Source organism: Paludisphaera mucosa, assembly GCF_029589435.1.
GTDB classification, from domain to species: domain Bacteria; phylum Planctomycetota; class Planctomycetia; order Isosphaerales; family Isosphaeraceae; genus Paludisphaera; species Paludisphaera mucosa.
The window spans coordinates 3,681,931-4,143,303 of sequence record NZ_JARRAG010000002.1 but is presented as its reverse complement, the minus strand read 5'-3'; the positions used below and the strand labels follow the sequence as shown (position 1 = coordinate 4,143,303).

Genomic DNA, 461,373 nt, shown 5'->3' with positions numbered 1-461,373 from the left:
CCTGAAGACCCGTCAGGCCTTAGTGCGCCTGGGCTTCCTGAAGCTCCAGCGATCGACGGGTCGAGAGGCGAGGGCGTTCATCGAGACTTCGGGCGGCCGCCGCGGGAATCGCGGCCGTTCGAAGCCGCGTCGTTTCCGGCCCCCTCCGGTCGTCGGCCGGCCCGGGGCCGCTCGCGGGTCGGGCCCGCCCGATCGACCCGGGCCGATGAACGACCGTACGACGACGAACGTAGGAAATCGTCGGGGCGCGCGGCACGCGTCCCCTCGGCGTCGTCGTCCGGTCCGCCGGGGCGACGAGCCGGCCGGAAGCCGACCGAGACACAGACGGAACAGACAGGAAAGCAGCGACGGCCATGAAAGTGCGATCGAGCGTCAAGAGGATTTGCGAGAACTGCAAGATCGTGCGGCGGGAGGGCAAGGTCCTGGTGATCTGCTCCAACCCCCGACACAAGCAACGCCAGGGCTGACCGCCGCGGCGCGTCTCGGGCGAACCGAGGCGCGCCGGGACGGTCCGGCCGATCCCCCGACTAGACCAGCCGTGATCGACGGAGACTGATGGAATGCCTCGTATCCTGGGCGTGGACATACCCAACGACAAGCGTACGGTGATCTCGCTGCGCTACATCTACGGGATCGGCCCGTTCCTCGCGGAGCAACTCTGCGAGCGCGGCGGGATCGACCCCGAGAAGCGGGCCCGCGACCTGAGCGAGGACGACCTGGCGAAGCTGGCGGCCCTGCTCGACAACGAGTACACGGTGGAAGGCCAGCTCCGCCGCCAGGTCCAGCAGAATATCGGCCGGCTCCGCGAGATCGGCTGCTACCGGGGCCTGCGGCACCGCAAGGGCCTGCCCGTGCGGGGCCAGCGGACCCGGACCAACGCCCGGACCCGCAAGGGCCCGCGGAAGACGGTCGCGGGCAAGAAGGGCGTCAAGGAGATGCGCTGAGGTCTCCCCGGCGGGGGCCGCGGGGCGATCGCAGCGGCGAGGGCGGGCGCGGGTCGATCGACCCGCGGGCGGTGGACATCCGAATTCGGTAGACGAGGAGCATAGGACCCGTGGCCAAGGCCAAGAAGCGGAAGACGCGGCGGAACGTGAGCCGCGCGGTGGTGCACATCAAGGCGACGTTCAACAACACGACGGTGACGATCACCGACCCCAACGGCGACGCCCTCTGCTGGGCCTCGTCGGGGACCGTGGGCTTCAAGGGGAGCCGCAAGAGCACGCCGTTCGCCGCCCAGCGCGCCGCCGAGACGGCCGCCGCGTCGGCGTCGAAGTTCGGCGTCAAGGAAGTCGAGGTGAAGGTGAAGGGCCCCGGCTCCGGCCGCGAGAGCGCCATCACCGCGATCCAGGCCTCGGGCCTGTCGATCAAGGCGATCGAGGACGTCACCCCGCTGCCCCACAACGGCTGCCGCCCCCCCAAGAAGCGCCGCGTCTGACCGCCCCGCGCCGCCCGGCCGCGCCGCGAGGCGGAGCCCCCCCGCCCGACCGCCCCGGCGTCCCGGAGACGGGCCCCCCGCCGCATACGTACGAGTCATTCCAAACGTTCGAGGTTCGCTGGATCTACCATGGGACGATATACAGGACCAGTCTGCCGGCTCTGCCGCCGCGAGGGCACCAACCTCTTCCTCAAGGGGGCCCGGTGCTACAGCAACAAGTGCGCGATCGTGCGCCGGGACGGCGTCCCGGGCATGCACCAGTTCCGCCGCGGCAAGGCCAGCGAATACGCCATCCGGCTGCGTGAGAAGCAGAAGGTCAAGCGCTACTACGGCATCTTCGAGCGCCAGTTCCGCAAGTACTACGCCGAGGCCAACCGCAAGACGGGCAACACCGGCGACGCCCTGATGTCGCTCCTGGAGCGTCGGCTCGACAACGTCGTCGCCCGCCTCCAGTTCGCCGCCAGCCGGCCCCAGTCGCGGCAGTTCATCCGCCACGGCCACATCCTGGTCAACGGCAAGAAGGTGGACATCCCGAGCTACCTCGTCCGCCCCGGCGACCAGATCTCGATCAAGAACCGCGAGCACTCGCGGAACCTCGCCCTCGAGAACCAGCAGGCCGACTTCCTGCCGCCGGTCCCCGACTGGCTCGACCGGATCAGCACCGACCCCCCCGAGGCCCGCGTCAGCCGCCTGCCGTCCGTCCAGGACGTGACCCTGCCGGTGACGCCCCAGTTGATCGTCGAGTTGTTGAGCCGTTGATCGCGGCCGGCCCAGAGCGCGAGCACCACCAGGGGGATTCATGATGCGTATCCGTTGGCGCGGCCTCGAACTGCCCAGTCGCGTCGTCTGCAACCGCGACAGCCTCGCCGACACCTTCGGCGAGTTCCACGTCGAGCCCTTCGAGCGCGGGTTCGGCCACACCGTCGGCAACAGCCTGCGGCGGATCCTCCTCTCCAGCCTGGAGGGGAGCGCGATCACCAAGATCAAGATCCAGGGGGTCCAGCACGAGTTCTCGTCGATCCCCGGCATGGTCGACGACATCACCGACCTGGTCCTCAACATCAAGCTCCTGGTGGTCAAGAACCACTCCGAGCACCCGCGGACGATCCGCATCGACCGCGACCGCCGGGGGGTCGTCACCGCCGCCGACATCCTCCACGACGAGTCGATCGAGATCATCAACCCCGACCACATCCTCTGCACGCTCACCGACGACGTCCCCTTCCACCTGGAGATGACCGTCGAGAACGGCCGGGGCTACAGCACCGCCGCGGAAGGCCACACCGACGACCTGGAGATCGGCATCATCCCGATCGACTCCAGCTTCAGCCCGGTCCACCGGGTCGAATACCACGTCGAGAACACCCGCGTCGGCCAGCGGACCAACTACGACAAGCTCATCCTGCGGATCTGGACCACCGGCGTCCTCAGCCCCGAGATGGCGCTCGTCGAGGCCGCCAAGATCCTCCGCAAGCACCTGAACCCGTTCGTCCAGTACAACGAGCCGGGCCCCGGCCTCCCCAGCGAGTCGGGCCCCTACGACGGCCACCAGTACGCCCCGCTGGACGCCGAGCTCGAACGCAAGCTCGACATGAGCCTCGCCGAGCTGGAGCTCTCCGTCCGGGCCACCAACTGCCTCGAAAGCGAGGGGATCACCACGGTCCGCCACCTGGTGAGCCGCTCCGAGGACCAGCTCCTCAACGTCCGCAACTTCGGCGAGACCACCCTCAAGGAGGTCCGGGCCAAGCTCCACGAGATCGGCCTCGACCTGGGCATGAACGTCCCCCCCAAGAGCTGACCGGTTTCCGCGACGTACGTCCGGCCCCCCGCCCCCGCGGGGCGGGACCGGGCCGGAAGCGACGAAGCCCTCACGAGCAGATAAGAAATCCGCCATGCGTCACAAGAAAGCCGGCCGCAAGTTCAAGCGTTCCCCCGAACACCGCCGCATGCTCCTGCGCAACCTGGCCACGGCGCTCCTGGAGCACGGCAAGATCACCACGACGGTCCCCAAGGCCAAGGAACTGCAGCCTTACGTCGAGAAGCTGATCACCCTCGCCAAGCAGGGCTTCAAGCTCGACCCGTTCCGCCGCAGCCTGGCCGTCCTGAACAGCAAGCAGGTCGCCTACAAGCTGTTCCACGAGATCGGCCCCCGGTTCGCCAGCCGCCCGGGCGGCTACACCCGCATCTACAAGCTCGCCAAGGTCCGCCAGGGCGACGCCGCCGAGATGGCCGTCATCATGCTCCTGGGCGAGAACGAGACGATCAAGGCCCCCGCCCGCCCCGCCCTCGTGGCGGCCGAGGCCCCGGCGTCCTGAGCCGTCCCCCCCTTCGGGATCGACGGGGGCGGTTCGGGCCCGGCCCGGCCCGACCCGCCCCCCGCACCCGCTCCGCCTGCCAGCAGGAGCGCCGCACCATGAGCCGCGACCCGAACTGCCTCTTCTGCAAGATCGTCCACGGCGAGATCCCCTCCGCCCGCGTCCTCGAAACCGACCGCGCGATCGTCATCCTCGACGTCAATCCGGTCGCCAGGGGGCACGTCCTAGTCGTCCCCCGGGACCACCATCCCCAGCTCCGCGACCTCCCCGACGAGTTGGCCGCCCACGCCGGCTCTCTCCTCCCCCGGCTGACCCGCGCGGTGGTCGCCGCGACCGGGGCCGACGGTTCGAACCTGATCGTCAACAGCGGCCGGGTCGCCGGCCAGACCATCGACCACTGCCACTGGCACGTCATCCCGCGCTTCGAGAACGACCCCGTGGACTGGCCCTGGCCCCACGAGGCGTACGCCGGCGACGAGATGGGCCGGATGGCCTCGCAGATCACGCGCGAACTCGGCGGCGACGCCGACGGCTGAGGCGACAAACGCCTCGTCCCGAACACGCCCACCGGGCGGACTCCCCCTTTCCTCATGAAGTCGGACCCGCCCCGCCGGCGTCCCTTCCTCCCCGGGAGTCCCCCTTCATGATGTCTCGCTTCCATCGTTACGCCCCCCTGGCGCTCGCCTTCCTCCTCGCCGGCCCGGCCGTCACCGCCCGCGCCGACGACGAGGCCCCCGCCCGGCTCGCCACCAGCGGCCGGTTCGACCTCACGGCCGACTTCCCGATCGAGAAGGGTCGCGTCGTGGCCGGCGACGGCTCGATCGGCCGGATGAACTGGGTCCCCGCCGATCGCGCGGGTTCGGGTTACACGGTCAACTTCGGGCTCGGCCGGCTGGGCTGGCGACCCCTGGCCGTCGCGTTCACCCCGGCGAAGTCGGGAACGGTGTCGCTGGCCCTGATGGGCCCGTGGGAGCAGGCACCCAAAGGCGGGGTCTACCGCCAGGAAATCCTCTGGGACGACCTCCGGGTGGAAGGGGCGGAACTCGCCGCCGATGGCGGGTTCGAGTCCCGAAAGGGGTGGGAAGGCGCGGGGAAGGTCGAGGCCGCGACGAAGGCGGTCCCGGCCCTTTCGGGCGCGCATTTCGGCCGGACCTGGCACGATCAGACGCTCGCGACCAGGCTCGCCGTCCGCGCCGGCGTCCCGGTCGTCGTCCACGTCCAGGCGCTCGCCCGGACGCCGGAAGGCTATCAGGACATGAAGCGGGTCGCCGGCCGCGACACCCCCGCACACCGGAACGCCAAAAAATTCCTCCGTGGGGCCAACCTAGGCAATGGCCTGGAGGTCGCCCCCGGGCAGAACTGGGGCGTGAAATACACCGTCGACGACGTCAAGAAGATCAAGGCCGAGGGCTTCGACCACATCCGCGTTCCGATCGGCTGGCATCATTACGCCGGACCGGCCCCCGAATACAAGCTCTCGCCGGTCATCTTCAAGAAGGTCGACTACTTCGTCGACGCGGCCGATCGCGAGGGTCTCGCCGCGCTCATCAACATCCACCACTTCGACGATTTCACGACCGACCCCGCGGGCCAGCAGGCCAAGTTCCTGGCGATCTGGCGGCAGGTCTCCGAGCACTACGCGAAGCGGCCGAACACGCTCGCGTTCGAGCTGCTGAACGAGTCGAAGGACGCCGGGACGACCGAGGTCGTCAACCCGATCTTCGCCGAGGCGATCAAGATCATCCGCAAGGCCGATCCCGACCGTCTCATCGTCGTCGGCCCCGGGCGCTGGAACTCGATCTCGGAGCTGCCCGCGCTGCGACTGCCGGACGACGACCACAACATCCTCGTCACCGTCCACTCCTACGACCCGTTCTTCTTCTCGCACCAGGGGGCGTCCTGGACGAACCGCGGCGACGACGGGAAGCAGAAGGGGATCAAGTTCCCCGGCCCCCCCGCCTCGCCGCTCGTCCCCGACCCGTCGCTCCACCTGACCCCCGGCTTCCTGGCGTGGGTCCACGACTACAACACCGCGCCGGCCGGGTCGAACCCGTGCGGCCCGGAAGCCATGGACAAGGCCGCCGCGCAGATCAAGGAATGGTCGGACCACTACGGCCGGCCGGTCTACCTCGGGGAGTTCGGGGCCATCATGCAGGCCGATCCCGAGTCGCGCGCGAATTATTACCGCGAGTTCCGCAAACGTCTCGAGAAGGCGGGCGTCGGCTGGGCCCTGTGGGACTGGCACGCCGGCTTCAATTACTGGGACGTGGAGGACGACCGTCCCCAGCCCGGCATGCACGAGGCCCTCTTCGGCAAGCCCTGAATCGCGCCCAGCCGCACGATCGCGACCTTCGAACGCCCCCGAGCCGCGGGGGTGTTCTTTTTTCGAAAAACCGGGGCTTGACTTGGACACCTGGTTCGCAGGACATCGAGTTGGGACCGTCAGGGGGACGACGGCACCCGAATTGGAAAGGGAGGTAGTGTTGCGCAATGGGGACGGGCCGTCATTTCGTGACGGCGACTGTACGCGTGGCCATAAGACATCGTAAGTCGAGTGATCATCCCTAACTGCTAAATCCATGCCGAGTTACAGGAATGGTCGGGATGTCGGCCGGGCTTTGCGAAAACTTGACGCTATTTGGGGGTGGGCTATAATTCGGTTGTCAACACAGACAGCCGACCGATGGGCACGAACCCTCAAGAGGCGCGAGCACGCCGTCGATTCTCGCCGAGATCGACGGCGTGAACCATGGATCCGGACTCGCGCCGGAACGATCAGGAGAATCCCGTGCCCAGGCCATCCGATGCGACGAAAGCCGCTATAAAAAACGCGGTGGACATCGTGGGGTTGGTGGGCGAATACCTACCTTTGCGTCGGGCCGGTTCGCGTTACAAGGCCCTCTGCCCCTGGCACGAGGACCGGAATCCGTCGTTGGAAGTGAATCCCGAGCGGCAGACTTTCAAGTGCTGGGTCTGCGGCGTGGGGGGCGACGTCCTGGAGTTCGTGCAGAAGATCGAGCGGGTGGAGTTCCCAGAGGCCTTGCGGATGCTGGCGGAGCGGGCGGGGATCACGCTGGACGGCCCGTCGCCCTCGGCCGCGCGGCCCGATGGGCCGTCGAAGGCGGAGCTGACGGCGGTCCTGGCCTGGGCGCAGGGGTTGTTCGAGGAGGCCCTGGGCCGCCGCGAGTCGCCCCGGGAGTATCTCGCGGGGCGGGGGCTGACGGCGGCGACGGCGACGCGGTTTCATCTGGGGTTCGCCCCGGACGATCCCAACTGGCTGTTCGAGGAGGCGCGGCGGAAGGGGTTCTCGCGGGATTGGCTGGAGCGGGCCGGATTGGCGGTCTCTTCGGAAGAGGCGCCCGGCAAGGCTCACGCCCGATTTCGGGGTCGGCTGATCTTTCCCATTCACGACGAGCGGGGCCGGCCGGTGGGGTTCGGGGGGCGGATCTTGCCGGAAGCGGAGCGGGCGGCCTCGTCTCGGGGGATTCGTGTCGCAAAATATCTTAACAGCCCCGAGTCGCCCTTGTTCCAGAAGCGTCGCATCCTCTACGCCGCGGATCTCGCGAGGTCGGCCTGTCGCGAGGCGGGCTGGGTCGCGGTGATGGAAGGGTATACCGACGTGATGGCGGCGCACCAGGTGGGCCTGCAGAACGTCGTGGCGACGTTGGGGACCGCGTTCGGCGACGAACACGTCCCGATGCTGCGGCGGCTGGCCGACCGGGCGTGCCTGGTCTACGACGGCGACGAGGCGGGGCAGTCCGCGGCGGAGCGGGCCTTGGAGATCTTCCTGGGGCATGAGCTGGACGTGCGGGTGCTGTCGCTGCCGTCGGGCCTCGATCCTTGCGACTACCTCTTGAGCGAAGGAGCCGACGCATTCCGCAAGATGGCCGCCGAGGCGCTCGATCCGCTGGCCTTCGTCCTCGACCGGGCGCGGGCCCGGTTCGACCTGGATTCGATCGAGGGCTCGCGACGGGCGTCCGAATGGGTGCTCGGCGTCCTGGGCCGGGTGCCGTCGCGGCCGGGATCGATCCAGGACCTGGCCCTGAGCAAGGCGCTCGACTCGCTGGCCCACGCCCTGCGGCTGCCGGTGGCCTCGCTGCGGCGGCGGCTCCACGAGCTGCGGGCGGCCTCGCAGCGGAAGGGGGCCGACCGGCCCCGGCCCGAGGCCGCCGCGGCCGACGGACCGGGCCCGGCCGAGGCGATCCCGCCCGCCGCCGACCTGCTGCGGGCGATGGACCCGGTCGACCGCGAGCTGACGGCCATCGTCGTCGGCCGGCCCGACGCGGTCGCCCTGCTCGTCGCCCGGGTCCCGCTGGCCTCGCTCCGAGACTCTTCGGCCCGCGCGATCCTGGACGCCGCCTACGATCTCTACGGCCAGGGCGAGATCCCCAGCTTCGACGCGATCAAGGACAGCCTCGACGACCCCCGCTCGCGGGCCGTCGTCGAGCACCTGGGCGACCTGAGGGACGACGGCCTGGAACGACCCGAACTGCAACCCCTGGACGCCGTCCAGTTCCCCCCGGGGGCCTGGGGGGAACGGCTTGAACTGGTGCTCGGCCAGCTCGCCGAACGCGAGCGGCTGACACGCCTCGCCGACCTGCGGCAGGCCCTCGAAGAGACCGACCGACTGACCGAACCCGACGCCTACCGCGCCTTGCAACTGGAACATCGTCGACTACTGACCCAGCGGGCTGGGACTTCGAATAAAAAGACCACGCGTCCCGATCCGACGTTTCGTGCGTGAGGGAGGAATGATGGACAAGCTGGACGAGGGCCTCAAAGCTCTCCTCGAATTGGGCAAACGACGTGGCTTCCTGACTTTTGATCAGGTGAACGACGTTTTGCCCGACGACGCGACGAGCCCCGAACGCATCCACGGCCTGCTCGAGACCCTGGACGAGATGGGCGTCGAGCTCATCAACGAAGACGAGGCCGAGGCCCGCCTGCTCGCCTCCGGCGACCTCGACGACGAGCCCGAAGACCTCGTCGAAGACGCGGACGAGGAAGAGGCCGAACTCACGCCCGAAGAGCTGGAAGACATCTCGCGGCGGATCGACGACCCGGTCCGCATGTACCTCACCCAGATGGGCGAGATCCCCCTGCTCACCCGCGAGCAGGAGATCAACCTCGCCAAGAAGATCGAGGTCACCCGCAAGAAGTTCCGCCGCAAGGTCCTGGAGTGCCACTTCGCCCTGGCCCTGGTCGTCGACGTCCTCAAGAAGGTCGCCGAGGGCGAGCTGCCGTTCGACCGCACGGTCAAGGTCTCGGTCACCGAGAACCTCGAGAAGGACCAGATCCTCGGCCGGATGCCCCACAACCTGGCGACGCTCACCCACCTGATGGAGTGCAACGTCCGGGACTTCAAGGCGTTCGTCCGCGACCGCGAGCCCGTCTCCCGCGCCGGGCTGATCAACGACCTGAAGCGCCGCCGCTTCAAGGCCGTCAACCTCGTCGAGGAGCTGTCGATCCGGACCCAGAAGGTCCAGCCCCTGATGAAGCGGCTGGAGCAGATCGCCGTCCGGATGAACGAGCTGCTCTTCCAGCTCCGCGAGCACCGCGCCGGCCGCGCCGGCAAGGAAGACCGCGCGAACCTGGTCAAGGAGCTCAAGGACCTGATGCGGATCACGCTCGAGAGCCCCAAGAGCCTCAGGCGCCGCGTCGAGATCATGAACTCGCGGTTCAAGGAGTACGAGCAGGCCAAGCGCGAGCTGTCCGGCGGCAACCTCCGCCTGGTGGTCTCGATCGCCAAGAAGTACCGCAACCGCGGCCTCTCGTTCCTGGACCTGATCCAGGAGGGGAACACCGGCCTGATGCGGGCCGTCGACAAGTACGAGTACCGCCGCGGCTACAAGTTCAGCACCTACGCCACGTGGTGGATCCGCCAGGCCATCACCCGCGCCATCGCCGACCAGGCCCGGACGATCCGCATCCCGGTCCACATGATCGAGACGATGTCCAAGCTCCGCAACGTCTCCAAGAAGCTCCTCCAGGAGAAGGGCCGCGAGCCGACCATCGAGGAGACGGCCAAGGCCGCCAACATCTCCGTCGAGGAGACGCGGCGGGTGATGAAGATCAGCCGGCACCCGATCTCGCTCGACCGCCCGGTCGGCGAGAGCGAGGACAGCTACTTCGGCGACTTCATCGAGGACGAGGCCGTCGAGAGCCCGATCAACGCGGCCACCCAGGAGATGCTCAAGGACAAGATCGACCAGGTGCTGAAGACCCTCACCTACCGCGAGCGCGAGATCATCAAGCTCCGCTACGGCCTGGGCGACGGCTACACCTACACGCTCGAAGAGGTCGGCCGGATCTTCAAGGTCACCCGCGAGCGGGTGAGACAGATCGAGGCCAAGGCCGTCCGCAAGTTACAGCATCCCGTCCGAAGCCGGCAGCTCGAGGGGTTCCTCGAAAGCACCGGTTGATGCGGTCCACAACCGCCGGTCGATCTCGACCGGCGGTTTTTTTTTGGCCGGGCCGGGTCCGCCGCACCGTTTCCCTCACCCGACGGAGAACCTGAACCATGAGCGCGACCAGCGACGCCCTCCGCGACCTCCACACCCTCCACCAGCGCGCCCGGGCGATCCGCGACCGGCTCCAATCGGGCCCCAAGACCCTCGCCGCCCGCACCGCGGCCCTCGCCGCCCGCACCGCCGACCTGGAGAAGGCCCGCAAGGTCCTGCAGGACGCCAAGGTCGGCATCAAGAAGAACGAGCACGCGCTGCAGGCGTCGCAGGCCAAGATCGACGACCTCAAGGTCAAGCTGAACCTCGTCAAGAAGAACGAGGAGTACAAGGCCCTCCAGAACCAGATCGCCCACGACACGACCGCGATGGGCAAGTACGAGGACCAGGTCCTGCAAGGCTACGAGACCATCGAGGCCCAGGGCGCCGAGTTCGCCAAGGCCGAGGCCGAGGTCAAGGCCTTCTCCGACGAGGTCGACGCGCTCAAGAAGACGATCGCCGACCTGGCCGTCGCGCAGAAGGCGCAGCTCGCCGAGCTGGAGGCCGCCATCGTCGGGGCCGAGGACTCGATCCCGATCGACCAGCGCGAGCAGTACCGCCGCGTCGTCCGCCAGCTCGGCGCCGACGCCCTGGCCCCCGTCGAGGGGGGCGCCTGCGTCGGCTGCTATACGGCCGTCACCACCCAGATGCTCAACGAGCTGATCAACCGCGACGCCCTCACCTTCTGCAAGAGCTGCGGCCGCCTCCTCTACCTCGCCGACAGCGAGGCCGATTCCTCCCGCAACCCCGAGAAGCCGAAGCCCAAGCCCCGCGCCCGCGCCAAGACCTGAGCCCGGCCCGGAGGGTCCGTAGACGGCCTTCCCCCCGCGTGGGGGAAGGAGGCCGGCAGGGCCGGACGAGGGGGACCGGCAGGGAAGCCGTCGAACGCCGTCCGCAGGCCGAGACTCGCCATGACCCTCGAAACGTTCCTCACGCGCCTCGAAGCCGGCAAGGCGAATAACCTGCTGTATTCGGTCGACGGTCGCGAAGGCCTGGCGACCGCCTGGAAACACCAGGACACGTACGTCCTCACTTGCGAGGAATGCCCCGCGGGCGGCCAGTTCGACGAATCGACCTACACCCGCGACGAGCGTCATCGGTTTCTCACCGTCGCGGGCCTGCTCGAGTTCCTGGCCTCCGAGGGCTGGAAGGTCGAAAGCTTCGCCCCTTGAAGCCTTGAGGAGCGAGACCGAGGCCACCTCCGTTCGGCGCCTTTTCAATAACGTCCCGGCTCGTGCGAAAATCCCTGCGACGTCACCGACGGCGATCCTCCCCCGCCCTCCCCGTCGCGAGGTACCGATGAAGCCCCCGCTCCCCGTCCGGAACATCCCGCCCGAGCGCAAGGCCCTGTTCTACGCGGGCCTGGCCGTCGGCCTGGTCGGCGCCTTGCTTTTCGCCTCGACGTTCTACAGCTTCGCCGCGAACTTCGGGGACTTCGACGACTTCGCGGGCCGCGCCCGCAGCATGATGTTCCGGGCGTTCGGGGGGATGGGCCTGATGATCGGCGGCGGGGTCGTCCTCGGCGTCGCGGCGCGGGGGCTGGCCGGCGCGGGGCTGCATCTCGACCCCGAGCAGGCCCGCCGCGACCTGGAGCCCTGGGCCCGGATGCGGGGGGGGCTGCTCGGCGACGTCCTCGACGAGATCCCCGCGGTGCAGCAGGTCGTCGACCGCCTGGGCTCGGGCGAGCGGACCGTCGAGGTCGTCCGCGTCCGCTGCCCGGCGTGCAAGGCGCTCAACGACGAGGCGGCCCGGTTCTGCGGCCAGTGCGGGAAGCCGCTCTGACCCGACGCCCGCTTGACGGAATCCGGGGGCGCCCTAACATAGCGGGCGAGGCCCCGGGGCGAAGTGTCCCGGGGGCCGGACGAAGGGTCCCCATGCGATACCCAGCGGATCACAAGGCGAAGACGCGGGCGAAGATCCTGGAGGCGGCCGGGCGGGTCTTCCGCCGTCGGGGATATCACGCCACGGGCGTCGACGCGGTGATGGGCGAGGCCGGCCTCACGCCCGGCGGCTTCTACGCCCACTTCGGCTCGAAGGAAGACCTGCTGGCCGACGCCCTCGCGCAGGCCGCCGACTCGGTCGACGCGCGGCGCGATCGGGCGCTCGACGGCCTGTCGGGCCGCGCCTGGGCCGAGGCGTTCGTCGCGTACTACCTGAGCCCGTCGCACCGGCTCGCGGACGAGGACGGCTGCCCGCTCGCGGCCCTGATCTCCGAGGTCGCGCACGCCGGCGAGCCCGTCAAGCGTAGCTTCGAGGCGGTCGTCCTCCGCCTCGCGGCCCGCCTGGCCGACGAGGACCCGCCGGCCGACGATCGCGCCTTCGCGATTTTGGCCCTCTGCGTCGGCGGCCTCGGCCTCGCCCGTTCGGTCCGCGACGAGGCCCTCGCGGGCCGCGTCCTGGACGCCTGCCGCACGCTGGCCGGGACCCTCCTCGCCGACGACCCCCCGCCCGGCGGGCCCGCGGGGGGCTGAAAGAACCGGCCGTCGCGGCCCGCCGCGACCAGGCGGCGGCGCGTCCAGTCGCCGGCGGCGTCCGGATTGAGGCCGGCCCCGTTCTCATCGTCGGTGTCCGTCGACGTTCAGCCTTGCGCGGCCGGCGAGGCCGTCCGCAGCCGCGCCATGTCGCGTCGAGGGGGCTCGCCGAAAGACCGGCGATACTCGCGGCTGAACTGGGAAGGGCTCTCGTAGCCCACGCGGTAGCCGGCGGCGGCCGCGTCCAGGGCCTCGGCGAGCATCAGCCGGCGGGCCTCCTGGAGCCGCAGCCGCTTCTGGTACTGCAAGGGGCTCATCGCCGTGACCGCCTTGAAGTGCTGGTGGAACGTCGAGGGGCTCATGTGCGCCACGCGGGCCAGGTCCTCGATGCGGAAGGGGCTCGCGAAATGGTCGCGGAGCCAGTCGATGGCCAGCGCGATCCGCCGCGTCGGCCCGCCGTCGGCGGCGATCTGCCGCAGCCGCCCCCCCTGCTCGCCCGTGAGCAACCGGTACATGATCTCGCGGCGGATCAGCGGGGCCACGACGGCGACGTCGCGCGGGGATTCCAGCAGGGCGACGAGCCGCGCCGCCGCGTCGAGCAGCGGCGGGTCGAGGGGGCTGACGGAGAGCCCGCGGGCCGGCGGGGCGGCGTCCGATCCGGCCGGGGCCGCGTCGATCATCAGCTCGCCGACGCAGACCAGGTCCAGGTCGATCCGCACGCCGAGGTACGGCTCGTCCGGCGTGGCCTCGACGACCTTGCTCGACAGCGGGAGGTCCACCGAGACCAGCAGGAACTGCGCGGGGTCGTAGCAGAAGACCTCCTCGCCCAGCGTCACCCGCTTGCGCCCCTGGGCGACGATGCAGAACGCCGGCTCGTGGACCGTCGCGACCGACTCGTGGGTCTTCGTCGCGCGGAAGAGCGTCAGCCCGGCGACGGCCGTCGGATGGACGCCGTCCCTCCCGGTGTACCGTTCCACGAGCCCGGCCAGCGTCGACCGATCCGCGAGCATGCCGCCCTCCCCTTCGTCGCGATCGTCTCGAGTCCCTCGGATCCAGTCTAGGCGGCCGGGGCCGGCGGGACCATGGTGATCTCGCCAGGAGTCGGAGGATCGTGCAAGAACCGTCGAGGATCGGGTTACCGACCGAGGCGACGGCTCGCCTACAATCCCCCGGAGTGCGGAGCCGTCCGCAACCGTCTTTGATCGCGTCTCGGAGGATCCGGCAATGCCCGAGTGGGAGAGCAAGGTCGAGGGGAAGGTCGTGGTCGTCACCGGGGCCAGCAGCGGGATCGGCGAGGCCGTCGCCCGATTGCTCGCCGCGCAGGGCGCCCGCGTGGTCCTCGGGGCCCGGCGCGTCGACCGCCTGGAGACGATCGTGCGCGAGATCGCGGCCGCCGGCGGCCAGGCCCTGGCGCACGCGGTCGACGTGACGAAGCGTGAGGAGGTGCAGGCCCTCGTCGCCGCCGCCGTCGACCAATTCGGCCGAATCGACGTGATGATCAACAACGCCGGCGCCATGTTCCTGTCTCCGCTGGCGGCCGACGCGGTGGACGACTGGGATCGGATGATCGACGTCAACATCAAGGGGGTGCTCTACGGCGTCTCGGCCGCCCTGCCCCGGTTCCTGGCCCAGGGGAGCGGCCACCTCATCAACGTCTCCTCGGTGGCCGGCCACGCCAGCTTCGCCGGCGCGGGGGTCTATTGCGGCACGAAGTTCGCCGTCCGGGCGATCTCCGAGGCCTTCCGCCAGGAAGTCGGTCCCAACATCCGGAGCACGATCATCAGCCCCGGCGCGGTGCAGAGCGAGCTGGCCTCCCACGTCACCGACCCCGGCATGATCGCGATGATGGACCAGCTCATGGCGATCGCCATCCCGGCCGAGGCCGTCGCGCAGGCGGTCCTCTACGCCGTCCGCCAGCCGGCGGCGGTCGACGTCAACGAGATCCTCGTCCGGCCCACCGGGCAGACGCTCTGAACCATCGTCATCCCTTCTCATGAGGACTCTTGATCCATGTCACAGCCCAGGAAAGTCTGGCTCGTCACGGGCGCCTCGCGGGGGTTGGGCCGGGAGCTGGCCCGCGCGGTGCTGGCCCGGGGGGACGTCGTCGTCGGCACGAGCCGCGACGGGACGGCGGACCTCGACGCCGGCGCCGGCTCGCTCCACATGCTCGCGCTCGACCTCGCCGCGCCGGGGCGGGAGGCCCAGGTCGTCGAGCAGGCCCACGCGTTGCACGGACGTTTGGACGTCCTGGTCAACAACGCCGGCTACGGCCTGCTGGGGGCGGTGGAGGAGGCCGACGAGGTCGAGACGGCCCGCGTCTTCGACGTCAACTTCTTCGGCCCGCTGCGGCTGATCCGGGCCGCCCTGCCCTTCCTGCGCGAGCGCCGCGGCGGACACATCGTGAACCTCTCGTCGATCGCCGGGATCGCCCCGATGGCCGGCTCGGGCCTGTACGCCGCGGCCAAGTTCGCGCTCGAGGGGATGTCCGAGAGCCTCGCCCAGGAGGTCGCGCCGCTGGGCCTGCGGGTGACCGTCGTCGAGCCGGGCGCGTTCCGCACCGACTTCCTCTCGTCGCAGTCCATCCGTCACGCCCCGGGTCGGATCGCCGAATACGCCGCGACGAGCGGCAAGGTCGTGTCGTACCTCGATCAGCTCCAGGGGAAGCAGCTCGGCGACCCCGTCCGGGGGGCGCGGGCGATCATCGAGGCGGTGGAGTCGGCCGAGCCGCCGCTCCACCTGCTCCTCGGGTCCGACGCGTTGAACCGCGCCCGCGAGAAGCTGCGGAAGCTCGGCGAGGAGTTCGACCGCTGGGAGCCGGTCTCGCTGGGCACGGACTTCCCCGCCGGCGATCGTTGACCGCCCGCGCCGCCGTCAGCCGGCCTGCCTGAGCGCCTCCGAGGCGATCGACTTCGTGTCGTCGAAATAGTCGTCTCGGAGCATCCACTGCAGGTAGTCGGGCTTCGTGCGGGCGATGTCGTCGAGCGAGCGGCCCTTGTACTTGCCCTTGATGAACACGACCGTCCCCTCGTCGCAGCGGCCGAACATGCCGCCGAGGTCGAGCGCCTTGGGGTCGGTGCAGTGCTCGTGCAGGCCGTCGATCGTCCTCGGCAGGTCGTCGTAGCGGGAGACCTGGGCGTCGAGGATCGCCAGGGTCGCCAGCACGTCGGCCGCCGCGCCGTGGGCCCCGACGTGGTCGAGGCCGCAGTAGAACTTGTAGGCGGCGGTCAGATCCCGGCGCTCGCGCTGGTGGAAGAGGTGGCAGGCGTCGACGACCTTCCGCCCCGCGATCGGGAACGTCAGCCCGGCCCGGTTGTACTCGGCGGCGAGCAGCCTCAGGTCGTACTTCAGGATGTTGAACCCGCCCAGGTCGCAGCCGTCGAGGTAGCGGGCCAATCCCGGGGCGATCGCCCGGAACGTGGGGCAGTCGGCCACGTCGTCGTCGCCGATTCCGTGGACCGCGGTGGCCTCGGGCGGGATCGGCACGCCGGGGTTCACCCGCCGGGTCCGGTGGTCCGCCTCGCCCCCGGGCGAGATCTTCAGGACGCTGACCTCGATGATGCGGTCGACCTTGACGTCGACCCCCGTCGTCTCCAGGTCGATCACCGCGAGGGGGCGTTCCAGGATGATGTTCTTGAGCATGAACCCTCCGGGCGTCGGGACACTCCACTTGAGGGTTTTTTCGGCAGCCTCGCGGCCTCGATCCCGGGTTTCTTGGCCGTGATCCGGGGATTTCCCCGCGGCCGGCCGCAATGGCCTTACATCTCCTCGCGCCCTCGGGCCTCCGTGGTCGTTCGCGCCCCGGATTGTTTCGGCCCGACTCCCGGGCTATAACGACGACGGGGATACGGCCGGCTTTTGCGAGCCCGAGGGGCGGCCTGGATGGGCTTTCGAGCGTCTCGGAAGGCGGGGGGGATGATTCAGGACTCCTTCGACCTCGACGCCCGCGACGCCTGGAACGCAGGCGCGGACGCCTTCGCTGACTTCGTCGATTCCGGCGCCGACTACTACCGTGGCCTCGTCCACGGGCCCGCGCTGCTCGCGGCCTGCGGCGACGTCCGCGGCGCGAGCGTCCTGGACCTCGGCTGCGGCCACGGCTACTTCAGCCGCCTCCTGGCGGGCGCGGAGGCCTCGGTCCTCGGGGTCGACGTCTCGGAAGCCCTGCTCGAACGAGCGATCGAGCGCGAGGCGGCGGATGCGTTGGGGATCGAGTATCGGCTGATGGATGCCGCACAGGTCGGCTCCGGCCTGGAAGGCCGGCGCTTCGACCTCGTGACGGGCTGCATGTCGTTGCAGGATATGTCCGAACCGGCCGAGGTCTTCACCGGGGTGAGTCGCCTGCTCGGGGCCGGAGGCCGCATGGTGTTCTCGGTCCCCCACCCCGGCACCGACCTGACCTTCCGGGAATGGAAGCGCGACGAGCGCGGCCGCAAGCTGGCGCTCTGCCTCGATCGCTACTTCGAAAGCGGGCCTGCGGTCTGCGATTGGTCGATGGCCCGACTGAAATACCCCTGGAAGACCCCGTTCCGTCGCCACACGCTTGCGGAATGGAGCACGCTGATCCGGGACGCCGGGTTCGTCATCCGCAGCCTCCTGGAGCCCAGGCCGGACGCCGCGCTCGTTCGGGAGCATCCGAATCTGGAGGATTGCTTCCGGATGCCGTTCTTCCTGATCTTCGAAATCGTTCTGACGACGAAGTGAGCTGGATTTCCGTCGATTCGGGGGACCGCCGCCGTGAGAAGAAGCCGCTTCCTCCAGGCCGCCGCCGCCTCGCCCCTGCTGCTCGCGACGGCCCGAGCCTGGGCGGGCGGCGACGATCGCCGCGTCCCGGTGGTCGACGCCCACGTGCACTGCTTCGCCGGGCGGGACGACGCCCGGTTCCCGTACCACCCGCTGGGCCCGTACCGGCCCGTCGAACTCGCGACGCCCGAGCATTTATTGGCGTGCATGAACGAGGCCGGCGTCGATTTCGCCGTCGTCGTCCACCCTGAGCCGTACCAGGACGACCACCGCTACCTGGAGCATTGCCTGGATGTCGGACGGGCCCGGCTGAAAGGGACGTGCCTGTTCTTCGCCGACCGTCCCGGCTCGCTCGATCGGATGACCGAGCTGGTCCGCCGTCGCGAGGGCCAGATCGTCGCCGCCCGGATCCACGCGTACGCCCCCGACCGCCTGCCCCCCTTCGGCAAGCCCGAGCTGCATGCCCTGTGGCGTCGCGCCGGGGATCTCGGCCTGGCGATCCAGCTCCACTTCGAGCCCCGCTACGCCCCCGGCTTCGAGCCGCTCATCCGGGAATTCCCGGCGACGAAGGTGATCCTCGACCACCTGGGCCGGCCGTTCCAGGGGAGCCCGGAGGAGAACGCCGTCGTGCACGCCTGGGCGAAGCTCCCCAACACGATCATGAAGCTGTCGGCGTTCCCCGCGCAGGATCAATACCCGCACCGCGACGTGGGCCCGGTCGTTCGGGACCTCGTCAAGCGGTTCGGGCCCGACCGGCTGATCTACGGCGGCGGTTCCGAGCCCGAGGCCACCGGGGCGAGCTATCGCGCCTATCGCGAGCAGGTCCGCTCCCACCTGGCCGACCTGTCCGCCGAGGACCAGGCGAAGGTGCTGGGCGGGACCGCGGCGAGCCTCTTCGGCTTCCACAATGCCGCGCCGAAGGCGCCGTCGTGAAGACGATCGCAGGGGAGGATCAGCTCGTGGGCCGGAAGCACCGAGACGTCTCGGCCCCGATCGGCTGGGACCGGGCCCGGGCGATCTGCGGCGACCCCAGGCCGCCCGGGGCCGTCACGGAACGCCAGTTCGACGGCTACGACCACGTCCTGAAACGCCTCGCCAGGACGCCTCACGAACGGATGGACCTCGGCGACCTCGGGTACTACTATCACGACCTCGCCTACGTCGAGCTTCAGCTCGACCTCCTTGAATACTTGCTCCCCGCCTGCCTGATGGACTGGCGAGACTCGTTGATGAAGAACCGGTCCGCGGGGGACGGCGGCGTCGAGTTGCACTTCGGCCTCCTGCGAGGCGACGTCCTCGAGAGGCTCGTCGCCGCCGACCGACGGGAGGCCGTTTATGCGTTCTTCCGGGACGCGTTCCTGGAGCGCCTGGACGCCGAGCGGGGCTTCGTCGCTGCGGGCATGCGGACGCCGGCCTACGGCTGGATGGGCCGGTTCAACTCCGTCGGCCTGATCATGCCCCGGATCGACCTGCTCTGGGAGCCCTGGTGGTCGCTCGAAACCCCGGGCCGGGCCGTGGCGGCGCTCCAGTATTGCTCGGGCCTGATGTACTTCGAGGGCGAGAACCCCCTCTTCAGCCGATGGACGCCCGAGCGAGGCGAGGGCGGCCCCTACCTGACGGAGTCCGACAGCCTCATCCACGACGTCGGGTGGAAGCCCGAGAACGTCGAATTCCTCTCCCGGACGCTCACCGTCGAATTCGTGGAAGTTCGGGTCGCGCAGGCCGTCGCCCGGCTGGAGGGCGAGCCCGACGGGGAGAAGGCCCGGCGACTGCTCGACGACCTCCCCGCGAGCCGGGATTTGATCGCGAGCCGGGCGGCCGAACTTCCGCTCCTGCTGGCGAAGCCGGCGAGGCTCGCCGGGTGGAGCGTCTGATCCGCCGCGCCGACGTCCCGGCGCCGGCCGCCGCGTCGGCGTACGGCCGGCGGGTGGGGGTCATCCGAAGAAGAGGGGCACGTTGGCCCGGTAGAACGCGGATTCGACATGCTCCAGGAAGAGGAGGAAGTCGATGATTCGGAAGTTGTTCGGGACCGACGCGTTGACGGGGTCGAACTTCGGGAAGCCGCTGGGGCCGGGGTCGGAGACGAACGGGAAGACCCGCGAGACGGTGACCCCCTGATCGATGGGCGCCTCGACGGGGGCGAAGTCGGGCACGAGCGATTCGCCCAGGAGCGCGTTCAGGGACGACGCGTGGCGCGACTCGACCGTGCGGAGGCTCACGGCCGTGCGGAAGTACTCGTCGGTCTGCTGAATCGCGAACAGGGTCCCGCCGCAGGCCCCCGACCCGGTGTTCTCGAACCCGGCCGCGGCCCTCAGGAACGACGTCACGTCGGGCTGGATCAGGTCCGCCATGTTGAGCGTCGGTACCGGACGGATCTGCGGGCTCGGCGGGTTGTCCTCGTCCACGAGCTTCTGCTGGAGGATCGGCACGTGCGCCGCCTCGTCCTCCATGAACTCGTGGATCAAGCTGATGAGGAGCTGCGGCTCAGGCCGAGATGCCCCCCCCGCGATGGGGAGGCGGCGGCGGGTGGGGTGCGGCGGCCTGGGCCGCCTCTTGGGTGCCGCCCGGCTTTTCAGGGGGGGCGCCACGACCAGCGCCGACGCCGCGGCGGCTGCGGCCGATCGGATCAGGAAGGATCGACGCGTTCGATCGCCGATCGCGATCGACGGGGTTTCGTCATCCGATCGCCCGGACTCGGCCCTCGGGGGCGTCCGCGGCCGCCTCCAGTCCGCGGGACATCGCCCACGCCCGATCGACCAGGAGCACCTCCAACGCCGTCCGCACGACCACCGGTCCGATCACCCATCGTGGGTCGGCCGCGATGCGCGACGCGACGGCCGTGCGACTTCTTACGGCCGGGTCACCCGCCCGCCACGGCACCGACGACGAGGAACGGCTCCCGCCCTTCGGCGACGGCGGCGGGGAGGGGGACGTCGGGGAGGTCCAGAGACAGGTCCCGTTCGCAGGCGAAGAATCGCAGGAACGCCCTGCGGCGTTGCGTTTCGTGGTCGCGGATCGTCCCGCGGAGCACCGGGAAGCGGGCCTCGAGCGCGTCGAGGACCGTCCGCTGAGTCGCCGGCCCCTTCACGCACAGCAGCACCTCGCCGGCCACGCCCGCCAGGGCCCGCAGGTGGAATGGCAGCACGACGCGGATCATGGCAGCGTCTGCACCTCGACCGAGAGGACCGCCGGCAGGTCGCGGACGATGGGCGTCCAATGGTCGCCGGCGTCGGGCGAGACGTAGACCTGGCCGCCCGTCGTGCCGAAGTACACGCCGCAAGGATCGAGTCGATCGACGCACATGGCGTCGCGCAGCACGTTGACGTAGCAGTCGCCCTGGGGCAGCCCCTCCGTCAAGGGTTCCCAGGCGTCCCCCCCGGTGCGGCTGCGGTAGACCCGGAGCTTACCCTCGGGCGGGTAGTGCTCGGAGTCGCTCTTGATCGGGACGACGTAGACGGTCTCCGGCTCGTGGGCGTGGACGTCGATCGGGAAGCCGAAGTCGGACGGCAGGTCGCCGCTGACCTCGCGCCACGATTCGCCGCCGTCGTCCGTCCGCATCACGTCCCAGTGCTTCTGCATGAAGAGGGTGTTCGGGCGCGAAGGGTGCATCGCGATGCGGTGGACGCAGTGGCCCACCGGGGCGTCCGGGTCGGGGATGAATTGCGAGCGAAGGCCGCGATTCTTCGGTGCCCAGGTCCGACCGCCGTCGTCGGAGCGGAACACCCCGGCCGCCGAGATGGCGATGAAGATCCGCTTCGGATCGCCCGGGTCGAGGACGACGGTGTGCAGGCCCATCCCGCCGGCGCCCGGCTGCCAGCTCGGGCCCGACTCGTGGCCCCGCAGGCCGGCGAGCTCTCGCCAGGACCGGCCCCCGTCGCTCGACCGGAAGAGCGCAGCGTCCTCCACGCCCGCGTAGACGCTGTCGGGATCGGTCGTGGACGGTTCGAGGTGCCAGACTCGCTTGAACTCCCAGGGGTGCTGGGTGCCGTCGTACCACTGGTGGGTCGTGAGGGGTTTGCCGGTTTCCGTCGACGTGTCGTAGGCGAACCGATTGCTCTGCCCCGACGGCGTCCCGTCGGGCGTGGTCGTCGGCTCGCCGCCGGGTGGGGTCCAGGTGCGGCCGCCGTCGTCGGAACGCTGGATGATCTGCCCGAACCAGCTGCTCGACTGCGACGCGTACAGCCGGTCGGCATCGGCCGGCGATCCCTTCAGGTGGTAGATCTCCCACCCCGCGAAGTGGGGGCCGTCGACCTTCCAGCGGCCCCGCCCGCCGTCCGAGGTCAGGATGAACGCCCCCTTGCGCGTGCCGACCAGCACCCTGATGCGACTCATCGTCACCCCTCCCATGGATTCCCCGACCGCCCCACGACGGGGACGCCGTTTCGTCGTCCTTCACGCGACCTCGCCCGGATCCTTCCCTCAGGGACGTCCTGCCCGAGCGGCTCGACCTGAACGCCCGGCAATATACCCGTCGGCTCGATTCGTTCCAAGAGAAATCGCGTGATTTTTCTGTACGCATGTCACCTTCGTGGCCAGGTCCGCCGCCCTCCTTCGCTCGACTCCGGCCCGCGCTTCTCCGCCGCGCGGTCGATGTGTACAATCGAATAGAAGAGGGCGAGATCCCCGGCTTTCCGAGAATTCGTCCGCATGCGCGTGGTCCTGGCCGAGAAGCCGTCGGTGGCCCGGGAGCTGGCGAGCTTCCTGGGGGCCGACACGCGCCGCGAGGGCTACTTCGAGGGCCGCGGCTATCAGGTCACGTGGGCCCTGGGGCACCTGGCGACCCTGAAGGAGCCCGACGACTACGACCCGGCCCTGAAGAAATGGTCGCTGGAGACCCTGCCGTTCGCCCCCGAACGGTTCGAGCTGAAGCCCCGGGGCGACTCCGGGGCGCTGAAGCAGCTCGGCGTGATCCGCAAGCTGCTCCGCGGCGCCGACGAGGTCGTCTGCGCGACGGACGCCGGCCGCGAGGGGGAGCTGATCTTCCGCTACATCCAGGAGTTGTGCGGGTGCGTCGGCAAGCCGACGCGGCGCCTCTGGCTCAGCTCCCTGACCGAGTCGGCGATCCGCGAGGCGTTCGGCCGGCTCCGGCCGCTCTCGGAATACGACGCCCTCTACGCCGCGGCCCGGTGCCGCAGCGAGGCCGACTGGGTCGTGGGCCTGAACGCCACCCGGTACTACACCGTCCGGTATCGGTCGAGCGGGCGGCTCTGGAGCGTCGGCCGCGTCCAGACGCCGGTGCTGGCCATGATCGTCCGCCGCGACGACGAGATCCGCACCTTCCAGCCCGAGCCCTTCTGGGAGCTGCTGACCCGCTACCGGTCCGTGACCTTCAAGTTCGCGGGGGACCGTTTCACCATCCAGGACGAGGCCCTGGGCGTCCTCGATCGGATCCGCGAACATCCGTTCGCGATCGTCGGGGTCGACCGCAAGCCCGAGAGGATTCCGCCCCCGCAGCTCCACGACCTGACCGAGCTCCAGCGCGAGATGAACCGCCGGTTCGGCTTCTCGGCCGACGCCACGCTGAAGGCGGCGCAGTCGTTGTACGAGGCCAAGATCATCAGCTATCCGAGGACCGATTCGCGCTACCTCGGCAGCGACATGAGGGCCAAGATCCCCGGCATCCTGGAGGACCTTCGGCCGTTGCGCGGCGAGCAGGTCGGGCGGCTGGATCTCGCGTCGCTGGCGTTCTCGGGGCGGCTGATCAACGACGCGAAGGTCAGCGATCACCACGCGATCATCCCGACCGGGAAGAAGCCCGGCAACCTCGCCCCGGCCCTCCAGAAGGTGTTCGACGCGATCGTGACCCGCCTGATCGCCGCGTTCTACCCCACCTGCGTGAAGGAGATCACGACGGTCTCGGGCCTGACGAACCAGGTGCCCTTCCGCGCGCGGGGCGTCCGGGTGGTCGACCCCGGCTGGACGGTGCTCGACCCGCGCAAGCCCGACGCCGAGAAGAAGGAAGACGAGCAGGAGCTGCCCGAATTCCGCGTCGGAGAGAGCGGCCCCCATGAGCCGTCCGTGCGCGAGGGCCGCACGAGCCCGCCCAAGCCCTACACCGAAGGGACGTTGCTGGGCGCGATGGAGACGGCCGGCAAGCTCGTCGAGGACGAGGCCCTGAAGGAGGCGCTCAAGGAGCGCGGCCTCGGCACGCCGGCCACGCGCGCGGCGATCATCGAGACCCTGCTGGATCGCGGCTACATCGTCCGCGACGGGAAGGCCCTGGCGGCGACCGACCTGGGGCGCTACCTCGTGGCGATCGTCCGCGACCGCGGCCTCAAGAGCCCCGAGCTGACCGGTGAGTGGGAGGCCAAGCTCCGCGAGATCGAACGCGGGCGGCTGGAGCCCGGCCGGTTCATGGCCGAAATCCTCCGCTACACCGGCGACGTCGTCCGCACGCCCGAGGACGCCGAGGTCGATCCGTCCCGCCTGGGAGACTGCCCGCGCTGCGGCCTGCCGGTGATCGCGGGCAAGAAGGGCTTCGGCTGCTCCGGGTGGAAGGACGGGTGCCGATTCACGCTCTTTCGCGAATACCGCGGCCTGGTGCTCGACGACGCCCAGATCCGCGAATTGATCCAGCGGCGCGTCCTGGCCCGCCCGCTCGCCCTCGAAGGCGCGGGCGAGGCGATGCTCCAGCTCTCGGAGTCCGGCGCGTTGATGGACGTCCCGGTCCCCGCGGCCGCCGAGCGGAGGTTCGCCGGCCGGCCCAAGGCACGAGCCTCGGCGAAGCGTTCGGGCGCGAAGCCGCCGCGACGCACGGGCAAGGCCGCCGCGACGACGAAGGCGCCCGATGCGAGTCCCCCCGCGTTCGCCACGGTGGCCGTCGGGGCCTGCCCCCTGTGCGGCTCGGAGGTCGTGGAGGGGCCGAGGTCCTTCGGCTGCTCCGGCCGGAAGAATGGTTGCGGATTCGCCGTCTGGAAGACGATCGCCGGCAAGAAGATCTCGGTCAAATCGGCCCAGGCCCTGCTGAAATCGGGCCGCACACCGTTGCTCAAGGGGTTCGAGTCGAAGGCCGGAAAGCCCTTCGACGCCCGCCTGAAGCTCGAAGGCGGCGAAGTCCGCTTCGACTTCGGGGGATGACGGCGACTCGACGAGGAACGCCCGGAGTCGACGCCGCGGCGAATCGGGTCATAAGCGCGACGACGAGGGATTCGCGATGGACGACGTCCACTCGAGCCGTCCCGACGGATCAGCCAGGCAGGCCTCACCACGATGAAGACCTGCGTCGAGCCCCGCCCGCAAACGGGAACGGCGACGGGAGTCGCGTAAACCCCGTCGCCGTCTGGATTCGTATTGCCGAAGACAGGAGTTGAACCTGCACTCCCAGTGAAGGGAACTAGGACCTGAACCTAGCGCGTCTGCCAATTCCGCCACTTCGGCTCTCGGATTCGTCGAGCGTGCGAGCGAGTCGCACGTCGTCAGGTCGAGGGGTATTTTAGCAGTCGATCCGGGGCGCGTCGAGGGGGGAGTCGGGGAAGTCGATTGAAATCCTCAGGCGGGGACGGGCCGGAGGGCGCGGACGAGGGATTGCACCTTGTCGAGGTCCTTGCGGCCTGGTGCGGACTCGACGCCGCTGGCGAGGTCGACCATCCAGGGGCGGATCGCCAGGGCGCGGGCGGCGACGTTCTCGGGGGTCAGGCCGCCGGCGAGCATCAGGCGGGCGATCGGCGGCAGGTCGACCAGGATCGAGGCCGTGATCGTCGCCCCGGTGCCGCCGAACGCCGAGGGCGACCAGGCGTCGATCAGGACGGCGTCGGGCGCGCGGCCGAGTCGCGACGCGCGTTCCAGATGGGCGCTCATGGCCCGGACGGCCGAGGCGTCGCGGAGGCGGAAGGCCCGGATCAGGAAGAACTCGCCCAGCGCCGACAGGTCTTCGGGCGGCTCGTCGCCGTGGAGCTGGACCCGCGACAACCCGAGCGTGCGGCAGGTCGCGACGACCTCGGCGGGGGGACGATCGACGAAAAGGCCGACGGCGGCGTCGGGACGCGGGCAGGCGGAGAGGATCGCCCCGGCGCGGTCGATCGTCAGGGACCGGGGCGACGGGGGGTGGAAATTCAGGCCGATCCAGTCGACCCCCGCCGCCAGGCAGGCGACCGCCTCGGCGGGGTCGGTCAGGCCGCAGACCTTGATCCCGGGGCTCCCCCGGAAGAGGGGATCGGCGGCGAGGGGCATGGGAAGGCGGTCGCTCCGGCCGGGGTCGGGTCGGGTCAGACGGGGACGCCGAGCTTCTCGAGAGCGTCCTTGAATTTGTTCAGCGGGTTGACGCCGACCAGGCGGTCGACCTCCTTGCCGCCGTGGAAGACCAGCACGGTCGGGATGGCCGAGATCCGCAGGCTGCCCGGCGTGTCGGTGTTCTCGTCGGTGTTGAGCTTGCCGACTTTCACCTTGTCGCCGAACTCCGTCGCCAGCTTCTCGATCGTCGGGGCCAGCATGCGGCAGGGCCCGCACCAGGGGGCCCAGAAGTCGACCACGACCGGGGTCGAGGAATCGAGCACTTCCGACTTCCAGTTGGCGTCGGTAAACTCCTTCACGCTGTCGGCCATGATCTGGTCCCTCGCTGCGATGCAACCGATTGGAGAGAGCGGGTTAAATTCCCTTAACCGTCCGGACGACGGTCCCCTTAAGATGGAGGCATTATAAGTTGGACCAGGCGCGAGTCAACCGGCTGGGCGAGGGCGCAGACCCCGGCGGCCCGATAGTTGCGGCCGCGGGGCCGTGGTGGGATTTCCTCGACCCGAGGGAGTCGGGCTGGCTCATGGCCCTCCTGCTGGCGGTCCCCGTCGCGGTCGGCCTGAGGTTCGCCGGCGCGGGGCCGATCTGGCTCTTCCTGGCGTCGTGCCTCGCCATCGTCCCGCTGGCCGGGCTGATGGGGAGGGCCACGGAGCAGCTCGCCGAGCGGCTCGGGCCCGGGATCGGCGGCCTGCTGAACGCCACCTTCGGCAACGCGGCCGAGCTGATCATCGCCCTCTTCGCCCTGTTCAACGGCCTGGACGAGGTCGTCAAGGCGTCGCTCACGGGCAGCATCATCGGCAACATCCTGCTGGTGCTGGGCGCGAGCCTCCTCGCCGGCGGCCTGAAGTACGACGTCCAGCGCTTCAATCGGACGGCCGCCGGGGTCGGCTCGACGATGATGGTCCTGGCCGCGATCGGGATGCTCGTCCCGGCGATCTTCCACGCCCTGCCCGAGGTCACCGCCGCCGACCTGATCCTCGAGCACGAGCTGAGCGTGGGCGTCTCGATCGTCCTGCTGCTGGCCTATGCGGCGCACCTGATCTTCAGCCTGAAGACCCACAAGGGCCTGTTCAACCCCGAGCCGACCGAGGTCGACTCCGACCTCGACGCCGCCCACGTCCACGGCCCGCTGTGGAGCACCTCCAAGTCGGTGGGCGTTCTGATCGGGGCGACCCTGTTCGTGGCCTGGATGAGCGAGATCCTGGTGGGGGCGGTCGAGGGGGCGAGCCACGCCCTGGGGATGAACGGGGTCTTCGTGGGCGTGATAGTGGTGGCGATCGTGGGCAACGCGGCCGAGCACTCGACGGCCGTCCTGGTGGCGATGAAGAACCAGATGGACCTCGCCGTGGGGATCGCCATCGGCTCGTCGCTGCAGATCGCGCTGTTCGTGGCCCCGGTCCTGGTCCTCGCGAGCTACCTGCGGGCCCAGCCGATGGACCTCCTGTTCAGCAGCCTGGAGGTGCTGGCCGTCCTGATCTCGGTGGCCATCGCGCGGATGGTCGCCGAGGACGGCGAGTCCAACTGGCTCGAAGGCCTGATGCTGCTGACCGTCTACGTCATCCTCGCCCTGGCCTTCTTCTTCCTGCCCGCCCGCGCGGGGAGGCACGCCGAGCCGCACGCCGCCGCGGCCGTCCCGACGGCCTTCGCGACGCCGGCGTCTCACCTGCGGTCGAGGACCTTCTAACGGGCCGAGGGGGTCGTGTCGACGATCAGGCGGGGGCCGGCGACGTCGTCCCAGGCGAAGAGCTTGAAGTTCTGGCGGCCCTCGTTCTCGCCGTCCTGGAGGACGAGGAGGCCGCGGGGGAAGTGGGGCGAGGTGCGCTCGTTGACGACGTCGAGGCCGTCGGTGTGGGCGACGTCGTCGGTCGTCCCGGCCGTCGGGTCGATGGTCGCCACGTAGGCGTGGTCGCCCGAGCGCTCGTAGACGTTGACGGTGCTGCTCCCCTGGCTGGAGGCGAGGATGTAGCCCGCGCCGCCGGGGGCGCGATAGAGGGCCAGCCCCTCGACGTCGGCCGTCAAGCCGTGCTCGCCGACGCGCGCCACGGCGCGGCGGCCGTCGCCGTCGGTCGGCTCGGCCCCGTACTCCCAGATTCCGACGTCTTCCTCGGCGATGTAGACCCGTGCTCGCTCGCGGTCGGCGACGATCCCCTCGGCCTGCGAGCCCACGCGGAAGGCCCGGACGCGGGTCGCTTCGAGCGGCCCGGAGTGGCCGGACGAGGGGGCGAGCTTGTACTGTTCCACCGCGCCGTCGCGGTCGGTCACGAAGACGTAGTTCGCCCCGTCGCGCGGGCTGCGATAGGTGCAGATGCCGTAGGGGTCGCCGCCGTCGAACGTCCGGAAGGTGGGGCCGTCGCCGATCTCGGCGAGCGCGCCGTCCGCCGAGTCGATCGTCCAGGCCTTCACCCCGGACGAGTCGCCCCCCTTGCCCACGCTGGCGAGCGCCAGGTCGACCGTCCGGCCGGCGAGCGGGAAGCCGTAGAGGACGTCCACGTTGTTCGGCCGGCATCCCACCGACACGACCTGTCGGGTGCGGCCGTCGAGGGTGTAGGCGTGCAGCCCCCCCTTCTTGTCGGTGCCGAGGACGAGGCTGCGGGCCGGGTCGTCGGGGTGGATCCAGATCGCCGGGTCGTCGGCCGCGTCCCCCTCGGCGGGGACGGGCTCGGTCTGGACCCTCGCGGCCGGGGTCAGCGTGACGACGTCGTCGCCGTTGGCGGCCCCGGCCAGCCCGAGCAGGACGAGGGCCTTGGGGAGGAGTCGGGCGCGGGCGGTCGGCATCAGCGTCGTCCTGGGTGGATTGGTCGGTGGCGAGAACGGAGCGCGGCGGGTTCTCACTTCAGGTCGATGTGGTACTCGGTCTTGCCCTCGCTGACCCGGACGTGCGTCTCGCCTCGGGTGCGCAAGGGGGGCTCGACGCCGGCGATCGAGACGCGGTGGACGCCGGGGAGCGCGCCGTCGCCCTCCTGGAACGTCGTCAGGACGAACGTGCCGTCGGGCTGGACGTCGCCCTTCGCCTCGCGGCCGCCGTCGGTGGGCTCGAGCGTGATCCGGCCGCCGGTCAGGGGCTTGCCGCGGTGGGTGATCCGGCCTTTCGCGGGCGCGGCGGCCGAGGGCGGGAGCGGCGGATCGCCGGAATCGCAGCCCGGGCAGAGGATCGCGAGCAGCACGGCCGCGGCGATGGACCAACGCATCGATCGATCTCCGGAAGTCGCCCGCCGATCCCCGACCTCCGGGCTCGCCCGGGTCGAGGGGGCGGGCGCGGCGGTCAGAAGGAGTCGGACGAGATGACCTCGCCGCCGCCGATGGTGCCGAGGGCCCGCCAGGTGGTCGAGCCGACGGACGACTTGATGAAGCGGACGGAGCCGTCGCCGAACAGCGTATTGACGCCGCCGGGGTGGTAGCTCCGCGAGGTCACGGCCGCGTAGGTCGGGCCGCCGTTGTTCTCGTCGTTGGTGTCGAAGTCGATGTCCACGCCCGGGTTCCCGACCGTCACCTTGTAGTTGGGCGTCAGCGCGGTGGTGAAGCCGTCGTAGCAGGCCGACCCGATCGACCACTTGACGTGGCCGGCGTCGGCCTTGCAGCCGTTGGTGTAGCTCTGGGTGATCAGAGCGGCGGAGGTCGCGTTGTCGACGGGGAAGCTGGTGGGGCTGAGGCTCGCGGGCGTCGCGCACGACTTGTAGAGCGGCTGCCGGGCCTTCACTTCCGCGGCGAGCAGCGAGTTGCTCAGCCCGTCGGTGAAGGCCGAGAGCGAGCGGCTGGTGTTGACGTGGAAGGCGCTGCGGTTGGGGGGCGCCCCGCCGCCGCCGAAGACGTACCAGTCGCCCACCGACCAGCCGTAGTTCGACACGCCGAAGGGCTTGGCGGCGTCGTACGGCTGCGTGTTCGGCTCGCTCGGGCAGAGCAGGGCCTTGACCTGGAGGTAGCTGACCGTCGTGTTCGGGCCGTCGCTGTACTTCAGGCTGAAGTTCATGGCGTTGTACATGGGCCCCATCTCCATGTACGGCGCCAGCCGGGCGCTCACGCCCCACGAGGTGTACGACGTCGGCTGCGCGTTGCCGACGATCACCATCGTCTGCTGCGGCGGCAGGGCGGAGTTGGCGCTCTCGTAATTCATCACCCCGAGGCCGAGCTGCTTCAGGTTGTTCACGCAATGGATCCGCCGGGCGGCCTCGCGGGCCGACTGCACGGCGGGCAGCAGCAGCGCGATCAGGACGGCGATGATCGCGATGACGACCAGCAATTCGATCAGGGTGAAGCCGCGGCGACGCTGCGTGTTCATGGAAGTCCTTCGTCGTAGCTGTTCGGGGCCCCCTCGCGCGTTCCCCGTGCGGTATGCATTGCGAGACATCATGGCCGAACGGCGAGAATTTCCCGCCGAGGCGGCGTGAAGACCGCGTGAAATTTTCGATCCTGGTGTCACAATGACGCGGCGTGGTGGGCGGACTTCCGATTCCCCCGAACGGGGGACGTCCGTCTCGTGTCCGAGCCTCATCGAGGACGGGACCGGCGCGAGGTCGGCCCCGTGGGCCGGGAGACCCGTGGCGATGCTGCTGACGATCACGACGACGCGAAGGCCGGCGGACGACCTCGGCTACCTGCTGCACAAGCATCCGGGGCGGTTCCAGAGCTACGCCCTGGCGTTCGGGACGGCGCGGGTCTTCTATCCCGAAGCCGGCGAGGATCGTTGCTCGGCCTGCCTGCTGCTGGACGTCGATCCGGTGGGCCTGGTGCGCGGCAAGGCCGGGGGCGAGGGCCTGCTGGACCGGTACGTCAACGACCGGCCGTACGCCGCGTCGTCGCTGATGAGCGTGGCGATCGCCCAGGTCTTCGGCTCGGCGATGCAGGGACGGTCCAACGACCGGCCCGAGCTGGCGGCGACCCCCCTGCCCCTCTCGGCGCGGCTCGACGTCCTCCCGGTGCGCGGGGGCGAGCGGTTCCTCCGCGCCGTGTTCGAACCGCTGGGCTACTCCGTCGCGGCCGAACGTCGGCCGCTCGACGAGCAGTTCCCGGAGTGGGGCGAGAGCCCGTACTTCGCCGTCGAAATCGCGGCCGAGACCACCCTGTCCCAGCTGCTCACGCATCTCTACGTCCTGATCCCCGTCTTCGACGACGCCAAGCACTACTTCGTCGGCGACGCCGAGATGGAGAAGCTGCTGGCCAAGGGGGCCGGCTGGCTCGCGGGGCATCCCGAGAAGGACGAGATCACGCGGCGCTATCTCAAGCATCGCCACGGCCTCTATCGCGAGGCCCTCGCCCGCCTGGCCCCCGGGGAGCCGGCCGACGTCGACGAGGCGGACGAGCCGTCCGCGCGGGTCGAGGACTCGCTGGAGAAGCCCCTGAGCCTCAACGATCAGCGCCTGGGGGCCGTCCTGGCCGCGCTGCGCGCCTCGGGCGCCCGCCGTGTGCTGGACCTCGGCTGCGGCGAGGGGCGGCTGCTCCGCCTGCTCCTGAAGGACCCGCAGTTCGAGGAGGTCGTGGGCGTGGACGTCTCGATCCGCACGCTCGAAGCGGCCCGCGACCGCCTGCACCTGGACCGTCTCCCCGAGCGTCAGGCCGCGCGGATCCGGCTGATGCAGGGATCGTTGACCTACCGCGACCGCCGCCTGGAGGGCTACGACGCCGCGGCCGTCGTCGAGGTCGTCGAGCACCTGGACCCTCCCCGGCTCGCCGCCTTCGAACGCGCCCTGTTCGCGTCCGCGCGGCCCGCGACGGTCGTCTTGACGACCCCGAACCGCGAGTACAACGTCACCTGGGAGAACGTCGGCCCCGACCGGCTGCGCCACCCCGACCACCGCTTCGAATGGACCCGCGCCGAGTTCCGCGCCTGGGCCGAAGCCGCCGCGGCGCGGCACGGCTACGCCGTCCGGTTCGTCCCCGTCGGCCCGGACGACCCGACCCTCGGCCCGCCGACGCAGATGGGAGTCTTCACCCGTGGACGTTGAACGGCCGGCTCCGGATGAGGACCCCCGATCGGTCGATGAGCTGTTCCTCGTCGCACTCTGCGAGTCCGACGAGGAGATCCTATGGGGCGCGATGTACGCGCTCCATCGGCGGGCCGCTCGCGAGATCCTGGACCGTGCGCTCGCGCTCTGCGCGAGCGCTTGCCCCTTCGAGCGCGGGCGCGGGGCCGACGTGCTCGGAAGGTTGGGCGTGCCGGACCCGGCGTACCCGGAGGAGTGCCTGCGGACGTTGCTCGCGATGCTGGAGGTCGAAACCGACGCGGGCGCGCTGGCATCGGTCCTGTTCGCGCTGGGGCATCAGTCCCGGGGCCCCGCCGTCGCGCCGGCCGCGCGGTTCCGAACCCACCCCGACTCAGAGGTCCGATATGCCGTCGTCCACGTCCTGAGCTGCATCGAGGAGACTTGGGCGATCGAAGGCCTGATCGAGCTTTCCCGCGACCCCGAGCCGCGGATCCGCGACTGGTCGACGTTCGGCCTCGGCTCCATGACTGACGCGGATTCACCCGCGATCCGCGACGCCCTGTCCGACCGCCTGGCCGACGAGGATTTCGACACGCGAAGCGAGGCGCTCATCGGGCTGGCCCGCCGCAAGGACCATCGCGTCGTCCCCGCGCTCCGCGACGAGTTGGCCGGCGAATGCGTCGGCTGCCTGGCCGTCGAGGCCGCCGCCGAGATCGCCGACCCCGGCCTCCACCCCCTGCTCCTCGCCCTGCGCGCCTGGTGGGACGTCGACGTGCAGGGGCTCGAAACGGCGATCGCGGCCTGCACGCCTCCTTCCGAATCCAGGATCGAAGTCTGATCATGACCATATCCATCCCCAAGCTGTCCCTCGTCGTCCTGGTAGGCCCCAGCGGGTCCGGGAAGAGCACGTTCGCGCGACGGCATTTCCGGCCGACCGAGATCCTCTCGTCGGACGCCTGCCGGGGCATGGTGAGCGACGACGAGAACGAACAATCCGCCACGAAGGACGCGTTCGAGGTGCTGCGGTTCGTGGCGGCGAAGCGGCTGGAGCGAGGGCGGCTGACGGTCGTCGACGCCACCAACGTCCAGCCCGAGGCGCGACGGCCGCTGGTTGAGGCGGCGCGGCGGTACCACTGCCTGCCGGTGGCGATCGTGCTCGACCTGCCGGAAGGCGTCTGCCACGAGCGGAACCGGGGCCGCGCGGATCGGGAGTTCGGCCCGCACGTCGTCCGCAACCAGGCGTCGCAGCTCAGGCGCTCGCTGCGGAACCTCCGCAAGGAAGGGTTCCGCCACGTCTTCGTGCTGAGGTCGCCCGAGGAGGTCGAGTCGGCGGTCGTTGCACGTGTGCCGCTCTGGAACGACCGCAGCGACGACCGCGGGCCGTTCGACGTCATCGGCGACGTCCACGGCTGCTGCGACGAGCTGGAGGCGTTGCTGGGGCGGCTCGGATACGAGGTCGCCGCCGTGGCCCCGAGCGGGCCGGCGCTGGTCGGCCAGGCCTTCCACGCCCACCCCGAGGGCCGCAAGGCGGTCTTCGTGGGCGACCTGGTCGACCGCGGACCCCGGGTGCTGGACACGGTCCGGCTCGTCGCGTCCATGGTCGCGGGGGGCTCGGCGCTGTGCGTCCCGGGCAACCACGACGTCAAGCTCCTGAGGAAGCTGCGCGGCAAGGACGTGCAGATCACCCACGGCCTGGCCGAGACGCTCGCCGAGATCGACGCCCTGCCGGACGACGCGCGGGCCCCGTTCGTCGCCGACCTGGCCGCGTTCCTGGACGGCCTGGTCAGCCATTACGTGCTCGACGGCGGCGGCCTCGTGGTCGCGCACGCCGGGATGAAGGCGGAGATGCAGGGCCGGGGCTCGTCGCGGGTGCGGGACTTCGCCCTCTACGGCGAGACGACGGGCGAGACCGACGAGTTCGGCCTCCCCGTCCGCGTGAACTGGGCCGCGGAGTACCGCGGCGAGGCGGCCGTCGTCTACGGCCACACGCCGGTCCCCGCGCCGGAATGGCTCAACGGGACCGTGAACGTCGACACCGGCTGCGTCTTCGGCGGCGCGCTGACGGCGCTGCGCTGGCCCGAGCGCGCGTTCGTCTCGGTCCCCGCCGCGCGGACGTATCGCGAGCCCTCCCGGCCGTTCCTCCCCGTCGCTGAGCAGGCCCCCGCGGCCTCGGCCCAGCAGGAGAACAACCGGACGCTCGACCTCGAAGACGTGATCGGCAAGCGGATCATCCCGACCCGCCTTCGCGGCCCGGTGACGATCCGCGAGGAGAACGCCGCCGCGGCCCTGGAGGTGATGAGCCGGTTCGCCGTCGACCCGCGCTGGCTGGTCTACCTGCCGCCCACGATGTCCCCCTGCGAGACCAGCCGCGAGGCCGGGCTGCTGGAGCACCCGGCGGAGGCGTTCTCGTACTACCGCGCCCAGGGCGCGCCGAGGGTCGTCTGCCAGGAGAAGCACATGGGCTCGCGGGCCGTCGTCGTCGCCTGCCGCGACGAGGCCGCCGCGCGCGATCGGTTCGGCGTCGAGGGCGAGGTCGGCGCGGTCGTCACCCGGACCGGGCGCCGGTTCTTTCGCGACGCCGACCTGGAGCGGGCGTTCCTCGACCGCGTCCGCGGGGCGCTGACGTCCGCGGACGTCTGGAGGCACCTGGAGACCTCGTGGGCCCTGCTCGACTGCGAGCTGATGCCGTGGTCGGCGAAGGCGCAGGAGCTGCTGAAGTCGCAGTACGCGGCCGTCGGCGCGGCGGGGACCGCCTCGCTGCCGCGCGCCGTGGCGGCGCTCGAACGCGCGGCGGGGCGGCTGGAGGGGGAGGATCGCGCGAAGCTGCGCGAGGTCGAGGCGGCGTTCCACCGCCGGGCCGAGGACGTCGGCCGGTTCGTGGCCGCGTACCGACGCTACTGCTGGCCGGTCGCCGGCCTGGCCGGCTACAAGCTGGCCCCGTTCCACCTGCTCGCCACCGAGGGCCGCGCGCAGGTCGACAAGGACCACGTCTGGCACATGGAGATCCTGGCCGAGATCTGCCGCGCCGACCCGGAGCTGCTCCTCGCGACGCCCTACAAGGTCGTCGACGTCACCGACCCGGCGAGCGAGGCGGAGGGGATCGCCTGGTGGGAGGGATTGACCGATCGGGGCGGCGAGGGCATGGTCGTCAAGCCCCTGCCGTTCTTGCTGAAAGGCGCCCGCGGCCTGGCGCAGCCGGCGGTGAAGTGCCGGGGCCGCGAGTACCTGCGGATCATCTACGGCCCCGAATACACGACCGAGGCGAACCTGACGCGGCTCCGCTCCCGGGGCCTCGGCCGCAAGCGGTCGCTGGCCCTGGGCGAGTTCGCCCTGGGCGTCGAGGCCCTCGAGCGGTTCGTCCGCGGCGAGCCGCTCCGGCGCGTCCACGAGTGCGTCTTCGGCGTCCTCGCCCTGGAGAGCGAGCCGGTGGACCCGCGGCTGTGAGCCGGATCGCCCTCTCTGGCAGGCCTACCGGGGCGGGGCCAGTTCGGCGAGGAGCTTCTCCAGGTCGGGGAAGTCGACGGGCTTGACCAGGTGGCCGTCGCAGCCGGCCTCGCGGGAGAGGAGGCGGTCGGACTGCTGGCCCCAGCCGGTCAGGGCGATGACGACCATGGCGCGGCCCCACGGGGCCTCGCGGATGCGGCGGGTGGCGTCGTAGCCGTTGAGCCGGGGCATGCCGACGTCCATCAGGATGACGTCGGGCCGGAACGCCTCGGCCGTCGCGACCGCCTCCAGGCCGTCGTGCGCCGTGCGGACCTCGCCGCCGAGGATCCGCAGGATCGCGGCCATCGAGGCGGCCGAGTCGCGGTTGTCGTCGACCACCAGCACCCGGCGGGGGGCGGTCGCGCCCGCCTGGGCCTCGGGCCGGCCGACGTCGCCGCCGGCCTCGGCCTCGACGGGCAGGGCGGGGAGGCGGACGGTGAAGGTGCTGCCGCGGCCCGGCCCCTCGCTGGCGGCCTCGACCTCGCCGCCGTGCATCTCGACCAGGCCCTTCACCAGCGCCAGGCCGATGCCCAGCCCGCCGGTGGAGCGCTCGATGCTGCGGTCGACCTGCGAGAACATGTCGAACAGCCTGGGGAGGGACTCGGCCGGGATGCCGATGCCGTCGTCCTGCACCTCCACGACGACCTCGGCCGCCTCGCGACGGGCCTTCAGCCGAATCCGGCCGCCGTGGGCGGTGTACTTGGCGCTGTTGGTCAGGAGGTTGCTGAAGACCTGGGCCAGCCGCGTCAGGTCGGCGAAGAGCGGCGTCGGCCCCGGCGGGAGCGCGACGGCCAGCTCGTGGCCGGCGGCCTCGATCAGGGGCCGGGCGGTCTCGACGGCCGCGGCGACGACGTCCTCCAGCAGGACCCGCTCGCGCCGCAGGCTCATCTTGTTCTGGTTGATCCGCGAGACGTCGAGCAGGTCGTCGATGAGCCGGACCATGTGGCCGAGCTGCCGGTCCATCATGGCCCGCGCCTGCAGGACGGTCGCCGGGTCGGCGGCCAGCCGCATGAGCTGGAGGCCGTTGCGGAGCGGGGCCAGGGGGTTGCGCAGCTCGTGGGCGAGCAGGGCCAGGAATTCGTCCTTGCGGCGGTCCTGCTCGCGGAGCTCGCCGTTGAGACGGGCGTTCTCGATGGCCACGGCGGCGATGTGGGCGAGCTGGACGATCACGGCCTCGTCGGCCTCGGTGAACTCGCCGTCCTCCTTGTCGGAGAGCTGGAGCAGGCCGAGGTTCCGGCCGTCGCGGCCGATGAGCGGGACGGCGAGCCAGCCCCTCAGCGGCGGGTGCTCGGCGGCGTGGCCGCTGAAGCGGCGCCAGGCGGGATGGGCCTCCAACTCGGCCTGGGTCAGTCGCATGGGGCGGTTGGAGCGCACGACCTGGACGTAGATCCCCTGCCCGGTCGGCTCGACCCTGTAATCGCGCCAGCGGGCGTACTTGTCGGACAGCGAGACCGTGGTGACGGCCTGGCCCCCGTCGTCGCCGGTCGTCAGGCTGGTGACGGCCTGGTGGGCGCCGACGACGGCCCGGCCCTCCTCGGCGACGACCCGCAGCACGCCTTCGAGCGAGTCCGCGGACTGGATCGCCAGCGCGGCGTCGGCCACGCGGCGGAGCACCCGGGTCTGCTCGCGCTCGCGCTCGAGCAGGCGGGCGAGCCGCTGCTCGTCGAGCTTGCGGGCGGAGGCGTCGACGGTCACGCCATCGAACCGGGTCGGCGTCCCGTCGGGTGCGTACGCAGCCCCCCCCAGCGCCCGGATCCACTTGACCTGGCCCGTGGTCGGGTGGACGGTGCGGTAGTCGACGTCGTAGCCGGCGTGGCCCGCGATCGACGCCTCGATCGCCCGGCGGGTCGGCTCGCGGTCCTCGGGGTGGATCCGCTCGTAAAAGGTCTCGATGGTGACGGTCGCGTCGGGAGGCAGGTGGAAGTGCTCCTTGACGCGGACGTCCCAGGTCAGCACTTCGAACGGCAGGTCGCAGTACCAGAAGCCGACGCCGGAGAGCCGGACGGTGTAGTCCAGCCGGGCGCGGCTCTCCGCCAGGGCGCGGGCGGCCAGGACGCGCTCGCTGACGTCGCGCGAGACGGCCATGTGGTGGAAGCCGCCGCCGGCGGCCGGCAGCGGCACGCCCGACGACTCGATGTGGCGGCGGGTCCCGCGGCGGCCGATGATCTCGAACTCCAGCCTCCCGGGCTCGCCCCGGCAGACCCGCTCGTGGAAGGCGCGGAACGAGGCGAGATGCTCGGGCGCGATCGCGCCGAAGACGCTCCGGCCCACCACGTCCCCGGGCCCGTCGGCCTCCAGCATCGCCAGGCCGGCGGGGTTCATCTGGAGCACGACGCCGTCGGCGGCGACGAGCTTGACGCACTCGGGCGTGGTCTCGACGATCGCCCGGGACCGGGCCTCGCTCTCGCGCAGGCCGCGCGCCATCCGGGCTCGTTCCAGCGTCTCCCAGCAGCGGTCGACGACCGTGCCCAGCAGCGAGACCTCCTCCGGCGTCCATCGCCGGGGCGTCGCCTGGTGGACGGCCATCGCGGCGATGAGCCGCCCGTCCTTGTGCAGCGGCGCGCAGATCACGCCCCGGATCCGCGTCGCGCGGAAGGCCGCGAGGTCCGTGCCGGCGCGGGGGTCGGCCTCGGAATCTTCGAGGACGTAGGGCTCGTTCGCGGCCATGCAGCGGACGACCTCGGCCCCGAACGCCGCCACCGGCCAGCGGCCGACGATGCTGGGGACGCCCCGCGCGTGGTCGCCGGTGACGACGAAGACCGACTCGTCCTCCACCTCGGCGTAGGCGCAGCGGTCGACTCCCATGTGCTCGACCAGCAGCCGCGCCGCGACGGCCATGAACGCGTCCGGGTCGGTCGACCCCTGCGACGCCGCCGCCAGGTCGGCGAGGAACCGGGCCCGCTCCTCGGCCGCCCGCTGGGCCCGCTCGGCCGCCTTGGCCGCCGTGACGTCGCGCGCGATCTTGGACGCGGCGACCACGCGGCCCTCGTCGTCGCGCACCGGCGACATCGTCGCCGAGATCTCGACCAGGCCGCCGTCCTTCCGCATCCGGACGGTCTCGAACGGCGGCACCCGCTCGCCCCGGCGGATCTTCTCCAGGATCGCTTCCTCCTCGCCCAGGCGGTCGGGCGGGATGATGAGCGAAGCCAGGGGACGGCCGACCGCCTCCTCTCGCGGCCAGCCGAAGAGCCGCTCGGCGCCGGCGTTCCACGATTGCACGACGCCGTCGAGGTCCTTGCTGACGATCGCGTCGTCGGACGAATCGACGATCGCCGCCAGCCGCGCCCGCGCCTCGTGGGCCCGGCTCCGCTCGGTCACGTCGCGGAAGACCAGCACGGCGCCGATCGCCGCGCGCCGGCCGTCGAACATCGGCGCGGCGCTGTCGTCGATCGGCCGCTCGGCGCCGTCGCGGGCGATCAGGATCGTGTGGTTCGCCAGGCCGACGACCACGCCGTCGCGCAGCGCCCGCAGCGCCGGGTTCTCGACGGGCTCGCGGGAATACTGGTTGACGATCCGGAAGACTTCCTGGAGCGGCCGGCCGGCGGCCTCGGCGACGGCCCAGCCGGTCAGCCGCTCGGCGACGCCGTTGAGGTACGTCACCCGGCCCTCGGCGTCGGTGCTGATCACCCCGTCGCCGATGCTGGCCAGCGTGATCCGCAGCCGCTCGCGCTCGGCCGAGAGCGCCTCCTCGGCGCGACGACGCGCCTCCAGGACGCTCTGGGCGTCCTGCAAGGCCGCCTCGAGGGCCCCTCCCGTCTCGTCACCGGCCGACGCCATCCTCAGCCTCCACCCCATCGAACGACGACCAGGCGTCCCCGGCACTCCAGGCGAGGATGGATTATACCAGCCGCGAATCCGCCCGTTCAAACGAGGCGGCGGCCGGGACCGGGCGTTTCTGCACCGCGGAACGGCGTTCGGGCCGGATCGGGCCCGCGCCGCCCGGGGAGGGGGATTGACAGGGGGATGGGGGCCGATAGGATGGGATGAGGTAATCCCCCCGCGTCGTCCCTGTCGAGACGCACAGGCCTATGGTCGGCGCCGATCTGTCGGCCCCCATCAACGCGGCGGCGTCCCGTGTGCGCAACCCCTCCGGTTTCCCGCCCCCCGCGGGCCATCCTTCGCATTCGACCCGTCGCCGCGCCTGGTGCGGCCGAGGCGTCGTCCCATTCCCGCGAGCATCGGGCGAGGCGTGATGATCGGCTTCCGCGAACTGGTGTTGATCGCCGCGGTCGCCCTGGCGCTCTACGGACGCTCCGGGGTGCTCAAGAGCGATCGCGCCCGGGCCGTCCTGCCCTGGCTCAGCCCCGTCCGCCGGGGCGAGTCGGCCGCCCGCCGTCGCGGGCGCGTGGTCGGGGCCTCGCTGACGCGGGGGAACCGCCTCTTCTGGGCGCTGACCCTGCTCGCGGCCGCGGCCGTCGTCACCTGGATCGTCGCCCGAACCCTGATCGTCGCCGGCCCGCCCCCGCCCCCCTGAGCTTCACCCGGACCTGACCCCCTGGCATCTTCGAACCGCATCGACTCGAACCGACCGACTGAGGACCCAGCCATGCCGCTCGCATTCTTGCCGAACCTCGGGACCACCGAGCTCGTGATCGTGGCGTTCGTCTCCCTCCTGATGTTCGGCAACCGCCTGCCCAGCGTGATGCGCTCGCTCGGCAAGAGCGTCACCGAGTTCAAGAAGGGCGTGTCGGGGATCGAGGACGAGATCGACGAGGCCGTCAACGTCGACAAGAAGATCACCCCCCCCTCCCCCTGATCCCGGCCGCGACGGCGGACGGATCGGACGGACGGACGGACCAACACGCGCAGCGGTCGCACACGACACGGAGCCTCACGCATGCTACCCAATCTCGGGCCGATGGAGATGATGATCGTGATGGGGCTGGCCGTCTTGCTCTTCGGCAAGCGGCTCCCCGAAGTGGGCCGCTCCCTGGGCAAGGGGATCGTCGAGTTCAAGAAGGGGCTCAACGAGGTGACCAGCGGCCTCGACGACTCCTCGTCGTCGATCTCCAGCTACACTTCGCCCTACCAGGCCCCCAAGCCGACCACGACGTACGAGCCCGCGCGGGCCTCGGCGACGCCGGCCGACGAGAGCATTCCCAAGTTCGAGATCCCGGGCGCGGTCTCGACGACCGCCGCCGCCGAGACGACCCCCCCGGCGTCGGCCTGAGCCGCGGCCGCGCGAGTCGGTCAGAGGAACTCGCGATCGTGCCGCCTGGCCTCCTCGCGGCGGGCCAGGCGGACGGCCTGCCGGTCCCGCGCCGCCTCGTCGCGGAGCCGGTCGGCCTCGGTCGTCGAGAGCAGCGGCGGGACCTCGTGGGGCCGCTTCCCCTCGTCGTCGAGCGCCACGTAGAGCGCGTAGCCCGAGCCGACCTTGCGGCGGCCGGGGTGGTGCAGGGCCTCGGCGTAGATCTCGATCCGGGTCTCGATCGACGTCCGTCCCGCGTGCGTGACCTCGGCGACGATCTCGACCCGCTCGCCGACGTAGACCGGGGACAGGAACGTCATCGAGTCCATCGCGGCCGTCGTGACCTGTCCCCGGCCCACGTGCCGGAGCGCCGCGACCGCCCCGCACTCGTCGGCCATCCGCAGCATGACCCCGCCGTGCAGCGTCCCGAAGGGGTTCGCCTGCCCCGGCACCGTGAGGATCGCCAGGCTCACGCGGGAGTCGGCGGCCGGCCGCGGGGCCGTCGGGTCCTCGTTCCTGGGCGCGTCCATCGTCGGCGTCGACCTCCATCGCCTGATCGTCGGGCCGTCGCGGCCGCGCCTGAGTCGGCGTCGCGACGACGTCCCAGTATAAGCCGGCCGTCAAACCCACGGTCGCGCGGAGAGCCCCATGTCGGTCGCGCGAGCCCCCCACGACGCCAGTCCCCCGGCGCCCGAGTACCGGGGGCCGACGACGGTCTCGACGTTCGAGTTCGCCGGCCGCTCGATCCGCCTGGCGCGCCCCGTCGAGCCCGACCGCCTGCTCGACGACCCGGCGGTCCACGCCTGGAACCGCACCGACGACTACATGCCCTACTGGGCCTACCTCTGGCCCGGGGCGGGGATGCTCGCCGAGGCCGTCGTCTCGCGGTGGGCCGCCGACGACCCCCGCGACGAGGTGCTGGAACTCGGCTGCGGGCTGGGCCTGGGGGGCCTCGCCGCGATGGCCCTGGGCTTCCGCGTGAGCTTCAGCGATTACGACCCCGCCGCGTTCGGCTTCATCCGCCGCAGCGTCGCCGAGAACGGCTTCCCGGCCGAGCGGGCCACGACCCTGCTCCTGGACTGGCGCGAGCCGCCCGACGCCCGATACCCGCGCATCATCGCGGCCGACGTGCTGTACGAGAAGAAGCTCGTCCCGCTCGTCGCCGGCGTCCTCGCCCGCATGCTCGCCCCCGGCGGCGAGGCCCTCCTCACCACCCCCTACCGCGCCTCGGCCGAGGCTTTCCCGCAGGCGGCCGCCGCGGTCGGCCTCGTCTCCGAGTCCGAGCCCGCGTGGACCCTCGACGAGGCCGGCGAACGCCGGCCGGGGACGATCTATCGGGTGCTCCGCCGGCCCGGCGTCACCCCCGGTTCGATCGCAGCGAGCCGATGATCTCGGCGACCGACGCGACGCCCGCCTCGTCGAGCTTGCGGATGATGCCGTCGAGGACGGCCTCGGCGGCGGCCGGGTTGTAGAAGGTCGCGGTGCCGACCTGGACGGCCGAGGCGCCGGCGACGAGGAATTCGAGGGCGTCGTCGGCGTCGGCGATCCCGCCGACGGCGATGATCGGCAGGCTCGGCAGGGCGCGGGCGACGTCCCAGACGATCCGCAGCGCGATCGGCTTGATCGCCGGGCCGCTCAGGCCGCCGACGTCGTTGGCGAGGATCGGCCGGCGGCGCCGCCAGTCGACGGCCATGCCCCGGACGGTGTTGATCAGGGTGACGGCGTCGGCCCCGGCCTCGGCGGCGGCGGCGGCGATCGCCACGACGTCGGTCACGTTGGGCGTCAGCTTGGCGATCACCGGCAGCGGGCAGGCCTCGCGGACCCGCCGCACCAGCCGGCCGACGGCCCGGGCGTCGATCCCCAGGTCGAGCCCGTGGCTCACGTTCGGGCAGGAGACGTTCAACTCGACCGCCGCCAGGCCGGGCTCGCCGCCGAGGGCCTCGGCCATCGCCACGAACTGGTCCTCGTCCTCGCCGGCGATGTTGGCGATCACCGCCGTGCCCACCGTGCGGAGATAGGGGAGGTGATGCTCCCGGAAGTGGTCGAGGCCGTCGTTGTCGAGCCCGATCGCGTTGAGCAGCCCGGCGCGGGTCTCGACGGTCCGGGGCGTGGGGTTGCCCGCCCGGGGGCGCTGGGTCACCGTCTTGGGGACCACCCCTCCCAGGCGTTCGAGCCGCACGAAGCCCGCCATCTCGCGGACGTATCCGAAGGTGCCGGAGGCCGTCAGGACCGGATTCTCCAGCGACAGCCTCCCCAGGTCCACGCGCAAATCGACCACCGCTGCAAGGCCCTCCTCGACGTCGCCGACCGCCGCGACCGGACGGCCGGGGCTGTTGCCTTTTATCATCGCATCTTCCCGGTCCTTTCCGCCACCACGGCAAGCCGCATGAAGATCTGATGGCGTCGGCGGGAGCCGCCGATAATTCTGGGGTTCCTGATGGCCATGATGGCCACGCCTTGGTAGCCTGAGGCGCGATGCCTGCACGGAGCCGTGGTGGCAAGTCCGTCCGCACCCTTCCCGCTGGTCGTCTTACGTCCCCGCAACGCATTCAGGAGTCGACGTTCCATGTCCAGGACTTCGAGAGCGCGCGCCTTCACGTTGATCGAGTTGCTGGTGGTCATCGCCATCATCGCCGTCTTGATCGCCCTGCTCCTCCCGGCCGTCCAGGCCGCGCGCGAAGCCGCGCGGCGGATCCAGTGTACGAACAACCTGAAGCAGCTCGGGTTGGCCATGCACAATTACCATTCGGCCGGCGACAGCTTCCCCACGGGCTGTGTCCGCGGCGTCGGCAGCGTCATGGCGCCCGGGGCCGGAGCCTGCGGCACCAATATCTTCAATAATTGCCAGAATACGCCCTGGTTCTGCCTGATGCTGCCGTATATCGAGCAGGGGAACCTGGCGAACTCGTACAACTTCGCCATCGGCTCCGAGGGGCCGATGCTCCCACTCCCGCTCGGGTTCTGGGTCAACAGCACGGTGGCCGGGACGAAGATGAGCTCGTTCCAGTGTCCGAGCGACCGCATCAACACCTGGCAGGTCGCCCCCAGCTACGTCAACGTCCCCCCGCTCAACGCCCTCGTGTTCACGAAGGGGAATTACGCCGCCAACTGGGGGAACCTGTGGTGGGGGCAGGACACCAAGGCCGCCGCCAGCCCCATGGTCGACCCCGCGACCGGGGCCCCGCCGAGCTTCCAGAAGGGGGCTTTCGGTTTCTACACGATCGGCGTGGCGGCCGTGACCGACGGCACCAGCAACACGGCCTTCGCCGCCGAGATCCTCCAGGGGGCGCTCTACGACGTCCGCGGCCTGATGTGGTCGACGCTCCCCGGCGGCGCGTCGTACCAGTCGCGGCTGGCGCCGAACAACCCGATCGACTACTACCGCACGGGGTTGACGGGCGACTACCTCAACCAGACGCCGATGTGCGTGAGCGAGCCCGTCCAGGGCCTGCCCTGCACCGGCGACGCGGGCGACAAGCCGGCCTACGCCGGGGCCCGAAGCCGGCACGCCGGCGGGATCAACACGCTGATGGGCGACGGCTCGGTGCGGTTCATCAAGAACAGCATCAACATGCCCACCTGGCTCGGCCTCAACACGATCGCCGGCGGAGAGGTCATCAGCGCCGACTCGTACTGATCGATGGGCCGAAAGACCCCGACCGGCCCGGGCCTCAGTGCCAGGTGCCGGCTTCGGGGTTGGCGACCCAGGCCTGGATCGTCGTGGCGATGGCGTCGAGGGGGACGACGTACTTGGCCGCGCCCCGTCGGATCGCCTCGCGGGGCATGCCGAAGACGATGCAGGTGGCCTCGTTCTGGGCGATGGTGAGCGAGCCCGCCTCGCGCATCTCCAGCAGGCCGCCGGCGCCGTCGTCGCCCATGCCGGTCATGATCACGCCGGCCGCGGCCGGCCCCGCCGCCTGCGCGGCCGACCGGAAGAGGACCTCCACGCTGGGCCGGTGCAGGCAGACCGGCGGCCCTTCCTGCAGCTCGACGCGGTAGCCCGAGCCGTGACGCTTGATCATGCCGTGCGACGCCCCGCCCGGGACGATCAGGACCTTGCCCTGCCGCACGGGCTCGTGGTGGCGGGCCTCGGCGACCTCCAGCTTGATCCGCGGGTCGTTGTTCAGCCGATCGGCGAAGGCACCGGTGAAGTCGGCCGGCATGTGCTGGACCACCACCATGCCCGGGGCGTTGGCCGGGAAGCCGGCGAGCAGGGCCTGGATCGCCTGCACCCCGCCGGTGCTCACGCCCACCACCACCACGGGGTCGCTCACCGTGCCGCGGGGGACGTGGGGCAGATACGGCAGCACGACGTCGGCCGAGTGCCGCGAGTCGGCGTTGCCCTGGGGCCGATCTTCGCGCAGGGGGAGCCGGCCGGCGCGGGCGGCGTTGCGGATGCTCTCCAGCATGTTCGCCGACCACTCCGGCAGCCGCGAGGCGTCCAGCCAGTTGGGCTTGGCGATGACCTCGATGGCCCCCATCTCCAGCGCCGTGACGGCGCGGTCGGCGACCGACGTGCAGAGGACGACGGGCATCGGGTGCTGCTTCATCAGCTTCCGGAGGAACGTCAGGCCGTCCATCCGGGGCATCTCGACGTCGAGCACGATCACCCCGGGCACCGAACGGCTGAGCATCGCGACCGCCTCGTAGGGGTCGGCCGCGAGCGACACCCGGAACCGCGAGTCGGACTCGATGATCGCCTTCAATCGCTGGCGGACCACGGCGCTGTCGTCCACGACCATCACCTCGATGGCCGGGTGGTGGGAGGGCGGGACCGGCGGGGTCGAACGGTCGCGCAGGGCCATGGGGGATCAATCCTCTTTCTGGAAGATCGAGGGCGATTGCTTGCGGAACATGGCCGGGACCGAGGGCAGGATCTCGCCGTTGCCCATCACCAGCCAGCCGCCGGGCCGGATGTGCTGGGCCAGGCGGTTCAGGAGCACCTGCCGCTCCTCGTCCGAGAAGTAGATCGACACGTTGCGGCAGAAGACGACGTGGAAGTCGGTCGGGATCGGCCAGTGCGACGTCCGCAGGTCGATGTGACGGAACTTCACCAGGTCGCGGATCTCGGGCACGATCCGGAACGAGCCCTCGCGGGGGCCGCGGCCCAGCAGGAAGAAGCGGCGGAGCCGCGCCTGCGAGACCCCCTGGACGTCGCGGGCCGTGTAGATGGCCCCGGCGGCGACCTTGAGCATCTCCAGCGAGAGGTCGCTCCCCCAGATGTCCATCCGCGAGAGGCCGTGCTGCGGCAGCGCCTCGGCCAGGGCCATCGCCATGCTGTACGGCTCCTGGCCCGACGAGCAGCCCGCCGACCAGATCCGCACCGGGGTCGACGGCGACTCCCGCAGCCAGTTCGACACCTGCTCGATCAGGAACGTGAAGTGGGCCGGCTCGCGGAAGAACGAGGTGTGGTTGACCGTGCTCAGGTCGATCAGGAGCTGCGCGCCCCAGCCCGTGGGGTCGGGCCGCAGCGCCTGGTCGTAGAACTGGGTGAAGCTGCCGATGCCCCGCGCCTGCAGCCGCGACCGCAGCCGGGCCTGGAGCAGGCCCATGCGATGGGTCTCCAGGGTGATCCCGATCTGGTTCCGGAGGAACGCGATGACGCAGCCGAAATCCTTCTCGGACCACGGATCGGGATCGCCGGAGGGCGAGGGTGGCAGCAGGCCCGACGACGCCACGTTAGACTCCCTCGCCGTTTATCGTAGCCAGGACCGAGAAGACACGGTCCACGTCAAGTACGAGCAAGAAGGCGTCCTGGTGACGGATCAGGCCCCGGACGAACGGCGTGGTCTTCCCGAGCCCCAGCTGCGGCGACGGCTGGACCTGGTCGGGCGCGAACTCCAGGACGTCGGAGACGCGGTCGACGAGAAGCCCGGTCACGTCCGAATCGTTCCCCGCCTCCGTCTCCACGATCAGCACGCTCGGGGCGCGAGCGGGCTTGGCGTCGACGGGGAGTCCGAACGGTATCCTTAGATCATACACCGGCACGACGTGGCCGCGAAGGTTGATCACCCCCAGGAGGGAGCGGGACGCGCCCGGGACCTCGGTGATCGACAGCACGTCGAGCACCTCCTGGACGCGGAGGACCTCCAGCGCGTAGCCCTCGCCGCCGAGTCGGAAGACGACGAAGGACTGGGCGCGGTCGGCCTCGGCGGTCTCGTCGGCGGTCAATTCGGTCATCCGCGGAGGCCCTCCCAGGCGGTCGCCCCGCCGGTCACGCGCGGCGGGGCCGGCGGCCGAGGCCGTGGGGCGGGGGGATCATGGCGCAGGCGAGCCGGCTCGGCGAGCCGGATCCCCCTCATGAGAATCGCTCGAAATTGTCGTCGTCGTCAAGGTTGACCACCACGCCGCCCCGCGGCGGCGGGACGACCCCGGTCGGCGAGCCGCCGGGCCCGGAGCCCTGCGACGAGGCCGGCGGCGGGGCCGGCAGGGTGCCGCCGTGCCGGCCGCCGTGGTTCCGGCCCTCGACTCCGCTGTTGTTGCCGCCGTGGTGGACCTCCGCCGCGATATGGACCGGCGACCGCCGCGGCGGGCGGTGCGCGACCCCCCGCGACGGCTGGTGGTCGAGCCCCCGGCCCGCCGCGGGCGGGGCCGGGGGCGCGTAGGCGACGGAGTCGAGCCGGAAGAACTCGACGACGTGCTGCAGGCTCGAAGACTGCATCGCCAGGTCGGTCGACGTCGCCGCCAGCTCGTGGCTGGCCGCCGCGTTCTGCGAGACCACGTCCTCGAGCTGCTTGACGCCGATGTTGATCTCGCGGATCGCGTTCATCTGCTCCTGGCTGGCCGCGGCGATCTCCGAGATCAGCTCCGAGGTGTCGCGGATCATCGGCACCGTCCGCTCCAGGAGCTGGCCCGCGTTCTCGGCGACGGCCACGCTTTTCTTGGCCAGGTCGCTGATCTGCTGGGCCGCCGCCTGGCTCCGCTCGGCCAGCTTCTTGACCTCGCCGGCGACGACGGCGAACCCCCGGCCGTGCGGGCCGGCGCGGGCCGCCTCGATGGCCGCGTTGAGCGACAGCAGGTTCGTCTGGTAGGCGATGTCCTCGACGATCAGGATCTTCTGGGTGATCTCGCGCATCGCGGCGACCGTCTGGTGCACCGCCTCGCCGCCGCGGCCGGCCTGGGCGCTCGCCTCGTTGGCGGTCCGGGCGGTGTCGCGGGCGTGCTGGGCGTTGCGGGCGACCGAGCCGTCGACCGACTGCAGGCTGCTGCCGATCTCCTGCAGCGTCGCCGCCTGCTCGTGGGCCCCCTGGGCGAGCTGCTGGGCGCTCGAGTTCAGCTCGTTGCTCGCCGTCGAGACCGACGCGGTCATGTTGCGGATCTGGCCCACGACCTCCGAGAGCTTGACCACGACCGAGTCGGTCAGCCCGGCCAGCTCGCCCATCTCGTCGGAGCGGACGATGCCGGTGCGGTTGTAGAGGTGGCCCTCGTGGAGGTCCCCGGTGACGTCGATGATCTTCAGGAGCGGCCGGATGAACCAGCGGCCGAAGAGGAAGCTCAGGATGAGCGTCAGCGGGATGATCGTCGCCAGCAGGAGCAGGATCTTGCTCTGCGAGTCGTAGATCGTCTCGTAGGCGTTCTTGCGGGGGACGGCGACGAGGACCGCGTAGCCGTGCTCGGCCGCGGTCGCGCCGGTCGCCAGCCGGATCGGGGCGAAGCCGACGACCTCGGGCTCCAGATAGACCTCGCCGTCGACGGCCTCGACGTGATCGTTGCTGATCAGGTTCTGGGCCCGATTGGCGGTCTTGTGGTAGCGCTGATCGAGCTGGTCCGACTTGTCGTCGAACGAGCCGCTGGGCCCGCGCAGGCGGATCAGCACGCGGTTGGCCGGGTCGACGACCATCACGTGGGCGTTGGCCAGCTCGAACCGGGTGACGACCTCGGAGACGGCGTTCTGGATCGACCGCCGGTTGCCGTCGTTCAGGTTCCACTCGGGCAGCGGGGCCCCGCCTTCCGGCTCGGGCGCCGGGGCCGGCTGGGTCTTCTGGTTGGCCAGGGCGATCGTGTGGATCTTGTCGCTGATGGCCGCGGCGGCGGTCTGGATGATCAGGTCTTGCTTGCGCTTGAACTGGTCGTCGGCCAGGTAGGCCGTCGCCGCGACGATGGCCGCCGGGATGAGGCCGAAGGCCACCAGCGCCAGGGTGACTTTCACGCGCAGGGATAATCTCATCGCACGTTCTCCGCCCTCATGCCGGCCGGGGGCTTGTTACGGGATTGGTTCTCGGCGAGCCGCGATTCCGACACGAGCGCCGCGAGGTCGAGGATGAGCGAGACCGAGCCGTCGCCCAGGATCGTCGCGCCCGAGAACCGCCCCAGCCCGTGGAGGCCCTCGCCGAGCGACTGGATGACGGCCTGGACCCGGCCGCTGAGGCGGTCGACGGCCACCCCCACCCGCTGGCCCGAGTGCCGGGTGAGGAGCAGTTCCTGCCGGGCCGGAGGCGTCCCGGTGATCCCGAAGAGGCCTCGCAGCGAGACCGTCGGCACCAGCTCCCCGCGCACCGTGACGCAGGGGCGGTCGGCGGAGAGGGCCTGGGTCACCCCCCCCAGGGCCACGCATTCCTCGACCTGGGCCAGCGGCACCACGTACCGCCCGCCGCCGGTCTCGATCAGCAGGCCGTCGATCAGGGCGAGGGTCAGGGGCAGCCGGAAGATGAACGCGGTCCCCTTCCCCGGCGCGCTCTCGACGGCCAGGCTGCCGCGCAGGGCCCGCACCGAGTCGCGGACGACGTCCAGGCCCACGCCCCGCCCCGACATGTCGCTGACCTGGTCGCGGGTCGAGAAGCCGGGCTCGAAGATCAGGCTCACAACCCGGGGGTCGTCGGCCGGCGTGCCGTAGGGGATCAGGCCGCGCTCGATCCCCTTGCGGACGATCCGCTCGCGATCGAGGCCGCGGCCGTCGTCCTCGACCTTGATCGCCACCCGGTCCCCCTCGTGGCCGGCCGAGAGCGTGATCCGGCCGACCCGCGACTTGCCCTTCTCCAGGCGCTCCTCGGGGGGCTCGAGCGCGTGGTCGACGGCGTTGCGGATGAGGTGGATCATCGGGTCGCCGAGCCGCTCGACGATCGTGCGGTCGAGCCGGGTCTCCTGGCCCACGATCCGCAGCTCGATCTCCTTGCCCGTGCGGTCGGCCTGGTCGCGCACGAACCGGGGGAACCGCGAGAAGAGCTCGTCGACCGGGACCATGCGGAGGTCGAGCGTGGTGTCGCGGATCTCGCGGCTGACCCGCAGCAGGGCTTCGAGAGTCGAGCCCCAGGGCGACGCGCTCTTGACCTCGCGCAGGCCCTGGAGGTTGTCGGAGATCACCGCCAGCTCGCCCGCCAGGCCCACCAGGTCGTCGAGCTGCTGGGCGTCGACCCGGATCCGCCCGTGGGGACGCGCCGCCGGCGTGGGCGTACCGGCGCCGGACCGCGCCGCGCCGTTGGTCGCGGCGGCGTCGGCGGGCTTGAGGGCCGGCGCGGCGGCCGGCTCGCCCGGCGTCGACTCGGCTTCCGGGGCGGGCGCGGCGGCCCGGGGCCGGACGATGGCCGAGGGCGGCGACGAGACCGGCGTGCCCCGGGGCAGCTTCAGCAGCGGCGTCTCCACCGGCTCGAACGACCCGCCCGGCAGCCGGCGCTCGACCCCGATCGCGCCGTCCTCGAAGACGAACAGGAAGACGTCGTCCAGGCGCTCGGGCTCGACCTCGGTCCGCAGCGTGCACGTCCAGCTCAGGTAGCAGGACTCGGGGTCGAACGAGTCGAGCGTCGGGACGGCCTCCACGTCGGCCTGGACGTCGAGGGTCCCCAGCTCGCGAAGCTCGTCGAAGACCCCCAGCAGGTTGACCCCGCGCTTGAGGACGTCGGGGCCGGGGGCGAACCGGATCCGGTAGAGCGACTCGTTGGGGCCCCCCTGCTCGACCTCCTCCGCCGCCGGCATCGTCTTGCGCTCGGCGGCCTTCGGCCGGGCGGGTGCCTTGGGCTTCGGCTCGGCCTCGGGCTTGCGGCGCGAGCGCTTGGGCTTGGCGGCGGCCTCGGCGGCCGGCGGCTCGGGCGTCGGGGCCGGTTCGGGCGCAGGCGGCTCCGGCTTCCGCGGGGGGGGCTCGGGAGCCGTCGCCTTCGGTGCCGGGGGCTTCGAGGCGGCGGGGGGCGTGGGGACCGGGGCCGGCGAGGCCGCGGGCTGGGCCGGCGCGGCCGGCGGAGGCGCGGGCTTGGGCGGGGTCAGCAGCGCGGCGAGGCGCTGACTCAGGTGGCCTGATCCGGGGATGGGGGAGTCGGCGGCCTCGCCCTCGATCATGGCCGCGAGGTGGTCGCGCGACTCAAGGAGCGTGGTGATGATGTCGGAGTCGACGGCCAGGCTGCCGATGCGGATGCGTTCGAGGACGGCCTCGATGCCGTGGGTGAATTCGGCGATCGACCCCAGGCCGACCATCGCCGAGGCCCCCTTGAGGCTGTGCGCGGCGCGGAAGGTCTTGTCGAGGTGCGCGCGGTCGCCCTGGCGCCGCTCCAGCTCCATCAGCCCTTCTTCCAGGCTGATGAGCAGCTCGCGGGCCTCCTCGTAGAACATCTCGCGAAATCGGTCGTCCGCGCTTCCCAAGGCCGGATCGCTTCTTTCCAGGGGGAACGGCGCAGTGATGCGAACCGTTCGGACTCGTCCTGTCGGAGGGTGATCAGCCGGCGAATCCCCGCCGGCCCATCCAACTTCGCCCAACCCGCCCGCTCGCCCACACGTTCATTGTAGGCGCGCGGTCCCCGATCCGCCTCCCGGATGTCCGGCCAATCCGATCCGTTCGCGGGTCCGGGGGCCGGGAGGGCGTCGTTCCGTCGACTTCGAGTCTACACGACGGTCTCGCGGGGCGACGGCCGGGGGCCCGGAAAGGGGGCCGGCCCAACCGGACGACCCCGCCCAGGCGGCTACTCCGGCAGGACGCGGCGGACCCACCGCCGCAGGTGCTCGCCGTCGACCGGCTTGACCAGCCAGCCGGTCACGCCCTGGCGACGCCCGGGGTCGAACTCGCCGGGCTGCTTGCTGGAGAGGACCAGCACGGGGAGGAAGCGATGCGTCGGCAGCTCGCGGACGGCCGCCAGCAGGGCCAGGCCGTCGAGGTTGGGCATCTCGAGGTCGGTCAGCAGCAGGTCGCAGGTCGAGTCCTTGAGATATTGCAGCGCGGCGTCGCCGTCGGCGACGGAGACGACCTTGAGGCCCATCCCGCCGAGCTGGTCGGACACCCAGCGACGGACCGAACCGCTGTCGTCGGCGTGGAGGACGGTCTTGGTCATGGTCTTGATGCCGGCGCCCGCCAGGTGGTGCGGGATGTTCAGACGCGCATTGCCGGCCGCGGGCGCGGGGAGCGTCTGGGGGGAGGCCCAGTTCATGATCGCCGCCTCTAGGCTGGTCCGCCCCGACTTCGGCGTCCGCCGCCGACGTCGGGGAGCGACGTCGTCTTCGAGTCCCTCCGGCGGGGCCGCGCGGGCCGCCGCCGACGTCAGTCCTTTTCCGATGTCGAATCGAGCCACCGCGAGAGCCCCGACCGCTCGGCCGCCTCGACGCACGCCCGGGGCACCTTCGCGAGCGTCAGGCTCCGGCCGTCGGCCCGAGCCGTCTGCACGCACGAGATCAACAACTGCAGCCCCGCCAGGTCCCACTTGGTCGACTCGTCGAGCTCGACGCGAAGGTCCACGCCCTCGGCCAGGGCCTCGCGGAACGCCTCGCGCAGGCCGGCGACCTCGTAGATCGTCACCGGGCCGTCGAGCGCCACCGTCTTCGATTCGCCTGGATTCACGGCGGGATCGCGGCCGTTTGGCCGCGCTCTCTGCTGCTGCATCAGTATATCGGAAAGGACGTCGCACGTCGAGCACGCGCCGGATGCGCACAAGAAACCACCGGCCGCGACGCTGCGCCTTGCAGTCTATCACCTCTTCGGATCGTTGGGGAGGCGACCTGAGAATCCCTTCGGGAGACCCGCGGGATTTCGGGACGAGCCCTCCCCCTCACTTCTTCGCGGGGTGCTGGATGACGATGATGTTGATGTCGTCCGCCGGCCTTCCGGGGGCGGTGTGGGCCTTAACGGCGCCGTCGACCTGGTTGAGGATCTCGGTCGGGTCGCTGCCGTAATGGCCCTGCAGCAGGGTCTTGAGCCGGTCCTCGCCGAAGACGACGTCGGCGGGGTCCATGGCGTCGGGGAGGCCGTCGGTGTAGAGGATGAGGGACTCGCCCGGCTCCAGGCGGTCGGCGTCGCCGGCGGTGCCGTCGACCATGCCGATGCCGAGCATGCCGGGGTTCGAGGCCAGCATCCGGGGCCCGTTGGGGCCGATGATGATCGCCGGCGGGTGGCCGACGCCCGCGTAGCGGACCAGGCCGGTCTCCTCGTCGGCGATCAGGTAGAACCCGGTGCAGAAGTAGCCTTCGGGGAAGTACTGCTCGCCCGAGACGTCGAGGCCCGCCAGCAGCTCGCCGGGCTCAAGCACGGCGATCGACAGGCCCGCCGCCAGGGTCTTGACCATGCCCGAGAGCATCGCCGCGTTGACGCCGTGGCCCGACACGTCGGCGACGAGGATCCCCAGGCGGTTGTTGTCCAGCCGGTAGAAGTCGTAGACGTCGCCGCCGAGCTGGTTGGCCGGCGTGTAGCGCACGGCCACCTGCAGCAGGCCGCGGGGCTTGGGGGGCCGGGGCATCATCGCGAACTGGACCTTCCGCGCCAGGTCGAGCTCGAACGTGAGCTTCTTGTGGGCGGTCTCCAGCAGGCGGTTGCGCTCGGCCAGCTCGGAGCGGAGGTCGGCGACCCGCAGGTGGGCGCGGATCCGCGCGAACATCTCCTGGATGTCGTCGGGGCTGCGGGGCTTCTGGATGTAGTCGTCGGCCCCCGATTCCAGGCCGGCGATCTTGTTGCGGGTCTCGCCCAGGGTCGTGAGCATGAGGACCGGGATCGAGCGCAGGTCGACGTCGGCCTTGATCCCCTGGCAGAACCCGGGGCCGTCCAGCTCGGGCATCTCGTAGTCGGTGAGGATCAGGTCCGGGCGCGGGTCCGCCTTGGCCTGGACCAGGCCCTCGGCCCCGTCGTTGGCGGTGCGGACCTCGTAGCCCTCCTCCTTCAGCAGCGTGCCCAGCATGCGGCGCATCGTGGAACTGTCTTCGACCAGCAAGATCCGACGCGACGACATCAACGTGCTCTCCCCGGCCCGGCTCGCTCCCCGCGCGGCGCGTCAGGCCGCGCGGGTCGTCGGAAAACGGATAACCGATCCATCCCGCGGCCGGAGGGCGTCTCCGTCGCGGGATGGATTTCTCATGATAGGTGACGGGACGCGGCACTGGCTAGATCAGCCCGCGCCCGGGGCCGGCCCGGGAGGCCGGCTCAGGCTCGCGCCGGGGCCGGGGCGAAGGCCGCCGGCGGCCGCGCCGGGGGGAGGCAGCAGTCGGGCGGGCAGGCGTCGTGGCTGGGGCCGAACTGGCCGATCGACCGCCTCTCGTCGGAGGTCGCGCAGTGGAGCCGCTCGCAGACCAGCTCGCGGATCATGCGGACGAACCCGCGGTGGGTGCCGACCGTCCGCGACCGCACCAGGTTCAGGCCGATCCGCTCGCAGAGGATCCGCGCCTCCTCGTCGAGGTCGTAGAGGACCTCCATGTGGTCGGAGAGGAAGCCGATGGGGTGGACGACGACCTCCTCGCCCCCCTCGTCGCGGAGGGCCTGCAAATGTTCGAGGATGTCGGGCCCGAGCCAGGGGTCGCTGGGCCGGCCGCTGCGGCTCTGGTAGACGAGCGTCCAGCGGTCCTCGTCGATCTTCAGCTCGGCCGCCACCAGCCGGCAGGTCTCGCGGAGCTGCTCCTCGTACGAAGAGGTCGCGGCCATCGAGGCCGGGATGCTGTGGGCGGTGAAGACGATCGGCACCCGCCCGCGCTCCTCGGCCGGGACCTTGGCGAGCGCCTCGCGGACGCGGTCGGCGTTGGCGGCGACGAACTCGGGGTGGTTGTAGAAGACCCGGACCTTGTCGACCTGCGGGGCCGACGGCCCGACCTCCTCACGCGCCCGGCCGATGTCCTCGCGATACTGCCGGCAGCTCGAATACGAGCTGTACGCCGCCAGCACGACCGCCAGCGCCTTCTTCACGCCGGCGTCGGCCATCTCGCGCAGGGTGTCGGTCAGCATCGGCGTCCAGTTGCGGTTGCCCCAGTAGACGGGGACCGTCACGCCGTGCCGGCGCAGCTCGGGGCCGAGGCCGTCGATCAGGGCCCGGACCTGGGCGTTGATCGGGCTCACCCCGCCGAAGTGGTGGTAATGCTCGGCCACTTCCTCCAGCCGCTCGCGGGGGATGTTCCGCCCGCGGGTCACATTCTCGAGGAAGGGCATCACGTCATCGGGCTTCTCCGGTCCCCCGAAACCGACGATCAGGATCGCGTCGTACTCGGGCTTGTCCCGGCTTCCGTCGGCGACGTTGCATTCGCTCATTCTTGGTGTACCACCCGGTGCAAAAGGATCAGAGCCGCCACTGCATCTTTAGCGGGCGCCCCCCCGGATCTCAACCCCATTCGGGACGCGCCGGGCCTGCGGTCGCTTCGTCGCGCCGTCCGCGAGTCGGCTCGATCCCATGGAGAAAATGTAGGTCGAAAAGGCGTTCGTGGACTCGAACGAGTCTTGCGGCAGCGTGAGAACGGGAGCAGACTCCACGATCACCGCCTCGGGCACGGATCCGGGTCGAGCAAAGGCCATGCCGACGCCTGTCCTGGCAAGATGGCGGGATAAGTTAAGAAGATAGCCGCTCAATAGGCCCTGGCGTTCCGCCTGGCAGCCCAAGAATTGAGCGTCTTTGTTCTTCCGATAGGCATCTTGGATCAGTTCTCGTCGTCGAAGGAGGCCGCCGTGGTCAGGCCGGATGGCGAAAGCGAGGAATCCCCGTCGGAGGGAGGGCGTGGCCGGTCTGAAGAGGTCAAGCGGCGGGTCGTCGAGGAGCCGGGATACCTGGAATCGCGCGACGAGTTCGGCTATACCCCCCTGATCATGGCCGTCCTGGGCGACGACCCCGACCTGACCGCGTTCCTGCTGGCGCGGGAGGCCAACCCCGACGTCGTCACGGCCGACGGCTACTCCGCCCTGCTCTGGGCCGTCGAGTCGGAGGCGGAGGCCTCGACGGCCGTCCTGGCGACGCTGATCGCGGGCGGAGCCGACGTGAACGGCACCGGGCTCAACGGCTGGACCCCCCTGCACATGGCGGCGTCGCGCGGGCGCGTCGCCAAGGCCCGGATGCTCCTCGACGCCGGGGCGCGGGTCGACCAGAGGGCGACGATCGACGGCGAGGAGACGCCGCTCATGGAGGCGGCGCGGGGCGGCCGTCCCGAGGTCGTACGGCTCCTGCTGGAGCGCGGAGCCGACCCCTCGCTCCGCGACGTCATGCTGAACCGCAGCCCTCGCGAGATCGCCGAGGACGCCGGCTTCGGCTGCAACGACGGCATTTACGACTATCTCAAGGAGAACCCGACCCCCCTCGACGCCGACGCGATCCTCGACGAGACGGGAATCGACGGCGAGGCCCGCGAGCAGCTCCGCTCGATGCTCGCGAATCACGACATGGCCGAATCCTACCGCGAGAGCGCCGACCGCCTCGCTCGCGAAGGCGGGCACGACGAGGTGATCTGGATCCTCGACGAGCACGAGGCCCGGCGCGTCGGGCGGCTCCGCTTCTGGCTGCGGCGTCGGGTCGCCTTCCTCCGTCGCTGGTGGTCGGGCGAGATCCGCTTCTCCGGGCCCTACCTCCGCTGGAATCGACCGAGCGCGACCGACGCCGAAGGGGGCGACGATGTCGACTAGATTCTTGCTGGCCTTCTACGGATTCTTCGTCGCGCTCGTGCTGCTGGGCGCGGCCGCCGCCGGCTTCCTGGCCGTCCTCGGCTCGGCCGCGTCCCCGGCCGGTTTGAGACCCTTCCTGAACGCCGCGCCCTTCCTCGGCGTCGCGAGCGCGATCGTGCTGATCATCGCCCACCACCCATGGTACGTCTGGTTTCGCGACCAGTATCGCCAGCCCGCCGCGCTGGACGTCCGATCGGTCGACGTCGACGACCCGGAAACCCCCGCGGAATTCGCCTCGGCCGTCCGATCGGCGTCTCAGGCCTGGGCTGCCCTCGGCTACGGGCCGACGACGGCCTTGCACCTCGTGACGCGCGAGCACGAAGCCCTGACGGCGCTCGCGGCGCACCCCCGGACCGGGACCGTCGCGTCGGTCGTCTTCTCCAGCAACGACTTCCGGATCCTGGGCCACATGACCCGCCACGCGGGCGGCGGCGGGCTGGCGACGATGAACCTGTCCGAGACCTCCTTCCTGCAGTGGCCCTTCGCGAGCTGGCCGGGCTGGTCGTCCCTGGCCGTCTTCGAAGTCGACGGCCCAGCGCCCCTGGCCCGGCTCCACGAGGCTCGCCTGGAAGCGGCCGGCCGCGGCGACGCGGCTTTGATCGCCGCCCCCTTCGACCCCGTGGCCTACTCGCACGCCCTGTTCGACGAGGCGATGAAGGTGCAGGTGCGGGCCGGCTACATGGTCCTCGACGGCGACGACTATCGACTGACGCGGCTGGGGGCGTGGAAGGTGGCCTTCAAGTGCAACATCCCGATCGCCCTCCTCCGCGTCGCCCTCGCCCGCCGTCGCGCCGAGAGGGCCCTTCGCGCGTTCCGGGCCTGAGCGCACTCATTGCCGCCCGATGCAGGGAGGAGTACAACTGCGCCGCGGGGATCGATCGAAGCCGATCGCCCCGCGACCCCGCCCGACCGCCCCGCCCGCGTACGATCGCCCGTCCGGGGCGTCCCCCCCCGATCAGGAGCGCAACCGATGCTGACGTCGGTACTGGTTCGTCCTCGCCGGATCCTCTTCGCCGCCGCTGCGGCGCTCGCGGTCGGAATACCGGCGACGGCCGGGGTGGTCGCGCCCGCCCCCGAGGAGATGGCGCGGCTGCGGCGGTGGGTGGCGGAGCATCTCGACGGCCCGGATGCGTCGGCCCCGTTCTCGTTCCGGTACGCGGGCCGACCTTCGGCGGGACTGCTGAAGACGTGGGAGAAGGCCCACGAATCGCGCGAGCTGGACCCGACCCGCAGCGAACGCGTCGCGACGTACACCGACCGGGCGACCGGCCTGGTCGTCCGCTGCACGGCGATCGTCTACAAGGATTTCCCGACCGTCGAGTGGACGGTCGTCTTCCGCAACGGAGGTGCGGCCGAGACGCCGATCCTGGAGGACGTGCAGGGCCTCGACGGGATCTGGACGGGAGGCGGCGGCGCGGCCGTCCTGCACCACGCCCGGGGCTCGATCTGCACGGCCGGCGACTACGAGCCGTTCGCAACGCCCCTGGCCCCGGGGACCTCTTCTCGCTTCGGCGGGTCGGCCGGGCGGCCGTCGGGGGACGACTGGCCGTATTTCAACCTCCAGCAAGGCGACGCGGGCCTGATCGTCGCCGTCGGCTGGCCGGCCCAGTGGGCGGGGACCTTCGCCGCCGAGGCCGACGGCGTCCGCATCCGCGCCGGGCAGGAAGGGGTGCACGCCAAGCTCCTCCCCGGCGAGGAGATCCGCACCCCGCTCATGGCGCTCCAGTTCTGGAACGGGGACCGGGCGCGGTCGCAGAACGTCTGGCGGCGCTGGATGACGGCGCACGGGATGACGCGGCCCAGCGGGGCGCCGCCGCCTCCCCAGTTCGTCGCGTCCAGCTCGCGAGCGTACGGCGAGATGGTCCACGCCGACGAGGGCAAGCAGCTCATGTTCATCGATCGGTATCTGGAGGAAGGGATCAAGCTCGACGCCTGGTGGATGGACGCCGGCTGGTACGTCCAGGAGCAGGGCTGGCCCCAGGTCGGCACCTGGGAGGTCGACGCGAAGCGGTTCCCGCGCGGCCTGCGGGCGGTCAGCGACCACGCCCACGCCAGGGGGCTGAGGACCATCGTCTGGTTCGAGCCCGAACGGGTCGCGCCGGGGACCTGGCTGTACGAGAACCACTCCGAATGGCTGCTCCCCCGCCACGCGCCCGGGACGGCCGAGTCGCCCGGCCTGCGGTCGTGGTCGTCGGCCTCGATCGGCGTCGACCCGGTGGTGATCGCCAACCTGTCGGACGAGCCCCGGGAACTGGGCGCGATCCACGTCGCGCCCCGCGGGATGACGTTCCACCCCGGACCCGACGGCGAGTTCTGCGTCGTCCGCTGGACGGCCCCCGAGGCCGGCGACGTCGCGATCCGCGCGGCCTTCCGCGCCGCCGATCCCAAGGCGACGACCGACGTCCACGTCCTGCTCGCCGGCAAGCCGATCTTCGAGGATCGGGTCGGCGAGAAGGGCCGCGAGCCGAGCTGCGACCGGTCACTGACGGTCGCCCGGGGCGATGCGATCGACTTCGTCGTCGGCCCCGGCGGCAACGGCCACGGCTTCGACTCGACGAGCCTGACGGCGACCCTCGCGACGACCTCGGGCGCGACTCACGACGCGGCGCTGGAGTTCGCCGTCGATCGCAACCCCGGCTCGGCGTGGAGCTACGGCTGGCTGAAGCCGGGTGCGACGCCCGACGCCTCGACTTTCACGCCGTTCGATCGCAAGGGCCGGCCCGGCGAGGACGCCTCGAAGCTGCTGAACCTGGGCTCCCCCGCGGCCCGGGAATGGCTGACGGACCACGTCGACCGCACGCTCGCCGAGCAGGGAGTCGACCTGTATCGCCAGGACTTCAACATCGACCCGCTCCCCTTCTGGCGGGCGGCCGACGCGCCCGATCGGCGGGGCGTGACCGAGAACCACCACGTCGTCGGCTACCTCGCCTACTGGGACGAGCTGATCCGCCGCCGCCCCGGCCTGCTGATCGACTCATGCGCCAGCGGCGGCCGGCGCAACGACCTGGAGACGATGCGTCGCGCGGTGCCGCTCTGGCGGACGGATTACGCCTTCCAGGCGATCGCCGACCAGGGCATGACGTACGGGCTCTCGCCCTGGCTCCCCTACTTCGGCTCGGGCACCACGGCGGCCCGCGACGCCTCGTACATGGGCGCGGGGTTCTCGGCCGTCGACCCCTACGCCTTCTGGAGCAACGCCACGCCGAGCATCAGCTGCGGCGTCGACGTCCGCGAGCGCGGGATCGACTACAAGACGCTCCGGACGCTCGTCGGCCGCTGGCGCGAGCTGAGCCGGTTCTACTACGACGACTTCTACGCCCTGACCCCCTACTCGCTCGCGACCGACGCCTGGATCGCCTGGCAGTACAACGCCCCCGAGCGCCGCGAGGGCGCGGTCCAGGCCTTCCGCCGCCAGGACGCTCCGGAGGCCCGCATCCGGCTGAAGCTGCACGGCCTCGACGCCGACGCCGTGTATGCGCTATCTACGCTCGACGCGACGGAGCCTCGCGAGGCCGCCGGCCGCGACCTCATGGCGACCGGCCTGGAGGTCGACATTCCCGCCCGCCCGGCGGCCGCCGTCGTCTTCTACCGCCGCCGGGACTGACCCGCGCCCCAGCCGGCGCCACCGCCATGTCGAATCGTTCGAACATCATGAAATGCACCGAGCATTGGATGGATATTGCATCCAATGACATGGGGGCTGCAAACGATCGACGCCGTTGCTCTCGGCCGGACCCGCCCTCGGCACCCTCCTCTTCCTGGGCGGGGCGAGGCCCGTCGCCGGGACGCAAGCACGGGGGAGTTCGGCCATGAAGCTCAAGTTCGCCTGCCCCAACTGCGGCAAGGCCCACGCCGTCGACGCGGCGATGGCCGGTAAGAAAGGGCGATGCCCGCAGTGCGGGATCGTGATACGGCTCCCGGAGGCCGCCCGGCCGGTCGCGATGAAGGTGGGGGCGTCGCGCCCCGAACCGCCGGTCCATGACCCGTTCGGGCTGGACGAGGCCCTGAGCGCGTCGGCCGGCCCCCTGCCCCCCCGTCGCGCCCCGGCCGACGAGGAGGCGTCGGCCCCCCGGCGGATCCGGCCGACGGGCGGGAAGGCGGGCGGGAAGCGTCGCGGCGAGCCCTGGAACCTCCCGCTGCGGGACCTGGCGATCAAGGCTCCGGTCGCGACGCTGGTCGTCTCGGCGTTGGCGGTCGGCCTGATGAGCCAGCCGGCGACCAGGGCCGCGGGGGTCCTGGTCTTCATGGCCGCCGGCCTCTGCAGCCTGGCTTCGATGCTCCTGGCGGCCGTCTCGATGCTGGGGGCGGCGGTGAGCCTGGTCCGGGGCAACGGCCGGGCCTTCTCCGGCGAGAGCGGGGGCGGGCAGGTCGCCTGGGCGCTCGCCGTCGCGTTCAACGTCCTGTGCATGGTCGTGACCCTGGCGGCGCTGCCGAGCGGCGTCGCGAGCTACCACGCGGCCCTCGCGCGGCAGGGGGGCGGCAGCCCGACCACCCCCACCTTCGTGTATGAGGGCCTGATTCGTTCGATCATCGACATCAACGACCAGCTCGCCCAGTCGTTGGAAACGATGCCGGAACCCGGCACGATGGCCTTCTCCGGCCATTTCAACGGCGTTCGGACGTCGACGACGTTCCTCAGGATGAACCTCGACCAGTCCGAGACCACGCCCCTGCCGACCGGCGGGCAGGTCCGCGAGCTGCGCCGCAACCTGCAAGGGCCGCTCTTGCAGTCGTTGAGGCGGATGGCCGCGGCGGCCCGGGCCGCGACCGCCAGGCTCCAGGAGGTGGCAGACCCCGCGGCCCGGGCCGCAATGGACCAGGTGTCGACCTCGGCGGCGAAGAACGAGGAGTTGATCCGGGCGATCGAATCGGTCGGCGAGGGGGACCCGGCCTGGTATCGCCTCGCGACCACGACCAAGGCCGGCACGCGGGTGGGCGGACCGCCCTCGTCGCTCGTCCCCAACCTCCCCGGACACGTTCCCACTCCCGGTGGCTGAGGACGCCGGCGCGACGGGGCGACGGTCGTCCTTTGGAGTCGCGGATCCCGGGGCCGAGCGGGTCGTCCTGGATTTTCGATCATTCGCGATCTATTGGCACCTCTCGGGCCTGTGTCGTGGTCGAGATCGGAGGGTCCGCGCCTGGGGCCCGGGACCGGTTCGGCGTCGTCTCCGGGAGGGGTTTGCGATGGAGATTCGGGTCGCCTGCCCGTTCTGCGCCAAGCCCCAGGCCGTCGACCTCGCGCTGGCGGGCCGGCGGCGGCGATGCAATGACTGCGGGACGGTGACGCGGAGCCCGCAGCCGCCGGCCGCCGCGCCGAGGCCCAGGCTGAGACCGGCTCCCGCGTCGCCGCCGGAGCCGGCGGTCGACGAACCCTACGGCCTGATGGACGAGCCGGAGCCGGCCCCTCGCGGCCCGCCCGCCCGCAAATGACTCCGACGCGGGCCGGGACTCGTGGGCCGGCCTGCTCGAAATCGAGGCCGAGGGCGAGCGGATCAAGGCCGCGGCCGAGACGACCCCGCCGCCGACGCGCGAACAGGTCCTGCAGCTCTTCCGGAATCACCAGTCCGCGTACCAGCAGGCGGTCGCCCGCTCGGCCCAGGCCGCGCGCGACGCCTCGGCCCGGCTGAACCTGCCGGCGGATACGGAGTTCGGCAAGATCCTCAAGCAACTGGTAGACAACGCCTCGCAGTACGAAGCCGGGTGCAACCAGGTCTATCAGGCCGGCACCGGCGACCCCACCGGCTGGTACTTCGCCCTCTTCAGCAAGGACGCCGGCTCCCGCAGCGGCGGCCCGCCGGTCCCGGGCGCACCCCCGCTCGGACCCCCCGCCGACCCCAACCCGCCTCCCGACGACATCCGCCGCCGGATGGACCAGATGCGCCGCGAGTCCGAAGAATGGCGGCGCAAGGCCGCCGAGAATCGCGGCGGCCCCTTCGGCCCCAGGCACCCGCCCTTCCCGAACGGGCCCGGGTCCTGAGATCGACGTCGCCGAGGAGGCGCGGTCATGGACCTGGATCGCCCGCGATAAGGGGATCGACTCGACCACGTCGGCCCTTTACGGCTATCCTCGACGTCCACCGGTCGCCGCTCGCGGTCCGGGACCGGTCACGACGACGAGGCAAGACCATGCGACTTCCCGGCGTCCGGTTTTCGATGCGGCGGATGATGGCCTGGGTGATCCTCGCCGCGGTGATGCTGGCGCTGGTCCGTTACTCGGTCGTGCTGAGGGGGTCGGAAGGGCTCACGGAACTCGCCTTCTGGACCTTCTTCGCGATCGCGATGGCCCCCTACAACCGACAGGGGCGCCGCGCGATGTTCCTGGCGGCCTTCAGCGGATTCGGGATGATGTACCTGTCGTTCACCAATTACGGATACCTGACCCCGCCGTTCCGCCTGCCGACGAGCCTGTTGCTCGAAGCGATCCACGATCGGTTGCCGACGGGCCTTCCGTTCACGGCGATCGATTTCCACCGAGCGGGGCACGTTTTCTTCGCCGTGGCGGCGGGGACCCTGGCCGGACTGCTGCTCCTCACCCAGGTCCCAGAGAACCTTCCGGTCCCGGAGGCGATCCCGTTCCGGGCCCGGGCTCGGGCCACCTTCCCGACGGTCTTCGGCCTGTGGGATCGGCTGTGGTCCGCCCGCGGCTGAGGAATTCGTGACGCCTCGATCCACCCCATCCTGGACGCAAAACATGCGATCGAATCCTACGAGGCGCGAATTTCCGACGGCGGCGGTCGGGGCGAACGTCTCTACAAGCGCGGGCTGCGGCACCATCAGTTGCGGCACGACAAGCGTGACAAGGTCGCGCCGCTCGGCGACATCTACACCGAGCCCGCCCGCCTGGGCGGCCTGACCGCCTTCGGCGCCGACGTCGTCAAGGAGTGCAACCGGCTGGGCATCGTCGTCGACCTGGCCCACGCCGCCCACGAGACGGTGCTGGGCGCGCTGAAGGCGTCCACGCAGCCGGTGATCGTCTCCCACACCAGCCTCGACGCGCGGCCGGGCAAGAACCCCCGGATGGCGAAGATGATGGCCCCGCGGCTGATCAGCAAGGACCACGCCCGCGTCTTCGCCGACGCCGGCGGCGTGATCGGCGTGTGGACGAAGCTGTCCGACTCGATCGAGGAGTACGTCGGCGGCCTCAAGGCGATGGCGGACGTCGTCGGCGTCGACCACGTCGGCATCGGCAGCGACACCGACATCCTGTCCACCCGGGCCGGCCGGTCCACCAACGCCGCCCGGCCCGGCCTGGCCGGCGGATTCTTCAAGGCCCCGGTCGCCGAGATGCTTCGCCAGGGTTTCACGCCCGACGAGGTCGGCAAGATCGGCGGCGGCAACTTCCGCCGGGTCTTCGACAGGGTGACGACCAGCCACGCCTGACGCGGCACCTCCCCTCGCGGGAAAGACGGGTTCCGACGGCTGCTCACCACGCCCGGTCGAGCAGCTCTTCCAGCAGGGCCTGCGTGCAGGGCCGAGGGTTCACGACGAGGCCGGGGTCGAGCAGCGCCAGGCGGGCGTATTCGGCGAGGCGGTCGCGGGCCGGTCCGTCGACGTCCCGCAGCCGGCGCGGCAGCGGCGTGTTGGCGCGGAGCAGCTCGACGAGCGTGATCAGGTGGCCGGGCCCGTCGCCCGCTCGGCCCAGGCCCACTCGCGAGGCCAGGTCGGCCATGCGGGCCTCGGCGGCCTCGCGGTTGAACCGCAGCGCGTGCGGCAGCAGGATCGCCACGAGCGGCGCGTGCTGCCCCGGCGCGTCGATCTCGACGGCGAAGGCCAGGGCGTGCGTCACCCCCAGCCCCTTCTGCGAGGCCGTCCCGCCCAGGAGCGAGCCCACCGTCATCGCCGAGCGGGCCTCGACGTCAGCGCCGTTCTGCACCGCCGTCTCCAGGCCCCGGAAGAGGTAGCGCATCCCCTCCACCGCCGCGCCGTCGCAGAGCGGATGGAAGCCCGTCGCCAGGTAGCTCTCCAGGCAATGCGAGAGCGCGTCCAGGCCGGTCGCCGCCGTCAGGCCCGGCGGGGCGGTCAGGGCCAGGCGGGGGTCGCAGATCGCCAGCGAGGGGAGCAGCGGCCCCCGGCCGACGTCCCGCTTGCAATGCGTCCGGGCCGAGCGGATCCGGGCGGTCGGCACGACCTCGGCGCCGGCCCCGGCCGTGGTGGGGATCGCGACCAGCGGCGGCAGTCCGAGCCGCCAGCGGATCGCCTTGGCCGCCTCGATCGCGGCCCCGCCGCCGAGGCCGACCAGGCCGTCGCAGCCCGCCTCGCGATACCGGTCCGCCCCCCCGTCGACGTCCGCGTCGCTGGGGTCGGGGGACAGATCCGCGAACAGGACCGAGCCGGCGAGCGGCCCGCGCACCTCGTCGACGACGCCCGCGGCGACCAGGCCCGCGTCGGTGACGATCAGCGGCCGGGCGACGCTCAGCGACGCGAGGGCCGCCGCCAGGCCCCGGGCCGCGCCGACCCCGATGCGGAGGGGGCTCGGGAAGGCGAACTCGCTCGTGCCGGGGGGGATCGCGGGCGCCCCCCCGGACGAGAGGATGGGCCCGATCACGCGCCGGCCCTCCCGGCCCCGCGGCGTGCGGCGTCAATCGAGCGAGTCAAGGAGCCCCCCCATCTCGGCGGCGGCGTGCTGGTCGCCCCGGGCCAGGGCCTTCGCCACGCCCGTGCGGAGCGTCGCGGCCGCGGCCGCGAACTCCTCCGTCTCGGCGTACGACTGCCCGAGCTGCTGATACGCGGCGACCTCGTCGTCGGGCCGGTCGGCGATCAGGGCCTTCAGCCGCTCCCGCCCTTCCTCCACGTCCCCCTCGCGCAAGCACTGGACGGCCAGCCCATAGCGCAGGAAGGCGTCCGTGGGGTCGTCCCGAAGGCTCTCTTCCAGCTTGAGGCGTCGCGGCGATTTCTCGGCCATGCATCCCGGCTCCGGTGGTCTCAGATCATCCCCCCTCTAGTTTTACGATTCATGGAGCCTCTTGCGCAGGGCTCTTTCCCTCGCCGCGTCCACCTAAGCGTGCCTGAGCCCACTCCTGGACTTGTTTGGCATGTTGTATCAGAGAATTCTGGTGTGATCGAAAAATTTGCTTCGCCGGTTGATTGAGTTCATGGAAAATTCACGCTGAACTGGAAAATCGCTTTTCAGCGGAGGATTTGATGGCGATTGACCCGGCACTCATCGACTCCCTCTTCCGTGCGGCCGTTGAACGCGAGGAGCTTGACGATCGGCTTGCACTTCTCGATCGCCGGATCGCCGCCGATCCCGAGCTTCGGGCGGAGTTGATGGACGCACAGCTGGACGACGGCGACACGCTGAATCGAGCGGACGAGTCGGGCCCGACGACGGACGCCGATTCGGACGCCCCATGGGCCGGCGGCCCACCGGCGTCGACGGAGGCCTACGTTTCGGGCCAGCCCCCCTGCGGCGAAAGCGTCGCCGCCGCCGCCATGGTCGACGTCGTGATCGCCGGTCGTTACCAGATCCGCCGGGCTATCGGCGAAGGCGGCATGGGTTCGGTCTTCCTCGCCGATCAGCTCACGCCCGTCCGGCGCGAGGTCGCCCTGAAGCTCGTCAAGTCGGGGATGGATTCGCGGGCCGTCCTGACGCGGTTCGAGGCGGAGCGGCAGGCGCTGGCGCTCATGGACCATCCGAACATCGCCAAGGTCCTCGACGCCGGCGCCACCGAGCAGGGCCGCCCTTTCTTCGTCATGGAGCTGGTCCGAGGCGTCCCGCTCACCGAGTACTGTCATGCCCATCGCCTCGACCTGCTCTCTCGGCTCGCCCTGTTACGGGAGATCTGCTCGGCGGTCCAGCACGCCCACCAGAAGGGGGTGATCCACCGCGACCTCAAGCCGTCGAACATCCTGGTCGAATCCCACGACGGTCGGGCCGTGCCCAAGGTGATCGACTTCGGCCTGGCCAAGGCGTTCGGCGGCCTGGAGTTGACCGAGCACAGCCTCTTCAGCGCCTTCGGCGGCGTCGCCGGGACGCCCCAGTACATGGCGCCGGAGCAGGCGACGTTCAACGCCGTGGACGTCGACACGCGGGCCGACGTCTACGCCCTCGGCGTCATCCTCTACGAGTTGCTGACCGGCGGCACGCCGATCCCGCGAGCGACGCTCAAGCAGACCCCGCTCGACGAGATCCTGCGCATGATCCGCGAGGACGAGCCGCCCGCCCCGTCGAGCCGCATCAGGGCTTCCGGCGCCTCGCCGAGCCTCGTGGCGAATCGGCGAGTCGAGCCGGCGCGACTGAGGCGTCTCGTCCGGGGCGACCTGGACTGGATCGTGATCAAGGCGCTCGCCAAGGACCGACGCCGGCGGTACGACTCGGCCGCCGGCCTGGCCGACGACGTCGAGAGGTTCCTGAAGCACGAACCCGTCGTCGCCGGCCCTCCGACCGCGGCCTACCGCCTGCGGAAGTTCGTCCGCCGGCACCGGGGTCGGGTCGTCGCCGGGACCCTGGTGCTGGCCGCCCTGGCGGCGGGCCTCGTCGCCACCTCGCTGGCCTTGCACGAGGCCAGGCTTCAACGCGGGCTGGCCGAGACGCGCGGCAAGGAGGTTGCGAAGCGCCTGGCCCAGAAAGACAAGGCGAACGAGATCCTCCTGGCGATCTTCCAGGACCTGGACCCGGACGGCGGCGACGGCAAGTCGCCCTCGCTGGCGGCCCGGTTGGCGCAGCGACTGGATGTCGCGACGGCGGCCCTCGAAGGCGAGGCGACCGACGACCCGTTGGGTGTGGCGGGGCTTCAGATGGCCCTCGGAGGCACCCAACGCAACCTTGGCTACTTCGAGAAGGCGATCGACCTGTTCGAGAAGGCCCACGCCACCTATCTGGCCAGGCTCGGCGCCGGCCACTACGACACGCTCAACAGCGTGGCCAGCCTCGCCGTCTGCCACGATCGAGCCGGTCGTCCGGGGCGTGCGATCGAGCTCTACGAGGAAGTGTTGGCGTCGAGCAAGCTGGCGCTCGGCCCCAACCACCCTTGCACTCTGTGGGCTTCAGCCAGCCTGGCGATCTGCTATGACCGCGCGGGCCGTGCGGACCGAATCACCCGACTCGAGGAGGATACGCGGTCAGTGGCGGGTGCCGTACTCGACCCCAACCTCCCCGAAACGCTCAGCAGCATGGCCAGCCTCGCCATCCGCCACTTTCACGCCGGTCGACTCGACCAGGCCATTCGGCTGGCTGAGGAGACGTGGGCGCGGATGAAGTCGAAACTAGGCCCCGACCACCCAGATACGCTGAGGGTGATGGGAAATCTAGCCTTGAGCTATGGCAAGGTGGGGCAATGGCAACGCGCCGTCGACCTCCGCCTGGAGATCTTGACCCTGACGAAGGCGAAGTTCGGACCTGACCATCTCAGCACAATGAAGAGCATGCGAGAGCTCGCCATCTACCATAGCCAAGCGGGAGATCGGCATCGAGCGATTCAGCTTCATGAGGAGACATGCGCGTTGATGAGGTCGAGGTTGGGTCCCGACCACCCCGAAACGATGGAGAGCATGCAGAGCCTCGCTAACTCTTACTCCGCCGCGAAGCAGTGGAGTCGCGCCATCACGATCCTCGAGGAGACCTTGGCCTTGAGGAAATCGAATCTTGGCCCGGACCATCCCGAGTCTTTGAACACGATGCGCACCTTGGCCCTGAGTTACGACTATGCAGGCCAGTCGGATCAGGCCCTTCGACACTATGAGTTGACGCTAGACTTGAGAAGAGAGAAATTGGGCCCCCACCATCTCGCAACACTCGAGAGCCTGGCCGACCTGGCTACCGCCCGCAAGCTCGTCGGCCAGTTCGACCGGCTCGAGCCGATATGGGACGCCCTCATCGAAGGTCGCCGCGAAGCTTTCGGGCAAGATCACCCCGAGACGGTTGCTGCACGCCTGAGACGAGCCAAACTCGATCTGAGTCGCGGCCGGCTCAAAAAGGCCGAGTTCGCCTATGGTGAAATCTTGAACGATTGCCGCACCAAGCTCGGGCCCGACCACGCCGTCACCGATGATGCTGAATCAGCCTTGGCAAGTCTCCATGAAAAGCAGGGGGATTTTGCCGAGGCCTTGCCGCTACGACGGAGTCTCGTCATCCGGGCCCGATCCAACCATAGCCTACGCGTCGGCCTTACGGGTCGCCTTACGAGGCTAGGATCGTGCTTGAACAACTTGAAAGCGTGGCCTGAGGCCGAGTCGATCGCCCGTGAAGCCCTTTCGCATTGCGAGCAAGCCAGTCCGCAGGCCTGGACTGCGTACCGCGCGAGGTCGATGCTCGGTGCGGCTTTGCTCGGGCAGCGGAGATGGGCCGAGGCTGAGCCGCTGCTTCGAGACGGTTACCAGGGAATGAAGGCGAGTGAAATCTCGATCCCCCACGAGGAGAAGGTCTACCTCGACTGGGCGCTGCGTCGGCTCATCGCGTTAGCGAAGGCCACGGGCGACGTCGAAGAGCTCGCGGCCTGGGAGGCGGAGCGAAAAGTCCTCACTTCCCCAAAACCCAAACCGCCGGAGGCCCTACCCGAGAGCCTGTGAAGCAACCCTGGAGGCGTCGGCCGCCGCCCCATCGGAACGACCGCGTCGGCTTCGCGCGATGAAACGACGAGGCGCGTCCTCCGGCCATCGATCAGGAAAAGCCTGCAAACAGACGCCCGACCTGACGGCTTATTCATCTCCTGCGGGCGTCAAAATGGGTAATTTGATCACGTTATATGGATAGTTGCAGAACGCAGAAAAGCTGGGAGGTATCCAGGCGACTAGGCTCAAGCCGGTAATGTGGGCAACCGATCCAAGAGCACGTCGGAAGGGCCTCGGGGGCGGCGGAGCGGACGTCGTCGGACCCGGGGGACATGGACGGAAGCCGACGCTCAAGGCATTGGGGACGACATCGTGCTAATACCCTGGAGTCGCCGCGGTGAGGGGGACCGACGAGCCGGCCTGACGAGCCCCTGGCTGGGGGTCGGGCTGGTGCTGGGCGTCCTGACGGTCGGCGCGCCGCCGGCGACGGCGTGGGGCTCCGACCCGTCGGCGGTCGGGGTCCGGCGGACGGCGGTCGTCGAGGCGGTGAGCAAGGCCCAGCCCTGCGTGGTCAACATCTCGAGCGAGAAGAAGGCGGCGTCGAGCAGCCGCTGGCCGTTCTCGCCCGAGGAGAACCAGCGGCCCCGCGTCAATGGCATGGGGAGCGGCGTCATCGTCGACGGCCGGGGCTACATCCTCACGAACCACCACGTCGTCGACAAGGTGGCGGGCGTGCAGGTGCAGCTCCTGGACGGGACGACCTACCCCGCCCGGGTGCTCCAGTTCGACCCCGTCATGGACCTGGCGCTCATCAAGATCGAGCCGACGTCCCCCCTGCCGGCGATCAAGATCGGCACCTCGGCCGACCTGATGGTGGGCGAGCCGGTGCTCACGATCGGCAACGCCTTCGGGTACGAGAACACGGTCTCGGTGGGGATCGTCAGCGCCCTGCACCGCGACGTCACGCTGTCGGACGAGCAGGTCTACCGCAACCTGATCCAGACCGACGCGGCCATCAACCCGGGGAACTCGGGCGGGCCGCTGATCAACATCGAGGGCGAGCTGATCGGGATCAACGTGGCGGTCCGGGCCGGCGCCCAGGGGATCGGCTTCGCCCTGCCGATGGACGAGGTCAAGCGGGTCGCCGCCGAGATGCTCAGCACGCGGCGGCTGGCGGCCACCTGGCACGGCGTCGTCGCGGCCGAGACCCTGCGGGGCGCGCACCGGGTGCTCGTGGCGGCCGACGTCCAGCGCGGCAGCCCGGGCGAGGCCGCGGGCCTGCGGCCGGGCGACGAGCTGGTCCAGATCGGCGGGATGTCGGTCGCCAACGCCCTCGACGTCGAGCGGGCCTTCCTCGACGCCCGGCCCGGCACGCCCTCGAAGGTCGTGATCCGCCGCGGCGGCGTCGACTCGGCCCTCGCCCTGGAAGTCCGCCCCCTCCCCGACGGCACCACCCTGGCGGCCTACGACAAGGCCGACCCGGTCTGGGATTCGATCGGCCTGCGGACCTCGCCGGCCTCCAGCGACGACGTCTCGGCGGTCAACCCGAAGCTCCGCGGCGGGCTGCTGATCCAGGCCGTCTCGCCCGGCAGCCCGGCCGCCGCCGCGCTCCTGCAGCGCGGCGACATCCTGGTCGGGATGAACATCGGCGACCGCAACTGGGAGACGATCCGGCCCGACCACATCATCCACGTCCTGAGCCAGCCCGAGGCCGTCCAGACCGACACCGCCCTGCTCTACGTCATCCGCCGCAACGGCGGGCTCCAGTCGCGGCGGATCAGCCTGGCCGACCCCCGGGTCAAGAACATCATCGCCCAGTAAATCCGACGCCCGCCCCCGCGGCGTCGGACGACCCCCGCATCCCTTCCCGCCCGGCCCCGAGCCGCCGTCTTCACCGACGCGAGGCCGGGGCCGCGGCGTTTCGAATCGTTCGCCGATGTTCGGCGGCTGCACGCAACCCAGCAGGCAGCGTTGGCCGAGGATCGACAGCGGCGACCCGGCGAGCTAAGCTGAATGTGAGCCGAGATGGAGGCTCTCCGGCCGTCGGTCGGGCGAGATGCGGCCCCAGCCTTGCGGAAGCAGCGGATGCAGGATCGCAACGATTTGAGCGATTCGGGAGAGTTGCCGGGTCCGGACGTCGAGGCCCCCGGTCATGACGCGATGATGACGCTGGCCGTCCTGTTCGAGGGCGGCCTGGCACCGATGTCGCTCGTGGCCGGCTGGCTGTTCGGACACCCCCCTCTGAGGCACTTCGGCTGGGACGTCGACGCCGCCCTGCTGGGCGCGGCGGCCGCCCTGCCGCCGGCCTTGCTGGTCATCGCCATGCTGCATCGACCCTTCCCGCTCTTCGCGGGTCTCAGGCGGACCCTCGACGAGGAGATCGTGCCGCTGGTGGACAACTGCACCTGGAAGGACCTGGTCCTGATCGCCGTCGCGATGGGGGTCGGCCAGGAGATGTTCTTCCGGGGGGTCCTCCAGCCGGCCATCTCCGAGATGCTGGGCGACGCCTGGGGGGTGGCGCTCACCAGCCTCCTCTTCGGCGTGCTGCAGCCGATCTCGGTCGCCTTCGCGTTCATCGGCTTCCTGCTCGGCGTGTACCTGGGGACGCTCTGCCTGCTGACGGGCAACCTGCTGGCCGCGATCACCTGCAACGGGCTCTACTACTTCGCGCTGCTGGCCTACACGGTGCGGCCCGACGACGTCGATCGGCTCCGCGAGAACCCCATCCAGCCGGTCCCCCCCGACCGATCCATCGACGACCCCGACGCGCGCTGATGATTTCGACGACGGCGACGAGTATGCTGGAATTCTTGCGCGGCGGCCCCGCGCGAGCGTCCCGAGTCGAAAGAGGCGCGGATTCCATGAAGCATGCGGCGAGGGGAGGGACGGCCCTCCGGAACGCCCGAGCCCCGTTCGTCGGCCTGCTGCTCGCCCTCGCGGCGACCGCCGCGGCCGGCGAGCCCGTCGCCCTGCGCTGGAAGCTGGAGCCCGGCCAGGTCGTCCGCTACACGCTCGAGCAGACGACGACCCTCGAATCGAAGCCCGAGGGGGGCCGGGGCGTGCACACCGAGCGGCGGCAGGCGGTCGACTTCCACTGGACCGTCGCGTCGGCCGCGGCCGACGCCGCCGACCTGAAGCTCGCCATCGACCGGGTCCGCGTCCGGATCGTGGGCGACGGCCTGCCGTCCCCGTTCGAGTTCGACACCGCGGCCGACGGCCCCCGCCGGGACGGCCCCTTCACCGCGCGGCTGGTCGACCTGCTCAAGGGGCTCGCCGGCTCCGAGGTCGCCTTCCGGATGAGCGCCCGGGGCGAGGTCGGCGAGGTCAAGCTCTCCGAGCCCCTGCAAACCCTGATCCGCCAGGCCGGCGCGATCGGCGGCGCGGCCGTCTTCTCGGAGGAGGGGATCCGGAACCTGATCATCCAGGCCGTCCCCTACCTCCCCGAGGCTCCCGTCGAGACCGGCGCGACCTGGAGCCGGCAGGTCGCCGCCCCGATGCCGATGCTCGGCGCTTTGATCATCGACAAGACGTACACCGACCGCGGCCCCCGGCCCGACGAGGCGGGCGTCCACGACGTCGCCGTGGACACGCGCTTCACCGTCCAGCAAGCCCCCGAGGCCGCGCTCGAGGTGAAGCTCTTGAAGCACTCGGGCTCCGGCGCCTTCGCGTTCGACGCGCGGCGGGGCCTGGTGGAATCGGGCCGCCTGGACGACGCCCTGACGATGGCCTTCTCGGCCCAGGGCCAGCGGGTCGAGCAGACCACGACCGCCCGGATCGAGCTGAAGCTCGTCCCCCCGGCCGCCGGCCCCGCGGCCGACGCCCCTCCCCCTCCCGCCCCCCCAACGCCCCGATGACCCGGTCCGCCCGGCGTCCGGCCGCCCGCGCGTCGCGGGGCGGGCCCGACGCGTCCGCCGGCCCGTTTCGCACCCTGGAGTCCCGACCGATGCCCCACGCGTTCCCCGAGACCCCGACGCCCCTCCGGCGTCGCCCGCTCCTCCGCCGCGACGCCCGGCTCGCGACGGCCGTCGGCCTGGCCCTGGTCCTGGCGATCGGCCTCGCCCCGGCCGCCCGGGCCGCCGCCCCCCTGCGCTGGAAGTTCCAGAAGGGCGAGACCATCCGCTACGCGCTGGTCCAGAAGACCGAGACCAAGATGAAGTCCGCCCAGATCCAGGGCGGCTCGGTCGTCAACCAGACGAGCGACATCCGCTGGATCGTCGAGGAGGTCTCGCCCGAGGGCGCGGCCACGATGACCCAGATCATCGACCGCGTCCGCGTGAAGATGGAGGCGAACGGCCAGGCCCCCGTCGAGTTCGACTCCGCCGACAAGGACAAGGTCCCCGACGACCCCCGCGCGGCCCAGGTCGTGTCGATCTTCAAGGCCCTCGCCGGGTTCGAGTGCAAGCTGTCGATGGACCCCCGGGGCCAGATCAAATCGGTCACGATCCCCGAGAAGACCCTCGAGGCCCTCAAGAAGAGCTTCACCGGGCCGATGGCCAACCTCTTCTCGGAAGAGTCGATGAAGAACATGATCACCCAGTCGGGCCTCGTGCTGCCCGAGCAGGCCGTCGAGGACGGCAAGGGCTGGACCGACCAGTCGAAGCTCCCGGTCCAGCAGCTCGGCACGATCGTGACCGAGAAGACCTACACCGTGAAGGGGCCGGTCGACGGCGACCCGAGCAAGGTCCGGATCGACCTCTCCGCCAAGATGGCCGTCGAGGGCGCCGCGAACCCCAACCTCAGCTTCGAGATCAAGGACCAGAAGAACGAAGGCGTCTTCGACTTCGACGCCCAGAACGGGCGGATCGCCAGGTCGCACGTCGAGGTCAGGATGGTCCAGCTCATCACCGCCGGGGCCAACTCGCTCGAACAGACCGTCAACAACACGATGGAGATGACGCTCACCCCCGAGCCGGCCGCCAAGTGACCTGACCCGAACCGATCCGGACCCGTCGGCCCGCGGCCCTCAGGCCAGGCCGTGCTTCTTCAGCTTGCTGAAGAAGGTGCTCCGGGGCATCCCCAGCAGGCGGGCGGCGACGCTCTTGTTGCCGTCCGCCTCCTCCATCGCCTCGACCAGCCGCTGGCGCTCGTACGAGGAGAATTCGTCCCCCCAGTCCTCCCCCTCCGCGGGGACCGGGGCCGGACCGGACGTCGCCCCGCGGCCGATCGTCGGCGCGGCGGCCGGCGGTGCGAGGCCGCGCGTCGGGGCCGCCGCGCGAGGGGCGACGCCGGCCGCCGAGGCCCGCGCGCGGTAGCGGCGGCGGATCGGCTGGCGGACCTCCGGCGGCAGGTCGTCGGCCGTCAGCGAGGGGCCGTCGGCCAGCACCACCGCGCGCTCGATCGTGTTCTCCAGCTCGCGGATGTTCCCCGGCCAGTCGTGCGCCATGAGGGCCTCGACGGCCTCGGGCTCGATGTAGGTCAGCACCTTGCCCATCCTCGCCGCGTAGACGTCGAGGAAGTGCATCGCCAGCTCCAGCACGTCCTCGCGACGCTCGCGCAGGGCGGGCGTCGTCAGGCAGATGACGTTCAGGCGGTAATACAGGTCCTCGCGGAACCGCCCCTCCCGGATCAGGGCCTCCAGGTCCTGGTGCGTCGCCGCCACGATCCGCACGTCGACGCGCAGCGACTGCGAGCTGCCGACCCGCTCGAACGAGGTCTCCTGCAGCACCCGCAGCAGCTTCGTCTGGACTTCCAGGTTGATGTCGCCGATCTCGTCCAGGAACAGGGTGCCGCCGTCGGCCTGCTCGAACCGGCCCATGCGGTCGCGGTCGGCGCCGGTGAACGCCCCCTTCACGTGGCCGAACAGCTCGCTCTCCAGCAGGCCCTGCGAGAGCGCCGCGCAGTGGACCTTGACGAACGGCCGCGCCGCCCGGGGGCTGGCCGCGTGGACGGCCGCGGCCAGCAGCTCCTTGCCGGTGCCGCTCTCGCCCCGGATCAGCACGGCCGACGAGCTGGCCGCCACCTTCCGCGCCATGTTCATCATCCGCCGCGCGGCGGGGCTCGACCCCTTCATCCGCTCGAAGGCCTCGACGAGCCCGTTGGAATCCTTGCGGACGTCGCCCCGCGCGGCCCCCCCCGGCTGGCCCGCGGTCTCGCGCTCGGCGCGGTCGCGGAGCTGATCTTGGAGGATCAAAATCCGCCGCTGCTGCTCGGCGATCTTGTCGACCTTGCCCCGCAACTCGTGGTTGAGCGTCTCCAGGGTCTCCTGGATGTCGGCCGAATGCAGGGCCATCGCCGAGACCGAGCTGAGCGCGCCCAGGAACGCCATCTCCTCGTCCTCGTACGGCATGCCGCTGCGCTTGGGGCCCAGGACCAGGACCCCGGCGAGCCGGCCGTCGCCGCCGACGCCGCAGGCGGCCTCGCCCCCCAGCGCGATCATGGAGTCGGTCGCCGGATCGGACGCCGCGGCCGAGCCGATCGAGTGCGACTGGCGGACCGACGACGCCTGCCGCAGCCGCGTCACCAGCGGGTGGTCGGCCTCCAGCACGGCCTCGTCGGGGGCCGGGCCGTGGCTGGCGGCCAGCTCGAACCGGCCGTCCTCGGGCTCGGCCAGGTAGAGCGCGCCCCACTCCAGCCGCAGCACCTCGGCCGTCCCCTCCAGCAGACGCTTGCCCAGCGTCTGGCGGTCGACCAGGCTGCCGACCGCCAGCCGCATCTTCTGCATCGCCTGGTCGAACTTGTATTTCTCGCGGAAGAACCGGCGGTCGAGGATCCGCTGGAACCGCCCCCGCGCCAGCTCCGAGACGAACAGCACCACGATCACCGAGACCGTCGCCACCACCGCACCCCACGACGTCCCCAGCGAGGTGAGTCGGTCGCCGATCAGCTTGCCGCTGATCAGCAGGAGGCCCGAGTAGATCAGGCCCGCCGTCACGCTGAACGCGAAGTACGCCATGCTCCGGTTGACGATCTCGTCGACCTGCAAGAGCTTGTAGCGCGTGATGCTGAACGCGTGCGCGATCGTATAAAGCAGCGACACCGTGAACATCGGCCAGGCCGCGCTGTCGCGGCCCAGGTTCGAGGGGTCGATCAGGGTCTGCACCATCAGGTAGCCGATCAGCACCGACGACGCCACGGTCGCCAGCAAGATCCACTTCACCTGGTTCCGCTCGCCGCGGTGCCGCGCCCGCCGGTAGCTGAAGACCAGGCACAGGAAGCAGAGCCCGAAGAAGAAGACCGCCACCCAGACGTAGCTCAACGCCAGCACGCGGATCAGCTCGAGCGCCGTCGAGCTTTGCGTCGTCGCGTCGCGGAGCCGGAGCCAGCGCGAGGCGTACATGCTGCCCCAGAGCGCCGCCAGGAACGCGCCCGGCACCCCGTAGAGCACCCCCAGCACCCAGCGGCGATGCACCAGCAGCAGCGGATTGGGGCGCGGGAAGACCAGGTAGAAATGCAGGTTGACCGTCGGCACCAGCAGCGCGACCAGCACGAACGGGTAGATGAGCCAGGGCTGGCCCACGATCTCCGTCCAGTGGTACCCCCCCATGAACGCCCCGACCGTCACGATGCAGAGCATGAAGAACAGCCGCGCCGAGTCGTCGTTGGGCCGTCGCCAGAAGACCCTGGCTCCCACTGCGAAGATCAGCATCTCCTGCAGGAACCAGATGAAGGACCAGATGTACGAACTCTGCGGCATGAACCGGACCTCGGCACTCGCCTCGTGCAGGCGGCCGGTCTGCCCATTCATCCAACGCACGTTCACCGAGTCGCCGACCCGCCCGCTCAACCCCCGGATCGCCGCGATGTACGCCGCGTAATCTCCGCGGGTCAGGTCCGTCCCATTGATGGATAGCAGGGCGTCCCCGCGTCGAGGACGGTCCTCACGCCCCTGCGAATCGATCCAGCGGAAGTTGGTCGAGACGTTGTCCTCGACCTCCGTGCCGAACATGCAGCGCACGCCGATGGTCCCCATCCAGACCATCTGGAAGAGCACCATCGTCGAGTAGAGGACGACCGCCACCGAGCAGGTGAGGTAGAACAACCGCAACCCCGCCCACCGCTCGCCTAACCAGGAAGGAGCCTTGTTCGCCCCCACGGCCCATCCCGAGACGTTCCGACGCCGTCGTCTCCACCACGAGGAACCGATCCCAGGCATCGCCCACCTTCTCTCGATCTGGGATCTGGACGGCCATGCCGAGGCCCAATTCGATCGTCCGGACAATCGTTGCAATCCGGAGGATGCACGGAGCATCCGGACCGCGTCCGATGACCGCATGTCGGGTGTCGACTCTACCCATTTCGGCGCTGAAAATCAAGGATATCGGTGACGAAAGATCGACGATTTTCGGCGCTGACGAAGTGTTGAGTGGTCAACCTCTCTAGGTTCTGTTAAATCGCTATTATCGACAAACTGTCCATTCAATCAGGGGTCACAATCCGCAAAGTCGGCCATTTCTACTCCATCTCATGAAAATAGATGACATGGGTAAAGTGTAGGGGTGTCGAGTTGATCGCCAGTAACGAGGGTTGCTCGATTCGGCGCTGAGACTTCGGCGAAATTTCGACAGTCGGGTTTGCGATTTCTCCTCAGGCATCGGATTGAGACGCGGAATTGGGGTCTGAAACGCCCTGGGCACATGAAGTGCGATGGAGTCTTAGCGAATTCCCAGACTGGGGGACCCGGTCATTCGGGTCGACCCATGCTTCCGAGAGCATCGAGCAGCATTCTTCGAGATGATTCCACGAGCGACGACGGGTCCGTCGGCGACTGGCTGCGGACGGGGGAGGCGGAATGCGGCTTTCTGCAAAATGGCGTGACTCATGGTCGACGATCGTGCCCGACGCCGGGTCGCGTCGGGTCCGTCGCGTAACCATTCAGGGTGACGACTTCGAAGTGGTCCGCATGGGCGTCGGCGATCCGCTGATCGTGGTCCCCGGCATGGCGGGCGGCTGGCGGTTGACGCGGCCCCTGCTCCGCCGCCTGGCCCAGCATCGCCAGGTCATCACCTACAGCCTCAGGGGCGACCTCACTCATGGCCGTGGACCGCTCGGGGCCAGCCGGACACCTTACGTCGAGATCGGTCAGCACGCCGCCGACCTGGCCGGCCTGATCGAGCGGCTCGGCCTGGAGCGGCCGTCGATCCTCGGCGTCTCGTTCGGCGGGGCCGTCGCCCTGGAGCTGGCCGTCGAACAGCCTCGCCTGCTGGACTCCCTGATCGTCCAGGGGATCGAGTCGCGGTTCCGCGCGACGACCGCCTCGGGGATCGTCCGGAACGTCCTGGAGCGTTACGCCCTGCCCCCGAACAGCCCGTTCATCAACCAGTTCCTCAACCTGCTGTACGCGAAGAAGCCCGAGCCGGGCCCGCAGGCCGATTTCGTCGTCGAACGGATCTGGGAGACGCCCCAGGCGGTCATGGCCCAGCGCCTCGGCCAGCTCGAACAGTTCGACGTGACCGACCGCCTGTGGCGGCTGGACGTCCCCACGCTGGTCCTCGCGGGCTCCAAGGACGCGATCATCCCGGCCTCGCGGCAGAAGCGGCTCGCGTCGGAGATCTCGAACGCCCGGTTCGAGACGATCGAGGGGGCCGGCCACATCGGCTTCGTCACCCACGCCGACCAGATGGCCCGCCAGGTCCACGCCCACTTCCAGCGCGTCAAGGCGGCCGTCTAATCGTCGGGCGGACTTCCGCCCGACGCCACGAATCATCCTCAGGAAGTCTCCCCCTCGCCGGATTCGGCCCCGGCGGGGTGGGAGCTTCTTGTTTCTAGAGGTTCGGTCGCCCCCGGGTCGGTCGCGGGTGCCACGCCCCGACGCTCGAGCGCGGCCTGGATGGCGGCGCGGGTCCGCGCGCCTCGGCAGCGGCGGACGTAGTCGTGGCCGTTCCGGCCGGTCGCGTCCGGGGTGCGGAAATCGCCGCCGTGCGCCGCCAGCAGCTTCACCACCTGCCACTTGCCCGCGCGTGCGGCCGTCGTCACCGGCGAGAACCCGTCGTTGTCGACGTGGTTCACGTTCGCGCCCCGGTCCAGCAGCAGCTCGACGATCTCCAGATGCCCCGCCCCGGCGGCGGCCTGGAGGGGCGTCGCGTTGAACCGCCCGTTGTCGATCGCGTCCGCGGGCACCCCCTCGTCGAGCATCCGCCGGACGCCCGCCTCATCCCCTTCGTGAGCGAGCTTGGTGAGACCGCCGTACATCGGAAACTTCCTCCAGGACCTGAACCGCCCCCGCCGCAGCCGCACCTCGGTGAGGACCGACGGCCGAATTTCGAGGGGAGCCGTTCTCGTTCGACGAATCAGTTGTATCGTAACCATGGGAGGTTCGGCCCGTCCCGCGGTTCCGCGTTCCGGAGGTTGGATTTCGACCGATCGGCGACGAGCGGACGTGGAACCCGGAACCTGGACGAGAGGAGCCGAGAGTCGCAATGCAAACCTGGAGGCGAGCGGAAAAAAAATTCTTGGGGCGCGTGGGTTGAGCCCAAAATGACGCGATAAAACGTTTTACGGGAAAGACTTGCGGCAAATTGGCTTCCTTGGTGGCGCGACGAATGGAGCCGATTCCAAGCCAACCCGCGGAAGGCCCCCGTCGTCAGGGTCGGAGCTCGCGGTAGGCCCGTCCCATCGCCCGTAGCTTGGCCTGGTCCGAGCCGACGCCCTGCCAGTGGAAGATCAGGACGCCGCTGGCCGGCGGTCGCGTGCCGTGGTCGAGGATCGTCCGGACGTCCTCGGGGCGGACCGCCTCGCCCCAGTCGGCGAGCTGGACGATGGGCCAGATTTTGACCCGTTCCCCGGGCTCGCCGCGGACGCCGAGGAACCGGCCCAGCCAGGCCGTCTGGCGCGAGATCCACCCCGGGTCGGCCGCGTGCCCGAAGCGGGCGTGGTACGGCATGATGCTGAAGACGTCGACGTAGGCCGCCTGGGCCTTCAGGTCGATGGCGAGCTTCTCGCGGAGCGCCCCCTCGCGCTCGGCGTCGGTCCAGGGGCAGTGGAACGTCCCCAGCAGGGCCCCGGGGCGGGTCGCTTCGACGATCCCCCGGAACTCGCGGACCCAGTCGGTGAAGACCCCGCAGCGCCAGGCGACCCAGGCCTCGCGGTGCTCGCCGAGAAGGCGGCGGGCGATCTCGGGCGTGGGGCCGTCGCCGAGGGCGACGCCGGTGTCGCGGCCGAAGCTCGCCAGGCAGCGCCGGCAGAAGCAGGTGTCGGGGAGGTTGGGCTCGGCCTGCTCCCAGCTCGCGTGGGCGTGGTGGTAGTCCAGCCAGACGCCGTCGAGCGGGGCGTCGGCGAGCGTCTTGCGGAAGGCGGCCATCCGCTCGCGGCGGTGGTCCGGGTGGGTGGGACAGACCCCCTGCCAGCCGTCGGGCGCGGGACATCGCAGGCCGTCTGGGCCGACGGGCGCGGCGTCGGGATGGTCGGCCAGGTACTCCGCGTCGTGCATGGTGTTGAACTCGGCGAAGACCCGGACGCCGGGGGCTTTCGCTTTCAGCCCGGCGACGACCTCGGCCGTCGCCCCTCCCGAGCCGATCCAGACGGCGTTGATCCCGTGGTCGTCGAGGGTCTCGCCCCGCTCGAAAATCGCCGTCGGGACGCCGCCGTAGACGCCGCGCACGAGGAGGTTCGGCCGGGGGGCGAGCCTCGGCGGCGGCTCCTCCGCCCCCGCACGGCTCGCGGCGAGCGCCAGGATCAGGACGGTCGGCAACCCCATCGCGGCGGGGAGGGTTCGGGGTCTCGTCATGGCGGCGTCTCGTCGGCGTGGGACACGGGTTCGAGCGGGCGGGTCGAACGCCATCTTGGCCGCCGCCCCGCCCGAGGGCAAGCCGCGGTCAGTCGTTGCGTCGGGCTGGGCCGGGGGGTAGAACGTCGGTCGGTCCCCCCGATTCACGAACTCGAAGTCGAGGACGCCATGATCCATCGTCGCGCGGCCCTCAGGGCGTCGGCGGCCGTTGCACTCGCAGGCCTCGGCGGCGCGGCCGAGGAGCCGGCCGGCCGGCCCTCGCTGCACGTCTACGACTCGTACGGCTGGCTCCGCGGCTTCAGCGTGGTGCCGTCGTGGGGGGCGCGCATCGAGGAGGCCTGGTGGTCGTATCGGGGCGACCGGTTCCGCGAGGAGGTCGCCCTCGCCCGCCAGGTCCACGCCAACTGCATCCGGCTCTGGATCGAGTTCACGGCCTGGATGGCCGACCCCGAAGCCGTGACGGCCCGCTTCCTCGACGCCGTCGCGGCCGTCGACGAGGCCGGGATGAAGGTGATGCCCTGCCTCTTCAACCGCTGGCACGACGACCGTTTCGACTACGGCGGCACCTACGCCGACACCCTCCTCCGCAACTGGACGCCGCAGCTCGACTACGTCCGGGCCCTGGTGACGCCCCTGGCCGACGACCCCCGGGTCCTGCTCTGGGACCTTTGCAACGAGCCCGGGGCGTTCGACCAGGCGACCGAGGTGAACCGCCGCGAGTTCGCCTGGCTGAAGGACGTGGCCGCCGCGGTCCGCGGCTGCGGGGCGAAGCAGCCGATCACGATCGGCACCATGGCCGGGACCAACATCGAGACCTACGCCCCGCTCGTCGACGTGCTCTGCGGCCATCCCTACGCCCACGCCCCGGCGGCCCTCGAGGCGATGATCAAGGGCCTCGACGCGATCAGGGACCGGCACCGCAAGCCGCTGCTGGTCAACGAGTGCATCCCCGGCTGCCTCGACGACCAGCGCCGCGCCGCCTGCGCCCGGTTCAACACCGAGATGCTCGCCGCCGCCGGTTTCGGCTGGATGGGGTGGGCCCTTCGCGAGGGCAAGGCGATCTCCACCCGCCGCGACCGCTACGACGGCAACGGCCTCGACGGCCAGGGCTTCCACCCGTTCTTCACCGCCGCCGGCCGCCTGCGCGGGGGCCTGGAATTCCTCGCCGAGCCGCCGCGGACGCCGCCGCCGTGGGCCAGGCCGGGGGCCTGAATCCATGCCGATCCCCACGCTTTTCTCGGACCGCTGAGCGACGCGCCGTACGTCCAGCACGTCGTCGCCGTGGCCTGGATTCTGGCGCCCGCCGGGGCCGACGAGGACGTCGCGATCGCCGGAGGCGCGGACGAGCCGCGGCTCGAACGCATGGCCGAGACCTGCCGGGACGCGCTGGAACACCTGGCCTGATGAAAGGGCCCCGATTGCTGAGGCGGTCCGTTCCGGGCTACGATTTCGTGGAGGGCGCGTCGTCGCAACTCCCGACGAGCGTGATTGGGAGCCAAGGCCCGTCTGGAGACCTGAGATGGATCTGCAAGCCGTATTGAGCGAGATCCGAAACTGGACGGTCGAGGATCAATTACGCCTCATCGAAGAGGTCTGGGACGGGTTGACCGACCACGACGCGGAGGAAGGGCTGGCCGAGGACGTGAAGGAATTGCTGGATCGGCGGATCGAGGCGTCGGACAAGGCGCCTGCCGCCGCCATCCCCTGGGAGGAGGTCCAGGCTCGGGCGCTTGAGCGGTTCCGGAAGTGAGCCTGCCGGTCGTCCTGACCCCCGAGGCCGAACTCGACTTCCTCACCGCCGCGGACTGGTATCAGGACCGGGCCGATCTCGGCACCAGGTTCACCGCGGCGATCCATCAGGCGCCGGGTCAGATCGAGGCGACGCCGGAGCTGCATCGCGTCGTCCATCGGGACGTTCGTCGGGCCAGGGTGGCGACCTTCCCCTACCTCGTCTACTACCGAGTTCGAGCCGAGCGCATCGAGGTCCTCGCCATCCTCCACGGCCGCCGCTCGGCCTCGGCCTGGAAGGATCGGCTGTGAAGCGATGCGGGAATGAGGCGGCGACCCAGGCGCGGGCGTCCGGGATGTTTTCGGCGCGCCCTGTTGATCCCGCCCGTCGACGGGGATAAAGTGATCATGTCGATCGGGCGACACGCGTCCGGTCGGCTCTCGGATCGCGCTACCGTGGCGCGACGGACTAGAGCCCGCTCTCGCGACGAGGCTGGACTCGCGCGGGCCCGGGGAGGCTAGAACGTAAAGGAGGTGATCGCGTGTGTAGTGACAACCAGGGGCGGCTCGCCTAAGGCAGCCGACGGGTTTGCCGTCGGGCAAGCCGCATATTCGAGCCTATTCGAGGCTTGGTTCGGCCGGGCTCGGGGACCCATCTCCGGGCCCGGTCGGATTCGCCTTTCGTTCCCTTCGTTTGAGAGTTGGACGGCGCTTTCGGGGTTCCCTCGCGTGACGCTCGGCCTGTTCGCGACCGATTTTGCGGGCTCCTATCAGGGCTGGCGGTTCTGGTTTACCAGAGCTGCGACAGGTCGCCGGGCTGTGTGCGGAGGTTGCTCTTAGGACCCCACCCACATACAAGCAGATACCCAAGGCCCCGGGACCTGACTTCAGGACCGGGGCCTTTTTTCGTTTTCGGGTTACTTCGTCGGATTTCCCATCATCCAGGGCGTCGGCGACCTCCCAAGATCCTCCTCGGCGGCGTGCGTCGAGACCGGGTCGATCGGAAGTCCGGCCCACCAACCAAGGGAGGGCGTCGGCCGTGATCGTGGTGATGAAGCCGGACGCGAGCGGGACGCAGATCGAGACCATGGCGCAACAGATCACGTCGCTGGGGCTGACCCCCCAGGTCATCCGGGGCGAGCATCAGACCGTCGTCGCCGCCCTCGGGCAGGAGCGGCCCGGGCTGGCCGAGGCCCTGGAGACCGGCGAGGGGGTGGAGAAGGTCCTGCCGATCATGGCCCCCTACAAGCGGGCCTCGGCCGAGGTCAAGAAGGACCGGACGGTCGTCAAGGCCCTCGGGCTGGAGGTCGGCGGTGCCAAGGTCGCGGTGATCGCCGGGCCCTGCTCGGTCGAGAGCGAGGAGCAGATCGTCGCCATCGCCCGCATCCTCAAGGGCCTGGGCGCGACGGCCCTCCGCGGCGGCGCCTTCAAGCCCCGCACCAGCCCCTACAGCTTCCAGGGGCACAAGGAGAAGGGCCTGCAGATGCTGGCCGCCGCGCGGGCCGCGACCGGCCTGGCGATCGTCACCGAGGTCATGGCGCCCGAGCACGTCCCGATGGTCGCCGAATACGCCGACGTCCTCCAGATCGGCGCCCGCAACATGCAGAACTACCAGCTCCTCCAGGCCGTCGGCGACTCGGGCAAGCCGGCCTTGCTCAAGCGCGGGATGAGCGCGACGATCGAGGAGTTCCTGCTCGCCGCCGAGTACATCCTCGACCGCGGCAACCCCGACGTCATCCTCTGCGAGCGGGGCATCCGGACGTTCGAGGACCACACCCGCTTCACCCTGCCGCTGGCGACCGTCGCCTACCTCAACGAGAAGTCGCACCTCCCCGTCGTGGTCGACCCCTCGCACGGGACGGGCAAGTCGAGCCTGGTCGCGTCGATGTCGAAGGCGTCGGTCGCGGCGGGAGCCGACGGCCTCATCATCGAGGTCCATGAGGACCCCAAGCGCGCCGCCAGCGACGGCGCCCAGACCATCACCCCCGCCGCCTTCGGCCAGCTCATGGCCCAGTGCCGCCGCATCGCCGAGGCCGTCGACCGGACCATGTGATCCGCAGGCCGGCCGGCCCCGCCCGGGCGCGAGGCTCACGCGGCGGCCGCCTTCGCGGGCGGCCGCCACCGCGCCCGGAAGAGCACCGACGCCACCAGCACGGCGGCCAGGCCGCCGAACTCCAGCCCCCAGATCGAGCCCCCGACCCACGCGTAGCGGAGCATGGCGGGGGCCGCTTCGGGGACTCCCCGGAAGGCGTGCCGGTAGAACTCCGGGCTGAGCGTCGCCAGGCCGATCGCCAGCAGCCCGCCGGCCGCCCAGCAGGTCAGCGCCGTCGCGCCGATCGCGAGCAAGTACGCCCCCGAGGCCCGCAGCGGGCAGCGCGCCCGGCTCACGAAGCCGACCACGAGCGTGAAGACCAGCGAGAGCCCCAGGCCGAAGAGGAGGCCCTCGAAGATCCCCTGCGCCAGGCTCGCCCGCGCGACGTCGGCGACGCCCTCCCAGCGCATGACGGCCCGGAAGTACTCCGGGCTCAGCCGGCCGTTGACGGCGTTCGTCAGGGCCCCGAGCGCGGCCCCCAGCGCGACGCCCCCGATCGCCAGCCCGACGATCGCGCCGGGACGGGTTTCCTCGGACTCTCGCAGCTCGCGGCTCATCGCTCCACCTCCCTCGATTTCGCGGCGTCGCGGATCGATCCTCCGATCAGGTCATGGGCTTCCGAGGGCGGATCGTGCCAGCGCCGCGCGGCAATCTCTTCGCACGCCGCACGCCTTGACGCGGGCGGGGGGCCGCGACGCTTCCAAACGGGAACGAATCATCAAAACACGATCCCACGGCCTACATTCATGGGCTAGAATTCCCCAAGCGATCTTCCGGGTCCGCGCGTCGATACCGGCGTCGGGCCGGCCGAGGTCGCCCCGCACGTTCGGCATCCGAAAGTGCCCTCGAATCGAACCGCGGGCCGCAGCCCCGGAGGGCGTCCCGGCGCAGCGAGGGTCAGGCCGCTCCAGCCCCGAATCCCCGTACGAGAGGTCGACATGAGCCCGACGAAGAAGACGAAATCGAAGACGGTCGTGGAGAGCGTGAAGGAGACGGTCCTCGAAGCCGCCGTCGCCGCCAAGAAGGCCGCCAAGAAGCTGCCGGGCAAGGTCGTCGAGGCCGCCGAGGCCGCTCGCGAGAAGGGCGCCGAGGCCGTCGAGGCCGTCGCCGCCGCGCTCCCCGGCGCGGAGAAGAAGGCCGCCCCCAAGAAGGCCGTCGCCAAGAAGGCGGCCCCCAAGGCCGCCGCCAAGGTCAAGACCACGGTGAAGGCCGACGCCCCGAAGGCCGAGGCCAAGGCCAAGCCCGCCCCCAAGAAGGCCGTCGCCAAGAAGGCCGCCCCCGAAACCAAGGCCGCCCCGGCCGCGAAGGCGAAGCCCGCCGCCAAGACCAAGCCCGCCGCCAAGAAGGCCTCGCACTCGGCCTGAGCCGGCACCCCTCCCTTTCGGACGGCCCCACGCAGGCGAGCGGGACGACGCCTCCCGCTCGCCTGCTCCGCGCGCCGGCCTTCGGTCTCGCCCGGCCGGCCCTCGCACGCCCCCGAGGTGTCGCGATGAGCCCTCGGCGATGAGGGCGAGGTCCTGGTCGCGTCCAGCCTCGCGGGCGTTCGCCGATACTGCTCGTGGCCGACGACCTCGCCGCGGTTGCGTGTCGATTCCGACGTGCGTCTTCGGCCCGCGCGACCATTCGCAGGTCCCGTCCAATCTCGTGGCCCTCGGCCCTGCGACCTGGCGCGGAGGGGCTCGGCCGATCGGTCGAGAGGCCGCGATCTCAGGCCTTCGGCGCGCCGATCGAAGTCGAGTCGGCCCGTCCCGAGGTCGGCCGGAGGATGCGAGGCCGCCGGAAAGCCTCGGCGACGGCGATCGCGCTCCTTCGTCGGCGGGTCCGGGATCATCCGATCAAGGGGACCGCTAGGCGTTCGGTCCCCTGTCGCGGGAGCGATCGGCAGGGTAATGTGGTCGACTGGACGGAGCGCCGCGGCCCCGGATCGCCCGGGTCCGGCGAGGACGCAAGTGGACACCCGACGGGCCGGTCTCATGCTCGACGCCTTGGTCGTATCCCCCCATCCCGACGACGCGGAGCTGGGGGTGGGCGGGACGATCGTCCGACTCGGCAAGCAAGGGTGGAAGGTCGGGATCCTCGACCTCACCAGCGGCGAGCCCACGCCCCTCGGCAGCCCGGAGCGGCGCAGGGCCGAGACGGCGGCGGCCAACGAACGCCTGGGCGGCCCCTGGCGCGAGAATCTCGGCCTGCCGAACCGGAGCCTGCAGGCCGACCTCGCCAGTCGGCGGGCGCTCGCGGCCGTCTTCCGGCGGGTCCGGCCCCGCCTGATTTTCTCGCCCTACTGGGAGGACGCCCACCCCGACCACACGGCCGCCACCAAGCTCGTCGAGGACGCCCGGTTCTGGAGCAAGCTCTCGAAGTCCGACATCCCCGGCCAGCCCTTCCACCCGTCGCGGATCCTCTACTACTTCAGCGTCCACCTGCGGATCGCCGAGCGGCCCAGCCTGGTCCTCGACGTGACCGACGAGCTGGAGGCCAAGGTCGCCGCGCTGAACTGCTACCGCTCGCAGCTCGTCGACAATCAGCCGGCGGGCCGGCCCGGCGTGATCGACTCGGTCTGCGACCGCACCCGCTACTGGGGCCACATGGTCGGCGTCGGGCACGCGGAGCCCTTCGCCAGCCGCGAGCCCGTCGGCCTCTCCAGGCTCGACTCGCTCCTGCTCTGATCTCGCGACGAACCCCGATCCTACAGGACCTCTCCCATGAAGACCTTGCTCGCGCTCCTGGCGGGGCTGACGATCGCGGCGGCGACGACCGCCGCGCCGATCGAGCCCCTCCCCTTCAAGACGCCCGACAAGCTGCCCGACGCCGCCCGGCTGCTTCCGCCCTCGCGGATCAAGCTGGGGGGCTGGCTGGGGGATCGCGTCGCGGTCAACGAGAAGGTCCGGCTCCTGAACGTCGACGTGGAGCCCCTGCTCGCCGGCTATCGGAAGAAGCCGGGGAGCCACCCCTGGATCGGCGAGCACGTCGGCAAGTGGCTGCACGCGGCGACCCTCGCCTGGGCGAACACCGGCGACCCCACGCTCCGGGCCAAGCTCGACAAGGTGGCCGCCGAGCTGGTCGCCTGCCAGGAGCCCGACGGCTACCTGGGCACGTACCTCCCCGAGCAGCGGTTCGGACTCTTCCGGGGGGCCGACTGGGACGTCTGGTCGCACAAGTACAACCTGATCGGCCTGCTGACCTACCACCAGTACACCGGCGACGTCCCCGCGCTCGACGCCTGCCGGCGGATGGGCGACCTGCTGATCGCGACCTTCCCCGCGAAGCGGAGCATCCTCGCGGCCGGGACGCACCAGGGGATGGCGGCGACGAGCGTGCTCGAACCGATCGTGATCCTGTATCGCTCCACCGGCGACGCCCGCTATCTCGACTTCGCCCGCTACATCGTGAAGTCGTGGGACGAGCCCGGGGGGCCGGGCATCCTCTCGCGGCTGGCGGCCGGCAAGGGGGTGGACGAGGTCGGCAACGCGAAGGCGTACGAGATGCTTTCGAACCTCGTCGGCCTCTGCGAGCTGGCCCGCGCGACGGGCGACCGGGCGTATCTCGACCCCGTGGTCCACGCCTGGGCCGACGTCGTCGCCAACCGGCTGTACATCTCCGGATCCGCCAGCGCGGGGGAGCACTTCCACGAGGCCCACGCCCTGCCCAACGGCGTCGGCGCCCATATCGGCGAGGTCTGCGTGACGACGACGTGGATCCAGCTCTCGCTGCAGCTCCTGCGTATCACCGGCGAGCGGAAGTACGCCGAGGAGATCGAGCGGGCCGCTTACAACCACCTCGCCGCGGCCCAGCACCCGGGCGGCGACGACTGGTGCTACTACACGGCCCTCGAAGGCCGCAAGCAGTACGACGACTTCATCACCTGCTGCCACTCCAGCGGCCCTCGCGGGATGGCCCTGGCCGTCCAGGAAGCCTACCTGACGACGACCTGGGAGGGCCGCGAGGCCCTGATCGTCGAGACCCGCGAGACCTCGCAGGCCACGATCCGGGTCGCGGGCCGCGACGTCGTCATCGACCAGGCGAGCGAGTTCCCCGCCGTCGGCCGCTCGACGATCACGATTCACGCCTCCCGGCCGTTCCCGCTGACGATCCTGATCCCGATGCCGGCCTGGAGCCGGACCTTGAGGGTGTCGGCCAAGAAGTCCGAGTGCGAGCTGAAGATGCAGCCGGACGGCTCGGTCGTGGTCAAGTCCGACGACTGGAAGGACGGCACGACGATCGAGGTGGGCACGGACCTGGAGCTGAAGGCCGTCCCCGGGGGGTTGTCCAACCCCGACCGCGCGGCGCTGACGTGGGGGCCGTTCGTGCTGGCGTACGACGAGGCGCGCAACCCCGGCGGGCCCCCGGCGCGGGCCGTCGGCCTGACCTCGGACCTCAAGGCCGGGCCGGAGCCGGGGCCCGAGCTGGCCTTCCGGCTCCCGATCGTGGGGGCCGATCCCTCCCGGGGCCCGGCGCACGCCCTGTTCGTCCCCTTCGCCGACGCCGGCTCGACGGGCGGCGCGTACCGCGTCTGGCTCCGCGCCTCGGGCCTCGCCCTGCCGAAGCACGAGTCGGTCCTCGCTTACGCCGAGGAGGCCCGCTCGCGCGAGGGGAACGTCGGCGGCTCGATCAACGACGGCGACCCGGGCACGTACGCCGTCACCTTCGACGGCCGCAAGCCGAAGGGGGGCGAGGACTGGTACGCCGTCGCGCTGCCCGCCCCCGCTTCGATCCGCCGCGTCGTCTTCCATCACGGCCGGACCTTCCACGACGGCGGCTGGTTCGACGCATCGAAGGGCAAGCCTCGCGTGCAGGTCCAGCGCCAGCCCGACGGCCCCTGGGAGACCGTCGGCGAGCTGGCCGACTACCCCGCCGCCGACGCGACCCGGGCCCCCGACATCCAGGACGGACGGGCGTTCGAGCTGAAGCTCAAGGAGCCCGTCGCCGCCCGCTCCGTGCGGGTCGTGGGCGTCCCCGCCTCGGGCGACGGCCCGGACCAGGCCTTCTCGTCGTGCGGCGAGCTGGAGGCCTTTGCGGACTGAGGCCTCCCGGGACGCCGGCATAGACGCGGGAAATCCTTGAAGGGACGACGCGGCGAATTGCGCGATCTTCCATGTCGTGCCCGTGCCCGCAACAAGGACCTCGCCAACCGTTTGGCCGGGGGGCCGGGCGACGGGACGAAGGTCCGACCGCGGCCTCAGGCCGCAGGAGACGCACATGAGCCAGTCGTCGACCCTTCAGAGCGCCCCTCCGAACGTCCCCCCGTTCACCGCCGCCTCGGCCGCCCGGAAGGTCCGCGCGGCCGAGGACGGCTGGAACAGCCGCGACCCCGAGCGCGTCGCCCTCGCCTACTCGGAGGATTCGGTCTGGCGCAACCGCGGTGCGTTCATCGTGGGCCGCGACGCCATCCGGACGTTCCTCGCCCAGAAGTGGGAGAGGGAGCAGGACTATCGCCTGGCCAAGGCCATCTGGGCGTTCACCGACGACCGGATCGCCGTCCGCTTCCGCTACGAGTGGCACGACGCCTCGGGCCACTGGTTCCGCTCGTACGGCAACGAGCTGTGGGAGTTCGACGAGGCCGGCCTGATGCGCCGTCGCGAGGCGAGCATCAACGACATCCCCATCCGCGAGGAGGAGCGGACGTTCTTCTGGCCCGCCCCCGGCCCCCGGCCCGCGGACCATCCCGGCATCCCGGACGTCCGATGACCTCGGGCGAGGTTCAGGCGCCGCCCGCCGGCGCGATCCGGACGCGGCGGCCATCGATTGACAGCCGGCCGGCGGCGAAGAGGGCGACAGCCTCCGGGAGGGCGTCTTTCTCGGCCTCGAAGACGCGGGCGGCCAGAGCGTGGGCGTCGTCGCCTTCGAGGATCGGGACCGTCTTCTGGAGGATGATCGGGCCCTCGTCGTACTGGTCGCTGGCGAAGTGCACGGTGCAGCCGCTGACCTTCACCCCGTAGTCGAGCGCAGCCTGGTGGACGCGCCCGCCGTAGTACCCCTTGCCGCAGAACGACGGGATCAGGCCCGGGTGGATGTTGATCACCCGGCCCCGGAAGTCCGCGGGGATCTTCACCAGCGCGAGGAAGCCGGCGAGCAGGACGAGGTCGGCCCCGCTCGCCCGGATCGGGTCGAAGATCGAGGCGCTGTAGGATTCCACGTCGATCTTCTGGCGGGCCGAGGCGGCGACGGCCACGGGCAGGCCGGCCTTCTCGGCCTTCGCGATCGCGGCGATGCCGGGCCGGCTGGCGACCACCTGGACGACCCGGGCGTCGAGCGACCCGGCGGCGATTCGGTCCAGCAGGTTCTGGAGCGTCGTCCCGCCCCCCGACACGCAGACGGCCAGGCGGATCGGCGAGATCGGCCGGCTCGGCGGCCCGCTGGGCGTCGCCATCAGGCCGGGTCCTTCGCGGCCTGGGCCGTCACCACGCGGACGCAGCGCTCGCAGAGCGTCGGGTGCTCGGCGTCGCGGCCGACGGTCGGCCGGTAGTTCCAGCAGCGCTCGCACTTGCCGTAGGTCGACCGCGCGGCCGTCACCCGGAACCTCTCGCCACCGGCGGCCGGGGCGGGCTCGCCTTCGCGGACCTCGACCTCGGAGACCAGGCAGATCGTCGCCAGCAGGTCGCGGTCGGCCTGGAGGGACGCCAGGTCGGCCGGCGGGGCCGTGATGACGACGGCCGCCTCCTGGGCGCTGCCGATCGTCTTGTCCTTGCGGAGCCCTTCGAGGGCCTTGAGGATCGCGTCGCGGGCCTCGCGGAGGACGCCCCAGCGCGAATCCCTCTGGGGGTCGTCCCAGCGGGGGTCGGGCTCTGGGAAGGTCGCCAGATGGACGCTCGCCGGGAACCCCTGGCCGTGCGGCAGGTAGCCCCACGACTCCTCGGCCGTGTGGGGGAGGACCGGGGCCAGCAGCCGGGTCAGGACGTCGTGCAGCTTGTACAGGACGTACTGCGCGGCGCGGCGGTCGGGGCCGAGGGGCTCCTCGGCGTAGAGCCGGTCCTTGAGGACGTCGAGGTAGAAGCTCGACAGCTCCACCGAGAAGAACTGGTAGATGCGCGAGTAGACCCGGTAGAACTCGAACCGCTCGTAGGCCCCGAGGACGTCGCGGACCACCTGGTTGAGCTGGCCGAGCGCCCAGTGGTCGATCTCGTGCAGGGTCGCCAGGTCGACGGTCGAGGGGTCGAACTTGGCGTAGTCTTCGAGGTTGCCCAGCAGGTAGCGGAACGTGTTGCGGATCTTGCGGTACGCCTCCGACGCCTCCTTGATCGAGCGTTCGCTGATGCGGACGTCGTCGGCGTAGTCCATGCTGGAGACCATCAGCCGCAGGACGTCGGCGCCGTGCTGCTCGGTCGCCTTGACCGCGGAGACGACGTTCCCCAGCGACTTGGACATCTTCTGCCCCTTGTCGTCGACGACGAACCCGTGGGTCAGGATGCTCTCGAACGGGGCCCTCCCCGTCGAGCCCACCGAGGTCAGGATCGACGACTGGAACCAGCCGCGGTGCTGGTCCGACCCTTCCAGGTACATGAACGCCGGGAAGCCCAGCTCGAAGCCCCCGGCGAGCACGGCGCGGTGGCTGGAGCCGGATTCGAACCAGACGTCGAGGATGTCCCCTTCCTTGCGGAAGCTCGTCCCGCCGCACTGGGGGCACTTGGCGTCGGGCGGCAGGATCTGCTCGACGGGCTTGCTGAACCAGGCGTCGGCGCCTTCCTTGCGGAAGAGGTCGCGGAAGTGGCGGGCGGTCTCGGCCGTGAGGAGCTGGGCGTTGCAGGCCGTGCAGCCCAGGGCCGGGATCGGCACGCCCCACGACCGCTGGCGGCTGATGCACCAGTCGGGGCGGAGCGAGACCATCGCCTCGATCCGCGCCTGGCCCCACTCGGGGTACCACTTCACGGCGTTGCGGATCTCCTCCAGCGTCCGGCCCCGCAGGTCGTTGCGGTCGACGCCCACGAACCACTGCTCGGTCGCCCGGAAGATCACCGGCTTCTTGCAGCGCCAGCAGTGCGGGTAGCTGTGCGTGAGGGGTGCTTCGAGATACAGGTCGCCCGACTCCCTGAGGTGGGCGACGACCTTGGGGTTGGCCGCGAAGACGTGCAGGCCGACGAGCCAGTCGGGGGCCTCGGCGGTGAACTTGCCCGCCGGGTCGACGGGGCTGAGGATCGGCAGCTGGTAGACGCGGCCGGTCTGGTAGTCCTCGCCGCCGTGGCCGGGCGCGGTGTGGACCAGGCCGGTGCCGTCCTCGACGCTGACGTAGCTCGCCAGCACGATCGGCGAGACCCGGTCGAGGAACGGGTGGCGGTACTGGGCGTGCTCCAGCTCGCGGCCCTTGCAGCGGCCGACCTCGGCGAAGTCGGCGACCTTCTTCAGCTCCATCACCTTGGCGACGAGGTCGGCGCCCAGGATCGTGCGGACGACCTGGCCGCTCTCGGGGTCGGTGTAGCGGACGCCGGCGTAGACGAGGTCGGGGTGGACGGCGATGGCGACGTTGGCGGGCAGGGTCCAGGGCGTCGTCGTCCAGATCATCGCCCGCCAGTCCTCGGCCTTCGAACCGTCGGCCTGGAGCCAGGCGGCGGGGACGCCCGCGACCATCGGGAAGTTGACGTAGAGGCTGGGCGAGGTCTCGTCGCGGTACTCCAGCTCGGCCTCGGCGAGGGCCGTCTGGTCCGAGGTGCACCAGTGGATCGGCTTGAGCTGGCGGAAGACGTACTCGCCCTCCAGCAGGTCGGCCAAAACGTCGACGATGCCGGCCTCGTAGCGGTGGTCGAGCGTCAGATACGGGTCGTCCCAGTCGCCGAGCACGCCCAGGCGTCGGAACTGCGTGCGCTGGACGTCGACCCATTTGAGGGCCTCGACGCGGCAGAGGTCGCGGATCTCGGCCCGGTCGAGGGCCTGGGCCTTCGACCCCAGGTCCTTCATGACCTTGTGCTCGATGGGGAGGCCGTGGGTGTCCCACCCGGGGACGTAGGGGCTGTCGAAGCCGCGCATCGAGAGCGAGCGGACGACGAAGTCCTTGAGCATCTTGTTGAGCGCCGTCCCCATGTGGATGTCGCCGTTGGCGTACGGCGGGCCGTCGTGGAGGACGCGGACGGGCGACCCCTTGCGGGCGCGGCGGAGCTGGCCGTAGAGGTCGTGCTCGCGCCAGCTCTCCTGCATCGCGGGCTCGCGGGCGGGCAGGTTCGCCTTCATCGCGAACTCGGTCGCGGGCAGGTTCAGGGTCTCTTTATACGGCTTGGCGTTCGTGGACATGACGCTTCGGCATCCCTGGCTCGGGTCGGATCGGGTCGATGCGGGGCACGGCCGGGGGGCGGGCCGGCCGGGTTCAGGCCGGCAGGCGCTCGAGCACGCCCCGGACGATGGTGCGGAGCTTGGCCTCGGCCTGGTTGGCGACGGCGACGATCTTCTCGATATCCACCGGCTCCAGGGCGTCGGGCAGGCACATGTCGGTGACGATCGAGAAGCCCAGGACCTTGATCCCGGCGTGGACCGCGACCAGGACCTCGGGGATCGTGGACATCCCGACGACGTCGGCCCCGATGCCCCGCAGGAACCGGTACTCGGCCCGGGTCTCCAGGTTGGGGCCCGTCACCGCCACATAGACCCCGCGATGGGCGACGATGTTCGCCTCCAGCGCGACGCGGAGCGCCAGCTCCTGGAGGCCGTCGTCGTAGGGCTCGATCATGTCGGGGAATCGGGGGCCCAGGCGTTCGTCGTTGGGGCCGATGAGCGGATTGAGCCCCAGCAGGTTGATGTGGTCCTCGATGACCATCAGGTCCCCCTTGCGGAACTGGGGGTTCAGGCCGCCGCAGGCGTTGGAGACGATCAGCAGCTCGCAGCCCATCTCCTTCATGACCCGGATGGGGAACGTCACCTGAGCGGCGGTGTAGCCCTCGTACAGGTGGAATCGCCCTTCCATCGCCATGACCGGATGGCCCACGAGGCTCCCGCAGACGAGCTGGCCGGCGTGGCTCGCGACCGTGGACCTGGGGAAGTGGGGGATCTCGGGGTACGGGATCGCGACGGGAGATTCGATCTCCCGGGCGAGCGCCCCCAGGCCGGTCCCCAGCACCAGGCCGATCCGCGGGCTCCCTTGCCAGGCCGCCCGGACGGTCCCGGCGGCCTCCTGGACGTGCTCCCAGTCGTGATGGGTCATCGGACGGAACTTCCCGTGGCTCGGATCGAAATCTGAAGAAAGTGGATTCGCAAAAAGGGCGGGCACCGCCCACCGTCCGGGGATCGGTGGGCGGCGCCCGCCCTTTCATTCAGGTCGCCGACGGGGCGGCGGGCCGCAGGGCTCGGTTCAGAGGATGAACTCGAAGCGGCGGATGAGGCGGTGGAAGCGGGGGTCGTTGCGGAGCGTCTTGAGGTCCGCGTCGTGCCGCAGGCGTTCCTGGCACTGGTAGCCAAGTTCGAGGGAGCGCTGAAGGCTGGCGAAGGCGGGGTCGACCATGCCCAGCATCGCGTAGCTGCAGGCCAGGTTGTACCAGGCGATCGCGTCTTCGGGGAGGAGCCGGACGAGCCGCCGGTCGAGCAGCAGGGCGCGGGAGTACAAGCCCTTGGCCGACAGGTTGTTGGCGTGGACCCGGATGGCTTCGACGAGGTAGGGGTCGCGTTCGAGGATGCCGCCGATGAACTCGATCTCGAAGTCGCGCTGGGATTGCTCGCGCAGGCGACGCGTCGAGGTCTCGGGGGTCGGCCGATCTCCGGTGGGATCACCCGTCCAGTCGTTCGATCCGCCCATCGCAGAATCTCCCTTCATACCTTCCGCCATGTCGCCCGGCCTCACCCGACGCTGCTGCAAGGGAGGTCGGCCGCTCCGGGGATCCCTTCTAGAATAGCCGCTGGAAGCGGCGGGCGACAAGGCGCATCCTTCGTCGCCCACGGGAAATCCCGAGATTCCGGCCTGATCGGGACGGATTGGCGCGAGCCGACGCCCGAGGGCGCGTTGATGTCGCGCAAGACCCCCCCCAAAGGCTGTGGTCGTCGCGCTTCGGAACTCGCGACGGCAACGGCTCGGACTCCCTCGCTCGGCGCTTCGGGATCCGGGCCGGCGTGCGCGCAGGGCCCAACGGCGAGCCCGCCCAGCGTCGGGGCGGGCTGCGATCCGGGGCGACGTTTCGCGAGGCGAGGGCTCAGTCGATGTCCTCTTCGTCTTCCTCGTCGATCTCGTCGAAGTCGTCGTCCTCGTCGTCGTCGAAGTCGTCCTCTTCCTCGTCGACCTCGATGTCGTCGAGTTCCTCGTCGAGTTCCTCGTCGATGTCTTCCTCGTCGTCGTCGAAGTCGTCGTCGATGTCCTCTTCCTCGATGTCGTCGTCGAACTCCTCCTCGTCGTCCTCCTCGTCGTCGAAGGCTTCTTCGAACTCTTCTTCCTCCTCCTCGCCGGGGTGGCGGGCGTCCAGGAAGGAGGTGCGGGCCTCCCAGCCGTCCCGGCTTTCGTCGGGGGCGGCGGGGGCTCCCAGGAGGGCGATGGACGTCGTCTCAAGCTCGAACATGGAACCGTTCCTCGGGCCAGGGGATGCCGGGTGGGGGCGGAGGTCGGAGACGCAGGGTCTCGGAGCGACGCCCCGTTCCGCATTTCGATCAGTGGCAGAAAGTCGGCGTGAAGAGTGTGGGCTCGTCGTCGCGTCGTCGGGCGGTCCGGGGGCGGACGCCGCGCCGGGGCGTCCACTCCCGATTGTTCGGCAGGACCTCGTGGACGCCTTGAAGAGAGTGGTAAGCGGATGCGCCGGCCGATTCAAGCGACTCTCCCGAAAATCCTCACGACCCGCATTGGGCGACGGCCCGGGCGCCACGTGGCGGACGGTCCGACGCGGCCCCCTCCTCCCGCGAGGGGGCGTGGATCAGATCAGCGGCACGACCTGGCCGGTCGCGGCCGAGCGGGCGACGGCCTCGCTCAGGCGGACGGTGTCGAGGGCGTCCTCCGCCGAGCACGAGAGCGGGCCCAGGCCGCGCAGGGCGGCGAGGAAGTTCGCGTCGACCGACTCGGCGGCCTCCGGCAGGTCGACGCGGCGCACGGGCGAGCCGTCGCCGGGGTCCACTTCCAGGAGGGCGTCGGTGGCGTGGATCCGGCCCCGTTCGCCGAAGAAGTTCAGCTCGAACAGGCTGCCGCGCGAGACGCCCGAGAGGGCCAGCGTGGCCGCGACGTCGCCCTCCAGCCGGATCGCCGCGGCGGTTACGACGTCGAGTCCCGAGGGGAGGCGGCTCTGCACGGCGAAGACCTCCAGGGCGGGCCGGCCGGTCGTCCACAGCAGGGCGTCGACCAGGTGGTCGCCGGCGTCGGCGAGCAGGCCGCCCCCGGCCATCTTGGGGTCGAACCGCCAGGAGCTTTCGCCCCCCCGCTCCTGCTGGCGGGCGAGCCAGGGCTGCGCCAGGGCCGCGGTGACGAGCCGGAGCGGCCCCACGGCGTCGGCGGCCAGCCGCTTGCGGGCCTCGACCAGGCTGGGACGCAGCCGATACTGATGGCCCACCGCCACCTTGAGCTTCCGCCCCCGCGCCAGGTTCACGACGTCGTCGGCCTCCTGGGCGTTCGTCGATAGCGGCTTCTCGATGAAGACGTGGACGCCGGCCTGGAGGGCGTCCATCGCCTGCCGGTAGTGGAGGAGGTGGGGCGTGAAGATCGCCACGGCGTCGGGCCGCTGGTCGAGCAGCCCGCGGAGGTCGCCGAACACGGCGGGCGACTCGCCCGAGGTCTCGGCGATCGACGCGGCGAGCGCCTGCGCCGACTCGCGAAGGGCGTCCGCGCAGCCGACGATCTTGACGTCGGGCTCCTTCAGGAGCCGCTCGACGTGGATCCGGGCGGCCTGGCCGCACCCGGCGATCCCGATCCGCAGCAGCGAATTCGCCATGTCTCTTCGTCGCCCCGCAAGGCCTCAGGAGGATGTCTCTCGGCCGTCCGCCGGCCCGGGCCGAGACGCGACTCCGAAGCCGCCCCGGCCGCACGCCGCGACCATCGCGTTCCGATCGGACAGCGTCATGAGTTTATCGGTGCGAGTCAAGGCCTTGTATCGATTTTCTCGGGCCCGGCTCGGGCCGTTGCGCAACCTGTTTCCTACTCCCCCGGCGGCGAGTTTCGTCGCCGCTCGCCTTGACGCGAACCTGGGCCCCGGATTATCGTGTCTCTGTCGCGTGCGATGGTGGCTGTGGCCTAGCGGTTAAGGCACCAGATTGTGGATCTGGAAATCGCGGGTTCGAATCCCGTCAGCCACCCTGCTCTCATTCCCGCCGAATCCGAAAATCGAGGAAACCCGCACCTCCTCGATCCCCCGCGACTCTCCGGTGTCGCGCCTCCACCTCCCTGAGAAGGTCGTCCGATGAGGCGTCAGGTCCCTCGGGGAGACGTCTCGCGACATCCCAGTTCCATGTGGTCGGCCGGAGAACGGCCTCGGGCTCTTCTCCTCTCTGCGTCCTGAGTCGGCACGACACGTGCAAAGCGTGTTGCGGGTCTTGCTGATGTGTCCATAGCCTGCGGCCGTCGACCCTTTCGACGACGCCGGGGCCCTGGGAAGCAGACCATCGGGGTGCAAGCCGCCCTGGAATTCCGGATCGCAGTGCATACCTCCGCGGCGCGACGGCGACCTCGACGGTTTCCGCCCGACGGGGCCTGCGCGCGTCGAGATCCGAGTCCGGGGGTCGCTCTCCATCTCGCGACGCCCAACGATCCGCCGGCAGGAGCCGGCGAGGAGACGAGTGATGGCCTCGCCGCAAGCCGCCCCCCCGAGCCTCGACGCCGCCCGTGAGGCCACGTGGAGCCTGGTGGATGGGAGGGTCGCGACGTTCCATGCCCCCAGGCTGATCCGTCCCGGTCGCGAGGCCTTCTGTCGATCGCTGGCGGCCCGGGCCGCCCGGCTCCCCGGGGTCATTTGGGTCCAGGTCTGCACGTCGACGTCGACCTGGCGCGTCGAGTTCGCGGACGAGGCCGTCGACGCGGAGGAGGTCTCGGCGCTCCTGGTCCGGTGCATCGCCGAGGCGGTCCGCGACGTGAGCGTCCGCGAGTCGACGGACCGCGAGCCTTCGCTCGTCCGGCGGGCGTCGAAGGTCGTCCGGCGCGTCCGATCGGCCGCATTCCCGAGGTCGACGAGAGGCCGGGACCTGCTGCTGGCCGGCGGTTCTTTCCTGATGGTGGGCGTCGGGGTGGTCCTGCCGGGGATCCCGTCGGCCCCCTTCGCCCTGTCCGCCCTGTACTTCTCGGTCCGACTCTGGCCGGGCCTGCGTCAGTGGCTCGCCCGGTTCCCTCGCCTCCTCGCCGTGCTCGACGCGCCGCTGCCGCGACCTGAGCTGCGCGAAGTCGTCAGGACCGTCGTAATCGCGGCCCTGGCCGTCGGGACGTTCGCCTTCCTCCACCCGCCGCTGATCCTGGTCGTCGGCCTGGAGGTCGTCCTGCTCGCCGTGTACGTCGGGCGATGGCTGCGTCGGGACGCCGGTGCGGACGCTCACGAGAGCGTCGCCGCGCCGCCTCAGGCGTGGTGGGATCAGCGCGTGGGGAACGGGATCGTGCTGCCGATCTCCGCCTGATCGTCGCCCCTCCGGTCGCTTTCCAGGCCGGGCGTCGCGGCGATCCCATACACGCTGATCGACGAGACGACGAGGATCAGGCCGAGGGCGATGGGCGTCAGCGGCGTGAGCATCACCCCCACGACGACGATCATGACCGTGAGGCCGATCAGGTTCTCCTTGGACCCGAAGCTCAGGGCGGCGTGGCCTTCCCACTCTCGCAGGATCGGCCCGAACAGCGGAGCCCGTCGGAGCCGATCGTCCAGGAAGGGCGACGAACGCGCCAGGTAGTAGCTCGTCGCCAGCAGGAACGGGACGGTCGGGACGCCGGGGATCGCGAGGGCGACCAGGGTCATGCCGAAGGCCCCGCCGGCCGCGGCCAGATACGGAAGGCGCCTCCAGCCGGCGACGATCCCGGCGGGGGCGTCGGCCGCCGGTCGCGCGACCGTGGTGCGCCCTTCCAGGATCCTCTCGGCGCTGCACAGCGTCCGCCCCGCCTGCGAGCCCTCCACGGCACCGCAATCGACCGTGATCGAGCGCGACCAGCGGGACGCCCGGCACCACTCGACCCCGTCGAGGCTCGCGAGCTCGTCGGCGATGCAGCGCCACGCCTCGCGGTCCGACGCGGCCCGCTCGTGGCGAAGCCGGACCCGCCCCGATTCGTCGGCGTGCGTCTCCCAGAGCGAGGGCGCGCCCCGCGACCGATAGACGGTGAGGCTCGACCAGGCCGGCCTTCGCCGCCAGGCCCAGCCGCCGCGGCCCGCGGCCGAGGAGGCGACCCGGGTCGATTCCACGAAGACGCGCGCCATGACCGCCGGGTCGCACACGACGAGGTCGAAGTCGACGCGGCAGCTCGACGTCGCGAGATCGACCTCGGCCTTGCGCACGCCGGGGTGCTTGCAAAGGGCTTCCAGCAGGCGTCGCGCATAGTCGCGACGCAGCGGTCGGAACAATCGGGCGTCGCTCACCCGGATCAGCCCCGCGCGGGCGTCGACCTCGACCTCCAGCGACGCGTCCTCCACCCCTCCGGGATCGGCCGCGTGCGCCGGGGGGGGGGGCGGACTTTCTTGGGGCGAAGCGGGCTTCATTCGTACCATTCCCGGCCGTCCTCGGACTGTTCCAGGGTCGCGGGTTCGATCCAGGATGGGGGACGTTGCCGGCCCCGGGCCGACGGCCTCGGCGCGTACGACGATCGATCCCCTCGCAAGCCCGCGACGGCCTCGCGCCGGGATCGATGCCGAGAGGACCGGGCGGCCGGGCCTCAGGCGGGGGCCAGGGCTCGCGGAGCGTGGTCGGACGCCGGATCGAGCGCGGGGTGGTACATCTCGTCGACCTTGTCGCGCGCGGCGTCGGCGCCCTCGATCAGGCCCTGGACCGCGATGTTGTTCCGGGGGACCGAACGGGCCAGCAGGACGGCCGGGAAGACGACCCCGTACGAGATGGTGTAGCAGGTGGTGTAGACGAACCGGCTGGCGAACCGTCCCGCCGCCGTCCACGTCCGGGCCGCCGCCTCGCTCGCGTCGGCCGCCCCGCGCTGGGCGGCGCGTGTGACGGTTTCTAGGGTCCCGTTCAGCGATTCGGTCGACTCGTGGCTCGGGATCGAATGCGGGTCGGACATCGTCGTTGGCCCCCTTGAAGGACGGTCCCCGGAGCGGTCGCACGGGCGAGGAACCGACCTAATCTACCCCCTCGGAGGATTTTCTCTACCAGGAAATGACCCTGGGGCCTTCCATCTTCTTACGATCGAAAGCCCTGCGCCGGGCCCGACTCGCCGTCGAGGCCTCGCATCGACGTCGGTTCGGGCCCCAGGCCGAGCACCTGCGCGCGGTAGGCGGCGGGGGTGGTCTTCATGAAGCGGCCGAAGACGGTGGTGAAGTGGCTCTGCGACGAGAAGCCGACCGCGAGGGCCACCCCGACGATGGACGTCTGGGGGTTGCGCAGGAGGTCGCAGGCCTTGGCGACGCGCTTCTCGGTCAGGAACCGGTGCGGCGTCTTGCCGGTCGCCTTTTTGAAGGCGTTGAGGAAGTAGTTCGGGCTGAGCCCGGCCAGGTCGGCGAGGTCGCCCAGGGAGATCTCCTCGGCGACCGAGGCGTCGAGGTAGTCGATCACGCGCTTGAGGCGGACGTCGGGCAGTCGCTCCACCCAGGTCTCCTGCGGCCGCGGCAGCGACGAGAAGTTCCAGAGGAGCTGGATCGCGATCTGGGTCCACAGGGTCTCGGCGTAAAGGCGGCCGCCGTTCCGGGGCGAGCGGAGCAGCGAGGCGAACTGCTGCCCGAGCGTCACGATCTCCGGGGTCGTCTGGTGGTCCGCGGAGGCGATCGCGATGGTCGATCCGCAAGGCGGCCACTCGCGATCGGCGAGGACCTGCAGCGTCCCGGCGTCGAAGATCAGGTTGAGCGTCTGGAGCGGCCGGTCCATGGAGAAGCGGTTGTCTTCGCCGGCCGCGATGATCGTGAATCCGCCCGGCCCGCCTACGAACCGGGACAGGCGTCCGCCGCGCCTCCGTTCGATCGTGGACGTCCCCTTCAGCCCGAACGCGATCGCGGTGTGGGTCGGGCAGACGTGGAAAAGGTCCGGGAGCCGGCCCTCGAGGATGGCGGCGTGCCCGATCGTCCCGATCGCCGCCTCGGTCGAGGCCACGACGGGCATCGATTCGGGCCAGCGCGGCGGCCTGGGGCGGACCTCGCCCGAACGCTCGGCGACGCTCGACATCTCAAGCCTCCTCGGCGGGGAACCCACGAAGGGCTGGGCGCCAGGCGCAGCCCCTGGCGACGTCACGCCGTCGCGGCTCAGATCAAGCCTTCTCGATGCAACGGACCGGCATCGCTCGGAGGCGGGAGGGTGGCTTCCGGTGTGGACGGCGAAAATAAAGGAACTTTAACGATGGTTGCCATCATGGAGTATGGCTGCGCATTGCAAGAATGTCCAGCCGCGTGCCGGGCGAATTCGATAATCAAGCTTAAGATCGCCCAGGCTGCACAGCTCAAAGGCTGCTCGCCTTTCAGAAACCCACCGCGAAACCCATGAGCGCCAGGGTCTTCGGGGATTCCGGGGTCACGCCCATATTATAGCTGCCGAAGATGGCGAGTCGGTCGTTGATCGTGCGAATGCCTCCGACTCCCAGCACGGTGACGTTGGGGACGTCGGCCGTGGAGTCGTTCTGGAACTGGAGCAGGCGCGGCAGGGCCGAGGCGTTGTAGAAGCCGTGGAAGAAGACGTCGAAGTCCTTGAACAGCTCGCGCTGGAGCGACCATTGGCAGCTGAACTGGTAGACGATCTGGTCCTGCCCGTTCTGGACGCCCGACATCCCGAAGTTGTATTCCAGGCCGATGCCGAAGGGGAGCGACTGGTCGAACAGCAGGTTCAGCGAGGGTTGCGTCCCGCTGTTGAACGCGGGCGACCCGAAGGTCGTCTGGATGTACATTTCCACCCCCATCGCGGGGAGGTGGTAACGCGTGTTCTCCTCCCACAGGTTCACCTTGAAGTCGAAGGCGAGGGGGGAATAGCCGGCGGTCGCGGGCTGTCTGCCGAGGGCCGCCTGGGAGGTGAGGCCGTTCGAGAAGATCCGGAACTCGAGGTTGTCGGTGAGGCCGTAGCGGAAGAGGTGCTCCCACTGATAGAGCCGAGGCTCGGTCCCGTTGCGGCTCGCGCCGTAGAGGCCGAGCGGCGATGTTTCGAGGTAGGCCCGCCCCTTCGCCAGGGTGTAAGGGCTGTTGGGGAAGTTCGCCGTATCGGGCGCGGGGTCGCGGATGTCGACCTTCATCCGGCGATCGAGCTGATTCTTGAGGGCCGTATCGGGATCCTTGTCGGCCAGCAGCCAGCGGTCTTCGAAGATCAGGTTTGCGAGCCAGGGGAGGATGAAAGGGTCGTGATCCTCCTCGACGACGCCGTAGCGATCGCGGTAGGTCTCCGCCGGATCGGTATGGACGTCGGGATAATGGAATTCCGGATCCTCGCCCGCCCCGACGCTGTCTTCGAGGCGATGCCGGAGCGTCGAGCTGACGTCGCCCATCGAGGGTTCGGGAACGGCCGGCGTGGACGCGGCCGCGCGATCGTCGGTCGACTCGGGCGCAGGGCTCTGGAGCCGGACCGAGCCCGGGGGAGCGGTCGTCGCGCAGCCCGTCAGGCCGACGGCCAGAAGGACAAGACAAAGGGCCGATTTCGAGGCGCGGCGGCGATCGGCCCGCCCGAGGATCGGCGGCCGCAACCCGGGGAACTCGAAATCCGTGAGTGCGACCAACGGCGATCCCCGCGACGACGGCCGTCACCGTGATGGCCCGCGTCCCTCCGGGAACGGCGAGCCGGCATGGAGGCCCGCCAGGACGGTCGTGGTCGTCGGCGAGATCTCCGGAATAGGTATCGGTCTCGTATTCCGCAGACTTGACGCGATCGTTCGATCTCGCAGCGGTCCGACGCCGGGGACGCGGTCGTTCCGCATCGGACCGGGCCGGGTCGCCGAGCGTCTCGGTCGACCCGGCGGGGTCGCGGCGGTCACTTGGCGCGGGAGTGGGCCTCGAGCTGATCCCAGCTCATCCCCTTGAAGGCCGCCTTGGCGGCGGTCTGGAGGTCGGCCCCGGTCCGGTCGGGGGCGGACGCCGGCGGCGTCGTCGCGGCGACGGATGCGTCGCGGATCTGCTTGAGGGCCGGCAGGAGCCGACGGTAGATCTCGATCTGCCGTTCGGAGGTGGGGGCTCCGAAGCGGAGGTTGAAGGAGTTCATGAACGCCACGAGGTCGCCGACCGTGCGCTCCCGGCCGTCGTCGAGCTGGGCCAGGAAGGCCTTGAGGCTGGGGTCGTTGAGCAGCCGCGTCAGGCTGGCGAGGGTCGTGAAGTAGTCCTGCGCCTCCTGGAAGTCGGGGGCGAAGTCGGACGCGTTCTTCACGAAGCTGCCCCGGAAGGCGGCGACGGCGTCGACGATGCGCCTGCGGGTCTCCGCCGAGACCTCGCCCTTGGCGTCCTCCCGGAGGGCGGGCTCGACCGCGTCCCTCAGGGCCTGGCGCTCGGCGAGGTAGCGCGGGTCCATCAGGAGGGGCGGGAGCGAGCCCGCGCCGGTCATCTGGTCGATGCAGATGGTGACGGCCTCGGAGTCCCATTCGAACGGGATCTCCCGGATCGCGGCGGCGCTGAGCGGCGCCTTGACCCGGGCCGATTTCGCGACGCCGGGGTCGGAGTCGAGGATCTGCATCAGGACGTCGTTCAGCGTGGTGCCGTCGAGGAACTCCCGGTTCTCGACCCGCGCCTCCCGGGCGGCCTCGCGCCGGGCGTCCTCCTTGCGCTGGTCCTCGCGGAGGGCGCGCTGGCGCACACGCAGGGCCTTGTTCCACTTGATCATGGTGTCGAGGTTGATCGCGTCGGCCTTGGCCTTCTCGACGGCGTACACCCCCTGCCCTCGCGCGTACGAACCCAGCCCGGCCATGTAGCCGGCGCCCGGGTCGGCGCCCCACTGGCTCATCCCGTAGCCGCCGTAGCCGCCGGGATACATCATCTGGGACCTGGCGTCTCGGGGCGACGAAATCAGGCCGATCGAGACGCCGAATGCGACCAACAGGAGGCGACGCATGGAGAGGCTCCGGTGAAGGCCCGCTCTCGCCGCGAGGCTCTCTCGCGGCGTCGGCGGAGGGGTGGTCGATAATTCGTAGGGGCGTTGGATCGTCGTCGCGCCGGACTCCCGCTCAGACGAGGAAGCCCGCCAGGTTCTTGAGGATCTCGGGCAGCGGGATCGCGGTCGCGAGCGAGGGGAGCAGCGGCGCGACTGCGGCCATCAGTAACACGAGCAGGGCCTGGTGGTCGAGGGGCATGATCCGCATTCGTTCGACATGGTCGAACGCCACGCCGATGTCGGAGAGCGACGACACGTCGGGGCTCCCCAGCAGGCTCTCGCGGCTCGTCCCCAGGTTCCGGATCCACTTCTCGTCGAACGCGCGGTCGTGGCGCCAGACCAGCATCCCGAAATCCAGGATCGCCTGGAACCGACAGTGCGCCATCCGCCGCGAGAAAACCAGGAGCGGGGCGAGCAGGAACGCCAGCGCGAGCACGACGAAGACCACCGCATGGTACTTCAGGGCGTCCACCGTCCGGCCCCCGTAGAGGACCTCGCCGGCGATGCTCCCGGACAGGACGGCCGACACCGCGGCCAGCACGGGGGCGAAGCTCGCCTGCCCCCAGGCGAGGAACCCCAGGCCCCCCGCGCGGTCGGGGTGGGTGGGGGTCAGCGCCAGGTCGAGGCGGGACACGCGGAACAGGAACCAGGCCCACACGCCGGCGCGCCAGAGCCAATGCAGCAGGAGGCCGACGAGGACCGGCACACTCACCAGGATCGACCACCAGCCCGCGAGCGTGATCCGGCCCCCATCGGCCGCCCCCAGCCGCTCCCAGCTCGAAGCGCCCGGCTTCGTGTCGAGCAAGAGCCGGAAGGTCGTCACGACCACGAAGGCGAGGGCCCCGGCGACGACCTTCGCGGCCCGGGAGCGGGCCAGGCGCTGGAGCTGGGCCTTCGCGGCCTGGAAGCTCGGCCGCTCCTCCTCGGGGACGAGCCCCGATTCGAGGAGGTATCCCACCTGGACCGCGAGGCTCATCCCCACGAAGATCTCGGCGCCGACGAGGAGGGGCAACGCGGCCAGGTAACGGCAGTAGAACCCCGGGTCCCGCAGGATGGGGACCTCGACGCGCGGCCCGAAGGCCAGCCCCTCGGAGAGCGAGAGCAGCAGCAGGGGCGCCGTGGTGAGGAGGGCGAGGGCTCCGAAGAGCTTGAGGCGCCGGCGCTCATACATCCTCTCGAACCCCTGCCGGAGCTCCGTACGGTAGGCGGCGTCGGTCGCGTGGGGAGGGCCGTCGGGGGCCGACGTTCGACTCGTGCTCGTCATGATCTCATCGGCCCGATCCGGGCTGGAAAGGGACGGGGCGGCCTCGCCCCGGTCCTGGACGTCGATCAGGGCGTACCCGCCTCCTCGGCAGGCGCGTCGCGGAATCCGATCCCGAGCATGAGGTAGACCGCCGCCGGCATCAAGCCCTCGGACCCCCGGACCGACGTCGTGTCGTGCACCCGGCTTGGACTCGAACCTGATGGGCTCGAACGGGGGCGTCGGGCTCAACCGGCCGCGGGCTCCGGACCGGGGGCCCAGAGGATCTCCCGGGCGTCGCTCCAGCCGGCTCGCAAGTCGTCGGCCGCGCGCGAGGCGGCAAGAGCCCCTTCGCGGGCGCCTCGGACCACCGGATCGGGCAGCCGTCGCGAAGCCCGCCTCGCGGCGGCCAGCGGCAGGACGACCCCGAAGGCCAGCCCGAAGCCCGTCACGTAGGCCGCCTGACCGGCGAGGTCGCCGAACGCCCTCAGCGCGTCGTCGCGGGGATGGGGCGGAGCCGGCGCGATCTCGCCCTCGATTCGTCCCGCATCGCGCAGCCAACGCTCCCGGAAGACCATCCGGGCCGTCCGGTCGACTCGCCGCATCATCATGTAGTCGAGGACGATCGCCACCGGATCGCCCACGAACGGCACCGCTTCCAGAGCCAGGTCGCCCGCGACGCACCCCTCCAGGCCGTCCAGCCCGACCGGGGGGTCGCCGGGCCGCTCTCGGCCCCGCGCCAGGCGCGCGAGGCGCTCGCGGATCCGGACCCGGACGTCGGGATCGTCCACGGTGGAAAGCTCCAGAACGCCGAGCAGGTAGCTCCGGTCGGCCGGGCCGTCGAGGTTGTATCCGTAGCACAGCCCGGTGCGATGGATCGCCCGCAGCGCGGCGGCGAGCAGCAAGGGGAGGCCGGCCAGCTCCGTGATCAGACCGCCGGCCCCGGCGACGGCGCCCATCCCCATGGCGAGCCGCTCGGCGCGGACGCCCACGCGGTCCGCCAACCGGTCGCAGCGTTCGAGCGGCCCGAGCTTCAGGGCCTCGAGCGACTCGACGCCGGATTCCGCGAGGAACGCCGCGACCCGCGGTTCCGCCTCGAGCGCGGCGTCCAGGCCGTCGAGCACCTTCCTCAAGGCGGCGTCCGGGATGAGGCTCTCCCCGAGCCGCGCGAGCGGCCGGCGGACGCGCGCGACGGCCCGCGCCCCCCAGCCCTGCGTCTCCCCCTTCCACGCGGCGATCGCCCCGACCTGGCGACGTTCATAAGCGGTCAAGCCCATCGGCGACCTCCTCCCCGCGGTCCATCCGGCCCTCAGACGGCCGGGATCGCCCGCCGGGAAAGCCACTTCATCAGCATCCGCGGCAGCGAGTAATACAGCCCCGCATAGACCGAGAGCGCCGCCAACGACAGGAGGAGCGTCAGGGCGAAACTGACGCCGAGGGCGTTGCCGATCAGCGGCGAGGTCAAGAGGGTCATGACGAGGATGTTCAAGGGCGTGCCTCCGGGAGACAAGGGGGACGGGGAAAGGGAAGAGATGGACCGTCGACGTCAGCCGCGGGCGTCATTTCTCAAGCGGGTAGCGCTTCTCCAGGTCGTCGAGATAGCGGGTGATCTGGCGCATGCTCTGGTGGTGCAGCTTCGGGAACCGCCGCCCGAAGTATCCTTCCAGCCCCCGGAAGGCCCGGGGCCAGAGGATGACTCCGCCGAGGATGAGGAATGGGGAACCGACCGGGCCGGGGAGGAGGAGGCCGCCGACGCCCGCGACCATCAGCAGCACGCCGACCTCCCTGGGCATCGACTCGATACGCCGGACCTGCTCGGCGTCGCTCGCCGGCCAGGCCCCCGGCCCGCCCAGGGCCGCCGCTCCCGATCCTTCCTCGCCCATCGCTCGCGTCTCCATCTCGGTTCGGATCGGAAGTCGGGATCGTCGAGGCGGCTCAGCGCCGGGTGGAATCCGGGAACCGTTGTTCGAGGTCGTCGAGGTAGCGGCCGATCTGCTGCATCCCCTGCTCGTGCAGCCAGGGATAACGGCGCTGGACCCAGCGATCGACCTTGCCGAACGTCCGCGGCCAGAGGACCAGGCCGCCGGCCACGATCGCCGGCGCGCCGGCCAGGGCCGGCAGGACGAACCCCAGGGCGCCGACGGACATGAGCATCACGCCGACCTCCTTGGGCAGGTCTTCCATCTTGCGGGCGCCGCCCCGGACGGTCCGGGCGGGGGCCGGGGGGCCGGGGTCGGGGGCCGAGGGGGTCGGGGATTCCGCCGTCGCCACGTCCGTCCTCCTTCAAGTTCCGATCGGGCTCGCGACGAGCCGTCGCCTCGGCCGCTCTCGGCCGGCGGCCGAGTGCAGGGCCCCGGACGATCGCTGGTAGAGCCCGAGGGTGCTGAGATTGCTGACGATGACCACGGCCAGGGCGGTGGCCCCGAAGAACAGGGCCCCGACGACGCAGAGGGCGTTCGGCAGGATCACCAGCCGCTGGGCCGTCCGGGCCCGCTCCGCATGAGATCCCGCGATGTCGCAGAGGTCGGCGAACAGGTCGAGGCGGGGTTGCATCAGGACGACCTCGGCCGGATCCCCCTCCCGGTCGATCTCTCCCGAAGTCGAGACCGCGACGTCCGCCGCCGCGGCCGGCTCGCCGCGGAGCCGGCCGTCGCCGAAGAAGGCCGTCCGCGCGCCACGAGCGTGCAGGTCGCGCAAGAAGGCCGCCTTGTCGACGTCCGTCCGCCCGCCCAGGAAGGTCGAGATCCCGAGGCTCGCCGCCGTCCGGCCAACCTCGGCCTCGGGGCGGTCCGAGAGCAGCACCACCGCGACCCCCGGCCTTTCGCGCAGCCGTTCGATGGCCCGCGCGGCTTTCGGTCGCGGCGACGGCCCGAACGTCACCACGCCGACCGCGGCGCCGTCGATCTCGACGACCAGGGGGCCCGTGGCCGTCGGCCCCTCGTCGAGCCCCCGCACCATCACGCTCCGGCCGTCGTGGACGACGGTCACCCCCCGGTCGAACGCGGCGGCCGGGAGGTCCAGGACGTGGCAGCGTCGCGTGCGGCAGGCGTCCAGCAGGGCCTCGGTTCGTTCGTCGGCCATGTGGCGGAAGGCGCTCGCGGCGTAGCGGAGCAGGAGCGATTCGGGGAGCCGCGACTGGACGTCGACGACCTCGAGGCCGCGGGCGCGCAGCGCGGGCGAGTCGTCGATCACGACGGCGTCGGCCCGGGCGACGCGCTCGAAGGCGTCGGGCGAGCGGACGATCACCCCGATCCGCGCGCAGGCCGTGGCGTCGCGGACCGTCTCCAGCGGCAGGGCGACCCCGGGGCCCGTGGCGTAGTCGGGCCTGAGGATCGCCGCGGCCGTCGCCAGGTCGCCGGCCAGCAGCCCCACGCCGGCCATGGCGAACGTCGGCGCGACGGCGCGCTCGGCGAACGCCTCGGTCTTCCGGGTCGGCGACGACGCGCCGGCGTCGTGGCTCGTCGCGGCCAGCAGGGCCCGGCCGATCTGCGAGGCCCTCGTCCGATCCGCCCCCCCCGCGACCTCCAGGCGGAGCGATCCGTGCAGGACCCGCGAGCCCGCCAGCAAGACGTCCCCTCGCCTGATCCGGGACGCCCCCGCCAGCCCCCGCAGCGCCTGCTCGTCGACGACCCCGGAACCCTGGATCACGCGGCCGTCGGTCGGCACGAGTTCCCCCGGCCCGACGAGCACCTGGTCGCCCGCCCGCAGCCGCTCGGGCGGCGAGAGCACCTCGCCGTCGCCGACGGCCAGCCGGGCCAGCCGCGGCAGGGGCAGGGTCTCGCTCAGGGACCGCCTGCGCTCCGCCGAGAGGTCCTGACGCAGCCGGTCGTTCCAGAACTTGAACGACCAGGACATCAGGGCCGAGGCCAGGAACTGGCCGCTCACCAGCGTCCCCCCGACGATCGCCGTGTACAGGACGGGCAGGCCGATGTTCCGCTCCCGGACCTGCCGCCAGGCGAGCCCGAACGTCCGCAGGTTGCCCCCGACCAGCATCAGCGCGCTCACGGGCGCGAGGGCCGAGACCGCCAGGTCGACCGCCGCCCCCAGGACCAGGTTCGTGTTCGCCAGTGTGAACGACGTCCGCGACGGCGCCGGGACGGTGCGGTCCCACCAGGCGGGGGAGTCGAGGGCCTCTTCGGCCAGGCGGATCAGGCGGGACGCGGCGACTTCCGCGGGCCGGTAGCGGACCGTCAACGCCCCGACCCGGGCGTCGAGGGCCGTCCTGACGACGCCGGGCGAGGACGCGACGTACTTCTCGAACTCACGCGCCAGCACGCGATCGCGGCGCAGGGCCGGGTGGCGGAACCGCAGCCATCCCGGCCGATCGATCGTGACCTGACACGTCGACAACAGGAGGCCATGCCGATGGACCGTGAACTCCGACTCGCGCACCCCGCGAGGGAGGGCGAGGGCCGGTCCATGTTCCGCCCTCAGGGCGGCCGACAGGCTTTTCAGGAACCGATCGTGGTCGGTCGTCTCGCGCGCGGGCCGGACCACGGCCCGGCCTTCGCCCCGATCCACCGAGATCGAAACGACCGATTCGAGGCGGAAGGCGCGCTCCAGGAACCGACGCAGATGCGCATCCGCGCCCGGGCCGAAGATGCGCGGGTCGCGCACCACCACGGCCCCGTCGGACCAGGCGGCCCGGGGGGCGTTCGACTCGGATCGTGGGGCGGCGTGGGTGGGGTCCAGGACTTGATTCCGTTTCCGTAATCGAGGTCGCGATCCGGACGAGCTTCTCGCTGGGGTCGAGCCGGGATCAACCGGGAGCGTACGGCTTGAGGTCGCCGCGGTGCACCATGTCTTCGAGGACCGCGGCGATCTTGCTGTCGCACTTGTCGAAGACGTTGAAGACCTCGCGGAGCCGGCCCCGCTGCCGGTTGATCTCGGAGCCGAGATAGGCGACCAGCAGGAGCCCCACGATCGCGGGCACCAGGGGGATTTCCTCATTCATGACGATCCGTCCTCCGTTCCCGCGACGAGGTGTTCAAATCAGTTCGATTGTCGCCTCGGAGAGGTTGCGTATCAACTTCACCGATCCCGAGAAGCCCTCGCGATGCAGTTCGCGGCGGACCTGGACGTCCAGGCGCTCGGCCGTGCGGTGCATGTTGATGAATCGCAGGAACTCCTGGAGCCGGGCCAGGGCCTGCTCGCCGTTGCGGAACCGGCCGAGATGGATGCGGAAGCCCCGATAATTGCCGGCGTCGGCCCCCTTCGCCGCCATCAGGTCGTACACCAGGATGGTCGGGTCGCGGCCGATCAGCAGCGGCTCGCGCCGCAGGACTTCGATCGATTGTTCCGGCGTGAGCAGGTAGAGGGTGTCCTGCTTCTGGAACTCGTACAGGATGGGCAGGTGCGCCCGCACGAGCTTCGAAACCGGTCCGTTCCAGCCGGTGTCGATCAGGAAGATGTCGAACCGCTTGCACTCGGGGGCGATCGACGCGGCCGTCGACCGCGTCCGAAGGGACGGCCGCGGGCCTTCCGCTTCGTGCTGATGCTCGTCCGACATGGCGAAGGCCCTCCGCGGGGGATCCGGATCAGAGGCCCAGGTCGGTGGCGATCGAGTCGATGAAGCGGACGGCGTCGCGGCGGTGCGTCTGGGTCGCCATGGCCTTGGCGGCCAGCGAAAGCTCGGCGTCGACCTGCATCACCCCGGCGGTGAACCGGACGATGAACGAGAGCCATTGCGCCCGGATGGTGAACTGCGACCGGTCCGGGTTCCATTGCAGCTCGGTCGGCACCGGGATCTCATGCCGACGCCGCGAGAACTCGGCGTCGATCGCCTCGCGCGTCGCCCCGTCGATCGGCCTTCGGAGCGGGCGCGTGTACAGGGTTTCTTTCCATCGCATAGCTTTGAGTCATCTCCAGCCGGTGACGCCGTTCGGCCTCGATCTGTGCGACCTTGCGGAGCGGGAGCATGCCGTTGGCCAGGGCGGCCAGCGCGGCGACGTTGTTGGTGGCGACCGAGGCCATGATGCCGAAGCCCATGGTGAACACGCCGGCGATGCAGGCGATGTTCGGGGCCAGGATCATCGACCAGCTTCGCTTGACGTTGCGGTCCAGCTCGCGGGCGATGTCTCGCAATTCGCAGAGCTTGGCCAGCCCTTCTTCGAGGAACACGATGTGGGCCGTGTCGGTGGCGATCGACGACGCGCCCCGCAGCGAGATCGAGACGTTCGCCTTCTTCAGGGCGATCGAGTCGTTGATCCCGTCGCCCACGAAGCAGACCTTGCAGCCTTCCTTCTGAAGTTTCTCGACGTAGTCCGCCTTGTCGGCCGGCAGCACCTGGGCGAAGTAGCGGTCCATGCCGAGCGACTCGGCCAGCTTCTTCGTCGGCGCCTCGTGGTCGCCCGAAATGATCGCGATGTGCTTGATCCCCCGCTTGCGGAGGCCCGCGATGATCTCCTTGACCTCCGGCCGCACCGCCGCCTGCAACTCGATCGCGCCGCCGAGCTGCTCGTCGACGCCGACCATGACCATCGTGTAGCCCTCGCGATGCGCCTCGTCCAGGGCCTCGCGGATCTCGGGCGGCAGGTCGATCCCCTCCATCTCCATGAATCGCTTGCTGCCGACCCGGACGGTGCGGCCGTCGATGTGCACCGTGATGCCGTAGCCGACCTTGTACTGGGTGTCGTCGGTCGCCGGCAGGTCCAGCCCCAGCTCCTTCGCCTTGTGAAGGATCGCCAGGGCGATGGGGTGGTGGAACTTCCGCTCGGCGGCCGCGGCGTACCCCAGGATCTGGTCGGGGTCGAAGCCCTCGCCCGCGATCACCCGGCCGACCTCGGGCCGCTCGCGGGTCAGGGTCCCGGTCTTGTCGAACAGGACGGTGTCGACCTCGTTCATGAGCTCGAGCGCCCGGCCGTCCTTCACCAGGATGCCCTTGTTGGCGCACAGGGCCAGCGAGCTGAGCATCGCCAGCGGCGCGGCCATCCGGATGCCCGTGCCGAAGTCGCTGTTGAGGACGGCCACCGCGCCGGCCGGGCCCATCGCGGCCATCCCGACCGCGCCGATGGCGAGGGTCGGGATCACGGCCCGGTCGGCCATCACCTCGCCCTTGTGCTGCGAGGCGAGCTTGAAGCCGGCCGTGTCGTTGAGGATCTGGCTGATCTTGGCCGAGGCCGTGTCGCTCCCCGAGGTCTCGACCGAGACGAACACCTTGCCGGCCACCATCACGGTGGAGGCGAAGACGCGGTCGCCCACGCCCTTCTCGGCCGGCGTCGACTCGCCGGTCAGGGCGTGCTGGTCGATCATCGCCATGCCCTCGACGACGTGGCCGTCGACCGGCACCACCTCGCCCGTGTTGACGACGATCAGGTCGCCCTTCTGAAGCTTGTCGAGCGAGACCTGGACCTCGATCCCGTCGCGGTACAACCAGACGTAGCGCGGCTGCTTGCCGAAGGCGTTGAGCAGCAGCTTCTTGGAATCGTCCTGCGTCTTCTTGACCAGCACGCGGCCGAAGCCGAGGCACCAGCAGAGCACCGCGCCCGGGAAGATCGACATCGTCCCGAGGCAGCCGACGACCACGATCGCGTCCAGGACGTCGACCCCGAGCCGCTTCTCGACGAACAAAACCTGCCGCGCCTCCTTGAACGTCGGGATCGACGTGTAGGCGAACGCGGCCGCCGCCACGGGCAGCAGCGGCGGGAAGGCGAACTGCGCGACCGCCGCCAGGGGGAGCGACGCCGTGCAGATCGGCAGGTGGAGGTCGAGCTTGTCGAGCTTCGTCGGGTGCTCGGCCCCCGCCAGCGCGGCGTCGAGGATCTCGACGACCTGGTCCCGCGTCAACTGCCGCGGGTCGTAGTCCACCTGGACCTTGCAGGTGATCGAGCCGGTCTTGTACTTCTCGACCCCGAGGACGCTCATCAGCTCCCGCTCGATCGCCTGGCAGAGGTCGTTCTTGCGGTAGAGGACCGGGTTCTTCAGGTGCAGCCGGCCGGGCCGGTCGAGCTTCACCTGCCAGCCCGAGGCGACCGCCGCAGGCCGCGCATAGCGGACGGCTCCCGTGCGGCCCCGCGTCACCGACAGCGACGGCTTCGAGGAACGGGCCGGCTTGTCCTGGGCCGCGTGCGGGGCGTGCCCGTTCGTGGAAGCGTGCCCGTTCTTCGCGGCATGGCCGTTGGTCGAGCCGTGCCCGTTCGCTGCGGCGTGGCCGTTGGCCGCGGCATGACCGTTCGGCGGTGCCTGACCGTTGGTGTCGGAGGAGTGCCTCAGGAGCGAGGCCACCCGATTGGCGACGGCCTGCAGCGTCCAGGTCTTCGGGCAGAAGCGGAGTTCCGCCGAGGGCGCGTCGCCCGTCGTGATCGTAACCTCGGAGATCTCCTCCGCCTGGAAGACCCGTTCGAGGAAGCGTCGGCAGGTCGCGCCGTCGGCTTCGCCGAAGAGGGCGAGGCTGGAGAGTCGGATGACGCCCCGGGCCGGAAAGGAGATGGCGAGATCAAGGCTGCTCATCGGTGGTGGCCTCGGATGACCCGACGAAAGGCGGATTCAAGCGTCACATCGAAGGTAGGACACGCCCGGATCGACGAGAACGCGACGCCGGCCCGGTCCGCTTCGGATCGCGTCAGAGGGTCGACGGGGTCGTCACGCCGGACCCGTTCCGGTCGGTCGCTCCCCAGGGACCTCGCGTCGCCTCGTGGGCCGCGTGGGCGTTCGCGTCCGCGTCCGGGGCGACCTCGGCGGCCGCGGCCTGGGCGTCCTGGAAGGCGGCGGAGGCCCCGGCCACGACGGCGGAGACCAGCGGAGCAACCTTGTGCTTCCACTTCGGATACGTCGCGTAGCCCGCCGCGCCGGCGACGAGCCCGGCCCCGAACGTCAGCAGGTTCGAGCGCGAGAAGGGCATGGTCTTCCCCCTGAGCTAACGTGGCGATCCGAAAAACTCGTCGATCGGCCCGAGGCCGCTCCGCTCGCGGAGCCGAACTGAACTCCCGCCCCTTCCGCCGCGGCGCGGGGGGCTCGATCCTTCGCCCGATGCGGAGACCGGGGCGCCTGACGCTGCGTCGCATCGTCGCGGTGGGCCGGCGGAGAGGGTCGCCGGCGCGTCAGCCGCCCGTCTGGGACCTGTGCTTCATCTCGTCGACCAGGTCCATCGCGGCTCGCGCCCCGTCGATGAACCCGTGGACGGCGGCGTTCTCCTTGGGGACGGCCCGCGCGACCAGGGCCGCGGGGAAGACGACCCCGTACGAGACCGCGTAGCAGGTCTTGTAGGTGAGACCGGTGAGGAAACCACCGACGGCCGGGAGCGCGTTACCGACCGAGGCAGTCGCCTGCGCCACCCCGTCCTTCGTCGCCTCGACCGCCGCATCCAACGCGTCGGCGACCGACTTCAACGGGTCGGAACTGACGGCGTCGACCGTTTCGTCTGTCACTTGGGACGCTCCGAGGGTCGATGAAAGATGCCTGCCTATGAAGACAGGTTAACTCACGTTTCCGGGCCTGGCTTTCGTGGAATTCGGCCTGGCTGTTTCGATATCTTACGCGCGTCGCAACGCTTGCGTAATTTGGGCCGGCCTCGATCGGCTTCCCTTCGACGCGCGGGCTCAGGGCTCCCATCGGCTCCGTGAGGGTGACGGCTGGCGGAATTTTCCAGGATCCTGGTGAGGCGACCACGAGATCCAAGCCGGCCGACGTGCCAGATTGTCGGCCAGGGCGCGAACTTGACAGCCCGGCGAGCTTCCCCAGAGAGGCCGCTTCCCCCCGAACTTCCTGAAGCGAATGGGGTTTACGCTTCGACTGCTGTGGTGGCACGCTGGTTGCTAAAGGCGATCGAAGGACGGTACGCTGGATGAGGACCGCTCCACTCCGAAGCCCGATCCGGTCTTGAGGTCATCGCCGACATGACAGCCGAACATGCGCAGGAACGGCAGGAATTCACCTTCCAGGCGGAGATCAAACAACTCCTCCACCTGCTCTCGCATTCGTTGTATCAGAGCCGCGAGATCGCCCTCCGCGAGCTGATCTCCAACGCGTCCGACGCGCTCGACAAGATGCGCTTCGTGGCGCTCACCGATGGTGCGCAGCGCGACAGCGGGCCGTTGGAAATCACGATCGAGCCCGACGAGGCCGCGCGACGCCTGGTCATCCGCGACACCGGCGTCGGCATGACACGCGAGGAGCTGGTGGCCAACCTCGGGACGATCGCGCACAGCGGCTCGGGCGAGTTCCTGAAAAACCTGTCGACCGAGGCCAAGGCGAAGGCCGACCTGTCGCTGATCGGCCAGTTCGGGGTCGGCTTCTACTCGGCCTTCATGATCGCCGACAAGGTCCAGGTCCGCTCCCGCAGCTACCGCGACGAGCGCGGCTGGGAATGGGAGTCCGAGGGGACCGGCCGGTTCACCGTCGAGGCCGTCGAGGCCCCCCTGCCCCGGGGCACCGAGATCATCCTCCATCTCAAGGAGGATGCGAAGGACTTCGCCATCCCCTACCGGATCAAGGAGATCGTCCGGCGCTATTCCAGCTTCATCCCCCACCCGATCAAGCTCGCGCCCGGGGACGAGGTGATCAACGACCAGAAGCCCATCTGGGTCGAGCCCAAGCGGCAGGTGACCGAGGAGCAGTACGACCGATTCTACCAGCACCTGAGCCACCACACCGACGAGAAGCCGCTCTGGCACCTGCACGTCTCGGTCGATTCGCCGATCCAGTTCCACGCGGTCCTCTACTCCCCGCCGTCGAACCTGGAGAAGTACGGCTTCCCCCGGATGGAGCACGGCGTCAGCCTTTGCGCCAAGCGCGTCCTGGTGCAGAACGACTGCCGCGAGCTGCTGCCGGACTACCTCCGGTTCCTCTTCGGCCTGGTCGACTCCGAGGATTTGCCGCTCAACGTCTCGCGCGAGACCCTCCAGGACAACTCGGTCATCCGGCGGATCCGGGGGTCGCTGCTCAAGTCGATCTTCGACCGCCTCGATCAGCTCGCCAAGGATCAGCCCGACGCCTTCCAGACCTTCACCGACCAGTTCGGGACGCTGCTCAAGGAGGGCGCGATCGTCGACGCCCCCCAGCGCGACCGGCTGGCGAAGCTGATCCGGTTCGCCTCGTCCCACAAGGCCGACGGCAAGCTCGACGTCGCGCTCGACGACTACGTCGGGCGGATGCCCGAGGGCCAGAAGCGGATCTACTTCCTGGGCGGCCCCGACCTCGCCGCGATCGAGAAGAACCCCAACCTGGAGGTCTTCCGCAAGCGCAAGCTCGAGGTCCTCTACCTGGTCGAGCCGATCGACGAGTTCGTCATGAACGCCCTCGGCTCGTACGGCGGCAAGCCCCTGACCTCGATCGACTCCGACGACCTCGACCTCCCCGACGCTCCCGGCGACGCCGAGTCGAAGGTCGAGACGCCCGAGGACGAAAAGGCCGAACCCGGCTTCGCCCGCGTGCTCGACCTTTTTCGCGAGGCGATCGGCGGCCGCGTCCGCGACGTCCGCGAGTCGCATCGCCTGACCGACAGCCCCTGCTGCCTGGTCAACGCCGACGGGGCGCTGTCCACGCAGATGCAGCGCATCCTCAAGATGGCCAACAAGGAGATGCCGGAGATGTCGCGGATCCTGGAGATCAACCCCAAGGCCCCCCTGATCCGCCGTCTCGGCCGCCTGACCGCCAACGCCGAGCACGACGCCTTCATCAAGCAATGCGGCCTGCAACTCTGGTCCAACACCCTGCTCCTCGAAGGCGTCGCCCCCGACGCCCAGGAACTGGTCGCCCGGATCCAGGGGTTCATGGACGAGGCCGCCGACAAGCGCTCGCCGCTCATCGTAATGTGACGAGCGGCCGCGACCGGACGGGCGGAAATCGCAGCCCTCGGGAGATTCGGTGAAAGCCGCACGACCCGGACGGCCGATCCGATGGGCATAGGATTGGGCGCCGTCCGGCGCGGCGCGTGGATGGATTGTCCGGCGAGGGGTTCATGCAAGATACTCGGCGAGCCGGCGTTCCGTGTGCGCGCCGGAGCTTCCTCTGCGGCGCGGCGATGACGATGGCGGCCCCTGGGATGGTCCGGGCGGCCGGCCTGGATCGCGACGCGGCGCTGCAGCGGGCGGCCTCGGCGCGGAGGCGGGCGATCCTCGTCGAGCACGGCGGCTCGCGCGAGTGCATCGATCGCTATTACGAGGGGGCCGTCTTCGCCTACGCCGCGATGGCGGCCTGTCCGGCCCTCGACGACAAGCGCGCCCGCAAGGCGCTCGCGCTTTACAACGAGAACCTCGCCGACTGCCTGCGGGCGGCGACGCGGCACGGGGCGATCGACGTACGGTCGCGACTGGTCGTCCAGACCCCGCGCGGCGTCATTCAGGTGCCGATCGTCCACCAGGGGTTCGTGTGGTCGCCGGCGGAATTCACCCGCCTGCTCGACCCCGCCGCCGCGCCCCGGAACCCCTCGAATACGCGGGATCACACCCGTTCGGGCGTCGGGGCCTCTCAGGTCCTCGTCCGGCCGAATCCGCATGCGACGGTCGACGACGCGGTCATCCCCGATCCCATGTTCATCCCCGCGACGGCCGTGCTCCGACCCGACCTGGACGCCTGGCTGGGGGGCGGCGGGGGGCCTGGCGACGTGCTGGAGTTCTATGACCCGCTGCGGGTCGGCGGCGTCGCACTCGCCGGCGCGCGCCGGCCGCTGGCGGCGGATCTCGACGCCCCGATCGCTTACCTGGAAGAGGGCACGGGGGGGCTCCAGTCGGGCTGGGCCGGGCTGGTGAACCCCAGCCAGGACGTCGATCGGGCGTTCCTCGGACTGCTGGAGCCCTTCCAGCCGGGCAAGATCCCCGTCGTCTTCGTCCACGGCCTGTACGACACGCCGTACACCTTCACCGACATGATGAACGGCCTGCGGTCGCGGCCGGGTTTTCTGGATCGCTTCCAGATCGCCGGCTACCGCTACGCGACCGGCCTGACCTTCCTGCATTCGGCGGCCCTGTTCCGCCGCGACCTACACCGTTTCGAGGCCGCGCTCGACCCTGCACGCACCGATCCCGGCGTCCAGAACACCGTGCTGATCGGCCACAGCATGGGCGGCCTGATGCTCAAGCTGCAGGTCGTCTCCAGCGGCCCGGCGCTCTGGGAGCTGGTCGCGACCCGGCCCCTGGAGACGCTGGCGGCGACGGAGCCGGAGCGGGCGTTTCTGGCGAGCCTCTTCTTCTTCGAACCGGTCCCGATCGTCCGACGGGCCCTCTTCCTGGCGACCCCTCACGACGGCCTGGGGGCGACGACGCAGCCGATCGGCGTCCTCAACGAGCGCCTCACGCGGCGTCCCGAGGACCTTCGCGACCTCGCCGCGCGGCTCGACCGCGACAACCCGGGCGCGGTGCGGCCCTACATGCACGACCTGCCCAACAGCATCGGCATGCTCCGACGCCGCGAGCCGATCCACCAGGTGATGCGGTGCCTGCCGATCGACCCCCGAATCCGGCATCACACGATCGCCGGCACCGCCCGCGTCCCCGTCGCGATCGCCCACGGCGACGGCGCCGTGCCGATCGCCAGCGCCCGCCAGGAGGGCGCCGAGAGCGAGACCCTCGTGCCCGAGTATCACACGACGATCAACTCCAGCGAGTACACCTTCGTCGAGGTCGAGCGCATCCTGAAACGTCACGCCGCGACCGTCTCGCGCTGACCGCCCGGCCGCTCAACGCTCCCAGGGGCGGACCTTCCGCAAGTACGCGAGGAGGACGTCGGGCAAGGGATCCTGATTCTCGGCGCCCGGGTTCCGGACCTTTCCCAGCGACGCCGACCACCCCGGGCCGGCTTCCGGGTCGACCTCGCGCACGAGCCTCAGGAACTCGCGGAAATGGGCCACGTCGTGATACGGATGTCGGACGAAGGTCGTTTCCTCGATCGCGCCGTCGTCCATCCGCCACTGGACCCGGACGCAGTACCAGAGGTTCGTCGCCCCCCGAGCCTCCAGCAGGCGACGCACGGATTCCCAGCTCGGCGGCTCGGCCGGGCTCGCGACGATGCGGGCTACGTCCGGGAGATCGTCGGACGACCGCGTTTCCAGGACTTCCGCCCCGACGGCGGTGCGGGCCGAGGCCGCGGGCTCCTGGAAAGCCGCCCCGATCGTCCCCGAACGCCACTGCCAGGCCAGGAAGATCGGGGCCAGGACAAGGCAGGCCGACAGGCAGGCGAAGCCGGAGGACGCCAGCCAACGCCGCAAAAGGTCGGACATGAAGCGGATCATCCCGTCTCGGCGCATAGGGGCCCCCGCGCGGATATGCCGCGATTCGAACGGTCGATGGAAGGCGACGACGCGCAGCGAGCTCGTCTCGCAACCCGAAGCCCCGGGGCGTTCCTTCTCCCATCGGCCGACGCCGGAGGCCGGCGCGGACCTCTACGATGGTCTTCGTTTCGGGGCGACGGTTATTCCCAAGACAAATTGTCTTGGTCTCTGTCCGCCCTTATATCCACCGACTCCGAGCCATGTCAAGGATGAAAACGGAATCGAGACGAACGCCTCGCGGCGAGCCGAGGTTCGAGGCGGGGCCTCGGTCATTCCGGCCGCGTCTGGTCCTTCGCGAGGTGCTCCCGGACGACGTCCAGGAGGGGAGGCTGGAGTTCGAGGCCCGGGGGCGGGAGCGGCGACGCGTCGTCGGCCGGCCCACGTCCCACGTCGCTTCGCACCAGCTGCAGGAACTCCTGGAAGTGAGGGTTGCTGTGATAAGGCTGGCGGACGTAGGTCACCTCCGCGGGTTGGCCGTCGTCCAACCGCCAGCGGAGCCGGTAGGAAAACCAGACGTCCCGCGCGGCGCGGGCTTCGAGGAGGCTCCGCACGGCATCCCAGGTCGGCGGCGTCGGGCAGCCGGCGACGAACGCCGCCAGGTCCCCGAAGTCGTCCGAGCACCGGGCGTCCACGACCTCCACCCCGACGACGGAGCGGCTGTCGGACGTCGGCTCCCGACCTCCTTCACCCATCGCGCCGGGTTGCCATTTCGAGGTGACTAAGGACGGCGCCAGCAGCAGCGACGCCGTCAGGCAAGCGAAACCGGCCGCACCCAACCGGCGGCCGAGGACGCCGAAGATTAGTCGAACCCTGCCGCTCCGACTCATGACAACCCCCTTACGCGGAGTTCCACGGGGACGAGACGACGAGAGAGGATATCAAAGGGACACTTGTAAGAGACGGCCGTCGTTCTACTATCGCCGTTATCCTACAAATGTCAATGGTTGGCCGGCGACGGCCGGCGCGGCGCCGGCACCGGCTTGAACCGGCCGGCGCCGACGACGGGGGCCGACTCGCCGTCGCCCGGAAGACGACGGGCCGGCTCATCCTTCGCGGTCGGAGTCAGCAGCCGTTCCAGGATCGAGTCCGAGGCGTGGTCCTCCGGGATGGACGCCAGGTCGACGACGCGGAGAGGGACGTCGCCGTGGCTGCCCTTCGCCGTCTCGATCCTCTGGCGCAGGAATTTGAGGAACTCTTGGAAACACCACGGCTCCTGATACGGCCGACGGACGTAGGTGATCTCGTCGAAGCCGCCGTCGCTCAGCAGCCATCGGACGCGCAGGACGTAACGGAGCCCCGTGCAGCCGTGGTCTTCCATCAGCCGGCGCACCATCTCCACCGTCGGCGGCCCCGGGGTCTCCTCGACGGCCCGGGCGAGTCCGTCGCACTCCTCGGACGCCCAGCATTCGAGCAACTCCGCCCGGAGGATCGACCGACCTCCGCTGGGATCGACCGACGAGGCCTGATCCGTCCTCTCGGGTTCCAACGTCGCGGTCAGGTAGCAGGGGCCCAGGATGAGCCCCGCCGCCAGGCAGGCGAACCCGAACGCCCCCGGGCCCCGACCCGTCGCCGCTTGCAGGACGCCCCTTCCCCATGGCAGCCGGTGCATGACATCCCCTCCTGCGTGGAAACCCGCACCACAAGGTGAGCCCGGAAACCCGGAAGGGGTGACATTTGAAGGCCACCCCGAGGGGATCGACGGCCCTCATACCTCAGGGGCACTCGGCCTATACGGCTCCACGAGAGGATCCTTGCAAGGATGTTTGGAATTCTGACCTCTTGGCACCTCCCTGACGGCCAATTGGTTTTTGTAGGAGTCATGGATGGTGCAAGTTGGCCGAAAAGGGCGTCCCGGCTCCCGATGACGGGCTCACGGAGTGGCGGGATCGGGCGGTTTGACGTGGTCCTTCAAGGGGAATATGAGGTCGTTGGCGTCGACCGAGGTTGGGATGTAGCTCTGCTGTCGGATGTCTAACTGTTTGGGACCGACGCTGTAGAGCAGCCATTCGCCCTCAAACGAGGGCGTGTCGCTTTCGTGGTTGCTCGTGAGGGTCGAGCCGTACATGCCGGAGCGCCTCCAGCGGCCATGGTCGGGGATGTAACCGAAGGTCGCGCCGGTGGGCGAGAACGGGTCGATCGGCAAGGCCGGATCTTCCGGGCTCACGAGGGCGTTGAGCGTGTCCGGCAATCGGCCGTCGTGCCCGGCCTGCCAGATCCGCAGGCGGAAGATCAGGTCGAGGGCCCGGCGGGCGGCCTCGCAACGGTTCCATTCCAGGATGAAGGCGCCAAGGTGCGTCGTCACGGTGTTGAGGACCGGGTTCCTGATCTCGATCGAAAACAGTTCCGCCGGCGGGATCACCACCCTCTCCCCGTTCTGGCGGATTTCCAGCCCGTTCAGGCCGCCGTGCACCAGATAGGCGGGCTGCTCCGCATCCTGGACCATCGCGGCGAGGAGGAGCTGGGCCCCTCGCCGCGTGCGCGCCACTTCCCAGGGAGTCGTCATGACCCGGACGAGGAAATGCTGGGAGGGCTGGGAGTTGGCGTCGAGGAAATGCCGACTCGCCGCGTCGATCAACTCGTCGCGAGGCATGTCGAGCGTGTTGCGGAGGATCAGGGCCTGGGCTCGGGCGGCGTCGGCCGCCCGGGGCATCGGCGGCAGGGCCCGGTACGCCTTGCGGGCGGCTTCGAGCGACGCGGCCGTCTGCCTGGCGTCCACCGCCCACTCCATCGCCTGGCCGATCGCGTCGGCCTCGGCCCGGACGCCCTCGAACGCCTCGATCCCCTCCGCGAAGCCCGAGATCTGCCGCGCCAGGCGGAACGTCGCCAGGATGTCGCTCCAGGCGGCCGGCAGGTCGCCCCGCTCGATCCTGGCGTCGCGGCTCGCCTTGAGGAGCGCCGATCGCGAGAGGGCGGTCCACATGAGGGACATCCCCGGGTCGGTGAAGATCGTGGCCCGGGAGAGTTCCCCCCACCGCCACGACGGCAGCTCCGTCGCCTTTCGGACCAGGGCCAGGTCACCACCGTCTTCTCTCCGCCCCTCCCACGCCTTGCGATACATCTCGGCGGCGTTCTCTTCGGCAGGGACCGAACTGGCGGCCACGCGCGAGTATTGGAAGATCCGTTCGGCCTCGGCCGGTTCGAGGGCCGGCAGGCTCCAGGCGCGGCTCGCGAGGTAGGCGCCGCCGAGGCCCGCCGTCGTCGCGACCGCCATGAGGCCGAGCGTCACCCACTTCCGCGCGCCGGGGCGGTCGTACATCCAAGGCCCGCTCCAGGCCCAGCCGATCGCGAGCAGGGCGACCGGCACCCAGAACAGTTGGGACGCGTCGACCAGGCCCGCGGCCGTCAGGGCCCCGCCGGGGATCGCCATCAGGAGCCAGATCACGAAGGCCAGGGCCGCGGCCGTGATCCCGCGTCGGAAGACCATCCCGCAGAGGGCCGCCGTCGCGAACGCGGTGAGCGCGTTGATCCCGACCAGGGTCGTCAGATCCACCTCGCCGAAACCTCGCGACGTGGGCGACCGGTCATGCTGGACGACCCAGCTTGCGAACCAGGCGAACGGCGTCGCGACCGCCAGCCAGAGGGCCGCCTTGACGACCCAGACCACCCCCGGCCGCGCCCCGTGCTGGAGTAGGAATCGTTGCATCCGCCCGCGGCTCTCGGCGTTGAACGCGCTCACGCCCGTGAGGAATGCGACCACCACCGACGAGACGTTCCAGATCTCCGACCCGCCCCCGGTCAGACTTCCCATGGTGATCAGCAAGGGAGCAATCGCGCCGATCGCCAGCAGGATCCACGCGGCGGACCGCACCTCCCGCAGCGTCTGCCAGGCGAGCCGCCACGTCGCGGAGGGCCAGACTCGGGGCTCGCGCGTCGTCGTCGCGACGACGGGCTCGGAAGTGACGGCGGGAGCGGGCCGTCGCGGCGTCGTACGCCGGATCGGCGACCATGCGGGCGGGCCGCTCAGGTGGAAGATCAGGGCCGAGGCCGCCGTCGTCGCCAGGGCGAGCAGCAGGTGCCACGCGTCGGCCCGGCCGAACTGCGTGGCGACGCCGGAATCGCCGACGTCGCTCACGTTCAAGATCGCGAGCGTCGGCCACATGGAGACGATCGCCAGGACCGCGGCGAACAGGGCGTTGCCCAGGACCGTCGACCAGAGCAGCCCCCAGCCCAGCGCGCTCAGCAGCCACGGGCCGCCGCGGGCGAGACCTCGCGCGATCGCCCCGAAGCCCATGTCCCCCATCGACAGGGTGCCGACGAGCAGGATCAATCCCAGCCCGAGGGTCGTCGCCAGGGCGAACGTCGACTTGGCGAGCCAGAGCCGCCAACGCTCCACGGGGAGGGCGTCGAGCATCGTGAGCGTGCGGTTCTCGCGCTCGCCGGCGAACGCCGACGCCGCGATCAGGAACAGGTAGACGACCGTCACGAGCATGGCCGTGCCGGCGAGCGGCTCGCCGCCCGGGCCGAAGAACCAACGGATTTTCGCCTGCCCCGACAGGCCCAGTACGGCCAGGAACGCCCACACCGGCCAGACCTGCCGCGCTTCCTTCCACCACAGTCGCGCGAACATGGCATCCTCCTTCTGGTATCGATGGATCGAGAAGCGGTTCAGGCGACGTGGGCCGTGCTGGGCGACGGCGGGGGCGACGGCCGTCGGCCTCGCATGTAGCCGATGTAGACGTCTTCCAGGCTGGGCGTCTCGATCCGGAGCGATTCGACGCCCGGCAGGTTGCGGACCGCCTCGCACGCCGCGCGGTCGCGGGCGCGGACCAGCCAGTGGGCCTGGCGCGGGGCGTCGGACGCGTCGATCAGCTCGATCGGCAGGGAGGCCGGCGGAGCCGGCTCGTGGTCGCGGCTGTGGAAGTTCACCGCCAGCAGGAACGTCCGCGCCCGCAGCTCGTCGAGCGGCTCGGCCAGGATCAGCTTCCCCTGGTGCAGGAGCGCGACGTGGCTCGCCACACGCTCGACCTCGCCGAGCTGGTGGCTCGACAGGAAGACCGTCCGGCCGTTCGCCGCCAGGTCGACCATGCTCTCGAGGAACTCGCGCCGGACCAGCGCGTCGAGGCCCGACGTCGGCTCGTCGAGGATCAACAGCGACGGATTCGAGGCCAGCGCCAGCGAGAGCGAGACCTTGGCCCGCATCCCCTTGGAGAGCGCCTTGATCTTGCGGTCGGGCGGCAGGCCGAAGCCCTTGGTCGACTCGCCGTAGCGCGAGAGGAAGCCGGCGGCGCCGACGACCGGCTCGGGGTGGAAGCCGGCGGCGAACCAGCCGATCTCGGCCACCGTCATCCAGTCGTAAAGCGCCGGGACCTCGGGCACGTAGCCCACGCGGCGGCGGACATCCAGGCCGTCGCGGGCCGGGTCGACGCCCAGCACCCGCGCCCGGCCCGAGTCGGCCCGGATCATGCCCAGCAGCACCTGGATCGTCGTCGTCTTGCCCGCGCCGTTCTCGCCGAGCAGGCCGAACACCGCGCCCTCGGGCACCCGCAGGGTGAGCCCGTCGAGCGCGACCTGGTCGCGGTAGGATTTGCTCACGTTCTCGATCGAGATCGCGACGTTCGATTCGCCGTCCATCACGCGCCCCTCCCGTTCGTCCGGTCGCCCGTCCCCTCGCCCCGCGACCACTCCTCGCGGAGGATCGCGCCGATGTCGTCCGCCGCGAGGCCGGTCTCCCGCGCCTCCTCGATCGCCGCGCGGAGCCGGCCGCGGACGAACTCCACCCGCGCCAGCCGGCACCGCTCGGTCGCGCCCGTGGCGACCTGCAGCCCCGTCCCCCGCACCGGCTCCAGCAGCCCCTCGCTCTGAAGGTCGCGATACGCCCGCGCGACGGTGTTGGGGTTCACCACCAACTGCTTCGACAGCTCGCGCACCGACGGGGCCAGCTCCCCAGGACGCAAGACCTCGCCCGCGATCGCGAACTTGATCCTGTCGGCGATCCGCCCGTAAATCGGCCGGCCGTCCGACTCGCTCAGATCGATCAGCATCGCCACGGCCTCCTAGTGTGTTATTGAACTAGTACAGTATCGGCGAGGGTCCGACAGACGTCAAGAGGTGACGTCGGATTTCGCTCCGGCGACGATTTCTCATGCCGGCGACAGGGCGATCGCCCGATCGCAGCGGTCGATCAGCTCGCTTCGAACTCCCGCCGGCGGGTGAAGACGTCCATGACGTGGTCGTTGTGCAGCACGATCTCGTCGCAGCCCCTGTGGCGCAGGAGCCGTACGGCATCGTCGGCCGAGTCGGCGACCAGGTTCTCGGTGGCCTTGCGGCCGACGCCGCGAGGTACGCTGGCGAGCTACTCGGGCATCGAGCAAACCCCTCGCCGCCCCCCACACGCGTGCCGAGTTCTCTGCCCCGGCGCAAGGCGAGTAGGGCGACCTGATTTCACCGGACGCGATCGAGGTCGTCCACGGCCTCGCGCAGGATCCGCATGGCTCGCGCGACGGCGGCGACGTTGGCGGGCTCGTTGAGCCACCGGCTGACGCCGGACGGGTGCGGGAGGGGGATGTAAAGTATGCCGTCGCGGACGGTCGCCTCGCCGACGACGGCGGCCAGCGACTTGACGGGGCCGTGGAAGGTCCGCACGGCGAGCAGGCCGACCAAAAGGACGATGCGCGGTTTGACGACGTCGACGAGGCCGTCGAGCCACGGCCGGCAGAGCGCCTGTTCCTGTGGCGACGGGACGCGGTCGCCCTTCGCGCCCGGCAGCCGACCGGGATAGCAACGGGTGACGGCCGAGAAGTGGATCTTGCGCCAGAAGTCCTCGCGGGGGATCCCCCCCTGCTCGAACCAGTCGCGGAGCTTGTTCCCCGCGGCCCCCGCGAACGGTCGATCGGTGATCGTCGCACGCAGACCCGGGGCCTGGCCGACCAGCAGGATGCGCGGGGTCGGCGCATCGGGCTCGGGGTCGCGGGCGATCGGCACCGACTCGGCCTCGTCGAGGAAGCCGGCCGCGTGGCAAAGCCGGCAACCCCGGATCTCGGCGTTGAGCGTGATCAGCCGTCGACGAGCCCGCTCGGAGGCGCGAACCGTGGCGTCCGCCCTCATGCCGAGGCGTCCTTCAGCCGCTCGACGAACGCCGCGTGCTCGGGCGTGGCGAGGCCCCGGTTCAGCGCGGCGAGCATATTCGCCGAATCGAGCGAAAGGAGCGCCCGGCCGTCGAGCCACAGTCCGGGGAAGGTGGTGCTCTTCCACAACCCGTCGGCGTCGGGGGCAAGCGGCTCGAAACGCTCCTCCCTCAACACGAGCCAGTCGAGCGCGCCGTCGAGGGCGCGCCAGACGAGGTACTCGCGGACGCCGTTGCGGCGGTAGGCGTCCAGCTTGGGGCCCAGGTCGATGCTCACGCTGCTGGAGGCGACCTCGGCGACCAGCTCCGGAGCCCCCTCGACGTAGTCGTCCTCCGAAATCCTCGCCTGACCTCCACGGCCGGGATGGATCATCAGGTAGGCGTCGGGCTGGGGCTCGTTCTCGAGGTCGAGCCGAACGCTGCCGTTGTCGCCCGCCTCGACCCCCGGCGTCGCCGCCTCGTACACCAGGAGCCACGCGACGACGAGGGCGTTGGGACGGCTGTGCCGACTGTGGCGGACGGGCGACGGCATGTGGACGAACCCTTCGATCAACTCGGCTTTCACGCCGGCCATGGCGTCGTAGCGGCGTTCGAACTCGGCGCGGGAGAGCCGGTCGCCGTTCTCGAGGGGCGGGATCGTCGGCGCTGGGGTCGGTCTGGTCGCGGTCGACATGCCAGTCCTCATGCGTCCTTCAGCCGCTCGACGAACGCCGCGTGCTCGGGCGTGGCGAGGCCCCGATTCAGCGTCGCCATGACCTTGGGCAGATCGCCGGCCAGGAGCGACTCGGCCTCGAGCCAGAGCCCGGGGAACACCGTGCTCTTCAGCACGCCGTCGGCGTCCGGCGCGAGGGGCTCGTAGCGAGATTCGCGGAGCACGAGCCAGTCGAACGCGCCGTCGAGGGCGCGCCAGACGAGGTACTCGCGGACGCCGTTGCGGCGGTAGGCGTCCAGCTTGGGGCCCAGGTCGATGCTCACGCTGCTGGAGGCGACCTCGGCGACCAGCTCCGGAGCCCCCTCGACGTAGTCGTCCTCGGAGATCTCCGCCTGGCCCCCGTGCTTCGGATCGATGAGCAGGAAGACGTCGGGCTGGGGCTCGTTGTCCAGATCGAGGCGCACGCTGGCGTTGTCGGCGCACCGAAGGCCGGGCGTCGCGAGCTTGTAGTTGAAAAGCCATCCGAGCAGAGCGGCGTGCGGCTCGCCGTGACGGGCAAAGCGGACGGGCGAAGGCATGTAGACGATCCCTTCGATCAGCTCCGCGCCCTTCAGGCCGGGCATGGCGTCGTAGCGGCGTTCGAACTCGGCGCGGGAGAGGTGGTCGCCGTTCTCGAGGGTCGGGACCGTCGGCGCTGCGGTGGGCTTGGTCGCGGTCGCCATGGCGGCTCTCCTGGGGGCTCCGAGGGGTCGGCCTGCGGGGTCATTATATCGGCGTTTCGACCGTTCGGGAAATGCGGACGGCCCGCGTCCGGATCGAGGTCGATCGGGAGGCGGGCCGTCGGGGTTTACGAGATGGCGGTCGGGGCCGGGGTCACTCCTTGCCGGCGGCCGCGGGCGTCTCGTCGCGATAGCGGGCGTAGGGCGAGCCCTTCTCGGCGAGCGCCTCGAGCGCGTCGGGGTGGATGCGGACCTCGGCGTCGAGGTGGGCCTTGAAGCCCGTCCCGGCGGGGACGAGGTGGCCCAGGATGACGTTCTCCTTGAGGCCGACCAGGTAGTCGCTCTTGCCGGCCAGGGCGGCCTCGGTGAGGACCTTGGTGGTCTCCTGGAAGCTGGCGGCCGAGATGAAGCTCTCGGACTGGACGGCCGCCTTGGTGATGCCCAGGAGCTGGGTGCTCGCGGCGGCGGGCTTGGTCCGGATCCACTCGGCCTTCTTGCCGCCGCCGGCCTCGACGCGCAGGTTCTCCTGCTCGAAGTGGTCGCGGGGGACGATGTCGCCGACGCGGTAGTCGGAATCGCCGGGGTCCTTGATCTTCACGCAGCCGATGAGCTCGTTGTTGACCCGGCGGAACTCGAACTTGTCGATGACCGAGCCGGGGAGCAGCCCGGTGTCGCCCAGGCTGTCGACCCGCACCTTGCGGAGCATCTGCGAGATGATGATCTCCAGGTGCTTGTCGTCGATCTCGACGCGCTGGGAGCGGTAGACGTTCTGGATCTCGCGGAGGAGGTAGCGCTGGACCACCTCCTCGCCGGAGATGCGGAGGATGTCGTGCGGCACGAGCGGGCCCTCGACCAGCGGGTCGCCGGCGCGGACGCGGTCGGAGCCGTGGACGCGGAGGTACTTGCCGTGGGGCACCTGGTGCTCGCGCTCGATGCCGCTCTCGTTGCGGACGACGATCGTGCGCTTGCCCCGGCGCTTCTCTTCGAGCAGCTCGACGCGGCCGTCGATCTCGGCGATGACCGCCGGCTCCTTGGGCCGCCGGGCCTCGAACAGCTCGGTGACGCGGGGGAGGCCGCCGGTGATGTCCTGGGTGCCGCCGACCTCGCGGGGGGTCTTGGCGAGCAGGGTGCCGGCGGTGATCATCTGGCCGTGGTCGACCTCGATCGTGGCCCGCTCGGGGATGTACTTGTAGTCGAGCGTCTTGCCGTCGGCGTCCTCGATGACGATCTGCGGGTGCAGGTCGCCCTTGTGCTCGATGATCGTGCGGCGGATGTGGCCCGAGGGGTCGGCCTCGACCTTCATCGTCTCGCCCTCGACGACGTCGTCGAAGCGGATCTTGCCGCCGACCTCGGCGAGGATCGGGATGTTGTGCGGATCCCACTCGCAGAGCATCTGGCCGCGGTTGATCTGCTGGCCGTCCTGGACGATCATCGCGGCGCCGTCGGGGACGTCGTACTTCTCCAGCTCGCGGCCCTTGGGGTCGAGGATCTGGACCTCGCCGTTGCGCGACAGGGCGATCGACTTGCCCTCGTCGTTGATGACGATGTTCAGGCCGACGAACTTGACCTTGCCCTCGCGCTTCGCCTTGACGTCCTTCTCCTCGACGGCGCGGGTGGCCACGCCGCCGATGTGGAAGGTCCGCATGGTGAGCTGGGTGCCCGGCTCGCCGATCGACTGGGCGGCGATGATGCCGACGGCCATGCCCCCCTCGACGAGCTGGCCGGTCGCCAGGTCCATGCCGTAGCAGCGGCGGCAGACGCCCAGCGACGCCTCGCAGGTCATCGGGCTGCGGACCTGGATCTTCTCGATCTGCATCTCTTCGAGCTTGCGGGCCGCCGCCAGCGTGATCATCTCGTTCTCGCGGACGATCACGTCGTCGGTGATCGGGTCGACGATGTTGACGCGGCTGACCCGGCCCCGGATCGACTGGGCCAGGCTGACCTCGACCTTCTCGCCCTTGTAGATCACGCCCTTGGTGATGCCCTGCGAGGTGCCGCAGTCCTCGATCGTGATCACGACGTTCTGCGCCACGTCGGCCAGCTTACGGGTGAGGTAGCCCGAGTCGGCCGTCTTGAGCGCCGTGTCGGCCAGGCCCTTTCGGGCGCCGTGCGTCGAGGAGAAGTACTCCAGCACGCTCAACCCCTCGCGGAAGTTGGCCTTGATCGGCGTCTCGATGATCTTGCCCGACGGCTTGGCCATCAGGCCGCGCATGCCGGCCAGCTGGCGGATCTGCTCGACGCCGCCGCGGGCGCCGGACTCGGCCATCAGGAAGATCGGGTTGTGGTAGCCCTTCTGGCCCTCGTCCTCGCGGGTGTCGGTCCGCAGGGCCTCCATCATCTCGGAGGTGATCCGCTCGCGGGCGTGGGTCCAGGCGTCGAGGACCTTGTTGTACCGCTCCTGGTCCGTGATGATGCCGCGGTGGTACAGCTTGTTGTGGCGCTGGACCTCCTTCTCGGCCTCGGCGATGATCGAGTCCTTCGTGACCGGCGTCCGGAGGTCGTCGGTGGCGAACGACAGGCCCGAGCGGGTCGACTCGCGGAAGCCCAGGTCCTTCATCCGGTCCAGGAGCGCGATGGTCTCGCGGCGGCCGAGGATCTGGTAGCAGTCGGCGATGATCCCCTGGAGCTGCTTCTGGCCCAGGGTCAGGTTGTAATACGGCATCCGGGGGTGCAGGATGTCGTTGAAGACCACGCGGCCGACGGTCGTCGGCACGACCATGCCGGGCACGTATTCCTTCTCGCCCTCGCCCTTGAGCTTGCGGCTGGCCGGCAGCCGCAGCTTGATGAGCGCGTGCAGCCCGGCCTTGCCCTGGCTGTGGGCCAGGAAGACCTCGTTGGGCGACGAGAAGATCATGCCGTCGCCCAGCTCGCCGGCCCGCGAGGCCGTGAGGTAGTACGACCCCATGACGATGTCCTGGGTCGGGCTGATGATCGGGTTGCCGTTGGCCGGGCTGAAGATGTTGTTGGTGGCCATCATCAGCGTCATGGCCTCGACCTGCGCCTCGATCGAGAGCGGCAGGTGGACGGCCATCTGGTCGCCGTCGAAGTCGGCGTTGAAGCCCTTGCAGACCAGCGGGTGGATCCGGATCGCGTTGCCCTCGACGAGCACCGGCTCGAACGCCTGGATGCCCATTCGGTGCAGGGTCGGGGCGCGATTGAGGAGAACCGGGTGGTTGCGGATGACCTCTTCGAGGATGTCCCACACCTCGTCGGTGCGGCGCTCGAGCATCTTCTTGGCCGACTTGATCGTGTCGGCGTGGCCCAGCTCCTTGAGCCGGCGGATGATGAACGGCTGGAACAGCTCGAGCGCGATCTTCTTGGGGAGGCCGCACTGGTGGAGCTTGAGGTCGGGGCCGACGACGATGACCGACCGCGCCGAGTAGTCGACGCGCTTGCCCAGCAGGTTCTCGCGGAACCGGCCCTGCTTGCCCTTGATCATGTCGGTCAGCGACTTGAGCGGGCGGTTCGAGCTGCCCAGAACGGGCCGCTTGCAGCGGTTGTTGTCGAACAGGGCGTCGACGGCCTGCTGGAGCATCCGCTTCTCGTTGCGGATGATGACCTCGGGGGCGTTGAGGTCGACGAGCTTCTTGAGCCGGTTGTTGCGGTTGATGATCCGGCGGTAGAGGTCGTTGAGGTCGCTGGTGGCGAAGTTGCCCGAGTCGAGGAGCACGAGCGGCCGCAGGTCGGGCGGGATGACCGGGATGCACTCCAGGACCATCCACTCGGGCCGGTTGTCGCTGTCGCGCAGGGCCTCGACGACCTTCAGCCGCTTGGTGAGGTCCTTGATCTTCTGCTTGCTGGTGGTCTCGACGAGGCTCTCGCGGAGCTGCTTGGAGAGGCTGACCAGGTCGAGCTTCATCAGGAGCTTGCGGACGGCCTCGGCGCCCATGTCGGCCTGGAAGGTGTCGCCGTAGGCGTCGCGAGCCTTGCGGAAGTCCTCCTCGGTGAGGAGCTGGCACTCCTTCAGGGGCGTGTCGCCGGACTCGACGACGACGTAGTCCTGGAAGTAGATGATCCGCTCGAGGCTGGACGTCTTCATGTCCAGCAGGGTGCCCAGGCGGCTGGGCATGGCCTTGAAGAACCAGATGTGGACGACCGGGGCGGCCAGCTCGATGTGCCCCATCCGCTTGCGGCGGACCCGGGAGTGGGTCACCTTGACGCCGCAGCGGTCGCAGATCATCCCCTTGTACTTCATGCCGCGGTACTTGCCGCAGGCGCACTCCCAGTCCTTCTCGGGGCCGAAGATCCGCTCGCAGAACAGGCCGTCCTTCTCGGGACGGTAGGTCCGGTAGTTGATCGTCTCGGGCTTCTTGACCTCGCCGAACGACCAGCTCCGGATGTCGTAGGGGCTCGCCAGGCCGATCTTGACGGCCCCGTAGTCGTTAATACGATCGTAGGCACTTTCGCCCATGCTCACGAGACACTCTCCTCCGCGGTTCCGGCGAATCCGAGGGCGGGCGATGCGGCGGGCGGGGCGACGGTCGCCTTCGTCGCCTCTTCGCCGCGTCGGACCCCTCGGACGAGTTCAGACCAAGACCATGATCACGTCAGGGAGTGCGATCGGGGCGGGGCCGGGGCGCCGCGTCCCGTCTCTCGTCGCTCCGCACAATAAAAAACCCGCGGACGGGCCCCCGATGGCGTCGGGGCGGCCCCGCGGTTCTTATGAAGGTCGTCCTGAGACCCGGGTCGCCAAGTTGGGCTCCTCCCTGACCGGGATCCGCCGGATCCCGTCGTCCCCGCGACGCTCCGGCCCTCGCTTCCCCCGCGCGTGGGCGTTCGCTAGGCGCGGAAGCGCGTTCCGCGACAATGTCGCATCCTCTGATCCTAAGCAATCCGAGGGCCAATTCCAAGCGAATTCTCGAAATAAACTCAAGGCCTGAACGAGCCGCGACTTGGGCCCTCGCGGCGGGCCCTCGAACCCTCCGACCCGAGGCCCCGCGAGGGGCGGTCGGGTCGGGGTTCGCGGGGGCCGCCGGGGACCCCGGCGTGGGACGTCAGACCCGCTTCTTCTCGAGCTGCATGTTGAGCCCGAGGCCGCGGATCTCGTTGGTGAGGACGTCGAAGCTCGCCGGGGTGCCGGCCTCGAGGGTGTTCTCCCCCTTGACCATGCTCTCGTAGATCTTCGTGCGGCCCTCGACGTCGTCGGACTTGACGGTCAGCAGCTCCTGGAGGATGTAGGCGGCCCCGTAGGCCTCGAGCGCCCACACTTCCATCTCGCCGAACCGCTGGCCGCCGAATCGCGCCTTGCCGCCCAGCGGCTGCTGGGTGATGAGCGAGTAGGGGCCGGTGGCCCGGGCGTGGATCTTGTCGTCGACCAGGTGGTGGAGCTTCAGCATGTAGATGTAGCCCACCGTCACCCGCTGCTCGAACCGCTGGCCGGTGCGGCCGTCGAACAGCGAGGCCTTGCCGTTCTCGGGCAGGCCGGCGTCGATCAGGCACTGGCGGATGGTCGCCTCGCTGGCGCCGTCGAAGACCGGGCAGACGGCCTGGAACCCGAGCTTGGCCGCGGCCCAGCCCAGGTGGGTCTCCAGGATCTGGCCGACGTTCATGCGGCTCGGCACGCCCAGCGGGTTGAGCAGGATCTCGACCGACGTGCCGTCTTCCAGGAACGGCATGTCCTCCTCGGGGAGGATCTTCGAGATGACGCCCTTGTTGCCGTGGCGGCCGGCCATCTTGTCGCCGACCGAGATGACCCGCTTGGTGGCGATGTAGACCTTGACCATCTGGAGGACGCCCGAAGGCAGCTCGTCGCCCCGCTTCAGACTGTTGAGCCGGCGCTCCTTCTCGTCCTTCAGGGCCTCGATCCGGGGGGCGTACTCGCGGACGACCTCGCGGGCCTTGGCCGCGGTCTCGGGGCTGCGGAGGTCGAGCGCCTCGAGCTTGAAGCGCTCGGCCTCGTCGACGAGATCCTTGGCGTCCTTCGACCGCCCCAGGGGCTTGCCGCTGGACGGGTCGGCCACCGGGCCGCCGACGGCCGCCTCCAGCGACTTGACCATCTGCTTGTACTCGTCGGCGATCCGGACGTTCTCGCCGGCCTCGGTGTCCTTCAGCTCCTTCTCGAAGGCCTTGCGCTCGTCCTCGCTGAGGCTCATCCGGCGGCTGAACCGCTGGGTGTTGATGACGATGCCTTCGACGCCCGACGGCACCTCGAGCGAGTCGTTCTTGACGTCCTCGCCGGCCCGGCCGAAGATCGCGTGCAGCAGCTTCTCTTCGGGGGTCAGCTCGCTCTTGCTCTTCGGGGCCACCTTGCCGACCAGGATGTCGCCCGGCTTGACGTAGGTGCCGATCCGCACCACGCCGCCGTCGTCCAGGTTCCGCAGCGCCTTCTCCGAGACGTTGGGGATGTCCCGCGTGAACTCCTCGCGGCCGAGCTTGGTCTCGCGGATCTCGATCTCGAACTCCTCGATGTGGATCGAGGTGTAGACGTCCTCGCGCACCAGCTTCTCGCTGATGATGATGGCGTCCTCGAAGTTGTAGCCGTCCCAGGCCTGGAAGGCGACCAGGACGTTGCGGCCCAGGGCCAGCTCGCCCTTGAAGGTCGAGGCCCCGTCGGCCAGGATGGCGCCCCGCTTGACCACCTGGCCGACCTTCACGATCGGCTTCTGGTTCAGGCAGGTGCGCTCGTTGAGGCCGACGTACTTCCGCATCTTGTAGATGTGGTTGTGGTCGATGATCACCCGGGTCGAGTCGACGTACGTGACCGTGCCGTCCTGCTGGGCCTTGACGACCATGCCGGAGTTGGTCGCCACGGCCGTCTCCAGGCCGGTCGCCACGATCGGCGGCTCCGCCACCAGGAGCGGCACCGCCTGGCGCTGCATGTTGGAGCCCATCAACGCCCGGTTGGCGTCGTCGTGCTCCAGGAACGGGATCAGGCCCGCGGACACGCCGACCATCTGCTTGGGCGAGATGTCCTGGTACTGGATGCTGTCGACGGGGACGGCGACGAAGTCGGTCTGGAACCGGGCGATCGTCGTCGGGCCCTTGAGCTTGCCGGCGTCGTCGACCGGGGCGTCGGCCGGCGCGAGGTGGTTCTCGCTCTCCTCGTCGGCCCGCATCCAGACGACGTTCTCGGTCGACCGGCCGTGCTTGATCTCGCGGTAGGGCGTGATCAGGAAGCCGTACTCGTCGACGCCGCCGTAGATGCCGAGCGAGCTGATCAGGCCGATGTTCGTCCCTTCGGGGGTCTCGATCGGGCAGATGCGGCCGTAGTGCGAGATGTGGACGTCGCGGACCTCGAAGCCCGCCCGCTTGCGGTTGAGGCCGCCCGGGCCCAGGGCCGACAGCCGCCGCTCGTGCGTGAGCTGGGCCAGCGGGTTGGTCTGGTCGACGACCTGCGACAGCTCGCCGCGGCCGAAGAAGTACTCGATCGCCGCGCTGATGCTCTTGGGGTTGATCAGCGACCGCGGGGTCATGTCCTCGGCGTCCTTGAGGCTCATCCGCTCCTGGACGGTGCGGCGGAGCTTGAGGAAGCCCTTGCGGAGCTCGTCGGCGGCCAGCTCGTCGATCGTCCGGAGCCGGCGGTTGCCCAGGTGGTCGATGTCGTCGATGTGGATCCGGGGGTCGGTCCCCTTGCGGAGGTTCAGGATGTACCGGATCGCGTTGACGTAGTCGAGCGGATCCAGGGTCATCTGGTCGTCGGGGATCGTCTGGTTGAACTTGCGGTTGATCCGGAACCGGCCGACCTTGCCCAGGCGGTAGCGGTTGGTGTCGAAGAACTTCTCGTGGAAGAGCTCGCGGGCCTTCTCGAGCTGGGGCGGGTTGCCCGGCCGCAGCCGCTGGTAGATCCGCAGCAGCGCGCTCTCGTGGTCGGTCGTCGGGTCTTCCTGGAGGGACTGGAGGATGAGCGGATCGCGGGCCTCCTTGAGGACGCGGATCGGCCCCAGGCCGCCGGCGTCGGCGAGCACCTGGGCGAGCGCCTTGGAGATCGTCGCGCCGCTGTCGACCAGGACCTCGCCCGTGTTGGGGTCGACGACGTCGCCGCAGGCGATCTTGTTCTCGAGCTTGGCCGCCGCCTTGGGGTCGGACGAGTCGACGTCCTCGGCCTCGTAGAAGGCCTCCAGCATGGCCTCGTCGGACGAGAAGGCGGGGCTCATGGCCCGCAGCAGCGTCATCGACGAGAACTTGCCGGACTGGTCGATGCGGACGCCCAGCGTGTCCTTCTTGGTGACCTGCAGCTCGATCCAGCTGCCGCGCTCGGGGATGACGCGGCAGGCGTGCAGCTTCTTGTCGGTCGACTCGACCTCGACGACGAAGTCGACGCCCGGCGAGCGGTGGAGCTGGCTGACGACGACGCGCTCGGCGCCGTTGATGATGAATTCGCCGCCGCCGATCATGACCGGCATGTCGCCGAGGTAGACCGACTCTTCGAGGGTGGTCTCGCCCTTGTTCAGCCGCAGCCAGACGTGCAGGGGCCGGCCGAACGTGAGCCGCAGCTGGCGGCACTCGTCGGGGTCGTAGCGGGGCTTGCCCAGGTCGTAGCGGAGGTATTCCAGCTTCAGCGTCTTGTCGTAGCTCTCGATCGGGAAGATCTCGCGGAAGACCCCTTCGAGGCCCGAGTCGAGCCGGCTCTCGGCCGGGTCGTCGGCCTGGAGGAACCGCTCGTAGCTCCGCGTCTGGATCTGCGTCAGGTCGGGGACCGGGAACTCGTCGTGGATACGTCCGAAGTTCCGCCTCTGGGCGGGAACGATCCGCCGCACGGTCGTCGGAGTGGGCATTAAGGTCGCGCTCCTCGAGTAGGGAAAGGGGCACGGGCCGGGGTCGCGGTCGTCGTCGGCCTCGCCGGTCGGGCGCCCGCGTCCGTCCGGGCGGGCCCTTCGCGGCGGTCGTCGGTCGTCCCAAACGGCAGCGGCCCGCGGGGGTCCGCGGGCGTCTCCGGGTGGCGACGGTCGAGGGTCTTGAGGTAGTCGAACGGGAACGACGAGGCCGGTGATGCGGGTTCGGGAATGCGGTCGGTCCGGGAACTCCCCGGGATGGCGTCGGCCTGTCCTGGTCGTCGGTGGTGCATCGTCATCCGGGCCGAGGGCCGCCGCGTCCGGGAACCGGGCGCGGGCCGAGCGAAGCATGGCTTTCGAGAGACGGCGACGGGGGCGGTCGGGCCGGCGGCGTCACGCCGTCGCCCGCGCCCCTCGTGTCGGGCGATCGTGCCGGGAGGCGGCCCGGGCCGCTCGCGTGCGAGGGCCCGGGCGATCGCGGACGATGCGGCGGGGCGGCCGGGCCGCCCCGCGGCGGTCACTTGAGCTTGATGGTGGCGCCGGCTTCCTCGAGCTCCTTCTTGAGCTTCTCGGCGTCGTCCTTCGACAGGCCCGTCTTGATGTCCTTGGGGGCGGCCTCGACCAGGTCCTTGGCCTCCTTGAGGCCCAGCGCGGTCGCGGCCCGGACGATCTTGATGACGTTGATCTTGTTGGGGCCGACGGCCTCCAGGCTGACGTCGAACTCGGTCTTCGGGGCGACGGCCTCGGCCGGGGCGGCGGCGGCCGGGGCGGCCGCGGCGACCGCGGCGGCGGCCGGCTTGATGCCGTGCACCACTTCCAGGTAGTCGCCCAGGGCCTTGGCCTCGAGGACGGTCAGGTGGACGATGGTGTCGCCCAGGGTCTTGATGTTGTCGGCGAACGAAGGGGCTTCGGCGGTGGCCATGGCGAGAGCGGTCCTTTCTTGCTCGATCGAGAGATCGGGGCGGATCGTGCGGCGTACGTCGTCGGACGCACCCGCGGGAAACGAAAGTCGGTCCTGCCGGGCGGGCGGCGCCGGGGTCTCCGGGGCCCTCGCCCGAGCACGATGAGTCGAAGGGCCCGCCCGCCGGGCGGAGGGGCCCGTGGGGTCGGGTCAGGCGCCTTCCGGCGCGGTCTCGGGGGCGGCCTCGTCTTCGGCGGCCGGGGCCCCCTCGACGATCGTCTGGAGCTGGCTCGCCAGGCTGCTGATCGGGGCGTTGGCCAGCGAGAGGACGCGATGGAGCGGGGCCAGCGCCAGGGCGGCCACGCGACCGATCAGCTCCTCGCGGCTGGGGAGCTTGGTGATGTCCTCGACCTGCTCGGGGCCGATCACCACGCCGTCGACGGCGCCCCCCTTGATCTCGGGCTTCTTGAGCTTCTTGAGCTGGGCGGAGATCTCCTTCGCCAGCTCGGCCGGGCCCGCGCCGCCCCAGACGAGGACCGAAGGCCCCTCCAGGTACTTCGCCAGCCCCGCCACGCCCGCCTCTTCGAGGACCCGTCGCGCCAGGGTGTTCTTCAGCGTCCGCACCTTGATCGACTTCTTGCGCAGGTCCATCCGGAACTGGTGCTCGCGGACCGCGTCCAGCCCCTTGAAGTCGAGGATCAGCATCGACCGGCTGTCGGCCAGGTCGGCGCGGAGCTGATCCATCATCATTTCTTTGACGTATTTGCTCATGACTGGGACCGTGGTTTCCGTCTCGGCGTATGCGGTTGGTTTCGTCCCCTCGGGCGATCGGGCGTCGGCCCGGTCACGCGGAAACCCGGATGCCGGGGCTCATGGTGGCCGAGAGGGTGATCGTCTGGATGTACGTCCCCTTCGAGGCCGCCGGCTTGAGCGTCCGCAGGTAGTTCAGGAAGGCGTTGACGTTCTCGACGAGCTGATCCTCCGAGAAGTTGATCTTCCCGACCGGGACCGCCACGTTCCCCCCCTTGTCGTTGCGGAACTCGATCTTGCCGGCCTTGAACTCCCGCACCGCCGAGGCGATGTCGGTCGTCACGGTGCCCGAGCGGGGCGACGGCATCAGGCCGCGGGGGCCCAGCACGCGGCCCAGGGGGCCGACGACGCCCATCATGTCGGGCGTGGCCAGGGCGACGTCGAAGTCCATCACCCCCCCCTTGATCTGCTGGGCCAGGTCGTCGGCGCCGACGATGTCGGCCCCCGCCGCGCGGGCCTTCTCGGCGTTCTCGCCCTGGGCGAACACCGCCACCCGGACGTTCTTGCCGATGCCGTGCGGCAGGGCCACCGAGCCGCGGACGTTCTGGTCGCTCTGCCTGGGGTCGATCCCCAGGTGGGTCGAGACCTCGACGGTCTGGTTGAATTTCGTGGTGTTGAACCCCTTGAGGAGCTTCACCGCGTCGGGAAGCGCCACCGCGGCGGGCGCTTTGACCTTCGCCGTCAGCGCGCGATAGCGTTTGGAACGGTATGCCAAGTCGTCACCCCTTTCGCCCCCCACCTGGAAGGGCTGCCGCCTGATTCGTCTGGAGACTCTCCGGCCGTCGGCGGGCGGTCGCGCCGGGACGGGCCGGTCGACGTCGCGGCGAGGGCCGCGACGCGGAGGCGGGCGGCGGCCCCACGGCCCCGCCCCTCCCCCATGCCGACGGTCGCCGCGGCGGGGAATCCCCCTTCGCGACGACCTCGTATTCAAGCCGCTTGCACGCTCAGCCCTTCACCTCGACGCCCATGCTGCGGGCCGTGCCGGCGATGACGCGGCAGGCGTGGTCGAGGTCGCGGGCGTTCAGGTCCTGGAACTTGGTCTCGGCGATCTTGCGGACCTGCTCCGCGGTCACCGTGCCGACCTTGGTCTTGTTGGGCACCGCCGACCCCGCGGCGATCCCCGCGGCCTGCTTCAGGAGCACGGCGGCCGGCGGGCTCTTGGTGATGAACTCGAACGTCCGGTCCGAGTAGATCGTGATCTCGACGGGGATCGTCGTCCCCTTCATTTCCTTGGTCCGCTCGTTGAACTGCATCACGAACTGACCGATGTTCACGCCATGCTGACCGAGCGCGGGCCCGACCGGGGGCGCGGGGGTCGCCTGTCCCCCCGGACATTGCAGCTTGACCTTCGCCGTCATCACCTTGGCCATCGCGGATTCTCGCTCCCCTGGGGATCCCTGTGCTTCGGGATTCTTCGTCTTCGCTTCGGGTCGTCACGCGGCGGATCGGTCGGCCCGCGCCCTCGTCGGAGGCCGGTCAGATCCGCTCGAGCTGCCAGTATTCCAGGTCGACGGGGGTCGGGCGGTTGAAGATGATGAGCATCACCTTGACCAGGCCGCGGCCCTCGATGACTTCCTCGACGGTCCCCTCGAAATTCTCGAACGGTCCGTCCTTGATCTTCACGCGATCGCCGCGTTCGACGTCGATGCGGACGGTCGGCGACTTGGCGGTGGTCTGCTCTTCCTGCTGGTTGAGCATCTGGTTGACCTCGGCCTCGGTCATCTTCGTGGGCGTGCCGTGGGCCCCCACGAAGTCGCCCACGCCCGGAGTCTCCCGGACCAGGAACCAGGTCTTCTCGTTCAGCTCCATCTGGACCATGATGTAGCCGGGGTACGTCTTGCGCTCGACGATCCGCTTCTTGTTGTTGCGGATCTCGGTGATCTTCTCGGTCGGCACGACGATCCGCGGCTTGCCCTCGGGCGTCACGCCGAAGAACCGCTCCAGGCCCTGGATCTTGACCCGGCGCTGGAGCGCCTCGGCGATGGTGTCCTCGCGCGAGCTCTGGACCTTGAGGACGTACCAGACCAGGTCGGGCGGCGGGTCGGCGTCCTCGTCCTCCTCGACGGCGGGAGGCTCGTCGGGGGGCTCTTCGGCCGTCTCCTCGACCTCCTCCACCGCCGCGGGGGGACGGGCGGGGGCCTTGGCGGCGGGGCGCGCCGAGCGGCCGCGCGCGACGCCGCCGTCCGGAGTCTCCTCCTCGACCTCGACGGCCGGTTCGGCCGACGGGGAGTCGTCCGGAGGAGTGATCTCGGAGTGCGGGGCCGATTCGTCGAACTCGTGCGTCGGGTGGCTCATAAAACGTTGTACGGCGCGTCTCGGTGTACGGGGACGAGGGGGGGTCGGGGGCCGAGGGAGTCGCTCTCGCGAGGGTCGGATCCCGATCGTCGGTCAAGGCTCGCCGCCGGCGTGCGACCGGCGAAAGTCGCGAGGCGGGCGGCGGGGAATCCACTAGGATAGCCGAACGGGGACCGGGAAGGAAGTCCAGTCCCTCGAACCGGCGTCAAGACGTCGAGCCGAACCCGCCGCCGCCGCTGAACTGGAGCACGCCGATGATCCGCAGGAGCAGGAGCCAGAACCAGTCGACCACGAAGAGGTAGACGGCCAGGAAGAGGACGGTGGCCAGGACCACCAGCGTCGACCTGTAGAGGTCTTCCTTGGTGGTCCAGGAGACCTTGTTCATCTCGGCTTCGGTGGCGATGAGGAATTCGGCGAACTGCGGATAGTGGACGATCCGGTAGATCACCCAGGCCAGGATCGCCGCGAGCAGGGCCGGGATCCCCAGCCGCCAGGCCGGCGAATACTCCATCGCGGACTGATAGGCCTGGTAGACGCCGGCCCCGGCGATCAGGCCCAGGCCGAGCGCCGTGTAGATCCGGGCGTGCCAGCCCTGCATGGGCTTGTACTGCTTGAGCGAGAAGAAATTCGCCAGGAACAGGGCGAACGCGCCCAGCGTCCCCCCGCTCGGTTTCCCTTTGGGTGGCTTGGTCGGCTTCTGCCCCGAGACTTCGTCTTTCACTTTGCCCATGTCGACCGTTCCATTCGGAATGGGGAAACCGCATGCTCCGTCGGGGAGGGGGACCGAAGCGGACGAGGGCGACGCGCTAGACGGGTCGCGCCTCGCTCGGACGGGCGACCCGCCTCGCCCTCGGGGAGACCGCCGCACGACTCCCGGGCGGCGGTCGAAGCACGAGCGGAGGGAATCGAACCCCCAACCGCCGGTTTTGGAAACCGGTGCTCTGCCAATTGAGCTACGCTCGTGTGGTTTCGAGGCGACCGCCCCGAAGGGGGCCGCCCGGCAGCCGCCCCGTCGCCTGGAATAGGACCGGCGGGGCGGAGGATCTCGCGTCGGTCGGCCGGGCTCGGGGATCGGACCCCGCCCGGCCCCGGCGGCCGCTCACTTCTTACGCGATTCCTTGTGCGGCATGTGCTTCCGCTCGCGGCTGCAGTACTTCTTCAGCTCCAGACGGTTGGCCCCGCGGGTCTCCTTCTGGACGCGGTAGTTCCTCTCGCCGCAGCCGGTGCACTCGAGCCAGACGTATTCACGCATCGTAATGAACCCCGGTTCCGGCCGTCGCCTCGGACTCCGCCGGACCACCCCTGGAAGACTCGCGGCGCGGGCCCGACGCCCCGGATCCCCGGGGGGGCGGGCGACCGCACCTGGAACGGACGTCAAATTCTACGGCGGGTGAACGTCACGGCGGCCCCCCCGATCCGGGTGGAACCCCGACCGGGAAGGGCCGTCGGAAGTCGGGCGACGGGCGGTGTGCGGGGGGCGGCGATCCACCCCCCGGGCCGGGTCACTCGAGGATCTTGGTCACGACGCCGGCGCCGACCGTCTTGCCGCCTTCGCGGATGGCGAACCGGAGGGCGTCTTCCATGGCGATCGGGCTGCCCAGCTCGACCGTCATCTTGATGTTGTCGCCCGGCATGCACATCTCGGCCTCGCTGCCGTCTTCGGACAGCAGGTTGAGGATCGAGCCGGTGACGTCGGTCGTGCGGATGTAGAACTGCGGCCGGTAGCCCTTGAAGAACGGCGTGTGGCGACCGCCCTCTTCCTTGCTGAGGACGTAGACCTCGGCCTCGAACTTGGTGTGGGGCGTGATCGAGCCCGGCTTGCAGAGGACCTGGCCGCGCTCGAGGTCGTCCTTCTCGACGCCGCGGAGCAGGACGCCGACGTTGTCGCCGGCGACGCCCTCGTCGAGCGTCTTCTGGAACATCTCGACGCCCGTGACGGTCGTCGGCTTCTTGACGCCGAAGCCGATGATCTCGATGGAGTCGCCCACCTTGACCCGACCGCGCTCGACGCGTCCGGTGCCCACGGTGCCGCGGCCCTTGATCGAGAAGACGTCTTCGATCGGCATCAGGAACGGCTTGTCGATCTCGCGGACCGGATCCGGGATGTAGTCGTCCATCGCCGCGACCAGGTCGAGGATCGGCTTGGCGGCGGTCGGGTCGCTCGGGTTCTCGAGCGCCGGGCGGCTGCTGCCGCGGACGATCGGGATCTCGTCGCCGGGGAACTTGTAGTGCGTGAGCAGCTCGCGGAGCTCCATCTCGACCAGTTCGAGCAGCTCCTCGTCGTCGACCAGGTCGATCTTGTTGAGGAAGACGACCAGGGCGGGCACGCCGACCTGGCGGGCGAGGAGGATGTGCTCGCGGGTCTGGGGCATCGGGCCGTCGGCCGCGGAGACCACCAGGATCGCGCCGTCCATCTGGGCGGCGCCGGTGATCATGTTCTTGATGTAGTCGGCGTGGCCCGGGCAGTCGATGTGGGCGTAGTGGCGCTTGTCGCTCTCGTATTCGACGTGCGACACGGCGATCGTCACGGTCTTGGTCGCGTCGCGGACCGTACCGCCCTTGGCGATGTCGGAATACGACTTGCTCTTCGCCTTGCCGCGCGCGGCCAGCACGGCCAGCAGAGCGGCCGTCAGCGTGGTTTTGCCGTGGTCGATGTGCCCGATCGTGCCCACGTTGACGTGAGGCTTGGTTCTGGTGAACGTTTCCTTGGCCATGTGCTCAGCGCCTTTTCGGCATTCTCGTAGTCAAGTCTTTCGGCGGGGATCCGTCACCAAGCCCCACCCGCCGGCCAGGTCCGCTTCGGACGGCCTCCCCGACGACCGGGGCTGGTCGCGGGGCAAACTCCTCAACGCCCGATCACGGGCGACCGACCCGAAAGCTGCCGCTGGGATTTGAACCCAGGACCTCGTCCTTACCAAGGACGCGCTCTACCAACTGAGCCACGGCAGCGTATTCGCGTTGAACGTCTCGCGGGCCCGAGGCGGGTCGACCGATCCTGGAAACCGCACCGCCTCGCGGGGGGCGGCTCGATCCGCCGGGCCAGAGCGGGTGATGGGAATCGAACCCACACGACCTGCTTGGAAGGCAGGGACTCTACCATTGAGCTACACCCGCGTGCGTCCCCCATCCCGGCGTCCGTCTCGATCGTCCCCCTCGCCAACCTCCCTGTCTCGTTTCCTAGCATCCCGACGAGTGGGTGGAGCAGGATTCGAACCTGCGAAGGCAGAGCCACCAGATTTACAGTCTGGCCCCTTTAACCACTCGGGCATCCACCCGTCTTGCTTCAAGTCCCCGACGTCCGATCCAGGCAAAGGCAGAGGGACGGCGAAGCCGGGAGGTTCAGCCCCGGGCGAAGCGTCGTGCGGGAGAGCTGGCGGTGAGAGTCGAACTCACAACCTACGGTTTACAAAACCGTTGCTCTGCCGGTTGAGCTACGCCAGCGGCGTTCAGGCCGTGAAAGTCCCAAGTATATCGGGCGGCCGACCGGATTCAAGCCACTTCTCTACCGACCCGGGCGAACCACGATCGGCGCGTTCGATCAATGTAGCGACTCGCCCTCCCCCTCGGCAAGAGCGCGCCGCCGGAAAATCCGGCCTCCAGCGGGCTCGCGACGACGGATCGCGTCATCGCGGCCGGAACGGATTCGCGAGGATCCGCCGGACGATCGCGGCCTGCTCGGCGTACTCAAAGTCCATCTCCTCGTGGAGCCGGTCGTGCATCGTCGCGACGGGCCCGACCTCCTGCACCGCCCCGACCGCCTGGGCGGTCGCGGCCTCGACGAGAGCCGTCATGGCGGCGTCGAAGGGGCCGTCGATCGGGACCGGCTCGATGCCGGCCGCCGCTTCGATCGCGACCTCGGGGTGCCAGCAGCAGGCCGCCGCCGCTCGGGCGGCGTGGAACAGGTGGCCGTTCTTTTTGCCGACGTCGAGGGCTCGCGCCGCGTCCGCGAAAGCCTGCGCGGCGGATCGGGCCGCCTCCCGGCGACGCTCTTCGGGGACCCGGCCGTCGAGCCAGTCCTCGACCGCTTCAACGCCCTGGCGACTCCGTTCTTCGAGGTGGGGCCAGATGCGGCGGCAGCAGGCCGCGGCGACGGCCCGAAGCTCACGCTCGCCGACCTGAGGCCCGAGGAACTCCAGAAGCTCGTACGACCGCTCGTGGGCGAGCCATTCGGCGTCGGACGTGGGCGGTCGCCTGTCCCGGCCCGGACGCCCGAACGACTCGCGGAGGTCCATCAGGATGCGACCCAGGCGGTTTCCCCCCTTCCCCGCCCGGTTGCACCCCCAGAAGTGATCGCGAGTCGACTCGTGAAGCAGCGGCGCGTCGCCGGTCGCCAAGAGGGCCGCCTTGAGTCGAGGGTGTTGCGAGAACTTCGCACGCAGGACGCGCGTCATGACGTCGACCTTGACCTCTTCCCAATCGGGCCGGATCGGCAACGAGCGGTCGCGGCCCATCTTGCGGGCCTGTTGGGGCGTTTTCGCGGCGCGGATGTGTTCCTGAATCTCCCGATCGGCGAACTTGCGGGCCTGGAAATAATGCTCCACAGTCGGCCAGAGTCGATCGTCGAGCGAGAAGGCGTGCGCCGAGAAGTTGGACAGCCAGCCGAAATCCGGGCTTTTCGACGAGAACCAGATCGCCATCGTCGGCCTCCACGCGGGGAGACGGGATCGAGGGACTCTAGAACGAGAACGCCCCCGCGCGACCGTGTGAGGGTCGAGCGGGGGCGTCTCGAACGTGAGATCGACTCAAAGCATCGGCAGGTCGAGCTTCTGCTCGCCGGCGATGCGGCGGAGCTTGTCGACGCCCCGGGATTCGATCTGGCGGACGCGTTCCTTGGTGATACCCAGCTCGCGGCCGAGCTGTTCCAGGGTCCGCTCGGAGGCCCCCCCCAGGCCGAACCGGCTGGTGATGATCATCTTCTCGCGGTCGTCCAGGCGGTCGAGCATCCCCCGGATGGCTTCCTGCATCCGCTTGAGGGCGCTCTCGTACTCGTGCTCGTCGATCCGGTTGTCGGCGGCGGCCTCGAACATCTCTTCGTGGCCGGTGACGAAACGGTCGCGGCGATAATTCTCTTCGGGGATCGTCCGGGCGTAGTTTTTCATGATCGCCCAGGAGGCGTACGTGCTGAACTTGTTGCCGCGGGCGTAGTCGAACTTCTCCACGGCGCGGATGAGGCTCATGTTGCCGTCGGAGACCAGTTCGAAGAAGTTGTTCATGGGCCCGACGTGGCGCTTGGCGATCGAGACGACCAGCCGCAGGTTGGCGCGGATGATCTGGTTCTTGACGGCCAGGGCCTGCTCCTGCAGCTCGTCGATCTTGTCGAGCGCGGCGGTCTTGGCCTTCGCGGGGTCGAGCTTCTCGCGGAGCTTGACGGCCTCGGACTTGAGGTAGTTCATCTGCCGGAACAGGTGCGCCTCCTGCTCGCGGTCGAGGAGCGGGACCTCGTAGAGGCTGGCCAGATAGGGCGGCAGGCCCTTCGGGGCCTTGGGCCGGCGCGGGGCCTTGCCGTCGGCCGGCGCGGGGAGCGGGGCCATGATGACGGATTTGGCCTTGGAGTCGTCGAACGACTCGTTGCCGATGAATTCCAGCTTCGTCTCGAGGATCCGCTGGGCGCGGACCTCGTTGATGATCCGATAGACGCTGGAACGGGTGCGGCCGTATTCGACCGCCAGGTTCTCGGCGGAGACGCCCATGCGGTGACGCAGATAAATCTGGGCCTTCGCATCGTCGTCGAGCGGGGTCGTGGAGGGGCCGAAGATCGCCCGGTCCGGGTGTTCGCGATCGTACGCCTTGAGGGTCAGCCTCACCGTCTCGGTCGAGCGTGCCATTTTCCTAGCAATCCTCCGCGCGATCTCGATCAGGCCGACCTCGCCTGAGCGAAATTGCGACATGCGACGGGCGCGGCGGATGATCTCATCCTTCTCCGCGTCGGTCAGTTGGCGAAACCTCGAGCCCCGTTCCACCTGGCCGCGATGCTCGGCCACGAACCGTTGCAGGCTGGACTCCAGAAAACCGACTTTGGCCCGCCCGTCGATCACGAACCGACGCGCCACCAGGCCCTGCCGCCGCCACCGCGTCACCGTCCGCGTGGAGACGTTGTATTTCTTGCTCACCTCGTCCACCGTGAGCACCGGCTCGGTCGCCTGCTCGACCGGCTGTCGGACCGTGGCCGACAGGTCTTCCACGAACTGCCTGAGATCCCGCCTGGCCTCGTCCCCCTCGATCATCAGGGCCGACCAGTTGTCGGGCCGGAACCCGGTGATCCGGAAGCAGAGATAGTCGTACGGGTAGCGTTTCGTCCGATCGATCTCGCCCAGGAGCTGCTCGGCCCGCTCGACCTGCTCGAGCCGCCGCTCTTTGGGAGCGTAGCGCGTCTGCTGGTCCTTGAGCTGCTTCATCGCGGGGTGGCAGTACGTTTTTCCCATCCTCCCCTCCGATCAAGCAATCTCGTCAGGTCGCAGCCCGCCTCATCAGCACTTCGGCGGTTCACGCCCAATCTTGTCGAAGCCGGGTCGTTCCGGGCGACTTCGACGGGTCAGGCTTCCCACCCTGTGGCACGATCGGTTTCCGGTCGCCGCCCTCGATCTCCATCCCGTTCTTTCGAGTAATACGTTCGAGGATTGGATAAAGATCAAAGATTCCGCGGCGGTCGGGCTTGTCGATCTCTCGGAAATCTTTGGACGGCTTCCGCGAGAGTCTGGTTCGCCGGGGCTCCGGATGGGGCCATGGCGGTTTGATCAGCAAAATTCATACCGGCCCATGCTCTCGCGATGTCTTGCGAGGGCTGCGGGGGTCAACACGTGGCGGACGATGTGAGAATGGGACGTCGTGTTGCCACTTTTTCCTCAGACGACTCCACGTCCCGCTCCATTATCGAGGATAAACGGCCGAGTGCATGATTTGAGACGCAGGATGCGGCGATTTATGTCGGAAAGCCGAAAACCCCTCGCAGGCCCGCAATCCTGCTTGAGGGATGTCGCATGAAGGCTGCCGAAATCCTGGGCGTCGACCCGAAATTGACAGTCCCGCGGCGATCTCCATAATGGCCGCGGATTTCGAGGGCCGACCCCTTCATGGCGGGGCCGGGATTTTTCCAGGGACGGACCGCCGGGGGGTGGAAGATGGACCTGAGCCGACGCGTGGGGGCCGGACCTCGGCGGGCGGGAGGGCGGCTCCTGGCCGCCTTCCTGGGGGCGGTCGTAGGATCGTCGGGGGCCGTCGCCGACGACGGCGCGATGAGGCTCGAGGAGACGGTCGCCCCCGACGCGGTGACCGCGGCCCGGATCGAGCTGAAGGCGAGCGGCCTGTACCGGCCGTCGCTCCCTCCCGACGCGATGACGCCCGACGCGAAGATGCCCAAGCCGCTGGACGTCGACATCCAGACCCGCATCGTCTATCGCGAGCGGCTGCTCAAGGGGCCGAGGCGGCGGGCCGTGCGGCTGGTGAAGCAGGCGGCGTCGGCCATCAACGGCGAGATCCGCCCGACCGCCCGGGAGCTGCGCTCGGAACTTTCGCTCCTGCTCGCCGAGCGGCGCGAGGCCGACGGCTCGGTCTCGGTCGTCAGCCCCTCCGGCTCGCTCACGCGGGGCGAGCTGGAGCTGGTGGAAGGCCTGGGCGACACGCTCTGCCTCAAAGATCTGCTGCCCGAGGGGCCGGCGTCGAAGGGCGAGCCCTGGCCGGTGCGGAAGACGGCCCTGTGGGCGATCACCGGATATGACGCGATCACCTCGACGACCCTCGCGGGCGTGATCGAATCGGTCGTCGACGACCGGGTCCGGATCGCGCTCAAGGGCGAGGTCAAGGGCTCCGTGCTCGGCGCCGAAGGGACCATGACGTGCGAGGGCAAGCTCTCCTTCGACCGCAAGGCCGGGCTGATCGACGGCCTGGAGCTGAATCGGAGCGAGACCCGGCAGGGGGGCGAGGTCGAGGCGGGGCTGGATCTCAAGAGCACGCTGACGATCGTCCGTCGCGCCGGCCTGGAGCCGCCCTCGGAACTGTCCGACGCGACCCTGGCCGCGCTCTCCCCGGAGCAGACCCCGGCGCGGCTGCTGCTGCAGCTCATCGCGCCCGACGGCCGCTACGACCTGCTGCACGACCGCAGCTGGCACACCTACTGGGACGATCGGAAGCTGGTCGTGCTCAAGAAGTACGACGCCGGCCGCGTGAAGGCCCAGTGCAACCTGATCTACGGGCCGCCCGCGGGCAAGGGCAAGCATCAGGACGTCCAGGCCTTCCGCGAGGACGTGCAGCGGGGCCTCAAGGACCGGTTCGGCCAGTTCCTGGGCAACGGCGAGGTCGACGGCGACCCGCGCGGAGGCTTCCGATACAAGCTGGGCGTCCAGGGCCGGCAGGGCGACCTGGGGCTGCTCTGGTACTACTACCTGATCGCCAGCCCTGGCGGCGACCAGCTGCTGGCGACGTTCACCCTCGCCGACTCGGACGCCGCGGCGTTCGGCCAGGCGGACGAGACGGTCATCGGCTCGCTCCAGTGGAACGACCCCCCGCTGGCCGTTGGCCCCTGAGCGTCGGCCCCGGGCTCGAAAATGCGGGGCGGAGGGTTTCCCGACCCCGGGCCGAAAGCTATCGTGGACCGGGGGAAGCGGTCCCGACCACACCGGGTTTTTCAACATGAAGGTGCGCCGTCATGGGTGAGACGCGAAGCCGAGGGCCGATGCGCCGGCCGGATCTCCGGCCGATCTTCCTGCTGGGGGCGCTCGTCGCCGGCCTCGCGGGCGGTCGAGCGCACGGGCAGGCGCCGACCCCGACGCCCGCCCCGGCCCCCTCGGGCGAGCCGACGCCGCCCCAGGATCCCGCCGTCGAGGCCGACCCGAAGGGCGAGCCCCAGCCGCTCAGCCTGCGGTACCACTTCTCCGAGAAATACGCCGACGCCGCCGATCCCGCCCATCCGGAATGGCTGACGCAGTACCAGGTCGGCGTCCGCGAGAAGATCAAGGTGGTGCGCGAGAAGGCCAAGGGGACCCCCGACCGCGCCGAGACCACGCTCCAGACGATCTACACGGAACGGGCCGTGAAGACCTATCCGAACCGGGCGGCGTCCGACGTGGTCCGCCGCTACGAGAAGGCCCAGCTCGCCACGACCTTGCCGATGCGTCGCCAGTTCCAGAACCCGAAGTTCCTGGAGCAGTTGAGCCTCTGGTATCGCCTCAAGCCCGGCAAGCCGGTCGAGCTTTACAACGTCACCGACGGCCGCGTGCTCCGCCAGGTCGAGTTCGACCGGATCATCCAGAATCCGTTCCTCCCCCAGATCGCGACCCTGCTGCCGACGACCCCACGCCGCGTCGGCGACCCCTGGCCGGTCCCCCGCGGGACCCTGACCGTGCTCCTCGGCGAGCCGCCGCTGCAGGAGGACTACGCGGTCGAGGCCGAGCTGATCGAGGTCCGGGCCGCCGCGCCGGGCTCGTCGGCGATGACGGCCGTCATCGGGATCACGGGGCAGCTCGCGCTGATGGAAGGCCCGGTCGCCCTCAACGTCCGCGTCCACTTCGCCTTCGAGGCCAAGCCTCCGGGCCAGCCCGCGCCGGCCGCCGCCGGAGCGACCCCCACCCCCGAGGCCAAGGCGAAGGCGGGCGTCGTCGAGGCCGAGGGCTGGATCGCCGAGATCCGGATGGCCCAGGTCATCACCACCCCCCTGCCCGACGACGAGACCGGGCGGCTGAACCAGACCCAGACCCGCGAGCTGGTCGTCGCCCGGCGAGTCCGGGCGTCGGAGCTGGGGGCCGAGGCCGCCCTGCCGCTCGTCGCACCCGAGGCCCCCCCCGAGGACGAGGCGCACACCTGGGTGACCTACGACGACCCCGAAGGCCGGTTCCACCTCGCGCACCCCCAGGGTCTGCGGATCGCCCGGGCGTATCCCGAGGGGGGCGTCGACCTCGTCGATCGCCGCTACGACGGCCAGGACGTGATGTCGGTCGCCCTCGCGGCCAAGACCGGGGACGCCTCGCGCGACCGCCTGTCCGCCGACCCTGCGGCCCAGCGGAAGACCCTCGTCGAGCAGTGGCGGGCCCAGGGCCAGGAGGTCCTCATGGGCGACTCCGGGTGGCTGAAGGACGAGGTCTGGAAGCCCCTGAACCGCAAGGTCTACCGCATCGAGGCCGCGCTCAAGCCGGCCGACGACGCCCCGGCGGTCCGTGGCAACCGGATCTACCTGGACCGCTACATCGTCCAGTTCACGCGCAACGAGACCCTGATCGTCACGGCGATGACCACGCGCGATCCTCACGTCCCCTTCCGCGAACAGGCCGAGAACCTCATCAAGAGCTTCACCTTCGGCCCTTCCGAAGGGCCGGCGCCCCGCGCCGCCGAGCCGGCCGCCGGCGAGCCGGCCCCGGCCCCTCCCGCCCCCTGAAGTCGCTCGGCGGCGCCCCGGATCGCGACCGGGCGCGCAGGCTCGCCGTAACGATGAATGCTTGCCTGAGTTGAGAAAATCCCTGAGTTCGAGCGCGAAGAGATGACGCCGGCATACTATGAAGGTGGGACGGGCCGTCCGGACGACGTTCGGACGGCGACCGCCCCGGCCCTGCATCGAGTGGTGCGGCGGGCGCGTCGCCGGGAATCGGCCGCGATCGCCGTCCCCGCCCGGGACGGGCGGCGTACGGATTCCGGGCCGAGCGCGACTCCCTTCGCTCTCAAGAATGGATCGATCCGGGCCGCACGGGATCGCCGACTCCTCCGGAGGCCGGCTCCCGGGACGTCGGCGAGGTCGATCCGGGTGGATGAATGAGGTCGTCGACGATCCCACGGGAACCCGCGATGCGCGTGATCCTGGAAGTCATCAAGGGCCCTCGCGAGGGCCGGTCCTTCGTGTTCGACCGCCACGACACGTTCATCGTGGGCCGCTCGCAGTTCGTCCATTGCCCGATCAACGACGCGGCCCTCTCGCGCGACCATTTCCTGATCGAGATCAGCCCGCCCCGCTGCGAGCTGCGCGACCTCGACAGCACCAACGGCACCTTCGTCAACAACGAGCGGATCGATCGGGCGCGGCTCGCCTCGGGCGACCTGATCGCGGCGGGCCAGAGCCTCTTCCGGATCGTCGTGGAGGCGGCCTCGCCGTCCGGCGCCGCCCCGCCGCCGTCGTCGAGCCTGGCGATCCCTTCCCGATCGCCCATCTTCTGCGCCGGCTGCGGCACCCCGGCCCCGCTCAACCTCACGGTCAACAACGTGGTCGGCGTCGGGCCGAACGAGCCGGTCGAGTGGTGGTGCTCGGCCTGCCGGAGCGAGGCGTCGAGCCTCCCCCAGCCCGTCCCCCACTACACGACGGTCCGCGAGCTGGGCCGCGGCGCCATGGGGGTGGTCTACCAGGCGCGGCACAACACCAGCGGCCGGATGGTCGCCCTGAAGCTGATCATGCCCGAGACCGCCACCACCCGCGCGGCCATCGACCGATTCCAGCGCGAGATGTCGGTGATCAGCCAGCTCCGCCACCCCAACATCGTCGAGTGGTTCGAGCAGGGGATGTCGCGGGGCCAGTTCTGGTTCGCCATGGAGTTCATCACCGGGTCGAACCTGGAGGGCCTGGCCAAGCTCGACCCCGGCCGCTATCCCACCGACCAGGCCTGTCGGCTGGCCTGCCAGATCCTCAAGGGGCTCGAACACGCCCATCGCCGCGGGTTCGTCCATCGCGACATCAAGCCCGAGAACGTCCTGATCGGCCAGACGCCCGAGGGCTCGGTGGCCAAGATCTCCGACTTCGGCCTGGCCAAGAGCTTCCGCAGCGTGGGCCTCTCGGGCCTGACCTTCTCCGGCGAGATGCGCGGCACGATCCCGTTCATGCCCCCGGAGCAGATGACCGACTTCAAGACGGTCCGCCCCCAGGCCGACCTCTACGCGACCGCCGCCACGCTCTATTACCTGCTCACCGGCAAGTACATCTACGACGAGCCCGAGGGGGGCGGCGACCTGATCAAGATGCTCCTGGAGGAGCACCCCATCCCGATCCTGGAACGTCGCCCCGACATCCCCGCCGGCCTCGCCGCCGTGGTGGGCAAGTGCCTCGCCCGCGACCCCGAGGAACGCTACCCCGACGCCACGGCCATGCGTCGGGCCCTCAAGCCCTTCTGCTGAGCCGACGGCCGCGACGCGCGACCCACGCGGCCCCCGGATCGGTCTTGAATCCACCCGCCCGCGCGAGAAGAATGGACGCTGTCGAACGCCGCGAAGCGACGCCCGCGCCCAGGCTCGGTCCCGTCCCCTTGCCGATCATCCTTCAGGAGGCCGAACCATGGCGCCGAGCCGATCTCAGGAGGGGGGGGCCGCGGCGGGCGGCGTCCCTCGACACGCGTTCCGGGAGCAGGACGCGGTCTGGGCCGAGCTGCTGGCGATGGGCGATTCGGTCGTCGGGTCCCTCGAGAAGAGCGTGAAGGCCGTCTGCGAGGGCCGCATCGACCTCATCGCCGAGGTGAAGGAGGAAGAGGAGGAGTCGGACCGCAAGGAGGTCCACATCGAGGAGGAGTGCCTCCGCATCCTGGCCCTCTTCGAGCCCGTCGCCTCGGACCTGCGGCGGATGGCGACCGTCCTGAAGGTCAACCGCGACTGGGAGCGGATCGCCGACCTGGCCCTCCGCGTCGCCCGTCGGGTGCGCAAGCTGGGCCGCAAGTTCCCCGACATCGCCGTCCCCGACTCGCTGAAGACGCTCGCCCGCGACGTCCTCCGCCACGTCCAGTCGGCCCACGCCGCGCTCGTCGAGATCGACTCGCGGAAGGCCCGCGAGGTCATCGCCGGCGACCAGCCGATCGACGCGAGCTACCGGGCCGTGCGACGCCAGCTCAAGGACCAGCTCGCCGCCCGCGCCGACCAGCTCGACGGCTGGCTGCTGCTGCTGAACTCCGCCCGCAACCTCGAACGCATCGCCGACCACGCCACGGGCATCGCCCAGACCGTCGTCTTCCTCCAGGAAGGCAAGATCATCCGCCACGCCGATCCCAAGTGAAGCCCGCCCGATCCTGGCGCGCCCCCCGCTTCGCCGCGTACGCGATGGTACATTTTTATTAATGTGAACCTCTCCGGGGGTCCCGGGGCAGTTCGAAGGCGTAGGACCGCCCGAACCGCCGCACCACCCCGAGGAGGATTCCCATGCGCATGCGCCACGCGATCGCCGCGGCCCTGGCCGCCGCCTGCTTTTCGACCGTCACCGGAGCCGTCCAGGCGGGCCCGACGGGCTACGTGCTCGGCAACGGCGGCACGACCCTTCATACCTTCGACGTCGCCTCACCCGGCGGGGCGGCCGCGATCCAGCTGACCTTCGGAGGCGTGGGGGCGAGCCTGGACGACATCGACTTCCGCCCGCTCACCGGACGACTTTACGGCTACAACGACGTCCGCGACGCTTATTTCACGGTCGACGTGGCTACCGGAATTTTGACCGCGGCCAGCGGGCCCGGGGTGGCGGCGACGAACTCCGACAAGCTCGGGATCGACTTCAACCCGGTCATCGACCGGCTCCGTACGGTCTCCGAACTCGGCGAGAACATCGTGTACAACCCGCTGACCGGCGGGACCACCGTGGCGACCGGCCTCTTCTACGGTGCCGGCGACGCCAACGCGGGGGCGACGCCGCAGGTCGTGGCCAACGCCTACACCAACAGCGCGGCCGGGGCCGCGACGACGACCCAGTACGTGCTCGACGCCGGCCTCGATACGCTGGCGATCCTGGCCAACAACCTCGGGACGCTTACGACGGTCGGCCGGGTCACCTACAACGGCGCCTTCCTCGATTTCGGGCCCGACGCGGGGTTCGACGTCTTCAGCGGACCCGGGGGCGTCAACATCGCCTACGCCCTCCTCAACGTGGGCAACACCTCCTCGCTGTACACCATCGACCTGAGCACCGCGACGGCCTCGCTCGTCGGCGACCTTCCCGGCGGATTCGGCACGATCCAGGGGCTGGCCATCGCGCCCGCCGCCGTCCCCGAACCCTCCGCGATCGTGCTGGCCGCCCTCGCCGCCGGCCTCGTCGCGCCCAGGCTCCTTCGGGCTGGCCGGGCCCGCCGGGCCTCATCTGCCGAAGTCCCGACCGCACGCGCCTGAGATCCTCACCGTCGCGAGGGCTTCACTCGATGTGCTCGACCCGCCACGCGCCTCGGCCGACGAGGTGCGTGGCGATGACCCCCCGGTGGCACTCGGCGACGCGCTTCTCGGCGCAGAGCAGGCAGAACGGCCCCGGCAGCGTGACGAGCCGACGGGTCAGCAGGTCGCCGGACCGGTCGATCAGCTCGCCGTAGGGGGCCGTCCAGTCGTCCAAATAGAGGAAGACGTTCCCCAGCTCCGGCAGCGAGCGATAGCCGATCCCGGCGTCCGCCAGCAGCTTCTCGATCCCCTTGTCCGCCGCCTTCGCCTTCGTGTAGGCCCCCATGCTCGCCCGGTCGGGACGGAGCCGGACGTCGGCGACCGTCTTGACGCCGTGCGCCTTCAACAGGCCGACGAACTCCTCCGGCGGCCTGCCGCCGTAGCCGATCGTGAAGAAGGGACGTGTCGCGTCGCTCACAATGTGTGCTCGCGGATCGGGTCAGCGACAGTCGTAACCGTCGTCGGTGCGTACGACTTTCTTGTCTTCATCGAGGACGATGCGCCGGATCCAGTGCTTCCGATCGCAGAAGGCCGGCTCCGTGTACTCGAAGAGGTAGATGAAGCTGAAACAGCCCAGCGTCGTCTCCTCGCAGGGGGGGCCGAGGAGCCTGACGACCTCCGCTTCCGACGCCCCAATCGGGACGCATCGGAACTTCGTCTCGTCGAATCCCGCCGCATAGATCGTCCCCGAATCGACGACCGCCCAACGGAGGATCGAAAACGCGACCGCCAGGCCGGCGACCCCCCCGAGCAATCCGCACAGGGACCTCGGCAGAATCCGAAGGCCGCCGGGGAGGGGATCGCGAAACCAGCCGCACCCATCGCACGCCGCCCTCACGATCGTGCCGAACGCCAGGCCCGCCGCCGCGGGGGCCAACATCACGAGGTTCCCCTTGGCGGCCGACCAGGGCGAAAGATAGCGCGGGCCCCAGCCATGGCTGACGGCCTCGAAATCGATCAGGAAGAGTCCGACTCCCAGAGGGAGCCAGCAGAGCCAGGCCCGGCCCGCGTTCCAGGCCCCGAGCACGGCCCCGACGGTCAAGTGGGCCAGAATCCACAAATGCCAATTGTACCAGAGCCGGCCCGACGCGATCGCGATCAGCCCCAGGATCAGGCCGGCCGTCGCGGATTGCGCGACCGGCGGGAACCAGGAGGTCGCAAAGAGCGCCGCGGACCTACGCATCGGCGGGCCGCCACCGCGGCGGGGCGAAGATCCAGACGCCCAGGACCGCCAGGCCGAAGGTCACGTAGCCGACCGTGAACACCCAGGGCTCGGCCTGGAAGAACATCAGGCGGTGGACCCAGTGGGCGATGAAGTCGCCGTCGAACGCGGTCTGTCCGGCGTCGACGCGGAGGCGGTGCTCCCAGACCGTCAACGGGCATGGGACGCCCGCCAGCGACTCGCCGACGACGATCGCGATCATCGCCAGGTGGATCACCCGGAACCATCGGTTGCGGACCCACCGCCAGCGGAAGGCGATCCCCAGCAGGATCGCCACGAGGCCGAGCAGCAGGAACGCCACCCAGGCGAAGTGCACCACGGCGATCAGGTTCGCGAGGAAGATCAACTGGCCGGGCCAGGGATCTTTGGACAGGTTCGCGAGGAGGAGCAGGTCCATGCGGAACTCCTTGGCCGATGAGGCCATCCGCCCGATCCGACGCGATCCCTCAGCCTTCGAGCAGTCGGCTCGACGCGCCGTCGGCGGCGCGGCAGACGTGGACGTCGGGGGCGAGCTTCTGGCGCGCGAAGTAGCCGTGGCGGACGGCCTCGGCGAACTCGTCGGCCTTGTCGGCCTCGACCAGGTTGACCGTGCAGCCCGCCCAGCCGGCGCCCGAGAGCTTGCCGCCGAGGAAGCCGGGGGCGGTCTCGGCGACCTCCACCAGGGCGTCGAGCGCGGGCGAGCTGTTCTCGAAGTCGTCGCGGCTGGAGGCGTGCGACGCCGAAATCAGCTTGCCGAAGCCCGTCAGGTCGCCGGCGCGGAGGGCCGCGACGCCTTGCCGGACCCGCTCGTTCTCGGTGAGCACGTGCCGGGCCCGCTTGCGGCAGACGGGGTCGAGGTCGTCCCAGCTCGCCTCCAGGTCGGCGAGGGAGACGTCGCGGAGCAGCCTGACGGCGTCGTCCCCCTTCTTCCGCTTGAAGTAGTCGACGACGGTGTTGCACTCGGCGAAGCGGCGGTTGTACATGCCGTCGGCCAGGCGTCGCGAGGTCTTGGAGTCGCAGACCACGATCGTCGGGGCGGGCGAGCCCAGGGGGACGCGGGCGTATTCCAGCGATTGGCAGTCGAGGAAGAGCGCGTGGTCCTCGCGGCCGAAGAGGCTGGAGAACTGGTCGAGCAGGCCCGACGAGACGCCGACGAAGGCGTTCTCGGAGCGCCGGAGGACCATGGCCAGGTCCATGCGGGCGGCGTCGGAATGGTCGCCCGCGTACTGCTCGACCGCCTTGCCGGGCGTGACGCCGGCCTGGAGCAGGAAGAAGGCGACGGCGGCCTGGAGGCTGGCCGACGAGGAGAGCCCCGCGCCGAGCGGGACCTCGCCGGCGACGGCCATCTCGAAGCCGCTCGTGAGTTCGGCCCCGAGGGCCTCTTGAAGGGCCCAGACGACCCCTTTGACGTAGTTGGGCCAGGTGCCGACCGCGCCGCGGGCGATCTGCGCGAGGGGGAAGTGGTCGGAGCCGTCGAAGTTGGCGGCGTAGACGCGGCCGTCGCGGTCGGGGCGGGCCCGGCCGACGACCGACGTGTAGCGGTCGACGGCGGCGGCCATGACGAGGCCGCCGTTGTAGTCGGTGTGGTTGCCCAGCAGCTCGACGCGGCCGGGCGCGCGGGCGGCGACTTCCGCGCGCGCGCCGAATTCCGCCGCGAAGGCCCTCGCGGCGGCGTCTTCCAGTTCAGCGGGGGTCATCGTATCGGATCCTGACTTTCCCGGAGTGGGGCGGGACGACGGGGCGGCGATCGGGAGGGCCGCATCGATGCGGCCCGGTCCCGATCGCCGTCGAGAAGGCGAATCGATCGAATCGCCGATCAGACGCCGGCGGCGACGGGTTCCAGCTTGGCGGCGGCGTCGCGGAGCGCGGCGGCCTTGTCGGTCTTCTCCCACGAGAACTCGACGTCGGTCCGGCCGAAGTGGCCGCCGCTGGCGGTCTTCCGGTAGATCGGCTTGCGGAGGTCCAGGTGCTTGATGATGCCGGCCGGGGTGAGCGGGAAGGCCTTCCGCACCAGCTCGGCGATCTTCGAGTCGGCGATCGAGCCGGTCCCGAAGGTGTCCACGTGGATGCTGACCGGCTCGGAGACGCCGATGGCGTAGGCGAGCTGGATCTCGCAGCGCTCGGCCAGGCCGGCGGCGACGATGTTCTTGGCCACGTAGCGGGCCATGTAGGCGGCCGAGCGGTCGACCTTTGTGGGATCCTTGCCGCTGAAGGCGCCGCCGCCGTGGCGGCCCATGCCGCCGTAGGTGTCGACGATGATCTTCCGCCCGGTCACGCCCGAGTCGCCGTGCGGGCCGCCGATGACGAAGTTGCCGGTCGGGTTGATGTGGTACGTGACCTTGCCCGAGATCAGCTCGGTCGGGATGACCGGGTCGATGACCTCGGCCTGCACCCGCTTGCAGATCTCGGCGTGCGTGACGCCCGGGTCGTGCTGGGTCGAGAGGACCACGGTGTCGATCCGGATCGGCTTGTAGCCCTCGTACTCGACCGAGACCTGGCTCTTGGCGTCGGGGCGGAGCCAGGGGATGGTGCCGTTCTGGCGGACCTCGGTGATCTTGTTGATGATCCGGTGGGCCAGGGCGATCGGCAGGGGCATCAGCTCGGGCGTCTCGTTGCAGGCGAAGCCGAACATCATGCCCTGGTCGCCGGCGCCGACGTCCTTGCCCTTGTCGGCGTCCTCGTTGACGCCCATCGCGATGTCGGGCGACTGCTTGCCGAGCGCCACCATGACCGCGCAGGTGGTGCCGTCGAAGCCCTGGTCGCTGGAGGTGTAGCCGATGTCGCGGACGACCTGGCGGACGATCGACGGGTAGTCGACGAGCGCGGTCGTGGTGATCTCGCCCGCCAGGACCACCAGCCCGGTCGTCAGCAGCGATTCGCAGGCGACCCGGGCGAAGGGGTCTTTCTCCAGGATGGCGTCGAGGATGCCGTCGGAAATCTGGTCGGCCATCTTGTCGGGATGGCCCATCGACACGGACTCGCTGGTGAACAGATAGCGGTCTTTCTGTGACACGTTCGGTCGTCTCCTGCCCATTCGGATCGGGGCGCCGTCGCGGCCGGCTCGAAGGCCGGAAGGACCCCGGATGTCGGACTCGTAGGGATACGTCGCGAACGCCTCCCGAGCCGGTCGAGCCGGCCCACCTCGAGGCGGGCGGCGAGGCGGGCGCCGGCGGGACTCAGACGCGCGAGCCGATGGCCATGGCCGAGATACGAGTCTAGCAACGCCGGCCGGCTTTGGGAAGCATCGGAAGCGGCGTGTGGCGTCCCCGCCTCAGGGCGCGTCCCGCTCGGCCGTGTCCTCGCCGTCCAGGATCCGCTCGTTCCAGGCCCGGCGGTCCCGCCGATACCAGCTCCAGAGGAGCTGGAGCGTCGCGTGCTCCACGATCGCCTGGGAGCTGGCGAAGTCGTGGTCGCCGGGGTCGCGGGCCTCCAGCAGCGAGGTCGTCGACTCGCTCAGGTAGGCCGACTTCGCCCGTCGGCAGAGGTCGCCCAGGAAGATCGGGAAGTTCTCGGCGGCCGAGCCCTTGAGCCGGTCCCCCAGGTAGGCGTAGTTCATCTGGTTCTCGACGAACCGGAAAGCGATCCGCGGATCCTTGCGGACGACCAGGACCTCGGCGACCGGCTCGCGGGCCGGTCGCGGGGTGCGCAGGTTCAGCGGCCGGGGCTTGCGCAGGGCCAGGGCCCGGACGCCGGCCACCACGGCCGACGGCCATCGCGGCTGGGGGGCGGAGCCGGGCTCGTCGCCGCCGGTCCGCCCCGCGCAGATCAGCTCGATGCGGTCCCAGGGGACCCAGTGGGTCGGCTCGCCGCGCAGGCCCTCGATGCGGAGGCCGTCGTCCAGGCAGGCGGCGCGGTGGATCGTGCGGGGCGGGCTGAGGTCGGGCATCTGGTCGGTCCGGCGGGCCTCGGCGGCGACGCCGAAGTCGTAAAGGCCGTCCAGCAGCGTCCTGGCCGTCTCCTCTTCGAGCGGCCAGGGCCAGGTGCCGGGCGTCCGCGCGAGCCACTGGACGGCGTCGGTGGGGTGGGCCCCGGTGGCCTTGCAGATCAGCTCGCGCAACTCCTTCGGGTCGTCGATCGCGTCGAAGATCACCAGGCGGTACTGCGTCGGGGCTTTGGACATGGTCGATCTCCGCGGCGACGAGAGGCCCGGTTGCGCGCCCCCGATCGTAACGCGCGCCGGGCGACCTCGCCAACGGCCTCGCCAGGGTCTGGGACGGCCGCCGCGGCCGTGGGATAATATCGGCCCTCTCGCCCCGGCCTCCCCAGACACGATCGACGACGGAAGGACACGGCCTTGCGCCAGATCGGCGAACTCCCCAAGGATGCGGACCCCCGGGTTCTGGAAGACCACCTGCTGGGCCTCGGCATGAAGTCGCGGATCGACCGCCGGCCCGACGGCTGGGCCGTCTGGATCATCGACGAGGACCACGTCGACCGCGCGCGCAAGGAGCTGGAGGCGTACCTCGCGGCCCCCGACGACCCGAAGTTCCGCGCGACGGCGCCCACCGCCCGCGAGGTCCGCAAGAAGCAGGCCCGGCTCGACCGCGAGTTCCAGAAGAATTACCGATACGCCAGCAACCTCTGGGCCGCGCCCACGTTCCGCCGCCGGCCGGTGACGGTGATCGTCGTCGCGATCGCGGCCGTCGTGTTCGTGCTCCAGCATTCCTCGCACGCGGTCGAGACGGTGCTGTCGCTGGGCTATTTCGACTGGCGGAACGGGCCGCCGGACGTCCGGCCCCAGCTGGGCCTCACCGACATCTGGAACGGCCAGGTCTGGCGCCTGGTCACGCCCATCTTCCTGCACTTCTCGCCGCTGCACGTCTTCTTCAACTGCTACTGGACGATGATCCTGGGCACGGGCATCGAGACGCGCCGCGGTTCGTGGAAGCTCCTGGCGATGATCATCGGCTCGGCGATCCTGTCGAACTTCGCCGAGTACGAGTACATGGAGCGGCTCCATGAGAACCCCCTCGGCGGCAAGTTCTACACCTTCGGCGGGCTCTCGGGCGTCAACTACGCCCTCTTCGGCTACGTCTGGATGATGGGCGAGAACCATCCCGAGGAGGGCATCCGGATCGATTCCAACAACACCGTCATCATGCTGGGCTGGCTCGTGCTCTGCATGACCGGGGCCGTCGGCAACGTCGCCAACGCCGCCCACCTCGCCGGCCTGGCCGTGGGGATGGCGATGGGGATGCTGAGATTCTAGCCCTGCCGCATCGAAGGGCTGGGAGGCCAAATCTCAGGAGTTGAGGCGGCGGCGAAGGCCGGCCGCGATCAGCCCGACGCAGCCCACGCCGAGCGTCACGATGCTCGTCGGCTCGGGGACGGCGAAGGTGAAGCGGACGACCACCTGCTCTCCGTCGTGATAAGTCAGGCCCTGCCAGTTGATCCCGATCGTCGAATCGGTGAACGTGACCCGGGAGTCGCCGAAGCCCGCCAGGGTCGTCGAGGGGTCGACGGTCGCGGCGACGATCCCCAGCGAGCCGGGGCCGGTCAGCGCGAACAGGATGCCGTTGAAATCCGTGGCGGTCCATGTCGGGTTTGTCAGCGTGGTATTCAACGTGATCGTGAGCGTCGAGTCGGTGAACTGCACCGGCAGCGACGTGACGTTTTCCACGAGCCCGGTCGTCTCGACGCCGGGGCCGTCCGTCACCGTGAACGTCGCGGGCGTGAACGCGGCGCTCCCATAGACCGTGGAGACGTCCGGATATCGGTAGGAGGCCGACATTTCGGCCCCGAGGAAGCCCGCTTCGGCGGGTGCGGAGGCGAGGAGTCCCAGGGCGGCGAGGGCGAACAACGTCCTGTGCATGGCGATGGCTCCGCTTCGTCGAAGTTCGGGAAAGTGCTGCGACGATCATCGACGCGGACCGCCGAAGCGCGAACCGATCATGTGAATTTTCAACGGCCGCATGCTTTCATGTGGCTTCGATGCAACGTCCGAGGGTCGTGGGCCTCAAGGCCCGTCCTCCGAGGCCGGCCTGACCCCTGGTGATTCGGCCGTCGGGGCGCGTTACGCTGGATTCGTCGATCCACGGTCCGTCGGTCCTGTCGAGGCGTCCGATCATGCAACTGGGATTCGTGTCCGCCATCTTCCCGGAGTTCTCGCTGGAGCAGGTGCTGAGCTTCGCCCGGGACGCGGGGTTCGCGAGCGTCGAGCTGATGTGCTGGCCGCCCGGCAAGGCCGAGCGGCGGTACGCGGGCGTCACCCACCTCGACGCCACCGACCTCTCGGCGGGCGCGATCAAGGCGACGCACGACCTGGTCGCGAAGTACGGCGTCGCGATCTCGGGCGTCGGCTATTACCCCAACGCCCTCTCGCCCAATCTCGAGGAGGCCGAGACGGCGCAGGCGCACATCCGCCGGGTGATCGACCTGGCGGCGGCGCTGGGGGTCGGGCGGATGAACACGTTCGTGGGGCGCGACCACACGAAGTCGATCGACGACAACTGGCCGCGGTTCCTGGAGGTCTGGCGGCCGATCCTCGACCACGCCGACGCCAAGGGGGTCAAGGTCGGGATCGAGAACTGCCCGATGTCGTTCGGCAAGGACGAGTGGCCGGGCGGCAAGAACCTCGCCGTCTCGCCGGCGGTCTGGCGGCGGATGTTCGCCGACATCCCCAGCCCCAACTTCGGGCTCAACTTCGACCCCTCGCACTTCGTCCTGCAGCACATGGACTACATCGCGCCCCTGGCCGAGTTCAAGGGCCGGATCTTCCACGCCCACGCCAAGGACGTCCGGATCGACCGGGCGAAGCTCGACCAGCTCGGCGTCTTCGCGTACCCCAACTCGTGGCATTCGCCCAAGCTCCCCGGCCAGGGGGACGTCCGCTGGGGCGCCTTCCTCGGCGCGCTCGCCGACGCGGGGTACGACGGCCACCTCGCCGTCGAGGTCGAGGACCGGGCCTTCGAGGGCTCGCTGCAGGCCCGGAAAGACTCGCTCGTCATCAGCCGGCGCTACCTCGAGCAGTTCGTCGTCGGCCAGCGCGGGGGCGTCGGATCCGGATCATGACGACCCCGCAGGCCAACCCGACGACCGCGTCCCCCGAGGCCGCCGCCCCGGTCGACCTCTCCGTCCTGATCCCGGTCTACAACGAGGTCGACAACGTCGGCCCGCTCTACGAGGAACTCGACGCCGTCCTCCGGCCGTCCCCCTGGCGCTACGAGCTGATCTTCGTCGACGACGGCTCGACCGACGGCACGACGGCCCGGCTCGAAGCGATCCAGGCGCGCGACCCCGAGCACGTCCGCGCGGCCTTCCTCTGGCGCAACTGCGGCCAGACCGCCGCGCTCTCGGCGGCGCTCGACCTGGCCCGCGGCGACGTCCTGGTCCCCATGGACGGCGACCGCCAGAACGACCCGGCCGACATCCCCAAACTGCTGGAAACGCTGAACAGGGGCTTCGACGTCGTCTCGGGCTGGCGCAAAAATCGGCAGGACGCCCTGCTCAGCCGCAAGATCCCTTCGAAGATCGCCAACCGCCTGGTGGCGCGGCTGTCGGGCATCCCGCTGCACGACTACGGCTGCACCCTGAAGGCATACCGTCGCCGCGTGCTGGCCGGGGTGCGGCTCTACGGCGAGATGCACCGGTTCATCCCCATCTTCGCCGCCTGGCAGGGGGCGAAGGTCACCGAGCAGGTCGTCAACCACCGCGCCCGGACCGCCGGCAAGACGAAATACGGGCTGGGCCGGACGTTCAACGTGGTCCTCGACCTGATCCTGATCCGGTTCCTCCAGCGGTACGCCCAGCGGCCGATCCACTTCTACGGCCGGTTCGGCCTCTGGGCGTTCGCCGGCGGCTTCGCCTGCTTCTTCGCGATGCTCTACTTCAAGTACGTCTTCCCCTGGCCCGCGATCCTCTGGTCGCCCGACGGCCGGCCCAAGCCGTTCGTCGAGACCCCCCTCCCCTCCGTGACCGTCATGCTCTTCCTGGCCGGCGGCATGAGCATCCTGCTGGGCATCCAGTCCGAGCTGATCATGCGGACCTACTACGAGTCGCAGGACAAGACGACCTACCTGCTGCGCGAGGTCCGCCAGCGGCCGCAGGCTCCGGCCGGCCCGCCCGACTGACGCGGGGGCCGGCCGGTCCCGGTCCCGTTTCAAAGCGGTGAAGCGATGTGACTCCGTTTATAGGGGAAAGGTCCCAACGGCGCGTCGGGATGTGGCATACTCTCCTATCCCCATAGGGCGAGAGCCCCATCGAGCCCGGCCCGGCCCTCTCCTCTTCGGAAGCCCTCATGGCCCAGATCTGCCTGATCAACCCCCGCTTCCAGACCTCGTTCTGGGGGCTCAACCACGCGATGCCCCTGATCGGCAAGAAGTCCAACATGCCGGTCCTGGCGCTCCCGGTGCTCGCCGGGCTGACGCCGGCCGGGCACGAGGTCGTCCTGGTCGACGAGAACGTCGAGGAGATCGACTTCGACGCCCTGGCCGCGTTCGACATCGTCGGCCTGACCGGCATGACCGTCCAGCGCGACCGGATGCGCGCGATCCTGGAGGAGCTGCACGAACGGGGGATCTTCACGGTCGTCGGCGGGCCCTGGGTCAGCGTGGTGGAGGACGCCTTCGCCGGCCTGGTCGACGTCGTCTTCGTCGGCGAGGCCGAGGAGACCTGGCCGCGTTTCCTCGACGACTGGTCCCGGGGCGAGCACCGGGCCCGCTACGAGCAGGCCGACAAGACCGACATGAGCCGGGTCCCCATGCCGCGGTACGACCTGGTCAAGTTCCGCGAATACGCCACCGGCTGCGTCCAGACGTCGCGCGGCTGCCCGTTCCAGTGCGAGTTCTGCGACATCATCGTCATCTTCGGCCGCAAGCCCCGGATCAAGACGCCCGAGATGGTCGTCGCCGAGATCGAGGCGCAGCACCGCCTGGGCGTCCGCCTCATCTTCCTGGTCGACGACAACTTCATCGGCAACAAGAAGGCGGCCAAGACGATCCTCCGCGCGATCATCGCCTGGCAGCGCGCGAACGGCTATCCGGTCGCCCTCTACACCGAGGCCTCGCTCGACCTGGCCGAGGACGACGAGCTGATGCGGCTGATGACCGAGGCCGGCCTGATCGCCGTGTTCATCGGGATCGAGAGCCCCGACGAGGAGGCCCTGCGCGAGACGAAGAAGTATCAGAACGTCCGCGGCGGCATGGCCGAGCGGGTGCGCAAGGTCCAGGACGCGGGGCTCGAGGTCTACGCCGGGATGATCGTCGGCTTCGATCACGACGACCCGTCGATCTTCGAACGCCAGTTCCGGTTCTTGAAGGACAACCGGATCCTGTTCGCGATGGCCGGGATGCTCTCGGCGATCCCCAAGACCCCGCTCTACGCCCGGCTGGCGGCCGAGGGCCGGCTCGACGACGCGGCGGCCGACGACCCGCAGGTCGCCACCAACGTCGTCCCCCTGCTCATGTCGGTCGAGCAGATGCGCGACGGCTGGCTCGACCTGATGGCCCGGCTCTACGACGCCGAGAACTACTTCGAGCGGTTCGACGCCCTCTTCATCGAGGGCCGCCTGCAGCTCGGCAGCGCCCGGATGAACTGGCTCCGCAGGAACCGTCCGCTGTCGTACCTCAAGATCCAGGCGCTGACGACGTTCGCCGGGGTCTGGCTGCTCGCCCGCGTCTGGGGCGACCGGCGCACCCGGCCGTACCGCCCCGTCTACCGACGGCACCTCTGGAAGCTCATCGCCGCGCGGCGGCCGCCCCGCTACCTCTTCCAGTTCGCCATGAAGTGCGCCGTGCACGTCCACTTCGCGACCCTGACGGGACAGATGGCGCGGGGCGAGTCGCGGCTCGTCAACACCTGAGCGGGCGGCCGCTCAGCCCTGGCGGACGGCCACGGCGTTCTCGCGGCGGCGGCGGGCGGCCTCGGCGACGTTGGCGAGGATGGAGCGGAGGATCTCGACGTCGACGGGCTTGACGAGGTGGTGGTCGAAGCCCGCCTCGCGGGTGCGGCGACGGTCCTCGGGCTGGCCCCAGCCGGTCAGGGCGATGATCATGGTCTCGCGGAAGTCGGGGTTGGCCCGGAGTTCGGCGGCGACCTCGTACCCGTTCCTGTCGGGCAGCCCCAGGTCGAGCAGGATGAGGTCGGGCGGGAAGGCCGACGCCTCGGCGAGGGCCTGGGCGCCGTCGTAGGCCGTGTGCACGTCGTGGCGGTCGAGCGAGAGCAGCCGCGAGAGCGAGTTCGCCGAGTCGCGGTTGTCGTCCACGACGAGCACGCGGATCGCGCCCGGCGCGCCGCGGCCCTCGCGGTCGGGTCGCCCGTCGCCGGGCCCGTCGGCGGCGACGGCCTCGACGGCGCCGGCCGCCAGGGGGAGGTGGACGACGAACTCGCTGCCGCGGCCCGCCCCGTCGCTGCGGGCCTCGATCCGGCCGCCGTGCATCTCGACCAGGCGCTTGACGATCGTCAGGCCGATGCCCAGCCCCCCCTGCGAGCGGCCGAGCGAGCCGTCGACCTGGGTGAACATGTCGAAGACTCGGGGGAGCATCTCGGGGTCGATCCCGACGCCCGTGTCGCGGACGCTCACGACGGCCTCGCCCCCCTCCCGGCGCACCGTCAGCTCGATCCGGCCGCCGTGCTCGGTGTACTTGGCGGCGTTGTTCAGCAGGTTGGCGATCACCTGGGTCAGCCGGGTCGGGTCGGCGTCGAGGGGGATCGGCTCGGGCGGGATCGCGGCCGTCAGCGTGTGGCCCGAGGCGTCGATGATCTGCCGGCTGGCCTCGATCGCGCCGGCGGCGACGGATTGGAGCGTCACGCGCGTCCTGCGGAGCGTGATCTTGCCGCTGCCGACGCGGGCGACGTCCATCAGGTCGTCGATCAGGTGGACCATGTGGCCGAGCTGCCGCGTCATCATGTCGATCGTCCCGGCCGCCAGGTCCTCCGGCGGCTTGAACCCCAGGATCTGCAGGCCGTTGCGGATCGGGGCCAGGGGGTTGCGCAGCTCGTGGGCCAGGGTGGCCAGGAACTCGTCCTTGCGGCGGTCGGCCTGCTTGAGCGCCTCGGAGAGCCGCTTGACGTCGTCGACGTCGGTGTTGGTGCCGAACCAGCGTACGATCCGCCCCCGGGAGTCCTCGATCGGCAGGGCGCGGCCCAGGTGCCAGCGATGGCGGCCGTCGGCCGAGCGCCGCAGGCGGTATTCGATCTCGAAGGGCCGGCCGGTCCGCACCGACTCCTGCCAGGCGGCGCGGGTCCGCTCCAGGTCGTCGGGGTGGATGATCCGGGCCCAGCGGGCGTCGCCCAGGACGCCCTCGGGATAGCTGCCGTACTCGCGCCACTTGCGGTTGAAATAGTCGATCGTGCCGTCGGCCTTGGCGGCCCAGACGGCCTGGGGCATGGCGTCGGCGAGCTGGCGGAAGCGGGCCTCGCTGTCGCGGACGGCCTCGCGGGCGTTGACCATGTCGGTGACGTCGACGCCGTGGACGAAGAGGCCCGAGATCTCGCCGTCGGCCTCGTACGTCGGCTGGTACACGAAGTTGAGCATCCGCTTCTCGGTCGCGCCGGTGTCGCGGCGGCGGAGCATGATCGGCATCTCCTTGCCGACGAAGGGGTCGCCCGAGCGATGGACCTGGTCGAGCAGCTCGAAGAAGCCCTGGCCCTCAACCTCGGGGAACGCCTCGCGCACCGTCTTGCCGATCAGCTCGCGGTCCCCCACCATCTCGTAGTACAGCCGGTTCGCAAGTTCGAAGACGTGGTCCGGCCCGCGCAGGGTGCAGATGAACGCGGGCGCGTTCTGGATCACGGCCGCGAGCTTGGCCCGCTCGTTCTTGAGGCTCAGCAGCAGCCGCTCCCGCTCCTGCTCGGCCAGGACGGCCTCGGTGATGTTCTTGAACAGGACGGCGACCTTGTGGCTCTCGCGGCCCTCCACCGGGAAGGCGTAGACGTCGAACCAGACGCCCCCCATCTGCTGGGCCTGGTTGACGAACCGGACCGGCTCGCCCGTGGCCGCGACCTGGCCGTAGGTCTCGAACCAGTGGTCGTCGTGGTTCGGGATCAGGTCGCGCATTCGCTTGCCGACGATGTCGGGGATGCCCGTCTGGGTCGCGAACGCCGGGTTCGCCTCCAGCACGAGGTAATCGACGGCCTTGCCGGCCTCGTCGTAGATCATCTCGATGACGCAGAACCCCTCGTCGATCGAGCCGAACAGGGTGCGGTAGCGTTCCTCGCTGGCGAGCAGCTCGGACTCGGCCCGCCGCCTGGCGGTGACGTCGCGCGAGATGGCGTAGATCCGGTCGGTCGCGCCGTCGGGCCCGAGGATGGGGGTCAGGCGGACGTCCCACTCCTTGACGGTCCCCCGGGCGGTCGGGCACCGGCCTTCGAACTGCGCCGGCCGGCCGGCCGCCGCCTGCCGCAGCGCCTCGCGAAGTCGTTCCCGGGAGTCCTCGGGCCACAGTTCCGCCCAGGATCGGTCGCGGATCGCCTCGAAGTCGTCGATTTCCATCATGCAGAGGCCGACCTCGTTCATCGAGAGGACCCGGCCGTCGAGCGAGAGCACTTTCAGGCAGTCGACGCCGTCGTCGATCAGCCTGCGGTGCAGTTCCTCGCTGCGATGCAGGGCCGTCTCGGCCGCGAGCCGCTCGCCGACGTCGCGGAGGGTCCAAACGGTCCCGCCGGGCTTCCCCGATTCGTCGAGGATCGGCGCGAAGCTTCCTTCGACGGACCGCCGGACGCCGTCGCGGGCGGTCACCACGCCGCGGACCTCGTTCGAGCCGGACGCGGCCGACGAGGCGTCGGCGACGGGCTCCAGGGCGAAGACCTCGCGGATCGGCTTCCCCTCCGCCTGGTCGCGGCTCCAGCCCGTGAGCCGCTCCGCGGCGACGTTGAGGAACGCGACCCGACCGTCCCCGTCGGTCGCGACGACCGCGTCGGCGATGCTCCGCACGACCCCCTGGAAGCGGCCCAGGCCTCGCTCCTCGCCCTCGTAGGCCCTTCGCGCCGCGGCGATGAAGCCGATGAACGCCGAGACGAGCAGGAAGACGGCGACCGCCCCCGCCTCGCTCGGGCCGAGGGCGAACGACCCGTACGGGGGCAGGAAGGAGTAGACGCCGACGACCGCCGAGAGGCCGGTGGCCACGACGCACGGGCCGATCCCGCCGATCCAGGCCGCCGTCGTCACCGCCGCGAAGAAGAAGGCCCAGGGCGTGGGGGCGCACAGCGGCCAGGTCGCGGCCGTGAGGACGGCCGCGATGGCGACGGCCGCGGGGGCGATCAGGTGGCGACCGGCGATCCGTCGGCTCGAGTTTCTGAAGTCCACGGCGCGCCCTCCCTGTCAGGCCACGTCATGGTACTCGGACCGGGCGTGGTCGGACAGCCGGTTCGGGGTCGAAACGCGGGGCCTTCGCATCGGCCGCCGGGCGACGCGTCGCGGGGGGGTCAGATGTGGCAGCTCGCGCCCCCATGCTTCTGGACGTACCGCTGGTGGTACTCCTCGGCGCGCCAGAAGGGGCCCGCCGGGGCGATCTCGGTCACGATCGGGCGGCGAAACGACCCCGCCTCGTCGAGCCGGCGCTTGAACTCGGCCGCCTCGCGGGCCTGGTCGTCGTCGTACGTGAAGACGGCCGAGCGGTACTGGCTGCCGACGTCCGGCCCCTGGCGGTTGGGCGTCGTCGGGTCGTGGAGCTGGAAGAAGGCCTCCAGAAGCCGGGCGTAGGTGGTCTGGGAGGGATCGTACTGGACCTCGACGACCTCGGCGTGGCCCGTGCGGCCGGTGCAAACCTGCTGGTAGGTGGGGTTTTCGACCGAACCCCCCATGTAGCCGGAGGTCGCTTCGAGGACCCCGGGGAGACGCCGGAAAGTCTCCTCGACGCCCCAGAAACACCCCGCCCCGAAAGTCGCCGTCGCCATCTCGTCGGTCCCTTCATTCGTGGCTCGAAGAGGTTCGGGCCGCGCCCCGGCCCTCATCATTTGTAGGAACGGACCGCCCCCGCGGCAAGGCTCGGCCGCCGGGTGTTGCTCGCCCCCCTACAATGGGCGAGACCCCGGGCCGCCGTCCGGCCCGGATCGCATTCGTCGAGGAACCCGAACGTGACGACCCCGCATCCCGCCCCCCTGTACGACCCCTACACGATTCGGGGCCTGACGCTCCGCAACCGGATCGCGATGTCGCCGATGTGCCAGTACTCGTCCGAGGACGGGATGGCGACCGACTGGCACCTCGTCCACCTGGGCAGCCGCGCCGCGGGCGGCGTCGGCCTGGTGATCGTCGAGGCGACGGCGGTGGTTGCGGAGGGCCGGATCAGCCCCGGCGATATGGGGATCTGGGACGACCGCCACGTCGAGCCCCTGGCGCGGATCGCCCGCTTCGTGGCCTCGCAGGGGGCCGCGCCGGGGATCCAGCTCGCCCACGCCGGCCGCAAGGCCAGCTGCGACGTCCCCTGGCGGGGCGGCGCGGCGATCCTCGAACCGGCGAAGGGGGGCTGGCCCGTGGTCGGCCCCAGCCCGATCGCCTTCGACGTCGGCAGCCCGGTCCCGCACGAGCTGACCGAGGCCGAGATCGACGGCGTGGTCGACGCCTTCGAGGCCGCCGCCCGCCGCTCGCTCGCCGCCGGCTTCCAGATGATCGAGATCCACGCCGCCCACGGCTACCTGCTGCACGAGTTCCTCTCGCCCCTGAGCAACAAGCGGACCGACCGCTACGGCGGCCCGCTGGAGAACCGCATGCGGTTCCTCGCCCGCGTCGCCGAGCGCCTGCGGAAGGTGATCCCCGACTCGATGCCTCTCTTCACGCGGATCTCCGCCACCGACTGGGCCGAGGGGGGCTGGGACGTCGACCAGTCGGTCGAGCTGGCGAAGCGCCTGAAGTCGCTGGGCGTGGACCTGATCGACTGCTCGTCGGGCGCGCTCGTCCCCCACGTGAAGATCCCGCTCGGGCCGGGCTACCAGGTCCCCTTCGCCCGCCGGATCCGCGAGGACGCGAAGATCGCCACGGGGGCCGTCGGCCTGATCATCGACCGCGGCCAGGCCGAGATGATCGTCGACAACGGCGAGGCCGACCTCGTCCTGCTTGGCCGCGAGCTGCTGCGCGAGCCATACTGGGCGCTGAAGGCGGCGACCGAGGCCGGCCGCGAGGTCCCCTGGCCCGTCGCCTATGGCTACGTCTTCAAGCAGCGGCGGTGATCGCCGGACCGACTCGGAGGAGGCTCGCGCCCATGGCCCTCAACATCCGGCTCGACGACGACGTGACGATCCTGAGCAACTTCGGCCGGCTCATGAACGACCCCAAGCACGTCGACGCGGCCCTCGACGTCCAGGACCGGCTCGACCTGGGCGAGCGCGCGTTCATCATGGAGATGAACAGCGTCCACGAGACGGGCGCGGCCTTCCTCGGGCTGCTGATGACCATCACCCGAACCATCCGCAAGCGCGGCGGCGACGTCGTCCTCGCCCGCCCCAGCCCGGCCATCCGCCGCCTCGTCGACGAGATGCAGATGGACGACTTCTGGGACGTCTTCGACACCGTCGACGAGGCCAAGGCGTTCTATCACCGCCACGACCCGGAATGACGACGCCGCGACCTGGGTTCGCTCTGGCTCCGTTCGCGGCGGCCGTTCAACGAACCCATCGGACGCAAGGCTTTCGGTAAACAGGTTTTAACATCCCAAAAACCGCCTCCGGGATCGGCTCCGTTCGCTCGTTTTTTTCTCGAAATCCATGGCCTCGTCGCGTTCTCCAGGTCGCCCCCCCGCCCCCTCCGATTCCGAATCCCCATAGAGACCATGGGCCGCGATCGACGAATGCGGAAATCCCGCTTCAGGGCTTCACCCTGCGCCGTTGCCACCAAAATCGAACGCCCCCGCCCTTGACACGTTTCGTCGATTAGCTCATTATCGAATCATGAGCCAGGTCTTCAAAGCCCTCTCCGATCCGACGCGTCGCCGCGTGCTGCAGCTCCTGCGTAAGGGGCCGATGAGCGCGGGCGAGCTCAGCGACCAGTTCGGCTTCTCCAAGCCGACGATGTCGGCGCACTTTGCGGTGCTGAAGGAGGCCGACCTGGTGCACGCCGAGAAGGTCGGCAAGTCCGTCATCTATCACCTGAAGCTCTCGGTGCTCGAAGAGGTGTTGCTGGGTTTCGTCCATTCGTTCGGCCTGGGCGCGGAGGCGCCGGAGCTTAAGAAGGAGACGACACGATGATCAAGGAACCGATGGCCGGCCTTGCCTGGGCCGGCGGCATTCTCGCTCTGGCGTTGGGGGCGACCCTGGCACGCCAGCTGGGCTATCTAGACGGCGACACGGTCACGCGGTTGGTCGTCGGCATCAACGGGCTGATGATCGCCTGGTACGGCAACCGGATGCCCAAGGCCGTGGTCCCGAGCGCCTACGTCCGCCAGGCCACGCGGGTGGGCGGGTGGGCCATGGTGCTGAGCGGGCTCGTTTACGCCGGAGTGTTCATGTTCGCCCCGATCCCAGTGGCCGTGGCGGTCGGGTGCGGCGCGGTCTTGACGGGAGTCGCGGTGACGCTCGGTTACTGCCTGTGGCTGCGGGCCCAGCCGAAAGCCGTCTGATTCACGCTTGCGACGAGGCCCCGACTCCATCGAAGCCGACCGCCGGGGCTCACTCGTCAGGCCTCGTCGAGCAGGGCCTGCAGCTTCTCCCGCGAGTTCGGCAGGGCGTGGCCCCAGAGGATCTCTTCCAGGGCGCCGAAGCCGTTCGGCGTGGGAGTCCAGTAGGGGCTGCGGATGACGGCCTCGACGGCCCGCCGCTGGACGGCGGTGAATTCCCTGGGATCGCGGAAGGCCGGGCGCTGGCCGGCCGCCACGCTGGGGTCGGGGACGAACCGGACCATCTGTCCGTCCGGGAAGACGCGATTCAAGAGCGTGTCCCAGAGGCTCATCGACGGCCACATGGTCGCGGCCTCCGTCGCCTTGCAGAGCGCGGCCACCACGGGCTCGGTCGGCTCCAGGTCGAGGAGGTCGATCACGCCGCAGATCTGGGCGACGAGCCCCGCCATGTGCCACGCCGCGTCGCGTCCCTCGGCCTCGCCGCCGCGCGGATCCGTGATCGCGTCGAGCAGCACGTCGAGCGCCTCGGGAGGGAGCGCCTTCCCCAGGATCAGGGCCAGCGAGTGGGCCGCCGCGACCCGGACGACGAAGGGGGTTTCGGGCGCCAATCGGTCCTGGAGCCAGGGGACGTCGGAGCGGTCGGAGAGCGAGCGATCCAGGATCCCCAGGCAAGAGACGGCGTCGGCCGTCTCCCCGGGCTCGGGCCGGTCGCGGGCGATCCGGCGGACGAGCGCGGCGGATTCCGCGGCGGCTTCGGGGAACCAGGCCAGGGCCCTCACCGCGGCTTTCCGGACCTTCTCATCGTCATCGTCCGCGACTCGTCGGAAGACGTCGAGCCGGGCCAGCACCGCCCGGTAGGCGTCCCGCGCCCAAAGCGCCCCGCGGCCGGCCTCGTACTCGTCCTCCTCGCTCGGCTCGGCGGACCGGACGGCGTCGAGGTCGTCCTCGGCCCCTAGCTCGTCGATCTCCGGGAACGCCCGGGACGGGTCGAAGCCCGCGGGGAGGTGGCCCTCCGGATAGCCGACCGCCAGGTGCACGAGAAGGTCGATGAGCTGGTCCCGCTCCGGCGTCTCGGGGGCCTCCAGGACCTCGAACAGGAACGGGACCGCCGGGGCGCTGGCCCGATAGCGCGTCCCCTGGTGGAAGATGGTGGCGAACAACCCGTTGCGACTCGACTCGCGAGCCTTCGGGTCGGGCGAGGCCAGTCCTCGGATCTTCGCCGGGAGATCTCCCGCCGGGCCGTACGCGTGCGTCAGCCGGGCCCAATCGACCCGGTCCAGGTCTTCGAGCATGGTGACTCCTCCGGCCGGCCGTCTCGGCGTCGCTCGCGGTGCGTCGAGCGGCCCCGCGCAGCGAGGACTTGATCCATCGACCCCAATTATGCAAACTCCTCGAAATCACGTCAGCGTCGATTTTCGCCCCGTCGCGGGCGACGGAGCGCGTCGAGAAGCGAGAGGTGGGGCGTCATGGCCGATTCGCCGCCAGGACCGCGGGTCCCGTCGCGGCCTGCGCATCGCCAGGCCGTCCGGCTGCTCACCCTGGTCGCGATCTCGGTCGCGTGCTACTTCGCCGGCCTGGCCGTGTTGACGTCGGCCTTCGCGGCCGTGGAGCAGGCCGAGCTGCCGGGCGTCTACGTGGCCGAGGCGCCCGAGGCGGATCGCATGACCCTGACCGCGGACGGGACGTATTTCCAGGAAGTCATCTCGAAGGATGGGCGGATGAGCGTGTTGGCCTCGCGCTGGGCGTTCGAGGGCGAGGGGATCGTCCTGCACGACTATGGCCTCCCCGGCGGCGTCGCGAGGGATCGGGTCGCCAGGGTCGTCTGCCGTTTCCCCGTCTCGCGACGCTGGTGGCGAATCTCGATCGGCGACGGGACCGGTCATACCCCGGTCCGGTATGAGAGATCGTGGTGAGATTTGGTCCGACCGATCCCGGCGCGACGCCGAGCGGGTCGCGAGGTCCCGGCTTCGTCGATCCCTTCATGCGTTTCGGCGCACGCTTCGCAGACGTCCGTACAATGTCCTCATGCGAGGACCATCGCGGCGCGGCGTCGACGCGCCGCGTCTCGTTCGTCGACCCAGGAAAGGCCCCTCGCCGGCCGGAGCCCCCGCCATGACCGCACCACGACCGAGGATCGCCATCGTCGGCGCCAGCCAGGACCGCTCGAAGTTCGGCAACAAGGCCGTCCGCGCCTTCGTCGCGCAGGGTTGGGAGGTCTTCCCGGTCAACCCGACGCTCGACGAGATCGAGGGCCTGCCCGCCTATCCCGACCTGGCGTCGATCCCGGAGGGTCCCCTGGACCGGGTCTCCTTCTACGTACCTCCCGCGGTCGGGATCCGCATCCTCGACCAGCTCGCCGGCCGGCCGGCCGACGAGGTCTGGATCAATCCCGGCGCCGAATCCCCCGCGCTGCTCGAGCGGGCCGAGGAGCTGGGCCTCGACGTGATCCAGGCGTGCAGCATCATCGACGTCGGCGAGAATCCGGCGCGCTACTGAGGTCCCGCCGTCGTAAGATGGTCCTCGGGGGAGGGCCCGTTCATGCGACGCGCGACCCGAGCTTGCGGCTGGATCGTCCTGGCGGCGATCGCGACTCCGCTCGCCCTCGCCGGCCAGCCGCCGGCGGCGGCCGAGGCGAGGCGGGCGGACTTCCAGGTCGTCGCCTGGTTCCGACGCGATCAGCCGATCGCCACCTTCCAGTACCAGGTCTACGACGTCCGCAAAGGCGATTTCACGCCGGCCGTCGAGGCCTGGGTCGGCATGATGCGGCGGGAGTACCCGGCCTACGAGGTGGTCGTGAGGGCCGTCGATCTGGCGCGCGAGCAAGGCCCGACGGAGGCCCGCAAGGTCGGCGCGGTGGTGCATCGCGAGCTGCTGGCCGCCGCCGCGGCCGAGGGGATCTTCCTCGGCGGCGCCGTCTCGGCCCGGAGCGTCGTGGCGCGCGAGCCTCTCAACGTCCGCCTCGCCCCGATCGGCGGGCCGCGTGGGCCGTATCGCGACCTGCAGGGCTCGCCGGCGGCGTTCCGTCAGAACCCCGCGCCCGCCGGATTCCCGGTCCCGATGCCCTACCCTCGCCCCCACCCCTGAACGCCGCGGCGACGTCTTGTCGCCCGCCCGCGGGTCGGTCAGACTACCAACTTGCGGGTTCGGTTCGGAACGACTCGCGGAAGCGACCGACGCCACGACGCCCCCGGAGCGCCTCGCCATGAAATCGACGCTCGTCCCGCTCGTCCTCGGCCTCCTGACCTGCTCCGGCGCCCGGGCCGTCGCCGACCCGCCCGACCTGAAGCCGCTGGCCATCGGCGCGTCGGCGCCGGACTTCAACCTCCCCGGGGTCGACGGCAAGAACCACGCGCTGAAGGACTACGCCGACGCCAAGGCGCTGGTGGTCGTCTTCACCTGCAACCATTGTCCGACCGCCCAGGCCTACGAGGCGCGGATGGAGAAGCTGTACGAGGACTACAAGGCGAAGGGCGCGGCCGTGGTGGCCATCTCGCCCAACGACCCGAAGGCCGTCCGCCTCGACGAGCTGGGCTACACCGACCTCGGCGACTCGTTCGAGGATATGAAGATCCGGGCCCGCGACCACAAGTACTCGTATCCCTACCTGTTCGACGGCGAGACCCAGGCCGTCGCCAGGGCCTACGGCGCGCTCGCGACGCCGCACGTCTTCGTCTTCGACGCCGACCGCAAGCTCCGCTACCACGGCCGGTTCGACGACGGCGAGGTCAAGCCTCCCAAGTCGCATGACACGATCGCCGCCGTCGACGCCGTGCTCGCCGGCACGCCCGTCGCGACGCCGATCACCCGCGTCTTCGGCTGCTCGACCAAGTGGGCCGACAAGCAGGCCGACGCGGCGAAGTCGCTGGCGAAGTGGGACGCCGAGCCCGTGACGATCGAGCCGATCGAGCTGGACGGCGTGGCCAAGCTCGCGAAGAACGAGACCGACAAGTTCACCGTGGTCAACGTCTGGGCGACCTGGTGCGGCCCCTGCGTGCAGGAGCTTCCCGAGCTGGTCACGATGAACCGGATGTACCGCGGCCGCAACTTCCGCCTGGTCACGATCAGCCTCGACGACCCCGCCAAGAAGGCCGAGGCGCTGGCGATGCTCAAGGACAAGCACGTCGCCGCGACCAACTACATCCTCAACTCCCCCGACCGCGACGCCTTCGCCGAGGCCCTCGACGCCAAGTGGCCCGGCCCCGTCCCTTACACCATCATCCTCGCCCCCGGCGGCGAGGTCGTCTACCGCCACTCCGGCGGCATCGACCCCCTGGAAGTCCGCCGCGCCATCGTGGCGAAGCTGGGCCGGACGTACTGACGCCGGCCGACCGCGCAGTGGTCGTTCCGACGCCTTCCCCCGCGCGGGGGGAAAGGCCGTCGTGCGTCGATGCGGCCGGCCTTAACCGGCCGCGTCTTCGCTCGGCTTCGCGTAGGATTCGAGGAAGCCGCACCGGGGGCAGCAGTACGTCGTGATCGGCCGCTTCTCCCGGCCGCTGATCTTGAGACCCGTCCAGAACGAGTATTGCGGCGGGCCTTCCACCCACTGCGCCGCGGTCTGGCCGCCGTGGGTGTGGTCGAGGGTGAACCCCTCGTCCATCGGCTTCGCGCACTTCGGGCATTTCGGCGTGGTCATGTCGGCTCCAGGATGATTCGGGGCGACGGACGGTCGGGTGCCCGTCCATCCGCGAGCCCTTGCGTACCTATTCGACGAACATGGCCCACTCTTAATCTGAGACGGACTCCCAGATCCACCGGCCGACGAACGCGGGGAGACGCCGAGGAATTGCGATTTCAGAAAAAAATCGACCAACGAAGCCAATTCACGGCGGCCCGAAACCAAACCAAACGTATTGGCGTCAAGGGTTTGCGTTAAAATAAGATCTCTGTCGTGCGCGCGAAGAAAGCCGAGTCGAAGCCGAAGCGAAGCCGGGCGAAGTCAATCGACGAGCTGCGGGACGACGGCGTGGGCTTCGTCCCAGGCGCGGGGGATGTGGAGGCAGTCGGGCTCGGCGGCGTAGGGGTCGCCGGTGACGGCGAAGGCGCGGGCGCGGCTGCCGCCGCAGATGTGGCGGTACTCGCAGACGCCGCACTTGCCGCCGAACGAGTCGGCGTCGCGGAGCCGGCGGAAGATGGGCGAGCGCTGGTAGACGTCGACGACGTCGTTGAACGGGAACATGCCGCAGGTCAGGGGCAGGAAGCCGCTGGGGTGGATCAGGCCGGCGTGGCTGACGAACAGGATGCCGCGGCCGTCGTTGACGCCCGGCAGCCCGCCGTTCCAGCCCCGGGCCGAGAGCCGCATCGGCTCGGCCCCGCCCGACTCCTTCCGGCGCTGGAGGACGTAGCGGCGGTAGTGCATCCCCTCGGTCGTCTTGATCATGAACGAATGCTGACGCGATAACTTCCAGAGGCGGGCGAAGGCCTGTTCATAGCGCTCGGCGTCGAGCCGCAGGTCGGCCGTGGCGCGGCCGACGGGGATGATCAGGAAGAGCGACCAGAGGGCGATGCCGCGGGCTTCCAGCAGGTCGGCGATCGCCTCGAGCTGGCCGAAGGTCCCCGGCGTGAGCGTGGTGTTGACCTGCACCGGGACGCCGGCCTCGCGGGCGTCGTCCATGATCGTCTGGGTCATGGCGAACGAGCCGGCGACGCCCCGGACGGCGTCGTGGGTCGGGGCGTCGACGCCGTCGAGCGACACGGCCATCCGGCCGATGCCGGCTGCTTTCAGGCGGCGGATGGCGTCGGCCGTGACCAGGGGCGTCGGCGAGGGCGTGATGGCCGTCTGGAGGCCGATCCCGTTCGCGTGGCGGATCAGCTCGAACAGGTCGGCCCGCTTGAGGGGGTCGCCGCCGGTGAAGACCAGTAACGGCGGCTCGGGGAAGCTCGCGAGCTGGTCGATCAGCCGCAGCGAGGCCGCGGTGTCCAGCTCGGCCGGGTCGGCGTGCGCCTGGGCGCAGGCCCGGCAGTGGAGGCAGACGAGGTCGCAGGCCCGGGTGATCTCGTAGAAGGCGATCAGCGGGCTGGAGTCGAAATTGCGGCGACGGGCCCAGTCGGGGGGCGGGCCGCCCGCAGACGTCGCGGGGGCGTGGGGATGGCTCATGGAGGGGGCGTCCCCGCCTCGGCCTGCGCCGGGCGGAGGACCTCGGTATACTGGATGTCTCTGATCCGACTCTAGCCGAGCCCGGCCCGGCGCTCAAGGAGCGTCCCGCCCGGCGCGGCGCGACGGCGAGGCGACGATGCGGGACGAGACGGTCGTGGACGTGGACGTGGCGGTGGTGGGAGGCGGGATCACCGGCCTGGCGGCGGCGAACCGCCTCCGCGAGATCGACCCCGCGCTGAGCGTGGCGGTGCTGGAGGCCGGCGAGCGGCCCGGCGGCGTGCTGGGGACGATCCGCCGCGACGGCTACCTCGTCGAGACGAGCGCCGACAGCTTCATCACCAACGTCCCGGGCGGCGTCGACCTCTGCCGTCGGCTGGGCCTCGAAGACCGCCTGATCCAGACCGACGAACGGCATCGGCGGTCGTTCGTGGTCCGCGCAGGGCGGCTGGAGCCGATCCCGGACGGCCTGATCATCATGGCCCCGTCGAAGATCGGGCCGATGGTCCGGACCCGGATCCTCAGCGTCTCCGGCAAGCTCCGGCTGGCGATGGAACGCTTCCTCCCGCGCGGCGACGGCTCGGACGAGAGCCTGGCCTCGTTCGCCCGCCGGCGGTTCGGCCGCGAGGCCTACGAGCGCCTGATCCAGCCCCTGGTCGGCGGGATGTACACCGGCGACCCCGAGCGCCTGAGCGTCAAGGCGACCATGCCCCGGTTCCTGGAGATGGAGCAGCGCGAGGGGAGCCTGATCAAGGCCATGCGCGCCGCCGGGGCGAAGGGGGGCCAGAACGCCGGCGGCTCGGGCGCCCGCTACGGGCTGTTCGTCGGCCTGGAGGCGGGGATGTCGGAGTTGGTCGAGGCCCTCGTCGCGCGGCTGCCCGCCGGCGCTCTGCGGACGAACTCGCCGGCGCGCGGGCTGAGGCGCGACGGCGACGGCTGGCGGCTCGACGCGGGCGACGAGACGATCGCCGCGCGGGCCGTCGTTTTGGCCACATCCGCGAAGGCGACGGCCGGGCTGATGCGGGACGTCGACCCCGAGGCGGCGAAATCGCTGGGCGGGATCGCGTCGACGTCGAGCGTGATCGTCTCGCTGGGTTTTCGCCGCGAGCAGATCGCGCACCCGCTCGACGGCTTCGGCTTCGTCGTCCCCTATGCGGAGGACCGGGCGATCCTCTCGGGGAGTTTTTCGAGCGTGAAGTTCGCCGGCCGCGCCCCCGAGGGGTCGGTCCTGATCCGCGTCTTCATGGGGGGGGCGAAGCGTCCCGACCTGGTCGACGCCGACGACGCCGAGCTGGTGCGGATCGCCTCGTCGGAGCTGGCCTCGCTGCTGGGCGTCCGGGGCGGGCCGGAGCTTTCGATCGTCTCGCGGTGGCGCGAGGTGATGCCCCAGTACGAGGTGGGCCACCTGGAGCGGATCGCGGCGATCGAGGAGCGGGTCGGCTCGCTCGAAGGCCTGGAGTTGGCCGGCAACTGGCTGCGCGGCGTGGGCGTGCCGATGTGCATCCGCGGCGGCGAGGAGGCGGCCGGCCGCGCGGCCGGCCGGATCGGCACGCCTTCGGCCCGCTCGGGTTGAACGGGGGTCGGTCGTGTGCGATCCTCGGAGAGTCCGCCGTCCGCCGACTCGCGACGGCCACTCTTCTGCCGAGGACCACACGATGACCAATCGCCGGGACGCGCTGAAGATCGGCGCGGCGGGACTGACGACCTCGATGCTCGGGGGCTACACGCGCGGGGCGGCCGACGAGAAGACGCGCCGCGTCGGCCTGATCGGCTGCGGCTGGTACGGCAAGTCGGACCTCTTCCGGCTCAATCAGGTCGCGCCGATCGAGGTCGTCTCGCTCTGCGACCCCGACAAGAACCAGGTCGCCCACGCGGCCGAGATGGTCGCCCAGCGGCAGCCCTCGAAGAAGACGCCGAGGACCTACGGCGACTACCGCGAGATGCTCAAGGAGAAGGACCTCGACATCGTCCTGGTCGCCACGCCCGACCACTGGCACGCCCTGGCGATGATCGCCGCCGTCGAGTCGGGCGCCGACGTCTACGTCCAGAAGCCCATCAGCCACGACGTCCTGGAAGGCGAGGCGATGGTGGCCGCGGCGCGCAAGCACAATCGAGTCGTCCAGGTGGGCACCCAGCGCAAGAGCACGCCGCACCTGATCGAGGCCAAGAAGCAGGTCGTCGACGCCGGCCTGCTCGGCAAGGTCGGTCACGTCGAGGTCTGCTGCTACTACCACATGCGCGCCAACGGCGACCCGCCGGTCACGGCCGTCCCCGACTTCTTCGACTACGAGATGTGGACCGGCCCCGCCCCGCTGCGGCCCTACGACGGCCTGCCGCACGTCCGCTGGTGGCGGACCTTCAACGAGTACGGCAGCGGCATCACCGGCGACATGTGCGTGCACATGCTCGACACCGCGCGCTGGATGCTCGGCCTGGGCTGGCCCCAGAAGATCAGCTCGACGGGCGGGATCCTGGTGCAGAAGGCCGGCAAGTCGAACATCACCGACACCCAGGCCGCGACCTTCGAGTACCCCGAGTTCGACGTGGTCTGGCAGCACCGCACCTGGGGCACGTCGCCCGACGCCGACTACCCCTGGGCCCTGATGATCTACGGCGAGAAGGGGACGCTGAAGGCCAGCACGATGCGGGCCGACTTCATCCCCCAGGGCGAGGGGAAGCCGCTCCACTTCGAGTGCGTCTTCGAGCGCGAGAAGTACCCCGAGGACGTGAGCGAGCCCGAGATCGAGCTGAACGCCGCCCCCGCCACGCGGCTGCACATGCGGAACTTCCTGGCCTCGATCGCCGACCGCTCGCGACCGATCGCCGACATCGAGCAGGGCCACATCTCGACCTCGTCGTGCCTGCTGGCGAACCTGGCCATGCAGCTCAAACGCCCCGTGGTCTACGACCCCGCGAAGCGGATCGTCGTCGGCGACGACGAGGCGACCAGGCTCCTCAAGGGCCCCTACCGCGCCCCCTGGACCCACCCGGCCGACGCGCTGGGCTGAGCCCGGGCTCGCTCGGTCGGTATTCGCGAAATCGATGGAACCTGGAGGCGGGAACCCGGCAGTACCTCGGTAGACGCGAAACGACCGACGGGGGCCGACGATGGGCAAGGGCGACCGGGGCTTGATCGTTCACGACCTGGACCGCCTCCTGCGCCAGGGCGTCGAGCCCCCGGGCGACGGCGACCTGCTGGAGCGGTTCCAGGCGGGGCGCGACGAGGCCGCCTTCGAGACGCTGGTGACGCGCCACGGGCCGATGGTCCGGGGCGTTTGCCGGCGGCTCCTGCGCGATCCCCACGACGCGGACGACGCCTTCCAGGCGACCTTCCTCGTCCTGGCTCGCAAGGGCGATCGGCTCCGCGACCCCGACCGCCTCGGGCCGTGGCTCTACGGCGTCGCCACCCGCGTCGCCTCAAGGGCCCGAGCCCGCGCCTTCCGGCGCAGGGGTCGGCCGCTGACCGACGACCTCCCGGCCCGGGACGACCACCGGTCCGAGTGGTCCGACGTCCTGCCGATCCTCGACGCCGAGCTGGCCCGGCTGCCGTCCGCCCAGCGTGACGTGCTGGTCGTCTGCCTGCTCGGCGGGGCCTCCGAACAGGAGGCGTCGCGACGCCTCGCCTGCCCCGTCGGCACCGTCAAGAGCCGCCTCTCGCGTGCGAGAGAGGCCCTGCGCGGCCGGTTGGTCAAGCGTGGGGTCGCGCCCGCGGCGGCCCTGGTGGCGGCGTCGTCGGTCGAGTCGTTCGCGTCTCCTGTGTCCTTCACGCTCCTCCGCGCGACCCTGGCGGCGACCACGGCGAAGGCCGCGATCCCGGCCTCCGTCGCGGCCCTGACCCAGGGAGTCGCACCGACCATGCTCGCGAAACCGATCCTCACCGGCCTGGCCCTCGCCGGCGGCCTCTGCCTGTTGACCCTCACCGCCACCGCCTGGCCCCCGAATCCGCCCGAGGCGCTGCAGGACGAGGCGAAAACGACGGCGAGGCCGACCGCCGCGGCCTCGCCGTCGGAGGCGAACCTGAAGCGCATCCTGCTCGCCCTCCACAACTACTATTCGACCAACGAATGCTTCCCCCCGGCGGCGATCCGCGGGGCCGACGGCCGGCCGCTGCTGAGCTGGCGGGTGGCCCTGCTCCCCTATCTCGAAGCCGGCGACCTCTACAACCAGTTCCGCCTGAACGAGCCCTGGAACAGCCCGCACAACGGCCCGCTGCTGGCGCGGATGCCGGCCGTGTTCGACACCCCGGGCATCCCCGCGCCGCCCGGCGAGACGCGCTTCCGAGGCGTCTCCAGCCAGGGGGCGATGTTCGGACCGCCGGGAACCCAGGCCGCAACGTCGGCCCCGACGGCCGGCCTCGGGGGCGGGGTGGCTCTCTACTCGGATGACGGTGCGGCCGGCAGGGGGCCCGTCGGGATCGCGGGGACCCCCGGCGGGGCGGCGGCCGCCCCTCTGGGCGATGCCGCGCCAGCCCCCGCGCAGCCGGAACCGCCGCCCACCGGGCGCGGGGTGTCGATGACCGAGGTGACCGACGGGACGTCCAACACCGCCATGGTTCTCGTGGTCGAGGACGCCATCGAGTGGACCCGGCCGGGCGAACTGCTCGCCGTCGGCGACGAGCTTCCCGCCCTGGAGGACAGCGACCCGAGGGGCTACACGCTGGGGATGGCCGACGGCTCCGTCCAGCACCTGCCGAAACAGCCCATTCGGCGAGCGTTCCTCTCGGCCCTGATCACCCGCAACGGCGGCGAGGTGATCGACCACAGCAGATTCGCCCCGACCAGCCTCCAACCGGCGGCCGCCGCCGGATCCACGCCGCCCCCGATGGGGGCCCCCACCGCCCTACCGACTCCCGCGCCCGCGGCTCAGATCTCGGCGTCTCCGACTGTGGAGCGCCGTCTCCGTCGCGTCGAGGAGAAGCTCGACGAGATCCTGGACCGCCTCGACGCCCTCGCGCCGAAGACCAAGCGGTGAAAAGGGCTGGCGAAGCGTCCTTCTCCCCCGGGAGAACGTGGCCGGGACGGCCGGATGAGGGTCATGAGGTTTCGAGGTCGCCGATGCTCGCCGAGATCCGAACTCCCTCGACACCCCGACGACCCTCATCCGCCGCCGCACGGCACCTCCTCCCGGGGGGAGAAGGGATTCATTCCGCTTGAGAGACCGCGTCACTCGATCGTCACCTGCACGGCGTCGGCCGAGTTGGGGAAGCGCAGGAGGAGCGTCTTCGAGGCTTCGTCCCAGGTCTGGGATCCGGCGTCGAGGGGCTTGCCGGCGACGGCGACGGCCTTCGGCGCGTGCGGGAGGGCGACGCGGACGGAGGCGGTGATCTCCTTCGGGCCGCGGGCGAAGAAGGAGAGGCCCTCGCCCTTCGGGGCCTCGTCGGTCACGCGGCAGGCGGCGGCGAGGACGCGCGGGCCCTTCGCGGGGACGCGGTCGAGGTCGAGCAGCAGCGACCGCCGCGTCGGGTCGAGTTTGACCGTCTGGATGACCTTCAGGCCGGCGTCGAACAGGTCGACGAACCGCCCGCCGAGGATGTAGGGCGACTCGCCGGGAGCGGAGTCGAGGCCGGCGGCGACGACGTACGGGCCGCGGCGGAGGACCAGGTGGTTGGTCTCGTGGTAGGCGAGCTTCGCCGCGCCGCAGGCCTGCTCGATCAGCTTGCGGACCTCGGTCGCGCCCTCGCGCTGGTGGCTGAATCCGGCCGGGCTGGCCTCGGCCCAGATGAGCGTTCCGGAGCCGACGGGGTGGCTCCCGGGTTTCGCGTCGCGGCCGACGCCGAGGGCCTCGAAGAGGGCCTGGCGGGGCGTGGCGTAGCCGGGGCCGCCGGGGGCGTTCCACCACGAGCGGATGCCGTTGTACGGGTCCTTGTCGTCGTCGACGAACAGCAGGACGCCGCCCGCCTTGACCCACTCCGCCAGCACCTTGTCGGCGGCGTCGGTCATGGGCTTCATGCCCTCGTACGTCATCATCAGGACCTTGTAGCGGCCGAGGTCGGCGGTCGTCCGCAGGTTCTCGAGCTGCACCGGCTCGGCGGGGATCCCGCGCTGGATGCACGGCAGGGCCAGGCCGAAGAAGTTGCCGAGGTGCGGGTCCGACGGCTTGAATCCCTCGCGCTGGAACATCAGGGCGTCGGAGACGACCAGGCCGATCCCGCGGGTGCCGGACTCCCACGCGAGGTCGGGCTGATCCATGTCGTTGAGGGCGTTCATCACCGTCATCAGCTCGGTCGCGTAGTCGGCCGGGATCGGGATGCGGTTGGGGTCGTCGCGGCGGCGACGGCCGAAGAGGCGAGGCGCGGGGGGCGTGCCGGGGGCGGGGTACTTGCCGTGGAAGATCCGCTCGGGCCAGGGCGCGACCTCATAGCGGGTCGTCTCGGGCCAGAAGAGCGAGCCGATGACCGTGCATTCCCAGTTGGACTTGTAGTCGTCCCAGGCGTGGTTGGGGTCGTCCTCGATCGGGTCGTGGAGGAACCAGAGCCGGCCGTTGCTGCCGCGGGTGGCCGCGGTCATCGAGCCGTACTCGAAGAAGGCCGTCTGGAAGGTGCGCTCGGCGGCCTTCCCCTCGTAGACGTTCTGCGACCGCGCCGTGCCGGTCCAGACCTGGGCGATGAAGCCGTCGGCGCCGACCGTCAGCAGGCTCGACTCGGGGCTGACGATGTTCCACAGCGCGTAGTTCACCAGGCTGTGGGTGGGGACGTAGCACTTGACGTGCTTGCCGGTCTCGGCGTTGCGCTTCTTGACGGCGTCGAAGATCTGCTGGAGGGCGTCGCGGTAGAGGACGTACTTGAGCTTCGAGGCGCGGTACTGGGCGTCGGCCGACTCGTGGGGCGGGAGCCACTCCTCCTTGTAGTGCTCGCGCCAGGCGCGCTTGAAGCCCTCGCCGTAGCCGGCGCGGGCCCAGAACTCGGGCTCTTCCAGGTGGATCGCCTCGACCCCGGCGTCGATCGCCCGGAGGACGTTCTGCGCCAGGTAGGTCCCGTAGGTGGGGCCGGGGCACATGTAGTAGACGTCGCCGCCGTGCGAGATGACCTTGCCGTTGCGGTCCATCTGGGCCTCGTCGACGTGGTTCTTGCCGTCGAACCGGCCGTAGAGGTAGTCCTGATACTGGCCCCACGAGACGCCCGTCATGAGGTGGACGATGTAGCCGCGTTCCTTCCACTGGCGGACGCGGTCGGGCATGTCCTTGCCGATGCCGTAGACCATGGCGACGTCGGCCGGGAGCTGGAGCCCGGCGTCCCAGGGGGCCCCGGTCTGGAAGGAGGTCCGCTCCTCCTTCTGCCGCGGGTCGGGCGTCTGCGCCCGGGCGGTCGGGGCCGCGAGGAGGACCGCGGCCAGGAGGCAAGGGGTGAGGATTCTCGGCAGGTGGGATGTCATGAGGGGCCTCGGGAGGGGGGGGGCCTTCAAGGTGCGCCGGCGTCGACGACCGGAGTCGCGCCGGAATTCTACCGGGAGGTCCAGAGGGCCGGGGCCTCGCGGCCGACGACGTGGGCCTCGTGCTGGAGCAGCCAGAGCTTGCGGTCGAGGCCGCCGCCGAAGCCGCCGAGGCGGCCGTCGGCGGCGATCACGCGGTGGCAGGGGACGATGACCGCGATCGGGTTCCGCCCGTTGGCGCCGCCGACCGCGCGCGACGCCTTCGGGTCGCCGACCCGGCGGGCCAGCTCGGCGTACGAGATCGTCTCGCCGTACGGCACCTTCGCCAGCTCGGCCCAGACCTTCCGCTGGAAGGCCGTGCCGTCCTGCAAGAGCGGCGTCTGGAAGCCCCGCGAACGGCCCTCGAAATAGGCGTCGAGCTGCTGGCGGATCTCGTCGAGGAACGCGTCCCCGCCCCCGGCCGCGGCGAGCCGGGGGTCGGACGGGTCGTCGATCATGTGCAGGCCGCACAGGCGATCGCCCTTCGTCGCGAGCAGGAGCTCGCCGATCGGGCTCGTGTAGCGGGCGTGCCGGATCGTCTCGATCATGGCGCGGGGCGCTCCGGGAGGGTGGGGGTTACTTCGCGCCCGAGCGCCGCGGATACGCCTGCGCGTGGATCGCGCGGGCGGCGGCGACCAGCTCGGGATAGGCGAGGTCGGCGACGTTGAGGAAGCCGATGTTGTAGTTCTCGCCGTCGTACGAGCGGCCGGTCGTCGGCTCGTCGACGAACTGGAACCAGTGGCAGCCGATGAACGACGGGTGGTCCAGCACGCTCCCCACGTAGCCGGCGTAGGTCGCCGCGCGCTCCTCCTGGCTCGACGTCGGCACCAGCCCGGTGTGGAACATCCCCCGGTCGAGCGCCCCGAAGTGGAATTCGCCGATGATCGCGGGCTTGTCGATCGCGTCGAGGACGGCCCACTCCTTGGGGTCGACCTTCCGCTCGTAGATGTTGAAGCTGACGACGTCGCAGGTCTCGCCGGCCGCCGCGATCGCCTCGGGCGTCTTCCAGGCGAACCGGCAGCCCATGTAGAGGTGCTCCGGGTCGGCCTTCTTCAGCTCGTCGCGGATCGTCCTGAAGTAGGTCCGGGCGATCTCCTTGACGAAGCCGCGGAGGTCGTCGTGGAAGGCGGTCGTCCACGAGCCGGCCTCGGCCGAGGGCTTCCACGGGGCTTCGAGGGCCTTCCAGTCCGCGAGGCTCGTCTTCCAGGCGGCGTTCAGACGGGCGACGTCGCCGTACTGCTTCTGCAGGCGATCGAGGAGCGCCCGCTTGGCCGGCGAGGACGCGGGGGAGTCGAGCGCGCCCAGGGCCAGGCCGATCCGGCCGCGGTCGCCGCCGCCGCCCCAGCTCAGCTCGTTGTCGACGTAGTAGCCCAGGCACCAGGGGTCGCCCTTGATCCCCTTCACGCCCTCCTCGACGCTCTTCCGCACGGCCTCGACGAACCTGGGGTCGAAGGGGTCGCGCATCCGTCCCCAGTAGTCGGAGCCGCTGGAGATCGTGGCGAAGTCGCCGTAGATCCCCAGGGTCGCGACGTAGGGCATCCGGTTCATGCCCGCGAACCGCCGGTCCGACCAGTTGCCGATGGTGTTGAAGCCCCACGAGGCCAGCCGCTTGAGCGACGCGTCGGCCCAGGGCTCGAAGGTCTCGGGCCCGTAGACCCGGTTGAGGTTGGCGTTGTAGAAGCTGAACGTCTCGCCCTTCTTCACGGGGCCGGAGTGCACGTTGAAGACCCGGCCGTAGCAGCGGGCCAGCGGCTCCCCCTGCTTCGGGAGCCAGGTGAACATCGTCTCGCGGCCGGTGACGATCGTGGCGTGGTCGCCGGCCGTCACGCAGTCGACGCCGAGCGAGAAGAAGAGGGCGCCCTCGGGGTCGACGAACCACCACTTGCCGTCGCGCTTCGCGGTCCGGAAGAAGCCCGTGGCCTTCTCCTTCGGGCCCGACTTCCAGCCGCCGTAGGCGTCGCGGTCGGCCGGCGCGGGGTGGGCCTCGACGTCGGCCAGGTCGGCCTTGTGGCGGGCCCTCAGGTCGGCCTCGGAATGGACCTTGCCGGGCCAGTCGTCGCCGGTGAACTGGCCGAACTCGTCGATGATCCCCGCGATCGCGGCGGCCCCGGCGAGCCGGGCCGAGCGGATGTCGAGCGTCCGGTCGCCCTTGGGCGCGTGGACGAAGATCTGGGCGGCGACGACGTGGCCGAGGTTCAGCTCGTCGTCGCCGCCGGCGGAGAGGCTGCGCTCGCCGCGCGCGCCGGGGAGCCCCCGCATGCCGAGGGCCATCGGGCCCTCCTTCGCGAGCGCGATCGAGAAGACGGCCGACTCGCCGGCGTCGAGCCGGCCGGTGGCGCTCCGGCAATGGTGGACGCCGTCGGCCGCCGGGTCGTCGTCGACGCGCACGCCGAACTCGACGGCCTCGCCGCCGGGGTTCTTGACGTCCAGCAGGAGCGTCCCGGTGGAGCGCCAGTCCCAGGGACGGCCCTCGGGGGCGTCGATCTTGGCGTTGGGCCACTCGGCGGGGTGGAAGGTGATGCGCACGCCCGTGGGCGTCCCGGCGAGAGGCGCGACGGTGGCCTGGTTCCCCTTGAGGGAACGGAGGCCCACGCCCGGGGCCTCTTCGGCCCGGCCGATCGGCGCGGCGAGCAGCGAGGCGGCCGCGATCGCGAAGAAACGACGATTCATGACGTCATCCCGGCTTTCCATGGGGAGGGCTCGGGCGGCCCGGCCGTCGCCTTGCGGCGGGGGCCGTCCGGGGGGGCCAGGCGCGCGGCCTGGGACGTCGCGCGATGAGGGGCCGCACGACCCCCTGCGCGGCGACCCGTCGATTATAACCCCTCGGGACGGCCGTCACCCCGGTGCGCCGTCCCGTCGCCCGCGAATTCGACCTCGGTGAGCAGGCGGCTCAGCTCCTTGGGGTCGACGGGCTTGACGAGGTGCAGGTCGAAGCCGACCTCGCTCGACCGGCGGCGGGCCTCCTCCTGGCCGTATCCGGTCAGGGCGATCAGGAACGGGCTGCGCTCGCCGTGGCGCTCGCGGACGCGGCGGGCGACCTCGAAGCCGTCCATGCCGGGCAGGCCCAGGTCCATCAGGATCAGCTCGGGCGCGTCGGCGGCGACGGCGTCGAGCGCCTTGACGCCGTCCGAGACGACCTCGACGTGGTGGCCCCAGTGGTCGAGCAAGGTCGCCAGGATCTCGGCGCCCTCGGTGTGGTCTTCGACGACCAGGATCCGCAGCGGCCGGCCCGACGCCCCGGCGACGCCGTCGCCGAGGGGCTCGGTCCGGGGGAGCAGGCGGGCGGGACGCTCGCCGGCCTTGGCGATCGGCAGCCGCACCGTGAACTCGCTCCCCTGCCCCAGCCCGGCGCTCTCGACGTCGACCGACCCGCCGTGCAGCTCGGCGAGCGTGCGCACCAGGGTCAGGCCGATCCCCAGCCCCCCCTGGGCGCGGTCGAGCGAGCGGTCGACCTGGGCGAACATGTCGAAGACCAGGGGCAGCATCTCGCGGGCGATGCCGATCCCGTTGTCGCGGACCCGGATCGCGGCCCGCTCGCCCTCGCGTTCGGCGGTCAGCCAGATGCGGCCGCCGTGCTCGGTGTACTTGGCGGCGTTGTTCAGCAGGTTGACGAGGATCTGCTCCAGCCGCGCCGCGTCGGCCGCCAGGACGATCGGCTCGGCCGGCGGCGCGACCTCGAGCGCGTGGTCGTGCTGCTCCATGATCGGCCGGACGGCCTCGGCGACCCGGGTCATCACCCCCGCCAGGTCGACGTCCTCGATGCAGAGCTGGATCTTGCCCCGGGTGATCCGCGAGACCTCCAGCAGGTCGTCCACCAGGCGGGCGAGCTGCGCCACCTGGCGCTGGGCCATGGCGCGGGCCCGCTCGACCGTCTCGCCGTCGACGCCGGGCAGCGACATCAGGTGCAGGGCGCTGCGGATCGGCGCCAGGGGGTTGCGCAGCTCGTGGGCGAGCATGGCCAGGAACTCGTTCTTGCGGCGGTCCATCTCGGCCAGCTCGTCGGCCCGCATCCGGGCCTCGCGCTCCAGCCGCTCCAGCAGGCGGATCCGCTGGCGTTCGACGGCGCGGCGGTCGACGACGCTGGCGATGGCGTTGTCGACCGTGCGGCGGAGCGTCTCGTCGTCGAACCGGCCCTTGATGAGGTAGTCCTGCGCGCCCGCCTTGAGGGCCTGCACGGCGATCGACTCGTCGCCGCGGCCGGTCATCATCACCACGGGGAACGGGGTGACGGCGGTGCCGGTCGTCAGCTCTTGCAGGAACTCCAGGCCGTCCATGTCGGGCAGCGAGTAGTCGAGCAGCACGCAGTCGAGGCCGGCGGCCTGGCAGATGCCCAGGCCCTCCTCGCCGGTGCCCGCCTCCAGGAACCGGTAGGAGCGCTGGGGGTCGCGGGAGAGGAAGCGGCGCGCCGCCTCGCGGTCCTCGGGCGAGTCGTCGAGCAGCAGGACGAGCCGCTCCTTGAGCCGCATCGCCTCCTGGGCCTGCTGGTGGTCGCGCTCCTTCTCGACCTTCTCGCGCTCCCGGCCGGGGCGGAGGGCGAACTTCTCGATGGCGTCGCCCACGGTCGCGGCGATCGAGGCGGCGTCGAACTGGCCCTTGACGACGTAGTCCTCGGCCCCGCACTTGAGCGCCTGGACGGCCACGGTCTCGCTCCCCTTGCCCGTCAGCATGACGATCGGGAAGGGCGCGCCGCCGGTCTCGGCGGTCAGCCGGCGGATGAACTCCAGGCCGTCCATGTCGGGCAGCGAGAAGTCGATCAAGAGGCAGTCGAGCGCCGCCGACCGGGCGATGGCCATGCCCTCCGCGCCCGTCGACTCCTCCAGGAATCGGTAGGACGCGCGGGGATCCTGCCGGAGGAACCGGCGCATGGCGGCGCGGTCCTCCGGGCTGTCGTCCACGATCAACACGAGCCGTTCTTGCCATCCCATGGGGATCATCCTCGCTTCGTCGCGGCCCGTCGCCCCCGTCAGCCGGAGGCGGTCGGCAGGGCCACGGTCTCGAACCAGTATTCCTTCAGCGTCCGGACCTTCTTCAGGAAGTCGTCGAACCGGATCGGCTTGATGATGTAGCTGCTCGCGCCCTCGCGGTAGCAGAGCTGGATGTCGCTGGGGTTCTCCGAGGTCGTCAGGATCACCACCGGGATCTTCCGCAGCTCGTCGTCGGCCTTGATGCGCTCCAGCACGTCGCGGCCGTCGGTCCCGGGGAGGTTCAGGTCGAGCAGGATCACCGCGGGCATCGGCGTCTCGGCCTCGCCCGCGAAGCGGCCCGTTCGAAACAGGAATTCCAGGGCCTCGTCGCCGTCGGTGCAGCGCGCGACGGGGTTGACGATCTGGGACTTGTGGAACGCGCGCAGGACCGCCATGAACTGCTCGTCGCTGTCCTCGACGACGAGGATCGTCTGGTTGGAATCCATCCCGGGCCCTTTCTCAGCCTGTGAGTGTAAAGTTGAACGTCGAGCCTTCGTCGGGCGTCGACTCGATCCAGATGGCGCCCCCGTGGCGCTCGACGATCTTCTTGCTGAACGTCAGGCCGGCCCCGGTGCCGCCGCCGAACTTGTCGCGGCCGTGCAGCCGCTTGAAGAGCCGGAAGACGTTCTGGTGGTGCTTCTCGGGGATGCCGATGCCGTCGTCCTTCACGTAGAACACGGCCGGCCCCCCGGGCGCGGCGGGCTCGCGCCAGCCGATCTCGATCGACCTCTCGGGCCTGTCGTTGTACTTGATCGCGTTGGTGACCAGGTTGCTCAGGAGCTGGCCCACCTGCACGCGGTCGCAGCGGACGGTCGGAAGCGGCCGGGGCACGGTCACCTTCACGTGGTTCTCGCCGAGCATCACCCGGTGGAGCTCGACCACCTCCTCGACCAGCTCGGTCAGGTCGACCTCCTCGTAGACCAGATCGGCCCGCCCCAGCCGCGAGTAGCGGAGCATCGACTCGACCAGGTCCTCCATGCGCTGGGAGAGACGGACGAGGCTCTCCAGCCGCGACACCCCCTCGGCGTCGAGCCGGTCGCCGTAGTCTTCCATCAGGAAGGTGGCGTAGTTGTGGATGCCGCGGAGCGGCTCCTTCATGTCGTGCGAGGTCGTGAACGCGAAGGCGTCCAGGTCGTTGTTGCTCCGCTCCAGCTCGGCGTTCAGCCGGGTCAGCTCCTCGGCGCGGCGGACCACCACGGCGATGATCGCGTCGCGGAGCGCCCGCGCGGCGGCGACCTCGGCCGGGTGCCAGGGGAGGCTCTTGAGGTGCACCTCCTCCTTCCAGAGGTCGAACGACGTCCGCGGGCTCAGCGAGCCCCCCGGCTCGACGGGCTTGCTCGGGTCGCCGGCCCATTCGACGGTCTGGACGACCTCGGGGCGGAACCAGAGGACGTAGCGCCCCTGGGCCCGCGAGGTCGTGACCGCGACCAGCCCGCAGGCCGCGTCCTTGTACGCCAGGGCCTCGGGGAAGATCCTGGGGAGAGAATCGGTGGCGAAGACGTCGACGTCGGCCTGGGCCCGCAGCCAGTCGACCAGGGCCATGACCTGGTCCTTGTCGGGCGTGACGCCCAGGGTCTCGCACGTGCGTTCCTGGACCACGGCCGCGCCGCGCGCCCCGGTCAGCTCCAGGAGGTCGCCGCCGTCGTCCACCAGGGCGCGCGCCAGGTCGGTCTCCTCGGCCATCCGCTGGAGCAGGCGCTCGCGCACCTGCTGGAGCTTCGTGCGATATTCGTTGCCCTCGCCGTCCTCCTTCACCGCGAGCTGGACCGAGACCAGCGCCGCGAGGAACTCGCAGGCGCTGCGGAGCGTCGGCGGGAGGTAGAGCGGCTTGCTGTAGTTCATGCACCCGAGGAGCCCCCAGAGCCGGCCGTCCCGCATCAGCGAGAACGACATCGAGGTCTTGGTCCCCATGTTCTTCAGGTAGCGGATGTGGATCGGCGAGACCGCGCGGAGGCCGGCGAAGCTCAGGTCGAGCGGACGGCCCGTCGCCGGGTCGAGCGCGGGCACGAGCGGGACCGCCTCGGCGTCGGAGTCGGCGATCATCCGCAGCCGGTTGACGCTGTACAGCCGCCTCGCCTGCTCCGGGATGTCCGACGCGGGGAAGTGCAGGTGCATGAGCGGCGTCAGGAAATCGGCCTTGTCCTCGGCGTAGACCTGGCCGTGCCAGTCCTCGTCGAAGCGATAGACGAGCACCCGCTCGAAGCCCGTCAGGGCCCGGGTCTCGACCGCGGCGACCCGGCAGAATTCCTGGAGCGACTTCGCCGCCTCCAGGCGGGTCATGACCCGGCGCACCGCGATCGCCAGGTCCGGCGTCGTCGGCTCGCCGGCTTCGCGGCGATCCTCCAGCTCCAGGATGAGCGGCCCTCGGTGGCGGTGGGCCAGGCCCTCGAACGTCGCCGACGCGCCCCCGGCGACGATCCGGATCCGCCGCGGGTTCGCCTCGTGGACGTCTTCCGAGAGCAGCCAGCGTCGCACCTCCTCGCGCTCCGAGGGGTCGACCAGGGCCTCGAAACGCGCGCCCAGCACCGCGTCCAAAGGCGCGCCCAGCATGCCGGCGTTCGCGCTCGCCTGGCGGACGACGAGGTCCGGCTCGTCGAGCACGAGCAGGACCCCGTGCGGCTGGATCCGGCCCGGGACGTGGATCGGCTCGTCGGCGCAGTTCGTCAGGTCGACCGTCGTTTCGGCCTCCTCCGGGTCGTGCATCATGGACCCACCCCGTGCGCCGGCTTCCACCCGCAGAACGCCGCGGGCTGCGCATTCATGTAGCATAACGGAGGGATGGGGGTCATGATCAAGCCGCGTCCTTCGGGTCGCGCCGGACATCCCCCCGGCAACCGGCGGGACGTCGCGATCGGCAATCGCTCGGCGACATTCCGCACTTCCCGTGCCAACCCCGCCAAGGCTTCGTCCTGCAATCTTAACTCGAAAAACAGCAATCACATGCGACTCGACGCGGGCGGCCGCGTCGAGGGTCCGAGGCTCGCATGTTCCCAGCGAGAGGGAAGCGCCATGATGATGTCCCGCCTCAAGGAGCTGACCCGTCCCCACCATGACGCCGTCGAGTTGCGGATGGGGTCGTACGGCCCCACCGAGTCGATCGAGGGCTATACGCGCGTCCTCCGTCGCTTCCTCGGCTTCCACCGGCCGGTCGAGGAGGCCTTCGCCGCGCTCGCCGGCTGGGACGCGATCGGGATCGACCCCGCCGAGCGCTCGAGGACCGCGCTCCTGGAGGCCGACCTGCGGGCGCTGGGGTTGTCCGACGCCGAGGTGGCCGCGGTGCCCCGTTGCCCGGCGCCGCCGCCGCTCGCCAGCCTGCCCGAGGCCCTGGGGGCGATGTACGTTTTGGAGGGCTCGACGCTGGGGGGCCAGTACATCCGCAAGCGCGTCGAGTCGACGCTGGGGCTCGCGCCGGGCCGCGGCTGCTCGTACTACGCGAGCTACGGCGACCGCGTCGGCCCGATGTGGAAGGCGTTCGCCGCGGCCGTCGACGGCTACGCCACGACCGAGGACGTGCAGGCGACGATCGCCCGCTCGGCCTCGGCCACGTTCGACGCCGTCAACGACTGGTTCGCCGGCGACGAGGCCGACGCGTGAGCGCGCGCGGCGAAAGTCCGGGCCCCGTCCGCGCATGCATCGCGAACGCGTCCTAGAGTCCAGAGGCGGCGGCCGATCGTAGGGCCTTGAGCGAAGGCCCACGTCGACGCCATACTGTTGTCTCTCCCGGCCGGGCCTCATCTGGCTTCGGCCGCCTTGAGCCCTCGCGCGGCGTGATCAACGGAGATCGGCCGGCCGGCAACAACGAACCGCCACAGGGGAAAGCATGGTCGGTCAAAGCAACATCCTCGACAAGCTCAAGGAGCTCGCCCGCAACCTCTGGTGGTGCTGGCAGGCCAACGTGATCGACCTGTTCCGCGAGCTCGACCCGACCCTCTGGCGCGACGTCGACCACAACCCGGTCGAGTTCCTCCAGCGTCTGCCGGCCGACCAGCTCGAGCGCCGGGCCGCCGAGATGGCCCTGGACTCGCGGATCGACTACGCCTTCCGGCGGCTCTCCGAGTACCTCAAGTCCGCCGACTCGTGGGGCGCGATCCACGCCACGATCCTGCGGGCCCGGCCGGTCGCCTACTTCTCGGCCGAGTTCGGCCTGCACGAGAGCCTGCCGATCTATTCCGGCGGCCTCGGCGTCCTGGCGGGCGACCACCTCAAGAGCGCCAGCGACCTGGGCATCCCGCTGATCGGCGTGGGGCTGCTGTACAACCAGGGCTACTTCCGCCAGTCGCTCAACGCCGACGGCTGGCAGCAGGAGAGCTACCTCAACACCGACACCGAGAAGCTGCCGATCGAGCCGGTCCTCGCGGCCGACGGCACCTCGCTCATGATCGCCGTCGAGACCGCGACCGGCACGCTCCACGCGCGACTCTGGCGGGTCGAGGTCGGCCGCACGCTGCTCTTGCTGCTCGACTCGAACGTCGCCGAGAACAACGAGAACGACCGCCAGCTCACCGCCCGGCTCTACGGCGGCGACGCCCGCACCCGCATCCGCCAGGAGCTGCTCCTGGGCGTCGGCGGCGTCCGCGCGATCCGCGCCCTGGGGATCCGGCCCTCGGTCCTCCACCTCAACGAGGGCCACAGCGCCTTCGCCACGCTCGAGAAGATCCGCGAGCTGATGGAGGAGACCGGCCTGCCGTTCGGCGAGGTCCAGCGCGACGTCGCGCAGATGACGGTCTTCACCACCCACACCCCGGTCGCCGCCGGCCACGACCGCTTCCCGGCGCAGCTCGTCGAGGAGCACCTGGGCAAGATCCGCGAGGCCCTGAACCTCTCGTACGACGACTTCATGGGGCTGGGCCGGGTCTACCCCCACGACCTCAACGAGCTGTTCTGCATGACCGTGCTGGCGCTCAAGCTGTCGCGGTACGCCAACGGCGTCAGCGCGCTGCACGGCGTGGTCTCGCGGCGGATGTGGCACCCGCTGTACGCCAACGTCCCCGAAGAGCAGGTGCCGATCGGCCACATCACCAACGGCGTCCACGTCCAGACCTGGGTGGCGCCGCAGATGTCCATGCTGTTCAACCGCCACCTCGGCGTCGACTGGCCCAAGCGCCAGCGCTACGCCGACACCTGGAGCGCGATCGACAAGGTCGACGACGCCGAGCTGTGGGAGACGCAGCAGGTCCTCAAGGCCCGCCTGATCAACTTCGTGCGGGCGCGGCTGGCCGCCCAGGCGAAGAAGCGGGACGAGCCCGATTCGCACTTCCAGCGGTTCGCGACCGTCCTCGACCCCAACACGCTGACGATCGGCTTCGCCCGGCGGTTCGCGACCTACAAGCGCGCCGGCCTGGTGCTGCAGGACATCGACCGCATGGTCGACATCATCAAGAACGCCCAGCGGCCGATCCAGTTCGTCTTCGCCGGCAAGGCCCACCCCGAGGACCGGATGGGCAAGGAGCTGATCCAGTACATCGTCAAGAACGCCTGGGACGACCGCTTCCGCAGCAACATCGTGTTCGTCGAGGACTACGACATGAACGTCGCCCGCCACCTGGTGCAGGGGGTCGACGTCTGGCTGAACAACCCCCGGCGGCCCCAGGAGGCCAGCGGGACCTCGGGCGAGAAGGCCGTGCTCAACGGGGCGCTCAACTTCTCGATCCTCGACGGCTGGTGGGCCGAGGCGTATGATGGCACCAACGGCTTCGCGATCGGCGCCGGGACGACGCACGCGTCGATCCAGGTCCAGGACGAGCGCGACCACGCCTCGCTGATCGACGTGCTGACGAACCAGGTCGTGCCGATCTTCTACGACCGCGACGCCGACGGCCTGCCGCGGAAGTGGATCGCCCGCCAGAAGGACGCCTTCCGCACCCTGGCCTGGAAGTTCAACGCCGATCGCATGGTCATGGACTACGTGCAGCGCAGCTACCTGCCGGCGGCCGGCGGCCGCTCTTGCCAGTAGAAGGCCCGCCCGGCGGCGGGCCCGAACACGTGCCGAGGGGGCCGGGGCCCGCGCCGCGGCCCCCTCGCCCCCTCTCGTCCCAGCCGCCGCGCGTCGGCGAGGGTGGATCGGCCACATGAGTCAGGGCTTCATCGGCGAACAACTCGGCTCGTTCCGCCTCGAAGAGGTGCTCGGTTCGGGCGCCATGGGCATCGTCTTCAAGGCGACCCACGAGACGACCGGCCGCAAGGCGGCCGTCAAGATCGTCCAGGGCGAGGTCGCCGAGAACGCCAAGCTGCTCCAGCGGTTCAGCCGCGAAGCCGAGATCATCAAGCAGTTCCGCCACCCCAACATCGTCCGCTGGCTCGCCACCGGCCGGTTCCGCGGGACGTACTACTTCGCCATGGAGTACGTCGAGGGCCCCACCCTCGACAAGGTCCTGCAGGACCGCGGCGAGCTCCCCTGGCGCGAGGCCGTCGACCTGGGGATCCAGATCTGCGACGCCCTCCACTACGCCCACCAGCAGGGGGTGGTGCACCGCGACCTCAAGCCGTCGAACCTGATGGTCACGCCCGAAGGCCGCATCAAGCTGACCGACTTCGGCATCGCCAAGGACCTCGACCGCACGGCGCTCACGGCCCCCGGGCGGACCCTGGGCACGGCCGCCTACATGGCCCCCGAGCAGATCCGCGGCACCCCGGCGGTCAGCCACAAGACCGACCTCTACGCCCTGGGCGCGCTCCTCTACCAGATGCTCGTCAACCAGCCGCCGTTCAGCGGGGCCTCGGCCGTCGTCCTGATGCACTGCCACATCAACGAGCCCGCCCCGCGCCCCGGCGCCAAGGTCCAGGAGATCCCCAAGGTCCTCGACGACCTGGTCGTCGCCCTGATGGCCAAGAGCCCGACCGAACGCCCCTGGGACGCCGAGGCCGTCGCCGTGATCCTCCGGGAGCTGCGCGACAAGGCCGACAAGAACCTGCCCGTGGCGATGGTCTGGCCCGGGGCCGGCACCGACGCCGCCAACCCCACCCGCGCCGGGGCGGGCGCGGGGCCGGCGAAGCCCAAGCCGGCCGGCAAGAAGAAGGGGAAGACCTCGGGGACCGTCAAGGCCCCGGCCGCCGGCGGCGAGGGCGACGGCCCGTTCAGCCGCGAACGCCTGGAGATCGGCGGCCTCGTCCTGGGCCTGCTCGCGATCGGCGGCTTCATCGCCTACTGGGTCTGGCCGCCGGGCCAGGAATACCTCTACAAGCACGCCGTCCCGCTCATGGAGTCGACCCGGCGGGCCGACTGGATCACCGCCCGCGACGAGTACATCGACCCGCTCGACTCGCGCTTCCCCGACCACCCGTACAGGGAGCGGACGAAGGCCTGGCGCGACCAGATCGAGCTGGACGAGGCCGAGGGCCGGGCGAAGATGCTGGCGAGCCCGACGCCGACCCCGTTCTCGCAGCCCCAGACCAACGGCGAGCGCCAGTTCGCCGCGTTCTACAACCTGGCCGCGCGGGCCGAGGCCGAGGGCGACGAGGTCGCCGCCGAGCGTTACTGGCGCGAGATGATCGGCACGATCGCCGAGGACGACCCCGACGACCGCCGCTGGGCCCTCCTGGCCCGGAAGCGGGCCGACGAGCTGGAGAAGCGGATCCAGGACCGCCGCGCGTTCGTCGAGGATCAGGTCGGCCGGGCCGTCGTCGCGATCCAGTCCGGCCGACCCAAAGAGGCGCTCGCCATCCAGGCGATGCTCCGCGAGAAGTACGGCCGGTTCACCGACCTCGCCGACGTCTTCGCGCCGGTCGGCATGCCCGAGCCCCGGCCCGCGCCCGAAGCCGCGCCGCCGACCGCCCCGGAGCCGAAGCCCGAAGCCCCCGCCCCGGCCCCGGCGCCGGACGCCGGCAAGGCCGCGGCCCGTCCCGAGTGACGGCCGACGCGGGACCTTTGTTGGAGACTCCTCCAACGAATCGGCCCGCGACGACGTAGGAACGAGCGGGCCCCGATTGACGGCCCCCCCTTCGATCCGATATCTTAACTAGACCTTTCGTCCACGATCCGAGGCGGCTCCCGTCCGTCCGCCTCACTGATCTTCAATCCGTTAGCAACTGGGCCGCCCACGGCCCCGAGGATGCTGATGCCTCCGTCTCGTGTTCGCTTCGTTGGCAGCCGCGAACTCCACCGCGACCTCCCGAAAGTGCTCGAAAGCCTGGAAAACCCCGATTGCCGCTACGTCCTGACCATCCACAGCAAGCCCAAGGCGGTCATGATCGGGGCCGAGGCCTTCCTGAGCCTCCTCCGGGGCGCGACGCCGGAAGATCGGCTGCTGGCGCTCCAGCTCGGGGCGCTGGTCCAGGGACTCGAATCCTCCGGGGTCGACGCCGAAGAGCCGGAAGGCGACCTGGTCGCCGTGTGATGTTGAAGTGACGTTAGCCGTGCCGTCCGCCGGCCCTCGCCCAGCGTCCTCCTCCCAATCGCGGGAGGAGGCGGGACGCGGGGCCGTCAGCTCCCTTCGGGGGTCTTCACGCGGAATTCACGCGTGCTGAAGATCCAGGCCCCCAGGGCCAGGAAGAGCCCCGCCGCGCCCAGCAGGGACGCGAGCGAGGTCGCGACGCTCGGCGCCAGCGCCAGGTCGATCGACCAGGGCGAGCCGTCCAGCCCCAGCAGCCGCACGGCCAGGACCCGGACGTGGTACAGGATCGTCCCGTTCCGAACGAGGAACGGGATCCTCGACACCACCCCCTCGAAGATCAGGATGTAGGCTACGCCGATCACCAGCACCCGGCGCGTCAGCAGCCCCAGGAAGCTGAAGATCGTGACGTAGGCCGCCAGGGCCAGGGCCGACAGCCCCGCCACCACGCCGGACTCCGTCAGCAGGGAGGCGGCGTCGGTCTCCGGCGTCCCCGAGCGCACCGCGACGATCGCGGCCGCCGTGAAGACGCCGGCCAGCGCCGAGGTGACGAGCGTCGCCCCGAGGACCTTCACCAGGTAGATCGCCCATCGCGGGATCGGCCGGATCAGGAAGTACGTCAGGGTCTGCTCCTCCACGTCGTCCTGCACCAGGCTCGACGCGAACAGCAGCGCCGCCAGCGGCAGGATCGCCTGGGGGATTAGGCCGAAGATCAGGGCCCGCTCGCTGTCCGCCGGGTCGTATGGGTCCTGATGGCGACGCACGAGCAACGCGATCGCGATCGGCGCGGCGAACAGCACGACGAAGGTCCAGATCCGCTTGCCGCGCATCTGGCGGGCGACCGTGATCCGCAGCACGGTCGCCAGGGCCCCGAGCGACGGCCGGTTCGCGATGGCGACCGGCTCGGCCCAGGGGGCCGGCGCGGCGGGGACGGGTTTGGAGGTCGCGACGTCGGCGCTCATGGATTCTCCGGAAACCTGCACTCGGGTCGTCGTTCCTGGCCGCAAAATGGACGCAGATCGTTGCCAATCAGGGAACGAGATGCGACGAATACGTCGTCGCCGCCTCGTCGTACATCCCGCAGGGTCCCCGAGGGACGTTCACCCTCTCACGAAAGTCGAAGCCATGGACGCAGACCGAATCCGTCAGGTCGAGTCGGCGGGAGGCGGCGCCAAGCCTCGACCGTCGGCCCGGTTTCGCAGCATCGGCTGGTTGATGGCGGTGGTCGTGATCGCCGCCCTCCTCGTCGCCCGACTCAAGCACTCGAACATCCGAGAAACCGTCTTCGGCTTGATCATTCCGGCGATCGTCTGGTCCGTGGTCTGGATCATCGGCGTCTTCCGGGCCTGGCTCCGCAACAGGCCTATCTCCGAAGCGCCGATCGACGGCGTCGTTTTGGAAGCGACCCTCCCCCATTTCCTCCAGCGCCGGTGAAGGGCTCGTAGCGGCGGACGCGAGACTCACGGATTCACCAGGTACTTGAAGACGGATTCCAGGTTGTCGTCGTCGGAGTAGATCTCCTCGATGGGGGCGTCGGCCTCGCGGGCGAGCTGGGGCAGGCGCTGGTAGAAGCGGTCGGGCGCGCGGGTCTCGACGACGATGGAGCGTTCGTCGCGGGGCAGCTCGACCCCCTCGACGTCGTCCCAGCGCACGAGCTTGGCGGCCAGCGCCCGGCGGTCGGGCCCTTTGAGGACGATCCGGTGGGGGTGGGCGTCGATCAGGTCGCGGATCTGGCGGACGTCGCCGAACGCGACGAGCCGGCCCCGGTTCATCAGCACGATCTGCGACGTCAGCGTCTGGACCTCGTACAAGACGTGGCTGGAGACCAGGATCGTCCGCCCCTGCTTGGCGAGGCCCGCGACCAGCTCCATCAGCTCGTGCCGCGCCACGGGGTCGGTGCCCGTCAGGGGCTCGTCGAGGAACAGGACCTGGGGGTCGTGGATGAGCGCCTGGGCGAGCTTCGTGCGCTGCCGCATGCCCTTGGAATAGCCCCGGACCGGGCGGTCGGCGGCGGCCGTCATCTTGACCTGTTCGAGGACCCGGTCGGCCGCCTGACGCGCGGCCTTGCGGCCCAGGCCGGCGAGCGAGCCGCAGGCGCGGAGGAAGCCGCGGCCGGTCATCCACTCGAACATCGCGTCCTGCTCGGGGCAGAGGCCGATGTAGCGGTTGAGCCCGGCGTTGCTCCAGGGCCGGACGCCCAGCACCCGGACCTCCCCCTGGCTGGGGCGGAGCTGGCCGGTCGCCAGTTGCAGCAGCGTGCTCTTCCCCGCGCCGTTGGGGCCGAGCAGCCCCGTCACGCCGGGGCCGATCCGCAGCGAAAGGTTGTTCACCCCGATCACCTGGCCGTACCACTTCGAGGTCGATCGGAACTCGACCACCGCCGGCTTTTCGGGCGCCTCCGTCGGGCTCATCGCGGGTCGTCTCCCTCTTTACTTCAGTCGATCGAGCGAGCGGACCCGCGTGGACAGGACGACCACCGACGCCACGCCCAGGCCCGCCAGCACGGCGGCCGACCATCTCCAGTCGGGGCGTCGCGATTTCGAATCGTTCTCAAGGCCCGGCGGCGTCGGCGCGTCGGGCGGGGGCGGTGGTGGATCGATCCGCGGCCGGCGGGGGCCGAATGGGAAGGGGAACATCCGGGGACGTCCCCGCGAGCCGCCCCCGGGGCCGTTGAGAACGGCGTCCTGGCCGGCCCGGAACAGCCCGGTCAGGCGGGTCCATTCGGCGTCGGTGTCGAAGAGGGCGTCGCCCACCGAGACGAGGTCGGCCGAGTACGACGCCAGCGGGGCCCACTCGCTTCCGACGGCCGACCGCAGCGCGTCGGACGCGGCGCCGCCGAGCATCCAGACGCCGACCCACATCGCCGTCACGTATCGGGAGTTCCGCGAGAGCGACGAGAAGGCCAGCATCAGCAGGCCCGTCGAGGCCGTCACGATCAGGCTGATCGCCACCGACGCCGCCAGCACCCGCCAGGTGTCGCGGAGCATCGCCGGGTCGAGGCTGAAGGCCAGCCCGATCAGGTACGCCAGCACCGCCGGGACCAGCGTCACCGCCAGCAGGAACGCGGCGATCACGCCGAACTTCCCCAGGAAGTAGTCGACCCGCCGCAGCGGCCGCGAGAGGTACAGCGGCAGCGCGTTGAACCGCAGGTCCTGGCTGATCAGGTCCGGGCCCACGATCATCACCAGCAGGAAGCTGAAGAAGAGCTGGACCTGGAAGAACTGGGCGTAGGCGAGCGTCCAGAACGTCGTGCGGAACGCCTTCGGCCCGGCCTTGATCTCCTCGGGAAGGCCCTGGAAGAGGAAGAGGATCGGCGTCAGGATCGCCGACTTCTGCTCGAACAGCCCCCAGAGGATCAGGAAGGCCGCCAGCACCAGCGCGGGGGCGAGGGCCCCGACCAGCGTCGTGATCAGCCAGCGGTTCTTGAGCTGGGCCCGGACCCCCTGGCGCGTGATCGTCAGCCAGCGCAAGGCGTGGCCGGCGAGCCGGCCGTCCCAGTGCTGGTAGCCTTGATCCAGGATCGGCATCAGCTCGCCCCCCCGACGGCCTGCATGAAGACCTCTTCCAGCGTGCTCCGGCGCGGCCGCAGCAGGCGGATCTGCTCGGAGGCCTCCTCGGCCGCCTCCCAGAGCGTCGCCACCCCCGCGCCTTCCGGCAGGGCGACCCGCAGGTGGCCGTCGACCGCCTCGGCCCTCACGCCGCGGCCGGCCAGCAGGCCGGCGAACCGGTCGTGGTCGCCGCGGACCCGCAGTTCGTACTCGTTGGTGTGGGGCTTCTTCAACTCTTCGAGCCGGCCCTCGGCCAGGAGCTTGCCCCGGCCGATGACGACGATGTACTCGCAGACCGCCTCGACGTCCGGCAGCAGGTGGCTGCAGACGAGCAGGTTCATCCCCTTGGACCGCGAGAGGTCGCGGCAGAGGGCGAGGATCTCCTCGCGGCCGGCCGGGTCCATGCCGTTGGTCGGCTCGTCGAGGATCAGGAGCTTCGGGTCGTGGACGATCCCCGAGGCGATCTTGAGCCGCTGCTTCATCCCGGTCGAGTACGACTCGACGCGGCGGTAGCGGGCCTCGCCCAGGCCGACGTAGTCGAGGACCTCGTGCGAGCGGCGGATCGCGTCGCGCGGCGACATCCCGACCAGCTCGCCCGCGTAGCCGACGAACTGCACGCCCGTGACGGCGGGGAAGAGGCACTCGTCCTCGGGCACGAAGCCGATCGCCTGGCGGATCTCCAGGGCCTGATGGGCGATGTCCATGCCCAGCACGCGGCCCCGGCCCGAGTCGACCCGCACGAGCCCCAGCAGGCTGCGGATCATCGTCGTCTTGCCCGCCCCGTTGGGCCCGAGCAGCCCCACGGCCCCCTCGGGGAGCGAGAGCGTGAGCCCCGCCAGCGCCGTCACCGCCCCGTACGTCTTGGTCAGGTCTTCCAGCTCGATCAGCATTGACCACCGATGTCGAGGCCGCGTCGTCTCCCGCCACTCCAGGCCTTCGCCCCGCCCGCCCGAATATTGTGCGGCCCCCGCCCCAGGTCTGCAATCGCTCGGCGGCCCGGCGGCGGCATTACCGGCCGGCGCGCCATCTTAATCTGTCATCGGACGTACCGAGCCGGGCTGGACGATGAGGCCCTGGATCGAGCGCGGCTTCCGGCGAAGCCGAATGCCCGCTCCAGCGAAAACCGCCCTCCTCGACGACGCCGAGCCTCATCAGCATGAGGACGGTCAGCGTCGATCAGGGAGGCCGAATTTGATAGGATCGGCGCTCGGCTCAGCAGGCCGACGTGTCGCGGTTGGAGCTCTACGGCGGAGAGGCGGGTCCACTTTGGCGACGCAACGGATCACGATCGCGAAAGTCGGCGGCATCGCGGCGGACGTGATCTTACGGCGTCTGCAGGGGTGGGCTGCTGCACGCCAAACCGCTGAGCCCGAAGAATGGTCCAACGATCAGTGGCCTTCGAGCGTCCGCGTCCAGGTGGACGCCTTCGCCGACCGGCTGCGTGCCAACTCGCTCTTTCCACCGGTCGTCCATTTCATCGAGTGGTCGGACCTCTGGTCCATGGGCGATCTGTTCGGCCGATGGCTCACACCTCCCGGCGGCCCGCCGCCGTTCGTCATCCACGCCGACCGCTTCGAACTCTACGGTTATTCCCTGCCCGATGGCGGCCGTCTGGGTCGTCACCTGACGGCCGCCGGCCCGCAGCAATTCGACGAGTACGATCAGTTCGTCGACCGGCTTCATGAGGCCCTGACAGCCTCGCAGGAATTGACCGAGCAGGCTGTAATCATCGTACTCCGAGAGGTCGTCGGCAGCCTCCAGACGGACGACGATCTCCTAGCCTCCCTGTCCATCGTGCCGGCTTGGCTCGTGGAATAGGCCGGCTGATAGGCCCTGACGAGCCCACGCCCCAGCATCCCCCGGGCGGATCCTTCTTCTCCCACGAGGGGAGAAGGACGAAGTCGTCGGATTCCTCGTACGCAAGTCGCAAACGTGAGCATGCTCTCTTGGGGGCCGTCGCGCGCCGAGGGGGCCTTCGCCGTGCGGCCGACGTCCCTCGCCCGCGGAGGCCACGAAAACGATGATGCGATTTGAACGATCGAACCCAATCGGCGTCTGGCCGGTCCGGGCGCAAGTTTCGGAAATATAAGGTGTTCCGACGACGGTTCGCCCGCCCGACTGGCGGCCGACGAACCCAACCGGACCCGATCGAAGCCGGCCTCCGCGCAGGCTCGCGGGGCGGGGCCGCCGGCCGGCGTCCCTCGCCCCGGGTCCGTTATCAAGGTCGGATCAATTGAACAGGAAGTGGCAGATGTCGCCGTCCTGCATGACGTAGGCCTTGCCCTCGACGCGGAGCTTGCCGGCGGCGCGGATCTCCTTCTCGGACTTGTAGGTCTCCAGGTCGTCGAGGGTGTAGACCTCGGCCCGGATGAAGCCCTTCTCGAAGTCGGTGTGGATCACGCCGGCCCCCTGGGGGGCGGTGGCGCCGATGGGGATGGTCCAGGCGCGGACCTCCTTCTCGCCGGCGGTGAAGTAGCTCTGGAGGCCCAGGATCCGGTAGGCCTCGCGCGCCAGGACGGCCAGGGCGGGCTCGTCGAGGCCGGAGGAGTGGAGCATCTCCAGGCGGTCGGCCTCGTCCAGCTCGGCGATCTCGGCCTCGAGCTTGGCGCAGACCGCCACGACCCCCGCGCCGATCTCCTTGGCCCGGGCGCGGACCTTCTGCGCCAGCGGGCCCTCGCCGTGCAGGTCGTTCTCGTCGACGTTGGCGACGTAGAGGATCGGCTTGGCGGTCATGAGGCCGAAGCTGGAGATCGCCTCGGCCTCGGGCGGATCGAGCGTCAGGGTCCGCAGCGGCTGGTCCTTGCCCAGGTGTTCGAGGCTCTTCTTGATCGCCTCGACGCGGAGCTTGGCCTCCTTGTCGCCGCTCTTGGCCGTGCGCTCGGCCTTGGGCAGGGCGTTCTCCAGGGTCTGGAGGTCGGCCAGCATCAGCTCGATCTCGACGGTCTCGACGTCCGACATCGGGTCGACCACGCCGGCGACGTGGACGACGTCGGGATCCTCGAAGCAGCGGACGACCTGGAGGATCGCCTCGACCTCGCGGATGTGGCTGAGGAACTTGTTGCCCAGGCCCTCGCCCTCGCTGGCGCCCTTGACGATCCCGGCGATGTCCAACAGGCGGAGCGCCGCGGGGACGAGCTTCTTGGGGACGATGTAGCGGCTGATCCGCTCCAGCCGGCCGTCGGGGACGCTGACGACGCCCTCGTTCGGCTCGATGGTGCAGAAGGGGTAATTCGCGCTCTGGGCCGCCTTGGAGCTGGTCAGCGCGTTGAAAAGCGTACTCTTGCCCACGTTCGGCAGACCGACGATTCCAGCCCTCATAGCGACGCGACGCCCTTATCTCTGGGGACGAACCGGGACGGCCCGACGGCCGATCGAAGCGGATCATCGTACCCGCCCCGGGGTCGCGACGTCTTCCCTGATTTCGCGAGGCCGCCCGAAGCGACGGGCCGGGCCGAGTTCCCCCCGGGCCGGCGGGTGAGTTACATTCGAAGCGAGGGCGGCGACGCGCCGCCCAGGATCCCGAGGGACCGGCCATGCGATCGATGATCTTCCTGCTCGCCGTCCTGGCCTCGTCGGGGGCCGCCGCGGCCGTCGCGGAGGGCGAGGCCCCGATCACGGGCCAGGGCCTCGACCGCCTGGCCGCCGCGGCCGGGATCGAGGTCGTCGGCCGGACCGCCGACCTCCGCGTCGAGACCCCGTTCGGGCCGATCACGGCCCGGCCGAGCGGCGACGCGACGGCCCGGTTCGCCGCGCTCTTCGCCGAGGAGTTCGCCGTCTATCCGCCGGCCCTCGTGCGGCGGTCGAGGCTCAAGCGGGTCGTCCTCGGGTCCGGCCTGGCGTTCGACGGCCAGCTCCGCGGGGCGATCCCCGACTTCTGGCACGACGCCCTCTACCTGGACGTCGCCCGGGGCGACTACAGCCCGACGTATCAGCGCACGGCGATCCACCACGAGTTCTTCCACCTGGTCGACTACCGCGACGACGGCGAGGTCTACCGCGACGACGCCTGGGCCGCCCTCAACCCGCCCGGGTTCCGCTACGGGCCCGGCGGGAAGGACGTGCAGGGCGACGCCCTCGGCTCGCTCTTCACCGACAAGCACCCCGGGTTCCTCACGACCTACGCCACGGCCGGCGTCGAGGAGGACAAGGCCGAGGTCTTCGCCCGCCTGCTCGTCGCCCCCCGCGAGGTCGCCCGCCGCGCCGGGCTCGATCCGATCCTGGCCCGGAAGGTCGCCCGCATGAAGGCGCGGCTCAAGGAATTCGAGCCCGCCGTCGACGACGCCTTCTGGAGCCGCGTCGAGGCCCGTCCGACCAGGCCGGACGGGCCGCCCGCCCGGCCCCCCGGACGCGACGCCTCGCGGTGACCATGGTCGCGGCCGAGCCTCCCCCGCGGTCGGGTCGCCGGGGCCTCCGGCGGCGACGCGACGTGGTCCCGCCGGGGGGCCCCGCCTCGGCCGCAATCTCGAAACGCCGTTCGAGACGGACGACGAGGAAGGCGACGACATGAGGATCTGCTGCACCGCCGACCTGCACGGCCACCTCCCCGTCATCCCCGACTGCGACCTCCTCCTGCTCGCCGGCGACCTCGTGCCGCTGCGGGCCCACCGGCCGGAACGGGGCCGCCGCTGGCTCGACGCGAGCTTCCGGGCCTGGCTGGAGGGGCTGCCGGCGAAGACGACCGTCGTGGGGGTGGCGGGCAACCACGATTTCGTCTTCCAGGAGGGCGCGGCGACCTTCGACGTCCCCCTGCGCTGGACGTATCTGCAAGACTCGGGGACGACCTGCGGCGGGCTCGCGATCTGGGGCTCGCCGTGGCAGCCGACGTTCTTCGACTGGGCGTTCAACCTCGACGAGGAGGACCTGGCCGCGAAGTGGGACCTGATCCCCGGAGGGACCGACGTGCTCCTCCTGCACGGCCCGCCGTTCGGCCACGGCGACCCCACGCCGCGGGGACCCGTCGGGTCGCCGAGCCTCTTGCGGCGGATCGAGTCGGTGCGGCCCCGCCTGGCCGTCGCGGGCCACATCCATTCGGGCTACGGCGTCTACCGGATCGGCCCGACGACGTTCGCGAACGCCTCGTACCTGGGCGAGGATTATCGGCCCGCGAATCGGCCGATCGTGCTCGAGCTGACCGACGAGGGCCTCGCCGTCGTCGACGTCGGGTCGCTTTGACTCGGGGCCGCGGGCTCTTACAATGCGGTCTGAAACGGGCTCCCGCAGCCCGCAGCCCCGCGCGTCCCATCGCGACGGGGCGTCGCCCTCCGGCCCAGGATCCCCCGAATGAGCACCAAAGCCTTCGCCACGCGCTCCGCCGATTCCCCCCTCTCGCCCTTCTCGCTGAACCGTCGCGACCCCCTGCCGACCGACGTCGTCATCGACATCCTCTACTGCGGCGTATGCCACTCCGACCTGCACCAGGTCCGCAACGAGTGGGGCAACACGGTCTACCCGTGCGTGCCGGGCCACGAGATCCTGGGCCGGGTCGCGAAGGTCGGCTCGGCGGTGAAGAAGTTCAAGGAGGGGGACCTGGCCGCCGTCGGCTGCATGGTCGACTCGTGCCGCACCTGCCCGAGCTGCCGGGCGGGGTTCGAGCAATACTGCGACGTCGGCGGGACGATCTTCACCTACAACAGCCCCGACGAGCACCTCGGCAGCATCACCTACGGCGGCTATTCCGAGAACGTCGTCGTCGACGAGGCGTTCGTCCTGAAGATCTCCGACAAGGTGAAGGACCTGGCCGCGACCGCCCCCCTGCTCTGCGCGGGGATCACGACGTATTCGCCCTTGCGGCACTGGAAGGTCGGACCCGGCCAGAAGGTGGGCGTCGTCGGCCTGGGCGGGCTCGGCCACATGGGGGTGAAGCTCGCGCACGCCTTCGGGGCGCACGTCGTCCTGTTCACGACCTCGCCCGAGAAGGCCGAGGACGCCAAACGCTTCGGAGCGGCCGAGGTGGTCGTCTCGAAGGACCCCGACGCGATGGCCGCGCAGGCGCGCAGCTTCGACTTCATCCTCGACTGCGTCTCGGCCCAGCACGACATCAACGCCTACCTGCAGCTCCTGAAGCTCGACGGCACCCTGACCCTCGTCGGCGCCCCGGAGCACCCCCTGCCCGTCGCGGCGTTCAACCTGATCCTGCCCCGCCGCAACTTCGCCGGCTCGGCCATCGGCGGCATCCCCGAGACCCAGGAGATGCTCGACTTCTGCGCGGATCGCGGCATCACCTGCGACGTCGAACTCATCGAGATCCAGGACGTCGAGTCCGCCTACGACCGCCTGCTCAAGGGGGACGTGCGGTATCGGTTCGTCATCGACATGGCGTCGCTGAAGGGCTCGGCCTGAGCCCGTCGCCGGCCGCGACCGCGCCGCCCGAGCGGCGGTTTCGGTCGCGGCCGTGCTTCACCGTCTCCAGGAAGCTGAGCATCAGCCGCGACTGGTAGCGGTCGGGGTTCCAGCAGGCGGTGACGGTGCGGAACGGCTTCTCGCCGTCGAGCGAGCGGTAGCGAAGGCGGGCGTCGGGGTCGGGGCGGACGGCCATCTCGGGGATGAGCGAGATCCCGAAGCCCTGCGCCACCAGCTCCTGGACCGTCGCGAGCTGGCTGACGCGGCCCGTCGTCACGGGCTGGAAGAGGCGGCGGCGGCAGAACCCCCGGATGTCGTCCGACAGGCAATGCGCCTCGTCCAAAAGGACGAACGGCAGGTCGCGGAGGTCGTCCAGCTCGACCCGCCCGCGGCCGACGAGCGGGTGGTCGGCCGCCGTCACCAGCAGCAGCTCCTCCTCGAACAGGGTCTCGAACCGCAGATACCCGCGCGAGGCCGGCAGCGCCAAAACGCCGACGTCGATCTCCCCCAGGGCGCAGCGCCTGAGGATGACGTCGGTCACCTCCTCGTTCACTTCGAGCCTCGCCTGGGGATGGCCGCCGTGGAAGGCGTCGAGCAGGCCCGGCATCAGGTAGGGGGCGATCGTCGGGATCGCCGAGACCACGATCTTGCCCGTCTCGCCGTCGTCGCGGAGCAGCCGCGCCGTGTCGTCCACGAGCGAGACGATCTGCAAGGCCCGCCGCCGCAACATCTCGCCCGCCTCGGTCAGGGCCACCTGCCTCCCCTGGCGTTCGAACAGGGGCCGCCCCAGCGTCGTCTCCAGCTTCGCGACCTGCTGGCTGATCGCCGGCTGGCTCACCCCGCAGTCGCGCGCGGCCTTCGTGAAACTCGCCTGCTCGGCGACTTTCAGGAACATCCGGAGCTGCTGGATTTCCATAATCAATCCTTATGGCGTCTATAGCGATTCGACTTATTGAATTATAGGGCGGAACCCTTAACATGACGAGTAGGCCGGACGGACGAGCCGGCGGCCGCCGAGGACGCTCTCGGCCCGCAGTCGCTGATTCGTCGCCGAATTTCGGCCTCGAAACCCCGCTCCCGAAGCCCGTCCCCGCCAGCGGGACGCCCGAAATCCCACCCCTTTTGGAGACCCCTCGAAATGTTGACCGTCGGCGACAAGTTCCCGGAATTCACGGTGAAGGCGAGCCTGGGCAGCGGACCGGAGGCCCTGCTGACGCTCAGCAGCGAGCAGTTCCAGGGCAAGTGGGTGGTCTACTTCTTCTACCCCAAGGATTTCACGTTCGTCTGCCCGACCGAGCTGGTCGAGTTCAGCCGCCGGCTCGAGGACTTCAAGGACCGCGACGCCGAGGTGGTGGGCGGCAGCACCGACAACGAGTTCTCGCACCTGGCCTGGTGCAAGGACCACGACGACCTGCACGACCTGGGCTACCCGCTGATCGCCGCGCAGAAGCTCGCGCCGGCGCTGGGGATCTGCGACCCGGTCGAGGGCTACGCCAACCGCGCGACGTTCCTGGTCGACCCCAACGGCGTCATCCAGTGGGCGGCGGCCTACAACGGCAACGTCGGCCGCAACGTCGACGAGGTCATCCGCGTGCTGGACGCCGTGCAGTCCGACGAGCTCTGCCCCTGCAACTGGAAGAAGGGCGAGGCCACCATCCAGGCCTGACCCCCGCCGCGAAGCCTCGCCGGCGGGGCCGGAACCCGCCCCGCCGGCCGCCCTCCCCCATCGGAGCATCGAACCGACATGCGATCCCTCGACGATTTGAAGTCCCTGCTCGGCGACGACACCAAGGACCTGAGGCTGAACCTGGGGAACGTGCTGGACTCCGGCGACCTGCTGCCCGTCGAGCGCTGGGCCGTGGCGCTGGCGTCGGCGTACTTCCTGCGGGCCGGCGAGCTGGTCGAGGCCCTGACGACCGCCGGGGCCGACCACCTGACGCCCGCGGCGATCGCCGACGCCCGCGCCTCGGCCGCGATCATGGGGATGAACACGGTCTACTACCGCTTCCGCCACATGATCGGCAAGCCCAGCTACTCGCAGCGCCAGGCCGGCCTGCGGATGAGCCGGATGGGCAAGCCGGCGACGACCAAGGGCCTGTTCGAGCTGGCCTCGATGGCCTGCGCCGTGCTGGCCGGCTGCGAGATGTGCATCAAGGCCCACGAGCAGAGCCTGCTCGCCGAGGGCTACACCGAGGACCGCGTCCACCAGGCGGTCCGGATCGCCGCGGTGGTCAACGGATTCCTGATCGCGACCGCCGCCGAGACGCCCGCGGCCGTCGGCTGACCGGAGTCTCGCGGCCGCCTCGCCGGCTTTGATTGACCGCCCCCGACGCGGCACCTAGAATGGCTCGTCGTGGGCGGCCGATTCGGGCCCGGGCGTCCGGGTCGCGTCGCGAGGGCCGGCGGATTCTCGGGCTTCACATGGCCATCACGTACTACAAACGCCTGCGCATGGAGATGGACCTCGACGGGTCGAACCTGTCGCCGCCGCTGCCCGGCCACTATTTCTGGTCGCCCTGGGACGAGGCCCTGCTGCCCGATCACGCCGAGGTGAAGTACCAGAGCTTCCGCGACGCGATCGACGCGGCGGTCTTCCCCTGCCTGGGCGACCGCCAGGGCTGCCTGCGGCTGATGCGCGAGATCCGCCGCAAGCCGGGCTTCCTGCCGGCGTCGACCTGGCTCATCGCCTGCCCCGACGGCTACGTGGGGACGATCCAGGGGGTCATCGACTACGGCCCCATCGGCGCGATCCAGAACGTCGGGGTGCTGCCGGCCTACCGCGGCCTGGGCCTGGGCCGGGCGCTGGTCAACCGCGCGCTCTGGGGCTTCCACCAGGCGGGCCTCCGCCGCGCGTACCTCGAGGTGACCGCCGAGAACCGCTCGGCCGTGCAGCTCTACCGCGCCCTGGGCTTCCGCAAGGCGAAGACCCTGTACAAGGCCGTGGACGGCTGAGGCCGTCGCGCGGGAGCATGCTTCCGCCTCGGGTCCAGTCCGGGTATCCTCGGAGAGGCCCATGCGAGGGGGCCCGGGGACGTCGTCGCCGCGCGGAGTCGCGTCGGGGGATCGGCCCCCGGCCGGGACATTCCAACATCAGGACGGAGCGACGCCCGGCGTCCGCAGGAGGCGGGGGGCGTCGTCCGGAATCGAGGGAACGCCGTGCCGGCGCCAACCGCGACGATCCAGCAGCACGAGTACCCCAACGGCCTGGTGCTCGTCGCCGAGGCGATGCCCGGCGTCCAGTCGGCCTCGTTCACCCTGCTCATCCCCGCCGGCGCGGCCTACGAGGCGGCCGAGGGGCTCGACTCCGGCGGCGGCGCGGCCAGCATGGCCTGCGAATGGCTGATGCGCGGCGCGGGCCCCCGCGACAGCCGCGAGCTGCTCAACGCGCTCGACAACCTGGGCGTCAGCCACTCCGAGAGCGCGCAGACGCTGCACACCAGCTACGCCGCGGCCACCCTGGGCGCCAACCTGATCCCCGCCCTGGAGATCATCGCCGACGTCGTGCAGCGGCCCCGGCTCGACGAGCAGGAGGTGGAGCCGATCCGCGCCCTCTGCCTGCAGAACCTGAGGAGCCTGGAGGACGACCCCGGCTCGAAGGTCATCTACGAGCTTCGCAAGCGGCACTTCCCCGAGCCCTGGGGCCGGCCCTCGCCGGGCTCGGCCGAGGACGTCGCCCGGATCACGCCGGCCAAGCTGCGGGCCTTCCACGAGGCCGCCTACCGGCCCAACGGCGCGATCCTGGGCGTCGCCGGCGCGATCGACTGGCCCCGCCTGCGCGACGCCGTCGACGGCCTGTTCGGCGGCTGGAAGTCGCGCCCCGAGCCCCGGCTCGTCGAGCGCCCGGCCGGCCCGCGGCTCGACCACATCACGCGCGAGACCCAGCAGATCCAGATCGCCATGGCCGCGCCCGCCGCGACCGTCGCCGGCGACGACTACTACCGCGCCCGGGCCGCCGTCGCCATCCTCGGCGGCTACTCGTCCGCCCGGCTCTTCACCGAGGTCCGCGAGAAGCGCGGGCTCTGCTACTCGGTCTACGCCAGCTACGAGGGCCAGCGCGAGCGGGGGGCCATGCTCAGCTACGCCGGCACCTCGACCGAGCGGGCCCAGGAGACCCTCGACGTCATGCTCGCCGAGTTCCGCCGCCTGGCGGTCGGGGGCGTCGACTTCGAGGAGCTGGAGACCATGCGCGCGGGCCTCAAGAGCTCGCTCATCATGGCCCAGGAGTCGAGCATGAGCCGGTCGAACGCCTTGGCCTCCGACTGGTACTTCCTCGGCCGGGTCCGCACGCTCGACGAGATCGCCCGCGAGCTCGACGCCCTGACCCCCGAGTCGGTCTCCGACTACGCCAGGACGCTCCTGAACCTCGAAGACCTGACCATCCTGACGCTCGGCCCGACCCCCCTGGACGTCAACATCCCGTCCTGAACGGGAGAGGCGGAGACCCGACCCGATGCGATTCCACCACACGACGCTCGACAACGGCCTGGAAGTCATCGCCGAGCTGAACGACGACGCGCACTCGATCGCCGCCGGGTTCTTCGTCAAGGCGGGCAGCCGCGACGAGACGCCCGAGCTGGCCGGCGTCTCGCACTTCCTGGAGCACATGACGTTCAAGGGGACCGCCCGCCGCGACGCCCTGACCGTCAACAAGGACTTCGACCGGGTCGGCGCCAAGCACAACGCGCAGACGTCCGAGGAAGACACCTTCTACCACTTCACCTGCCTGCCCGAGTACCTGCCCAGGGCCTTCGACGTCCTGGCCGACATCCTCCGCCCCACCCTCCGCGAGGACGACTTCGAGACCGAGAAGAAGGTCATCATCGAAGAGATCCGGATGTACCTCGACAACCCCATGTCGGTCGCCTACGAGGCCGCCAAGGCCGCCCACTTCGGCAAGCACCCGCTGGGGAACAGCATCCTCGGGACGGTCGACTCGATCACCGCGATGAAGGCCGAGGACATGCGGGCCTACTTCGCCAGCCGCTACAGCCCCGCCAACATCGTCCTGGGCTTCGCCGGCAAGGGCGACTGGGACCAGCTCGTCGGCCTGGCCGCCGACCACTGCCGGGCCTGGACCGGCGACCACCCCACCCGCCGCGCCGACCCCGTCCAGGGCTGCCGCGCGTTCGAGGCCATCCTCCGCGAGGAGGACCAGCAGCAGACGGTCGTCGGCGTCAGCGACGGGCCCCCGCTGGAGAGCGAGGATCGCTACGCCGCGCACCTGCTGGCGACGATCCTGGGCGACCACACCAGCTCGCAGCTCTACTGGGCCCTGATCGACCCCGGCTACGCCGACGGCGCCGAGATGAGCTACCAGGACTACAACCAGGCCGGCGGCTTCTACTCGTTCCTCTCGTGCGAGCCCGGGGACGTCCAGGCCAACCTCGCCCGGGTCGCCAAGGTCTACCGCGGCGTGATGGAGCAAGGCGTCACCGAGGCCGAGCTGAGCCAGGCCAAGAACAAGGTGCTCGCCCGCTCGGTCCTCCGCAGCGAGCGGCCCATGGGCCGGCTGGCCTCGCTGGGCTTCCACTGGGTCTACCGCCGCGCCTACCTGCCCGTCGAGCACGAGCTGGAGTCTTTCTCCAAGGTCTCGCTCGACCAGGTCCGCCGCCTCGTCCGCGAATGGCCCCTCTGGCCCATGACCATCGTCTCCGTCGGCCCCACCACGAAGGTCAAGCCGCCGAAGTGACGCCCGCCGACCGGGCGTGACGGTACGACCTCGCGACCAAGCTGAGTCTCGCGCCGTCACGGAGCCGGCCCGCGCCGTTTTCTAGACGACGAGACGGCCTCGAAGTCGCGGGGAGGAAACGGCCCGGGAGAGCACCACTTCGATCGAGGGAGGATGCGGCGATGGGCAAGTGCGACATCACCGGCGGGATCCTGAGCGCCGGACTGAACAAGCTCGCGGAGACCCAGGGGCTCCGGCCGATCCCCGCCGGCGCCGGCCTGGCGTACGACCTGAGCCCGGGGTTCGTCGTCAAGCAGGAGATCCGCAAGCTCTGCAAGCCCGAGACCGGCTCGCTCCTCAGGCTCGACCTGGATCAGCTCTCCAGGTTCACCCAGGCCTACCTGATGGACCGGATGGAGAGCATCGCCAGCGAGCAGCAGGACAAGGCCCTCAAAATCCCCGGCACGCGGCTTGAATCGCCGACGTTCCCGCTGGGCGTCGTCGGCCTGCCCGGCACGGGGACGGCCGTGATCTGGTACGACAAGGACGCCGAGGGGAAGACCAAGCTCAACGGCGTCTTGCTGAAGCTCACGTTCACGTTCAAATAGCCGAAGAAGACCAGCCATGCGGATCGTCAGCCTGCTCCCCTCGCTCACGGAACTCGTCTGCGCCCTGGGCCGTCGCGCGGACCTCGTGGGCGTGACCCACGAGTGCGACTTTCCCGAGGGCGTCGAGACGCTCCCCTGGCTGACGCGGAGCGCGATCCCGACCGACGCCTCGAGCGCCGCGATCGACGCGATGGTCGCGTCGCAACAGGGCGGCCTGTACACGCTCGACGAGGTTCGGCTCGCCGCCGCCGCCCCCGACCTGATCCTGACGCAGGAGCAATGCGACGTCTGCGCCGTCAACGAGGCCGTCGTCCGCCGATCCGCGGCGCGGCTGCCCGGAGATCCGCAGGTCGAGAGCGTCGACCCGCGGTCGCTCGCCGGGGTCTTCGCCATGTTCCGCCGGGTCGGCGAGCTGATCGACCGTCGCGAAGAGGCCGAGGCGCTCGTCGCCGGCTTCGAGGCGACGGCCCGGACGATCGCCGACCGACTCGGGCCGGACCGGCCGAAGCCTCGCGTCCTGCTGCTCGAATGGACCGACCCGCCGTTCAGTTCCGGCCACTGGAACCCCGAGATCGTGGCACTGGCGGGGGGCGTCGAGGTGATCGGCGCGGCCGGCGAAGCCTCGCGCCGGGTCGCCTGGGACGAGGTCGCCGCGGCCCGTCCCGACGTCGTCCTGCTCTCGCCCTGCGGGTTCCCGCTCGGCCGCGCCGAGCACGAGCTGATGGCCGTCGCCGACCGTCCCGAATGGCGGGGCCTGCCGGCGGTCCGCGAGGGCCGGGTCGCGGTGATCGACGGCTCGGCCTTCTTCTCGCGGCCGGGCCCCCGGCTGGAGACAAGCCTGCGGATCGCGGCGGCGGCGATCCATCCCGGGTCGTGCCTCGACCTGGCGCCCCCCGAGGGCGAGGGCTGGCGATTGCAGTCGCGAGCCGACCGGCCGTAGACTCGGTCCTTCGGAGACCCGTCGCCCCGCGTCCCGGAGGAGCCCGGAGCATGTGCTTCCCGCCTCGCGTCTCGATCGCGGCCGCGATCCTCGCCCTCCTCGCCCTCGGCGTCTCGGGGTGCTACACGCCCCCCGGCGAGTCGTTGGAGCGGACCTACAAGACGCCGCTCCCGAAGGGCGTTACGGTCCTGCATTACTACAGCGACTCCTACAAGGACCCCCAGTTCCTCTGGGTCCTGTCGCCCGCCGAGAAGCCCTTCCTCGACGCGCTCATCGCCAACGCCGGCCTCAAACCCGCCGCGAAGGGCGTGGAATTCGGACGAATCGCGGCCCCCGGCCCCTTCTCCTGGTGGGACCAGGAGGCGATCGAGAAGCTGCCCGAGCTGTACTATCGCGACCCCGACCCCAACGACGGCTCGTACTACCGGATCTGGGTCGATCGGAAGGCGAACCGGTTGTACATCCTGTTCATGAACACCTGAGATTCGCCCGCCCGGAATGCGAACCGCCCGCCGGGGACGCGAGGTCCACGGCGGGCGGTCGGCGATCGGTCGTTCAGCGATCGTCGATCGGGATCAAAGCCCGCTGAGGTCGGCGGCCGTGACGCGGACGCCCTTCTTCAGGCCCAGCTCCTTGACGACTTCCTCGGTCGCGGGGACGGTCATGCTCCGCCGCGGCGAGATGCTGATGCCGGACAGTTCCTTGGGCTGGTCGTCGCCCTTCTCGAGGCCCGCGATCGCCAGGCCGTTGAGGACCAGCGGCGAGGCGTTGTCGATGCGGACCTTGAAGGTCGGCTTGCCCTTCACCCGGTCGCCCTTGGAGAGCTGGGTGCGGACCAGGCGGTTGAGGACGCCGCCGGCCAGCTCGTCGGCGAACGCGGCGGAGTCGACCTTGCCGTCCTTCTCGGTGATCGGCAGGGTGAACTTGCCGAAGGGGACCCACGACTCGGCCGTGCTGTTGCTGGACGCGACCTGGACGGTCGCTTCCTTGCCCTCGATGCGGATGCGGCAGGCGACCGACGGGCCTTCGGGCTCGGTCGGCACGCCTTCGCGGGCCCAGAGGCCCAGGACCGGCTTGTCCTTGAGGACCTTGGTCACCTCGGCGGCGGTCGCCTCAGCCTCGGCGCCCTTGGCGTCGACCTGGAAGAGCAAAACGCCCGTCTCGTCGTCGCCCACGGTGTCGAGCTTGTCGACGAAGTTCTGGGCCAGGGTCAGCTCATAAGGGTTGCCCCACTTCTCGGCGAGCTGGGCGATCACGTCCCACTCCAGGCCCTGGGCCACCCGCCACATCACCATCTGGGTGATCGACTCGGGGGCCTTCTCGGCGGAGAGCCGCTTGAGGGCCTTCTGGACGCGGGCGTCGCCGTTGATCTGCGAGATGTCGCCGATCTCCAGCTTCTCGCCCTCGGCCGGCAGCCGGAGCGCGCCGTCGGCGTCGGGGCTGTTCAGGCTCACCAGGCGGGTCGGCAGCTTGCGGGTCTGGCCGGGCTTGAGCGAAGCGTACGGGAGGCCCGTCGGGGGGACGGACCGCATGCCGCCGCCCATGCCACCCATACCGCCGCCCATGCCACCCATACCGCCGCCCATGCCGCCGCCCATGCCACCCATGCCGCCCATCATACCGGTGGCCAGGCTTCGCTGATCCCAGCTGTCGTAGTCGCCGCAGAGCGACATGATGAGCCGAGCGAGCATCATCATGCCCATCATCGGGGGCATGGTGCCGCCGCCACGCATACCGCCGCCCATGCCGCCCATGCCGCCCATCTGGCCGGTGACGCCCTGAGCGACGAGGCCGGGCGGGAGGACGACGTTAAGCTGACGCTTGGACTTGTTGGTGACGGTCATGGTCATGCGGCCGTCGCCGCGGCCTTCGGCCTCGACGTCGACGAGGCCGTCGCGCATGGCCTCGAGCAGGTTCACGGCCGGAATTTCGGCCTCGGCCTTGGCCGGGGCGGAATCGGGGGTTGTCTGGGGTTTGGTCGGGGCCTTCGGGTCGTCGGCGGTCGCCGGGACGACCGACGACGACGCCAGGAGCAATCCCCCGGCGAGCAGACGTACGTGCAACCGAGATGTGGACATGGGAAACGCCCTTCCGTTCGAGTGGCCCGGGAGAGCCGCACGCCGCGGCCGTTCTCGCGATCGTGGTGGTCGAAGCGGGCCTCCGGGGGGGCGGGGCGTCGCTTCGCACGGTCGCGGACACGGCTCAGGTTGATCGTCGTCCCGGAAAGATCGTGTGGTGACCTCGCGATAATCGATAACCGTGACAACCGGCGCGTCCGTCGGGCCCGGTGGAGGCCTTCGCGGCCATCCGGCCCTCGGCGGACGGATTCGGATCAGATCGGAGCTCAGCGGCCGTGGATCACGTCGGGTGAGGGGATCTGGCGGGGACGTCGAGCCCGCGTCCGGATCCGTCTCATCACCCTTCAGTTTAACAGACGTTTTCCACCCGGCCCCTATTCGCGCCGATTCCGCCGGCCCGCGACGGCGGTTCTGACGCCCTGGGGCCAGTCGACGGGTCGGCGAGACCCCGCCGTCCGCGGCGGCGAGGCCGGCTGCGAGGTCCTTGCGGGGGCGGCCTCAAACTCGGCCGAGGTATTCGCCGGTGCGGGTGTCGACCCGGACGAGGATCCCGGGCTCGGTGTGCTCCGGGACCTGCACGACGTGCCCGGTCGCGAGCGTGGCCGGCTTGGTCCGGCCGGTCGCCGAGTTCCCGCGGACGCCGGGGGCGGTCTCGACGATGGCCATCTCGACCGTGTCCGGCAGGTCGATGGCGATGATCTCCTCGTCGACGACGAGCGCCTCGACCCCGGCCATGTTCTCGGTCATGAAGGGGAGCTGGTCGGCCAGGTCGTCGGCCCGGAACGAGAACTGGGAGAAGTCGCCCGAGTCCATGAAATGCAGCTCGTCGGCGTCCCGGTAGAGGAACTGGATCGGCTTGCGCTCGAAGCTCGACTCGTTGAGGGCGTCGGTCCCGCGGTAGGCCTTCTCGACGCGGTTCTTGGTCTTGAGGTTGCGGGCCTTGATCTTGTACAGCGTCGCCGCGCCCCGAGCGGACGGCGTCTGGACCTGGATCTGCTCGATCATGTGCGGCGCGCCGTCGATCTCGACGACCATCCGACGCTTGAAATCCTTGGCGGGCACCACGGCGGGGAGGCTCCCTCGGGCTGAGGTTGGAAGACGGTGGATCGACGAAAGCCCGACCATCTTACCCGGCGGCCCCGAGGGCGGTCAAAACCAGGAGGGATCGCCGAGGCCCATTCGCCCTCGCGTCGGCCGGGCGGCCTTCGAAAAGGAAGCGGCAGGGAGCGAGGCTCCCTGCCGCCGAGGATCGTCGATCGCGACCGATCAATAGCGGTACTGATCGGTCTTGTAGGGGCCTTCCTTGGGGACGTGGATGTAGGCGGCCTGCTCGGCCGTCAGCTCGGTCAGCTCGACGTTGAGCTTCTTGAGCTGCAGGCGGGCGACGTGCTCGTCGAGCTTCTTGGGCAGGACGTAGACGCCGACCGGGTACTTGTCGTTGTGCAGCCACAGCTCGATCTGCGCGAGGGTCTGGTTCGCGAAGGAGGAGCTCATGACGTACGAGGGGTGGCCGGTGCCGCAGCCGAGGTTCACCAGGCGGCCCTTGGCCAGCAGGATGATCCGCTTCCCGTCGGGGAAGATGATGTGGTCGACCTGCGGCTTGATCTCTTCCCACTTGTACTTCTCGAGCGACTCGACGTCGATCTCGTTGTCGAAGTGGCCGATGTTGCAGACGATGGCCTGATTCTTCATCTTGGCCATGTGGTCGTGGGTGATGACCCGGTAGTTGCCGGTGGTCGTCACGAAGATGTCGGCCTTGTCGGCGGCGTAGTCCATGGTGACGACGCGGTAACCTTCCATCGCGGCCTGCAAGGCGCAGATCGGGTCGATCTCGGTGACCCACACCTGGGCCGAGAGGGCGCGGAGGGCCTGGGCCGAGCCCTTGCCCACGTCGCCGTAGCCGGCGACGACGGCGATCTTGCCGGCGATCATCACGTCGGTGGCGCGCTTGATGCCGTCGACCAGCGACTCGCGGCAGCCGTACAGGTTGTCGAACTTCGACTTGGTGACCGAGTCGTTGACGTTGATGGCGGGGAACTTCAGGTCGCCCCGCTTGTGCATCTGATAGAGGCGGTGGACGCCGGTGGTGGTCTCCTCGGTGACGCCCTTGACGGCGGCGAGCTTCTCGGCGTACCAGCCGGGCTGCGAGGCGATCCGGCTCTTGATGGCGGCGAAGAGGATGCGCTCTTCCTCGCTGCCGGGCTTGTCGAGGACGGAGATGTCGGCCTCGGCGCGGGCGCCGAGGTGGAGCAGCAGGGTGGCGTCGCCGCCGTCGTCGAGGATCATGTTCGTGTGGCCGCCGTCGGCCCACTCGAAGATCCGGTGGGTGTAGTCCCAGTACTCCGTGAGCGACTCGCCCTTGTAGGCGAAGACGGGGATGCCGGCGTCGGCGACGGCCGCGGCGGCGTGGTCCTGGGTCGAGAAGATGTTGCACGAGGCCCAGCGGATCTCGGCGCCGAGGGCCTTGAGCGTCTCGATCAGGACGGCGGTCTGGATGGTCATGTGCAGCGAGCCGGTGATGCGGGCGCCCTTGAGGGGCTGCCGCGAGGCGTATTCCTCGCGGATGGCCATCAGGCCGGGCATCTCCGTCTCGGCGATCGCGATCTCGCGGCGGCCCCAGGGGGCGAGCCCGATGTCGGCGACGTGGTAATCAGGGCCGGAGGCGACGGGGGCGGGGGCGGGCTTCTGCGCGACGGTACTCACGTTCAAAGTCTCCTTAAACGATGAACGGGCGCCGTTGCACGGACGTAATCTCCACCCCGTCGAGCCTGGCAGGAACGCCGATGCGTGCCGTCGCAGCGCCCCTCGACGAGACGGTGTCGTTTGTTGGTTGGAGGCTAGGCTCCGTTCCACGACCGAATTCTGGAGCGGTTCATTGTAGAATCCCCGCGCCCCGGCGGCAAGTCGAGGTGGAATCGGACGTCCTGGTCGGAGCCGCCCGGGAACGGTCGTCCCGACCCCGGAATTGAGCTTCCACGCGTCCGGGCCCGCTCGGAGCCGCGGTTGATTCGGGCGCACGCGTGTGCTAACGTCTTACTCTTCTCCGGTCGAAGCCCTCTCATCGCCCGGCCGCAACGCCGAGGTCGCATCCGTGGATCATGTTGGATCGGCCGGCGGCCGCGTCGGGGGCGCGGGCTGCGGCCCACGAACCCGCGCCTGCGGCAGGGGGGGGTCGACAAGGCCCCGCGTCGGCGTCGTCCAGGACCGACGCGATGCGTTTCGACGCGTCGACCCGGGCCCACGTCTCCGGGCGGGCGACCTGCACCAGATGGATCGGCGAGGCCGTCGCCGTCGAGAGGCTCGCCGACGAGCCGACGGAGTCATTCGGGGGCCGGGCCCGGCAGCCGTCGGATCGCCCGCCTCGGATCGTCAGGGGCCCGCGACCCCATCCCCAGCCTTCCCTCCTCATTCCAAGGAAAAGCTCCCCATGGCCGACGTCCGTGCCTTTCAAGGCGTCCGTTACGATGTGGCCCAGGTCGGCGCGCTGTCCGACGTGGTCGCGCCGCCGTACGACGTCATCGACCCGGCGTTGCAGGAGAAGCTCTACCAGGCCAGCCCGTACAACAGCATCCGGATGGAGCTGAACAAGCCCGAGCCCGGCGACTCCGAGGGCGAAAGCCCCTACACCCGCGCCGGGCGGTTCCTCCGCGACTGGCAGCGCCGGGGCGTCCTGCGGACCGAGGAGCAGTCGGCGTTCTACGTCTACGAGCAGACGTACGAGGTCGAGGGCGAGACCCACGTCCGCAAGGGGTTCTTCGCCCGCGTCCGGCTGGAGCCGTTCGGCGAGGGCAAGATCTTCCCCCACGAGCAGACCCTCGCCGGCCCCAAGGCCGACCGCCTGGCGCTCTACCAGGCCACCGGCTTCAACCTCAGCCCCATCTTCGGCCTCTACCCCGACGCCGCCAACGAGGTCCTCCGCAAGGTCGAGGAAGGGATCCGCGACAAGACGCCGCTGATCGCCGAGGACCACCTGGGCGTGGTCAACAAGCTCTGGCTGTCGACCGACCCCGAGGTCCTCTCGGTCGTGGGGGGCCTGATGGGCCAGAAGCCCGTCTTCATCGCCGACGGCCACCACCGCTACGAGACCGGCCTGCGGTTCCGCAACGAGAAGGAGGCGGCCGGCGAGCTGACCGGTCCCGAGGATCCGGCCAACTTCTGCCTCATGATGCTGGTGAGCATGAGCGACCCCGGCCTGCTGATCCTGCCGACCCACCGGCTGGCGAAGGGCTTCCCCGGCCTGACCGCCGAGGAGTTGGCGAGCCGGCTCGGGGCCGAGTTCGAGACCACCGTGGTCGGCGAGGGCGACGCCGGCCTCGAAGCCGCCGCCGAGGCGACCGCGTCCAGCGACGAGCAGGACGTCCTGGCCTTCGGCACCGTCGCCGACGGCAAGTGGACCGTCGCCCGGCTCCGCTCCGACGCGATCATGGACAAGCTCGCCGCCGACCACGGCGCGGAATGGCGCTCGCTGGGCGTGAGCATCCTGCAGGTCCTGGTCCTCGATCACCTGCTCGCGTCGCTGGCCAAGGACCGCTCCGTCCGCTACGTCCACCTCGCCGGCGAGGTCCGCGACGACGTCGCCGCCAAGGGCTGCGACCTCGCCTGCCTCGTCCCCCCGGCCAGCATGGAACACGTCGAGGCCATCGCCTCGGCGCTCGAGACCATGCCCCCCAAGAGCACGTACTTCTACCCCAAGCTGCTCACCGGCCTGGTGTTCAACCCCATCCGCTGACGACCGCGCGGGACGGGGGCCCTCCCCGTCCCGCCGCCGGCCGCAAGCCGCGCCCGCCTGGAAACGTCACGCGATCTCGATTGACGGCGCGGGGACGCTTCAGGCAGACTGGATCGGCGCATCCTGGGCCGAGCGGGCGCATCGCCCTTCCCGGCCGGATCGCAGGGGAGCCGTTTCTCTCATGCCGGCGCGATCCCGACGGATCCTGCTGAACCTCTTCGCGGTCGTGTACGGATTCGTCACGATCGCCGGGCCGGCCCTGCACGCGCTCCCCGGCCTCGGACATGAGGCCTTCCAGGCGATCGGCCGCGACGGGTCCACGCCCGACTCGAACACGTCGACGCCCGAAGGGTCGCACGACTGCCCCGTCTGCAATCTGCAGGCCCAGACGCCGCTCCATCTCGACGCGACCGATTCGAACTTCGTCGAGGTCCTGGCGATCCTCCCGCCCGACGAGCCGCCGCTCGTCATCTCGCAGGCGGTCGACGCCCCCTCCGCGCCCCGCGCGCCGCCGCTCCACGCCTGATCTTCGCGGGGCCTTTGCGCGCCCTGAGCGCCCCATCTCCGCGTCTTCGCCCTCCGGGGCCGCCCACGCACTTTGACGTGCTGCGCGACCCCTGACGTCCCCCTCCGGACCCGCGTCGCGGCGGCTCTCGCCCGCGCCCCGTCCGGAGGACTCGCAAAGGCCCCCGGCCGCGCACCGGCGCGGGGGGCTGGGCCCGATTGCATCCTCATCCCTGCGCCGACGTCGCGTCGCGCGCCGATGCGTCCACATTCATTTGATTTCAGGAGTTTCCATCGATGATTCGGAATCGGCAGATCCGTCCCGGCCGGGGTTTCACACTGATCGAATTGTTGGTCGTGATCGCGATCATCGCGGTCCTGATCGCCCTGCTGCTCCCCGCCGTGCAGTCGGCGCGCGAAGCGGCCCGGCGAGCGCAGTGCGTCAACAACCTGAAGCAGATCGGCCTGGCGCTGCACAACTACAACGACTCGCACGGCGTCTTTCCGCCGGGCTATTCCAGCTTCTACAAGCGGGACTCCGGCGACGCAGGCACGGCCGAGGACGACATCGGCCCCGGTTGGGGATGGGCCAGCTTCATCCTCCCGCAAGTCGAGCAGCGGGCGTTGTTCGACTCGATCAACTTCAACTTCACCCTGACCCAGCCCCACAACCTGACATCGCAATACCTTCGCGTCGGCGCGTACCTCTGCCCTTCCGATTCGACGCCCGTCACCGTGCCCGTGCGGAACGAGGCGAACACGCAGACGATGTACACGGTCGGCTGCGCGAACTACGTCGGCATGTTCGGCGTCGGCGAGATCGGCGACGCCCCCGGGCGTGGGGCGGGGATGTTCTTCCGCAACAGCAAGATCAGCTTCGCCGGCGTGACCGACGGCGCGAGCAACACGATCGCGGTGAGCGAGCGCAGCCACAATCTGAGCTACGTCACCTGGACCGGCCGGGCCGTCGGCGGATGGCTGTTCACCACCTCGTCGGTCGAGGGCGGGACCGACAAATTCCAGGTCGACCCGGAGGAGGCGTTCACGATGATCCTCGGCCCCGCCGGAACGGAAGACGGCGCGCGGACCCCGAACGACCCGCAGGCCCATGTGGAGGACTACTGGAGCTACCATCCCGGCGGCGTGAACGCCGTGCTCGTCGACGGCTCGGTCCGCTTCATCAAGAGCGCCATCAACCCCATCCCCTGGCAGGCGCTCGCGACCCGCGCCGGGGGCGAGATCATCTCGGCGGACGCCTACTGACCGCCGGCTGGATCGTCTCGGAGAGGATCGCGATCGCCGTCGCCTCGCCCGTGGCGCCGCTGCGGGCGGGCTCCCCTTGCCCGCCGCGGCGGACCTCTACGAAGTGGGCGACCCCGCCGTCCTCGCGCCGGGCCGACCACAGCCGGCGCTTCATCCCTTCGAGCGGCGGCCCGACTTCCGCTTCCACGCCCGTCAGGCGGATCGCGTACAGGAGGACGCCCAGCTTGAACGAGGCGTGGCGGCCGGTCGGACGCTCGCCCCGTTGGAAGCGGTGCCAGTCCTCCCGGCCGGCCTGATCGACGAGGATGCCGGCCTCGCCATCCCAGAAGATCCGGTCGTCGCGATCGGTCGCCCGGTCGTCCCGGACGATCCCCAGGATCCGGCGACGGGCCGCCGCCTCGTCCCCCTTCCAGAACTCGTGCAGGGCCTGGTAGGCGGCGTGCTCCGCGAAGAGCCTCGGGTGGCCCGCCTCGAAGTCCGGATCCCAGCGCTGGCCCAGGACCCGGACGTCGACGCTCCGCCCGCCGTCGATGGCGAAGACGCCCAGCGAACGGCCGTGGACGAAGTCCGCGTCGTCGGGGCGGTGGAGCATCCGGTCGACCGGGTGGAACAACACCTCATGGAGCCCGTTCCCCGGCCAGCCCAGGGCGTGCAGGCTCCGCTCCATCGCGCCCGCCGCGTCGGGGTCGAAGGGCCGCAGCGCCCGCGAGGCCCAGAGCGCGTCGGTGATGAGATAGCCCGCCAGCCGGTTCGGATCCTCGGGGGCGAGCGTCGGATCCTTCCAGGCGATGACGCGAAGCCGGTCGTCCTCGACCGGCCGGGAGATCGTCGCGACGTGGCCGACGAGCCACCCGGCCGACTTCGCGACGTGGTGCCTCACCCCCGCATCGTCGGGAAGGCGGAAGGCGACCGAGTCGGGAAGGTCCGGCCGCGCCTCCTCAGCCCAGGTCGCGCCCGCGAGGCCCGAGGTCGTTGCGACGAGGAGCCAGGCGGCGCGGCCGAGGATTCTCACGGTCGCCCCCCGGGCTCAGCCCGGGACCGGCGACGGGGGCGGGGGCGGGACGCGATCGCCGGCGGCGGGCGCGGCCGAATCCTGGTCGTCGGGGCCTTCGAGAGGGATCGCCTGGGACGGGGTCTCGGCCTGGACCTTGGGACGCCAGGCCGAGGGCCGCGCCGGGGCGGGTGCGGGGGGCTTGGGGACGACCCGGCGCGGGGCGGCCGAGGCCGTGCGCGGCAGGGGCTCGACGCGGGATTCGATGACGGTCTCGGTGGCGACCGGCGGGGCCGAGGCGGCGATGGCGGCGTCCCTGGCGCGGGCGACTTGCAGGGCCTGGGCGGCGGCGTCGCGGACGGAGTCCTTCTTCTCGTAGACGACGCAGCGACCCAGGACGGCCTCGGCCTCCGGCCCGCCGATCTGGCCGAGCGACTCGGCGGCGGCGACTCGGACGCTCGTGTTCCAGTCGTTCTTGAGGGCGTCGACCAGCGGCGGGACGCCCCGGGGGTCGCCCAGCAGGCCCAGCGACTGGGCGCCCTCGCGACGAGTGCCGCCGTGGACGCTCTGGAGGCGCTGGGCGGCCAGCGCCACGGGGTCGAGCGGGTCGATGACGGCCGGCTGCTCGACCACGACCGTCGGGGGCGCGGCGATCACCGCCGGCGCGGCCACGAAGGCGGGCTGGTCGACGACCACGACCGAGGGGGCCGTCGCGCGGGCGATCGGCGCGGCGATGGCGGCGCCGGTCAGCGCTCCCAGCCCGAACGACACCGCCGGCCAGACGCCGGGGCCCGAACGAGGAGGCCCGTACCAGGGCGGGGGCGGCCCGAATCGGGGGCCGGGGCCCGGTCGGAAGCCCGGCCCGCCCCGGAACGCCGGGCCGGCCGACGCGTGGACGCTGCGCTCCAGGGTGCCGCCCGGTCGGCTGATCTGCAGCTGGCGGTCGACGTGCCCCGGGCTCCGCTCGACCGACGTCCGACGTTCGATCGTCCGCCCGCCGGGGCCGGTGATCGAGACGTCGCGTTCGCGGCTGACCGCCTGCCCGTTCGCAGCCTCTTCCCCCAGGACGCCCCAGCCGATGCATCCACACATAACAAGATTCAGCCAGCGATTCAAAGCGCACCTCCGTGCTCGCAGAGACTTCGCCATCGCCATTCCGTCCAACATCGGCGTCGAGCGGCCCGTCCTTGAGGGATTGTCGCCGGCGCGGGCGTTTTGGGAAGCTCAAATCGCCCGCGCGGGGCCCTCCGGGCACGGCGAACCTCGTCCGCCGCTTCGCCTTAGGACTTCCGTTTCTTGGGGCTCTTGCGAGCCTTCGTGGGCTTGGCGGGCCGCTTCTTGCGCGGGCCGCCGCGGGCGTCGCCGTCGCCCTCGCGGGGGGCCCGCTCCGGACGCGGCGGTGCGGGCTCGCCGGGCAGGCGTCGCGCGGGGTTCCTGCCGGAACGGGTGCGCGAGACGGGGGTGTCGGCGAGGACGAGGTCCAGCTCGCGGCGGTCGACGTCGACGTGGGCGACCCGGACCTCGATCCGGTCGCCCAGCCGGTGGCGGGTGCCGGCGCGACGGCCGATCAGGGTGTGGGTGCCGGCCTCCAGGTAGTAATAGTCGTCGGCCAGGCTGGTGACGTGGATCAGGCCCTCGACGGGCAGCTCGACGAGTCGGCAGAAGAGGCCGAAGTCCTCGACGCCCACCACGATCGCGTGGAAGGCCTCGCCGATCCGCCCTTCCAGGTGGGTCAGAAGCTTGACGCGGATCAGCTCGCGCTCGGCGGTCTCGGCCCGGCGCTCGGTGCGGGTGCAGTGCTCGGCGAGCATGGCCAGCTCGTCGAGGTTGCTGCGGGGCTTCTTGCCTTCCAGCAGGGCGGTGATCTGGCGGTGGACCTGCAGGTCGGGATAGCGGCGGATGGGCGAGGTGAAGTGGCAGTAGTCGTCGCTGGCCAGGGCGTAGTGGGTCTCTTGCTCGGGCGTGTAGACGGCCTGCTTGAGGCTGCGCAGCAGGCCGTAGTGGATGGCGTATTCCTCGGGCTTCCCCTTCGACTCGTCGAGCACGCGCTGGAGTTCGAAGCGGCTCTGGGGCAGGTCGATCTGGAACTCCAGGCTGCGGGCGAACTCGGCGAACTCGGCGAGCTTGGTCGGCTCGGGGTCGGGGTGGACGCGGCGCAGGAAGCCGGCGTGGTTCTCGGTCAGGTGCGAGGCCGCCGCCTCGTTCGCGGCCAGCATGAAGTCCTCGATGACCTGGTGGCTCTCGTCGTTCACCGCCAGGTGCGCGCCCGAGACCTTGCCCAGGTCGTCCAGCTCGATCTCGACCTCGGGGAGGCTCAGTTCCAGGGCCCCGCGGGCGAAGCGGCGGCGGCGCAGGATCATCGCCAGCTCGAGCATCTCGACGACCATCTTCACGACCTCGGGCGACACCCCTTCGTGCACGCCCTGGGGGTCGCGCATCACGGCGTAGGCCTGCTCGTAGGTGAAGCGGTGGTCGACCTTGATCGCCGTGCGGGCGAACCGCTTCGACGTCCGGACGCCGTCGGCGTCGTACTCCAGGAAGGCGCTCACGGTGTAGCGGGTGTGGTGGGCCTGGAGGCTGGCGAGGCTGTTGGAGAGGACCTCGGGGAGCATCGGGATGACGCGGTCGGGGAGGTACACGCTGGTCCCCCGCTTGCGGGCGACGTCGTCGATCTCCGAGCCCGGCCGGACGAAGTGGGAGACGTCGGCGATGTGGACGCCCAGCGACCAGTAGCCCTTCTCGTCGCGCGAGAGCGAGATGGCGTCGTCGAAGTCGCGGGCGGTGGCCGGGTCGATGGTGACGGTCAGGACCTCGCGGAGGTCCTCGCGGCCGGCGACGTCGTCCTCGTGGAACCCCTTCGCCAGCTCGCGGGCCTGGTCGAGCGCCGAGTCGGGGAAGACGTCGGGGATGTTGAACGCGCGGATCACGGTCAGCGTGTCGACGCCGGGGGCCCCGCGCTCGCCGAGGATCTCGGTGACGACGCCCTCGCCCGGGGTGGACGGGGAGGGGTAGCGGACGATCTCGAGCGCCACCTTGTCGCCGGGCTTGGCCCCCTTCGCGCCGGGGTCGCCGACGTAGATGGGGTCGTTGAAGGTCGTGCCGTCGACCTTGACGAAGGCGGAGCCCGCCTCCTCGCGGTACGTGCCGACGAACCCGCGGCTGGCCCGGGCGACGATCTGGATGACGCGGCCCTCGTCGTTCATCCCCTCGCCGCGGGCCTTCTTGGTGATCTTGACCGCCACCTCGTCGCCGCTGGACGCGTCGCCGGCGGCGTCGGCCGGGATGTAGATCTGGTCGCCCTTGACGTTCGCGCCGTGGGGCCGGACGAAGCCGAACCCCTTCGCCGACCGCCGGAAGAGGCCGATGATCGCGCCCGCGGTCTCGGCCTTCGACAGCGACTTGTCGCGGGCGACGTCGAGCTTGCCCTCTCGGATCAGGCCCTTGATCTCGGCCCGGAAGGTCGGGTAGTCGTCGGGCTCGATCTTGAGCTGCTTCGAGATGGACTTGAGGGTCCGGGGCTTGTAGGACGGCTCCGCCACGAGCTTCAGCACGAGTTCGGTGTATCTGGACATGATGGCGACGACCTCGGGCGCATTCTGAAGACGATCGGGCGACTTTCCCCATAGGATACCATCCCCGGCGCTTCCACGCCGACGATCCCGGCCGTCCCGACGCCGACCCGTGCGAAGCTTGCGTGGGTCCGGCCGTGCGTTTACAACGGGTCGGTCGCCCTCGGCGCCCTCCCCAGCCGAGCGGCCCGGGCACGACCTCCTACCGATGCAGGGACGAACGCATGAAGATCACGACAGCGGTATGCGCATTCCGCGCGGGCTTGGTGCTCGCCGGGTTGACGGCGTTCGGAGTCGCACCGGCCGTCTCGGCGAGCGAGCTGCACGCGGGGGCGGCCGTGGTCGGCATCACCCCCGATCGGCCGGTCGCGCTCTCCGGGCAGATGCACACGCGGATCTCGCGCGAGGTGGCGAGCCCCGTCGTCGCGGCGGCCTTGGCGTTGGAATCGCGCGACGGCGAGAAAGTCCTCGACCAGGCGATCCTGGTCGCCTGCGACCTGGTCGCGATCCCGCACCCGGTCCTCGACAAGGCCCGAGTGCACGTCCGGCGGCGGATCCCCGGATTTGACGACCGGAAGTTGATCCTGAGCGCGACCCACACCCACACCGCGCCAGTGGTCGAGGAAGGGAACTACGAGATCCCCAAGGACGGCGTGGTCCAGCCGGGCGAGTACATCGCGTTCCTCGCCGAGCGCGTGGCCGACGCGGCCGTCCAGGCGTGGGAGGCGCGGAAGCCGAGCAAGGTCGGCTGGGGCCTGGGGCACGCCGTGATCGCCCAGAACCGGCGATCCGTCTACGCCGACGGCCGCGCGGTGATGTACGGGCCGACCGAGAAGGCCGATTTCCGGGGCATCGAGGGCCCCGAGGACCAGGGCGTCGAGGTCCTCTTCGTCTGGGACGCCGAGGGCAAGCTCCGGGCGACGGCCGTCAACGTCGCCTGCCCGGCCCAGGAGGTCGAGGGCGAGTCCTCGTTGAACGCCGACTTCTGGCACCAGATCCGCGAGGCCCTGCACGCCAAGCACGGCGCCGACCTCGTCGTTCTCGGTTGGACCGGCGCGGCGGGCGACCAGTCGCCCCACCTGATGTACCGCAAGCGCGCCGAGGACCGCATGCGGGCCCTTCGCAGGCGCTCCCGGCTGGAGGAGCTGGCCGCGAGGGTCGTCGCCGCCTGGGAAGAGGCGTACGAGGGGGCCCGGCAAGAGCAGGTCGCCGGGGCGCCGCTGGTCCACAAGGTCGATCGCCTCGAACTCCCGCTGCGGATCGTCACCGAGGCCGACGCCGCCTCGGCCGCGGCGAAGGTCGAGGAGCTCTCCAGGAATCCGGCCCATCGCCGGCTCATGCTCTGGCACCAGGACGTCGTGGACCGCCGCCGCAAGCAGGAGGCCGGCTCGACTTCGCCCTACACGATGGAGCTTCACGTCCTCCGCCTCGGCGACGTCGCCATCGCCACCAACCCGTTCGAGCTGTACACCCAGTACGGCATCCAGATGAAGGCCCGCAGCCGAGCCCTGCAGACCTTCCTGATCCAGCTCGCCGGGCCGGGCTCGTACCTCCCCACCGAGCCCGCCGTCCGCGGCGGCGGCTACAGCGCCATCGCCGAGAGCAACGAGGTCGGCCCCGAAGGGGGGCAGGTGCTCAGCGACCGGACGGTCGAGCTGATCAACGCCCTCTGGCCCGAATGACCGACCGCCGCATGGCTAATTCGCCGCACATCACCCTTCTCCCCTGGTGGGAGAAGGTGGCCCTCAGGGCCGGATGAGGGGGACCCCATCGGGGCCTCGGACTTCGAGGCCGGCGCGACTTCGTGGAATGCGATGGGCCGGTCTCGCATGAGGAGCCCCTCATCCGGCCTCCGGCCACCTTCTCCCACCAGGGGAGAAGGTGGATGGCAGCGGTCGGAGAGGCGAGGCTCAGGCCTCGTCGGTCCCCTCGGGGGTGTCGCGGGCGGTGGTCCCCTTGAACAGGCGGCGGCCGAGGCTCTGCTGGAAGGGGGTCCAGGTGGATTCGCGGACGGGGTCGTCCCGGATCTCGCGGCCGAAGGTGTGGATCTTGGCGTCGAGGTTGTCCAGGTAGTGCAGGGCGACCGCCTCCAGCGTCATCGGCAGCTTGGGGCTGCCGTACTCGAGGGCGCCGTGGTGGCTGACGATCATGTGCTTGAGCCGCAGCAGCAATTCGGGGGGGAACGGCTCGCCTGTCAGGTCGGCGGTGCGCTCGACCTTGTCGCGGAGCATCTCGACCCCCATGACGAGGTGGCCGACGAGCTGGCCCTCGTCGGTGTAGGCGAACGACCGCTCGTACGACAGCTCCTCGATCTTGCCGATGTCGTGCAGGAAGACCCCGGTGAGGAGCAGGTCGCGATCGACCTCGGGGTAGAACTCCAGGATCCGGTCGGCGACGTTGAGGATGTTGACGACGTGCTCCAGCAGGCCCCCCTGGTAGGCGTGGTGGTTCTTGATGCCGGCGGGGGCGGCGGTGAACTTCGCCACGAACTCCTCGTCGATCAGGAAGCACTCGACCAGGGCCCGCAGGTGGGGCTCGTGCATCGCCAGCAGCAGCTCGCGGAGGCGGTTGAACAGCTTGGCGACGTTCTGCGAGCTCTGGGGCAGGAAGTCCTCGGGCTCGACGCGGGTCGGGTCGAGGACGTCGAGGTGGGTCAGGATGATCTGCAGCGAGCCCTGGAAGATCTGCGTCTTGCCCCGGACCAGCAGGTAGTCGCCGGGCTCGAAGGTGCGCGCCAGCTCCTCGGTCGCATTCCAGAGCCGCGCGCCGACGCTGCCCGTCTTGTCGCGGAGTTCGAGCTGGAGGTACAGGTTGCCCTGGCGGTTGGCGCGGAGCTGCTTGTCCGCGACCAGGAACGCCTCGTCGACCGAGTCCCCGTGCGAAAGTTGGTTGACGTAGCGACGGCTCATGGGATGGATGGGCTCGGCTCGGGGGGCGGGGACGGGGGCGGAAACGCCGGGCGGGGCGGGGCGCCGCGACACGGGGTCGATTCTAGGAGCCCCGGCGGAGCGGGGTCAAGGGCGGCACCCCGCCCCCGCCCCGCCCCGCACCGTCACGCCGTCCGTCTCAGATGATCCCGATCGCCACGCCGTCGGGCGGGGTCTGGAAGTCGAAGGCGCCCGGGGAGCCCGAGACGCCGGTCGGCGACAGCGGGTTGGCGGTCGTCGTGACCGTCTTCACCAGCTCCAGGCGGTTCGCGGGCTGGTTCGGCAGGTTCAGCTGGTTGAAGGGGTCGATCACGACGCCGATATAGTAGGTGCTCGGGCTCGTCGGCAGGGTCGCGTTGGCCCCCTGGATCGTGGCGACGTTCGACCGCGGCGTGATGATGCCGCTGTTCTGCAGGGCGCGGAAGCCCCGGCCGTGGCGGGCGGCGTTCGGGAGCGGGACCGAGCTGAGCCCGGGGATCCCGCCGTTGATCGTGTAGATCGAGACGATCGAGCTGCCCAGGTTGAAGTCGGGCGAGGTCGAGGCCACCACGGCGACCTGGACGTCCGACGTCAGCGCCCCGTTGCCCAGGTTGGAGACCTGGATGTACGGGGCGATCGTGTCGCCGGGCGAGAGGCCGTCCGGGACGTCGAACGCGGTGACGCGGAGCGCCGAGAGCGCCGGGGCCGGCAGCAGCTTGACGTTCAGCGGGGCGCTGACGTTGTTGCGGTAGTTCGACTCCAGCACCGAGCGGTCGGCGTTGGCGACCAGGCGGATCGTGTAGTTCCCCGAGGCCGCGAACCCGGCGGGCTGCGCGGGGAGCGTCAGGGTCGACTGGAACTGCTCGATGTTGTTCTGCGAGAGCGCCGGGGCGTCGATCGTGCCGATCTGCAGCCCGCCGGCGGGGCCCTTGCCCTTGGGCACGAGGTAGACGGCGATCGTCGAGTCCGGGGCGTCGGCCTGGCTCGGCGTGTAGTACGAGGGCACGACCGCGCCGTCGGGGCCGATCTGCACCTGGGTCGCGGGGACGAGCGACGTCGGCTCGACGATCGTGCTGGCGCCCAGGTTCCTTAGCGTGACCTGGATCGTCAGCGTCCCGCCCCAGGCGGCCGTCGGCGCGGACTCGCCCGAGATCGCCAGGTCGGCGACCGAGAAGCCCAGCGAGGTATATGCCATCAACTGCCGGTCTTCCAGCCGCTCCGGCGCGGCCGTCCCGGTCCGGCGGAGCGCTCGACGAGCCTGCCGCGCGCGGAGTGAATCCCTTGACACCACCGAACACCTCCCTGCGGCCCGGGCGGCTCGAAGGGCCCCGATCGATGGGGGCCTCCGCCGCGCCTCGGCCTTCATTCTCGGTTGAACCGTCGCGGGGCACGGAAATTACGGTCGGACCGGATCGCCGGCGTCCCACGCCGCCGCGCCGCACGCGGCCACGGGACGCGCGAACCTCTCGTTGGTCTCAACATCGTCCCGCCGCCGCCCCGCCGTCTCCGCGAAATCCCCGTTCCTCGCGCCCCGAGTTCGCGTCACGCGAGTCGCGCCGTGCGCCCCGGACGGCCGAGTCGCGCCGAATGGGCCTGTTCGTCCGCGGGCTCCGTGCGCGAGGGGGGTTGGGCCGGGCGGATCCCCCCGATGTGACGGGATAAGCACTCTCGTTTACAGTGAACAGAACGACCGACGCCGTCGGCCGCCCCGACATCAGAGTGAGTGGTGATATGACCGACCGGTGGCTCCTCTACACGATCGGCCTGGGTTTCCTGGGACTCGTCTACGGCTGCGGCGTCGCGGCGGCGGCCTTCCGCCTCGTGGGAGGCGGCCACGGCTGGGTCTCCGCGGGTTTCTCGGCCGTCGGCGTCCTTCTCGTGCCCGCTTTCGGGGTGGCCCTGGCCTCGCCGCGAGGATCTCGCAGGCCGCTCCTCGCGTGGGTCGCGACGGCGACGCTGCTGACGGACCTCCTCCTGATCTTCGCGACCTGGAACGAGGGTGTACCTTATCTCGTCAAGGTGTGGTCGGCGGCCCCGTCCGGCGTCGTCCTGTGGGCGTTCCTCTGGATCGCCTGGCAACTGGCGGCGGCCGGCGTGCTGATGCTCGAAGTCCTCGCCGCGAGACGAGCCTGACGTCGTGCGGATGCGACTCGCGGCTCACCCCCGTCGTTCCGGGGCGGGGACGCCCGCCGAACCCATCTCTCCTCCCCCGCCTCCATCTGGTAGACTGCTCGGGACGATTCCGCCCCTGTCCGCCCGATTCCCGGAGGTACGCGCCGTGCGGTGGTCCAGCGCCCTGATCCCGACGCTCAAGGAAACCCCGGCCGACGCCGTCGCGCCCAGCCACATCCTGCTCATGCGGGCCGGCATGATCCGCCAGCTCGGGGCCGGGGCGTATACGTACCTGCCGCTGGGCCTGCGCGTCCTGAAGAAGGCCGAGGCCATCATCCGCGAGGAGATGGACGCCGCCGGCGCGTTCGAACTGCTGATGCCCGCCCTCCAGCCGATCGAGCTGTGGAAGGAGTCGGGCCGGTTCGAGACCTTCGGCGACCTCCTGATGAAGCTGACGATCAGCGGCGGCCACCACATGGCCCTCGGCCCCACGCACGAGGAAGTCGTCACCGACCTCGTCCGCGACCTGATCAGCTCGTACAAGCAGCTGCCGATCACGCTCTACCAGATCCAGACCAAGTTCCGCGACGAGCCCCGGCCGCGGTTCGGGATCCTCCGGACCCGCGAGTTCCTGATGAAGGACGCGTACAGCTTCGACGCCGACGTCGACCAGCTCAACGCCAGCTACGACGCCATGTACGAGGCCTACTGCCGGACCTTCGACCGCTGCGGCCTGCCGTACGTGGTCGTCGAGGCCGAGTCGGGCCCGATCGGCGGCGACGCCTCGCACGAGTTCATGGTCCCCTGCTCCACCGGCGAGGACAAGGTCATCCAGTGCCTCGCCTGCGGCTACGCGGCCAACCAGGAGAAGGCCGAGGTCGGCGCGGTCGCCGACGCCCCCGCCCGGACGATCGCCGCCGACGCCCCGGCCTACGAGGCCGTCCGGACGCCGGGCCGGAAGACGATCCGCGACGTCTGCGCCTTCCTCAAGGTCGCCGAGCCGACCTCGGGCAAGCTGCTGGTCTACCTCGCCGACGGCAAGCCGGTCGCGATCCTGCTTCGGGGCGACCACGAGGCCAACGAGGCCAAGGTCCGCCGGGCCTTTGGCGCGACGACCCTCGCCCCGGCCGACGCCGACTCGATCCAGAAGGCGACGGGGGCCCCGATCGGGTTCCTGGGTCCGGTCGCGATCCAAATCCCCCTGATCGTCGACAAGGCGGTCGCGGCGATGGAGACGATCGTGGTCGGCGGCAACGAGGTCGACGTCCACCTGACGGGCGTCGTCCCCGGCCGCGACTTCAAGCTCGACCGCCTGGCCGACCTCCGCAACGCCGACGACGGCGACCCCTGCCCCCGCTGCGGCGCGGCGATGGTCGTGAAGGCGGGCCTGGAGATCGGCCACGTCTTCAAGCTGGGGACGAAGTATTCCAAGGCGATGGGGGCCTCGTACCTCGACGAGAAGGGGGTCGAGATCCCGATCATCATGGGCTGCTACGGCATCGGCGTGAACCGGATCGTCGCGGCGGCCGTGGAGGCCGGCCACGACGCCAACGGCATCATCTGGCCGCTGAACCTGGCCCCGTACCAGGTGGCCGTCGTGCCGCTCTCGGTCAAGGACGCGGCCGTCATGGCCGCGGCCGAGTCGATCGAGAAGAAGCTCGTCGCCGCCGGCTATGACGTGATCCTCGACGACCGCGACCAGCGCCCGGGGTTCAAGTTCAAGGACGTCGACCTGATCGGCGTCCCGCTGCGGGTCGTCATCGGCGAGCGCGGGCTGAAGGAGGGCAAGATCGAGATCAAGTGGCGGCACGAGACCGAGGCCCAGAGCCTCCCCCTGGAGACCGCCGGCGACTCGATCCTGGCCGAGCTGAAGGCCGCCGAGGAGAAGCACCACAACACGTGCCTCGTCAACCGCTCGAAGCGCGAAGCCGCGAAGTCGTCATGACCGAGCCGCCCCCGAACCGGCCCGCGGCCCCGGCGCTGCGGTCCGCGTACGTCCTGCTCGGCGCGATGACGCTGGTGTCGTTCGCCGGCCCGTTCGGCCTGGCCCTGCTGCTCGCCGGCGGCGAGCGCCGGGGCTGGCCGCCCGACCGCCCCGTCGAGTGGGCCGGGGCGGCGGTCCTCCTCGTCCTGTTCTCGGCCTGCCTCGTCGCCTGCCTGACCGTCCGCCTCTGGCTCCTCCGGCCGACCCGGGACGAGGATCGTCCGAAGTCGGAATCCTGAACCGACGCCCTTCCCCCTTCGCGGGGGAAGGTGGCCCGGAGGGCCGGATGAGGGGGAGACGAGCCCGAGACCCGTCGGAGTTCGAAGCGTCCCGTCCGTCCCGCACTCCACGCCTCTTCCGCCTTGATGGCCCCCCTCGTTCGCCCCGACGCCTCCACGGTGCCGCCCCATGACCGACGACCTCCGCCTGTTGATGACGTTCGGCTCGGTCCTGGCCGCGGCGGCGTTCGTGCTGTGCGCGGGCTTCGGCGGGGTGGCGCGGCGGATGGCCCCGCGATGGGGGCTGCTGGACCGGCCGGGGGGCCACAAGGGGCACGCGGCGCCGGTGCCCCTGGGCGGGGGCGTGGCGATCTGGCTGGCGGTCGTCCTCGTCCTGGGCGCGTGCGGTGCCGTCGTCCTGCTCAGCGGCGACAGCCTGCCCGTTGGCGTGGCGCGCCACGCCAACGGCCTGCGGGAGCGGGCCGGCGAGCTGGCGCTGATCCTGGGCCTGGCGACGATCATGATGGTCGTGGGCTTCATCGACGACCGCGTCAGCCTGAGCTGGAAGCCACGGCTGGCGATCCAGGTCGCCTGCGCGGCGGTCGTGGCGGCGGCGGGGGTGCGGGTGACGCTCTTCGGGCCGTTCACGCATCCCCTGATCGGCGGCGCGGTCACGACCCTCTGGATCGTGGCCATGACCAACGCCTTCAACATGCTCGACAACATGGACGGCCTGGCGGCCGGCGTGGGCCTGATCGCGGCCTTCCTGTTCGGCGCGGCGCAGGCGGCGGTGGGGGGCCTGTTCGCGCCCGCGGTGCTGCTGATTTTGGTCGGCGCGCTGGCCGGCTTCCTGGTCCACAACCACGCCCCCGCGCGGCTGTACATGGGCGACGCCGGCAGCAACTTCCTGGGGTTCCTGCTGGGCTCGATGACCGTGGCCGGGAACTTCTTCCAGGGGGGGCGGGCGTCGCCGTTCGGGGTGCTGACGCCGCTATTGGTGATGGCGGTGCCGCTGTACGACATGACGTCGGTGATCCTGATCCGGCTGAGCGAGGGGCGGAGCCCGTTCCAGCCCGACCGCCGCCATTTCTCGCACCGGCTGGTCGGCCGCGGCTTGACGCCGCCGCAGGCGGTCTGGACGATTGACCTGGTCACCCTGGCGTGCGGCCTGGGGGCGCTGCTGCTCCACCGGCTCGACGCCTGGGGCGCGGCCGTCGTGCTGGCGCAGACCGGCTGCCTGCTGGGGATCGTCGCGATCCTGGAGCTGTCGGGGACGGGATCGGGAACAGGAACGGAGCGGAGTCTTGGCCAGTCGCGGCTCGAAACCGCCGGGTCCCTCGCTGCAGGGACGGGGCGATCGCCGGGAGGGGTCGACGACCCCGCAGATCGGCCCTGACCACGCGGGCTTCGAGTCCGAAGCGGCCCTCTGGGCCGAGCGCCTCCGCCGCCTGGCCCTGGGCCTGCTCGCGGCCCTGATCGCCGCCCGCGCCTACTGGCCCAGCGAGCCCGCCCCCAAGGAGGGCGCCGCCGCGGGCCTGGGCTGGGACCTGGCCGTCTTCCTCGTCGCCGCCCTGGCGTTGGCGCCGTCGTTCCTGACCGGCCGGTTCGCCTTCCGGTTCGCCTGGACCGACGCGGCCGTCGCCGCCCTCATGTTCCTGACCGCCCTCAGCTCGCGGCGCGCCGTCGACTGGCGGATCGGCGTCAACCTGGCGTGGGAATGGGCGGCCATGGGGGTCGCCTACCTCCTGCTCCGCTGGCTCCCCCGCACTCGGGGCGAGTCGAGCGTGCTGGCCCTGGGGATGGTCGTCACGGCGGCGGCCGTGGCGGGGTACGGGATCTACCAGGGGGCCGTCGAGATCCCCCAGCTCCAGGCCGCCTTCCGCCGAGACCCGGCGGCCATCGAACGCCAGATCGGAGCCCCGGGGAGCCCCGACCCGGCGGACGCCCCCCGCCGGCAGGCCCTGGAGAACCGCGTCCTCCAGTCGAACGAGGTCTTCGGGACCTTCGGCCTGGCGAACTCGCTCGCCGGGCTGCTCGTCGGCCCGCTCGTCCTGATCCTGGCCATGACGCTCCGGAACCTGGCCCGCCGGCCCGCCGCCGGGGATTCGCGCTGGCCTGCGGTCCTCGCCGCGGCCGTCCCGGGGATGCTCCTCCTCGTCTGCCTGGTGCTGACCAAGAGTCGGAGCGCCTGGCTGGGCCTGATGGTCGCGACGGCGATCCTCGCTTGGGGCGCGCGGCGACTCTTGCCCAGGCGGTTGCTGCTGGGGCTGGGGGCGGCCGGCGCGCTGGTCGTCGCCGCCCTGATCGTCGGCGGCCTGGCGACCGGCCGGCTCGACCTGCAGGTCCTGACGCAATCGAGCCTGTCGATGCGTTATAGGCTGGAGTACTGGCGGGCGACCTGGGCGATGATCGGCGAGGGGGCTTCGACTCCGGGCGGCGCCCTCGGCGCGGCGAACTTCTGGCGAGGCGTCGGCCCGGGGAACTTCGGGGCGCACTACGTCCTCTACAAGCTCCCCCAGGCCAGCGAGGAGATCCAGGACCCCCACAACCTGTTCCTGGAAGTCTGGGCCACGGCCGGTTTCTGGGCCTTCCTCGCGCTCGTCGCGGCGGTCGGCACCGGGCTCGGGTTCCTGCTCAGGAGTGACGACGAAACCGAACAGGCCCCCGCCGATCGCCCGATGTGGCCGCTGATCGCGTCGGGCCTGGGGCTGGCGATGGTCCTGATCCTGGGGCAGATGAACCTGTTCATGGAAGACCTGCTGATCCGCTGGCTGATCCTGGTCGTCTTCTGGGTCCTGTCCGCGGCGCTCCTGCTGCCGCTCTGGCGGTCGGCGTCGGTCCCGGCCTTCGGCCTGGGGGCGGCGGCGGCGGCGGTCACGATCGACCTGCTGGCGGCCGGGGGGATCTCCTACCCCGCCATCGCGATGAACCTCTGGGGGAGCCTCGCCCTGGGGCTCAACTTGATCGACGGCCGGCCGAGCGGCCGCCTGCGGGTCGTCGAGAGCCGGATCCCCGGCGGGGCCCTGGCGATCGCCTGGGCCGCGCTTGTGGGCTCCTACCTGGGGGCGACGATCCCTTTCTGGAAGTCCGAGGCCGCCGTCGCGCGGGCCGAGTCGGCGCTGGGGCGGATGCCGCCCGACTTCGACCGGGCCGAGGCCGCCTACCAGATCGCCGAGGCGCTCGACCACTACAACGTCCGCCCCTGGCTGGGGCACGCCTACCTGCAGTCGCTCGCATGGGAGGCCCGGGGTGCGAAGGCCGAAGACCTGCGCTGGAAGACCATCCCTACGCTGCTCTTGAAGGCCGCCTCGCCGCCGCGGAGCCCCGACGTCTGGAGCCTGCACAGCGAGCGGGCGGCGATCACGCGCGACCTGCTGAAGCGCCTGGGCCAGAGGCTCTCGCCCCGCGAGATCATCCCCCTCCAGGCGAGCATCGTCGAGGCCACCCGCACGGCCTCGCGGCTCTACCCCACCAACGCCTCGCTCCACGCCCGGCTCGCCGAGGCGAGCGCCGAGATCTCCATGTTCCCCGACGCCGCCGAGGAGGCCCGCGAAGCCCTCCGGCTCGACGCCCTTACCCCCCACGCGGACAAGAAGCTCGCGCCCGCCGTCCGCCTGCGGCTCCAGGAAAATCTCCCCAGATGGTCCGAACCGCCCGGCGGGCCTTCGCCGAAACTCCCCTGACGCGGGATCGGCTTCGAATTGGCTTCGTGCGCGAACCAAGCCGATTCAATGTAGACGCAAGATGTTTTATTTATTGGACTTGCGACTTTTCGATCGTCTCGTCTCTCGAAATCGCGTGCGGTTTTTTCGTCTCCGGTGAGTTTGCGGCCGGCCGCCGAAGGGGCGAATTCCGCGGTGCAGGCGTAATCCTCCAAGAGGGACCTTGCCCCGAATGGGGAGATCGAGACGGCCTCTCTCGAAATTTTCCCGCATCGGGGGACGCGCGGGGCGGTTCGCGCCCCTAGAAGAGGTAGAGCAGACGTCGAACGGGCCCCGGGGGCGCTCAGGATGCAGAGGACGTCGGAGGACGGCACGGTCCGGCGGATCGGGTCCCTGTACGCGACGGGCTCGGTCGGGTCGTTGAGCGACGGCCGGCTCCTGGAGCGGTTCGCGAGCCTCGACGGGGTGGATCGCGAAGACGCCTTCGCGGCGATCGTCCAGCGCCACGGGCCGATGGTGCTCGCCACCTGTCGGCGGATGCTGGGAGCGTCGGCCGACGTCGACGACGCGTTCCAGGCCGTCTTCCTCGTCCTGGCGCGCAAGGCCGGGGCGATCCGGGGGGTGGAAGACATAGGCGGCTGGCTCCGGGTCGTGGCCGTGCGGACCGGCCGCGAGGTCCGCGTGCGATCGGCCCGGATCCGGGCCCGCGAGGGGATCGCGCTCGACGTCGGTCGCGCCGCGGACGCTCCGGACCCCGACCTGTTCGAGCTGAAGTCGATCCTCGACGAGGAACTCGACCGGCTGCCCGCGCGGTTCCGCGAGGCGATCCGCCTCTGCGAGCTGGACGGCCTGCCGCGTCGCGACGCCGCCGAACGACTCGGCCTGGCCGAAGGGACGCTGTCGAGCCGCCTGGCGCGGGGGAGATCGCTGCTGCGCGACCGCCTCGCCCGCCGCGGCCTGGCCGTCGGCCTGCTCGGCGCGGTCCTGGCCTCCCCCTCCAAGGCGTCCCCCCTGCCCGACTCGGCCCTGCGACTCGCCTTGAATGCAACCCGGAACGGCGCGGTCCCCGGGACGGTCTCGGAGGCCGTCGCCTCCCTGGCCGAAGGAGTCCTCGCCATGCTCGCCCCCTCCCGATGGAAATGGCTCGCGATGGCCGCATGCGCCGCGGGGGCCCTCGCCCTGGGCTCAGGGCTCGGCTGGGGCCACGCCGCGCGTCCGAACGAACCCGCTTCGTTCCTGGCCGAGTCGTCGAAGCCCGAAGCGAGCGACGAGGAAACCGTCCGCGGCGTCGTGGTCGACGAGGCCGGACGGCCCGTGGCGGGGGCCGAAGTCTTGCTCAACGCCTACGGTTCGGACGAGCGCCGGGGGCTGACCGGTCCGGACGGCTCGTTCGCGATGCGGCCGGTCGACAGCCTGGGCGTCCTCGTCCTCTCCCCGGACGGCCGTCGCGTCGGCAAGCACGTCTACGCGCGTTCTCCTCTCCACGCCCCGCAGGTCGACCCGGCTCGGATCGTGGTAAGCCCGGGCGGGACGCTGGACGTCCGCGTGGAGACGGTCGGGGGGCCCGTCGGCGGGGCGATGGTCGAGGCCGTCTCCGATCGTTGCGTGGTCGCCCACGCCGAGACCGACTCCGCCGGCCGGGCCCGGCTCCTCCTTCCCACGGATGCCCGCGTCCAGTGGGTCGTCGCCCGCAAGGGCGGCGAAGGATTCGATTACGTGGAGTTCGGCGACCTCCTCAACGTGGCCACGCCGCAGGGCGTGCCCGCCGCAGAACTCCAGGAATCCGTCACGCTCGAACTCCGCGAGCCCTGGACGGTCAAGATCCGACTTTTAGGCGAAGCGGGCCCCCTGGCGGACGTCCCGTTGTTCGTCCCCAGCCTTCGAAGCGACTCGCGCCGCTCCCTCATCAACTTCCGAAGCCGTCTGATGGAGGCGACCACGGGGCCGGACGGCGTCGCCGTCTTCGACTGGCTCCCGACGTCGCCCTCGCGGACAGTGTTCTACCCGGCTGATGGTTCGCTCTCCCGGCGATCGATCGAGATCGACCCCGAAGGAGAAACCTCGGTCGAGCGGTTCGTGCACCGCATGGTCCCGGTCCGGGGCCGCGTCGCACTCCCCGACGGCTCCCCCGCGCGCGGGCTCACGGTCCGGGCGGTGGGTTCGGGGTGGGATCACAACCACGGGTCGGGCTGGGCTCGTACGGCCGCGGACGGGGTCTACGCGATGAACGTCCCGCCGGGCGAGAGCTATTGCATCTGGGTCGAGCACGAGACGTGGGCCGCTCCCTCCCTTGAGGGCGTCGAGCTGAAGGCGGGGGCGCTCGTCAACGGGATCGACTTCAAGCTCGCACGGGGTACGGTGATCCGAGGCCGGGTGACGTTGGGCCCTGAACGCGGCCCCGCATCGGGCGTGGCCGTCTCGGCCAGCGAGGACATCGGCTCTCTCCCCCCGCCGGTGGGGATCGGCGAAGTTCGGATCCGGCCGGGCTCACCAATCGTCGGCGCGAGGACCGACGCCGACGGACGGTACGCGCTCAATGTCGGCCCAGGAAACTATCGGCTGACCTTCGACTCACGTCCGCCCGGCGAGATCTTGCAGATCTCGGGTCAGGCCGAGGAGGTTCGCGACCATCACCTCGACCGCCCCAAGCGACGGCTCCTCGTCGGCCGGGTCGCCGATGAGGCGGGCGGAACGGTCGCGGGAGCGGTCGTCGAGATCGGTCCGGAGCCGACTCGATTCGTGACAACCGGCCGCGACGGACGGTTCTGCGTCGAGGTCGATCGTTTCGAACAGGCCCTCTACGTCACGAATCGCGACGGCTCGATGGCGACGAGCATCGTCGTCGCCCCCGAAACGTCGGAGGTTACGATCGTCGTCCGCCCCACGGCGAGGGTCGTGGGAGTCGTCGTCGATGGAGCGCGCAACCCCCGGCCGGCGATGAAAATGCTTTGGTTGCGGCGGACTCAGGTCGGTCGCTGGGGGCGATTGGATCGGGTGGTCGGCGGGCTCACGTCCACCGACCACGCGGGCCGCTTTTCGTCGCCGCCGCTTCTCGTCGGCGAGGACTATGAAATCCGGCCTTGGCCCGCCTCATCGGCCCCGCCCGATTTCCGGGTGGGATGCAACCCGATCCACCCCTGGGGGGCTGGCCGGCTCGATCTCGGCGAGATTCGAATCCCCGTCGCCCTGCGGCACTGAAAGGTGCAGCGGGGAGCGGTTCGAAACGCGAAAGGCCGCCGACGCGAAACGTGGATCGCGTCGGCGGCCTTCATTGATTCGTCGCCGAGGGGGATTACCAGGCGAAGTGGGCGAAGGCCTTGTTGGCCTCGGCCATGCGGTGGACGTTCTCGCGGCGGGTGACGGCGTTGCCCTCGCGGTTGAACGCGGCGACCAGCTCGTCGGCGAGCTTGACGGCCATCGGGCGGCCCTTCTTCTCGCGGGCGGCCATGAGGATCCAGCGGATGGCCAGGGTCTGCTGACGGGTCTTGTTGACCTGCATCGGGACCTGGTAGGTGGCGCCGCCGACGCGCTTCGAGCGGACCTCGATGATCGGCTTGACGTTCTCGACCGCGCGGGTGAAGACGTCGATCGGCTCGTCGTTGGGCAGACGCTTCTGGATCAGCTCGATGGCATCGTAGAAGATGCGCTGGGCGACGCTCTTCTTGCCGTTGTGCATCACGCAGTTGATGAACTTGCCGGCCAGTTTCGATCCGAACCGCGGATCGGGCCTGAGGTGGGTCTTGCTCGCCGTGAACTTGCGGGCCATGAATGTCGATCCTGCGGGAAAAGGGCACGAGGTTCGGGAACGGTTCCGTCGACCCGGCGCGAGCGGTGGCTCAGAGCGTTCCGGGGCGAGGGGTTCGACTTACTTCTTCTTGGCTCCGCCCTTGGCGGGCGCTCCGGCCTTCTTCTTCTGGGCGCCGTACTTGGAACGGGCCTGCTTGCGGTCGGCAACGCCCTGGCAGTCGAGCACGCCGCGGACGATGTGGTAGCGGACGCCCGGGAGGTCGCGGACGCGACCGCCGCGGATCAGCACGATCGAGTGCTCCTGCAGGTTGTGCCCCTCGCCGCCGATGTAGGCGGTGATCTCCTTGCCGTTGGAGAGCCGGACGCGGGCCACCTTGCGGAGGGCCGAGTTCGGCTTCTTCGGGGTCATCGTCTTGACCTGCAGGCAGACGCCCCGCTTGAACGGGCAACCCTCGAGCACCGGGGACTTCGTCTTGTACTGATAGGGCCGGCGCGGCTTGCGAACGAGCTGATTGATGGTCGGCATGTCTTCGTCGTTTCCCTGTCGTCCCTGTCTTGGTCCTGGTGGCGGCCGTCGGCCGCGACGGCCAGGTGCGACCGAATCGCCGCGAGGCGGGCGGATCCTCGGAACCCGCGACGTGTCGGCCCGAAACGAACTTTCGGACGACGCTCCCCGGCCGGATTGAGGCGGTCTATCCCGAGCCAAAGCATTTAGTGTACCGGTCGTGAGGGTGGTGTCAAGGCGATTGACACGATGTTTCCTCCGCCCGTACCATCGCCGCGGCAGGAACGCCCCCCCTCCCAAGACACGATGGAGCGTCGCTTGATCCGGGTCGCCTGGCTCTACGACATGAACGCGTGCTACGCCCCGACCGGCGTCACCCGGCACGCCCTGGCCCAGCTCGAGCGCCTCGCCGCGCGGCCCGACGTCGCCCTGAAGGTCGTCTCCGGCAAGATCGCCGCGCCGGAAGGCCGCGCCTACTGGCAGGGCCTGGGGACGACCCCCCGCCGCGAGCTGCCGGTCCGCACCCGCGACCTCCTGCGCTGGTGGCGCGTCGCCCCCCTGCCCCCCATGGAATGGCTTTCCGGGCCGACCGACTGGGTCTACTGCCCGGCCGAGTTCCGCGTCCGGACCCTCAAGGCCCGCGTCGCCGTGACCAGCCACGACGTCCTGCAGGGCTTTCAGTTCGGCTCGGAGCGGCTCCGCAAGAACACGACGACGGCTTTCAAAAAGGCCGACCTGGTGCTGTCGGTCTCGGAGTTCAACACCGCCCGGCTGCTGGAGGCCGTCCCGGATTGCACGGGGAAGGTGGCCTACGTCCCCAACGCGGCCGACGACCTCTTCTTCGAGCCCTGCCCCGCGGCCGATCGCGAGCGGATCCGCGAGGACCTCGGGCTGCCGGCTGGGCTTCCCTATCTGTTGTCGGTCGCCAACTTCCAGCCCCGCAAGAACCTGATCCGGCTGATCCGCGCCGCGGCTCATTTAAAAGAAGTAGCAGCCGGCGAGCTGGCGCTGGTGCTGCTGGGCTCCGGGATCCCGGACGAGGAGCGGACGCTCCGCGAGGCGATCGCCGGCCTGGGCCCGAAGGCCGCGGTCCGGCTCCCCGGCTACCGCCAGGGCGAGACCCTCCGCGCCGCGTACGCCGAGGCGGCGGCCCTGGTCTTCCCGTCGCTCTGCGAGAGCTTCGGCATCCCGGCCGTCGAGGCCATGGCCCAGGGGACGCCCGTCGCCCTGGCCGACTCGACCGCGCTCCCCGAGATCGGCGGCGAGGCCGGCTGGTACTTCGACCCGGAGGACGAGACGGCGATCGCCGGCGCGATCCGCGACCTGCTCGACCGGGCCGACGAGCGGGCCCGTCGCGTCGAGGCCGGCCGCTCGATCGCCGCCGGCTACCGCTGGGACGCCGCCAACGACCGCCTCGTCGCGGCGATGACGGCGCAGGGCTGACGGCCGGTTCAGGCGTCGGAGGCGACGCGCTCGCGTTCGGCGTCGGGGCGGTCGGACCACCAGTCGGGGGCCGAGCCGGGGCCAGCGGCGGTGGCGGCGGGGCCCGACCGGGGTGCCGAGGGGGGCTCGTCGGGCTCGGGATCCTCGTAGCCGCCGAGGGACCAGACCAGCTCGCAGTTGTGGTGGACGTCGAGCATGGTCAGAGTCTGCACCGAGCGGAGGATCAGGATCTGGTCGCTCCAGAGGTCGGTCTTGAGCAGGACCTCGTGGAGCCGCGCGCGGACCTCGGCCCAGGGGTCGGCCCCCCCCTGGCCCATGACGACGCGGTACCATCCCCGGGTCACGCGGCGGTGGCGGCGGAGGAAGGCGACGATCCGCTTGCGGGCGGCCGGGTCGTAGGCGGCGAAGGCCGGCAGGTCGAACAGCCGCCGGAAGGCCGGCCCCTGGCGCGGGACGGGCCGCCAGAGGCGACGCGGGTTGACCACCGGGTCGGGCAGGCCGGGCGGCAGCCGCCTCAGGTCCGAGGCGGGATCGGCCGCGTAGGCCGCGAGGGCGGTGATCGCCTCGATCGACTGGCCGAGGGTGGCGAGGTCGTCGTGGTCGAGGACGCAGGCCGAGACGAGCGCCCGCAGGGCCTCGCTCGCCCGGTTCGCCAGGAAGGGGACCTCGCGCGAGAGGAACGCCGGCAGCTCGTCGAACGTCCAGCCGAACCGCGCCAGCCAGCGGGCCGTCCAGGCCAGCCGGCGCTGGTGGTCGCGGCGGATCCGCTCGGCGACGATCCGGTCCTTGCGCGAGGCCCCGATGAAGTCGAGGTCGGCCTCCATCGTCGAGTCGAAGCCCAGGACCGCCGGCGCGGTCGGCAGCTGCAGGCCCAGGTACTCGACGTCGAGCCGGGCCCGGAGCCAGAGCGACCCCATGAACACCGGCTTGCGCATCCGGTGGATCTTGCGGTGCGCGGCGGCGTAGGCGTCGGCCGGGACGTCGCGCTCGCGGATCACCTGGGGGTTGAGGATCTCGTGGACGCCGTCGTACACGCCCCGGACGGCGACCCAGACGCTCTTGAAGAAGGCCGCGGCCACGACGAACGGGAAGAAGGCGATCCGCCCGCCCGAGAGCCGGCTCTCGTAGAAGGCGTAGGGGTTGATCGTGCGCTGGGCGAGCGGCAGCTCCTGGAGCGGGAAGCTCCAGAAGGCCCGGCGGACGTTCTGCTGGCGGTCGCGGCGGACGAGCTGCGCGACCTGGGGGCCGAACCGTTCGAGGATCTCGGCGTCGCGGCCGGCGTCCTCGGCCAGGAAGTCGATCGCGGTGAACTCGACCGTCTCCAGGAACGCGGAGGCCTCGAACCGCCGCGCGGCGCGGGGGGCCTGCGGCGGCTCGGGAGCCGGCGACGACTCGGCGACGTTGGGCGCGGGCAGGCGGACCTCGTCGGGGGCGATCCGCAGCCGCTTGCCCAGCCACTCCTGGAAGGCCCGCCGGGCCCCCGGCGACGAGCACGCCAGGCGGTCGAGCGGGACGGCGTGGGTGTTGTAGTCCAGGAGCAAGACGGCCGTCTCCTGGACGATGATCCGCGTGATGTAGTTGAACCAGAGGTAGGGCCCGCCCAGCAGCCCCCCCGCCCGGCTCATGTCGAGCCGCCCCAGCGCCCGGTTCTCGCCGAGGAGGGACTCGATCCGGCTCCGCCGCAGGTTCGTCAGGGCGAGGTTGCCCAGGAGCTGGACCGACGTCTTGACGTCGCTGCGATGGAACGGCGAGCCGTCGAGGTAGTCCTGGTAGAGGAGGCGGATGTTCCGCAGGAACGACAGCTCGCGGTTGGCGAACCGGGTCTGGGGGCTGACGAAGATCGCCTCGACGTCGGCGGCGGCGGTGGGGACGTCGCGGTAGAGCCCGGGGACGTGGTCGTCGGACGACCGCAGGGCGATCTCGGGGTCGACGACCCGCTCGGCGAGGAACCGGGCGTCTTGCTCGCTGCGGCGGGCCTTGAACGTCTTCGTCTGGGCGGCGAACTGGGCCTCGACGAGCCGCTCGCAGAAGTCGGCCGACTGGTTGGCGATCCGCCGCAGCCAGGATCCCAGCGACCAGAAGCCCAGGCAGACGCAGCCGAGGACGATCACCGGCCAGCCCAGCTTCTGCTGTACGCCGTCGACGAACGGCCGGAAGGCGCTCAGGAAGCCGACGACGTTGACCGTCACGAAGAGGACGAGGAAGAGCGTCCCCAGCCAGAGCAGCCGCTTGGCCGGCGTGCGGGTCGCGTTGACCAGCGTCAGCCCCAGGCGGTCGAGGAAGATGGCCGGCGAGAGCGTCGCCTGAAGGTCGGCCAGGAAGTAGATCAGGTCCAGCCCGCGCTGGACGGCGTAGCCGACGTAGTTCGCCGCCAGCGCCACGGCCTCGGCCGGCGACTTCTCGCGGTGGGCGACCAGGCTGCGGATCAGCGGCAGCCGACGCACGATCGGGGCGTCGAGCACCCGGAGGTAGCCGTCGACCGAGGCGACGAAAGTCTGGCCCATGCGGTCGACCAGGGTCTCGGGCGTGAGCTGGATCAGCCGCTCGACGAGCGCCTCGACGGGGATCTCGCGGCCGTCGCGATGCTCGCTCAGGGGCTCGATCTGGCGGTCGGGGAGGAAACCGAGGCGGACGGCCAGGTCGGAGAGCCGCCGCGCCGCCAGGGCGTCCTGCTGCTCGCGATGGAGCCGGCGGCCGAGGTTCGATTCGGCGGCCTGGACCTCGCCGCGGAGCAACGCCAGGCGGTGGCGGTCGCTCGACTCGGCGCGGTTCGTCTGATTCGGCTCGAACAGGATCACGTTGCGGTTCAGGAGCCCGGCGTTCCGCCGCACCAGGCGGTCGCTCAGCCTCAGCGCGAAGAGCGCCAGCCTCGCCAGCCTGACGACGGGCATCGCCAGGCGGAGGAAGAAGAGGATCTCCAGGATCCGGGCGAACCGCAGGTAGCGCAGGAGCCAGAGCGTCTGCTCGCCGCCCGGCGAGAGCTGCTCGTCCATCACGAAGGCGAGGAAGCCGAACGGCAGCGACGCCAGGAAGTCGATCACGAAGTGCTGCACGAAGTAGACCCCGCGCGCCGGCGCGAGGGTCCACTTCAGCAGGAACTCGGCCATCAGGCCCGAGCAGACGGCCAGGTCGAGCCAGGCGAAGAGGGCGAGTCGTGAATGCGACAGGCCGCCCGAGCGGTCGAGGAGCGTCTCGCCCACGATCAGCAGGGACAGGGCGATGATCAGGGCGAGGACGACGTTGTCCAGCAGCGTCGCGCCGCGGCGGCCCAGCAGGTTCTGGAGCCGGAACGTGAGCAGCTTCTCCTGCCACTCGCCGCGGATCGTGCCGTGGAGCCGGCGGACGTCGCCGAGGGCGTCGTCCAGGCGTCGGCAGTCCTCGGAGGTGGGCCGCCTCTCCTCCGGGGCGCGGCGGCCGGCGCGGCGGAGGGTCTGCATCGTCGCCGTCAGCCGATCCATGTCCTCCTCGGCCGTCTCCAGGCGGAGGACCGCCCGCCGCATCGGGGCGTCCTGGAGGAAGGCGATCATCTCGGCCAGCTCGTCGCGCGCGCCCTGGACGATCCGCGCGCAGGCGGCCGAGGCCTGCGCGGGGGGCATGGCGAGCAGGCTCTCGTCGATCCGCTCGGCGACCTCCGCGCGCCGGGCCGCGAGGGCCTTCGTCCAGGCGACGGGGTCGTCGCCGGGCCGCTCGACGTCGGGGTCGATGGTCGGGTGGGAGCCGGAGTCGGACGCCGAGTCGTCCGCCGCGTCGGCGACCGGCTCCAGGGCCCCGACGCGGGCCTGGAGCCTCGACAGCTTGTTGCGGACCGCGGCCAGCCGCTCGGGCGCGGCCTCCTCCAGTGCGGCGTCGAGTTCCTTGCGGACGCGACGCTCCAGCAGGATTCCGCGCATCCGCTCGCAGCGCGCCCGCAGCGCCGCGCGGCGGGCGCGCGCCTTGGGGCGGCGGGGCTCGTCTTCCAGCAGGCGGCGGACCTTGGCCAGCTCGACCTCGAGCCAGGCCGCGGGTCCGGGCCCCGGATCGCCCTCCAGGCGGTCGAGCAGCAGGCCGAACCATTCGAGGTCGCCCCGAATCGCGTCCAGGCTGAGGAGGCGGCGGAACGGGTCGACCTGCGGGTTCGTCAGCACGGCCTGGAGCGTCGACCGCTCGCGGGCGATCCACTCGCGGAGCTTGGCCGCGGCCAGCCGCTCGGCCTCGCCGTCGGGCTCGACCTTCGCGAGCAGGTCGTCGACGGCGCGGCGGAGGTCGGCCAGGCCGCGGACCACCGAGCGGCGGATCCGGTCGCCGCCGGGATCGCCCGAATGGCCGTCGAACGTCCCGCGGATCCGCCAGCCGGCCTCGACGTGGGCCAGCATCCGACCCAGCCGCGCGGCGCGCACGGGCTCCCCCGCCCCGTCGTCGCCCTTCCGGGCCAGGGCGCGAGCCTGCTCGCACCACGCGCGCTCGTTCCACGTGACCTCGGCCACCGCTGGTCGCTCCGCCGCCATCCGGGATCGCTCCGCACGATCCATCATACCAAGACGTCGCGATCGACGAGGACGGTTCGCGGCGTTCAGGCGGGCAGATGCTCGCGGAAGAAACGGAGCCAGTTGCCGTGGAAGACCGCGTCGATCGCGGCGTCGGCGTAGCCCCGGGCGGCGAGCAGGGCGTCGAGCTTCTGGAGGTCGGAGATCCGATCGAGGCCGGTCGGGGTCTGCTCGGTGCCGAAGCCGCCGTCGAGGTCGCTGCCGATCGCGACGTGCCGGTCGTCGCCGGCGAGCTGGCAGACGTGGTCGATATGGTCGACCAGCGCCTCGAGCCCGACGACCGACCGAGAGGTTTCATGCCGGACCCAGCCGGGATGGAGCATCCAGGCGTCGAGCGCCACGCCGACGACCGCGTCGCGGGCGATCAGCAGCTTGAGCTGCTCGTCGGAGAACTGCCGCTGGGCGGGCACCAGGGCCCGGCAGTTGTTGTGGCTGGCCAGGACCGGGCCCGAGAAGGCGTCGAGCGCCTGGAAGAAGCCCTCGTCGGAGAGGTGGGTGACGTCGAGGATCATCCCCAGCCGCTCGAACTCGCGGAGGAGCTCCCGGCCGGCGGGCGTCAGCGGGCCCTCCCCGCCGGTGCCCACGGCGTATCGGCTCGCCCCGTAGTGCGCGAGGTTCGCCGAGCGGAGGCCGAGGTCCCACCATTCGTCCGCGCGGTCGGGCTCGACGATCGGGTCGCACCCCTCCATCGCCAGGATGAAGCCGATCGGGGTCGTCGCCGGGTCCGCATCCCATCGCGACCAGTGGTCGTCCAGCTCGGATCGGGTGCGGATCGGCCGCAAGAGCCCCCGGCGCTCCAGCCGCTCGTAGTAGGCGAGCTGGCCCCGGGCCGCGGCCGAGGCGATATCCTGGTTGCACCAATCGAGGTTCGCCCGGGGCGGCCCCTGGGCGAACTCGTCCCAGCGGCTGACGGCCTTGGCGCGGCAGAGCACGGTCGCCTGGCAGACGGCGACTCCCCCCCGGCGCATCTCGGGCAGGGTGGTCGTCGCCCGGCCCCGGGCGGGATGGTCCGTGAGCTTCGCCTCGCGGCCGTTGAGGGCGTCGAGGTCGAGCGTGACGTCCCGGTCCCATCCCAGGGCGTTCCAGGCCAGGTCGAGGTGGCCGTCGATCAGGGTCCTCATCGATCGGCTCCGCTCGCCGCCGGGGCCGGCGCGGTCGACTTGCGGCGGAAGACGTCGATCTCCTCGGCGACGTAGGCCAGCGCGACGCCCTCCTCGACGAGGGTCCAGTCCGGCGAACTCTTCAGGAAGCGCGACGCCGCGCCGTCGCCGATCTCGCGGTAGCCGCCGTTGAGCTGCTCGACGACCTCGTCCGAGCTGCGATTGAGCCAGCGGACGACGATCAGGTATTCGCCGGGGATCGACGCCAGGTCGGTCTCCATGAGCTTTTTGGGATAGTCGACGAGGCGGATGCGCCCGCCCTCCTCCCCCGTCAGGACGAACTGGGGCGGCCGGCCGCCGTATCGGGCTCGCAGCGGCGCGTAGACGTCCCAGGGGTTGCCCACCTCGTCATAGACGACGACCGTGTGCTCCGGGCCGAAGCGGCGGACCGCGCCGTCGACCAGGGCGAACCCGGTGTGCGCGAAGGCGTCGCCGCGGGTCGCCAGCGTGTAATCGCCGTACAGGACGGCCCCGAGCATCGCGGCGACGCCGACCAGGCTCGCCCGCCGGGCCCAGGGCCGCGCGGCGGCCAGCCCGGAGCCGAGCAGAAGGGCCAGCACGGGTTGGATCCAGGAGCTGTAATGCGTCGCCAGGGTGTTGAACGAGGCGTATCGAGACGCCGCCACGACGACGAGGATCCCCGAGACCCCGGCGATCAGCAGCCCGTTCCGCGCGTCGCGGCCGCGGCCCGCGGGGGCGAGGCAGGCGAGGCCCGCCAGCGCGAATCCGGCCGCCGCCGCCAGCGTCGCCGCCAGGCTCGGCCGCATCGACGCGTGGAAGACCAGACGGTAGATGAACCGGGCGACGTTGCGGAGGGTGCCGAACTCGGGCTTGCTGTCGGTCATGTTCACCGACGCCATGACGAACGGCGCGACCCCCCCGGTGGCCAGGGCCACGACCGCGCACGCCGCCAGGATCGGGGCCAGCCGCCCCCCCCGCCTCGGCGCGATCACGAGCGCGGCCAGGAACGCCCCGCCCGCCGCCACCAGCCCGAAGAAATGGGTGAAGATCCCGGCGATCGCGCAGGCCGTCATGCCCGCGAGCCACCGCGGCTGACGCTCCGCCGGCTCGTCCAGCAGCCGCGTCGTGCAGTAGAACAGGCCGGCCGAGGTCAGCATGAAGAGCGGATAGGCGCGGATCTCGACCGACGCCACCACGACGTTGGGCGCGAGCCCGAACAGGAGCGCCGCGGCCGCCCCCGACGCCGTCCCCCACGTCCGGCGTCCGGCCGCGAAGACCAGGAGCGTCGCCAGCGCCTTGAGCGTGACCCCCATGATCCGCATCGACGTCTCGGTCAGGCCGAAGACCCGCGACCAGGCCCAGCCGACCCAGTAGCTCAGGGGGGGCATGCGATCCTCGGCCACGCCGAATTCGTGCTCGTCCAGGTTCGCCAGCCAGCGGACCAGCGCGATCGGGTCGAGGGTCAACCCCGACATCTGGGTCGCCTCGTCGTTCCAGAGGCTCTGACGCGGCAGGAAGAGGGCCGAGCCGGCCACGCCCGCCGCCGCGCACAGCACCCCGAGGGCGAAGATCCCCCATCGTGGGCCGGTCCCCGTTCCCGTCGCCGCCGTCTCCGTCATCGAAGCGCTCCTGGGGTTTCGTTCGAAGGCCCGGGTGGGACGTCTCGCGGGGCCGGGGCCGGTTCAGCGTCGTCGCCCCTGTCGGGGCCGCTCGTTCGTGATCCAGTAGGGGTGGGACGGGCTCATGTACTGGTCGACGAGGTAGCGCGCCCCGAAGATCGCCGCCAGGTTCAGGAGGACGACGAGATACGTCTCCCATTTGCCCAGCTCGAACAGCCAGAAAAAGCCGACCACCATCACGGCCAGCTCGGCCATGGCGCTGAAGAACGGGAAGGGGACCCAGCAGCCGACCCCCTCGGCCAGCACCATGATCCCGGCGAGCTTCAGGGCGACGACGGTGATCGGCCCGAAGTCGCAGTCGATCAGCCGCGACGCGACGATTACTGCGACGATCCCCGCGGGGATCTGGAGCAGCAGCTTTTGCAGCGACCCCTTCACGGCGAACTGCGCCGCGTCCGGGCCGGCCGCCTGGTATGCCTGCGACCCGATCAGGGCGAGGCCGACCAGGAGCATCAGGAAGGGGACCGTACGATGCGACCCCGTGCGAAGCAGCGACATCGATGTTTCACTTCTGTGGAGGGTGGAAGGCGGGCCCGTCGTTGGGCGTCCCCATCTTGCCAGACGCCGCCGCCCCCCGCAACGGCGGGAGGCCGCGGGGCGACGCGGCCCTTGATGGCGCCCCGGCGGGCACCTAGAATCGGACGGCCCGAGCCGTCTCGGCGACGCGCCCCTCGGCCGCCCCTCAGCCTCGCGAGAATTTCAACGATGGCCGAGCCTCCCCTCGAAGCCGATTCCAACCCGCTCCGCCAGGCCCTCCCCCGCGCCCAGGCGCCGCAGCCCTGCGCGATCGTGCTCTTCGGCGCGACGGGCGACCTCGCGCACCGCAAGCTGGTCCCCGCGCTGTACCACCTCTACCACCGGGGGAACCTCCCCACCGAGTGCGCGGTGGTCTGCTTCGGCCGGCGGGACTGGACCGACGAGGACCTCAGGCGCGAATACGAGAAGTCGGTGACCGAGGAGGAGAAGGGCGGCGACTTCAAGCAGGTCTGGCCCCAGTTCGCCTCCCGCCTGATCTTCGCGCCGGGGACGTTCGACGAGCCCGAGGCCTTCCAGAACCTCAAGGCCAAGCTCGACGAGCTGGACCGCACCCACGGCACCCGCGGCAACCGCGTCTTCTACCTGGCCGTGGCGCCGGAGTTCTTCCGGCCGATCGTCGACCAGCTCGGCAAGGCGGGGCTGGTCTACCCCTGGCAGCAGGACGAGCCCTGGAGCCGGGTCGTCATCGAGAAGCCGTTCGGCCACGACCTGGAGAGCGCCCGGGCGCTCAGCCGCGACGCCTCGCGGGTCCTCGACGAGAGCCAGATCTACCGGATCGACCACTACCTGGGCAAGGAGACGGTCCAGAACATCCTGGCGTTCCGGTTCGGCAACAGCATCTTCGAGCCGATCTGGGACCGCCGCCACGTCGCCTCGGTGCAGATCACCGTCGCCGAGGAAGTGGGCATGCCCGGCAATCGGGGGTCGTACTACGACTCCGCCGGCGCGATCCGCGACATGGTCCAGAACCACATGCTCCAGCTCCTCTGCCTGGTGGCGATGGAGCCCCCCGTCGACCTCTCGGCCGACGCCGTCCGCAACGAGAAGGTCAAGGTCCTCCAGGCCCTCCCCCGCTGGAATCCCGCCGACGTCTACGAGAACGTCGTCCGCGCCCGCTACGCCGCAGGCTCGATCGAGGGCGAGGACGTCCCCGGCTACCTCCAGGAGAAGGGGGTCGCCCCCGATTCGACGACCGCGCCGTACGTGGCCATCCGGCTGACCCTGAACACCTGGCGCTGGGCCGGCGTGCCCTTCTTCCTCCGGACCGGCAAGCGGCTGCCCAAGCGCGCCACCGAGATCGCCATCCAGTTCCACCGGCCGCCGACCCGGCTCTTCGACGTCGAGCACGATGGCCAGTCGGTCGGCAACCAGCTCGTGCTCCGCATCCAGCCCAACGAGGGCGCGAGCCTGACCTTCGAGGCCAAGATCCCGGGCTCGCGACGGCGGCTCCAGGAGGTCCGGATGGACTTCCGCTACGGCACCGCCTTCGCCGCCCCGCCGCCCGAGGCCTACGAGCGGCTGCTGCTCGACGTCATGCTCGGCGACCCGACGCTCTTCACGCGCACCGACGAGGTCGAGAACGCCTGGCGGTTCATCACCTCGATCCTCGATGCCTGGGACAAGCCGGACGCGCCGCCGCCCGTCGAGTATCCCGCCGGCACCTGGGGCCCCGCCGACGCCGACGCGCTCGTGGGTCGCGACGGCGCCCGCTGGCGTCGGCTCTGAGCCTCCGCCCGCCCTGTTCCACGGGAAACCGTGCGGCGTCTCGCATTCGGCCGGCGCCCGGGTTAGGATCGGGCCGTCTCAGAAGTTCCGCGAGAGCACCCGGGAGGTCGGCATGTCGGTCGCCCTGTACGTCGATCGCCGCATGATCGAGCATCGGCCCCCGGATAAGCACCCCGAGAAGCCCGAGCGGCTGGAGGCGATCCTCCGCCACCTCAAACGCACGGGCCTGCTCGACGCCTGCCCCGCGGGGGTCGTCCGCGAGGCGACCGACGACGAGCTGCGCCGGGTCCATTCGGCGGCCTACCTTGCCTCGCTCGAAGCCGCCGACCGACGCGGCGGCGGGCCGCTGGACGCCGACACCTGGATGTCGCCCGGATCGCTCACGGCGGCCCGGCTGGCGGCCGGCGCGGCCATCGAGGCGGTCGCCGACGTCATGGGGGGCAAGCATCGCCGCGCGATGGGCCTGGTCCGGCCGCCGGGGCATCACGCCTTGCCGGGCGGTGCGATGGGATTCTGCCTCTTCTCGAACGTCGCCGTCGCCGCCCGCGAGGCGGTCGCACGTCACGCGGCGAATCGCATCCTGATCGTCGATTTCGACGTCCATCACGGCAACGGCACGCAGGAGGCCTTCTACGAGTCGGCCGAGGTCGCCTTCCTGTCGATCCATCGCCACCCCTTCTATCCCGGCACCGGCCTGGAGCGCGAGACCGGCGAGGGCCCGGGGCTCGGGCTGACCAAGAACATCCCCCTCCCCTTCGGGACGCCGCCCGGCGAGTTCCGCGCGGCGTTTCGCGCGGGGCTGCACAAGCTGGCCGACAAGCACCGGCCGGAGCTGGTCATCGTGAGCGCCGGGTTCGACGCGATGGCCGAGGATCCCGTCGGCGGGCTGGGGCTCGACTTCGAGGATTTCGACGCGCTGACGCGGGACGTCGTGGACGTCGCCGAGACCCACGCCCAGGGGCGGGTCGTCAGCGTGCTCGAAGGCGGCTACAACCCCTCGCTCCTGGCCGGCTGCGTCGCGACGCACTTGATGGCCCTGGGATCGGGCCCGGCCGTCGCGTCTTGAATAAAGGGGGGAGAGGAAGGAGTGACCCCGACGGGACTCGAACCCGTGCTGCATGCGTGAAAGGCATGTGTCCTAACCACTAGACGACGGGGCCGTCGTACCGGACAGGGACTAATGTAGCGACCGGCGCGCGCGAAGGTCAAGTCGAAGAGCCCACGCCCGCCGACTTTCACCCAGGCCCGAGCCGCATCCGCGGGTACGACGTTTGCTGCGGATTTCCGATCGGTCGCGACGGGATTGAATCGCGGGCCCCCGCCCTGTAGGTTGGCACGAAAGCCCGCGGACGCGGGAGGACCCGGAGCGGATTGCGATGCCTAGGATCCTGATGATCGCCGGGGACGCGGGCGAAGCCCTCGAGATCCTCTACCCCAAGTATCGCCTGGAAGAGGAAGGGTGGACCGTCGACCTGGCCGCTCCCGAGAAGCGGCAGATCCAGACCGTGGTCCACGACTTCGAGCCCGGGTTCGACACGTACACCGAGAAGGCCGGCTATCGACTCGACGCCGACCTGGCGATCGCCGACGTCGCCGCGGAACGCTACGACGCCCTGGTGATCCCCGGAGGACGCGCACCGGAGTATCTCCGGAACATCCCCAAGGTCCTGGAGATCGCCCGTCATTTCCTGGAGAGCGGCAAGCCGCTCGCGGTCACCTGCCACGGGCCCCTGATCCTGGCCGCGGCCGGACTGCTCAAGGGACGCGTCTTGACCTGCTATCCCCAATGCGCCCCGGACGTCCGGGCGGCGCAGGGCGAGTTCGTGGACCGGGAGGTGGTCGTCAGCGACAACCTCGTGACGTCTCGCGCGTGGAACGACAATGCGCCCTGGATGCGCGAATTCGTGAAGCTGTTGCGATCTCGGGTCGAGCCGGCCTGATCGTCGAGCAGGAGGATTCCTGGTGCGGTCTTCGCGTCGGTCGGATCAGGTCAGGGGTTGATCGTCCGGGTGCCCGGGTCTTCCGACCGGGCCTGATTCTGGATCGCCTCGTAGACCTCGCGGCGGTGGACGGTGATGTCCTTGGGAGCGTCGATCCCCAATCTCACCTTGTCGCCGCGGATCTCGATCACCGTCACCGTGATGCTGTCGTTGATGATGATCGTTTCGTTCTTCTTGCGGGAGAGAACCAGCATCGCCGCTCCTCTCTGGTGCCCATCGCGCGGAGCGCGAACCATCCGATGTCAGGACCAGAACGCCATGAGAAGGACGACCGCGTGGTAAGCCCAAGCATGATCCTTCCTTATAACAACTGTACATGCGGAAGATGGGCGGTCAAGGGGACGCGGGAATTTTCCCCTTGAAAGGAAAATCCGTGCAAACCCGGGAAAACCGATCCCTTAACGCGTTCGTCCTTGCAAACCCTTGACGAAGCTGGGTTTCAGGCCTCGCCGGTGCTGGTGTAGCGGCGGTAGAGCCGGCCCAGTCCGAGGTCGTTGATCTCGGCCTCGACGTCGGCGTTGTCGGTGGGGTGGATGGTCTCTTTCAGCTCCACCACGAGCAGCTCGATGAATTTGGCCCGGGCCCTTTGGAGGTTCTTGCGGAAGGCCTCGGGGGTGACCGGGGCGCCCACGATCGCGGCGAGCCGCTCGGCGATCTCGTCGATCGACGCCTTGGGGTTGTCGCGGCGGAGCTGCAGGACGGTCGCGTAGCGGTTCTTGGAGGTGGTGGCCTGATAGGTCTCCAGCCGCGACCAGACGCGGTTGAGGACGGCCTCGCGCCAGACCCGGTCGAAGTCCTCGTCGGGGAGCGACGCGTCGAGCAGGTCGCCCGGCGGGAGGGGCTGGAGCTTGCGGACCCGGAAATGGTCGATGATGAGCCGATGCAGCACGGTCCGCAGGTAGTCGCGGAACCGCCCCTTGGTGCGGTCGGCCCCGGCGAGCTTGCCGGTCAGGAGCTTGGTCCAGAACTCCTGCAGCACCTCGTCCGCGAGGTGGCGGTCGCGGACCTTCAGGTGGATGTAGCGCGTCAGGGCGTCGTGGTAGCGGCCGACCAGCTCGCCCATCGCCTGCTGGCTCTTGGGGCCCGGCCCGTGGGCGCTGCTGATGGTCGTCCAGTTGGTCTGGATCTCGGTCAGCCGTTCTTCTGGCGTAGACATCGATAGCATCCCATGGGGCCGGGCGGCCGTCGCTGCCGGGGCGGGCGCGCGTCGGGCCGCGGGTTCCACGTGGAAACCGACGCGCCGGCCGCGACCCGGGCCCGCTCCAGCCCTCATTGTACGTTATCCGCGCCGCCGGTCGAAGCGGACGCGGCCGGGTTCCGAAAAACGGGCGGGGTCCCCGCCCCGGGGCCGCCTCGCGCGGTCGGTGTCGCGTCGCCTCGCCTCGCGGAGGGGGGGCGAGGTCAGCACGCCCGGCAGGACTCGAACCTGCGACCGACGGTTTAGAAAACCGTTGCTCTATCCGCCTGAGCTACGGGCGCGTGGGTGGAGGCCGAGTCGCGACGACGGGAGGCGGATCGGCCTCGCGCCGACGCTCCTCCCGTCCCGCGAAGGGATGCGCCCGGCAGGATTCGAACCTGCGGCCTGCGGTTTAGGAAACCGCCGCTCTATCCACCTGAGCTACGAGCGCTCGATGCTCCGGTCTGATTCTCGTCTCCATCCCCTCCCCTGTCAATCGGCCCTCGCGGCGAAGCCGACGCTGTCCCGAAATCTCGACGTCGGCGTATCATGAAGCGGGGAGAACGCCTTTTCGAAAGCGGACGCCGACCTTGCAGTCCCTTCGGAAAGGACTCCGCCGTCCCGACCTCGCGCCCCATCCGCCGATTCCGCCAAGCATTCACGCGCCCTGAATCGGCGCGCGGCGTTGAGCTGGAACGCGGTGCTGATGCGTATTCTCTGGGTGGACAGTTCCGGCGTCGCGATGCGGGTTGGATCGGAGGACGTCGAGAGGGATGATGGCCGAGAGCGAATCGACCAACGGCGATCCCTACCGGTTCCGGATCGGGAGCTACGGGATCCTGCACCCCCTGGGGACGGGGGGGATGAGCTCGGTCTATCGCGCGGTCCACCTGGAGACCGGCCACGAGGTCGCGCTCAAGGTCTTGCCGACCGCCATGGCGCGGAACTCGACGGTCCTCAAGCGGTTCGTCGCCGAGGCCCGCAGCGCCGAGTCGCTCCAGCATCCCAACATCGTCCAGATCTACGACCGCGGGAGCGACGACGGCCGTTATTACCTGGTGCTCGAATACATCAACGGGGGCGACCTCCACGAGTACGTCCAGCATCAGGGGCCGCTGCCGGCCGCCGAGGCGGTCGGCCTCGTCGAGCAGGTGGTGCGGGGCCTGGAATACGCCGCGTCCCGGGGCGTGATCCATCGCGACGTCAAGCCGTCGAACCTGCTGCGGACGCCGCTGGGAGAGGTCAAGATCACCGACCTGGGCCTGGCCCTCCGCCCCGAGTCCGAGGACGAGCGCGTGACGCGCGAGGGGACGACGGTCGGCACGGTCGACTACATGGCCCCCGAACAGGCCCGCGACAGCCGCGCGACGAGCTTCCAGAGCGACATCTACTCGCTGGGCTGCACCTTCCACTACCTGCTGACGGGTCTGCCGCCGTTCCCGGGCGGCGACATCACCGAGAAGCTGACGAGGCACGCGCGGACGCCCCCGCCGGACGTCCGCGAGCTGCGGCCCGACCTGCCCCCGGCCCTCGCGGCGGCCGTCCTGCGGATGCTGGCCAAGAAGCCCGAGGACCGCTTCCCCAGCTACGCGGAGCTGCTCCGATCCCTGCGCGCGATCGACGGCGACGAGTCGAGCGTGGCCCTGGTGCCGATCGACGAGGAGACGACGGCCGTCCGCCCCGCGCGGGATCGCGGCGCCTTCCCGGTTCGCGACCTCCCCGAGCTGCGTCCCAACTCGTCGCTGCCGGAGATCTCCCTCGCCGCCCTCGCCCCCGAGATCGTGGGGACGGCCCCGGCCGGCGCGCGTGCGCCCGGCTTCGGCCCGTCGGCGCTCCCGAACCTGGTCGCGATCCCCCCCACGCCGGCCGCGCTGCCGCAGTCGGCCTCGCTGGGGCCGCGGTCCGCGCCGGTGTCGGAGCACGCCTGGATCGTCCGCTGCTGCCTGATCGGCGGGCTCGTCATCGTGCTAGTCATCGGCATGGACCTGATCCTCCGGCCCTTCCCCAACAACAATCCGTCGGAGCGATTCCCCGAGCCCTCGTCGTCGGCCGTCGTGAAGATCAGGGGCGGGGAGCAAGCCACGACCGTCCCATTCGCCGCCGGGGGCGCCCCGGATGTGGGCCACGCCCGGAAGCCCGCGCCGCCCCCGGCGCCGAGGCGCGAGGAGGGCTCGCCCCCGGCCTGGACCGAGCCCGTCGACGCCTCCGAGCCGGTGCGGCCGATGAAGGCCTATCCCTCGGGCGTGCTCGCGGCGTACCTCCCGGCCTGGGCCCGGGAGCCGATCCCGCAGACGGTCGACGGCCCGAAGACGGTCGTCCGGCGGGCGTCCGACGGTCGCGAGCCCGGGGCCGTCGCCTCGCTCCGCCTGGGCCTCGACGTGCCGCGCGGGGTGGTCGAGCTGGCCGACGTGGGGCCCTTTCCGATCGACGACCTGCGCGTCCCCGGCGAGTCGCGGCTGATCCGCGCGCAGCCGGGATACCGGGCCGTCGTGCGGATCGAGGCGCCGGGGATCGACGCCGTGCGGGCGCTGCCCGGCGTCTTCACGCTCGACGGCCGCAGCCTGATCCTCGACTCGCTGGACCTGGTCGTCAACGTCCGCGAGTTGGGCATGAATCAGCGCGCCCTCTTCCACGGCTCGGGCTTCCAGTTGACCCTGCGGAACTGCACGGTCACGATCGTCAACCCCCTGAGCTCGCCCTTCGTCTTCGCGAGGTCCGACGACGCCGCCGGGCGGCCGTCGCGGATCCGGATCGAGGACAGCCTGATCCGCGGCGACGTCGCGTCGCTGTTCGAGCTGAATCGGGGGCCGGTCGAGGTGGTCGCCTTGCGATCGATCCTGGCGGCCGAGGGGCCGATCGTGCGGACCCCCGACGCGAAGCGGCAGTCCGAGCACCGATTCTTCGCCCTCGGCTCGGCGATGGGCTGCCGCGGCCCGCTCGTCGACCTGAACGGCGGCCCGAAGTCCGACGCGGCGACGCGACGGCTCCGCATCCGCGCCTTCGACTGCGTCTTCGGCCGATTCGCCGGCCCGGGGATCTCCAGCCTGACGTCCAGCGACGTCGCCGAGGCGGTCCTGGACCAGCAGCTCGACTGGCTGGGGGCGAACAACCTGTTCGCCGGCTGGGACGGCTATTTCTCCAGCGGGCCCGAGCACACGATCCGATCGCGGAGCCTCGCCGCGTTTTGTTCCACGTGGAGCAGCGACCTGGGGGCCTCGCGGGAACAGCCCCTGGAATGGCCCGAGATCTCCGCGATCGCCGACGTGACGGCGTCCGGCCTCAAGCCGTTCCTCCCCGGCTGGGAAGAGCTGATCGCGCACGTCGCCCAGCCCCGGCCGTTCCTGATGGCCCGGACGCTGCTCGACTTTCGCCCCCTCCTTGAACCGACGGTCGCCCCCCCCGGCGGGCCGATCCCGGCGGGCGCCGTCGAGTTGACGTTCGACGCCGACGCGGCCTCGACCTGGAACGGCGACCTCGGCGCGTTCCTGCGGGATCACGGCGGCGAGCCCGGCGGCCGTCTGCGGGTCCGGGTCTCCGGGTCGGGCTCCCGGCCCTTCACGCCGGTCCGGTTCCCCGCCGGGGCGACGGTCGAGATCGTCGTGGAGAAGGCCGTCCCCGCGAAGGCCGGGCCACGCGTCGAGAACCGCGTCGACACGTCGGACGACCGGCCCGCCGGCTCGGAGAAGGCCCCCTTGATCTTCACGCCCGTCGCCACGGCTCAGGGCGACGCCCTGCTCGCGCTGGAGGGGGGATGCCTGTCGCTCGCGGGCCTGCGATTCCGCGTGGAGGATCCTTCGCGAGCGCCCGCCCTGATCCGCGTCGACGACGGCTCGCTGGCGATGCACCGGTGCGAGCTGATCGCGCCCCGGACGCTCGACCAGCCCCCGCCGACCCTGATCTCGTTCCGCGCGGCGACGACCCGGCCCCGACCTTCGCCGCCGCCCGACCCGCCGATCGTGGGGGTCGCGGATCGGCCGGTCTGCCTGCTGACCGAGTGCGTCCTGGCCACCTCGGGCGACGCCCTGCGCATCGAGATCGGCCTGGGCCGGGTCGCCCTCTCCCAGTGTGTCGTCGCCGCGCGCGGGGACGCCTTCACGCTGATCCCGGCCCGGGTGGCCCGCTCGCGTTTCGCGGCCGACCTGACGACGGACCGCTGCACCGTCGCGACGGCCCGCGCGGCCGTCCGGATGTCGGCCTGGCCGGGCGAGTCGCCGGGCCCCGACCGGCCGTGGGTCATCTCAAGCAAGAACACGGCCTTTGTCGACCTGTCCGACCGCACGCCCCGCGAGAGCGTCCTCTTCCGGGCCGACCCCGAGTGCTTCGCGCAGGGACAGGCGTTCTGGCGGCAGAACAACGACGCCATCGAGGTCTTCGGTTTCGCCGCGGCGGGCGAAGCGCCGCTCCCGAACCGGACCCGCGACGTCTTCGCCCAGTGGGTCGATCTTTGGGGCCGCGACCACGTCGTGGACGTCACCGGCCCGCGCCCCGGGGCGACTTCCCCGAGCGTCCGCCTGATCGGCCGGCCCCGCCCCGGCAGGATCGAGGCGGTGGACCTCCTCCTCGACCCCAATCACCACGTCGGCCGGCCGCGGCTGAGCGTCGGGGCCGACCCGAGCGTCTTCGACCTGGGCCGACGCCCCGTGGCCGCACGCCTCCACTGAGGTCAGGTTGACGGCCTTCGCGCAGGATCGCTGTTCCCTCGACGGCCTGCCCCGGCGATAATACAGAGACCGCCCATCTCCGAGACGTGAGCAGACGACAGGGAGGACCCGACGCCATGGTGAGGCTCGATCGGCTCGGCGCGTTGATCACCGCAGCCATCATCGCCGCGGGCTGGAACCCGGACGCCCACGGCCAGTCCGCATCGTCTTCGGGCGGCGCGTCCTCGTCGGGGACGGCCGCTTCGGGCCACCGCTCGCAGGGCGACCCCACGCAGATCCCGGCCGCCGTCTCGTCGGGGTGGAACTGGTACCGGCCCTACGTGATCGTCCAGGCGACGCCCATGGGGGTCTACTCCACGGTCCACGTCCCCTTCGGCGCGATTCCCGCGGGAGTCCCCGTGTACGTTCCGCAGCCCTCGATGGGGCCGGCGGCCCCGGCCCCGCCTCCCGGCCTGATCCGCCCGGTGAAGCTCGACCGGGCGACGATCCGGGTCAAGAAGGCCGACCGGGAACGCGCCGAGCAACTCACGACGTTCGGCGACCGCATGTTCCGCATCGGCAACTACAAGCGGGCCGAGGAACGCTACCAGCAGGCGATCCACGCGAACCCGTATTCGGCCGCCCCGCGATTGCGGCTGGCCCAGGTCGCCCTCGTCCGCGAGCAGTATCCGCTGGCGGCCGACCTGCTCCGCGAGGCCGAGACCGCCCAGCCGGGCTGGATCGTGACCGCCAGGGACGTCCAGTCGCTCTACGCCGAGCCGGCCGACTTCGCCCGGCACGTCGCCAAGCTGGAGGCGCACCTGCACCGCAAGCCCGAGGATCGCGACGCCTGGCTGGTCCTCGGTGCCCAGTGGTTCCTCTCGCGCCGGGAGGCGAAGGCGGCCGACGTGTTCCTCCGCCTCGACGAGCCCCGGCGCAAGCCCGACGTCGCCCTCGCCGCCTTCCTCGACGCCGCGCGCCTCCGCAAGACCGAGCCGCCCGCGCCGGATCCCGGCAAGGACTCGTCCCAGCCCCTTTCGCCCTGAGCCCGGACGCCATCGACGTGACGCCTCGCTACTACGCCGCCGCCTGCCAGACCGACCTGCCCCGTCCCCGCTCGCGCGAAGAGATCGCCGGCCGGGTCGACCACCTGCTGGGGATGATCGACCACGCGGTCGTGGGCTACGCCCCCATCTTCGACGTCCGGCTCGTGGTCTTCCCCGAGTTCGCCCACGCCGCGCCGATGTACGAGACGGTCGAGGAGCTGCGCGACAAGCTCGCCGTGCCGATCCCCAACGAGCACACCGACCGCTACGTCGCCAAGGCCCGCGAGCGGAACGTCTATATCCAGACGGGGACGTTCCTGGAAGTCGACGCGCGCTGGCCCGGGGCCGTCTTCAACACGACCTGCCTCATCGGCCCCGACGGGCTTTTGAGCCGCTACCGCAAGGTGAACCCCTGGCTGCCGTGGGAGGTCCACGCCAGCCCCCACGACCTGCCGGGCTACGACGAGCCGATGTTCCCGGTCGTCGAGACCGAGATCGGCCGCCTGGGCGCGGCGATCTGCTACGACTGGCTCTTCCCCGAGGCGATCCGGGCGCTGGCGCTGGCCGGGGCCGAGGTGTTGATCCGCGTCTCCGCGTACATGGATCCCTGGGGCGCGACGCCGCCGATGGACTGGTGGACCCTGTTCAACCGGGCGCGGGCCGTCGAGAACATGGCGTTCGTCGTGGCGGCCAACCAGGGGGCGAGCGCGGCGAACTACCCGCCGTTCTCGTGGCCGGGCGGGAGCATGGTCGTCGACTTCGACGGCCGGATCCTGTCCCAGGCCGACCCGGGCCCCGGCGAGAAGATCGTCGTCGGGCCGATCGACCTGGCCGCGCTTCGCGCCGAGCGGGGCCGTCGCCGGGGTCATCACATGCTTTCGCACCTCCGGACCGAGGCCTATACTGACCTCTACGCGCGGCCCATCCATCGGCCGCCGGGACGAGCTTGAGACTCGCGAGGACTCCGCCCATGCGCCGTTGGTTCCTGTTCGCGCCCGGGATCCTCTCGCTCGCCCTGGCCGGCTGCGGCGGCGAGGAGGAACCGACGGAGGTCCCCAAAGCGCCGCCCCGAGGCCAGGGGCTGCCGAAGCTGGCCCGCCTCGAACCCGTCCCGTCGCATCCTCAGGACTGAGGGACGGCCTCGGGACTTCGGCGCCGTCCCTCCACCCTTCGGTCGCCGCATCCTCCTCTCCAGGCAAGCCGGCTCTCTCTCCCGAGGTCGCTTCTCATGGGTTTCGCATCACGCCGGTTCCGGCCCTTTTTGCCCCTGCTCGGACTGCTCGCCGGCTGCGGTCGGACTCCCGAGCCTTCGGCCGTCCCGCCGTCGAAGGCGGAGGCCGAGGCTGAAACCCGGAAGGCGGACGAGATCCCGGCGGACAAGCTCGACGCCGTGATGGCCGCGCAGTTCCGGGGCCTGGGCCTCATGGAGCAGTACGAGTACCGCAAGGCCGCCGAGGCGTTCCGCGAGATCCACCGGCTGGCTCCCGACTGGTCGGCCGGGGCCGTCAACCTGGCGATCGCCCTGCTGAACGACAGCGGCGTCCAGGCGGCGGAGGCCAAGAAGGCCGGCGGCGAACAGCCGCCGTCGAACTTCGACGAGGCTCTCGGGCTGCTCCAGGGCGTGCTCGACCGCAAGCCCGAAGACCCTCGCGCCCTGTTCTGCAAGGGGGTGGTCCTGGCCCAGCAAGGGCGGGCCGCCGATGCGCATCCCCTCTTCCTGAAGGTCGCCGAGATCGACCCGCTCGACGCCGCCTCGTGGCTCTGGGCCGCGAACACCGTCACCAACGTCGAGGACCCCAACCTGCCCGTCGGCCCGGCCGAGGCCCCGCGCAAGGTCGAACTCCTCAACAGGGCCCTGGCGGTCGACCCCTACCTCGCCTCCGCGCTCTACCCGCTCGCCTTCGCCTACCGGATGAACGGCCAGCCCGACAAGCAGCGAGAAGTCCTCAAGCGCTGGCAACTGCTCGACCCCGACCGCCCGGGAGCCGTCCCCGGCCCCGGCGACGTCGTCGAGACCGCCTACGGCGAGATGGGCCGCTATGGCGCGATCGCCTCGCCGTTCCCGAGCCCGAAGCCGGACGGCCCCGCCCCCGCGCCGGCCCCCCGGTTCGATGCTGTCGTTCCGCTGAAGGTGAACCTCGCCGACGGCGACCGCTGGGCGACCCCCGCCGACTTCACCGGCGACAAGGCCCCGATCGGCCGGATCCGCGATCGGTTCGGGGCCGCCGTCGCTCCGTTCGACGCCGACGGCGACGGTCGCCTCGACCTCTACCTGACCGCCGCCGTCGTCGGCCCCAAGGGCCCGCGCGACGCCCTGTTGGTGAACAAGGGCGAGGTCGGCTTCGAGGACGCCACCGCGGCGTTCGGCCTCCCCGACGACCGCGCGAGCGCCGGCGTGGCCGCGGCCGACTTCGACGCCGACCGCCGCATCGACCTGTACCTGACGGGGCTGGGCGACAGGCTCTTCCGCAACAGGGACGGCGCGAGCTTCGAGGACCTGACCGCGAGCCTCAAGCCCGAAGGCCCGCCCGCGCTCTCGTTGACCGCACGCTGGCTCGACCTCGACCAGGACGGGGACCTGGACCTCTACGTCGTCAACTACACGACCGCCGATCGAGCCGGCGACGCCTTCAGCACCGGTGGCGTCCTCAGCGTCGAAGGCGCCCCACGTGACCAAGTCGAACCGCCGCCCGGCGTGGCGAACGCGGCCTACCGAAACGACGGCCGGCCCCCGGCCCTCCCCGGCAAGCCCCAGCCGGCCTGGACGCCTCTGGCGACCGCCGACAACGTGTCGACGACGGCCGGCCTCTCGATCTCCCTCGTCCCCTGGACCGGCGAGGAGGCTCTGACGGGCGAGGCCCGGCGGCACACGGGCCTCGCCCTCGCCGACTTCGACGGCGACCGCGACCTGGACCTGATCCTCGCGGCCGACGACGCGGCGCCGATAGCCGTCCTCAACGAGCGACTCGGGCGTTTCCGCTCCGTCCCGGTGCAGGGCTTGAGCGCCCCCGACTCGCCGTCCAGCCCCCCGCGTACTTCGTCCCTGCTGTCGGTGGACCTCGACAACGACGGCTTACCCGACCTCGTCGCGCCGGCCGGCCATCACCTGAACGCGTGGCGGAACGTGACGAAGCGGTCGCCGGCCGCCGACCTCGCACCGACGTTCGAGACGTTCCCCAACCCGGGCCACTGGTGGCGTTCGGCCGCCGCCGCCGACCTCGATCTCGACGGCCGGTTCGACCTCGTCGGCCTCCGTCCCCGATCGCTGAACACTGGGAAGACGGAGCCGCCCGTCGTCTGGCTGCGGAACGAGGGGACGCGCTTGGGGGCCCAGCAAGCGCCCGTCCTCGCCGAGTCGGCCGAGGGTCTCGCGATCGTCGACCTGGCGGGAGATCCGCTGCCCGACCTGCTCATCGTCCCCGCCGGCGGCCCGCCGGCGCTAGCGACGAACCTGGGCAACGGCAATCGTTGGCTGGCCCTCGACCTGGGAGGCCGCTGGCGGGTCCAGCCCGAGCTGATGCGCACGAACCCCCACGCCATCGGCGCGAAGGTGAGCGTCCAGGCGCGGGGGATCGACGCATCGTACGACCACACCACGCCCGTCGCCGGGCTGGGGTCGGCGCCAGGCCCGGTCGTGATCGGCCTGAAGGACCGGCCGGCGGCCGACGTGGTCCACGTCCTCTGGCCCGACGGCGTGATGCAGGCCGAGCTGAACGTGGCCGGCGATCAGCGCCTGGAGCTGGCCGAGCGGAACCGCAAGACCGGGAGCTGCCCGGTGCTTTTCACGTGGAACGGCGAGCGGTTCGTCTGCCTCGGCGACTTCCTCGGCGGCGGCGGCCTGGGTTACCTCGTCGCCCCCGGCGTCTACGGTCAGCCCGACCGCGACGAGTCGGTGGCCATCGCCGAGGATCAACTGAAGCCGGAGCAGGGCGTCTACCGGATCGCGATCACCGAGCCCATGGACGAGGTCGCGTACCTCGACCACCTGACGCTCGACGTCGTCGACCGTCCGCCCGGCGTCTCCGTCGCGCTCGACGAGCGTTTCGCCCCCGCCGGGCCCCGTCCGACGGGCGAGCTGCGGGCCTGGCGGACGGCCGTCGAGCCCGTCCGCGCGACCGACCTCAAGGGCCGCGACGCGACCGAGTCCCTGAAGTATTGGGATCGGAACACGGTCGACGGCCTCGCACGTCTCGCCGGCTGGGTGGGGTACGCCGAGGAGCACGGGATCGTCCTGGACTTCGGCGACCGCCTGGCGGGCTACGGCCCGGACGATCGCCTGATCCTGGCCCTGGCCGGCTGGGTCGAGTACCCGTACTCGCAGACGAACTACGCCGCCGCGACGGCCGGGGTCGCGCTCGCGACGCCGACGATCGAGCGGCTCGGCGACGACGGCTCGTGGCGGGTGATCGAGCCCCACGCCGGCTACCCGGCGGGCCTGCCCCGGATGACGACTCTCGACCTGACGGGCAAGCTCGCCGGCCGGCGCTGCGTGCTCCGGATCCGGACGAACATGGAGTGCTACTACGACCAGGCGTTCGTCGCCGTCCGCGACGCCGACGCCGAGAGGTCGCTGCGGACGACCCGCCTGGAAGTCGCCCGCGCCTCGCTGGGCGCCCGCGGCTACACCCGCGAGGTCTCGCCCGACGGCCGCCTGCCCCTGGTCTACGACTACGACTACATCGACCCGGCCCCGCTGGCCCGGATGGCGGGCAAGCTCACGCGGTTCGGCGACGTCGCGTCGCTGCTGCGGGCCGACGACGATCGGCTGTGCGTGGTCGGCCCCGGCGACGAGGCGCGCGTCGAGTTCGCGGCCGATTCCCTGCCCCCGCTGCCCCAGGGCTGGCGGCGGAGCTTCGTGCTGCGGTCGGTCGGCTATTGCAAGGACGCCGACCCGTTCACGGCCGGCAGCGACGCCGTCGGGCCGCTCCCCTGGCGCGCGATGCCCGACTACCCGTTCGCCGACCCGGCGGCCTCCCGGCCGCTCGACGACGCCTACGCGGCCTATCTCCGCGCCTTCCAGACCCGCCCGGCGGGGGGCCCCGACGGCCATTCGCGCTGATTCCCGCGGCGGGAGCCGGTAAGCTGGAAGCCCACGCCGCGGTCGCTCGGACCGCGTCCACACCCCGTGCGCGGAACGAGACGATCATGGCCAGCGACGACGTCACGACGAATTTACGCCGGATTCGCAACATCGGGATCATCGCCCACATCGACGCCGGCAAGACGACGACCACCGAGCGGATCCTCTACTACACCGGCGAGATCCACCGGATGGGCGACGTCGACAAGGGGAACACCGTCACCGACTACCTGGAAGAGGAACGCGAGCGCGGGATCACCATCGTCGCCGCCGCGATCACCTGCCACTGGAAGGACGCCGACGGTCTCCCAACCACGATCAACATCATCGACACACCCGGCCACGTCGACTTCACCGCCGAGGTCGAGCGCTCGCTGCGGGTGCTCGACGGCGCGGTCGTGATCTTCTCGGGCGTCGAGGGCGTCGAGGCCCAGAGCGAGACCGTCTGGCGGCAGGCGAGCAAGTACCACGTCCCGCGGATCTGCTTCATCAACAAGATGGACCGGATCGGCGCCGAGTTCGACCGGGTCTTCCAGGAGGTGTCCGATCGCCTCGACAGCCACCCGATCCCGCTCCAGATCCCGATCGGGGCCGGGCCCGAAGGCTCGATGGGGGCCTTCCAGGGCCTCATCGACCTGATCGGCATGAAGGCCCTCTTCTTCAAGACCGAGGACCTGGGCTCCACCTTCACGGTCCAGGAGATCCCCGACGACCTCCGGCTCGAAGCCGACGCCTGGCGCGAGACGATGCTGAACTCGCTCTCCGAGTACGACGAGACCTTCGCCGAGCAGTACATGGGCCACCTCGACGGGGCCGAGCTGACGACCGACATGATCCACCAGGCGCTCCGCCGCGCCACCCTGACCGGCGGCGCGCAGCCGGTGCTCTGCGGGTCGAGCTTCAAGTACGTCGGCGTGCAGCAGCTATTGGACGCGGTCTCGTACTACCTGCCGAGCCCGCTCGACAAGCCGCCGATCGTCGGCATCCACCCCAAGAAGGGGAACGAACTGTCGCGGCGGCCCAGCCCCGACGAGCCCTTCTCCGGGCTGGTGTTCAAGATCACCAACGACGCCCACGGCGACCTGTCGTTCGTGCGGGTGTACTCGGGGATCCTCAAGGCCGGCAGCCGCGCCTACAACCCGGGCCGCGAGGAGAAGGAGAACTGTTCGCGGCTCTACCACATCCGGGCCGACGACCGCGAGCAGATCAACGAGGCGATCGCCGGCGACATCGTCGGTGTCGTGGGCCTCAAGAAGGCCGTCACCGGCGACACCCTGTGCGACGCCACGCATCCGATCCTGCTGGAGCGGATCGAGTTCCCCGAGACGGTCATCAGCATGTCGATCGAGCCCGTCAGCTCGGCCGACAAGGGGAAGCTCTCCGACACGCTCAACGCCCTGGCCCGCGAGGACCCGACGTTCACCTTCAAGGTCAACGAGGAGACCGGCCAGACCCTGATCTCGGGCATGGGCGAGCTGCACCTGGAGATCCTCAAGAACCGGATGACGCGCGACTTCAAGCTGAAGGTCCACGTCGGCCGGCCCCGCGTGAGCTATCGCGAGACGGTCAAGAAGGCCGTCAAGCGGATCGAGGGGACCTGCATCCGCCAGACCGGCGGCACGGGGATGTACGCCCGGGTCAAGATCGACGTCGAGCCCGAGGTCCAGCCCAAGGGGGCCCCGGTCGTCCACTTCGCCAACAAGATGAAGGGGGGCGTGATCCCCGGCGAGTACGTTCCGGCCATCGAGTCGGGCCTGCGCGAGGAGGCCAAATCTGGCGGCAAGACGGGCTATCCGCTCGTCGACCTCAAAATCACGCTCGTCGACGGCGACTACCACGACGTCGACTCGAACGACATGGCCTTCCGGTTCGCCGCGTCCGACGCCCTCCGCAAGGCGATCGAGGAAGCCGGGCCCGTCCTCCTGGAACCGATCATGCGCCTGGAGGTCGTCACCCCCGAGGACTACCTGGGCAACATCACCGCCGACCTCGCCAGCCGTCGCGCGCTGATCGAGCGCACGTCCTCGCGCGGCAAGCTTATGGTCATCGACGCCCGCGCGCCGCTGAAGGAGATGTTCGGCTACTCGACGGCCGTCCGCAGCCTCTCCCAGGGCCGGGCCAGCTACACCATGGAGCCCCTCGAATACGCCGCCGCCCCCGAGAGCATGCTCGAAGCCCTCACCGGCTGAGGACGGTCCCCCCTTGGGACGCGCGGTGGACGGGAGTAGGATGGGCCTCGACCCCCTCCGAGTCCGGCCGGCACTCGCCTTCTCCCGCCGGGAGAAGGCGGCCCGCCAGGGCCGGATGAGGGCGCGGCGCTTCGCGAAGGCCGTCCTCACCCCACGCCATACTGCCCCCGAACTCAGACGACCCTCATCCGGCCTGCGGCCACCTTCTCCCGGGGGGAGAAGAGAATCCCGTCGGGCCTCGTGCTCGTCCGCCTCCGGCGGCCCGGCACTCTGGAGGCCTCTCCATGCGGCGAACTCTCGGCCCTACTGCGTCGCTCGCCGCGCTCGCCGCGGCCTTCCTGACCGCCTCCTCGGCGGTGGCCCTGACCGTCCGCGTGGAGGTCCGCAACGGCGCGCCTCGGCTCGTCGTCGACGGCCGGCCGGTGCGGGCGCGGATGTTCTTCGGGATCCCGGGCTCGGCGCCGATCCCGATCGGGCCCGAGGCGAAGGCGATCCGCTTCGAGTTCGTCGCCGCCGAGTCGGCCGAGAACGGGACGCTGCATTTCCGCTGCGGCGCGAAGCCCGGCGAGGTCGACGTCGACGACCTTCGCGTCGTGGACCTGGGCGAAGGCCGCGCGGTCATCCCGCTCCGCGATTTCGAGCAAGGGCCCGACGGGTTCGCGAAGGACTGGACCTTCTGGCCGACCGGCGAGCAGAACACCGTCGGCGCGGCGGGCGTCCAGCCGGGCGTGGGGAAGGGGGGCTCGGCGGGGCTCCGGATCGCCCTCCGGCCGCCGGCGAAGGGGGGCGAGTGGCCCGACTTCCACGTCTTCCACCAGACGCGGCTCAAGCTCGAGAAGGGCCATCGTTACGAGGTGACGTTCTGGGTCCGGTCGAGCGTCCCGCGCGAGCTGACGCTGGGGTTCTACCGCCCCGGCTCGAGCTTCGTCTACCTCGGCGGGCCCCCGGGGCCGTATGAGGACGAGATCAAGCTCGCGGCCGACGCCGGCGTCGACTTCGTCAGCTTCCCGCTCGACCTCCCCTGGCCCGAACCCGGCAAGCCCGCCGACTGGTCGGCCTGCGACTCGGCCTGCGAGCAGGTCCTCCGCGTCAATCCCCGGGCGTTGCTGCTCCCTCGGGTCGGCCTGTACCCGCCGAGCTGGTGGACCGTGAAGCATCCCGACGCCGTCATGAAGTGGGAGGACGGCGCGCGGAAGGACGCCGTGCCCGCCTCGCCTCAGTTCCGCGAGGACGCCGCCGCCCGATTGCGGGCGCTGGTGGAGCACGTCGAGGAGAAGTTCGGCGACCACGTCGCCGGCTACCACCCGACCGGCCAGAATACCGGCGAGTGGTTCTATCAGGAGACCTGGAGCCAGCCCCTCAGCGGCTACGCGCCGGCCGACCTGGTCGCCTGGCGCGGCTGGCTTCGATCGCGGTACCAGACGGACGACGCCCTGCGGAAGGCCTGGAGCGACCCCGCTGTCCGCCTCGACGCGGCCGCCGTCCCCTCGCCGCAGGAGCGGCACGCCGCGCCCCGGGGGATCTTCCGCGACCCCGTCACGGAGAAGCCGATCCTCGACTGGTCGACGTTCCAGCAGGAGGCCATGGCCGACTGCGTCCTGACCCTCGCCAAGGCGGTGCGCGAGGCCTCGGGCGGGCGGAAGCTCGTGGTCTTCTTCTACGGCTACGTCTTCGAGTTCGGGGCCATCGTCAACGGCCCGGCGATCTCGGGCCACTACGCTTTGCGACGGGTCCTCGATTCGCCGGACGTCGACGTCCTCTGCTCGCCGATCTCGTACTTCGACCGCGGCCTGGGTCAGGGCGCGCCCGCGATGACCGCCGCAGAGAGCGTCGCGCTCGCGGGCAAGATGTGGCTCAACGAGGACGACACCCGGACCTATCTCGCCCCCACCAGCACGTTCCCGGGGGCCGAGGCGGGGGCCGACTCGCTCGAGGACACCAACTCGATGCTCCTCCGCAACGTCGGCCAGGAGGCCGTGCGGAACTTCGCGACCTGGTGGATGGACCTCGGCGCGACCGGCTGGTTCAACGACCGCCGGCTGTGGGACGAGATGCGGCGGCTGGAAGCCATCGACCGCCCGCTGCTCGAAGACCCCGTCGCCTACCGCCTCGAGATCGCCGCCGTGCTCGACGAGGCGAGCCTCACGCGGGTCGCGGCCGGCGGCCAGGTCGTCAGCCGTCCCGCCGTCTACGAGGCCCGCGGCGCGCTGGGGAGGGCCGGCGCGCCATACGGCCAGTATCTGCTCGACGACGTGATCGCGGGCAAGGTCGACGCCCGGCTCTACGTGATCCTCGACGCCTGGAGCCTGACCGCCGAGCAACGCGCCGGGCTGCGATGGGCGACGCGGGGCAAGGGGGTCGTCTGGTGCTACGCCCCCGGCTGGTTCGACGGCGACGTCCCCTCGACCGAGGCGATGCGCGAGCTGACCGGCTTCGACCTGAGGCCCAGCCTGGCCGCGAAGGCCTGGGCCGAGCCGACCGAGGCCGGCCGGGCGATCGGGCTCTCGAAGGCCTTCGGCGTCGACCGGCAGGTCGTCCCGACCTTCGCGGCGGCCGACGCCCGTTCGACCGAGATCCTGGCCCGCTACCCGGACGGCTCGACGGCCGTCGCGCTGCGGCCGGGGACGACGGGGCCGGCGTTCTCGCTGTTCGTCGGCGCCCCGGGGCTGACCTCGGAGCTGGTGCGGCTGGCTGCCCGGAACGCCGGCGTCCACCTCTACACGGAGGTCGACTGCAACGTCTACGCCGGCGGGCCGTTCCTCGTCCTCCACGCCAGCCAGGACGGCGAGGTTCGGCTCCGCCTGCCGACGGATCGGGAGGGACTCGTCGACGCCCTGACGGGCGAGGCGGTTGGCCAGGGACGGACGCCGAGCCTGCTCATGAAGCGGGGGGGCACCCGCATCCTGCGTTTCCCGTGAAACGAAGGCCGGGCCGCCTTCCGGCGTTCAGTACGCCGTCCCGGGGATCGCCTCCCCGCCGCCGCGGGTGCCGAGGCCGCGCCAGACCGACGGATTGACGGTATCGCGCACGAACCGCACCGCGCCGTCCAGGAGCAGGACGTTGCAGCCGTCGCCGTGGAGGCTGCCGGCGGTGATGGCGTTCAGGTCCGGCGCCGCGCGGCAGGACGGATGATCGGGCGGCAGGGCGTGGGTGTAGAGGGAATGCCCGAGCCGGCCCCGGAACCAGTACGAGCCCTTGAACGGCACCGCCGCCGGCCAGGGCCCGCCCGGACCGGACGCGTCGCAGGCCTTCGCGAAGTCGTCGAGCCCGGCCGCCGAGTCGGGGAAGGCGTCATCGACGATGTAGATCGAGCCGAGCCGGGTGGCCCGCGAGACGTCGCCGCCGCCGACGATCCACTCGACGACCGCCGCGGTGTGGCTCAAGCCGTCGCCGACGTCGCGGGGGGTCAGCTCCTCATTCGAGAAGACGCCGTCCCAGGCGGCGACGGGCTCGCGACCGAACACGCCGGCGTTCCCCGCGTAGTTGGTGGCGAACCGCGACATCGGCGCGGTGCGGGCGGAGTCGGAAGGGCAGAGGTAGAGGCCCGGCAGCGGGATCGCCGCCGTCCGGTCGTCGATCAACGTCTTGTGCAGGGGCTCCTGCTCCAGGAACGGGAGGATCTTCCAGAGGAACGAGGCCGACCCTGCGCCCGAGGGGAAGGTGCCCCGGGCCTCCTGATGCTGATGGAGGGCGAGGCCCACGTTATGCAGGTGCGAGGCGCACTGCGTCCGCCGCGCCGCCTCGCGGGCCCGCATCACGACCGCGAGCATGAGGCCCGCGAGCACGCCGAGGACGACGACGGTCACCAGGCACTCGATGAGCGTGAAGCCGCGGCGTGGGGCGGAAATCATGGGGATGGGCTCCGGCCCGGCGCCTCTCCGAAACGTCATCGTTCCGGAGACTTCGCCGACGACGACCTCGCCGCCGGCGCGGGTGCTCGACGCCCGCCAGACCGCCAGGTCCTACGAATTATTCACGAATCGCGCCACGCCGTCCATCGTCAAGACGGAGCTTCCCCCGGAGCGACGGCGCGATCGGTCGCCGCCCGGGGAGTTTGTGCAATCCCCGTGCCGCGACGGACGGGGACCGGCTTCCGGGCGACGCCTCAAGGTCGCCGGGCGGGCCGGGGGCGCGTTGCTCGCTTCGAGATGGTAGAATGAACTGCGTCCGCGGGCCGGGGCGGGGGCGAAGGCCCCGTCGCGGGGCCGCCCCTTCCGGTTGACGCCGTCGGAGCCCGGGCTCCTCGCCGTCGGCCGATCAATCCTCCGATCGAAGGATGGAAAGGGTCGCACCGAAATGGCTCGACGGCTCAAGTCGCATTCCACCGTCGCCAGGGTGGGCTCCCAGCCGGTTTTCGAACGGGTCCTGGGCAACGGCCTGAAGGTCCTGGTCCTCCCCCGCAAGGGGGTCCGGATCGTGGTCTGCGACCTGTTCTACCCGGTCGGTTCCTTCGACGAGCCCCCGGGGAAGACCGGGATCGCCCACTTCCTGGAGCACATGCTCTTCAAGGGGACCGAGCGTTTCCCGAAGGGGAGCATCGACCAGCTCGCGTTCGTCGCAGGCGGTCAGGCCAACGCCGACACCGGGGAAGACCGCACCCACTACTGGTTCTCGCTCCCCGCCGATCGCTGGGAGCTGGCCCTGGAGATCGAGGCCGACCGCATGACGTGCGCCCGCTTCGACCGCCGCGAGGTCGAGGCCGAGCGCCAGGTCGTGGGCGAGGAGCGGGCGCGGGACGTCGAGTCGGCCCTGGCCCGGCTCGACCAGACCCACCAGGCCCTGTCCTACCTTCGCCACCCGTATCGGAACCCGGTGCTGGGCTGGCCCCAGGACCTGGCCTCGATCACCGTCGACGACCTGGAAGCCTTCTACCGCAGCCACTACCGGCCCGACGGCGCCGTCCTGGTCTTCGCGGGCGACCTCGACCCGGAGCGGGTCATGGAGCGCGTCGAGGGCCGCCTGGGGGCGGTCCCGTCCGGCAAGGTCCGCCCGCACCGGCTGGACGGCGACGAGGGGACCCAGTCGGGTCGCCGCGATTTCGTCCTGGTCGAGCCCGACGCCATGCCGCGGGCGATCCTGGGCTGGCACACCGTGCCGTCGCAGCACCCCGACGCCCCCGCGATCGACGTCCTGGCCGACGTCCTCTCGGCCGGCCGCCGCTCGCGGCTCTGGCGGGCGCTCGTCGAGGACGACCGCCTCGCCGGCTGGGTCGAGGCGCTGCACGCGCCCGGGAGGCAGGGGGGGCAGTTCCTCGTGCAGCTCGAGGCCGCCGAGGAGCGGATCGACCGCACCGAGGTCGAGGCCGCCATCTTCGACATCGTCGGCGACCTGATCCGCAAGGGGCCGACCGACGAGGAGATGCGGCGGGTCCGCAACCGCTTCGAGGCCGGCTGGCGATGGGACCAGGAAGACCTGCTGGCGCTGGCCTGCGGCGTCGGCGAGGCCGCCCTGTGGGGCGACTGGCGGGACTGGCAGGCCGACCACGCCGCCGCCCTGGCGGTCGACGCCGCGGCCGTCCGCCAGGTGGCCGCGAAGTACCTCGTCGAGGCCAACCTGACCTCGGGCTGGCTGCTCCGCTCCGACGACGCCCCGGCCCCCTCGTCGCACGCGGCCGCCTCGAACCGGCGGGTCTCGGCGGGCCGGCAGCCCAGCTACCCGGCCACCGGCGAGCCGTTCGTCGCGGCCGACCTGCCCGCCGCGAGCCTCCCCTCGCGGCCGCGCCTGATCGACTATCGGCCCCGGCGGTTCGTGCTGGACAACGGCCTGCGGGTGATCCACGAACGTCGGCCGGGCGTCGGCGTGGCCGCGGTCGACTTCTACGTCGAGGGCGGGTGGGTCCGCGAGGCGGCCCCCGGCGCGGCGGCGCTGACGAGTCGGATGCTCGAAGAGGGGAGCGCCAGCCGCTCGGCGCAGGACGTCGCGGCGGCCATCGAGGACGTGGGCGGCTCGCTCGAACTCAGCTCCGCCTGGAGCGCCCTGCGGACGCGGTCGGAGGACCTGGCCCTGGGCCTGGAGATCCTGGCCGACGTCGCCCGCCGCCCGGCCTTCCCGCCCGACGCCCTGGAATGGACCAAGCAGCGGCTCGTCGCCGACCTGAAGGCCGACCGGGAAGACCCCGCCTTCCGCGCCGAGCAGGAATTTCGACGGCTCGTCTACGGCGACCACCCGCTGGGCCGCGACTACCGCGGGGGCGTCCGCGACCTCCGCCGGCTGACTCGCGACGACGTCGTCGCCCACCACCACCGCCACTTCGCCCCCGAGAACGCCTTCCTCGTCGTGGTCGGCGAGTTCGATCCGGCGCGCCTCAAGCGGCTGGTCGAGGCCCACCTCGGCGACTGGAAGTCGAATGGGGCGACGCCCCCGCCGTGGCCGCAGCTCCCCGAGGTCGGCCGTCCCCGGGCGCGGCGGATCGACTGCCCGGGCGAGCAGGTGCACATCGTCCTGGGCCATCGCGGCATCGCCCGCCACGACCCCGACTTCGACGCGCTCCTGATTTTGGACCACATCCTGGGGACCGGCCCCGGCTTCTCGGACCGCCTGGGGCGGATCGTCCGCGACGAGATGGGGCTGGTGTACAGCATCGGCGGCGGCGCGACCGACTCGGCCGACGTGCTGCCCGGCCTCTTCCGGATCTACGCCGGCACCATGCCCGAGGAGGCCGACCGCGTGGTCGCCGCCGTCGCCGAGCAGATCCGGGCCATGCACGACGGGCGATTCTCCGACGACGAGGTCGACCGGGTCCAGCGCTACCTGGCCGGGGCCTCGCTGTTCGAGCTGCAGACGGTCGAGCAGCGCGCCGAGCGGCTGGTCGACCTCGAACGCCTGGGCCTGCCGCTCGACGAGCCCCGGAACTGGCCGACGCGGATCGCCGCCGTCACCCCCGATCGGGTCCGCGACGCCGCCCGCCGTCGGCTCCGCCCCGACGGGTTGTTTCGCGTGGAACTCGGCCCGGTGGCGAAGTCGCCGCGGAAGGTCGCCGCGCGGCGACGCTGAGGCCGCTTGACAGCCACCGTACGGCCCTCTAGGATGGGACCGATTTGATTCGCGAACGCTGATGAATCCGACGTTCGCCGCCGGGCCTCGGGCCCGGTGCGGGTGGGCCGGAACCCTCGGGTCGTTTTTTCGGGATGCGGACTGGGCGAAGCTCCCCGTCCCGCATCCCGTCGTCGTTTCGGCGGCCGACGGCCGGCCCGGGACGACGGTGCGGAACGCGGCCGAGGCGACGAGGCGGTTCAAGAGGCTGGGAACACCGGGAGATCGACGATGCGCATAGCCCTGGACGCGATGGGAGGCGACTTCGCCCCCGGACCGATCGTCGCGGGCGCGGTGGAGGCGGTCCTGGATCGCGAGGACCTGATCACGGTCCTGGTCGGCGACCGCGAGCGGATCGAGGCCGAGCTGGAGAAGGCGCCCCAGGCGCCGCGCGACCGGCTGCCGATCGTCCACGCCGCCGAGGCGATCGGGATGGACGAGAAGCCCGTCGAGGCCCTCCGCAAGAAGCGCGACAACTCGATCTCCAGGAGCTGGGCGATGATGGCCGCCGGCGAGGTGCAGGCCATCGTCTCGGCCGGCAACACCGGCGCGATGGTGGCCTCGGCGCTCTTCGCCGGGGCCCACGCCAAGATGTTCCTCCCCGGCGTCCGCCGCCCCGGCATCGCGGCGATCTTCCCGTCGCACCAGGGGCCGATCGTCATCATCGACGTCGGCGCCAACATGGCCCCCAAGCCCGAAGACCTCTATCAGTACGGCCTGATGGGCTCGATCTACGCCGAGGAGATCCTGGGCGTCACCGCGCCCCGCATCGGCATCCTCAACGTCGGCTCGGAGGAGGAGAAGGGGAACGACCTCACCCGCGGCACCCGGAAGCTGTTCGAGGAGAGCCCCTGGGCCTCGCGGTTCGTCGGCAACGTCGAGGGCCGCGACATCTACGAGGGCCACGTCCGCGTGGTCATCTGCGACGGCTTCGTGGGCAACGTCCTGCTGAAGGCGGGGGAGGGGGCCGTCGACTTCCTGTTCGCGACCCTCCGCGAGGAGCTGGCCCGGCTCCTGCCCGAGTTCCCCGTCGAGGTCGGCCAGAAGATCGCCGGCAGCCTCATGAACCTGAAGCGGCGGTTCGAGTACGAGGAGTTCGGCGGCGCCCCCTTGCTGGGCATCCGCGGGGCCTGCATCATCTGCCACGGCTCGTCCAAGTCGCGGGCGATCAAGAACGCCCTGCGGGTCGCCAACCTGATGGCCGCGGACCGGATCAACGCCAAGATCGTCGAGCAGCTCGGGGCCACCCTCGACGACGCCGTCGACGCGCCCAAGAGCTGATCGCGAGGAACCCCCATGTCCAAGATCGCCTTCCTCTTCCCCGGCCAGGGAGCCCAGGCCGTCGGCATGTGCCGCGAGCTGGAGCAGGAACTGCCGGCCGTCCGGGCCCTGTTCGACCGCGCCGAGGCCGTGCTCGGCATCGACCTCCGCAAGCTCTGTCTGGAGGGACCGGCCGAGGCCCTCGAGGCGACGGACGTCAGCCAGCCGGCCATCTTCGTCGCCAGCCTCGCCGCGCTTGAGAGCCTCAAGGCGACCAACCCCGAGGCCGTCGCGGCCTGCCAGGGCGCGGCCGGCTTGAGCCTGGGCGAGTACACCGCCCTGACGTTCGCCGGCGCACTCGATTTCGAGGCCGGCCTGGAGGTCGTCCGCCGTCGCGGCCAGGCGATGCAGGCGGCGTCGACCGCCTCTCCCAGCGGCATGGTCAGCGTGCTGGGGCTCGACGAGGACAAGGTCGACGAGCTGTGCGCCAAGGTCGAGCCGTACGGCCGACTCTGGAAGGCCAACATGCTTGGCCCCGGCAACATCGTCGTCTCCGGCGACGCCGCGGCCCTGGAGCACGTCGAGCCGATCGCGCAGGAGCTGGGGGCGATGAAGGTCGTCCGCCTGGCGGTCGCGGGAGCCTTCCACACCCCCCTGATGAGGCCGGCCGACGAGCAGCTCGCCGAGGTCCTGGCCCGCGTCGACGTCCGGGCCCCGCGGATCCCCGTCTACTCCAACGTCGACGCCTCGCCCCACGACGACCCGGAGGCGATCCGCTCGATCCTCGTCACCCAGGTGCTGCAAGGCGTGCGCTGGGACGAATCGATGCGGCGGATGATCGCCGACGGGTTCGATACGTTTTACGAGATCGGCCCCGGCCGGGTGCTCACGGGCCTGCTGAAGCGGATCGACCGCAAGACGCCCTGCACGAGCGTCGCGGCGCGCTGAGGCCGGCGTCGGGTCAGGAGGCGAACGCCGGCCCGGTCGGCGGCGCGGCGAAGGCGGCGAGGGCCTCGGCCTCGGTCTCGTAGATCTCGGCGATGCGGTCGAGGCCGATGATGTCGGCCCCGACCCGCACCTCTCCGGCGAGGCCGCAGAGCTTCACGAGGTGCCCCATCTCGGCCGCCCGCTTGACCGTCCCCACCAGCACGGCGTAGGTCGTGCTGCCGACGTACTGCACCCGGCTCAGGTCGATCAGCGTCTTCGCCGCCCAATCCTGGCCGACGACCAGGCCCAGCTCGTACGAGAGCGCCTGGGCCTGGTTCGGGAACCTCAGCTCGTGGGTCGTCACCTGGGCGACGGCGACGTCGCCGACCATGTTGAGGCTGAGAAGCTCGAATTCCGGGGGGCTCGGGGGCATCGGGACGGTCCTCGGGTCCGGGTGGAAGGGGATCGAGAGGTCAGCGGGCGGCGGCCTCGGCGTGCTCCAGCAGCCAGAGCAGGAACGGCGTCGCCTTCTCGAACGGCGGGTCGAACCGCGAGAGTTCGAGGGCCGCGGCGACCCGGTGCGCCGGGTCGAGGGCGTCGGCGTGGACGATGTTGGGGATCCGGCAATAGCCCGGGGCGTCGACGTGGATCCGGACGTCCGGCGACCCGGGGGAGGTCCGTTCCAGCCGGAAGGACTCCGGGCCGCTCTCTCCCCGTGCGGAGAGGGCGACGCCCAGAAGACGCGGGGTCGGGGTCAGGTCGGCGGTCAGCGGCCCGGTGTGCACTTCCAGGAAGAGGGGCCCCGCGGGCGCATTGAAGGTCGCTCGGAACGTCGAGCCGTCGCCGTCGGGCGCCACCTCGGGCGTCCCCTCGGGAGTCCAGCCGAGTTGGGCGGCGAGCCAGGCCGCGAGCCACAGGGCCAGCCGGGGGGGCGTGGACGGGTCCGAGGAGAGGGCGTCGATCCGGACGGCGTCGATGCGGCCCAGGGACTGGCGGTGGATCGGGCAGTCGAAGAGCTGCGCGACCAGCTCGCGCCAGTGGATGAGGCCGTACCAGACGGCGTCGCGGCTGCACGAGCCAAGGTCCGGATCGAGGCCGAGCCGGAGCGCCGCGGCCGACGCGCCGGGGTCGGGCAGGTCGAGCATGATCCGGCTGCTCTCGTCGGCGAGGTCGCGGAAGAGTTCCTCGTGCTCGGTCGGGTCGGTCGTCCACCAGAGGACCATCGGCAGCTCGGCCTCCAGCAGGGGCCGGATCGCGCCGGGGAGCAGGTCGAGCGCGTCGCGGCCGGCCTTCAGGACGATCCGCTCGGAGCAGACCTGGGGCGAGCCGGGCTCGGGCAGGGTGCAGACGGCGGAGACCTCGGCCGAGACCTTGCGGCCGGGCTCTTCGGACAGTCGGATCACGATCGCGCGGCAGGGGAATTGGCCCACGACCGTCTCCACCACCGGCCGCAGCGCCCCTGCGTCGGGCGTCAGCCGCTCGACGACGAGGTTCGCCAGCACGACCCGCGTCACGGTGGGGTTCTCCAGCTCGGGCCCGCCCACGCGTTCGGCCGCCGGTCCCCAGAGCTTCTCCAGCGAGGCGTCGATCTGCGCCAGCGGGACGGGGATCCCCTGACCTTCCAGGAATGCGTCGGAAATGGCCTCGGACATGGTCGCCGCCTCCAGGCTCGAATCGCCGGCTCGTCATCCTTCGCGGTGTCAGGGGCGAGGCCCGACCGGGACCGTCCCCAACCCTTATTCATTCTACTACGACGCGACGCGGCCGACCGCGCCCGTCCCCGGAACATCCGGCGTCGCGGGAGGAAAATTGTCTCCGGACCGCCGGCCTGCGCAGTTAAGGGGCTAGGCGAGCCGGTCTCGCGCGGTTAGATTGTCGAACGTGATCCAAGATGTACGAATCCAGATCATACGTACGAAGGAACGGCACCATGAAGCCCGCACTCGCCCCTCTCCTGGCCCTGCTGCTCGTCTCTTCGGCCGCCCGCGCCGATTTCATCGTCACGGCGACCCTGACCGGCGACCAGCAGGTCCCGCCGAACGCCTCGCCGGCCGTCGGCTTCGCCGCCCTGACCTACGAGTCGGCGTCCGGGGAACTGGCCTACGTGATCTCGTTCGGCGGCCTCTCGGGCGACCTGGCCGCGGCCCACATCCATTTCGGTTCGGCCGGGACCACCGGGCCGGTCATCCTGCCCTTCGTCATCCCGCCGGGGACCGGGACCGACGGCGCCCTCGTCGGGCTCCTGACGGCGGCCGACTTCATCGCGGCCCCCGGCGGGCCGGCGTCCTTCGCCGACGCCCTCGTCGCCATCCAGGCCGGCGAAACGTACGTCAACCTGCACACGCCCAACTTCCCCGACGGCGAAATCCGCGGCCAGTTGAGCGAGTTCGTCGCTGTGCCCGAGCCGGCCGGCCTGGTCCTCCTGGGACTCGGCGGGCTGGCCGTCGGGGCCCTGGCCGCGCGGCGTCGGCCGGCCGGCGTCTGAGCCTGCAGGGGAGGGGATTTCGCGGCGACCGCGTGCGGGGGCGGGCCGCGTCGCGATAGAATCGTCCCCCATGAAGCCAGCCGAGCCGACGCCGGGAACCCTGACGAATCGCCGCGAGTGGGCCTTCGTGGCCGCCATGACGGCCTTCGGGCTGGGCGTGCGGGCCTGGGGCCTGGGCCGGCTGGGGCTCGTCCATTTCGATGAAGGGATCTATGCGATCGCCGGGCTCTGGCCGCTCGGGCCGGGCGGGATCGACCCGCTGGTGGTCCCCTACGCCCCGGCCGGATTCCCGCTGCTCGTCGGCCTGGCCTACACGATCCTCGGGCCGAGCGACGTCGCGGCGATCCTGGTCTCGGTGGCGACCGGCACGCTGGCGATCCCGGCCGCGGCCTGGCTCGCCCGGCGCACGTTCGGGCCCGGCGCCGGCGCGACGGTCGCGGCGCTCGTCGCGGCCTCGGGTTTCCACGTCGCCTTCTCGCGGATGGCGCTCACCGACGCGACGTTCGTCCTCTGCTGGCTGGTCGGGCTCGTCCTGGGTCAGCGGTTCCTGGAACGCCCCGGCGCGGTCACCTCGATCCTCCTCGGCGCGGCGACCGGGGTCGCGCAGCTCGTCAAGTACAGCGGCTGGACGCTGGGGGTCGCCGTGATGATCACCGCCGCGACGATCACGGCACTCGACTCCTCGCGACGAACGGCGTCATATCAGCGGCGTGTCTGGGGCTGGGGATCGCTGGCGGCGGTCGTGGCGGCTTTGGCTTACGCCCCCTGGTTCGCGTTCGTCGAGTCGCACGGAGGGTACGCCGCGCTGATGGCGCATCATCGCGGCTACGTCGGCTCGGTCGGGTCGTGGCTCCCGCACTGGGCGCACCAGCTCGAACAGATGAGCATCTTATCGGGAGGTTTCGCGTGGAACCTCGCTGCTTGCATCCTGACCGTCGCCGGCGTGGCGCTGGTCCGGGGTCGGGTCCGGACCTCGCGGCGGGCGTGGCTTGGGATCGCCTCGCTCGCCGCGGCGGCCGTCGCGGCTCCCACGGTCTTGTGGTGGGTCGGACTCGCCCGGCTGGTCTTCCTCGGGAATGGGGCGTCGCCGGGGCTCCGGCTGCTGGGCGTCGCCTGGGTCGGGCTCTCGATCCTGACGCCGTTCTATCATCCCTACGCGCGGCTCTGGCTGCCGATCCAGGCGCTCGGCTGGGTCGCGACCGCGGGGCTCCTCGCCAGCCTGATCGAACCGGGGATGAGTGCCATGACCGAGCTGCGATGGAACCGCGTCCCGCTGGCCGTCGCTTGCTGTGGGGCGGCCCTGTCGCAATCGCTGATCGCTTCGAGCGTACCCATCGGGGCGGAGGCGAGCCCGGGGATCCTCGCCCCCAGCGACTCGCTGCGGCTGGCGACGGCCCGGCTCTTGAAGAGTCTTCCCGAGGGCAAGACGGGGCTTCGGGCGCTGGTCCGGCCGCCGTTCACCTTCTATTATGCGCGGGGCGGGGGTGGGGTCCGGGTCGAGGGCGATCTGGAGGGCCTCTTGAAGAACGACGACGGTTCGTGGGTTCTTGTGGATCTCGCTCAGCTTCGCCAGTCCGGCGACGTCGCCCGATTGCAGGAGCGCTGGGAGACGCGGGCCACCTTTCCCACCTGGCTGAACCTGCCGACTCGTCTCGACGTCGACCCCGGCGCGACGGCCGGGGCCCGGCCCGAGGAAGCCGACGCCCCCCTATGGTTGATGGTCCCCCGAGGCACCGGAGATCCCCGATGACGCCCGAGCCGTTCGTCTCGCTCTGGCCCGATCCCGAGGCCCTGGGACCGGTCACCGACCTGTACGAGCTGACGATGCTCGCCGGGTACCTCGCCGAGGGGATGGGCGGGAAATCGGCGACCTTCGAGATCTTCGTCCGACGCCTGCCGCCGAACCGGTCGTTCCTGGTCTTCGCCGGGCTCGAACAGGCGATCGGCGATTTGTCGCGGCTGGCCTTCTCGAACGAGCAAGTCGAGGCGCTGCGACGCTGGCCGGCGTTCAAGGGCCTTCCCGCGACGTTCTTCGAAACCCTGCGCCGACTGCGCTTCGAAGGCGACGTCTTCGCGATCCCGGAGGGGACCGTCGTATTCCCGGGCGAGACCCTCGTACGGGTGACCGCGCCGCTGCCGCAGGCGCAGTGGGTCGAGACGTTCCTGCTGGCGTCGCTCGGCTATCCCACGCTCGTGGCGTCGAAGGCCGCCCGGATGGTGATCGCGGCGCGGGGCAAGTCGCTGTTCGAGTTCGGCGCCCGCCGCGCCCACGGGCCCCAGGCCGGCCTGCTGGCGGCGCGAGCGGCGTACCTGGCGGGCTTCGACGCCACCAGCCACGTCGAGGCCGCGCGGCGGCTGGGGATCCCCTGCGTCGGCACGATGGCCCATTCCTGGGTCCAGTCGTTCGCGACCGAGGCCGAGGCGTTCGAGGCCTACGCCCGCGTCTTCCCCACCTCGACGACGCTCCTCGTCGACACGTACGACACGCTCGAAGGCGTTCGCAAGGCCGCGGCGAACGCCCCGCCGGGATCGGCCGTCCGCATCGACAGCGGCGACCTCGCCGACCTCGCGCCAAAGGCCCGCGCGATCCTCGACGAGCAGGGCAGGGCGGACGTCAAGATCGTGGCCTCGGGGGACCTCGATGAGAACGCCCTGGAGGAACTGGCCGCCTCGGCCGCGCCGATCGACGGCTACGGGATCGGCACGGAGCTGGTCACCTCGCGCGACGCCCCGGCGATCTCCATGGTCTACAAGCTCGTCGAGATGGAGGGCGCGGGACGGGTCAAGCTCGCCCCCGGCAAGAAGACGTACCCGATGGCGAAGCAGGTCTACCGCCGCCGCGACCCTTCGGGGATTTTCGCCGGCGATCTGGTCGCACGGGCCGACGAGCCTGCGCCCGACGGCCTCGAGCCGCTCCTGACGCCCGTCCTCCGGGCCGGGTGCCTCGTCGGCCGGCCGCCGTCGATCGCCGAGATCCGCGCCCGATGCCAGGCCCAGCTCGCGGCCCTCCCCGACGAGCTGAAGGCGCCCGGGTCCGAATCGCATTACCCCGTCGTCTACAGTGACCGGCTCGAAGCCGACGCCGCGCGGTTGATGCACGGCCGCTGACGCGGCCGGTCTGGCAAGCTGGTCGCATGCCGGGGTCTGCACGGACTTTGCGGATCGGCCCGCCGGTCGATCTTGCCTCGCTTGCCCCGCTTCCATGCCGTCCATGGGAAGACCTCCGGCCCGCCGAGACGGGTCGAGTTTCCGCCCGCATCAGCCGATGAATCCGCAAAGGAGGAACGCCGAAGGCTTCCGGGGAGGATGCGATTTCGATGGCCAAGATCATCAGCGTGGCCAATCAAAAGGGGGGCGTGGGGAAGACGACGACCGCGATCAACATCGCCGCCGGGCTGGCGAAGTCGGGGCGGACGGCCCTCGTGATCGACGTCGACCCCCAGTGCAACGCGACCAGCGGGCTCGGGGTCGAGCCGGCGCAGCGGCATCCGCTGCTGGCGGGCAAGCCGCTGGCCGAGTCGGTCGTCGAGACGTCGCAGGCGAACCTGTTCGTGCTGCCGGGCTCGCAGAGCCTCGCCGACGCCGACGCGCTCTCGGCCTCCAACCGACAGCGGGCGTCGACGCTCCGCCAGCAGTTGAACGGGGAGTTGAGCCGGTACACTTACGTCCTGATCGACTGCCCGCCGTCGCTCGGGCAGTTGACGCGGGCCTCGCTGGGAGCGTCTGCCGAGATCTACATCCCGATCCAGTGCGAATACTTCGCGATGGAAGGGCTCTCGCAGATCATCGAGCTGGCCCGTCAGACCAAGGCCAAGGACAACCACCGCCTGGAGATCGGCGGGATCGTGCTGACCATGTACGACCCGGCGCTCGACCTGGCGAACGAGGTGGTCAACGAGGTCCGCCAGTACTTCGACGAGACGGTCTTCGATTCATTGATCCCGCGCGACGTGCACATCAGCGAGGCGCCCAGCCACGGACGGAGCGTCCTCGACTACGCGCCGAGGGCCCGGGGCGCCAGAGCCTACACGGAACTTGTCATGGAGGTCATCGACCGTGAATAAACGACGCCTGGGACGTGGGCTCGAGGCTCTCTTGGGACGCGAAGAGGGGGGATTCGAGCCCGGGTCGCTGGAGGAATCCGAGCTGCTCCACGTCGCCGTGGACCAGGTCGACCCCAACCCCTATCAGCCCCGCCGCCACTTCGCGCCGGCCGAGCTGGCGACGCTCGCCGACTCGATCCGCCAGCACGGGATCCTCCAGCCGATCCTGGTGCGCGCCGTCGGCGACCGCTACCAGCTCATCGCCGGCGAGCGCCGGCTGCGGGCGAGCATCGAGGCCCAACTCCACGACATCCCCGCGCGGGTGATGGACCTGGACGACCAGCGGGTCTTCGAGCTGGCCATGGTCGAGAACCTCCAGCGCGAGGACCTCAACGCCGTCGACAAGGCGACCGCCTTCCGCGAATACCTCTCGCGCTACGGGGGCACGCAGGAAGAACTCGCCGGCCGGCTGGGGCTCGACCGCTCGACCGTCTCCAACCTGATCCGGCTGCTGGACCTCCCCCAGGAAGTCCTCGACGCCGTCCGCGACAACGCCGTCACCCAGGGCCACGCCCGGGCGCTGCTGGGCCTCCCCGACGCCGACAGCCAGGTCGTCGCACTCCGCCGGGTGATCGCCGAGCGGCTCTCGGTCCGCCAGACCGAGGCCCTCGTCGCCACCGGCGTCCCGACTCCGGCGAAGCCCCGCCTCCGCAAGGACGCGGCGCATGTGCTGGTGAAGGCCCCCCACATCGTGGAGCTGGAACAGCAGCTCCACCAGCGGTTCGGCACCGCCGTCCTGATCCGCTCGCGGACCGCCGAGAAGGGGCAGGTCATCATCGACTTCAACAGCCAGGAGGAGTTCGACCGCGTCTGCGCCCTGATCCGGGGCGCCTGAGGGCGTGCAAGCCGACTGTGAGGGCGTCGCTTCCCATTTCGGACCCTCATGAAGGAATCGAGAACGCGGGTATCCGCCCGACAGGGGGCGCGGTCCGTTTCGGCGGCCCGCGCCCCTTCGCGCATCTCGATAAAACCGCCCACTGTACGACAGGGGGACCTCTCAAGGTTTTCGGCGCATGATTTGCCCAGGAGGAGCACCATCCTGATACAGTCGCGCGGCTTTCGATAACGGACGGGAATCCCTTGCGGGTTCGTCCCCGATGCTGCCATCATAGGCCGTCCGTCCTGCCTAGTTCGACGGACGGCAAACGAAGACCCAGGTGCAAAACTCGATGTCGCAACACCCGCATGACGGATCGGCGGACGACGGTTTGAGTGGCTCTTTGCTCCGGTTCATCGACGACGGCCAGCTCGAACCCCTCCGGCAGGCGCTCAGCGGATTCAACCATCGCTGCCGGAACTTGCTCAACAGCATGAAGATGAGCTTCTATCTGACGAAACGGGCCGCCACCGGGCCGCTGCCCGAACGTTGGGACGAACTCAATCGGACCTACACCGAGGTCGAGCGCCTGTTCGACCTCATCCAGTCGATCTACCGCTCGATGTCGCTGACCTTCGTGCGGCAGCCTTTCCGGGCGATCGTCGACGAGCGCGCGCGAAGCTGGGTCGCGGCCTTCCAGCGTCAGGGCCTCACGCTCACGATCGAGCCGCCCGCCGGCGAATCGACGGGCGAGTTCGACGCGATGCGGCTCTCCTCGGCCCTCGACGGCTTCATCGCCTGGCGCGCCTCGCGGCTGTCTCCGGGCGGCGGCGCGGTCCTGTCCTGGTGGACCACCGCCCGCCATTTTGAGGTGGAGTGGAGGGAGTTCGCGGCGGCCCCGCTCGACGCGTCGCCCCCCGGACCCACCTCGCCACACGCGGCCCTGGCCTCGACCACGCAGTCGCTGTCGCTCCCCCTGCTCGCACGAGTGGTTTCCGAACATCGCGGTCGGCTCGACTGGACGCCTCGTCCGGACGCCGAGGCCCGACTGCGGTGGCCCCTGTCCGTCGCCGAATCCGCCGCCGCGGCGGCGGACGTGACGACCGCCGTCTCCCACGCATCTCTCGCCCCGAGCTTCGGTTGAGGCGTCGCCTCCCACGGGTCCCGCGGCGGTCCAGCCTTCGCTTGACCGCCGCCGCGCCTCCGCTTACGATGCCTGATGTCTCGAAACGCGGGGCGTAGCGCAGCCTGGTAGCGCGCCTGCCTTGGGAGCAGGAGGTCATGGGTTCGAATCCCGTCGCCCCGACTTTTCACAAACACAAGCCCTTCGGCGTGGACGCCGAAGGGCTTTCTCTTTTGGGAGGAGAGAGTTACGGCTGACTGGAGCCGACCCCTGAGTCCGAATCCGTGGGAGCCGCGTGAGCCTGCGTCCTCTGACCCGAGAAAGCTATAGCGCCGAGTTGGATCTCCGACACAGTCCATGCCGTCAGCCGCCAGGCCTCGATGGATCATCCTGCAAGCTCGCCCAGTGGTCGACGTCCCGGGCCGCCGCCCGTAGGCTCTCGCCGGAGACGCCGTCGAGCGTCGCTCGCCACCAGGGACGCCCGGCCCATCGAGCTGCGAGCCATCGCGCGACGTGGCGACCCGCGAGCGCGAACAGCACGCCGAAGGCGTAATTGGCCGCGACCCACCGGGCGTCGAGCCGGGCCAGGACGTCGACGCGGCCCTCGGTCAACCAGTCGAACAGCCAGTGCGCCCCCACGAGGAAGCCGCAGAACCCCAGGAGCGGCGAGTGGAGCATGACCCACTTGAACTGCCGGATCTTCGCGACCCGGAGCCGTTCGAGCGCGGCCTGGATCTCGGCGACCGGCCCGCTCCATTCGATCCGACCCACGGCCGCGAGTTGACGGATGCTGCTCGCCAGGAGCGCGATGAAGCCGATCATGACGGCGATGGCCGGGGCCAGCAGTCGCCACTCGCTCCCGTGCCCGCTCACGAACGTCCCGACGAGGATCAGCCCGAACACGCAGAAGGCGACGTCGATCGCAGGCCAGACCGCCAGCCGACGGACGCGGCGACGGGCGGGCGGCATCACGACCTGGCGCACGAGTTCGGTCTGGAGAGACAGCGATCGATCGAGCTTCTGATCGAGCCGCCGCCATTCCTGCTGGAGTTCTTCGAGTTCCATCACGAGGCTCCTCCTTCCCCGGGCGGTCCTTGCACGGATCGCCGAAGCGCGTTCTTGAGACGGTTCAATCGCGTACCGACGTTCGACTCGCTGATGCCGAGGACGTCGCCGATCTCGCGATACGAATGGCCTTCCAGGTAGAGCAGCAAGATGGCCCGGTCCGCGCCGGGCTGTCGTTCCAGGAGTTCGCGCAGCTCGCGCGACCGTTGCCGCTTCAGGTCGTCGTCCCGGGTCGTCGAGGGGGCCTTCGTCTCATCCTCGTCGAGACTTGCGGCTTCCCTCCCCCACCTCCGCCGCCTGCGTCCGAAGTCGATCGCCACGTTCAACGCCACGCGATACATCCAGGTCGAGAACCTGCGGTCGGGGTCGTACCGGCCGAACGAGTCCCAGAGCTGAACGACGATCTCCTGCAGCAAGTCGTCGCGATCGTGCGGGGTGCGGCCGTACGCCCAGCAGACCTTGAGCAGGGCTCCTCGGTGGCATTCCAGGAGGGCGACGAACCGCTCGTGGTCGGACCGGGGCGGGCCCAAGGCGGCGGGTTCCTCCGGCTGGCGTGGTGCATTTCGACTCGACATCGCGACTCGCCCCATCTCGACCACCGGGTCCACATGCTCGGTGATTCGCTCGCGGTGGTCCCTTCGTCACGGGACGCATCCGAAATGCGACGTTTCGACGGGGCGTATCCGGAGCGCCTCACGTCCCAGTCTGCGGGCCGATTGACATCGCCGTCGCGATCGACCAAGCTTGCCGAGGAGGCTCCGGAGCCTCTTCACTTCAAGCCCTCGGGACGGCGATGTCCCGACGTCCCTTCATCTCTCCAGAGGCACGACGTGCGCGCCCGATCTCCCTCTCCCCTCGCGGCGATCCTCGCCGGCGGCCTGATCGGCTGCCTGGCTGTGACAGTTCGACCGGCGGACGCCCGCGCTCAGGATGCGCCGGCATCCCCGGCGGCGTCCGACGGGTCCGTCTTGCCCTTCCCGCCGACCCCCACGGCCAGCGTGATCGGGCCCACGATCCAGGAATCTCGCATGACGTGGCGTCAGGAGCCGCGACGGCTGAGGCCCGACGCGCCCAACGTGCTGATCGTGCTGATCGACGACGTGGGTTTCGGCGTCCCCGACACGTTCGGGGGCGAGGTCCATACGCCCACGCTCACCCGCCTGCGCGAGTCGGGCGTCTGCTACAACGCGTTCCACACCACGTCCATCTGCTCGCCGACCCGCGCCGCGCTGCTGACGGGTCGCAACCACCATCGGGTCGGCAACGGGACGATCGCCGAGCGGGCGACGGACTTCGACGGCTACACCGGCGTCATCCTCAGGTCGGCCGCCACCCTGCCCGAGGTCCTCCGCCACTACGGCTACAAGTCGTCCGCCTTCGGCAAGTGGCACAACACCCCGACCGACCAGACGACGGCGATGGGGCCGTTCGACCGCTGGCCCACCGGCCACGGCTTCGATTACTTCTACGGCTTCCTCGCGGGCGAGACCTCGCAGTGGGAGCCCCGGCTCTACGAGAATCTGCAAGCGATCGAGCCGCCCCACGGCGGGACCTACCACCTGACCGAGGACATGGTCGACAAGGGCCTGGGATGGCTCAAGAAACACCAGGCGTTCACCCCCGACAAGCCGTTCCTGATGTACTGGGCGCCGGGGGCCGTCCACGGCCCGCACCACATCTTCCCGGCCTGGGCCGACAAGTACAAAGGCAAGTTCGACGACGGCTGGGACGCGTACCGCGAACGCGTCTTCCGGCGGCAGCAGGAACTCGGCTGGGTCCCCAGAGACGCGAAGCTGACGCCCCGCGACGCCTCGATGGCCTCGTGGGCCGGCATCCCCGAGTCGGAACGCGGATTCCAGCGCCGGCTCATGGAGGTGTTCGCCGGCTTCGTCGAGCACACCGACGCCCAGGTCGGCAGGCTGGTCGACGGCCTGGAGGCGCTCGGGCTCCGGGACAACACGATCATCCTCTACATCTGGGGCGACAACGGCTCCAGCGCCGAGGGCCAGAAGGGCAGCATCAGCGAGCTGCTGGCCCAGAACAACGTCCCCAACACGATCGAGCAGCAACTCGCCGCGATGCAGGGGCTGGGCGGGCTCGCGGCCCTGGGCGGGCCGAAGATGGACAACATGTACCACGCCGGCTGGGCCTGGGCCGGCGGCGCGCCGTTCCGGTCGACCAAGCTGGTCGCCGCGCACTTCGGGGGCACGCGCAACCCGCTGGTCGTCTCGTGGCCGAAGGGGATCAAGCCCGACCCCGCGCCTCGGCCGCAGTTCCACCACGTCAACGACGTCGCGCCGACGCTCTACGAGCTGATCGGCGTCAAGCCGCCCGCCGAGGTGAATGGGGCGAAGCAGGACCCGATCGACGGGGTGAGCATGGCCTACAGCTTCGCCGATGCGAAGGCCCCGGGCCGCAAGCTCACGCAGTATTTCGAGAACAACGGCAGCCGCGGGGTCTACCACGACGGCTGGTTCGCCGGCACGTTCGGCCCCCTCGTCCCCTGGGACACCGCCGGATCCTCTCCCAAGCTGAAGACCTGGGACGCGAACCAGGATCCGTGGCAGCTGTACGACCTTTCGAAGGATTTCTCGCAGGCCGAGGACCTCGCCGCGAAGGAGCCCGAGCGACTGGCGAAGATGAAGGAACTCTTCCTGGCCGAGGCGAAGGCGAACCGGGCGTTCCCCATCGGCGGCGGCCTCTGGACCCGGTTCCACCCCGAAGACGTCCTCCGGAGCCCGTACCGGTCGTGGCGGTTCGACGCCGAGACGACCCGGATGCCGGAATTCACGGCCCCCGGCCTCGGTAAGCGGAGCAACCACGTGGCCATCGACGTCGAGGTCGGCCCGGACGCGTCGGGCGTCCTCTACGCCATGGGCGGCGCGAGCGGCGGCCTGTCCGTCTACATGGACGCCGGGCGACTCGTCTTCGAGTACAACATGCTGATCATCGAGCGGACCGTCGCCAGGTCGGAAGGGAAGATCGCCGCCGGCAAGCACCGCATCGAAGTCGCCGAGACGATCCCCAGGCCGGGCACCCCGGACGACGTGGTTCTGAGCGTGGACGGCGCGGAAGTCGCAAGGACGACCGTCAAGCGCACCGTCCCGGGGGCGTTCACCGCGAGCGAGACGTTCGACGTGGGCGTCGACCTCGGCTCGCCCGTCTCCGTCGAGTACTTCGACCGGGCCCCTTTCAAGTTCGGTGGCAAGATCGAGCGCGTCTTTGTTGAAATGAAGTGACGAGATCGATGCGAGTCGCCCGACTCGCTCCGCCGTGACGGGACGGCCCGCACCCCCTCGTGCCGGTCGTCCCGTCGGTCGTTTCCGCCGGCCCCGAGGCCGTGAACCGCTTGAAGAGGAATCGCCATGAGCACGCCCTACAAGTACCGCCGACTCGACAGGGACGACGCCGCCGTCCTGCTGGTCGACCACCAGACCGGCCTCTGCAACCTCGTCCGCGATTTCTCGCCGGACGACTTCAAGAACATGGTGCTGGCGCTGGCGAACTCGGCGAAGTACTTCAACCTGCCGACGATCCTGACCACCAGCTTCGAAGCCGGGCCCAACGGGCCGCTCATGCCCGAGATCAAGGAGCTGTTCCCCGAGGCCCCGTACGTGGCACGGCCGGGCCAGATCAACGCCTGGGACAACGAGGACTTCGTCAAGGCGATCCGGGCGACGGGCAAGAAGCAGCTCATCATCGCCGGGGTCGTGACCGAGGTGTGCGTGGCCTTCGTGGCCCTCTCGGCGATCGAGGCGGGGTTCGAGGTCTTCGTCGTCGCCGACGCCTCGGGGACCTTCAACCAGACCACCCGCGACGCCTCCTGGGCGCGGATGCAGGCCGCCGGGGCCCAGCTCATGACCTGGTTCGCCGTCGCCTGCGAGCTGCACCGCGACTGGCGGAACGACATGGAAGGCCTCGGCGCCCTGTTCGCCAAGCATCTGCCGAGCTACGCCAACCTCATCAGCAGCTTCAACGCCGCCCGGAAGTGAGCGATCGACCGCCCGCCCGCTCCCCCGTTCTCGCGGCGGGCCGCGTCTCCTAGACTTGTCTCGGGCGATCGACGGCGATCGCCCGTTCGACCTCGCCTGGAGACCAGGGTTCATGAACGCGAAACGCCTCGTCGGGATGGTGGTCGCAGGCCTCGCCTGCGGCTCGTTCGGCCTGCGGACCTCGGAGGCCTGCACACGCTGCGTGTACCTGGGGCCGGACGACCGCGTCCTCGTCGCCCGCTCGATGGACTGGTCGGAGGATCCCGGGACCAACCTCTATTGCCTCCCCCGGGGCATGCGGCGCAACGGGACGGCCGGGCCGCACTCGCTCGCCTGGACCAGCAAGTACGGCAGCGTCGTCTGCTCGTTCTACGAGATCGCCTCGGTCGACGGCATGAACGAGAAGGGCCTCGTCGCCAACACGCTCTATCTCGTCGAATCCGACTACGGCAAGGCCTTCGGGAACCGGCCGACGATCTCGATCTCCGCCTGGACCCAGTACGTGCTGGACAATTTCGCCACCGTCGCCGAGGCGGTCGAGGCCCTTCGCGCCGAGCCCTTCACCATCATCGCCCCGATCCTGCCCAACAAACAGCCGGCGCAGGGGCACCTGGCGATCGCCGACCCCACGGGCGACTCGGCGATCTTCGAGTACGTGAAGGGCAAGCTGGTGATCCACCACGGCCGGGAATTCCAGGTGATGACCAATTCGCCGACCTACGACCAGCAGCTCGCCCTCAACGCCTACTGGCAGGAGATCGGCGGGACGGCCATGCTCCCGGGGACGAGCCGGGCCGCCGATCGCTTCGCGCGGGCCTCGTACTACATCCACACGATCCCCCCGACCTCCGACGCGCATCGGGCCCTCGCCTCGCTGTTCGGCGTGATCCGCAACGCCTCGGTGCCGCTGGGCGTGACGACGCCCGGCCAGCCGAACATCTCCGGCACGGTCTGGCGGACGGCCTACGACCTCAAGGACCGGGTCCTCTATTTCGACTCGGCGACGAGCCCCACGGTCTTCTGGACGCCCCTGGCGAAGATGGACTTCGAGCCGGGCGCCCCGGTGAAGAAGCTGACGCTGACCGGAGGCCGGAGCTACGCCGGCGACGCCTCGGCGGAATTCCAACCCGCGCCGCCGTTCCCGTTCCTCCCGGGCGCGCCCGATTGAGGTCGCTGGGATCCAGGCGACTGGCCAAGGCCGAGAGAAGTCGTTCTAATGGCTCGATCGGCGTGGCGGTGGCGAACGAGCACCTGGAACGTCGACGCGCCCCATCCGGGTCGCGTCGAACTCGGCCGGCGGCGACCGGCCGAGGCTGTCCCTCCCTTGAAGGCGAACGGTCGTGGCATTCGAAGCGGACCTCGCGAAGGCTCACGCCGCGCGGAGCGCGGCGGAACTGGTGCAGTCGGGGATGATCGTCGGCCTGGGTTCGGGCTCGACGGCCGGGCTGCTGGTCAAACGCCTGGGCGAGCGCGTCGCCGAGGAAGGCCTGGAGTTCGTCGGGGTGCCCACCAGCGTCTCGACGGCCGAGCTGGCCCGCGAGCTGAACATTCCCCTGCGCGACGTCGACGACGTGCCCGCGGTCGACCTCAACATCGACGGGGCCGACGAGGTCGACCCCGAGTATCGGATGATCAAGGGCCGGGGCGGGGCCTTGCTGCGCGAGAAGCTCGTCGCCTGCGTCGCCAGCCGGCGGGTCACGATCGTCTCGCCCGAGAAGGTCGTCCCCCGCCTCGGCATCGACTCCCCCGTGCCGGTCGAGGTCAGCCGCCTGGGCTACCGCCATATCGAGCAGCGGCTCAGGACCCTCGGCGCCCGGACCTCGCTGCGGCGCGGCCCCGACGGGGCGCCCTTCGTGACCGACGGCGGCAACCTCATCATCGACTGCGGGTTCTCGCCCCTCGCCGACCCCGACACCCTTGAGGCCGGCCTCAAGTCGGTCGTCGGCGTCTTCGAGACCGGCCTGTTCCTCGGCCTCTGCGACGTCCTGGTCGTCGGCCGCCCCGACGGCGCGGAGCAGATCGTCACCCAGGCCCGGCGATGGACGGGCTGCACCTGACGTCCCGCCCACGGGCCGCGGCTCCGGCGAGGAATCCCGGATTCCTGAAATCTCGGGGCGACGCACGTTGATCGTGCCTGGTACAGGACGCGCGCCGGTCGCGTCGAGCGGGCCCCATACCAGGAGCGATTCGTGATGCAGACGATGACATGGATTCAGTCCCGCTGGAACCGCCTCCGCGCCGCGCACCGGGCCGACCTGCCGGCCCTGGCCGTCGCTCGGGGGCGGGAGCTGGTCGACCGGCACCCCGAATGCGGCCCGGCCTGGAAGATCCTGGGCTCGGCGCTCGTCGACCTGGCCCGTTACGACGAGGCCGACGAGGCGATCCGCCGCGCGACTTCGCTCTGCCCCCCCGGGAAGCTCTGGGTCACCCTGGCCGAGATGGGCCACCTCCATCGGGCTCGGGGCAACCTTTCGGTGGCGGCCGCCTGGTATCGCCGCGCGATCAACGCTGCGCCCGAAGAGGCCGGCGCCCATATCTTCCTCGGCGGGATCCTCGCGCAGTCCGGACGTCTCAAGGAAGCCGAGGCCGCCCACCGCACCGCGACCCTCTGCGAGTACGGCTGTCGCGACGAGGCTTTCCTGAACCTGGGCCTGGTCCTCCGGGCCCAGGATCGACTCGACGAGGCCGCCGGCTGTTTCGAAGCCGCGCTCGAGCTCGATCCCAAGTACAAGCCCGCGAAGCTGGCGCTGCGTGACGTCCACCAGGCGATCCGGGTCCAGAAAGCCCACCATCGCGACGCTTCCGCCCGCCGCGACGGCGACTTCCGGGATCGGAAAGCCGCCGTCGCGTGAGCCGGGAATCGCGGCGTCCGGGCCGTGATCCGGCTCCCCCTCACATCATGCCGGATCCGCCGGCCCCGCCGCCGAACCCCTGGCCCATGCCGCCCATCCCGCCGCCCCCGCCGGCTCCCATGATGGCCTTGTCGGGGTGCAGGCCCATCATCTCTCTCTGGGCTTCCAGCAATTCCTGCTGGATGCCTTCGAGGGAGCTGATGATCAGCACGCCGTCGCGGACGCAGTAGGCCAGGCCAAGCTGTTTGAGCATCAATCGAAGCGAGAGCTTCAGCGGGACGTCCTCCAGGTCGATCGAGACGGGCGAGTCGAGCGTCGCGCCGGCGTCCTGGATTCCGACGGGGTCGACGTACACCGGGAGCTTCTTGCCGTCGGACGTCGTCAGGGAGCCGCGGATCTGGCTGAGCAGTTCGCCGAGCGTGGATTTCTCGCCCGAACGCAGGGTGAAGGGCGCGGCTAGCGCCTCGTTGGCCGCCACGCTGGTCGGGTTGTCGTCGACCTTGGAGATCGCGGCCGCGAGCCAGGCGATCTGCTGGCGGGTTTGCTCGGGCGTCGGTCCGGAAAAGCCGCCGCCCCCCTCGCCGCCGAACCCGCCCGCCGCCATCCCGGCGGCTTGCGGGGCTTGCTCGCCACCCTCGGGGCTCGACGGCTTCTTCAGCTCGGCCTGGGGCTTCGGGGCCGACTCGGACGCCGGCTCCTCGGTCTCGGTCGGTTGAGCCGCTTCAGCGGCCGCCTCGGCGCCGGCACGTGGGGCGTCCCGCTTCTCGGCCTTCTCAAGAAAGTCGGCGAACGTGACGAGCAAGCCGCCTGAGGCGTCGTCGTCGCCGATCTGCTCGCGCAGCTCCTTCAACATGTCCCCCGCGCGACCCTTGTGTCGCTCGGCGGCCTTCTCCTTCGCGGCCTCCTCTTCGACCTCGCCCGCTTCCGCCTCGGCGCGTTCCAGGGATTTCTGGTATTTGCTCAAGACCTCCTGGAGCAGGGCGACGGTCTCCTGGGGACTGCGGGACTTGGGTGATTCCGCCGCGGGGGAAGGCTTCGATTCCTCCTGGGCCGCCAGCATGGCCGTCGGACCCTCGTCCGCTTTGGGCGCGTCGTGCGGATAGGCGGCGAGGCTCGCGCCGGCGGCGAGAAGGCCCGCGGCGACGATCGTGCCCGGGATCGCGAGCGTCTTGAGCTGGGAATAAAACATGGCCTGGATGGCTCCTTCGGTGAGGGAACGGACCGAGGACGAGATCGCCGTGGTGGTCATCCAGGCGGCGGGAGAGGCGGCCAGCGCGACGGCGTGGCGGACCGTTTCCGAGGCGAGCGGGGCGGGCACGGCGGCGCGGAGGTCGGACGAAGCCAGGGCCGTCGCCAGCGCGGCGGCCGGCGCCGCGACCCCGCGACGTTCGAGCCGCTTGCGGAGCAGGTCGCGGGCGCGGGCGAGCCGACCCTTGACCGTCCCGACGGGGCAGCCCAGCAGCGCCGCGGCCTCCTCGTGCGTCCGGCCCTCGAGGTAGCAGGCGACCACCGGGGCGCGGTAGCGACCCGGCAGCCGCTCCACCTCCTCGTGCAGCCTCATCCGCTCCTCGTCGCGGGCGAGTGCGTCGGCGGGATGGCAGCCCGCCGGCCGTCGCGAGTCGACTTCGAGCCGACCGCCGTCTTCGTTCGTCGCTTCCTGGATCCGCCGCGCCGCCATGACGCGGGAGCGGACCGCCACGCGGCAGGCGACGCCGTAGAGCCAGTTCGCGACCAGGTCCTTTCGTCGCAGGTTCCCCGCCTTGCGGGCGAGGACCAGGAAGACGGCCTGGAAGGCGTCGTCCACGTCGTTCGGGTCCCGGAGGAACCGGCGGCAGACGCCCTGGACCATCGGCCCATGACGATCGACGAGCGCCGCGAAGGCCGCCTCGTCGCGACGGCTCGCGAATCGATCCAGGAGCTGCGACTCCGTGAAGCCGATCGCCGAACCGTCCTCGAACAGCCGTTCGACGGCCCTGGTATAGCCGTCGTGACGCGCACTGGTGACCTGCGACATACCGCCCCCTCCGCCTCAAGGATGACCGGACGAGTACTGCGGGCCACAGGCGGGTCGGATACGCCAATTCCCCGGAATCTTGCGAATTCGGGGTCCGAGCCGTCCGTCGCGAGGCCTGGGGAGGACGGCCGACTTCAAAAAATCACGCCCGGCTGTCCCCGTTCCCGAAATCGTGCGTAAGATTACTGAAGCCGACGCTGAATGGTCGCTCTCAAGCCTCGGTGCATCAATCCATGTTTGGTCTATCTGCGGACGTGAAGGAGCTTACGCGTGCGTTCGCGGAGACGGGACCAGGGGTGGCCGAGTTCTTCGGCGATCTCCTGGGGTTCGTCGGCGAGGGGTTCGGGGCGGCCTTCGAGGTCGACGTGCACGAACTGCATGACGCCGTCCATCCAGGGAGACGTCTTGTCGTTGAGGGGGGGCCCCCAGAGGGCGACGACGATCTGGGCGCTGCCGCGATGGATCTGGCGTCCGCGGATCTGGATCACGCGGCCGATCGGGACGGGGACGTAGCAACGAAGGTCGAGAACCCGTTTGAGAACGAGATTGGCGTCGAGGCCGGCGGCGCGATAGGCCGTGGAATAGCCGGCTTCGAGGGCGAGCGAGAGGAGCGACCCGGCGTAGAGCGTACCGTGGTGATTGGCGTCGCGGGGTAGGACGAGCCGGTGGGTCACCGTCTCGGCGTCGTGCGAGTGCGAAGGTGCCATGCGCATCCATCCCAAAAATCAGCCGATGCGAATGCGATCGTCGTGCGACCGCGATCACGGCTTCGAATCTAGCACGATCTGCGACGCGCCGCAACCTTCGACGGCCTCCGAGGAAGCGTCGAAAACTAAGCACCCGTCGACGGAGGACGGGCGGGCGGTGAGAGTTGCAAAGTCGATCGAGGGGAAGCCGATCGGAACTTTGCAAACGGGAGGGGGGAGGAAAAGGTGGGAGCCAATTGCGCCGGTAGGAATCGAACCTACGACCTCCAGGTTATGAGCCTGGCGAGCTAGCCGCTGCTCCACGGCGCACTTGAATACTACCTGACGTCGGCCTTCGTGGGAAGGCCCCACCGACCCTTTTTCATGAAGTTCTCGAAGACCGACGATCGGCGACGCAGGCGACTCGTCACGCCGCAATGAAGGTTGATGTTCCGATGACTCCGTTCAGCGAACGACCCGCCGAAACCAGGCTGCTCCCATGAGCGGCGGAGAGAGACCAGAGGCCCTATAATTCTAAATGCATGCACGCGTGATTTCGGGAGAAAGGTGGGCCGGCTCGCCGGGCGAGAGCCGAAACTAGAAGGAGGTGGCCGGCGCGTCGTCGCATCGGGCGGTGAGGTGGCGGGGTTCGCTGGGGGGGAGGGGTGGGCGTGAAGGCTTCGATCCGGTCCTTCCTGGACCACTTGCGGGTGGAGCGGCAATCCTCGACGCATACGTTGCGCTCCTATGAGGACGACCTCGGGCACTTCGAGCGCTTTCTGGAGGAGACGCAGGGTGCCGGCGTGGACCCGGCCTCGGTCGACGCCAAGCGGCTGCGGCGCTACTCGGCCTGGCTGAGCGGCCGGGGTTACGCGGCTTCGACCGTGGCGCGGCGGCTCGCGAGCCTGCGATCGTACTTCCGCTTCCTCCGTCGCAGCGGCGAGGTGGCCGCGGACCCGGCCGCCTCGCTCCGCAATCCGAAGCAGGCCAAGCGGCTCCCGAAGTTGCTGCGAGTCGAGGAGGTGGTCCGCCTGCTCGACACGATCCCGCTCGACGAGGCACTTGGCCGTCGGGACCGGGCGATGTTCGAGACATTGTATGGCGGCGGCCTTCGGGTCAGCGAGGTCGTGGGGATCGACCTGGAGGATCTCGACCTCGAGGAGGCGCTGATCCGGGTGCGGGGCAAGGGGAAGCGCGAGCGTCTCTGCCCCGTCGGCGCGATGGCCGTCCACTGGATCAAGGTCCACCTGGCGTCGCGCACGCCGCGGAGCGCCGGGGAGCGGGCGGTGTTCCTCAATCGGTATGGCGACCGGCTGACGGTCCGCAGCGTGGGGAGGTTGCTGGAAGAGCACCTGGCCCGCGCGGGGATCCGCAGTGCGGCCAGCCCGCACACGCTTCGCCACAGCTTCGCCACGCACCTGCTCGACCGTGGGGCCGACCTCCGCAGCGTCCAGGAATTGCTCGGCCACCGCAACCTGACCACCACCCAGATCTACACCCATGTGACCCAGGAACGAATCCTCGACGCCTACCACGACGCCCACCCGCGCGCCTGATCGGGCGCGGCGATGGTGTCGCGAATGCAACTTTCGATTGACGGTGCATCATTGGTGACATAGTCGTTGACACAGAGGGACGTGCGATTCCTCGGTCGAACCGGCGTTGCAAACGGAGCACGATTGTAGGTTTCCGGCTCGACGATGGGTCGAACGGCGGCCTCGGGCGTCGTGCGTCGAGGACGGTCCCCCCGGCGACGGATTCTGAAGGACAACCAGAGAAGGCAACTGATGCACAAGAGTAGAATCCTCATCGTCTGCCCGGACGCCAGCGGGCTGGCGCTGTTGACGTCGATGCTCAAATCGATGGGCCACGTCATCGACGAGGCCCCGAACGACAGGGCGGCGGTCCGGCTGCTGGAACGCGACCCGGTGGACCTCGTGCTCGCGAGCGTCGACCCCGGCGACTCCGACTGTCTCGAGCTGTTGACCTACGTGCGGCGGAAGCACGCCCGGACGGCCGTCGTGCTGATGTTCCCCCGCGTCCATCCCGAGCGGATCAAAGAGGCGGTGCGACTGGGGGCGGCGGCGGTGCTGAAATACCCGGCCCCGGCCGCCGAGCTCCGCGCCGCGGTCTTGCAAGCCCTCGCCGAAACGGAACGGTCGACGGCGGCGACGAACTCGCCCCCCGGACTCGGGATCGCCGCCGAGCCGGCTGCGGGGCCGCGGCCGCTGTTCGGGGACGTCGGCCCGGCCCCTTCGCCGTCGCCCGTCGAGCCGCCGGTCGCGGGGCCGGGCGGAGACGCGGCACCCGCCGATCGACCCCGAGCCACGCCCGTCGCGGCCGAGACGCCCCGCGAGGCGACCCTCGTCGGGACCGATCCCAGCCTCCGGCAGATCATCGGCCTGGCGAACGTCCTGGCCGCGTCTTCGGCGACGGTCCTGATCCAGGGCGAGCCCGGCACCGGCAAGTCGGAGCTGGCCCGCTGGCTCCACCACGGCACATCGGGCGAGCGACCGTTCGTCGCGATCCACGCGGCCGAGCTGAGCGACGCCGCCGGGGGCGACGCCCGCGCCGAGCCGGCGGCCTCGCAGCGAAACCTCACGCTCGAATGGACGAGCAAGTTGACCCGGGCGGCCGGCGGCACGCTCTACATCGAGGAAGTCGGCGCCCTCGACGCCCAGCTTCAGATCCAGCTCCTGAGAGAGGTTCAGCTCCAGGACATGGAGGCGGCTTCGGGACGCTCGGGCGGCGATCGGAGCGCCCTCGTCCGCCTCATCCTCTCCACGAGCGAGGACCTGGCGTCGCTGGTCGAGCAGGGGAGGTTCCGCCAGGACCTCTTCCATCGCATCAGCTCGGTCTGCCTCACCGCGCCGCCCCTCCGGCATCGCGGCGACGACGTCGAGCTGTTGGCCGAGCATTTCCGGGCGCGGTTCGCACGCCAATTCGACCGCAACGTCGTCGGCTTCACCCGCGACGCCCTGGAAGTCCTGCGGCGTCACGACTGGCCGGGGAACGTCCGCGAGCTGCAAGGGGTCGTCCAGCGCGCCGTGGTGATGTGCCACGGGCCCCGGATCACCGCGACCCATCTCGGGCCCATCCTGAACCCGCACCGCGGCGCCCGGGGCGCGCGGACGACCCAGGGGCGGCCGCACCTGCCGATCGGGATCCGGCCCCTCAAGGAGGCGCTCGAGGAGCCCGAGAAGCAGATCATCATCCAGGCCCTGCAGGCCCTCAACTGGAACCGCCAGGAGACCGCCCGGATGCTCGACATCAACCGGACGACGCTCTACAAGAAGATGAAGAAGTACCGGCTGCTCGTCGACGAGCCGATGTGGGTCGACTGAGGTCCCTCGGTCGACCCACAAGCCCTCTTCCTACCGACGCCTCCTACGCCTCGAACTGCTTGAGATCCAGATCCGGCAGCATCGCCCCGGTCTCAAGGTAGTTGTTACAGAGCTCGAAGCAGCGCCTCATATCGTGGCGGAGATGCCCCATCGGCGCGGCTTCGAGGTAGTGGTGGAGATAGTCGCGGTAGGCCGGGTGCGCGCAGTTGTCGATGATCGCGCGGGCCCGGGCCATCGGGGCGAGGCCGCGGAGGTCGGCCAGCCCCTGCTCGGTGACGATCACCTGGACCGAATGCTCGCTGTGGTCGACGTGCGAGCACATCGGCACGATGGTCGAGACCTTCCCCCCCTTCGCGAACGAGGGGCACATGAACAGGGAGAGGTAGGCGTTGCGTTCGAAATCGCCGCTGCCTCCCAGCCCGTTCATCATCTGAGTGCCGAAGAAGTGCGACGAGTTGACGTGGCCGTAGACGTCCACCTCGATGGCCGTGTTGGTCGCGATCACGCCCAGCCGCCGCGAGACCTCGGGGTTGTTCGAGATCTCCTGGGGCCGCAGCACGATGCGGTCGGCGAAGTCGTCGAAGTTGTCGTAGACGAAGCGGAGCTTCTCGTCGGTCAGGCTCAGCGAGCAGGTGCTCGCGCCCAGGACCGACCCCGCGCCGATCAGGTCGATCACGGTGTCCTGGAGGACCTCGGTGTAGAGCTTGAACCGGGGGAAGTCGGGGTTGGACGAGAACGACGCCATGACCGCGTTGCAGACGTTGCCGACGCCGCTCTGCAGGGGGAGGAACTCCGGGGGGATTCGGCCGGCGGCCATCTCGTTCAGCAGGAACGCGCAGACGCGCTCGCCGATCGACCGGCTGACGGCGTCGGGGGCGGCGAACGAGCGGCCGCCGTCGGGCTCGTCGCTGGCGACGACGCCGATCACCTTGCGGGGGTCGACGTCGGCGTAGCGATGGCCGATCCGGTCGAGCGGGTCGTAGATCGGGATCGGGTCTCGATGGGGCGGCCGGGGCAGCGTGTAGATGTCGGCCAGCTCGGAGATCCGGGGCGAGTGGAAGGCGTTCAGCTCGATGATCACGCGTTCCGCCTGCTGGAGGAACGTGGGCGCGTTGCCGATCCCGGTGGTCAGGTAGACCCGGCCCTGCGGCGTGACGTCGACGGCCTCGACGATGGCGACGTCCATCTTGCCGAGGAACCCGCCGGCGGTCACCTGGGCGACGTGCGAGAGATGCATGTCGATGAAGTCGACCCGGCCCGTATTGGCGAGCTTCCGCAGCGGCCCCGAGGTCATGTAGGGGGCGCGCCAGGCGATCGCCTCGGCCTCGGCCAGGGCGTCGTCGCAGAGCGGCCCGGTCGAGGCGCCGGAGAGGAGGCGGATCTGGAATTCCTCGCCCTTCGCGTGCAAGGCCTTCGCCCGCCGCGCCAGCGCGGCGGGGACCACCTTCGGCGAGCCGGCGGGGGTGAAGCCGCTGACGCCCACGAGAGCGCCGTGCGGGATCAGCTCCGCCGCGTCCTCGGCGGTGAGGGTTGGAAATGCTCTTCCCATCGGTAAGACCCGGACTTTCTGTGATCGATGAGCCCCGCGCGTCTCCGACCCATCGTCGGGAGGAACCTGCGGGAGAGCGGGGGCGGGGATCGACGGGTCGCGTCCGTGGCTCGGGGCGGAGTCGTCGATCGGGAAGTCATCGAAGGGATGGACGGAGTGGCCGCCGGTTCCCCAGGGCCGACCCTCCTGAGACTCCATTGTCGCCGATCGCCGGGGTCATGCAAGGACCAAACGCCGGAAACGACGACGACGGCGGCGGGGAAGGACCCCGCCGCCGTCGCTCGCATCGTCCGGGTCGACGTCAGGCCCGGCGTCAGCTCTTGATGATGTCGCGGACCGTGCCGCCGGCCGGTATCATCGGCAGGACGTGCTCCTGGTACGGGACCAGCACGTCGAGCACGTAGGGGCCCTTGTGCGCGATCATCTCGCGGAGCGCGTCGACCACCTCGGACTTCTTGCGGACCTGGCGCGAGGCCACGCCGAACCCCCTGGCGATCGCGACGAAGTCGGGATAGGTGACGTCGGGCAGGTCGCCGTCCCCCTTGCCGACCGCCTCGGGATGATCGATCGGCCCGAGGTAGGTGTGGGCCCGGTTGCCCTGGTGGAAGCGATCTTCCCACTGGACGACCATGCCCAGGTGCTGGTTGTTGAGGACGATCATCTTGACGGGCAGGTTCTCGCAGAAGACCGTCGCCAACTCCTGGATGTTCATCAGGAAGCTGCCGTCGCCGTCGATGTCGACGACCAGGGCGTCGGGGAAGGCGGCCTGCGCGCCCATCGCGGCGGGCAGGCCGTAGCCCATCGAGCCCAGGCCGCCCGAGGTGATCCACGTCCGCAGCCGCTTGAACTTCGTCCACTGCGCGGCCCACATCTGATGCTGGCCGACCCCCGTCGACATGATGAACTCGCCCTCGGTGAGCCGGGAGAATTCGTCGAGGACGTACTGGGGCATGATGGCGTCGTCGCGCTGGTCGTAGACCATCGGGTCGGAGGCGCGCCAGGCGTCGACCTGCTTGTGCCAGGCCCGGTAGTCGCCGGTCGAGACCAGCGGCGTCAGCTCGCGGAGGAACGAGCCCACGTCGGTGTGGATCGGGATGTGGGCGAACTTGTTCTTGTTGATCTCCGAGGCGTCGATGTCGACGTGGACGATCCGGCCGTGCTTGGCGAACTCGGTGAGCTTGCCGGTCACCCGGTCGTCGAACCGCACGCCCAGGGCGAGCAGCAGGTCGGCGTGGTTGACGGCCATGTTGGCGTAGACCGTGCCGTGCATGCCGAGCATACCCAGCGACAGGTAATGATCGCTGGGGATCGCGCCCAGGCCGTGGACCGTCATCGCCACGGGGATGCCGGTCTTGGCGGCGAACTCCCGCAGCGCCTCGCCGGCGTCGGACGCCAGCACGCCGCCGCCGCAGTAGATGATCGGCCGCTCGCTGGCCCTGAGCGCCTCGAGGACCTCGCGGAGCTTCTCGGCGGAGGGGGGCGCGGGCAGGCGGTAGCCCGGCAGGTCCATCGCGACGTCGTAGTCCGGGTTTGCCACGATCGTGTTCTGGACGTCCTTGGGCATGTCGATCAGGACGGGCCCGGGCCGGCCGGTGGTGGCCAGGTAGAACGCCTCCTTGACGACGCGGGCGACGTCGCGGGCGTCCTGCACGAGGTAGGCGTGCTTGGTGATCGCCCGGCAGACCTCGACCGTCGGCGTCTCCTGGAAGGCGTCGGTGCCGATGACGTGGGTCGGCACCTGGCCGGTGATGGCCACCAGCGGGATCGAGTCCATCTTGGCGTCGGCGAGGCCGGTCACCAGGTTCAGCGCGCCCGGCCCGGAGGTGGCCATGACGACCCCCGGCTTGCCGCTGGCCCGCGCGTAGCCCTCGGCCGCGAAGACGCCCCCCTGCTCGTGGCGCGGGAGGATCGTGCGGATCCGGTCGCGGTAGCGCGTCAGCGCCTGGTGCATGGGCATGCTCGCCCCGCCCGGATAGGCGAACACTACGTCGACGCCGTGCCTGGCCAGCGACTCGACCAGGACGTCCGCCCCGGTCGTGGGCCTTGTTGCGGTCGGAGCTTTACGATCGTCGATGGCGGCCACGTGCGTCCCTCGTCTTCTTCGCCGTGCTGACCAGCTTCCGCGTCCGGAGATCGCGAGACACGCTCCCGGGGGCCGGCGACCCACCCCCGGAAACGCATCATTGTAATGAATCCCCCCGCGCAGCCACAACCCGGCGCGCGCGAAGTTCACGGCCCTTCCGGGCCTCGCGACTCCCCTAACAAGAGGAGTCGCCCCGGTGCGATGTTCGCGCCGCGGGCCCGATATCAATCGGGAGAGGAGGTGCCGCCGAAGCCGATGGGCTCCTTGAGGGAGCGGAGGAAGTGGGTCCCCTTGCCCTTGGCCTTGAGCTCGGCGACGCGGGCCTCGGCGTCGGCCTTGCGGGCGTAGTCGAAGGTGGCGACGGTGCGGCCGCCGACGTCGCAGACGGCCCAGACGACCTTCATCCGCGCCGCGGCGGCCGGCTTGGGGCGCAGGCTCGCCGACTCGGGCCGGGGGCGGGCCGGCTTCGGGCCCAGGGGGATGCCCCGCGCCGCGGCGGCGTCGGCCTCCGCCCGCAGCTCGCGACGATTCAACGGACGTCTCGACATCCCAAACTCCTCGCTCCGGCGGCCCCAGTCCCCGGGCCGGGTTCGGCCCCACCGGGACACATTATAGGAACTGGACGAAACGAGGCGAGATCTTCGACCCATTCCAGCCAGGCGGAGCGAGAGCGGACGGCGGCTTCGGCGAGCGTGAGAGAGGGATGCCGCTGTCTGGGGTTGGTCATTCCCCATAGTGGCCGTGAACATGCGAGGCGTGGTTGATGAATCCACCAGGGAGTGACGGTTGGGGCTCACCCAGGATTTCCTGCAAGTCCCGTGAGCCGTCGCTCTCGAAAAGTCGACCGGGTGCAGCACCCGCGGACTTAGGGCACGCCGTTTGCAGCGAAATTAAGCTGGCTCGACCATTCGGCGGCCGAGTCGAAGCCTCGCTCTGAGGAAGCGAGTCATCGATTTCAACGTGACTCGACAAACCGAACGGTCGAGCCGAGTGATGGTCGCATCGACCCATGGTCACGTCCCCTCGGCCGCAAACCCGGTCGACTTGAAAGACGCAACGGGACGAACTCAGGTAGGGTGTCGCTGATTTGCAATAAGGTCTCGTCGGCGATCCCTGGGGGGCCGATCGCAGGGCTTCCGAGCAGCCCGTACACTTCCTGCCAAGCGGAGGTGGAGGAGCAGCTTGATGGGGGATCGTGTGGCAGGCGATCGCCATGATTCCCCCGAGAATGCCGGTTTCGTTCGTCGTCGGCCCAAGGCCCAACCGCACCTTTTGTACATAAATATAAAATTATTCTGATATTATTGTCTTGTCGTACGACGAACCGGATTTCGTCGTATCGATGCGAACCATGGACGCCCTGGTTTGGACGGCCCAGGCCGTGATCAAGAGGGGCGACCCTTATTTCTTTAGGCGACCCTTGATCCGGGCGACCAGTCGGTGTCCAAAGTTAGATTCGCGGGGCCATCCCTTTCTCTGAGTCGGCCCCGCGACTCTCTGTCGTGCGAGTCTCTCGTCATCACGTCTTTTCAGGAAGGAACGGTGCGCATGCGTACCCCCGCCTTGCGTCGGCGCTCGGGCTTCACTCTGATCGAGCTCCTCGTGGTCATCGCCATCATCGCGGTCCTGATCGCCCTGCTCCTGCCCGCCGTGCAGGCGGCCCGCGAGGCCGCCCGTCGAGCCCAGTGCGTCAACAACCTCAAGCAGATCGGCCTGGGGCTCCACAATTACGTGTCCCAGCAGAACAGCTTCCCGCCACTCTGCGGGAACATGTGGCTCCCCGGCAGCCCCGCGAGCCCCGGTTGGGGCAACTGGCCGCTGGGCTGGGCCGCTTCGCTGATGCCGAACATGGAGCAGCAGGTGCTGGCCAACGCGGCGAACTACTCGTTCGGTGCGGACCAGCCGGAGAATTACCAGACGGTCTGCCGGGCGCGGGTGGCGACGTTCATCTGCCCGTCGGAGAGCCTGGGCGCCGGGCCGTGGCTCTCGTCCTCCTGGACGAATTACTGCGCCAACGTCGGCGGCCCGGCGTCGATGGGGAGTTGGAGCGGCATCATCGTCCCGATGCGGGAAGAGGCCGGGAAGACGGGGGTGGGGACGAACTACCCCACCAACTGCGGGACGATCGGCATTCAGAGCGTGACCGACGGCACGTCGAACACCGTGGCGTTCAGCGAGCGATTGATCGGCCTGCCCGGCGACGCGGTGGTCACCGTCGGTTCGGCCAACGCGAAGCGGGTCACCTTCGGCCCCGTGCCGACCGTCACGGCGGACACGGGAGGCCTGGTGCAGGCCCAGGCGTTCGTCTCGGCCTGTCGCAGCCTGCCGGCCACCACGACCACCGCCGGCACGGTCAACAATTCCTGGATCGCCGGCGCGGTCTGGGCGGGCTCACACGCCAACACCCTGCGATTCAACACTTACAGCCACGTCAACACGCCCAACGGCCTCTCGTGCATGGCCGAGAACTACCCGCCTGGCCAGGCCATCGACGCCATGACCGTCGGCGGCAACCACCCCGGCGGCGTCAACGCCTGCATGGCCGACGGCTCCGTCCGATTCTTCAAGGACAGCATCTCGATCCCGACCTGGTGGGCCGTGGGCACCCGGAGCGGCGGCGAGGTCGTCAGCTCCGACTCCTACTGATCCGACGTCGGCTCCGTCGAGATCATGGACAAGCTCGCGATGCGAAACCGTCTCTCCTCCTGCGAGGAGAGACGGTGGTCGTCGGGCCTTTTCTTACAGCTCTTCGACGTTGCAAGCGACGACCCGAAGGCCGGTCGCACGAAACGCGCGGCCTTTCCCTCCCCCGATTGAAGAACGAGAAGAGGATCGTTTCATGTCTTTCCTGCGAATGACGTCGGTCGGCCTCGTGTTGGCGGTATCCTGCGCCTGCTCCGGCTGCGGCGACGAGGGCGGCGGCGGGACTACGCCGACCGTCGAAGAAACCCGCCCGGACGCCGGCCTCGAGGCCTCGAAGAAGCTCCAGCAGATGCAGCCCCCGCCGCCCGGCGGGGCCGCCAAGAAGGCCCGTCACTGAGGCGCGGCCTGTTTGATGTTTCCAACACGAACGCCCAGCCCATCGCAATCCGCCTGGAGGCTGGGCGTCCTCGTATTCGGCGCGACTGTAGGCGACGCCCAGGACGAGCTGGAAAGACCGCGACCCCGGACCGAGCGCACGGGGACGCCCGATATCAATCGGGAGAGGAGGTGCCGCCGAAGCCGATGGGCTCCTTGAGGGAGCGGAGGAAGTGGGTCCCCTTGCCCTTGGCCTTGAGCTCGGCGACGCGGGCCTCGGCGTCGGCCTTGCGGGCGTAGTCGAAGGTGGCGACGGTGCGGCCGCCGACGTCGCAGACGGCCCAGACGACCTTCATCCGCGCCGCGGCGGCCGGCTTGGGGCGCAGGCTCGCCGACTCGGGCCGGGGGCGGGCCGGCTTCGGGCCCAGGGGGATGCCCCGCGCCGCGGCGGCGTCGGCCTCCGCCCGCAGCTCGCGACGATTCAACGGACGTCTCGACATGCCAGCGCACTCCTCCGGATGACCGCCCACGACCCTACTCGTGCTCCGCATCATAGACGTTCGTCAAACCCAGGCCGAGGCGTGAATCGCCGATTTCTCGGGAAGGCCTGCCCGGGCCGAAATGAATTTGATCGTTGTGTCGGCGCATCCATGAAATTTTGGAGGGGTAGGCCCTTGTTCATCGGGGGCGATGTTGTTTAAATGTCAAACCGGACTTGCTCCACTTCACTCTTCAAGTCCGCCTTTGATCTCGGGTGTGCGAAATAATTCGTTCTCACGTCTCACTCTCCTTGAGGGAAATGCGCATGCATGTCGCAGCCTCACGTAAGCGCGGATTCACGCTGATCGAATTGCTCGTCGTGATCGCCATCATCGCGGTTCTCATCGCCTTGTTGCTGCCGGCCGTCCAGGCGGCCCGCGAAGCCGCCCGCCGCTCGCAGTGCACGAACAACCTCAAGCAGCTCGGGCTGGCCCTCCACAACTACGAGTCGGCCAACGGCGGGTTCCCCTGGAACCAGTGCAGCGGCCGCGCCGACTACAACTGGAACGACTACCAGGTCGCCCACGGCCGCAGCGCGCACTCGCTGATGCTCCCCTACATCGAGCAGCAGACCGTCGCCAACGCCTTCAACTACTCGTGGGGCGTCCAGTTCACGGGGCTCGAGCTGCCCGTCGTCCAGGCGACGGCCGTCCGCACGGTGATCTCGGGCTTCCTCTGCCCCAGCGACGGCCTGGGCGTCGGCCGCAACTGCTACCTGGTGTCGAACGGCACCAACTACGACTGGCACTCGCGGACGGAAGGGGCCGGCGTGTTCGGCCGTCCGGACAACGACGCCACCAATGAGGCGGACACCCGGTACGGCGCCGGCACGATCGCCGCGATCACCGACGGCACCTCGAACACGGTCGCCTTCGCCGAGCGTCCCCGCGGCGACAACAGCGGCGGCAAGAAGTCCATCAGCGACATCTACGTCGGGGCCGGCATGCCCAACCCGCCGACCTTCGTCGCCTCGAACGCCGCCGACACCCAGGTCATCACGACCCAGATGATGCCCGCGTGCGCCGCGTTCGCCCAGGCCAACCCGACCTCGACCTGGAACAACACCGGCGGGAGCTGGGGCAACAGCAACTACAGCCAGACGACGTTCAACTTCATGATCACCCCCAACAGCAAGACGCCCGACTGCTCCAACTGGGGCGGCATCGGCATCGGCTACGGCTTCCACACGCCCCGCAGCTACCACGCGGGCGGCGTGAACGTGGGCCTGGCCGACGGCTCCGTCCGCTTCATCAAGGACTCGATCGCCTTGCAGACCTGGTACGCCCTCGGCACCAGGTCGGGCGGCGAGGTCGTCGGCTCCGACAGCTATTGATCGGATCGACTCGGCCGTGACGCAGAACGAGGCCGCCGCCGGGAACCCCCGGCGGCGGCCTCGTCGCGTTTCGAAGACGGGTCACTTGGGCGTCTTGCCCATCCCCTTCAGGCCGGCGTCGATCGCCTTCTTCATGTCTTCGGAACTCTCCTTCGTCGCCAGCTTTTCCTCGGGGACGTTGGAGTCGACGGCCGTGCCGCAGCCGGCCAGGGTGAGGCAGCCCGCGCCCAGGACGACGCCGAGGCCCGTCAAGAAGTATCGCCTGTTCATGTTAGACCCTATTACTACGAAGTGGGGGTGGCCTGCCTCGCGCAGGCGGAACGCGCCGAAGATAAACCCTCGCGAGTGTGGCGTCAATCTTGCGGGCGGCTTTCTCGCGCTCGAGAGATCGGGCCTTCGGCATCAAGACGTTCGGGACGAGGCCGGGCCGCGGGCGGTTCGATGGCCGGCCTTCACTCCCGAGATCGACCGGGAACCGCCGTCGATGATCGCCGGGCGTCCGGGCCCCGGCGCCGAGAGGGCTGGGGCGGACTCCGTCTTGATTGGCGCGTGAGTTGCTTCGGGGATGTGGCGACGTACCTCACCTATTCGAGAGCCAATCCATGCGCTATCACGTCCTCGCCGCCGATTATGATGGGACGCTCGCCACCGACGGCCGCGTCGACCCCCCCACGGTCGAGGCCCTGCGCCTCCTGAAAGAATCGGGCCGCAAGCTGGTGATGGTCACGGGCCGGGAGCTGGATCAGCTGCTGGAGATCATGCCCGAGATCGACCTGTTCGACCGCGTCGTCGCCGAGAACGGGGCCCTCCTCTATCGACCCCAGGACAAGGAAGAGGTCAAGCTGGCCGAGGCGCCGCCGGCCGATTTCATCGACCGTCTCAAGGCTCGCGGGGTCGGGCCGATCTCGGTCGGTCGGGTGATCGTGGCCACCTGGGAGCCGCACCAGGCCGCGGTGCTCGACGTCGTCCGGGAGATGGGGCTGGAACTCCAGGTCATCTTCAACAAGGGGGCCGTGATGATCCTCCCCTCGGGCGTCAACAAGGCGACCGGGTTGGATGCGGCGCTCCGCGACCTGGGCCTCTCGGCGCACAACGTCGTCGCGGTCGGCGACGCCGAGAACGACCACGCGTTCCTGAGCTCCAGCGAGTGCGCCGTGGCCGTTTCCAACGCGCTGCCGACTTTGAAGGAGCGCGCCGACTGGATCACCTCGCGCGATCACGGCCGGGGCGTGGTCCAGCTCATCCGCGGCCTCCTGGAGGACGACCTCGCCGGACTCGCGCCGAAGCTGATTCGGCACCACGTCCTGCTCGGCGAGGACGACCAGAAGCAGGAGGTCCGCATCAGCCCCTATGGGCTCAACATCCTCGTCGCCGGGACGTCGGGCGGCGGCAAGTCCACCTTGACGACGGGCCTGCTGGAGCGGCTGAGCGAGTCCCGCTACCAGTTCGTCATCGTCGACCCCGAGGGGGATTACGACGAGCTTGAGCTGACCATGAAGCTCGGCGACCCCAAGAACGCGCCGACCGTCGACGAGGTCGAGGAGCTCCTCTCCCGGCCCGAGACGCCGAACGTCTCGGTCAACATGCTGGGGATCGATCTGAAGGATCGGCCCGGTTTCTCGGACCAACTCCTGCCCCGACTCCAGGACCTTCGCGCGCACACGGGGCGTCCCCACTGGGTCGTGGTGGACGAGGTCCACCACCTGATGCCCGCCGCATGGCAGCCCGCCCCCCTGGTGATACCCAAGGAGTTGCAGGGGATGCTCTACATCACCGTCCATCCCGACAGCGTCGCGCCGGCTTTGCTGGAGTCGGTCGACGTCCTGCTGGCCATCGGCGAGCATCCGGAGAAGACGATCCGCCTGTTCTGCGAGACTTCGGGCAAGCCCGAGCCGGCGGGTTTGGAGGCCGTCGAGCTGGATCGCGGCGAGACCCTGGCGTGGTTCCTCAAGGAGGACCGGCCGCCGTTCCGGGTGAAGACGGCCCCGCCCAAGATCCAGCGACGCCGGCACAGCCGCAAATATGCCGAGGGCAACCTCGGGCCCGACCGCAGCTTCTATTTCAAGGGTCCGGAGGGCAAGCTCAACCTCCGCGCCCAGAACCTTGTGGCGTTCCTGCAACTCGCCGAGGGGGTCGACGACGCCACCTGGCAACATCACCTTCAGCAGGGCGACTACGCTCGCTGGTTCCGCGAGGGGATCAAGGACGACGAGCTGGGCGAGGCCGCCGAGCAGGTCGCCGCGACCGAGGGTCTCTCGGCAGAGGAGAGCCGGACCCAGATCAAGGAAGCGATCGAGGATCGCTACACGCTGCCCGCCGAGCGGGTCACGTCGGCCTGACGTGGTGAATGGGTGCTGATCCGCCGGCGTCGACGTCGGCCCCGCCTGCGGATCCAGGAGCCCTGCTCAAGGAACCGTCGAGAATCGGTCGAAGGATCGCCTTCCGAAACCGGAAGGTCGTGAGCGGGGCGCTCAGGGGGGCCATCCCGAGGTCCGCCGAGCGTCCCATGATCTTCGAGCAACCCTCCCGACGATGGTCGAGCCGATCGCGAATTGAGCCCGAGCGAGCCAGGCCTCACGGGCCGTCTCCCGCCGCCTCGATGAGTGAGGATGGAAAACGATCTCGACTGGGCGGGATCGGCGATTGTCCGCGGCACCGATCCGACACATCGGAGCCGAAATGTCCTGAATTCTCGATCGAATCGGGGGGAGACGTCAAGTCGGATGTTGATTTAGCTGAACATGGAATTGGAAAGTTGGGATCGCTTTCGATTTTTCTTGCATGCTGAGCCCCATGGCCTCAAGATCGCCTGGCTTCACCCAGCCCACGCCCTCGATGCAACGACGGCTCGACTAAACACTTAGGGAGGTCCGGCATGCTCAGGAATCGAACGCCTCTTCGGCTCGTCCTCGGCGTTTTCGCGGCGACTTGCGCGGCGGTATCCGATGCCGGCGCGGACACGGTCCTTTTCGACTTCGAGTCGACCCCCGCCACCTACATCAGCCCGCCGCAAGGCTCACGTCCGGGCGCATTGACGAGTCTCGTGCTCTCCGAGAGCGGATTGACCCTCTCGCTGTCTCGCGAGAACGGCGCCGCGTTCGATATCGTCCAGAATTCGGACGCTCAAAGCGGCAAGCCCGCGTCGTTCGGCGAGCGCAGCGTGGATCCGTTCTTCGCCCCGGGGACGAGCGGTTTCATCGGCAATCTCTCCTCGGCCGTCTCGGGCGTCAGCCTGGATTTCGGCGACTACGGCGCGGATGCAGACACCCTGACACTGAGCGCCTATAGCGGGCTCGACGGCACTGGAACCCTCCTCGCGACCACGACGGTCGACCTCGGTACCTCGGGCTTCCCTACCTTCGCGACGGCGTCGGTCGCGGGGGCCCAGATCCTGAGCTTCACCATCATGGGGACGTCGTCCGCGTTAGGCTTCGAGAACAGCGTCTTCCTCGACAATTTCACCTTCACCACGACCGCGGCCGTCCCCGAGCCTTCCTCGCTGGCTTTGATCGGGATCGCCGCGAGTGCGGGCCTGGGAGCTTGGAGCAGGAAGCAACGGGCGGTCCGGCGTTCGTGAAAACACGCTCCTTGAAGGGCCGCCCGGCGCACAGGCTCATCGCGGCGGCCGTCGGGCGCGTCATTCGAAACAAACGCGACCGCCGCGGCCAGGTGTGGCCGTCGGCGGTCGCGTTCGCATGGGGTTCAGGATGTTCTCGGGCTTCGAGCGATCGCCGCGATCAGGGCTTGGCGTTCGGGGCGGCGGGCGTCACCGACTTGACGGCGTCCTCAACGGCCGAGGCCGGGGTCGGCGGCGGCGGGGGCGTAGTCGAGGGGGCCGCGGTCTCGTCCGGGGTCGTCGTCTTGGGGGCGTCGGCCGGGGCCGCAGCCGGGGCGGGCGCCGTCGGGGCCGGGGTGGCCGGGGCTTCGCTGGTCGTCGGCAGCTGGGTCGAAGGGATCGTGTAGATCGACTTCGAGGGGACCTGGGCCGAGGCCCAAGGCGTCTCGTAGATCGGCAGCGAGGTGCCGAAGACGGCCGGTTCGTACGACGACGAATAGCACGACGAGTAGCAGCTCGTCTCGATCGGGGCGTACGAGCCGCGATGATGCTTCTTGAACAGGCCGCCGTGGAATAGCCGCGTCAGGAAGCAGCCCCTGCGCTCGCTGTAGCAGCTCGGGAAGCCGCCGGAGTAGCAGCTCTCGCTGTAGCAGCCGCCGATGTAGTCGGCCGACGAGTAGCAGCCGGTGGCGTACGGCGTCTCGTAAGACGTCGAAGAATAGCAGCCGCTGTAGCAGCCGTCGGAGATGCTGCTGTAGCACGACGGGACGTACGCAACGTCCGCGTGCTTGTGGTGACAGCCCAGGCCGCTGAGGGCCATCAGCATCACAACCGTCCCATGCATGTCATTGCTCCCGTTGCGAATTCGAATGAGCGGGACGGTCTCAAGGAAGAAATCCGCGCACGTCCCGCAGCCTGTTGGGTCGCCTTGATCGCTATTCTCTGTCCAGGCAGACCAAATTCTAGTGCCTGATCCCTCCATGTTCAACTGAAACTCGGAGGAATAGGTAACCCACGACATCTGGATAAAATGTTCTTAGTGTTTGGCGCGGTTGGACCACCTCGGTGGAGGGGCTTTCGCTCGAAGCGATGGGGAAGGCTTCGAGGGTCGGTCGGCTATGATTAGGCACTAAGAGTCGCGAGCCGCATCGAGCCTTCGCCGAAAGGGGGACCGCGTGGGGAGGAAGCCGGGAATCCGGAGGGTGCCGGAGGCGGTGGTCGAGACGCCGGCGACGACTGCGCTCGCGGGGGCCAGAATGCCCGAGGAAGACCCGGCCGCGTGGCCGCCCTGGGCGCGACGGTTGGCGACGGTCGCCCTGGCTCTGCACATCGCCGCGGTGGCCGGCGGCGCGATGGGGGTGCCGCCGTCGTCCCCGCTCGAGCGTCGGTTCGCCGACCTGTTCACCTGGCATCACGGCTTGTTCGACCAGGGCTACGCCTATCGCTACTACGCGGAGCCACCCCCCACGCCCGTGGTCGTCGCGACGCTGCATCGGGCCGACGGCGGCCCCGACGAGTCGGTCCGGATTCCGGCTCGCGAGTCGGTCGGCCCCCCGATGCGGCGGCAGCGGCAACTCGCCCTGGCCAACGCCCTGTTCGCCGGCACTCGCGCGGTCCATCGCGACGAGGAGGGCGAGCCTCACGAGTCGTGGCTCGCCCGCTCGTACGCGCGGCACCTGGGCCGGACGCATCCCGGGACGTCGAGCGTGACCTTGCGCGTCCAGCAGCACCTCATGCCGGCTCCCGACCGCGTCCTGGATTCGATGCGGGAGTCCGACGGCCGCTTCGACCTCTTCGACGAGTCGCTCTTCACCACGCCCCGATGGATCGGAGACTTCCCGTGCGACGGCTTCTAATCGACGCGTCGGAGTACCTCGCCGGCCTGGCGTCGGGATTCGCCCAGGGTTGGTCGCGGTTCTTCTTCCGCCCCGCCGACCCGACGCCTCTGGGGCTGATCCGGATCGCGGTGGGGCTGCTGGGCTTCTGGAGCCTCTTCATCCTCGGGCTCGATCTCCACGCCTACCTGGGCTCGCAGGGCTGGGCCGACGCCGAGGGAGCGTATCAGTCCTTGCCCGCCTACGCCTGGTCGTTCTGGTTCTTTGTTCCCGACTCGATGCTGCGCGCCTTCTGGCTGGGAGGGCTGGGCGTCTTCGCCTTGCTGACGCTCGGCCTGTTCAGCCGCACGACGGCGGTCCTGGCGTGGATCATCATCGTGTCCACGGTCCGTCGCGCGCCGGTGGCGGTCTTCGGCTTCGACCAGATCCTCTCGACACTGGCGCTCTACCTGGCGGCGAGCGGGGCCAGCGGGCAGGCGGTCTCGCTCGACCGCTTCCTGAAGCGTTATCGCGAGGCGCGCGAGCGGGCGGCGGTCGTCCGCCCTCAGGGGGCACGCGTGGTCTCTCCGATCGAGCCCGGCAAGCCGCGGCCGACGGTCTCGGCGAACCTGGGCCTGCGGCTGATCCAGCTCCACCTGGCGTTCATCTACGGCACGGCGGGGCTGGCGAAGCTCCAGGGGCCGTCGTGGTGGACCGGCATGGCCCTCTGGGGGACCATGACCGCGGGCGAGTTCGTCAGCCGCGACTTCACCGGCCTCGCCGCCTGGCCGATGGTCCTGAACGCCATGACGCACGGGAGCCTCGCGCTCGAGCTCGCTTATCCGGTCCTCATCTGGTTGCGGGCGACGCGTCCCCTGATGATCGCCGGCGCGGTGCTGCTGCACCTGGGGATCGCCGTGGTCAGCCCCGGTCTGGGCGAGTTCGGCCTGGCGATGATCGCGGCCAACCTGGCGTTCGTCTCGGGCACCTGGATCCGCAGCCTGGCGACCGGCCGCGAGGACGAGCAGCCGGCGCTTCGGGTCCTGTTCGACGGGGCCTGCCCCAAGTGCCGCGCGACGATGGCCCTCGTGGCGGCGGCCGATCCCGATCGGGTCGTCGAGCCGATCGACCTGTCCGCGGTGGACGTGACCGCGATCCACCCCAGCCTGAGGCGCGAAGATTGCATGAAAGCCATGCACGTCGTTTCGCGGTCTGGTAAGGTGACGTCCGGATTCGATGCGGTCCTCCGGATCGGCTCGTGGCTGCCGCTCGCCCGCCCCCTGGCGGTCGTCGGGGGGTTGCCAGGGGTCGCGACCATGGGGAGGACCGTCTATAATCGAATCGCGTCCTCGCGATCGCGCGACGCGGTCTGTACGGACGACGCCTGCGGCCTCCACCCCATGGCCCCGCCGGCGAGCCCCTCCTCTCAAGGTCGAACCTCTCCTTCGACCGACGGGCTCGGCCGGGTCCACTCGCAACAACGGTGAGACAGCGATGAAGAGCGAGAATTTCGACTCCGGCGCGGTCGTCAAGGCCCCGGCGCAACAGCCGGGGATGCGCCTTTACGTCCATGAGCCCGGCTGGCGGGTCAGCATCAAGCGCGGCAGCGATCGCGTCTTCTGCCACACGATGACGCCCGGCCAGGATTTCTACCATCGCCTGATGGATGGCGAACTGCACCTCCATCAGGACTCCGAGCGGCTGTGCCTGGGCTGCGCCACCCGTCGCGGGATCGTCTCGTACGAACCCCGTCGGCTCCCCGACGAGGCCCCCAAGTTCCTGGCCGATTCCGGCGAGATGCCCATCCTCGTACTGGGCGTCGACGACAAGGTCTGAGCCGATCCGCCCCCGACGAGTCGCGAACCCGCGCCTCGCTCTTCTTCCCGCATTGAACCTCGAACCTGAATTCTTTCGGCGGACCGGTTGGATGCAGCTCCGGCGTTTCGCGGTTCGCGCCGAGGTGGGTGGTTGTGCCGGGCGATGTCCCGCGAACAGAATATGGGCCGGTCGACGACCAGGGGCCTTCGCGCGGGAGTTCGAGATGATGGTGGATCCGAAATCGGCGGGCCGCTGGGCGTGCGCGGCGGCCCTGGCGGCGATCTTGATCCAGGGGCGGGCGAAGGCCGACGATCCGGTCGCGCCGCGGACGCTGCCGCCGATCTCGGAGCGGGCCCTCGCCGTCCACGCCGCCGGGATGCTGTTCGACGGCCACAACGACTATCCCTGGTTGATCCGGACCGAGAACGACCTGGGCCTGACGAGGCTCGATTTCGCCGGTCGAATCAACGTCGGCCAGACCGACATCCCCCGACTCCGCAAGGGGGGGCTTAAGGCCCAATTCTGGTCGGTCTACATCCCCAGCGAGCAGCCGAATCCGACGAAGACGGTCGTCGAGCAGATCGACTTCGTGAATCGCCTCGTCGAGAAGTATCCCGCCGACCTGGCGCTCGCGCTGACCGCCGACGACGTCGCGAAGGCCGTGCAGGCCGGGAAGATCGCCAGCCTGATCGGCATCGAGGGGGGCGTCGCGATCGACGACAGCTTCGCCGAGCTTCGCGCCTTCTACAAGCTGGGCGCGCGCTACATGACCCTGACCCACAACAAGACCCTGGCCTGGGCCGACGCCGCCAACGGCGAGCAGCTCCACGGCGGGCTGACGCCGTTCGGCGAGCGGGTCGTCGCCGAGATGAACCGGCTGGGGATGCTCGTCGACATCTCGCACGTCTCGGCCGAGACGATGGCCGACGTGCTCCGCGTCGCCCGGGCCCCGGTGATCGCCAGCCACTCCAGCGCCTTCGCCCTCTGCCCCGTCCCCCGCAACGTCCCGGACGCGATCCTGACGGGCCTCAAGGCCAACGGCGGCGTGGTCATGGTCAACTTCTATTCCGCATTCCTCGTCCCCGACTCGAACGCGAAGGCCCGCGAGGCCAGGGACGCCATACGCAAGGCCCACCCCGACAAGGCCGAAAGGGCCAAGGCGCTCGCCGACTGGTACAAGAACGAGCCTGGCGCGATCCGCGGCACCGTCGCGACGGTCGTGGACCACATCGACCACATCGCGAAGGTCGCGGGGATCGACCACGTCGGAATCGGCTCCGACTTCGACGGGATCAACAGCTGGCCCGTCGGCCTCGACGACGTCTCCGACTACCCGCGGATCACCGAGGAACTCCTCCGCCGCGGCTACTCCGAGCCCGACGTCCACAAGGTCCTCGGCGGCAACGCCCTCCGCGCCCTCCGCGAGGCCGAGGTCGCCGCGGCGAAACTCCAGGCCTCCACGCCCCCTCAGGTCGACGACGTCAAGCACGTCAAGAAGGACGAGGACGACTAACGGTCCCGCGGCCGGTTACAGCGTTTTGAGATACTCGATGAGGTCCGTCCGCTGGGCCTCGTCGAGCTTGTCGCCGAACGTGTGGCCGCCGTTGCCCAGGCCGTAACGCGAGGCGTCGAACAGACGTCGAGGTTGCCGGGGCAGGGGACCGCCTTCGGGGAACTCGACGGCCTTCCAACCCACGTCGCGCTGATCGTAGTGCTCGAAGTCGGTCGACGGCGGTCGGAGATACCGCCGAGGGCGACGCGGGGAGTCGAGCAGGGCGCGGAGCGTCGGGACGGAGCCGTTGTGGAGGTACGGCGCGCTCGCCCAGATCCCGACCAGCGGGGGGGCCTGATAGCCGCGCTCTCCGCCGATCTCGACGGGATGGTTCTCGGCGAACCACGTCTCGTTGTAGTGGGCCACCGAGCGATCCGAGAGCCCTTCGATCCGCGCGGGATCGGTCCCGACGACGTCGAGCGGGACGACTTCGTTCGGATAGTCGACGGTCCTCCCATACGTCCCGTGGCACTCGGCGCACGACTTCTCGAAGACGGCCCGCCCCCGTTCGGCCGAGGGGGCGTCGATCGGGAACGGATACCTGGGCGCTTCGAGGCTGCGGATGTAGGCGTGAATGTCCGTGAACGCCGGTTCCAGGTCGCGGAACTGGGCGGCGGACTTCTCGGCGAGCAGGAACTGCATGATCGAGCGGACCGAGGCCGACGGCGTGCGGCCGTCGTAATACATCGTCGTCTTGTACTTGAGGACCCACCAGGGCGGGGCGTCCAGCTCGGGCAGGTTGGAACCCATGGCCAGCGGGAACGTCCGGATCGAAAGGTCCGGGTTCCGCATGCTCATCAGGACGATCGACATCATCCCCGCGTTGGTCGTACCCCGCGCCGTGTTGAGGATGAACGGGAGCAGCGGCAGGCGATGGCCGTCGGCGCGGAAGAGGTCGGGGAAGAAGCCGGCGTAGTCGATCTGCGTATTCGGCAGTCCGACGTAGCTCTGACCTCCGATCGATCCGCCGTGGCAGACCAAGCAGTCGACCTGCATCCCTTTCGTAACGCCGTCTGCCTTGACGCCTCGCTTCAGGCCCATCGGCAGGCCGTCGTTGGGGAAGGGGGCGGGATGGAAGCCGTAACGCGTGGCGAACGCCCGCGCGTAACCCTCGGGGTCGGACTCCGGGTCGGGCGCAACCTCGTTCCAGTACTTCGACGCAGTCTTGTAGGCCGCGTCGGACCACTCGGCGTTGAGGAAGCTCCGCTCCAGGAGCGCCTTGCGGCCCCGCTCGACGGCCGCCGGGTCGGGCGGCTCGCCGGCCCGGGCCCACGTCCCGAGGCCCGAGGAAACGACCAGGAACGCGAGGACGACCAGGCCCGGGCGGAGTCGCATGGTGGCTGTTCGCATGAGTCCGGATCGACGAGGTTGGATGGGTTTCCGTTCACTGGTTGATTCTATACATCAGTGCCCCCGCGGGCCAGGGGCCCGCCGCCTCAGAGTGCATGTGCGGGTATACCTGCAGATTGTCCCGAACGGCGTGAACCGAGGTGCTTTCTGCAACATCCAGCTACCGAGGGGGCGACCGATGCCGAGATTGACGCGAGGGTCGCACCCAGGCCATCAACCTGGCCGAGCCCCAGCTCAAGGGGACCACGCGGAAAACACTCGCCAAGGCCGAGTAAAGCCCCTAAACGGAAACCTGGAGCGGTCCCGAAAACCTTGCCGCCTTCCCCGCGGTCCGGCTTGAAGAAACATCTGACAATCTGCACGGAAGTCCATCGACAGGTGACATGCGCGCGCCTAGAATCGACGGAATGAGGGATGTCGGAAAGATGCGCACATTCCGTCCGCCCGTTCGGGGAGGGTTACGCATGGGGCCAGCCGAGATCGTCGCCAGCCTGAAGGAGCTTTGCGAGGAGAAGGGGCCGAACCTGGTCACCGAAGAGATCGTCGACTGGATCGAGGCGATGGGCGGCTACGAGTCCGAGGTCGAGCTGATCCAGTTCGCCAAGAAGATGAAGGCCCGCCAGTACGCTCGGATGCTGGAGTACGACGACGCCGAGTTCGGGATGCGGGTCAAGCGGCTCTGGAGCTTTCGGGACCGACGGCGCGGCCGCCGGTACTACGCCGACATCCTCAAGATGCCCGAAGATCGCCGCGACCGCCTGGTCCGCGAATACATCAAGTTCGCCGGCCAGCTCAAGACCGTGCGCAAGGCCATGGCCGACTCCTTCGCCGGCCAGGAGTTCTTCGACTTCTACGCCGAAGACCTCGAGGAAGCCGAAGAGACCGCCGCGTCGGAAGCCTGAGCCGGCCCCCGACGCGACGTCTGCGACGGCCTTTCGCTTATGCGACGAATCGGCGGCATCGGACGACCGCCGTCGCGAACAGCAGGCCGAGTCCGCCGAGCGCCAAGCTCGACGGCTCCGGCACGGCCTGGGTTGCAAAGTGGATCACGCCCACGCCGGTCAGGTCGAAGCCGCTCGACCCGAAGGGGGTCGCGTAGGGGTCGTTGACCAGGTGCCCGTGCGCGTCGTAACGGCCGTGCGCCGGGTCGATCGAGCCGACGACGTCGATGATCCGGACGAAAGTCACGTTGTGGACGTCCAGCAAAGGCGAAACTCCGGCCAACTCCGCCAGGTCGAAGCCCGTCCCGTAGCCGGCGACGTATTTCCCGGCGAGGTTGTTGAGGTCGCGGGCGTCGAGCATCCCGAAGCCGCCGACTTGCGCGGCCGTCTGGGTCAGCGAGGTCGCGTCGAACCGGAAGAAGTTCACGCCGTCGGTCGAGACCTCGACGAACGCCAGCTCCAGGTAGGCCAGGAAGCTCCCCGCCGAGGCGAGGAAGCCGTTCTCGAAGACCGCGAAATCGGCCCCCGCGCCGTCCGAGATCGGCGCGTCGAAGCCCAGCGTGATGGACCCGCCGTCGCCCAGCGAGACGAGGCCGCTCGACGGCGACCCGAGCGCGTCCTCGGCCTTGCCGACGGTCGCCAGCGGTCCGCCGGGGTTGGCGATGTTCTGCGGGCCGCGGTCGAAGTCGACCGCGGACGACGCCCAGCCCTGGAAGAGCGGGCTCGACGCCGCGATTCCCCGAGAGCCGGACTGACCCACCTGCGGGTCGAAGCCGGCGCGGGCCGGCGAAACGCCCCAGGTGAGGCCGAGAGCCGACAGAGCGATTCCGAAACGCTTTAACGGAAGAAACGTCGCGAGACTCATCAAGATTCCCTTTCGTAAAACGAACCTGTGCGGACGCCTGAGCGCGCACGCTCCCCAATCCCGCGTCTCGCCGCAGTCGCGACGGGGCGGGTCCGGGTCTCGGCGCACGTCACCCGGGGCGTCCGGAAGGCCTCGATCAGGGCGTCTTCGGCCTCCGCCGCGATCGGCGCGTGGCCGGTCCGCGACCCGCGCGACGGCCGTGGAGGCCACGCGAGGGGACGACGGATCGAGGCCGGGGTCGATCGCGATGGGAAGGCGGTGAGGCGCTCAAGAAGGAAGCCATTCCGGGGCCCTGGGGGACGGCCTCGCGGAAGGAAAAGGCGGGGGCCTCTGCGCGCAGCGCATCGGGACGCCTTCCCCCGGATGCTTGAGGCCGAAGCATCGATCGGGTGCCCGATGGGCCGTATTCTGGCTCGCGAGTCGGACGGCCCCCGGACGCCTTCCCGCGGGCCGAGGCCCGCAGTGGCATGTCGTCCTGGGACCTCCTCGCTTACAGCGGCGGTCCCGCGCCGGATTCTCACCGGCTTCCTGTTCAGCGGTTCGGTGCTGAACGCCCATCGGATTGGCCGGAATGTACCCGGGCCCCCCTCGGTCACGCAAGCCCGAGGCCCCGCGAACGCCGACCTCGCCCCCGAGAGATGGTGCCATCTCCGACGTTCTTCTGGTAACGTGAAGGCAACGACTCAGAGGAGGGATCTGCCATGGGTTATGGAACGTTCATCTTGCTGGCCGCGCTGGTCGCCGAGGCGGGCGGGGCGGTCGATGCGGACGGGGCCAGGCGGCTCATGGCGGGAGGGCGGTACGCCGAGGCCGAGGAGGCGTACGACGCCCTCGCCGAGGCGGCCCGCAAGACGCCCGACGGGCTCTCCCCCGCGCTGGAGCGGACCGTCGCCCTCGGCAAGGCCGAGGCCAAGGCCGCCCAGGGCGAGGCCGACGCCGCGGTCGCGATCCTTGAGCCGATCGAGGCCAAGGACCCCAAATCGGCCGCGATCCCCGCGCGGCTGGCCGACCTGCACTTCGGCCGGGGCCGTTGGGAGGCCGCCGACGAGGCCGTGCGCAGGGCGCTGGCGATCGACGCCGACGACCTCCAGGCGCGCTGGGTCGCCGTCCGCCTGCTCGAGGCCCGCGGCGACCTGGAGAAGGCCGTCGCCGCCTGCAAGTGGTTCGTCGACCGGTATAACGCGAACCGCGAGGCCTTCGTCAAGGACGCCGAGGCGCTGGTCGTGGTCGGCCAGGCCGCCGAGCGTTACTACCGGGCCTCGGCGCGGGGCGAGGAGTTGGCCGCCGCGCTCAACGACGTCATCAACGAGATCTACGAAGGGGCGCTCAAGGCCGACCCGACCTGCTGGAAGGCCCCGTGGCTCGAAGGCCGGCTGTTCCTGTCCGGCTACAACGAACGGGCCGCCACCAAGGAGCTGGCGCGGGCCTCGCAGCTCAACCCGCTCGCCCCCGAGGTGCTGGTGACTCTCGGCCAGGCCGACCTGCAGGGTTATCGCCTGGCCGCCGGTCGCGCGAAGGCCGAGCGCGCCCTGAAGGTCAACCCGAACTACGGTCCCGCGCACGTCCTGATCGCCGACCTGAACATCTCCGACGAACGGTTCCTGGACGCGCTGGAGGCGGCCAAGAAGGCCGTCGCCGCGAACCCCCGCGACGAGGACGGGCTGGCCCGTCTCGCCGCGTCGTGCCGGCTGCTGGTCGACCCGGCGGGGGCCGCGGCGGCCGAGCTGACCGCGGTCTCGAACAACCCCCGGCCCGCGACCTTCTACGCCGCGCTCGCCGAGCGCCTGGCCGATCGCCGCAAGTACTTCACGGCCGAGCGCGCGTTCCTGCTCGCCGCCGAGGCCGACCCCGGCCGCGCCGACGTCCCGATCGGCCTGGGGATGCTCTACATGCAGATCGGCCGGGAGGACGAGGCTTCGAGCCTGTTCAACGCCGCCTTCGCCGCCGACCCGTTCAACGTCCGCGCCGACAACATGATCCGCGTGCTCAAGCACATGAGCAGCTACAAGGCCGTGGACACGGAGCACTTCATCACCACGTACGTCCCCGGCCAGGACGAGCTGCTGGCGAAGTACATGTCGGAGTACCTGGAATCGGTCATGCCCGAGCTGACCGCGATGTTCGGTTATACGCCGCCGAGCCGGACCAAGATCGAGATCATGAAGGACCACCAGTGGTTCAGCGGCCGGACCGTCGCCCTGCCGTTCATCCCCACCGTCGGCGCGTGCACCGGCAAGGTCGTGGCGATGGCGAGCCCCCGGTCGACCAACAAGCCCTACAACTGGGCCCGGGTCATCAAGCACGAGTTCACCCACGTCGTGACCCTGCAGGAGACCGAGTTCAACATCCCCCACTGGTACACCGAGGCCCTCGCCGTCGAGAGCGAGCAGTCCCCCCGGCCCCAGGAGTGGAACAAGCTGCTGCTGGAACGCGTTCCGGCCCGCAAGAAGCTGCTCAACCTGGATACGATCAACCTCGGCTTCATCCGCCCCGACGAGGCCGACGACCGCCAGATGGCCTATTGCCAGGCCCAACTCTACGCCCGCTACATGGCCAAGCGGTTCGGCCCCGACGCCCAGATCAAGATGCTCGCCGCCTACCGCCGCGGTTTGACGACCGACCTGGCTATCAAGGAATGCTTCCACGTCGACAAGGCGGACTTCGAGAAGGCGTACCTGGAATATCTCGACGAGATCGTCAAGACGATCAAGACCCGAGTCGATTCCGAGGCGCCGGTCAAGTTCTCGCAGCTCGAACGCGATCTCAAGGCCAAGCCCGACGACCCCGATTTGAACGCCCGCGTGGCGTACGAGCAGTTCGCCCGCCGCGACCTCAAGGCGGCCCGGCCGCTCGCCGACAAGGCGCTCAAGCTCAAGCCGAACCACCCGCTCGCCAGCTACGTCAAGGCCCGGCTCCTGCGTTCGATCGGCGACGACGACGCGGCCCTCGCCCTGCTGGAGCCGGCCCTCGACGCCGAGCACCCCGACGAACGGGTGGTCGACCAGCTCGCCGAGCTGTACCTCAACGCGGGCCGGCTCGACGAGGCCGAGCGGCTCTACGAGACGGCGCGCAAGGGCGACCCCCAGCACACCAAGTGGATCGCCAACCTGGCGCGCGTCCACCTCCGCCAGAAGCGTTCCGACGCGTTCCTCGCCGACATGGCCCAGATCGCCGAGAACGACGCCGACAACCTCGCCGTCCGCACCACCCTGGCCGAGCGCTGGCTGGCCGCCAAGGACCCGATCGCGGCCGAGAAGTGGGGCCGGGAATGCCTGTACGTCGACGTCTACAACCCGGGCTCGCACGTCCTGTTGGCCGACGCCCTCGCCGCCGGCAAGAAGTACGCCGAGGCCGTGACGGAATACGACGTCGCGCTGGGACTGAAGCCCAAGAAGACCGCCGACATCAAGGTCAAGTTGGCCCGCGCCCAGCTCGCCCTGGGCCGCAAGGATGAGGCCAGGGCCACGCTCGACGAGGTGCTCAAGGCCGACCCCGAACACCCCGAGGCCAGGTCGCTCCGCGAGGAAGCGGACCGCGCCGCGGCCGGGTGACCCGCCGGCGGCCCCGTTCGCCGCCGCCCCTCCTGACGGAGACTCCGATGACTCTCTCCCTCCCCCGGCTCCTCCTCCCCATGGCGGCGACCGCGTTGCTCGCCGGCACCCTCCGGGCGAAAGACGGCCTTCCCCCGCCCGTGGTCCCCGAAGGGTTCGGCGTCAACATCCACTTCACCGACCCGGCGGCCGGCGAGATGGAGCGATTCGCCGAGGGGGGCTTCAAGTGGGTCCGCATGGACTTCCACTGGGAGGGCGTCGAGCGCGAGCCGGGGAAATACGACTTTTCCGCCTACGACCGCCTGGTCGGCCACCTCGACAAGGTCGGCGCCCGCGCGTACTTCATCTTCGACTACGGCCATCGCCGGTACGACGAGGGGCTGTCGCCCCACACGCCGGAGGGCCGAGCGGCGTTCGCCGCCTTCGCGAAGGCCGGGGCCGCGCACTTCAAGGGCCGGAAGGTGATCTGGGAGATCTGGAACGAGCCCAACATCAGCTTCTGGAAACCCCAGCCGAACGCCGACGACTACGCGAAGCTCGCGAACGAGACCGCCAGGGCCGTCCACGCCGGCGACCCGGACGCGTTCATCATGGCCCCGGCCTCGTCGGCGTTCCCCTGGGACTTCTTCGAGACCCTATTCGCCTCCGGCATCCTCGAACACATCGACGCCGTCTCGGTCCACCCCTACCGCGAGTCGCATCCCGAGACCGCCGCCGAGGACTACGGAAGGCTCCGCTCGATGATCGCCCGATACGCCTCGCCGGGGCGCCGGATGCTGCCGATCGTCTCGGGCGAGTGGGGCTATTCCACGGCCGAGAAGCGGTTCAGCGAGGACGAGCAGGCCCGCTACATCGTCCGCGAGTACCTGTCGAACCTGGCCAACGGCGTGAACCTGTCGATCTTCTACGACTGGAAGGACGACGGCCCCGACCCCAAGGAGAACGAGCACCGGTTCGGCACCGTCCACCAGGACCTGTCGCCCAAGCCGTCGTTCCTGGCCGCGAAGCGCCTGATGCAGACGTTGCGGGGCTACGGCTATCGGCATCGGCTTCAGGGGGCGAACTCGGCCGAGTGGAAGTTGCTCTTCCAGAAAAAGGCCGACGGATCCGCGGCGATCGTGTCGTGGACCACCGACGCGAACGCCCCCGACGCCGCGCGGACGCCCTCGATCCGCCTGGTGAAGAACTCCGACCCCGACGCCGCCGACCTCCGCACCCTGGCCGCGATCGTCGTCGAGGCCGGGCCGCTCGTCGAAGGGCGCGACGCCCCGCCGAAGCTTCAAGCCCGGATCAACGGATCGCAGCCGAAGGCGGCCGAACTCGAATTCCGGGTCGCCGGGACATCCGAGAAGCTGCCGGCGACCAGCCACTCGATCGGCGGCGTCCAGACCGTCGAACTCAGCCTCCCCGCCCACCCCATGCGGACTCCCCGGCGCGACGTGCCCCTTGAGATCTCGTACAAGGGCCGCCCCCTGCCGGCCCTCGCCGCCCTGCAAGTTTGGCGGATCGACCCGCTGAGCCTGGCGGTCGCGCCCCGGGGGAGCGAGTTCGAGGCCGTGATCGCCAACCCGTCGAAGCTGCCGTTCCGCAGCCGGCTCGTCGCCAGGAACCGCGACGGCGAGGAGACGGCGTCGGCGGTCGTGGCGATCGGGAAGGGCGAGGCGGAGGGTCGTGCGAGCCTCGAGGTCAAGGCGAGCGAGGTCGACTTCGCCCTCGTGGACGCCGACGGCGCGGCGGTCGTCGAGCCGATCTCGGGCCGCTTCGAGAGGCTGCTGGGCCCAAGCCATCGCGACATGCAGGGGGCGTTCGAAGCCGTCCTCTTCGTCGACAACGCGGCGACGCCCGGGAAGCCGCTGGAGGCGTCGATGACCTCGGTCGGCGGGCGTAGCGAGCGCACGCTCCAGGTCCCCTTCCGCTTCGATCCGGGTTGGCGTTACCTGGGCGTCCAGCCCCGGCGGCCCCTGCCGATCCCGGCGAAGGCGCGCGAAGTGCTGTTCTGGATCAAGGGCGACGACTCGCACGCCTACCTGCGTTGCCGGATCCGCGACGCGTCGGGGCAGACCTTCCAGCCCGACCTGGGGCGGCTCGACGGCGACGGCTGGCGGATCGTCCGCATCCCGCTCGACGGATCCGCGCCCGGGGGGCACTGGGGAGGCGCGGGCGACGGCGTGCCGCACCTCCCCCTGGCCTGGGAGTCGGTGCTCCTCCTCGACTCGCCCGACCGCGACAAGGGGGGCTCGGGCTCGCTCCTGTTCGCCTCGCCGTCGTATCGGATGGATCGCTAGCGATCCGGACGGCGAGCCTCGATTCGATTCGTGAATGGTTATTCATAATCCCGGCGCCCCTGCGCGCACGGTCTTCGAAAACCCGCCCTGGAGAAGTCGGCCCGTGAGATTCCGCGACAAGGAGCTGCTGTTCTGGAGGGAAGTGTTCGGCATCCACGGCTCGGCGATGCCGCTCACCCTCCTCCGGGTGTTCGTCTTCGGCCTGTACGCGATGTTCGTCACGGCGCTCCACCTCAGCCCCAAATACGAGGAGCTGAACCTGCACATCGGCGTGGGCCCGCACGAGGTCGCGGGCGCCGCCCTGGGCCTCTTGCTGGTCTTGCGGACCAACGCCGGCTACGAGCGCTGGTGGGAAGGGCGGAAGCTCTGGGGCGGGATCGTCAACCAGTCGCGAAACCTGGCCATCCAGGCCCTGGCGTACGGCCCGGCGGACCGTCGCTGGCGGGACGAGTTCATCCGCTGGTCGGCGGCCTTCCCGCACGGCGTGCGCCTCGACCTGCGCGACCAGCGGCACAGCACGTCGATGATCGGCCTCTTGGGTCGCGAGGCCGCCGAGCGCGTCTTCGAAGCCCGCAACATTCCCAATGCGAGTTCCCTCCACATCGCGCGACTCCTTCGCGAGGCGCACGAGAAGCTGGGGATGGACGCCTTCGCCTTCCATCAGGCCGAGGAACAGCGCGGCCTGCTGATCGACCACATGGGCGCCTGCGAGCGGATCCGCGCCTCGCCGCTGCCGCTGGCGTATCGGATCGAGATCCGCCGGTTCATCCTCCTCTTCCTGGTCACGCTCCCCTTCGCCCTGCTCGAAGACGCCGGCTGGCTCACGCCGCTGGTCACCATGCTCGTCGCCGCGCCGATCCTGGCCCTCGACAAGATCGGAACCGAGCTGCAGTACCCATTCCTCGAGACGAGCCTCAACCACCTGCCGCTTGACGAGATCTGCCTCAAGATCGAGACCGACCTGCTGGCGATGCTCGAGGCCGACGCCGCCGCGGGCGACGGCCGAGCCGCCGACGACGGCGCGGCCGGCCGCCGCGAGCCTTCGCCGGGGCGTTCGAGGTCGCATTGAGCGTGGCTGCGGCGGGCCGGCGGTCGGCTTGGCACGCTGGGTTGCAAAAAGCTGAGCGGGTGATCAGGATGGAATCAGACGGCCTCCGACCCGCACCGCAGGTCCGCGGCGTCGCCCAGGCCCATACTCTCCGCGGCCGGGCGCGTCGGGACGCTCCTTCGACGACCACGAACGAGACCGATCCTCGGCCCACGGACGACGCCCCACATCGAGGGCGAGGCGACCATGATTGCCCTTGGCTGCGACCCGGACGACTCGCGAGGCGACCATCCCCGGACGGACGCCGACGCGTCCGCCGGCCCGGCTCAGGAGGCGCCGGCACCGCCGCGTTCGTTCGGCGATTACCGGATCGTGCGGGAAGTCGGGCGCGGCGGCATGGGGGTCGTGTACGAGGCCTGGCAGGTCTCGCTGGGGCGCCGCGTGGCGTTGAAGGTTCTCTCGCACGGCCTGGGTGACGCCCGCCGCCGCCGCCGGTTCGAGCGCGAGGCCCGGTCCGCCGGGCGGCTCCACCATACCAACATCGTCCCCGTCTTCGGCGTCGGCGAGCACGAGGGGACGCCGTATTACGTCATGCAGTTCATCACGGGCGTCGGCCTGGACGCCGTGCTCGACAGGTCGCGTCGCGCGCCGTTCCGCATGGCGTCGACCGACGAGCTGAGCGGATCGACCGCGGCCTGGGACCCGACGGAGGGGCACGCCGGCGACGTGGCCGGCGACGAGCCGACCGCGCTCGTCGAGATCCCCCTGGGCGGCTCCGCCTCCGACACCCACCGCGATAGTGCGTTCGGTTTCGTCGGGCCGCCGCGCGACCCCGTTCGAGGGGGCGGGCCTCCGGGGGCCGTCGCCGCCCACGACGCCCCTGCCGAGACGCCCGCACCCGCGGAAGCGAAGGACGACGAGGCCGGCCCGGACCGTTGGAAGTGGATCGCCCGCCTGGGCGTCCAGGCCGCGAGCGGGCTCGAGTTCGCCCACTCGCAGGGCGTCCTGCATCGCGACGTCAAGCCGTCGAACCTCATGCTGGACGAGCGAGGGACCGTCTGGGTGACCGATTTCGGCCTGGCGCGCTGGGGCGAGTACCAAGACCTGACCCAGAGCGACGACGTGGTCGGCACGCTCCGCTACATGGCCCCGGAGGCGCTCGACGGCGTCTACGACCGCTCGGGCGACGTCTACGGCCTGGGCCTGACGCTGTACGAACTGCTGGGGAGGCGGCCCGCGTTCGACGAGCGCGACCGCGCCCGGCTGATCCGCCAGGTCTCGCAGGCGTCGCCGCCCCCCCTGCGCAAGCTGGACCGACGGATCCCGATCGACCTGGCGACGGTCGTCCACAAGGCGATCGAGCGGCGGCCCGAGGACCGCTACGCGTCCGCGGCCGCGTTGGAGGCGGACCTGCAGCGTTTCCTGGAGGACCGGCCGGTCCTGGCGCGACGGGCCTCGCTGGCCGAACGCTACTGGCGGTGGGCGCGACGGAACCCGACGATCGCGATCCTGGGCGGCCTCCTGACGGCGGTCCTGGTGACGGCGACGGCTGCGTCGCTGGTCGCGGCCAGCCGGTTCCGCTCCCAGGCCGAGGTCCAGCGCGGCCTGGCCGAGGAGCGCGAGGCCGGCCGCCTCGAAGCCCGGAAGGCCCGCGACGAGGAGGCCGAGGCCCACCGCCTCGCCGACGCCGCCCTCGGCAACCTGAAGGCGGCCCGGGACGAGCTGCATCAGACGCTCTACGCCACCCGCTCCAACCTGGCCGCCGCCGCCTGGGGGGGCGACGACTACGGCCCGTATCGGAAGCTCCTCGACCTGATGCGCCCCCGGCCCGGCGAGGCCGACCTCCGGGGCTGGGAGTGGCGCTACCTGCGCGGGCTCGACGGCGAGGAACGGCTGACGGTGAGGGAGCGCGGAGAGGCCTTCGTCGCCGTCGCCGCGCGGCCCGACGGGACGAGCTTCGCGACGCTCGGCCTCGACGGCACGATCCGCGTATGGGGGCTGGTCGACGGCCGCGCGGGCTGGGTCGTGGAGGCCCCCAATCCCAGGAACCGGCCGTCCGACCTCCGACGCGGCGTCCACGCCCTGGCGTACAGCCCGGACGGCCGGCGGATCGCCGGCCCGGGCGGCGACGGCCTCGTCGGGATCTACGACGCCGCGACCGGGGAGCGGCTCCGGACCCTGGGCGAGGGCCGGGCGGCCGTGCTCTCGCTGGCCTGGAGCCCGGACGGCTCGCGGCTGGCGGCGGCCTACGCCACCCACGTCGTCCACATCTGGGACCCCGAGACCGGCGTGGAACTCCCGTCGCTCCCCGGGGGGCACCGCAGTTCGATCGCCGCGATCGCCGTGAGCCCCGACGGGCGAGTCGCCGCCACGGGCGGCCTGGACGGCCTGGTCATGATCTGGAGCTACGGCGAGACGCCCGGCCTTCATCGGACCCTGGCGGGACACGAGGGCGACGTCCGCGCCGTGGCGTTCAGCCCCGAAGGCTCGCGGCTGATCTCGGGGGGGCTGGACGGATCGATCCGGATCTGGGACGTCGCGACCGGGGCGCTGCTGACCGTGATCCAGGCGCACAAGGGGGGCGTCCTCAGCCTGGCCTGCCCCCGATCCGGCGGCTGGATCGCCTCCGGGGGCAACGACGACGCGGTTCGGGTCTGGGACGCCGATTCCGGACGCCTGATCCACAGGTTCCTGGGCCACACCGAGGGCGTCCGGACCCTGGCGATCGCCCCCGACGGCCGAAGCCTGATCTCGGCCTCCACCGAGGGGGTCGCCAAGGTCTGGGAGCCGCTCAGCCCGACCCGGCCTCGCACGCTCCAGACCCAGACGATGCTCGCCCCCACCGGCGGGGCCGGCGCCCTGGCGCTGAGCCCCGACGGCCAGTTGCTCGCGTCGGGTCACCTCGATGCCTTCACACGGATCTGGAACGCGAAGTCGGGCGTGCTCTTGCAGGAGTTCAAGGGATTCCCCTCTTCGGTCCGGTCTCTCGCCTTCAGCCCCGACGGCCGCCTGCTCGCCTCGGCGGGCGGAGATCCGGACGCCCCGCCCGCGCTCCGGGGGGCCGTGACCATCTGGGACGTGGCGAAAGCCCGGCCGGTCCAGACCTACACGGGTCATGACGGCGTCGTCGACGAAGTGGTGTTCCTCGCCGACGCCTCGCTGATCGCCTCCGCCGGCGGCGATCACAAGATCCACGTCTGGGACGCGGAGACGGGCCGACTCCGCATGACCCTGGAAGGCCACTCCGACGCCGTCCGTCGCCTCGCCCTGAGCCGCGACGGCCGGACCCTGGCGTCGGGGGCCGACGACGACGCGATGAAGTTGTGGGACCTGCCCTCGGGCGTCCTCAAGAGCACGATCCCGCTCGGCGGCGACGTCCTCGCGCTAGCGTTCTCCGACGACGGCCGCTGGCTCGCCTCCGCCGTCCGCGACGGGCCCCTCCAGGTCTGGAATCCCGCCGCCCCCGAGTTCCCGCACACCCTGGAAGGCCACGTCCGCCACGTCACCTGTCTGGGGTTCACCCCCGACGGCCGACTGGTCTCGGGAGGCCTCGACAGGTCCGTCCGCGTCTGGGACGTGGCCGAGAAGCGATCGCTCCTCACGCTCGAAGACCACAGCACGCCCGTGACCGCCCTCGCCGTCGGCCGGAACGGCGACCTGGTCAGCTCGGCCGCCCTCGACCATACCATCAAGCTCCGCGAGGCCCCGCCCGCCGAGTGACGCGGGCTCGGATCATCGAATCGCCAGATACAGCAGCGCGGCCGCCCCGACCGCGACGGCCGTTGCGAGCGTGGCGGCCCGCCACGGACGGAGCCGCAGCGACTCGCGGGCGATGGTCGCCAGGATCCGCCGGCCGTCGCGGAAGGCTCGCAGTTTGCTCTCGGTGCCGGCGATTCGGGGATGGTACGGGACGTCGATCTCGATCGTCGGGAATCCTCGGGCCGTCGCCGCGACCGCCAGCTCGGTCTCGATCTCGAAGCCCTCGGAGCGAAGATCCACAGCTTCGACGAAACGGCGGCTGAAGGCGCGGTACCCGGAGAGCAGGTCGCCGGTCCCGGGCCCGATCAAGATCCGGAACGTGCTCCGGATCAGGACGTTCCCCAGGGCGCGGATCGGGGCCATGGCCTGCGCCCCGGGGACCGGCCGCCGCGCCCCGACGGTCATCTCGGCCCGCCCGCCCAGCACCGGCTCGACGAGCCGGGGGGCGGCCTCGGCCGGATACGTGCCGTCGCCGTCGACCATGACGACCACGTCGTAGTCCTTCAGGGTCGCGAACGCCGCGCGGACGGCGAACCCCTTGCCCCGGTCGGGCACCGGCACGACCCTCGCCCCGCGATCGGCGGCGATGGCGGCCGTGGCGTCGTCGGAGGCGTTGTCGAAGACGACGATCTCGGCCCCCGGCAGGTGCGCGCGGAAGTCGTCGACGACGCGGCCCACGGCGGCGGCCTCGTTGTAGCACGGGATGGCGACGGCGATCCTCGGCGATCGGCCGGGGTCTTCGGGGGGTTGCACGGCGATGCGGTCTCGGCTCGTTCGGGGACGCGGTTGAGGATCAGCGGCCGGGCGCGTCGGCCGCCTCGGCGTCGAAGGCGATCGGCTGAGGCGAGACGAGGGTCGTCGCAATCGCGGCCTGGTCCGCCTTCCCCCCCGTCACCCGGATCGTCAGCGAGCCCGGGCCCGCCGGCAGGTTCAGCACCGCGGTCAGCGGCGCGGCGGCGTCGGCCCGCGCGAGGGCGACGGGCCGGCCGTCGTGCCAGACGGCGACGTCGGCCGCCGTGTCCACGACCAGCGTCGCTTCCTGCGCCGCGGCCGAGACGATCGGCGTGTAGGCCAGGGCCGTCTTCCGCTCGCCGGCCTTCACGAACGGCTGGAAGTCGACGCGGCCCTCGGCGTCGGCGTCGAGCCGCCGCCACGCGAGCGTGCCCCCCGCGCCGTCGGGCACGGCGGCGTCCAGGTCGATCCGGCCGTTCGCGTCGGGCGCGGGCCCTCCGGCCTCGGCGAGCGGCCCGACGACGCGGTACTGGCCCACCACGCTCACCGGCTTGCGGAGCGTCGCCAGGTAGGCGAGCAGGTCGACCAGCTCGCCATCGGTCATCGTCGAGGCCAGGTTTTCGGGCATGAGCGAGACCGGGCTGACCCCCCGCTCCTCGACGTCGCCGGGGGCGACCGCGATACGCTCGCCCTGGGCCGTCTTGATCACCAGCCGCTGCGGCGTCTCCTCGACCGGCAGCCCGGTGAGGACCCGGCCGTCGGAGAGGGCCAGGACGAGCGAGCGGAAGTTGTAGCTGATCGCCGAGCTGGGGTTGAGGACCGAGCGGAGCAGCTCGTCCTTGCCGTATTTCGTGCCGACCGTCGAGAGGTCGGGGCCGACCCACTGGCCGCGGCCCTGCACGCGATGGCACGCGCCGCAGGAGAAGGCGTCCTCCCGCTTGCGGAAGAACACCGCCTCGCCGCGAAGCGGGTCGCCCTCGCGACGGAGCAGCTCGGCGAGCGGAGGCAGCGGGCGTCCGGTCGAGGTCGCGGGGGGCGGCAGGACGGACGCGGCGGCCTCGCGGACGCGGGGGTCGCCCAGGCCGTGGAGCGTCGTCGTCGCCTCGGTCTTGAGGTCGTCGGGCAATCCGCCGCCGCGGGCCAGCTCGACGAGCCTCATGCCGCCGCCGGGCAGCCGGGCCACGGTGCGCAGGGCCTCGCGTCGCAGGGCGGCCGGGAAGGTGCGGTCCGCCAGGATCTCGAAGAGGCGGTCGCGGGCGTCGAACAGCTTCGGCAGCGTGCGGACGGCGGCCTCGGCCCGGGCGCTCGACTCGGGCTTGCCCTTCACCGCCGCGATCAGGCCGGCGAGCACGCGGTCGGGAGTACCGCCCAGGACGCCGATCGCCTCCGCGGCGGCCGCGCCGACCTCGTCGGGCTGGGCGGGGTCGACGGCGATCGCTTCCAGGCTGGACCGGTACCGGGTGTCGCGGGTGGCGGCGGCCATCGCGATCCCCTGCCGCCGCCAGTCGGGCTCGTTCAGGGCTCGCTCGATGACCCGCAGGACCGGCGGGCGGCCCTTCGCCTCGTTCCAGGCGCCGGTCAATTGGGTCGTCAGCATCTCGAACAACATCCGTCGGCGGACCGGATCGTCGGTTCGCTCGGCCAGCAGCGCCGCGACGTCGGCCGCGTAGGGCGTGCGGACCCGTCGCAAGACGTCGTCGCCCGCCTGCTGGAGGCCCGGGGCCTTCAGCCTCGGCAGGATCTGCTCCAGGACCGGAAGCGCCTCGGGGCGTTGGAGCCGCCACAGGAAGCCCAGGAACTTGCTCGTGGCGTTCGCCGCGGGCTCGGCCGCGGCGGCCGGGATGAACGCCTCGTTGCGGTCGACTGGGAAGTACGGCGGCAGCGCGACCTTGTCGTCGCCCGCCTGCTTGTCGAGGTCGCCGGAGTCGCCGAAGAGCGAGGGGTCCATCAGGCTCGTGACGTACTCGGCCTCACGCTTCTCCAACGCCAGGCCGAGGGCTTCCAGATACCAGCGGTCGCGACCGTCCCAGCCGACGATGAGCTTGCGAAGCGCCTCGGCGACCTTCGGGGTCGGGACGTTGCGCAGGGCCAGGATCAACTCGCGACGTACGCCCGGGTCGGGGTCCGCGGCCAGCGGCAGCAAGACGTCGAGATGCGCCAGCGCCGGCGCGGCCTTGCGGGCGGCGGGGTCCTTGTACTCGACGATCCCGTTGTCGCGGCAGTCGCGGCCCAGCATCCGCACGGCCAGCTCGCGGAACCGCGGGTCGTCGCCGTGGTAGGTTTCGGGGTGCTTGAGGATCTCGATGGCGATCGTCGCCAGGTTGGGCAGGGCCGAGGCGGTCCAGATCGCCCGCGCGGCTTCCTCGGGCGTACCCGATCGGACCAGTCCGAGGAGCGCCTCGGCCGAGGCGTCGCCCTTCGCGATCAGCCCCCGCCGCGCGGCGTCCTGGGTGGCGACGCACGGCGACTTCAGGCCGGAGATCAGGCCCTCGATCGTGGCGAAATCGGGACTGGCGGGCTTCGGCTGATCGTCCTTGGGCGCGACGCGGTAGATGCGGCCGGTGTCCTGGTCGGCGAAGGCGTGGCCGCCGACGCCGGCGTCGTACCAGTCGGCGACGAAGACCGAGCCGTCGGGGGCGACGGTCATGTCGACGGGGCGGAACCACGGGTCGTCGCTCGCGAGCAGGACCTTGGACTCGGTGCGGAACGTGGCCCCGTGCCGGGTCAGCGGGAAGAAGTTGATCTGCCGGGTGCCGGCCTCGGCCTCGAACAGGCCGCCGAAGTAGCCGGCGGGGAGCAGCCGGCCCTCGTAGACGGCGATGCCGCAGGGGCTGCCGTTGCCGGTGCCGACGAGCTTGGGGACCATGCCCGGGACGTCCTCGCCCCAGTGCCGGGGGCTGCCGGGGGTCTTGTAGCCGAACCGGCCGCCGTCCATGGTGTGGATCACGCGGCAGCCGCGGTTGCCGTCGTCGTCGTTGTCGCTGGTGAAGCCGTTGCCGAAGGCGTCGCGGCAGGTCTCGTAATTGTTGCGCTGGCCGTCGCAGACGACCTCGAACTCGGTGCCGTCGCGGTTCACGCGGAGCGTGTTCGCGTACTTGTCGGCGACCACGTGCCGGCCCGACTTGTCGACGACGTCGAAGTTCTGATAGCGCTCCGACCTGTCCCCCTGGACCGAGCAGCAGCCGTCGCCGTGCGTGAAGTAGAGCTTGCCGTCGAGCCCGAGCGTCATGCCGTGGACGCCGTGGTCGGAGTCGATCCCGCCGAAGCCGGTGAGGAGGTTGAAGCGATTGTCGGCCTTGTCGTCGCCGTCGGTGTCTTCCAGCACCAGGATGTTGGGGCTGTTGCCGACGTAGACGCGGCAGCCGCGGTACTTGCCCGAATCGTCGTAGCGCTCCTCGACGGCCATGCCCATCGGGATCGGGAAGATCCGGTCGGCGAAGACGGTGACCTTGTCGGCCTTGCCGTCGCCGTCGGTGTCTTCCAGGATCTTGATCTTGTCCGACTCCTCGACCTTCGGGAACTTCTTGTTGCCGCCCCGGGTGAGCCGGTAGTTGAGCCCCTCGGCCACCCACACGCGGCCCCGGGAGTCGACGTCGAGGCTGGTCGGGTTGAACAGCAGGGGCTCGGCCGCCCAGAGGGTCGCCTGCAGGCCCTCGGCCGGCTTGACCTTCTTCGCGGATTCCTCCGGGCTCGTCTGCGCGGGCGAGGCCGGCGTCGATCCCAGCCAGGCCCCGATGAACGTCAGCGAGAGCAAGGCCCGACGGCGAGGCGACGCAGAGAGGAGATCCATCGACGGCTCCGCGAGATCGAGGGGAGGGGGCGCGCCCTTCGCGAGGCGACGCCCCCATTCTGGCCGAGCGGCCCGCGACGGTCCAGTCGCCGCCGCCCGGCTTCCCGCTCGGTCATCTCTTCGCCGCCTTCTCGGCCGGCCCGCGGGGGCCGTAGAAGTCCATGAAGACGTTGTCGCGCTCCAGCGGGAGCTGGAAGCCGTCGGAGATCCGGGTCATGTAGAGGCCGCGGCAGAGCCATCAGAAGGTCGCCATGCCCATGTCGGGGCCGAGGTCCGTTTCGAGCCGGCGGTAGTCGGCGGCGGTCAGCGTCCAGGGGGCCTTCGAGAGCTTGCGGGCATAGGCGTAGGCCCGCTGTTCCTGGGGCGGGAAGGCCGACCAGTCGTCGCCGGCGAGCCGCCGCGTGCGGTCGGCGATGGCCGCCTTGTCCAGCCCGGCGACCTCCAGCAGCATCTCGCAGTGGCCCATGCAGTAGTTGCAGCGGACGGCCCGGGTCTGGATCCAGAAGAGGCTCTCCTCGAAGACGCGGTCGGGCTTCGCCTCGGCCCACATCGTCCGCGTCGCCCGGCTCCAGGGGACGGCCAGTTCGGGGACGTAGCCCGAGCAGACGAGGTTCCAGACGATCCGCGTGGGCCGCGTGGCGAACTCGGGGGGCAGGCCTTTCTTGACCTCGTCCCAGGCGGGGATGGGCAGGCGAGGCGTGCGCGCCCGCTGGCCCTCCAGGCGCGATTGCAGGTCGTCGTACGAGAGCTTCGACCATTCCGGGTCGCGTTCGACGACCGTCTCGCCGCCGTCCTTCAGCGGCTTGAGGTCGGCCTGGGGCGGCAGCAGCGGCTGCGACTGGAACGCGCCCGGGGCGAAGGCGACGTCGATCGGCGGCAGCGGTCCCGACGGCTCCATCGGCAGATTCAGGCCCAGCACGACGCGGTCCTGGAAGTTGCCGTAGGCGCCGAGCAAGACGATCGCCGCGGCCTTCTTCTCCCCGTAAGTCTCGACGAGGCGGGCGAACAGCTCGTCGGGGATCGTCGGCGCGTCGACCGTGTGCAGGCGGGCGAATTCCATCGCGTCACGGTAGGCCGCCGGCCAGTTCGCCGGGTCGCCCGTCACGGCGCGAATGGATTCCTCGTCCATCCCGGCGCGGCGGGCGTCGGCGAGGGCGTAGGCTTCCGAGTAGGCGCAGCGGTTGTTGCGGGCGACGACCCACCGCAACGAGGCGCGGAGCTTGGGGTCGAGCGGGCTGCGGACGCGCTGGGCGAGGTCCAGTTCCAGCATCGCGGCGGCGGTCCGGGGCATTCGCACGGCCACCGCCTTCGCCCAGCTCGGCAGCGGCCCCCCGCCGCCCAATGCGACCGCCGGCAGCTTCTTCCAGCCGGCCAGGTCGTCGAGGAGCGAGGTGCTCGGGCCCTCGTCTCCGCCGCCGGCGCGGGCCGAGCCCGTGGCGAGCATCAGGGCGGCCAGCCAGCTCGCGAGAATCTTGCGATCGGACTTCATCATCGTGGTCCCTTCGAAATGTGGAGGAATCATGGGTATTCGGTCCTTGGAGGCTGTCGGAGCTGATGATCTCGCCCCTGCGGGTCCCTTTCGGCGCGCAGGGCGACGTTCCTTGTGCGGCCGGCGTATCGGGGCGAGCCGCGGCCCCGCCTCCGGTCGCGCCGGGCGGTTCGTCGACTTCGGGCGCGTCACGAAGGGATCGCGACCGCGACCCCAGGCTCGGGGACGGCGAAATGAGACGTTCTGCGGCCACCGGCGCAGCGGCGACGATCGGTCGGTCATGCCGACGGGGCGGACGGCGGGTCGTCGGCCCAGAGAGTCAGCGCGGGGGGTGGAAGGGCACCGGTCCGCCGTGCGAGGACTGCAGGGCGGAAGAGGAGGGGGGGAGGTGGTCGGAGTCGGGATTCAGCGGCGGGGGCGCCTTCGGCAGGCAGCCCCAGCTCTCGACCCGGACGTCCGCGAGCATCGTCGGCGAGGGCGTCGGTGCGGGGTCGCCCGAGCATCGCAGGCCGTCGCAAGGCGAGCGGGGCGGCGGCGGACTCAGCGGTTCGTCGATCGCCAGCGCCCCGGCGGCGGCCAGCAGGTCCAGCCGGCCGGCCCCGGGACGACTCGCGCCGCCGGGCGGGTGGAGGCAGCCGGCCCGCGCCGCGAGGGGCGACGCCATGCCGAACGCCAGGAGCGCCAGCAGCACGCCTGCGTTCGTCCGCGTCGAGATCGAGGGATGAGCCGCCATGACCGCTCGCAAGTTGCCTGACGGTGGCGAGGCGGCCGGAACCCGGCCCGCGACGCCTCCCTGACGTGGAGACTTGTGAATGAGGCCGAATCTACCCGCGGCCGACCCGCCCTGCAAGGGGCGAGCAGGCTCGACGAGCCGCGCCGCCGAGCCGGCCTTTTCATCGGCATCGGGACTCTTACAATACTATTCGCACGGCTAGGGTATCGAGAGGGATGCATCGGGGGAGAAGACGATGACGAACGGCAGGACGTCCCCGACGGCGACGATCGTCGGCCACCTGATCACGGCCGGGGCTACGCTGGCCCTGGCCGTGCTGCTCTTCGGCGGGCGGCCCCATCCCCGCCCCGAGATCGCCGCCCAGGCCCCCCCGCCCCCGCGCCCGCAAGGCGGTGAGGTCGAGGCCGTCCAGGCGCCGCCGGGGCGGGCGACGGTCACGCCCGAACTCGAGCCGGCCGACCGCGCGACGGCCCCGGGCGCGATCCCGGAGCCCGACGCCCTCAAGGATCTGGACGCCGAGGAGCGCAACAACGTCCTCGTATACGCCTCGGTCAACAAGAGCGTGGTGAACATCACCACCGAATCCGAGGCCCAGGGGTTCTTCGGCGGGGAGGAGACGTCCACAGGTACCGGCTCGGGCTTCATCGTCGACACGAAGGGGCACCTGCTGACGAACTTCCACGTCGTCCAGGGGGCCGACGTCGTCCGCGTCACGCTCTTCGACGGCTCGGCGTACCCGGCCAAGGTCGTCGGCGTCGACGCCTCGAACGACGTCGCCGTGCTCAAGGTCGAGGTCGACGCCGAGAAGCTCCATCCCGTGTCCCTCGGCGACTCCTCGCGGCTGCTGGTGGGCCAGAAGATCATGGCGATCGGCAACCCCTTCGGCCTGGAGCGCACGCTCACCACGGGGGTCGTCAGCAGCCTCGACCGCTCGCTCAAGGCCAAGAACGGCCGGATGATCAAGGGGATCATCCAGACCGACGCGGCGATCAACCCGGGCAACTCCGGGGGCCCGCTGCTGAACGCGCGCGGGAAGGTGATCGGCATGAACACGGCCATCGTCAGCAGCGTCGGCCAGTCGGCGGGGGTCAGCTTCGCGGTGCCGATCAACTCGATCGCGCGCATCCTCCGCCAGCTCATCGACGACGGCCGCGTGACCCGCGCCGAGCTGGGCGTCGCCCGCGTCTACACGACCGAGGAGGGGCTGCTCGTCCTGGCGGTCGCCGAGGGCGGCCCGGCCGAACGCGCCGGCATCCGGCCGATCCAGGTCAAGATCGAGCGGCTGGGGCCTGGCTTCGTCCGGCGCTCGCTGGACCCCGACTCGGCGGACCTGATCGTCGCCGTCGATCACAAGCGGGTGAAGTCGGTCGACGAGCTGCTGACCGAGGTCGAGAAGCATCAGCCCGGCGAGACCGTGCGGATCACCCTCGTCCGCGAGGGCCAGCCGGTCGACGTCCCCGTCCAGCTCGGCAAGTCGTCCTGACCCTTCAGACCCGCGCGGGGTTGGCCTCGGTCGTCAGCCACCAGAGGAGTCCCGCGACCACCAGCGCGTGGTCGACGCGGCCCTGGCGGATCAGCCCGAGGACGTCCCGCGCCGGGACCTTCTCGACGGTCAGCTCCTCGGTATGGTCGAGCTTGGGCTCGGCCACCTTGCGGGCGTTCCGGATCACGATGGTCGTGGTCCGCGAGGTCACCAGCGACGGGTTCGACCAGAGCGTCCCGACCAGCTCGGGCGGGTCGCCGGCGTACCCGGTCTCCTCCAGCAGCTCGCGAGGGCCGGCGACGAGCGGATCCTCGTTCGGGTCGACGAGCCCGCCCGGGGTCTCCAGGCTGTCGCGCCCCGACCCGGCCCGGAACTGGCGGACGAACAGCACCTCGCCCTCGGTCGTGATCGCGACCGCGTGCACCGCGTCGGCCAGGCGGATCACGAAGAAGTCGTGCGTCAGCCCGGAGAGCCGCGACCGGAACCGCTCCTTGCGGAGCGTGAACAGCCAGTTCTCCTCGATCGTCCGGTCATGCCGCCCCTCGTCCACGTGCGACCAGGAGGCAGGTTGAGTCGAGTCGTCTTTCATGGGTTGAGATTGTACGTCGGTCAATCCACCAGTTCCAGCACCACCAGCAAGGGCCGGTGGTCGGAGGCGACGGGCTCGTCGAGGACGCGGGATTCGACGACCTTCCAGCGGGGGGCGGGGCGGACGAGGACGTAATCGATCTGGCGGTCGGGCTTGTCGGCGGGGAAGGTGAGGAGGGGGGCCGTGTCGGTGCGGGTCCAGTTCTCGCCGAACGCCCGCATTACGCGGGTGTCGGGACGGGAGTTGAGGTCGCCGACGAGGAGTGTGGGCAGGTCGGGGTGCTCGCGGGCGACCTCTTCGAGCTTCTTGACCGAGTCCATACGTTCGGCGTCGTCGGGGCGGTAGTCGATGTGGGTCGCCATGAAGCGGATCGGCGTCTTCTTCGCATCGGGGGCCGTCAATTCGACGACGAGCGCCCCGCGCTGCTCGCCGACGTAGTGCGACGGGACGTGGACGTTGCGCCAGGCGGTCACGGGAAGGCGGGTCAGGACGGCGTTGCCGTAGTCGCCCCCCTGGAACACGATGTTCCGCTCGAAGATCGGGGTCATCCCGGTCAGGCGGCCCAGCTCGCCGGGTTCGTCGACGCCCTGGGTGCGCTTGCAGCCGCGGTCGACCTCCTGCAGGGCGACGACGTGGGGCTCGACGGCCGTGATGACCTTGGCGATCCGCTCCAGGTCGAGCTTGCCGTCCATCCCCTCGCCGTGGTGGATGTTGTAGCTCAGGATGCGTAGTTGCTTCGGCTCGTCGGCGAGGGTCGAGGCGGCGGAGAAGGCGAGGAGGGCGAGTGCGATCGTCCGGAGGCGCGTGGTCATCGGGCGGGGTTCCTAGTAGTCGGCGGGGATCTTTTCGCCGCCGGCCTTCGTGCCCAGGGCACGCCAGACCGCCGGGTCGATGGTGTTTTTGATGAAGCGGACCGAGCCGTCCGCGAGGCCGACATCCACGCCGCCGGGGTGTGCGCTCCGCGCGGCGGTATGGCCGGCGACGAAGTCGGAATCGACGTTGGCGCAGTCGGAGACGGGAGCGTTCGGCGTCATCGTGTGCGAATAGAAGGACGTGGCGGCGGAGGCTCGATAATACTGCTGGCCGCGGTAGGCGATCCGCCGCCCCTCGCGGCAGGTCGCGGGCGATGGTGGGGCGGGGGTCGTGAAAGAGGCTGTCGAGACGCCGTAGACGTTCCGCAGGCTGTCGGCCGCGATCGATTCCGCTTCGCCATGCACCGACGCCGAGCGGAGCGTCTCGGAGAATAGTGAAGTTGCGGCCGTCCCGTCGGTCGCCGAGGCGATCGTCGACCATCCCGCGACCTTGCGGTAGTCGGGGTTGTACGACCCGTCCGGAAGGACGGCTGGCGCGGCGTGGTCGAGCGTCACGTTGAAGATCCCGGCCAGACGGACGTCGGTCTCAACCATGTTGGCGGGGTAGTGGGGTGGCGCGGGCCCTAGCTCGGCGCAGGCCGTCGCGCCGATCGACGCGAAGTAATTGTCGAAGCCGATCCTCCCCTGCAACTTCGCCTCGGCGGGGTCGGACGGGCAAATGAAAGTGGAAACCTGAGTGCTCGCCGCGGTGAGGTTGGGATCTTGATTCGGGTGATCCGCAACCCCCTGAAGTCCGAAGCGGAAATTGAAGCCGTCGTAGAGCCTAACCTCTTCGATCCCGCCCAGAAACGGCAGGATCGCGACCTGGACCGACGCTCGCGGATAATTCAAGACCTCGATCGTGGGCGACGGTCCGAACGCCGGCGGGAAGACGCCGTGGGCGGACTCGTAATTGAGCGTCGCCAGGGCCATCTGCTTGAGATTGTTGATGCACCGCGCGCGTCGGGACAGGTCGCTCGCAGGCCCGAGCGCGGGGAGTATGAGCGCGACGAGCACCAGGAGGATGAAGATCACCGCGACGACTTCGAGGAGCGTGATCCCGCGGTGCGGTCGCCGAGGCGTCATCATCGTCCTCCCTTGACGAGGCTGTCGGAGAATCGCCCCACCCACGGCAAGGGCGACGACCTTGAGCCTAGCTCGCGCTGGTCGGGGATTCAACGACCCCCGGCGGTCAGGGCATGGCTAGGGTGGCGGCCTTGAACTCGTCGGCGGTCATGCGCCTGACCGTGCGGTTGAGGAGCAGGACGGCGCCTCCCTGTGTGGGGACGTCTTTGCCGTAGGCCAGGACCTCCTCGTTGGGGCTGCCGCCGGGCTCTTCCTTGGTGTCGGGGAGGGTGACGCCGAAGGGGACGACGACCGCCCCGGAGGCCACGAGTTCCACGCCGCCGAGGGCACCGCCGGGGTTGGCCTTTAGCTCCTTGAGGTTCTTGGGCGGCTTCCCATTGTTGAGCTGGAACTCGCGGAGCATCTCGGCGACCTGCTCCAGGTTCATCTCCTCGGACTTGTCGGCCGTGGGGGGGCCGCTCGCGGGGTCGCCGCAGCCGGCGACGATCGCCGAGGCGAACAGCAGGGCGAGGCATCGGATCCAGGTCTTCATCAGGTTGCACCTCGAAGGGGCCGCCCGCCGGGCTGGGTCGGAGGTCAATCCCCGATCCCGTCCGCGCGGGCTCGTGTCGATCGCCAAGCGGTCCGGGCTCAGTAGGCGTCGGAGCTGACGACCTCGCCGCCGGCCTTGGTGCCGAGGGCCCGCCAGGTCGCGGGATTGACCGAATCCTTGACGAAGCGGACCGAGCCGTCGGCGAACGAGACGTTCACGCCGCCCGAGTGGGTGCTCCGGGCCGCGATGTGGGCGCAGACGTAGTCGCTGCTGTTGGCGCAGTCGAACGTCCTGGGGTTGGGCGTCTGCGTGTGCGCGAAGAAGGCCATCGGGGCGATCCCGCGATAATACTGCTGGCCGCGATAGCGCACGCGGCCGCCGGCGATGCAGGTCTCGACGGGCGGAATGACGCTGGTGGTGAACGAGCCGGCCGCGATCCCGAAGACGTTCAGGGGGCTCGTCACGGGCACCTCGGTCACGGCGTTCGTGCTGGAGACCGAGCGGACGGTCTCGGAGAACATCGACGTGTTGCTCGTGCCGTCGCTGATCGAGGCGATGGTCGTGGGGCCGATCACCTTCTGGTAGTCGGGATTGTTGGCCCCGCCCACCTGCGCCGGGGCGCCGTAGTCGAGCCGGACGTTGAACAGGCCGGCCTGGCTGGTGTCGACCTCGGTCTTGTTGGCCGCATAACCGGCCGGCGGCGCGCCCAGCTCGGCGCAGGCGGTGCCGCCGATCGACCCGAAGTAGTTGTTGTAGCCGATGAAGCCGCCGAACTTGACGTTCGACGGGTCGGACGGGCAGATGTACGCCGAGATGAGCTGGCTGCCCGCCGTGTAGTTCGGGTTGTTGACCGTCTGATTGAAGATGCCGTTGAGGTTGTGCTGAAAGTTGTAAGTGTTGTAGAGGTTCGATCCTTCCAGGTATCCGAGCATCGTCACCAGGGGCGTCGGCCGGGGATACAGCGGCACGGCGATCGTCGGCGTCGCGCCGAAGCCGGGCGGGAAGAAGCCGTTGGTCGATTCGAAGTTGTGCGCGGCCAGCCCGAGCTGCTTGAGGTTGTTGACGCACTGGGCCCGCCGGGCGGCCTCGCGGGCCGACTGCACCGCGGGCAGCAACAGCGCGATCAGCACCGCGATGATCGCGATCACGACCAGAAGCTCGATGAGCGTGAAACCGCTGCGCGTATTCCGGGACATGGCCGGCGTCCTCCGTCGATCGATTTTTGGGGGGATGTTGCCAGGGCTGAGGGGGGGGCGGGGACGAGCCCTCCGGGCGTCCGGGCGGCGTCGCCGGGCGCGTGGATCGTGACTCGTCGCGGCAGGAGTCTAACCTCCACGCGGCGACGGTTTCAAGCGTGAAATGATGAAGCGGCGATGAAGATATCGAGGTTGGCGCGGCTCAGAGCAGGCGGCCGTCGATGAGCGCCGCGACCCCGTCGTTGTCATGGTCGGGGACGACCAGGTCGGCGGCGGCGAGGACCTCGGGGGCGGCGTGGCCCATGGCGACGCCGAGGCCCGCGCCGCGGATCATCGGCACGTCGTTGACGTCGTCGCCCACGGCGCAGATCTCCTCGGGGGCCACGCCCCATTGCTCGGCGACGTGGAGCACGGCCGACCACTTGCTCGCGTCCGCCCGGATGACCTCGCACATCGTCCCGGCGTAGCGCGGGCTCTTCTGGACGAACGTCCGCACCCGGTCGCCGAAGGCGTCGAGCACGTGGCTCTGGAACGCGAGCATCTCCTCGCGCAACCCGACGGCGCAGACGTGGAAGAAGGGCCCGGCGGCCCAGTCGGCGGCGATCTCGGCGTGGGAGAGGTTCTGGCCCACGTAATCGTCGAACGGCCCCCGTCCCGAAGGGTGGCGCGAGACCCGGAAGTCGGGCTGGTCGTGGGGACGGTCGTTGAAGGCGACGACATCGTGGCCGTGCTCGCGGAAGAGGTCGAGCAGGGCGGCGGCGAGCCCCGGGTCGAGGTCGGCGCGCCAGAGCGTCCGGTCGTCGGAGGGCTCCTTCACGATCGAGCCGGAATTGCAGACGATCGGCGCGTCGAGGCCCAGCATCTCCGCCACCGGCCAGGCGCGGCGGTAGCGCCGGCCGGTGCAGAGGATCGGCCGGATCCCGGCCGCCGCGGCGCGGGCGACGGCGGCCTTGGTGCTCGGCAACAGCTCGCCCCAGCGGTTGAGCAGGGTGCCGTCGACGTCCAGGGCCAGCATCCGGTATCGAGGCCGGCTCATGCCTGCGCGGCCCTTGCGGCCCGACGCCCCTGCACGCTGTGCGGGAAGAGGCCGACCTGGTCCAGGCGGCCCTCGGCGTCGATCGGCATCGGCAGGTAGTCGGTCTCCCGCTTCAGGGCGGGATTGGCGACGACCTCCTGCTCCAGGGGCCGCGAGATCCACAGCTCGTCGGTCTCCAGGCTGTTGGGGATCACCACGATGCGGGCCTCGGCCGGGTCGATCCGCCAGCAGGTCTCGAGGGCCTTCTCGATCACCTCGCGGTCGGTGGCCAGGGTGATCGGGATCCGCGCCCGCTCCAGGCAGCAGGAGGTCAGGACGTTGATCCGGAAGGCCTCCTGGTCGACCTTCGCGACCAGCCGCTCGGTGGTCAGGTCGGCGAAGCCCACGCCGACGATGTTGCCGTGGCTCTCGTCGGAGACGTCGAGCACGACCAGGCGGGTGACGACGGGCCGCGGGAAATCGGCCTGGGTCTCGATCATGAGCCGGCCGATGACGTTGGGGTCCATGCCGGCGCCCGAGTAGTTCTTGCCCAGCTCGCCGACCACCAGCAGGTCGATCTGGTCGAACGGCAGCCGGCCCATCAGCTCGCGGGCCCTGTGGACCAGGCCGGGCTCCAGCTCGAAGAGATTCTCCGGCTCCAGCGGGACGATCTCGGCGGTCTCGTCGCGGGCGTTCTCCAGGATGGCCAGGCCGAGGGCGAATTTGGTGTTCGCGACGAGGAACCGGCCGACCGCGGGCAGGACCTCCTGGAGCCCGCGGAGGCCCAACTTGTGGACCTGGGTCGCGCCGTCGCGCTTGCCCAGGCCGATGGTCATCATCTTGACGATCCCCGACTCGTACGTCGCGTGGAAGTCGGAGTGGGGCTTCACGCGGTTGAGCAGGACGATGCCGTCGGCCTCGTAGGCGTTCTTGTCGAAGTAGATCGGCAGGCCGACGGGGTTGGTCCCCAGGACGACGGTGTCCATCTCGGTCTTCACGGGGACGCCCATCGACTCGGTCGTGACGTCGTAGCCGGCGAGCAGCTCGCGCTGGCCGTCGGGCGTGGCGCCGCCGTGGCTCCCCATCGCGGCGACGATGAACGGCCGGTAGCCCAGCTCCTTGAGCGCGTCGACGGCCGCGCGGGCCATCAGGCCGATCCCCTTGATGCCCCGGCTGCCGACGCCGACGGCGATCGTGCCGCCGGCCGGCACGCGCTCGCGGATCCGGCTCTCGTGGATCAGGCGACGGACCGTCCCGGGGACGTCCTCCACGCGGGGTTGGGAGTAGCTCTGGCGGACGCGCGCGATCGGTGGCAGGTTCATGGTGCGGAGGCCTGGGGTTGTGGACCGATCAATATCCGGCCTTCTTGTCGACGACGTTGAGCAGGGTCTCGCCGGCGGCGAAGCGGCGGAGGTTCTCGCGGAGGATCTCGTGCCGCCGCCGCTCGCCGCCGGGGGACTGGCCGGCGGTGTGGGGGGTGATGATGACGTTGCGCGACCAGAGCGGGTGGCCGTCGGGCAGGGGCTCGGGGTCGGTCACGTCGAGGCCCGCCGCCGCGACCTTGCCCGAGTCGAGCGCGGCGACCAGGGCATCGGTGTCGACGACCTTGCCGCGCGACACGTTGATCAGGATCGCGCCCTGCTTCATCAGGCCGAATTCCTTGGCGCCGATCAGCTTCGTCGACGCCTTAGTCAGCGGCACGGCGCTGGCGACGACGTCGGCCGTCGGCAGCAGGTCGTGGAGCTTCTCCGGCTTGTGCAGCTCGTCGACGAATAGGGGACGCTCCCAGACCTTGGGGTCGGTGGCGACGACCCGAACGCCGAAGCCGTAGGCCCGGCGGGCGATCTCGGTGCCGATCCCGCCCAGGCCGACGACGACCATCGTCTTGCCCGCCAGCTCCTCGAGCACGACCCCGCGGCGACGGTCGCCCCAGCGCTTCTCGGCGTTGTCGCGCAGGAAGTGGGGGATGTCGCGGGTGAAGGCCAGCAGGTACGCGAGCGCCTGGTCGGCGATCTCGGGGGCGAAGGCGCGCTGCATGTTGGTCAGGACGATGGGGCCTTCGACCAGCTCGGGGATCCCCATCAGGTGCTCGACGCCCGCGCTGGGGTTCTGGGCCCATTGCAGCGACTTGGCCCCGGCGCGGAGGACGCGCGGGGTGACTATGTAACAGAGCCCCTGCGCCTCGGCGACGCGGGCGACGGCCTCGTCCTCGCCCCCGCAGACGATCAGGTCGAGCCCGGGGGCGGCGGCCTGGAGGTCGGACATCTCCTCGGGGCGCAGCTTGGGGACGATGACCTTGAGCCGGCCCTCGGCCCGGGCGGCCGCCGGGGCCTCGGTCGCGGCGAGGACGGCGGTCGTGGCGGACGCGGCGGCGAGGAACGAGCGGCGGTTCATGGCGGGGCCTCCGGGGTCGTCGGTCGGGGTCGCGTCAAGGGGGATGACCGCTCGGCCGGGCTCAGGTCAGCCGGGGGACGAGCCGTTCGACGATCGTCTTGCCGATGTTGAGCGAGGCGGTCGCCGCGGGCGACGGCGCGTTGTTCACGTTGATGACGTGCTCGGCCTCCTGGATCAGGAAGTCGTCCACCATCCCCCCGTCGGGGGCGACGGCCTGGGCGCGGATGCCGGCCGGGGCGGGCTCCAGGTGCTCGGCGCGGATCTCCGGGACCAGCCGCGAGAGCGCCTTGACGAAGGCCCCCTTGCTGGCCGACCGCCACATCTCGCCGAGGCCCGTCTTCCAGTACTTGAACGCGAGCTTCCGGAAGCCCGAGTAGCCCATCGTCTCCATCACGTCGGAGAGGTTGAAGTCGGTCTTGCGGTAGGCCTCGCGGCCCATGGCCAGGACGGCGTTGGGGCCGCACTCGACGCCCCCCTCGATCATCCGCGTGAAGTGGACGCCCAGGAACGGGAAGGCCGGGTCGGGGACGGGGTAGATCAGGTTCTTGCAGAGGTGGGCGGCCTCGGGCTTCAGCTCGAAGTACTCGCCGCGGAAGGGGATGATCTTGACCTCGGGCTTCTGGCCGCTGAGGGCCGTGACCCGGTCGCATTGCAGCCCCGCGCAATTGACGATCTGCTGGGTCTCGACCTGCTCGCCGGCGACCGTGGTCAGGACGGCCTTCTCGCGGGTCCGGACGATCTTCGCCACCCGGGCGTCGGTGAGGACCTGGCCGCCGGCCTCGCGGATCCGCTCGACCAGGCGGTGGCAGACCGCCTTGTAGTCGACGATGCCGGCCTCGGGGACGTGGATCGCCCGGATGCCGGCGGAGTGCGGCTCCAGCTCGGCCAGTCGGGCCTTGTCGATCTTTTCGCAGACGACCCCGTTGGCCACGCCGCGCTCGTAGATCCGCTCCAGGGCCGGCAGGTCGGACTCGTCGATCGCCACGATGACCTTGCCGCAGATCTCGTAGGGGATCCCCTCGGCGGCGCAGAACTCCTCCATCAGCTTCTTGCCGAGGCGGCAGTTGATCGCCTTGAGGGAGCCCGGCTTGTAGTAGATGCCGGAATGGAGCACGCCCGAGTTGTGCCCGGTCTGGTGGCGGCCGACGTCGGCCTCCTTCTCCAGCACGACCACGCGGCTCCGAGGGAGGGTCCGGGTGAGCTGGTAGGCGGTCGCCAGGCCGACGATCCCCCCACCGACGATCGCCACATCGGTTGCTATCAACGTCTTCCTCGCCTTCGAGATCCCCGGTGCGGCCCGGGGATCAGGGCCGCTGGGGCCTCCCCGGCGAGCCGGACCGCGGCCCTCATCATCCTTGACGGCCGCCGCCGACACAAGACCTCCCCCCGGCTCGCGGGGGATCGACGCCGGCCGGGGGCGGCCGGCTCACTCGCCGTACAGGCCGACGCCCGGGCCCAGGGCCGGCGCGTAGACGCCGATCGGCGGCGGCGGGGCGATCTGGTCGGGCGTCAGGCCCGTGCCCGCGACGACCGGGAAGGTCCGGTACGAGCCGGCGGCCGTCGGGGCGCCGTAGACGTAACCCGGCGCGACGAACCCGGGCCGCCACAGGCCCACGCCGAACCGGCCCGGCATGTACCCGGGCGAGGGGAGGTTGCTGCCGTAGTACGACGACCAGGGCTGGGCCGAGAACGACGTGTAAGTCCGCGGCACGCCGTAGCTGGCGACGCCGTAGCTCGTGCCGTACATCCCCGGCGCGGCGAAGTAGTCGCTGACGCGGTACGAACCGACCGCGGGGCCGCCGGAGACCGCCTGGCCGAAGGCCGGCGAGGAGGTCCAGAGGGCGGCGGCCGAGACCATCAGGGCGAGACGTCGCATGGTGGGATCAACCTCAAGGATGGGCGGGACCGTCGCAACCTCCTCCATTCTACCGCACGCCCGACCACGGCGACGCCCATTCGCCGCGAATCGGCCGCTCCAGACCCCGACGCCTTCTCCTCGAACCTTCGGGATCCTCCCCCTCACAGCCCCGCCAGCCCCATCAGGCCCGTCGCCCAGGGGATGAACGGGACCAGGGCGACGTTGGCGGCGAAGACGGCCAGCGTCGACGCCACGACGCCCCGGGTGGCGGCGCGGCCGACGGCCTCGGCCGAGCGCTCGGATTCCAGCCCCACCCAGCAGCCGACGAGGCCGACCATCAGGCCGAAGACGGCGGTCTTGAGCGTGGCCGGGATCACGTCCGAGAGCCGCAGGAAGACCAGCGACTGCCGCCAGAACAGTTGGGGCGAGAGGTTGCCGGCCATCCCCTCGGCGGCCAGCGCCCCGACCAGGGCCGAGGCGTCGACCAGGACGGTCAGCAGCGGCACCGCCAGGATGCAGGCGATCACCCGGGGGGCGACCAGGCCGGCGATCGGGTCGGCGCCCAGGACGATCCGGGCGTCGATCTCCTCGTTGAGGGACATGACCCCCATCTCGGCCGCGAGCCCCGCGCCGACGCGACCGGCCGCGAGCACGCCCGCCAGCAGCGGCCCCAGCTCGACCACGACGGCCACCGCCAGGAAGCTCGGCAGCGCCGCCTCCGCGCCGTGGGCGGCCAGCAGCCGGTGGGTCTGGAACCACGTCACCAGGCCGACGCTCAGGCCGGCGCCCGCCACGATCGGCAGGCTCCGCACCGCGACCTGCTCGAACAGCCGGGCGACCTCGCCGCCGCGGCGGAGCAGGGCGGGCGGGACCGCCAGCAGGGTCCGGGCCGCGAAGGCCGGGAACCGGCCGGCGCGGGCGAGCGACCCGAGGATCAGCGTCTTCATGGCTCGTCCCGCCCCCCGACCGCGCCCGCAACCCGCCTTTACGCCGCACACCAGGATACCGACAATGCAGGACGACTCGGAGCAGCATCCTCGCCGCGGCTGGACGGCGATCCGGAAAGGTCCTGGCGACGATGATGGAAGTGGGGGGTGAGGCGGAGGCGGCGATCCGCCCCTGGAACGTGCTCGTGCTGGCGTCCTTCGCCCCCCTCGGAGCGTTCCCCGACGTCCGACTCTCGCCCCGGTTGACGCGGCAGGACCTGGGGGTCGCGGCCGGCCTCGTCTTCCCCCGCGCCCCGGGCGAGCTGCTGGTCGCCACGGTCGGCGAGGGGCCGGCGCCCGCCCTGCTCACGACCCACCGGATCATCTGGTTCGAACGGGTGGAGGCGGCCCCCGGCGGCCCCGCCGGCGCGCGAGCGATGTTCAACGGCCGCGCTGCGGCCTATGAGGACGTCGGCCACGACGCGGCCCCGTCCTCCGCGTCCGGGACGCCGGGGCTGGATCTCGGGCGGGGCGTCGTCGTGCCGATGCCGGGGGCGCCGCCCGGCCTCGTCGACGCCCTGGCGACGGCCCTGCGCAGCCTCGCGCTCGCGGCGCGGACCGGCGAGGCCCCGGCCGTCGACCCCGAGCTGGCCCGCCGCGTGGCCGAGGCGCTCCCGAAGGTCGTCGTGGTCGACGCCAACCTGCGGGCGTTCGGCGAGCACAAGGCGCAGTTCCGCGATGACCTGTTCGCCGCGACGCCGATGGCCTTCGTCACCCGCGCGATGTTCGCCGCATGCGTGCTGGTGTACGTGGCCATGGTGGCGAGAGGCGTCGACCCGATGAGCCCCTCGCTCGAAGACCTGCTCGCCTGGGGGGCCAACGACGCCGTCCGCGTGACGCTCCGGGGCGAGCCCTGGCGTCTGCCGGCGAGCGTCTTCCTGCACGGCGGTCTGTTCCATTTGGCGATGAACATGTGGTGCCTGATGAACGTCGGGCCGCTCGTCGAGCGGCTCTACGGCAACGTCCGGTTCGCCGCGGTGTACCTGGCGGCCGGCGTCGGCGGGGCGGTCGCCAGCATGGCGGTCCCCCCGGCGCGGGTCAGCGTGGGCGCCTCGGGGGCGATCTTCGGGGTGCTCGGCGCCCTGCTCGCCTTCCTGCTCGTCCGCCGCCGGGCCGTTCCGCCGACGGTGCTGGCCTCGCTCCGGTCCAGCGGCCTGAGCTTCGTCGCGTTCAACACGGTCTTCGGCGCGGTCGCCACCGGGATCGACCAGGCCGCCCACCTCGGGGGCCTGGCCACCGGCTTCCTGGCCGGCCTGGTGCTCGCGCCCGCCTGGCCGCGGAAGGCGGACGCCGGGGGCCTGGCCCGCTCGGCCGCCCTGGCGGCGCTGGTGACGGTCGCCGTGATCGGGCTCGGCGCGGGGGCCGTCCGCTGGCGCGCGGCCACGATCTCGCCGGCGGACCGATTCCAGGATTTCGCGATCCAGTTCCAGCCCGTCTACGAGCGGTTCCGCGAGACGGCGGATGGGAACCGCGAGATCTTCGCGCTGCTCAAGGCCAATGACGAGGCCGAGCGGAAATCGCGGTTCCCCGAGCTGCTCGCGCGGCTCGAACGCGAGGGCCGGACCAACCTGGTCGAGGTCGCGCGGCTGTGGACGCCCGAGCCGAGGCTGGCGGAGGTGGCGCGGCTGCTGGCCTCGGCCCAGCGCCAGCAGGTGGCCGGCGTGGAGGCCGTCCGGCGGTTCCGCGAGTCGGGCGACCGCGACTGGATCGAGGGCCCGGAGGGCTTCCTGGCGCGCGCCGCCGACATGGCCCGGCTTGAGAAGGACTGGGGCGACCGCGAGCGGGCGTTCGTCCGCGAAAACGGCGGAGGAGGGGCCGAGGAGCCGGCCGAGGACGGCCCCGAGCCCTGATCCTCGGTGGCCGCGGGGACTTCGCGCCCGGCGGATTGCCTGCATCCAGAGCCGCGTGCTACGATCACGCCGGCCGCGAGCCCCCCGGGACGTTCCGGGGGGCGAGACCGACGCCGTCCCAGTCGGATGCGGCGTCACGGTCGGCACATTTCCTTCTCCCAGGAGCGTCATCGGTGCGGTTCTTCCCCCATCGCGGTTCCCTCGTCGCGCCGCTGTTCGCGGTCGCGGCGGGCCTGGTGTTCGCGGCCTCCCCTTGCCGCGCGGACCTGGACGAGTACGTCAAGAAGCCCGATCCCGCCTTCGCATGGAAGCAGGTCGAGGAGCAAGAGACCCCCGCCGGCAAGGTCACGGCGCTGCAGCTGACCTCGCAGGTGTGGCAGGGCATCACCTGGACCCACAGCCTGCGGATCTACGAGGCCGGCAAGCCCGACCACGACGACGCCGTCCTCCTGTTCATCACCGGCGGCAGCACCGGCAACAAGCCCGGCCCCGACATGGAGATGCTCGCCCTGACCCTGTCCAAGCTCTGCGGCTCTCGGGTCGCCCTGCTCAGCCAGGTCCCCAACCAGCCGCTCCTGGGCGACAAGAAGGAAGACGAGCTGATCGCCGAGACCTTCATCCGCTACCTGGAGACGAAGGACGAGAACTGGCCGCTCCTGTTCCCCATGGCCAAGAGCGCCGTCAAGGCGATGGACGCCGTCCAGGCCTGGGCCAAGGAGAAACGCAAGGTCGACGTCACGCGGTTCGTCGTCACCGGCGCCTCGAAGCGGGGCTGGACCACCTGGCTGACCGCCGCGGTCGACGACCGCGTCATCGCCCTCGCCCCGATGGTCATCGTCATGCTCAACATCGGCACCCAGGGCCCGAACCAGCTCGACGTCTGGGGCAACTACAGCGAGCAGATCGACGACTACGTCAAGCGCGGGCTGATGGAAGAGGTCAAGACCGGCCCCGGCACCAAGCTCTGGCAGATGGTCGACCCCTTCACGTTCCGCGAGCGGCTGGCGAAGAAGCCCAAGTTCCTGCTCAACGGCACGAACGACCGCTACTGGACCCTCAACGCGCTCGACCTGTACTGGGACGAGCTCGTCGGCCCCAAGTACCTGATGGAGCTGCCCAACGCCGGCCACGGCCTCGACGGCGACCGTTCTTGGGTCTTCAACGGCCTGGGCGCCTTCTTCCGCAGCAGCGTGACCGGCCGACCGATGCCCAAGCTCGATTGGAAGCTGGAGCCCGCCGCGAAGAACCAGTATACGCTGAAGGTCAGCGCCGACCCGCCGCCGAAGTCGGCCCGCCTCTGGAGCGCCGAGTCCAAGAACCGCGACTTCCGCGAGTCCAAGTGGACCAGCAGCCCGCTGGAGCCCGGCGCGATCGTCTCGGCGGTCGTCACCGCGCCCGAGTCGGGCGGCAAGGCCGTCTTCGCCGACCTGGAGTACGAGGTCGACGGCCTCTCCTACCACCTGACCACGTCCTTCTTCGAGCCCGGCCTCGGGGCCAAGGTCAAGAAGAAAGAACTCAAGGTCGAGCCGGTCGGCGCGGCCACGCCCTGACCCGACGGAACCGGCCCCGCGCCGATCGGTCCGCCCGATCAGGCGCGGGCCGCGTGGGGCCCGGCGAGCGTCCGGCGGTCGGCCAGCACGTCCAGGACCGTCGGGCCGGGCTTCCCCCAGCGTCGGAAGAAATAGCCGTAGCAGGCGACAGCCTGCTCGCGGTAGGGACGGTAGTTCTGCAGGGTCCGGTGCGCCTCGGCCAGCCGGTAGTGCGGCATCAGGCCGAAGACGTGGTGCGTCAGGTGGTAGTCCTGGCCGTACGGGAAGACGCAGAAGTTGAAGATCGGACTGCAGTGGAAGTTCCGCGAGTGCGCGAACTCCCCGTCCGTCGGCGCGTTGCTGTGGTGGGCGATCTCGCGGAGCTGCATCAGGAACGGATAGGCCGTCACCAGCGGCAGCACCCAGAACAGGAAGAAGATCGGCCACGAGCCCGTCACGTGGACGAGGCTCAGCATCGGCAGCCAGTACGAGCCGCGAAGGCAGCGGCCCACCTTGAACCGATACGGCGCCTTCGGCTCCCGCAGCCCCATCGTCACGTTGGCGTTCTTCGCCTGGCCGTACAGGTAGCGGACGAGCGACGGCAGCCATGCCGAGAGCACGACGTAGCGGTACCAGAACCGCGGCCGCGGCATCGGGAATGGATATCGGTCGCCGTCGAAATGCAGCCGCGCGACGTCGGGGTCGCGCTCGGGGTCGTTGAGGAACTGGTGATGCCCCATGTGGGTGACCCGGAACCGCTGGGTCATCGCCATCAGCGGGAACATGCAGAGCAGGTCCGACGCCAGCTCGTTCGCCAGCCGGTTCCGGAAGAGGGCGTAGTGCGACCCCTCGTGCCCCAGCCCCGACAGGCGGTGCTGGAACACCGCCACGACCACGACGCCCAACGCCGCCAGCCCGGCGAACGCCAAGTTCGACAACCCGCCCGCACTCCACGCGCGATACGCCCAGACGCATCCCGCCAGCGCGGACAGCAGCCCCGCGTACTCGCCCAACAGGTAGCGGATGTTGGTGTGGTCGTCGGCCCTCAGCAAGGGCACCAGCGCGCGGTGCGTCCGGTCCCAGCTCCAGTCCGCCTCAGTCTCGAACGCCGAGGAGGACGAGACGTCCTGGCTTTCCAGCTGATTCATTCCATCCACCCAGTATAATCGACAACGGTTTATTTCCCGCATCCATCTTATCTTATCACACCATCGGCTAGAGTTAAGGCTGGATCTGGAGCGGGTCGGCGACGTCGCCGGGCGGAATCATGGAGCGATAGGGAGAGAAACATGGCCGTGGTTTCCCGGCAGAAGACGAACGCCCGCAGGGCGAACGGCGGGCTCGCCTTGCAGGAGGGCTCGTCGGACGAAGCGTCGGCCTGGGGTCCCGTCGAGGGCTCGGCGGCCACGCTGGAGGGCTGGCGGGCGGCCCTTCGCGAGGACATGAGCCGGGAGCTGGCCGACCCGCGCTGGCCCCGGGCCCTGATGGGCGTCGGCGTGGTCCACCTGACCGCGTTCGTGGTCTGCCAGGTGCTGGCCGAGCCGGTCTCGCGCCGCGACCTGCGTTATCTGGCGATCTGGTTCGTCGAGCTGGTCGCCGTCTTCGTGGCGATGCGGCTGCTGGCCGGACGGCACTGGATCCGCCGCAACGCCGCGGTCAACCTGGTGGCCAAGCTCTGGACGACCTTCCTGATCCTGTCGTTCAACGTGGTGAGCCTGAACTCGCTGGTGGGGATCGAGCATCCCTGGTTCAAGGCCGTCTGGTGCACCCTGAGCACGTTCTTCTTCGCGTCGCTCGCCTGGCTGTTCAGCCCCCTCTTCTTCATCCCGGCGGTCCAGATGTGGGGGACGGGCCTGCTCATGGCCACGTTCGACCCCTACGCCTACGCGATCTACGGCGTCTCGTGGTGCCTGGCCCTCTGCGGCGTCGCGGCCCACATCCGCCGCACGCACTGAGCTCCCACGGGGATGAGTCAAAAAGAGCCGCCGCGCGACGCCTGAAGGGTCGCGCGGCGGCTCTCGTCGTTTCCGGCCGATCCTCAGACGCCCGAGGCGACGGCCCCGTGATATGAGGTCGCGTCCAGGCCGTCGGGCAGGTCCGCGGAGGCCGATCGAGGGGGCGTCCACGTGGGCAGTTCGCAGAGGCCGCCGCCGAGGAACGTGTGGTGCCAGAGCTGGGTGGCGGCCACGCAGGTCAGGCTCAGGTCCATGATGATCCGCTTGGGCGTGAACTTCGGGAACCGGCCGTGCGAGGCGACCTCGCGGGCGACGCTTTCGACGTCGAAGTAACCGGTCCGTCGCAGCGACTCCGGGCTGAGGAGCTGATCGACCCAGGCGGGGCGGCCGGCGTCGAAGAAAGCCTCGGAGCGGCTGGCGCGGAACATGGTCTTGGGCCGGTTGGCGATCTTCTTCGGGAGCGTCCGCGCGGCGACCTGGCGGAGGATCCACTTGTCGGTCAGTCCCTTGAGCTTGTACTCGGGGGCGATCGAGGCGCAGAAGGCGACCACGTCCTCGTCGAGCAGCGGGTAGCGGGCCTCGACCGACGAGTTCATGGCCACCCGGTCCCCCTTGCCGTGGAGCAGGAGCCCGGCCAGCATCACCTTGTAGCCGACGTAGAGCGACTGGTTCAGCGGTGCCCAGCGGGTGAACCGCTCGTTGCTGATGTCCAGGTCGTCGTAGGCCGAATAGGCCCCGAGGTCGCTCCACATCGCGCCCGAGTAGAGGAACGTGCGAGCCTGGCCCATCAGGTCGTAGACGTCCTGCTGCGCCGTGCGGACGCCCTGGAAGCCGTGCCGCGGGGGCAGGTGGGCCGGGTCGCCGTGCATCGAGCCGACGATGACGTCGCGGATCTTCGAGGGCGCCCAATTGCCGACCGTCCGCCGCAGGACGTTGCGCACCTGCTGCGACTTGAACCAGGGATAGCCGGCGAGCGCCTCGTCGGCCCCCTCGCCGGTGAGGGCGACCTTGTAGCCCTGGTCGTGGACCGCTTTGGCCAGCCGCATCAGGCAGGCCGCCGACGAATCCATCACCGGCCCCTCGGCGGCGCGGATCAGCTCGGGGTAGGCGTTGATGATGTCCGCCCGGTCCATCGTCACCATCGTCAGCTTCGAGCCCAGCGCCTCGGCCGACTCGACGGCCTGCGAGCGCTCGTCGGGCCCGGCCTTGTTCAGGCCGATGGTGAACGACGGCACCGCGTAGCCCCGCTGCCGCGAGCTGAGCCCCAGGACGACCGTCGAGTCGAGGCCGCCGCTGATGTAGCTGACCACCGGCACGTCGCCCCGCAGGCGGCGCTCGACGGCCTGGCGCATCAGGTGCTCCAGCTCGTCGATCAGGGGCGTCGGGTCCTTCAGACGCCGCTCGTCGCCCGCGTCGGGGAAGTCGAGGTCCCAGTAGCGGATCGTCTCGATCCGCCCGTCCTTCACGGCCAGGAAATGGCCGGGGGAGAGGATGTTGATCCCCTCGAAGAACGTCCGCGACGTGCTGGCGCAGAAGGTGTTGAAGAAGACGTCGATCCCCCGCCGGTCGGCGCGGGCGTCGATCATCCCCGAGGCCAGGATCGCCTTGATCTCCGAGCCCCAGAGCAGCCAGCCGTCGACCTCGGCGTAGTAGAGCGGGCAAATGCCCACCCGGTCGCGGCCCAGGAAGAGGGCCCGCTCCTTGCGGTCCCAGAGCGACACGGCGTACTGGCCGCGGGCCTTGTCGAACATCCCCCGGCCCAGGTCCTCGTAGAGGTGGACCCACAGCTCGGTGTCGCACCGGGTGGAGAGTGTGTGGCCCCGCGCCAGGAGTTCCTGCTGGATCTCGGGGTACTCGAAGATCTCGCCGTTCTGGGCGACCCAGACGGTGCCGTCCTCGTTGCAGAGGGGCTGGCGTCCGCCCGCCAGGTCGACGATGGCCAGCCGCCGCGCGCCCAGGGCGACGCCGGGCTCGATGTGGACCTGCTCGTCTTCCGGCCCGCGATGAGCGATCGCCGCGGTCATCGCCAGCAGGCGAGCCGCCGGAAACTCGCGCCGGCCCCGTAAATCCAATGCGCCCGCGATGCCGCACATGGTTGCTGAATCTCCTGGGCTCGTTGCGTCGTCCGACGGACCCGGCTGACCGGGCACGGCAGGGTTTACCCCGAGCGCCCGGCTTCCAACTATACCACGCTCCGGCAAGATGGGCCCGGAGCGGACGTGGGACCACGGACCGCCAGGGTCGTGCTGGTGCGGCGCGGGCCGTCAGGAGCCGTCGGGCGGGATGCTCTGCCAGCCCTGGCCGTACTCGTCCATCGCCTTGACCTGCTGGGCGCGGTCGTAGAAGAGGAAGGCGACGAGGATCCCGGTCAGGGCACCGCCGACGTGGGCCAGGTAGGCCACTCCGCCCGACTCCCCCATCTTGCCGATCCCCTGGACGCCCAGCCAGATCTGGAGCGCGATCCAGCCGCCGATGACGATCGCGGCCGGGAGGACCGTGATGAAACGGAAGACCAGGACGCGGATCTGGTTGTGGGGGAACCAGACGACGTAGGCCCCCATGATCCCGGCGATCGCCCCCGAGGCCCCGAGGGTCGGGATCATCGAATTCGGCGCGGCGGCGATCTGGGCCAGCGACCCCATCAGGCCGCAGGCGAGGTAGACGATCAGGTAGCGGACGCCTCCCAGCACCTCCTCGACGTTGTCGCCGACGATCCAGAGGTAGAGCATGTTGCCCGCGAGGTGCATGGGGCCGCCGTGCAGGAACATCGCCGTGAAGAGGGTGAGCCAGACGGGGATCGGGCTGGGGGCGTGGGGGATGACGTCCCGGAGGTCGAGCCGGACGCGTTCGCCGTTCGCCTCGCGGCGCTGGACCTCGGCGAGCACCCCGGGCCGCAGGACCGGCCCGTCGAGGTCCTTCGCGTGGGTGATCTCCCACGGGGTGCAGGCCAGCGCCATCATGAAGTCGTCGCCGCGCTGGAGCTGGACGACGTACATCACGACGTTGAGCGCGATGAGGGCGTAGGTCACGACCGGCGTGATCCGAGTCCGGTGGAGGTCGCCGAGGGGGAGAACCATGGGTCGGGCTCGAATCGTCGGAGTCGGGACGAGGGAGGCCCGCCTGACGGGACGGGGCCCCTCATTCTGACATCCGACGATCCCCCTGGGAAGCCCCGGACCGCGGCCCCCGCCGGGCTCAGGCCCAGATCGTCCGGCCGGTCGGCTGCGAGGCCCCTTCGGCCTCCAGCTTGTCCAGCTCCTCGCGGACGCGGGCCAGGCCGAAGGCGCAAAGCTCGAAGTGCTCGCTCAGCCGGCGCAGCACCGGCCGGTCGTCGCACCGCGCGCTCAGGGTGCTGGCCAGGTAGTACGACCGTTTCCCCTGGCGCTGGTAGTCGAGCAGGCCGTCGGCCGAGTCGGCGCCGGCGAGGCGTTTCAGGGCGTCGGGGTAGAGGCCCGTCCAGAAGAGGGTGAAGTCGCCGACGTGGCGGTGGCACTCGCCGCGACGCTCCTCGTCCTCGGCCGACTCGGCCTCGGCGAGGATCCGCGCCACCTCGAAGAGCGGCCGGCCCTGCTTGTCGCGGATCCGGCCCATCGCCTGGGTCGGCGTGAACGAGGCGAGGAGGTTGGAGACGTAGCCCACCAGCGAGGGGTCGCCCACGCCGAGCTCGGTGAGGAACGTCGATTCCGTCAGCCCGCGGAACATGCGGTGGAGGGGGTGCGATTCGGAAATCATGCGTGATTTCTCCGAAACGGGGGGTCGTCCATGCCCTCGAATGAACACGTCTTTCGGCGGCCGATCCGGCCTTTCACGAGCGATGGGTGCGATCGAGAAGGGCTCATGAGAACCGCGAGCCCTCCTTAGCAAACAATGCGCCGATTCCCCGATCCGGGAAAGGGAAAACGCCGGGAATCCGCGGGGTCGCCCGATCTCCCTTCGCCGCCGCCGTTTCCGGCCGGGATGAAGGAGCCCGACGGCGGCCCGCCGGGGGGGCGACGCCCCGTTCTTCGGCAACGGCCTCCCGTTCCGAGGCAGCCGCGACGGCCTCGACGATCCGCTCCGGCTTGATCCAGGCCTAAGATCCTGTCATGATGGCGGGGTGGAAAATCGAGAGGATCGCGCAAGCTCCATCGGGGCCGAAAGCTCGCCTCCCTCGCGGGGCGGTCGGCGTTTCAGCCTCCTCGAGAATGGAAATCACACGCGAATCACGGCGATCTCGGCCGGGGACCTTCGCCCCGGGCCCGGCCGCGGGGCCGATCGTCAGGAGGATCTGGGTTGCGAATCACGTTTCACGGGGCGACCCGACAAGTCACCGGCAGCGCCCACCTGCTGGAAATCGGATCCTCCCGCATCCTGCTCGATTGCGGGCTCTTCGATTCCGATCGGATCGATCCCGCGAGCCAGAACCGCCAGCTGGCCTTCGACCCCCAAACGCTCGACGCCGTCGTGGTCTCGCACGCGCACAACGACCACATCGGCCGCCTGCCGTTCCTGGTGAAGCAGGGCTACAAGGGGAGCATCTACGTCACCCCGGCCACCGGCGACATCACCAGCATCATGCTCCGCGACAGCGCCCGGATCCAGCGCGAGGACGTCCGCCAGGCCCACATCCGCCAGCCCCACATCGCGGCCCCGGACCCGCTCTTCGAGCAGTTCGACGTCGAGTGGATGGTCGAGCGGCTGGAGCGGGTCCCCTATTCGGAGCCCCGCGAGATCGCGCCCGGGATCATCCTGACCTACCACGACGCCGGCCACGTCCTGGGCTCGGCCATCGTCCAGATCGACTACCAGGAGGAAGGCCGGCCCCGCCGGTTCGTCTTCACCGGCGACCTCGGCCGCCGCAAGACCGGGCTCCTCCCCGACCCCACGATCGTCAAGGACGTCGACGTCCTGGTCTCCGAGAGCACCTACGGCGACAAGGAGCTGGAGCCCTACGACCGCCTGATGAAGCAGCTCCACGCCATCGTCGCCCGCGCGATCCGGCTCCAGGGCAAGATCATCATCCCGGCGTTCAGCCTGGGACGCACCCAGCGGATGGTCTACTGCCTCCAGGAGCTGTTCGCCACCACCAAGCTGCGGCCGATCCCCGTCTACGTCGACAGCCCGCTCGCCAGCCGCCTCACCGAGGTCCATCGCGACTACCCCGACGCCTACACCCCCGAGGCCCGGGCCCTGATGGACAAGGACCCCCTCTACTTCGGCTCGAAGTACGTCGAGTACTGCCAGTCGTTCGACGACTCCCGCCGCCTCAACTACCAGCGCGGGCCGCTGATCATCATCTCGTCGTCTGGCATGTGCGAGGCCGGCCGGATCCGCCACCACCTCCGACACATCGTCTCGGAGCCCGACAACGCCGTCGTGATCGTCAGCTACCAGGCCGAGAACACCCTGGGGCGGAAGCTCTCCGAAGGGGTCGAGCGGGTGCAGATCCTCGACCAGTGGTACGACCTGAACGCCGCGGTCTACGTGCTCGACGGCTTCTCCGGCCACGCCGACCGCAACGACCTCGCCTGGTGGTACGAACAGACCGGCGGCGGCATCGAACACGGCTTCATCGTCCACGGCGAGCCGCCCTCGATGGAAGCCCTCGTCCCCGTCATGCAGCCGTTCGTCAAGAACCCCGTCCACATCCCCGACCTCCACGAGAGCTTCGAGGTCTGACGCGGGCTCGGCTTCGCTCGGGTCCGTTCGGTCACGGCGATTTCCGCCCAAGTCCGTGGCTCGCAAGGACTTGAAGCCGTATTGAATTGGCTTCGCTCGTCGATTTTTTTTCGCGGATTTCCTGCGGCTCCTGGGGGGTTTCGGCGGGTCGGCTCAGTCCGCCGCCGATTTCAGCGGATCCAGGCCGAGGGCCTTCTCGACCTCCTCCGCCCCGACGGCCAGGCGACCGATCAGGTGGCGATGGAGGTCGGTGACCGCCTCCTGGACCCTGTCGGCCGTTTCCATCAATTCGACCGGGCTGTCGTGCCGCGGCATGCGAGGCAAGATGTGTTCCACGAGGGTAATCGGCCCGTCCTCGTCGAGCAGGGGCGAGTGCCGGGTCGCGGCCAGCATGCCGCGGATCGATTCGAGCTGACGACCTAGCTTCCGGCAGGCCTTGTCCACCGGCTCGGCGAAGGCTTCCATCGCCTTGCCCTTGGCCCGGACGGCCACGACGGCGAGCTGCGCGACGACCTGATTCGCATGCATCAATTCGGACTGGGTCGCGACGACCTGACGGCCGAGATACGCCGCGGTCGGGTAGACGGTGTGGGTGCAGATTCGACGGGTCGGCCCGCCGCTGACCCGTGCGAGGACGCGGTCGTCCTGGAGCATCGCCACCGTGATGGCCAGCCGACGTGCGGCGGCCTCCTGGAAGGGCTCGAACGACGCGGAGAGCCGTCGGATCCCATCGAGGGCCGTCGCCAGGGCCGCCTCGGCCGCGACCGGGGTCGCCTCCTGCAGGAGGAATTCCGAGGGCGTGAGCCGGCACCCGGCGCGAAGCATCAGCAGGGCGGCCTCGGCCTTGAACGCGCGCGGGGCCAGGACGTTCAGCCTCGCCAGGGCGGCGAGGTTGTCTTCCCGCAGAACTTCCATGTCGCGGCGGGCGTCGACCAGCGCGGCCTTCGCCGCCTTGAGGTCGGTCGGGGCGGCGGGAAGGTCCGGCGGGAGCGGCAGGGGCTGGATCAGGCTGACCGAGTCCATGAAGAATCGGTTGAAGAGTTCGACGGCCTGCGGGCCGGTGGCCTCGACCGGCGAGGGGACGACGACCTCTCCCCGGCACTTCGGGCAACGTCCGCGACGGCCCGCATGACCATAGCCGACCCCGAACGACGCTCGACACGACGGGCACTCGACCGCTATGGACAAAGCGACCTCCCTCCGACGCCTCGAACGCACCTTTCCATCCGGGCCGTTTGCGGCCAGAGCATTCTAATTCGGCCCGACCGCGACGGGAATCCATACGCCCTGATCGATGGCGGTTCGGCGATTCGACGGATAAGAACCGATCTCGGGCGATCGATCCCACGATCCTCGATCAAGCCGGCTACGCGATGGGGCGACCACTCCGACTCCACCATCCTCGCCATCCCTCGCGCCCGCTTCATGTTCGAGGACGCTCGCCCCCAACGGTTGACATACAGGGAGCATGCGACCGGATGCGCGATTGGAAAAAGAAAATGCGGTACGCCACGCGATTCTCGACCTCAAGACGGTTGTTCCAGCCGCCCAGGCAGCTGAAACGGCGGGGCCGCTTCGCTCCTCCTCCGACTCGTCCGGCCGAATATCGGACCCTTTGGAAGCAACCTCGAGTCACATCGTCGCGTCTGGAACTTCGAGGATGCCCGGCCTGATTGGAGCGTCGTTTGCGTGTTTGCCGGTAAACCCGATCGGCACTTCTGACGAGACGAAGGGGCGAGGCCGTGGCCGCGACGAACAAGATCCTGATCATCGTGACGAGCGTCGACGAGTACGCCAAGGTCGGCTACCGCACCGGCCTGTGGCTCGGCGAGCTGACCCACTTCTACGACGTCGCCGAGGAGGCGGGCTATCAGATGGACGTCGCCAGCCCGCTCGGGGGCAAGGTGCCGATCGATCCCGAGAGCCTCGCGCAGGCGGTCCTGGCGATGGGCGGGACGATCGAGCGCTACAAGGACCGGACGTTCATGGACCGGCTCGACCAGGCGCTGAAAATCGCCGACGTCGACGCGTCGAAGTACGACGCGATCTACCTGACCGGCGGCCACGGCGTGATGTTCGACTTCCCGGACTCTCCCGAGCTGCAGAAGCTCGTCGCCGACTTCCACCAGGCCGGCAAGGTCGTCTCGGCCGTCTGCCACGGCCCGGCCGGGCTGCTCAACGTCAAGCTCGCCGACGGCTCCCCCCTCCTCGACGGCAAGAACGTCACCGGGTTCTCCTGGAACGAGGAGACCAAGGTCGACCGCGCCGACGCCGTGCCGTTCAACCTCGAAGAGGAGCTGCAATCCCGAGGCGCCTCCTACACGAAGGCCTGGCTGGCCATGGGCAACCACGTCGTCACCGACGGCCGGCTCATCACCGGCCAGAACCCCACGAGCGCCCGGGGCGTCGCCCAGGCGGTGGTGAAGAAGCTCCAGGAGGGCTGAGGGCGGCCATCGCACCGCCCCGATCGACGGACGATTGACTCGGCCTGGGACATTTGTAAAATGTCGAAGGCGGGTACGATCCCTGATAAGTCGATCGGAGGGGCCGATGGAACACGTCGCCGGTTTTCGCGGGGGGCGTCGTCGCGGATTCACGCTGATCGAGATGATGGTCGTCATCGCGATCCTGGGCCTCTTGATGGCCCTGATCTTGCCGGCCGTCCAGGCGGCGCGCGAGGCGGCCCGGCGCTCGGCTTGCCAGTGCAACCTTAAGCAGCTCGTCATCGCGCTGCACAACTACCACTCGGCCTGGGACGCCTTCCCGGCGGGCTACGTCAGCGGGGTCGGCGGCGGCTCGATCGGCGATCCGGCCTTTGGCGTCGAGCTGGGCGGCGGCTGGGCCTGGGGCGCGGCCGTCCTGCCGTTCCTGGAGCAGACGCCCCTCTACGACGCGGTGAACTTCCAGCGTCCCGTGAACGCCCCCGAGTCGCGGACGGTGCGATCGACGGCGCTCCCGGTCTTCCTCTGCCCGAGTTCGCCGCGCGTCGGTCCGGCCTCGTTCCACTGCCCGAAGCCGGCCCCCGACTTGCCCACGGACCTGGCGGCCTCGCAGTACCTCGCGAACGGTGGGAGCCGCCACGACCCGGCCGCCGGGGTGGACGGCGGCGACGGCGTCTTCGACCGCAACGTCGCGCGGCGGCTCGCCGACATCACAGACGGCACGAGCAACACGCTCATGCTCGGCGAGCGTTCGAGGCGGGTCTCCGACGCGTCCTGGGTCGGCGTCGTGCCCGACGGCCTCGTCCCGGAGGCCCGGCTCTGCACCGACCCCGCGTGGCCCTACCAGGTCTGCGGCGGCGCGTTCGGGATGGTCCTCGCCTACACCGACCTGCCGGCGGGCGAGCCCAACCCCCGAATCGGCGTCAACTCGACGCGCGCGGGCCAGGAATCGTTCTGGGGCGTCCATCGCGGCGGCGTCTTCTTCGCCCTGTGCGACGGCTCGGTGCGGCTCCTGAAAGACACGACCGACCCTCATATCTTCTCCGCCGCCGCCACCCGCGGCGGCGGCGAGGTCATGTCTTGCGACTGCTATTGAGCGAGCCCGAGCGATCGTCCTTCTCCCGCGAGGGGAGAAGGAGGTTCCGCCTCGCGGAGTGGGGTGGTTTCTACCGAGCAGGCGGCGGCGTGAACGCCGGCATGACGACGCTGTAGGCCGCGTAGCGGATCTCGCTCCAGGCGAGGTCCGGCGCCGGGCGGCCCGGGAGCAGGGGGCGGGCGACCGGGACGAATCGCACGCGGATGCGGACGGCGGTCCGGCCTTCGGTCAGGTCGCGGGGGATGAGGAACTCGTCGTCGCGGAAGCGGCGGTTGGAGACCTGCACGACCGGCGCGGGGGCGCCCAGCTCGGGCTTCGGATTCGAGTAGTAGCAGGTGTTGGAGCCGGCCAGGAACCAGACGCCGGCGTTTCGCCAGGGGCCGGGCGAGCCGTCGGCCGCCACGTCGGCGACGTCGACCTCGGCGCGCTGGTCGGGGTAGGCGTAGTCGAGCGTGCGGCGGAGCAGGACGCCGAGGTTGGCCCGGTCGAGCTTGAGGGTGAACTCCGACGTCCCCCTCGTCGTCCGCCCGCGTTTGGCGATCGCGGGGAAGATCTCGCGATCCTTCACGTGGTCGACTCCGCGCTCATAGCGCGAGACGATCTCGACGGGCGGCGAGGCGTCGGGCGAGCGGTAGTCGTGGGCCTTCTCGCTCGCCTCGTCGCCGACGTCGAGCGCGTCGGTCGGCGCGAGCGATGGGGAGGGGAGGCCGTACCAGTAGGCGACGGTCTCGTAGTGCTGGGTCGACTCGTCCGCGCCGCCGTGTTCCAGGGTGATCCGGGCGTTACGGCCGAAGGGCATGAGGTCGGCCAGCAGGAACCGGTAGGCCGACTCGATGCGGTCCTCGGCCGTGAGGGCGGTCTTGACGTCCCTGGCGCCGGCGGGGTGGCCGGCGAACGGCAGGGTCATGTTGCGGCCCCCCCAGTAGTCGCCGCCGCCGCCCCACTCCTCGGTCCCGGTCCCCTGGGCCTGCGGGGTCTGCGAGTCGTCGAAATAGAACCGCGGATCCCCCTCCAGCGTCGTCAGGTCGGCGTCGTGCGAGAAGATGAACGAGGTCCCCACGAACGAACCCGACCAGTCGCCGCCCCCCTCGGCCTTCGTCGTGTCCAGCAGGGTGAGATCCTCCCCGGCCGTCGGCTTCGGGTGGTCGACGTACGAGGCGTGGAAATAGCCGACGTGGTTCGCCGGGCCGGCGTAGGGCTCGCGGCGGATCGTCCATCGGACGTCGATCGGATCGGTGCCGGCCTCGCCGACCAGCTCGAAGCGGGCCGAGGCGAAACAAGGCATCGGGAAGTGGCAGGCGAGGTGCACACGGTCGGCGTCGAACCGGACGTTCATCGGGAAGGCCTTCACCAGGTGCTCCTTCCCCTCGCGGTTGTAGAACGTCCCGGCCCCGAAGAAGAGGGCGACGGGGGCGTCGATCGAGGGCGCGTCGCGGCCGTCCCACGTCACCCGCAGGCGGGCGCGACCGAAAGCCAGGGCGGACGCCTTCGGGACCGAGAACGCGACGGCGCGGATCGTCGTCGGGCCCGTCGTCAGCGTCGCCAACGCGGTGGTTGCGCCGCCGCGGACGACGGCCACGCCGCGATCTTCGCTCAGCCCTTCGCGGCCGGCCGTCAGGTCGGTCCCGGCGCGGTCGATCAGCGCGAGCACGGCCGGTTCCGGCGGCGAGACGCCGTCCCAGGGCGTGAGCGGTCGCGAGAGCCTCGCGCCGCGGGGGTAGAGGTGGTAGATGTAGTAGCCCGTCCCATAGTGCGTCCGGCCGTACGCCATGCGGAACGAGCGGTCGAACGCGATGGGTAGCCACGAGAGGTCCGCCCCCTTGGTGTCCGACCAGGTCCAGGCGAGCGGCTTCGGAAACGCCGTCTCGGGCAGGAAGACCGACCCCGGCGCGGGATGGTCCGGGTCGGCCGTGCTGGTCTCGCGGACGACGTGCGGTGCGGCGTCGACCTCGAAGGTCCAGGGGCTGCCGTGCCAGTGGTTGAACCGGGCGAAGTACAGGACGCCCCGGCCCTCGACGTCGAGCGTCACGTTGAAGTCGTCGCGTTCCTGGTAGAGGAAATGCGAGGCGTCCGCGCCCTCGTTCCCCCCGCGGCGGTCGTACGTGCTGCGCATGTACGCCCTGGCGCCGATGCGCTGGAGCGGCCACTGGTCCCAGCGCAGGTAGGCGTCGGCCCCGACCGGGATCACCGGCGGTTCCTCCGCGCGGGCCGTCTCGGACGCGATCAGGCCGAGCCCCAGCACCCACGCCCACCCCGCCGCGCGTCTCGATGCGCCCATCGTCACCCCCGATGTCTCTCGCCGCGGCCCCCGACCCGAGTGAACGGTACACGGCGAACGGGCCGCCCGCAATCCTCCGGGCGGACGTCGCCCTTCGGGGCCGGCCCGCCGCGATCGCCCGTTGGTTTCGTCCGACGACACCCGTAGAATCACGAGCCTAAGATCACTTCCCCGACCCTCGATCGGAGGGGGCCATGCGTCCGTTCTCAGGGTTTCGCAGGCGGCGTGCGCTCACGTTGATCGAGGTCCTGGTCGTCCTCACCGTCCTCGCCGCGCTGATCGCGTTCCTGGTGCCGCGCGTCATGCAGGCGCGAGAGGCCGCCCGCCGAGCGCAGTGCATCAGCAACCTCAAGCAGCTCGCGCTGGCGATGCAGAATTACCATTCCACATGGGACGCATACCCGCCAGGCTACGTGAGCGCGGTGGATCGGCCAAGGGTCGGCGACCCGGGCGCCGGTCTCGAGTGGGGACCGGGCTGGGCCTGGGGCACGACGATCTTGCCGTTCCTCGAGACGCGAGCCGTGTACGCCGCCGTCAATTTCGAGTTGTCCGTCGACGCCGCCGAGTCGAGGACGGCCCGTTCGACGCACCTCACCATCTTCCTCTGCCCTAGCGAGCCGCCGCTCGGCCCGGCCTCGTTCCACGTCCCGAATCCGGTCCCGGGCTTGCCGACGGACCTGGCGGCCTCGCAGTACGTGGCGTGCGGAGGGACGGCCCACGGGAGGGGTGACGACGACGGAGTCTTCGCCCGCAACGTCTGCCGCCGCATGACCGACGTCATCGACGGGACGTCGAACACGATCTTCCTGGGCGAACGGGCCCGAGCCCTCGCCGACGCCGCCTGGTCGGGCGTCGTCCCGGACGGGAAGGTCCCGGGCGTGAGGCATTGCACCGCGCCTTCCTGGCCCGGCCCGTCGTGCGGCCGGATCGATGCGATGGCGCTCGGCTACGCCGGCCCGCCCCCGGCCGCGGGCTCCCCGGCGTTCGGCGTCAACTCGAACCGCGCCGACCATTCGGCCTTCCGGGGCGTCCACCCCGGCGGAGCCAACTTCGCGTTCGGCGACGGATCGGTCCGGTTCCTCTTCGACACGATCAATCCGACGATCTACAGCGCGATGGCGACGTACGCCGACCCGAGGCGCCACGCCGGCGAGTCGGGGTCTTATTGAGCCTGTTGTTGAAGGTCGAAACACGGGCCCTTCCGATCCGATGCCCCCCTCGCGGGGGAAGGCAGACCCCGCAGGGGTCGGATGAGGGGGAGGACGCGCGGAGCCCCTTCGGAATCCACCTGAAGGCTGGATGTGAGAGCCACGGTTTCCGTGCTCGTCTCCCCCTCATCCGGCCCTTCGGGCCACCTTCTCCGTGAGGGGGGAAGGCCGTCGTCCGGGGGATACAGACAGCCTCTCGGAAAGGCCGTTTATTGAGCCGGCCGGGCGGCTGAACCGGCGGCCTGCGAACCTTCGACGCCCCCCAGGGCCTCGGCCAGCGAGCCGATGAAGTCGCCGACTTCCTTCACGAGGTCGGCGCGGGGGCGGTTGGCGGCGTCGGCGAGGCGGCGGACGAGGGCGGAGCCGACGATCAGGCCGTCGGCGACCGAGGCCAGCTCGTGCACCTGCTCGGGCGAGCTGATGCCGAAGCCGATGCAGATGGGCAGGTCGGTCTGGGTCCGCAGCCAGGCGACGTTGTCCTTGAGGTCCTTCGGCAGGGCCTTGCGCTCGCCGGTGATGCCGGCGACGGAGACGTAATAGATGAAGCCGGTGGTGAGCCGGGCGATCTCGACGGCCCGCGCCCTCGGGGTGGTCGGGGTGATGAGCTGGATCAGCTTGAGGTCGCGGCGGGTCGCCTTCTCCTGGAGCCGGGCCGACTCCTCGACCGGCAGGTCGGGGACGATCAGGCCGTCGAGCCCGGCGGTGGCGGCGTCGTTCAGGTAGCGGTCGACGCCCATCCGGTTGACGATCGAGTACGAGACCATCGAGATCAAGGGCGTGTCGCGGACGGCCTCGTCCCCCTCGGCGCGGAGGGTGCGCAGGGTCTGGAAGATGTGCCCGACCCGGACGCCGTGGACGAGCGCGCGGTGGTAGCTGGCGGCGATCACGGGGCCGTCGGCGACGGGGTCGGAGTAGGGGATCCCGATCTCCAGCAGGTTCGCGCCGCGACGCACCAGCTCGGGGATCAGGACGGCCGTCGTCGCCAGGTCGGGGTCGCCGGCGGTGAGGAACGGCATGAGGGCGCGCCGGTTTTCGGCCTTGAGGCGGGTGAAGAGGGCGTCGATGCGGTTCATGGGGGAGCCGGCCGGTGCGCGAGGCGGCCCGTCTCGTCGAAACGATCGCCCATCGGGAGGGAAGACGGGCGAGTCCCCCCCGCGAGGCCGGCCGACGTCCCGCGTCGGCGCGACGCCCTGGTCAGGGCCTCACTGGATCGGCTCGCCCCGCAGCCGGGCGACCTCGTAGGCGTCCTTGTCGCCGCGGCCGGAGAGGCAGGCGATCAGCACCTTGCCGGGGCCCAGCCGCCGGGCCTCCTTGAACGCCTGGGCGATGGCGTGGCTCGATTCGAGGGCGGGCAGGATGCCCTCCTGACGGGCCGACTCGCCGTAGGCGGCCAGCGCCTCGGCGTCGGTGACGCTCTCGTAGCGGACGCGGCCGGCGTCCTTCCAGTAGGCGTGCTCGGGGCCGACGCCGGGGTAGTCGAGGCCGGCGGAGATCGAGTGCACGTCCTGGGTCTGGCCGTCGTCGTCCTGCAACACGTAGCTGAAGCTGCCGTGGAGCACGCCCGGCTTCCCCTGGGTCAGGCTCGACGCGTGGTCGCCGGACTTGCCGCCCCGGCCGCCGGCCTCGGCCCCGATCAACTCGACGCCCGCATCCTCGATGAACGGGTGGAAGATCCCCGCGGCGTTCGAGCCGCCGCCCACGCAGGCGACGACGGCGTCGGGCAGGCGGTCGATCTTCTCCAGGATCTGGGCGCGGGCCTCGCGGCCGATGACCGACTGGAAGTCGCGGACGATCATCGGGAAGGGGTGGGGGCCGACGACGCTGCCGATCGTGTAGTGCGTCTCCTTCGACGAGCCCATCCAGTCGCGGAAGGCCTCGTTGGTGGCGTCGCGGAGGGTCTTCGAGCCGCTGGAGACGGGGACGACCGTCGCGCCCATCGTCCGCATGTTGAAGACGTTGAGCTTCTGGCGGCGGATGTCCTCCTCGCCCATATAGACCGTGCACGAGATCCCGAACAGGGCGCACGCGGTGGCCGTGGCGACGCCGTGCTGGCCCGCTCCGGTCTCGGCGATCACCCGCTGCTTGCCCATCCGCCGGGCGATCATCACCTGGCCGATGGCGTTGTTGATCTTGTGAGCGCCGGTGTGGTTCAGGTCCTCGCGCTTGAGGTAGATGTCGGCCCCGCCCGAGAACTTCGTCAGCCGATCGGCGCGGTACAGCGGCGAGGGCCGGCCGACGTAGTCCTTCCAGTAGGCCTCCAGCTCGCGGCGGAATTCGGGATCGGCCTTGGCCTCCTCGTAAGCCTCGGAGAGCTGATTCAGGGCGTCCATCAGCGTCTCGGGCACGAACCGCCCGCCGAAGGCGCCGAATCGGCCCAGGGCGTCGGGAGTCTGGCGGAGGGCCTGCGGCGCGGGCGACTCGGGCGGGGCGGGGTGAGGCATCGGCGCGCTATCCTTACCTTGGTCTATCGGATCGAGGGCGATCGGCTCGCGGCCTCGCGGCTCGGCGCGAACGACGGCCTCGGGAGGGCCGGACCCTCATTGTCGAAGCCGGCGGCCGTCGCGGTCAAGGGACGATCGGATCCGGCTCACGACGCGGCCGCGGCCGGCGTCGCCTTCGGCTCGATCCGACGGCGATGCGACTCGAACGCGAGGGCGAGCGAGAGCACGACGAAGGCCGCCAACGCCATCCAATGGGGGCGTAGATCCCGGAACGGGACCTTCGGCACCGCGGCCCGATCGACGACCTCGACGCGGGAGAGGTCCCGCGACGAGGCGAATTCCAGCTCCTGGAGCTTGCGCCCGACTTCCTCAAGCCTCTGGGAATCCGCCTCGATCTCCTTCGTCAGCCGCGCGGACCTGGCCCGGTCTGGCGCCGTCCCCGGCAGCGCGAGCAAGGCTCGCAAGTGGGCGCGGGCCCCCTCGAGCCCCGTTTTCCGGGAGGGATCCCCGGCCGTGGCCAGATCCAGGTCGACCTGGACCAGACGCTCGGCGATCGACCGACGAAGCTCTTCCGTGAGCGATGTGAACGACAGCCGCGAGGGGTCTTGCGGCGACACGACCCCGGGCGGCTCCATCCCAAACACGACGCTGGGGGGGTCCATCACAACCACGAGCTTCGCAAGCTCGTCCTCCCTGTGCCTCATTGCCTCCGTCAGTTTAGAAAAATAATTCTGTAGTAATTTACGCGTCCGTACCTCAGTGCCTTCACGAAACGAATGGAAGGAATCCATGTAACTCGCGACCACCGCATTGGTGATCGCCGCCGACACTTCGGGGGAGTGGGAGGTGTAGGAGACGCGCAGGAAATACGTCTTCGGGATCGCTTCGGTTATCAAGTTGTTCCGCAAAAGTTCCAGGGGAACCTGCTGGGCCCGGAGCGTGGGGAGGTTTTGGACCGTCGGATCCCCGAGGGCCGCGGAGAGGATGGAGTCCGTCCGGAAAGTAGCGATGGCGGTCTCGAGGTCGAGCGTCGCGAACCGTTCGCCGTCCTCGGCCGTCTCAGCCGTCGAGAAGAGGCTGGGCGGTCGCGGCATGAGGCGTAAGGTCGAGACCGCTTCGTATTCGGGGCTCACCAGTTGGTAGATCGCGGCCTCGACGAGGGCCAGCACGATCAGCCACCCCAGGATCGTCGCGAGCCAGCGGGGGAATCGATTCGGGACGGGCGGGGGCGGCGAGGTCATCGTCGGCGTCCTCGGGCGGCGTCGCCTGAGGAGGTCCTCAACTGACGACGTTCGTAACGGTTTCGTGCCAAATGGCACATCCGTTATCGGCGGACGGACGCGGGATTGCAAGCGTGGACGCGGGGGATGGGGAGAGGACGCGACGCCCCGGTGGAACCCTGTCCGAAGTCACCTGAGCCAGCGTGGCGAATCGTCCTTCTCCCCTCGTGGGAGAAGGTGACCCGAAGGGTCGGATGAGGGGGAGACGAGCACGGAAGCCGTCGGCTCATCGGGGTGCGGGATCCCGAATTCCGCAGGCTCGACGGCTCGTCCTCCCCTCATCCGACCCTTCGGGCTTTGCCTTCGACCTTCAAAAGCGGGACGTCAGTGGTGAGCTTTCCGGGCGACGTGCTTGCCGGCGACCTTCGTGTATTTCTGGCTGACCTGCTTGTTGAATTCTTCGAGCTGGGCCTGGGTGGGGGCGTAGGGCGATTTGGCGATCCCGTGTTCTTCCTCGACGCCGCAGCCGGCGAGCGTAACGGCGAGGACGGCCGAGGCGACGGTGAGAAGTCCGGTTCGAAGCATGTGGGCGTCTCCGTGGAGGGCCGATCGATCCGGGCCCGGCCGGGACGGGGACCGTCCCCAACTCCGGGCGCGGGCTCGGATCGCGTCGGCGGGTGTCGTGCGGCGGCGGATCAGAAGGCGTCGGAGCTGACGACCTCGCCGCCGTTCCGCGTGCCGATCGCCCACCAGGTCGGCAGGTCCACGGTGTTCTTGATGAACTTCACCGAGCCGTCGCAGAAGGCGGCGTTGACGCCCCCGGAGTGGTTGCTGCTGGGGGGCATGGCGTCGGAGTACGAGCCCCACGCGCCCGTGTTGCCGTCGGCGCCGTTGTCGCAGCCCTGGGCGTTGGGGGCCTGCCAGTGGTTGTACGAGTCCCACATGAGCGCGGCGTTGGCGTTGCCCGAGATCCAGAAGTTGCCGTTGGCCGGCGCCAGGTTGCCGAACCCGGGGGTCGTCCCCGGCAGGGCGCGGCAGGCCGAGATGAACTGCATCGCCGCCTGGGGGTTCGTCGGCCCCTGGTCGACGACGCTCGACTGGCCGACGGTGAAGAGGTACGTCGGCTTCCGCCGCGCGGTCGAGATCGTCACGGCGTTGCCCACCGGCCCGGTGCCGATCAGGGTCTCGCAGAACAGCGCGGTGTTCGAGGAGCCGTCGGTCATGGCCTGCAGGCCGAAGGTCCCGCAATTGCCGTTGACGTAGCCCGTGGTGGTCGTCCCCGCGCCGTCGGACCGCATCGGGACGAGCGCCCCGGACCAGGTCATCGAGACGGGCGGGCCGCCGATGTTCGCGACGTAGTTCTTCCAGCCCCAGGCGTTCGTCGGCGAATTCGAATCCTCCGACGGGCACATCAGGTTGCCGACCTTGGTGGCCAGCACCGTCGAGTTGCTCGCCCCGCCCAGCGTCGTGATCTGGCCGTCGTTGACGCCCATCATGAAGTTGAGCGCGTTGTAGAGCGGCGTCTGCTCCATGTTGGGGAGGAGCGACGCGGTCCAGTCGATGACCCAGGGGTCGGACTGGCCGATCAGGGTCTCGGCGTTGGACATGTTCTGCACCAGCGGCGGGAAGCAGTTCTGCTGCGACAGGTAGTTGTGGGCCGCCAGCCCGAGCTGCTTCAGGTTGTTGACGCACTGGGCGCGACGGGCCGCCTCGCGCGCCGACTGCACGGCGGGAAGTAAGAGTGCGATCAAAACCGCGATGATGGCGATGACCACCAATAGCTCGATCAACGTGAAGCCGCGACGCCGCGAAGACGCTTCATCTCGCATCGGCAATTCCCCCAATGGTGCATCCGGCGGGGACGTGAGGAAGCCGGGCCGCCGTGGTCGTCCGACGGGCCGAACTCGCCACGCTTCGACCCCCCATCGACGCACGCGGCGGATGCACCGCGAGGCCGGGCGCGACGTGGGAGGCATGCACGACTCAGCACAGGTTCACATGGACTGGCGAAGCGGGCGCTTCATGTACGGATATTAGGCGTCGAACCACCGGGAGTCGATCCCTAATTCATTCGTAGAATGAAAATTTCTTCAGCGTCGAGAGCGGCCCGTCGCGTCGCCGCTCGCCGAGTCGAGCCGGGTCGGGAGGCGCGCGACGGCGTCCCGACCGGCCGGGCGGGGCGGAATGAGCGGGCGGCCGGGGCGACCTACGGTTATAGTGGGCTGCGGGGCGGACGAGTCGCCGGCCCCCTTTGACACGGCTGCGGTGGTGACGAGGGCGGACACGTATGAACATTCCCGAGGGGAATCCCCGGCGTCGCCGGTCGAGGCGGTGGTGGCTCTGGGGCGGGCTGGCGACGGCGGCGGTCGCGCTGCTGATGTTCGCGGCCTTGCCCTGGATCGCGAGCACGCCCTGGGCCAAGCGGAAGATCGAGGGCGTGGCCAACCGCGTCCTCGCGCCGGGCGGCGTGGCGTTCGACCGGGTCCGGCTGTCGTGGTTCCGTCCCACGGAGATCGACGCCCCGGCGCTGCTGGACGCCAACGGCCACCGGCTCGTCCAGGCCCCGACCGGGACGTTCTCGTGGACCTTCTGGCAGATGCTCTTCGCTCAGCCGGTCGCCGGCACGCTGACGCTGCACAGGGGGGCCGTCGAGGTCGGCCGCTCGACCGAGGGGGACGTCGACCTCGTCGAGACCCTCCGGCCGATCCTCCAGGACCGCCCCAAGAAGACGATCCGGATCCGCATCGAGGACGCGACGCTCAAGTTCACGCAGCAGGGGGTCGCCGACCCGTTTTACGCCGACCACGCGGACATCGCGATCGACCTGACGCGCTATCCGGAGCCGATCTCGTGGGACCTGAAGCTCGCCCGCGACGACGAGCCGAGCGGGCCGGGCAAGATGACGATCGCCGGCAGTTTGGTCCGGGGCGACGAGGGCGTGAGCCCGACGAAGAACGCCGCGATCGCCGTCACCGGCGACCGCTGGCCCTGGCGGATCGCCCCCACGTTCGGCGATCTCGCGGGGCTCCAGACGTCGGGCCTGTTCTCGGGGGCGCTGGAGGCCAAGCTCGTCGACGGGGCCCTCGCGACCGAGGGCGACGCCACGATCCTCGACTTCCTCGCCCGGGGCCCGAAGCTCTCGGGCGACGAGTTCCGCCAGGCCCGGCTGAAGCTCGGCTGGAAGGCGCACGGCCGCGACGGCGTCTACGGGATCGAGCGGTTCGCGTTCGACGCCCCCGCCGCGACGTTCTCCGCCGCCGGCGAGTTCCCGCCGGCCGCCGACCGCTCGGCGAAGCTCGAAGGCCGCGTCGACCTCGCGGCCATCGCCAACCAGCTCCGCCATACGTTGCGGCTCCAGGACGACGTCACGATCGAGAAGGGGGCCGTCGAGCTGCTCGCCGAGGCCAAAGCCCGCCCCGCCGGGGCCGCGGGGGCCGAGCCCGGCCAGCGCATCGAGGTCACGGCGAAGCTCGCCGACCTCGCCGCGAAGAAGGGGCCGCGCCAGATCGCCTGGAACGACCCGACCACGCTCGTCGTCCGCCTCGACCGCACGCCGAAGGCGCTCAGCCTGGACCAGCTCGACGTCCGCACGGCCTTCCTGACGGCGACCGGCAAGGGGAACCTCGACGACGGGATCGACGTGAACGCGACGTTCGACCTCGCCGCCGCCCGCGAGCGGCTCCGCGACTGGGTCGACCTGGGCGGCTTCGAGTCGGCCGGCGCGGGCACGCTGCACGCGAGCTACGTCCGCAAGGACGGGGGCTACCAGGTCGCGGCCGACGGCGGGGTCAAGGGCCTCGTGCTGGCGGGGCTGCCGGTCGTCGAGACGGTCCGCCGCGACGAGGTCCGGGCCGAGCTGGCGGTGCGCGGCGAGGCCCAGCCTTCGGGCCTGCCGCGCGACTGGCGCTTCGCCTCGCTCCTGGGCCGTAGCGCCGAGGACGAGCTGAAATTGGAGGCGACGTCCGAGGCCGACAGGCCGACCCCGGCGACCGTGAAAGCCTCGGCCCGGACGACGGTCGACCTCGGCGGGGCGAAGCGGGTCGTCGAGGCCGCCGGCGGCGTCGTCGCCGACGACGAGGGCGTCGACGCCAGCAACCTCCGCGTGGCCGTCTCGCGGTTCGTCGGCCCCGGCGGCGGGTTCCTGCCCCAGGACCCCTACGTCTGGCGCGGCTCGGCGCGGTACGACCTCAAAAAGGACGAGCTGAACATCACCCGCCGCGACCCGGTCGGCGACGCGGCGACGAACGAGAAGCCGCCGGCGTTCTCGGTCGACCACGTCCTGGCGGGCGGCCTGAAGGCGAAGGGCGCGGCCTGGTTCCAGGTGAACCTCTCGGGCGACCTCGCCGCGATCCAGGACGTCGCGGGCGTGGCGACCCCCACGATCGCCGGCACGCTCGCGGCCGAGGTCGACGGCAAGCAGGTGAAGGACGTCTGGAACCTCGACGCCGTCGTGCAGGGCCGCGACATCGTCCAGACGACCGCCGCCGGCGCGAAGGAGGAGGTCGGCGCGGCGACGCTGACGCTCGACTCCACGCTCGCCGTGAAGGAGCGTCGGCTCGACGTGACCCGGCTGGCCCTCGACACGCCTTATGCGAAGGCGGACGGGCAGGGGACCGTCGCCATCGCCGACGACGCTCCGGTCGTCGACCTCAAGGGGACGCTGGCTCCCGACTGGGACCGGCTGACCCGCGAGCTGGCCGTGCGCGTCGAGCCCGACGCCTCGATCCAGGGCCGTCCCCACGCCTGGAGCCTGGCCGGTCGGATCCCCCTGGGCGATGCGGCGAAGGATCAGGCGTCGACGCTAGACGGCGAGATCGGCCTGCAGCTGGACCTCGTCGACGTCTTCGGCATGCGGCTGGAGCGGACGACGCTCGTCCTCCGCGCGGTCGACGGCAAGCTCGTGATCGACCCGATCGACGCGGTCCTCAACGGGGGCCGGCTGCGGCTCGACCCCGAGATCGCCACCGACGACGAGGGGGGCCGATGGTTGCGGCTGGGCAAGGGGTCGAACCTGGCCGACGCGGTGGTCAACGACGAGGTGTCGCACCGCTTCCTGTCGTTCGTCGCGCCGGTGCTCGACCAGGCGACCCGGGTCGAGGGCAAGGTCTCGTTCGACCTGGTCGACGCCCAGTTCGCCCTGGACGGCGACGGCACGAAGACGAAGGTCGAGGGGGACGTCCAGTTCGACTCCGTGCGGTTCATGCCGGGCCCGCTGGTCGACCAGCTGATCGCCACGTTCAACCTGGAGCGGAAGGCGATCTTCGTGCTCCGCGACCCGGTCTCCGTCCGGATCCTGGGCCGGAAGATCTACCAGGAGGGGCTGATCCTGCCCGTGGGCGAGGTGGCGGTCATCGGCCTCGAAGGCTGGATGGACTTCGACAAGCGGATCGACATGCTCGCGACGTTCGCCGCCGTGCCGCCGCGGCGGAACATCCCGGTGCTCTCGGCGCTCCTGGAGAACGCCCAGATCCAGGTGCCGCTCACGGGGACGCTCGACAAGCCCAAGATCGACGGCGAGCGCATCAAGGAGCGGTTCAAGAACTTCGGCGAGTCGCTGCTGGAGACCACCCTGGGCGTCGGCTCGGGGATCGGCGACCTCTTCCGCCGCGGCGGGAACGGCGGCGGCCGGCCGGCGCCCCGCGTCGAGGCCCTGCCGCCGCTCGACGGCCCCGAGGTCGACGGGCCCCTCATCGAAGGCGACGCGCCCCGGATCAATCGCAAGCCGCCCGCCGCCACAGCTCCCGCGCCGAAGCGCGTCACCCCCGCGCCGCCGAAGCCGGGGGTCGACGCCGATCCCGACGCCGAGATCCTGCTCCCGGGCTTCCGCCTGCCGTTCTCGCGCACGCCCGAGGAGCGTCAACTCCAGAAAGAGGCCCGCCAGCAGCGCCGGCAGGACAAGCGGCGGGCGCGCCAGGGCTTGCCGCCGAGCTGAGGGACGGTTCCTCAAGGTCGTGAGGCGGGGCCCTCCGACGGCCTTCCCCCCTCGCGGGGGAAGGTGGCCCGAAGGGCCGGATGAGGGGGTGACGAGCACGGAAACCGTCGGCGCATCGTGTTGCGGAATTGTGAATTCCGACGGTCTCTCGCGCGGCCTCCCCCTCATCCGACCCCTGGGGCTCTGCCTCCCCCCTCGCGGGGGGAGGCCGTCTCACGGGAATCCAGCCCACCTCCTGGAACAGGCTCCGCGCCCGCTGGCCGCCGGCCTCAGCGGTCGTCCTGGAGCGTCGCGGCGGCGAGCGGGTCGGGCCTGGGGGGGGGCTTGAGGGGGAGGTGGATCGAGAACCGCGAGCCCTGGCCGAGGGTCGAATCGACCTCGATCCGGCCGCCATGGTCCTGGACGATGCCGTAGCTGATCGAGAGGCCCAGGCCCGTGCCCTTGCCGACGGGCTTGGTGGTGAAGAAGGGGTCGAAGATCCGGCCGCGGACGGCGGGGTCGATGCCGACGCCCTCGTCGATCACCTCGATCACGACGCCGTCCGACCCTTCGGGCCGGGTGCGGAGGGTCACGATCGCGCCGCTGCGGCTGGCGTCGACGGCGTTGATCAGGAGGTTCAGGACGACCTGGTTGATCTTGCCCGGCGAGCAGGTCACCTTGGGCAGCGTCGCGAGGTCGAGCTCGACCTCGACGTTCCGGTCGCGGGCCAGGCCGGCGATGATGTTGACCGTGGAGGCGAGGCCGGCGTTGAGGTCGGCGTCGTCCATCTCCCCCTCGTCGAGGCGGGCGAAGTCGCGGAGGTCCTTGACGATCCGGCGGATCCGCCCCAGGCCGTCGCGCGCCCGCGACGTCAGGTCTTCGAGGTTCTCCAGGGCGTATTCGAGGTCCATACGCTCGGACAGCTCGGCCACCTCCGCGGCGAGCGCCGGGTGCTGGGCGGCGATCGTCGGCGCGGCCTGCTGGTAGAGCCGCACCAGCCCGACCAGGCCCGCGACGTCGCGCTGGAGGACGACGAGGTCGTTGCCCACGAAGGCCAGCGGGTTGTTGATCTCGTGGGCGACCCCGGCGATGAGCTGGCCCAGGGCCGAGAGCTTCTCGGCCTGCACCAGCCGGCTCTCGGCGAGCTTCAGCTCCTCGTACGCCCCCTGCAGCGCGGTGTACGCCTTCTCGCGCGAGACGGCGAGGGTCTCGAGCTGGGCGGCGTTGCGGCGCAGGGCCTCGTCGGTCTCGACGCGGTCGGTCACGTCGCGGATGACCTGGCTGGCGCCGATGAGCGTCCCGGCGTCGTCCCGGATCGGGCTGAACGACAGCTCCAGGTGGGTCGTCGCCCCGTCCCGGTCGGGATACGTCGAGACCGCCTGGAACCGCTCGCCGGCCAGCGCGCGGTCCCATCGCGTCTTCAAGCGCGCGAGGTCCTCGGGGCTGTCGGCCAGGACCTCGTCGAGCCGCATGCCCTGCTCGATGGGCCGGCCGAAGAGGCGCTCGAACGTCGCCTTGTACGCGCCGTTCAGGAGGATGAGGCGGCGGTCGCGGTCGAACGCCGCGATCAGGTCGCTGGTCCCCTCGACGACGCCCCGGAGGCGGTCGTTGGCGAACCGCAGCGCGCGGTAGGCTTCGCGGAGCCGGGCGTCCTCGCGGAGCCGCTCGGAGAGGTCGTGGAGGATGCAGGCGGCGATGGGGCCGTCGCGCTCCTCGACGATCCCCAGGCTGACCGCCAGGGGGAGCGGCCCGCCGTCCTTGCGCCTCCCCTTCGTCTCCAGGCCGCGGATCGCCCCCATGTCGCGGCGGAGCACCGGCGGGACGTCCGGCTCGGTGCGGCTGCACAGGAAGTCGCCCGCGCCGGGGAGGAGGATCTCGATCGACCGCCCCAGCAGCTCGTCGCGGTGATAGCCGAACATCGCCTCGACCCGGGCGTTGACCAGCACGATCCGGCAGCCGCCGTCGATCAGGGCCACGCCGTTGGGGGCGGCCTCCAGCACCGCGAGCAGGCCCGCCTGGCCGGCCTCGGCCTCGTCCCGCCGCCGCAACAGCCAGAGGGCCACGCCCACCAGGCAGACCACCGCCAGCAGGAAGCACTGGAGCGCGATGACGTGCCACGAATGCGAGGGCGTCCCCAGGGCCTCGTCGATGGCCGCGATCCGGCCCAGCCTCTCGACCGCGAACCAGCCCAGGGTCGTCGCCAGCAAGGCCGCGATCAACAGCACGATCGGGGGCGTCGATGTCCGCCGAGGCTCGCTCATGCGAGGCCGATCCCCCTGGGGATTCGGGATGGAGACGAGGCTCGTCGGGGGACGTGGGGCTCGATCCCTCAATCCCTCGCCGTGCGGGGACCCGAATCCGAAGAGCCTCGGCCACCTTCCTCGTCGAAACTTATGGCCTCTGGACACTTTACCGACGGCCGAACGCACGATCCAGTCGAGTCTCTGCGGTTTCGGACTTCGTGCGACGCCGGGATTTCTCGGGGAAGCGACGCGGTTCGGCCGTCGCCGCGGGTCGCTCCTCGGCTAAGATGGCGCGCGTCGCTCCCCCCGTCGAACTCCCGGAGCCGTCGCGATGAATCGAATCCTGCTGCCGGTGCTCCTCGGCCTGACGAACCTGGCGTCCATCAGCGCGGCCGCCCTCGTGAAGGACGAGCCCGGGCCGCCCCCGGCCGCGAAGATGGACCGCCCCCCTCGCAAGGTCGTCGTCGGGACGGCCATCCTCGGCGCCCACGGCGAGTACCCGGGGCTGGAGCGAAGGCTCCAGGCGCTGGGGGGGCTGGTCGACGAGATGGCCCGCCGCGCGGCGGAGCGACGGCCCGCGCGGGGCCTCGACCTGGCGATCCTGCCCGAGACGGCGGTGACGACCACGAGCGGCGACGCCCGTTCGCGGGCCGTCCCCCTCGAAGGCCCGGTCCAGGATTTCTTCGGCGACCTGGCGCGGAAGCACAAAACCTACATCCTCGCCACGATGGACCTGGCCGAGCCGGGGCCCAAGGGGACCACCTGTTCCAACGCCGCCGTCCTGTTCGACCGTCGGGGGGAGGTCGCGGGGATCTACGCCAAGCGGCATCCCGTGGCCTACGTCGGCAGCGACGTGCTGGAGGGCGGCGTCGCGCCGGGCCGGGACTGCCCGGTGTTCGCGTGCGACTTCGGCCGGCTGGGCGTCCAGATCTGCTGGGACGTCCAGTACGACGACGGTTGGGACGCCCTGGCGAAGGCCGGCGCCGAGATCGTCGCCTGGCCCACGGCCTCGCCGGCCACGGTGCTGCCGGCCTCGCATGCCGCCCGACACCGCTACTACGTCGTGTCGAGCACCTGGCGGAACAACGCCACCGTCTACGAGCCGACGGGGATACCCGCGGCGCGCATCGAGGGCCCCGACCGCGTGCTCGTCCACGAGATCGACCTGAGCTACGCCATCCTCGGCTGGTCGGGCTTCCTGCGGGACGGCGAGGCCCTGCGCGAGAAATACGGCGAACGCGTCGGCTTCCACTACGACCCGCGGGAAGACGTCGGCCTGTTTTGGTCCAACGACCCGGCGACGACCATCGGCGCCATGGTCCGCTCGATCGGCGGCGAGGAACTCGACGTCCAGGTCGCGCGTAACCGGAAGCTCCAGGACGCGGCCCGCAGGCTCGGCCCCTGATGCGGCGTTCGCCGAATCAGCCGGGCATCGTCCCGTGGACGATCGATTCAATGCGAGAGGCGGGAGTCGAACCCGCACGCCTTGCGGCACAGGAACCTAAATCCTGCGCGTCTGCCAGTTCCGCCACTCTCGCGACGGCGGCCTATCGCGGCCGGGCCGGTGCGGACTTATCCTAGCAGGATCGTCGGCCCCTCCCAAGAGGTATTCCGTCATGACGACCCGTCGCGAACTGCTCCGGCGCTGCGGCCGGGGCCTCTCGCTCCTGCCGTGGCTCGCCGCCTCCGCCCCGCGCCGCGAGGCCCTCGCCGGGCTCGCCGCCCCCCGCGGCGAGATCGCCGCCGACCTGGTGATCGTCGGCGGGGGCGTGGGGGGCGTCGCCGCCGCTCTCGCGGCCCTTCGGAGCGGCCTGCGGGTCGTCCTCACCGAGCCCACCGACTGGATCGGCGGCCAGCTCACCAGCCAGGCTGTCCCGCCGGACGAGCACCCCTGGATCGAGCAGTTCGGCTCGTCGACGAGCTATCGCGGCTACCGCACGGGGGTCCGCGACTACTACAAGCGGACCGCCCCGCTGACGGCCGAGGCGCTCGCGAACCCGTTCCTCAACCCAGGCGGCGGGGGCGTCTCGCGGCTCTGCCACGAGCCCCGCGTGAGCCTCGCCGTGCTGACCGACCTGCTCGCGCACTACGCCTCGCTCGGCCGACTCCTCACCCTGCTCGAACACGAGCCAGTCCGGGCCGAGGTCCAGGGCGACCGCGTCCGGGCCGTGTCCGTCCGGAACCGCCGCACCGGGGCCGAGATCACGCTGACGGCGCCGTACTTCCTCGACGCCACCGAGCTGGGCGACCTGCTGCCGATGGCCGGCGTCGAGCACGTCGTCGGGGCCGAGTCCCGGGCCGAGACCGGCGAGCCCCACGCGCTCGACGCGGCGGCCCCCGGCGTCCAGCAGGCGTTCACCGTCTGCTTCCCGATGGAGCACCGCCCCGGCGAGGACCACACGATCGACCGGCCCGAGGAATACGACTTCTGGCGGGGATTCGTCCCCGAGCTGTCGCCGCCGTGGCCGGGCAAGCTCCTCGATCTGAGCTACACCCACCCGATCACCCTTAAGGCCAACAACCAGGGGTTCGACCCGACCGGCAAGGGGAAGGGCCTCTGGCTCTACCGTCGGATCCTCGACCCCTCGATCTACCGTCCCGGCGTGTACGACGGCGGCGGCGTGACGCTCGTCAACTGGCCTCAAAACGACTACCTGCTCGGGCCGCTCGTCGCCGAGGGCCAGACGTCCGAGCAGGCCGAGGCCCACGTCCGCCGCGCCAAACAGCTCAGCCTCTCGCTCCTGTACTGGATGCAGACCGAGTGCCCGCGGCCCGACGGCGGGACGGGCTGGAAGGGCCTGCGGCTCCGACCCGACATGGTGGGGACCGACGACGGCCTGGCCAAGGCCCCCTACGTCCGCGAGTCGCGCCGGATCCGCGCCGAGTTCACCGTCACCGAGAACCACGTCGGCACCGAGGCCCGCCGCAAGGCGACCGGCGCGGAAGACGTCGCGGCCGAGCCGTTCTGGGACTCCGTCGGCGTCGGCAGCTACCGGATCGACCTGCACCCGGCGACCGGCGGCAAGAACTACGTCGACGTCAGCTCGCTCCCCTTCCAGATCCCCCTGGGCGCGCTCCTGCCCGTCCGCGTCGAGAACCTGCTCCCCGCCTGCAAGAACCTGGGCGTCACGCACATCTCCAACGGCTGCTACCGCCTCCATCCCGTCGAATGGCAGATCGGCGAGGCCGCCGGCGCGCTAGTCGCCCACTGCCTGGCGATCAAGGAGCCCCCGAAGGCCGTCCGGGCCGACCGCAAGCGGTTCGACGCCTTCCAGGACAAGCTGAAGGCCCAAGGGGTCGACGTCGCCTGGCCCAAGCTGACGCCGCGGTGAGTGATTCGACGAAATCGCACGGATCGGAAGGGCTACCGACGTCAATGTCTGAAGGGGGGGGCAGGCGGGTGAAGGGCGACAAGAGTTCAACACCGATGGTTCGATGGGAGGCTATCGATCAACGAGCCATGCGCGTCGGTGCCGGCAGCCTGGTTTGGTAGGCGGCCTCTATGTTTTGTGCAGGCGGAGCGTCCCAAAAACGCTCGTTTTTGACACAGGCCCGCAGAATCGTCGAGACCACCGAGCGTGCCAAATAGAGTATCGCCCGCATCAGCCACATGCATGGCAGAGAATGAAGACTTCGCGGGCGGCACCGAGCATGCCGCGTAGGCTAGAGCCTAATTGGCGAATCGGGCCGGGTCCGCTCCGGCGTGAGGTTTGTCGGCACCCTGGTTATCTCGGCCCGTCGATACCCCCTTTGGCGGCGGAAACCAGACCGTCATGATCGGCCACGTTAAAGTCGGGGCAACGGCCAAGAGCGACCTCGGCTCCGATCAACTCGGACAGTAATTCGTGAAGTTCCTTTTGACTGCAATCGATCCGAGCGAAACGGCTGATCCTGCTGCCGAGCTCAGTCTCGATCGTCATCAGCAGGTACTCCTCACCGTCGGGAAAGGAGTCGAAGGCGGTTCGAATGAAGGTCTCATCGACGACGCCTCTGATCGGCAGTTGGCGGTCTCGGAAGACCTCGATATCGGTCCCGATCGGGACGGATTCGATGAGCGCCTCGACTTCGGATCGTGTGCGGCAGAATGCGAAATCCTTCGCGCCGGCGGCTCTCAGGTATCGGAGGATGACGAGCACCTCGTCGGCTCGTTCGAACCAATCTGTGACGCGATCCACGAAAGCAGGTGTGACGTCCCGCGCGGGGTCGTATTTGTCCATGAGAGGTCACCCGGCCTTCTTGCCGCCAATGATTGGATGGCGCTCAAGGCCTAAACTTACGGCTCTAACCCCTCATCATACTTGACACAGTACCGATAGGAACGGCCCTGCTTTCGCTCGTCCCAGGAGACCGTGCCAGATAAGGTATGTCCCAAACGGCACGCGCCGCCTCCCGCGATGGCCGAATAGACGGTCTCAACAACGCCCGTTATTGCAACTCCTCCGGCGAACTGGATCGACGGTTCCTAATGCATGCCCGAATCCCGTCTCGGATTCAAAGTCCCGAAATCGGCCGTGAACGTCGGGTTCCGGGACGTTCGTTTCCTAAAGATGATTCCCATTATTTGAGGCCGACCGGTCCCCGACCCGGCGTGCCGGGAGTCGCTGAGTTGGTGGAGGAGGACCCATTCGTCCGGGACGACCGCTGGTCGAAAACTTTGGTTCTCGAACCGGGCTTTCAAGATCGTCCCGAATCCGACGAACTTCGAAGGAGAAGTCGTCGTATAATCAGGGTTGAGGAGGCGGTCCCGCGCGACGGCGGTTCTGCTTGCCAAAAGCGGGGATGGAGCCGAGAATGAGGGCCGAAGGCGGCCGTCGGACTCGACGACCTCCGCCCGACCGACGCCGTAGACGACCGCTCACTCCGTCGCGTTTCACGAAGGAGACGAATCCGTGGCCTCCAGCAATCCCGCGTTCTCCCAGGACGTCTTCGCCGGCTACGACCAGGTGTACGGCGCGCCTCGCAGCATGACGACGACCGTCCAGGGGACGATGAGCAAGACGTTCCTGCTGCTGGCGATCCTCTCCGGCACCGCGCTTTGGACCTGGAACGCCGTCGGCTCCGGCCAGATGCCGATCGGCGTGGTCGTCGGCGCGGCGCTCGCCGGCTTCGTCACGTCGCTGGTCACGATCTTCAAGCCAAGCTTCGCACCCTGGACCGCCCCGGTTTACGCGGCGATGGAAGGCGTGTTCCTGGGCGGCATTTCGCAGCTCATCGAGGCCGGGTTGCGGGCCAAGTATGGCAACGCCTACCAGGGCGTCGCCCTCCAGGCGGTCTCGCTGACCGTCGGCACCACGCTCGTCATGCTCTTCCTCTACGCCAGCGGCATGGTGAAGGTCACCGAAAAGCTGCGGTCGGGGATCATGATGGCGACCGGCGCGGTCTGCCTCTTCTACCTGGTCTCGATGCTGCTCCGCATGTTCGGCGTGACGATGCCCATGATCTGGAGCGCGACGCCGATCGGCATCGGCTTCAGCCTCTTCGTCGTCGGCCTGGCCGCGTTCAACCTGCTGCTCGACTTCGACTTCATCGAGGAGGCCGCCCGCCGCGAGGCCCCCAAGTATATGGAGTGGTACGGCGCGTTCGGCCTGATGGTCACGCTCGTCTGGCTGTACCTGGAGATCCTCCGCCTGCTGGCCAAGCTCGCCAACAGCCGCGACTGAGCCCGACCGTACGACTCGATGATCGAACCCCGAGGCCGGCGGCCCCGCATTCCAGCGGGCCGCCGGCCTTGCTTTTTGCGCCCAGGGGCGGCCCCAGGTTGGCCTTGCCGGCGGGGGGCGGGCGTAGTAATCTGCGGCCCACCTCGAAGGAGCCTCAAGTTCCGGGTCGCATTCGCCGAACCGGACGCGCGAGCTGGCAGCGACGGCGGGAGATCGACGAACCGACGGCGACGTCGACGGCGGGGATCCCCGGACGGGAGGATCAGGACCGACCGGACGCCGAGCGGGCGACCTGGCGTGACGCGCCGGGGCCCTGCGACGGCGGCGGTCGGGCGACGACGGACGGCCCAGGACGGGTCGGCCGGCCCTTTGAGAATGGAGTCGAACCGCTATGCGAGTCAGGTTCTGGAAAGTCTCGGCGCTGGCCGCGGGGTTCGTGACCGCCTCCGTCTTCGTCCCCACACTGTTCGGGCAGGAGGCCAAGGCCGCCCCCGGCCCGAAGAAGCCGACGGTCGAGGCCCCCAGGGCCAAGGTCAAGTCGAGGTCCATCGAGCTGAAGGTGGCGATCTCCGACCTGGGCGCGAAGGGTTGCGAGCTGGAGATCAAGCCGGCGAACGCCTCGTGCGTCTTCAAGCCGCAGGTGCTCCGCGTCGAGCCGGGCGGGACGGTCGACGCCTCGCTGAAGGACGTCGAGATCCGCGGCGCCGACCGCAACTGCGCCCTCGCGCTGACGATCCGCGAGGAAGGCCAGCCCGCCAAGACCGTCTACCGCGGGTACCGCGTGGCCGCCGATCCCAGGCCGGGCTCGACCGAGAAATTCGTCTGCTACATGAGCTCACCGTCCAAGGTCGCCGCCATCGCCGCCTCCGGCGCCCCGCCGGCCCGGCGCTGAGGCCGATCACGGCGAGCCCACGAACCGACGAGGCCCGCGCGGCGGAGCGATCATGCTCCGCCGCGCGGGCCTTCGTCGTGACGCCCGGGGTGGACGGGCTCAGTCGATGAGCGTGGCCGAGTCGATCGTCTTGATCGTGTCGCCGTCGGCGACCACGATGTTGGCCGGGCCGTGGATGTTGGCGGCGGCGTACTTGCCGTCCTTGGTCAGCAGGTAGAAGACGACGTCGAACGCCGGCTTGCCGTCCTCGGTGCGGAACCGCGGGTCGCGCAGGGCGGTCTCGACGATCTGCTTCGTCGTGGCGACCAGGGCGTCCTTGGGCTTGGCCCCGCGGCGGAGGTTCTCGACGACCAGGAACGAGGCGCAGTTGATCAGGTTGATCTCGCCCAGGCCGACCGAGCCGCACGAGCCGACGGCGTTGTCGAGCCAGAGGCCGGCGCCGAGGATCGGCGAGTCGCCGACGCGGCCGGGCACCTTGTAGCCCAGGCCCGAGGTCGTGGTCACGGCCCCGAGGTCGCCGTGGGTGTCGAGCACGGAGCAGTGGATCGTGCCGTGGGTGGGCCGCTCGACCAGCTCGCGGATCGGCGGGTCGAGCGAGGCGACCATCTGGGGGATCCGCGCGCCGCGGAGCTTGGACTCCTTCCAGGCGATCCAGGCCTTGCGGGTGTCCTCGGTGAGCAGGTCCTCCTCGGGGAAGCCGTGCTCCTTGGCGAACTTCAGGGCGTTGTCGCCGACCAGCAGGACGTGCTTGGTGCGCTGGAGGATGCAGCGCGCGACGGCCGCGGGGTGGGTGATGTTGCGGAGGCCGGCGACGCCGGCGCCGCCGTGGGTCGGCCCGTGCATGACCGAGGCGTCGAGCTCGACGACCCCCTCCTCGTTCGGGGTGCCCCCCTTGCCGACGGAGTGCTCGTTGACGTCGGCCTCGACGATCGCCACGCCGGCGATGGCCGCGTCGAGGGGGTCGGCCCCCTTGCGCACCAGGTCCATCGCGATCTCGACCGTCTTCTCCCAGCCGCTGGCGATCACGACGGGCTTGCGCGAGCCCGGCTTCTTCTCGGGATAGGTCCCGATCGAGAGGGCGGCGAGGCTGGTGGTCCCCAGCGAGAGGAACTGGCGGCGGTGCAGGTTCGAGGTCATCGGTGTTCGTCCGTGGATGTGGTGAAGGGCGGAGCGACGGCGACGACGCGGCGCCTCCCCCGAGAGGGCGGCGCCGCGTCGAAGCGGGAGCGATTCACATCAAAGCGCGTCGGCGCTGATGATCTCGCCTCCGGCCCGGGTGGAAAGGGCCTGCCAGACGCCGTACTGGTAGCCGGGCTGGACCTGGAGGATGCCGCTGGCGTCGGGCTTCATCCCGATCGGCAGGCCGGTGGCGGCGTCGAACGCCATCGTGTTGATGGTGTCCTTGAGGAACTTGACCGAGCCGTCGGCGAACGCCGCGTTCATGCCGCCGGGGTGGAAGCTTGAGAAGCTGTGGTACATGATCGACACGTTGATGCCGAGGCCGTTGGTGTCGGTGTAGCCCTCGTTCAACTTCTTCTGGGGGTTGATGGGGTAGAGGGTGTTGGCCAGCGTGTCGGCGTTGTTGCCCGAGAACCACCACACCCAGTCCCAGCGCTCGTTGGCCGGGATCTTGCCGTAGGCCACCTCGCCGGTGACCATCGTGTTGCTCGTGCCGTCGGTGATCGAGGCGATGGAGACCGAGCTGTTGTAGTACAGCATGCCGTCGGCCTTGGCGAAACGCGCCCCGTAGGACGTGTCGCACGAGGGCTCGGAGTAGCGGCCCACGTAGTAGGCGGTGCCGGCGGACCCGCGGTAATTGGTGAAGTAGATCGGGTAGCCGAAGCTGCGCGTGTCGGGGACGGCGGCGGCGCCGTCGCTCGGGCACCAGAAGCCCTGCACGCCCGTGCTGAACACGGTCATGTTGTGGTTGTTGTCGGTGTAGTGGCCGTTCGAGTTGAACGAGTTGAACAGCGACCCCTGCTCGATGAACGGGAGCAGCGAGATCAGGAAGCTGTGCTCGTGGCTGCCCGAGCAGGGCGTGCCGCGGTGGAAGCCGCCGAGCGGATACCGGGTGTTGGCGCTCTCATAGTTCGCCAGGCCCAGGCCCAGCTGCTTCAGGTTGTTGGTGCACTGGGCGCGGCGGGCCGCCTCGCGGGCCGACTGCACGGCCGGCAGCAGCAAGGCGATGAGGACGGCGATGATGGCGATGACCACCAGCAGCTCGATCAGCGTGAATCCGCCTCGAATCCTGCGGTCCTGACTCATGAAGATCTCCTTGAATATCGATTTTAATGCCATGACGGAGAATAACGGTCGCAGCCCGGGAAGCCGGCCGCCGCGGCCGCGGCGAGGCTCGTACGAAGGGCTCAGCGCGGCCCGCGCGCGGACTTGCCCTTCTTGATCGTGTCCTTGATCTCGGCCCCGTAGGGGTTGTCGATGTCCTTCTGCATATCTTCCTTCTTCTTATCGCTCGGCGCGATCCGGGCCTCGCGTTCGCCGCAGCCGGCGACGCAGACCATGCCGGCCGAGAACGCGACCAGCAGGCCGGACGTGATCAGACCGCGTCTCGAAACCGTGAAACTCCACATCGAAAGAGGGACTCCTTCACCGGGGACGTGACTCGGCCGAGGCCCCGAGCGGGGCCGCGGCGCCGAGACGGAAACGTTGCGATCCGTCGTGACTTCGGCAGGCTTCGCCGAGCGTCGAACCCTCGGACGTCGAGGGCGTGGGGTTGGCGGAGCCTCGCGACGATGCGCGAGGCCCGGCCCGGCGCGGCGGCTCGGGCCGCCGGCGGGCCTCAGATGTTGGTGTTTTCTCCCTGGTAGGCCACGATGACGCGGAAGGCCGGGGAGGCGGCCGATGCGGCCGGCGGGGCGGCGGGCGAGGCGCCTTCGCCCCCCTCGCCGGGGGCCGCCGGGGTCGGGGGCGGGACCGCGTTCGAGCCCGGGGCGGGCAGGACGTGCACCACGACGAGCAGCTCGCCCACGGGCTTGATGGCGAGCTTGCGCGACTGGGTCGCGGACTTTCCGTCCTTGAAGGTGAGCGTCGCCTCGAAGCGACCGGGCGCGGGGATCGTCGTGCCGACCGACTTGCCCGCCGGCAGTTCCGGGAGCTTGAACGCACCGCCGGGATACTCGATCGTCGGCTCGATCATCGCCTCCTCGGTGTCGTTCGCCAGCACCAGGGAGACGCCGTCGCCGCCGAATCGCCCGTTGCCGAGCTGGGCGAAGGCGATCCAGCCCAGGAGGACGGCGTTCAGCAGCAGGGACAGGGCGGTCGTGCGTGAGCCCGACGCCTTCCCCGGAGGGGGGGCGACCTGTTGATCCATCAATATGATTCCGTTTCGAGAGCAAGGCGCGGCGAGGCGCGAGCCCGGGATGGGAGAGGTTTTCCGGTCCGCTTTTATGAGGAGGATTGTGGAGATCTTCGGATCTATCCCCCAAGATGTCAAGCGGCGGCGGGCCATTTTTCGCGGCGCCTCGCGTCGGCCGCCGCCGCGGGTCGGAAACCACTGGATGTCAATGTATGCGTAAATCTATGAATCGTCGATTCTTCATGGGAGGGACCGCCGCGGCCAGCCTGGGCACGCTGGCGATCGGCGCGACCGACCCGAGGCCGGCCGGCGACCGCAGGCCGGTGGCGGTCTCCAGCGGCAACGGCCTGCGCGCGGTCGAGAAGGCGGTCGAGCTGGTCAAGAAGGGCTTCGACCCGCTCGACGCGGCCATCGAAGGCGTGGCGATCGTCGAGGCCGACCCCAAGGACGACTCGGTGGGCTACGGCGGGCTGCCGAACGAGGACGGGGTCGTCGAGCTGGACGCGGCCGTCATGCACGGCCCGACCCACGGCGGCGGCTCGGTCGCCTCGATCCGCAACATCATGCACCCCGCGGCCGTCGCGCGGCTGGTGATGAAGCGGACCCGCCACTGCCTGATCGTCGGCGAGGGGGCCTTGCGGTTCGCCCGCGCCCACGGCTTCCCCGAGGTCGACCTGCTGACCGAGGAGTCGCGCAAAGTCTGGCTGCACTGGAAGGAGACCCGCGACCCCAACGACGACTGGGTCCCGCCCCCCGACGACGAGGTCGCCGCCTACCTCGACGGCTACATCAAGCGTCGCGTCACCGGCACGATCCACTGCTCGGTGCTCGACACCCACGGCGACCTGGGCTGCACGACGACGACCTCCGGCCTGTCGTGGAAGATCCCCGGCCGCGTCGGCGACTCGCCCATCCTGGGGGCGGGGCTGTATCTCGACAACACCGTCGGCTCGGCGGGCTCGACGGGCATCGGCGAGGCCAACCTGCTGAACCTCTCCAGCTACCTCGTCGTCGAAAACATGCGGCGCGGCCTGGCGCCCAAGGACGCCGTGATGGAGGCCCTGAAGCGGATCGCCGAGACCAGCGTCCGCGACCCCAAGCGGCGGCGGCCCGACGGCAAGACGACGTTCAACGTCTCGTTCTACGCCGTCTCCAAGGACGGCAAGTTCGCCGGCGGCTGCATCTACCCCGGCGGCAAGATGGCCGTCCACGACGGCGACTCGGCCCGCGTCGTCCAGCTCGACCCGCTCTATGACAAGTGACCCGAGGGGCGCGCCAAGGCCCCGGCGACCCGTCGCAAGAGGCGGGTCGCCGGGGCCGGATTCGCGACGATCGGGCCGACGCGGCTCAGTAGGCGTCGGAGCTGATGACCTCGCCGCCCTTGGGGGTGACGAGGTTGCGGAGGACCACCACGCTGGTGCTGTCCTTGAGGAACTTCACGCTGCCGTCGCCGAAGAGGACGTTGGCGCCGCCGGGGTGGAAGCTGAAGATCTCGTCGTTGTTGGCGGCGTTGTTGTTGACCTTGTTGATGTTGCCGTCGGCGGGGTCGGGGCCCGCGGCCGGGTAGGCGGTGCTGTAGCGGCCCAGGCCGATCCGGGTCTTGTTGTTGTTGATCTGGCCCGAGACGCCGTACGCGCCGTCGGCCTCGGCCCAGCGCCAGAAGCGGCGGGGCAGCCCGGCGTCGAAGTACGAGTCGCGGTTGGGATTGAACGGGGCGTGAAGCGGCGAGGCGGCGCCGTTGGCGTACATCGTGTTGGCGATGTAGCGGGCGTCGCGGCCGGCGTCCTCGGCGATCATCATGGTGTTGCTGGTGCCGTCGGTGATCTCGGCGATGCGGGTCGCGCTGACCTTGAGGAGGCCGTCGGCGCGGTCGTTGTTGTTGCGATGGGGGGTGATGGTCGTGGCGCCCGCGCCGCCGGTGGCCCCGGAGGCGCTGATGTCGGTGTAACAGGGCGCGCCATAGTCCTGGACGCCGTAGCCGAATCGGAGGCCGGTCGGCAGCGAGGCTTCGGCCGGATCGAGCGAGTCGAGCGCTCCCGAGCCTTCGCGGACGGAAGACGGGCAGATGTAGGCGTTGACGGCCGTGCCGGTGGCGGTCTTGTTGGACCCCGACGTGTGGGTGTAGGGCAGGCTGAAGTTGTAGGCGTTGCTGATGTTGGTGCCCTCGAGGTAGGGCAGCAGGCGGACGAAGACTCCCGGCTCGTCGAAGATCGTCCGCGGCGGGGTCGTGGTGAAGTCGGTCCCCTGACCCGCCGGCGGGAATGCGCCGACGGAACTCTCGTAGTTGTGGAGCCCCAGGCCGATCTGCTTCAGGTTGTTGACGCACTGGGCGCGGCGGGCGGCCTCGCGGGCCGACTGCACGGCCGGCAGCAGCAGGGCGATCAACACGGCGATGATGGCGATGACGACCAGCAGCTCGATCAGCGTGAACGCGGACCGGCGGCGGGCGACGGAGGCGGGACGGCGATTCATCGAGAGGAAACTCCGGGTAGCGGACGCGCCTGGGTCGGGACCGGCCCGCACGGGGCCGCGACTCCAGGCCGGATGGGGGATCAGTTGAGGACGAAGGGGCGGAGCTCGTTCGCGGGCTCGGCCTTGACCGTGGCGGTCAGGCCCGAGGTGGTTTCTTTGCCGTACTTGGCGGGGAAGGGCACCGCGTTCCGCTTCCTGGGCGACGTCCCCGTCGCCGAAGCGTCGGGGTCGATCTCCAGGCGGACCTTGTACTCCCCGGCCGGCGCGCCGGCGACGACGCCGTCGGTCATGAGGACGAAAGACCCGTCCGGGCCGAGCACGCCCGAGACCGGAGGCGTCGTCGAGCCTCCCGAGACGAAGACCACGACGCCCGAGGTCAGGGGCTGCCCATTCGCCAGGACGACCTTGCCCTGCACCGGATACGTCGCGACGCCGACCTCGGGGCGTGACTCGCCGCAACCGGCCGCCGCAGCCGCCAGCGCCGCGGCCGTGAGCCATCGCGCCAGACTTCCGATCCGAAGCCCGCTCAGGGCCGGCCCAGCTCCGCGTCGCGTGCGGGTCGTGACGCCTGCGATGGAGCCGTGCGGGCCGTTATGGGCGACGGTCAATTGAGTCGAAGTTTCATTCATTAAAATTGACTCAGTGGCTTTTCGTATTGTCGGTGGCGCGGGCGAGCGTCGCTCGCATGTCGATGGAGGCTCCTCGCCGTTGATGGATTCCCGCGGCAAGTCCTTCGCCACGGCCGCGCCGGAGCGGTCGGCACGCGGAACCCACGCGTCGAAGAGCGTGAAGGAGCCCTCGCACGCCATCTCTTAAGACGCTCTCATTAAGATCATTAAGTGTATTTATGAACTAACAATACTACTATAAACAAGAGGCGCGGCGGCCCCATGAAGACTGAGGGATGCTTGAGAGAGGAGTTCGGGAAGATCGCGCGACGCGTCGCGGGGGGGGCAAGGTGCCGACGGGAGGGCGTGGGAACGGCGGGGGGGAAGGCGAGCGGGTTCGAAATGCGACGGGGCCCCTCCCACGTCTTCGTGGGAGGGGCCCCGCCTTTGGGGAACTGCGATCAGGCCTGGGCGGCTCAGTAGGCGTCGGAGCTGACGACTTCGCCGCCGCTCTTCGTGACCAGGGCGCGGAGGGTGACCACGCTGATGGAGTCGCGGAGGAAGCGGACCGAGCCGTCGCCCATCAGGACGTTGACGCCGCCCGGGTGGAACGAGAAGAGCTCGTCGTTGGCGCCGGCGTTGTTGCCGCCGGTGACGCCGGTCTGGGCCCACGCGGCCGTCTCATACATCGGCCGGAACTTGTTGTTGGGCTGGCCCGAGACGCCGTAGGCGCCGTCCGGCTCGGCCCAGCGCCAGTAGCGCCGCTTGTTGGTGGCGCCGCCCGCCGGGCCCTGCTCGCCGACGTAGTACGAGGCGGGGTACTGGATGGGGCCCTTGTACATGTCGCCCTCGTTGTAGGGGCTGATGAAGCGGGGGTCGCGGCCGGCGTCCTCGCCGATGGCGATGGTGTTGCTGGTGCCGTCGGTGATCTCGGCGATCGTCGTCTTGCCGGCCTTCAGGAGGCCGTCCGCACGGGTCGACTGGTCGCGGTACGGCGTGGCGCCGCCCGGGGTGACCACCGCGCCGGTGGGGCTGATGTCGGTGTAGCAGGTCGCGCCGTAGTCGGAGTAGCCGTAGCCCCGGCCGAAGGTCTTGCTGATCGTGTCGTTGGGGTCGACGCCGTCCTGGCCGCCGTCCGGCGAACGGTTGGCCGACGGGCAGAGGTAGGCCGACACGACGGTGGAGGCGCCGGTGAAGTTCATGCCGGTCGCTTCGTTGTATTCCTTGGCGTTGAAGTTGAGGGCGTTGAACGACGAGCCCCCCTCCATGAAGCTGAGGACGCGGGCCAGGCAGCTCCAGCCGCCGTCGGCGAACTGGGTGATCGGCACGGTCGAGGACGAGCCCACCGAGGCCGGGCTGTAGTTGGTCGACTCGCCCGAAGGCGGGAAGCAGCCGTTGCCGCTCTCGTAGTTGTGCATCGACAGCCCGATCTGCTTCAGGTTGTTGGTGCACTGGGCGCGGCGGGCCGCCTCGCGGGCCGACTGCACGGCCGGCAGCAAGAGGGCGATGAGCACGGCGATGATCGCGATGACCACCAGCAGCTCGATGAGCGTGAACGCGGATCGCGTCGAGGACTTCGAAGGCGCGGACATAAGGACGATTCTCCCGTAAGCGGCTGTTTGCTGATCGTTCGGATGATGCGAAGCGGAGGCGGGGAGCGAAACACGACCTGACGGCCGGGCTCGCGCGGAGTCGAGGCGTGGCGTTATTTTGCGAGGACGAACGGCTCGAGGGCGTTGTCCGTCGGCTTCACGACGGCGGTCAAGCCCGACGTCGTCTCGTCGCCGTACTTGGCGGGGTACGGGGCCAGGGGGGCCGCCTTGCGGCCGCCCTTCACCTGAGCGTCGCCCTTCGACGGGTCGCGCTCGATGCGGATCTTGTAGCTCCCCTCGGGGGCGCCGTCTCCGTAAGGGCTCTTGAGGACGAAAGCGCCCTCGGCGTCGACCGGCGCCGAGAATTGGAGGCCCTTCTCGGGCAGGACGAACACGACGACCCCCGAGGTGAGCGGCTTGCCGTCGTTCAATTTCACGGAGCCTTTGACCGGGTGGACGTCCAGCGGGGCGACGCCGTCGGAGCTCGAGCAACCCTGCATCACCGACAGCCAGCAGGCGGCCGCGGCGATGATCCAGGGGGCGACTCGCGAACGGGTCTCTTGCGGTTTCGACATCGGGGGTGCTCGAAGAGGCAGCGGACTGTCATCAATCCTTGCGAAGGTTAATATATCGAAATGCGGAGGCGACCCCGAGAAGAGGGGGCGAAAATCCTGTGGAGAATCGATGAAGTCCCCGAGTCCCCCATCGCGGGACGATGTCTCGCGGCCCAGGGTCTCGTCGAATGAGCGACGAGGTCGGCTTCAACGGGCCAGGCGGGCCTTCAGGTCGTCGAGGATCTCGGCGGTCTTCGAGGCGCCGAAGCGGTCGCAGTGCAGCTCGACGACCTCGATGGCCTGGTCGAGCGTCCGGACGCCGCCGGCGGCCTTGAGCTTCACGCGGGCGGGGGACGACTCCCGCATCAGGATCAGGTCCTCGCGGGTCGCGCCGCCGGTGCCGTAGCCGGTGGAGGTCTTGACGTAGTCGGCGCCGACCTCGCCGCAGATGCGGCAGAGGCGGACCTTCTGCTCGTCGTTCAGGTAGCAGTTCTCGAAGATCACCTTCACGATCGCGTCGCGCCCGTGGGCCGCCTCGACGACGGCCTCGATATCGGCGGCCACGGCGATCCAGTCGCCGCCCAGCACCTGGCCGATGTTGACGACCATGTCCAGCTCGGTCGCCCCGTCGTCGATCGCCTGCTTCGACTCGTACACCTTCACGCTCGTGGCGTGGCCGCCGTGCGGGAAGCCGATCGTGGTGCCGACCTCGACGCCCGTGCCGCGCAGCAGCCGCGAGGCCAGGCCGACGGCGAACGGCTTGATGCAGACGCTGGCGACCCCGTAGGCGGCGGCGACGCCGCATCCCGACTCCAACTCCTCCTCGGTGAGGGTCGGCTGGAGGAGCGAATGATCGATCCGCTTGGCGATCAGGTCGTACGTCAGTTCGAGTGCCATGGCTCGCGTGCTCCGGGATGCCGATTCCAGGGATCGATGAGGTCGCCCTCGCCGATTGTGTCCCCTCGGGCTCCGCGGGGCAAGGGCGAGCGGCGGCCCGCCGGCGGCCTCAGCGGCTGATGTGGGCGCTGGGGCCTTCGCCGGAGCGGGAGTCGGAATCCAGGCCGATGATCCGGCTCTTGGGGCGGCTGCGGTCGACGATCACCGGGTTGGCGTCGGTCGTCTCGGTGCCGCCGCGGTTGCCGGCCGCGTCGACGGCCTCGACCCGGACGTGGAACTTGGGCGGGAAGTTGGGCGGGACGGCCCAGACGAACTGGCCGGCGGCCTGCTGCCCCTGGGCCTGCTCGACGGGCACCCACGCGGCTCCCGGCTGGTCGGGTCGCCAGCAGATCGAGACCGGCTTCGGCGCGAGGTGGAGGTCCTCGGCGCGCCACGAGATGGCGACCTTGCCCGCGTGGACGCCCGTGCCGATCTCGGGGTTGTAGAGGTGGACGCGGGGCGGGGTCGAATCGACCTCGACCCAGGTCTGGGGCACGTCGTTCGGTGACGGGGGCTGGTCGCCCAGGCCCGAGCTGGACCGGGCGACGAGGCTGACGCCGTAGGTCCCCTCGCCGCCGAGGTCGACGTCGATCGGCGATGTCCGGTCGGGGTCTTCGCCGCGACGGATCCACGTCCGGCCGCCGTCGCGGGTCATCCACAGCTCGACGAGCGCCGCTCGGCCGCCCGGGCCGGGATCCTGGACTTCGTACTTGAGCCGGAACCGGGGGTTGCCGACCAGCATCGTCGCGGCCCCCGCCTCGCCGCCGGTCGCCGCAGGGCCGCCCCCGGGGCTCGCGCCGGCGACGCCGCCGCCGGAATTCGGGAAGGGATCGGGGAAGCCGGGAGGGCGAGCCGGCGCGGGATCGGCGCCGAGGTTCGACGCCGGCACCGGCGCCGGCGTGGGCGTCGCCGCGGTGCCGGTGGCGGCGTCCCAATTCGGGGCCGGCGGCGACGAGGAGAGGAGCGACTCGGAGCCGGCGCGGGCCTGCTTGGCGATCGGCCGCCGGCTCCCGCCGCCTCCCCAGCCGGCCGAACCGGAGCGGGGGGCCGGCGAGGTCGCCGGATCGTCCTCGACCGGCGTAAAGCTGGAATCGGCCTCGATGGGCGAACGGCCCCGTCGGAACGGCTCGACCGGCGGCGCCGAACCGGCCTCCGGGTCGAGCGTCGCCATGTCGGGCGGCGCGGAGGCCCCTTCGGGCAGGTCGACCTCGGTTTCGAACGGGTTGCCCGCCTTATCCACCACCGACCCCCGGACCCGGATCGATTCGACCGTGTTGGCGTTCCAGCTCTCCGTCCCCAGGAGGGCGGGTCGGCGGACCGGGATCCGCTTCCAATCCCGCGCGCCGGGGAGCTGGTATTCCAGGGTCAGCGACTTCAGTTCCAGATTCTCGTCCTTGGCCTCCCAGCGCACCTTCGCCACGCTGCCCTGTCGGCCGTTCGACTCCAGGACGAGCGTCGGCGGGACGGTGTCGACGATCACCCGCAGGGCGGGCTTGATCGTCTCTTCCGTGGCGGGAGAGGCCTGGCCGGTCATCGAGATCGTCCGCACGGCGAACCAGTACTCGCCGTCGCGGCGGGCCCGGAACGTGAAGACCTTCTGGTCGGGCGTCGTCTTGCTCACCGAGTACCAGTTGAACCCGGCGTCTTCCGACGCCCAGAGCTGCAACTCCTTGATACGACTGTAGTCCTTGCCGCCGAGGTCGAACGGGATCCGGAACGAGCGCTCCTTGTGGTAGATCGGCGGGATCGTCCCGTCGCCCGCCGCGAACGTCGTCGACCGCCATGGCGCGAGCAGTCCGAGGGCGAGGGCCCATGCCCCGATCGCCCTCGCCCTCCGCCCGCTTTTGGTCGCCGCTGACGTCACAGTCATCGTCCCCCGGCCCGATTTCCGCCGTCGCCGCGCGCCCTCGACGATATTCCGGGCGCACCGCTTATGCGGACCTTATCGACCCCTCGCGCCGGCCGGCTTGAAACGATTCGTCCGCCAGGGCCGATTACATCGATCGCGACGACGGCCCCGGAAGCCTGATTGCATGGTCTTCCCCCGGGCGTCCTCGCCCCGCTTCGAAAATTCCCCGCGAGAGCCCGATTCGTCGGCGAACATCCCGGGGCGCCTCGCATAGGATGGATGGACGCTTCGATCCAGTCAGGCCGGCGCGGGACCGGGATTCGCTTCGAGGGCGAGTGGCGCGGATCGGGGCGACATCACGTCGGGCGACGGATATCGAACGCCGCCGACCCCTTCCCAGCCGAACCCTCGCGTTGATGGAGACGTGCGATGGCCTGGTCACCCGCCCGCCGGAGCCGGTCGGTCCTGCTGCTGGCGCTCGCGACGATCTCGAACTTGAACTCCGGAACGGCGTCCGCGAGGGCCGATGGCCGTCGGGTCATCCAGGCGATCCTCGTCGTCGACGACAACTCGCAGCTCGCCGGCCTCGACCTGGATCTGGAGCACGTGAACGCGGCGCTCAGCCTCGGGCTGGGGGCCGACGACCAGCTCGTGGGCAAGGTCTTCCGGGGTCGGGAAGTCACGCCCCGGAATCTGCTCCTGTACATCGCGAGCCTGAAGGTCGACCCGAACGACACGCTCCTGTTCTATTACACGGGCCATGGCGCGACCCTCGACGATCAGGGCCACATGCTGGGCCTGATGGGAGCCCGCGGGCCCGACGGCCGCCCCGTTCCGCAGACGCTGCTGCGCTCCCAGCTGCGCGACGCCCTGACCGCCAAGGGCGCGCGTCTGACGGTGTTGCTGAGCGACTGCTGCGCGAACCTCCTGCCTGCCGCGCCCCCGCAGCCCCCGACGCCCGGCAACCCGGCCCCCGGCGCGCCGAGTGGGCCGACGGTCCTGCAAATGCTGATGTTCGAGCACCAGGGGCTCGTCGACCTGACCTCGTCGACCTACGACCCGGCCGCCCGCCGCGGCGAGGCGTCGATCACCACCGCGGAGACCGGCAGCTTCTTCACGGCCGTCCTCACGAGCCTCATCATGGCCCCGACCGACGAGCTGGACGTCGCGCCCAGGGACGGATTCGTGGAGTGGAAGGAGCTCTTCCCGCGCGTCCGCGAGGGGACCCGGGATTTCTATCGCGGCTTCCGCGAAAGCCGCCTGGCCGACGCCGCGGCCGGCCAGCCCGTCACCGACCCCGACACCCATCGGATCCTGCTGGCCCAGCCCGACCAGACCCCGTTCGCCTTCCAGCTCGCCTCGCGGCGCGACGCAAGGGCCGGGGGCGGGGTCGAGCTGTTCGCCGCCAACCTGGGGATTTCGTACCAGCTCATCCCCTTCCGCGACCACCTGGCGGCCCGGCTGACCCGCCCCGCCGCGCCCGGATCGCCGGCGTCTTCGGTCGGCTTCGAGCCCGGCGATCAGATCTTCACCCTCGACGGCGTACCGATCCGGGGCCCCGAAGACGTCGTCGGCCACGTCGACCGGACGACCGTCGACTTCATCAACACTCGAAACAACCAGCTCGGCTCGACCGTCTTGATGCTCCCCGCGAGCCGCCCCGCCGCGGCCGCCCCTTACGTCCTGGGAGTCCTCACCGTCCCCGTACCGCTCCAGGCGGCCGACGGGACCACCCGATACGGCCTCTATGTGGCGACGGTCAACCCCGGCGGCCCGGCGCAGCGGGCGGGCCTCGAAGCCGGCGACATCCTCCTGACCGCGAACGGCCGGCCGACGCAGAGCCACGCCGACCTGGCCGGGGCGATCGCCGGATCCCAGGGGCGACTTCGGCTCACCCTGCGCAACGTCCGCCCGCCGAACGCCGAGACGACGCTCGACGCCGTCCTCGCCCCGTCCTCGGCCGGCGCCGCGGCCCTCGAACCGGCCGCCCCGCAGTGATCGCGACCCGGTTCAGCGCCCGCGTTCCAGGTCGACGCCGTCCCACGCGCGGTCGCCGCTGACGGGGTTGGAGCGGGCGACGACTCCGCCGGGGAGTTCGACGCGGTACTCGGTGAAACGCGGATCGGGCGTGGGGTAATCGGTGCTGACGAACTGGGCGCCGCTCGCGAGCGCCCTGTCGCGCATGGCGGTCGAGCCGTCGCGGGCCTGGCGGGTGTCGGCGTCGGCCCGGGTGCGGACGAGGAAGCCGGCCTTCACCAGGCGCTGGATGTCGTCGAAGCGGCCGATCGGTTCGTTGATCTTGAACCAGGCCGCGGCCGGGTCGCCCTCGTCGACGCTGGCGAACATCAGCCGGCCGGCGAGCGCGGGGTGGCCCTTGAGGTACGTGTCGCGCTCGGCGCCGGTGTTGTCGAGCGCGAACATCACGCGGCCGCGGACGGCGTCGAGCTTGGGCCAGCCCCGCGCGCGGATCGCGTCCGGGAGCGACTTCGAATCGCCCCGGACGTCGTCGGGGGCGAGGATTTCGGGGCGCGGGAAGACCGAGTGGATCTCGGCCTCCAGTTCGGCGAGCCGGGCGGCGTCGAAGGGGATGAACTTGCCGCCGATCCGCACCTCCTCGGCCGTCTTCAACTCGACGAGGATGAGGATCGGCACGTGCTTCGGGTTCAGCCGCGACCACGAGCGGACCTGGCTGAGCGCGTCGACGAACGTCGGGGCGGTGGACTGGTAGTCGACCCCGGCGACGTGCAGGACCTTCATCCCCGGCTTGCGGAGCCGGCCGTCGAGGTCGGGCTCGGGACCGAGGTCCTTCCCCGTGAGCGCGGCCAGTTTGCGGATGGCGGGGTCGGCGTAGAGGCCGCCGTCGGGGTCGGCGAAGACGTCGAGCTCGATCTGGCGGATCTTGCGGGCCTCGAACTGCTCGGCCAGCGGCGGGTGCGAGTACTGGAGCGACTCGGCCCCCCGGGGGTTGGCGCGGGCGATGACCGCCAGCACGCCGGCCGGGGGCTCGACGTGATACGAGTTGTGCGAGCCGATCACCTGGACCTGGTTCAGCCGGACGTCGCCCAGGTCGTCGGCCCCGGCGAAGGCCGGCGTGGCGAGCAGGAGCAGGGCGGGGAGGATGCGGGGCGTCGTCATGGCGGGCGTCGTCCTCGGGGGGAGGGTGCGGGGTGTATCATGTCGGTCTTCCGTGCGATGATAAGGGGCGACGGGCGGCGGCGGCCAAGGAGAGCCGCCCCGAGACGTCGCGATTCACGGGACATTCATGGACGCCGAACCACGCAAGCCGGTCGACGACCCGCGCGTCTACCTGGCCGCCGAGCGGACCTATCTCGCCTGGGTGCGGACGTCGCTGGGCCTGATGGGATTCGGCTTCCTGATCGCCCGGTTCGGCTTCCTGCTCCGGGGCATGGAGTCGGCTGAGCCCTCGCCGGGCCGACATTCGCCGCTGGCCCCGGTGCTCGGCTCGGCGATCGTCGCCTTCGGCGTGGGCGTCTGCCTGACCGCGGCGCTCCGGCACCGGACCTACATCGAGTCCCTACGCGCCGGGGTCGCGAACCCGCAGCTGCACCTCCGCACGACCCTGGTCGTGGCCTCGGTCCTGGCGATCGCCGGGCTGGCCATGACGCTCTTGATCCTGACGTCCTGATCCTCCGACTAGAACTTGCGAGCGACGCCATGAACGCCCAGGAATTGTGGAAACGCTTCCAGACCTCGCTCTGCCAGGTCCCCGCCCTCGACGTCTCGCTCGACGTCAGCCGCATGGCCTTCGACGACGACTTCGTCGAACGCATGCGGCCCGCGCTCGACAAGGCGTTCGCCGCCATGGACGCCCTGGAGAAGGGGGCGATCGCCAACCCCGACGAGGACCGGATGGTCGGCCACTACTGGCTGCGCGCCCCCGAGCTGGCGCCCTCGGCCGAGATCACCGCCGAGATCAAGGACACCCTGGCCGCCATCGAGGCGTTCGCCGCCAAGGTCCACGCCGGCGCGATCAGGCCCGAGCGCAAGCCGAAGTTCACGCGGGTGCTGTCGATCGGCATCGGCGGCTCGGCGCTCGGCCCGGAGTTCCTCGCCGACGCCCTGGGCGACCCGACGACGGACAAGCTGCACGCCCATTTCATCGACAACACCGACCCCGACGGCATCGCCCGCGAGCTGGAACGGATCGGCGCCGCGCTCGACGAGACCCTGGTCGTCGTCATGAGCAAGTCGGGCGGCACCCCCGAGACCCGCAACGGCATGCTCGTCGTCGCCGAGGCCTTCCGCGCGGCGGGCCTCGACTTCGCGAAGCACGCCGCGGCCGTCACCGGGGCCGGGTCGAAGCTCGACCAGACCGTGACGAAGGAAGGCTGGCTGGCCCGGTTCCCGATGTGGGACTGGGTCGGCGGCCGGACCAGCGAGACCTCGGCCGTGGGACTCGTCCCGGGCCTGCTCCAGGGCCTCGACATGAAGGCCGTGCTCGCCGGCGCGGCCGCGATGGACGAGGCGACCCGCGTCCACGACGCCGCCAGGAACCCCGCCGCGCTGCTCGCCCTGACGTGGTACCTGGCGACCGACGGTCGGGGGTCGAAGGACATGGTCGTCCTGCCGTACAAGGACAGGCTGCTGCTCTTCAGCCGCTATCTCCAGCAGCTCGTGATGGAGTCGCTCGGCAAGCGGCTCGACCTCGACGGCAACCGCGTCGACCAGGGCATCAGCGTCTACGGCAACAAGGGATCCACGGATCAGCACGCCTACGTCCAGCAGCTCCGCGACGGCGTGAACAACTTCTTCGCGACCTTCATTCGCGTCCTGGAAGACGGCGGCGCCGGCGGGGAGGTCGAGCCCGGCGTCACCCCGGGCGACTACCTCCACGGCTTCCTGCTCGGCACCCGCGAGGCCCTCTTCGCCAACGACCGGAAGTCGGCGACCATCACCGTCCCGCGCGTCGACGCCCGGATCGTCGGCGCCCTGATCGCGCTCTTCGAGCGTACCGTCGGCTTCTATGCGACGCTCGTCGGCATCAACGCCTACCACCAGCCGGGCGTCGAGGCGGGCAAGAAGGCCGCCGCGAGCGTGCTCGCGCTGCAAGACCAGGCCCGCGCCGGGCTCTCCGCGACGCCCCAGACCGCCGACCAGATCGCCGCGGCCGTCGGCGCGCCCGAGTCGGCCGAGACCATCTACCTCGTCCTCGAACACCTCGCCGCCAACGGCCGCGCGACGATGACCCGCGGGTCGCACCCGGGCCTCACGACCTTCCAGGCCGTTTGAAGGCTTCCGCAGATCCGGCGCGACCGCGAAAATCGCCATGGCCGTGAGGTCTACGACCCCGGGCTTCGGTGATCGACCTTGGCGACTTCATCGGGAACTTGAGACAATTCCCCGATCCGTCCCCACCGTCCCGACCGCCTGACGAGCGAGCCGCCGCATGAGTTCCATCGTCGCCCTGCTGGAGAAGGCCCGGGAAGTCCTGGAGAATCGGGATCTCGTCGAGATCGATCGCGAACTCGAGGCGCTCGAATCGCTCCGGGCGCAGGTCGGCCGCAAGGGGGGGGCGATCCCGGCCGACCTGCTCGCCGGCCAGATCATGAGCGTCGTCCCCGCCGACGAGTGGCCGGTGCGGGCCGATGCGCTCGACGCGCTCCTGCGGCGGCTGGACTCGGCGCGGAAAGAAGAGTTGAGGATCAAGTCGAAGCCCGCCGGCGGCCGCGTCGTGGGCCTTTACGGGACGGGCCGCAAGGGGCCGAACGTCCGGCCCTATCACACGCTGATCCGCAGCGTCGACCCGATCGACGGCCGCTGCGACTGCCCCGACTTCCTCAAGAATTCGCTCGGCGTCTGCAAGCACGTCCTGGCCGTCCTGGAACATGTGCACGCGAAGCCCAAGCTTGTGGCCAGGGCGCTCAAGGAGCGCGCCGAGACGCCCCGCTCCGAGGGCCTCGCCTGGGATCCGATCCGCCCCCTGACCGGCCCCGGCGACTGGCTCGATCGGGTCGTTTACGAGAATACGGCGAAGCTCTCGAAGTACGCCCAGGGGAAGGCCGACGTCCGCTACCTGTTCCAGGAAGCCGGCGACGGCAAGGGGGTGCTCCGGTATGCGTTCCGCGACGCGCCCCAGCAGCGGCTCAACCTCGTCGAGACGCTCCTGAAGGTCGTCCCCGCCGGGCCCGATTCCCCTCGCTACGACCCGGCCCTGCTAGCCGTGCTCACGCGCGAGAAGGCCCGGCTCGACCGGGTGGTCCGCGACGCCGTCTGGCCCTCGGAGCTGAAGACGGCCTTCAAGGTGCTGTCGCGACCGCTCTACCCCTACCAGAAGGAGGGGGTGACGCGCTTCCTCCAGACCACGCGGATGCTCCTGGCCGACGACATGGGCCTCGGCAAGACGGCGCAGGCCATCGCCTGCTGCACGATCTTGATGCGGCTCGGGCGCATCAAACGCGGGTTGATCATCGCCCCGGCGAGCCTCAAGCCCCAGTGGGCCCGCGAGTGGGCGCAGTTCTCCGAGCTGCCCGTCCGGATCCTCGACGGTTCTCCTGCCGAGCGCGAGGCGATCTACGCCGAGACCGCCCAGGGCTTCCTGATCATCAACTACGAGCAGCTCCTGCGCGACCTGGACCTGGCGAAGGGGTGGGCCCCGGACCTGGTGGTGCTCGACGAGGCGCAGCGGATCAAGAACTGGCAGACGAAGACCGCGCTCTCGGTCAAGGGGCTCGACCCGCGCTACCGGCTGGTGCTCACCGGCACGCCGATGGAGAACCGCGTCGAGGAGCTGGCGTCGGTCGTCGAGTGGGTCGACGACGACGCGCTCGAGCCCAAGTGGCGGCTGCCGTCGATCCACGCGATCCGCGGCGACGGCCGCAAGGAGCTGCTCGGCGTCCGCAACCTGGAGACGCTCCGCGAGCGGCTGGCCCCGTGCATGCTCCGGCGCGTCCGCAGCGAGGTGCTCGACCAGCTGCCGCCGCGGACCGACGTCCGCGTCCCCGTCGAGATGACCGAGGCCCAGGCCGAGGAGCACGACGCGCTCAACGCCCCGATCGCCCGGCTCCTGAGCATCGCCGCGAAGCGCGGGCTCAAGCAGCCCGAGTTCCTCCGCCTGATGAGCCTGATGACGGCCCAGCGGATCATCTCCAACGGCCTGGCGCAGCTCCAGTTCGAGGAGGTCTGGCCGTCGATCCGGGGCCGCAAGCCCGACCCGGCGCTGATCCAGAGCCTGTCGGCGCCCAAGCTGATCGAGCTGCGGCAGCTCGTGCGGCAACTGGTGCTCGACCAGGGCCGCAAGGTGGTGGTCTTCAGCCAGTGGCGGCGGATGCTCCACCTGGCGCACTGGGCCGTGGGCGACATTTTGGCCGAGGCCGGCCTGCGCGCGGGCTACTTCACCGGGGCCGAGAACACGAAGCGCCGCACGCAGAACATCGTCGAGTTCCACGACGACCCCGCGTTCCGCATTCTCTTCGCGACCGACGCCGGCGGGGTGGGGCTGAACCTCCAGAAGGCGGCGAACAGCGTCGTGAACCTGGAGCTGCCCTGGAACCCGGCCGTGCTGGAGCAGCGGATCGGCCGGATCTACCGGCTGGGCCAGGAGTCGCCGATCGACGTCTACAACCTCGTCTCGGAGCAGGGGATCGAGTCGAGGATCGCCGATCTGGTGGGCTCGAAACAGGCGTTCTTCAAGGGCCTGTTCGACGGGTCGAGCGACGCCGTCCACTTCGACCAGTCGGGCTCGTTCCTGAGCCGGGCGCAGAAGCTCTACGAGGACGCGGTCGCCGACGACGCGCGGGGCGGAGACGGCGTCGAGGTCGAGGCGTTCGACCCGTCCGACCTGGAGGTCGCCGACGACGCGCCCGACCCGTTCGACGAGCTGGTCGAGCCCGGCGACGACGCCCTCGCGGGGGACGGGCCCGAGCCGACGGCCGAGGCGGTCGTCGAGCCCCGTCGGGCCGCCCCGCCGCTCGACGAGGGCGAGGTCCGGCGGCTCTTCTCGCAGCTCCGCATCCGTCGGGGCGACGCGGGCGGGGTCGTCATCGAGGCCCCGGCCGAGGCGGCGTCGACCCTCGGCGCCCTGTTCGAGGGCATGGCCGCGATGCTGCGGGCGGCGGCCGACGAGTCGCCTTGAGAGGGCGGCGGGCGCTTGCGGCGGCCCGGCGCGCGCGGCATCCTGATATCCAAAGACATCCGGCCTCGACGCAGGCCGTCCTCCCTCCGCATCCCAGGAGCCGTGCGCCCATGAAACGTCGTGACTTTCTGACCCGATCCGCCCTCGTCGGGGCTTCCGGGAGCTTCCTCGGCGGCGGCGCGCCGGCGATCGCGCGGGCGTCCGAAGAGTCGCCGAACTCGAAGGTCCGCTTCGCCTGCATCGGCGTCGGCGGCAAGGGCGACAGCGACACCAACGACGCCGGCCGTCACGGCGAGATCGTGGCCCTCTGCGACATCGACGAGAAGACGCTCGACAAGATGGGGGCGAAGTACCCCAACGCCAAGAAGTACGTCGACTACCGCAAGATGCTGGAGGAGCAGGGCGACAAGATCGACGCCGTCACCGTCAGCACGCCCGACCACTCGCACGCCCCGGCCGCCGTCATGGCCATGCGGCTGGGCAAGCACGCCTTCGTCCAGAAGCCCCTGACCTGGTCGATCGAGGAGGCCCGGCTGCTCCGCACCCTGGCCGCCGAGAAGAAGCTCTGCACCCAGATGGGCAACCAGGGGACCGCCGAGAACGGCCTTCGCGAGGGCGCCGACCTGCTCCGCGGCGGGGCCATCGGCCGCGTCAAGGAGATCCACGTCTGGACCAACCGGCCCGTGTGGCCGCAGGGCATCGCCGGGTTCAAGAACTATCCCGGCATCCCCAACCACGTCAACTGGTACGAGTTCCTGGGCCCCGCCCACGACCGCCCCTACCACGACGGCTACCACCCGTTCAACTGGCGCGGCTGGCTCGACTTCGGCACCGGCGCCCTGGGCGACATGGCCTGCCACACCATCAACGTCGCCGCCAAGGGCCTCGACCTCTTCGACCCGCTCGGCGCCGAGATCGTCGACACCTCGGGCATCGTCGACAACCAGACGTACCCCACCTGGTCGATCATCAAGACCTACTTCGGCGAGCGCGAGGGCCGCGCCCCGCTGAGCCTCACCTGGTACGACGGCGGCAACAACCTGCCCAACGAGAAGCGCGCCTACAAGGCCCTCCTCAACGGCGAGGACCCGACCGGCAGCGGCCTGTTGATCGTCGGCGAGAAGGGCTCGTTCTTCTCCAAGAACGACTACGGCGCGGAGTACACGCTCCTGCCGCGCGACCAGTACGGCAAGGACTACAAGAAGCCCGAGCCCCACTACACGAAGTCGCCGGGCCACTTCAAGGAGTTCGTCGAGGCCATCCAGTCCAACGACCCCAAGAAGGCCCACTCGAACTTCGACTACGCCGGCCGGCTCACCGAGACCGTCCTGCTCGGCGTCGTCGCCCTCAAGGTCGGCTCCCGCATCGAGTGGGACGCCGAGGCCATGAAGGTCAAGAACCACCCCGACGCCGACCAGTTCATCCGCCGCGACTACCGCAAGGGCTTCTCGATCCACGCCTGAGCCGCCCCGACGCCATGCAGTCCCCCGAAGGCCGCCCGCGCCCCGCGCCGGCGGCCTTCGGCGTTTCCAGTAGGATGGGCGCCGCCCACCTCTTCAAATGATCGGAAGGTGGGCGTTGCCACCCCACTCGGACCTGAGGGCGAAGAAAAGACGCCAGTCGTCCGTATACACCTGGTTAGGAGCTTGCCATGTGGCCGACGCACTACCGCGAATTCGTAGAGCAAAACGGCATCGCCGGCTCTGAGGTCAAGTCTTGTAGGGTGGGCACCGCCCACCTCATCAGAGGATCGGAAGGTGGGCGGTGCCCACCCTGCAAGGTCTTGGCCCAGGAGACGAGGTCGACTGTCACTAGGTACAATAGCCTGACAATGGCGATCGATGAAGCGATAATATATAGTTGTAAATTTATGTAATGAATTCTAGTTGGATCGAGATCGTGGAGGCTCGGGGTGTTCGAAGCGCTCTGGTGGCGATACTGGGCATGCCCTCGAACGGCCGAGTCAGCCGCGCATGACTTCCTGAGCGCTCGCAACCCGCAACGAGTGCGCACCGTCCTCGCCGGCCGTGATTCGTGGCACGATTTTTACGTCACAGACTTCAAGCGGCGGATCGCGGTCACCTACGGCTTGGCCAGCAGCTTCAATGTCCAGACTTCCGGGGTGTGGTCCCCCGGCTGGAATCGATGGCTCCTCGTCGACGCTGGCCCCGAGCCAGAGATAGCAGCCGAACACATCCTCGGACGTGCCTGCGAATTGGCGAAACTTCATGAGATACCGTCGCCAGGCGATATCTCAGACTGAGCACCCGCCCCAGCCTTGTAGGATTGGAACCGCCTACGTCATCATATGATTGAAAAATTGGGCAGTGCCCACCCTGCCAGGCTCGGCGTTTTCCGAGGCGTCGATCGAAACGACGCCTCCCCCCGGGCCCGCGAGGGAAGGGGGGAGGCGTCGGGGAGTGCGTTCGAGCTTCAGGGACCGTCTCTCAACGGCCGAGGCCCAGCTCGGGCATCATGGCGACGACGCCCTCGCGGCGGATCAGCTCCAGGCGGCCGAGGGCCGTCCGGACGGCGTCGGCGCGGGCGGGGTCGAGGGCCTTCAGGATCGGCGCGGCCTGTTCGAGGAGGATCGAGGACGGCACGGCCGAGCGGACGAGGCCCTTGCGGTCGTCGTCGCCCGAGGACTGCTCGACGATCTCTTCGAGGATCGACTTGGCGCGGGGGATCGTGCGGACGTCGTAGTCGGCGATCTTGGCGGCCTCGGCGGCGTGCGCGACCGCGTCGTGGAAGCCGCCGAGCTTGTCGACCAGGCCCAGTTCGATCGCCTGCTTGCCGGTGTAGACGCGGCCGCCGGCGAGGTCGTCGATCGGCTTCTTGAGCTTGCCGCCGCGGATGGCGACGACGTGGCCCTTGAAGACGCCGTAGATCTCGTCCATGTAGCTCTGCATCTTGAGGCGTTCGGCCGGCGTGAAGAGGTCGCCCGAGGCGAGCATGCCGGCGTTCTGGCCGCGTCGGTAGGCCTTGAACGCGACGCCGAGCTTCTCGTAGAGGCCGCCGACCGCCATCTTGCCGCTGACGACGCCGATGGAGCCGGTGATGGTGGCCTCGTCGGCGAAGACGGCGTCGGACGCGCAGGCGACGTAGTAGCCGCCGCTGCCGGCGACGTCGCCCATCGAGACGACGAGCGGCTTCTTCGCCTTCACGCGGCGAGTGGCGTCGAGGATGATCTCGCTGGCCAGCGCCGAGCCGCCCGGCGAGTCGACGCGGAGGACGACGGCCTTGATCGAGTCGTCGTTGGCCGCGTCGTCGAGGGCCCGGCGGATGGTCGTCGAGGCGGCCTCGCCGTCCTGGAAGGCGGACATCCCGGCCGACTTGTCGACCACGATCGGGCCGTCGACGTAGACGACCCCCACGGCCGGCTTCTTCTTGTCGACCTTCGAGGCCGCCATCACGTCGCCGAAGAACTTGAAGATCCCGAACGGCGTCGAGGCGTCGAGCTTGGGCTCCTCCTTCTTGCCGTACTTGCGGTCGAGGACCACGTCGGCGCCGTAGGTCTTCTTGAGGTGCGCCTCAAGCTCCTGGCGGTGCTCGACGGCGTCGAGGACGCCCAGCGATTTGGCCTTCTCGGCGGTGTGCGGGCCGCTGTCGATCCAGGCCTTGACCAGCTCGGGGCTGACCTTGCGGCCGGCGGCGATCCGGGCGACCATCGTGTCGAACAGGCTGTCGAGCAGCCAGTTCTGCATCGACTCGGCCTCCTTGCTGGGGCCGTCGCGCATGAACATCTCGGCGGCGCTCTTGTAGTCGCCGCAGGTGAGGAAGTCGGGCTTCACGCCGATCTTCTCCAGCATGTGGCGGAGGTAGGGCGCCTCGCCGTAGATGCCGGTGATCCAGAGGTCGGCGGTGGGGACGACGCTGAGCCGCGAGGCCCCGCTGAGCAGCACATACTGGCCCAGGCTGCCGACGTTGTCGGCGTGGCCGATCACCTCCTTGCCCGCCGCCTTGACCCGCTCGAACGCCTGCCGCAGCTCGCTGACCTGCGCGGGGCCGATGGTCGGGCTCTCCAGGATCACGACGACCGCCTTGACGGCCGGATCCTTCGCCGCCTTGTCGAGTCGCTCGACGAGCGTCCAGAGGGGCGTCGACGACTCGCCGCCGAAGTTGAAGACGTCGTCGGTGGGCGTCTCCTTGATCGCGCCCGAGAGCCGGAAGACGGCGATGCGGGGCTTGGGCGGCTCGGGCTTCTTCTCGGGCTCGGCCTTCTTGGCCTCGGCCTCCGGGGGCTTCTCCTGCGCCCGCGCCGGCCGACCGCCCCAGGCGCCCGCCGCGATCGCCGCGGCCAGGGTGAGGTGGAACCAACTTCGTCTGCTCGTCATGGGGACCATCCTCGAAGGTTCGCGTCCATTCTCGTTCCTATTTCGACACCGACCGGGCCGCGGACGCGTCGCGGGAAAGGTCGGTCGGGTATTCGTCGAGCCCGGCCGATTCTTGGCCGGCCCGCCGCGCCCATGGTAGACCGCGTGGGCTGCGCAAGGCAATCGGGCCAGCCTGAAGGCCAGTCTCTGCGGGGCCGCGACGGCCTCACCATCCGGATTGGAAGGCCCAGGTCACCACGAATTCGAGGACGATCACCCCGATCCAGGCCGCGCCCAGAACCCGGCCGAGACGATCGATCCAGCTTCGCTCGGGCCGCCAGCGACCGCTGAGGGCCGTCGCCAGCCAGGCCCCGACGACCGCGTAGTCGCACGCGTGCGATTCCGTGATGCTCGCGTAATACGTCCAGCCGTCGAAGCCCGAGGTCCCCATGAAGTTGAACCCGACGGGAAGGCTATGCAGCAGGCCGATCACAAGGGCCGTCGCGGCCGCCGCGCACGCGATCAGCCCCGGTTGCCTGACGAGTCGCCGGAAGGTCGGCCGCGGCCGACGGAACCGCAGGAGGATCGCCGCCAGCGTCAGCGCCGCGACCATCGGAAAGGCCGCCGCGAACCCATCGTAGAGATAGGCGAACGTCCTGTGGACGGGCGGGCGGGACGGCATCCGCGAGAACATGTGGGCGACGAACGCCGCCGGCGTTCGCGCGAGGGCCAGCCCGATCGCCGCCGCGGCGACGAGGATCATCGCGTCGGACAGGCCGAACGGACGCCGGGTGCAAGGCGTGATCGCGGGCGAAACGCCGATCGGGTCATCCATCGCTCGGACCGCCAAGTGGTTTCGGAAGTCACCCTCCAACCAACGTCGTCGAGCTTACCATGACATCTGTCAGACGTCGATGCCCCGCCGGCGGCGGGGCGAGGAATCTGGCGAGGGCCCGTCGCGATCACCATCGCAGATACTCGATCCAGGGGGTCACGAGGTCCATCGCCACGGCGACGAGCCAGGCGACGCCCATCGTCCGGCCGAATCGGTCGATCCAGCCCCGTTCCGACCGCCAACGCCCGCTGAATGAAAGGGCCAGCCAGGCCCCGACGACCGAGTAGCCGCACGATCGCGCGACAAATACCCGGAGGTCGTACATCCAGGCGGGCAAGGTCCCCGATCCGATGGCCATGATCGTCGTCGGGGTGATCTGCACGAGGGTCATGGCGAGGGCGATGGTGGCCGCGACGCACGCCACCAGGCCCGGCTGTCGGACCAGCCGCCGCAACCTCGGCCGGGGATGCCGGAGCCGGACCACGACCGCCGCGACCGTGAGCGCCGCGACCACAGGGCCGATCACGGCCGACAAACGCATCAGCAGGTGGATCGCCCTGCCGCCCCACGGCCCGGCGCCCGGCCTCCAGGAGAGCATGGAGCCTCGGGCCGAGAGCGGGATCCGGGCGATCGCCAGCCCGAAGCCCGCCGCCGCGACGAGGATCATGACGTCGCCCAAACCGAACCGACGGCTGGGCTCCAAAGCGGCCGGGGCGGCTTCGTCGATCGGATCCACCATGGCTCGGCCTCCCTCATGACTTACGGAGGTCCCTGGGGCTGGGTGGATCCGAGTCTATTCGTACGGCCGCCTGCGGTCGAGGTTTTGCCCGCGACCCGATCGCCCGGGCCCCGCCCGTTGCTTCACTTCGGCGGCAGCGCGGGCTTCTCGGTCGGCAGGCCGCCGTCGATGTCGTAGTCGGGATCGAGGACGGTCCCGCTCTGGAAGCCGAGGTAGTCGACCTGCGACTTGAGCCACTCGCTCATCTTCTGCTCCTTCGCGTAGGCGAGGAGGCGGGCTTCGAGGTCCTTCACCACGTCCGGGCGCTCCGCCGCGAGGTTGTGCGTCTCGCCGGGGTCCTTCGCCACGTCGAACAGCTCGGTCTTCCCGGGGAGGGTGGCGACCTTGATGAGCTTCCAGTCGCCCTTGCGGATCGCGCCACGGAAGACCTCGACGTTGATCAGGATGTCTTCATGCGGCGAGGGCTTGCCCTCGGCGAGGGCGTCGGAGGCGTCGCGACCGTCGAAGGGTTTGGCCGGATCGCCCTTGGCCCCGGCGATCGCGAGCAGGGTCGGCATCAGGTCGACGTGGTGCAGCGGCGCGTCGACGACGGCGGGCTTGAGCCTGGCGGGCCAGTTGACGATCGCAGGCAGCCGCACGCCGCCCTCGTGGAGCGTCCCCTTGCCGCCGCGGAAGGGCGCGTTCGAGCACGGCGGCTTGGCGCCGATCTCGTGCTCGCGCTCCTCCCGCGAGCGTGCGCCGGTCGCGAACAGCGAGCTTGTGGCCCCGCCGTTGTCCGTTGTGAAGAAGATGACGGTGTTCTCCCGCATCCCCTTCTTGTCCAGCGCGGAGACGATCCGCCCGATCATGGCGTCCATGCTCGTGATCATCGCCGCGTAGGTCCGCTTCTGATCGTCCGGGAAGACGTCCTTGTACGCGTCGATCGCCTCGCGGGGGGCCTGATACGGCGCGTGGGCCGCCAGCGAGGCGACGTACAGGAAGAGGGGCTTGGCGGCGTCGTGATTCTCGATCAGGCCGACGGCCTCGGCGCCGATCAGGTCGGTGTAATAGCCTTCCTCGCGCAGGAACGTGCCGTTGCGCTGCCAGTCGATGACGCCGCCGCGCTCCTTCGTGAAGTAGTCGACCTCGCCGACGAGGTTGCCGTAGAAGTGGTCGAACCCGCGGTTCTGCGGCCAGTACTTTCGGTCGGCGTGGCCGAGGTGCCACTTGCCGACCATGGCCGTCTGGTAGCCGGCTTCCTTCAGCGCCTGGGGCAGCGTCGTCTCGTCGGTGGGCAGGCCGTACTTGTGGCTGGGGAAGATCACAAGCGTTTGCAGGCCTTGCCGCATCGGGTAACGGCCGGTCAGCAGGGCCGCTCGGGCGGGCGTGCAGAGCGGTAGACCGTAGTAGGATTCCAGCCGCACGCCCCCTTTGGCCAGGCCGTCGATGTTGGGGGTCCGGATCGGGCTGCCCCGGTAGCCGAGGTCGGCGTTGCCGAGGTCGTCGGCGAGAATCACGACGATGTTCGGCCGCTCCTCACACCGGGCGTCGGCGGCCGTGGCGAGGATCGCGGCGAGTCCCAGGATGAGCGTTCGCGTTCGGTCGGGTCGCATGACATCTCCGTCAGCGGGGATTTCGAGAAGGGGACCGTGCTCCGCAGCGAGCCTGAGGTCGCGACGCCGCGCCCGCCCCGACGAATGCGGGGCGGGCGAAGTCCCGCCGGCGGACGTCCCGGTCGCACGTAACCGGGGGCGGGCGCGGCGGCTGCGAAGATCACGATCGTTAATCTCACGCCGCCGCCGGCCGAGGGATGCGACTTCGTCGTCCGCTCCCCGTGACTTGCCGATGCCGGGACGGCCTGAGGTGACGGTTATGGTACGTCCTTGCGACCCTTCTCGTCTTCAGGCCCGTGGAAAAAGGCACGAACGTCCCCGCGTGATCCCTTCACTCGAACAGCCGCATCTGGTCGCCGTCCTTCGGCGGCTTGCGGAAGGCCGCGGCGGTGACGGGCCAGGGCTGGGTGTTGAGGTCGAGGCGGCGGCAGGAGGTCTTGAACATGCGGGCGATGATGTCGGCGATCGGGCCCTCGCCGCGCATCCGGTCGCCGAATCGCGAGTCGTAGAGCTTGCCGCCGTGCATCGAGCGGATGCGGTCGAGGATCTTGTCCTTGGCGTCGGGGTGGTGGCGTTCGAGCCATTCCGTGAACAGCGGGGCGACGGCCATCGGCAGCCGGACGGAGACGAAGCCGGCCGTCCTCGCCCCCGCCTTCGCGGCCGCTTCGAGGATCGCCGGCATCTCGTGGTCGGTCAGGCCCGGGATCACCGGGGCGACCATCACGCCCGTCGGCACGCCGGCCTCCGAGAGCGCGCGGATCGCCGCCAGCCGCCCCGCGGGCCGGCTCGTGCGGGGCTCCAGCTCGGCCGCCATCGCCGGGTTCAGGGTCGTGATCGAGACGAAGACCCCCGCCGCCCGATGCGCGGCCAGGCCCGAGAGCAGGTCGAGGTCGCGGACGACGAGCCGGTTCTTGGTCACGATCGTCACCGCCTGGCGATACTCGGCCATCACTTCCAGGCAGGCTCGCGTCAGGCGGAGCTTCCGCTCGATCGGCTGATAGGGGTCGGTCACGCCGCTCATCGCCAGGACCCGGGGCTTCCACCGCGGCGAGTCGAGCGCCGCCCGCAGGAGCGCGGGGGCGTCGCGCTTCACCAGGATCTTGGTCTCGAAATCCAGGCCCGCGGACATCCCGAGATACTCATGTGTGGGTCGGGCGTAGCAGTAGATGCATCCGTGTTCGCAGCCGCGATAGGGGTTGACGCTGGCGTCGAAGCCGACGTCGGGGCTGTCGTTCTCGGCGATGATCGACCGCGACTTGTCGTCGAGGAACTCGGTCTCGGGCCGGCGCAGGCCTTCCAGATACTCGGCGTCGTCCTGGACGTTTTCCAGCTCGACTTCGTGATGGACGCGGTCGAAGCGGTTCGGGGGGTTGAAGCCGGCCCCTCGGCCCTTCGGCGGGATGCGCTCGCCGCTCATGATCGTTCCACCTCGCGTTAGACCGACGCTCGATAATCCCTTCGAACCCGCGCCTTCCTCCCCCGGCGCGCCGAGTCTATCACGACTCTGAACGCGTGTACAGTTATATCGTTCCTAAAGGCGAGGCCGGCGGTGTCGACGGCGCCGAAGGTAGCGATGGGGCGGTTTCGGTCGACGGGAACGACGGCGGCCCCGGCGAGTCGCATGGCTCGCCGGGGCCGCAGGGTGTTTCGGGGATCGTCAGGGCGGATCGCGCGTCGCTCAGCGCTTCCGGGAGGAGGCTGGCTGGGTCTTCGCGCCCTCGCTGCGTTCGGCGTCGGCGACGGCCTCGTCCTCGGAGCGGGCGGCGGCCGCGGCGTCGGCGTTGATGGGGGGGAGTTCGTTGGCGTCCTTGAAGACGGTGCGCTGCTCCTCGCCGCAGCCGGCGAAGAGGATGATGGTGCAGAGGGCCAGGGCGGACAGGGTCAGCAAATTCAGTCGCGACATCGGGATTTCCTCCGGCTCGTGGCGGACTTGGTGGGGCTCAATATTCGTCCGAGCTGAGGACTTCCTGGTCGTCGATCACGGCGAGCTTGCGGAAGGTCGTGGGGTTCACCGAGTACTTGATGAACCGCACCGAGCCGTCGCCGAGCAGCGCGTTCAGGCCGCCGGGGTGGGGCCCGCCGAACTGACGCCGCCAGAGGGTGCTGCCGGTGTCGGGCTTGGGGGGCGACTGGCAGACGCCGTTGAGGGCCGGGGCCTGGTTGTCCGGGAGCGGGAAGAAGTGCCAGCGGATGCAGTCCTCGTCCCAGCCGCTGTTCATCCAGCGCTCGTTGTCGCCGCCGTCGGCGCCCACCGTCTTCACCGGCTGGCTCTTCTCGGCGAAGACGATCGAGTTCGAGGTGCCGTCCTTGAAGTCGGCCCAGTAGCGCTTGGCACCCTTGCCGGACCAGAGGATGGCGCCCTTGTAGCCGGCCTTGTTGCCGCGGTTGATCTCGCCGTTCGACGCGGCGCGGATGCCGTAGGCCGGGCTGATGCCGTTGGGCGCGCCGGGGATGAACGTCTTGCCGTCGCAGCCGAAGTACTCCCCCTCCATGAACCCCGCGCAGCCGGCGTAGTCGCAGCGCGACGTCATCGCGGTCGGGTCGCTGCCGTAACGCTCGTTCGTGCGCCGGGTGGGGCAGTAGAAGCCGGCGACGGCGATGGTGGAGATCAGGATCTCGTTGTTGGCGACGAGGTCGCGACCGGTGTGGACGGCCGGCTTGTCGAAGTTGGCCAGGTTGAAGAGGGCCTGCTGCTCCATGTAGGGCAGGATCTTGAAGAACTGGTTCCAGCCCTTGGGCGAAGCGGCGTTGCAGCAGACGTCCTGGCCGTCGTAGTTGCGGCCGGCGTTGTCGACGGCCCCGCCGGTGGTGACGGCGTTGGGGTCGCCGTCGTACGGCCCCTGAGGCAGGTGGCCGTTGGAATTCTCGAAGTTGGCGACTCCCAGACCCATCTGCTTCAGGTTGTTCGTGCACTGGGTGCGGCGGGCGGCTTCGCGGGCGGATTGGACGGCGGGGAGGAGGAGGGCGATCAGCACGGCGATGATCGCGATGACGACGAGCAGCTCGATGAGGGTGAACCCCGAGCGCATCGTCCCGGAGGGGCGGGGCGAGGACACGATAGCAAATCTCCCAAATCAGGGCCCCGCCGCCGTCTCCACGCGGAATCGGCGGCGGGGCTTGCGAAGGCGTCGAGTCGACGAGGGAGATTCTAACTCGTTGATATGAAGATCCGGCGACGGTCGCGTGAAATCACCGAAGCAATTCGGTGAAGCCTTTTAAGACCCGCTCGCCGCGACCGCCAGCCCCGCCGAACGCACGCGTCGGCGCTCGACGACGGTCGAGACCGCGAGCGAGCCGGTCGCGCAGGCGGCCATCGTCAGGGCCATCGACCGCGGGGTGCCGTCGCCGAGCATGCCGACGGCCGCGCCCGCCGCGGCGCCCACCGCGAACTGGAGCGCGCCCAGCAGCGCCGAGGCCACGCCCGCGTGGTCCGGGAACGGGGCCATCACGGCGGCCGTGGCGTTGGGCAGGATCAGGCCGATCATCGCCAGCGCGACGAAGATCATCGCCAGGAAGGCGGGGAAGCCCCCGGCGCCGGTCCAGGCGAGAACCGGCAGCATCAGGCTGGCCGCCGCGTTCACCAGCGACGCGCCCCGGAGGATGGCGTGGGTGTCGAACCACCGCGTGAGCCGGCGGTTGACCTGCGCCGCGCCGATCAGGCCGATCGCGTTGCAGGCGAAGACGACGTTGAACTGCGTCGGCGAGAGCCGGAAGTGCTGGAGGAACATCGACGGGGCCGACGTGACGTAGGCGAAGATCATCCCCAGCGCCAGGCTCGACGGCACGGCGTAGCCGAGGAACCGGCGGTCGGAGAAGACCTCGGCGTAGCGGGGCAGGATCGAGGCCGCCGGCTCGCGGTCGCGACGGTCCTCGGCGAGCGTCTCGGGCATGTCGACCAGGACGCCCAGGCCGCAGACGCAGGCGAAGGCCGCCAGAGACCAGAAGATGGCCGGCCAGCCCCCCAGCGTCATCACCCAGGCGCCCAGCGTCGGCGAGATGATGGGCGCGACGCCGATCACCAGCATCAGCATCGAATACACCCGCGCCGAGTCGGCCTCCTCGAACGAGTCGCGGACCACGGCCCGCGCCACGACCATGCCGGTCGCCCCGGCCAGCCCCATCACGAACCGCGCCGCGATCAGGGCCTCGATCGAGCGGGTGAACGCGCAGACGACCGACGCCAGGGCGAACGCCGCGGCCCCGAACAGCAGGGGCTTGCGGCGGCCGATCCGGTCGGAGATCGGCCCGCAGATCAACTGGCCGATCGCCAGCCCGGCGAGGAACAGCGAGAGCGTCAGCTCGACGCGGCCGCCCTCGGCGTGGAGGTCGCGGGCGATCTCCGGGAAGGCCGGCAGGTACATGTCGATCCCGAGCGGGCCGAAGGCGTCCAGGAGGCCGAGCAAAATGAGGAAACGGAGGCCGGGGCCGACCCCCGCGCGTCCGGGTCGGTCCGACGTTTCGAAGTGGGCCATCAAGGAAGGTTCCAGGCGGGAGATTATGGTGCCGAGGGGGAGGATCGGCGGAGGTACGGTCACAGAGGTTTGCGAAATCCTAGCGCGCTAGGCAAGGGGAGGGCCGCGTTCAACGTCGTCCGGGCCGCCGTCTCGGCGGGTCCGGCCCGCGCGGTCGGGGCGAGCTGAGGAGCGAGCGGAGGGCCTCGTCCTCGGCCGGGGAAAGGTCCGCCCACGCACCGGGTTGGAGCCCTTCGAGCGTCACCGCGCCGATCGCCCAGCGGACCAGCCGGAGGGTGGGGAAGCCCACGGCGGCGGTCATCCGGCGCACCTGGCGGTTCCGGCCTTCGCGGATCGTCAGGCGGATCCAGGCGGTGGGGACGTTCTTGCGGAAGCGGATGGGGACGGGGCGATCGGGGAGGTCTGGGGGGACGTCCAGGGACTCGACCTCGGCCGGGCGGGTCGGCCCGTCGGCGAGCGTCACGCCGCGACGAAGGGCTTCCAGCGCGGCGGCGTCGGGGATGCGCTCGACCTGCACGAGGTAGGACTTGGGGTGCTCGAACCGGGGGTCGGTCAGGCGATGCGCGAGCGGCCCTTCGTCGGTCAGAAGGAGCAGGCCTTCGCTGTCGCGGTCGAGCCGGCCGGCGGCGTAGACGCCCGGGATCGGGACGAAATCCGCGAGCGTCGCCCGGCCCTGGCCGTCGGTGAACTGGCAGAGGGCGTCGTACGGCTTGAACAGCTTGATCGTGCGAGGCATCGGCGGGATCCCGGCGAGGTGGCGTCCTTGGCACTGCACTTGCAGCCCTTGGCAGCCCGTTGGACGCCAATGTATAGTCGGTCGCCGACGACCACCCACCCCGTTTCCCCCGAATTCGGACGCTGCCGCGTCCTCACCAGCCGAGGTCGCCGTTGTCTTCGTCGCCCGCAAGTTCCCACGACCGCTCTGTTTCGGCCGCGTTCCGCCTGTCCCTGGCCGCTTGCGCCGTGGGGGGGCTGATGCTCGCCGCCTCGGGCTGCGAGTACTTCACGTCCGAGCGCCTGGCCAGGCTCACGCCCGGGAAGGCGGCCGACCCGGCGGCGAAGCTGGGCATCGACCCGACGGCGCCGAACACGCCCGTCGTGACGGACCCGGCCACGGGCGAGCCCGTCCGGCTGACCGCGGCCGAGGTCGTCACGATGCTCGAGCGGATCATCCGGGGCAATCAGCACGAGCTGGACGACCTCGCCCCCAAGGTCGACGAGCACGAGGAGGCGGAGCAGGCGCGCGACGTCTTCCAGCACCTGGACGACCTGCTCAAGAGCCTCGACCGCGAGAAGAAGAAGGCCGTCGCCGCGCACGAGCCCGAGCGCGTGGCCGAGATCGAGCGCCAGGCGACGAACCTCAAGGAGCCCTGGAACCTGGCGCGCGAGCGGCTCAACCTGGACCTCCGCGCCCGGATGCTGATGCTGGAACGGATCAGCATCCTCAAGAGCGTCCTCGCCCACGACCGCGAACGGCTGGCCGCCGTCCTCGCCACCGGCGACCTGGCCCGGTTTCTGGACGAGTCGAAGCCCGCCGCCGCGCCGGTCGCGGCCCCGGCCGCGCCGGCCGAGGCGGCCGCGACTCCGGCGCCGCCGCCGTCAGGGCCCCCGAATCCCGCCCCGGCCGCCGTGCAGATCCCGATCATCCCGGGCCAGCCCCTGGTCCCCAAGGCGGTCGACCCCAAGGACGTCGAGAAGACGAAGGACGCCGCCAAGCCCGAGGCCGCCAAGACCGACGCCGAGAAGAAGGCCGAGGCCGAGAGCAAGGGGGAGGCCCCCGCGAAGGCCGCCGCGGCGCCGAACAAGGAGTTGATCTCCGCCAAGCAGGAGCTGGATGCCAAGAGCACGGCCGTCCAGAAGCTGCAGGAACGGACCATGACGCTCGACGCCCGGATGCAGAACCTGGCCCGCTCGATCGAGCTGGTCAAGGAACTCGTCGAGGTCTCGCAGCAGAGCGTCGACAACGCGACGAAGACTCGCGAGTACCTCGTGCGCGAGATGCAGGAGGGCAAGCCTTCGGCCGCCGTCCAGGCCTGGACCCATGACGGCGGCGACGCCCTGGGCGCGATGGACCGCCGGATCCGCACCGCCTCCGAGGACGTGAAGCAGCTCAAAAACCGGTTCGAGGAGATGGTCGAGGAGCGGGCCCTCGTGGTCGACGCGCTCCAGCGGACGAGCCTCCGCGCCCAGTCGGCCCAGGAGGGCCTGGAGAAGACCCAGGAGACGGTCGAGGCCCTGGAGAGCCCCTTCTCGACGCACAACATGAAGGCCTGGCTCTTCGAGCACGGGCCGCCGATCGTGGCGACCTTGATCGTGATGTCGCTGCTCTACCTGCTGGTCAGCCGATACGCCCAGAAGGTCGTGGAGCTGTTCGCGTCGCGCGGGCTGCGGGGCTCGAAGGCCGAGCGCGACAACCGGATGGACACGCTCGTCAGCGTGCTCCAGAACACCGGCAGCGTCGTCGTGTTGCTGGGCGGGATCTCGACGCTTCTCAGCCAGGTGGGCATCCCGGTCGCCCCCCTCCTCGGAGGAGCCGCCGTGGCCGGCGTCGCGGTGGCGTTCGGCGCCCAGAACCTGATCAAGGACTTCTTCTACGGCTTCATGATCCTGCTGGAGAACCAGTACAAACTCAAGGACGTGGTCAAGATCGGCGACCACAGCGGCCAGGTGGAGCAGATCACGCTGCGGATGACCGCCCTGCGCGACGGCGACGGCGCGCTCCACTTCCTCCCCAACGGCGCCACGACCTCGGTCGTCAACATGACCCACGGCTGGTCGAGCGCCTCGTTCGCGGTCCGGATCGCCTGGGAGGAGGACGTCGACCGCGTCATCGCGATCATCCAGGACCTGGGCAAGGAGCTGCGCCAGGATCCGAACCTCCGGCTCATGATCGTCGACGACCTGAACATGATGGGGGTCGACGCGCTGACCGACTCGGCGGCCGTGATCCTCTTCTCGATCAAGACGCTGCCGCTCCAGCAGTGGAACGTCAAGCGCGAGTTCCTCCGCCGCCTCAAGAAGCGGTTCCAGGAGAAAAAGGTCCTGCTCCCGCCCCCGTCACCGCCGGCCGCCGCGTCGAGCTGATCGAGCGGGTCAGCCGCCCGGCGGGGCCAGGGCGCGCTCGATCGACTCCAGGCCCTCGACGAGCCGGGGGCCGACGCGGGTCGTGAGGTTCTCGTCCAGGGCGTGGATGCGGCGCTCGCGGACGGCGGGGACGTCGCGCCAGCCGGGGCGTTTCAGCAGGCGGGCCTGGTTCTCGGTCTCGGGTCGGCCGCCGCCGCCCATGAGCCCGAAAGTTGCGAGGACGACCTCCGGGGCGCGGACGAGGACCTCCTCGTCGCTGGGCGTGGGGTAGCGCGCCGAGACGTCGCCGAAGACGTTGTCGCCGCCGGCCTCCTCGATCATCCGGCCCAGGAACGTCCCCGGGCCGACGGTCATCAGGGGGTCGTCGTACAGGAGGTAGAGCACCTTCGGCCGCCGGTCTTGCCGCGCCGCGACGCGGCGGCGCACGGCGTCGAGCCTCTCGACGAACTTCGACGCGAGCGCCTCGCCTTCGGCGCCTCGGTCGACGAGCCGGCCGACGAGGCGGATGTTCGCGGCCACGTCCTCGGGACGCTCGGCGTCGAGCGCGACCACTGCCAGGCCGAGGCGTTCGAGCGGCTCGACGAGCGGCTGCTGCACGCCCCCCGTCGCCAGCACGAGGTCGGGCTTGAGCGCCGTCAGGGTCTCCAGGTTCACGCTCCCCGGCGCCATCCCGCCGATCGACTTCCGCTCCTTCGCCTCGGGCGGATAGTCGTCCATCATCGTCACGCCCACGACCCGGTCGCCGGCCCCGACGGCGAACAGGATCTCCGTGTTCGACGGCACGAGCGAGACGACACGTCGGGCCGGCTCCCGCAGGACGACCTTGCGCCCGAGCGAGTCGACCACTTCCAGCGGCCAGCCTGCCCCTTGGCTCGTGATCCGAACGGCCGGGATCGGCGCGGGGGGCGCGGCGGGCGGGCCGGACTCTTTCGCCTGGCGGCAAGCCGTCAACATGGCGAGCAAGGCGAGCACGGTGGGGCGGATCACGACCTTCTCCCCCCGGGAGAAGGCGGCCCGCAGGGCCGGATGAGGGTCGTCGGATTTCGCGAACGGCGCCGGCATGGCTGAACCTTCGCGACTCGGCCGAAGAGCGAGGCGCGAGCGTGAGCCTGCGAGATCTCCCTCATTCGGCCCCGCGGGCCACCCTCCCTGGCGAGGGCGGAAGGACTTGAGGGTCACGGTTGAGTCGCTCATGGCTTCCTCGTTTCTTCGGCCCCGCGACGGGAACGGGGCGGGGGGAGGACCATCGGGGCGCCCGTGAGGGGGTGGCGGTCGACCAGGACCGGGCAGCGGTAGGCGCGGGCGAGGAGGTCGGCCGTCAGGACCTCCTCGGGCGAGCCCACGCAGAGCAGGGCGCCTTCGGCGAGCAGGGCGATGCGGTCGGCCCAGGTCGACGCCTGGTTCAGGTCGTGCAGGCTGAGCACGACCGCCAGGCCCTCGTCGCGCGCCAGGTGGTCGACGAGTTCGAGGATCTCGAACTGATAATGCCAGTCCAGGTGCGCGGTGGGCTCGTCGAGCAGGAGGACGCGAGGCTCCTGCGCCATCGCCTGGGCCAGCACCACGCGCTGCCACTCGCCGGCCGACAGGGCGTCGACGGTCCGGTCGCGGATCGGGGCCAGGCGGGTCCGCTCCAGCACTCGCTCGACGACCGCGCCGTCCTCGTCGGTCATCGGCAGCCACCACCCCCGATGCGCGGCGCGGCCCAGGCGGACGACCTCGTCGATCGTGAGACGCGAGCCTTGCGGTTCGTCCTGCAGCGCGATCGCGACCCGCCGGTGCGACCACGCGCGGCCGCGCTTCCAGGCGTCCTCGCCGTCGACCGTGATCGATCCGGCGCGCGGCGGCAGCAGTCGGGCGAGCGTCCGCAGCAGCGTCGTCTTGCCCGATCCGTTGGGCCCCAGCAGCGCCAGGATGCTGCCGGCCTCGACGTCCAATTCGACGCCGGTGAGGACGTCGGGCCGGCCTCGGCCGTAGCCGCAGGCAAGCCCTTGGACCCGGAGCCGGGGCAGGGGAGGTCGGCCGGCGGTCATCGCACGGACCTCCTCAGCACGACGAGGAAGAACGGCCCGCCCAGGATGGCCGTGAGCACGCCCACGGGGAGCTCGATCGGGTCGGCCACGGTGCGCGCCAGGTCGTCGGCCAGCACGAGGAGGATCGCGCCGACGAGGCCGGAGGCGGGGATCAGGTAGCGGTGTCGAGCCCCCACGAAGCCCCGCGCCAGGTGGGGTGCGATCAGGCCGACGAAGCCGATGACGCCCGCGACCGCCACCGCGGCGGCCGTCGCCAGGCTCGCCGCCGCGACGATCAGGCCGCTGATCGGCTTCAGCGGCAGCCCCAGCGCCCGCGCGGGCTGCTCGCCCAGCGAGAGCGCGTCCAGCGGCCGCGACAGGATGCAGAGCCCCAGGAAGCCGATCGCGATGTACGGCCCGCCGCCGATCAGGGCCGGCCAACCGCGACCCGCCAGGCTCCCCATCAGCCACGAGACGATCCGGGCCAGCTCCTCGTCGTGCAGCACCATCAGGAGCCAGACCATCGCCCCCAGGAAGCTGCTCACCGCCGAGCCCGCCAGCAGCAGCGAGACGATCGGCGCGGGGCCCCACCAGGCGGTCGACATGTAGACCAGCCCCGCCGCGGCCATGGCCCCCAGGAAGCCCCCCAGCGGCACGGCGCCGAAGCCCATGCCCCCGGCCTGTCCGGCCGTCACGATCACAATGGTCGCCCCCAGCGCCGACCCGGTCGACGCGCCGATGACGTAGGGATCGGCCAGCGGGTTGCGGAAGAGCCCCTGATACGCCGCCCCCGCCGCCCCTAGCGCCAGGCCGACGAGGCTGCCCAGGATCACCCGCGGCAGCCGCAGGTCCCAGACGATCGTCGTGGCGACGTCGCGCGACGGGCCCCGATCGGACAACGCGGCGACGATCTGCGCCGGCGAGAGCCGCACCGAGCCGACCGCCAGGCTGGCGAGGCCCACGGCGGTCAGGAGCGCCAGCAGGATCAGCACGCGGACGATGCGGTCGCTCACGGCGAGGGGCTCCCGGACGCGGCCTCGTCGGGGAAGTAGAAGGCGCAGGGCGCGAGGGCGTCGAGCGACTCGAGCCCGTTCGGCACGTCCCGCCCGCCCGCGAGCTGGATCGGCGCCAAGGGCTCCCGGTCGTCTATCGCGGCGATGGGCGCGAAGGCCTCGACGCGGCCGATGGGGCCGAGCACGACCCGCGCCGGCGACGCCTCGACGATCCGCCGGCCGAGGTTCGAGAAGAGGTCGGGCCACTCCAGCCCCAGGCAGTCGTCCAGCCTGCGGATCAGGCCGGGGTCGTCGGTGCGCAGGCAGAAGGCGGCCCCGCGGGCGGGGAGCCCCAGGTCGTAGAGCCGGGCGTCGCGGTCGCGGCCGTCGATCGCGTCGCGGTCGGGCCCGAACGCCGCCAGGCCCGGCCTCGCGCCGGGGCGGGATCGGCCCCGAGGGACCGCCAGCACGAGCGGCCCACGCCTCGGCTCGGCGCCGGGACGCGCCCGCGACAGGACGCGGATCGGCTCGGGCACGTCGAATCGGATCGCGGCGCGGGCCGTCCGCGCGACGACCCGCGACGGGCCGATCAGCTCGCGCGTGCAGTCCTCGCCTGGATCGACCCGGAACTCCGAGGCCCCGCCGAAGTTGCCGAAGGCCCAGGCGCCGCCGCCCGCCCGCAGGGTGCCGGCGATGAAGTCGACCAGGCCGTCGCGCGTCCACTTCAGGCGGTGGAGGCCGACGCCCAGGCGCTCGCGACGCGCCGGCAGTTCGGACCAGACCCGTTCGAGGAACGCGGGGGGGGCGTCGCGCCAGGCGGTGATCTCGTCCGCGGTGCGGGCGCAGCCCAGGCATTGGCTCGACGAGGCGTCGAGCCGGCAGAATCCGAGGCAGGGGCTCGTCGTCACGGACGCGACCCCCCGGCTGCGCCGTGCGGGCGGCGGGGACGGTTCGGGGCAGGGGACATCGAGGCAGACCTTTCCGCCGGGCCGGGCAGTGGGCTTTGATGACGGCCTCTTCGGCCGGTTCGTCGATCGGCGTCCCGACGGGCAGGTCTTCTGGCTCTCGGCTCGTCACGGTCCCGGACGGCCTTCCCGCCGCAAGCTGCGGCAGTGGCGCGACGTCCGGGGCCTGGCCGATCACAGCGGCGGCCCCGCGCCGGAGTTTCACCGGCTTCCCTATTCTCCCCCGTCCCCGGCGATCGGAGACGGGAGCACCCGTCAGGCGGACGATTTCATTAGACTCCCGGCCGACGGATTTGCAAAGAGGAAGGCGGCGATGCGGCCGCCGCGACTCCCCGGGCCCTTCGTCAATTCGCGGTTCGGGTGATCAGCGAGACGATCGCTTCGGGGGCTTTCGGGCCGAGGGGGAAGTGGCCCTCGCCTTCCTTTACGACGACGGTGATGGTCCCGCCGAGTTCCTTGTATCGCCTCTCGACGACCCGGGTCTCGCCCTCCAGCCAGGGATCGAGGGCTCCGCAGACGTGGATCAGGGGGACGCCGGCCCTGGCCAGGACGTCGAGGCGATCGATCGGCGGCGTCTTCGCCATCAGGCTGCGCAGTGCGGGGTTTTCGGCGTAGAGGCAAGCGACCTTGTCGGGGTTCTCGACGGCCCACGCGTAGGCCTCGCCGGCCGACGTCCCTGCGCCTTCCAGCACGGCCTTGCGGGCGAAGCCGTGGTCGATCATCCGCTTGTAGACGGCGTCCCACTCCTCGCGCAGCGGCCCGGCCTGGGCGAGGAGCGGAGGGGCCGCGATGTGATAGCCCTTCGCGAGCAACGCCAGATCCACCGCCCCGACTTCGCCGTTGAAGCGATCGGCCCGGAAGACCCAGGGCCTGCCCGCCGCGGGCGTCTTGGGGGCGATGATCGTCAGGCCGGTCAGGCCCCAAGGACCCGGAGCCGGTGCGTCGTACCTCTCGTAGCAATCGACGAATCCGGGGCCGCGGCAGGTGGCGTAGGTGTCCTCCTCCTTGAGGTGCTGGTAGACGCTCTCCCTACCGTAGAAGTAAGTCTTCGCCCAGCTCGCGTCGAGGAAGTCGGGCCTGGCGACGACGTCAGGCCGGACGTGCTCGACGAGCCAGTCGGCGATCGGCTTCGGGTTGCGCAGGCTGTGGGGATGGTGCGCCGCGCCCTCCTTGATCATGACGGTGACCCGCCCGCCCAGCTCGCGGTAGCGGTTCTCGATCGGCAGGGTGTGGCGTTCCAGCAGGAAATCGAGGCTTCCGCAGATGTTGAGCAAGGGCACGTCGCGCCTCGCCAGCTCGTCGAGCTTCGCGAACGCCGACGGCCGGATCGCCGGGTTGTCGGCGTAGATGCACGAGACCTTGTCGGGATTGGCGGTGGCCCAGTCGTACTCGTTGACCCCGCCCCGACTCATGCCGATGAACGCGGGCTTCTTCGACAGCCCGTGCTTTTCCGTCAGCCAGGCGTACCAGGCGTCCCAGCACTTGTCCGGCTCGGGCGTGACGAAGGCGACGTGGAACCCGCGGCGGAGCAGTTCGACCTCGGTCTGCGGCTCGTGATCCCAGTAGCAAGCTTGCCACGACCAGGGATTCCCCGGCGCGGGCGTCTTCGGAACGACCACGATGCACCGCCGCCGGCCCTTCGCCGGCCCCTTCACGCCGTATCGCTCGTCGGCGTCGCGTTGGAAGGGCGTGACGGCGAAGGTCTGCTCGTCCATCACGTAGTCATACCGGTCGAAGCCGTCGTGCCACGTCGACTTCTCGCCCTCGAACGGCGCGCCGTCGGCGGCCATCGCGGCGTGAGACCCAAACGTCGCGATCAGGACCGCGGCCAGGCCGAGTTGCAGACGCCGTCGGGAGGATTGGTGCATGATGGGCCTCTCGCTCGGGGATTGGACGTATCGGGCCGGACATCAAGGGTATGCGACCATCACCATCGGGTCACAAGGTCGCCGCGGCGGTCGGGACTCGTCGTCCGATCGCGAGCGACGGGCCCGTTGTTGGATCGCGCGGCGGGGGATACACTGGGGGGCCGCATGATCCCCTGGTGATGATTTCGAGGTTGGTGCGATGGCGACCCCCCCATTCGTGAAGTCTCAGCGGCTCCAGAAGCTCCCGCCGTACCTGTTCGCCGAGATCGACAAGAAGAAGAAAGCCGCCATCGCCGCGGGCCGCGACGTCATCAACCTGGGCGTCGGCGACCCCGACCGGCCCACGCCGCGGCCGGTCGTCGAGAGCCTCCAGAAGAACGTCGAGAACCCGGCGTTCCACCAGTACGCCCTCGACCAGGGCTCTCCCGAGCTTCGCAAGTCGATCGCCGCGTTCTGCCAGACGCGCTACGGGCTGGATCTGGACCCCGAGACCGAGATCCTGCCGCTGATCGGCTCGAAGGAGGGGCTGGCCCACTTCCCGCTGGCGGTGCTGAACCCGGCGGAGATCAGCCTGGTCCCCGACCCGTGCTACCCGGTCTACCGCTCGGCCAGCCAGTTCGCCGGGGCCGACGTCTACACGATGCCGCTGGAGCGGTCGCTGGGCTTCCGCCCCGACCTCGACGCGATCCCGGCCGACGTCTACGCCCTCGCCCGGCTGATGTTCCTGAACTTCCCCAACAACCCGACCGGCGGCACGGCCGACCTGCCGTACTTCCGCAAGGTCGTCGAGCTGGCGAAGGCGCACAACTTCACCATCGCCCAGGACGCCGCCTACAACGAGATGTACTTCGACCAGCCCGCGCCCAGCATCCTCCAGGTCCCGGGCGCGAAGGACGTGGCGATCGAGTTCCACAGCCTCTCGAAGACGTTCAACATGACCGGCTGGCGCGTGGGCTTCGCGATCGGCGGCGAGCCGATCATCGCGGCCTTGAAGCAGGTGAAGGCCAACTGCGACTCGGGCATCTTCACGGCGATCCAGTTCGCCGCCAAGACGGCCCTCGACCGCTACGACGAGCTGACGCCGCCGATCCGGGCCCTGTACAAGGAGCGTCGCGACGCCTTCGTCGGGGCCATGCGGAAGCTGGGCTGGGACGTCCCCTCGCCGGAGGCCACGTTCTACGTCTGGATCCCCTGCCCGAAGGGCTACACGTCGAGCGACCTCTGCGCCCGGCTGCTGGATGAGGCCGACGTGGTGACCACGCCCGGCCTCGGCTTCGGCCGCACCGCCGACGGCTACATCCGGGTCGCCCTGACGGTCGAGACTCCGCGGCTGCTGGAGGCCGTCGACCGCATCGGCAAGCTCTCCCTGTAAACCGCGGCGGCTCGCGAATCGAGGACGGAATGAGCGAGGGCTCGCTGGCGATCATCGGGATGGGGAGCAACCAGGGGGATCGCGAGGCGATCCTCGACGAGGCGGTCGAGATCCTCAGGGCCACCCCCCACGTCCACGTCTGGACGGTCAGCCGCTACTACGAGACGACGCCCGTCGGCGGCCCCCCCGGCCAGGCCCCGTTCCTCAACGCGGCCCTGCTGACCGAGCCGGTCCTCGACCCGCTGAGCCTGCTGGAGCGGCTCCACGAGGTCGAGGCCCGCCTGGGCCGCGTCCGCGACGAGCGCTGGGGGGCGCGGACGCTCGACCTCGACCTGCTGCTCTACGGCCAGGAAGTGCGCCGCACGCCCCAGATCACCGTGCCCCACCCCCGGCTGCCCTTCCGGCGGTTCGCGCTGGTGCCCGCGGTCGAGATCGCCCCCTGGTCGCTCGACCCGCTCACGAACATGACCGTCAACGAGCTGCTCGCGAGCCTCGACCGCCGGCCAAGCCTGATCGCCGTGGCCGCAGCGAACCCGGACGACGCCGGGGCGGTCGAGTTGGCCTCGGAAGTGCATTCCAGGATCGTCCAGGCGCTCGGGGCCGAGTCGCTGCGGCGGGACGCCCTGAAAGGCGATCCGCCGTCGGGGTTCCCGGCGCACCCGCGCGACCGGCTCTTCGCCGAGGTCCGGGCGGCGGCCCACCGGATGCCCGAGTCGAAGTGGCGGCAGAGCGGCCTGGGCGATCGCTGGCTCGCCGCCGACTTCGCGCTCGACCTGGAGCTGCGCCGCGCCGCCAGCATGGAGGCGAGCGAGCCGGCCGTCGACGAGGGCCGCTGGAAAGGCGTCTGGAACCTGTTCACCTACGAGCGCGCCGCCGCGGCCGCCGTCGACCGGGCCCTGACCCCGACTTTCGTCGTGCTGATCGGCCGCGAGGCCGCGGCGATCCGAGACGGGGGCTTCCCGAGGCCCGTCCTGGTCCCCGAGTCGAGCGACCCGGCCGCGATCGTCGCCGAGGCCGTCGTCGCCTGCCACGCGACCCGGGCCTGAGCGGACGTCGCGCGCGACGCGGCCCGAACGAACCGAAAGCCAACTCAAACGGGGCTCCGTCGAGACCATGGCCAAGAAAGACGCGGGGAAATCGGCCTCCAAGGGCAAGGACGATTCGGACGGCATCAAGATCGTCGCCCGCAACCGCCGCGCGCGGTTCGATTACGACCTGATCGAGAAGGTCGAGGCCGGCATCGTCCTGACCGGCACCGAGGTCAAGAGCCTGCGCAACGGCAAGGCGAGCCTCGACGAGGCCTACGCCGAGGTGAACCGGGACGAGATCTGGCTCAACGGCTGCGACATCCCCGAGTACCTGCAAGCCAACCGCATGAACCACGTCCCCAAGCGGCCCCGCAAGCTGCTCTTGCATCGCAAGGAGATCGAGAAGCTCGCCGGCCGCACCCACGAGCGCGGCATCACCCTCGTGCCGCTCATGATCTATTTCAAGAAGGGCATGGCCAAGGTCGAGATCTCGGTCGCCAAGGGCCGCAAGACCTACGACAAGCGCGAGGCCCTCAAGAAGCAGGAAGCCAAGCGCGACATCGACCGCGCCACCCGACGCCGCGACTGAGCCGGACCGGATCCGCCCCGCCCCGCTTCGCCCGCAGGGTCGCGCAGCGCCGCGCAAACTGCCGTTGGCCGATCGCCCGGGTTTCGATAAAGTCCGGCATGACCAGTGCCGACAGGAGGTCGGCCAGGGGCCCCATCGCTGCATCCACATCTTCGACTCGCGCGGCTCTCCGGATGGATCGGTTCGTTGGGAGATTCGCCATGAGGAACGCCCGCACGCCGCTCCGGGAGGGGCGCAGGAGACTGGCGGCCCTGCTGATCGGCGGCTTCTGCTGCTGCTTTGGGGGCTGCCACCAGCACCATTACTATTACAACGGCGCCTCGGCGATGAGCCCGTGCCCGCCCGGGACCGGGGCCGTCGTGCCCAGCAACGTCACCGTCGGGCCGGTCTGCGAGGTCCCCGACTCGATCGACGGCGCCACCGTCGTCGGCTCGCGCTCCACCGTCATCGACGACGGCCGAAGCAAGCCTCGAGTCGTCGTCAGCGAGCCCCAGCGCTCCGGCTCCAGTTCTCGCTACGGCTGGCGCAGCACCAATCCCGAAGACGTCCCCACCTTCACCCAGATCGAGGGTGCGGTGAACACGACTGTCAAATGATTTGCCTCCCCTGATAGAATACCCGGACCGACCTCCTGATCGACCACTCGAAGTCATCCGGGTTAGACCGACATGGGCCAAGTTCGATCTTGGAAAGACACTCGCGCGCTCGTCACGGGCGCGTCCTCGGGGCTGGGGCGGGCCGTCGCCGAGGATCTCGTCCGCCGCGGCGCCAGCGTCGTCCTGACCGGCCGCTCCCTCGCCAGGCTCGACGAGACGGCCCGAGGGCTGATCGCGGCCGGGGCCGATCCCGATCGCGTGGCCGTCGTCGCCGCCGACCTGACGGTCGAGGCCGACCGCAACCGCCTCTTCGACGCCGTCCGCAAGCGGTTCGGCGCGCTGGACCTGGTCGTCAACAACGCCGGCGTCGGCGCCACGGGGCAGTTCGACACCCACGAGGCCTGGGTGCTGCGCCGGGTCTTCGAGATCAACTTCTTCGCGATGGCCGAGGTCTGCCGCGCGGCCCTGCCGCTCCTGGGCGAGGGCGTCGACCCGGTGATGCTGGTGATGGGCTCGATCAACGCCCGCCGGGGGCTCCCCGGGCGGGTCGAGTACAGCGCCAGCAAGTTCGCGGTCTCGGGATTCGTCGAGTCGATCCGGATCGAGTGGCGGCGGTACGGGATCCACGTCCTGCAGGTGAACCCCGGCTTCACCGCGACCCCGTTCGACGAGAACGCCGTGGCGAAGACCGCGCGGGTGTCCGTCGCCGACTGGCGGACCGCGTCCCCCGAGTTCGTCGCGGCCGCCGCGCTGCGGGCGGTCGAGAAGAAGAAGCGCGAGATCACCCTCTCGGGCAAGGGCCGGATGCTGGTTTTGGCCAACCGGATCGCGCCCTGGTTCGTCGACTGGGGGCTCTCGCGCTGGATCCTCCGCAAGTTCCCCGACTCGCCCGTCCTTCGCAAGCCCAAGCCGAAGAAGCAGGTCGGCCAGGTCTCCTGAATCGTCATTCGACCCGGGGCTCCGTCGTCCTGTCCTCTCTGAGACAGATGTCGACAGCCCGACGCGGCAAACGCCATCGTCCTCCTCGGGCTGGCCCTCGTCGACTCCCCCCACTCATCCAGGGATGACGGAGACCGGCAGCATGCCGTACGACGGAGACCCGGACCATGCCATCGTCGAGCGGCCGTGGGAGTACGAGATCGTCTCCCTTTGCTATCACAACGATCCGGGGGAATGGTCCGCCTCCTACATCGATATGAAGTTGGGCCGGGGCGACGTCGTCCGCCGGTTGCGCTTCCTCGGGCCGCAGGACTTCGCGGTCGAGAAAGGCTGTTTCCCGCAACCGACCGGAGGCATGCGCATCCTGGACGTCAGCCGTCGACAACTCGAAGGGATTAACCTCCGAGTGGCCGACTTCGAGGCGACTCGCGGCACCGTCACCTGCTGGGCTCGCGAGGTGATCGATCTCGACGCCGACTCGGACTCACCCTGACGTCCGACGCGCGACGAACAAAGCGGCCAGGCTGGACGCACCCCCCCCTGGCCAAGGAAATCCCGGAAAGTACAGGTCGTCGGGAGTTGATCTCCAAATGGGTACCGAGGCTTATTACTCCCGGTCGGCTGAAGCCTCGGACCGCACGGTCGCCGACCTCGTCGGGCTCCTGACCGCGGCGGGGTATCCCTGCTGCGAGGAGGCCGATGAGTGGGGCCGTCGCGTGGCCTTCGAGGGATTCGAGTCCTACCTCGACCTAACGGTCGAGGACGAGGCCGTGGTGTTCGCAACGTTCGACATGGCGATCCTGCACGACCCGCCTGATCTGTTCGAGGCCGTCGAGCGGGTGTTCGTCGAGGATGGCTGGGACCTGGGGGCCGACGACGAATCTTGACCCTGCGCCGCGGGGCTTCGCTTCCGACGCGTCAGGACGCCTGGTTCGCCGCGGCCGTCGCGGCGCCGTTGCGCGCGAACGCCCCGGCGCGGAGGCGGCGGGCGTTCATCGTGGGCCGGAACATGACCAGGAGCGCCAGCGGCAGGTAGAGCAGGACGAGCGTCCCCCCCTTGTCGAGGTACCAGAACTGGCTTGCCGCCAGCAAGGCCGCCGAGAGCGTGATGAGCTGCGAGAGGTCCTTGCGCGCCGGCCAGAAGCTGAAGATCATGACCATCGCCAGGTAGCCGATCAGGACCGGCAGCCGGAAGCTGGAGTTCATGCCTCCCCAGAAGCTGCTGCCGTTGGGCCGGGGCTCGAACTGCGGCAGCAGGCCGACCTCGGCGATGCTCCGCGCCCCCAGCGCCCGGGCCCATTCCGACACGCCCAGCCCGGCCGAGCCCAGCAGGGCGCAGACGATCGCGACCGAGGTCGCCACCGCGAGGTAGACCACCCGCGACCGTCCCCGGTAGAACCCCGTCCAGAGCGCGATCAGGCCCAGGCAGGCCGGGATCCAGCCCGCCGCCAGGCCGATCAGCAAGCCGGCGATCGCCGGCCGCGCGTACCAGAAGACCGCATAGATGATCAACGCCGCGGGGATCAGCTGGCCGCTGTCCACCAGGGCCATCCGCGTGTAGGGCAGCAGCAAATAGCACGAGGCCATCGACAGCCCCGTGATCGACCGCTCGAAATGCTTCCAGCCGATCAGCCAGAGCCCCGAGACCAGCCCCAGGTGGGCCAGGACCGCCAGCACCCGCGCCACGATCACCTGCGGCCGCTCCTGCCTGAGCGACGAGGGGAGGGGGGCGATGTCGAGGACCTGCTGGACCGTCCCTTTCTCCTCCGGCTCGTCGGCCGACGCGGGGGGCCGGGCGTTGACATCCTCGCGGCCGGACGGTTCGGCCGGGTTCCGCGCGGCGCCCTCGCCGACGGGGAGGCTCACGGTCTCGACGAGCAGCAGGCCGAGGACTCCGATCGAGAGCGTCAGCAGGCCCGACGCGTTCAGGTTCGGTTCGAGCAGCGGCCGTCGCGAGAAGCCCAGGTCGACCAGGAACCGGGCCAGCCAGGCGGCCGTGCCCAGGAAGAGCACGATGTAGGCGATCCAGGGGGCCTGGTCGTGCCGCCCCACGAACATCATCATCCCCGGCACGAGCGCGAAGAGGAGCAGCAGGTCGAGGTTGCGGACGCTCCAGATCCGGCTGAACTTGAAGAAGAGCGTGGCGCACCCCAGCAGCGCCAGGAAGAGCCAGACGATCGGCGCCAATCCCAGGTCGGTGACGAGCGGACCATTCACGGCGACCTCGTCAATCCGACTCGTAGGGGATGGGGGAGCCCGAGAGCTGGCAGAGGGCGTTCAGGGCCGCGCGTTGCTCGGCGTCCTTCTTGTTCCGGCCCCACGCCGGGGCGTACCGGGTGCCGCCGATCTGGGCCGAGATCTTGAAGCATTTGGAGTGGTCCGGCCCCTTCTCGTCGAGGAGGAGGTAGGTCGGCGTCTCGCCGAAGTCGCGCTGGGCGGCCTGCTGGAGGTTGCTCTTGTAGTTGAGGCCGTTCTGGCCCTCGTCGGCGGACTCGATCTCGGGGCCCATGTAGCGGACGATGAACTGCGCCGCCGCGGACATCCCGCCGTCGAGGAAGATGGCCCCGATCAGGCTCTCGAAGACGTCGGCCAGGACCGAGGGGGGCGTCTGGTCGCCCGCGCCCATCCCCTTGCCCAGGAACAGGTACAGGTCGAGCGAGAGCGATTCCGAGATCCGCGCGCAGGTCCGCCGCGAGACCACGATCGACTTGATCCGGGTCAGGTCCCCCTCCTGGTAGTCGGGGAACTGGCGGAAGAGCATCTCGCAGACGACCGCGCCCAGGATGGCGTCGCCCAGGAACTCCAGGCGCTCGTTCGAGGCCAGGCGGTGGTTGGCCCCCGAGGCGTGCGTGAGCGCCTCGCGGAGCAGGTCGGCGTCCCGGAACTCGTAACCGAGCACGGCCTGACACTCGGCGAGCAGGCGGGCCTCGTCCCGGTGGGTCGTGGAGTTTGGCGCGGCGATGATTGGGGTTCCAAGCGGGAATTGCGCGGCGACGACCCGACGATATCCGACGCGAGGTCGAAAACCAGGCTAGCTCTCGGGATCCCCCTTGTCAACCGGCTGACCGCCCCGCCCGCCGACCCGGGACGGCCCGGGCGGATCACCGGCCTTCGGGACCGCGCGGCGGGGCGGGATCGCGGGCGCTCTCCACCCGCTTCAGCTCGCGGCTCAAGTTCGGCGTCAGGTCGGCCTGGTCGAACTCCCGGGAGCGTGGGAGGAGCACCTCCCAGTCGTGGCAGAGGTCGTATCGCACGCGGCCTTCGGTGGGGCGGGCGTCGAGGACGTGGCCGCCGACCTTGCGGTCGTCCGACAGGAAGTGCCAGTGCCAGCCGGGCACGGTCAGCCCGCCGACCCAGGCCGGGCTGCGGATGCCCAGGACCGTCCCCGAGAGGCCCTCGCGGGTCCAGACCGACTGGCTCTCGGCCACCTCCCCCAGCGGCCGGTAGGGCGGCTCCTGGCGATGGACGCTCCGCAGCTTGAGCGAGGCGAAACGGCCCTCGATCCGGACCGCGACGAACGAGTTCCTCTGCGGCAGCGCCTCGTCCAGTCGGGATTCCAGGGCGGTGAGGCCGGCGACCTGCGGGCATGCGAACGAGCCGTCCTCGTCGAAGGGGGTGACGACCGCGAACGGCGTCGTCCATTCGGGGCCGACCGGGACCACGGCCCCGTCGCCCCGGACCTGATAGGCCCGGCCGTCCAGGATGATCAGCTCGCCGTCGAGGTGGTCCAGCGTGCCGAGCCCGAAGTCGCCGTGCTCCAGCATCTCGGCGATCGTGTTCACCCCGTCGTACCGGCCGATCATGAGGGCGTTGATCACCGACGCCTGCGTGATCCGGTCGGGATTCCCCGAGGGCGCCGGCACGGGAGGGGCGCACGAGGCCGCAAGGCCGAGGACCAGGCACGTCGCAAGAAAACGCGGATATCGCATGATCGGATGACTCGGTCTCGACGAAGATGAGCGAACCGCGAGCCGCCGCGCCGCCCGATCCAGAATAAGCTCCGGCCCGCGAAGTTGCCGAGAGGCTCGTTCGAGGACGCGCAGAACGCCCGCGAGCGTGCCTGGCTCCTCGACCGCGCTCGGACGACCGGCGATGATTCGAATGTCGCCGATCCGGGATTCCGCAAAGTCGATGGAACCCGCCGGCGGATCTCGGACACTGCCTCTGCAGACGCGAATCGATCGACGGGGGCCGAGGATGAGAAAGCGTGACGAGGGCCTGATCGTCCGGGACCTTGACCGGCTCTTCCGCCAGGGGGTCGACCTCGCCCCCGACGGCGAGCTGCTTTGGAGGTTCCTGTCCGCCAGGGACGAGGACGCGTTCGAGGCGATCCTGGGCCGCCACGGGCCGATGGTCCGGGGCGTCTGCGGCCGGCTCCTGCGCGATCCTCACGACGCGGACGACGCCTTCCAGGCGACCTTCCTGGTCCTGGCCCGGGACGGGGGGAAGCTCCGCGACCCCGACCGCCTGGCCTCGTGGCTCTACAGCATCGCCCGCCGCGTGTCCGTGAGGGCCCGCGTCCGGGCCGACCGCCGCCGCGCCGAGCCGCTCGTCGCCGACTTCCCCGCTCGCGAGGAGGATCGCGCCGAGTGGTCCGACGTCCTCCCCGTCCTCGACGCCGAGCTGGCCCGCCTGCCGACGGGCCAGCGCGACGTCCTGGCGCTCTGCCTGCTCGGCGGGGCGTCCGAGCAAGAGGCGTCGCGACGCCTGGACTGCCCCGTCGGCACGGTCAAGAGCCGGCTCTCGCGTGCGAAGGAGGCCCTCCGGGGGCGTCTCGTCCGGCGGGGGATCGCGCCTGCGGCGGCGACGGCGGCGCTGGCGTCCGTCGAATCGATCGCGTCCCCCGTGTCCCCGAACCTGATCCACGCGACGCTGGCGGCCGTCTCGGCGAGGGCCGCGATCGCGCCGGCCGTCGCCGCCCTGACCCAGGGAGTCGCACCGACCATGTTCTCCAAGCCATTCCTCCTGATGCTGGCCGCGGCCGGCGGCCTGGGCGTCCTCGGCCTCTCCGCGACGGCCTGGACCTCCGACCCGACGCAAGACGCCGGGGGGGGCGGGGGCGACCCCGGACGCCCCGCGACGCCCGAGGTGGCCCAGATCAAGGTCCAGAACCTGAAGGCCATCCTGCTGGCGATGCACAATCACCACGATGCGCGGAACGCCTTTCCGGCGGCCGCCGTCGCCGGCCCCGACGGCCGGCCCTTGCTGAGCTGGCGCGTGGCGCTGCTGCCGTATCTCGGCGAGGAGGCCCTCTACAAGCAATTCCACCTCGACGAGCCCTGGGACGGGCCCCACAACCGGACGCTCCTCCGGCGCATGCCGGAGGTCTACCAGACGCCTGACCTCTCCACGCCCCTGGGCTTCTCCCGGTTTCGCGGGTTCACGACCCCGGGTGCGATGTTCGGCCCGGACGCGAACGCTTCGGACGGCGTCATGATGGGGAGCGGGATGATGAGGATGGACGGCGGCGGGGCCGCGATGGGGATGCCCGGAATGATGATGAGGATGGACGGCGGCGGGGCCGGGATGGGGATGCCCGGCATGATGGGAGGCGGACCCGCCTCGAAGCCGACCGGCTCGATGATGGGGGCCGGGATGGGGATGCCCGGCATGATGGGAGGCGGACCCGCCTCGAAGCGGACCGGCCCGATGATGGGAGCCGGCATGATGATGGGAGGCGCCGCCGGGCCGCAGGCGGGCGGGGCGAGGTCTTCCGAGAACGCTCCACGACTCGAAACGGCCCCCGAGGTCGGCGCGGGAGTCGGTCCGGTCGGGAGGGGGGCGGAGTCCGCGGCGGGGGGCGGATCGTCGGCCGACGCGCGGTCCGACGACCTGGGCGTGAAGCTCGAAACCGTGACGGACGGGACCTCGAACACCGTCTTCCTCGTCGTGGCCGACCAGCCGATCGAGTGGACGAAGCCGGAGGAGCCGACCACCGTCTCCGTCCGGGCCCTCGACGGCCACGACCCCCGCGGGGCGTTGATCGGCCTGGTCGACGGCTCGACCCAGTTCTTGCTCGACACCCCGCACCGCCCCGGGCTCTTCGCCGCCCTGGTCACCCGGTCCGGCGGCGAGATCATCAACTGGGGCGAACAGAGCGCCGCCCCGCCGCCGCCCGCCGGCGGGGCGGCTTCGGCGATGGGCGGCATGATGGGCTCGGGCTCCATGCGCCGCCCCGGGGCTGCTCCGGGAGGCGAGGCCGAAACGGAGACGGATCGTCGCCTCCGCCGCGTCGAAGAGAAGCTCGACCGCCTCCTCAAGAAGCTCGACGCCGCCGACGAGGCGCCGTGATCGTCTCGATCAGACCGTTTTCACCCCTTCGCCGTCGTGCCGGATCCCCGGGACGACGGCGATTCGCGTTACGGGTCGCCCGAAGTTCCGATCGAACGCGATGCCGAGGGCCCATTCGACGCGATCCCGTGCGAGTTCTCCGAAACTCGTTGACGAAGGATGATAGTCGGGATATATTTCCTTTAGGTTATACAACCGAAGGGTTATCCACCGATGATGACAGCGAGTCTCGACGCCACGTTCGCGGCGCTGGCCGACCCCACCCGTCGGGCGATCCTCGCCCGGCTGGCCCAGGGCGAGGCCACGGTGACGGAGTTGGTCTCCCCGTTCCAGCTCAGCCAGCCGGCGATCTCCAAGCACCTCAAGGTTTTGGAGAAGGCCGGGCTGATCACGCGCGGGAAGGACGCCCAGAAGCGGCCGTGCCGGATCGCGGCCGAGCCGCTCGCCGAGGCCAATGAATGGCTCGAAGACTATCGAAAGATCTGGGAAGCGCATTTCGACCGCCTCGACTCGCTCCTGGACGAGTTGAAGGCCCGAAAGAACCCCGAGAAATCCTAGAGGATCATGCCGATGCGGAACGCCCTGAAGGTCACGACCCCGACCGACCGCGAGATCGTCGTCACCCGCCGGTTCAACGCCCCGCGCGAGCTGGTCTGGGACGCGATGTCCCGGCCCGAGCTGCTCAAGCGCTGGGTGACCGGCCCTCCGGGCTGGGAGATGACGGTCTGCGAGGAGGACGCCCGCGTGGGCGGGACGTTCCGCTGGGCCTGGACCGGGCCGGACGGGGCCGCGATGTCGATGTCGGGAGTCTACCATGAAGTCACGCCGCCCGAGCGGTGCGTCCGCATCGAGCGGTTCGACTTCGGCTGCGGCCCCGCCGGCGCCGAACAACTCGCGACCCTGGACCTCGCCGATATGGGCGAAACGACGGAGCTGACGATCACTCTCCTGTACTCGTCGAAGGAGGCGCGCGACGGCGCCGCCGCCTCCGGGATGGAACATGGCATGGCCGCCGGCTACGACCGTCTCGACGAGATCCTCCAAGCCGCTATGGTCTGAGCCGAGCCCCGGGGTCGCGCGATCCATCTCTCGTCGACCGAAGCCGCCCGGCGAAGGGCCTCGTCACCTTCGCCGGGCGGCTCGCCTTTCGTTCGGCCGCGAGGAAACCTCGTGCGAGGCGAGTGACGCCCGCGGAACGATCGCCGCAAGATCCTCTTGTCCCGGCGCGGGGCCGAAGCTAACCATGAAGGACTCGGATCCTCGCCGGGTCGGGCCGCCCCAACGATGAATCCTCGAAGAATCGTCCGTCCTTGCAGAGGGTCGCCATGTCGGAGCGATGCGAAGTCCAGTCCATGCCGCCGCCGAGCCGTCGCAACATGGGGCTCGACATCCTTCGCGCGTTCGCGGTGATCCTCGTGCTGGGGCGGCACATGCCGAAGGTCCCGACGGACCTGCCTCTGCCGACGCGTCTGTTCTTCGCCGTTTGGCGACGCGGAGGCTGGGTGGGCGTCGACCTGTTCTTCGTCCTGAGCGGCTTCCTGGTTTCCGAGCTCCTGTTCGCGGAGTACCGGAAGAAGGGCGAGCTCTCCCTGCCCCGGTTCTACGTCCGCCGGGGCTGGAAGATCTACCCGCCGTTCCTGCTCCTGATCGCCGCCACCGCCCTGGTCGGGATCGTGCGGGGGCGGCCGCCGACGGGGCGAGAACTGGGCTCCGAGCTCCTGTTTTTGCAGAACTACCTCAGGCCCATGTGGAACCACACCTGGTCGCTCGCCGTCGAGGAGCATTTCTACCTGATGCTCCCGGCGCTCCTGGCCGGGTTGGCGTGGCTTCGCAAGGGGGCCGCGAACCCCTTCAAGCCGGTGGTCGCGGTCACCGCCGTCATGGGCCTGACGCTGCTGATCTTCAGGATCGTCAACGCCCTGGCGAGGGATCATTTCGAGTTCCGGACCCACGTCTTCCCGACCCATCTGCGGCTCGACTCGCTCATGTTCGGGGTCGTCATCGCTTATGCCTATCACTTCCATCAGGACTGGTTTCGGGCGACCTTCCACGGCCGTCGCCGGCGGCTGATCCTCGGCGGAGCGCTCGGCCTGCTGCCCGCCTTCGTGCTGGCCTCGGAGCGGAGCGCGTTCATCTGGACGATCGGGTTCACGATCTTCTATCTGGCCAGCGGGGCCCTCCTCGTGGGCGTGCTCCTCTCGGAGATACCCCGCGTCAAGGCGCTCGTCGCACTCGGGATCATGGGGGCGTACTCCTACTCGATCTACCTCTGGCACATGCCGCTGATCGATTGGGCGTTTCCCCTGGCGGAGCATCTCACATCTCGCAAGTTGAGCTTCTTGACGCAGGTCCCGCTCTACCTGGTCGGCTCGGTGGCGCTGGGGATCGTGATGTGCCGGTTGATCGAGATCCCCACCCTTCGCCTCCGCGACCGGTGGTTCCCGTCCCGGACGGGGCCCTCGCCGACGCTCGAGGGTTTGGCGATCGGTGGGCGGGTCGAAGCCGCTCCCGACGTGGAGTTCAAATCGTCACTCCTGCCCGAGCGCGCCACCTGAACGGCGCGCGGGATCGGCCGCGCCGGGCAGGCGGACGGCGGCCGCCATGGGGCTCAGGAGGTCGAGCGGAACTCGCGGACGATCGCGGCGAATTTCGCGGCGAGTTCGCGGATGCGGGCGAAGTCGCCGGCGGCGACGGCCCTGGGCTCGACGAGGGTGCCGCCGACGCCCAGGCAGCAGGCGCCGGCCTTCAGGAAGGCGGCGGCGGTCGTCAGGTCGACGCCGCCGGTGGGCATGAGCCTGATCTGGGGAAGGGGGCCGCGGACGGCCTTCAGGTAGGGCGGGCCGCCGACGTCGGCGGGGAAGACCTTGACCACGTCGGCCCCGGCCTCCCAGGCCGAGAGGATCTCGGTGGGCGTGAAGGCGCCGGGCATGACGGCCTTGTCGTAGCGGCGGCAGAGCCGGATCACGTCCAGGCTCACGACCGGGCTGACGACGTACTCGGCCCCGGCCAGGATCGCCGCGCGGGCGGTCTCGGGGTCGAGCACGGTCCCGGCGCCCAGGACGAGGGCGTCGCCCAGGGCGCGGCGGGCGTCGCGGATGACGTCGAGGGCGTCGGGGACGGTGAAGGTGATCTCGGCCGCCGTGACGCCGCCGTCGGCCAGGGCCTCGACGACCTTCACGAGCGCCTCGCCCGACTCGGCCCGGACGACGGCCACGATCCCGCCGTCGAGGATGCGCCTGAGGGTGGTTTCGCGACTCATTTCAGCATGCTTTCCTGTTTCTCGGGGAGGAACCGATCCAGCAGCCCCGCCAGCTCGGGGGCGCTGGGGATCTCCTTGAACCAGAGGATCGGGCCGGGGAGCTTCTCGAGGGCCTCCTCGTCGACCTTGAGCTTCTCGGAGACGACCATCACGAACCGCGGCGGCCCCAGCCGCGGGAGCTGGTCGAGCAGGCGGTCGAGCGTGGCCTTCTTCCAGAAGCCGACGACCTCGACGAACACGTCGACGCCGGTCTTCTTGTGCACCGCGCGGAAGTCCGGCACCCACACGCCCTCTCGGCCCAGCTCGACGATCTCGGTCGTCTCGGTCAGCTCCCACGCGGGGACGACCTGGCGGAACCGCTCGGCGAAGGCGGGGATCTCGGGCGGGACGTACACGCCCGTGTCGGCCGTATGCGGCACGAGCCCCAGGCCGGCGTCGACGTGGAAGCTGCGGGGCTCGCGCTTCGGCCCCCAGCGCAGCTCGGCGTCGAGCCGGAAGTCGCGGCAGCGGAGCAGGGCGGGCAGGAAGAGCGCCATCTGGAGCCCGTACCGCGTCGTCGCGCTGAAGAGGCTCAGCGGGCCGTCGACGTGGAAGACGTAGCCCTCCTTCATCGTCCCGCTCACGCGGTACAAGAGCCGGTGGAACTTGAGCTGGCGGAAGAGCTGGCGATACCGCGCGGGGGTCTCGTTGCGGACCTCGACCTGGACGCGGACCGAGCGCAAGAGGACCGTCTGGGCGAGCGCGACGTTGTAGCGGTCGAGCAGCCGCTGGGCCGTCATGTCCTGGAACGAGAGCATCCGGTTCTCGTCGCGGAGGTCGGCGAAGAGGCCGTCGATCAGGATCTTGGGGTCGACCTCCAGCTCCTTCGCCACGCCTTCGAGCACGACGTCGCGGCGGAAGGCCGGGCGCGGCCCGCGGCCGGGCTCGGGCAGGGGGTTGCCGTCGGTCGGGTGGGCGATCGCCAGGGCCTTGCGGTGCTCGGCCGCGGCGGTGAAGACCTTCTCGCGGATGACGTCGGGCGGGACGTCGGCGACGACTTCGAACTCGGCCCCGTCCTCGAGCACCTTGGCGAGCCCGCGATGCACGAGCGTCGCCTTGCCGCCGCCGCCGAACATCTCGTCGATCTCGCCCTCGATCTCCCCCCGGGTCATCCCGACCCCCTCGCGGAAGATCGCCAGCAGGCTCTCGGCCGCTTCGAGCCACTGCGCGCCCTCGCGGTTCAGGTAGAGCGGCAGCACCCGCTCCTTGCTGAACCTCACCCGCATCAGGTCGCCGGTCAGCATCGGGCGGGGCTCCCGGACGGGACTTGCGGCGAGAGGGATCGTTCCCGGGGGTTATGCCTTCGGTCGTGCACTTCGTTCTCGCTTCGTCCGGCCGCGCGAGCGCCGCGGGTCGAGCCTCGACCCACTCCGCGCACGGAGGCTCATCGGGAGACATTCTACCCGATGAGCGACCGCGCGCGGCGGGAGTCGACCCATCCGAGCTACATGATCGGCCGGGCCCGCTCGTCGCTGGCCTTGGAGCCGTATTCGACCCTCTGGTCGGCCGGCTGTTGCAGGGCGAGGGCGGCGAGGTCCCCCTCGGGGTGCTTGGTGTAGCGATCGACCGGCACCATCCCCAGGCGGACGAGGACGCCGCGGGGGTGGTCGGCGTGGACCGGCACGTCGGCGAAGGCGTCGCGGATCGCCTCGTCGATCGCCATGTCCTGGAGGGCCGTCGAGGCGGGCAGGAGCGCCAGGTCGTTTCCGAAGTCGACGGGGACGGCTCGCCGCGGGCGGGGGGCCACCGCGCCGGGCAGGTTGATCTGACGGATCCGGGTGCACGACTCGTGGTCGGACAGCCGGCCGAGCAGGTCCATGCCGACGAACTCGGCCTCGCCCCGCCCCGACTGCTCGAACTCCTCGGCGAAGTGGATCAGGTTCTCGCAGGTCGTGTGGTCGATGATCGACACCCCGTCCTGGAAGTGGAGGTAGAGGCGGTCGGCATCGCGGGGGATCGCGGCCAGCGTGCTGTTGACGCGCAGCGAATTGAAGCAGACGAGCGGCCCGTCGAACCGGACGTGGTACGAGTTCCCCTCGACGCCCGCCCCGGAGACCGGGCTGCGGAACAGGGCCGCCAGGTGTTCGGGCGCCCGAGCGATCGCCTCGACGGGCCCCTCGCCCCGCGAGGCGATCGCCAGGTTCAGCGCCAGCTTGGCGACGATCCCCACGCCGATCCCGATCAGGAGGTCGGTCATGAGGGTGGCGATCACCGTGATCGTGAACAGGCCGAGCTGCTCGCGGCCGATGAGCCCGATGTGCCGCCAGATGGCCGGCTCGCTCATCTTGTAGCCGGTGTGGATCAGGATCGCCGCCAGCGCGGCCAGGGGGATCATGCCGATCACCGGCCGCCCCGCGAACAGGAAGATCAGCAGGAAGCAGGCGTTGTAGAAGTTGGCCCAGAGGGTCCGCCCGCCGCCCACGATGCAGGCCTTGCTCTTCACGCCGCCGGGGATGATCGTCAGGCCGCCGGCCATGCTGGAGGCGATGTTCAGCACGCCCATCGAGAACAGCACGCGGTTCGGGCTCGACTTCCGCCGGAAGGGGTCGATCTTGTCGATCGCCTGGGCGGTCGCCAGCGATTCGACGCCGTCGACCATCGTCAGCGTCAGCACGCCGGCCAGGGCGTAGCCCCAGAGCGTCGAGTCGCCGAACAGGCCCGCGAAGTCGGGCAGGACGAGCCCGTGCCCCAGGATCTGGTCGGGCAGGTGGATCAGCGAGGAGCCGCCGAGGCCCAGCAGGCGGCCGAGCAAGATCCCGACGACGACGACCGTGAGCTGGGGCGGCACCTTCTTCAGCGGGCCGGACCACCGCGACCCGAGCGCGAACAGGAGCGCCAGGCACGTCAGGCCCAGCCCGAAGACCTGGGGCTGCATGTGCCGCAAGGCGGCCGGGGTCTCGGCGAGGTACTCGAAGAACTCGTGCGCGTGGTACGGCGCGCCCAGGAAGTTCGGGAGTTGCTTGGCGATGATCATCAGGCCGATCGACGCCAGCATCCCCTCGACCACCGCCGCCGGGAAGATGGCACTGAACCGCGCCGCCTTCAGCAGGCTGAGCACGATCTGGATCACGCCGACGATCGAGATGAGGGCCAGGAGCAGCGGGTAGCCCGTCGCCAGGTCGCCCTTGCCCAGGCTCAGCATCGCGGCCAGCAGCACGGGGGCCAGCCCGGCCGCCGGACCGCTGATGGTCACGAACGACCCTCCCAGGAAGGGGAGCAGCAGCCCGGCGATGATCGCCGAGATGAGCCCCGCGATCGGCGGGGCCCCCGACGCCACCGCGATCCCCTGCGACAGCGGCAGCGAGATCAACGACACCAGCAGGCCGGCCACGACGTCCTGTCGCCAATACTTGAGCCCCGCCACTCCGTTGGCCGGTTTCTCCGGGGGCGCGGCCTGATCCGCGGGACGGCCTTCAGCCGCCTCCTGCCCTTCGGTCTCGTGCATCATCGCACTTCCTTCGCGGCGCAAGACCCCCCGGTCGCGTGCGCGTCGGCTTCGCCGCAGATTCGGCGCGCACGTGGCCGCCGGTCGGATGTTGGAGCGAAATGGCGCGAGACCGCATCGTCGCGGCGGCTCCGTCCAGCAGACGCCTTCCCGCCGCCGCTGTCAAGGGCGTCGACGGATCACGATGCGTTCCGGCGGCGCATACATAGAAGACTCGCGGGCCCGCGTCGCGATCAATCGCCGTCGTAGGCGCTGTGCTGCCGGCGGCGGTTGGACGTGTATTCCTCGACGGTGCCGCGGGTGACGACCTCATAGAGCACGGCCTGCTTGTCGCCCGACTTGCGGAGGATGCGGCCCAGGCGCTGGACGTGCTCGCGGACCGAGCCGGAGCCGCTGAGGATGATCGCGATGTTGGCCTCGGGGACGTTCACGCCCTCGTTGAGCACCTTCGACGTCGCCACGATCGGGTAGGCCCCCGAGTTGAACCGCAGCAGGATCTCCCGTCGCTCCTTGGTCTTGGTCTGGTGGGTGATGACCGGCACGAGGAACCGCCGGGCGATCGTGTAGACCGTCGCGTTGTCGTGGGTGAAGATCAGCACGCGGTCCTGGTTGTGGCGGTCGAGCAGCCTGTCGAGGAGCTTGAGCTTGGCGGGGGCGGCCAGCGCCAGCTCGCGCTGGTCGCGGTAGGCGCGGAAGGCCTCGCGGCCCTCGGGCGAGCGGAAGGCGAGGAACAGGAACCGGCTCCAGCCGTCTGGCCGACGCATGTCGATGCCCGAGCCGCTGACGAACGCGCGATAGCACTCGCGGGCGTTCTCGTACCGCTGCCGCTCCTCCTCGCTGAGCGAGACGAACAGGGGGATCGTCTGGTACTCGGCCAGGAACTCGCCCCGGAGCTGGGTGATCTCGCGGCGGTAGACGATCGGGCCGATGAGCTGGTCGAGGTGCGTGTGCGCGTTGTCGGCCCTCTCGGGGGTGGCCGTCAGGCCGAGGCGGAACGGGGCGATGGCGGAGACGGCCGAGATCCCGTAGGTCGCCCCGGGCAGGTGGTGGCACTCGTCGAAGACGAGCAGGCCGAACCGGTCGCCGAGGCGTTCCATGTTGATGTAGGCCGAGTCGTAGGTCGTGACGGTGATCGGCCGGACGTCGTTGTAGCCGCCGCCGAGCAGGCCGATCTCGACGCCGAAGCTCATCGTCAGCTCGTCGTACCACTGGTTCATCAGGTCGATCGTGGGCGTGACGATCAGGGTGGGCCGGCCGGCCTTCTCGATGGCCATGTTGGCCAGGTGGGTCTTGCCGGTGCCCGTGGGGAGCACCACGACCCCGCGGCCGCCGGCCTTCCACCAGGCGTCGAGGCCCTCGACCTGGTGCGGGAAGGCCTCCTTGGCGACCTGGATCCGCCAGGGCGTCTGGGTCGGGCCGTAGCCCCGGGCCTCGTCGGCGTAGGCGATCTTCCGACTGCGGAGGTGCTCGACGAGCGGGCGGTACCAGATGGCCTCGGCCCGGAAGGTCCTGGTGCGGGGGTCGTAGCGGACGCCCGGCAGGGCGGCCTCGTCGCCCTCGGACAGGCCCTCGACGAGGACCGTCCCGCGGTCGAAGACCAGGCGCAGGGGGCGCGATTCGCCCTCGACCGAGATCGTCTCGCCCGCGCTCATGAACCGGCCGCTCCGCGCCCCGCCGCTCGCCGCCGCGGCGGCCGTCCGCCCGCGCCGCACTGCTGGCGTTTTATCCAGTCTACCCGACTCCCGGCCGGCCGACGAGCCCGCCCTCGGCCGTCGCGCGTATCGCCCGGCCCGCCCCCGCGGCTATACTGGACGGGGCGATCGCGACCCCTCTTCCTTCCCGCAGTACGAAGGCCTCCCGCTGATGAAGGTACGGCTCGACAAGCTCGTCGCCGAGCGATTCCAGCTCTCCCGCCGCGCCGCGCGCGAGGCGGTCGAGCGCGGCCAGGTCGACGTCGGCGGCGAGCGTCGCCTCGACCCGGCCGACGAGGTCGGGCCCGACGAGGCGGTGGCCTTCAGCCCGAACCGGCCGCGCGCCGACATGGCCGACCGCCGCCTCGACGTCATGTACGAGGATCGCGACGTCCTGATCGTCAACAAGCCCGCCGGCCTGCTCGTCCAGCCCACGTTCCTCCGCGAGCGCGACACCCTCCTCGAACGCGCCGGGCGGTATCAGCTCCACAAGCGGGGCGTCAAAAAGCCGTACGTCGGCATCGTCCATCGGATCGACCAGCAGACGTCGGGCGTGATCCTGCTCGTGACCTCGCCGCGGGCCCTGCGTCCGTTCCAGGAACTCTTCCGGACCCACACCATCGAGCGCGACTACCTGGCGGTGGTCGAGGGGGTCTTCCTGACCGACGTGGGGAGCATCAACCTGCCGCTGGTGGAAGACGCCGGCGACAACCGCCGGGGCGTCTCGCGCGACCCCGAGCGGGGCGTGCCGGCGACGACCCACTTCCGCGTCGTCGAGAGCTACGGCACCGCCGCCAGCCTCGTCTCCCTCCGCCTGGAGACGGGCCGGACGCACCAGATCCGCATCCACCTCGCGGCGCTCGACCACACGGTCGTCGGCGACCAGGTCTACGGCCGTCGGGGCCGCCCCAAGTTCCCGATCCGCTTCACCCGCCAGGCCCTCCACGCCGCCGCCCTGGGCTTCAACCACCCCCTGTCGGGCAACCCGATCCGGGTCGACGCCCCGCTCCCCGCCGACTTCAACGGCCTGGTCGACGAGCTGAAGCACGACTACGGCGTGACGAAGATCGGCGAGCACGGCTGAGGAGCCCCCGCGTCCTCAGTTGGGCTTGCGGTCCGCCTCGGTCCACCCGCGGGGCATGACGAAGGTCGGGACCTCGCCCAGCGTCACGTGATGGGGGAGCAGGCCCCAGGCGCAATCGAGGAGCCAACGCCGATCCAGCTCGGCCATGTAGGCCGCCTCGGCCGCCGCGGTCCGGGCCCACTTGACGGCCACGGCCCGCCGCTCCGGCGACTCGGGCGCGTCGCGCCAGCGATCCACCTCGCGGCTCTTCTCGGCGACGGTCGATCGCATCGTTTCGAAGAGCCGGTCGGTCGCCGCCTTCGACGCGTCGCGATCGTCCGGGGCGGACGCGAGGGCGGCCTCGATCGCGTCGCGAAGCCGCCGTTCCCGCTCAAGCTCCAGGCGGATGTTCTCGGCGTGGTGCGCGGAGAGGGCCCGGAAGCTCTCCCGCCTCGCCAAGAATCGGCCGACGAAGAACAAGGCGGCCGCGCAGGCGGCGACGGCCGCGAGGTTCAACAGGTTGCGACGCAAGACTCGCCCTCCCGATCGACCTCGCCTAATTCCGGCCCGAGTCTCGAGACGGGTGGAATTCGTCCGTGTCGATGAGCCTCGTGTCCTGCGCCTTGGCGACTTCCTTGTGGCCTTCGAGGGCGTGCGAGAGGGAGTCGGTGGGGATGCTGTAGCCGGCGACGATGATGGTGACGTTGTCCTTGCCGCCGGCCTCGAGGGCCTTCTCGAGCAGGATCTCGGTGGTCCGCTGGGAGCACTCGCCGCGGCGGAGGACCTCGGCGATGGCGGCGTCGTCGATCATGTCGGAGAGGCCGTCGCTGCACAGCACGACGCGGTCGCCGTGCTCCAGCCGGAGCCAGCGGACGTCGGCCTGGATCTTGCCGCGGTGGCCGCCGAGGTAGTTGGTGAGCGTGTTGCGCCGGGCGTGGGTGCGGACGTCCTCGGGCTTGATCTGGCCGGCGTCGGCGAGCGCCTGGGCGACCGTGTGGTCGCGGGTGAGCTGGGCGATCTCGCCGCCGCGGAACAGGTAGGCGCGCGAGTCGCCGACGTGGATCAGGAACAGGTGCGCGCCGACGCTGTAGGCGAGCGTCAGGGTGGTCCCCATCCCGAACAGCCGGCGGTCGCCCTCGCTCTTCAGCGTCAGGCGGCGGTCGATCTCCTGGAAATACATGCTCATCCGATTGAGCAGGTCGCGGGCTTCCTTCTCGTTGATCTTGAAGCCCCACTTGACCGACTTGTCGGCGAGGCGGACCCCCGTGCTGATGGCCAGCATGCTGGCGACGTCGCCGGCGTTCATCCCGCCCATGCCGTCGGCGACGACCATCGAGTAGCCGTCCTCGGCCAGCTCCTGGGGGAGCTGCCCGGCGGGGAGGTTGTCCATCAGGATCTCCATGTGCCGCGAGACCTTCGCGACCATGAAGTGGTCCTCGTTCCGGCTGCGGACCTTGCCCGGGTGCGACGTCGCCGCGAGGTCGACCTGCACGGAGGTGGTGGCCGGCTCGCGGGGCGCGGGCCGCGTCGAGGAGCTGAGGGGGCTGACCAGGAACTCGAACTGCGAGGTCTCGATCTTCACGGGCATCGCCGTCATGATGACGCTCCCCTGCGCGCGCCCGCATCCGGGATCGGGCGCCCTGGTCGCTGAATGTGGTCTCCCCAGCATAAGTGAGCAATTCGCGGACCGCATCGAAAATCGTCGGGACCGGGGCGATTCGGGCCGATCAGTCGGCCGGGCCGCGGCCCCCGGCCTGGGGACGCGCCCGGGTGGCGCGCGAGGCCCCGTCGCGGTGGGCCCGGCGGAAGGCGCCCGGGGTCGCGCCGGTGGACTTGCGGAACGCGGCGATCAGGTACTCGACGTGGGCGACGCCGACGCGCTCGGCGACGGCGTGGAGCGACAGGTCCGTCTCGACGAGCAGCCGCTTGACGCGGTCGAGCCGCATCCCGGCGATGGCGTCGTGGATCGTCCCGCCCGTCGAGGCCCGGAAGCGGCGGTGCAGCGTGCTCCGCGAGACCCCCGCGCGGCCGACCACGTCCTCGATCCGGATCCCCCGGCAGGCGTGCTCGCGGATGAACCGCATGGCGTCGGCGACGATCGGGTCGGCGATCGCGGTCACGTCGCTCGACTGCCGCACGGCGATGCCGAGGGGCGGGACGTGCAGCGTCGCGGCCGGCGGCGGCGCGCCGGCGAGGACCCCGTCGAGCAGCCGCGCGGCCTCGTAGCCGATCCGCCGGCAGTCGGGGATCACGCTGGAGAGCGAAGGCTGGGCCAGCTCGCAGGCCAGGATCTCGTCGTCGACGCCGATCACGGCGACCTCCTCGGGGACGGCGACGTCGGCCCGGCGGCAGGCGTCGAGCGCCTGGACCCCCCGGAAGTCGTTGCAGGCCATCAGGCCCAGGGGCTTGGGCAGGCCGTCGATCCAGCGCGCGACGCGCTCGATCTCGGCCTCCCACGCCGGCATCTGGTGGCCCCACGACACGGCGTGCGCGGGCTCGTAGTCCTCGCAGACGAAGCCGGCGGCCTCGACGGCCCGGCGGAACGACTCCAGGCGCAGGCGGGACCACTCGAACTGCGGGTAGCCGAAGTAGCCGAAGCGGGTGAAGCCCCGCTCCATGAGGTGCGCGGCGGCCGTCGCCCCGATGGCGAGCTGATCGCTCTGGACGGTCGGCAGCCCCGATCGCGGCTCCTGGTCGTCCAGGTCGATCGTGGGGATGCCGGTCTGGCGGATCAGCTCGGAGAACTGGGGGTAGAGCGTGGTGATGATGCCGTCGCCGTCCCAGTCCTTCAGCCAGGGGGGCGCGGGGTCCTGCATCGAGCGGGGCTCGAAGAAGACGGTCCACGGCCCGTTCTCGCGGACGTACTGGACCGTGCCGTGGAGGATCTCGCGGCCGTAGGCCATCGAGGTCTCGATGATCAACGCGACGTGGGGAGGTCCCGTCCTTCGTCGCCGTCTTCGAGGCATGGCGGGGGGCCCATCGGGTCGTACGGCTCCGGAGAGGGGGACGGCGGAATCGACGCCGACGCATTTCACGGCGCCGGCCGGATCTCGACGTTGCGGAACCACAGCTCGGCGGCCTCGATCTCCAGAGCGATCCGGCCCTTGGTCAGGGGGACGGGCGAGCCCGGCTTGGCGGGGTCGTCGAAGCGGACGGCGACGCCGCGGTTGACGACCCGGCCGTTGAGCAGGTGCGTGACCTCGGCCCCCTTGGCGATGATCTCGACGTCGTTCCAGCCGTCGCGCTCGGCGACCTCGGCGAGCCGGTGCTGGTAGTCGATCCCCTTCAGCCCCAGGACGCGCGGCTCGCCCCCCTTGTCGGCCGGCAGGAACGTCGGGTAGTCGGGCGACTTGGCGTCGCGGGTCCGGGGGTCGATCGTGGTGTCGAGCTGCATGCCGAAGAGCGCGATCAGGTCGCCGACGTTCGTCTCCTCGATCTGGTACTGCAGCGACCGCGGCCAGACGGCGTCGGGGCCGGTGATGTGGTAGTACAGCCCGGCGTCTTTCTTGAGCGCATAGCGGGGCTCGAACTTAGTCGTACCCCAGCGGTACTGGAGCCGCAGGTGGTAGTCGCCGTATTCCTTCTCGGTCCCGATGTAGCCCATCAGCACCTTGGTCTTGTCCGGGACGCCCTTGTAGAGGTGGATCGTCCCGTCCTCGATCGTGATGATCTTGTCGGGGTCGGCGTCGCGGCCGTGCTGCTGGAGGAACGTGTACCAGCCGGTGAGGTCCTTGCCGTTGAACAGGGGCGTCCAGCCCTCCGACGAGTCGGGGGGCGCCGCGAGCGCCAGGCTCGACGCGAGGACCAGGGAGGGGAGGGAGAGGAGCATCGGTCACCACCTTTCAGGGGGGTCGTCGGTCAGGGCTGCCTGAGGAACGCGATCAGGTCGGCCACGCCTTGCTCGCCGAGCGCGTCCTCGAAGCCCTCGGGCATCAGGGAGCGCCCGGTGCGGCGGACGGCCTCGACCTCGGAGCGGAGGACCGCCTGCTCGACGCCCTCGGCGCCGCGGAGCTTCAGGCTGGCGGCGGTCTCCTCGGCGAGGAGGCCCGTGAGGGTCTGGCCGCGTCTGGTCAGTATGACGAAGGCGACGAAGTCCGGGGAGACGTCCGCGTTCGGGTCGAGGACGTCCTTCAGCAGCGCCGACGGCGGCCGGCCGGCCACGCCCGAGAGGTCCGGGCCGACCTTGTAGCCGTCGCCCCGGTGCTGGTGGCAGGTCCGGCAGTTCTTGACGAACAGCTCGCGGCCGCGGCCGGCGTCGCCGGCGAGCGCGAGGGCGGGCTGGAATCGGGCGACGACGCTGGCGCGATCGCGGGGCGTGCGCGACTCCAGCAGCGCCGCGGCGCGGCGGGCGACCTCGGGGTCGGCGGAAGATCGGAGCGCCTCGCGGCCCGCCGGGGTCAGCTCGGCCAGGGCGACGGAGTCGTCCTCGAGCGCGGCGAGGAGGCGTCCCGCCAGCGGGGCCGACCGCAGCATCGCCGCCAGCACGGCCGCCCGCGAGCCGGTCGGGATCGACTCCCAGGCCGCGAAGATCCGATCCGCCAGCTCCGGCGAGCCGACCTCCGCGACGGCCTCCGCGGCGGAGGCGCGGACCGCGTCGGGCTGGTCGGCCGCCAGCAACGCGGCGATCCGCTCGGCCGCGTCGTCGGGCCGGAACCGCGCCAGGAGCGTCAGGGCGCGGGCCCGATCCCCCGGCTCGACGTCGGCCGACCCCACGACGGCCGCCGCGCGGTCGAGGAGCACGCCGACCCCCTTGAAGCGGTCGCCGGCCGTCAGCTCGCGCGGCGGACGCCCCGCGCGGGCCAGTCCGTCGGAGAGCCCGAGCAGGAGCGCGACCCGCCCCGCGATGCCGGCCTCGTCCGGGGCGGCCGCGAGCCGCGTCGCGAACGCCTGCAACTCCTCGGGCTTCGCCCGCGCGCCGAGGATCGCGGCCGTCGCGCTCAGGAGATACGCCTGGCCCGCCGTCGGCTCCGCGAGCCAGCCGGGATGGGCGTCGAGGATGGCCGAGAGGAACAGCGGGGCCGTGTCGCGCAGGCCGCTCAAAACGGCCAGGCGGGCCCACTCGTCGTCGGCGTCGCGGGCGGCGATCTTCGCCAGGGCGCTCACGGCGGCGGGGGCGTCGGAATCGCCCAGGACGATCGCCGCCTGGAAGCGGACGCGGGCCTCGGGGTCGTCGGCCAGGGTCGCGAGCGCAGCGAGCAAACCGGGACGGCCGGCGGCGAGCTTCGCGGCGGCCTCGCGGACGTCGGCCGAGGCGTCGGCGAGGAGGCCGGCGACGATCCGATCGTCGAGCGACCCGAGGCCGTCGAGCGTCCAGGCGGCCTGGATCCGGCCGACGGGCGTCGCACTCGACTTCGCGAGGGCCTCCAGACCCGGCACGGCCGCACGGTCCGCGCGCGTGACGAGCAGGCGCTGGGCGACGTCGCGCCGCCAGCCGTTGGGGTGCTCCAGCAGGGCGACCAGCTCCTCGGTTGGGGCCTTCGCCAGGCGGGGCGGCGCGGGCGGCGTGGTCCCCTTCTTGGCGATCCGCCAGATCCGGCCGCGATTGTTCCAGCGGCGGAACTCGATCGACTCGCGGAGGGCGGCCGGGACGAACGCGGGGTGCTCGACCATCTCGCGGTAGAAGTCGACGACGTAGAGCGCCCCGTCCGGCCCGGTCGCCAGGTTCACGGCGCGGAAGCACGGGTCGGTCGAGGCGAGGAACTCGCGGTCGGGCTCGGCGCGGCGGGCGAGGAACGTCGGCCCGCGATGCTCCAGCACCCGGCGCTGGACGAGGTTCGTGAGCGATTCGCAGAAGAAGGCGTCGCCGCGATAGGCGTCGCCCAGCAGGTCGCCGCGGTAGATCGTCGGGCCGCAGCTCGCGTTGAAGTAGGTCGTCGACTCGCGGTTGAACGTCGTCGGCGGCGGGCTGATGGGGAAGACGCGGCCGCCATCGGCGGGGTCGAGGATCGGCGCGACCGTGGCCGACTCGGCCAGGTAGGGGTTGCGCGCGAGCGTCCGCTCCTCCAGCACGACGTGGCGGATGGGCATGGTGTTCCACGAGGGGAACCGCCGCCCCCAGTCGTCGCGCGGCAGGCCGAACTGGCTGAAGCCCGAGACGACCTGGACCTCGCCCGTGTCGGGGCGGAACCGGAAGTCGTGGAGCCGGAGCGGGACGGCCTTGTCGTCGGGGTCGCCGGGCTTGCGCACGACGCCGTCGCTGCGGCCGTTCGCGCCGTAGACCCAGTTGTCGGCGCCCCAGCTCAGGCCGTTGACGCGGAGCTGGGTGTTCCCCTCGGCGAAGCCGGTCAGGACGACCTTCTTCGCGTCGGCCACGCCGTCGCCGTCGTCGTCCTTGAGGAAGAGGATGTCGGGCGCCGAGGTGACCAGCACGCCGCCGTTCCAGGGGAGGACGCCGTTGGGGAAGTTCAGCCCCTCGGCGAACGCCGTCACGCGGTCGTACCGGCCGTCGCCGTCGCGGTCCTCCAGCAGCCGGACCTTCCCCGAGCCCGGCCCGGAGGGATAGTCGAGCATCTCGGCGACGTACAGCCGGCCGTCCTCGTCCCAGGCCGCGGCCACCGGGCTGTGGATGTCGGGCTCGGACGCCACCAGGTCGATCGTCAGCTCCGGGTCGATCAGCCGGAGCGTCGCCTTCGCCCGCTCCGGCGGCAGCGGCCCCTGGCCCGAGGCGGCCGTCGAGAGGAGCGTCGCAGCGACCAGGCCGAAGATCGGGCTTCGCGGAGAGTACAAGAGCCTCGCCATGGAGTGGTTCCCTTCGCGGCCGAGAGCCGTACCGTCATGGCCTTCCCCCCGCGCGGGGGAAGGTGGCCCGTCAGGGCCGGATGAGGGGGAGGACGAGCACGAAGATCGTCGCAGCCACTCCTTCTCCCGGCGGGAGAAGGTGGCCCGCAGGGCCGGATGAGGGTCGCGGCGCTTCGAGGAAACCTTCGTGGTCCGTCACGCCGTCCGAACTCCCTCGACCCTCATCCGCCGCTGCGCGGCACCTTCTCCCGCCGGGAGAAGGGTGCTTCAGAGGGAGCCCCGAGTTCCGATTCAGGGCGTCGGCTTCTCGTCGTGGAGGGTCTTCAGCAGGCCGACGGCCTCGTCGACGATCATCTCGCCGACGCCGGGCGACGTGTAGCTGTGCAGACCGGTCCAGGTCTGGTAGCCGCCCAGCTCGAACCCCTTGCGGTCGGGGACGTAGCCGATGTAGTCGTTGGCGAGCTCGAACACGTATGTGTGGCGGAACGGGCTCCGGCGCTTGATGTCCTGGCCCAGCACGGTGAAGAACTCGGCCGGCACTCCCACGACGGCGACGTCGCCGATGCGGATCGCCTGGATCCAGGTCTTGCGGTCCTCGCCCTTGCGCGGGGCCAGCTCCTTGCGCATGTCGCGGAAGACGTCGACGACGAACTGGGCGATCTTGGGGTGGTCCTTGAGCTTGTGGGCCTCGTACGCCGAGACGGTCGCGTCGTCCTTCGAGTCGTCGAAGTCGCGGACCTTCACCACGATCTCCTTGCGGATACCCTTCACGCTGCCGACGGGGGTCGGCTCGGCCTTCGCCAGGGCGGCGAGGACCGAGTTCTTGATGCGGACGATCATCTCGTCGGCCTTCAGGTCGAGGTTGTGGGTCGAGCCCGAGGCGCCCTCGAAGAACAGGACCGTGCCCCCCAGCTCCTTCTCCAGCTCCTGGGCGGCCAGGCCGTAGAACGCGGGCGAGCGCTTGCCCGGCGTTTTGGCGCCGATGGTGTGGGTCGAGTGGTTGAACATCAAGGCCTCGAGCTTGCCGTCGGGCCGGCGGAAGGCCCAGACGGGCAGCTCGGGGTCGAAGGGGCCGGTGGGGCGGACGACGTCGTCCATGGCGCCCGTCCAGAAGATCATGCCGTTGGAGAGCAGCAGCCGGCTGTTCCTGCCGATCGAGGACTCCTCGCCGAGGCGGAAGGTCATCGTCGCCGGGGCGAGCCGCGCGTTCGCCGCGACGGCGGCCTCGACGGCCTTGTCGCCGACCTGCTTCGTGAACGCCTCCTCGCGGCGGTAGCCGTGGATCGAGACGGTCGTCGGCGCGTGGTGGGTGTGGGTGGCGTTGATCAAAATGTTGTCGAACGGGACGCCGGTCGCCTTCTCGATCCGCCGGGCGGCGTCGTCGAGCACGTCGCGCTCGACCATCAGGACGTCCAGCTCGACGAGCGCGACCTTGGCCCCCTGGGGGTCCTCGATCACGACGGCGGTGGCCCGCAGCTCGCCCTCCTGGCCCGTCGCTTTGCCGGGGCCGATGCCGCCGCCGATGACCATCGCGTCGTCGGCCGCGATGTTGGCGGCGGCCGCGCCGACCTTCAAATCGCCGGCCGACGCGGGCGGGCCCGCCAGGGCGGCCGCGAGGAGGGTGCCGCAGAAGAAGAGGCTCCGATGCATGGAAGAGGCTCCGTGGTGCTGCGGCCGGCGCGGGGCCGGCCGTGGGGGCTGTCGGCCGCCGCGCCGGCGGGGCCGGCGCGGCGACGGGGTCGGTCAGGGACGGGGTTTCTTCCCTTTCGCCTTGGATATCTTCGCCAGGTCGGCCGGGGAAAGCTCCAGCGGGGGCGCGGGGGTCAACGTCCCCGGCGGCAGGTCGGCCGGCGTGCCGGACAGCTTATCCTCCGCCCAGCAGCCGAGACAGAAGGCGGAGGCGAAGGCCGCCGCGAGGAGCCGCGCGGTCCGCTTCGTGAGGGTGGCGTTCATGGTCGGGTCGTCCTCCGTCGGTGACTCATCCTGGATCAGTAGGAGTCGGCGCTCAAGACCTCGCCGCCCGAACGCGTGCCGAGCGCCCACCACGCGGGGAGGCTGATCGAGTCCTTGACGAACCGGACGGAGCCGTCGGACAGGGCGACGTTCACGCCGCCGGAGTGGTTGCTGTTCGCCGCGGCCGAGCCCGTGGGGCCGACGAACTGGACGTATGAGATGTCGCCCGAGTTGCCGCAATGCAGGCTGTTGGGGCGGGCGACGTGCATGTAGTTCACGAGCGCGACGTGGGTCGGGTAGGCCGCCATCCAGTTGAAGCCGAGGTACGACGAGGCCGTGGGATTGGCCGTCGTCGTGGCGGGCAGCGACATGCAGGCCTGGGCCGCCTTCGTCGCGCCGTCGACCCCCGAGCCGACGCCCGAGTTGTCGACGCCCGGGAAGATCACCCGCTTGGCGTCCTTGGAGCCGGGGGTCATCGTCGCGACCAGGACGGGCTGCGACCCCAGGCCGATCAGGTGTTCGCTGAAGACGGCCGTGTTCGAGGTGCCGTCGGTGATCGAGGCGATCCGGACGATCCCCGCGCCGCCGCCCCAGCCCTTCGTCCCGATCCCGCCGTTGAGCGCCAGGTCCTTGGGGGGCACGATCGTGCCGCTGTAGGCCGAGAGCTGCCCTGGGCCGCCGAAGTTGCCGACGTAGCTGCTCGTCCCCCAGGGATACCCCGGGCGCTGGCCGATCGACTCGGAAGGGCAGAGGAGCGAGCCGACCTGGGTGTAGCCGGCCGTCGTGGCGTGGAGGCCGAAGTTGCCGAGCCCGAAGTTCATCGCGTCGTACAGGGCCCCCTGCTCGAACTGGGGCAGCAGGGCGACCGTCCACGACCAGGAGAAGCCCTGGTCCACCGTCTCGGCCGTGTTGTAGTTGCACTGCATCGGCATGCAGTCGTACGTCGAGAGGTAGTTCTGGGCCGCCAGGCCCAGCTGCTTCAGGTTGTTGACGCACTGGGCCCGTCGGGCCGCCTCGCGCGCCGACTGGACGGCGGGCAGGAGCAGGGCGATGAGGACCGCGATGATCGCGATGACCACCAGCAGCTCGATCAGGGTGAAACCGCATCTCCGGCGCATGGTCGAATCTCCTGGGAACCTGTTGAGGTGCAAGGGTTCGGTTCGGCGACGATGCGCCCGGGGCGTTGTGGACGCCGGCAGGGAGGGCGCGTCGGGAGAGGCGCGGTCGGCTCTACACGGTTGGGTGAGCACAAGTTAAACAATCGTCGAGCAGGAATGGAATTGAGCTTTCATGCATTCGAACTAAGAAATCGCGTCACGCCGACGCCCCGGGACGGCCCCGAGGCCCGGCAGCGTCCGGCGGGGCCCTCGCGGGCGGAATTCCTCGAAATTCGGCCTCGGGACGGCCTCGACGCGACGGACGGACGAATCCAGGCGTCCACGTATCATCGGCCGACGCGTCCGGCGCGGCCGCGGCGTCCGAGCTCGGGCCGATCGGATGGAGGAATCGCTCCGCCGGGCGGGGCGCTGGACCGGGGCCCGCGGCGGAATTACCATGGCGCCTCCGCGCGAGGGCTTCCCGACGCCGTTATGATGGCGGTGGTCGACCACCCTTTCCCGGATTGAGACGAGACGGAGGACGAGACGCATGCACGACGATCGAGCGAGCGTGGACGAGGTCGAGGTCGAGGTCGAGGAAGCCGGCTCGGGCGTCTCGCGGCGGGGATTCGCCGCGACGACCTTGGCCGTGGGGTTCGCCGCGGCCGTCCAGCCGGTCTCGGCCCAGACGATCACGACGGACGCCCAGGGCCTGGACGCCGGCGTGGTCGAGATCCCCACGGCCGACGGCAAGATCCCCGGCTACCGCGCCCTGCCGACCGGCGCGGGGCCGTTCCCCGTCGTCCTGGTCGTCCAGGAGATCTTCGGCGTCCACGAGCACATCAAGGACATCTGCCGCCGCCTGGCCAAGCTCGGCTACTACGCGATCGCCCCCGAGCTGTACTTCCGCCAGGGCGACGTCTCGCAGACGAAGGACTTCCGCGAGATCATCGGCAAGGTGGTCTCCAAGGTCCCCGACGCCCAGGTGATGTCGGACCTCGACGCGGCCGTCGCGCTGGCGAAGGGCTCGAAGGGGGACGTCTCGAAGCTGGCGATCACCGGCTTCTGCTGGGGCGGCCGGATCGTCTGGCTGTACTCCGCGCACAACCCCGACCTGAAGGCGGGCGTCGCCTGGTACGGCCGGGTCGTCGGCGACAAGGACGACCTGCATCCCAAGAACCCGATCGACGTCGCGGCCGACCTCAAGGCCCCGGTGCTGGGCCTCTACGGCGAGGCCGACGCCGGCATCCCGGTCGCCAGCCTGGACCAGTTGCGCGAGGCCGCCAAGGCGGGCAAGACCGAGGTCGAGATCCACGT

At 70.4% G+C, this 461,373-nt stretch carries 370 protein-coding genes, 13 tRNA genes, 1 pseudogene and 3 riboswitches (1 of these 387 only partly in view); of the genes and pseudogenes, 177 read left to right on the top strand and 207 right to left on the bottom strand.

The genetic code is table 11. The features are described from left to right. Positions 1-353: 353 nt before the first annotated feature. The 14 genes from rpmJ to PZE19_RS25750 all read left to right on the top strand — a co-directional run bounded on the left by rpmJ (position 354) and on the right by PZE19_RS25750 (position 12,721). A complete protein-coding gene (rpmJ, locus tag PZE19_RS25820) occupies positions 354-467 on the top strand; it encodes a 50S ribosomal protein L36 (protein ID WP_165247416.1) in 114 nt (37 codons plus the stop codon). A 93-nt stretch (positions 468-560) separates the two neighbouring features. After that, entirely contained in the window at positions 561-944 is a 384-nt protein-coding gene (rpsM, locus tag PZE19_RS25815; protein WP_277863482.1) for a 30S ribosomal protein S13, read from the top strand. Between the two features lie 110 nt (positions 945-1,054). Beyond that, positions 1,055-1,435: a 30S ribosomal protein S11 gene (gene rpsK / locus PZE19_RS25810; protein WP_277863481.1), complete on the top strand. Its 381-nt coding sequence runs from the start codon at positions 1,055-1,057 to the stop codon at positions 1,433-1,435. A 129-nt stretch (positions 1,436-1,564) separates the two neighbouring features. After that, positions 1,565-2,194 (top strand): 30S ribosomal protein S4, encoded by a 630-nt coding sequence (gene rpsD / locus PZE19_RS25805; RefSeq protein WP_277863480.1) that lies wholly within the window; start codon positions 1,565-1,567, stop codon positions 2,192-2,194. A gap of 43 nt (positions 2,195-2,237) precedes the next feature. Next, positions 2,238-3,233, top strand: coding sequence for a DNA-directed RNA polymerase subunit alpha (locus tag PZE19_RS25800; RefSeq protein ID WP_303652868.1), 996 nt, complete (start codon positions 2,238-2,240; stop codon positions 3,231-3,233). A gap of 94 nt (positions 3,234-3,327) precedes the next feature. After that, entirely contained in the window at positions 3,328-3,750 is a 423-nt protein-coding gene (gene rplQ, locus PZE19_RS25795; protein WP_277863478.1) for a 50S ribosomal protein L17, read from the top strand. 98 nt (positions 3,751-3,848) lie between these two features. Next, positions 3,849-4,286, top strand: coding sequence for an HIT family protein (locus PZE19_RS25790; protein ID WP_277863477.1), 438 nt, complete (start codon positions 3,849-3,851; stop codon positions 4,284-4,286). Between the two features lie 107 nt (positions 4,287-4,393). Next, entirely contained in the window at positions 4,394-6,073 is a 1,680-nt protein-coding gene (locus PZE19_RS25785; protein ID WP_277863476.1) for a glycoside hydrolase family 5 protein, read from the top strand. A gap of 426 nt (positions 6,074-6,499) precedes the next feature. After that, complete coding sequence (dnaG, locus tag PZE19_RS25780) at positions 6,500-8,494, top strand: DNA primase (RefSeq protein WP_277863475.1); 1,995 nt, start codon at positions 6,500-6,502, stop codon at positions 8,492-8,494. Between the two features lie 10 nt (positions 8,495-8,504). Then, the gene (rpoD, locus tag PZE19_RS32770; protein WP_303652631.1) at positions 8,505-10,172 is read left to right on the top strand and encodes an RNA polymerase sigma factor RpoD; all 1,668 of its coding nucleotides are present in this window, start codon (positions 8,505-8,507) and stop codon (positions 10,170-10,172) included. Positions 10,173-10,270: 98 nt separating this feature from the next. Then, on the top strand, positions 10,271-11,041 hold the full coding sequence (locus PZE19_RS25765) for a zinc ribbon domain-containing protein (protein WP_277863474.1): 771 nt from the start codon (positions 10,271-10,273) through the stop codon (positions 11,039-11,041). A 120-nt stretch (positions 11,042-11,161) separates the two neighbouring features. Continuing rightward, positions 11,162-11,422: a hypothetical protein gene (locus PZE19_RS25760; RefSeq protein WP_277863473.1), complete on the top strand. Its 261-nt coding sequence runs from the start codon at positions 11,162-11,164 to the stop codon at positions 11,420-11,422. 127 nt (positions 11,423-11,549) lie between these two features. Further along, a complete protein-coding gene (locus PZE19_RS25755; RefSeq protein WP_277863472.1) occupies positions 11,550-12,032 on the top strand; it encodes a zinc ribbon domain-containing protein in 483 nt (160 codons plus the stop codon). 92 nt (positions 12,033-12,124) lie between these two features. Next, on the top strand, positions 12,125-12,721 hold the full coding sequence (locus tag PZE19_RS25750) for a TetR/AcrR family transcriptional regulator (RefSeq protein WP_277863471.1): 597 nt from the start codon (positions 12,125-12,127) through the stop codon (positions 12,719-12,721). Between the two features lie 107 nt (positions 12,722-12,828). Here the strand turns inward: PZE19_RS25750 and PZE19_RS25745 are convergent, their stop codons facing one another. Continuing rightward, positions 12,829-13,731: an AraC family transcriptional regulator gene (locus tag PZE19_RS25745; RefSeq protein ID WP_277863470.1), complete on the bottom strand. Its 903-nt coding sequence runs from the start codon at positions 13,729-13,731 to the stop codon at positions 12,829-12,831. Positions 13,732-13,945: 214 nt separating this feature from the next. Between PZE19_RS25745 and PZE19_RS25740 the strand changes: the two genes are divergently transcribed. Together PZE19_RS25740 and PZE19_RS25735 are read left to right on the top strand one after the other, a co-directional pair. Beyond that, entirely contained in the window at positions 13,946-14,695 is a 750-nt protein-coding gene (locus PZE19_RS25740; RefSeq protein ID WP_277863469.1) for an SDR family oxidoreductase, read from the top strand. A gap of 36 nt (positions 14,696-14,731) precedes the next feature. Continuing rightward, positions 14,732-15,577 carry an oxidoreductase gene (locus PZE19_RS25735; RefSeq protein ID WP_277863468.1) on the top strand — a complete coding sequence of 282 codons (846 nt, stop codon included), beginning with the start codon at positions 14,732-14,734 and terminating at the stop codon, positions 15,575-15,577. 15 nt (positions 15,578-15,592) lie between these two features. Here the strand turns inward: PZE19_RS25735 and PZE19_RS25730 are convergent, their stop codons facing one another. After that, positions 15,593-16,360: a 3'-5' exonuclease gene (locus PZE19_RS25730; RefSeq protein WP_277863467.1), complete on the bottom strand. Its 768-nt coding sequence runs from the start codon at positions 16,358-16,360 to the stop codon at positions 15,593-15,595. 273 nt (positions 16,361-16,633) lie between these two features. Here PZE19_RS25730 and PZE19_RS25725 point away from each other — a divergent pair, with 273 nt between their 5' ends. From PZE19_RS25725 to PZE19_RS25715, 3 genes are read left to right on the top strand one after another with little or no spacing between them, the layout of a single operon-like run. Beyond that, complete coding sequence (locus PZE19_RS25725; RefSeq protein WP_277863466.1) at positions 16,634-17,419, top strand: class I SAM-dependent methyltransferase; 786 nt, start codon at positions 16,634-16,636, stop codon at positions 17,417-17,419. 33 nt (positions 17,420-17,452) lie between these two features. After that, complete coding sequence (locus tag PZE19_RS25720) at positions 17,453-18,391, top strand: amidohydrolase family protein (RefSeq protein ID WP_277863465.1); 939 nt, start codon at positions 17,453-17,455, stop codon at positions 18,389-18,391. Next, on the top strand, positions 18,388-19,332 hold the full coding sequence (locus PZE19_RS25715) for a hypothetical protein (protein ID WP_277863464.1): 945 nt from the start codon (positions 18,388-18,390) through the stop codon (positions 19,330-19,332). Before PZE19_RS25720 ends, PZE19_RS25715 begins: the two co-directional genes overlap by 4 nt. Positions 19,333-19,392: 60 nt before the next feature. Here the strand turns inward: PZE19_RS25715 and PZE19_RS25710 are convergent, their stop codons facing one another. From PZE19_RS25710 to PZE19_RS25700, 3 genes are all read right to left on the bottom strand, one after another. Beyond that, positions 19,393-20,046 carry a ferritin-like domain-containing protein gene (locus PZE19_RS25710; RefSeq protein ID WP_277863463.1) on the bottom strand — a complete coding sequence of 218 codons (654 nt, stop codon included), beginning with the start codon at positions 20,044-20,046 and terminating at the stop codon, positions 19,393-19,395. Between the two features lie 272 nt (positions 20,047-20,318). Continuing rightward, positions 20,319-20,615 (bottom strand): MoaD/ThiS family protein, encoded by a 297-nt coding sequence (locus PZE19_RS25705; protein ID WP_277863462.1) that lies wholly within the window; start codon positions 20,613-20,615, stop codon positions 20,319-20,321. Continuing rightward, positions 20,612-21,790 carry a sialidase family protein gene (locus PZE19_RS25700; RefSeq protein WP_277863461.1) on the bottom strand — a complete coding sequence of 393 codons (1,179 nt, stop codon included), beginning with the start codon at positions 21,788-21,790 and terminating at the stop codon, positions 20,612-20,614. The genes PZE19_RS25705 and PZE19_RS25700 overlap by 4 nt, the downstream gene beginning before the upstream one ends. A 315-nt stretch (positions 21,791-22,105) precedes the next feature. Between PZE19_RS25700 and PZE19_RS25695 the strand changes: the two genes are divergently transcribed. Next, positions 22,106-24,535: a type IA DNA topoisomerase gene (locus PZE19_RS25695; RefSeq protein ID WP_277863460.1), complete on the top strand. Its 2,430-nt coding sequence runs from the start codon at positions 22,106-22,108 to the stop codon at positions 24,533-24,535. Between the two features lie 214 nt (positions 24,536-24,749). Here the strand turns inward: PZE19_RS25695 and PZE19_RS25690 are convergent. The 3 genes from PZE19_RS25690 to trxA form a co-directional block, all read right to left on the bottom strand. Next, positions 24,750-24,835 (bottom strand) — tRNA-Leu (locus PZE19_RS25690). 111 nt (positions 24,836-24,946) lie between these two features. After that, complete coding sequence (locus PZE19_RS25685) at positions 24,947-25,627, bottom strand: phosphoribosylanthranilate isomerase (RefSeq protein ID WP_277863459.1); 681 nt, start codon at positions 25,625-25,627, stop codon at positions 24,947-24,949. Positions 25,628-25,662: 35 nt separating this feature from the next. Further along, complete coding sequence (gene trxA / locus PZE19_RS25680) at positions 25,663-25,998, bottom strand: thioredoxin (protein ID WP_277863458.1); 336 nt, start codon at positions 25,996-25,998, stop codon at positions 25,663-25,665. A 98-nt stretch (positions 25,999-26,096) separates the two neighbouring features. Between trxA and cax the strand changes: the two genes are divergently transcribed. Then, positions 26,097-27,371, top strand: coding sequence for a calcium/proton exchanger (gene cax, locus PZE19_RS25675; RefSeq protein WP_277863457.1), 1,275 nt, complete (start codon positions 26,097-26,099; stop codon positions 27,369-27,371). Here the strand turns inward: cax and PZE19_RS25670 are convergent. From PZE19_RS25670 to PZE19_RS25660, 3 genes are all read right to left on the bottom strand, one after another. Further along, positions 27,368-28,462: a phytase gene (locus PZE19_RS25670; RefSeq protein WP_277863456.1), complete on the bottom strand. Its 1,095-nt coding sequence runs from the start codon at positions 28,460-28,462 to the stop codon at positions 27,368-27,370. The two genes, cax and PZE19_RS25670, sit on opposite strands and share 4 nt — an antisense overlap. Before the next feature lie 53 nt (positions 28,463-28,515). After that, positions 28,516-28,875, bottom strand: a complete 360-nt coding sequence (locus PZE19_RS25665) for a hypothetical protein (RefSeq protein WP_277863455.1) — start codon at positions 28,873-28,875, stop codon at positions 28,516-28,518. Positions 28,876-28,949: 74 nt separating this feature from the next. Then, positions 28,950-29,963, bottom strand: a complete 1,014-nt coding sequence (locus PZE19_RS25660) for a DUF1559 domain-containing protein (protein ID WP_277863454.1) — start codon at positions 29,961-29,963, stop codon at positions 28,950-28,952. Between the two features lie 265 nt (positions 29,964-30,228). On the opposite strand from PZE19_RS25660, the gene PZE19_RS25655 reads away from it, so the two are divergent. Genes PZE19_RS25655 through PZE19_RS25645 form a run of 3 tightly spaced genes read left to right on the top strand, consistent with a single transcriptional unit; the run spans position 30,229 to position 35,049 of the window. Further along, the gene (locus PZE19_RS25655) at positions 30,229-31,626 is read left to right on the top strand and encodes a 3' terminal RNA ribose 2'-O-methyltransferase Hen1 (RefSeq protein WP_277863453.1); all 1,398 of its coding nucleotides are present in this window, start codon (positions 30,229-30,231) and stop codon (positions 31,624-31,626) included. Beyond that, positions 31,616-32,443, top strand: a complete 828-nt coding sequence (locus tag PZE19_RS25650) for a HEAT repeat domain-containing protein (RefSeq protein WP_277863452.1) — start codon at positions 31,616-31,618, stop codon at positions 32,441-32,443. The genes PZE19_RS25655 and PZE19_RS25650 overlap by 11 nt, the downstream gene beginning before the upstream one ends. 2 nt (positions 32,444-32,445) lie before the next feature. After that, positions 32,446-35,049 carry a polynucleotide kinase-phosphatase gene (locus tag PZE19_RS25645; protein ID WP_277863451.1) on the top strand — a complete coding sequence of 868 codons (2,604 nt, stop codon included), beginning with the start codon at positions 32,446-32,448 and terminating at the stop codon, positions 35,047-35,049. Positions 35,050-35,073: 24 nt separating this feature from the next. On the opposite strand, the gene PZE19_RS25640 is transcribed toward PZE19_RS25645, so the two are convergent. Next, positions 35,074-38,865 (bottom strand): PAS domain S-box protein, encoded by a 3,792-nt coding sequence (locus PZE19_RS25640; protein ID WP_277863450.1) that lies wholly within the window; start codon positions 38,863-38,865, stop codon positions 35,074-35,076. A 415-nt stretch (positions 38,866-39,280) separates the two neighbouring features. Here PZE19_RS25640 and PZE19_RS25635 point away from each other — a divergent pair, with 415 nt between their 5' ends. The 3 genes from PZE19_RS25635 (at position 39,281) to PZE19_RS25625 (ending at position 40,258) form a co-directional block, all read left to right on the top strand. Further along, the gene (locus tag PZE19_RS25635; protein ID WP_277863449.1) at positions 39,281-39,562 is read left to right on the top strand and encodes a hypothetical protein; all 282 of its coding nucleotides are present in this window, start codon (positions 39,281-39,283) and stop codon (positions 39,560-39,562) included. Positions 39,563-39,634: 72 nt separating this feature from the next. Then, positions 39,635-39,844 (top strand): Sec-independent protein translocase subunit TatA/TatB, encoded by a 210-nt coding sequence (locus PZE19_RS25630; RefSeq protein ID WP_277863448.1) that lies wholly within the window; start codon positions 39,635-39,637, stop codon positions 39,842-39,844. 81 nt (positions 39,845-39,925) lie between these two features. Continuing rightward, on the top strand, positions 39,926-40,258 hold the full coding sequence (locus PZE19_RS25625) for a Sec-independent protein translocase subunit TatA/TatB (RefSeq protein WP_277863447.1): 333 nt from the start codon (positions 39,926-39,928) through the stop codon (positions 40,256-40,258). Positions 40,259-40,278: 20 nt separating this feature from the next. On the opposite strand, the gene PZE19_RS25620 is transcribed toward PZE19_RS25625, so the two are convergent. Beyond that, positions 40,279-40,806, bottom strand: a complete 528-nt coding sequence (locus PZE19_RS25620; RefSeq protein ID WP_277863446.1) for an acyl-CoA thioesterase — start codon at positions 40,804-40,806, stop codon at positions 40,279-40,281. A 118-nt stretch (positions 40,807-40,924) separates the two neighbouring features. Here PZE19_RS25620 and PZE19_RS25615 point away from each other — a divergent pair, with 118 nt between their 5' ends. Continuing rightward, positions 40,925-41,665 (top strand): class I SAM-dependent methyltransferase, encoded by a 741-nt coding sequence (locus tag PZE19_RS25615; protein ID WP_277863445.1) that lies wholly within the window; start codon positions 40,925-40,927, stop codon positions 41,663-41,665. On the opposite strand, the gene PZE19_RS25610 is transcribed toward PZE19_RS25615, so the two are convergent. Then, complete coding sequence (locus tag PZE19_RS25610; RefSeq protein WP_368411383.1) at positions 41,634-42,554, bottom strand: dihydroorotate dehydrogenase; 921 nt, start codon at positions 42,552-42,554, stop codon at positions 41,634-41,636. The genes PZE19_RS25615 and PZE19_RS25610 overlap by 32 nt on opposite strands. A 288-nt stretch (positions 42,555-42,842) precedes the next feature. Here PZE19_RS25610 and PZE19_RS25605 point away from each other — a divergent pair, with 288 nt between their 5' ends. Then, on the top strand, positions 42,843-43,913 hold the full coding sequence (locus tag PZE19_RS25605) for a DUF1559 domain-containing protein (protein WP_277863443.1): 1,071 nt from the start codon (positions 42,843-42,845) through the stop codon (positions 43,911-43,913). Positions 43,914-43,947: 34 nt separating this feature from the next. Here PZE19_RS25605 and cheB read toward each other — a convergent pair whose 3' ends face one another. From cheB to PZE19_RS25560, 9 genes are all read right to left on the bottom strand, one after another. Beyond that, positions 43,948-45,081, bottom strand: a complete 1,134-nt coding sequence (gene cheB, locus PZE19_RS25600) for a chemotaxis-specific protein-glutamate methyltransferase CheB (RefSeq protein WP_277863442.1) — start codon at positions 45,079-45,081, stop codon at positions 43,948-43,950. A 6-nt stretch (positions 45,082-45,087) separates the two neighbouring features. Beyond that, positions 45,088-45,954 (bottom strand): CheR family methyltransferase, encoded by an 867-nt coding sequence (locus PZE19_RS25595; protein WP_277863441.1) that lies wholly within the window; start codon positions 45,952-45,954, stop codon positions 45,088-45,090. A 1-nt stretch (position 45,955) separates the two neighbouring features. Then, a complete protein-coding gene (locus PZE19_RS25590; RefSeq protein ID WP_277863440.1) occupies positions 45,956-46,456 on the bottom strand; it encodes a chemotaxis protein CheW in 501 nt (166 codons plus the stop codon). A gap of 118 nt (positions 46,457-46,574) precedes the next feature. Beyond that, positions 46,575-48,443, bottom strand: a complete 1,869-nt coding sequence (locus PZE19_RS25585; protein WP_277863439.1) for a methyl-accepting chemotaxis protein — start codon at positions 48,441-48,443, stop codon at positions 46,575-46,577. Continuing rightward, positions 48,440-50,842, bottom strand: a complete 2,403-nt coding sequence (locus tag PZE19_RS25580) for a chemotaxis protein CheA (protein ID WP_277863438.1) — start codon at positions 50,840-50,842, stop codon at positions 48,440-48,442. Before PZE19_RS25580 ends, PZE19_RS25585 begins: the two co-directional genes overlap by 4 nt. 317 nt (positions 50,843-51,159) lie before the next feature. Further along, positions 51,160-51,621, bottom strand: a complete 462-nt coding sequence (locus PZE19_RS25575) for a response regulator (RefSeq protein ID WP_277863437.1) — start codon at positions 51,619-51,621, stop codon at positions 51,160-51,162. Between the two features lie 110 nt (positions 51,622-51,731). Continuing rightward, positions 51,732-52,028, bottom strand: coding sequence for an STAS domain-containing protein (locus tag PZE19_RS25570; RefSeq protein WP_277863436.1), 297 nt, complete (start codon positions 52,026-52,028; stop codon positions 51,732-51,734). Between the two features lie 208 nt (positions 52,029-52,236). Then, positions 52,237-53,406: a PP2C family protein-serine/threonine phosphatase gene (locus PZE19_RS25565; protein WP_277863435.1), complete on the bottom strand. Its 1,170-nt coding sequence runs from the start codon at positions 53,404-53,406 to the stop codon at positions 52,237-52,239. Positions 53,407-53,597: 191 nt separating this feature from the next. Continuing rightward, positions 53,598-54,689: a ferrochelatase gene (locus PZE19_RS25560; RefSeq protein ID WP_277863434.1), complete on the bottom strand. Its 1,092-nt coding sequence runs from the start codon at positions 54,687-54,689 to the stop codon at positions 53,598-53,600. Positions 54,690-55,100: 411 nt separating this feature from the next. On the opposite strand from PZE19_RS25560, the gene PZE19_RS25555 reads away from it, so the two are divergent. The 7 genes from PZE19_RS25555 (at position 55,101) to PZE19_RS25525 (ending at position 63,464) form a co-directional block, all read left to right on the top strand. Next, positions 55,101-56,045, top strand: a complete 945-nt coding sequence (locus PZE19_RS25555) for an ankyrin repeat domain-containing protein (RefSeq protein WP_277863433.1) — start codon at positions 55,101-55,103, stop codon at positions 56,043-56,045. Beyond that, on the top strand, positions 56,035-56,907 hold the full coding sequence (locus tag PZE19_RS25550; RefSeq protein ID WP_277863432.1) for a hypothetical protein: 873 nt from the start codon (positions 56,035-56,037) through the stop codon (positions 56,905-56,907). The genes PZE19_RS25555 and PZE19_RS25550 overlap by 11 nt, the downstream gene beginning before the upstream one ends. 147 nt (positions 56,908-57,054) lie before the next feature. Then, positions 57,055-59,688 carry an alpha-galactosidase gene (locus PZE19_RS25545; protein WP_277863431.1) on the top strand — a complete coding sequence of 878 codons (2,634 nt, stop codon included), beginning with the start codon at positions 57,055-57,057 and terminating at the stop codon, positions 59,686-59,688. A gap of 205 nt (positions 59,689-59,893) precedes the next feature. After that, a complete protein-coding gene (locus PZE19_RS25540; RefSeq protein WP_277863430.1) occupies positions 59,894-61,081 on the top strand; it encodes a zinc ribbon domain-containing protein in 1,188 nt (395 codons plus the stop codon). Between the two features lie 187 nt (positions 61,082-61,268). Next, on the top strand, positions 61,269-61,514 hold the full coding sequence (locus tag PZE19_RS25535; RefSeq protein WP_277863429.1) for a hypothetical protein: 246 nt from the start codon (positions 61,269-61,271) through the stop codon (positions 61,512-61,514). Positions 61,515-62,210: 696 nt separating this feature from the next. Then, positions 62,211-62,732, top strand: a complete 522-nt coding sequence (locus tag PZE19_RS25530; RefSeq protein WP_277863428.1) for a hypothetical protein — start codon at positions 62,211-62,213, stop codon at positions 62,730-62,732. Between the two features lie 3 nt (positions 62,733-62,735). Beyond that, positions 62,736-63,464, top strand: a complete 729-nt coding sequence (locus PZE19_RS25525; RefSeq protein WP_368411382.1) for a dipeptidase — start codon at positions 62,736-62,738, stop codon at positions 63,462-63,464. 43 nt (positions 63,465-63,507) lie between these two features. On the opposite strand, the gene PZE19_RS25520 is transcribed toward PZE19_RS25525, so the two are convergent. Both PZE19_RS25520 and PZE19_RS25515 read right to left on the bottom strand, forming a co-directional pair. Further along, positions 63,508-64,629: an iron-containing alcohol dehydrogenase gene (locus tag PZE19_RS25520; RefSeq protein ID WP_277863427.1), complete on the bottom strand. Its 1,122-nt coding sequence runs from the start codon at positions 64,627-64,629 to the stop codon at positions 63,508-63,510. 33 nt (positions 64,630-64,662) lie between these two features. Then, the gene (locus tag PZE19_RS25515; RefSeq protein WP_277863426.1) at positions 64,663-64,986 is read right to left on the bottom strand and encodes a tetratricopeptide repeat protein; all 324 of its coding nucleotides are present in this window, start codon (positions 64,984-64,986) and stop codon (positions 64,663-64,665) included. Positions 64,987-65,225: 239 nt separating this feature from the next. Between PZE19_RS25515 and PZE19_RS25510 the strand changes: the two genes are divergently transcribed. The 5 genes from PZE19_RS25510 (at position 65,226) to PZE19_RS25490 (ending at position 73,497) form a co-directional block, all read left to right on the top strand. Then, entirely contained in the window at positions 65,226-68,591 is a 3,366-nt protein-coding gene (locus tag PZE19_RS25510; RefSeq protein ID WP_277863425.1) for a serine/threonine-protein kinase, read from the top strand. A 354-nt stretch (positions 68,592-68,945) separates the two neighbouring features. After that, complete coding sequence (locus PZE19_RS25505) at positions 68,946-70,394, top strand: trypsin-like peptidase domain-containing protein (RefSeq protein WP_277863424.1); 1,449 nt, start codon at positions 68,946-68,948, stop codon at positions 70,392-70,394. A 264-nt stretch (positions 70,395-70,658) separates the two neighbouring features. After that, the gene (locus tag PZE19_RS25500) at positions 70,659-71,348 is read left to right on the top strand and encodes a CPBP family intramembrane glutamic endopeptidase (RefSeq protein WP_277863423.1); all 690 of its coding nucleotides are present in this window, start codon (positions 70,659-70,661) and stop codon (positions 71,346-71,348) included. A gap of 86 nt (positions 71,349-71,434) precedes the next feature. Beyond that, positions 71,435-72,427 carry a hypothetical protein gene (locus tag PZE19_RS25495; RefSeq protein WP_277863422.1) on the top strand — a complete coding sequence of 331 codons (993 nt, stop codon included), beginning with the start codon at positions 71,435-71,437 and terminating at the stop codon, positions 72,425-72,427. Positions 72,428-72,516: 89 nt separating this feature from the next. Further along, entirely contained in the window at positions 72,517-73,497 is a 981-nt protein-coding gene (locus PZE19_RS25490) for a DUF6263 family protein (RefSeq protein WP_277863421.1), read from the top strand. Between the two features lie 39 nt (positions 73,498-73,536). On the opposite strand, the gene PZE19_RS25485 is transcribed toward PZE19_RS25490, so the two are convergent. Next, the gene (locus PZE19_RS25485) at positions 73,537-76,665 is read right to left on the bottom strand and encodes a sigma 54-interacting transcriptional regulator (RefSeq protein WP_277863420.1); all 3,129 of its coding nucleotides are present in this window, start codon (positions 76,663-76,665) and stop codon (positions 73,537-73,539) included. A 747-nt stretch (positions 76,666-77,412) separates the two neighbouring features. Between PZE19_RS25485 and PZE19_RS25480 the strand changes: the two genes are divergently transcribed. Continuing rightward, positions 77,413-78,180, top strand: a complete 768-nt coding sequence (locus tag PZE19_RS25480; protein ID WP_277863419.1) for an alpha/beta fold hydrolase — start codon at positions 77,413-77,415, stop codon at positions 78,178-78,180. 38 nt (positions 78,181-78,218) lie between these two features. On the opposite strand, the gene PZE19_RS25475 is transcribed toward PZE19_RS25480, so the two are convergent. Further along, positions 78,219-78,701: an ankyrin repeat domain-containing protein gene (locus PZE19_RS25475; RefSeq protein WP_277863418.1), complete on the bottom strand. Its 483-nt coding sequence runs from the start codon at positions 78,699-78,701 to the stop codon at positions 78,219-78,221. A 391-nt stretch (positions 78,702-79,092) separates the two neighbouring features. After that, entirely contained in the window at positions 79,093-80,235 is a 1,143-nt protein-coding gene (locus tag PZE19_RS25470; protein WP_277863417.1) for a hypothetical protein, read from the bottom strand. 168 nt (positions 80,236-80,403) lie between these two features. Here PZE19_RS25470 and PZE19_RS25465 point away from each other — a divergent pair, with 168 nt between their 5' ends. From PZE19_RS25465 to aroF, 5 genes are all read left to right on the top strand, one after another. Beyond that, a complete protein-coding gene (locus tag PZE19_RS25465; protein ID WP_277863416.1) occupies positions 80,404-81,447 on the top strand; it encodes a cellulase family glycosylhydrolase in 1,044 nt (347 codons plus the stop codon). A gap of 69 nt (positions 81,448-81,516) precedes the next feature. Then, positions 81,517-81,639, top strand: coding sequence for a hypothetical protein (locus tag PZE19_RS25460; protein WP_277863415.1), 123 nt, complete (start codon positions 81,517-81,519; stop codon positions 81,637-81,639). 115 nt (positions 81,640-81,754) lie between these two features. Next, the gene (locus PZE19_RS25455; RefSeq protein WP_277863414.1) at positions 81,755-81,985 is read left to right on the top strand and encodes an addiction module protein; all 231 of its coding nucleotides are present in this window, start codon (positions 81,755-81,757) and stop codon (positions 81,983-81,985) included. Beyond that, positions 81,982-82,275, top strand: a complete 294-nt coding sequence (locus PZE19_RS25450) for a type II toxin-antitoxin system RelE/ParE family toxin (protein ID WP_277863413.1) — start codon at positions 81,982-81,984, stop codon at positions 82,273-82,275. Before PZE19_RS25455 ends, PZE19_RS25450 begins: the two co-directional genes overlap by 4 nt. A gap of 727 nt (positions 82,276-83,002) precedes the next feature. Further along, positions 83,003-84,016 carry a 3-deoxy-7-phosphoheptulonate synthase gene (aroF, locus tag PZE19_RS25445; RefSeq protein ID WP_277863412.1) on the top strand — a complete coding sequence of 338 codons (1,014 nt, stop codon included), beginning with the start codon at positions 83,003-83,005 and terminating at the stop codon, positions 84,014-84,016. A 35-nt stretch (positions 84,017-84,051) separates the two neighbouring features. Here the strand turns inward: aroF and PZE19_RS25440 are convergent, their stop codons facing one another. Continuing rightward, positions 84,052-84,612 carry a hypothetical protein gene (locus tag PZE19_RS25440; RefSeq protein ID WP_277863411.1) on the bottom strand — a complete coding sequence of 187 codons (561 nt, stop codon included), beginning with the start codon at positions 84,610-84,612 and terminating at the stop codon, positions 84,052-84,054. Between the two features lie 381 nt (positions 84,613-84,993). On the opposite strand from PZE19_RS25440, the gene PZE19_RS25435 reads away from it, so the two are divergent. From PZE19_RS25435 to PZE19_RS25420, 4 genes are all read left to right on the top strand, one after another. Continuing rightward, positions 84,994-85,419, top strand: coding sequence for a hypothetical protein (locus tag PZE19_RS25435; RefSeq protein ID WP_277863410.1), 426 nt, complete (start codon positions 84,994-84,996; stop codon positions 85,417-85,419). A gap of 609 nt (positions 85,420-86,028) precedes the next feature. Continuing rightward, positions 86,029-86,721: a bacillithiol biosynthesis deacetylase BshB1 gene (gene bshB1 / locus PZE19_RS25430; protein ID WP_277863409.1), complete on the top strand. Its 693-nt coding sequence runs from the start codon at positions 86,029-86,031 to the stop codon at positions 86,719-86,721. Positions 86,722-86,757: 36 nt separating this feature from the next. Continuing rightward, complete coding sequence (locus PZE19_RS25425) at positions 86,758-89,076, top strand: glycoside hydrolase family 127 protein (RefSeq protein WP_277863408.1); 2,319 nt, start codon at positions 86,758-86,760, stop codon at positions 89,074-89,076. 175 nt (positions 89,077-89,251) lie between these two features. Next, a complete protein-coding gene (locus PZE19_RS25420; RefSeq protein WP_277863407.1) occupies positions 89,252-89,740 on the top strand; it encodes a nuclear transport factor 2 family protein in 489 nt (162 codons plus the stop codon). Between the two features lie 13 nt (positions 89,741-89,753). Here PZE19_RS25420 and purN read toward each other — a convergent pair whose 3' ends face one another. The 6 genes from purN to PZE19_RS25390 all read right to left on the bottom strand — a co-directional run bounded on the left by purN (position 89,754) and on the right by PZE19_RS25390 (position 96,867). Then, positions 89,754-90,422 (bottom strand): phosphoribosylglycinamide formyltransferase, encoded by a 669-nt coding sequence (purN, locus tag PZE19_RS25415; protein WP_277863406.1) that lies wholly within the window; start codon positions 90,420-90,422, stop codon positions 89,754-89,756. Continuing rightward, positions 90,422-93,271 (bottom strand): isoleucine--tRNA ligase, encoded by a 2,850-nt coding sequence (ileS, locus tag PZE19_RS25410; protein WP_277863405.1) that lies wholly within the window; start codon positions 93,269-93,271, stop codon positions 90,422-90,424. Before ileS ends, purN begins: the two co-directional genes overlap by 1 nt. A 73-nt stretch (positions 93,272-93,344) precedes the next feature. Then, positions 93,345-94,175 (bottom strand): purine-nucleoside phosphorylase, encoded by an 831-nt coding sequence (locus PZE19_RS25405; protein ID WP_277863404.1) that lies wholly within the window; start codon positions 94,173-94,175, stop codon positions 93,345-93,347. A gap of 147 nt (positions 94,176-94,322) precedes the next feature. Beyond that, the gene (locus PZE19_RS25400) at positions 94,323-94,763 is read right to left on the bottom strand and encodes a TPR end-of-group domain-containing protein (protein WP_277863403.1); all 441 of its coding nucleotides are present in this window, start codon (positions 94,761-94,763) and stop codon (positions 94,323-94,325) included. A gap of 391 nt (positions 94,764-95,154) precedes the next feature. Further along, entirely contained in the window at positions 95,155-95,514 is a 360-nt protein-coding gene (locus tag PZE19_RS25395) for a hypothetical protein (RefSeq protein WP_277863402.1), read from the bottom strand. 348 nt (positions 95,515-95,862) lie between these two features. Then, positions 95,863-96,867 (bottom strand): Gfo/Idh/MocA family protein, encoded by a 1,005-nt coding sequence (locus PZE19_RS25390; RefSeq protein ID WP_277863401.1) that lies wholly within the window; start codon positions 96,865-96,867, stop codon positions 95,863-95,865. A 288-nt stretch (positions 96,868-97,155) separates the two neighbouring features. On the opposite strand from PZE19_RS25390, the gene PZE19_RS25385 reads away from it, so the two are divergent. Continuing rightward, a tRNA-His gene (locus tag PZE19_RS25385) sits at positions 97,156-97,228 on the top strand. 483 nt (positions 97,229-97,711) lie between these two features. Then, positions 97,712-98,533, top strand: a complete 822-nt coding sequence (locus PZE19_RS25380) for a YbaN family protein (RefSeq protein ID WP_277863400.1) — start codon at positions 97,712-97,714, stop codon at positions 98,531-98,533. Here PZE19_RS25380 and PZE19_RS25375 read toward each other — a convergent pair. The 17 genes from PZE19_RS25375 to PZE19_RS25295 all read right to left on the bottom strand — a co-directional run bounded on the left by PZE19_RS25375 (position 98,491) and on the right by PZE19_RS25295 (position 114,715). Further along, the gene (locus PZE19_RS25375) at positions 98,491-99,609 is read right to left on the bottom strand and encodes a DUF454 family protein (RefSeq protein WP_277863399.1); all 1,119 of its coding nucleotides are present in this window, start codon (positions 99,607-99,609) and stop codon (positions 98,491-98,493) included. The two genes, PZE19_RS25380 and PZE19_RS25375, sit on opposite strands and share 43 nt — an antisense overlap. A 164-nt stretch (positions 99,610-99,773) precedes the next feature. Then, positions 99,774-100,130 carry a hypothetical protein gene (locus tag PZE19_RS25370; protein ID WP_277863398.1) on the bottom strand — a complete coding sequence of 119 codons (357 nt, stop codon included), beginning with the start codon at positions 100,128-100,130 and terminating at the stop codon, positions 99,774-99,776. Positions 100,131-100,249: 119 nt separating this feature from the next. Continuing rightward, positions 100,250-101,224 (bottom strand): helix-turn-helix domain-containing protein, encoded by a 975-nt coding sequence (locus PZE19_RS25365; RefSeq protein ID WP_277863397.1) that lies wholly within the window; start codon positions 101,222-101,224, stop codon positions 100,250-100,252. A 289-nt stretch (positions 101,225-101,513) separates the two neighbouring features. Then, positions 101,514-102,752: a hypothetical protein gene (locus PZE19_RS25360; protein WP_277863396.1), complete on the bottom strand. Its 1,239-nt coding sequence runs from the start codon at positions 102,750-102,752 to the stop codon at positions 101,514-101,516. Between the two features lie 251 nt (positions 102,753-103,003). Then, positions 103,004-104,071 carry a hypothetical protein gene (locus tag PZE19_RS25355; RefSeq protein ID WP_277863395.1) on the bottom strand — a complete coding sequence of 356 codons (1,068 nt, stop codon included), beginning with the start codon at positions 104,069-104,071 and terminating at the stop codon, positions 103,004-103,006. A 112-nt stretch (positions 104,072-104,183) separates the two neighbouring features. Further along, positions 104,184-105,281 (bottom strand): hypothetical protein, encoded by a 1,098-nt coding sequence (locus PZE19_RS25350; protein WP_277863394.1) that lies wholly within the window; start codon positions 105,279-105,281, stop codon positions 104,184-104,186. Positions 105,282-105,598: 317 nt separating this feature from the next. Continuing rightward, entirely contained in the window at positions 105,599-106,627 is a 1,029-nt protein-coding gene (locus tag PZE19_RS25345) for an EcsC family protein (RefSeq protein ID WP_277863393.1), read from the bottom strand. A 32-nt stretch (positions 106,628-106,659) separates the two neighbouring features. Then, positions 106,660-106,839 carry a hypothetical protein gene (locus PZE19_RS25340; protein WP_277863392.1) on the bottom strand — a complete coding sequence of 60 codons (180 nt, stop codon included), beginning with the start codon at positions 106,837-106,839 and terminating at the stop codon, positions 106,660-106,662. A gap of 70 nt (positions 106,840-106,909) precedes the next feature. Next, on the bottom strand, positions 106,910-107,233 hold the full coding sequence (locus tag PZE19_RS25335) for a hypothetical protein (protein WP_277863391.1): 324 nt from the start codon (positions 107,231-107,233) through the stop codon (positions 106,910-106,912). 52 nt (positions 107,234-107,285) lie between these two features. Further along, entirely contained in the window at positions 107,286-107,621 is a 336-nt protein-coding gene (locus tag PZE19_RS25330; RefSeq protein ID WP_277863390.1) for a hypothetical protein, read from the bottom strand. A gap of 12 nt (positions 107,622-107,633) precedes the next feature. Then, on the bottom strand, positions 107,634-109,967 hold the full coding sequence (locus PZE19_RS25325) for a P-type ATPase actuator domain-containing protein (RefSeq protein WP_277863389.1): 2,334 nt from the start codon (positions 109,965-109,967) through the stop codon (positions 107,634-107,636). Between the two features lie 142 nt (positions 109,968-110,109). Beyond that, complete coding sequence (locus PZE19_RS25320; RefSeq protein WP_277863388.1) at positions 110,110-110,304, bottom strand: hypothetical protein; 195 nt, start codon at positions 110,302-110,304, stop codon at positions 110,110-110,112. Between the two features lie 33 nt (positions 110,305-110,337). Next, positions 110,338-110,859, bottom strand: a complete 522-nt coding sequence (locus PZE19_RS25315) for a hypothetical protein (RefSeq protein ID WP_277863387.1) — start codon at positions 110,857-110,859, stop codon at positions 110,338-110,340. Positions 110,860-110,887: 28 nt separating this feature from the next. After that, positions 110,888-111,091: a hypothetical protein gene (locus PZE19_RS25310; protein WP_277863386.1), complete on the bottom strand. Its 204-nt coding sequence runs from the start codon at positions 111,089-111,091 to the stop codon at positions 110,888-110,890. 7 nt (positions 111,092-111,098) lie between these two features. Further along, on the bottom strand, positions 111,099-113,798 hold the full coding sequence (locus PZE19_RS25305) for a heavy metal translocating P-type ATPase (RefSeq protein ID WP_277863385.1): 2,700 nt from the start codon (positions 113,796-113,798) through the stop codon (positions 111,099-111,101). Positions 113,799-113,910: 112 nt separating this feature from the next. After that, positions 113,911-114,189 carry a hypothetical protein gene (locus PZE19_RS25300; protein WP_277863384.1) on the bottom strand — a complete coding sequence of 93 codons (279 nt, stop codon included), beginning with the start codon at positions 114,187-114,189 and terminating at the stop codon, positions 113,911-113,913. Between the two features lie 199 nt (positions 114,190-114,388). Further along, a complete protein-coding gene (locus PZE19_RS25295; protein ID WP_277863383.1) occupies positions 114,389-114,715 on the bottom strand; it encodes a hypothetical protein in 327 nt (108 codons plus the stop codon). A gap of 468 nt (positions 114,716-115,183) precedes the next feature. Between PZE19_RS25295 and htpG the strand changes: the two genes are divergently transcribed. Both htpG and PZE19_RS25285 read left to right on the top strand, forming a co-directional pair. After that, positions 115,184-117,103, top strand: coding sequence for a molecular chaperone HtpG (gene htpG / locus PZE19_RS25290; protein WP_277863382.1), 1,920 nt, complete (start codon positions 115,184-115,186; stop codon positions 117,101-117,103). Between the two features lie 212 nt (positions 117,104-117,315). Further along, entirely contained in the window at positions 117,316-118,950 is a 1,635-nt protein-coding gene (locus PZE19_RS25285) for an esterase/lipase family protein (RefSeq protein WP_277863381.1), read from the top strand. Between the two features lie 12 nt (positions 118,951-118,962). Here the strand turns inward: PZE19_RS25285 and PZE19_RS25280 are convergent, their stop codons facing one another. The 26 genes from PZE19_RS25280 to PZE19_RS25155 form a co-directional block, all read right to left on the bottom strand. Continuing rightward, positions 118,963-119,502 carry a hypothetical protein gene (locus PZE19_RS25280; RefSeq protein WP_277863380.1) on the bottom strand — a complete coding sequence of 180 codons (540 nt, stop codon included), beginning with the start codon at positions 119,500-119,502 and terminating at the stop codon, positions 118,963-118,965. A gap of 320 nt (positions 119,503-119,822) precedes the next feature. Beyond that, on the bottom strand, positions 119,823-120,245 hold the full coding sequence (locus PZE19_RS25275) for a hypothetical protein (protein ID WP_277863379.1): 423 nt from the start codon (positions 120,243-120,245) through the stop codon (positions 119,823-119,825). Positions 120,246-120,490: 245 nt separating this feature from the next. Next, positions 120,491-121,162 (bottom strand): hypothetical protein, encoded by a 672-nt coding sequence (locus tag PZE19_RS25270; RefSeq protein ID WP_277863378.1) that lies wholly within the window; start codon positions 121,160-121,162, stop codon positions 120,491-120,493. Between the two features lie 261 nt (positions 121,163-121,423). Next, positions 121,424-124,120, bottom strand: a complete 2,697-nt coding sequence (locus tag PZE19_RS25265; protein ID WP_277863377.1) for an ABC transporter permease — start codon at positions 124,118-124,120, stop codon at positions 121,424-121,426. 38 nt (positions 124,121-124,158) lie between these two features. Next, positions 124,159-125,124, bottom strand: coding sequence for an ABC transporter ATP-binding protein (locus tag PZE19_RS25260; RefSeq protein WP_277863376.1), 966 nt, complete (start codon positions 125,122-125,124; stop codon positions 124,159-124,161). Further along, complete coding sequence (locus PZE19_RS25255) at positions 125,124-125,534, bottom strand: GntR family transcriptional regulator (RefSeq protein ID WP_277863375.1); 411 nt, start codon at positions 125,532-125,534, stop codon at positions 125,124-125,126. Before PZE19_RS25255 ends, PZE19_RS25260 begins: the two co-directional genes overlap by 1 nt. Positions 125,535-125,934: 400 nt before the next feature. Continuing rightward, on the bottom strand, positions 125,935-126,597 hold the full coding sequence (locus PZE19_RS25250; protein ID WP_277863374.1) for a uracil-DNA glycosylase family protein: 663 nt from the start codon (positions 126,595-126,597) through the stop codon (positions 125,935-125,937). Then, on the bottom strand, positions 126,594-127,289 hold the full coding sequence (locus PZE19_RS25245) for a Uma2 family endonuclease (protein WP_277863373.1): 696 nt from the start codon (positions 127,287-127,289) through the stop codon (positions 126,594-126,596). Before PZE19_RS25245 ends, PZE19_RS25250 begins: the two co-directional genes overlap by 4 nt. A gap of 8 nt (positions 127,290-127,297) precedes the next feature. After that, positions 127,298-127,990, bottom strand: a complete 693-nt coding sequence (locus PZE19_RS25240) for a Uma2 family endonuclease (RefSeq protein ID WP_277863372.1) — start codon at positions 127,988-127,990, stop codon at positions 127,298-127,300. 151 nt (positions 127,991-128,141) lie between these two features. Continuing rightward, entirely contained in the window at positions 128,142-132,404 is a 4,263-nt protein-coding gene (rpoC, locus tag PZE19_RS25235; RefSeq protein ID WP_368411333.1) for a DNA-directed RNA polymerase subunit beta', read from the bottom strand. 577 nt (positions 132,405-132,981) lie between these two features. Further along, positions 132,982-136,701, bottom strand: a complete 3,720-nt coding sequence (gene rpoB / locus PZE19_RS25230) for a DNA-directed RNA polymerase subunit beta (protein ID WP_277863371.1) — start codon at positions 136,699-136,701, stop codon at positions 132,982-132,984. A gap of 514 nt (positions 136,702-137,215) precedes the next feature. Beyond that, on the bottom strand, positions 137,216-137,620 hold the full coding sequence (gene rplL / locus PZE19_RS25225; RefSeq protein ID WP_277863370.1) for a 50S ribosomal protein L7/L12: 405 nt from the start codon (positions 137,618-137,620) through the stop codon (positions 137,216-137,218). A 189-nt stretch (positions 137,621-137,809) separates the two neighbouring features. Next, entirely contained in the window at positions 137,810-138,370 is a 561-nt protein-coding gene (gene rplJ, locus PZE19_RS25220) for a 50S ribosomal protein L10 (RefSeq protein WP_277863369.1), read from the bottom strand. 73 nt (positions 138,371-138,443) lie between these two features. After that, the gene (gene rplA, locus PZE19_RS25215) at positions 138,444-139,124 is read right to left on the bottom strand and encodes a 50S ribosomal protein L1 (RefSeq protein ID WP_277863368.1); all 681 of its coding nucleotides are present in this window, start codon (positions 139,122-139,124) and stop codon (positions 138,444-138,446) included. Positions 139,125-139,353: 229 nt separating this feature from the next. Further along, positions 139,354-139,779: a 50S ribosomal protein L11 gene (gene rplK, locus PZE19_RS25210; RefSeq protein ID WP_277863367.1), complete on the bottom strand. Its 426-nt coding sequence runs from the start codon at positions 139,777-139,779 to the stop codon at positions 139,354-139,356. Between the two features lie 106 nt (positions 139,780-139,885). Continuing rightward, positions 139,886-140,704, bottom strand: a complete 819-nt coding sequence (gene nusG, locus PZE19_RS25205; RefSeq protein WP_277863366.1) for a transcription termination/antitermination protein NusG — start codon at positions 140,702-140,704, stop codon at positions 139,886-139,888. Between the two features lie 205 nt (positions 140,705-140,909). Further along, positions 140,910-141,434, bottom strand: coding sequence for a preprotein translocase subunit SecE (gene secE / locus PZE19_RS25200; protein WP_277863365.1), 525 nt, complete (start codon positions 141,432-141,434; stop codon positions 140,910-140,912). A 160-nt stretch (positions 141,435-141,594) separates the two neighbouring features. Then, positions 141,595-141,667: transfer RNA gene (locus PZE19_RS25195), tRNA-Trp, on the bottom strand. A gap of 136 nt (positions 141,668-141,803) precedes the next feature. Continuing rightward, entirely contained in the window at positions 141,804-141,956 is a 153-nt protein-coding gene (gene rpmG / locus PZE19_RS25190; RefSeq protein ID WP_277863364.1) for a 50S ribosomal protein L33, read from the bottom strand. Between the two features lie 250 nt (positions 141,957-142,206). Next, entirely contained in the window at positions 142,207-143,418 is a 1,212-nt protein-coding gene (gene tuf, locus PZE19_RS25185) for an elongation factor Tu (protein WP_277863363.1), read from the bottom strand. A 162-nt stretch (positions 143,419-143,580) separates the two neighbouring features. Then, positions 143,581-143,653 (bottom strand) — tRNA-Thr (locus tag PZE19_RS25180). Positions 143,654-143,747: 94 nt separating this feature from the next. Beyond that, a tRNA-Gly gene (locus PZE19_RS25175) sits at positions 143,748-143,818 on the bottom strand. 79 nt (positions 143,819-143,897) lie between these two features. After that, positions 143,898-143,979: transfer RNA gene (locus PZE19_RS25170), tRNA-Tyr, on the bottom strand. Between the two features lie 93 nt (positions 143,980-144,072). Beyond that, a tRNA-Thr gene (locus PZE19_RS25165) sits at positions 144,073-144,145 on the bottom strand. A 182-nt stretch (positions 144,146-144,327) separates the two neighbouring features. Further along, positions 144,328-145,341: a riboflavin biosynthesis intermediates N-glycosidase gene (gene ybiA, locus PZE19_RS25160; RefSeq protein ID WP_277863362.1), complete on the bottom strand. Its 1,014-nt coding sequence runs from the start codon at positions 145,339-145,341 to the stop codon at positions 144,328-144,330. Between the two features lie 105 nt (positions 145,342-145,446). Continuing rightward, complete coding sequence (locus PZE19_RS25155) at positions 145,447-147,126, bottom strand: sigma-70 family RNA polymerase sigma factor (RefSeq protein WP_277863361.1); 1,680 nt, start codon at positions 147,124-147,126, stop codon at positions 145,447-145,449. A gap of 696 nt (positions 147,127-147,822) precedes the next feature. Between PZE19_RS25155 and PZE19_RS25150 the strand changes: the two genes are divergently transcribed. From PZE19_RS25150 to PZE19_RS25130, 5 genes are all read left to right on the top strand, one after another. Further along, positions 147,823-149,223, top strand: a complete 1,401-nt coding sequence (locus tag PZE19_RS25150; protein WP_277863360.1) for a hypothetical protein — start codon at positions 147,823-147,825, stop codon at positions 149,221-149,223. Positions 149,224-149,345: 122 nt separating this feature from the next. Further along, a complete protein-coding gene (locus PZE19_RS25145) occupies positions 149,346-151,067 on the top strand; it encodes a hypothetical protein (protein ID WP_277863359.1) in 1,722 nt (573 codons plus the stop codon). Between the two features lie 404 nt (positions 151,068-151,471). Continuing rightward, positions 151,472-152,785, top strand: a complete 1,314-nt coding sequence (locus tag PZE19_RS25140; protein WP_277863358.1) for an FHA domain-containing serine/threonine-protein kinase — start codon at positions 151,472-151,474, stop codon at positions 152,783-152,785. A 157-nt stretch (positions 152,786-152,942) separates the two neighbouring features. Next, complete coding sequence (phoU, locus tag PZE19_RS25135; protein WP_277863357.1) at positions 152,943-153,650, top strand: phosphate signaling complex protein PhoU; 708 nt, start codon at positions 152,943-152,945, stop codon at positions 153,648-153,650. A gap of 143 nt (positions 153,651-153,793) precedes the next feature. Beyond that, positions 153,794-154,747 (top strand): DUF4394 domain-containing protein, encoded by a 954-nt coding sequence (locus PZE19_RS25130; RefSeq protein ID WP_277863356.1) that lies wholly within the window; start codon positions 153,794-153,796, stop codon positions 154,745-154,747. Between the two features lie 22 nt (positions 154,748-154,769). On the opposite strand, the gene PZE19_RS25125 is transcribed toward PZE19_RS25130, so the two are convergent. The 6 genes from PZE19_RS25125 to PZE19_RS25100 form a co-directional block, all read right to left on the bottom strand. Further along, on the bottom strand, positions 154,770-155,204 hold the full coding sequence (locus PZE19_RS25125) for a DUF488 domain-containing protein (protein ID WP_277863355.1): 435 nt from the start codon (positions 155,202-155,204) through the stop codon (positions 154,770-154,772). A gap of 21 nt (positions 155,205-155,225) precedes the next feature. Further along, positions 155,226-155,969, bottom strand: coding sequence for a hypothetical protein (locus tag PZE19_RS25120; protein WP_277863354.1), 744 nt, complete (start codon positions 155,967-155,969; stop codon positions 155,226-155,228). After that, positions 155,962-156,405, bottom strand: a complete 444-nt coding sequence (locus PZE19_RS25115) for a DUF2784 domain-containing protein (protein ID WP_277863353.1) — start codon at positions 156,403-156,405, stop codon at positions 155,962-155,964. The genes PZE19_RS25120 and PZE19_RS25115 overlap by 8 nt, the downstream gene beginning before the upstream one ends. Positions 156,406-156,454: 49 nt before the next feature. Beyond that, entirely contained in the window at positions 156,455-157,684 is a 1,230-nt protein-coding gene (galK, locus tag PZE19_RS25110; RefSeq protein WP_277863352.1) for a galactokinase, read from the bottom strand. A 119-nt stretch (positions 157,685-157,803) separates the two neighbouring features. Then, complete coding sequence (gene metK, locus PZE19_RS25105; protein WP_277863351.1) at positions 157,804-159,000, bottom strand: methionine adenosyltransferase; 1,197 nt, start codon at positions 158,998-159,000, stop codon at positions 157,804-157,806. 258 nt (positions 159,001-159,258) lie between these two features. After that, the gene (locus PZE19_RS25100) at positions 159,259-160,107 is read right to left on the bottom strand and encodes a hypothetical protein (protein ID WP_277863350.1); all 849 of its coding nucleotides are present in this window, start codon (positions 160,105-160,107) and stop codon (positions 159,259-159,261) included. Positions 160,108-160,281: 174 nt separating this feature from the next. On the opposite strand from PZE19_RS25100, the gene PZE19_RS25095 reads away from it, so the two are divergent. Continuing rightward, positions 160,282-161,196 (top strand): rhomboid family intramembrane serine protease, encoded by a 915-nt coding sequence (locus PZE19_RS25095; RefSeq protein WP_277863349.1) that lies wholly within the window; start codon positions 160,282-160,284, stop codon positions 161,194-161,196. A 33-nt stretch (positions 161,197-161,229) separates the two neighbouring features. On the opposite strand, the gene PZE19_RS25090 is transcribed toward PZE19_RS25095, so the two are convergent. Further along, positions 161,230-161,799: a PEP-CTERM sorting domain-containing protein gene (locus tag PZE19_RS25090; RefSeq protein WP_277863348.1), complete on the bottom strand. Its 570-nt coding sequence runs from the start codon at positions 161,797-161,799 to the stop codon at positions 161,230-161,232. A gap of 254 nt (positions 161,800-162,053) precedes the next feature. Here PZE19_RS25090 and PZE19_RS25085 point away from each other — a divergent pair, with 254 nt between their 5' ends. The 3 genes from PZE19_RS25085 (at position 162,054) to PZE19_RS25075 (ending at position 165,786) form a co-directional block, all read left to right on the top strand. Beyond that, positions 162,054-162,998 (top strand): sugar phosphate isomerase/epimerase family protein, encoded by a 945-nt coding sequence (locus tag PZE19_RS25085; RefSeq protein WP_277863347.1) that lies wholly within the window; start codon positions 162,054-162,056, stop codon positions 162,996-162,998. Then, positions 162,995-164,056 carry a glycosyltransferase family 2 protein gene (locus tag PZE19_RS25080; RefSeq protein WP_277863346.1) on the top strand — a complete coding sequence of 354 codons (1,062 nt, stop codon included), beginning with the start codon at positions 162,995-162,997 and terminating at the stop codon, positions 164,054-164,056. The genes PZE19_RS25085 and PZE19_RS25080 overlap by 4 nt, the downstream gene beginning before the upstream one ends. 167 nt (positions 164,057-164,223) lie before the next feature. Beyond that, on the top strand, positions 164,224-165,786 hold the full coding sequence (locus tag PZE19_RS25075; protein WP_277863345.1) for a B12-binding domain-containing radical SAM protein: 1,563 nt from the start codon (positions 164,224-164,226) through the stop codon (positions 165,784-165,786). 12 nt (positions 165,787-165,798) lie between these two features. Here PZE19_RS25075 and PZE19_RS25070 read toward each other — a convergent pair whose 3' ends face one another. After that, positions 165,799-169,230: a PAS domain-containing protein gene (locus PZE19_RS25070; protein ID WP_277863344.1), complete on the bottom strand. Its 3,432-nt coding sequence runs from the start codon at positions 169,228-169,230 to the stop codon at positions 165,799-165,801. A gap of 119 nt (positions 169,231-169,349) precedes the next feature. Next, on the bottom strand, positions 169,350-169,820 hold the full coding sequence (gene msrA / locus PZE19_RS25065; RefSeq protein ID WP_277863343.1) for a peptide-methionine (S)-S-oxide reductase MsrA: 471 nt from the start codon (positions 169,818-169,820) through the stop codon (positions 169,350-169,352). Positions 169,821-170,000: 180 nt separating this feature from the next. Between msrA and PZE19_RS25060 the strand changes: the two genes are divergently transcribed. The 4 genes from PZE19_RS25060 (at position 170,001) to PZE19_RS25045 (ending at position 172,477) form a co-directional block, all read left to right on the top strand. Beyond that, positions 170,001-171,092 (top strand): NADH:flavin oxidoreductase/NADH oxidase, encoded by a 1,092-nt coding sequence (locus tag PZE19_RS25060; RefSeq protein ID WP_277863342.1) that lies wholly within the window; start codon positions 170,001-170,003, stop codon positions 171,090-171,092. A gap of 32 nt (positions 171,093-171,124) precedes the next feature. Further along, positions 171,125-171,478: an STAS domain-containing protein gene (locus PZE19_RS25055; RefSeq protein WP_277863341.1), complete on the top strand. Its 354-nt coding sequence runs from the start codon at positions 171,125-171,127 to the stop codon at positions 171,476-171,478. A gap of 331 nt (positions 171,479-171,809) precedes the next feature. Next, complete coding sequence (locus PZE19_RS25050; RefSeq protein WP_277863340.1) at positions 171,810-172,106, top strand: autorepressor SdpR family transcription factor; 297 nt, start codon at positions 171,810-171,812, stop codon at positions 172,104-172,106. Beyond that, positions 172,103-172,477: an ammonium transporter gene (locus tag PZE19_RS25045; RefSeq protein WP_277863339.1), complete on the top strand. Its 375-nt coding sequence runs from the start codon at positions 172,103-172,105 to the stop codon at positions 172,475-172,477. Before PZE19_RS25050 ends, PZE19_RS25045 begins: the two co-directional genes overlap by 4 nt. Positions 172,478-172,533: 56 nt before the next feature. Here the strand turns inward: PZE19_RS25045 and PZE19_RS25040 are convergent, their stop codons facing one another. Further along, on the bottom strand, positions 172,534-173,766 hold the full coding sequence (locus PZE19_RS25040) for a hypothetical protein (protein ID WP_277863338.1): 1,233 nt from the start codon (positions 173,764-173,766) through the stop codon (positions 172,534-172,536). Positions 173,767-173,940: 174 nt separating this feature from the next. Here PZE19_RS25040 and PZE19_RS25035 point away from each other — a divergent pair, with 174 nt between their 5' ends. The 4 genes from PZE19_RS25035 (at position 173,941) to PZE19_RS25020 (ending at position 176,792) form a co-directional block, all read left to right on the top strand. Beyond that, positions 173,941-174,387, top strand: a complete 447-nt coding sequence (locus PZE19_RS25035; protein ID WP_277863337.1) for a hypothetical protein — start codon at positions 173,941-173,943, stop codon at positions 174,385-174,387. 199 nt (positions 174,388-174,586) lie between these two features. Continuing rightward, the gene (locus tag PZE19_RS25030) at positions 174,587-174,970 is read left to right on the top strand and encodes a CoA-binding protein (RefSeq protein WP_277863336.1); all 384 of its coding nucleotides are present in this window, start codon (positions 174,587-174,589) and stop codon (positions 174,968-174,970) included. A 42-nt stretch (positions 174,971-175,012) separates the two neighbouring features. Next, the gene (locus PZE19_RS25025) at positions 175,013-175,558 is read left to right on the top strand and encodes a hypothetical protein (RefSeq protein WP_277863335.1); all 546 of its coding nucleotides are present in this window, start codon (positions 175,013-175,015) and stop codon (positions 175,556-175,558) included. Positions 175,559-175,676: 118 nt separating this feature from the next. Beyond that, complete coding sequence (locus PZE19_RS25020) at positions 175,677-176,792, top strand: redoxin domain-containing protein (protein ID WP_277863334.1); 1,116 nt, start codon at positions 175,677-175,679, stop codon at positions 176,790-176,792. Between the two features lie 81 nt (positions 176,793-176,873). Here PZE19_RS25020 and PZE19_RS25015 read toward each other — a convergent pair whose 3' ends face one another. Both PZE19_RS25015 and PZE19_RS25010 read right to left on the bottom strand, forming a co-directional pair. Next, positions 176,874-177,107: a PF20097 family protein gene (locus PZE19_RS25015; protein ID WP_277863333.1), complete on the bottom strand. Its 234-nt coding sequence runs from the start codon at positions 177,105-177,107 to the stop codon at positions 176,874-176,876. A 303-nt stretch (positions 177,108-177,410) separates the two neighbouring features. Continuing rightward, positions 177,411-178,568, bottom strand: coding sequence for a TIGR04053 family radical SAM/SPASM domain-containing protein (locus tag PZE19_RS25010; protein ID WP_277863332.1), 1,158 nt, complete (start codon positions 178,566-178,568; stop codon positions 177,411-177,413). A 136-nt stretch (positions 178,569-178,704) separates the two neighbouring features. Between PZE19_RS25010 and hemG the strand changes: the two genes are divergently transcribed. From hemG to PZE19_RS24995, 3 genes are all read left to right on the top strand, one after another. Continuing rightward, positions 178,705-180,138 carry a protoporphyrinogen oxidase gene (gene hemG, locus PZE19_RS25005; RefSeq protein ID WP_277863331.1) on the top strand — a complete coding sequence of 478 codons (1,434 nt, stop codon included), beginning with the start codon at positions 178,705-178,707 and terminating at the stop codon, positions 180,136-180,138. Between the two features lie 82 nt (positions 180,139-180,220). Then, positions 180,221-181,573, top strand: coding sequence for a Gfo/Idh/MocA family protein (locus PZE19_RS25000; RefSeq protein WP_277863330.1), 1,353 nt, complete (start codon positions 180,221-180,223; stop codon positions 181,571-181,573). A 100-nt stretch (positions 181,574-181,673) separates the two neighbouring features. Next, entirely contained in the window at positions 181,674-183,536 is a 1,863-nt protein-coding gene (locus tag PZE19_RS24995) for a sigma-70 family RNA polymerase sigma factor (protein ID WP_277863329.1), read from the top strand. A 191-nt stretch (positions 183,537-183,727) separates the two neighbouring features. Here PZE19_RS24995 and PZE19_RS24990 read toward each other — a convergent pair whose 3' ends face one another. The 6 genes from PZE19_RS24990 to PZE19_RS24965 form a co-directional block, all read right to left on the bottom strand. After that, on the bottom strand, positions 183,728-185,935 hold the full coding sequence (locus PZE19_RS24990; protein WP_277863328.1) for a type 1 glutamine amidotransferase family protein: 2,208 nt from the start codon (positions 185,933-185,935) through the stop codon (positions 183,728-183,730). A 68-nt stretch (positions 185,936-186,003) separates the two neighbouring features. Next, positions 186,004-186,519 carry a methylated-DNA--[protein]-cysteine S-methyltransferase gene (locus PZE19_RS24985; protein ID WP_277863327.1) on the bottom strand — a complete coding sequence of 172 codons (516 nt, stop codon included), beginning with the start codon at positions 186,517-186,519 and terminating at the stop codon, positions 186,004-186,006. A 28-nt stretch (positions 186,520-186,547) separates the two neighbouring features. Continuing rightward, positions 186,548-188,641 carry a hypothetical protein gene (locus PZE19_RS24980; protein WP_277863326.1) on the bottom strand — a complete coding sequence of 698 codons (2,094 nt, stop codon included), beginning with the start codon at positions 188,639-188,641 and terminating at the stop codon, positions 186,548-186,550. Positions 188,642-188,784: 143 nt separating this feature from the next. Beyond that, positions 188,785-190,896 carry a hybrid sensor histidine kinase/response regulator gene (locus tag PZE19_RS24975; RefSeq protein WP_277863325.1) on the bottom strand — a complete coding sequence of 704 codons (2,112 nt, stop codon included), beginning with the start codon at positions 190,894-190,896 and terminating at the stop codon, positions 188,785-188,787. A gap of 38 nt (positions 190,897-190,934) precedes the next feature. Next, positions 190,935-191,381: a response regulator gene (locus tag PZE19_RS24970; RefSeq protein ID WP_277863324.1), complete on the bottom strand. Its 447-nt coding sequence runs from the start codon at positions 191,379-191,381 to the stop codon at positions 190,935-190,937. Between the two features lie 13 nt (positions 191,382-191,394). After that, a complete protein-coding gene (locus PZE19_RS24965) occupies positions 191,395-193,641 on the bottom strand; it encodes an ATP-binding protein (protein WP_277863323.1) in 2,247 nt (748 codons plus the stop codon). 303 nt (positions 193,642-193,944) lie between these two features. On the opposite strand from PZE19_RS24965, the gene PZE19_RS24960 reads away from it, so the two are divergent. The 4 genes from PZE19_RS24960 (at position 193,945) to PZE19_RS24945 (ending at position 199,268) form a co-directional block, all read left to right on the top strand. Further along, positions 193,945-194,529, top strand: a complete 585-nt coding sequence (locus PZE19_RS24960; protein WP_277863322.1) for a biliverdin-producing heme oxygenase — start codon at positions 193,945-193,947, stop codon at positions 194,527-194,529. A gap of 226 nt (positions 194,530-194,755) precedes the next feature. Continuing rightward, entirely contained in the window at positions 194,756-196,888 is a 2,133-nt protein-coding gene (gene glgP / locus PZE19_RS24955) for an alpha-glucan family phosphorylase (RefSeq protein ID WP_277863321.1), read from the top strand. Between the two features lie 115 nt (positions 196,889-197,003). Then, complete coding sequence (locus PZE19_RS24950) at positions 197,004-198,782, top strand: serine/threonine-protein kinase (protein ID WP_277863320.1); 1,779 nt, start codon at positions 197,004-197,006, stop codon at positions 198,780-198,782. Positions 198,783-198,989: 207 nt separating this feature from the next. Then, complete coding sequence (locus PZE19_RS24945) at positions 198,990-199,268, top strand: type II toxin-antitoxin system Phd/YefM family antitoxin (protein ID WP_277863319.1); 279 nt, start codon at positions 198,990-198,992, stop codon at positions 199,266-199,268. An 86-nt stretch (positions 199,269-199,354) separates the two neighbouring features. Here the strand turns inward: PZE19_RS24945 and PZE19_RS24940 are convergent, their stop codons facing one another. After that, positions 199,355-200,224 (bottom strand): ABC transporter permease, encoded by an 870-nt coding sequence (locus tag PZE19_RS24940; protein WP_277863318.1) that lies wholly within the window; start codon positions 200,222-200,224, stop codon positions 199,355-199,357. A 163-nt stretch (positions 200,225-200,387) separates the two neighbouring features. Between PZE19_RS24940 and PZE19_RS24935 the strand changes: the two genes are divergently transcribed. Beyond that, positions 200,388-200,696 carry a hypothetical protein gene (locus PZE19_RS24935; protein WP_277863317.1) on the top strand — a complete coding sequence of 103 codons (309 nt, stop codon included), beginning with the start codon at positions 200,388-200,390 and terminating at the stop codon, positions 200,694-200,696. A 26-nt stretch (positions 200,697-200,722) separates the two neighbouring features. Here PZE19_RS24935 and PZE19_RS24930 read toward each other — a convergent pair whose 3' ends face one another. Genes PZE19_RS24930 through PZE19_RS24920 form a run of 3 tightly spaced genes read right to left on the bottom strand, consistent with a single transcriptional unit; the run spans position 200,723 to position 203,700 of the window. Beyond that, positions 200,723-201,673 carry an ABC transporter ATP-binding protein gene (locus PZE19_RS24930; protein ID WP_277863316.1) on the bottom strand — a complete coding sequence of 317 codons (951 nt, stop codon included), beginning with the start codon at positions 201,671-201,673 and terminating at the stop codon, positions 200,723-200,725. Between the two features lie 18 nt (positions 201,674-201,691). Continuing rightward, positions 201,692-202,789 (bottom strand): ABC transporter permease, encoded by a 1,098-nt coding sequence (locus PZE19_RS24925; RefSeq protein ID WP_277863315.1) that lies wholly within the window; start codon positions 202,787-202,789, stop codon positions 201,692-201,694. Then, positions 202,789-203,700, bottom strand: coding sequence for an ABC transporter ATP-binding protein (locus tag PZE19_RS24920; protein ID WP_277863314.1), 912 nt, complete (start codon positions 203,698-203,700; stop codon positions 202,789-202,791). Before PZE19_RS24920 ends, PZE19_RS24925 begins: the two co-directional genes overlap by 1 nt. 376 nt (positions 203,701-204,076) lie before the next feature. Here PZE19_RS24920 and PZE19_RS24915 point away from each other — a divergent pair, with 376 nt between their 5' ends. Then, positions 204,077-204,628, top strand: coding sequence for a hypothetical protein (locus tag PZE19_RS24915; RefSeq protein WP_277863313.1), 552 nt, complete (start codon positions 204,077-204,079; stop codon positions 204,626-204,628). Positions 204,629-205,039: 411 nt separating this feature from the next. On the opposite strand, the gene ychF is transcribed toward PZE19_RS24915, so the two are convergent. Then, complete coding sequence (gene ychF / locus PZE19_RS24910; RefSeq protein WP_277863312.1) at positions 205,040-206,128, bottom strand: redox-regulated ATPase YchF; 1,089 nt, start codon at positions 206,126-206,128, stop codon at positions 205,040-205,042. 215 nt (positions 206,129-206,343) lie between these two features. On the opposite strand from ychF, the gene PZE19_RS24905 reads away from it, so the two are divergent. From PZE19_RS24905 to PZE19_RS24895, 3 genes are all read left to right on the top strand, one after another. Next, positions 206,344-207,174 carry a hypothetical protein gene (locus tag PZE19_RS24905; RefSeq protein WP_277863311.1) on the top strand — a complete coding sequence of 277 codons (831 nt, stop codon included), beginning with the start codon at positions 206,344-206,346 and terminating at the stop codon, positions 207,172-207,174. 139 nt (positions 207,175-207,313) lie between these two features. Continuing rightward, on the top strand, positions 207,314-207,982 hold the full coding sequence (locus PZE19_RS24900; protein WP_277863310.1) for a metallophosphoesterase family protein: 669 nt from the start codon (positions 207,314-207,316) through the stop codon (positions 207,980-207,982). 108 nt (positions 207,983-208,090) lie between these two features. Continuing rightward, the gene (locus tag PZE19_RS24895; RefSeq protein WP_277863309.1) at positions 208,091-209,149 is read left to right on the top strand and encodes an NAD(P)-dependent alcohol dehydrogenase; all 1,059 of its coding nucleotides are present in this window, start codon (positions 208,091-208,093) and stop codon (positions 209,147-209,149) included. Here the strand turns inward: PZE19_RS24895 and PZE19_RS24890 are convergent. Then, on the bottom strand, positions 209,115-210,065 hold the full coding sequence (locus PZE19_RS24890; RefSeq protein WP_277863308.1) for a LysR family transcriptional regulator: 951 nt from the start codon (positions 210,063-210,065) through the stop codon (positions 209,115-209,117). The two genes, PZE19_RS24895 and PZE19_RS24890, sit on opposite strands and share 35 nt — an antisense overlap. A gap of 222 nt (positions 210,066-210,287) precedes the next feature. Between PZE19_RS24890 and PZE19_RS24885 the strand changes: the two genes are divergently transcribed. The 8 genes from PZE19_RS24885 (at position 210,288) to PZE19_RS24850 (ending at position 216,847) form a co-directional block, all read left to right on the top strand. Continuing rightward, positions 210,288-210,815, top strand: coding sequence for a peroxiredoxin (locus PZE19_RS24885; RefSeq protein WP_277863307.1), 528 nt, complete (start codon positions 210,288-210,290; stop codon positions 210,813-210,815). 78 nt (positions 210,816-210,893) lie between these two features. Further along, on the top strand, positions 210,894-211,433 hold the full coding sequence (locus PZE19_RS24880) for a carboxymuconolactone decarboxylase family protein (protein WP_277863306.1): 540 nt from the start codon (positions 210,894-210,896) through the stop codon (positions 211,431-211,433). 137 nt (positions 211,434-211,570) lie between these two features. Further along, a complete protein-coding gene (locus PZE19_RS24875; RefSeq protein ID WP_277863305.1) occupies positions 211,571-212,101 on the top strand; it encodes a GNAT family N-acetyltransferase in 531 nt (176 codons plus the stop codon). 204 nt (positions 212,102-212,305) lie between these two features. Further along, on the top strand, positions 212,306-213,574 hold the full coding sequence (locus tag PZE19_RS24870; RefSeq protein WP_277863304.1) for a M16 family metallopeptidase: 1,269 nt from the start codon (positions 212,306-212,308) through the stop codon (positions 213,572-213,574). A 25-nt stretch (positions 213,575-213,599) separates the two neighbouring features. Then, positions 213,600-214,838 (top strand): M16 family metallopeptidase, encoded by a 1,239-nt coding sequence (locus tag PZE19_RS24865; RefSeq protein ID WP_277863303.1) that lies wholly within the window; start codon positions 213,600-213,602, stop codon positions 214,836-214,838. Positions 214,839-214,999: 161 nt separating this feature from the next. Continuing rightward, a complete protein-coding gene (locus PZE19_RS24860) occupies positions 215,000-215,425 on the top strand; it encodes a hypothetical protein (protein WP_277863302.1) in 426 nt (141 codons plus the stop codon). Between the two features lie 16 nt (positions 215,426-215,441). After that, positions 215,442-216,365: a cobalamin-binding protein gene (locus PZE19_RS24855; RefSeq protein ID WP_277863301.1), complete on the top strand. Its 924-nt coding sequence runs from the start codon at positions 215,442-215,444 to the stop codon at positions 216,363-216,365. Positions 216,366-216,415: 50 nt separating this feature from the next. After that, the gene (locus tag PZE19_RS24850; RefSeq protein WP_277863300.1) at positions 216,416-216,847 is read left to right on the top strand and encodes a hypothetical protein; all 432 of its coding nucleotides are present in this window, start codon (positions 216,416-216,418) and stop codon (positions 216,845-216,847) included. Positions 216,848-216,940: 93 nt separating this feature from the next. On the opposite strand, the gene PZE19_RS24845 is transcribed toward PZE19_RS24850, so the two are convergent. From PZE19_RS24845 to ahcY, 3 genes are all read right to left on the bottom strand, one after another. Further along, positions 216,941-218,443 carry a hypothetical protein gene (locus PZE19_RS24845; protein WP_277863299.1) on the bottom strand — a complete coding sequence of 501 codons (1,503 nt, stop codon included), beginning with the start codon at positions 218,441-218,443 and terminating at the stop codon, positions 216,941-216,943. Between the two features lie 498 nt (positions 218,444-218,941). Next, positions 218,942-219,508, bottom strand: coding sequence for an elongation factor P (locus PZE19_RS24840; protein WP_277863298.1), 567 nt, complete (start codon positions 219,506-219,508; stop codon positions 218,942-218,944). A 201-nt stretch (positions 219,509-219,709) separates the two neighbouring features. Next, positions 219,710-221,146 (bottom strand): adenosylhomocysteinase, encoded by a 1,437-nt coding sequence (ahcY, locus tag PZE19_RS24835; protein WP_277863297.1) that lies wholly within the window; start codon positions 221,144-221,146, stop codon positions 219,710-219,712. A gap of 19 nt (positions 221,147-221,165) precedes the next feature. Further along, a riboswitch (S-adenosyl-L-homocysteine riboswitch) is annotated at positions 221,166-221,256 on the bottom strand. A gap of 614 nt (positions 221,257-221,870) precedes the next feature. Between ahcY and PZE19_RS24830 the strand changes: the two genes are divergently transcribed. From PZE19_RS24830 to PZE19_RS24820, 3 genes are all read left to right on the top strand, one after another. Then, positions 221,871-223,172 (top strand): DUF1015 domain-containing protein, encoded by a 1,302-nt coding sequence (locus tag PZE19_RS24830; RefSeq protein ID WP_277863296.1) that lies wholly within the window; start codon positions 221,871-221,873, stop codon positions 223,170-223,172. Positions 223,173-223,353: 181 nt separating this feature from the next. After that, the gene (locus PZE19_RS24825) at positions 223,354-223,698 is read left to right on the top strand and encodes a DUF2946 family protein (protein WP_277863295.1); all 345 of its coding nucleotides are present in this window, start codon (positions 223,354-223,356) and stop codon (positions 223,696-223,698) included. Between the two features lie 275 nt (positions 223,699-223,973). Then, entirely contained in the window at positions 223,974-224,939 is a 966-nt protein-coding gene (locus PZE19_RS24820) for a DUF1559 family PulG-like putative transporter (RefSeq protein WP_277863294.1), read from the top strand. Here PZE19_RS24820 and PZE19_RS24815 read toward each other — a convergent pair. From PZE19_RS24815 to rnr, 3 genes are all read right to left on the bottom strand, one after another. Further along, entirely contained in the window at positions 224,917-225,951 is a 1,035-nt protein-coding gene (locus PZE19_RS24815) for a hypothetical protein (protein ID WP_277863293.1), read from the bottom strand. The two genes, PZE19_RS24820 and PZE19_RS24815, sit on opposite strands and share 23 nt — an antisense overlap. Positions 225,952-225,966: 15 nt before the next feature. Next, positions 225,967-227,046: a HEAT repeat domain-containing protein gene (locus PZE19_RS24810; protein WP_277863292.1), complete on the bottom strand. Its 1,080-nt coding sequence runs from the start codon at positions 227,044-227,046 to the stop codon at positions 225,967-225,969. Between the two features lie 164 nt (positions 227,047-227,210). Continuing rightward, entirely contained in the window at positions 227,211-229,502 is a 2,292-nt protein-coding gene (rnr, locus tag PZE19_RS24805) for a ribonuclease R (RefSeq protein WP_277863291.1), read from the bottom strand. Between the two features lie 221 nt (positions 229,503-229,723). On the opposite strand from rnr, the gene PZE19_RS24800 reads away from it, so the two are divergent. After that, a complete protein-coding gene (locus tag PZE19_RS24800) occupies positions 229,724-231,181 on the top strand; it encodes a hypothetical protein (protein ID WP_277863290.1) in 1,458 nt (485 codons plus the stop codon). A 228-nt stretch (positions 231,182-231,409) separates the two neighbouring features. On the opposite strand, the gene PZE19_RS24795 is transcribed toward PZE19_RS24800, so the two are convergent. Next, entirely contained in the window at positions 231,410-232,408 is a 999-nt protein-coding gene (locus tag PZE19_RS24795; RefSeq protein WP_277863289.1) for a 3'-5' exoribonuclease YhaM family protein, read from the bottom strand. A 157-nt stretch (positions 232,409-232,565) separates the two neighbouring features. Then, on the bottom strand, positions 232,566-233,600 hold the full coding sequence (locus PZE19_RS24790) for a hypothetical protein (RefSeq protein WP_277863288.1): 1,035 nt from the start codon (positions 233,598-233,600) through the stop codon (positions 232,566-232,568). A 536-nt stretch (positions 233,601-234,136) separates the two neighbouring features. On the opposite strand from PZE19_RS24790, the gene PZE19_RS24785 reads away from it, so the two are divergent. The 6 genes from PZE19_RS24785 to PZE19_RS24760 all read left to right on the top strand — a co-directional run bounded on the left by PZE19_RS24785 (position 234,137) and on the right by PZE19_RS24760 (position 243,579). Then, complete coding sequence (locus PZE19_RS24785; protein ID WP_277863287.1) at positions 234,137-234,538, top strand: hypothetical protein; 402 nt, start codon at positions 234,137-234,139, stop codon at positions 234,536-234,538. Positions 234,539-234,683: 145 nt separating this feature from the next. Further along, complete coding sequence (locus tag PZE19_RS24780) at positions 234,684-236,462, top strand: proline--tRNA ligase (protein WP_277863286.1); 1,779 nt, start codon at positions 234,684-234,686, stop codon at positions 236,460-236,462. After that, positions 236,459-236,740: a hypothetical protein gene (locus PZE19_RS24775; protein ID WP_277863285.1), complete on the top strand. Its 282-nt coding sequence runs from the start codon at positions 236,459-236,461 to the stop codon at positions 236,738-236,740. Before PZE19_RS24780 ends, PZE19_RS24775 begins: the two co-directional genes overlap by 4 nt. Before the next feature lie 169 nt (positions 236,741-236,909). After that, complete coding sequence (locus PZE19_RS24770) at positions 236,910-238,115, top strand: glycosyltransferase family 4 protein (protein WP_277863284.1); 1,206 nt, start codon at positions 236,910-236,912, stop codon at positions 238,113-238,115. Next, positions 238,024-240,402, top strand: coding sequence for an O-antigen ligase family protein (locus PZE19_RS24765; protein WP_277863283.1), 2,379 nt, complete (start codon positions 238,024-238,026; stop codon positions 240,400-240,402). The genes PZE19_RS24770 and PZE19_RS24765 overlap by 92 nt, the downstream gene beginning before the upstream one ends. 327 nt (positions 240,403-240,729) lie before the next feature. Next, complete coding sequence (locus PZE19_RS24760) at positions 240,730-243,579, top strand: sigma-70 family RNA polymerase sigma factor (RefSeq protein WP_277863282.1); 2,850 nt, start codon at positions 240,730-240,732, stop codon at positions 243,577-243,579. A 94-nt stretch (positions 243,580-243,673) separates the two neighbouring features. Here the strand turns inward: PZE19_RS24760 and rpsG are convergent, their stop codons facing one another. Then, complete coding sequence (gene rpsG / locus PZE19_RS24755; RefSeq protein ID WP_277863281.1) at positions 243,674-244,147, bottom strand: 30S ribosomal protein S7; 474 nt, start codon at positions 244,145-244,147, stop codon at positions 243,674-243,676. 99 nt (positions 244,148-244,246) lie between these two features. Next, positions 244,247-244,654, bottom strand: a complete 408-nt coding sequence (gene rpsL, locus PZE19_RS24750) for a 30S ribosomal protein S12 (RefSeq protein ID WP_277863280.1) — start codon at positions 244,652-244,654, stop codon at positions 244,247-244,249. A gap of 297 nt (positions 244,655-244,951) precedes the next feature. Between rpsL and PZE19_RS24745 the strand changes: the two genes are divergently transcribed. Beyond that, entirely contained in the window at positions 244,952-246,076 is a 1,125-nt protein-coding gene (locus PZE19_RS24745) for a glycosyltransferase family 4 protein (protein ID WP_277863279.1), read from the top strand. 8 nt (positions 246,077-246,084) lie between these two features. On the opposite strand, the gene PZE19_RS24740 is transcribed toward PZE19_RS24745, so the two are convergent. The 4 genes from PZE19_RS24740 to PZE19_RS24725 all read right to left on the bottom strand — a co-directional run bounded on the left by PZE19_RS24740 (position 246,085) and on the right by PZE19_RS24725 (position 253,897). Further along, positions 246,085-250,539, bottom strand: coding sequence for an ion transporter (locus PZE19_RS24740; RefSeq protein ID WP_277863278.1), 4,455 nt, complete (start codon positions 250,537-250,539; stop codon positions 246,085-246,087). 86 nt (positions 250,540-250,625) lie between these two features. Further along, a complete protein-coding gene (locus tag PZE19_RS24735) occupies positions 250,626-251,720 on the bottom strand; it encodes a dipeptidase (protein ID WP_277863277.1) in 1,095 nt (364 codons plus the stop codon). Further along, positions 251,717-253,339, bottom strand: coding sequence for a glycosyltransferase family 39 protein (locus tag PZE19_RS24730; RefSeq protein ID WP_277863276.1), 1,623 nt, complete (start codon positions 253,337-253,339; stop codon positions 251,717-251,719). Before PZE19_RS24730 ends, PZE19_RS24735 begins: the two co-directional genes overlap by 4 nt. Positions 253,340-253,402: 63 nt before the next feature. Continuing rightward, complete coding sequence (locus tag PZE19_RS24725) at positions 253,403-253,897, bottom strand: hypothetical protein (RefSeq protein WP_277863275.1); 495 nt, start codon at positions 253,895-253,897, stop codon at positions 253,403-253,405. A 207-nt stretch (positions 253,898-254,104) separates the two neighbouring features. Between PZE19_RS24725 and zwf the strand changes: the two genes are divergently transcribed. Further along, positions 254,105-255,661, top strand: a complete 1,557-nt coding sequence (zwf, locus tag PZE19_RS24720) for a glucose-6-phosphate dehydrogenase (protein ID WP_277863274.1) — start codon at positions 254,105-254,107, stop codon at positions 255,659-255,661. Between the two features lie 112 nt (positions 255,662-255,773). Next, a complete protein-coding gene (locus PZE19_RS24715; RefSeq protein WP_277863273.1) occupies positions 255,774-256,727 on the top strand; it encodes a histone deacetylase family protein in 954 nt (317 codons plus the stop codon). A 22-nt stretch (positions 256,728-256,749) separates the two neighbouring features. On the opposite strand, the gene PZE19_RS24710 is transcribed toward PZE19_RS24715, so the two are convergent. Beyond that, positions 256,750-256,821, bottom strand: a tRNA-Glu gene (locus tag PZE19_RS24710). A 216-nt stretch (positions 256,822-257,037) separates the two neighbouring features. Here PZE19_RS24710 and PZE19_RS24705 point away from each other — a divergent pair. Continuing rightward, positions 257,038-257,601 carry a DJ-1/PfpI family protein gene (locus PZE19_RS24705; protein ID WP_277863272.1) on the top strand — a complete coding sequence of 188 codons (564 nt, stop codon included), beginning with the start codon at positions 257,038-257,040 and terminating at the stop codon, positions 257,599-257,601. Between the two features lie 50 nt (positions 257,602-257,651). Here the strand turns inward: PZE19_RS24705 and csrA are convergent, their stop codons facing one another. The 4 genes from csrA to PZE19_RS24685 form a co-directional block, all read right to left on the bottom strand. Beyond that, positions 257,652-257,855 (bottom strand): carbon storage regulator CsrA, encoded by a 204-nt coding sequence (gene csrA / locus PZE19_RS24700; protein WP_277863271.1) that lies wholly within the window; start codon positions 257,853-257,855, stop codon positions 257,652-257,654. A gap of 245 nt (positions 257,856-258,100) precedes the next feature. Continuing rightward, a complete protein-coding gene (locus PZE19_RS24695) occupies positions 258,101-258,817 on the bottom strand; it encodes an RNA polymerase sigma factor (protein ID WP_277863270.1) in 717 nt (238 codons plus the stop codon). A gap of 249 nt (positions 258,818-259,066) precedes the next feature. Then, positions 259,067-259,140 (bottom strand) — tRNA-Arg (locus PZE19_RS24690). 75 nt (positions 259,141-259,215) lie between these two features. Further along, a tRNA-Arg gene (locus tag PZE19_RS24685) sits at positions 259,216-259,289 on the bottom strand. A gap of 322 nt (positions 259,290-259,611) precedes the next feature. Here PZE19_RS24685 and PZE19_RS24680 point away from each other — a divergent pair. The 7 genes from PZE19_RS24680 (at position 259,612) to PZE19_RS24650 (ending at position 274,711) form a co-directional block, all read left to right on the top strand. Next, a complete protein-coding gene (locus tag PZE19_RS24680) occupies positions 259,612-263,499 on the top strand; it encodes a serine/threonine-protein kinase (protein WP_277863269.1) in 3,888 nt (1,295 codons plus the stop codon). A 116-nt stretch (positions 263,500-263,615) separates the two neighbouring features. Beyond that, positions 263,616-264,524 carry a tetratricopeptide repeat protein gene (locus PZE19_RS24675; protein WP_277863268.1) on the top strand — a complete coding sequence of 303 codons (909 nt, stop codon included), beginning with the start codon at positions 263,616-263,618 and terminating at the stop codon, positions 264,522-264,524. Between the two features lie 17 nt (positions 264,525-264,541). Next, positions 264,542-265,474: a nitrilase-related carbon-nitrogen hydrolase gene (locus PZE19_RS24670; RefSeq protein ID WP_277863267.1), complete on the top strand. Its 933-nt coding sequence runs from the start codon at positions 264,542-264,544 to the stop codon at positions 265,472-265,474. A gap of 20 nt (positions 265,475-265,494) precedes the next feature. After that, positions 265,495-265,656 carry a hypothetical protein gene (locus tag PZE19_RS24665; RefSeq protein WP_277863266.1) on the top strand — a complete coding sequence of 54 codons (162 nt, stop codon included), beginning with the start codon at positions 265,495-265,497 and terminating at the stop codon, positions 265,654-265,656. 96 nt (positions 265,657-265,752) lie between these two features. Continuing rightward, a complete protein-coding gene (locus PZE19_RS24660; RefSeq protein WP_277863265.1) occupies positions 265,753-269,583 on the top strand; it encodes a CRTAC1 family protein in 3,831 nt (1,276 codons plus the stop codon). An 86-nt stretch (positions 269,584-269,669) separates the two neighbouring features. After that, positions 269,670-271,793 carry an elongation factor G gene (gene fusA, locus PZE19_RS24655; RefSeq protein WP_277863264.1) on the top strand — a complete coding sequence of 708 codons (2,124 nt, stop codon included), beginning with the start codon at positions 269,670-269,672 and terminating at the stop codon, positions 271,791-271,793. A gap of 284 nt (positions 271,794-272,077) precedes the next feature. After that, positions 272,078-274,711, top strand: a complete 2,634-nt coding sequence (locus tag PZE19_RS24650) for a beta-galactosidase (protein WP_277863263.1) — start codon at positions 272,078-272,080, stop codon at positions 274,709-274,711. A gap of 27 nt (positions 274,712-274,738) precedes the next feature. Here the strand turns inward: PZE19_RS24650 and PZE19_RS24645 are convergent, their stop codons facing one another. Continuing rightward, entirely contained in the window at positions 274,739-275,644 is a 906-nt protein-coding gene (locus PZE19_RS24645) for a DUF1559 family PulG-like putative transporter (RefSeq protein WP_277863262.1), read from the bottom strand. A 445-nt stretch (positions 275,645-276,089) separates the two neighbouring features. Between PZE19_RS24645 and PZE19_RS24640 the strand changes: the two genes are divergently transcribed. The 3 genes from PZE19_RS24640 to fabD all read left to right on the top strand — a co-directional run bounded on the left by PZE19_RS24640 (position 276,090) and on the right by fabD (position 281,033). Then, the gene (locus tag PZE19_RS24640) at positions 276,090-278,786 is read left to right on the top strand and encodes a M16 family metallopeptidase (RefSeq protein ID WP_277863261.1); all 2,697 of its coding nucleotides are present in this window, start codon (positions 276,090-276,092) and stop codon (positions 278,784-278,786) included. Between the two features lie 270 nt (positions 278,787-279,056). Beyond that, entirely contained in the window at positions 279,057-280,106 is a 1,050-nt protein-coding gene (plsX, locus tag PZE19_RS24635; RefSeq protein ID WP_277863260.1) for a phosphate acyltransferase PlsX, read from the top strand. Between the two features lie 15 nt (positions 280,107-280,121). Next, positions 280,122-281,033 carry an ACP S-malonyltransferase gene (fabD, locus tag PZE19_RS24630; RefSeq protein ID WP_277863259.1) on the top strand — a complete coding sequence of 304 codons (912 nt, stop codon included), beginning with the start codon at positions 280,122-280,124 and terminating at the stop codon, positions 281,031-281,033. Between the two features lie 13 nt (positions 281,034-281,046). Here fabD and PZE19_RS24625 read toward each other — a convergent pair whose 3' ends face one another. After that, the gene (locus PZE19_RS24625; protein WP_277863258.1) at positions 281,047-281,445 is read right to left on the bottom strand and encodes an STAS domain-containing protein; all 399 of its coding nucleotides are present in this window, start codon (positions 281,443-281,445) and stop codon (positions 281,047-281,049) included. A 40-nt stretch (positions 281,446-281,485) separates the two neighbouring features. Next, positions 281,486-282,664 (bottom strand): glucose-6-phosphate dehydrogenase assembly protein OpcA, encoded by a 1,179-nt coding sequence (locus tag PZE19_RS24620; protein WP_277863257.1) that lies wholly within the window; start codon positions 282,662-282,664, stop codon positions 281,486-281,488. 278 nt (positions 282,665-282,942) lie between these two features. Here PZE19_RS24620 and PZE19_RS24615 point away from each other — a divergent pair, with 278 nt between their 5' ends. From PZE19_RS24615 to PZE19_RS24585, 7 genes are all read left to right on the top strand, one after another. Next, a complete protein-coding gene (locus PZE19_RS24615) occupies positions 282,943-283,497 on the top strand; it encodes a CHRD domain-containing protein (RefSeq protein ID WP_277863256.1) in 555 nt (184 codons plus the stop codon). 70 nt (positions 283,498-283,567) lie between these two features. Then, positions 283,568-285,247 (top strand): glycosyltransferase family 39 protein, encoded by a 1,680-nt coding sequence (locus tag PZE19_RS24610; protein ID WP_277863255.1) that lies wholly within the window; start codon positions 283,568-283,570, stop codon positions 285,245-285,247. After that, complete coding sequence (locus tag PZE19_RS24605) at positions 285,244-286,605, top strand: nicotinate phosphoribosyltransferase (protein WP_277863254.1); 1,362 nt, start codon at positions 285,244-285,246, stop codon at positions 286,603-286,605. Before PZE19_RS24610 ends, PZE19_RS24605 begins: the two co-directional genes overlap by 4 nt. A gap of 209 nt (positions 286,606-286,814) precedes the next feature. Further along, complete coding sequence (locus PZE19_RS24600; RefSeq protein WP_277863253.1) at positions 286,815-287,561, top strand: ParA family protein; 747 nt, start codon at positions 286,815-286,817, stop codon at positions 287,559-287,561. Continuing rightward, entirely contained in the window at positions 287,554-288,435 is an 882-nt protein-coding gene (locus tag PZE19_RS24595) for a ParB/RepB/Spo0J family partition protein (protein ID WP_277863252.1), read from the top strand. Before PZE19_RS24600 ends, PZE19_RS24595 begins: the two co-directional genes overlap by 8 nt. Before the next feature lie 373 nt (positions 288,436-288,808). Next, positions 288,809-289,561, top strand: a complete 753-nt coding sequence (locus tag PZE19_RS24590) for a histidine kinase (RefSeq protein ID WP_277863251.1) — start codon at positions 288,809-288,811, stop codon at positions 289,559-289,561. Positions 289,562-289,649: 88 nt separating this feature from the next. Next, positions 289,650-289,723: transfer RNA gene (locus tag PZE19_RS24585), tRNA-Pro, on the top strand. A gap of 180 nt (positions 289,724-289,903) precedes the next feature. On the opposite strand, the gene PZE19_RS24580 is transcribed toward PZE19_RS24585, so the two are convergent. Both PZE19_RS24580 and PZE19_RS24575 read right to left on the bottom strand, forming a co-directional pair. Further along, positions 289,904-290,605 (bottom strand): hypothetical protein, encoded by a 702-nt coding sequence (locus PZE19_RS24580; RefSeq protein WP_277863250.1) that lies wholly within the window; start codon positions 290,603-290,605, stop codon positions 289,904-289,906. Then, the gene (locus PZE19_RS24575) at positions 290,605-291,135 is read right to left on the bottom strand and encodes an RNA polymerase sigma factor (protein WP_277863249.1); all 531 of its coding nucleotides are present in this window, start codon (positions 291,133-291,135) and stop codon (positions 290,605-290,607) included. The genes PZE19_RS24580 and PZE19_RS24575 overlap by 1 nt, the downstream gene beginning before the upstream one ends. A gap of 498 nt (positions 291,136-291,633) precedes the next feature. On the opposite strand from PZE19_RS24575, the gene PZE19_RS24570 reads away from it, so the two are divergent. The 5 genes from PZE19_RS24570 (at position 291,634) to PZE19_RS24550 (ending at position 297,449) form a co-directional block, all read left to right on the top strand. Further along, positions 291,634-293,844 (top strand): arylsulfatase, encoded by a 2,211-nt coding sequence (locus PZE19_RS24570; protein ID WP_277863248.1) that lies wholly within the window; start codon positions 291,634-291,636, stop codon positions 293,842-293,844. Between the two features lie 126 nt (positions 293,845-293,970). Further along, positions 293,971-294,597, top strand: a complete 627-nt coding sequence (ycaC, locus tag PZE19_RS24565; RefSeq protein ID WP_277863247.1) for an isochorismate family cysteine hydrolase YcaC — start codon at positions 293,971-293,973, stop codon at positions 294,595-294,597. Between the two features lie 112 nt (positions 294,598-294,709). Then, positions 294,710-295,765 carry a linear amide C-N hydrolase gene (locus PZE19_RS24560; RefSeq protein ID WP_277863246.1) on the top strand — a complete coding sequence of 352 codons (1,056 nt, stop codon included), beginning with the start codon at positions 294,710-294,712 and terminating at the stop codon, positions 295,763-295,765. Positions 295,766-295,937: 172 nt separating this feature from the next. Further along, positions 295,938-296,654, top strand: a complete 717-nt coding sequence (gene rpiA, locus PZE19_RS24555; protein ID WP_277863245.1) for a ribose-5-phosphate isomerase RpiA — start codon at positions 295,938-295,940, stop codon at positions 296,652-296,654. 135 nt (positions 296,655-296,789) lie between these two features. After that, positions 296,790-297,449: a tetratricopeptide repeat protein gene (locus PZE19_RS24550; protein WP_277863244.1), complete on the top strand. Its 660-nt coding sequence runs from the start codon at positions 296,790-296,792 to the stop codon at positions 297,447-297,449. A gap of 40 nt (positions 297,450-297,489) precedes the next feature. Here the strand turns inward: PZE19_RS24550 and PZE19_RS24545 are convergent, their stop codons facing one another. The 3 genes from PZE19_RS24545 to PZE19_RS24535 all read right to left on the bottom strand — a co-directional run bounded on the left by PZE19_RS24545 (position 297,490) and on the right by PZE19_RS24535 (position 300,479). After that, complete coding sequence (locus tag PZE19_RS24545; protein ID WP_277863243.1) at positions 297,490-299,463, bottom strand: RNA polymerase sigma factor; 1,974 nt, start codon at positions 299,461-299,463, stop codon at positions 297,490-297,492. A 242-nt stretch (positions 299,464-299,705) separates the two neighbouring features. Further along, positions 299,706-300,170: an acyl-CoA thioesterase gene (locus tag PZE19_RS24540; protein WP_277863242.1), complete on the bottom strand. Its 465-nt coding sequence runs from the start codon at positions 300,168-300,170 to the stop codon at positions 299,706-299,708. A 236-nt stretch (positions 300,171-300,406) separates the two neighbouring features. Beyond that, positions 300,407-300,479: transfer RNA gene (locus tag PZE19_RS24535), tRNA-Met, on the bottom strand. A 341-nt stretch (positions 300,480-300,820) separates the two neighbouring features. Between PZE19_RS24535 and xerC the strand changes: the two genes are divergently transcribed. Together xerC and PZE19_RS24525 are read left to right on the top strand one after the other, a co-directional pair. Further along, a complete protein-coding gene (gene xerC / locus PZE19_RS24530; protein ID WP_277863241.1) occupies positions 300,821-301,705 on the top strand; it encodes a tyrosine recombinase XerC in 885 nt (294 codons plus the stop codon). Between the two features lie 231 nt (positions 301,706-301,936). Then, positions 301,937-303,493 carry a sigma-54-dependent transcriptional regulator gene (locus tag PZE19_RS24525; protein ID WP_277863240.1) on the top strand — a complete coding sequence of 519 codons (1,557 nt, stop codon included), beginning with the start codon at positions 301,937-301,939 and terminating at the stop codon, positions 303,491-303,493. A 43-nt stretch (positions 303,494-303,536) separates the two neighbouring features. Here the strand turns inward: PZE19_RS24525 and scpC are convergent, their stop codons facing one another. The 3 genes from scpC to PZE19_RS24510 form a co-directional block, all read right to left on the bottom strand. Further along, positions 303,537-305,042, bottom strand: coding sequence for a succinyl-CoA:acetate CoA-transferase ScpC (scpC, locus tag PZE19_RS24520; RefSeq protein ID WP_277863239.1), 1,506 nt, complete (start codon positions 305,040-305,042; stop codon positions 303,537-303,539). A 313-nt stretch (positions 305,043-305,355) separates the two neighbouring features. Then, positions 305,356-307,125, bottom strand: a complete 1,770-nt coding sequence (gene ilvB, locus PZE19_RS24515; RefSeq protein ID WP_277863238.1) for a biosynthetic-type acetolactate synthase large subunit — start codon at positions 307,123-307,125, stop codon at positions 305,356-305,358. 224 nt (positions 307,126-307,349) lie between these two features. Further along, positions 307,350-307,673 (bottom strand): hypothetical protein, encoded by a 324-nt coding sequence (locus tag PZE19_RS24510; RefSeq protein ID WP_277863235.1) that lies wholly within the window; start codon positions 307,671-307,673, stop codon positions 307,350-307,352. Positions 307,674-308,673: 1,000 nt separating this feature from the next. Between PZE19_RS24510 and PZE19_RS24505 the strand changes: the two genes are divergently transcribed. Continuing rightward, on the top strand, positions 308,674-309,771 hold the full coding sequence (locus tag PZE19_RS24505; RefSeq protein WP_277863237.1) for a DUF1559 family PulG-like putative transporter: 1,098 nt from the start codon (positions 308,674-308,676) through the stop codon (positions 309,769-309,771). 193 nt (positions 309,772-309,964) lie between these two features. Next, complete coding sequence (locus PZE19_RS24500) at positions 309,965-310,165, top strand: hypothetical protein (protein ID WP_277863236.1); 201 nt, start codon at positions 309,965-309,967, stop codon at positions 310,163-310,165. A 154-nt stretch (positions 310,166-310,319) separates the two neighbouring features. Here the strand turns inward: PZE19_RS24500 and PZE19_RS24495 are convergent, their stop codons facing one another. Then, complete coding sequence (locus tag PZE19_RS24495; protein WP_277863235.1) at positions 310,320-310,643, bottom strand: hypothetical protein; 324 nt, start codon at positions 310,641-310,643, stop codon at positions 310,320-310,322. 305 nt (positions 310,644-310,948) lie between these two features. Between PZE19_RS24495 and PZE19_RS24490 the strand changes: the two genes are divergently transcribed. Continuing rightward, on the top strand, positions 310,949-312,016 hold the full coding sequence (locus PZE19_RS24490; protein ID WP_277863234.1) for a DUF1559 domain-containing protein: 1,068 nt from the start codon (positions 310,949-310,951) through the stop codon (positions 312,014-312,016). Between the two features lie 81 nt (positions 312,017-312,097). Here PZE19_RS24490 and PZE19_RS24485 read toward each other — a convergent pair whose 3' ends face one another. Next, the gene (locus tag PZE19_RS24485) at positions 312,098-312,286 is read right to left on the bottom strand and encodes a hypothetical protein (RefSeq protein ID WP_277863233.1); all 189 of its coding nucleotides are present in this window, start codon (positions 312,284-312,286) and stop codon (positions 312,098-312,100) included. Between the two features lie 332 nt (positions 312,287-312,618). Between PZE19_RS24485 and PZE19_RS24480 the strand changes: the two genes are divergently transcribed. Together PZE19_RS24480 and PZE19_RS24475 are read left to right on the top strand one after the other, a co-directional pair. Continuing rightward, positions 312,619-314,355 carry an HAD-IIB family hydrolase gene (locus PZE19_RS24480; RefSeq protein ID WP_277863232.1) on the top strand — a complete coding sequence of 579 codons (1,737 nt, stop codon included), beginning with the start codon at positions 312,619-312,621 and terminating at the stop codon, positions 314,353-314,355. Positions 314,356-314,891: 536 nt separating this feature from the next. Beyond that, positions 314,892-315,593 carry a PEP-CTERM sorting domain-containing protein gene (locus tag PZE19_RS24475; protein WP_277863231.1) on the top strand — a complete coding sequence of 234 codons (702 nt, stop codon included), beginning with the start codon at positions 314,892-314,894 and terminating at the stop codon, positions 315,591-315,593. Positions 315,594-315,753: 160 nt separating this feature from the next. Here the strand turns inward: PZE19_RS24475 and PZE19_RS24470 are convergent, their stop codons facing one another. After that, positions 315,754-316,416: a hypothetical protein gene (locus PZE19_RS24470; protein ID WP_277863230.1), complete on the bottom strand. Its 663-nt coding sequence runs from the start codon at positions 316,414-316,416 to the stop codon at positions 315,754-315,756. A 358-nt stretch (positions 316,417-316,774) separates the two neighbouring features. Between PZE19_RS24470 and PZE19_RS24465 the strand changes: the two genes are divergently transcribed. From PZE19_RS24465 to PZE19_RS24450, 4 genes are all read left to right on the top strand, one after another. Continuing rightward, positions 316,775-317,428 carry a hypothetical protein gene (locus PZE19_RS24465; protein WP_277863229.1) on the top strand — a complete coding sequence of 218 codons (654 nt, stop codon included), beginning with the start codon at positions 316,775-316,777 and terminating at the stop codon, positions 317,426-317,428. Beyond that, positions 317,413-318,873, top strand: coding sequence for a DCC1-like thiol-disulfide oxidoreductase family protein (locus tag PZE19_RS24460; protein WP_277863228.1), 1,461 nt, complete (start codon positions 317,413-317,415; stop codon positions 318,871-318,873). Before PZE19_RS24465 ends, PZE19_RS24460 begins: the two co-directional genes overlap by 16 nt. Before the next feature lie 7 nt (positions 318,874-318,880). Next, on the top strand, positions 318,881-319,222 hold the full coding sequence (locus PZE19_RS24455; RefSeq protein WP_277863227.1) for a hypothetical protein: 342 nt from the start codon (positions 318,881-318,883) through the stop codon (positions 319,220-319,222). A gap of 205 nt (positions 319,223-319,427) precedes the next feature. Then, positions 319,428-320,717, top strand: a complete 1,290-nt coding sequence (locus tag PZE19_RS24450; RefSeq protein ID WP_277863226.1) for a dipeptidase — start codon at positions 319,428-319,430, stop codon at positions 320,715-320,717. 15 nt (positions 320,718-320,732) lie between these two features. On the opposite strand, the gene PZE19_RS24445 is transcribed toward PZE19_RS24450, so the two are convergent. Next, positions 320,733-322,106 carry a c-type cytochrome gene (locus tag PZE19_RS24445; protein ID WP_277863225.1) on the bottom strand — a complete coding sequence of 458 codons (1,374 nt, stop codon included), beginning with the start codon at positions 322,104-322,106 and terminating at the stop codon, positions 320,733-320,735. Between the two features lie 464 nt (positions 322,107-322,570). Here PZE19_RS24445 and PZE19_RS24440 point away from each other — a divergent pair, with 464 nt between their 5' ends. Then, a complete protein-coding gene (locus tag PZE19_RS24440) occupies positions 322,571-323,008 on the top strand; it encodes a hypothetical protein (RefSeq protein ID WP_277863224.1) in 438 nt (145 codons plus the stop codon). A gap of 37 nt (positions 323,009-323,045) precedes the next feature. Here PZE19_RS24440 and PZE19_RS33180 read toward each other — a convergent pair whose 3' ends face one another. Further along, positions 323,046-323,807, bottom strand: a complete 762-nt coding sequence (locus tag PZE19_RS33180) for a PEP-CTERM sorting domain-containing protein (RefSeq protein ID WP_277863223.1) — start codon at positions 323,805-323,807, stop codon at positions 323,046-323,048. A gap of 486 nt (positions 323,808-324,293) precedes the next feature. Next, a riboswitch (cobalamin riboswitch) is annotated at positions 324,294-324,486 on the bottom strand. Positions 324,487-324,613: 127 nt separating this feature from the next. Here PZE19_RS33180 and PZE19_RS24430 point away from each other — a divergent pair. From PZE19_RS24430 to PZE19_RS24415, 4 genes are all read left to right on the top strand, one after another. Further along, positions 324,614-327,463 carry a tetratricopeptide repeat protein gene (locus PZE19_RS24430; protein ID WP_277863222.1) on the top strand — a complete coding sequence of 950 codons (2,850 nt, stop codon included), beginning with the start codon at positions 324,614-324,616 and terminating at the stop codon, positions 327,461-327,463. Between the two features lie 47 nt (positions 327,464-327,510). Continuing rightward, on the top strand, positions 327,511-329,748 hold the full coding sequence (locus PZE19_RS24425) for a cellulase family glycosylhydrolase (protein ID WP_277863221.1): 2,238 nt from the start codon (positions 327,511-327,513) through the stop codon (positions 329,746-329,748). Positions 329,749-329,851: 103 nt separating this feature from the next. Next, positions 329,852-330,817, top strand: a complete 966-nt coding sequence (locus PZE19_RS24420) for a bestrophin family protein (protein WP_277863220.1) — start codon at positions 329,852-329,854, stop codon at positions 330,815-330,817. 225 nt (positions 330,818-331,042) lie between these two features. Further along, a complete protein-coding gene (locus PZE19_RS24415; RefSeq protein ID WP_277863219.1) occupies positions 331,043-334,516 on the top strand; it encodes a protein kinase domain-containing protein in 3,474 nt (1,157 codons plus the stop codon). A 12-nt stretch (positions 334,517-334,528) separates the two neighbouring features. On the opposite strand, the gene PZE19_RS24410 is transcribed toward PZE19_RS24415, so the two are convergent. The 4 genes and pseudogenes from PZE19_RS24410 to PZE19_RS24395 all read right to left on the bottom strand — a co-directional run bounded on the left by PZE19_RS24410 (position 334,529) and on the right by PZE19_RS24395 (position 341,299). After that, the gene (locus PZE19_RS24410) at positions 334,529-335,308 is read right to left on the bottom strand and encodes a glycosyltransferase (RefSeq protein WP_277863218.1); all 780 of its coding nucleotides are present in this window, start codon (positions 335,306-335,308) and stop codon (positions 334,529-334,531) included. A 40-nt stretch (positions 335,309-335,348) separates the two neighbouring features. Continuing rightward, a complete protein-coding gene (locus PZE19_RS24405) occupies positions 335,349-339,077 on the bottom strand; it encodes a PVC-type heme-binding CxxCH protein (RefSeq protein WP_277863217.1) in 3,729 nt (1,242 codons plus the stop codon). 112 nt (positions 339,078-339,189) lie between these two features. Next, positions 339,190-340,527, bottom strand: a pseudogene (locus tag PZE19_RS24400) (carboxymuconolactone decarboxylase family protein); the annotation flags it as partial. Positions 340,528-340,885: 358 nt separating this feature from the next. Further along, on the bottom strand, positions 340,886-341,299 hold the full coding sequence (locus tag PZE19_RS24395) for a hypothetical protein (protein ID WP_277863215.1): 414 nt from the start codon (positions 341,297-341,299) through the stop codon (positions 340,886-340,888). A gap of 235 nt (positions 341,300-341,534) precedes the next feature. Between PZE19_RS24395 and PZE19_RS24390 the strand changes: the two genes are divergently transcribed. Then, positions 341,535-342,782: a S1C family serine protease gene (locus PZE19_RS24390; protein ID WP_277863214.1), complete on the top strand. Its 1,248-nt coding sequence runs from the start codon at positions 341,535-341,537 to the stop codon at positions 342,780-342,782. Positions 342,783-342,786: 4 nt separating this feature from the next. Here PZE19_RS24390 and PZE19_RS24385 read toward each other — a convergent pair whose 3' ends face one another. The 11 genes from PZE19_RS24385 to PZE19_RS24335 form a co-directional block, all read right to left on the bottom strand. After that, on the bottom strand, positions 342,787-343,371 hold the full coding sequence (locus PZE19_RS24385) for an NUDIX hydrolase (protein ID WP_277863213.1): 585 nt from the start codon (positions 343,369-343,371) through the stop codon (positions 342,787-342,789). Between the two features lie 20 nt (positions 343,372-343,391). Next, a complete protein-coding gene (locus PZE19_RS24380; RefSeq protein WP_277863212.1) occupies positions 343,392-344,183 on the bottom strand; it encodes an endonuclease/exonuclease/phosphatase family protein in 792 nt (263 codons plus the stop codon). A gap of 12 nt (positions 344,184-344,195) precedes the next feature. Further along, positions 344,196-345,308 carry a DUF1559 family PulG-like putative transporter gene (locus PZE19_RS24375; RefSeq protein WP_277863211.1) on the bottom strand — a complete coding sequence of 371 codons (1,113 nt, stop codon included), beginning with the start codon at positions 345,306-345,308 and terminating at the stop codon, positions 344,196-344,198. 106 nt (positions 345,309-345,414) lie between these two features. After that, positions 345,415-345,840: a hypothetical protein gene (locus tag PZE19_RS24370; RefSeq protein WP_277863210.1), complete on the bottom strand. Its 426-nt coding sequence runs from the start codon at positions 345,838-345,840 to the stop codon at positions 345,415-345,417. 98 nt (positions 345,841-345,938) lie between these two features. After that, on the bottom strand, positions 345,939-347,036 hold the full coding sequence (locus tag PZE19_RS24365; RefSeq protein ID WP_277863209.1) for a DUF1559 family PulG-like putative transporter: 1,098 nt from the start codon (positions 347,034-347,036) through the stop codon (positions 345,939-345,941). Positions 347,037-347,238: 202 nt separating this feature from the next. Then, positions 347,239-348,072: an HAD family hydrolase gene (locus tag PZE19_RS24360; protein WP_277863208.1), complete on the bottom strand. Its 834-nt coding sequence runs from the start codon at positions 348,070-348,072 to the stop codon at positions 347,239-347,241. Beyond that, positions 348,069-349,373 carry a nickel pincer cofactor-dependent isomerase, group 22 gene (locus PZE19_RS24355; RefSeq protein WP_277863207.1) on the bottom strand — a complete coding sequence of 435 codons (1,305 nt, stop codon included), beginning with the start codon at positions 349,371-349,373 and terminating at the stop codon, positions 348,069-348,071. The genes PZE19_RS24360 and PZE19_RS24355 overlap by 4 nt, the downstream gene beginning before the upstream one ends. Positions 349,374-349,401: 28 nt before the next feature. Next, entirely contained in the window at positions 349,402-350,445 is a 1,044-nt protein-coding gene (locus PZE19_RS24350; RefSeq protein WP_277863206.1) for a D-2-hydroxyacid dehydrogenase, read from the bottom strand. Positions 350,446-350,506: 61 nt separating this feature from the next. Beyond that, positions 350,507-351,709, bottom strand: coding sequence for an L-2-hydroxyglutarate dehydrogenase (gene lhgO / locus PZE19_RS24345; protein ID WP_277863205.1), 1,203 nt, complete (start codon positions 351,707-351,709; stop codon positions 350,507-350,509). Positions 351,710-351,871: 162 nt separating this feature from the next. Further along, the gene (locus tag PZE19_RS24340) at positions 351,872-352,321 is read right to left on the bottom strand and encodes a hypothetical protein (RefSeq protein ID WP_277863204.1); all 450 of its coding nucleotides are present in this window, start codon (positions 352,319-352,321) and stop codon (positions 351,872-351,874) included. Between the two features lie 143 nt (positions 352,322-352,464). Next, positions 352,465-353,250 (bottom strand): MlaE family ABC transporter permease, encoded by a 786-nt coding sequence (locus tag PZE19_RS24335; RefSeq protein WP_277863203.1) that lies wholly within the window; start codon positions 353,248-353,250, stop codon positions 352,465-352,467. A 131-nt stretch (positions 353,251-353,381) separates the two neighbouring features. On the opposite strand from PZE19_RS24335, the gene PZE19_RS24330 reads away from it, so the two are divergent. Beyond that, the gene (locus PZE19_RS24330) at positions 353,382-355,139 is read left to right on the top strand and encodes a rhomboid family intramembrane serine protease (RefSeq protein WP_277863202.1); all 1,758 of its coding nucleotides are present in this window, start codon (positions 353,382-353,384) and stop codon (positions 355,137-355,139) included. 173 nt (positions 355,140-355,312) lie between these two features. Then, positions 355,313-356,689 (top strand): PhoPQ-activated pathogenicity-related family protein, encoded by a 1,377-nt coding sequence (locus PZE19_RS24325; RefSeq protein WP_277863201.1) that lies wholly within the window; start codon positions 355,313-355,315, stop codon positions 356,687-356,689. Positions 356,690-356,727: 38 nt separating this feature from the next. Here PZE19_RS24325 and PZE19_RS24320 read toward each other — a convergent pair whose 3' ends face one another. After that, entirely contained in the window at positions 356,728-357,816 is a 1,089-nt protein-coding gene (locus PZE19_RS24320) for a fatty acid desaturase family protein (protein WP_277863200.1), read from the bottom strand. Between the two features lie 141 nt (positions 357,817-357,957). Here PZE19_RS24320 and PZE19_RS24315 point away from each other — a divergent pair, with 141 nt between their 5' ends. Further along, complete coding sequence (locus PZE19_RS24315; protein WP_277863199.1) at positions 357,958-358,623, top strand: hypothetical protein; 666 nt, start codon at positions 357,958-357,960, stop codon at positions 358,621-358,623. An 83-nt stretch (positions 358,624-358,706) separates the two neighbouring features. On the opposite strand, the gene asnB is transcribed toward PZE19_RS24315, so the two are convergent. The 3 genes from asnB to PZE19_RS24300 all read right to left on the bottom strand — a co-directional run bounded on the left by asnB (position 358,707) and on the right by PZE19_RS24300 (position 362,355). Further along, the gene (gene asnB / locus PZE19_RS24310; protein WP_277863198.1) at positions 358,707-360,716 is read right to left on the bottom strand and encodes an asparagine synthase (glutamine-hydrolyzing); all 2,010 of its coding nucleotides are present in this window, start codon (positions 360,714-360,716) and stop codon (positions 358,707-358,709) included. 171 nt (positions 360,717-360,887) lie between these two features. Continuing rightward, on the bottom strand, positions 360,888-361,700 hold the full coding sequence (locus tag PZE19_RS24305; protein ID WP_277863197.1) for a rhomboid family intramembrane serine protease: 813 nt from the start codon (positions 361,698-361,700) through the stop codon (positions 360,888-360,890). Positions 361,701-361,818: 118 nt separating this feature from the next. Beyond that, positions 361,819-362,355 (bottom strand): hypothetical protein, encoded by a 537-nt coding sequence (locus tag PZE19_RS24300; protein ID WP_277863196.1) that lies wholly within the window; start codon positions 362,353-362,355, stop codon positions 361,819-361,821. Positions 362,356-362,895: 540 nt separating this feature from the next. Here PZE19_RS24300 and PZE19_RS24295 point away from each other — a divergent pair. Continuing rightward, entirely contained in the window at positions 362,896-364,281 is a 1,386-nt protein-coding gene (locus PZE19_RS24295; protein WP_277863195.1) for an MBL fold metallo-hydrolase, read from the top strand. A 153-nt stretch (positions 364,282-364,434) separates the two neighbouring features. On the opposite strand, the gene PZE19_RS24290 is transcribed toward PZE19_RS24295, so the two are convergent. Next, entirely contained in the window at positions 364,435-365,469 is a 1,035-nt protein-coding gene (locus PZE19_RS24290; RefSeq protein ID WP_277863194.1) for a hypothetical protein, read from the bottom strand. Between the two features lie 554 nt (positions 365,470-366,023). On the opposite strand from PZE19_RS24290, the gene PZE19_RS24285 reads away from it, so the two are divergent. Together PZE19_RS24285 and PZE19_RS24280 are read left to right on the top strand one after the other, a co-directional pair. Further along, the gene (locus PZE19_RS24285) at positions 366,024-366,725 is read left to right on the top strand and encodes a type 1 glutamine amidotransferase domain-containing protein (RefSeq protein ID WP_277863193.1); all 702 of its coding nucleotides are present in this window, start codon (positions 366,024-366,026) and stop codon (positions 366,723-366,725) included. Between the two features lie 106 nt (positions 366,726-366,831). Next, complete coding sequence (locus PZE19_RS24280; protein ID WP_277863192.1) at positions 366,832-367,818, top strand: DUF1559 domain-containing protein; 987 nt, start codon at positions 366,832-366,834, stop codon at positions 367,816-367,818. Positions 367,819-367,888: 70 nt separating this feature from the next. Here PZE19_RS24280 and PZE19_RS24275 read toward each other — a convergent pair whose 3' ends face one another. Further along, positions 367,889-370,096, bottom strand: coding sequence for a DUF2961 domain-containing protein (locus PZE19_RS24275; RefSeq protein WP_277863191.1), 2,208 nt, complete (start codon positions 370,094-370,096; stop codon positions 367,889-367,891). Between the two features lie 194 nt (positions 370,097-370,290). Here PZE19_RS24275 and PZE19_RS24270 point away from each other — a divergent pair, with 194 nt between their 5' ends. Beyond that, positions 370,291-371,265, top strand: coding sequence for a DUF1559 domain-containing protein (locus tag PZE19_RS24270; protein ID WP_277863190.1), 975 nt, complete (start codon positions 370,291-370,293; stop codon positions 371,263-371,265). A gap of 248 nt (positions 371,266-371,513) precedes the next feature. Here the strand turns inward: PZE19_RS24270 and trpA are convergent, their stop codons facing one another. From trpA to PZE19_RS24245, 5 genes are all read right to left on the bottom strand, one after another. Next, positions 371,514-372,377: a tryptophan synthase subunit alpha gene (gene trpA, locus PZE19_RS24265; protein ID WP_277863189.1), complete on the bottom strand. Its 864-nt coding sequence runs from the start codon at positions 372,375-372,377 to the stop codon at positions 371,514-371,516. Positions 372,378-372,506: 129 nt separating this feature from the next. Then, entirely contained in the window at positions 372,507-373,745 is a 1,239-nt protein-coding gene (trpB, locus tag PZE19_RS24260; RefSeq protein WP_277863188.1) for a tryptophan synthase subunit beta, read from the bottom strand. Between the two features lie 146 nt (positions 373,746-373,891). After that, positions 373,892-374,986: a GumC domain-containing protein gene (locus PZE19_RS24255; protein ID WP_277863187.1), complete on the bottom strand. Its 1,095-nt coding sequence runs from the start codon at positions 374,984-374,986 to the stop codon at positions 373,892-373,894. Between the two features lie 363 nt (positions 374,987-375,349). Continuing rightward, positions 375,350-375,550 carry a hypothetical protein gene (locus PZE19_RS24250; RefSeq protein WP_277863186.1) on the bottom strand — a complete coding sequence of 67 codons (201 nt, stop codon included), beginning with the start codon at positions 375,548-375,550 and terminating at the stop codon, positions 375,350-375,352. Between the two features lie 110 nt (positions 375,551-375,660). Next, entirely contained in the window at positions 375,661-376,794 is a 1,134-nt protein-coding gene (locus PZE19_RS24245; RefSeq protein WP_277863185.1) for a DUF1559 domain-containing protein, read from the bottom strand. Between the two features lie 458 nt (positions 376,795-377,252). Between PZE19_RS24245 and PZE19_RS24240 the strand changes: the two genes are divergently transcribed. Beyond that, positions 377,253-380,897 (top strand): hypothetical protein, encoded by a 3,645-nt coding sequence (locus PZE19_RS24240; RefSeq protein ID WP_277863184.1) that lies wholly within the window; start codon positions 377,253-377,255, stop codon positions 380,895-380,897. Between the two features lie 269 nt (positions 380,898-381,166). Here the strand turns inward: PZE19_RS24240 and PZE19_RS24235 are convergent, their stop codons facing one another. Then, entirely contained in the window at positions 381,167-383,137 is a 1,971-nt protein-coding gene (locus PZE19_RS24235; RefSeq protein WP_277863183.1) for a PAS domain-containing sensor histidine kinase, read from the bottom strand. A gap of 313 nt (positions 383,138-383,450) precedes the next feature. On the opposite strand from PZE19_RS24235, the gene PZE19_RS24230 reads away from it, so the two are divergent. Then, on the top strand, positions 383,451-384,524 hold the full coding sequence (locus PZE19_RS24230) for a carbon-nitrogen hydrolase family protein (protein ID WP_277863182.1): 1,074 nt from the start codon (positions 383,451-383,453) through the stop codon (positions 384,522-384,524). A gap of 51 nt (positions 384,525-384,575) precedes the next feature. Here the strand turns inward: PZE19_RS24230 and PZE19_RS24225 are convergent. Continuing rightward, positions 384,576-384,657 (bottom strand) — tRNA-Leu (locus tag PZE19_RS24225). A 78-nt stretch (positions 384,658-384,735) separates the two neighbouring features. Between PZE19_RS24225 and PZE19_RS24220 the strand changes: the two genes are divergently transcribed. Further along, positions 384,736-386,451 (top strand): FAD-dependent oxidoreductase, encoded by a 1,716-nt coding sequence (locus tag PZE19_RS24220; RefSeq protein ID WP_277863181.1) that lies wholly within the window; start codon positions 384,736-384,738, stop codon positions 386,449-386,451. A 393-nt stretch (positions 386,452-386,844) separates the two neighbouring features. On the opposite strand, the gene PZE19_RS24215 is transcribed toward PZE19_RS24220, so the two are convergent. Then, a complete protein-coding gene (locus PZE19_RS24215; protein WP_277863180.1) occupies positions 386,845-387,336 on the bottom strand; it encodes a hypothetical protein in 492 nt (163 codons plus the stop codon). A 672-nt stretch (positions 387,337-388,008) separates the two neighbouring features. Between PZE19_RS24215 and PZE19_RS24210 the strand changes: the two genes are divergently transcribed. Continuing rightward, the gene (locus tag PZE19_RS24210) at positions 388,009-388,779 is read left to right on the top strand and encodes a Bax inhibitor-1/YccA family protein (protein ID WP_277863179.1); all 771 of its coding nucleotides are present in this window, start codon (positions 388,009-388,011) and stop codon (positions 388,777-388,779) included. Between the two features lie 391 nt (positions 388,780-389,170). Next, entirely contained in the window at positions 389,171-389,671 is a 501-nt protein-coding gene (locus PZE19_RS24205; protein ID WP_277863178.1) for a hypothetical protein, read from the top strand. Positions 389,672-389,770: 99 nt separating this feature from the next. Here the strand turns inward: PZE19_RS24205 and PZE19_RS24200 are convergent, their stop codons facing one another. The 4 genes from PZE19_RS24200 to PZE19_RS24185 all read right to left on the bottom strand — a co-directional run bounded on the left by PZE19_RS24200 (position 389,771) and on the right by PZE19_RS24185 (position 392,999). Further along, positions 389,771-390,808 (bottom strand): isoaspartyl peptidase/L-asparaginase, encoded by a 1,038-nt coding sequence (locus PZE19_RS24200; RefSeq protein WP_277863177.1) that lies wholly within the window; start codon positions 390,806-390,808, stop codon positions 389,771-389,773. Positions 390,809-390,907: 99 nt separating this feature from the next. After that, a complete protein-coding gene (locus PZE19_RS24195) occupies positions 390,908-391,936 on the bottom strand; it encodes a DUF1559 domain-containing protein (protein ID WP_277863176.1) in 1,029 nt (342 codons plus the stop codon). Positions 391,937-392,037: 101 nt separating this feature from the next. Next, entirely contained in the window at positions 392,038-392,259 is a 222-nt protein-coding gene (locus tag PZE19_RS24190) for a hypothetical protein (RefSeq protein ID WP_277863175.1), read from the bottom strand. A gap of 209 nt (positions 392,260-392,468) precedes the next feature. Beyond that, positions 392,469-392,999 (bottom strand): hypothetical protein, encoded by a 531-nt coding sequence (locus PZE19_RS24185; RefSeq protein WP_277863174.1) that lies wholly within the window; start codon positions 392,997-392,999, stop codon positions 392,469-392,471. 197 nt (positions 393,000-393,196) lie between these two features. Between PZE19_RS24185 and PZE19_RS24180 the strand changes: the two genes are divergently transcribed. Beyond that, a complete protein-coding gene (locus PZE19_RS24180; protein ID WP_277863173.1) occupies positions 393,197-394,246 on the top strand; it encodes a glycosylasparaginase in 1,050 nt (349 codons plus the stop codon). 85 nt (positions 394,247-394,331) lie between these two features. Here the strand turns inward: PZE19_RS24180 and PZE19_RS24175 are convergent, their stop codons facing one another. The 6 genes from PZE19_RS24175 to PZE19_RS24150 form a co-directional block, all read right to left on the bottom strand. Continuing rightward, entirely contained in the window at positions 394,332-395,456 is a 1,125-nt protein-coding gene (locus PZE19_RS24175) for a DUF1559 domain-containing protein (RefSeq protein WP_277863172.1), read from the bottom strand. Positions 395,457-395,536: 80 nt separating this feature from the next. Further along, the gene (locus tag PZE19_RS24170) at positions 395,537-396,064 is read right to left on the bottom strand and encodes a hypothetical protein (protein WP_277863171.1); all 528 of its coding nucleotides are present in this window, start codon (positions 396,062-396,064) and stop codon (positions 395,537-395,539) included. Between the two features lie 476 nt (positions 396,065-396,540). Further along, entirely contained in the window at positions 396,541-397,656 is a 1,116-nt protein-coding gene (locus tag PZE19_RS24165; protein ID WP_277863170.1) for a DUF1559 family PulG-like putative transporter, read from the bottom strand. A gap of 113 nt (positions 397,657-397,769) precedes the next feature. Further along, on the bottom strand, positions 397,770-398,231 hold the full coding sequence (locus tag PZE19_RS24160) for a peptidase associated/transthyretin-like domain-containing protein (protein ID WP_277863169.1): 462 nt from the start codon (positions 398,229-398,231) through the stop codon (positions 397,770-397,772). A gap of 186 nt (positions 398,232-398,417) precedes the next feature. Beyond that, positions 398,418-399,107, bottom strand: a complete 690-nt coding sequence (deoC, locus tag PZE19_RS24155) for a deoxyribose-phosphate aldolase (protein ID WP_277863168.1) — start codon at positions 399,105-399,107, stop codon at positions 398,418-398,420. A 109-nt stretch (positions 399,108-399,216) separates the two neighbouring features. Then, on the bottom strand, positions 399,217-401,016 hold the full coding sequence (locus PZE19_RS24150) for a hypothetical protein (RefSeq protein ID WP_277863167.1): 1,800 nt from the start codon (positions 401,014-401,016) through the stop codon (positions 399,217-399,219). Between the two features lie 408 nt (positions 401,017-401,424). Here PZE19_RS24150 and PZE19_RS24145 point away from each other — a divergent pair, with 408 nt between their 5' ends. Continuing rightward, positions 401,425-402,993 carry a PDZ domain-containing protein gene (locus tag PZE19_RS24145; protein WP_277863166.1) on the top strand — a complete coding sequence of 523 codons (1,569 nt, stop codon included), beginning with the start codon at positions 401,425-401,427 and terminating at the stop codon, positions 402,991-402,993. Positions 402,994-403,005: 12 nt separating this feature from the next. Here the strand turns inward: PZE19_RS24145 and PZE19_RS24140 are convergent, their stop codons facing one another. Further along, a complete protein-coding gene (locus tag PZE19_RS24140) occupies positions 403,006-404,130 on the bottom strand; it encodes a phosphatidylinositol-specific phospholipase C1-like protein (RefSeq protein WP_277863165.1) in 1,125 nt (374 codons plus the stop codon). Positions 404,131-404,257: 127 nt separating this feature from the next. On the opposite strand from PZE19_RS24140, the gene PZE19_RS24135 reads away from it, so the two are divergent. The 4 genes from PZE19_RS24135 to PZE19_RS24120 all read left to right on the top strand — a co-directional run bounded on the left by PZE19_RS24135 (position 404,258) and on the right by PZE19_RS24120 (position 410,550). Beyond that, positions 404,258-404,641 carry a YidH family protein gene (locus PZE19_RS24135; RefSeq protein WP_277863164.1) on the top strand — a complete coding sequence of 128 codons (384 nt, stop codon included), beginning with the start codon at positions 404,258-404,260 and terminating at the stop codon, positions 404,639-404,641. Positions 404,642-404,670: 29 nt separating this feature from the next. After that, a complete protein-coding gene (locus PZE19_RS24130; RefSeq protein WP_277863163.1) occupies positions 404,671-406,245 on the top strand; it encodes a glucose-6-phosphate isomerase in 1,575 nt (524 codons plus the stop codon). A 157-nt stretch (positions 406,246-406,402) separates the two neighbouring features. After that, complete coding sequence (locus tag PZE19_RS24125) at positions 406,403-409,087, top strand: SNF2-related protein (protein WP_277863162.1); 2,685 nt, start codon at positions 406,403-406,405, stop codon at positions 409,085-409,087. 110 nt (positions 409,088-409,197) lie between these two features. Then, on the top strand, positions 409,198-410,550 hold the full coding sequence (locus PZE19_RS24120; RefSeq protein ID WP_277863161.1) for a Gfo/Idh/MocA family protein: 1,353 nt from the start codon (positions 409,198-409,200) through the stop codon (positions 410,548-410,550). Between the two features lie 500 nt (positions 410,551-411,050). Here the strand turns inward: PZE19_RS24120 and PZE19_RS24115 are convergent, their stop codons facing one another. The 10 genes from PZE19_RS24115 to PZE19_RS24070 all read right to left on the bottom strand — a co-directional run bounded on the left by PZE19_RS24115 (position 411,051) and on the right by PZE19_RS24070 (position 421,774). Then, positions 411,051-411,317 carry a hypothetical protein gene (locus tag PZE19_RS24115; protein ID WP_277863160.1) on the bottom strand — a complete coding sequence of 89 codons (267 nt, stop codon included), beginning with the start codon at positions 411,315-411,317 and terminating at the stop codon, positions 411,051-411,053. A gap of 217 nt (positions 411,318-411,534) precedes the next feature. After that, the gene (sppA, locus tag PZE19_RS24110) at positions 411,535-413,421 is read right to left on the bottom strand and encodes a signal peptide peptidase SppA (protein WP_277863159.1); all 1,887 of its coding nucleotides are present in this window, start codon (positions 413,419-413,421) and stop codon (positions 411,535-411,537) included. Between the two features lie 205 nt (positions 413,422-413,626). Continuing rightward, entirely contained in the window at positions 413,627-414,235 is a 609-nt protein-coding gene (locus tag PZE19_RS24105) for a hypothetical protein (protein ID WP_277863158.1), read from the bottom strand. A 127-nt stretch (positions 414,236-414,362) separates the two neighbouring features. Next, positions 414,363-414,974, bottom strand: coding sequence for a hypothetical protein (locus PZE19_RS24100; RefSeq protein ID WP_277863157.1), 612 nt, complete (start codon positions 414,972-414,974; stop codon positions 414,363-414,365). A gap of 122 nt (positions 414,975-415,096) precedes the next feature. Further along, positions 415,097-416,566, bottom strand: a complete 1,470-nt coding sequence (locus tag PZE19_RS24095) for an arylsulfatase B (RefSeq protein ID WP_277863156.1) — start codon at positions 416,564-416,566, stop codon at positions 415,097-415,099. Between the two features lie 331 nt (positions 416,567-416,897). Further along, complete coding sequence (locus tag PZE19_RS24090) at positions 416,898-417,983, bottom strand: PA0069 family radical SAM protein (RefSeq protein WP_277863155.1); 1,086 nt, start codon at positions 417,981-417,983, stop codon at positions 416,898-416,900. Between the two features lie 261 nt (positions 417,984-418,244). Further along, a complete protein-coding gene (locus PZE19_RS24085) occupies positions 418,245-418,469 on the bottom strand; it encodes a hypothetical protein (protein WP_277863154.1) in 225 nt (74 codons plus the stop codon). 37 nt (positions 418,470-418,506) lie between these two features. Next, positions 418,507-419,622 carry a DUF1559 family PulG-like putative transporter gene (locus PZE19_RS24080; protein WP_277863153.1) on the bottom strand — a complete coding sequence of 372 codons (1,116 nt, stop codon included), beginning with the start codon at positions 419,620-419,622 and terminating at the stop codon, positions 418,507-418,509. 159 nt (positions 419,623-419,781) lie between these two features. Continuing rightward, positions 419,782-421,038 (bottom strand): Bcr/CflA family multidrug efflux MFS transporter, encoded by a 1,257-nt coding sequence (locus tag PZE19_RS24075; RefSeq protein WP_277863152.1) that lies wholly within the window; start codon positions 421,036-421,038, stop codon positions 419,782-419,784. A gap of 109 nt (positions 421,039-421,147) precedes the next feature. Next, complete coding sequence (locus tag PZE19_RS24070) at positions 421,148-421,774, bottom strand: pseudouridine synthase (RefSeq protein WP_277863151.1); 627 nt, start codon at positions 421,772-421,774, stop codon at positions 421,148-421,150. 239 nt (positions 421,775-422,013) lie between these two features. On the opposite strand from PZE19_RS24070, the gene PZE19_RS24065 reads away from it, so the two are divergent. Next, on the top strand, positions 422,014-424,122 hold the full coding sequence (locus PZE19_RS24065; protein WP_277863150.1) for a mechanosensitive ion channel family protein: 2,109 nt from the start codon (positions 422,014-422,016) through the stop codon (positions 424,120-424,122). Between the two features lie 9 nt (positions 424,123-424,131). Here PZE19_RS24065 and PZE19_RS24060 read toward each other — a convergent pair whose 3' ends face one another. From PZE19_RS24060 to PZE19_RS24040, 5 genes are all read right to left on the bottom strand, one after another. Beyond that, positions 424,132-425,184, bottom strand: coding sequence for an ABC transporter substrate-binding protein (locus tag PZE19_RS24060; protein ID WP_277863149.1), 1,053 nt, complete (start codon positions 425,182-425,184; stop codon positions 424,132-424,134). A 128-nt stretch (positions 425,185-425,312) separates the two neighbouring features. Then, a complete protein-coding gene (locus PZE19_RS24055) occupies positions 425,313-426,152 on the bottom strand; it encodes an ABC transporter ATP-binding protein (RefSeq protein WP_277863148.1) in 840 nt (279 codons plus the stop codon). After that, positions 426,149-427,144, bottom strand: coding sequence for a FecCD family ABC transporter permease (locus PZE19_RS24050; protein ID WP_277863147.1), 996 nt, complete (start codon positions 427,142-427,144; stop codon positions 426,149-426,151). The genes PZE19_RS24055 and PZE19_RS24050 overlap by 4 nt, the downstream gene beginning before the upstream one ends. Beyond that, positions 427,141-428,031, bottom strand: coding sequence for a DUF1289 domain-containing protein (locus PZE19_RS24045; protein ID WP_277863146.1), 891 nt, complete (start codon positions 428,029-428,031; stop codon positions 427,141-427,143). The genes PZE19_RS24050 and PZE19_RS24045 overlap by 4 nt, the downstream gene beginning before the upstream one ends. A 123-nt stretch (positions 428,032-428,154) precedes the next feature. Continuing rightward, positions 428,155-428,359: riboswitch (cobalamin riboswitch) on the bottom strand. A gap of 73 nt (positions 428,360-428,432) precedes the next feature. Then, the gene (locus tag PZE19_RS24040; protein ID WP_277863145.1) at positions 428,433-429,956 is read right to left on the bottom strand and encodes an alpha/beta fold hydrolase; all 1,524 of its coding nucleotides are present in this window, start codon (positions 429,954-429,956) and stop codon (positions 428,433-428,435) included. 199 nt (positions 429,957-430,155) lie between these two features. Between PZE19_RS24040 and PZE19_RS24035 the strand changes: the two genes are divergently transcribed. The 7 genes from PZE19_RS24035 (at position 430,156) to PZE19_RS24005 (ending at position 435,367) form a co-directional block, all read left to right on the top strand. Then, the gene (locus tag PZE19_RS24035; RefSeq protein WP_277863144.1) at positions 430,156-431,328 is read left to right on the top strand and encodes an LL-diaminopimelate aminotransferase; all 1,173 of its coding nucleotides are present in this window, start codon (positions 430,156-430,158) and stop codon (positions 431,326-431,328) included. 29 nt (positions 431,329-431,357) lie between these two features. Beyond that, a complete protein-coding gene (folK, locus tag PZE19_RS24030) occupies positions 431,358-432,374 on the top strand; it encodes a 2-amino-4-hydroxy-6-hydroxymethyldihydropteridine diphosphokinase (protein ID WP_277863143.1) in 1,017 nt (338 codons plus the stop codon). A gap of 67 nt (positions 432,375-432,441) precedes the next feature. After that, positions 432,442-432,945 carry an SsrA-binding protein SmpB gene (smpB, locus tag PZE19_RS24025; RefSeq protein ID WP_277863142.1) on the top strand — a complete coding sequence of 168 codons (504 nt, stop codon included), beginning with the start codon at positions 432,442-432,444 and terminating at the stop codon, positions 432,943-432,945. 200 nt (positions 432,946-433,145) lie between these two features. Next, complete coding sequence (locus tag PZE19_RS24020) at positions 433,146-433,541, top strand: hypothetical protein (RefSeq protein ID WP_277863141.1); 396 nt, start codon at positions 433,146-433,148, stop codon at positions 433,539-433,541. Between the two features lie 72 nt (positions 433,542-433,613). Further along, the gene (locus PZE19_RS24015) at positions 433,614-434,480 is read left to right on the top strand and encodes an SDR family NAD(P)-dependent oxidoreductase (protein ID WP_277863140.1); all 867 of its coding nucleotides are present in this window, start codon (positions 433,614-433,616) and stop codon (positions 434,478-434,480) included. 142 nt (positions 434,481-434,622) lie between these two features. Next, positions 434,623-434,973 carry a hypothetical protein gene (locus tag PZE19_RS24010; protein WP_277863139.1) on the top strand — a complete coding sequence of 117 codons (351 nt, stop codon included), beginning with the start codon at positions 434,623-434,625 and terminating at the stop codon, positions 434,971-434,973. 97 nt (positions 434,974-435,070) lie between these two features. Next, complete coding sequence (locus PZE19_RS24005) at positions 435,071-435,367, top strand: hypothetical protein (protein WP_277863138.1); 297 nt, start codon at positions 435,071-435,073, stop codon at positions 435,365-435,367. Between the two features lie 31 nt (positions 435,368-435,398). On the opposite strand, the gene PZE19_RS24000 is transcribed toward PZE19_RS24005, so the two are convergent. From PZE19_RS24000 to budA, 3 genes are all read right to left on the bottom strand, one after another. Further along, complete coding sequence (locus tag PZE19_RS24000; RefSeq protein ID WP_277863137.1) at positions 435,399-436,697, bottom strand: hypothetical protein; 1,299 nt, start codon at positions 436,695-436,697, stop codon at positions 435,399-435,401. Positions 436,698-436,707: 10 nt separating this feature from the next. Next, on the bottom strand, positions 436,708-437,379 hold the full coding sequence (rnc, locus tag PZE19_RS23995; RefSeq protein WP_277863136.1) for a ribonuclease III: 672 nt from the start codon (positions 437,377-437,379) through the stop codon (positions 436,708-436,710). A 202-nt stretch (positions 437,380-437,581) separates the two neighbouring features. Continuing rightward, positions 437,582-438,409 (bottom strand): acetolactate decarboxylase, encoded by an 828-nt coding sequence (budA, locus tag PZE19_RS23990; RefSeq protein ID WP_277863135.1) that lies wholly within the window; start codon positions 438,407-438,409, stop codon positions 437,582-437,584. Positions 438,410-438,677: 268 nt separating this feature from the next. Here budA and PZE19_RS23985 point away from each other — a divergent pair, with 268 nt between their 5' ends. From PZE19_RS23985 to PZE19_RS23970, 4 genes are all read left to right on the top strand, one after another. Continuing rightward, positions 438,678-440,771, top strand: a complete 2,094-nt coding sequence (locus PZE19_RS23985; protein ID WP_277863134.1) for a sigma-70 family RNA polymerase sigma factor — start codon at positions 438,678-438,680, stop codon at positions 440,769-440,771. A 213-nt stretch (positions 440,772-440,984) separates the two neighbouring features. Further along, positions 440,985-441,329, top strand: a complete 345-nt coding sequence (locus PZE19_RS23980) for an ArsR/SmtB family transcription factor (RefSeq protein WP_277863133.1) — start codon at positions 440,985-440,987, stop codon at positions 441,327-441,329. A gap of 12 nt (positions 441,330-441,341) precedes the next feature. Further along, positions 441,342-441,830 (top strand): SRPBCC family protein, encoded by a 489-nt coding sequence (locus tag PZE19_RS23975; protein WP_277863132.1) that lies wholly within the window; start codon positions 441,342-441,344, stop codon positions 441,828-441,830. A 266-nt stretch (positions 441,831-442,096) separates the two neighbouring features. Beyond that, positions 442,097-443,326, top strand: coding sequence for an acyltransferase family protein (locus tag PZE19_RS23970; RefSeq protein WP_277863131.1), 1,230 nt, complete (start codon positions 442,097-442,099; stop codon positions 443,324-443,326). 53 nt (positions 443,327-443,379) lie between these two features. Here the strand turns inward: PZE19_RS23970 and PZE19_RS23965 are convergent, their stop codons facing one another. The 4 genes from PZE19_RS23965 to PZE19_RS23950 form a co-directional block, all read right to left on the bottom strand. Beyond that, positions 443,380-444,030: a bifunctional 4-hydroxy-2-oxoglutarate aldolase/2-dehydro-3-deoxy-phosphogluconate aldolase gene (locus tag PZE19_RS23965; protein WP_277863130.1), complete on the bottom strand. Its 651-nt coding sequence runs from the start codon at positions 444,028-444,030 to the stop codon at positions 443,380-443,382. After that, positions 444,027-445,313: a DUF790 family protein gene (locus PZE19_RS23960; protein ID WP_277863129.1), complete on the bottom strand. Its 1,287-nt coding sequence runs from the start codon at positions 445,311-445,313 to the stop codon at positions 444,027-444,029. Before PZE19_RS23960 ends, PZE19_RS23965 begins: the two co-directional genes overlap by 4 nt. A gap of 200 nt (positions 445,314-445,513) precedes the next feature. Next, positions 445,514-447,514, bottom strand: a complete 2,001-nt coding sequence (locus PZE19_RS23955) for a SulP family inorganic anion transporter (RefSeq protein WP_277863128.1) — start codon at positions 447,512-447,514, stop codon at positions 445,514-445,516. 233 nt (positions 447,515-447,747) lie between these two features. Next, on the bottom strand, positions 447,748-449,166 hold the full coding sequence (locus tag PZE19_RS23950) for a DEAD/DEAH box helicase family protein (RefSeq protein WP_277863127.1): 1,419 nt from the start codon (positions 449,164-449,166) through the stop codon (positions 447,748-447,750). A 211-nt stretch (positions 449,167-449,377) separates the two neighbouring features. On the opposite strand from PZE19_RS23950, the gene PZE19_RS23945 reads away from it, so the two are divergent. Beyond that, complete coding sequence (locus tag PZE19_RS23945; RefSeq protein WP_277863126.1) at positions 449,378-450,289, top strand: RluA family pseudouridine synthase; 912 nt, start codon at positions 449,378-449,380, stop codon at positions 450,287-450,289. A 15-nt stretch (positions 450,290-450,304) separates the two neighbouring features. On the opposite strand, the gene PZE19_RS23940 is transcribed toward PZE19_RS23945, so the two are convergent. The 8 genes from PZE19_RS23940 to PZE19_RS23905 form a co-directional block, all read right to left on the bottom strand. Then, complete coding sequence (locus tag PZE19_RS23940) at positions 450,305-450,799, bottom strand: hypothetical protein (protein ID WP_277863125.1); 495 nt, start codon at positions 450,797-450,799, stop codon at positions 450,305-450,307. A 25-nt stretch (positions 450,800-450,824) separates the two neighbouring features. Beyond that, the gene (locus PZE19_RS23935; RefSeq protein ID WP_277863124.1) at positions 450,825-451,865 is read right to left on the bottom strand and encodes a PP2C family protein-serine/threonine phosphatase; all 1,041 of its coding nucleotides are present in this window, start codon (positions 451,863-451,865) and stop codon (positions 450,825-450,827) included. Positions 451,866-451,995: 130 nt separating this feature from the next. Next, a complete protein-coding gene (locus PZE19_RS23930) occupies positions 451,996-453,171 on the bottom strand; it encodes a XylR family transcriptional regulator (RefSeq protein ID WP_277863123.1) in 1,176 nt (391 codons plus the stop codon). Between the two features lie 128 nt (positions 453,172-453,299). Next, positions 453,300-454,097: a 3-keto-disaccharide hydrolase gene (locus PZE19_RS23925; protein ID WP_277863122.1), complete on the bottom strand. Its 798-nt coding sequence runs from the start codon at positions 454,095-454,097 to the stop codon at positions 453,300-453,302. 29 nt (positions 454,098-454,126) lie between these two features. Then, positions 454,127-457,006 (bottom strand): PVC-type heme-binding CxxCH protein, encoded by a 2,880-nt coding sequence (locus PZE19_RS23920; RefSeq protein WP_277863121.1) that lies wholly within the window; start codon positions 457,004-457,006, stop codon positions 454,127-454,129. Between the two features lie 291 nt (positions 457,007-457,297). Beyond that, a complete protein-coding gene (locus PZE19_RS23915) occupies positions 457,298-458,656 on the bottom strand; it encodes a hypothetical protein (protein ID WP_277863120.1) in 1,359 nt (452 codons plus the stop codon). Positions 458,657-458,749: 93 nt separating this feature from the next. Next, a complete protein-coding gene (locus PZE19_RS23910; RefSeq protein WP_277863119.1) occupies positions 458,750-458,959 on the bottom strand; it encodes a hypothetical protein in 210 nt (69 codons plus the stop codon). Between the two features lie 35 nt (positions 458,960-458,994). After that, positions 458,995-460,077: a DUF1559 domain-containing protein gene (locus PZE19_RS23905; protein WP_277863118.1), complete on the bottom strand. Its 1,083-nt coding sequence runs from the start codon at positions 460,075-460,077 to the stop codon at positions 458,995-458,997. A gap of 529 nt (positions 460,078-460,606) precedes the next feature. Here PZE19_RS23905 and PZE19_RS23900 point away from each other — a divergent pair. Continuing rightward, a protein-coding gene (locus tag PZE19_RS23900; protein WP_277863117.1) for a dienelactone hydrolase family protein crosses the window boundary here: on the top strand, positions 460,607-461,373 show its 5' portion. It continues 127 nt past the right edge of the window; the window shows 767 of its 894 coding nt (coding positions 1-767); the start codon lies at positions 460,607-460,609; its stop codon lies beyond the right edge, outside the window.

What these genes read in the sequence shown, in the direction of transcription:
- rpmJ (WP_165247416.1), top strand. Translation starts at nt 354, where the DNA reads ATGAAAGTGCGATCGAGCGTCAAGAGGATTTGCGAGAACTGCAAGATC.
- rpsM (WP_277863482.1), top strand. Translation starts at nt 561, where the DNA reads ATGCCTCGTATCCTGGGCGTGGACATACCCAACGACAAGCGTACGGTG.
- rpsD (WP_277863480.1), top strand. Translation starts at nt 1,565, where the DNA reads ATGGGACGATATACAGGACCAGTCTGCCGGCTCTGCCGCCGCGAGGGC.
- PZE19_RS25800 (WP_303652868.1), top strand. Translation starts at nt 2,238, where the DNA reads ATGCGTATCCGTTGGCGCGGCCTCGAACTGCCCAGTCGCGTCGTCTGC.
- rplQ (WP_277863478.1), top strand. Translation starts at nt 3,328, where the DNA reads ATGCGTCACAAGAAAGCCGGCCGCAAGTTCAAGCGTTCCCCCGAACAC.
- PZE19_RS25790 (WP_277863477.1), top strand. Translation starts at nt 3,849, where the DNA reads ATGAGCCGCGACCCGAACTGCCTCTTCTGCAAGATCGTCCACGGCGAG.
- PZE19_RS25785 (WP_277863476.1), top strand. Translation starts at nt 4,394, where the DNA reads ATGATGTCTCGCTTCCATCGTTACGCCCCCCTGGCGCTCGCCTTCCTC.
- dnaG (WP_277863475.1), top strand. Translation starts at nt 6,500, where the DNA reads ATGGATCCGGACTCGCGCCGGAACGATCAGGAGAATCCCGTGCCCAGG.
- rpoD (WP_303652631.1), top strand. Translation starts at nt 8,505, where the DNA reads ATGGACAAGCTGGACGAGGGCCTCAAAGCTCTCCTCGAATTGGGCAAA.
- PZE19_RS25765 (WP_277863474.1), top strand. Translation starts at nt 10,271, where the DNA reads ATGAGCGCGACCAGCGACGCCCTCCGCGACCTCCACACCCTCCACCAG.
- PZE19_RS25760 (WP_277863473.1), top strand. Translation starts at nt 11,162, where the DNA reads ATGACCCTCGAAACGTTCCTCACGCGCCTCGAAGCCGGCAAGGCGAAT.
- PZE19_RS25755 (WP_277863472.1), top strand. Translation starts at nt 11,550, where the DNA reads ATGAAGCCCCCGCTCCCCGTCCGGAACATCCCGCCCGAGCGCAAGGCC.
- PZE19_RS25750 (WP_277863471.1), top strand. Translation starts at nt 12,125, where the DNA reads ATGCGATACCCAGCGGATCACAAGGCGAAGACGCGGGCGAAGATCCTG.
- PZE19_RS25745 (WP_277863470.1), bottom strand. Translation starts at nt 13,731, where the DNA reads ATGCTCGCGGATCGGTCGACGCTGGCCGGGCTCGTGGAACGGTACACC.
- PZE19_RS25740 (WP_277863469.1), top strand. Translation starts at nt 13,946, where the DNA reads ATGCCCGAGTGGGAGAGCAAGGTCGAGGGGAAGGTCGTGGTCGTCACC.
- PZE19_RS25735 (WP_277863468.1), top strand. Translation starts at nt 14,732, where the DNA reads ATGTCACAGCCCAGGAAAGTCTGGCTCGTCACGGGCGCCTCGCGGGGG.
- PZE19_RS25730 (WP_277863467.1), bottom strand. Translation starts at nt 16,360, where the DNA reads ATGCTCAAGAACATCATCCTGGAACGCCCCCTCGCGGTGATCGACCTG.
- PZE19_RS25725 (WP_277863466.1), top strand. Translation starts at nt 16,634, where the DNA reads ATGATTCAGGACTCCTTCGACCTCGACGCCCGCGACGCCTGGAACGCA.
- PZE19_RS25705 (WP_277863462.1), bottom strand. Translation starts at nt 20,615, where the DNA reads ATGATCCGCGTCGTGCTGCCATTCCACCTGCGGGCCCTGGCGGGCGTG.
- PZE19_RS25700 (WP_277863461.1), bottom strand. Translation starts at nt 21,790, where the DNA reads ATGAGTCGCATCAGGGTGCTGGTCGGCACGCGCAAGGGGGCGTTCATC.
- PZE19_RS25695 (WP_277863460.1), top strand. Translation starts at nt 22,106, where the DNA reads ATGCGCGTGGTCCTGGCCGAGAAGCCGTCGGTGGCCCGGGAGCTGGCG.
- PZE19_RS25685 (WP_277863459.1), bottom strand. Translation starts at nt 25,627, where the DNA reads ATGCCCCTCGCCGCCGATCCCCTCTTCCGGGGGAGCCCCGGGATCAAG.
- trxA (WP_277863458.1), bottom strand. Translation starts at nt 25,998, where the DNA reads ATGGCCGACAGCGTGAAGGAGTTTACCGACGCCAACTGGAAGTCGGAA.
- PZE19_RS25670 (WP_277863456.1), bottom strand. Translation starts at nt 28,462, where the DNA reads ATGCCGACCGCCCGCGCCCGACTCCTCCCCAAGGCCCTCGTCCTGCTC.
- PZE19_RS25665 (WP_277863455.1), bottom strand. Translation starts at nt 28,875, where the DNA reads ATGCGTTGGTCCATCGCCGCGGCCGTGCTGCTCGCGATCCTCTGCCCG.
- PZE19_RS25660 (WP_277863454.1), bottom strand. Translation starts at nt 29,963, where the DNA reads ATGAACACGCAGCGTCGCCGCGGCTTCACCCTGATCGAATTGCTGGTC.
- PZE19_RS25655 (WP_277863453.1), top strand. Translation starts at nt 30,229, where the DNA reads ATGCTGCTGACGATCACGACGACGCGAAGGCCGGCGGACGACCTCGGC.
- PZE19_RS25645 (WP_277863451.1), top strand. Translation starts at nt 32,446, where the DNA reads ATGACCATATCCATCCCCAAGCTGTCCCTCGTCGTCCTGGTAGGCCCC.
- PZE19_RS25640 (WP_277863450.1), bottom strand. Translation starts at nt 38,865, where the DNA reads ATGGCGTCGGCCGGTGACGAGACGGGAGGGGCCCTCGAGGCGGCCTTG.
- PZE19_RS25635 (WP_277863449.1), top strand. Translation starts at nt 39,281, where the DNA reads ATGATCGGCTTCCGCGAACTGGTGTTGATCGCCGCGGTCGCCCTGGCG.
- PZE19_RS25630 (WP_277863448.1), top strand. Translation starts at nt 39,635, where the DNA reads ATGCCGCTCGCATTCTTGCCGAACCTCGGGACCACCGAGCTCGTGATC.
- PZE19_RS25625 (WP_277863447.1), top strand. Translation starts at nt 39,926, where the DNA reads ATGCTACCCAATCTCGGGCCGATGGAGATGATGATCGTGATGGGGCTG.
- PZE19_RS25620 (WP_277863446.1), bottom strand. Translation starts at nt 40,806, where the DNA reads ATGGACGCGCCCAGGAACGAGGACCCGACGGCCCCGCGGCCGGCCGCC.
- PZE19_RS25615 (WP_277863445.1), top strand. Translation starts at nt 40,925, where the DNA reads ATGTCGGTCGCGCGAGCCCCCCACGACGCCAGTCCCCCGGCGCCCGAG.
- PZE19_RS25605 (WP_277863443.1), top strand. Translation starts at nt 42,843, where the DNA reads ATGTCCAGGACTTCGAGAGCGCGCGCCTTCACGTTGATCGAGTTGCTG.
- cheB (WP_277863442.1), bottom strand. Translation starts at nt 45,081, where the DNA reads ATGGCCCTGCGCGACCGTTCGACCCCGCCGGTCCCGCCCTCCCACCAC.
- PZE19_RS25590 (WP_277863440.1), bottom strand. Translation starts at nt 46,456, where the DNA reads ATGACCGAATTGACCGCCGACGAGACCGCCGAGGCCGACCGCGCCCAG.
- PZE19_RS25585 (WP_277863439.1), bottom strand. Translation starts at nt 48,443, where the DNA reads ATGAGATTATCCCTGCGCGTGAAAGTCACCCTGGCGCTGGTGGCCTTC.
- PZE19_RS25575 (WP_277863437.1), bottom strand. Translation starts at nt 51,621, where the DNA reads ATGAACTGGGCCTCCCCCCAGACGCTCCCCGCGCCCGCGGCCGGCAAT.
- PZE19_RS25565 (WP_277863435.1), bottom strand. Translation starts at nt 53,406, where the DNA reads ATGTCGTCGCGTCGGATCTTGCTGGTCGAAGACAGTTCCACGATGCGC.
- PZE19_RS25560 (WP_277863434.1), bottom strand. Translation starts at nt 54,689, where the DNA reads ATGAGCGAATGCAACGTCGCCGACGGAAGCCGGGACAAGCCCGAGTAC.
- PZE19_RS25550 (WP_277863432.1), top strand. Translation starts at nt 56,035, where the DNA reads ATGTCGACTAGATTCTTGCTGGCCTTCTACGGATTCTTCGTCGCGCTC.
- PZE19_RS25545 (WP_277863431.1), top strand. Translation starts at nt 57,055, where the DNA reads ATGCTGACGTCGGTACTGGTTCGTCCTCGCCGGATCCTCTTCGCCGCC.
- PZE19_RS25540 (WP_277863430.1), top strand. Translation starts at nt 59,894, where the DNA reads ATGAAGCTCAAGTTCGCCTGCCCCAACTGCGGCAAGGCCCACGCCGTC.
- PZE19_RS25535 (WP_277863429.1), top strand. Translation starts at nt 61,269, where the DNA reads ATGGAGATTCGGGTCGCCTGCCCGTTCTGCGCCAAGCCCCAGGCCGTC.
- PZE19_RS25530 (WP_277863428.1), top strand. Translation starts at nt 62,211, where the DNA reads ATGCGACTTCCCGGCGTCCGGTTTTCGATGCGGCGGATGATGGCCTGG.
- PZE19_RS25515 (WP_277863426.1), bottom strand. Translation starts at nt 64,986, where the DNA reads ATGGCCGAGAAATCGCCGCGACGCCTCAAGCTGGAAGAGAGCCTTCGG.
- PZE19_RS25510 (WP_277863425.1), top strand. Translation starts at nt 65,226, where the DNA reads ATGGCGATTGACCCGGCACTCATCGACTCCCTCTTCCGTGCGGCCGTT.
- PZE19_RS25500 (WP_277863423.1), top strand. Translation starts at nt 70,659, where the DNA reads ATGCAGGATCGCAACGATTTGAGCGATTCGGGAGAGTTGCCGGGTCCG.
- PZE19_RS25495 (WP_277863422.1), top strand. Translation starts at nt 71,435, where the DNA reads ATGAAGCATGCGGCGAGGGGAGGGACGGCCCTCCGGAACGCCCGAGCC.
- PZE19_RS25490 (WP_277863421.1), top strand. Translation starts at nt 72,517, where the DNA reads ATGCCCCACGCGTTCCCCGAGACCCCGACGCCCCTCCGGCGTCGCCCG.
- PZE19_RS25485 (WP_277863420.1), bottom strand. Translation starts at nt 76,665, where the DNA reads ATGCCTGGGATCGGTTCCTCGTGGTGGAGACGACGGCGTCGGAACGTC.
- PZE19_RS25480 (WP_277863419.1), top strand. Translation starts at nt 77,413, where the DNA reads ATGGGCGTCGGCGATCCGCTGATCGTGGTCCCCGGCATGGCGGGCGGC.
- PZE19_RS25475 (WP_277863418.1), bottom strand. Translation starts at nt 78,701, where the DNA reads ATGTACGGCGGTCTCACCAAGCTCGCTCACGAAGGGGATGAGGCGGGC.
- PZE19_RS25470 (WP_277863417.1), bottom strand. Translation starts at nt 80,235, where the DNA reads ATGACGAGACCCCGAACCCTCCCCGCCGCGATGGGGTTGCCGACCGTC.
- PZE19_RS25465 (WP_277863416.1), top strand. Translation starts at nt 80,404, where the DNA reads ATGATCCATCGTCGCGCGGCCCTCAGGGCGTCGGCGGCCGTTGCACTC.
- PZE19_RS25455 (WP_277863414.1), top strand. Translation starts at nt 81,755, where the DNA reads ATGGATCTGCAAGCCGTATTGAGCGAGATCCGAAACTGGACGGTCGAG.
- PZE19_RS25440 (WP_277863411.1), bottom strand. Translation starts at nt 84,612, where the DNA reads ATGAGCCGCGAGCTGCGAGAGTCCGAGGAAACCCGTCCCGGCGCGATC.
- PZE19_RS25435 (WP_277863410.1), top strand. Translation starts at nt 84,994, where the DNA reads ATGAGCCCGACGAAGAAGACGAAATCGAAGACGGTCGTGGAGAGCGTG.
- bshB1 (WP_277863409.1), top strand. Translation starts at nt 86,029, where the DNA reads ATGCTCGACGCCTTGGTCGTATCCCCCCATCCCGACGACGCGGAGCTG.
- PZE19_RS25425 (WP_277863408.1), top strand. Translation starts at nt 86,758, where the DNA reads ATGAAGACCTTGCTCGCGCTCCTGGCGGGGCTGACGATCGCGGCGGCG.
- PZE19_RS25420 (WP_277863407.1), top strand. Translation starts at nt 89,252, where the DNA reads ATGAGCCAGTCGTCGACCCTTCAGAGCGCCCCTCCGAACGTCCCCCCG.
- purN (WP_277863406.1), bottom strand. Translation starts at nt 90,422, where the DNA reads ATGGCGACGCCCAGCGGGCCGCCGAGCCGGCCGATCTCGCCGATCCGC.
- ileS (WP_277863405.1), bottom strand. Translation starts at nt 93,271, where the DNA reads ATGTCCACGAACGCCAAGCCGTATAAAGAGACCCTGAACCTGCCCGCG.
- PZE19_RS25405 (WP_277863404.1), bottom strand. Translation starts at nt 94,175, where the DNA reads ATGACCCATCACGACTGGGAGCACGTCCAGGAGGCCGCCGGGACCGTC.
- PZE19_RS25400 (WP_277863403.1), bottom strand. Translation starts at nt 94,763, where the DNA reads ATGGGCGGATCGAACGACTGGACGGGTGATCCCACCGGAGATCGGCCG.
- PZE19_RS25395 (WP_277863402.1), bottom strand. Translation starts at nt 95,514, where the DNA reads ATGTTCGAGCTTGAGACGACGTCCATCGCCCTCCTGGGAGCCCCCGCC.
- PZE19_RS25390 (WP_277863401.1), bottom strand. Translation starts at nt 96,867, where the DNA reads ATGGCGAATTCGCTGCTGCGGATCGGGATCGCCGGGTGCGGCCAGGCC.
- PZE19_RS25380 (WP_277863400.1), top strand. Translation starts at nt 97,712, where the DNA reads ATGGCCTCGCCGCAAGCCGCCCCCCCGAGCCTCGACGCCGCCCGTGAG.
- PZE19_RS25375 (WP_277863399.1), bottom strand. Translation starts at nt 99,609, where the DNA reads ATGGTACGAATGAAGCCCGCTTCGCCCCAAGAAAGTCCGCCCCCCCCC.
- PZE19_RS25370 (WP_277863398.1), bottom strand. Translation starts at nt 100,130, where the DNA reads ATGTCCGACCCGCATTCGATCCCGAGCCACGAGTCGACCGAATCGCTG.
- PZE19_RS25365 (WP_277863397.1), bottom strand. Translation starts at nt 101,224, where the DNA reads ATGTCGAGCGTCGCCGAGCGTTCGGGCGAGGTCCGCCCCAGGCCGCCG.
- PZE19_RS25355 (WP_277863395.1), bottom strand. Translation starts at nt 104,071, where the DNA reads ATGCGTCGCCTCCTGTTGGTCGCATTCGGCGTCTCGATCGGCCTGATT.
- PZE19_RS25350 (WP_277863394.1), bottom strand. Translation starts at nt 105,281, where the DNA reads ATGTATGAGCGCCGGCGCCTCAAGCTCTTCGGAGCCCTCGCCCTCCTC.
- PZE19_RS25345 (WP_277863393.1), bottom strand. Translation starts at nt 106,627, where the DNA reads ATGGGCTTGACCGCTTATGAACGTCGCCAGGTCGGGGCGATCGCCGCG.
- PZE19_RS25335 (WP_277863391.1), bottom strand. Translation starts at nt 107,233, where the DNA reads ATGGGCGAGGAAGGATCGGGAGCGGCGGCCCTGGGCGGGCCGGGGGCC.
- PZE19_RS25320 (WP_277863388.1), bottom strand. Translation starts at nt 110,304, where the DNA reads ATGAATGAGGAAATCCCCCTGGTGCCCGCGATCGTGGGGCTCCTGCTG.
- PZE19_RS25315 (WP_277863387.1), bottom strand. Translation starts at nt 110,859, where the DNA reads ATGTCGGACGAGCATCAGCACGAAGCGGAAGGCCCGCGGCCGTCCCTT.
- PZE19_RS25305 (WP_277863385.1), bottom strand. Translation starts at nt 113,798, where the DNA reads ATGAGCAGCCTTGATCTCGCCATCTCCTTTCCGGCCCGGGGCGTCATC.
- PZE19_RS25300 (WP_277863384.1), bottom strand. Translation starts at nt 114,189, where the DNA reads ATGCCCTTCTCGCGCTCGAACCTGCTGACGTTCGGGGCCGGGCTCGTC.
- htpG (WP_277863382.1), top strand. Translation starts at nt 115,184, where the DNA reads ATGACAGCCGAACATGCGCAGGAACGGCAGGAATTCACCTTCCAGGCG.
- PZE19_RS25285 (WP_277863381.1), top strand. Translation starts at nt 117,316, where the DNA reads ATGGCGGCCCCTGGGATGGTCCGGGCGGCCGGCCTGGATCGCGACGCG.
- PZE19_RS25280 (WP_277863380.1), bottom strand. Translation starts at nt 119,502, where the DNA reads ATGTCCGACCTTTTGCGGCGTTGGCTGGCGTCCTCCGGCTTCGCCTGC.
- PZE19_RS25275 (WP_277863379.1), bottom strand. Translation starts at nt 120,245, where the DNA reads ATGGGTGAAGGAGGTCGGGAGCCGACGTCCGACAGCCGCTCCGTCGTC.
- PZE19_RS25270 (WP_277863378.1), bottom strand. Translation starts at nt 121,162, where the DNA reads ATGCACCGGCTGCCATGGGGAAGGGGCGTCCTGCAAGCGGCGACGGGT.
- PZE19_RS25265 (WP_277863377.1), bottom strand. Translation starts at nt 124,120, where the DNA reads ATGTTCGCGCGACTGTGGTGGAAGGAAGCGCGGCAGGTCTGGCCGGTG.
- PZE19_RS25260 (WP_277863376.1), bottom strand. Translation starts at nt 125,124, where the DNA reads ATGGACGGCGAATCGAACGTCGCGATCTCGATCGAGAACGTGAGCAAA.
- PZE19_RS25255 (WP_277863375.1), bottom strand. Translation starts at nt 125,534, where the DNA reads ATGCTGATCGATCTGAGCGAGTCGGACGGCCGGCCGATTTACGGGCGG.
- PZE19_RS25250 (WP_277863374.1), bottom strand. Translation starts at nt 126,597, where the DNA reads ATGAGGGCGGACGCCACGGTTCGCGCCTCCGAGCGGGCTCGTCGACGG.
- PZE19_RS25245 (WP_277863373.1), bottom strand. Translation starts at nt 127,289, where the DNA reads ATGTCGACCGCGACCAGACCGACCCCAGCGCCGACGATCCCGCCCCTC.
- PZE19_RS25240 (WP_277863372.1), bottom strand. Translation starts at nt 127,990, where the DNA reads ATGGCGACCGCGACCAAGCCCACCGCAGCGCCGACGGTCCCGACCCTC.
- rpoB (WP_277863371.1), bottom strand. Translation starts at nt 136,701, where the DNA reads ATGCCCACTCCGACGACCGTGCGGCGGATCGTTCCCGCCCAGAGGCGG.
- rplL (WP_277863370.1), bottom strand. Translation starts at nt 137,620, where the DNA reads ATGGCCACCGCCGAAGCCCCTTCGTTCGCCGACAACATCAAGACCCTG.
- rplJ (WP_277863369.1), bottom strand. Translation starts at nt 138,370, where the DNA reads ATGAGCAAATACGTCAAAGAAATGATGATGGATCAGCTCCGCGCCGAC.
- rplK (WP_277863367.1), bottom strand. Translation starts at nt 139,779, where the DNA reads ATGGCCAAGGTGATGACGGCGAAGGTCAAGCTGCAATGTCCGGGGGGA.
- nusG (WP_277863366.1), bottom strand. Translation starts at nt 140,704, where the DNA reads ATGAGCCACCCGACGCACGAGTTCGACGAATCGGCCCCGCACTCCGAG.
- secE (WP_277863365.1), bottom strand. Translation starts at nt 141,434, where the DNA reads ATGGGCAAAGTGAAAGACGAAGTCTCGGGGCAGAAGCCGACCAAGCCA.
- rpmG (WP_277863364.1), bottom strand. Translation starts at nt 141,956, where the DNA reads ATGCGTGAATACGTCTGGCTCGAGTGCACCGGCTGCGGCGAGAGGAAC.
- tuf (WP_277863363.1), bottom strand. Translation starts at nt 143,418, where the DNA reads ATGGCCAAGGAAACGTTCACCAGAACCAAGCCTCACGTCAACGTGGGC.
- ybiA (WP_277863362.1), bottom strand. Translation starts at nt 145,341, where the DNA reads ATGGCGATCTGGTTCTCGTCGAAAAGCCCGGATTTCGGCTGGCTGTCC.
- PZE19_RS25155 (WP_277863361.1), bottom strand. Translation starts at nt 147,126, where the DNA reads ATGGGAAAAACGTACTGCCACCCCGCGATGAAGCAGCTCAAGGACCAG.
- PZE19_RS25150 (WP_277863360.1), top strand. Translation starts at nt 147,823, where the DNA reads ATGGACCTGAGCCGACGCGTGGGGGCCGGACCTCGGCGGGCGGGAGGG.
- PZE19_RS25145 (WP_277863359.1), top strand. Translation starts at nt 149,346, where the DNA reads ATGGGTGAGACGCGAAGCCGAGGGCCGATGCGCCGGCCGGATCTCCGG.
- PZE19_RS25140 (WP_277863358.1), top strand. Translation starts at nt 151,472, where the DNA reads ATGCGCGTGATCCTGGAAGTCATCAAGGGCCCTCGCGAGGGCCGGTCC.
- phoU (WP_277863357.1), top strand. Translation starts at nt 152,943, where the DNA reads ATGGCGCCGAGCCGATCTCAGGAGGGGGGGGCCGCGGCGGGCGGCGTC.
- PZE19_RS25130 (WP_277863356.1), top strand. Translation starts at nt 153,794, where the DNA reads ATGCGCATGCGCCACGCGATCGCCGCGGCCCTGGCCGCCGCCTGCTTT.
- PZE19_RS25120 (WP_277863354.1), bottom strand. Translation starts at nt 155,969, where the DNA reads ATGCGTAGGTCCGCGGCGCTCTTTGCGACCTCCTGGTTCCCGCCGGTC.
- PZE19_RS25115 (WP_277863353.1), bottom strand. Translation starts at nt 156,405, where the DNA reads ATGGACCTGCTCCTCCTCGCGAACCTGTCCAAAGATCCCTGGCCCGGC.
- galK (WP_277863352.1), bottom strand. Translation starts at nt 157,684, where the DNA reads ATGACCCCCGCTGAACTGGAAGACGCCGCCGCGAGGGCCTTCGCGGCG.
- PZE19_RS25100 (WP_277863350.1), bottom strand. Translation starts at nt 160,107, where the DNA reads ATGTCCAAAGCCCCGACGCAGTACCGCCTGGTGATCTTCGACGCGATC.
- PZE19_RS25090 (WP_277863348.1), bottom strand. Translation starts at nt 161,799, where the DNA reads ATGCACAGGACGTTGTTCGCCCTCGCCGCCCTGGGACTCCTCGCCTCC.
- PZE19_RS25085 (WP_277863347.1), top strand. Translation starts at nt 162,054, where the DNA reads ATGCAACTGGGATTCGTGTCCGCCATCTTCCCGGAGTTCTCGCTGGAG.
- PZE19_RS25080 (WP_277863346.1), top strand. Translation starts at nt 162,995, where the DNA reads ATGACGACCCCGCAGGCCAACCCGACGACCGCGTCCCCCGAGGCCGCC.
- PZE19_RS25075 (WP_277863345.1), top strand. Translation starts at nt 164,224, where the DNA reads ATGGCCCAGATCTGCCTGATCAACCCCCGCTTCCAGACCTCGTTCTGG.
- msrA (WP_277863343.1), bottom strand. Translation starts at nt 169,820, where the DNA reads ATGGCGACGGCGACTTTCGGGGCGGGGTGTTTCTGGGGCGTCGAGGAG.
- PZE19_RS25055 (WP_277863341.1), top strand. Translation starts at nt 171,125, where the DNA reads ATGGCCCTCAACATCCGGCTCGACGACGACGTGACGATCCTGAGCAAC.
- PZE19_RS25050 (WP_277863340.1), top strand. Translation starts at nt 171,810, where the DNA reads ATGAGCCAGGTCTTCAAAGCCCTCTCCGATCCGACGCGTCGCCGCGTG.
- PZE19_RS25045 (WP_277863339.1), top strand. Translation starts at nt 172,103, where the DNA reads ATGATCAAGGAACCGATGGCCGGCCTTGCCTGGGCCGGCGGCATTCTC.
- PZE19_RS25040 (WP_277863338.1), bottom strand. Translation starts at nt 173,766, where the DNA reads ATGCTCGAAGACCTGGACCGGGTCGATTGGGCCCGGCTGACGCACGCG.
- PZE19_RS25035 (WP_277863337.1), top strand. Translation starts at nt 173,941, where the DNA reads ATGGCCGATTCGCCGCCAGGACCGCGGGTCCCGTCGCGGCCTGCGCAT.
- PZE19_RS25030 (WP_277863336.1), top strand. Translation starts at nt 174,587, where the DNA reads ATGACCGCACCACGACCGAGGATCGCCATCGTCGGCGCCAGCCAGGAC.
- PZE19_RS25025 (WP_277863335.1), top strand. Translation starts at nt 175,013, where the DNA reads ATGCGACGCGCGACCCGAGCTTGCGGCTGGATCGTCCTGGCGGCGATC.
- PZE19_RS25020 (WP_277863334.1), top strand. Translation starts at nt 175,677, where the DNA reads ATGAAATCGACGCTCGTCCCGCTCGTCCTCGGCCTCCTGACCTGCTCC.
- PZE19_RS25015 (WP_277863333.1), bottom strand. Translation starts at nt 177,107, where the DNA reads ATGACCACGCCGAAATGCCCGAAGTGCGCGAAGCCGATGGACGAGGGG.
- PZE19_RS25010 (WP_277863332.1), bottom strand. Translation starts at nt 178,568, where the DNA reads ATGAGCCATCCCCACGCCCCCGCGACGTCTGCGGGCGGCCCGCCCCCC.
- hemG (WP_277863331.1), top strand. Translation starts at nt 178,705, where the DNA reads ATGCGGGACGAGACGGTCGTGGACGTGGACGTGGCGGTGGTGGGAGGC.
- PZE19_RS25000 (WP_277863330.1), top strand. Translation starts at nt 180,221, where the DNA reads ATGACCAATCGCCGGGACGCGCTGAAGATCGGCGCGGCGGGACTGACG.
- PZE19_RS24995 (WP_277863329.1), top strand. Translation starts at nt 181,674, where the DNA reads ATGGGCAAGGGCGACCGGGGCTTGATCGTTCACGACCTGGACCGCCTC.
- PZE19_RS24990 (WP_277863328.1), bottom strand. Translation starts at nt 185,935, where the DNA reads ATGACATCCCACCTGCCGAGAATCCTCACCCCTTGCCTCCTGGCCGCG.
- PZE19_RS24985 (WP_277863327.1), bottom strand. Translation starts at nt 186,519, where the DNA reads ATGATCGAGACGATCCGGCACGCCCGCTACACGAGCCCGATCGGCGAG.
- PZE19_RS24980 (WP_277863326.1), bottom strand. Translation starts at nt 188,641, where the DNA reads ATGAATCGTCGTTTCTTCGCGATCGCGGCCGCCTCGCTGCTCGCCGCG.
- PZE19_RS24975 (WP_277863325.1), bottom strand. Translation starts at nt 190,896, where the DNA reads ATGGGATGGCAAGAACGGCTCGTGTTGATCGTGGACGACAGCCCGGAG.
- PZE19_RS24970 (WP_277863324.1), bottom strand. Translation starts at nt 191,381, where the DNA reads ATGGATTCCAACCAGACGATCCTCGTCGTCGAGGACAGCGACGAGCAG.
- PZE19_RS24965 (WP_277863323.1), bottom strand. Translation starts at nt 193,641, where the DNA reads ATGATGCACGACCCGGAGGAGGCCGAAACGACGGTCGACCTGACGAAC.
- PZE19_RS24960 (WP_277863322.1), top strand. Translation starts at nt 193,945, where the DNA reads ATGATGATGTCCCGCCTCAAGGAGCTGACCCGTCCCCACCATGACGCC.
- glgP (WP_277863321.1), top strand. Translation starts at nt 194,756, where the DNA reads ATGGTCGGTCAAAGCAACATCCTCGACAAGCTCAAGGAGCTCGCCCGC.
- PZE19_RS24950 (WP_277863320.1), top strand. Translation starts at nt 197,004, where the DNA reads ATGAGTCAGGGCTTCATCGGCGAACAACTCGGCTCGTTCCGCCTCGAA.
- PZE19_RS24945 (WP_277863319.1), top strand. Translation starts at nt 198,990, where the DNA reads ATGCCTCCGTCTCGTGTTCGCTTCGTTGGCAGCCGCGAACTCCACCGC.
- PZE19_RS24940 (WP_277863318.1), bottom strand. Translation starts at nt 200,224, where the DNA reads ATGAGCGCCGACGTCGCGACCTCCAAACCCGTCCCCGCCGCGCCGGCC.
- PZE19_RS24935 (WP_277863317.1), top strand. Translation starts at nt 200,388, where the DNA reads ATGGACGCAGACCGAATCCGTCAGGTCGAGTCGGCGGGAGGCGGCGCC.
- PZE19_RS24930 (WP_277863316.1), bottom strand. Translation starts at nt 201,673, where the DNA reads ATGAGCCCGACGGAGGCGCCCGAAAAGCCGGCGGTGGTCGAGTTCCGA.
- PZE19_RS24925 (WP_277863315.1), bottom strand. Translation starts at nt 202,789, where the DNA reads ATGCCGATCCTGGATCAAGGCTACCAGCACTGGGACGGCCGGCTCGCC.
- PZE19_RS24920 (WP_277863314.1), bottom strand. Translation starts at nt 203,700, where the DNA reads ATGCTGATCGAGCTGGAAGACCTGACCAAGACGTACGGGGCGGTGACG.
- ychF (WP_277863312.1), bottom strand. Translation starts at nt 206,128, where the DNA reads ATGAGGGCTGGAATCGTCGGTCTGCCGAACGTGGGCAAGAGTACGCTT.
- PZE19_RS24905 (WP_277863311.1), top strand. Translation starts at nt 206,344, where the DNA reads ATGCGATCGATGATCTTCCTGCTCGCCGTCCTGGCCTCGTCGGGGGCC.
- PZE19_RS24900 (WP_277863310.1), top strand. Translation starts at nt 207,314, where the DNA reads ATGAGGATCTGCTGCACCGCCGACCTGCACGGCCACCTCCCCGTCATC.
- PZE19_RS24895 (WP_277863309.1), top strand. Translation starts at nt 208,091, where the DNA reads ATGAGCACCAAAGCCTTCGCCACGCGCTCCGCCGATTCCCCCCTCTCG.
- PZE19_RS24890 (WP_277863308.1), bottom strand. Translation starts at nt 210,065, where the DNA reads ATGGAAATCCAGCAGCTCCGGATGTTCCTGAAAGTCGCCGAGCAGGCG.
- PZE19_RS24885 (WP_277863307.1), top strand. Translation starts at nt 210,288, where the DNA reads ATGTTGACCGTCGGCGACAAGTTCCCGGAATTCACGGTGAAGGCGAGC.
- PZE19_RS24880 (WP_277863306.1), top strand. Translation starts at nt 210,894, where the DNA reads ATGCGATCCCTCGACGATTTGAAGTCCCTGCTCGGCGACGACACCAAG.
- PZE19_RS24875 (WP_277863305.1), top strand. Translation starts at nt 211,571, where the DNA reads ATGGCCATCACGTACTACAAACGCCTGCGCATGGAGATGGACCTCGAC.
- PZE19_RS24865 (WP_277863303.1), top strand. Translation starts at nt 213,600, where the DNA reads ATGCGATTCCACCACACGACGCTCGACAACGGCCTGGAAGTCATCGCC.
- PZE19_RS24860 (WP_277863302.1), top strand. Translation starts at nt 215,000, where the DNA reads ATGGGCAAGTGCGACATCACCGGCGGGATCCTGAGCGCCGGACTGAAC.
- PZE19_RS24855 (WP_277863301.1), top strand. Translation starts at nt 215,442, where the DNA reads ATGCGGATCGTCAGCCTGCTCCCCTCGCTCACGGAACTCGTCTGCGCC.
- PZE19_RS24850 (WP_277863300.1), top strand. Translation starts at nt 216,416, where the DNA reads ATGTGCTTCCCGCCTCGCGTCTCGATCGCGGCCGCGATCCTCGCCCTC.
- PZE19_RS24845 (WP_277863299.1), bottom strand. Translation starts at nt 218,443, where the DNA reads ATGTCCACATCTCGGTTGCACGTACGTCTGCTCGCCGGGGGATTGCTC.
- PZE19_RS24830 (WP_277863296.1), top strand. Translation starts at nt 221,871, where the DNA reads ATGGCCGACGTCCGTGCCTTTCAAGGCGTCCGTTACGATGTGGCCCAG.
- PZE19_RS24825 (WP_277863295.1), top strand. Translation starts at nt 223,354, where the DNA reads ATGCCGGCGCGATCCCGACGGATCCTGCTGAACCTCTTCGCGGTCGTG.
- PZE19_RS24820 (WP_277863294.1), top strand. Translation starts at nt 223,974, where the DNA reads ATGATTCGGAATCGGCAGATCCGTCCCGGCCGGGGTTTCACACTGATC.
- rnr (WP_277863291.1), bottom strand. Translation starts at nt 229,502, where the DNA reads ATGTCCAGATACACCGAACTCGTGCTGAAGCTCGTGGCGGAGCCGTCC.
- PZE19_RS24800 (WP_277863290.1), top strand. Translation starts at nt 229,724, where the DNA reads ATGAAGATCACGACAGCGGTATGCGCATTCCGCGCGGGCTTGGTGCTC.
- PZE19_RS24795 (WP_277863289.1), bottom strand. Translation starts at nt 232,408, where the DNA reads ATGAGCCGTCGCTACGTCAACCAACTTTCGCACGGGGACTCGGTCGAC.
- PZE19_RS24790 (WP_277863288.1), bottom strand. Translation starts at nt 233,600, where the DNA reads ATGGCATATACCTCGCTGGGCTTCTCGGTCGCCGACCTGGCGATCTCG.
- PZE19_RS24785 (WP_277863287.1), top strand. Translation starts at nt 234,137, where the DNA reads ATGACCGACCGGTGGCTCCTCTACACGATCGGCCTGGGTTTCCTGGGA.
- PZE19_RS24775 (WP_277863285.1), top strand. Translation starts at nt 236,459, where the DNA reads ATGACCGAGCCGCCCCCGAACCGGCCCGCGGCCCCGGCGCTGCGGTCC.
- PZE19_RS24770 (WP_277863284.1), top strand. Translation starts at nt 236,910, where the DNA reads ATGACCGACGACCTCCGCCTGTTGATGACGTTCGGCTCGGTCCTGGCC.
- PZE19_RS24760 (WP_277863282.1), top strand. Translation starts at nt 240,730, where the DNA reads ATGCAGAGGACGTCGGAGGACGGCACGGTCCGGCGGATCGGGTCCCTG.
- rpsG (WP_277863281.1), bottom strand. Translation starts at nt 244,147, where the DNA reads ATGGCCCGCAAGTTCACGGCGAGCAAGACCCACCTCAGGCCCGATCCG.
- rpsL (WP_277863280.1), bottom strand. Translation starts at nt 244,654, where the DNA reads ATGCCGACCATCAATCAGCTCGTTCGCAAGCCGCGCCGGCCCTATCAG.
- PZE19_RS24735 (WP_277863277.1), bottom strand. Translation starts at nt 251,720, where the DNA reads ATGAGGACCCTGATCGACGGCCACCTCGACCTGGCCTGGAACGCCCTG.
- PZE19_RS24730 (WP_277863276.1), bottom strand. Translation starts at nt 253,339, where the DNA reads ATGACGGAGACGGCGGCGACGGGAACGGGGACCGGCCCACGATGGGGG.
- PZE19_RS24725 (WP_277863275.1), bottom strand. Translation starts at nt 253,897, where the DNA reads ATGTCGCTGCTTCGCACGGGGTCGCATCGTACGGTCCCCTTCCTGATG.
- zwf (WP_277863274.1), top strand. Translation starts at nt 254,105, where the DNA reads ATGGCCGAGCCTCCCCTCGAAGCCGATTCCAACCCGCTCCGCCAGGCC.
- PZE19_RS24715 (WP_277863273.1), top strand. Translation starts at nt 255,774, where the DNA reads ATGTCGGTCGCCCTGTACGTCGATCGCCGCATGATCGAGCATCGGCCC.
- PZE19_RS24705 (WP_277863272.1), top strand. Translation starts at nt 257,038, where the DNA reads ATGCCTAGGATCCTGATGATCGCCGGGGACGCGGGCGAAGCCCTCGAG.
- csrA (WP_277863271.1), bottom strand. Translation starts at nt 257,855, where the DNA reads ATGCTGGTTCTCTCCCGCAAGAAGAACGAAACGATCATCATCAACGAC.
- PZE19_RS24695 (WP_277863270.1), bottom strand. Translation starts at nt 258,817, where the DNA reads ATGTCTACGCCAGAAGAACGGCTGACCGAGATCCAGACCAACTGGACG.
- PZE19_RS24680 (WP_277863269.1), top strand. Translation starts at nt 259,612, where the DNA reads ATGATGGCCGAGAGCGAATCGACCAACGGCGATCCCTACCGGTTCCGG.
- PZE19_RS24675 (WP_277863268.1), top strand. Translation starts at nt 263,616, where the DNA reads ATGGTGAGGCTCGATCGGCTCGGCGCGTTGATCACCGCAGCCATCATC.
- PZE19_RS24665 (WP_277863266.1), top strand. Translation starts at nt 265,495, where the DNA reads ATGCGCCGTTGGTTCCTGTTCGCGCCCGGGATCCTCTCGCTCGCCCTG.
- PZE19_RS24660 (WP_277863265.1), top strand. Translation starts at nt 265,753, where the DNA reads ATGGGTTTCGCATCACGCCGGTTCCGGCCCTTTTTGCCCCTGCTCGGA.
- fusA (WP_277863264.1), top strand. Translation starts at nt 269,670, where the DNA reads ATGGCCAGCGACGACGTCACGACGAATTTACGCCGGATTCGCAACATC.
- PZE19_RS24650 (WP_277863263.1), top strand. Translation starts at nt 272,078, where the DNA reads ATGCGGCGAACTCTCGGCCCTACTGCGTCGCTCGCCGCGCTCGCCGCG.
- PZE19_RS24645 (WP_277863262.1), bottom strand. Translation starts at nt 275,644, where the DNA reads ATGATTTCCGCCCCACGCCGCGGCTTCACGCTCATCGAGTGCCTGGTG.
- PZE19_RS24640 (WP_277863261.1), top strand. Translation starts at nt 276,090, where the DNA reads ATGGCTCGACGGCTCAAGTCGCATTCCACCGTCGCCAGGGTGGGCTCC.
- plsX (WP_277863260.1), top strand. Translation starts at nt 279,057, where the DNA reads ATGCGCATAGCCCTGGACGCGATGGGAGGCGACTTCGCCCCCGGACCG.
- fabD (WP_277863259.1), top strand. Translation starts at nt 280,122, where the DNA reads ATGTCCAAGATCGCCTTCCTCTTCCCCGGCCAGGGAGCCCAGGCCGTC.
- PZE19_RS24625 (WP_277863258.1), bottom strand. Translation starts at nt 281,445, where the DNA reads ATGCCCCCGAGCCCCCCGGAATTCGAGCTTCTCAGCCTCAACATGGTC.
- PZE19_RS24620 (WP_277863257.1), bottom strand. Translation starts at nt 282,664, where the DNA reads ATGTCCGAGGCCATTTCCGACGCATTCCTGGAAGGTCAGGGGATCCCC.
- PZE19_RS24615 (WP_277863256.1), top strand. Translation starts at nt 282,943, where the DNA reads ATGAAGCCCGCACTCGCCCCTCTCCTGGCCCTGCTGCTCGTCTCTTCG.
- PZE19_RS24610 (WP_277863255.1), top strand. Translation starts at nt 283,568, where the DNA reads ATGAAGCCAGCCGAGCCGACGCCGGGAACCCTGACGAATCGCCGCGAG.
- PZE19_RS24605 (WP_277863254.1), top strand. Translation starts at nt 285,244, where the DNA reads ATGACGCCCGAGCCGTTCGTCTCGCTCTGGCCCGATCCCGAGGCCCTG.
- PZE19_RS24600 (WP_277863253.1), top strand. Translation starts at nt 286,815, where the DNA reads ATGGCCAAGATCATCAGCGTGGCCAATCAAAAGGGGGGCGTGGGGAAG.
- PZE19_RS24580 (WP_277863250.1), bottom strand. Translation starts at nt 290,605, where the DNA reads ATGGAACTCGAAGAACTCCAGCAGGAATGGCGGCGGCTCGATCAGAAG.
- PZE19_RS24570 (WP_277863248.1), top strand. Translation starts at nt 291,634, where the DNA reads ATGACGTGGCGTCAGGAGCCGCGACGGCTGAGGCCCGACGCGCCCAAC.
- ycaC (WP_277863247.1), top strand. Translation starts at nt 293,971, where the DNA reads ATGAGCACGCCCTACAAGTACCGCCGACTCGACAGGGACGACGCCGCC.
- PZE19_RS24560 (WP_277863246.1), top strand. Translation starts at nt 294,710, where the DNA reads ATGAACGCGAAACGCCTCGTCGGGATGGTGGTCGCAGGCCTCGCCTGC.
- PZE19_RS24550 (WP_277863244.1), top strand. Translation starts at nt 296,790, where the DNA reads ATGCAGACGATGACATGGATTCAGTCCCGCTGGAACCGCCTCCGCGCC.
- PZE19_RS24545 (WP_277863243.1), bottom strand. Translation starts at nt 299,463, where the DNA reads ATGTCGCAGGTCACCAGTGCGCGTCACGACGGCTATACCAGGGCCGTC.
- PZE19_RS24540 (WP_277863242.1), bottom strand. Translation starts at nt 300,170, where the DNA reads ATGGCACCTTCGCACTCGCACGACGCCGAGACGGTGACCCACCGGCTC.
- PZE19_RS24525 (WP_277863240.1), top strand. Translation starts at nt 301,937, where the DNA reads ATGCACAAGAGTAGAATCCTCATCGTCTGCCCGGACGCCAGCGGGCTG.
- scpC (WP_277863239.1), bottom strand. Translation starts at nt 305,042, where the DNA reads ATGGGAAGAGCATTTCCAACCCTCACCGCCGAGGACGCGGCGGAGCTG.
- PZE19_RS24510 (WP_277863235.1), bottom strand. Translation starts at nt 307,673, where the DNA reads ATGTCGAGACGTCCGTTGAATCGTCGCGAGCTGCGGGCGGAGGCCGAC.
- PZE19_RS24505 (WP_277863237.1), top strand. Translation starts at nt 308,674, where the DNA reads ATGCGTACCCCCGCCTTGCGTCGGCGCTCGGGCTTCACTCTGATCGAG.
- PZE19_RS24500 (WP_277863236.1), top strand. Translation starts at nt 309,965, where the DNA reads ATGTCTTTCCTGCGAATGACGTCGGTCGGCCTCGTGTTGGCGGTATCC.
- PZE19_RS24495 (WP_277863235.1), bottom strand. Translation starts at nt 310,643, where the DNA reads ATGTCGAGACGTCCGTTGAATCGTCGCGAGCTGCGGGCGGAGGCCGAC.
- PZE19_RS24490 (WP_277863234.1), top strand. Translation starts at nt 310,949, where the DNA reads ATGCATGTCGCAGCCTCACGTAAGCGCGGATTCACGCTGATCGAATTG.
- PZE19_RS24485 (WP_277863233.1), bottom strand. Translation starts at nt 312,286, where the DNA reads ATGAACAGGCGATACTTCTTGACGGGCCTCGGCGTCGTCCTGGGCGCG.
- PZE19_RS24480 (WP_277863232.1), top strand. Translation starts at nt 312,619, where the DNA reads ATGCGCTATCACGTCCTCGCCGCCGATTATGATGGGACGCTCGCCACC.
- PZE19_RS24475 (WP_277863231.1), top strand. Translation starts at nt 314,892, where the DNA reads ATGCTCAGGAATCGAACGCCTCTTCGGCTCGTCCTCGGCGTTTTCGCG.
- PZE19_RS24470 (WP_277863230.1), bottom strand. Translation starts at nt 316,416, where the DNA reads ATGCATGGGACGGTTGTGATGCTGATGGCCCTCAGCGGCCTGGGCTGT.
- PZE19_RS24455 (WP_277863227.1), top strand. Translation starts at nt 318,881, where the DNA reads ATGAAGAGCGAGAATTTCGACTCCGGCGCGGTCGTCAAGGCCCCGGCG.
- PZE19_RS24450 (WP_277863226.1), top strand. Translation starts at nt 319,428, where the DNA reads ATGATGGTGGATCCGAAATCGGCGGGCCGCTGGGCGTGCGCGGCGGCC.
- PZE19_RS24445 (WP_277863225.1), bottom strand. Translation starts at nt 322,106, where the DNA reads ATGCGAACAGCCACCATGCGACTCCGCCCGGGCCTGGTCGTCCTCGCG.
- PZE19_RS24440 (WP_277863224.1), top strand. Translation starts at nt 322,571, where the DNA reads ATGGGGCCAGCCGAGATCGTCGCCAGCCTGAAGGAGCTTTGCGAGGAG.
- PZE19_RS24430 (WP_277863222.1), top strand. Translation starts at nt 324,614, where the DNA reads ATGGGTTATGGAACGTTCATCTTGCTGGCCGCGCTGGTCGCCGAGGCG.
- PZE19_RS24425 (WP_277863221.1), top strand. Translation starts at nt 327,511, where the DNA reads ATGACTCTCTCCCTCCCCCGGCTCCTCCTCCCCATGGCGGCGACCGCG.
- PZE19_RS24415 (WP_277863219.1), top strand. Translation starts at nt 331,043, where the DNA reads ATGATTGCCCTTGGCTGCGACCCGGACGACTCGCGAGGCGACCATCCC.
- PZE19_RS24405 (WP_277863217.1), bottom strand. Translation starts at nt 339,077, where the DNA reads ATGGATCTCCTCTCTGCGTCGCCTCGCCGTCGGGCCTTGCTCTCGCTG.
- PZE19_RS24395 (WP_277863215.1), bottom strand. Translation starts at nt 341,299, where the DNA reads ATGGCGGCTCATCCCTCGATCTCGACGCGGACGAACGCAGGCGTGCTG.
- PZE19_RS24390 (WP_277863214.1), top strand. Translation starts at nt 341,535, where the DNA reads ATGACGAACGGCAGGACGTCCCCGACGGCGACGATCGTCGGCCACCTG.
- PZE19_RS24385 (WP_277863213.1), bottom strand. Translation starts at nt 343,371, where the DNA reads ATGAAAGACGACTCGACTCAACCTGCCTCCTGGTCGCACGTGGACGAG.
- PZE19_RS24380 (WP_277863212.1), bottom strand. Translation starts at nt 344,183, where the DNA reads ATGACCACGCGCCTCCGGACGATCGCACTCGCCCTCCTCGCCTTCTCC.
- PZE19_RS24375 (WP_277863211.1), bottom strand. Translation starts at nt 345,308, where the DNA reads ATGACGCCTCGGCGACCGCACCGCGGGATCACGCTCCTCGAAGTCGTC.
- PZE19_RS24370 (WP_277863210.1), bottom strand. Translation starts at nt 345,840, where the DNA reads ATGAAGACCTGGATCCGATGCCTCGCCCTGCTGTTCGCCTCGGCGATC.
- PZE19_RS24365 (WP_277863209.1), bottom strand. Translation starts at nt 347,036, where the DNA reads ATGTCCCGGAATACGCGCAGCGGTTTCACGCTCATCGAGCTTCTGGTC.
- PZE19_RS24360 (WP_277863208.1), bottom strand. Translation starts at nt 348,072, where the DNA reads ATGAGCCGGCCTCGATACCGGATGCTGGCCCTGGACGTCGACGGCACC.
- PZE19_RS24355 (WP_277863207.1), bottom strand. Translation starts at nt 349,373, where the DNA reads ATGAACCTGCCACCGATCGCGCGCGTCCGCCAGAGCTACTCCCAACCC.
- PZE19_RS24350 (WP_277863206.1), bottom strand. Translation starts at nt 350,445, where the DNA reads ATGAACCGCCGCTCGTTCCTCGCCGCCGCGTCCGCCACGACCGCCGTC.
- PZE19_RS24340 (WP_277863204.1), bottom strand. Translation starts at nt 352,321, where the DNA reads ATGCGACGTCTCGCCCTGATGGTCTCGGCCGCCGCCCTCTGGACCTCC.
- PZE19_RS24335 (WP_277863203.1), bottom strand. Translation starts at nt 353,250, where the DNA reads ATGAAGACGCTGATCCTCGGGTCGCTCGCCCGCGCCGGCCGGTTCCCG.
- PZE19_RS24330 (WP_277863202.1), top strand. Translation starts at nt 353,382, where the DNA reads ATGATGGAAGTGGGGGGTGAGGCGGAGGCGGCGATCCGCCCCTGGAAC.
- PZE19_RS24320 (WP_277863200.1), bottom strand. Translation starts at nt 357,816, where the DNA reads ATGAATCAGCTGGAAAGCCAGGACGTCTCGTCCTCCTCGGCGTTCGAG.
- PZE19_RS24315 (WP_277863199.1), top strand. Translation starts at nt 357,958, where the DNA reads ATGGCCGTGGTTTCCCGGCAGAAGACGAACGCCCGCAGGGCGAACGGC.
- asnB (WP_277863198.1), bottom strand. Translation starts at nt 360,716, where the DNA reads ATGTGCGGCATCGCGGGCGCATTGGATTTACGGGGCCGGCGCGAGTTT.
- PZE19_RS24305 (WP_277863197.1), bottom strand. Translation starts at nt 361,700, where the DNA reads ATGGTTCTCCCCCTCGGCGACCTCCACCGGACTCGGATCACGCCGGTC.
- PZE19_RS24300 (WP_277863196.1), bottom strand. Translation starts at nt 362,355, where the DNA reads ATGATTTCCGAATCGCACCCCCTCCACCGCATGTTCCGCGGGCTGACG.
- PZE19_RS24280 (WP_277863192.1), top strand. Translation starts at nt 366,832, where the DNA reads ATGGAACACGTCGCCGGTTTTCGCGGGGGGCGTCGTCGCGGATTCACG.
- PZE19_RS24275 (WP_277863191.1), bottom strand. Translation starts at nt 370,096, where the DNA reads ATGGGCGCATCGAGACGCGCGGCGGGGTGGGCGTGGGTGCTGGGGCTC.
- PZE19_RS24270 (WP_277863190.1), top strand. Translation starts at nt 370,291, where the DNA reads ATGCGTCCGTTCTCAGGGTTTCGCAGGCGGCGTGCGCTCACGTTGATC.
- trpA (WP_277863189.1), bottom strand. Translation starts at nt 372,377, where the DNA reads ATGAACCGCATCGACGCCCTCTTCACCCGCCTCAAGGCCGAAAACCGG.
- trpB (WP_277863188.1), bottom strand. Translation starts at nt 373,745, where the DNA reads ATGCCTCACCCCGCCCCGCCCGAGTCGCCCGCGCCGCAGGCCCTCCGC.
- PZE19_RS24255 (WP_277863187.1), bottom strand. Translation starts at nt 374,986, where the DNA reads ATGACCTCGCCGCCCCCGCCCGTCCCGAATCGATTCCCCCGCTGGCTC.
- PZE19_RS24250 (WP_277863186.1), bottom strand. Translation starts at nt 375,550, where the DNA reads ATGCTTCGAACCGGACTTCTCACCGTCGCCTCGGCCGTCCTCGCCGTT.
- PZE19_RS24245 (WP_277863185.1), bottom strand. Translation starts at nt 376,794, where the DNA reads ATGCGAGATGAAGCGTCTTCGCGGCGTCGCGGCTTCACGTTGATCGAG.
- PZE19_RS24240 (WP_277863184.1), top strand. Translation starts at nt 377,253, where the DNA reads ATGAACATTCCCGAGGGGAATCCCCGGCGTCGCCGGTCGAGGCGGTGG.
- PZE19_RS24235 (WP_277863183.1), bottom strand. Translation starts at nt 383,137, where the DNA reads ATGAGCGAGCCTCGGCGGACATCGACGCCCCCGATCGTGCTGTTGATC.
- PZE19_RS24230 (WP_277863182.1), top strand. Translation starts at nt 383,451, where the DNA reads ATGAATCGAATCCTGCTGCCGGTGCTCCTCGGCCTGACGAACCTGGCG.
- PZE19_RS24220 (WP_277863181.1), top strand. Translation starts at nt 384,736, where the DNA reads ATGACGACCCGTCGCGAACTGCTCCGGCGCTGCGGCCGGGGCCTCTCG.
- PZE19_RS24215 (WP_277863180.1), bottom strand. Translation starts at nt 387,336, where the DNA reads ATGGACAAATACGACCCCGCGCGGGACGTCACACCTGCTTTCGTGGAT.
- PZE19_RS24205 (WP_277863178.1), top strand. Translation starts at nt 389,171, where the DNA reads ATGCGAGTCAGGTTCTGGAAAGTCTCGGCGCTGGCCGCGGGGTTCGTG.
- PZE19_RS24200 (WP_277863177.1), bottom strand. Translation starts at nt 390,808, where the DNA reads ATGACCTCGAACCTGCACCGCCGCCAGTTCCTCTCGCTGGGGACCACC.
- PZE19_RS24195 (WP_277863176.1), bottom strand. Translation starts at nt 391,936, where the DNA reads ATGAGTCAGGACCGCAGGATTCGAGGCGGATTCACGCTGATCGAGCTG.
- PZE19_RS24190 (WP_277863175.1), bottom strand. Translation starts at nt 392,259, where the DNA reads ATGTGGAGTTTCACGGTTTCGAGACGCGGTCTGATCACGTCCGGCCTG.
- PZE19_RS24185 (WP_277863174.1), bottom strand. Translation starts at nt 392,999, where the DNA reads ATGGATCAACAGGTCGCCCCCCCTCCGGGGAAGGCGTCGGGCTCACGC.
- PZE19_RS24180 (WP_277863173.1), top strand. Translation starts at nt 393,197, where the DNA reads ATGCGTAAATCTATGAATCGTCGATTCTTCATGGGAGGGACCGCCGCG.
- PZE19_RS24175 (WP_277863172.1), bottom strand. Translation starts at nt 395,456, where the DNA reads ATGAATCGCCGTCCCGCCTCCGTCGCCCGCCGCCGGTCCGCGTTCACG.
- PZE19_RS24165 (WP_277863170.1), bottom strand. Translation starts at nt 397,656, where the DNA reads ATGTCCGCGCCTTCGAAGTCCTCGACGCGATCCGCGTTCACGCTCATC.
- PZE19_RS24160 (WP_277863169.1), bottom strand. Translation starts at nt 398,231, where the DNA reads ATGTCGAAACCGCAAGAGACCCGTTCGCGAGTCGCCCCCTGGATCATC.
- deoC (WP_277863168.1), bottom strand. Translation starts at nt 399,107, where the DNA reads ATGGCACTCGAACTGACGTACGACCTGATCGCCAAGCGGATCGATCAT.
- PZE19_RS24150 (WP_277863167.1), bottom strand. Translation starts at nt 401,016, where the DNA reads ATGACTGTGACGTCAGCGGCGACCAAAAGCGGGCGGAGGGCGAGGGCG.
- PZE19_RS24145 (WP_277863166.1), top strand. Translation starts at nt 401,425, where the DNA reads ATGGCCTGGTCACCCGCCCGCCGGAGCCGGTCGGTCCTGCTGCTGGCG.
- PZE19_RS24140 (WP_277863165.1), bottom strand. Translation starts at nt 404,130, where the DNA reads ATGACGACGCCCCGCATCCTCCCCGCCCTGCTCCTGCTCGCCACGCCG.
- PZE19_RS24135 (WP_277863164.1), top strand. Translation starts at nt 404,258, where the DNA reads ATGGACGCCGAACCACGCAAGCCGGTCGACGACCCGCGCGTCTACCTG.
- PZE19_RS24130 (WP_277863163.1), top strand. Translation starts at nt 404,671, where the DNA reads ATGAACGCCCAGGAATTGTGGAAACGCTTCCAGACCTCGCTCTGCCAG.
- PZE19_RS24125 (WP_277863162.1), top strand. Translation starts at nt 406,403, where the DNA reads ATGAGTTCCATCGTCGCCCTGCTGGAGAAGGCCCGGGAAGTCCTGGAG.
- PZE19_RS24120 (WP_277863161.1), top strand. Translation starts at nt 409,198, where the DNA reads ATGAAACGTCGTGACTTTCTGACCCGATCCGCCCTCGTCGGGGCTTCC.
- PZE19_RS24115 (WP_277863160.1), bottom strand. Translation starts at nt 411,317, where the DNA reads ATGAAGTTTCGCCAATTCGCAGGCACGTCCGAGGATGTGTTCGGCTGC.
- sppA (WP_277863159.1), bottom strand. Translation starts at nt 413,421, where the DNA reads ATGACGAGCAGACGAAGTTGGTTCCACCTCACCCTGGCCGCGGCGATC.
- PZE19_RS24105 (WP_277863158.1), bottom strand. Translation starts at nt 414,235, where the DNA reads ATGGATGACCCGATCGGCGTTTCGCCCGCGATCACGCCTTGCACCCGG.
- PZE19_RS24100 (WP_277863157.1), bottom strand. Translation starts at nt 414,974, where the DNA reads ATGGTGGATCCGATCGACGAAGCCGCCCCGGCCGCTTTGGAGCCCAGC.
- PZE19_RS24095 (WP_277863156.1), bottom strand. Translation starts at nt 416,566, where the DNA reads ATGCGACCCGACCGAACGCGAACGCTCATCCTGGGACTCGCCGCGATC.
- PZE19_RS24090 (WP_277863155.1), bottom strand. Translation starts at nt 417,983, where the DNA reads ATGAGCGGCGAGCGCATCCCGCCGAAGGGCCGAGGGGCCGGCTTCAAC.
- PZE19_RS24085 (WP_277863154.1), bottom strand. Translation starts at nt 418,469, where the DNA reads ATGTCGCGACTGAATTTGCTGACCCTGTCCGCCCTGGCCCTCTGCACC.
- PZE19_RS24075 (WP_277863152.1), bottom strand. Translation starts at nt 421,038, where the DNA reads ATGGCCCACTTCGAAACGTCGGACCGACCCGGACGCGCGGGGGTCGGC.
- PZE19_RS24070 (WP_277863151.1), bottom strand. Translation starts at nt 421,774, where the DNA reads ATGCCTCGCACGATCAAGCTGTTCAAGCCGTACGACGCCCTCTGCCAG.
- PZE19_RS24065 (WP_277863150.1), top strand. Translation starts at nt 422,014, where the DNA reads ATGCTCGCCGCCTCGGGCTGCGAGTACTTCACGTCCGAGCGCCTGGCC.
- PZE19_RS24060 (WP_277863149.1), bottom strand. Translation starts at nt 425,184, where the DNA reads ATGCCGGCGCCGTTCGCGAAATCCGACGACCCTCATCCGGCCCTGCGG.
- PZE19_RS24055 (WP_277863148.1), bottom strand. Translation starts at nt 426,152, where the DNA reads ATGACCGCCGGCCGACCTCCCCTGCCCCGGCTCCGGGTCCAAGGGCTT.
- PZE19_RS24040 (WP_277863145.1), bottom strand. Translation starts at nt 429,956, where the DNA reads ATGCACCAATCCTCCCGACGGCGTCTGCAACTCGGCCTGGCCGCGGTC.
- PZE19_RS24035 (WP_277863144.1), top strand. Translation starts at nt 430,156, where the DNA reads ATGGCGACCCCCCCATTCGTGAAGTCTCAGCGGCTCCAGAAGCTCCCG.
- folK (WP_277863143.1), top strand. Translation starts at nt 431,358, where the DNA reads ATGAGCGAGGGCTCGCTGGCGATCATCGGGATGGGGAGCAACCAGGGG.
- smpB (WP_277863142.1), top strand. Translation starts at nt 432,442, where the DNA reads ATGGCCAAGAAAGACGCGGGGAAATCGGCCTCCAAGGGCAAGGACGAT.
- PZE19_RS24020 (WP_277863141.1), top strand. Translation starts at nt 433,146, where the DNA reads ATGAGGAACGCCCGCACGCCGCTCCGGGAGGGGCGCAGGAGACTGGCG.
- PZE19_RS24015 (WP_277863140.1), top strand. Translation starts at nt 433,614, where the DNA reads ATGGGCCAAGTTCGATCTTGGAAAGACACTCGCGCGCTCGTCACGGGC.
- PZE19_RS24010 (WP_277863139.1), top strand. Translation starts at nt 434,623, where the DNA reads ATGCCGTACGACGGAGACCCGGACCATGCCATCGTCGAGCGGCCGTGG.
- PZE19_RS24005 (WP_277863138.1), top strand. Translation starts at nt 435,071, where the DNA reads ATGGGTACCGAGGCTTATTACTCCCGGTCGGCTGAAGCCTCGGACCGC.
- budA (WP_277863135.1), bottom strand. Translation starts at nt 438,409, where the DNA reads ATGCGATATCCGCGTTTTCTTGCGACGTGCCTGGTCCTCGGCCTTGCG.
- PZE19_RS23985 (WP_277863134.1), top strand. Translation starts at nt 438,678, where the DNA reads ATGAGAAAGCGTGACGAGGGCCTGATCGTCCGGGACCTTGACCGGCTC.
- PZE19_RS23980 (WP_277863133.1), top strand. Translation starts at nt 440,985, where the DNA reads ATGATGACAGCGAGTCTCGACGCCACGTTCGCGGCGCTGGCCGACCCC.
- PZE19_RS23975 (WP_277863132.1), top strand. Translation starts at nt 441,342, where the DNA reads ATGCGGAACGCCCTGAAGGTCACGACCCCGACCGACCGCGAGATCGTC.
- PZE19_RS23970 (WP_277863131.1), top strand. Translation starts at nt 442,097, where the DNA reads ATGTCGGAGCGATGCGAAGTCCAGTCCATGCCGCCGCCGAGCCGTCGC.
- PZE19_RS23965 (WP_277863130.1), bottom strand. Translation starts at nt 444,030, where the DNA reads ATGAGTCGCGAAACCACCCTCAGGCGCATCCTCGACGGCGGGATCGTG.
- PZE19_RS23960 (WP_277863129.1), bottom strand. Translation starts at nt 445,313, where the DNA reads ATGCTGACCGGCGACCTGATGCGGGTGAGGTTCAGCAAGGAGCGGGTG.
- PZE19_RS23955 (WP_277863128.1), bottom strand. Translation starts at nt 447,514, where the DNA reads ATGCACGAGACCGAAGGGCAGGAGGCGGCTGAAGGCCGTCCCGCGGAT.
- PZE19_RS23950 (WP_277863127.1), bottom strand. Translation starts at nt 449,166, where the DNA reads ATGAGCGCGGGCGAGACGATCTCGGTCGAGGGCGAATCGCGCCCCCTG.
- PZE19_RS23945 (WP_277863126.1), top strand. Translation starts at nt 449,378, where the DNA reads ATGAAGGTACGGCTCGACAAGCTCGTCGCCGAGCGATTCCAGCTCTCC.
- PZE19_RS23935 (WP_277863124.1), bottom strand. Translation starts at nt 451,865, where the DNA reads ATGACGGCGATGCCCGTGAAGATCGAGACCTCGCAGTTCGAGTTCCTG.
- PZE19_RS23930 (WP_277863123.1), bottom strand. Translation starts at nt 453,171, where the DNA reads ATGGCCTACGGCCGCGAGATCCTCCACGGCACGGTCCAGTACGTCCGC.
- PZE19_RS23925 (WP_277863122.1), bottom strand. Translation starts at nt 454,097, where the DNA reads ATGCTCCTCTCCCTCCCCTCCCTGGTCCTCGCGTCGAGCCTGGCGCTC.
- PZE19_RS23920 (WP_277863121.1), bottom strand. Translation starts at nt 457,006, where the DNA reads ATGGCGAGGCTCTTGTACTCTCCGCGAAGCCCGATCTTCGGCCTGGTC.
- PZE19_RS23915 (WP_277863120.1), bottom strand. Translation starts at nt 458,656, where the DNA reads ATGCATCGGAGCCTCTTCTTCTGCGGCACCCTCCTCGCGGCCGCCCTG.
- PZE19_RS23910 (WP_277863119.1), bottom strand. Translation starts at nt 458,959, where the DNA reads ATGAACGCCACCCTCACGAAGCGGACCGCGCGGCTCCTCGCGGCGGCC.
- PZE19_RS23905 (WP_277863118.1), bottom strand. Translation starts at nt 460,077, where the DNA reads ATGCGCCGGAGATGCGGTTTCACCCTGATCGAGCTGCTGGTGGTCATC.